The organism is Streptomyces sp. NPDC020801 (assembly GCF_044334385.1).
In the GTDB taxonomy this organism is placed as follows: domain Bacteria; phylum Actinomycetota; class Actinomycetes; order Streptomycetales; family Streptomycetaceae; genus Streptomyces.
This window is the reverse complement of sequence record NZ_JBIRST010000003.1, coordinates 1-461,373: the sequence shown is the minus strand read 5'-3', so window position 1 is coordinate 461,373 and position 461,373 is coordinate 1. Positions and strand designations below refer to the sequence as shown.

Annotated in this window: 382 protein-coding genes, 1 tRNA gene and 8 pseudogenes; 218 read left to right on the top strand and 173 right to left on the bottom strand. The window is 72.4% G+C overall.

What is annotated here, in order from left to right; translation table 11 throughout:
* Positions 1 to 46: 46 nt before the first annotated feature.
* Complete coding sequence (locus ACH4UM_RS09475; protein ID WP_398175779.1) at positions 47 to 592, bottom strand: beta-class carbonic anhydrase; 546 nt, start codon at positions 590 to 592, stop codon at positions 47 to 49.
* Between the two features lie 425 nt (positions 593 to 1,017).
* Here ACH4UM_RS09475 and rsmH point away from each other — a divergent pair, with 425 nt between their 5' ends.
* The 16 genes from rsmH (at position 1,018) to ACH4UM_RS09395 (ending at position 19,031) form a co-directional block, all read left to right on the top strand.
* Positions 1,018 to 1,974, top strand: a complete 957-nt coding sequence (rsmH, locus tag ACH4UM_RS09470) for a 16S rRNA (cytosine(1402)-N(4))-methyltransferase RsmH (protein WP_398175777.1) — start codon at positions 1,018 to 1,020, stop codon at positions 1,972 to 1,974.
* Between the two features lie 13 nt (positions 1,975 to 1,987).
* Entirely contained in the window at positions 1,988 to 2,623 is a 636-nt protein-coding gene (locus tag ACH4UM_RS09465) for a septum formation initiator family protein (protein WP_398175775.1), read from the top strand.
* Positions 2,624 to 2,628: 5 nt separating this feature from the next.
* Positions 2,629 to 4,602, top strand: coding sequence for a peptidoglycan D,D-transpeptidase FtsI family protein (locus tag ACH4UM_RS09460; protein WP_398175773.1), 1,974 nt, complete (start codon positions 2,629 to 2,631; stop codon positions 4,600 to 4,602).
* 189 nt (positions 4,603 to 4,791) lie between these two features.
* Positions 4,792 to 6,456, top strand: a complete 1,665-nt coding sequence (locus ACH4UM_RS09455) for a UDP-N-acetylmuramoyl-L-alanyl-D-glutamate--2,6-diaminopimelate ligase (protein WP_398175771.1) — start codon at positions 4,792 to 4,794, stop codon at positions 6,454 to 6,456.
* A gap of 4 nt (positions 6,457 to 6,460) precedes the next feature.
* Positions 6,461 to 7,867 carry a UDP-N-acetylmuramoyl-tripeptide--D-alanyl-D-alanine ligase gene (gene murF, locus ACH4UM_RS09450; protein WP_398175769.1) on the top strand — a complete coding sequence of 469 codons (1,407 nt, stop codon included), beginning with the start codon at positions 6,461 to 6,463 and terminating at the stop codon, positions 7,865 to 7,867.
* Complete coding sequence (gene mraY, locus ACH4UM_RS09445) at positions 7,867 to 8,937, top strand: phospho-N-acetylmuramoyl-pentapeptide-transferase (protein WP_398175935.1); 1,071 nt, start codon at positions 7,867 to 7,869, stop codon at positions 8,935 to 8,937. Before murF ends, mraY begins: the two co-directional genes overlap by 1 nt.
* The gene (gene murD, locus ACH4UM_RS09440; RefSeq protein WP_398175767.1) at positions 8,919 to 10,337 is read left to right on the top strand and encodes a UDP-N-acetylmuramoyl-L-alanine--D-glutamate ligase; all 1,419 of its coding nucleotides are present in this window, start codon (positions 8,919 to 8,921) and stop codon (positions 10,335 to 10,337) included. Before mraY ends, murD begins: the two co-directional genes overlap by 19 nt.
* A gap of 79 nt (positions 10,338 to 10,416) precedes the next feature.
* A complete protein-coding gene (gene ftsW / locus ACH4UM_RS09435) occupies positions 10,417 to 11,847 on the top strand; it encodes a putative lipid II flippase FtsW (protein ID WP_398175765.1) in 1,431 nt (476 codons plus the stop codon).
* Between the two features lie 6 nt (positions 11,848 to 11,853).
* On the top strand, positions 11,854 to 12,942 hold the full coding sequence (gene murG / locus ACH4UM_RS09430) for an undecaprenyldiphospho-muramoylpentapeptide beta-N-acetylglucosaminyltransferase (RefSeq protein WP_398175763.1): 1,089 nt from the start codon (positions 11,854 to 11,856) through the stop codon (positions 12,940 to 12,942).
* Between the two features lie 27 nt (positions 12,943 to 12,969).
* Positions 12,970 to 13,773 (top strand): cell division protein FtsQ/DivIB, encoded by an 804-nt coding sequence (locus ACH4UM_RS09425; protein WP_398175761.1) that lies wholly within the window; start codon positions 12,970 to 12,972, stop codon positions 13,771 to 13,773.
* Positions 13,774 to 14,051: 278 nt separating this feature from the next.
* Positions 14,052 to 15,257, top strand: a complete 1,206-nt coding sequence (gene ftsZ, locus ACH4UM_RS09420) for a cell division protein FtsZ (protein WP_398175759.1) — start codon at positions 14,052 to 14,054, stop codon at positions 15,255 to 15,257.
* Positions 15,254 to 15,985, top strand: a complete 732-nt coding sequence (gene pgeF / locus ACH4UM_RS09415; RefSeq protein WP_398175757.1) for a peptidoglycan editing factor PgeF — start codon at positions 15,254 to 15,256, stop codon at positions 15,983 to 15,985. The genes ftsZ and pgeF overlap by 4 nt, the downstream gene beginning before the upstream one ends.
* Before the next feature lie 6 nt (positions 15,986 to 15,991).
* The gene (locus ACH4UM_RS09410; RefSeq protein WP_398175755.1) at positions 15,992 to 16,711 is read left to right on the top strand and encodes a YggS family pyridoxal phosphate-dependent enzyme; all 720 of its coding nucleotides are present in this window, start codon (positions 15,992 to 15,994) and stop codon (positions 16,709 to 16,711) included.
* 127 nt (positions 16,712 to 16,838) lie between these two features.
* Entirely contained in the window at positions 16,839 to 17,480 is a 642-nt protein-coding gene (gene sepF / locus ACH4UM_RS09405; RefSeq protein ID WP_398175753.1) for a cell division protein SepF, read from the top strand.
* 50 nt (positions 17,481 to 17,530) lie between these two features.
* A complete protein-coding gene (locus ACH4UM_RS09400; protein WP_398175751.1) occupies positions 17,531 to 17,821 on the top strand; it encodes a YggT family protein in 291 nt (96 codons plus the stop codon).
* Between the two features lie 52 nt (positions 17,822 to 17,873).
* A complete protein-coding gene (locus tag ACH4UM_RS09395) occupies positions 17,874 to 19,031 on the top strand; it encodes a DivIVA domain-containing protein (protein ID WP_398175749.1) in 1,158 nt (385 codons plus the stop codon).
* Positions 19,032 to 19,339: 308 nt separating this feature from the next.
* On the opposite strand, the gene ileS is transcribed toward ACH4UM_RS09395, so the two are convergent.
* On the bottom strand, positions 19,340 to 22,504 hold the full coding sequence (gene ileS / locus ACH4UM_RS09390) for an isoleucine--tRNA ligase (protein WP_398175747.1): 3,165 nt from the start codon (positions 22,502 to 22,504) through the stop codon (positions 19,340 to 19,342).
* Between the two features lie 610 nt (positions 22,505 to 23,114).
* On the opposite strand from ileS, the gene ACH4UM_RS09385 reads away from it, so the two are divergent.
* The 7 genes from ACH4UM_RS09385 (at position 23,115) to ACH4UM_RS09355 (ending at position 30,924) form a co-directional block, all read left to right on the top strand.
* The gene (locus tag ACH4UM_RS09385) at positions 23,115 to 24,530 is read left to right on the top strand and encodes a TraR/DksA C4-type zinc finger protein (protein ID WP_398175745.1); all 1,416 of its coding nucleotides are present in this window, start codon (positions 23,115 to 23,117) and stop codon (positions 24,528 to 24,530) included.
* A 138-nt stretch (positions 24,531 to 24,668) separates the two neighbouring features.
* Positions 24,669 to 25,391: a signal peptidase II gene (gene lspA / locus ACH4UM_RS09380; RefSeq protein WP_398175743.1), complete on the top strand. Its 723-nt coding sequence runs from the start codon at positions 24,669 to 24,671 to the stop codon at positions 25,389 to 25,391.
* Positions 25,392 to 25,520: 129 nt separating this feature from the next.
* A complete protein-coding gene (locus ACH4UM_RS09375; protein WP_398175741.1) occupies positions 25,521 to 26,744 on the top strand; it encodes a PP2C family protein-serine/threonine phosphatase in 1,224 nt (407 codons plus the stop codon).
* 84 nt (positions 26,745 to 26,828) lie between these two features.
* Positions 26,829 to 27,773, top strand: coding sequence for an RluA family pseudouridine synthase (locus tag ACH4UM_RS09370; protein WP_398175739.1), 945 nt, complete (start codon positions 26,829 to 26,831; stop codon positions 27,771 to 27,773).
* Positions 27,770 to 28,246, top strand: coding sequence for a GNAT family N-acetyltransferase (locus ACH4UM_RS09365; protein ID WP_398175737.1), 477 nt, complete (start codon positions 27,770 to 27,772; stop codon positions 28,244 to 28,246). Before ACH4UM_RS09370 ends, ACH4UM_RS09365 begins: the two co-directional genes overlap by 4 nt.
* Positions 28,247 to 28,370: 124 nt before the next feature.
* On the top strand, positions 28,371 to 29,957 hold the full coding sequence (locus ACH4UM_RS09360; protein ID WP_398175933.1) for a Na+/H+ antiporter: 1,587 nt from the start codon (positions 28,371 to 28,373) through the stop codon (positions 29,955 to 29,957).
* Between the two features lie 226 nt (positions 29,958 to 30,183).
* Positions 30,184 to 30,924, top strand: a complete 741-nt coding sequence (locus ACH4UM_RS09355) for an SDR family NAD(P)-dependent oxidoreductase (RefSeq protein ID WP_398175735.1) — start codon at positions 30,184 to 30,186, stop codon at positions 30,922 to 30,924.
* 141 nt (positions 30,925 to 31,065) lie between these two features.
* Here ACH4UM_RS09355 and ACH4UM_RS09350 read toward each other — a convergent pair whose 3' ends face one another.
* Positions 31,066 to 32,205: a mechanosensitive ion channel family protein gene (locus ACH4UM_RS09350; protein WP_398175733.1), complete on the bottom strand. Its 1,140-nt coding sequence runs from the start codon at positions 32,203 to 32,205 to the stop codon at positions 31,066 to 31,068.
* 107 nt (positions 32,206 to 32,312) lie between these two features.
* Between ACH4UM_RS09350 and ACH4UM_RS09345 the strand changes: the two genes are divergently transcribed.
* Positions 32,313 to 32,891 carry a dienelactone hydrolase family protein gene (locus ACH4UM_RS09345; RefSeq protein WP_398175731.1) on the top strand — a complete coding sequence of 193 codons (579 nt, stop codon included), beginning with the start codon at positions 32,313 to 32,315 and terminating at the stop codon, positions 32,889 to 32,891.
* Positions 32,892 to 32,979: 88 nt separating this feature from the next.
* On the opposite strand, the gene ACH4UM_RS09340 is transcribed toward ACH4UM_RS09345, so the two are convergent.
* From ACH4UM_RS09340 to ACH4UM_RS09320, 5 genes are all read right to left on the bottom strand, one after another.
* Positions 32,980 to 33,342, bottom strand: coding sequence for a hypothetical protein (locus tag ACH4UM_RS09340; protein WP_398175729.1), 363 nt, complete (start codon positions 33,340 to 33,342; stop codon positions 32,980 to 32,982).
* A 126-nt stretch (positions 33,343 to 33,468) separates the two neighbouring features.
* Positions 33,469 to 35,139 carry an alkaline phosphatase D family protein gene (locus ACH4UM_RS09335; protein WP_398175727.1) on the bottom strand — a complete coding sequence of 557 codons (1,671 nt, stop codon included), beginning with the start codon at positions 35,137 to 35,139 and terminating at the stop codon, positions 33,469 to 33,471.
* A gap of 93 nt (positions 35,140 to 35,232) precedes the next feature.
* Positions 35,233 to 36,042, bottom strand: coding sequence for a thioredoxin domain-containing protein (locus tag ACH4UM_RS09330; RefSeq protein ID WP_398175725.1), 810 nt, complete (start codon positions 36,040 to 36,042; stop codon positions 35,233 to 35,235).
* A 91-nt stretch (positions 36,043 to 36,133) separates the two neighbouring features.
* Positions 36,134 to 36,838: a hypothetical protein gene (locus tag ACH4UM_RS09325; RefSeq protein WP_398175723.1), complete on the bottom strand. Its 705-nt coding sequence runs from the start codon at positions 36,836 to 36,838 to the stop codon at positions 36,134 to 36,136.
* 69 nt (positions 36,839 to 36,907) lie between these two features.
* Positions 36,908 to 38,233, bottom strand: coding sequence for a DUF2252 domain-containing protein (locus ACH4UM_RS09320; RefSeq protein ID WP_398175721.1), 1,326 nt, complete (start codon positions 38,231 to 38,233; stop codon positions 36,908 to 36,910).
* A 235-nt stretch (positions 38,234 to 38,468) separates the two neighbouring features.
* Between ACH4UM_RS09320 and dnaE the strand changes: the two genes are divergently transcribed.
* Positions 38,469 to 42,008, top strand: coding sequence for a DNA polymerase III subunit alpha (dnaE, locus tag ACH4UM_RS09315; protein WP_398175719.1), 3,540 nt, complete (start codon positions 38,469 to 38,471; stop codon positions 42,006 to 42,008).
* An 88-nt stretch (positions 42,009 to 42,096) separates the two neighbouring features.
* Here the strand turns inward: dnaE and ACH4UM_RS09310 are convergent, their stop codons facing one another.
* Positions 42,097 to 42,273 carry a hypothetical protein gene (locus tag ACH4UM_RS09310; RefSeq protein WP_398175717.1) on the bottom strand — a complete coding sequence of 59 codons (177 nt, stop codon included), beginning with the start codon at positions 42,271 to 42,273 and terminating at the stop codon, positions 42,097 to 42,099.
* Positions 42,274 to 42,497: 224 nt separating this feature from the next.
* Here ACH4UM_RS09310 and ACH4UM_RS09305 point away from each other — a divergent pair, with 224 nt between their 5' ends.
* From ACH4UM_RS09305 to ACH4UM_RS09290, 4 genes are all read left to right on the top strand, one after another.
* Positions 42,498 to 43,715 carry an NYN domain-containing protein gene (locus ACH4UM_RS09305; RefSeq protein WP_398175715.1) on the top strand — a complete coding sequence of 406 codons (1,218 nt, stop codon included), beginning with the start codon at positions 42,498 to 42,500 and terminating at the stop codon, positions 43,713 to 43,715.
* Between the two features lie 223 nt (positions 43,716 to 43,938).
* Positions 43,939 to 44,913: an ABC transporter ATP-binding protein gene (locus ACH4UM_RS09300; RefSeq protein WP_398175931.1), complete on the top strand. Its 975-nt coding sequence runs from the start codon at positions 43,939 to 43,941 to the stop codon at positions 44,911 to 44,913.
* Between the two features lie 184 nt (positions 44,914 to 45,097).
* A complete protein-coding gene (locus ACH4UM_RS09295; RefSeq protein WP_398175713.1) occupies positions 45,098 to 45,919 on the top strand; it encodes an ABC transporter permease in 822 nt (273 codons plus the stop codon).
* Between the two features lie 34 nt (positions 45,920 to 45,953).
* On the top strand, positions 45,954 to 46,676 hold the full coding sequence (locus ACH4UM_RS09290) for an AAA family ATPase (protein WP_398175711.1): 723 nt from the start codon (positions 45,954 to 45,956) through the stop codon (positions 46,674 to 46,676).
* Between the two features lie 255 nt (positions 46,677 to 46,931).
* Here ACH4UM_RS09290 and ybaK read toward each other — a convergent pair whose 3' ends face one another.
* The 4 genes from ybaK to ACH4UM_RS09270 all read right to left on the bottom strand — a co-directional run bounded on the left by ybaK (position 46,932) and on the right by ACH4UM_RS09270 (position 51,030).
* The gene (ybaK, locus tag ACH4UM_RS09285) at positions 46,932 to 47,483 is read right to left on the bottom strand and encodes a Cys-tRNA(Pro) deacylase (RefSeq protein ID WP_398175709.1); all 552 of its coding nucleotides are present in this window, start codon (positions 47,481 to 47,483) and stop codon (positions 46,932 to 46,934) included.
* A gap of 11 nt (positions 47,484 to 47,494) precedes the next feature.
* Entirely contained in the window at positions 47,495 to 48,235 is a 741-nt protein-coding gene (locus tag ACH4UM_RS09280; protein ID WP_398175707.1) for an LON peptidase substrate-binding domain-containing protein, read from the bottom strand.
* An 11-nt stretch (positions 48,236 to 48,246) separates the two neighbouring features.
* Entirely contained in the window at positions 48,247 to 49,278 is a 1,032-nt protein-coding gene (locus ACH4UM_RS09275; protein WP_398175705.1) for a hypothetical protein, read from the bottom strand.
* Between the two features lie 174 nt (positions 49,279 to 49,452).
* On the bottom strand, positions 49,453 to 51,030 hold the full coding sequence (locus tag ACH4UM_RS09270; RefSeq protein WP_398175703.1) for an oxidoreductase: 1,578 nt from the start codon (positions 51,028 to 51,030) through the stop codon (positions 49,453 to 49,455).
* Positions 51,031 to 51,221: 191 nt separating this feature from the next.
* Between ACH4UM_RS09270 and hisD the strand changes: the two genes are divergently transcribed.
* The 8 genes from hisD to hisF are packed head-to-tail and all read left to right on the top strand — an operon-like array spanning position 51,222 to position 56,972.
* A complete protein-coding gene (gene hisD / locus ACH4UM_RS09265) occupies positions 51,222 to 52,547 on the top strand; it encodes a histidinol dehydrogenase (protein WP_398175701.1) in 1,326 nt (441 codons plus the stop codon).
* Positions 52,544 to 53,683: a histidinol-phosphate transaminase gene (locus ACH4UM_RS09260; protein ID WP_398175699.1), complete on the top strand. Its 1,140-nt coding sequence runs from the start codon at positions 52,544 to 52,546 to the stop codon at positions 53,681 to 53,683. Before hisD ends, ACH4UM_RS09260 begins: the two co-directional genes overlap by 4 nt.
* Entirely contained in the window at positions 53,680 to 54,273 is a 594-nt protein-coding gene (gene hisB / locus ACH4UM_RS09255) for an imidazoleglycerol-phosphate dehydratase HisB (RefSeq protein ID WP_398175697.1), read from the top strand. Before ACH4UM_RS09260 ends, hisB begins: the two co-directional genes overlap by 4 nt.
* Before the next feature lie 3 nt (positions 54,274 to 54,276).
* Positions 54,277 to 54,441 carry a hypothetical protein gene (locus ACH4UM_RS09250; RefSeq protein ID WP_398175695.1) on the top strand — a complete coding sequence of 55 codons (165 nt, stop codon included), beginning with the start codon at positions 54,277 to 54,279 and terminating at the stop codon, positions 54,439 to 54,441.
* Positions 54,438 to 55,085: an imidazole glycerol phosphate synthase subunit HisH gene (gene hisH, locus ACH4UM_RS09245; RefSeq protein WP_398175693.1), complete on the top strand. Its 648-nt coding sequence runs from the start codon at positions 54,438 to 54,440 to the stop codon at positions 55,083 to 55,085. Before ACH4UM_RS09250 ends, hisH begins: the two co-directional genes overlap by 4 nt.
* Positions 55,085 to 55,813, top strand: a complete 729-nt coding sequence (priA, locus tag ACH4UM_RS09240) for a bifunctional 1-(5-phosphoribosyl)-5-((5-phosphoribosylamino)methylideneamino)imidazole-4-carboxamide isomerase/phosphoribosylanthranilate isomerase PriA (RefSeq protein WP_398175691.1) — start codon at positions 55,085 to 55,087, stop codon at positions 55,811 to 55,813. Before hisH ends, priA begins: the two co-directional genes overlap by 1 nt.
* Positions 55,810 to 56,205 carry a RidA family protein gene (locus ACH4UM_RS09235; protein ID WP_398175689.1) on the top strand — a complete coding sequence of 132 codons (396 nt, stop codon included), beginning with the start codon at positions 55,810 to 55,812 and terminating at the stop codon, positions 56,203 to 56,205. Before priA ends, ACH4UM_RS09235 begins: the two co-directional genes overlap by 4 nt.
* On the top strand, positions 56,202 to 56,972 hold the full coding sequence (gene hisF / locus ACH4UM_RS09230) for an imidazole glycerol phosphate synthase subunit HisF (protein ID WP_398175687.1): 771 nt from the start codon (positions 56,202 to 56,204) through the stop codon (positions 56,970 to 56,972). The genes ACH4UM_RS09235 and hisF overlap by 4 nt, the downstream gene beginning before the upstream one ends.
* Positions 56,973 to 57,109: 137 nt before the next feature.
* Here the strand turns inward: hisF and ACH4UM_RS09225 are convergent, their stop codons facing one another.
* Positions 57,110 to 57,745 carry a TIGR03085 family metal-binding protein gene (locus tag ACH4UM_RS09225; RefSeq protein ID WP_398175685.1) on the bottom strand — a complete coding sequence of 212 codons (636 nt, stop codon included), beginning with the start codon at positions 57,743 to 57,745 and terminating at the stop codon, positions 57,110 to 57,112.
* A 74-nt stretch (positions 57,746 to 57,819) separates the two neighbouring features.
* Here ACH4UM_RS09225 and hisI point away from each other — a divergent pair, with 74 nt between their 5' ends.
* Both hisI and ACH4UM_RS09215 read left to right on the top strand, forming a co-directional pair.
* On the top strand, positions 57,820 to 58,245 hold the full coding sequence (gene hisI / locus ACH4UM_RS09220; protein WP_398175683.1) for a phosphoribosyl-AMP cyclohydrolase: 426 nt from the start codon (positions 57,820 to 57,822) through the stop codon (positions 58,243 to 58,245).
* Between the two features lie 11 nt (positions 58,246 to 58,256).
* Positions 58,257 to 59,747, top strand: coding sequence for an anthranilate synthase component I (locus ACH4UM_RS09215; protein WP_398175681.1), 1,491 nt, complete (start codon positions 58,257 to 58,259; stop codon positions 59,745 to 59,747).
* A 6-nt stretch (positions 59,748 to 59,753) separates the two neighbouring features.
* Here the strand turns inward: ACH4UM_RS09215 and ACH4UM_RS09210 are convergent, their stop codons facing one another.
* The gene (locus tag ACH4UM_RS09210; RefSeq protein ID WP_398175679.1) at positions 59,754 to 60,971 is read right to left on the bottom strand and encodes a peptidase S8; all 1,218 of its coding nucleotides are present in this window, start codon (positions 60,969 to 60,971) and stop codon (positions 59,754 to 59,756) included.
* A gap of 259 nt (positions 60,972 to 61,230) precedes the next feature.
* On the opposite strand from ACH4UM_RS09210, the gene ACH4UM_RS09205 reads away from it, so the two are divergent.
* From ACH4UM_RS09205 to lgt, 9 genes are all read left to right on the top strand, one after another.
* The gene (locus ACH4UM_RS09205; protein ID WP_398175677.1) at positions 61,231 to 61,878 is read left to right on the top strand and encodes a TIGR02234 family membrane protein; all 648 of its coding nucleotides are present in this window, start codon (positions 61,231 to 61,233) and stop codon (positions 61,876 to 61,878) included.
* A gap of 141 nt (positions 61,879 to 62,019) precedes the next feature.
* The gene (locus ACH4UM_RS09200; protein ID WP_398175675.1) at positions 62,020 to 62,268 is read left to right on the top strand and encodes an HGxxPAAW family protein; all 249 of its coding nucleotides are present in this window, start codon (positions 62,020 to 62,022) and stop codon (positions 62,266 to 62,268) included.
* Positions 62,269 to 62,455: 187 nt separating this feature from the next.
* Positions 62,456 to 62,863, top strand: coding sequence for a DUF2752 domain-containing protein (locus ACH4UM_RS09195; RefSeq protein ID WP_398175929.1), 408 nt, complete (start codon positions 62,456 to 62,458; stop codon positions 62,861 to 62,863).
* Between the two features lie 228 nt (positions 62,864 to 63,091).
* On the top strand, positions 63,092 to 63,901 hold the full coding sequence (gene trpC / locus ACH4UM_RS09190; RefSeq protein WP_398175673.1) for an indole-3-glycerol phosphate synthase TrpC: 810 nt from the start codon (positions 63,092 to 63,094) through the stop codon (positions 63,899 to 63,901).
* A gap of 46 nt (positions 63,902 to 63,947) precedes the next feature.
* On the top strand, positions 63,948 to 64,190 hold the full coding sequence (trpM, locus tag ACH4UM_RS09185) for a tryptophan biosynthesis modulator TrpM (RefSeq protein ID WP_398175671.1): 243 nt from the start codon (positions 63,948 to 63,950) through the stop codon (positions 64,188 to 64,190).
* Positions 64,191 to 64,265: 75 nt separating this feature from the next.
* Positions 64,266 to 65,549, top strand: coding sequence for a tryptophan synthase subunit beta (gene trpB, locus ACH4UM_RS09180; RefSeq protein ID WP_398175669.1), 1,284 nt, complete (start codon positions 64,266 to 64,268; stop codon positions 65,547 to 65,549).
* Positions 65,550 to 65,563: 14 nt separating this feature from the next.
* Positions 65,564 to 66,382: a tryptophan synthase subunit alpha gene (trpA, locus tag ACH4UM_RS09175; protein WP_398175927.1), complete on the top strand. Its 819-nt coding sequence runs from the start codon at positions 65,564 to 65,566 to the stop codon at positions 66,380 to 66,382.
* 137 nt (positions 66,383 to 66,519) lie between these two features.
* Positions 66,520 to 67,296 (top strand): DsbA family protein, encoded by a 777-nt coding sequence (locus ACH4UM_RS09170; protein WP_398175667.1) that lies wholly within the window; start codon positions 66,520 to 66,522, stop codon positions 67,294 to 67,296.
* 145 nt (positions 67,297 to 67,441) lie between these two features.
* Positions 67,442 to 68,482 carry a prolipoprotein diacylglyceryl transferase gene (gene lgt, locus ACH4UM_RS09165; protein WP_398175665.1) on the top strand — a complete coding sequence of 347 codons (1,041 nt, stop codon included), beginning with the start codon at positions 67,442 to 67,444 and terminating at the stop codon, positions 68,480 to 68,482.
* A 61-nt stretch (positions 68,483 to 68,543) separates the two neighbouring features.
* On the opposite strand, the gene ACH4UM_RS09160 is transcribed toward lgt, so the two are convergent.
* Genes ACH4UM_RS09160 through ACH4UM_RS09135 form a run of 6 tightly spaced genes read right to left on the bottom strand, consistent with a single transcriptional unit; the run spans position 68,544 to position 75,471 of the window.
* On the bottom strand, positions 68,544 to 69,401 hold the full coding sequence (locus tag ACH4UM_RS09160; RefSeq protein WP_398175925.1) for an HpcH/HpaI aldolase/citrate lyase family protein: 858 nt from the start codon (positions 69,399 to 69,401) through the stop codon (positions 68,544 to 68,546).
* A 5-nt stretch (positions 69,402 to 69,406) separates the two neighbouring features.
* Complete coding sequence (locus ACH4UM_RS09155; RefSeq protein ID WP_398175663.1) at positions 69,407 to 70,621, bottom strand: CaiB/BaiF CoA transferase family protein; 1,215 nt, start codon at positions 70,619 to 70,621, stop codon at positions 69,407 to 69,409.
* Positions 70,618 to 71,985 carry an ADP-ribosylglycohydrolase family protein gene (locus ACH4UM_RS09150; RefSeq protein ID WP_398175661.1) on the bottom strand — a complete coding sequence of 456 codons (1,368 nt, stop codon included), beginning with the start codon at positions 71,983 to 71,985 and terminating at the stop codon, positions 70,618 to 70,620. Before ACH4UM_RS09150 ends, ACH4UM_RS09155 begins: the two co-directional genes overlap by 4 nt.
* Positions 71,973 to 73,160, bottom strand: coding sequence for an ADP-ribosylglycohydrolase family protein (locus ACH4UM_RS09145; protein WP_398175659.1), 1,188 nt, complete (start codon positions 73,158 to 73,160; stop codon positions 71,973 to 71,975). The genes ACH4UM_RS09150 and ACH4UM_RS09145 overlap by 13 nt, the downstream gene beginning before the upstream one ends.
* Before the next feature lie 8 nt (positions 73,161 to 73,168).
* On the bottom strand, positions 73,169 to 74,284 hold the full coding sequence (locus ACH4UM_RS09140; protein ID WP_398175657.1) for an ADP-ribosylglycohydrolase family protein: 1,116 nt from the start codon (positions 74,282 to 74,284) through the stop codon (positions 73,169 to 73,171).
* Positions 74,281 to 75,471: an ADP-ribosylglycohydrolase family protein gene (locus tag ACH4UM_RS09135; RefSeq protein WP_398175655.1), complete on the bottom strand. Its 1,191-nt coding sequence runs from the start codon at positions 75,469 to 75,471 to the stop codon at positions 74,281 to 74,283. The genes ACH4UM_RS09140 and ACH4UM_RS09135 overlap by 4 nt, the downstream gene beginning before the upstream one ends.
* A 276-nt stretch (positions 75,472 to 75,747) precedes the next feature.
* On the opposite strand from ACH4UM_RS09135, the gene ACH4UM_RS09130 reads away from it, so the two are divergent.
* The 3 genes from ACH4UM_RS09130 to ACH4UM_RS09120 all read left to right on the top strand — a co-directional run bounded on the left by ACH4UM_RS09130 (position 75,748) and on the right by ACH4UM_RS09120 (position 82,912).
* Positions 75,748 to 76,479: a VIT1/CCC1 transporter family protein gene (locus ACH4UM_RS09130; RefSeq protein ID WP_398175653.1), complete on the top strand. Its 732-nt coding sequence runs from the start codon at positions 75,748 to 75,750 to the stop codon at positions 76,477 to 76,479.
* Between the two features lie 465 nt (positions 76,480 to 76,944).
* Positions 76,945 to 81,456 (top strand): glutamate synthase large subunit, encoded by a 4,512-nt coding sequence (gene gltB / locus ACH4UM_RS09125; RefSeq protein WP_398175923.1) that lies wholly within the window; start codon positions 76,945 to 76,947, stop codon positions 81,454 to 81,456.
* A complete protein-coding gene (locus tag ACH4UM_RS09120) occupies positions 81,449 to 82,912 on the top strand; it encodes a glutamate synthase subunit beta (RefSeq protein WP_398175651.1) in 1,464 nt (487 codons plus the stop codon). Before gltB ends, ACH4UM_RS09120 begins: the two co-directional genes overlap by 8 nt.
* A 237-nt stretch (positions 82,913 to 83,149) precedes the next feature.
* Here the strand turns inward: ACH4UM_RS09120 and ACH4UM_RS09115 are convergent, their stop codons facing one another.
* The 3 genes from ACH4UM_RS09115 to ACH4UM_RS09105 all read right to left on the bottom strand — a co-directional run bounded on the left by ACH4UM_RS09115 (position 83,150) and on the right by ACH4UM_RS09105 (position 86,369).
* Positions 83,150 to 83,857: a calcium-binding protein gene (locus ACH4UM_RS09115; protein WP_398175649.1), complete on the bottom strand. Its 708-nt coding sequence runs from the start codon at positions 83,855 to 83,857 to the stop codon at positions 83,150 to 83,152.
* Positions 83,854 to 85,017 (bottom strand): non-hydrolyzing UDP-N-acetylglucosamine 2-epimerase, encoded by a 1,164-nt coding sequence (gene wecB / locus ACH4UM_RS09110; protein ID WP_398175647.1) that lies wholly within the window; start codon positions 85,015 to 85,017, stop codon positions 83,854 to 83,856. Before wecB ends, ACH4UM_RS09115 begins: the two co-directional genes overlap by 4 nt.
* 182 nt (positions 85,018 to 85,199) lie before the next feature.
* A complete protein-coding gene (locus ACH4UM_RS09105) occupies positions 85,200 to 86,369 on the bottom strand; it encodes a glycosyltransferase family 2 protein (RefSeq protein ID WP_398175921.1) in 1,170 nt (389 codons plus the stop codon).
* 571 nt (positions 86,370 to 86,940) lie between these two features.
* Here ACH4UM_RS09105 and ACH4UM_RS09100 point away from each other — a divergent pair.
* The 3 genes from ACH4UM_RS09100 to ACH4UM_RS09090 all read left to right on the top strand — a co-directional run bounded on the left by ACH4UM_RS09100 (position 86,941) and on the right by ACH4UM_RS09090 (position 90,689).
* Positions 86,941 to 88,809, top strand: a complete 1,869-nt coding sequence (locus ACH4UM_RS09100) for a DUF2334 domain-containing protein (RefSeq protein WP_398175645.1) — start codon at positions 86,941 to 86,943, stop codon at positions 88,807 to 88,809.
* A gap of 56 nt (positions 88,810 to 88,865) precedes the next feature.
* Entirely contained in the window at positions 88,866 to 89,888 is a 1,023-nt protein-coding gene (locus ACH4UM_RS09095; RefSeq protein ID WP_398175643.1) for a glycoside hydrolase family 113, read from the top strand.
* A gap of 75 nt (positions 89,889 to 89,963) precedes the next feature.
* Positions 89,964 to 90,689: a vWA domain-containing protein gene (locus tag ACH4UM_RS09090; RefSeq protein WP_398175641.1), complete on the top strand. Its 726-nt coding sequence runs from the start codon at positions 89,964 to 89,966 to the stop codon at positions 90,687 to 90,689.
* Positions 90,690 to 90,710: 21 nt separating this feature from the next.
* Here ACH4UM_RS09090 and ACH4UM_RS09085 read toward each other — a convergent pair whose 3' ends face one another.
* Positions 90,711 to 91,721 carry an acyl-CoA dehydrogenase family protein gene (locus tag ACH4UM_RS09085; RefSeq protein WP_398175639.1) on the bottom strand — a complete coding sequence of 337 codons (1,011 nt, stop codon included), beginning with the start codon at positions 91,719 to 91,721 and terminating at the stop codon, positions 90,711 to 90,713.
* Positions 91,721 to 92,860: an acyl-CoA dehydrogenase family protein gene (locus tag ACH4UM_RS09080; protein ID WP_398175637.1), complete on the bottom strand. Its 1,140-nt coding sequence runs from the start codon at positions 92,858 to 92,860 to the stop codon at positions 91,721 to 91,723. Before ACH4UM_RS09080 ends, ACH4UM_RS09085 begins: the two co-directional genes overlap by 1 nt.
* 62 nt (positions 92,861 to 92,922) lie before the next feature.
* Here ACH4UM_RS09080 and ACH4UM_RS09075 point away from each other — a divergent pair, with 62 nt between their 5' ends.
* Genes ACH4UM_RS09075 through ACH4UM_RS09065 form a run of 3 tightly spaced genes read left to right on the top strand, consistent with a single transcriptional unit; the run spans position 92,923 to position 95,588 of the window.
* A complete protein-coding gene (locus ACH4UM_RS09075; RefSeq protein ID WP_398175635.1) occupies positions 92,923 to 93,738 on the top strand; it encodes an SDR family oxidoreductase in 816 nt (271 codons plus the stop codon).
* A 39-nt stretch (positions 93,739 to 93,777) separates the two neighbouring features.
* Positions 93,778 to 94,413 carry a TetR/AcrR family transcriptional regulator gene (locus ACH4UM_RS09070; RefSeq protein ID WP_398175919.1) on the top strand — a complete coding sequence of 212 codons (636 nt, stop codon included), beginning with the start codon at positions 93,778 to 93,780 and terminating at the stop codon, positions 94,411 to 94,413.
* A 17-nt stretch (positions 94,414 to 94,430) separates the two neighbouring features.
* The gene (locus tag ACH4UM_RS09065; protein WP_398175633.1) at positions 94,431 to 95,588 is read left to right on the top strand and encodes an acetyl-CoA C-acetyltransferase; all 1,158 of its coding nucleotides are present in this window, start codon (positions 94,431 to 94,433) and stop codon (positions 95,586 to 95,588) included.
* Here the strand turns inward: ACH4UM_RS09065 and ACH4UM_RS09060 are convergent.
* Genes ACH4UM_RS09060 through ACH4UM_RS09045 form a run of 4 tightly spaced genes read right to left on the bottom strand, consistent with a single transcriptional unit; the run spans position 95,572 to position 98,997 of the window.
* Positions 95,572 to 96,630 carry an NAD(P)H-dependent flavin oxidoreductase gene (locus tag ACH4UM_RS09060; protein WP_398175631.1) on the bottom strand — a complete coding sequence of 353 codons (1,059 nt, stop codon included), beginning with the start codon at positions 96,628 to 96,630 and terminating at the stop codon, positions 95,572 to 95,574. The two genes, ACH4UM_RS09065 and ACH4UM_RS09060, sit on opposite strands and share 17 nt — an antisense overlap.
* Positions 96,630 to 97,400 (bottom strand): CoA-transferase subunit beta, encoded by a 771-nt coding sequence (locus ACH4UM_RS09055; protein WP_398175629.1) that lies wholly within the window; start codon positions 97,398 to 97,400, stop codon positions 96,630 to 96,632. Before ACH4UM_RS09055 ends, ACH4UM_RS09060 begins: the two co-directional genes overlap by 1 nt.
* A complete protein-coding gene (locus ACH4UM_RS09050; RefSeq protein WP_398175917.1) occupies positions 97,397 to 98,248 on the bottom strand; it encodes a CoA transferase subunit A in 852 nt (283 codons plus the stop codon). Before ACH4UM_RS09050 ends, ACH4UM_RS09055 begins: the two co-directional genes overlap by 4 nt.
* Positions 98,249 to 98,253: 5 nt before the next feature.
* Entirely contained in the window at positions 98,254 to 98,997 is a 744-nt protein-coding gene (locus tag ACH4UM_RS09045; RefSeq protein ID WP_398175627.1) for an enoyl-CoA hydratase family protein, read from the bottom strand.
* Between the two features lie 101 nt (positions 98,998 to 99,098).
* Here ACH4UM_RS09045 and ACH4UM_RS09040 point away from each other — a divergent pair, with 101 nt between their 5' ends.
* Together ACH4UM_RS09040 and ACH4UM_RS09035 are read left to right on the top strand one after the other, a co-directional pair.
* Positions 99,099 to 99,878, top strand: a complete 780-nt coding sequence (locus ACH4UM_RS09040; RefSeq protein ID WP_398175625.1) for an SDR family oxidoreductase — start codon at positions 99,099 to 99,101, stop codon at positions 99,876 to 99,878.
* A gap of 1 nt (position 99,879) precedes the next feature.
* Complete coding sequence (locus tag ACH4UM_RS09035) at positions 99,880 to 100,797, top strand: SDR family oxidoreductase (protein WP_398175623.1); 918 nt, start codon at positions 99,880 to 99,882, stop codon at positions 100,795 to 100,797.
* Between the two features lie 13 nt (positions 100,798 to 100,810).
* Here ACH4UM_RS09035 and ACH4UM_RS09030 read toward each other — a convergent pair whose 3' ends face one another.
* Entirely contained in the window at positions 100,811 to 101,704 is an 894-nt protein-coding gene (locus tag ACH4UM_RS09030) for a hypothetical protein (protein WP_398175621.1), read from the bottom strand.
* 141 nt (positions 101,705 to 101,845) lie between these two features.
* On the opposite strand from ACH4UM_RS09030, the gene ACH4UM_RS09025 reads away from it, so the two are divergent.
* From ACH4UM_RS09025 to ACH4UM_RS09010, 4 genes are all read left to right on the top strand, one after another.
* Positions 101,846 to 102,196: a chorismate mutase gene (locus tag ACH4UM_RS09025; RefSeq protein WP_398175619.1), complete on the top strand. Its 351-nt coding sequence runs from the start codon at positions 101,846 to 101,848 to the stop codon at positions 102,194 to 102,196.
* A 537-nt stretch (positions 102,197 to 102,733) separates the two neighbouring features.
* Positions 102,734 to 105,235 (top strand): aminopeptidase N, encoded by a 2,502-nt coding sequence (pepN, locus tag ACH4UM_RS09020; protein ID WP_398175617.1) that lies wholly within the window; start codon positions 102,734 to 102,736, stop codon positions 105,233 to 105,235.
* A 448-nt stretch (positions 105,236 to 105,683) separates the two neighbouring features.
* Positions 105,684 to 107,081 (top strand): pyridoxal phosphate-dependent decarboxylase family protein, encoded by a 1,398-nt coding sequence (locus ACH4UM_RS09015; RefSeq protein ID WP_398175615.1) that lies wholly within the window; start codon positions 105,684 to 105,686, stop codon positions 107,079 to 107,081.
* Positions 107,078 to 108,508 carry a lysine N(6)-hydroxylase/L-ornithine N(5)-oxygenase family protein gene (locus ACH4UM_RS09010; RefSeq protein ID WP_398175613.1) on the top strand — a complete coding sequence of 477 codons (1,431 nt, stop codon included), beginning with the start codon at positions 107,078 to 107,080 and terminating at the stop codon, positions 108,506 to 108,508. The genes ACH4UM_RS09015 and ACH4UM_RS09010 overlap by 4 nt, the downstream gene beginning before the upstream one ends.
* Positions 108,509 to 108,535: 27 nt before the next feature.
* On the opposite strand, the gene ACH4UM_RS09005 is transcribed toward ACH4UM_RS09010, so the two are convergent.
* Positions 108,536 to 110,350 carry a bifunctional metallophosphatase/5'-nucleotidase gene (locus tag ACH4UM_RS09005; RefSeq protein WP_398175611.1) on the bottom strand — a complete coding sequence of 605 codons (1,815 nt, stop codon included), beginning with the start codon at positions 110,348 to 110,350 and terminating at the stop codon, positions 108,536 to 108,538.
* A 138-nt stretch (positions 110,351 to 110,488) separates the two neighbouring features.
* Between ACH4UM_RS09005 and ACH4UM_RS09000 the strand changes: the two genes are divergently transcribed.
* A complete protein-coding gene (locus ACH4UM_RS09000; protein ID WP_398175609.1) occupies positions 110,489 to 111,202 on the top strand; it encodes an SIMPL domain-containing protein in 714 nt (237 codons plus the stop codon).
* 157 nt (positions 111,203 to 111,359) lie between these two features.
* Positions 111,360 to 112,796, top strand: coding sequence for a pyruvate kinase (gene pyk, locus ACH4UM_RS08995; protein ID WP_398175607.1), 1,437 nt, complete (start codon positions 111,360 to 111,362; stop codon positions 112,794 to 112,796).
* Between the two features lie 447 nt (positions 112,797 to 113,243).
* Here pyk and ACH4UM_RS08990 read toward each other — a convergent pair.
* Positions 113,244 to 113,316 (bottom strand) — tRNA-Leu (locus ACH4UM_RS08990).
* 108 nt (positions 113,317 to 113,424) lie between these two features.
* Between ACH4UM_RS08990 and ACH4UM_RS08985 the strand changes: the two genes are divergently transcribed.
* Complete coding sequence (locus ACH4UM_RS08985; RefSeq protein WP_398175605.1) at positions 113,425 to 114,099, top strand: ANTAR domain-containing response regulator; 675 nt, start codon at positions 113,425 to 113,427, stop codon at positions 114,097 to 114,099.
* A 148-nt stretch (positions 114,100 to 114,247) separates the two neighbouring features.
* Here ACH4UM_RS08985 and ACH4UM_RS08980 read toward each other — a convergent pair whose 3' ends face one another.
* From ACH4UM_RS08980 to ACH4UM_RS08940, 9 genes are all read right to left on the bottom strand, one after another.
* Positions 114,248 to 114,964 carry an ABC transporter ATP-binding protein gene (locus tag ACH4UM_RS08980; protein WP_398175603.1) on the bottom strand — a complete coding sequence of 239 codons (717 nt, stop codon included), beginning with the start codon at positions 114,962 to 114,964 and terminating at the stop codon, positions 114,248 to 114,250.
* On the bottom strand, positions 114,961 to 115,872 hold the full coding sequence (locus ACH4UM_RS08975) for an ABC transporter ATP-binding protein (RefSeq protein ID WP_398175601.1): 912 nt from the start codon (positions 115,870 to 115,872) through the stop codon (positions 114,961 to 114,963). The genes ACH4UM_RS08980 and ACH4UM_RS08975 overlap by 4 nt, the downstream gene beginning before the upstream one ends.
* Positions 115,873 to 115,877: 5 nt before the next feature.
* The gene (locus ACH4UM_RS08970; RefSeq protein ID WP_398175599.1) at positions 115,878 to 117,707 is read right to left on the bottom strand and encodes a branched-chain amino acid ABC transporter permease; all 1,830 of its coding nucleotides are present in this window, start codon (positions 117,705 to 117,707) and stop codon (positions 115,878 to 115,880) included.
* A 5-nt stretch (positions 117,708 to 117,712) separates the two neighbouring features.
* Positions 117,713 to 118,645, bottom strand: coding sequence for a branched-chain amino acid ABC transporter permease (locus ACH4UM_RS08965; protein WP_398175597.1), 933 nt, complete (start codon positions 118,643 to 118,645; stop codon positions 117,713 to 117,715).
* A 110-nt stretch (positions 118,646 to 118,755) separates the two neighbouring features.
* Positions 118,756 to 119,985, bottom strand: coding sequence for a branched-chain amino acid ABC transporter substrate-binding protein (locus ACH4UM_RS08960; RefSeq protein WP_398175595.1), 1,230 nt, complete (start codon positions 119,983 to 119,985; stop codon positions 118,756 to 118,758).
* A 287-nt stretch (positions 119,986 to 120,272) separates the two neighbouring features.
* Positions 120,273 to 120,890, bottom strand: coding sequence for a Tat pathway signal sequence domain protein (locus tag ACH4UM_RS08955; RefSeq protein WP_398175593.1), 618 nt, complete (start codon positions 120,888 to 120,890; stop codon positions 120,273 to 120,275).
* On the bottom strand, positions 120,887 to 121,294 hold the full coding sequence (locus tag ACH4UM_RS08950; RefSeq protein ID WP_398175591.1) for a hypothetical protein: 408 nt from the start codon (positions 121,292 to 121,294) through the stop codon (positions 120,887 to 120,889). Before ACH4UM_RS08950 ends, ACH4UM_RS08955 begins: the two co-directional genes overlap by 4 nt.
* A 62-nt stretch (positions 121,295 to 121,356) precedes the next feature.
* Positions 121,357 to 121,845 (bottom strand): PaaI family thioesterase, encoded by a 489-nt coding sequence (locus ACH4UM_RS08945; protein ID WP_398175589.1) that lies wholly within the window; start codon positions 121,843 to 121,845, stop codon positions 121,357 to 121,359.
* A 53-nt stretch (positions 121,846 to 121,898) separates the two neighbouring features.
* A complete protein-coding gene (locus ACH4UM_RS08940) occupies positions 121,899 to 124,178 on the bottom strand; it encodes an FdhF/YdeP family oxidoreductase (RefSeq protein WP_398175587.1) in 2,280 nt (759 codons plus the stop codon).
* A gap of 355 nt (positions 124,179 to 124,533) precedes the next feature.
* Here ACH4UM_RS08940 and polA point away from each other — a divergent pair, with 355 nt between their 5' ends.
* On the top strand, positions 124,534 to 127,260 hold the full coding sequence (gene polA, locus ACH4UM_RS08935; protein ID WP_398175585.1) for a DNA polymerase I: 2,727 nt from the start codon (positions 124,534 to 124,536) through the stop codon (positions 127,258 to 127,260).
* Between the two features lie 984 nt (positions 127,261 to 128,244).
* Here the strand turns inward: polA and ACH4UM_RS08930 are convergent.
* Positions 128,245 to 129,105, bottom strand: a pseudogene (locus ACH4UM_RS08930) (DUF4184 family protein); the annotation flags it as partial.
* A gap of 284 nt (positions 129,106 to 129,389) precedes the next feature.
* Between ACH4UM_RS08930 and ACH4UM_RS08925 the strand changes: the two are divergent.
* From ACH4UM_RS08925 to ACH4UM_RS08915, 3 genes are all read left to right on the top strand, one after another.
* Positions 129,390 to 131,159 (top strand): lytic transglycosylase domain-containing protein, encoded by a 1,770-nt coding sequence (locus tag ACH4UM_RS08925; RefSeq protein ID WP_398175583.1) that lies wholly within the window; start codon positions 129,390 to 129,392, stop codon positions 131,157 to 131,159.
* A 155-nt stretch (positions 131,160 to 131,314) separates the two neighbouring features.
* Positions 131,315 to 131,449: an SPW_0924 family protein gene (locus ACH4UM_RS08920; protein WP_398175581.1), complete on the top strand. Its 135-nt coding sequence runs from the start codon at positions 131,315 to 131,317 to the stop codon at positions 131,447 to 131,449.
* A gap of 28 nt (positions 131,450 to 131,477) precedes the next feature.
* On the top strand, positions 131,478 to 132,470 hold the full coding sequence (locus tag ACH4UM_RS08915) for a DUF3068 domain-containing protein (protein ID WP_398175579.1): 993 nt from the start codon (positions 131,478 to 131,480) through the stop codon (positions 132,468 to 132,470).
* Between the two features lie 23 nt (positions 132,471 to 132,493).
* On the opposite strand, the gene hrpB is transcribed toward ACH4UM_RS08915, so the two are convergent.
* Both hrpB and ACH4UM_RS08905 read right to left on the bottom strand, forming a co-directional pair.
* Complete coding sequence (gene hrpB, locus ACH4UM_RS08910; protein WP_398175577.1) at positions 132,494 to 135,052, bottom strand: ATP-dependent helicase HrpB; 2,559 nt, start codon at positions 135,050 to 135,052, stop codon at positions 132,494 to 132,496.
* Between the two features lie 4 nt (positions 135,053 to 135,056).
* Positions 135,057 to 135,905, bottom strand: coding sequence for a class I SAM-dependent methyltransferase (locus ACH4UM_RS08905; RefSeq protein ID WP_398175575.1), 849 nt, complete (start codon positions 135,903 to 135,905; stop codon positions 135,057 to 135,059).
* A gap of 339 nt (positions 135,906 to 136,244) precedes the next feature.
* Between ACH4UM_RS08905 and rpsA the strand changes: the two genes are divergently transcribed.
* Positions 136,245 to 137,735: a 30S ribosomal protein S1 gene (gene rpsA, locus ACH4UM_RS08900; RefSeq protein WP_398175573.1), complete on the top strand. Its 1,491-nt coding sequence runs from the start codon at positions 136,245 to 136,247 to the stop codon at positions 137,733 to 137,735.
* Between the two features lie 158 nt (positions 137,736 to 137,893).
* Here rpsA and ACH4UM_RS08895 read toward each other — a convergent pair whose 3' ends face one another.
* On the bottom strand, positions 137,894 to 138,877 hold the full coding sequence (locus tag ACH4UM_RS08895) for a right-handed parallel beta-helix repeat-containing protein (protein WP_398175571.1): 984 nt from the start codon (positions 138,875 to 138,877) through the stop codon (positions 137,894 to 137,896).
* Between the two features lie 206 nt (positions 138,878 to 139,083).
* Here ACH4UM_RS08895 and ACH4UM_RS08890 point away from each other — a divergent pair, with 206 nt between their 5' ends.
* From ACH4UM_RS08890 to ACH4UM_RS08880, 3 genes are all read left to right on the top strand, one after another.
* Positions 139,084 to 140,022 carry a PAC2 family protein gene (locus tag ACH4UM_RS08890; protein ID WP_398175569.1) on the top strand — a complete coding sequence of 313 codons (939 nt, stop codon included), beginning with the start codon at positions 139,084 to 139,086 and terminating at the stop codon, positions 140,020 to 140,022.
* A 177-nt stretch (positions 140,023 to 140,199) separates the two neighbouring features.
* A complete protein-coding gene (gene coaE / locus ACH4UM_RS08885; RefSeq protein ID WP_398175567.1) occupies positions 140,200 to 140,826 on the top strand; it encodes a dephospho-CoA kinase in 627 nt (208 codons plus the stop codon).
* A gap of 50 nt (positions 140,827 to 140,876) precedes the next feature.
* Positions 140,877 to 141,257, top strand: a complete 381-nt coding sequence (locus ACH4UM_RS08880; protein WP_398175565.1) for a tetratricopeptide repeat protein — start codon at positions 140,877 to 140,879, stop codon at positions 141,255 to 141,257.
* A gap of 61 nt (positions 141,258 to 141,318) precedes the next feature.
* Here the strand turns inward: ACH4UM_RS08880 and ACH4UM_RS08875 are convergent, their stop codons facing one another.
* The gene (locus ACH4UM_RS08875) at positions 141,319 to 141,585 is read right to left on the bottom strand and encodes a DUF6343 family protein (RefSeq protein WP_398175563.1); all 267 of its coding nucleotides are present in this window, start codon (positions 141,583 to 141,585) and stop codon (positions 141,319 to 141,321) included.
* A 112-nt stretch (positions 141,586 to 141,697) separates the two neighbouring features.
* Here ACH4UM_RS08875 and ACH4UM_RS08870 point away from each other — a divergent pair, with 112 nt between their 5' ends.
* Together ACH4UM_RS08870 and ACH4UM_RS08865 are read left to right on the top strand one after the other, a co-directional pair.
* Complete coding sequence (locus ACH4UM_RS08870; RefSeq protein ID WP_398175561.1) at positions 141,698 to 142,390, top strand: class I SAM-dependent methyltransferase; 693 nt, start codon at positions 141,698 to 141,700, stop codon at positions 142,388 to 142,390.
* 243 nt (positions 142,391 to 142,633) lie between these two features.
* The gene (locus tag ACH4UM_RS08865) at positions 142,634 to 143,089 is read left to right on the top strand and encodes a DoxX family protein (RefSeq protein WP_398175559.1); all 456 of its coding nucleotides are present in this window, start codon (positions 142,634 to 142,636) and stop codon (positions 143,087 to 143,089) included.
* A gap of 13 nt (positions 143,090 to 143,102) precedes the next feature.
* Here ACH4UM_RS08865 and ACH4UM_RS08860 read toward each other — a convergent pair whose 3' ends face one another.
* Positions 143,103 to 143,630, bottom strand: coding sequence for an RNA-binding S4 domain-containing protein (locus ACH4UM_RS08860; protein ID WP_398175915.1), 528 nt, complete (start codon positions 143,628 to 143,630; stop codon positions 143,103 to 143,105).
* 219 nt (positions 143,631 to 143,849) lie between these two features.
* On the opposite strand from ACH4UM_RS08860, the gene ACH4UM_RS08855 reads away from it, so the two are divergent.
* From ACH4UM_RS08855 to ACH4UM_RS08845, 3 genes are read left to right on the top strand one after another with little or no spacing between them, the layout of a single operon-like run.
* Positions 143,850 to 144,611: a uracil-DNA glycosylase gene (locus ACH4UM_RS08855; protein ID WP_398175557.1), complete on the top strand. Its 762-nt coding sequence runs from the start codon at positions 143,850 to 143,852 to the stop codon at positions 144,609 to 144,611.
* Positions 144,612 to 144,647: 36 nt separating this feature from the next.
* Positions 144,648 to 145,610, top strand: a complete 963-nt coding sequence (gene pip / locus ACH4UM_RS08850; protein ID WP_398175555.1) for a prolyl aminopeptidase — start codon at positions 144,648 to 144,650, stop codon at positions 145,608 to 145,610.
* A 59-nt stretch (positions 145,611 to 145,669) separates the two neighbouring features.
* Positions 145,670 to 146,452, top strand: a complete 783-nt coding sequence (locus tag ACH4UM_RS08845) for a nucleotidyltransferase family protein (RefSeq protein WP_398175553.1) — start codon at positions 145,670 to 145,672, stop codon at positions 146,450 to 146,452.
* A 34-nt stretch (positions 146,453 to 146,486) separates the two neighbouring features.
* Here the strand turns inward: ACH4UM_RS08845 and ACH4UM_RS08840 are convergent, their stop codons facing one another.
* The 6 genes from ACH4UM_RS08840 to ACH4UM_RS08815 form a co-directional block, all read right to left on the bottom strand.
* Positions 146,487 to 146,999, bottom strand: coding sequence for a CU044_2847 family protein (locus tag ACH4UM_RS08840; RefSeq protein ID WP_398175551.1), 513 nt, complete (start codon positions 146,997 to 146,999; stop codon positions 146,487 to 146,489).
* 101 nt (positions 147,000 to 147,100) lie between these two features.
* Complete coding sequence (locus tag ACH4UM_RS08835; protein ID WP_398175549.1) at positions 147,101 to 148,378, bottom strand: hypothetical protein; 1,278 nt, start codon at positions 148,376 to 148,378, stop codon at positions 147,101 to 147,103.
* Entirely contained in the window at positions 148,375 to 149,340 is a 966-nt protein-coding gene (locus tag ACH4UM_RS08830) for a hypothetical protein (protein WP_398175547.1), read from the bottom strand. The genes ACH4UM_RS08835 and ACH4UM_RS08830 overlap by 4 nt, the downstream gene beginning before the upstream one ends.
* Entirely contained in the window at positions 149,337 to 150,779 is a 1,443-nt protein-coding gene (locus ACH4UM_RS08825) for a VWA domain-containing protein (RefSeq protein ID WP_398175545.1), read from the bottom strand. The genes ACH4UM_RS08830 and ACH4UM_RS08825 overlap by 4 nt, the downstream gene beginning before the upstream one ends.
* 128 nt (positions 150,780 to 150,907) lie before the next feature.
* Positions 150,908 to 153,079 (bottom strand): tetratricopeptide repeat protein, encoded by a 2,172-nt coding sequence (locus tag ACH4UM_RS08820; protein ID WP_398175543.1) that lies wholly within the window; start codon positions 153,077 to 153,079, stop codon positions 150,908 to 150,910.
* A 4-nt stretch (positions 153,080 to 153,083) separates the two neighbouring features.
* Positions 153,084 to 154,787 carry a serine protease gene (locus tag ACH4UM_RS08815; protein WP_398175541.1) on the bottom strand — a complete coding sequence of 568 codons (1,704 nt, stop codon included), beginning with the start codon at positions 154,785 to 154,787 and terminating at the stop codon, positions 153,084 to 153,086.
* Between the two features lie 456 nt (positions 154,788 to 155,243).
* On the opposite strand from ACH4UM_RS08815, the pseudogene ACH4UM_RS08810 reads away from it, so the two are divergent.
* From ACH4UM_RS08810 to ACH4UM_RS08800, 3 genes and pseudogenes are all read left to right on the top strand, one after another.
* Positions 155,244 to 156,205: pseudogene (locus ACH4UM_RS08810) on the top strand (FUSC family protein); the annotation flags it as partial.
* Positions 156,206 to 156,216: 11 nt separating this feature from the next.
* Entirely contained in the window at positions 156,217 to 156,519 is a 303-nt protein-coding gene (locus ACH4UM_RS08805) for a hypothetical protein (RefSeq protein WP_398175947.1), read from the top strand.
* A 155-nt stretch (positions 156,520 to 156,674) separates the two neighbouring features.
* A complete protein-coding gene (locus tag ACH4UM_RS08800) occupies positions 156,675 to 156,860 on the top strand; it encodes a hypothetical protein (RefSeq protein WP_159024888.1) in 186 nt (61 codons plus the stop codon).
* Positions 156,861 to 156,988: 128 nt separating this feature from the next.
* Here the strand turns inward: ACH4UM_RS08800 and ACH4UM_RS08795 are convergent, their stop codons facing one another.
* The 3 genes from ACH4UM_RS08795 to ACH4UM_RS08785 form a co-directional block, all read right to left on the bottom strand.
* On the bottom strand, positions 156,989 to 158,965 hold the full coding sequence (locus ACH4UM_RS08795) for an ABC transporter ATP-binding protein (protein WP_398175539.1): 1,977 nt from the start codon (positions 158,963 to 158,965) through the stop codon (positions 156,989 to 156,991).
* A 144-nt stretch (positions 158,966 to 159,109) separates the two neighbouring features.
* Positions 159,110 to 159,577: a hypothetical protein gene (locus ACH4UM_RS08790; RefSeq protein ID WP_398175537.1), complete on the bottom strand. Its 468-nt coding sequence runs from the start codon at positions 159,575 to 159,577 to the stop codon at positions 159,110 to 159,112.
* A complete protein-coding gene (locus ACH4UM_RS08785) occupies positions 159,568 to 160,479 on the bottom strand; it encodes an ATP-binding protein (RefSeq protein WP_398175535.1) in 912 nt (303 codons plus the stop codon). Before ACH4UM_RS08785 ends, ACH4UM_RS08790 begins: the two co-directional genes overlap by 10 nt.
* Before the next feature lie 292 nt (positions 160,480 to 160,771).
* On the opposite strand from ACH4UM_RS08785, the gene ACH4UM_RS08780 reads away from it, so the two are divergent.
* The 3 genes from ACH4UM_RS08780 (at position 160,772) to ACH4UM_RS08770 (ending at position 162,859) form a co-directional block, all read left to right on the top strand.
* Positions 160,772 to 161,632: a helix-turn-helix domain-containing protein gene (locus ACH4UM_RS08780; protein WP_398175533.1), complete on the top strand. Its 861-nt coding sequence runs from the start codon at positions 160,772 to 160,774 to the stop codon at positions 161,630 to 161,632.
* A complete protein-coding gene (locus ACH4UM_RS08775) occupies positions 161,633 to 161,908 on the top strand; it encodes a DUF397 domain-containing protein (protein WP_398175531.1) in 276 nt (91 codons plus the stop codon).
* 84 nt (positions 161,909 to 161,992) lie between these two features.
* Positions 161,993 to 162,859: an SAM-dependent methyltransferase gene (locus ACH4UM_RS08770; RefSeq protein ID WP_398175529.1), complete on the top strand. Its 867-nt coding sequence runs from the start codon at positions 161,993 to 161,995 to the stop codon at positions 162,857 to 162,859.
* Positions 162,860 to 163,010: 151 nt separating this feature from the next.
* On the opposite strand, the gene ACH4UM_RS08765 is transcribed toward ACH4UM_RS08770, so the two are convergent.
* Together ACH4UM_RS08765 and ACH4UM_RS08760 are read right to left on the bottom strand one after the other, a co-directional pair.
* Positions 163,011 to 164,498, bottom strand: coding sequence for a glutamate synthase subunit beta (locus ACH4UM_RS08765; RefSeq protein WP_398175527.1), 1,488 nt, complete (start codon positions 164,496 to 164,498; stop codon positions 163,011 to 163,013).
* 139 nt (positions 164,499 to 164,637) lie between these two features.
* The gene (locus tag ACH4UM_RS08760; protein WP_398175525.1) at positions 164,638 to 165,360 is read right to left on the bottom strand and encodes a DUF2293 domain-containing protein; all 723 of its coding nucleotides are present in this window, start codon (positions 165,358 to 165,360) and stop codon (positions 164,638 to 164,640) included.
* 57 nt (positions 165,361 to 165,417) lie between these two features.
* Between ACH4UM_RS08760 and ACH4UM_RS08755 the strand changes: the two genes are divergently transcribed.
* Positions 165,418 to 166,059, top strand: coding sequence for a uridine kinase (locus ACH4UM_RS08755; RefSeq protein ID WP_398175523.1), 642 nt, complete (start codon positions 165,418 to 165,420; stop codon positions 166,057 to 166,059).
* Between the two features lie 19 nt (positions 166,060 to 166,078).
* Here ACH4UM_RS08755 and ACH4UM_RS08750 read toward each other — a convergent pair.
* Positions 166,079 to 166,195 (bottom strand): annotated as a pseudogene (locus ACH4UM_RS08750) (magnesium transporter CorA); the annotation flags it as partial.
* A gap of 328 nt (positions 166,196 to 166,523) precedes the next feature.
* Here ACH4UM_RS08750 and ACH4UM_RS08745 point away from each other — a divergent pair.
* Complete coding sequence (locus ACH4UM_RS08745) at positions 166,524 to 167,318, top strand: methyltransferase domain-containing protein (protein WP_398175521.1); 795 nt, start codon at positions 166,524 to 166,526, stop codon at positions 167,316 to 167,318.
* Between the two features lie 38 nt (positions 167,319 to 167,356).
* Here ACH4UM_RS08745 and ACH4UM_RS08740 read toward each other — a convergent pair whose 3' ends face one another.
* Together ACH4UM_RS08740 and ACH4UM_RS08735 are read right to left on the bottom strand one after the other, a co-directional pair.
* Positions 167,357 to 168,247, bottom strand: a complete 891-nt coding sequence (locus ACH4UM_RS08740; protein ID WP_398175913.1) for a carbohydrate kinase family protein — start codon at positions 168,245 to 168,247, stop codon at positions 167,357 to 167,359.
* A gap of 116 nt (positions 168,248 to 168,363) precedes the next feature.
* Positions 168,364 to 169,269: a pseudouridine-5'-phosphate glycosidase gene (locus tag ACH4UM_RS08735; RefSeq protein ID WP_398175519.1), complete on the bottom strand. Its 906-nt coding sequence runs from the start codon at positions 169,267 to 169,269 to the stop codon at positions 168,364 to 168,366.
* A gap of 100 nt (positions 169,270 to 169,369) precedes the next feature.
* Between ACH4UM_RS08735 and ACH4UM_RS08730 the strand changes: the two genes are divergently transcribed.
* Positions 169,370 to 169,798: a VOC family protein gene (locus ACH4UM_RS08730; protein ID WP_398175517.1), complete on the top strand. Its 429-nt coding sequence runs from the start codon at positions 169,370 to 169,372 to the stop codon at positions 169,796 to 169,798.
* A 33-nt stretch (positions 169,799 to 169,831) separates the two neighbouring features.
* On the opposite strand, the gene ACH4UM_RS08725 is transcribed toward ACH4UM_RS08730, so the two are convergent.
* Together ACH4UM_RS08725 and ACH4UM_RS08720 are read right to left on the bottom strand one after the other, a co-directional pair.
* A complete protein-coding gene (locus ACH4UM_RS08725; protein WP_398175515.1) occupies positions 169,832 to 170,422 on the bottom strand; it encodes a methylated-DNA--[protein]-cysteine S-methyltransferase in 591 nt (196 codons plus the stop codon).
* Between the two features lie 115 nt (positions 170,423 to 170,537).
* Complete coding sequence (locus ACH4UM_RS08720; protein ID WP_398175513.1) at positions 170,538 to 171,410, bottom strand: glycerophosphodiester phosphodiesterase; 873 nt, start codon at positions 171,408 to 171,410, stop codon at positions 170,538 to 170,540.
* Between the two features lie 278 nt (positions 171,411 to 171,688).
* On the opposite strand from ACH4UM_RS08720, the gene ACH4UM_RS08715 reads away from it, so the two are divergent.
* The 6 genes from ACH4UM_RS08715 to ACH4UM_RS08690 all read left to right on the top strand — a co-directional run bounded on the left by ACH4UM_RS08715 (position 171,689) and on the right by ACH4UM_RS08690 (position 180,140).
* The gene (locus ACH4UM_RS08715; RefSeq protein WP_398175511.1) at positions 171,689 to 172,558 is read left to right on the top strand and encodes an MHYT domain-containing protein; all 870 of its coding nucleotides are present in this window, start codon (positions 171,689 to 171,691) and stop codon (positions 172,556 to 172,558) included.
* A 40-nt stretch (positions 172,559 to 172,598) separates the two neighbouring features.
* Entirely contained in the window at positions 172,599 to 174,755 is a 2,157-nt protein-coding gene (gene uvrB, locus ACH4UM_RS08710; RefSeq protein WP_398175509.1) for an excinuclease ABC subunit UvrB, read from the top strand.
* Between the two features lie 193 nt (positions 174,756 to 174,948).
* The gene (locus ACH4UM_RS08705; RefSeq protein WP_398175507.1) at positions 174,949 to 175,527 is read left to right on the top strand and encodes a TerD family protein; all 579 of its coding nucleotides are present in this window, start codon (positions 174,949 to 174,951) and stop codon (positions 175,525 to 175,527) included.
* Positions 175,528 to 175,581: 54 nt separating this feature from the next.
* Positions 175,582 to 177,648 (top strand): TerD family protein, encoded by a 2,067-nt coding sequence (locus tag ACH4UM_RS08700; protein WP_398175505.1) that lies wholly within the window; start codon positions 175,582 to 175,584, stop codon positions 177,646 to 177,648.
* Between the two features lie 262 nt (positions 177,649 to 177,910).
* The gene (locus tag ACH4UM_RS08695; protein ID WP_398175503.1) at positions 177,911 to 178,912 is read left to right on the top strand and encodes a TerC family protein; all 1,002 of its coding nucleotides are present in this window, start codon (positions 177,911 to 177,913) and stop codon (positions 178,910 to 178,912) included.
* Between the two features lie 127 nt (positions 178,913 to 179,039).
* Positions 179,040 to 180,140: a calcium:proton antiporter gene (locus tag ACH4UM_RS08690; RefSeq protein ID WP_398175501.1), complete on the top strand. Its 1,101-nt coding sequence runs from the start codon at positions 179,040 to 179,042 to the stop codon at positions 180,138 to 180,140.
* Here ACH4UM_RS08690 and ACH4UM_RS08685 read toward each other — a convergent pair.
* Positions 180,130 to 181,455: an MFS transporter gene (locus ACH4UM_RS08685; RefSeq protein ID WP_398175499.1), complete on the bottom strand. Its 1,326-nt coding sequence runs from the start codon at positions 181,453 to 181,455 to the stop codon at positions 180,130 to 180,132. The two genes, ACH4UM_RS08690 and ACH4UM_RS08685, sit on opposite strands and share 11 nt — an antisense overlap.
* A 147-nt stretch (positions 181,456 to 181,602) precedes the next feature.
* Here ACH4UM_RS08685 and aroQ point away from each other — a divergent pair, with 147 nt between their 5' ends.
* A complete protein-coding gene (gene aroQ / locus ACH4UM_RS08680; RefSeq protein ID WP_398175497.1) occupies positions 181,603 to 182,076 on the top strand; it encodes a type II 3-dehydroquinate dehydratase in 474 nt (157 codons plus the stop codon).
* A 219-nt stretch (positions 182,077 to 182,295) separates the two neighbouring features.
* Here aroQ and ACH4UM_RS08675 read toward each other — a convergent pair whose 3' ends face one another.
* Positions 182,296 to 182,952: an MBL fold metallo-hydrolase gene (locus ACH4UM_RS08675; protein ID WP_398175495.1), complete on the bottom strand. Its 657-nt coding sequence runs from the start codon at positions 182,950 to 182,952 to the stop codon at positions 182,296 to 182,298.
* A 45-nt stretch (positions 182,953 to 182,997) separates the two neighbouring features.
* The gene (locus ACH4UM_RS08670; protein ID WP_398175493.1) at positions 182,998 to 183,684 is read right to left on the bottom strand and encodes a maleylpyruvate isomerase family mycothiol-dependent enzyme; all 687 of its coding nucleotides are present in this window, start codon (positions 183,682 to 183,684) and stop codon (positions 182,998 to 183,000) included.
* Positions 183,685 to 183,918: 234 nt separating this feature from the next.
* Here ACH4UM_RS08670 and uvrA point away from each other — a divergent pair, with 234 nt between their 5' ends.
* On the top strand, positions 183,919 to 186,945 hold the full coding sequence (uvrA, locus tag ACH4UM_RS08665; RefSeq protein ID WP_398175491.1) for an excinuclease ABC subunit UvrA: 3,027 nt from the start codon (positions 183,919 to 183,921) through the stop codon (positions 186,943 to 186,945).
* 81 nt (positions 186,946 to 187,026) lie between these two features.
* Here the strand turns inward: uvrA and ACH4UM_RS08660 are convergent, their stop codons facing one another.
* Both ACH4UM_RS08660 and ACH4UM_RS08655 read right to left on the bottom strand, forming a co-directional pair.
* Positions 187,027 to 187,938, bottom strand: a complete 912-nt coding sequence (locus ACH4UM_RS08660) for a carbohydrate kinase (RefSeq protein ID WP_398175489.1) — start codon at positions 187,936 to 187,938, stop codon at positions 187,027 to 187,029.
* Positions 187,935 to 189,011, bottom strand: a complete 1,077-nt coding sequence (locus ACH4UM_RS08655) for a LacI family DNA-binding transcriptional regulator (RefSeq protein WP_398175487.1) — start codon at positions 189,009 to 189,011, stop codon at positions 187,935 to 187,937. Before ACH4UM_RS08655 ends, ACH4UM_RS08660 begins: the two co-directional genes overlap by 4 nt.
* Before the next feature lie 163 nt (positions 189,012 to 189,174).
* Between ACH4UM_RS08655 and ACH4UM_RS08650 the strand changes: the two genes are divergently transcribed.
* Positions 189,175 to 189,603, top strand: a complete 429-nt coding sequence (locus tag ACH4UM_RS08650) for a Rieske 2Fe-2S domain-containing protein (protein WP_398175485.1) — start codon at positions 189,175 to 189,177, stop codon at positions 189,601 to 189,603.
* A 27-nt stretch (positions 189,604 to 189,630) separates the two neighbouring features.
* Here ACH4UM_RS08650 and ACH4UM_RS08645 read toward each other — a convergent pair whose 3' ends face one another.
* Positions 189,631 to 190,578, bottom strand: coding sequence for a hypothetical protein (locus ACH4UM_RS08645; protein ID WP_398175483.1), 948 nt, complete (start codon positions 190,576 to 190,578; stop codon positions 189,631 to 189,633).
* 365 nt (positions 190,579 to 190,943) lie between these two features.
* On the opposite strand from ACH4UM_RS08645, the gene uvrC reads away from it, so the two are divergent.
* From uvrC to pgi, 12 genes are all read left to right on the top strand, one after another.
* Entirely contained in the window at positions 190,944 to 193,052 is a 2,109-nt protein-coding gene (gene uvrC / locus ACH4UM_RS08640) for an excinuclease ABC subunit UvrC (protein WP_398175481.1), read from the top strand.
* Positions 193,049 to 194,050, top strand: a complete 1,002-nt coding sequence (gene rapZ / locus ACH4UM_RS08635; protein WP_398175479.1) for an RNase adapter RapZ — start codon at positions 193,049 to 193,051, stop codon at positions 194,048 to 194,050. The genes uvrC and rapZ overlap by 4 nt, the downstream gene beginning before the upstream one ends.
* A complete protein-coding gene (gene yvcK / locus ACH4UM_RS08630; protein ID WP_398175477.1) occupies positions 194,047 to 195,141 on the top strand; it encodes a uridine diphosphate-N-acetylglucosamine-binding protein YvcK in 1,095 nt (364 codons plus the stop codon). The genes rapZ and yvcK overlap by 4 nt, the downstream gene beginning before the upstream one ends.
* A complete protein-coding gene (whiA, locus tag ACH4UM_RS08625) occupies positions 195,132 to 196,121 on the top strand; it encodes a DNA-binding protein WhiA (protein WP_398175475.1) in 990 nt (329 codons plus the stop codon). The genes yvcK and whiA overlap by 10 nt, the downstream gene beginning before the upstream one ends.
* Before the next feature lie 535 nt (positions 196,122 to 196,656).
* On the top strand, positions 196,657 to 199,611 hold the full coding sequence (locus tag ACH4UM_RS08620; RefSeq protein ID WP_398175473.1) for a M14 family zinc carboxypeptidase: 2,955 nt from the start codon (positions 196,657 to 196,659) through the stop codon (positions 199,609 to 199,611).
* Between the two features lie 248 nt (positions 199,612 to 199,859).
* Positions 199,860 to 200,867: a type I glyceraldehyde-3-phosphate dehydrogenase gene (gene gap / locus ACH4UM_RS08615; RefSeq protein ID WP_398175471.1), complete on the top strand. Its 1,008-nt coding sequence runs from the start codon at positions 199,860 to 199,862 to the stop codon at positions 200,865 to 200,867.
* A gap of 152 nt (positions 200,868 to 201,019) precedes the next feature.
* The gene (locus ACH4UM_RS08610; RefSeq protein WP_398175469.1) at positions 201,020 to 202,231 is read left to right on the top strand and encodes a phosphoglycerate kinase; all 1,212 of its coding nucleotides are present in this window, start codon (positions 201,020 to 201,022) and stop codon (positions 202,229 to 202,231) included.
* Between the two features lie 6 nt (positions 202,232 to 202,237).
* Positions 202,238 to 203,014: a triose-phosphate isomerase gene (gene tpiA / locus ACH4UM_RS08605; protein WP_398175467.1), complete on the top strand. Its 777-nt coding sequence runs from the start codon at positions 202,238 to 202,240 to the stop codon at positions 203,012 to 203,014.
* A gap of 162 nt (positions 203,015 to 203,176) precedes the next feature.
* Positions 203,177 to 203,413, top strand: coding sequence for a preprotein translocase subunit SecG (gene secG, locus ACH4UM_RS08600; protein ID WP_398175465.1), 237 nt, complete (start codon positions 203,177 to 203,179; stop codon positions 203,411 to 203,413).
* Between the two features lie 222 nt (positions 203,414 to 203,635).
* Positions 203,636 to 203,971 carry an RNA polymerase-binding protein RbpA gene (locus tag ACH4UM_RS08595; protein WP_003957010.1) on the top strand — a complete coding sequence of 112 codons (336 nt, stop codon included), beginning with the start codon at positions 203,636 to 203,638 and terminating at the stop codon, positions 203,969 to 203,971.
* Positions 203,972 to 204,104: 133 nt separating this feature from the next.
* A complete protein-coding gene (locus ACH4UM_RS08590) occupies positions 204,105 to 205,376 on the top strand; it encodes an MFS transporter (protein WP_398175463.1) in 1,272 nt (423 codons plus the stop codon).
* 70 nt (positions 205,377 to 205,446) lie between these two features.
* Positions 205,447 to 207,099, top strand: a complete 1,653-nt coding sequence (gene pgi / locus ACH4UM_RS08585; protein WP_398175461.1) for a glucose-6-phosphate isomerase — start codon at positions 205,447 to 205,449, stop codon at positions 207,097 to 207,099.
* Between the two features lie 619 nt (positions 207,100 to 207,718).
* Here pgi and ACH4UM_RS08580 read toward each other — a convergent pair.
* The 3 genes from ACH4UM_RS08580 to ACH4UM_RS08570 all read right to left on the bottom strand — a co-directional run bounded on the left by ACH4UM_RS08580 (position 207,719) and on the right by ACH4UM_RS08570 (position 211,372).
* Complete coding sequence (locus ACH4UM_RS08580) at positions 207,719 to 210,001, bottom strand: ABC transporter permease (RefSeq protein WP_398175459.1); 2,283 nt, start codon at positions 209,999 to 210,001, stop codon at positions 207,719 to 207,721.
* Between the two features lie 61 nt (positions 210,002 to 210,062).
* Positions 210,063 to 210,860, bottom strand: coding sequence for an ABC transporter ATP-binding protein (locus ACH4UM_RS08575; protein ID WP_398175457.1), 798 nt, complete (start codon positions 210,858 to 210,860; stop codon positions 210,063 to 210,065).
* A complete protein-coding gene (locus ACH4UM_RS08570) occupies positions 210,857 to 211,372 on the bottom strand; it encodes a PadR family transcriptional regulator (RefSeq protein ID WP_398175455.1) in 516 nt (171 codons plus the stop codon). The genes ACH4UM_RS08575 and ACH4UM_RS08570 overlap by 4 nt, the downstream gene beginning before the upstream one ends.
* A 148-nt stretch (positions 211,373 to 211,520) precedes the next feature.
* On the opposite strand from ACH4UM_RS08570, the gene ACH4UM_RS08565 reads away from it, so the two are divergent.
* The 5 genes from ACH4UM_RS08565 to ACH4UM_RS08545 all read left to right on the top strand — a co-directional run bounded on the left by ACH4UM_RS08565 (position 211,521) and on the right by ACH4UM_RS08545 (position 218,231).
* Complete coding sequence (locus tag ACH4UM_RS08565) at positions 211,521 to 212,792, top strand: ABC transporter substrate-binding protein (RefSeq protein ID WP_398175453.1); 1,272 nt, start codon at positions 211,521 to 211,523, stop codon at positions 212,790 to 212,792.
* Positions 212,793 to 212,960: 168 nt separating this feature from the next.
* Positions 212,961 to 214,595 carry an alpha-amylase family glycosyl hydrolase gene (locus ACH4UM_RS08560; RefSeq protein WP_398175451.1) on the top strand — a complete coding sequence of 545 codons (1,635 nt, stop codon included), beginning with the start codon at positions 212,961 to 212,963 and terminating at the stop codon, positions 214,593 to 214,595.
* A gap of 94 nt (positions 214,596 to 214,689) precedes the next feature.
* A complete protein-coding gene (locus ACH4UM_RS08555) occupies positions 214,690 to 216,021 on the top strand; it encodes an ABC transporter substrate-binding protein (RefSeq protein WP_398175449.1) in 1,332 nt (443 codons plus the stop codon).
* Positions 216,022 to 216,027: 6 nt separating this feature from the next.
* On the top strand, positions 216,028 to 217,395 hold the full coding sequence (locus ACH4UM_RS08550; RefSeq protein ID WP_398175447.1) for an ABC transporter permease subunit: 1,368 nt from the start codon (positions 216,028 to 216,030) through the stop codon (positions 217,393 to 217,395).
* Positions 217,392 to 218,231: a carbohydrate ABC transporter permease gene (locus ACH4UM_RS08545; RefSeq protein ID WP_398175445.1), complete on the top strand. Its 840-nt coding sequence runs from the start codon at positions 217,392 to 217,394 to the stop codon at positions 218,229 to 218,231. Before ACH4UM_RS08550 ends, ACH4UM_RS08545 begins: the two co-directional genes overlap by 4 nt.
* 131 nt (positions 218,232 to 218,362) lie before the next feature.
* On the opposite strand, the gene pgl is transcribed toward ACH4UM_RS08545, so the two are convergent.
* The 5 genes from pgl to tkt are packed head-to-tail and all read right to left on the bottom strand — an operon-like array spanning position 218,363 to position 225,010.
* Positions 218,363 to 219,145 (bottom strand): 6-phosphogluconolactonase, encoded by a 783-nt coding sequence (gene pgl, locus ACH4UM_RS08540; protein ID WP_398175443.1) that lies wholly within the window; start codon positions 219,143 to 219,145, stop codon positions 218,363 to 218,365.
* A complete protein-coding gene (gene opcA / locus ACH4UM_RS08535; protein ID WP_398175441.1) occupies positions 219,142 to 220,194 on the bottom strand; it encodes a glucose-6-phosphate dehydrogenase assembly protein OpcA in 1,053 nt (350 codons plus the stop codon). The genes pgl and opcA overlap by 4 nt, the downstream gene beginning before the upstream one ends.
* Positions 220,191 to 221,729, bottom strand: coding sequence for a glucose-6-phosphate dehydrogenase (gene zwf, locus ACH4UM_RS08530; RefSeq protein ID WP_398175439.1), 1,539 nt, complete (start codon positions 221,727 to 221,729; stop codon positions 220,191 to 220,193). The genes opcA and zwf overlap by 4 nt, the downstream gene beginning before the upstream one ends.
* A 4-nt stretch (positions 221,730 to 221,733) precedes the next feature.
* Positions 221,734 to 222,852 (bottom strand): transaldolase, encoded by a 1,119-nt coding sequence (tal, locus tag ACH4UM_RS08525; protein ID WP_398175437.1) that lies wholly within the window; start codon positions 222,850 to 222,852, stop codon positions 221,734 to 221,736.
* Between the two features lie 34 nt (positions 222,853 to 222,886).
* Positions 222,887 to 225,010, bottom strand: coding sequence for a transketolase (tkt, locus tag ACH4UM_RS08520; protein WP_398175435.1), 2,124 nt, complete (start codon positions 225,008 to 225,010; stop codon positions 222,887 to 222,889).
* Positions 225,011 to 225,420: 410 nt separating this feature from the next.
* On the opposite strand from tkt, the gene ACH4UM_RS08515 reads away from it, so the two are divergent.
* The 3 genes from ACH4UM_RS08515 to ACH4UM_RS08505 all read left to right on the top strand — a co-directional run bounded on the left by ACH4UM_RS08515 (position 225,421) and on the right by ACH4UM_RS08505 (position 227,981).
* Complete coding sequence (locus ACH4UM_RS08515) at positions 225,421 to 226,374, top strand: heme o synthase (RefSeq protein ID WP_398175911.1); 954 nt, start codon at positions 225,421 to 225,423, stop codon at positions 226,372 to 226,374.
* Positions 226,375 to 226,452: 78 nt separating this feature from the next.
* Entirely contained in the window at positions 226,453 to 226,785 is a 333-nt protein-coding gene (locus ACH4UM_RS08510; RefSeq protein WP_398175433.1) for a hypothetical protein, read from the top strand.
* Positions 226,786 to 226,874: 89 nt separating this feature from the next.
* On the top strand, positions 226,875 to 227,981 hold the full coding sequence (locus ACH4UM_RS08505) for an amidohydrolase family protein (protein WP_398175431.1): 1,107 nt from the start codon (positions 226,875 to 226,877) through the stop codon (positions 227,979 to 227,981).
* A gap of 16 nt (positions 227,982 to 227,997) precedes the next feature.
* Here ACH4UM_RS08505 and ACH4UM_RS08500 read toward each other — a convergent pair whose 3' ends face one another.
* From ACH4UM_RS08500 to ACH4UM_RS08485, 4 genes and pseudogenes are all read right to left on the bottom strand, one after another.
* Positions 227,998 to 229,005, bottom strand: coding sequence for a heme A synthase (locus tag ACH4UM_RS08500; protein WP_398175429.1), 1,008 nt, complete (start codon positions 229,003 to 229,005; stop codon positions 227,998 to 228,000).
* A gap of 55 nt (positions 229,006 to 229,060) precedes the next feature.
* Positions 229,061 to 229,777 carry an ABC transporter permease gene (locus ACH4UM_RS08495; RefSeq protein WP_398175909.1) on the bottom strand — a complete coding sequence of 239 codons (717 nt, stop codon included), beginning with the start codon at positions 229,775 to 229,777 and terminating at the stop codon, positions 229,061 to 229,063.
* A 65-nt stretch (positions 229,778 to 229,842) separates the two neighbouring features.
* Complete coding sequence (locus tag ACH4UM_RS08490) at positions 229,843 to 230,766, bottom strand: ABC transporter ATP-binding protein (RefSeq protein ID WP_398175427.1); 924 nt, start codon at positions 230,764 to 230,766, stop codon at positions 229,843 to 229,845.
* A 31-nt stretch (positions 230,767 to 230,797) separates the two neighbouring features.
* Positions 230,798 to 231,344 (bottom strand): annotated as a pseudogene (locus ACH4UM_RS08485) (AAC(3) family N-acetyltransferase); the annotation flags it as partial.
* A gap of 186 nt (positions 231,345 to 231,530) precedes the next feature.
* On the opposite strand from ACH4UM_RS08485, the gene ACH4UM_RS08480 reads away from it, so the two are divergent.
* The 9 genes from ACH4UM_RS08480 to dapD all read left to right on the top strand — a co-directional run bounded on the left by ACH4UM_RS08480 (position 231,531) and on the right by dapD (position 239,281).
* Positions 231,531 to 232,274, top strand: a complete 744-nt coding sequence (locus tag ACH4UM_RS08480) for a helix-turn-helix transcriptional regulator (RefSeq protein ID WP_398175425.1) — start codon at positions 231,531 to 231,533, stop codon at positions 232,272 to 232,274.
* Complete coding sequence (gene sufB / locus ACH4UM_RS08475) at positions 232,271 to 233,692, top strand: Fe-S cluster assembly protein SufB (RefSeq protein ID WP_398175423.1); 1,422 nt, start codon at positions 232,271 to 232,273, stop codon at positions 233,690 to 233,692. Before ACH4UM_RS08480 ends, sufB begins: the two co-directional genes overlap by 4 nt.
* A 61-nt stretch (positions 233,693 to 233,753) precedes the next feature.
* The gene (gene sufD / locus ACH4UM_RS08470; protein WP_398175421.1) at positions 233,754 to 234,938 is read left to right on the top strand and encodes a Fe-S cluster assembly protein SufD; all 1,185 of its coding nucleotides are present in this window, start codon (positions 233,754 to 233,756) and stop codon (positions 234,936 to 234,938) included.
* Positions 234,935 to 235,255 carry a non-heme iron oxygenase ferredoxin subunit gene (locus ACH4UM_RS08465; protein WP_398175419.1) on the top strand — a complete coding sequence of 107 codons (321 nt, stop codon included), beginning with the start codon at positions 234,935 to 234,937 and terminating at the stop codon, positions 235,253 to 235,255. The genes sufD and ACH4UM_RS08465 overlap by 4 nt, the downstream gene beginning before the upstream one ends.
* Before the next feature lie 7 nt (positions 235,256 to 235,262).
* On the top strand, positions 235,263 to 236,027 hold the full coding sequence (gene sufC / locus ACH4UM_RS08460) for a Fe-S cluster assembly ATPase SufC (protein ID WP_398175417.1): 765 nt from the start codon (positions 235,263 to 235,265) through the stop codon (positions 236,025 to 236,027).
* Positions 236,024 to 237,280, top strand: coding sequence for a cysteine desulfurase (locus ACH4UM_RS08455; RefSeq protein WP_398175415.1), 1,257 nt, complete (start codon positions 236,024 to 236,026; stop codon positions 237,278 to 237,280). Before sufC ends, ACH4UM_RS08455 begins: the two co-directional genes overlap by 4 nt.
* 21 nt (positions 237,281 to 237,301) lie before the next feature.
* Positions 237,302 to 237,769: a Fe-S cluster assembly sulfur transfer protein SufU gene (sufU, locus tag ACH4UM_RS08450; RefSeq protein WP_398175413.1), complete on the top strand. Its 468-nt coding sequence runs from the start codon at positions 237,302 to 237,304 to the stop codon at positions 237,767 to 237,769.
* Positions 237,766 to 238,098 carry a metal-sulfur cluster assembly factor gene (locus ACH4UM_RS08445; RefSeq protein ID WP_102928049.1) on the top strand — a complete coding sequence of 111 codons (333 nt, stop codon included), beginning with the start codon at positions 237,766 to 237,768 and terminating at the stop codon, positions 238,096 to 238,098. The genes sufU and ACH4UM_RS08445 overlap by 4 nt, the downstream gene beginning before the upstream one ends.
* Positions 238,099 to 238,291: 193 nt before the next feature.
* The gene (dapD, locus tag ACH4UM_RS08440) at positions 238,292 to 239,281 is read left to right on the top strand and encodes a 2,3,4,5-tetrahydropyridine-2,6-dicarboxylate N-succinyltransferase (RefSeq protein ID WP_398175411.1); all 990 of its coding nucleotides are present in this window, start codon (positions 238,292 to 238,294) and stop codon (positions 239,279 to 239,281) included.
* Between the two features lie 416 nt (positions 239,282 to 239,697).
* Here the strand turns inward: dapD and ACH4UM_RS08435 are convergent, their stop codons facing one another.
* Both ACH4UM_RS08435 and dapA read right to left on the bottom strand, forming a co-directional pair.
* Complete coding sequence (locus ACH4UM_RS08435) at positions 239,698 to 240,198, bottom strand: hypothetical protein (RefSeq protein ID WP_398175409.1); 501 nt, start codon at positions 240,196 to 240,198, stop codon at positions 239,698 to 239,700.
* A 67-nt stretch (positions 240,199 to 240,265) separates the two neighbouring features.
* Complete coding sequence (dapA, locus tag ACH4UM_RS08430; RefSeq protein WP_398175407.1) at positions 240,266 to 241,273, bottom strand: 4-hydroxy-tetrahydrodipicolinate synthase; 1,008 nt, start codon at positions 241,271 to 241,273, stop codon at positions 240,266 to 240,268.
* A 93-nt stretch (positions 241,274 to 241,366) separates the two neighbouring features.
* On the opposite strand from dapA, the gene ACH4UM_RS08425 reads away from it, so the two are divergent.
* From ACH4UM_RS08425 to ACH4UM_RS08410, 4 genes are read left to right on the top strand one after another with little or no spacing between them, the layout of a single operon-like run.
* Complete coding sequence (locus ACH4UM_RS08425; RefSeq protein ID WP_398175405.1) at positions 241,367 to 241,585, top strand: hypothetical protein; 219 nt, start codon at positions 241,367 to 241,369, stop codon at positions 241,583 to 241,585.
* The gene (locus ACH4UM_RS08420; RefSeq protein ID WP_398175403.1) at positions 241,582 to 242,325 is read left to right on the top strand and encodes a hypothetical protein; all 744 of its coding nucleotides are present in this window, start codon (positions 241,582 to 241,584) and stop codon (positions 242,323 to 242,325) included. The genes ACH4UM_RS08425 and ACH4UM_RS08420 overlap by 4 nt, the downstream gene beginning before the upstream one ends.
* Positions 242,326 to 242,379: 54 nt before the next feature.
* Positions 242,380 to 242,847 carry a phage holin family protein gene (locus ACH4UM_RS08415; protein WP_398175401.1) on the top strand — a complete coding sequence of 156 codons (468 nt, stop codon included), beginning with the start codon at positions 242,380 to 242,382 and terminating at the stop codon, positions 242,845 to 242,847.
* Positions 242,844 to 243,389 carry a DUF3618 domain-containing protein gene (locus ACH4UM_RS08410; protein WP_398175399.1) on the top strand — a complete coding sequence of 182 codons (546 nt, stop codon included), beginning with the start codon at positions 242,844 to 242,846 and terminating at the stop codon, positions 243,387 to 243,389. Before ACH4UM_RS08415 ends, ACH4UM_RS08410 begins: the two co-directional genes overlap by 4 nt.
* A gap of 312 nt (positions 243,390 to 243,701) precedes the next feature.
* On the opposite strand, the gene ACH4UM_RS08405 is transcribed toward ACH4UM_RS08410, so the two are convergent.
* From ACH4UM_RS08405 to zapE, 8 genes are all read right to left on the bottom strand, one after another.
* Complete coding sequence (locus ACH4UM_RS08405) at positions 243,702 to 243,890, bottom strand: hypothetical protein (RefSeq protein WP_398175397.1); 189 nt, start codon at positions 243,888 to 243,890, stop codon at positions 243,702 to 243,704.
* Between the two features lie 26 nt (positions 243,891 to 243,916).
* Positions 243,917 to 244,789 carry a polysaccharide deacetylase family protein gene (locus ACH4UM_RS08400; RefSeq protein WP_398175395.1) on the bottom strand — a complete coding sequence of 291 codons (873 nt, stop codon included), beginning with the start codon at positions 244,787 to 244,789 and terminating at the stop codon, positions 243,917 to 243,919.
* Positions 244,790 to 244,947: 158 nt separating this feature from the next.
* On the bottom strand, positions 244,948 to 245,499 hold the full coding sequence (locus ACH4UM_RS08395) for a YbhB/YbcL family Raf kinase inhibitor-like protein (RefSeq protein WP_398175393.1): 552 nt from the start codon (positions 245,497 to 245,499) through the stop codon (positions 244,948 to 244,950).
* A gap of 203 nt (positions 245,500 to 245,702) precedes the next feature.
* Positions 245,703 to 246,656, bottom strand: a complete 954-nt coding sequence (locus ACH4UM_RS08390; RefSeq protein WP_398175391.1) for a slipin family protein — start codon at positions 246,654 to 246,656, stop codon at positions 245,703 to 245,705.
* A gap of 158 nt (positions 246,657 to 246,814) precedes the next feature.
* The gene (locus ACH4UM_RS08385) at positions 246,815 to 248,287 is read right to left on the bottom strand and encodes a SulP family inorganic anion transporter (protein ID WP_398175389.1); all 1,473 of its coding nucleotides are present in this window, start codon (positions 248,285 to 248,287) and stop codon (positions 246,815 to 246,817) included.
* Between the two features lie 8 nt (positions 248,288 to 248,295).
* Complete coding sequence (locus ACH4UM_RS08380) at positions 248,296 to 248,874, bottom strand: carbonic anhydrase (protein WP_398175387.1); 579 nt, start codon at positions 248,872 to 248,874, stop codon at positions 248,296 to 248,298.
* Positions 248,875 to 249,099: 225 nt separating this feature from the next.
* Entirely contained in the window at positions 249,100 to 249,498 is a 399-nt protein-coding gene (locus ACH4UM_RS08375; RefSeq protein WP_398175385.1) for a hypothetical protein, read from the bottom strand.
* 233 nt (positions 249,499 to 249,731) lie between these two features.
* Positions 249,732 to 250,847, bottom strand: coding sequence for a cell division protein ZapE (gene zapE / locus ACH4UM_RS08370; protein ID WP_398175383.1), 1,116 nt, complete (start codon positions 250,845 to 250,847; stop codon positions 249,732 to 249,734).
* A gap of 37 nt (positions 250,848 to 250,884) precedes the next feature.
* Here zapE and ACH4UM_RS08365 point away from each other — a divergent pair, with 37 nt between their 5' ends.
* From ACH4UM_RS08365 to msrB, 4 genes are all read left to right on the top strand, one after another.
* Positions 250,885 to 251,712 carry a pyrimidine reductase family protein gene (locus ACH4UM_RS08365; RefSeq protein WP_398175381.1) on the top strand — a complete coding sequence of 276 codons (828 nt, stop codon included), beginning with the start codon at positions 250,885 to 250,887 and terminating at the stop codon, positions 251,710 to 251,712.
* Positions 251,713 to 252,581: 869 nt separating this feature from the next.
* Complete coding sequence (locus ACH4UM_RS08360; RefSeq protein ID WP_398175379.1) at positions 252,582 to 253,055, top strand: indole-3-glycerol phosphate synthase; 474 nt, start codon at positions 252,582 to 252,584, stop codon at positions 253,053 to 253,055.
* A 73-nt stretch (positions 253,056 to 253,128) separates the two neighbouring features.
* A complete protein-coding gene (gene murC / locus ACH4UM_RS08355; protein WP_398175377.1) occupies positions 253,129 to 254,520 on the top strand; it encodes a UDP-N-acetylmuramate--L-alanine ligase in 1,392 nt (463 codons plus the stop codon).
* Positions 254,521 to 254,538: 18 nt separating this feature from the next.
* Complete coding sequence (gene msrB, locus ACH4UM_RS08350; protein ID WP_398175375.1) at positions 254,539 to 254,946, top strand: peptide-methionine (R)-S-oxide reductase MsrB; 408 nt, start codon at positions 254,539 to 254,541, stop codon at positions 254,944 to 254,946.
* A gap of 158 nt (positions 254,947 to 255,104) precedes the next feature.
* Here msrB and ACH4UM_RS08345 read toward each other — a convergent pair whose 3' ends face one another.
* The 4 genes from ACH4UM_RS08345 to ACH4UM_RS08330 form a co-directional block, all read right to left on the bottom strand.
* A complete protein-coding gene (locus ACH4UM_RS08345; protein ID WP_398175373.1) occupies positions 255,105 to 256,403 on the bottom strand; it encodes an MFS transporter in 1,299 nt (432 codons plus the stop codon).
* A gap of 213 nt (positions 256,404 to 256,616) precedes the next feature.
* A complete protein-coding gene (locus tag ACH4UM_RS08340) occupies positions 256,617 to 257,054 on the bottom strand; it encodes an acyl-CoA thioesterase (RefSeq protein WP_398175371.1) in 438 nt (145 codons plus the stop codon).
* A gap of 87 nt (positions 257,055 to 257,141) precedes the next feature.
* Positions 257,142 to 258,173 (bottom strand): methyltransferase, encoded by a 1,032-nt coding sequence (locus tag ACH4UM_RS08335; protein ID WP_398175369.1) that lies wholly within the window; start codon positions 258,171 to 258,173, stop codon positions 257,142 to 257,144.
* 47 nt (positions 258,174 to 258,220) lie between these two features.
* On the bottom strand, positions 258,221 to 259,243 hold the full coding sequence (locus ACH4UM_RS08330; protein WP_398175907.1) for a methyltransferase: 1,023 nt from the start codon (positions 259,241 to 259,243) through the stop codon (positions 258,221 to 258,223).
* 264 nt (positions 259,244 to 259,507) lie between these two features.
* Between ACH4UM_RS08330 and ACH4UM_RS08325 the strand changes: the two genes are divergently transcribed.
* Positions 259,508 to 260,461, top strand: coding sequence for a proline iminopeptidase-family hydrolase (locus ACH4UM_RS08325; RefSeq protein WP_398175367.1), 954 nt, complete (start codon positions 259,508 to 259,510; stop codon positions 260,459 to 260,461).
* 10 nt (positions 260,462 to 260,471) lie between these two features.
* Positions 260,472 to 261,359 (top strand): LLM class F420-dependent oxidoreductase, encoded by an 888-nt coding sequence (locus tag ACH4UM_RS08320; protein WP_398175365.1) that lies wholly within the window; start codon positions 260,472 to 260,474, stop codon positions 261,357 to 261,359.
* Between the two features lie 28 nt (positions 261,360 to 261,387).
* Here the strand turns inward: ACH4UM_RS08320 and ACH4UM_RS08315 are convergent, their stop codons facing one another.
* The 5 genes from ACH4UM_RS08315 to ACH4UM_RS08295 all read right to left on the bottom strand — a co-directional run bounded on the left by ACH4UM_RS08315 (position 261,388) and on the right by ACH4UM_RS08295 (position 266,386).
* Positions 261,388 to 262,974 (bottom strand): GMC family oxidoreductase, encoded by a 1,587-nt coding sequence (locus ACH4UM_RS08315; protein ID WP_398175363.1) that lies wholly within the window; start codon positions 262,972 to 262,974, stop codon positions 261,388 to 261,390.
* 52 nt (positions 262,975 to 263,026) lie between these two features.
* Positions 263,027 to 264,250: a beta-ketoacyl-[acyl-carrier-protein] synthase family protein gene (locus ACH4UM_RS08310; RefSeq protein ID WP_398175361.1), complete on the bottom strand. Its 1,224-nt coding sequence runs from the start codon at positions 264,248 to 264,250 to the stop codon at positions 263,027 to 263,029.
* Complete coding sequence (locus tag ACH4UM_RS08305; RefSeq protein WP_398175359.1) at positions 264,247 to 264,495, bottom strand: acyl carrier protein; 249 nt, start codon at positions 264,493 to 264,495, stop codon at positions 264,247 to 264,249. The genes ACH4UM_RS08310 and ACH4UM_RS08305 overlap by 4 nt, the downstream gene beginning before the upstream one ends.
* Before the next feature lie 72 nt (positions 264,496 to 264,567).
* Positions 264,568 to 265,569 carry a beta-ketoacyl-ACP synthase III gene (locus ACH4UM_RS08300; RefSeq protein WP_398175357.1) on the bottom strand — a complete coding sequence of 334 codons (1,002 nt, stop codon included), beginning with the start codon at positions 265,567 to 265,569 and terminating at the stop codon, positions 264,568 to 264,570.
* 49 nt (positions 265,570 to 265,618) lie between these two features.
* Entirely contained in the window at positions 265,619 to 266,386 is a 768-nt protein-coding gene (locus ACH4UM_RS08295; RefSeq protein ID WP_398175905.1) for a BTAD domain-containing putative transcriptional regulator, read from the bottom strand.
* Between the two features lie 370 nt (positions 266,387 to 266,756).
* Here ACH4UM_RS08295 and ACH4UM_RS08290 point away from each other — a divergent pair, with 370 nt between their 5' ends.
* The 9 genes from ACH4UM_RS08290 (at position 266,757) to ACH4UM_RS08250 (ending at position 285,475) form a co-directional block, all read left to right on the top strand.
* Positions 266,757 to 267,626: a DUF5829 family protein gene (locus ACH4UM_RS08290; RefSeq protein ID WP_398175355.1), complete on the top strand. Its 870-nt coding sequence runs from the start codon at positions 266,757 to 266,759 to the stop codon at positions 267,624 to 267,626.
* A gap of 76 nt (positions 267,627 to 267,702) precedes the next feature.
* Positions 267,703 to 272,814 carry an amino acid adenylation domain-containing protein gene (locus ACH4UM_RS08285; protein WP_398175353.1) on the top strand — a complete coding sequence of 1,704 codons (5,112 nt, stop codon included), beginning with the start codon at positions 267,703 to 267,705 and terminating at the stop codon, positions 272,812 to 272,814.
* A complete protein-coding gene (locus tag ACH4UM_RS08280) occupies positions 272,811 to 277,262 on the top strand; it encodes a MupA/Atu3671 family FMN-dependent luciferase-like monooxygenase (protein WP_398175351.1) in 4,452 nt (1,483 codons plus the stop codon). Before ACH4UM_RS08285 ends, ACH4UM_RS08280 begins: the two co-directional genes overlap by 4 nt.
* Complete coding sequence (locus ACH4UM_RS08275; protein WP_398175349.1) at positions 277,259 to 281,500, top strand: type I polyketide synthase; 4,242 nt, start codon at positions 277,259 to 277,261, stop codon at positions 281,498 to 281,500. Before ACH4UM_RS08280 ends, ACH4UM_RS08275 begins: the two co-directional genes overlap by 4 nt.
* A gap of 5 nt (positions 281,501 to 281,505) precedes the next feature.
* The gene (locus tag ACH4UM_RS08270; protein ID WP_398175347.1) at positions 281,506 to 282,741 is read left to right on the top strand and encodes an amidohydrolase family protein; all 1,236 of its coding nucleotides are present in this window, start codon (positions 281,506 to 281,508) and stop codon (positions 282,739 to 282,741) included.
* 17 nt (positions 282,742 to 282,758) lie between these two features.
* A complete protein-coding gene (locus tag ACH4UM_RS08265; RefSeq protein ID WP_398175345.1) occupies positions 282,759 to 282,965 on the top strand; it encodes an MbtH family protein in 207 nt (68 codons plus the stop codon).
* A gap of 41 nt (positions 282,966 to 283,006) precedes the next feature.
* Positions 283,007 to 283,615: an NADPH-dependent FMN reductase gene (locus ACH4UM_RS08260; protein WP_398175903.1), complete on the top strand. Its 609-nt coding sequence runs from the start codon at positions 283,007 to 283,009 to the stop codon at positions 283,613 to 283,615.
* A complete protein-coding gene (locus tag ACH4UM_RS08255) occupies positions 283,612 to 285,216 on the top strand; it encodes an acyl-CoA carboxylase subunit beta (RefSeq protein WP_398175343.1) in 1,605 nt (534 codons plus the stop codon). Before ACH4UM_RS08260 ends, ACH4UM_RS08255 begins: the two co-directional genes overlap by 4 nt.
* Before the next feature lie 31 nt (positions 285,217 to 285,247).
* The gene (locus tag ACH4UM_RS08250; RefSeq protein WP_398175341.1) at positions 285,248 to 285,475 is read left to right on the top strand and encodes a hypothetical protein; all 228 of its coding nucleotides are present in this window, start codon (positions 285,248 to 285,250) and stop codon (positions 285,473 to 285,475) included.
* Here the strand turns inward: ACH4UM_RS08250 and ACH4UM_RS08245 are convergent.
* Both ACH4UM_RS08245 and ACH4UM_RS08240 read right to left on the bottom strand, forming a co-directional pair.
* Positions 285,464 to 287,890 (bottom strand): LuxR C-terminal-related transcriptional regulator, encoded by a 2,427-nt coding sequence (locus ACH4UM_RS08245; protein WP_398175901.1) that lies wholly within the window; start codon positions 287,888 to 287,890, stop codon positions 285,464 to 285,466. The two genes, ACH4UM_RS08250 and ACH4UM_RS08245, sit on opposite strands and share 12 nt — an antisense overlap.
* A 24-nt stretch (positions 287,891 to 287,914) precedes the next feature.
* Positions 287,915 to 288,478: pseudogene (locus ACH4UM_RS08240) on the bottom strand (AAA family ATPase); the annotation flags it as partial.
* Between the two features lie 429 nt (positions 288,479 to 288,907).
* Between ACH4UM_RS08240 and ACH4UM_RS08235 the strand changes: the two are divergent.
* The 6 genes and pseudogenes from ACH4UM_RS08235 (at position 288,908) to ACH4UM_RS08210 (ending at position 295,426) form a co-directional block, all read left to right on the top strand.
* Complete coding sequence (locus ACH4UM_RS08235; RefSeq protein WP_398175339.1) at positions 288,908 to 289,987, top strand: diiron oxygenase; 1,080 nt, start codon at positions 288,908 to 288,910, stop codon at positions 289,985 to 289,987.
* Positions 289,988 to 290,058: 71 nt separating this feature from the next.
* Positions 290,059 to 291,519, top strand: a complete 1,461-nt coding sequence (locus ACH4UM_RS08230) for a DHA2 family efflux MFS transporter permease subunit (RefSeq protein WP_398175337.1) — start codon at positions 290,059 to 290,061, stop codon at positions 291,517 to 291,519.
* Positions 291,516 to 291,665 (top strand): hypothetical protein, encoded by a 150-nt coding sequence (locus tag ACH4UM_RS08225; RefSeq protein WP_398175335.1) that lies wholly within the window; start codon positions 291,516 to 291,518, stop codon positions 291,663 to 291,665. Before ACH4UM_RS08230 ends, ACH4UM_RS08225 begins: the two co-directional genes overlap by 4 nt.
* Positions 291,666 to 291,690: 25 nt before the next feature.
* Positions 291,691 to 291,901 (top strand): annotated as a pseudogene (locus ACH4UM_RS08220) (peptide-methionine (R)-S-oxide reductase); the annotation flags it as partial.
* A 107-nt stretch (positions 291,902 to 292,008) separates the two neighbouring features.
* A complete protein-coding gene (locus ACH4UM_RS08215; protein WP_398175333.1) occupies positions 292,009 to 293,184 on the top strand; it encodes a hypothetical protein in 1,176 nt (391 codons plus the stop codon).
* A gap of 376 nt (positions 293,185 to 293,560) precedes the next feature.
* On the top strand, positions 293,561 to 295,426 hold the full coding sequence (locus ACH4UM_RS08210) for an HEXXH motif domain-containing protein (RefSeq protein ID WP_398175331.1): 1,866 nt from the start codon (positions 293,561 to 293,563) through the stop codon (positions 295,424 to 295,426).
* A gap of 48 nt (positions 295,427 to 295,474) precedes the next feature.
* Here ACH4UM_RS08210 and fxsT read toward each other — a convergent pair whose 3' ends face one another.
* From fxsT to ACH4UM_RS08190, 4 genes are all read right to left on the bottom strand, one after another.
* Positions 295,475 to 300,025 (bottom strand): FxSxx-COOH system tetratricopeptide repeat protein, encoded by a 4,551-nt coding sequence (fxsT, locus tag ACH4UM_RS08205; protein WP_398175329.1) that lies wholly within the window; start codon positions 300,023 to 300,025, stop codon positions 295,475 to 295,477.
* Entirely contained in the window at positions 300,018 to 300,890 is an 873-nt protein-coding gene (locus ACH4UM_RS08200) for an AAA family ATPase (protein ID WP_398175327.1), read from the bottom strand. The genes fxsT and ACH4UM_RS08200 overlap by 8 nt, the downstream gene beginning before the upstream one ends.
* A gap of 212 nt (positions 300,891 to 301,102) precedes the next feature.
* Positions 301,103 to 302,767 (bottom strand): hypothetical protein, encoded by a 1,665-nt coding sequence (locus ACH4UM_RS08195; protein ID WP_398175325.1) that lies wholly within the window; start codon positions 302,765 to 302,767, stop codon positions 301,103 to 301,105.
* Between the two features lie 33 nt (positions 302,768 to 302,800).
* Positions 302,801 to 304,033: a hypothetical protein gene (locus ACH4UM_RS08190; protein WP_398175323.1), complete on the bottom strand. Its 1,233-nt coding sequence runs from the start codon at positions 304,031 to 304,033 to the stop codon at positions 302,801 to 302,803.
* 309 nt (positions 304,034 to 304,342) lie between these two features.
* Between ACH4UM_RS08190 and ACH4UM_RS08185 the strand changes: the two genes are divergently transcribed.
* The 4 genes from ACH4UM_RS08185 to ACH4UM_RS08170 all read left to right on the top strand — a co-directional run bounded on the left by ACH4UM_RS08185 (position 304,343) and on the right by ACH4UM_RS08170 (position 307,503).
* Entirely contained in the window at positions 304,343 to 304,708 is a 366-nt protein-coding gene (locus ACH4UM_RS08185; RefSeq protein ID WP_398175321.1) for a DUF6479 family protein, read from the top strand.
* Positions 304,709 to 304,958: 250 nt separating this feature from the next.
* Positions 304,959 to 306,125 carry an ABC transporter ATP-binding protein gene (locus tag ACH4UM_RS08180; protein WP_398175319.1) on the top strand — a complete coding sequence of 389 codons (1,167 nt, stop codon included), beginning with the start codon at positions 304,959 to 304,961 and terminating at the stop codon, positions 306,123 to 306,125.
* A complete protein-coding gene (locus tag ACH4UM_RS08175; RefSeq protein WP_398175317.1) occupies positions 306,122 to 306,838 on the top strand; it encodes an ABC transporter permease in 717 nt (238 codons plus the stop codon). Before ACH4UM_RS08180 ends, ACH4UM_RS08175 begins: the two co-directional genes overlap by 4 nt.
* On the top strand, positions 306,835 to 307,503 hold the full coding sequence (locus tag ACH4UM_RS08170) for an ABC transporter permease (RefSeq protein ID WP_398175315.1): 669 nt from the start codon (positions 306,835 to 306,837) through the stop codon (positions 307,501 to 307,503). Before ACH4UM_RS08175 ends, ACH4UM_RS08170 begins: the two co-directional genes overlap by 4 nt.
* Positions 307,504 to 307,510: 7 nt before the next feature.
* Here the strand turns inward: ACH4UM_RS08170 and ACH4UM_RS08165 are convergent, their stop codons facing one another.
* The 4 genes from ACH4UM_RS08165 to ACH4UM_RS08150 are packed head-to-tail and all read right to left on the bottom strand — an operon-like array spanning position 307,511 to position 311,802.
* Positions 307,511 to 308,110: a GTP-binding protein gene (locus tag ACH4UM_RS08165; RefSeq protein WP_398175313.1), complete on the bottom strand. Its 600-nt coding sequence runs from the start codon at positions 308,108 to 308,110 to the stop codon at positions 307,511 to 307,513.
* Positions 308,097 to 308,513 carry a DUF742 domain-containing protein gene (locus ACH4UM_RS08160; RefSeq protein WP_398175311.1) on the bottom strand — a complete coding sequence of 139 codons (417 nt, stop codon included), beginning with the start codon at positions 308,511 to 308,513 and terminating at the stop codon, positions 308,097 to 308,099. Before ACH4UM_RS08160 ends, ACH4UM_RS08165 begins: the two co-directional genes overlap by 14 nt.
* A 35-nt stretch (positions 308,514 to 308,548) precedes the next feature.
* Positions 308,549 to 309,025 carry a roadblock/LC7 domain-containing protein gene (locus ACH4UM_RS08155; RefSeq protein ID WP_398175309.1) on the bottom strand — a complete coding sequence of 159 codons (477 nt, stop codon included), beginning with the start codon at positions 309,023 to 309,025 and terminating at the stop codon, positions 308,549 to 308,551.
* The gene (locus ACH4UM_RS08150) at positions 309,022 to 311,802 is read right to left on the bottom strand and encodes an ATP-binding protein (RefSeq protein WP_398175307.1); all 2,781 of its coding nucleotides are present in this window, start codon (positions 311,800 to 311,802) and stop codon (positions 309,022 to 309,024) included. The genes ACH4UM_RS08155 and ACH4UM_RS08150 overlap by 4 nt, the downstream gene beginning before the upstream one ends.
* Before the next feature lie 352 nt (positions 311,803 to 312,154).
* Here ACH4UM_RS08150 and ACH4UM_RS08145 point away from each other — a divergent pair, with 352 nt between their 5' ends.
* Both ACH4UM_RS08145 and ACH4UM_RS08140 read left to right on the top strand, forming a co-directional pair.
* Positions 312,155 to 313,123: an ABC transporter substrate-binding protein gene (locus tag ACH4UM_RS08145; RefSeq protein WP_398175305.1), complete on the top strand. Its 969-nt coding sequence runs from the start codon at positions 312,155 to 312,157 to the stop codon at positions 313,121 to 313,123.
* Between the two features lie 16 nt (positions 313,124 to 313,139).
* Entirely contained in the window at positions 313,140 to 315,233 is a 2,094-nt protein-coding gene (locus ACH4UM_RS08140) for an aromatic amino acid ammonia-lyase (RefSeq protein ID WP_398175303.1), read from the top strand.
* A gap of 55 nt (positions 315,234 to 315,288) precedes the next feature.
* Here ACH4UM_RS08140 and ACH4UM_RS08135 read toward each other — a convergent pair whose 3' ends face one another.
* Positions 315,289 to 315,744: a tellurite resistance TerB family protein gene (locus tag ACH4UM_RS08135; RefSeq protein ID WP_398175301.1), complete on the bottom strand. Its 456-nt coding sequence runs from the start codon at positions 315,742 to 315,744 to the stop codon at positions 315,289 to 315,291.
* Between the two features lie 220 nt (positions 315,745 to 315,964).
* Here ACH4UM_RS08135 and ACH4UM_RS08130 point away from each other — a divergent pair, with 220 nt between their 5' ends.
* On the top strand, positions 315,965 to 316,321 hold the full coding sequence (locus ACH4UM_RS08130; RefSeq protein WP_398175299.1) for an ArsR/SmtB family transcription factor: 357 nt from the start codon (positions 315,965 to 315,967) through the stop codon (positions 316,319 to 316,321).
* Positions 316,311 to 318,986: an HAD-IC family P-type ATPase gene (locus tag ACH4UM_RS08125; protein ID WP_398175297.1), complete on the top strand. Its 2,676-nt coding sequence runs from the start codon at positions 316,311 to 316,313 to the stop codon at positions 318,984 to 318,986. The genes ACH4UM_RS08130 and ACH4UM_RS08125 overlap by 11 nt, the downstream gene beginning before the upstream one ends.
* 85 nt (positions 318,987 to 319,071) lie before the next feature.
* Here ACH4UM_RS08125 and ACH4UM_RS08120 read toward each other — a convergent pair whose 3' ends face one another.
* A complete protein-coding gene (locus ACH4UM_RS08120; protein ID WP_398175295.1) occupies positions 319,072 to 320,613 on the bottom strand; it encodes an LCP family protein in 1,542 nt (513 codons plus the stop codon).
* A gap of 113 nt (positions 320,614 to 320,726) precedes the next feature.
* Here ACH4UM_RS08120 and tatA point away from each other — a divergent pair, with 113 nt between their 5' ends.
* Positions 320,727 to 320,981 carry a Sec-independent protein translocase subunit TatA gene (gene tatA / locus ACH4UM_RS08115; RefSeq protein WP_398175293.1) on the top strand — a complete coding sequence of 85 codons (255 nt, stop codon included), beginning with the start codon at positions 320,727 to 320,729 and terminating at the stop codon, positions 320,979 to 320,981.
* A 75-nt stretch (positions 320,982 to 321,056) separates the two neighbouring features.
* Here tatA and ACH4UM_RS08110 read toward each other — a convergent pair whose 3' ends face one another.
* Both ACH4UM_RS08110 and ACH4UM_RS08105 read right to left on the bottom strand, forming a co-directional pair.
* Complete coding sequence (locus tag ACH4UM_RS08110; protein WP_398175291.1) at positions 321,057 to 321,647, bottom strand: DUF6114 domain-containing protein; 591 nt, start codon at positions 321,645 to 321,647, stop codon at positions 321,057 to 321,059.
* Positions 321,648 to 321,651: 4 nt separating this feature from the next.
* A complete protein-coding gene (locus ACH4UM_RS08105) occupies positions 321,652 to 322,356 on the bottom strand; it encodes a DUF6230 family protein (protein WP_398175289.1) in 705 nt (234 codons plus the stop codon).
* A gap of 641 nt (positions 322,357 to 322,997) precedes the next feature.
* Between ACH4UM_RS08105 and ACH4UM_RS08100 the strand changes: the two genes are divergently transcribed.
* Positions 322,998 to 323,651, top strand: coding sequence for a Tat pathway signal sequence domain protein (locus tag ACH4UM_RS08100; RefSeq protein WP_398175287.1), 654 nt, complete (start codon positions 322,998 to 323,000; stop codon positions 323,649 to 323,651).
* Positions 323,652 to 323,669: 18 nt separating this feature from the next.
* On the opposite strand, the gene ACH4UM_RS08095 is transcribed toward ACH4UM_RS08100, so the two are convergent.
* The 3 genes from ACH4UM_RS08095 to ACH4UM_RS08085 form a co-directional block, all read right to left on the bottom strand.
* Complete coding sequence (locus ACH4UM_RS08095; RefSeq protein ID WP_398175285.1) at positions 323,670 to 324,563, bottom strand: lytic polysaccharide monooxygenase; 894 nt, start codon at positions 324,561 to 324,563, stop codon at positions 323,670 to 323,672.
* 95 nt (positions 324,564 to 324,658) lie between these two features.
* Positions 324,659 to 325,516 carry an NAD(P)H-binding protein gene (locus tag ACH4UM_RS08090; RefSeq protein ID WP_398175283.1) on the bottom strand — a complete coding sequence of 286 codons (858 nt, stop codon included), beginning with the start codon at positions 325,514 to 325,516 and terminating at the stop codon, positions 324,659 to 324,661.
* Positions 325,513 to 326,166, bottom strand: coding sequence for a ScbR family autoregulator-binding transcription factor (locus tag ACH4UM_RS08085; RefSeq protein ID WP_398175281.1), 654 nt, complete (start codon positions 326,164 to 326,166; stop codon positions 325,513 to 325,515). Before ACH4UM_RS08085 ends, ACH4UM_RS08090 begins: the two co-directional genes overlap by 4 nt.
* A 176-nt stretch (positions 326,167 to 326,342) precedes the next feature.
* On the opposite strand from ACH4UM_RS08085, the gene ACH4UM_RS08080 reads away from it, so the two are divergent.
* The 7 genes from ACH4UM_RS08080 to ACH4UM_RS08050 all read left to right on the top strand — a co-directional run bounded on the left by ACH4UM_RS08080 (position 326,343) and on the right by ACH4UM_RS08050 (position 335,056).
* The gene (locus ACH4UM_RS08080; protein ID WP_398175279.1) at positions 326,343 to 327,251 is read left to right on the top strand and encodes a ScbA/BarX family gamma-butyrolactone biosynthesis protein; all 909 of its coding nucleotides are present in this window, start codon (positions 326,343 to 326,345) and stop codon (positions 327,249 to 327,251) included.
* 70 nt (positions 327,252 to 327,321) lie between these two features.
* Positions 327,322 to 327,990 carry a ScbR family autoregulator-binding transcription factor gene (locus ACH4UM_RS08075; RefSeq protein ID WP_398175277.1) on the top strand — a complete coding sequence of 223 codons (669 nt, stop codon included), beginning with the start codon at positions 327,322 to 327,324 and terminating at the stop codon, positions 327,988 to 327,990.
* A gap of 67 nt (positions 327,991 to 328,057) precedes the next feature.
* Positions 328,058 to 329,272: a damage-control phosphatase ARMT1 family protein gene (locus ACH4UM_RS08070; protein ID WP_398175275.1), complete on the top strand. Its 1,215-nt coding sequence runs from the start codon at positions 328,058 to 328,060 to the stop codon at positions 329,270 to 329,272.
* A 103-nt stretch (positions 329,273 to 329,375) separates the two neighbouring features.
* Positions 329,376 to 331,571, top strand: a complete 2,196-nt coding sequence (gene cyc2, locus ACH4UM_RS08065; RefSeq protein ID WP_398175273.1) for a germacradienol/geosmin synthase Cyc2 — start codon at positions 329,376 to 329,378, stop codon at positions 331,569 to 331,571.
* Positions 331,572 to 331,864: 293 nt separating this feature from the next.
* Positions 331,865 to 332,437, top strand: a complete 573-nt coding sequence (locus ACH4UM_RS08060; protein ID WP_398175271.1) for a PDZ domain-containing protein — start codon at positions 331,865 to 331,867, stop codon at positions 332,435 to 332,437.
* Between the two features lie 437 nt (positions 332,438 to 332,874).
* Positions 332,875 to 334,002, top strand: coding sequence for an aminopeptidase P family protein (locus ACH4UM_RS08055; RefSeq protein ID WP_398175269.1), 1,128 nt, complete (start codon positions 332,875 to 332,877; stop codon positions 334,000 to 334,002).
* 46 nt (positions 334,003 to 334,048) lie between these two features.
* Positions 334,049 to 335,056, top strand: coding sequence for an aminoglycoside phosphotransferase family protein (locus ACH4UM_RS08050; RefSeq protein ID WP_398175267.1), 1,008 nt, complete (start codon positions 334,049 to 334,051; stop codon positions 335,054 to 335,056).
* A gap of 181 nt (positions 335,057 to 335,237) precedes the next feature.
* Here ACH4UM_RS08050 and treZ read toward each other — a convergent pair whose 3' ends face one another.
* Positions 335,238 to 336,992, bottom strand: a complete 1,755-nt coding sequence (gene treZ / locus ACH4UM_RS08045; RefSeq protein WP_398175265.1) for a malto-oligosyltrehalose trehalohydrolase — start codon at positions 336,990 to 336,992, stop codon at positions 335,238 to 335,240.
* A 174-nt stretch (positions 336,993 to 337,166) separates the two neighbouring features.
* On the opposite strand from treZ, the gene ACH4UM_RS08040 reads away from it, so the two are divergent.
* From ACH4UM_RS08040 to ACH4UM_RS08030, 3 genes and pseudogenes are all read left to right on the top strand, one after another.
* Positions 337,167 to 337,718: an FHA domain-containing protein gene (locus tag ACH4UM_RS08040; protein WP_398175263.1), complete on the top strand. Its 552-nt coding sequence runs from the start codon at positions 337,167 to 337,169 to the stop codon at positions 337,716 to 337,718.
* Positions 337,719 to 337,980: 262 nt separating this feature from the next.
* A pseudogene (locus tag ACH4UM_RS08035) lies at positions 337,981 to 339,307 on the top strand (M14 family zinc carboxypeptidase).
* Positions 339,304 to 339,729 (top strand): SSI family serine proteinase inhibitor, encoded by a 426-nt coding sequence (locus ACH4UM_RS08030; RefSeq protein WP_398175261.1) that lies wholly within the window; start codon positions 339,304 to 339,306, stop codon positions 339,727 to 339,729. Before ACH4UM_RS08035 ends, ACH4UM_RS08030 begins: the two are co-directional and overlap by 4 nt.
* Before the next feature lie 557 nt (positions 339,730 to 340,286).
* Here the strand turns inward: ACH4UM_RS08030 and ACH4UM_RS08025 are convergent.
* The 3 genes from ACH4UM_RS08025 to glgX form a co-directional block, all read right to left on the bottom strand.
* A complete protein-coding gene (locus tag ACH4UM_RS08025; RefSeq protein WP_398175259.1) occupies positions 340,287 to 341,537 on the bottom strand; it encodes a M14 family zinc carboxypeptidase in 1,251 nt (416 codons plus the stop codon).
* Between the two features lie 111 nt (positions 341,538 to 341,648).
* A complete protein-coding gene (gene treY, locus ACH4UM_RS08020; protein ID WP_398175257.1) occupies positions 341,649 to 344,015 on the bottom strand; it encodes a malto-oligosyltrehalose synthase in 2,367 nt (788 codons plus the stop codon).
* Positions 344,016 to 344,219: 204 nt separating this feature from the next.
* Positions 344,220 to 346,337 carry a glycogen debranching protein GlgX gene (gene glgX / locus ACH4UM_RS08015; protein WP_398175255.1) on the bottom strand — a complete coding sequence of 706 codons (2,118 nt, stop codon included), beginning with the start codon at positions 346,335 to 346,337 and terminating at the stop codon, positions 344,220 to 344,222.
* 378 nt (positions 346,338 to 346,715) lie between these two features.
* Between glgX and ACH4UM_RS08010 the strand changes: the two genes are divergently transcribed.
* Both ACH4UM_RS08010 and ACH4UM_RS08005 read left to right on the top strand, forming a co-directional pair.
* Positions 346,716 to 347,963, top strand: coding sequence for an SAV2148 family HEPN domain-containing protein (locus ACH4UM_RS08010; RefSeq protein WP_398175253.1), 1,248 nt, complete (start codon positions 346,716 to 346,718; stop codon positions 347,961 to 347,963).
* Between the two features lie 138 nt (positions 347,964 to 348,101).
* Positions 348,102 to 348,824: a 3'-5' exonuclease gene (locus ACH4UM_RS08005; RefSeq protein ID WP_398175251.1), complete on the top strand. Its 723-nt coding sequence runs from the start codon at positions 348,102 to 348,104 to the stop codon at positions 348,822 to 348,824.
* A 121-nt stretch (positions 348,825 to 348,945) separates the two neighbouring features.
* Here the strand turns inward: ACH4UM_RS08005 and ACH4UM_RS08000 are convergent, their stop codons facing one another.
* Together ACH4UM_RS08000 and ACH4UM_RS07995 are read right to left on the bottom strand one after the other, a co-directional pair.
* Entirely contained in the window at positions 348,946 to 349,809 is an 864-nt protein-coding gene (locus ACH4UM_RS08000) for a phosphotransferase enzyme family protein (protein ID WP_398175249.1), read from the bottom strand.
* 265 nt (positions 349,810 to 350,074) lie between these two features.
* On the bottom strand, positions 350,075 to 352,321 hold the full coding sequence (locus tag ACH4UM_RS07995) for an MMPL family transporter (RefSeq protein WP_398175247.1): 2,247 nt from the start codon (positions 352,319 to 352,321) through the stop codon (positions 350,075 to 350,077).
* Between the two features lie 341 nt (positions 352,322 to 352,662).
* Here ACH4UM_RS07995 and ACH4UM_RS07990 point away from each other — a divergent pair, with 341 nt between their 5' ends.
* Together ACH4UM_RS07990 and ACH4UM_RS07985 are read left to right on the top strand one after the other, a co-directional pair.
* Positions 352,663 to 353,214 carry a DUF1697 domain-containing protein gene (locus ACH4UM_RS07990; protein WP_398175245.1) on the top strand — a complete coding sequence of 184 codons (552 nt, stop codon included), beginning with the start codon at positions 352,663 to 352,665 and terminating at the stop codon, positions 353,212 to 353,214.
* A gap of 315 nt (positions 353,215 to 353,529) precedes the next feature.
* Positions 353,530 to 354,147: a DsbA family protein gene (locus tag ACH4UM_RS07985; RefSeq protein WP_398175243.1), complete on the top strand. Its 618-nt coding sequence runs from the start codon at positions 353,530 to 353,532 to the stop codon at positions 354,145 to 354,147.
* A 154-nt stretch (positions 354,148 to 354,301) separates the two neighbouring features.
* Here the strand turns inward: ACH4UM_RS07985 and ACH4UM_RS07980 are convergent, their stop codons facing one another.
* The 15 genes from ACH4UM_RS07980 to ACH4UM_RS07910 all read right to left on the bottom strand — a co-directional run bounded on the left by ACH4UM_RS07980 (position 354,302) and on the right by ACH4UM_RS07910 (position 369,791).
* The gene (locus ACH4UM_RS07980) at positions 354,302 to 355,069 is read right to left on the bottom strand and encodes a sirohydrochlorin chelatase (RefSeq protein ID WP_398175241.1); all 768 of its coding nucleotides are present in this window, start codon (positions 355,067 to 355,069) and stop codon (positions 354,302 to 354,304) included.
* Between the two features lie 6 nt (positions 355,070 to 355,075).
* Positions 355,076 to 355,966 (bottom strand): ABC transporter permease, encoded by an 891-nt coding sequence (locus tag ACH4UM_RS07975; protein ID WP_398175239.1) that lies wholly within the window; start codon positions 355,964 to 355,966, stop codon positions 355,076 to 355,078.
* Entirely contained in the window at positions 355,953 to 356,732 is a 780-nt protein-coding gene (locus tag ACH4UM_RS07970) for an ABC transporter ATP-binding protein (RefSeq protein WP_398175237.1), read from the bottom strand. The genes ACH4UM_RS07975 and ACH4UM_RS07970 overlap by 14 nt, the downstream gene beginning before the upstream one ends.
* Positions 356,733 to 356,767: 35 nt before the next feature.
* Complete coding sequence (locus ACH4UM_RS07965) at positions 356,768 to 357,880, bottom strand: aliphatic sulfonate ABC transporter substrate-binding protein (protein WP_398175235.1); 1,113 nt, start codon at positions 357,878 to 357,880, stop codon at positions 356,768 to 356,770.
* Between the two features lie 229 nt (positions 357,881 to 358,109).
* A complete protein-coding gene (locus ACH4UM_RS07960; protein ID WP_398175233.1) occupies positions 358,110 to 359,444 on the bottom strand; it encodes a sulfate adenylyltransferase subunit 1 in 1,335 nt (444 codons plus the stop codon).
* Positions 359,445 to 359,446: 2 nt separating this feature from the next.
* Positions 359,447 to 360,391 (bottom strand): sulfate adenylyltransferase subunit CysD, encoded by a 945-nt coding sequence (gene cysD, locus ACH4UM_RS07955; RefSeq protein WP_398175232.1) that lies wholly within the window; start codon positions 360,389 to 360,391, stop codon positions 359,447 to 359,449.
* Complete coding sequence (gene cysC / locus ACH4UM_RS07950) at positions 360,388 to 360,924, bottom strand: adenylyl-sulfate kinase (RefSeq protein ID WP_398175230.1); 537 nt, start codon at positions 360,922 to 360,924, stop codon at positions 360,388 to 360,390. Before cysC ends, cysD begins: the two co-directional genes overlap by 4 nt.
* A gap of 27 nt (positions 360,925 to 360,951) precedes the next feature.
* Positions 360,952 to 361,662: a phosphoadenylyl-sulfate reductase gene (locus tag ACH4UM_RS07945; RefSeq protein ID WP_398175228.1), complete on the bottom strand. Its 711-nt coding sequence runs from the start codon at positions 361,660 to 361,662 to the stop codon at positions 360,952 to 360,954.
* The gene (locus ACH4UM_RS07940; RefSeq protein ID WP_398175945.1) at positions 361,659 to 361,973 is read right to left on the bottom strand and encodes a hypothetical protein; all 315 of its coding nucleotides are present in this window, start codon (positions 361,971 to 361,973) and stop codon (positions 361,659 to 361,661) included. Before ACH4UM_RS07940 ends, ACH4UM_RS07945 begins: the two co-directional genes overlap by 4 nt.
* Complete coding sequence (locus tag ACH4UM_RS07935) at positions 361,970 to 363,670, bottom strand: nitrite/sulfite reductase (protein WP_398175226.1); 1,701 nt, start codon at positions 363,668 to 363,670, stop codon at positions 361,970 to 361,972. Before ACH4UM_RS07935 ends, ACH4UM_RS07940 begins: the two co-directional genes overlap by 4 nt.
* 130 nt (positions 363,671 to 363,800) lie before the next feature.
* Positions 363,801 to 363,884 carry a putative leader peptide gene (locus ACH4UM_RS07930; protein ID WP_309486338.1) on the bottom strand — a complete coding sequence of 28 codons (84 nt, stop codon included), beginning with the start codon at positions 363,882 to 363,884 and terminating at the stop codon, positions 363,801 to 363,803.
* A 127-nt stretch (positions 363,885 to 364,011) separates the two neighbouring features.
* On the bottom strand, positions 364,012 to 364,584 hold the full coding sequence (locus ACH4UM_RS07925; protein ID WP_398175224.1) for a GNAT family N-acetyltransferase: 573 nt from the start codon (positions 364,582 to 364,584) through the stop codon (positions 364,012 to 364,014).
* Between the two features lie 267 nt (positions 364,585 to 364,851).
* Positions 364,852 to 366,228, bottom strand: a complete 1,377-nt coding sequence (locus ACH4UM_RS07920) for a hypothetical protein (RefSeq protein WP_398175223.1) — start codon at positions 366,226 to 366,228, stop codon at positions 364,852 to 364,854.
* 223 nt (positions 366,229 to 366,451) lie between these two features.
* Positions 366,452 to 367,732: a GAF domain-containing protein gene (locus ACH4UM_RS07915; RefSeq protein WP_398175221.1), complete on the bottom strand. Its 1,281-nt coding sequence runs from the start codon at positions 367,730 to 367,732 to the stop codon at positions 366,452 to 366,454.
* A 394-nt stretch (positions 367,733 to 368,126) separates the two neighbouring features.
* Positions 368,127 to 369,791, bottom strand: a complete 1,665-nt coding sequence (locus tag ACH4UM_RS07910) for an acyl-CoA dehydrogenase family protein (RefSeq protein ID WP_398175219.1) — start codon at positions 369,789 to 369,791, stop codon at positions 368,127 to 368,129.
* A gap of 144 nt (positions 369,792 to 369,935) precedes the next feature.
* Here ACH4UM_RS07910 and ACH4UM_RS07905 point away from each other — a divergent pair, with 144 nt between their 5' ends.
* A complete protein-coding gene (locus ACH4UM_RS07905; RefSeq protein WP_398175217.1) occupies positions 369,936 to 371,096 on the top strand; it encodes a YihY/virulence factor BrkB family protein in 1,161 nt (386 codons plus the stop codon).
* A gap of 36 nt (positions 371,097 to 371,132) precedes the next feature.
* Positions 371,133 to 371,816, top strand: a pseudogene (locus ACH4UM_RS07900) (helix-turn-helix domain-containing protein); the annotation flags it as partial.
* On the opposite strand, the gene ACH4UM_RS07895 reads toward ACH4UM_RS07900, so the two are convergent.
* A complete protein-coding gene (locus ACH4UM_RS07895) occupies positions 371,802 to 372,209 on the bottom strand; it encodes a VOC family protein (RefSeq protein ID WP_398175899.1) in 408 nt (135 codons plus the stop codon). The pseudogene ACH4UM_RS07900 and the gene ACH4UM_RS07895 sit on opposite strands and share 15 nt — an antisense overlap.
* A 73-nt stretch (positions 372,210 to 372,282) precedes the next feature.
* Entirely contained in the window at positions 372,283 to 372,912 is a 630-nt protein-coding gene (locus ACH4UM_RS07890; protein ID WP_398175215.1) for a VOC family protein, read from the bottom strand.
* A gap of 293 nt (positions 372,913 to 373,205) precedes the next feature.
* On the opposite strand from ACH4UM_RS07890, the gene ACH4UM_RS07885 reads away from it, so the two are divergent.
* Entirely contained in the window at positions 373,206 to 374,069 is an 864-nt protein-coding gene (locus tag ACH4UM_RS07885; RefSeq protein WP_398175213.1) for an oxaloacetate decarboxylase, read from the top strand.
* Positions 374,066 to 374,338: a hypothetical protein gene (locus ACH4UM_RS07880; protein WP_398175211.1), complete on the top strand. Its 273-nt coding sequence runs from the start codon at positions 374,066 to 374,068 to the stop codon at positions 374,336 to 374,338. The genes ACH4UM_RS07885 and ACH4UM_RS07880 overlap by 4 nt, the downstream gene beginning before the upstream one ends.
* Positions 374,339 to 374,533: 195 nt before the next feature.
* Here ACH4UM_RS07880 and ACH4UM_RS07875 read toward each other — a convergent pair whose 3' ends face one another.
* The gene (locus tag ACH4UM_RS07875) at positions 374,534 to 375,547 is read right to left on the bottom strand and encodes a hydroxyacid dehydrogenase (RefSeq protein WP_398175210.1); all 1,014 of its coding nucleotides are present in this window, start codon (positions 375,545 to 375,547) and stop codon (positions 374,534 to 374,536) included.
* A 286-nt stretch (positions 375,548 to 375,833) separates the two neighbouring features.
* On the opposite strand from ACH4UM_RS07875, the gene ACH4UM_RS07870 reads away from it, so the two are divergent.
* Complete coding sequence (locus ACH4UM_RS07870) at positions 375,834 to 377,420, top strand: carboxylesterase/lipase family protein (RefSeq protein WP_398175208.1); 1,587 nt, start codon at positions 375,834 to 375,836, stop codon at positions 377,418 to 377,420.
* 34 nt (positions 377,421 to 377,454) lie between these two features.
* Here the strand turns inward: ACH4UM_RS07870 and ACH4UM_RS07865 are convergent, their stop codons facing one another.
* Complete coding sequence (locus ACH4UM_RS07865; protein ID WP_398175206.1) at positions 377,455 to 378,192, bottom strand: neutral zinc metallopeptidase; 738 nt, start codon at positions 378,190 to 378,192, stop codon at positions 377,455 to 377,457.
* A gap of 275 nt (positions 378,193 to 378,467) precedes the next feature.
* On the opposite strand from ACH4UM_RS07865, the gene ACH4UM_RS07860 reads away from it, so the two are divergent.
* A complete protein-coding gene (locus ACH4UM_RS07860) occupies positions 378,468 to 379,769 on the top strand; it encodes a hypothetical protein (RefSeq protein WP_398175204.1) in 1,302 nt (433 codons plus the stop codon).
* Here ACH4UM_RS07860 and mmuM read toward each other — a convergent pair.
* On the bottom strand, positions 379,720 to 380,664 hold the full coding sequence (gene mmuM / locus ACH4UM_RS07855; protein ID WP_398175202.1) for a homocysteine S-methyltransferase: 945 nt from the start codon (positions 380,662 to 380,664) through the stop codon (positions 379,720 to 379,722). The genes ACH4UM_RS07860 and mmuM overlap by 50 nt on opposite strands.
* 558 nt (positions 380,665 to 381,222) lie before the next feature.
* On the opposite strand from mmuM, the gene ACH4UM_RS07850 reads away from it, so the two are divergent.
* Entirely contained in the window at positions 381,223 to 382,980 is a 1,758-nt protein-coding gene (locus ACH4UM_RS07850; protein ID WP_398175200.1) for a DUF2264 domain-containing protein, read from the top strand.
* A 61-nt stretch (positions 382,981 to 383,041) separates the two neighbouring features.
* Here ACH4UM_RS07850 and ACH4UM_RS07845 read toward each other — a convergent pair whose 3' ends face one another.
* Positions 383,042 to 383,626 (bottom strand): TetR/AcrR family transcriptional regulator, encoded by a 585-nt coding sequence (locus ACH4UM_RS07845; RefSeq protein ID WP_398175198.1) that lies wholly within the window; start codon positions 383,624 to 383,626, stop codon positions 383,042 to 383,044.
* Between the two features lie 129 nt (positions 383,627 to 383,755).
* A complete protein-coding gene (locus tag ACH4UM_RS07840) occupies positions 383,756 to 383,911 on the bottom strand; it encodes a hypothetical protein (RefSeq protein ID WP_398175943.1) in 156 nt (51 codons plus the stop codon).
* Between the two features lie 162 nt (positions 383,912 to 384,073).
* On the opposite strand from ACH4UM_RS07840, the gene ACH4UM_RS07835 reads away from it, so the two are divergent.
* The 10 genes from ACH4UM_RS07835 to ACH4UM_RS07790 all read left to right on the top strand — a co-directional run bounded on the left by ACH4UM_RS07835 (position 384,074) and on the right by ACH4UM_RS07790 (position 398,932).
* Positions 384,074 to 385,417, top strand: a complete 1,344-nt coding sequence (locus ACH4UM_RS07835) for a radical SAM protein (RefSeq protein ID WP_398175196.1) — start codon at positions 384,074 to 384,076, stop codon at positions 385,415 to 385,417.
* 202 nt (positions 385,418 to 385,619) lie between these two features.
* Complete coding sequence (locus tag ACH4UM_RS07830; protein WP_398175194.1) at positions 385,620 to 387,119, top strand: cellulose binding domain-containing protein; 1,500 nt, start codon at positions 385,620 to 385,622, stop codon at positions 387,117 to 387,119.
* Positions 387,120 to 387,393: 274 nt separating this feature from the next.
* Positions 387,394 to 388,815 carry an APC family permease gene (locus ACH4UM_RS07825; protein WP_398175897.1) on the top strand — a complete coding sequence of 474 codons (1,422 nt, stop codon included), beginning with the start codon at positions 387,394 to 387,396 and terminating at the stop codon, positions 388,813 to 388,815.
* A gap of 156 nt (positions 388,816 to 388,971) precedes the next feature.
* Positions 388,972 to 390,192, top strand: coding sequence for an arginine deiminase (locus ACH4UM_RS07820; RefSeq protein ID WP_398175192.1), 1,221 nt, complete (start codon positions 388,972 to 388,974; stop codon positions 390,190 to 390,192).
* A 20-nt stretch (positions 390,193 to 390,212) separates the two neighbouring features.
* Positions 390,213 to 391,223, top strand: a complete 1,011-nt coding sequence (gene argF, locus ACH4UM_RS07815) for an ornithine carbamoyltransferase (RefSeq protein WP_398175190.1) — start codon at positions 390,213 to 390,215, stop codon at positions 391,221 to 391,223.
* Between the two features lie 3 nt (positions 391,224 to 391,226).
* On the top strand, positions 391,227 to 392,150 hold the full coding sequence (locus ACH4UM_RS07810; protein WP_398175186.1) for a carbamate kinase: 924 nt from the start codon (positions 391,227 to 391,229) through the stop codon (positions 392,148 to 392,150).
* 258 nt (positions 392,151 to 392,408) lie between these two features.
* Positions 392,409 to 394,682: a formate C-acetyltransferase gene (gene pflB / locus ACH4UM_RS07805; protein ID WP_398175184.1), complete on the top strand. Its 2,274-nt coding sequence runs from the start codon at positions 392,409 to 392,411 to the stop codon at positions 394,680 to 394,682.
* On the top strand, positions 394,679 to 395,437 hold the full coding sequence (gene pflA / locus ACH4UM_RS07800; protein ID WP_398175182.1) for a pyruvate formate-lyase-activating protein: 759 nt from the start codon (positions 394,679 to 394,681) through the stop codon (positions 395,435 to 395,437). Before pflB ends, pflA begins: the two co-directional genes overlap by 4 nt.
* A 303-nt stretch (positions 395,438 to 395,740) precedes the next feature.
* Positions 395,741 to 398,125 carry a phosphoketolase gene (locus ACH4UM_RS07795; protein WP_398175180.1) on the top strand — a complete coding sequence of 795 codons (2,385 nt, stop codon included), beginning with the start codon at positions 395,741 to 395,743 and terminating at the stop codon, positions 398,123 to 398,125.
* Positions 398,126 to 398,305: 180 nt separating this feature from the next.
* Positions 398,306 to 398,932: a hypothetical protein gene (locus ACH4UM_RS07790; protein WP_398175178.1), complete on the top strand. Its 627-nt coding sequence runs from the start codon at positions 398,306 to 398,308 to the stop codon at positions 398,930 to 398,932.
* Positions 398,933 to 399,014: 82 nt separating this feature from the next.
* On the opposite strand, the gene ACH4UM_RS07785 is transcribed toward ACH4UM_RS07790, so the two are convergent.
* Positions 399,015 to 399,365 carry an ArsR/SmtB family transcription factor gene (locus ACH4UM_RS07785; RefSeq protein WP_398175895.1) on the bottom strand — a complete coding sequence of 117 codons (351 nt, stop codon included), beginning with the start codon at positions 399,363 to 399,365 and terminating at the stop codon, positions 399,015 to 399,017.
* Positions 399,366 to 399,434: 69 nt separating this feature from the next.
* Complete coding sequence (locus tag ACH4UM_RS07780) at positions 399,435 to 401,162, bottom strand: SulP family inorganic anion transporter (protein ID WP_398175176.1); 1,728 nt, start codon at positions 401,160 to 401,162, stop codon at positions 399,435 to 399,437.
* Between the two features lie 222 nt (positions 401,163 to 401,384).
* Between ACH4UM_RS07780 and ACH4UM_RS07775 the strand changes: the two genes are divergently transcribed.
* Together ACH4UM_RS07775 and ACH4UM_RS07770 are read left to right on the top strand one after the other, a co-directional pair.
* A complete protein-coding gene (locus tag ACH4UM_RS07775; RefSeq protein WP_398175174.1) occupies positions 401,385 to 402,077 on the top strand; it encodes a response regulator in 693 nt (230 codons plus the stop codon).
* A gap of 142 nt (positions 402,078 to 402,219) precedes the next feature.
* Positions 402,220 to 403,953, top strand: coding sequence for a GAF domain-containing protein (locus tag ACH4UM_RS07770; RefSeq protein ID WP_398175172.1), 1,734 nt, complete (start codon positions 402,220 to 402,222; stop codon positions 403,951 to 403,953).
* Positions 403,954 to 404,021: 68 nt separating this feature from the next.
* On the opposite strand, the gene ACH4UM_RS07765 is transcribed toward ACH4UM_RS07770, so the two are convergent.
* Positions 404,022 to 404,696, bottom strand: a complete 675-nt coding sequence (locus tag ACH4UM_RS07765) for a CBS domain-containing protein (protein ID WP_398175171.1) — start codon at positions 404,694 to 404,696, stop codon at positions 404,022 to 404,024.
* A gap of 276 nt (positions 404,697 to 404,972) precedes the next feature.
* Here ACH4UM_RS07765 and ACH4UM_RS07760 point away from each other — a divergent pair, with 276 nt between their 5' ends.
* The 6 genes from ACH4UM_RS07760 (at position 404,973) to ACH4UM_RS07735 (ending at position 412,604) form a co-directional block, all read left to right on the top strand.
* Positions 404,973 to 406,007, top strand: a complete 1,035-nt coding sequence (locus ACH4UM_RS07760) for a pyridoxamine 5'-phosphate oxidase family protein (protein WP_398175169.1) — start codon at positions 404,973 to 404,975, stop codon at positions 406,005 to 406,007.
* Positions 406,008 to 406,251: 244 nt separating this feature from the next.
* On the top strand, positions 406,252 to 407,712 hold the full coding sequence (locus ACH4UM_RS07755) for a CBS domain-containing protein (protein WP_398175167.1): 1,461 nt from the start codon (positions 406,252 to 406,254) through the stop codon (positions 407,710 to 407,712).
* Positions 407,709 to 408,374 (top strand): DUF4389 domain-containing protein, encoded by a 666-nt coding sequence (locus tag ACH4UM_RS07750; RefSeq protein WP_398175165.1) that lies wholly within the window; start codon positions 407,709 to 407,711, stop codon positions 408,372 to 408,374. Before ACH4UM_RS07755 ends, ACH4UM_RS07750 begins: the two co-directional genes overlap by 4 nt.
* Positions 408,375 to 408,376: 2 nt before the next feature.
* Positions 408,377 to 411,295 carry a cation-translocating P-type ATPase gene (locus ACH4UM_RS07745; protein WP_398175163.1) on the top strand — a complete coding sequence of 973 codons (2,919 nt, stop codon included), beginning with the start codon at positions 408,377 to 408,379 and terminating at the stop codon, positions 411,293 to 411,295.
* Positions 411,292 to 411,951, top strand: coding sequence for a potassium channel family protein (locus tag ACH4UM_RS07740; protein ID WP_398175161.1), 660 nt, complete (start codon positions 411,292 to 411,294; stop codon positions 411,949 to 411,951). Before ACH4UM_RS07745 ends, ACH4UM_RS07740 begins: the two co-directional genes overlap by 4 nt.
* A complete protein-coding gene (locus tag ACH4UM_RS07735) occupies positions 411,948 to 412,604 on the top strand; it encodes a potassium channel family protein (RefSeq protein WP_398175159.1) in 657 nt (218 codons plus the stop codon). Before ACH4UM_RS07740 ends, ACH4UM_RS07735 begins: the two co-directional genes overlap by 4 nt.
* A 134-nt stretch (positions 412,605 to 412,738) precedes the next feature.
* On the opposite strand, the gene ACH4UM_RS07730 is transcribed toward ACH4UM_RS07735, so the two are convergent.
* From ACH4UM_RS07730 to ACH4UM_RS07720, 3 genes are all read right to left on the bottom strand, one after another.
* On the bottom strand, positions 412,739 to 413,191 hold the full coding sequence (locus tag ACH4UM_RS07730) for a universal stress protein (protein WP_398175157.1): 453 nt from the start codon (positions 413,189 to 413,191) through the stop codon (positions 412,739 to 412,741).
* 97 nt (positions 413,192 to 413,288) lie between these two features.
* A complete protein-coding gene (locus tag ACH4UM_RS07725; RefSeq protein ID WP_398175155.1) occupies positions 413,289 to 415,241 on the bottom strand; it encodes a PAS domain S-box protein in 1,953 nt (650 codons plus the stop codon).
* A gap of 188 nt (positions 415,242 to 415,429) precedes the next feature.
* Entirely contained in the window at positions 415,430 to 416,422 is a 993-nt protein-coding gene (locus tag ACH4UM_RS07720; protein WP_398175153.1) for an Acg family FMN-binding oxidoreductase, read from the bottom strand.
* Here ACH4UM_RS07720 and ACH4UM_RS07715 point away from each other — a divergent pair.
* The 4 genes from ACH4UM_RS07715 (at position 416,406) to ACH4UM_RS07700 (ending at position 420,010) form a co-directional block, all read left to right on the top strand.
* Positions 416,406 to 416,543 carry a hypothetical protein gene (locus ACH4UM_RS07715; protein WP_398175151.1) on the top strand — a complete coding sequence of 46 codons (138 nt, stop codon included), beginning with the start codon at positions 416,406 to 416,408 and terminating at the stop codon, positions 416,541 to 416,543. The genes ACH4UM_RS07720 and ACH4UM_RS07715 overlap by 17 nt on opposite strands.
* A gap of 592 nt (positions 416,544 to 417,135) precedes the next feature.
* Complete coding sequence (locus tag ACH4UM_RS07710; RefSeq protein ID WP_398175149.1) at positions 417,136 to 418,041, top strand: universal stress protein; 906 nt, start codon at positions 417,136 to 417,138, stop codon at positions 418,039 to 418,041.
* 56 nt (positions 418,042 to 418,097) lie between these two features.
* Positions 418,098 to 419,120: a zinc-dependent alcohol dehydrogenase gene (locus ACH4UM_RS07705; protein ID WP_398175147.1), complete on the top strand. Its 1,023-nt coding sequence runs from the start codon at positions 418,098 to 418,100 to the stop codon at positions 419,118 to 419,120.
* Positions 419,121 to 419,125: 5 nt separating this feature from the next.
* The gene (locus ACH4UM_RS07700) at positions 419,126 to 420,010 is read left to right on the top strand and encodes a universal stress protein (RefSeq protein ID WP_398175145.1); all 885 of its coding nucleotides are present in this window, start codon (positions 419,126 to 419,128) and stop codon (positions 420,008 to 420,010) included.
* Between the two features lie 106 nt (positions 420,011 to 420,116).
* Here ACH4UM_RS07700 and ppk2 read toward each other — a convergent pair whose 3' ends face one another.
* On the bottom strand, positions 420,117 to 420,920 hold the full coding sequence (gene ppk2, locus ACH4UM_RS07695) for a polyphosphate kinase 2 (RefSeq protein ID WP_398175143.1): 804 nt from the start codon (positions 420,918 to 420,920) through the stop codon (positions 420,117 to 420,119).
* A gap of 336 nt (positions 420,921 to 421,256) precedes the next feature.
* Between ppk2 and ACH4UM_RS07690 the strand changes: the two genes are divergently transcribed.
* Positions 421,257 to 421,988, top strand: a complete 732-nt coding sequence (locus ACH4UM_RS07690) for a CBS domain-containing protein (protein WP_398175141.1) — start codon at positions 421,257 to 421,259, stop codon at positions 421,986 to 421,988.
* A 31-nt stretch (positions 421,989 to 422,019) separates the two neighbouring features.
* The gene (locus ACH4UM_RS07685) at positions 422,020 to 422,538 is read left to right on the top strand and encodes a flavodoxin domain-containing protein (RefSeq protein WP_398175139.1); all 519 of its coding nucleotides are present in this window, start codon (positions 422,020 to 422,022) and stop codon (positions 422,536 to 422,538) included.
* Between the two features lie 403 nt (positions 422,539 to 422,941).
* Here ACH4UM_RS07685 and ACH4UM_RS07680 read toward each other — a convergent pair whose 3' ends face one another.
* The 3 genes from ACH4UM_RS07680 to ACH4UM_RS07670 all read right to left on the bottom strand — a co-directional run bounded on the left by ACH4UM_RS07680 (position 422,942) and on the right by ACH4UM_RS07670 (position 425,755).
* Positions 422,942 to 424,288 (bottom strand): phosphoribosyltransferase family protein, encoded by a 1,347-nt coding sequence (locus tag ACH4UM_RS07680; protein WP_398175137.1) that lies wholly within the window; start codon positions 424,286 to 424,288, stop codon positions 422,942 to 422,944.
* A gap of 190 nt (positions 424,289 to 424,478) precedes the next feature.
* Entirely contained in the window at positions 424,479 to 425,087 is a 609-nt protein-coding gene (locus tag ACH4UM_RS07675; protein WP_398175135.1) for a hypothetical protein, read from the bottom strand.
* A gap of 311 nt (positions 425,088 to 425,398) precedes the next feature.
* Entirely contained in the window at positions 425,399 to 425,755 is a 357-nt protein-coding gene (locus ACH4UM_RS07670) for an STAS domain-containing protein (protein WP_398175133.1), read from the bottom strand.
* A 356-nt stretch (positions 425,756 to 426,111) separates the two neighbouring features.
* Between ACH4UM_RS07670 and ACH4UM_RS07665 the strand changes: the two genes are divergently transcribed.
* From ACH4UM_RS07665 to ACH4UM_RS07645, 5 genes are all read left to right on the top strand, one after another.
* Positions 426,112 to 427,182, top strand: coding sequence for a zinc-dependent alcohol dehydrogenase family protein (locus tag ACH4UM_RS07665; RefSeq protein ID WP_398175893.1), 1,071 nt, complete (start codon positions 426,112 to 426,114; stop codon positions 427,180 to 427,182).
* Positions 427,183 to 427,240: 58 nt separating this feature from the next.
* Positions 427,241 to 427,915: a helix-turn-helix domain-containing protein gene (locus tag ACH4UM_RS07660; protein WP_398175131.1), complete on the top strand. Its 675-nt coding sequence runs from the start codon at positions 427,241 to 427,243 to the stop codon at positions 427,913 to 427,915.
* Between the two features lie 152 nt (positions 427,916 to 428,067).
* On the top strand, positions 428,068 to 428,508 hold the full coding sequence (locus ACH4UM_RS07655; RefSeq protein WP_398175129.1) for a pyridoxamine 5'-phosphate oxidase family protein: 441 nt from the start codon (positions 428,068 to 428,070) through the stop codon (positions 428,506 to 428,508).
* Between the two features lie 185 nt (positions 428,509 to 428,693).
* Positions 428,694 to 429,437, top strand: coding sequence for a CBS domain-containing protein (locus ACH4UM_RS07650; protein WP_398175128.1), 744 nt, complete (start codon positions 428,694 to 428,696; stop codon positions 429,435 to 429,437).
* A 101-nt stretch (positions 429,438 to 429,538) separates the two neighbouring features.
* A complete protein-coding gene (locus ACH4UM_RS07645) occupies positions 429,539 to 429,958 on the top strand; it encodes an Hsp20/alpha crystallin family protein (protein ID WP_398175126.1) in 420 nt (139 codons plus the stop codon).
* A 571-nt stretch (positions 429,959 to 430,529) separates the two neighbouring features.
* Here ACH4UM_RS07645 and hypE read toward each other — a convergent pair.
* The 9 genes from hypE to adhE form a co-directional block, all read right to left on the bottom strand.
* Positions 430,530 to 431,564 carry a hydrogenase expression/formation protein HypE gene (gene hypE / locus ACH4UM_RS07640; RefSeq protein WP_398175124.1) on the bottom strand — a complete coding sequence of 345 codons (1,035 nt, stop codon included), beginning with the start codon at positions 431,562 to 431,564 and terminating at the stop codon, positions 430,530 to 430,532.
* Positions 431,561 to 432,700, bottom strand: a complete 1,140-nt coding sequence (gene hypD / locus ACH4UM_RS07635; protein ID WP_398175123.1) for a hydrogenase formation protein HypD — start codon at positions 432,698 to 432,700, stop codon at positions 431,561 to 431,563. The genes hypE and hypD overlap by 4 nt, the downstream gene beginning before the upstream one ends.
* A complete protein-coding gene (locus ACH4UM_RS07630; RefSeq protein WP_398175121.1) occupies positions 432,697 to 433,362 on the bottom strand; it encodes a CBS domain-containing protein in 666 nt (221 codons plus the stop codon). The genes hypD and ACH4UM_RS07630 overlap by 4 nt, the downstream gene beginning before the upstream one ends.
* 18 nt (positions 433,363 to 433,380) lie before the next feature.
* Positions 433,381 to 434,712 carry a Ni/Fe hydrogenase subunit alpha gene (locus tag ACH4UM_RS07625; protein WP_398175119.1) on the bottom strand — a complete coding sequence of 444 codons (1,332 nt, stop codon included), beginning with the start codon at positions 434,710 to 434,712 and terminating at the stop codon, positions 433,381 to 433,383.
* Positions 434,709 to 435,518, bottom strand: coding sequence for an oxidoreductase (locus ACH4UM_RS07620; protein ID WP_398175117.1), 810 nt, complete (start codon positions 435,516 to 435,518; stop codon positions 434,709 to 434,711). The genes ACH4UM_RS07625 and ACH4UM_RS07620 overlap by 4 nt, the downstream gene beginning before the upstream one ends.
* A gap of 1 nt (position 435,519) precedes the next feature.
* Complete coding sequence (locus ACH4UM_RS07615) at positions 435,520 to 436,338, bottom strand: FAD/NAD(P)-binding protein (protein ID WP_398175116.1); 819 nt, start codon at positions 436,336 to 436,338, stop codon at positions 435,520 to 435,522.
* Complete coding sequence (locus ACH4UM_RS07610; RefSeq protein WP_398175114.1) at positions 436,338 to 436,793, bottom strand: Crp/Fnr family transcriptional regulator; 456 nt, start codon at positions 436,791 to 436,793, stop codon at positions 436,338 to 436,340. Before ACH4UM_RS07610 ends, ACH4UM_RS07615 begins: the two co-directional genes overlap by 1 nt.
* Positions 436,790 to 437,953 (bottom strand): 4Fe-4S dicluster domain-containing protein, encoded by a 1,164-nt coding sequence (locus ACH4UM_RS07605; RefSeq protein ID WP_398175112.1) that lies wholly within the window; start codon positions 437,951 to 437,953, stop codon positions 436,790 to 436,792. The genes ACH4UM_RS07610 and ACH4UM_RS07605 overlap by 4 nt, the downstream gene beginning before the upstream one ends.
* Positions 437,954 to 438,323: 370 nt before the next feature.
* A complete protein-coding gene (gene adhE, locus ACH4UM_RS07600; protein WP_398175110.1) occupies positions 438,324 to 441,218 on the bottom strand; it encodes a bifunctional acetaldehyde-CoA/alcohol dehydrogenase in 2,895 nt (964 codons plus the stop codon).
* Between the two features lie 470 nt (positions 441,219 to 441,688).
* Here adhE and ACH4UM_RS07595 point away from each other — a divergent pair, with 470 nt between their 5' ends.
* Both ACH4UM_RS07595 and ACH4UM_RS07590 read left to right on the top strand, forming a co-directional pair.
* Positions 441,689 to 442,579 (top strand): universal stress protein, encoded by an 891-nt coding sequence (locus tag ACH4UM_RS07595; protein ID WP_398175108.1) that lies wholly within the window; start codon positions 441,689 to 441,691, stop codon positions 442,577 to 442,579.
* A 124-nt stretch (positions 442,580 to 442,703) separates the two neighbouring features.
* Positions 442,704 to 442,913, top strand: a complete 210-nt coding sequence (locus tag ACH4UM_RS07590; protein ID WP_398175106.1) for a hypothetical protein — start codon at positions 442,704 to 442,706, stop codon at positions 442,911 to 442,913.
* A gap of 246 nt (positions 442,914 to 443,159) precedes the next feature.
* Here the strand turns inward: ACH4UM_RS07590 and ACH4UM_RS07585 are convergent, their stop codons facing one another.
* The 5 genes from ACH4UM_RS07585 to ACH4UM_RS07565 form a co-directional block, all read right to left on the bottom strand.
* Positions 443,160 to 443,897, bottom strand: a complete 738-nt coding sequence (locus ACH4UM_RS07585) for a CBS domain-containing protein (protein WP_398175104.1) — start codon at positions 443,895 to 443,897, stop codon at positions 443,160 to 443,162.
* A 63-nt stretch (positions 443,898 to 443,960) separates the two neighbouring features.
* Positions 443,961 to 446,648, bottom strand: a complete 2,688-nt coding sequence (locus ACH4UM_RS07580) for a GNAT family N-acetyltransferase (RefSeq protein WP_398175102.1) — start codon at positions 446,646 to 446,648, stop codon at positions 443,961 to 443,963.
* A 96-nt stretch (positions 446,649 to 446,744) separates the two neighbouring features.
* Positions 446,745 to 447,020: a HypC/HybG/HupF family hydrogenase formation chaperone gene (locus ACH4UM_RS07575; protein ID WP_398175100.1), complete on the bottom strand. Its 276-nt coding sequence runs from the start codon at positions 447,018 to 447,020 to the stop codon at positions 446,745 to 446,747.
* A gap of 5 nt (positions 447,021 to 447,025) precedes the next feature.
* Positions 447,026 to 449,617: a Sua5/YciO/YrdC/YwlC family protein gene (locus ACH4UM_RS07570; protein ID WP_398175098.1), complete on the bottom strand. Its 2,592-nt coding sequence runs from the start codon at positions 449,615 to 449,617 to the stop codon at positions 447,026 to 447,028.
* On the bottom strand, positions 449,614 to 450,132 hold the full coding sequence (locus ACH4UM_RS07565) for a hydrogenase maturation protease (protein ID WP_398175096.1): 519 nt from the start codon (positions 450,130 to 450,132) through the stop codon (positions 449,614 to 449,616). The genes ACH4UM_RS07570 and ACH4UM_RS07565 overlap by 4 nt, the downstream gene beginning before the upstream one ends.
* Before the next feature lie 181 nt (positions 450,133 to 450,313).
* Between ACH4UM_RS07565 and ACH4UM_RS07560 the strand changes: the two genes are divergently transcribed.
* The 4 genes from ACH4UM_RS07560 (at position 450,314) to ACH4UM_RS07545 (ending at position 455,936) form a co-directional block, all read left to right on the top strand.
* Positions 450,314 to 451,192, top strand: coding sequence for a universal stress protein (locus tag ACH4UM_RS07560; protein ID WP_398175093.1), 879 nt, complete (start codon positions 450,314 to 450,316; stop codon positions 451,190 to 451,192).
* A gap of 16 nt (positions 451,193 to 451,208) precedes the next feature.
* Entirely contained in the window at positions 451,209 to 453,587 is a 2,379-nt protein-coding gene (locus tag ACH4UM_RS07555; protein WP_398175090.1) for a glycoside hydrolase family 65 protein, read from the top strand.
* A 510-nt stretch (positions 453,588 to 454,097) separates the two neighbouring features.
* Positions 454,098 to 455,000, top strand: coding sequence for a universal stress protein (locus ACH4UM_RS07550; protein WP_398175087.1), 903 nt, complete (start codon positions 454,098 to 454,100; stop codon positions 454,998 to 455,000).
* A 39-nt stretch (positions 455,001 to 455,039) separates the two neighbouring features.
* Positions 455,040 to 455,936, top strand: coding sequence for a universal stress protein (locus ACH4UM_RS07545; RefSeq protein ID WP_398175084.1), 897 nt, complete (start codon positions 455,040 to 455,042; stop codon positions 455,934 to 455,936).
* A gap of 83 nt (positions 455,937 to 456,019) precedes the next feature.
* Here ACH4UM_RS07545 and ACH4UM_RS07540 read toward each other — a convergent pair whose 3' ends face one another.
* The 3 genes from ACH4UM_RS07540 to ACH4UM_RS07530 form a co-directional block, all read right to left on the bottom strand.
* On the bottom strand, positions 456,020 to 456,709 hold the full coding sequence (locus ACH4UM_RS07540; protein WP_398175081.1) for a GerMN domain-containing protein: 690 nt from the start codon (positions 456,707 to 456,709) through the stop codon (positions 456,020 to 456,022).
* 403 nt (positions 456,710 to 457,112) lie between these two features.
* A complete protein-coding gene (locus ACH4UM_RS07535; RefSeq protein WP_398175078.1) occupies positions 457,113 to 459,449 on the bottom strand; it encodes a heavy metal translocating P-type ATPase in 2,337 nt (778 codons plus the stop codon).
* Between the two features lie 283 nt (positions 459,450 to 459,732).
* Positions 459,733 to 460,020, bottom strand: a complete 288-nt coding sequence (locus tag ACH4UM_RS07530; RefSeq protein ID WP_398175075.1) for a metal-sensitive transcriptional regulator — start codon at positions 460,018 to 460,020, stop codon at positions 459,733 to 459,735.
* A 249-nt stretch (positions 460,021 to 460,269) separates the two neighbouring features.
* Here ACH4UM_RS07530 and ACH4UM_RS07525 point away from each other — a divergent pair, with 249 nt between their 5' ends.
* The gene (locus ACH4UM_RS07525) at positions 460,270 to 461,205 is read left to right on the top strand and encodes a universal stress protein (protein WP_398175072.1); all 936 of its coding nucleotides are present in this window, start codon (positions 460,270 to 460,272) and stop codon (positions 461,203 to 461,205) included.
* The last annotated feature ends 168 nt before the right edge of the window (positions 461,206 to 461,373 follow it).

Here is a 461,373-nt window from a genome sequence, read left to right as displayed (position 1 = left end):
TGACGGTGGCGCGCCGGTTGCGGAATATCCAGGATGGGGCCGGCGATCAGGCCGGGTCGATCTCGCGCAGCAGGCCTGTCTTGACGTCGAAGACGAAGCCGCGCACGTCGTCGGTGTGCACCAGGAACGGCGAGGTGCGCACGCGCTGCATCGACTGCCGCACGTCCTGGTCGACGTCGCGGAAGGCCTCCACGGCCCAGGAGGGGCGCTGGCCCACCTCCATCTCCAGGTCGTGCCGGAAGTCCTCGGTGACGGTCTCCATGCCGCAGCCGGTGTGGTGGATCAGCACCACGCTTCGGGTGCCGAGCGCCCGCTGGCTGATGGTCAGCGAACGGATCACGTCGTCGGTGACCACTCCGCCGGCGTTGCGGATGGTGTGACAGTCGCCGAGCTGCAGGCCGAGCGCGGCGTGCAGGTCGATACGGGCGTCCATGCAGGCCACGACCGCGACGCGGAGCACGGGGCGGGCGTCCATGCCGGGGTCGCTGAAGGCGTCGGCGTAACGCCCGTTCGCCTCGACGAGGCGGTCGGTGACGGTGCCGCCCGTTATGGCGCCCTCGGGTCCGGTGGGAACTGCTGCAGAAGTCGTCATACTCATGACGTTACTGGTCATGCCTGTTCCGGTCCTGCTGTGAGACAGGACAAAGAAGGCCATCGTGGCTTGTTGTGAGCGACTCCACACGCAGGGCAAACCCGGATCCGTACGGGTGAATCTTTTCGAATCGCCGTGTCGCCGGTACTCCGCCGGGCGACGCGCAGGCCGGTTGATTGACCGGGAGACAGGGTGGACTAAAGTGACGCGAAGCGGGAGGCGCGGCCCTCCCTGCTGGACTGCAATTCCCCGGAGGCCCCGGCACACGCCCGGCCGGTCTCCCCACGTGCGCGGCGCGTACGTACGGCTCGGCCTTTTCCCGCTCCCGGCCGGCTGACGCTTCCGGCGCCGGCGGGGCCGCTTCGTACCTGAGCGGTCGGGGACCCGGCGGTGCGTGCGGCCCGCGCCGGACCTGAGAGGGCCCCTTGAGCGACAGCCGACACGTCCCCGTGATGCTCCAGCGGTGCCTGGATCTGCTGGCGCCCGCCCTGGAGCGGCCGGGAGCGGTGGCCGTCGACTGCACCCTCGGCCTGGGCGGCCACAGCGAGGCGCTGCTCACCCGCTTTCCCCAGGCGCGGCTCGTGGCCCTGGACCGGGACAAGGAGGCGCTGCGCCTGTCCGGCGAGCGGCTCGCCCCCTTCGGCGAGCGGGCCACCCTGGTGCACGCCGTCTACGACGAGCTGCCCGACGTACTCGACCGGCTCGGCATCCGGCGCGTGCAGGGCGTCCTGTTCGACCTCGGCGTCTCCTCCATGCAACTGGACGAGGCCGACCGCGGCTTCGCCTACGCCCAGGACGCACCCCTGGACATGCGCATGGACCAGAGCACCGGCATCGGCGCGGCCGAGGTCCTCAACACCTATCCGGCCGGCGAACTGGTCCGCATCCTGCGCGCCTACGGCGAGGAGAAGCAGGCCAAGCGGATCGTGGCCGCGATCGTGCGCGGGCGGGAGAAGGAGCCGTTCACCAACAGCGCCCGGCTGGTGGAGCTGATCCGCGACGCGCTGCCCCAGGCCGCCAAGCGCACCGGCGGCAACCCGGCCAAGCGCACCTTCCAGGCGCTGCGCATCGAGGTCAACGGCGAACTCGCGGTCCTGGAACGGGCGATCCCGGCTGCCGTGAAGGCGCTCGACGTGGGCGGACGGATCGCGGTGCTGTCGTACCACTCCCTCGAGGACCGTCTGGTCAAGCAGGTGTTCGCGGCCGGCGCCACGTCGACCGCGCCCCCCGGGCTCCCGGTCGTGCCCGAGCGCTACCAGCCCCGGCTCAAGCTGCTGACGCGCGGTGCCGAACTTCCCACCGAGGAGGAGATCGCCGAGAACCGGAGGGCGGCACCGGCCCGGCTGCGCGGGGCCGAGCGCGTCAGGGAGGACGTCGAGTGAGGCAGGGCCACAGGTGAGCAGGAAACCCGAACTGAAGGGCCGCGCCGCCCGGCTGGCGCGGCTCTTCCCGGCGAACCGGCAGCAGGCCGCCCGCACCCCCTTCGTCCTGCTCGTCGTGCTGCTCCTCGGCGGCGGCCTCATCGGCCTGCTGGTGCTGAACTCGGCTCTCAGCGAAGGTGCCTTCCAGCTCGACGACCTGCAGAAGGACACCAAGAACCTCACCGACGAGGAGCAGGCCCTCCAACGGGACATCGACTCCTACTCCGCCCCCGACGCCCTCCAGCGCCGCGCCCACGAGCTCGGCATGGTGCCCGGCGGCGACCCGGCCTTCCTGGGCCCCGACGGCACCGTGAAGGGCGTCCCCTCCGCGGCCGCCGCCGACCAGTCCGCCTTTCAGGACCTGCCGGTGTCGGTTCGGCCGCCCGAGGAGTTCGTGGAACCGCCGTCCCCCGCGGACGGCACGACCCCGACGGCCCCCGGCACCGTGCCGCCGGCGGCCCCGTCCGGTACCCCGCCCCCCGACCCGGCCTCGACGGCCCCCGATACCGTGCCGCCGGCGGCCCCGTCCGGCGCTCCACCCTCCGACCCGGCCGCGACGGACGTCCCGGTCGCGCCCCGGCCCGCCACGACCACGACCCCCGGCAGGTGACGGAAGTGTCCGACAGGGAAGCGCCGCGTCGCCGTGTGCCCGGACCGGCCGGGCCCGCCCGCCCCGGTGCCCGGCAGCGCCCGGACACCCGGCAGCGCCCCGGCTCCGGCGCCCGGCCGGTCCGCCGCCCGGGCCAGGGCTGGCGGCCACCGCCCGTGCGCGTCCTCCGGCTCGGCAGCCCCCGCCCCCGGCTGCGCATGGTCGCCCTCGCGCTGACCCTGGTGCTGCTCGTCTTCGTCGTAAGGCTGCTCCAGGTGCAGGCCGTCGACGCGAGCGCGTACGCCGCCAAGGCCGACGAGAACCGGTACGTGGTCCACACGATCGCCGCCGAGCGGGGCGGCATCACCGACCGCAACGGCGTCACCCTGGCCAGCAGCGTGGACGCCGACGACATCACGGCCGACCCCACGATGTTCACGCGCGGCCAGCTGAAGATCGGCGACGGACCGGAGCGGGCGGCCGCCCTCCTCGCCCCGATCCTCGGCCAGGACCAGGCCGCCGTCGCCAAGAAGCTCCACACCCGGAACACCCGGTACGTCCTGCTGGCCCGCCGCCGGACCCCGCAGGTCTGGAAGCAGATCAAGGACCTGAAGGCCGCGCTCACCAAGAAGTCCCGCTCGGACAAGTCCACCGTCAACGTCCTCGCCGGCGTCTTCGCCGACCCCAGCAGCACACGCGTGTACCCGGGCGGCGACCTCGCCGCCGGGATACTGGGCTGGGTCAATGCCGAGGGCAAGGGCGGCGGCGGCATCGAGCAGCAGCTGAACAAGCAGCTGTCCGGCAAGCCCGGCCAGATCCGCTACGCCCAGTCCGGCGGCCGCGAGGTGCCCACCGCGGGCTCCACCGAGACCCCCGCGGTCGCCGGCTCCGACGTGGAGCTCACCATCGACCGCGACATCCAGTGGGCCGCCCAGAACGCCATCACCGAGCAGGTGAAGAAGTCCGGGGCGGACCGGGGCTACGTGATCGTGCAGGACACCGGGACCGGCGAGATCCTCGCCATGGCGAACGCGCCCGGCTTCAACCCCAACGACCTCACCCACGCCGACCCGGCCGCACTGGGCAACGCCGCGGTCCAGGACGCCTACGAGCCGGGCTCCACCGCCAAGGTCATGTCGATGGCCGCCGTCCTGCAGCAGGGCGCGGCCACACCGCTCACGCACGTCGTCGTGCCCAACCGGCTGCACCGCGGCGACCGGCTCTTCCAGGACGACGTCGACCACGACACCTGGTACCTCACGCTCAACGGCGTGCTCGCCAAGTCCAGCAACATCGGCACCATCCTGGCCACCGGCCAGCTCGGCAGGACCCAGCCGGAGGCCAACAGGGTCCTCCACTCGTACCTGCGCAAGTTCGGCATCGGCGAGCGGACCGGGCTCGGCTTCCCCGGCGAGACCCGGGGCATCCTCGCCCCCGCCGACAAGTGGTCCACTTCGCAGCAGTACACGATTCCCTTCGGCCAGGGCTTCTCCATCAACGCCCTGCAGGCGGCCTCCGTGTACTCGACCATCGCCAACGGAGGCGTCCGCGTCCAGCCGACCCTGGTGCGCGGCACCAGGGGGGCCGACGGCCGCTTCACCCCCGCCCCGAAGCCCGCGAAGAACCGGGTCGTGAGCGCGAAGACGGCGAAGGAGCTCGCCCAGATGCTGGAGTCCGTGGTGGACGACGAACAGGGCACCGGCATCAAGGCGCGCATCCCCGGCTACCGTGTCGCGGGCAAGACCGGTACGGCCAACCGCGTGGATCCGGCCACCGGCAGATACCGCGGCTACACCTCCTCCTTCGCCGGGTTCGCCCCCGCCGACAACCCCCGCATCACCGTCTACTGCGCGATCCAGAACGCCACCAAGGGCAGCTACTTCGGCGGCCAGATCTGCGGCCCGATCTACAAGCAGGTCATGGAGTTCGCCCTGAAGACACTCCAGGTGCCGCCGACCGGGGCCGATGCCGCGAACCTGCCCGTCGACTTCAAGCCCTGACCGCCTCGGCGCCCGCACCACCAGCACCACAACCACCACCACAACCACCGCCACGGCCCCCCGCCAGCCCAAGGACCGCCCGCACCGCCCGCCCCCGCACCCACCAGGACGCCCGCACCGCCCGCCCCCACCCCCACCAGGACCGCCCGCGCCCGGCATCACCCGAACGGACCGATCAGGAACCAGCCCGTGACGACGATCACCCCCGACCCCGGCAACCGCACCCCGCCCGAGGCCTCACTTCGCCCCCGGACGGGTAGGCCCGGTACGCTCACCGCCGTGCCACACGCTGATCAGTCCCAAACCACCCAGAAGGGCGCTTCCGTGACATATCCGGGACCGCCGCGACCGGTTCAGGTCTCCGCCACACCCCTCGCGGAGCTCGCCGATCAGCTGGGTGCCGAGCAGCCGGACGGTCCGGGGCGCGCAGCCGAGATCACGGGCATCACCCATGACTCGCGCGCCGTGCGCCCCGGTGACCTGTACGCCGCCCTGCCCGGCGCCCGCGCGCACGGCGCCGACTTCGTCACCCAGGCGGCGAGCCTCGGCGCGGTCGCCGTGCTCACCGACCCGTCCGGCGCCGAGCGCGCCGCCGCCGCCGGCCTGCCGGTCCTGGTCGTCGACGGCCCGCGCGGGTCGATGGGCGAGCTGGCCGCCACCATCTACGGTCACCCCGGCCGCGACCTGCTCCAGATCGGCATCACCGGCACCTCCGGCAAGACCACCACGGCCTACCTCGTCGAGGGTGGCCTGAAAACGCTGAAGTCCACCGGGCTGATCGGCACGGTCGAGATGCGCATCGGCGAGGAGCGCATCAAGTCCGAGCGCACCACCCCCGAAGCCACCGACCTGCAGGCCCTGTTCGCCGTCATGCGCGAGCGCGGTGTCGAGGCGGTGGCCATGGAGGTCTCCAGCCACGCCCTGGTGCTCGGCCGTGTCGACGGTTGCGTCTTCGACATCGGCGTCTTCACCAACCTCAGCCCGGAGCACATGGAGTTCCACTCCGACATGGAGGACTACTTCCGGGCCAAGGCACGGCTGTTCACGCCGGAACGCAGCCGGCTCGGCGTGGTCAACCACGACGACGAGTACGGCCGCCGGCTCGCCGGTGAGGCCACGGTCCCCGTCGTCACCTTCTCCGCCGAGGGCCACCCGGACGCCGACTGGCGCGCCGAGGACGTCCAGGTCGGCCCGATGGACTCCACGTTCACCGTGATCGGCCCCGAAGGGCGGCGGATCACCGCCAGGTCGCCCCTGCCGGGCCCCTTCAACGTCGCCAACACCCTCGCCGCCATCGTCGCCCTGGCCGCCGCCGGCCTCGATCCGCAGACCGCCGCCGACGGCATCGCCGCCGTGCCGGGCGTACCGGGCCGGCTGGAGCGCGTGGACGCCGGCCAGCCCTACCTCGCCGTCGTCGACTACGCCCACAAGACGGACGCCGTGGAGTCGGTCCTCAAGGCCCTGCGCAAGGTCACCAAGGGCCGCGTGCACGTCGTGCTCGGCTGCGGCGGCGACCGGGACCGGACGAAGCGTGCGCCGATGGGCGCCGCCGTGGCCCGGCTCGCCGACACGGCCGTACTGACCTCCGACAACCCCCGCTCCGAGGACCCCCTCGCGATCCTCGCCACCATGCTCCAGGGCGCGGCCTCCGTGCCCGCGCACGAGCGCGGGGAGGTGCTCCTGTTCGAGGACCGGGCCGCCGCGATCGCCGCCGCCGTCGCCCGCGCGCAGGCCGGGGACACCGTGCTGGTCGCGGGCAAGGGCCACGAGCAGGGCCAGGACATCGCCGGAGTGGTCCGTCCCTTCGACGACCGCCAGGTGCTTCGCGAAGCTATCCAGCAGACCCAGGGATGAACTTGTGATCGCCCTCTCCCTCGCCGAGATCGCAGCAGTCGTCGGCGGGCAGACGCACGACATACCGGATCCGTCCGTCCAGGTCACCGGACCCGTCGTCCGGGACTCCCGGGAGGTGGTGCCCGGCAGCCTCTTCGTCGCCTTCGCGGGCGAGCGCGTGGACGGCCACGACTTCGCCGGGGCCGTCGTCGAGGCGGGCGCGGCCGCCGTGCTGGCGTCGCGCCCCGTCGGCGTGCCCGCGATCGTCGTGGAGGACGTCCAGACCGCCCTCGGCGCCCTGGCCCGGCACGTCGTACGGCGGCTCGGCGCCACCCTCGTCGCCCTCACCGGCTCGGCGGGCAAGACCAGCACCAAGGACCTGATCGCCCAGGTGCTGCGCCGCAAGGCACCGACCGTCTTCACACCCGGTTCCCTCAACAACGAGATCGGGCTGCCGCTCACCGCGCTGAGCGCCACCGAGGAGACGAAGTTCCTCGTGCTGGAGATGGGCGCCCGCGGCATCGGCCACATCCGCTACCTCACCGAGCTGACCCCGCCGAAGGTCGGCCTGGTGCTCAACGTCGGCACCGCCCACATCGGCGAGTTCGGCGGCCGCGAGCAGATCGCCCGGGCGAAGGGCGAACTCGTGGAGGCACTGCCCGAGGACGGCGCGGCGATCCTCAACGCCGACGACCCGTTGGTACGGGCCATGGCCTCCCGGACGAAGGCGAAGGTGATCCTTTTCGGGGAGTCCGACGAAGCGGACGTACGCGCCGAGAACGTGAGACTCACGGACAGCGGACAGCCCGCCTTCAGGCTTCACACACCCTCCGGTGCAAGCGATGTGACCATGCGCCTGTACGGTGAGCACCACGTGTCGAACGCGCTCGCCGCGGCCGCCGTCGCCCATGAGCTGGGCATGTCCGCGGAAGAGATCGCCACCGCGCTCTCCGAGGCGGGCTCCCTCTCCCGCTGGCGGATGGAGGTCACCGAGCGCCCGGACGGCGTGACCGTCGTCAACGACGCCTACAACGCCAACCCGGAGTCCATGCGGGCCGCCCTGCGCGCGCTCGTGGCCATGGGCAAGGGGCGGCGGACCTGGGCGGTGCTCGGCAAGATGGCCGAGCTCGGGGACGAGGCGCTCGCCGAGCACGACGCGGTCGGACGGCTTGCCGTCCGGCTCAACGTCAGCAAGCTCGTCGCGGTCGGGGGCAGGGAAGCGTCCTGGCTGCAACTGGGCGCATATAACGAGGGTTCGTGGGGTGAGGAGTCGGTGCACGTGTCCGACGCACAGGCGGCGGTCGACCTGTTGCGCAGCGAGTTGCGCCCGGGGGACGTCGTACTCGTGAAGGCGTCCCGTTCGGTCGGTCTGGAGAGCGTTGCCCAGGCGCTCCTGCAGACCGGGGCCGAGGGTGAGGTCGCCGCCCGATGATGAAGCAGATCCTGTTCGCGGGAGTCATCGGCCTGTTCCTGACGCTGGTCGGCACCCCGCTGCTGATCAAGCTGCTGGCCCGCAAGGGCTACGGCCAGTACATCCGCGACGACGGCCCGCGCGAGCACGCCAGCAAGCGCGGCACGCCGACCATGGGCGGCATCGCCTTCATCCTGGCCACGGTCGCCGCCTACTTCCTGTCCAAGGTCATCACCGGCTACGCGCCGACCTACTCGGGTCTGCTGGTGCTGGGCCTGATGGTCGGCATGGGCCTGGTCGGCTTCCTCGACGACTACATCAAGATCGTCAAGCGCCGTTCGCTGGGTCTGCGCGCCAAGGCGAAGATGACCGGCCAGCTGATCGTCGGCATCGCCTTCGCGGTGCTCGCGCTGCAGTTCTCCGACAACCGCGGCAACACCCCCGCGTCCACGAAGCTGTCTTTCATCACCGACTTCGGCTGGACGATCGGTCCGGTGCTGTTCGTGGTCTGGGCGCTGTTCATGATCCTCGCGATGTCGAACGGCGTGAACCTCACGGACGGTCTGGACGGTCTGGCCACCGGCGCCTCCGTGCTGGTCTTCGGCGCCTACACCTTCATCGGCGTCTGGCAGTTCCAGGAGTCCTGCGCCAACGCGATGACGCTGACCAACCCCAACGCCTGCTACGAGGTGCGCGATCCGCTCGACCTCGCGGTCGTGGCCTCCGCGCTGATGGGCGCCTGTCTGGGCTTCCTGTGGTGGAACACCTCGCCCGCCAAGATCTTCATGGGCGACACCGGTTCGCTCGCGCTCGGCGGTGTGCTCGCGGGCCTGGCGATCTGTTCCCGCACCGAACTGCTGCTCGCGCTGCTGGGCGGCCTGTTCGTGCTCATCACCATGTCGGTGGTCATCCAGGTCGGCTCCTTCCGGCTCACCGGCAAGCGCGTCTTCAGGATGGCGCCACTCCAGCACCACTTCGAACTCAAGGGCTGGTCCGAGGTCCTTGTGGTGGTCCGATTCTGGATCATCCAGGGAATCTGTGTGATTGTCGGACTGGGCCTCTTCTATGCGGGATGGGCAGCGGACAAGTGACCGACTGGCAGGGGATGAACGTCACCGTCGCCGGACTCGGGGTCTCCGGGGTCCCGGCGGCCAAGGTCCTGCACGGCCTGGGTGCGAGGGTCACCGTCGTCAACGACGGCGACGACGAGCGGGCCCGGGCGCAGGCGGCCGAGCTGGAGGCCCTCGGCGTCACCGTGCGCCTGGGCGACGGCGACACCCTGCCCGAGGGCACCGAGCTGATCGTCACCGCGCCCGGCTGGAAGCCGGACAAGCCGCTGTTCCGCGCCGCCGGGCGGGCCGGCGTCCCGGTCTGGGGCGACGTGGAGCTGGCCTGGCGGCTGCGCGGACCCGACGCGCCGCCGTGGCTGGCGGTCACCGGCACCAACGGCAAGACCACCACCGTGCAGATGCTCGCCTCCATCCTGAATGCGGCGGGTCTGCGCACGGCCGCCGTCGGCAACATCGGCGTCTCGCTGCTCGACGTCGTCCTCGGCGAGGAGCCGTACGACGTGCTGGCGGTCGAGCTCTCCAGCTACCAGCTGCACTGGGCGCCCTCCCTGCGCGCGCACTCCGCCGCCGTCCTCAACCTCGCCCCCGACCACCTCGACTGGCACGGCTCCATGGAGGCCTACGCCGCCGACAAGGGCCGTATCTACGAGGGCAATCGTGTCGCCTGCGTCTACAACGCCGCCGACAAGGCCACCGAGGACCTGGTGCGCGAGGCGGATGTCGAGGAGGGCTGCCGGGCCGTCGGCTTCACCCTGGGCACCCCGGGTCCCTCCCAACTCGGCGTCGTGGACGGCATCCTGGTCGACCGCGCCTTCGTCGAGAACCGGCAGAAGAACGCCCAGGAGCTCGCCGAGGTCTCCGACGTCGACCCGCCCGCCCCGCACAACATCGCCAACGCCCTCGCCGCCGCGGCGCTCGCGCGCGCCTTCGGCGTGCCGGCCACGGCCGTCCGGGACGGCCTCAGGGCCTTCACCCCGGACGCCCACCGCATCGCGCACGTGGCCGACGTGGACGGCGTCGCCTACGTCGACGACTCCAAGGCCACCAACACCCACGCCGCACAGGCCTCGTTGGCGGCATATGAGTCGATCGTATGGATCGCGGGAGGTCTGGCCAAGGGCGCGACCTTCGACGAACTGGTCGCGGGAGCGGCGGGGCGGCTGCGCGGCGTGGTCCTGATCGGCGCCGATCGCGCACTGATCCGCGAGGCCCTCGCGCGACACGCCCCCGAAGTACCCGTCGTCGACCTCGACCGGACCGACACTGGGGCGATGCTCCAGGCCGTCCAGGAGGCGCGGCGGCTCGCGCGGCCCGGCGACACGGTGCTGCTGGCCCCGGCCTGTGCCTCCATGGACATGTTCGCCAACTACAACAAGCGCGGTGACGCGTTCGCGGAGGCCGTTCGCGAACTCGGAGCCTGACCCCGGCCGCCTGCCGCGGCCGGGCGACCTCGGGAGGGACGCGTGGGACCTTCACGGCCGACGTACAGCGGAGGCGGAGATGCCCGGTAGCCCCGGCAGCCGCACCGGCCGGCCGCCCGTGCAGCGCGCCGTCAAGCGGCCCGCCGTCTCCCGATCTCCGCGCGGCGGCTCCGCGCGGAGCCTCGTGGTGCGGGCGCGCAAGGCCTGGGACCGGCCGCTCACCGCGTACTACCTGATCCTCGGCGGCAGTCTGCTGATCACCGTGCTGGGTCTGGTGATGGTCTACTCGGCCTCCCAGATCACCGCGCTGCAGATGGCGCTGCCGGGGTCTTACTTCTTCCGCAAGCAGCTGCTCGCGGCCGTGATCGGCGCCGGGCTGCTGCTGGCCGCCTCCCGTATGCCGGTGAAACTGCACCGGGCGCTCGCCTACCCGATCCTGGCGGGCGCGGTGTTCCTGATGGCCCTGGTGCAGGTGCCCGGGATAGGGATGTCGGTCAACGGCAACCAGAACTGGATCTCGCTCGGCGGCTCCTTCCAGATCCAGCCCAGCGAGATCGGCAAGCTGGCGCTGGTGCTGTGGGGCGCCGACCTGATCGCGCGCAAGCAGGAGCGGCGGCTGCTCATGCAGTGGAAGCACATGCTGGTGCCGCTCGTCCCGGTCGCCTTCCTGCTGCTCGGTCTGATCATGCTCGGCGGCGACATGGGCACCGCCATCATCCTCACCGCGATCCTCTTCGGCCTGCTGTGGCTGGCCGGCGCGCCCACCCGCCTGTTCGTGGGCGTGCTGTCGATGGCCGCCCTGATCAGTGTGATCCTGATCAAGACCAGCCCCAACCGCCTGGACCGGTTCGCCTGCGTCGGCTCCGCCGACGCGAGCAGGTGCTGGCAGGCGGTGCACGGCATCTACGCCCTCGCGTCCGGCGGAATCTTCGGCTCCGGGCTCGGCGCGAGTGTGGAGAAATGGGGCCAACTGCCCGAAGCCCACACCGACTTCATCTTCGCCGTCACCGGTGAGGAACTGGGCCTGGCGGGGACGCTGTCGGTGCTCGCCCTGTTCGCGGCTCTAGGCTATGCGGGCATCCGCGTGGCCGGACGCACGGAGGACCCCTTCGTGAGATACGCCGCGGGAGGCGTGACCACCTGGATCACCGCGCAGGCGGTGATCAACATCGGTGCGGTGCTCGGCCTGCTGCCGATCGCCGGCGTCCCGCTCCCGCTGTTCTCCTACGGAGGGTCCGCCCTGCTGCCGACCATGTTCGCCATCGGGCTGCTGATCGCCTTCGCGCGTGACGAGCCCGCTGCGCGGGCGGCCCTTGCCATGCGGCAACCTCGCTTTGGTAGAAAGCGGGCGGGAGGCTTGGCGGCCGGCCGGAAGTCCGGCCGGAAGCCCGGGCGCGCCTCCGGCCGGAAGCCCGACCGGGCCGCCGGCCGGGAGCCCGGCCGGGAGCCTCGGAGATGGAACACGATGCGACGGCGTGCCTCGGCGGCGCGCTCGTCCGGAGAGCGGTGAATTTCGGTGCATGTCGTACTCGCCGGCGGAGGTACCGCGGGCCACATCGAGCCCGCGCTCGCCCTCGCGGACGCCCTGCGCAGGCAGGACCCGACCGTGGGGATCACGGCCCTGGGCACTGAGCGCGGCCTGGAGACGCGGCTCGTTCCCGAGCGGGGCTACGAGCTCGCGCTGATCCCGGCGGTGCCGCTGCCACGCAAGCCCACCCCCGAGCTGATCACCGTGCCGGGCCGGCTGCGCGGCACGATCAAGGCGACCGAGCAGATCCTGGAGCGCACCAAGGCGGATGCCGTGGTCGGCTTCGGCGGCTATGTGGCCCTGCCCGGCTACCTGGCGGCCAAGCGGCTCGGCGTGCCGATCGTGATCCACGAGGCCAACGCCCGCCCGGGCCTGGCCAACAAGATCGGCTCGCGCTACGCCGCCCAGGTCGCCGTCTCCACCCCGGACAGCAAGCTCCGCAACGCCCGCTACATCGGCATCCCGCTGCGCCGTTCCATCGCCACCCTCGACCGGGCCGCGATGCGTCCCGAGGCGCGCGCGATGTTCGGGCTCGACCCGAACCTGCCCACGCTGCTGGTCTCCGGCGGCTCGCAGGGCGCCCGCCGGCTCAACGAGGTGGTCCAGCAGGTCGCGCCCTGGCTCCAGCAGGCGGGCATCCAGATCCTGCACGCGGTCGGCCCGAAGAACGAACTGCCGCAGGTGCACCAGATGCCTGGGATGCCCCCGTACATCCCGGTAAGTTATCTGGACCGGATGGACCTCGCGTACGCCGCGGCCGACATGATGCTCTGCCGTGCCGGCGCGATGACCGTGGCCGAACTCTCCGCCGTCGGGCTCCCGGCCGCCTACGTCCCGCTGCCCATCGGCAACGGCGAACAGCGGCTGAACGCCCAGCCGGTGGTCAAGGCCGGCGGCGGGCTGCTGGTCGACGACGCGGAACTCACCCCGGAGTGGGTGCAGCAGAACGTCCTGCCCGTGCTCGCCGACCCGCACCGGCTGTACGAGATGTCCCGCGCCGCGAGCGAGTTCGGCCGCCGGGACGCCGACGACCTGCTCGTCGGCATGGTGTACGAGGCGATCGCCTCGCGCCGTTAGGACCATATGCACGGAAGGGCAGGGAGTGTGGCCGGACCGACGACCGCCGAGCGCGGTGAACGCCAGCAGGAGTCGTCCGGTCCACCCCTGGTCCGCCGGCTGAGGCGGCTGCGCCGGCCCAGCGTTCGTACGATCGTCATCCTGGCGGCCGGTCTGGTGCTCCTCGCGGCCGGCGCCCTCTGGCTGCTCTACGGCTCGCAGTGGACGCGCGTGGAACGCGTATCCGTCTCCGGGACACGTGTCCTGACGACCGCGCAGGTGCGCGAAGCCGCCGAGGTTCCCCTCGGGGAGCCGCTGATTTCCGTCGACACCGATGCGATCGCGGCACGGCTGCGTCATGAATTGCCCCGAATTGACACGGTAGGGGTGGTTCGCTCGTGGCCTCGGGGAATCGAGCTGAAAGTGGTCGAGCGCACCCCGGTCATGGTGGAGGAAAAGGGCGGAAAGTTCGTCGAAGTGGACGATGAAGGTGTCCGATTCGCCACGGTTTCGCAGGCACCGAAAGGCGTACCCGCCCTGCAATTGTCCCTTTCCCGCTCCGGCTCGGCCGCCGCGAGCCTGCGGCGCTTCGGCGAAGGCCGGCTCGTGCGCGAGGCGGTCACGGTCGCCGGGCGGATTCCGGCCGCGGTCGCCCGCCGGACCCGCGTCCTCAAGGTTCGTACCTATGACGACATCTCCCTGGAGTTGAGCGGCGGGCGCACCGTCGCCTGGGGCAGCGGCGAGAACGGCGCCGAGAAGGCCCGTGCACTCACCGCTCTGATGAAAGCGGCGCCCGGCGCGCGGCACTTCGACGTCAGCGTTCCCACCGCCCCTGCGTCATCAGGGAGTTGACGCACATCAGCGCAGGCCAGCACCCTGGTTGGGCACCGCTATGGCTGATCACATAGGGTGAAAAGAAAAACGGGAGGTTCGGCGTGTTCGTTGAACGTGCGCCACTTGTCGACTTAGTGTCCTGTTCGGAAGAGTCCAGGGAACACACACACTGGTAACCCTAAACTTCAGGGTTAGGGTTCGGGTCGGCGTTCGGACCGTCCCATTCGGCATCTGCCGTCGGAGCGCGGGCATCCGCGTGGCGACGGCAACGTAATTCGAGGCGAGAGGCCTTCGACGTGGCAGCACCGCAGAACTACCTCGCAGTCATCAAGGTCATCGGTGTCGGCGGCGGTGGTGTCAATGCCATCAACCGGATGATCGAGGTCGGTCTCAAGGGCGTCGAGTTCATCGCCATCAACACCGACGCGCAGGCGCTGTTGATGAGCGACGCCGACGTCAAGCTCGACGTCGGCCGTGAACTCACCCGCGGACTCGGCGCCGGAGCCAATCCGGCCGTCGGCCGCAAGGCCGCCGAGGACCACCGCGAGGAGATCGAGGAGGTCCTCAAGGGGGCCGACATGGTCTTCGTGACGGCCGGTGAAGGCGGCGGCACCGGCACCGGCGGCGCGCCCGTCGTGGCCAACATCGCCCGCTCGCTGGGCGCACTCACCATCGGCGTGGTCACGCGCCCGTTCACCTTCGAGGGACGGCGCCGGGCGAACCAGGCCGAGGACGGCATCGCCGAGCTCCGCGAAGAGGTCGACACCCTCATCGTCATCCCCAACGACCGGCTGCTGTCCATCTCGGACCGCCAGGTCAGCGTGCTCGACGCGTTCAAGTCCGCGGATCAGGTGCTGCTGTCCGGTGTCCAGGGCATCACCGACCTGATCACCACGCCCGGCCTGATCAACCTCGACTTCGCCGACGTCAAGTCGGTCATGTCCGAGGCCGGCTCGGCCCTGATGGGCATCGGCTCGGCCCGCGGCGACGACCGCGCGGTGGCCGCCGCCGAGATGGCGATCTCCTCGCCGCTCCTCGAGGCATCCATCGACGGCGCCCGCGGCGTCCTGCTGTCCATCTCCGGCGGCTCCGACCTCGGCCTGTTCGAGATCAACGAGGCCGCCCAGCTGGTCAGCGAGGCCGCCCACCCCGAGGCCAACATCATCTTCGGCGCGGTCATCGACGACGCCCTCGGCGACGAGGTCCGGGTCACCGTGATCGCGGCCGGCTTCGACGGCGGCCAGCCGCCGGCCCGGCGGGACAACGTGCTCGGCTCGGCCTCCTCCTCGCCCCGCCGCGAGGAGCCCGCTCCGGCACGGCAGCCCGAGAGCCGCCCGACCTTCGGCTCGCTCGGCAGCGTGACGCCCAAGGAGGACCCGGAGCCCGCCGCCCCGGAGTCGACGGGCGACATGCCCGCCGCCACCCCGGCGGTGACGCCGGCGCCGCGGACCTACACGGACAGCGCGGCCGAGGAACTGGACGTACCGGACTTCCTCAAGTGATAAGCCAGCGCGACACCGTGAACGGCGCGCACTTCGCCTTCACCGACCGGTGGGGCGGGGTGAGCGCCGTTCCGTACGAGGAGCTCAACCTCGGCGGGGCGGTCGGCGACGACCCCGAGGCCGTACGGTCCAACCGCGAGCTGGCCGCCAAGTCGCTCGGGCTCGGCCCGGCCGCGGTGGTCTGGATGAACCAGGTGCACGGCGCGGACGTGGCGGTGGTCGAGGGGCCATGGGCGGCCGCGGCCGGCATTCCCGCCGTCGACGCGATCGTGACCAGGCGGCGGGGCCTGGCCCTCGCCGTGCTCACCGCGGACTGCACGCCGGTACTGCTCGCCGATCCGGTCGCCGGGATCGTCGCGGCCGCCCACGCGGGACGGCCCGGCATGGTGGCCGGGGTGGTCCCCGCCGTGATGCGCGCGATGACCGGGCTCGGCGCGGAGCCGGCCCGGATCGTCGCCCGCACCGGCCCCGCCGTCTGTGGACGGTGCTACGAGGTGCCGGAGGCGATGCGCGCCGAGGTGGCGGCCGTCGAGCCGGCGGCGTACGCCGAGACGAGTTGGGGCACACCGGCTCTCGATGTGAGCGCCGGAGTGCACGCGCAGCTCGAGCGCCTCGGGGTGCACGACCGGGAGCAGTCGCCGGTGTGCACGCTGGAGTCGGACGACCACTTCTCGTACCGCCGCGACCGCACCACCGGTCGGCTCGCGGGCTATGTCTGGCTGGACTGATGGGGCATGACGGACCGTAAGGACGAACTCGCCGGGAACCTGGCGAAGGTGGAGGAGCGCATCGCCGCCGCGTGCGCGGCCGCGGGCCGCCGGCGTGACGAGGTGACCCTGATCGTGGTCACCAAGACCTACGCGGCGGGCGATGTGCGGATCCTCTCGGAGCTCGGTGTGCGTCATGTCGCCGAGAACCGCGACCAGGAGGCGGCACCCAAAGCCGCCGCGTGTGCGGATTTGCCCCTTACTTGGCATTTTGTTGGTCAACTTCAGACCAACAAGGTCCGATCCGTGGTGGCTTACGCGGATGTCGTGCAGTCCGTCGACCGCTCCCGGCTGGTCACGGCGCTCTCGAAGGAGGCCGTGCGGGCCGGGCGCGAACTCGGCTGCCTCATCCAGGTCGCGCTGGACGCGGGTGAGGGTGGGCGCGGGGAACGCGGGGGCATCGCGCCCCGCGGAATCGAAGAGTTGGCCGAGCTCGTCGCCCGGTCCGAGGGACTGCGGCTCGACGGGCTGATGACCGTGGCCCCGCTGACCGGCGAATACGCGGGCCGTCAACGCGCCGCGTTCGAGCGGCTCATGGATTTGTCGACTGACCTGCGCAGGGCCCATCCGGCTGCCACCATGGTCTCGGCAGGGATGAGCGCGGACCTCGAACAGGCCGTGGCCGCCGGGGCGACACATGTACGCGTCGGCACCGCGGTACTCGGAGTCCGCCCCAGGCTCGGGTAACGTCGCCAGGAAGTCGGACCACAGCAGAAAATATGGTCAATACCGCCGAAGAAGGCGCAACGACCTCGTGGATCGCAGGCACTTGGCGGTCGTCAGCGGATCCACCACAGAGCGGAGGACTCAGAGCATGGCCGGCGCGATGCGCAAGATGGCGGTCTACCTCGGCCTCGTGGAGGACGATGGGTACGACGGCCGGGGTTTCGACCCCGATGACGACTTCGAACCCGAGCTGGACCCGGAGCCCGAGCGGGACCGCCGACGGCATGAGCCGCCGCACCAGCCGCATGTGACACACCAGCCCCAAAGGGATGAACCGGTGCGAGTGGTGCAGCCTCCGGCGCCGCGCGAGCCGGTGTCGCACGCCGCTTCGCTGGCGGCGGAATCCGGTCGCCCGGCGCGCATCGCGCCCGTGGCGTCCATCACACAAGAACGCGCGAGCCTGGAGAAGAACGCACCGGTGATCATGCCCAAGGTCGTGTCGGAACGTGAGCCGTACCGGATCACCACACTTCACCCCCGGACCTACAACGAGGCCCGTACCATCGGGGAACACTTCCGTGAGGGCACCCCGGTGATCATGAATCTGACTGAGATGGACGACACAGATGCGAAGCGACTTGTCGACTTTGCGGCCGGTTTGGTGTTTGGTCTTCACGGCAGCATCGAGCGGGTGACGCAGAAGGTGTTCCTGTTGTCGCCTGCTAACGTCGATGTCACGGCGGAGGACAAGGCCCGCATCGCAGAGGGCGGGTTCTTCAACCAGAGCTGAGACGCACCACCGGAAACAGGCACGGAACAGGGGAGAGGGAAGCACCGATCATGGGCGTGGCCATGGAGGTTCTCTACATCGCGCTGATGGTGTTCCTCATCGTGCTCATCTTCCGGCTGGTCATGGACTACGTGTTCCAGTTCGCCCGCTCGTGGCAACCCGGCAAGGCGATGGTGGTCGTTCTGGAGGCCACCTACACTGTCACCGATCCACCGCTGAAGCTTCTGCGGCGGTTCATCCCGCCGCTGCGTCTCGGGGGCGTGGCGCTCGACCTGTCCTTCTTCGTACTGATGATCATCGTCTACATCCTGATCTCCGTCGTGGGGAACCTCGCGAGGTGACTGTGGACGATACGGTCTTGCCGACTGCCGATGACTACGTTGAGGTGAAGAGATGCCGTTGACCCCCGAGGACGTGCGGAACAAGCAGTTCACGACCGTCCGCCTCCGAGAAGGCTATGACGAGGACGAGGTCGATGCCTTCCTCGACGAGGTCGAAGCCGAGCTGACCCGCCTGCTCCGCGAGAACGAGGACCTGCGTGCCAAGCTGGCCGCGGCCACGCGCGCTGCTGCCCAGAACCAGCAGAACATGCGCAAGCCTCCGGAGGACCAGCAGCAGCACCCTCAGCAGCAGGGCATGCGAGGTCCCGGCGCTCCGGTGCCCGCCGGCATATCGGGCCCGCCGCAGCAGCAGATGGGCGGCCCCATGGGTGGCCCGCCCCAGCTGCCGAGCGGTGCCCCGCAGCTGCCCGCCGGCCCGAGCGGGCAGGGCCCCCAGGGCCAGGGTCCGATGGGCCAGGGTCCGATGGGCCAGGGTCCCGGCCCGATGCAGGGCCAGATGGGTCCCGGCCCGATGCAGGGCCAGATGGGTCCCGGCCCGATGCAGGGCCAGATGGGTCCCGGCCCGATGGGCGGCCCCATGGGCGGCCCCGGTCCGATGGGTCAGGGTCCCGGTGGCGACAGCGCCGCGCGCGTGCTGTCGCTGGCTCAGCAGACCGCCGACCAGGCGATCGCCGAGGCGCGTTCCGAGGCCAACAAGATCGTCGGTGAGGCGCGTTCGCGTGCCGAGGGTCTGGAGCGGGACGCCCGTGCCAAGGCCGACGCCCTGGAGCGGGACGCGCAGGAGAAGCACCGCGTCGCGATGGGCTCCCTGGAGTCCGCCCGCGCCACGCTGGAGCGCAAGGTCGAGGACCTGCGCGGCTTCGAGCGCGAGTACCGTACGCGGCTGAAGTCGTACCTGGAGTCGCAGCTGCGTCAGCTGGAGACCCAGGCCGACGACTCGCTGGCCCCGCCGCGGACTCCGGCGACCGCGTCGCTGCCGCCGTCCCCGGCGCCCTCCATGGCCCCGGCCGGTGCGAGCGCCCCGTCGTACGGCGGTAACCAGACGATGGGCGGCGCGCCCGGCCCGTCCGGGCCGTCCTACGGTGGTCAGCAGCAGATGTCCCCGGCGATGACCCAGCCGATGGCACCGGTGCGTCCGCAGGGCCCGTCCCCGATGGGCCAGGCCCCCTCGCCGATGCGTGGCTTCCTGATCGACGAGGACGACAACTGACGGCCCCGGTGACGGGTCCATGTGACGAGATGGGCGTCGGCAGCCTGTGAGAACGGCCCCGGAGGGTTCCCCCCTCCGGGGCCGTTCTCGTGGACGCGTGCGGGACCTGGCGGCGCGGGACCGTAGCGGCGACGACCGGCAGGCGGCTCCGCCCGCCCGGGCGTGCTCAGCCACCCCCGCCCGTCCCCGATCGAACACCCTCACCACCGGCGGGGGCGGCCGGTGGCGCCCAGGCGGGCGGAGCCCCACCGAGGCGGGAGGGCAGGGGCGGCGGGGGCGAACACCGTTGGTGCCGCCCCCGCCGTGGGTCATGCCTTGCGCAGGCGGAACGTCAGGGACAGGCCCTCGTCGGTGAAGACGCCCCCGTACGTGCCGTCCGCCTCGCCCTGGGCGAAGTCCGTGGCCAGGACCTCCTCGGCGATCAGGCCGGCATGCTCGCTCAGGGCCGCGATCGTCGCCGGGTCCGTCGCGGTCCAGCGCAGCGCGATCCGGTCGGCCACGTCGAGGCCGCTGTTCTTGCGGGCCTCCTGGATCAGACGGATCGCGTCCCGGGCCAGGCCCGCCCGGCGCAGCTCCTGCGTGATCTCCAGGTCCAGCGCGACGGTGGCTCCCGCGTCGGAGGCCACCGACCAGCCCTCGCGCGGGGTCTCCGTGATGATCACCTCGTCGGGCGCGAGAGTGACCGTCTCACCGCCGACCTCGACCGACGCCGTGCCCTCGCGCAGCGCGAGCGACAGGGCGGCCGCGTCGGCGCCCGCGATGGCCTTGGCGACGTCCTGGACCTGCTTGCCGAAGCGCTTGCCCAGCGCCCGGAAGTTGGCCTTGGCGGTGGTGTCCACCAGGGACCCGCCGACCTCGCTCAGCGAGGCCAGGGAGGCCACGTTCAGCTCCTCCGTGATCTGGGCGTGCAACTCGGTGTCCAGGGACTCGAAACCCGCCGCGGCGATGAGCGCGCGGGACAGCGGCTGGCGGGTCTTGACGCCCGACTCGGCGCGCGTGGCGCGGCCCAGCTCCACGAGCCGGCGTACCAGCACCATCTGCCGCGACAGCTCCGGGTCGATCGCGGACAGGTCCGCCTCGGGCCAGGACGCCAGGTGCACCGACTCCGGCGCGCCCGGCGTCACCGGCGCCACCAGGTCCTGCCAGACCCGCTCGGTGATGAACGGGGTCAGCGGGGCCATCAGCCTGGTCACCGTCTCGACGACCTCGTGCAGCGTGCGCAGCGCCGCCTTGTCACCCTGCCAGAACCGGCGGCGCGAGCGGCGGACGTACCAGTTGGACAGGTCGTCGACGAACGCCGACAGCAGCTTGCCGGCGCGCTGGGTGTCGTACGCCTCCAGAGCCTGGGTGACCTGGTCGGTCAGCGCGTGCAGCTCGCTCAGCAGCCAGCGGTCCAGCAGCGGGCGGTCGGCCGGGGCCGGGTCGGCACCGCTCGGCGCCCAGGCGGACGTACGGGCGTACAGGGCCTGGAAGGCGACCGTGTTCCAGTAGGTGAGGAGCGTCTTGCGCACGACCTCCTGGATGGTGCCGTGGCCCACGCGGCGGGCCGCCCACGGGGAGCCGCCGGCCGCCATGAACCAGCGCACCGCGTCCGCGCCGTGCTGGTCCATGAGCGGGATCGGCTGGAGGATGTTGCCCAGGTGCTTGGACATCTTCCGGCCGTCCTCGGCCAGGATGTGGCCCAGGCACACGACGTTCTCGTACGAGGACTTGTCGAAGACCAGCGTGCCGACCGCCATCAGTGTGTAGAACCAGCCGCGGGTCTGGTCGATGGCCTCGCTGATGAACTGCGCCGGGTAGCGCGACTCGAACAGTTCCTTGTTCTTGTAGGGGTAGCCCCACTGGGCGAACGGCATCGAACCCGAGTCGTACCAGGCGTCGATGACCTCCGGCACGCGGGTCGCGGTCTTCCCGCAGCGGGGACAGGCGAAGGTGACGTCGTCGATGTAGGGGCGGTGCGGGTCCAGCTCCGACTGGTCGGTGCCGGTCAGCCCGGTCAGCTCCGCACGGGAGCCGACACAGGTGAGGTGGTCGTCCTCGCAGCGCCAGATCGGCAGCGGGGTGCCCCAGTAGCGGTTGCGCGACAGCGCCCAGTCGATGTTGTTGTTCAGCCAGTCGCCGTACCGGCCGTGCTTGACCGTGTCCGGGAACCAGTTGGTCTTCTCGTTCTCCTGCAGCAGGCGGTCCTTGATCGCCGTGGTGCGGATGTACCAGGACGGCTGCGCGTAGTACAGCAGCGCGGTGTGGCAGCGCCAGCAGTGCGGGTAGCTGTGCTCGTACGGCAGGTGCTTGAAGAGCAGGCCGCGGGTGGCGAGGTCTTCGGTGAGCTTCTCGTCCGCCTTCTTGAAGAAGACGCCGCCGACCAGCGGGACGTCCTCCCCGAAGGTGCCGTCGGGACGGACGGGGTTGACGACCGGCAGGCCGTAGGAGCGGCAGACCCTGAGGTCGTCCTCACCGAAGGCGGGGGACTGGTGGACCAGACCCGTGCCGTCCTCGGTGGTGACGTACTCGGCGTTGACCACGTAGTGCGCCGGCTCGGTGCTGTGCCCATTGGTTCCCTCGCTGACGCCCGGGAACTCCACGAGCTCGAAGGGACGCTGGTACCTCCAGCGCTCCATCTCGGCGCCGGTGAAGGTCCGGCCGGTGGTCTCCCAGCCCTCGCCGAGCGCCTTGCCGAGAAGCGGCTCGGCGACGACGAGCTGCTCCTCGCCGTTGGTCGCGACGACGTAGGTGACCTCGGGGTGCGCGGCGACCGCGGTGTTGGACACCAGCGTCCAGGGGGTCGTCGTCCACACCAGGAGCGCGGCCTGCCCGGCCAGCGGACCGGAGGTCAGCGGGAACCGGACGTAGACCGAGGGGTCGACGACCGTCTCGTAGCCCTGGGCCAGCTCGTGGTCCGACAGCCCGGTGCCGCAGCGCGGGCACCAGGGGGCGACGCGGTGGTCCTGGACCAGCAGGCCCTTGTTGAAGATCTCCTTCAGCGACCACCAGACCGACTCGATGTACTCGGGGTCCATCGTGACGTAGGCGTCGTCGAGGTCGACCCAGTAGCCCATGCGGGTGGTCAGGTCGGAGAAGGCGTCGGTGTGCCGGAGCACGGACTGGCGGCACCTGGCGTTGAATTCGGCGATGCCGTACGCCTCGATGTCCTTCTTGCCGCTGAAGCCGAGCTCCTTCTCGACCGCCAGCTCGACGGGCAGGCCGTGGCAGTCCCAGCCGGCCTTGCGCGCCACGTGGTAGCCGCGCATGGTGCGGAACCGGGGGAAGACGTCCTTGAAGACGCGTGCCTCGATGTGGTGGGCGCCCGGCATGCCGTTGGCGGTGGGCGGGCCTTCGTAGAACACCCACTCGGGGCGGCCCTCGGACTGCTCCAGGCTCTTGGCAAAGATCTTCTGCTCGCGCCAGAAGTCGAGCACGGCGTGCTCGAGCGCGGGCAGGTCGACCTGGGCGGGCACCTGGCGGTACTGCGTCATCGATCTTCCTCCGGCGGACGTACTGCCTTCCGTCGGAGGGACGAGAGCCTTTGAGCTGTCCACGCCGTGTGCGGCGCGCTCCCGCGGTACCACCCTCCTTGGCTCCCCGGTGCGCCCTGCGCTCCGACGAGCCCCCTCATTGGGGTCGCGATGCCGGTTCTACTGGCCCCCGCCGCTGCGCTGGGGCGTTCTTCCGGCGGCTCCGGGGTGATCTTCACGCCGCGCTCGCCCCCGGGCTCACACCGTCCCCGGGTCGCTCTGGGCTGCGTACGCCGCTACTCGTCCCCATCCACGCTTTTCGCTCCGCCCAGTGTACGGCGCCCCGGGGACAGCGGCCGACCGGTTTTCCGGGCGTGGGGGCGGGGCTGGGGCACCGGCCCGGCCGGGTGCGCGTTGACCCGAATGGAGAGGGGCGTTTGGTCGGATCGTAGGACGTGCAGCTGGTCGGATTACCCGGCGAAGAGCTGGGCACAACGCATGCATGCCGGCCGAGCGGTACGCGCGAGGCGGGCGAATCGGGCGGCGTGCCCCGTTGCCGCGGGACTCGAGTCGATTTATCGTCCCAGCACGATTCGCGAGCAAGATCACAATATGTGAAGGGGCCGCGGCCATGGTGGCGAAGAAGACCGCCGAGCAGTCGCCGTCCGGCAGGTCCCGGCATACCGGTGCCTCCGGCGGCGCGGCCAGGAATGTGAGCGGAAAGAAGAGCACCCAGGGCGGGGCCACGACCCGTGCCGCGAGGACGGCGAAGCCCGGGGCGCGCGAGAGGACGGCCGCTTCCGGGGGCGCGACCGCGAAGGAGCCGGTCATGAAGAAGGCGGCGACGACCGGAACACCGGCCACGACCCGGCCCGCGAAGGAGAAGACCGGGGGCAGGACGGCGGCGAGGACCGGCGTGGAGAAGACGGCCACCGCACCGGAGACCGGGCGCAGGAGCACCGCACCCGGCCAGGCGCCGGCAGCGGCGGCGCCTGCTGCTGCGGCGCCTCCTGCGGGCCACGCACAGGGACACGCACAGAAGCCGGCGACGAAGCGGGCTGCCTCCAAACGGACGGCGGCCGGGAAGGCGACGGCGGCCGGGAAGGCGACGGCCGGGAGCACGGCCGGGAAGGCGACGGCCGCGAAGACGGCGGCCGGGAGTACGGCGGCGGGGAAGGCGACGGCGGCGAAGGAGTACACGGTCACGGAGGCCCGGGCCGGGAGCACCACGGCCAAGAAGGCCCCCGGCAAGGAATCCGGCGGCCGCAGTGCCGTGGACGGCAGGGCGGTCGCCGAGGAATCCGCCTCCAGGGGGAAGGCGGCGCGCAGGACGGCAGCCGGGGAAACCGGGGCGCGGGGGACGGCGGCCAGGAGGGCCGGCGTCAGGAAGCCCGCGGCCGCCGGGAGTGCGGCCGGCAAGGACACCGCGGGCGGGACCGCGCCCACCCGGGCCGCCGCGAGGAGCAGTGCCCCCGCGCGGGGTGAGGGCGGGGCGGGTGTGGGCAGGAAGAGCACGGCCAAGAAGGTGGGCGCGGCGCAGGCCGCGAAGCAGACGGGAGCCACGACGGTGGTTGCGAAGAAGACTCCTGGCACGGCCGCGGCGGCCAAGACCGCCGTCCCCAAGGCACGTGTCGCCGCGGTGGTGGAGCCGGGCGACCTCGCGGTGCGCCCGGGCGAGGCCCCCTGGACCCCGGAGGAGGTGTCGGAGGCCCGCGCGGAGCTGCAGACCGAGATGGAGCGGCTGCGTGCCGAGATCAGCTCGTCCGAGGAGTCCCTGGCGGGCCTGATGCGGGACTCCGGCGACGGCGCCGGCGACGACCAGGCGGACACCGGCACCAAGAACATCACGCGCGAGCACGAGCTGGCGCTCGCCGCCAACGCGCGCGAGATGCTCACCCAGACCGAGCGCGCGCTGGACCGGCTGGACGCGGGCACCTACGGCCTGTGCGAGAACTGCGGCAACGCCATCGGCAAGGCCCGTATGCAGGCCTTCCCGCGGGCCACCCTGTGCGTGGAGTGCAAGCAGAAGCAGGAACGCCGGTACTGAGCGCGAAAATCGGGCGCACCGGGCGGGCGGCCGCGTGGTTCCGTGCCGCCCGGCGCCCGGACGCCTCCTGAGCACGTCGGACGGGGCAGGCGTGCCGTACTCTCGTCCTCAGTCAGGTAACTAGGCTGAGGGACTCACGTGGCAGAGGCGGAGCGCATCATCGGTACGCCGGACACCCCGGACGCGGCACGGGCGGGCCAGGAGCGGCCCGGCGGCGACGCCGCGCCGGGCGGGCGGTCCGGTGCCGAGGCGGCCGGGACCCGGGCCGGCGGGCCCGGCACCGAGGGTACGGCGGCGGACGGTGCGGCACAGACGTTCGACACGGCGTCCCATGCGGGTGCGCGGCAGACTCCCGCCACGGAGGAGCGGCCCCGGGGCAGGCGCCGGATCGCCGTGCTGTTCGCGGTCGCGGCGTTCGCGTACGCCCTCGACCTGATCAGCAAGCTGATCGTGGTCGCCAGGCTGGAGCACCACGCGTCGATCAGGATCGTCGGGGACTGGCTGCAGCTCGAGGCGATCCGCAACCCGGGCGCCGCCTTCGGCTTCGGCGAGGCCTTCACCGTGATCTTCACGGTGATCGCGGCCGCCGTGATCGTGGTGATCGCCCGGCTCGCGCGCAAGCTCTACAGCCTGCCCTGGGCGATCGCCCTCGGCCTGCTGCTCGGTGGCGCGCTGGGCAACCTGACCGACCGGATCTTCCGCTCGCCGGGCGTCTTCGAGGGCGCGGTCGTCGACTTCATCGCCCCCAAGCACTTCGCCGTGTTCAATCTCGCCGACTCGGCGATCGTCTGCGGCGGCATCCTGATCGTGCTGCTCTCCTTCCGCGGTCTGGACCCGGACGGCAGCGTCCACAAGGACTGAGCGCTCCGCACTCGGTGCCGGCGCCGGGGGTCCGGTTCCGGCCGCTCCGCAGCGGGCGCGCCGCGCGGACCGCGGCGCGACCATGTGGACAGGTGTGCGTTCGCGAGGCCGAAGGCGAGGTGGCTCCCCATGGCGGAATCGGGGATCGATTACCGCGCGGTCTTCGAGGCGCTCCCCGGCGCCGTGGCCCTGCTGACCCCCGAGCTGGTCTACGCCGACGTCAACGACGCGTATTGCGCAGTCTCGGGGCGCACCCGCGACCAGCTCGTGGGCCGGTACCTCTTCGGCGTCTTCCCGGACAACCCCGGCGACCCCGGCGCCACCGGATCGCGCAACCTGCGCGCCTCCCTGGCCCGCGTGCTGGCCACCGGCGAGCGCGACAGCATGGCGCTGCAACGCTACGACGTCGAGGACCTGGAACGCCCCGGTCACTGGGACGAGCGGTACTGGAGTCCGGTCAACAGCCCCGTCGCCGGCCCCGACGGCAAGGTGGTCCTGATCGTCCACCGGGTCGAGGAGGTCACCGAGCTTCTCCAGGCGCGCGGCACCGACCACGGCCGCAGGCGGCAGCTGGAGGCGGAGCTGTTCACCCGGGCACGGGAACTGCAGGAGCTCAACGAAGGGCTGCGCCGGGCCCACGCCAAGGAGCGCCGGGTGGCCCTGGCGCTCCAGGAGGCGATGCTGCCTCCGCTGCGGCCCCTGGCCGGTCACCGCGCCGCCGTCCGCTACCGGCCCGCGATCGGCTCGCTGAACGTGTGCGGTGACTGGTACGACCTGGTGGAGCTGTCCGAGGACCGGCTGACCGTGGCCGTCGGCGACGTGGTCGGCCACGGACTGGCCGCCGCCTGCGCCATGGGCCAGCTCCGCAGCGCCCTCAGCGCGGCCTCCTGCGTCGCCCGCGGTCCGGCCCAGGCCCTCGACGCGCTCGGCCTGTACGCCCGCAGCGTCGAGGGCGCCGAGGGCACCACCGTCGTCAGCATCTTCGTCGACTGCGCCGCCCGCACCCTCACCTACAGCAGCGCCGGGCATCTGCCGCCCGCCCTGCTCACCCCGGACGGCGCCGTCGACTTCCTCGACCGGGCGACCGACCCGCCGCTCGGCGTCCGCATCGAGCCCGTGCCCCGCCCCGAGGCCATCCGTTCCTTCACCGAAGGCAGCACGCTCGTCTGCTACACCGACGGCCTCGTCGAACGCCGCGACGAGGACATCGACCACGGCCTGGAACGTCTCGCCGAGCGCCTGCGGCGGCACCGGGCCGCGGACCCCGGCGAACTGGCCGACCGGCTGCTGACCGACCTGCTCGGCACCTCCGGCGCCCGTGACGACACCGCCCTCGTCGTCGTCCGCCTGTAGCGGCGGGCGCCTGGCGGCGGGCCGGCCCGCGGTGACGGAGGACGGGCGCGCGGTGCTGTCCGAGCCGTCCGGCATACTCGACGGGTGAGCACGATTCCCGAGATCCGTACCCTGCCCGTGCCCGACGGCCTGGAGGGCGAGCGCGTCGACGCCGCCATCTCCCGAATGTTCGGCTTCTCCCGTACCAAGGCGGCGGAGCTGGCCGCCGCCGGGAAGGTGCTGGTCGACGGCTCGGTGGTCGGCAAGTCCGAGCGGGTGAGCGGCGGGGCCTGGCTGGAGGTCGAGATGCCGCAGGCGCCCGCGCCGGTGCAGGTGGTCGCCGAGCCGGTCGAGGGCATGGAGATCGTGCACGACGACGACGACGTGGTCGTGATCGTCAAGCCGGTCGGCGTGGCCGCGCACCCGTCGCCGGGCTGGTCCGGCCCCACGGTGATCGGCGGGCTGGCGGCGGCCGGCTACCGGATCTCCACGTCCGGCGCCGCCGAGCGCCAGGGCATCGTCCACCGCCTCGACGTCGGCACCTCCGGCCTGATGGTGGTCGCCAAGTCCGAGTACGCGTACACATCGCTCAAGCGCCAGTTCAAGGAGCGCACGGTCGACAAGCGGTACCACACCCTGGTCCAGGGCCACCCGGACCCGACCAGCGGCACCATCGACGCGCCCATCGGCCGGCACCCGAACCACGACTACAAGTGGGCGGTCACCGCCGACGGCAAACCCTCGGTGACCCACTACGACCTGATCGAGGCCTTCCGCGCGGCCTCCCTGCTCGACGTGAAGCTGGAGACCGGGCGCACCCACCAGATCCGCGTCCACATGGCCGCCCACCGTCACCCGTGCGTCGGCGACCTGACCTACGGTGCCGATCCCACGCTCGCCAAGCGGCTCGGGCTGACCCGCCAGTGGCTGCACGCCGTACGGCTCGGCTTCGAGCATCCCGGCGAGGGGCAGTGGGTGGAGTTCACCAGCGACTACCCGCAGGACCTGCAGAAGGCGCTGGACCAGGTCCGCGAGGAGACGTACGGATGAGCCTGCCGGCCGTGTCGTACGACGTGCGTGTCGCCGAGGACCCCGCCGACCGCGAGGCGTGCTTCTCGGTGCGCAGGCGGGTCTTCATCGTCGAGCAGCGCGTCCCCGAGGAGATCGAGTACGACGCCTACGACACCGTGGCCGTGCACGTGCTCGCCGTCCGCGACGACGGGGTGCCGCTCGGCACCGGCCGGCTGCTGCACGGCGAGGCCGCCGCCGCGAAGACCGGCGGCGAGCTGTCGGTGGGGTCGCTGGGGCGGCTCGCCGTGGCCGAGGAGGCCCGCGGGCTGGGCGTCGGCGTGGCCCTGGTGCATGCCGTCGAGGACGCGGCACGCGCGCGTGGGCTGACGGCGGTGGACCTGCACGCGCAGACGCACGCGCTCGGTTTCTACGAGCGCCTCGGCTACCAGGCGTACGGCCCGGAGTTCCCGGACGCGGGTATCCCGCACCGGGCGATGCGGCGCTCGCTGTAGCGGACGGCCACCGCCGACACCACGGACGACACCACGGACGGTGTCGCACAAGCGCAGGTGGGAACAGTGACGTGGCAGGCTTGAGGCCTGCCCTGTGAACGTCTGGACCACCGGAGCGCTGACCTTGGATCAGTTGGCCCTGCTGTTCGTCCTCTTGCTCGGGGCCGTGGTGAGCGTGCCCGTCGGGGACCGCTTCGGGCTGCCGTCTCCGGTGCTGATGACCCTGCTCGGGATCGTGCTCGCGCTGCTCGACTTCGTGCCCAACGTGAACATCCCGCCCGACCTGATCCTGCCCGCCCTGCTGCCGCCGCTGCTCTACGCCGCCGTACGGCGCACCTCCTGGCGCCAGTTCGCGGCCAACAGGCGGCCGATCTTCCTGCTGGCCGTGGCGCTGGTGTTCGTGACCATGGTGTGCGTGGCCGCCGTCGCCCAGGCGATCGTGCCCGGGCTGCCGCTCGCCGCAGCCGTGGCGCTCGGCGCGCTGGTCGCCCCGCCCGACCCGGTCGCCGCGACCGCCGTCGCCGGACAGCTCGGGCTGCCGCGCCGGCTGGTGTCGATCCTGGAGGGCGAGGGCCTGTTCAACGACGTCACGGCCATCGTGCTCTACCACGTGGCGATCGCCGCCGCCGTCAGCGGTTCGTTCTCGCCCTGGCGCGCCGGGCTGGACCTGGTGCTGTCCGCGGTGGTCGCGGTCGCCGTCGGGACGGCGCTCGGCTGGGGCACGTACAGGCTGATGGATCTGCTGGAGGACGCGACCCTGCAGATCGGGCTGACCCTGCTCGTGCCGTACGCCTCCTACGTCCTGGCCGAGGAGTTCCACGGCTCCGGCGTCCTCGCCGTGCTCACCACCGCGATGTTCCTGGCCGAGTACGCCACCGACGCCGACGACGTGATGACGCGGCTGGCCGGCCACACCGTCTGGGACGTCGTCGACACCCTCGTCACCGGGGTCGCCTTCGGTCTGGTCGGGCTGGAACTCCACAACGCCGTCCGGACGGCGTCCGGACGGTGGGGCGAGCTGCTCGGCTGGTCGGCCGCGGTCGTGGCCGTGGTCGTCCTGGTCCGGCTGCTGTGGCTGCTGCCGGCGACGTGGCTCACCAAGAAGCTGCACGCGCTGCGGGACTACGACGAGGAGATCCCGCTGAGCTGGCGGGAGACCGTCGTGATGTGGTGGGCCGGGATGCGGGGGGTGGCGTCGGTGGCGCTGGCACTGGCCATCCCGCTGCGGACGGACAGCGGCGCGCCCTTCCCGGACCGGGACGAGATCGTCTTCATCGCCTTCGGGGTGATCATGACGACGCTGGTGCTGCAGGGGCTCACGCTGCCGTCGCTGGTGAAGCGGCTGGGGGTACGGGCCGACACCGAGCGGGAGAAGGAGTTCGAGAAGCAGCTGGCGGTGCGGGCGGCCAAGGCGGCCAAGCGCCGGCTGAAGGAGATCGAGCAGGTGGAGGACCTGCCGGAGGAACTTTCCGAGCAGATGCAGCGGCGGGCCTTCGACATCGGCGTGCGGATCAGCCCGGACATCGGGGACGAGGAGCGGCGCGAGGCGCACGAGCACCGCGCGCGGCGGCTGAAGCGGGTGCGGCGCATCCAGAACGAGATGCTGAGCGCGGCCCGCCACGAGGTGCTGGCGGCACGGAGCGAACCCGGGGCCGACCCGGAGATCGTGGACCGGGTGCTGCGCCATCTCGATGTGCGCAGTCTGCGGTGACGTCCCGCCGCTGCGCTCTCGAATTGCCCTGCCGTGCTCCCGTGCGGCCCCAGGCCGTGTCCGGCAATTCTCGCCGGGCGGGCGGCGCCCGGCACGGTACCTCGCCGTGTTGCCGGATCACCCGACTACATCCAGTGCGCGGGCAATCCTCCGCCCTGCGATGCACCGCACCGGACGCCGCCCACTGATCCGACGCGAATTGTCGGACACGACCTAGGCTCGGGTCATGACTCGCAACGTGGTGATCAGTGGTGGCGGCACGGGGATCGGGCTCGCCGCGGCGCAGGCCTTCGCGGCCGGCGGGGACCGGGTCCTGCTGCTCGGGCGGCGGGGCGAGGTGCTGGAGAAGGCGCAGGTGCCCGGCGCGCTCACCTGCGCCGCGGACGTCGCCGACGTCTCGGGCGCGCGGGTCGCCGCCCGGTTCGTGGCCGACGAGCTCGGCGCGGTGGACGTGCTGATCCACGGCGCCGGAGGGTCCGGGCGGCTGGAGCCGCAGGTGGAGCGGGACGATCCGCTCGACCTCGTCGCTGACAACTGGATGGTCAACTTCCGAATCAACACGCTGAGCGCCGTCCTGCTCACCGAGGCCCTCAAGGACCGGCTCGCCGAGCCGGGCGGCCGGGTGCTGTTCCTCAGCTCCATCGCCGCCTACCGGGGCTCCGGCAGCGGCGCCTACGCGGGATGCAAGGCCGCCCTGCACCCCTACGCCCACGACCTGGCACGGCAGTTGGGGCCGCACGGCATCACGGTGAACGTGGTCGCCCCGGGATACATCGAGGACACCGACTTCTTCGGCAACGCGATGGACGAGGAGCAGCGCGCGCGGCGCATCGCCGAGACCTCCGACGGGCGTGCCGGGACGCCCGGGGACGTCGCGGCCACCCTCCACTGGCTCGCCTCCCCGGCCGCCGCCCACATCACCTCGCAGATCATCCAGGTCAACGGCGGCGCGGAACGCGGCCACTGAGCGGACGGCCGCGGCCGGCGGTCACCGGGCCGGCGGTCACCGGGCCGGCGGTCACGGGCCGGCGGTCACGGGCCGGCGGTCACCGGGCGCCGCCTGGGCCGCCCAGGGCCGGCTGCGCGGCGCCCGGCAGGCGGTGACCCGTCAGCCGTGGGGTGTGCCCGTCCTGTCCGGCGAGGGGCGCCAGAGGGCTCCGTCACGGGACGTCGGGTGGCCGTCGGGCCGGCCGCCGGGGTGGCGGCCCGGGAGCGGGGCCGCGTCGGCCGTGTTGACGCGGGGCAGGGCGTAGGGGTGCTGCTCGCCCAGCCAGCGGATCATCTCCTCGCGCACCGCGACCCGTACCGTCCAGATGTCGTCGGCGTCCTTCGCCGTCACCAGCGCCCGTACCTGGATGGTGTTCGGTGTGGTGTCCGTGACCTGCAGGCCGCAGGCGCGGCCGTCCCAGGCCGGGCATTGGCGCAGGATGTCGCGCAGCCTCTCGCGCATCTCCTCGACCGGCGCGGAGTGGTCGAGGTGCCAGTAGACGATGCCGGTCATCTGCGGGGTGCCGCGCGACCAGTTCTCGAACGGCTTGGACGTGAAGTACGACACGGGCATGGTGATCCGGCGCTCGTCCCAGGTCCGTACCGTCAGGAAGGTCAGCGTGATCTCCTCGACCGTGCCCCACTCGCCGTCCACGACCACGGTGTCACCGATGCGCACCATGTCGCCGAAGGCGATCTGCAGCCCGGCGAACATGTTGCTCAGCGTGGACTGCGCGGCGACACCGGCGACGATGCCGAGGATGCCGGCCGAGGCCAGCAGCGAGGCACCGGCCGCGCGCATCGCCGGGAAGGTCAGCAGCATCGAGGCCGCCGCCACCACGATGACGATCGCCGAGACCACACGCATGATCAGCTCGACCTGGGTGCGCACCCGCCGCACCCGCGCCGGATCCCGGTTGGCGCGGGCACTGGCGTAGCGCGAGTACGTGGTCTCCACTATCGCCCCGGTGATCCGGATCACCAGCCATGCCGCCGACCCGATCAGCACCAGGGTCAGCGTCCGGCCGATGCCGGCCTTGTGCTGCTCCAGCAGCTTGGCCTGGTCGTAGGAGCCTCTGAGCAGGGCGGCGCACAGGACGAGCTGGTAGGGGACGCGGGCGCGCCGCAGCAGTCCCCACAGGGGTGTCTCGTGGTGCCTTTCGTCGGCCTTGCGCAGCAGAAGGTCGGTGGCCCAGCCGATGACCAGGGTGAGCACGACCGAGCCGCCGACCACGATCAGGGGTCGGAGTACGTTCTCCATGCCTCCGCGCCTAACCGCCGAGGCGGGGACATGAACATGTGACTTCCGTCCCCTCCTGGATACGGCCGCCGGCGGGCGTTGTCGCACCCTGCTGGCACCATGGCCTCATGAACATCATGCTCTTTCACTCGACCTACGGCCTCAGACCCGCCGTACGCCGGGCCGCGGACCGGCTGCGCGCCGCCGGGCACGAGGTGTGGACGCCGGATCTCTTCGAGGGCCGTACGTTCGACACCGTCGAGGAGGGCATGGCCTTCGAGGACGAGGTCGGCAAGGACGAGCTGCTCAAGCGTGCCGTGCTGGCCGCGGCGCTCTACTCGGACAGGGGGCTGGTGTACGCCGGGTTCTCGCTCGGCGCCTCCGTCGCACAGACCCTCGCCCTCGGCGACGACAAGGCCCGCGGTCTGCTGCTGCTGCACGGGACGTCCGACATCGCGCCGAACGCGACGGCGGACGAGCTGCCCGTCCAGCTGCACGTGGCCGAGCCCGACCCGTTCGAGACGGACGACTGGCTGAGCGCCTGGTACCTGCAGATGGGCCGCACCGGCGCCGACGTGGAGGTCTACCGGTACGCCGGGGCCGGGCACCTGTACACCGACCCCGACCTGCCGGACTACGACCAGGAGGCCGCCGAGGCCACCTGGCGGGTGGCGCTCGGCTTCCTCGACGGCCTGCAGGCGGCGTAGCCGGCGGAGCGACCGGCCCGGGCCACGTCCGAATGGTCCGGGCCGGCTGTCCCGCTGCGACCACCGATGTTGCGCAGGGCCGGGAACCTCAGCCCGGGAAGCACTCCTTGGGCGGGTGCGCCAGCGATTCGAAGTGCCCGGAGTACACCCAGGCCGTCGGCTGGGAGTCGTAGATCCTGAACCACAGGGCCCCCGAGGGGGTCTTGCGGGTCGAGCACTGAATCCGTTCGACCGTCTTGAACCTGTCCACACGGTACCTGTGCGACGAGTCGGTGGGCTGCGCGTATATGGGTGCGCCGTGGACGTCGAGCACGGTCAGGTTGACGAAGGCCGGTGCTGCCGAGGCCTCCTGCGCCTGAGCGATGGAGGCGAGCCCGGCGAGGGCCATGGCAGTCGCAACCGCCGCAGTCTTCTTCTTCGTCTTCGCCAAGGCACTTTGGGGGGTGGCCATGTGACTCCGATCTGGTGTCTTGCTGACGAGATGTCAACTACTTCATAATACGTAGTTATTCTCGCATCTTCGGGTCCAATGCGCCCTGGAATAAAGCCATCTGTGACCTCGACGGCCCGCAGACGCCTACACCGGGTCGTAGGTCCGCTCGACCTTCTGCGTGCCGTTGCGGGTGCGGTAGGAGCGCACCCAGCTGGACGTGGCGTTCGCGTTGGTGCGGTCGGACAGGACGTAGTAGTCCATCTGCGCGCGGTCGGCGGTGATGTCCAGGACGCCGTAGCCGTGCCGGTCGGTGTCCACCCAGTGGACGTGCCGGTTGGCGGCCCTGATGACCGGCGACGCGATCGCGGAGACCGTGCCCTCGGGGACCTTCACGATGTCGTCGAGGTTGTCGGAGGTCACCGACGTGACCACGAACTCGGTGGCGGCCGACGCCGACAGCGGGTACGTACCGGCGTCCACGGGCACGTCGTTGGCCCACGCCATGTGGATGTCACCGGTCAGGAAGACGGTGTTGCCGATGGCGTTGGAGCGCAGGTGGTCCAGCAGTTCGCGGCGGTCGTCGGTGTAGCCGTCCCACTGGTCGGTGTTGGCGGCGATGCCCTCCTGCGGCAGCCCGAGCAGCTTGGCGAGCGGCTTGAACAGGTCGGCGGAGAGGGAGCCGAAGGAGAACGGCGAGATCATCACGGAGTTGCCGACCAGCCGCCACTTGGTTTCGGAGGCCTTCAGGTTGGCCTTCAGCCAGTCGAGCTGGGCCCGTCCGGTGATCGTGCGGTCCGGGTCGTCCACCGAACCGCCGGCCGTGGACGCCTGCTGGGAGCGGAAGGAACGCAGGTCCAGCAGGGACAGGTCGGCGAGCCTGCCGAAGCGCAGTTGCCGGTAGGTCGTGCCCGCGATCGCCGGACGCACCGGCATCCACTCGAAGTAGGCCTGCCTGGCGGCCGCCTTGCGGGCGGTCCAGGTGCCCTCGGCGCCCTCGGTGTGGTTGACCGCGCCGCCCGACCAGGCGTTGTCGGCGAACTCGTGGTCGTCCCAGATCGCGATGACCGGCGCCTTCCGGTGCAGCGCCTGAAGGTCGGGATCCGTCTTGTACTTCGCGTGCCGGGTGCGGTAGTCGGCGAGGGTGATGATCTCGTTCGCCGGGGCGTGTGGCCGTACGACCGTGCCGCGGGCCGCGTACTCACCGGACTTGTACTCGTAGATGTAGTCCCCGAGGTGCAGCCACGCGTCCAGGTCGTTGCGGGCTGCCAGGTGGCGGTACGCGGCGAAGTAGCCGGCCTCCCAGTTGGCGCAGGAGACCACGCCGAAGCGCAGACCGGACACGGACGCGTCCGCCGCCGGCGCGGTGCGGGTGCGCGCCGCCGGGGAGTCGGTGCCTCCGGCCGAGAAGCGGAACCAGTAGTCGGTGGCCGGCTCCAGGCCGCGGATGTCGGCCTTCACGGTGTGGTCGGAGCCGGCCGTCGCGGTGGTGGAGCCCTTGGCGACGATCGTGTTGAACCCCTTGTCCTTGGCGACGACCCAGCTCACCTCGGTGTCCGGGCCGGCCCCGGAGCCGGGTGTCGCCTCCGGGGTTGGGGTCACCCGGGTCCACAGCAGGATGCCGTCGGGCAGCGGGTCGCCGGAGGCGACGCCGTGCAGGAAGGCGGGGGCCTGGTCGGCTGCGCGCGCCGGAAGGGTGGCGGCGAGCGGTCCGGCCAGGACAGCAGTCGCCGCCGCGGCCTTGATGACCGAACGGCGGCGGGGCGAGAGGGATTTGGCACCCTCGAAGGCCTCGGGTGCTCTGTATCGACTGGTCACGACCGATCAGGCTACTGATCGGTATGCGCGAGAAGCGGGCGAACTTCGAGAGTTCGCCCGCTCTTCATGTGGTAGCCGGCTTCTGAGCCGCCGTCAGCCCTTGAGGGCCGCGTCCACCACCTTGTTGAAATCGGCGACCGTCAGCAGCGGCCGGCCCCCGTTGAGCTGCTTGCCGTCCATGACGAAGCCCGGGGTGCCGGTCACGCCGTCCTTGTTGTCGTCGAAGGTCTTCGACATGGCCATCGCCCAGGCGTCGTAGGTGCCCTTCTTGACCGCGTCCTGGAACTTCGCGTTGTTCTTCAGCGCGGGGACCGTGTCGGCGACGTTGATCAGGTAGCTGTCGTCCTTGAACTTGTCGACGTCCTCGTTCGGGTGCCACTTCGTGGAGTACAGCGCGGACTTGTACTCGAGGAACGCCTCGGGGCTGACGTTGAGCGCGGCGCCCAGGGCGCTGAGCGCATTCTTGGAGCCCTGGCCGTTGTCCTTGAGGTCGATGAACGTGGCGCCGACGTACTGGATCTTGAACTTGCCGTCGTCGATGTCCTTCTTCACCGTCGGGCCGACGGTCTGCTCGAACACGGCGCACACGGGGCAGCGCGGGTCCTCGTAGAGCTTGAGGGTCTTCTTGGCCGTGCTCTTGCCGATGATCACCGTCGCGCCGTCCTTGCCCGCGGTGTTGGCCGGGGCGACGACCTTCTCGTCCTTCGCGGCCTCCCAGTGGCCCGGCTTGTTGGCCTGGACGACCGCGTAGCCGATGCCGCCGGCCGCCGCCAGGACGGCGACGACCGAGCAGGCGACGATGATCTGCCGCCTGGCCTTGGCGCGCTTGGCCTCGCGCTCGCGCTCCGCGCGCAGCCGCTCCCGGGCCGCCGTCTTCGCCGTCTGGCTGTTCCGCTTGCTCATGATGGTGTTCTCCAGTGGGACGCGCAGGTCTCCTGCGCGGATGTACGGGTGGTGGGGGATCGGCCGTGCTCGGCCTTCGGCCGCCTCTCGCTCAGGCGAGGGCGAGGCCGAGGGCGGGTGAGCACGGCGGTCCGCGTCGTCCCAGGGAGTGCGTGAGGAGGCGGGCGCGCAGGGCGGTGCGGTGCGGGGTGGGAGGCGCCGGCCGGCGGGCCGCGCGGGTGCGGGGGACCGCAACGGCGGCCACCGCGAGCAGCAGCGGCCGGAAGGTCGTCGCGGCCACCGCGCGCAGCAGCTGGGCCAGCGCCCGTTCGCCGCGGCGCAGCCAGGCGGCCGCGAGCAGGCCCACGCAGACGTGCGCGGCGAGCAGCAGCCAGGCGGTCGCCGGGTCGGCGTGCGCGAGCAGGGCCGCGAGCCGGTCGGTGTCGGCGCCGGTCATCCGGGCCAGGGGCGTGCCCATGCCGGTGCCGTTCCCGCACAGCACGTTCCAGCCGACCGAGCGCAGCGGGCCGGCGACCGGGCCGCCCGCACTGCCGTAGCAGACGTGCTGGCCGGTGGTGAAGACGGTGTCGGCGGCCAGCTCCAGCGGGACCAGGAGGGCGGCGATCCGCCCGAAGCCGCGCTCGCGGCCGGCCAGGGCGTAGGCGAGGACGAACACGGCGGCGGCGACGCCGGCCACCGTGTTCAGCGGCAGCGGGACCCGGGACAGCAGCACGTGCGACGCGGTGCTGAGCGTCACGACCACGGCCGTGAACAGCGCCGCGCGTACGGCTCTGAGCTGGGTTCCGGATATGTCCATAGCGAAAGGAGAGTGTGTCACGAGGACCGGTAAGGGGCTCTTAAAGAGTCCCTGGGTGCGGCCTTTCCGTCACAGACCCGGAATCCGCCCGTTGCGGAACAGGTCCACGAAGATCTGGTGGTCGGCACGCGCGCGTGCGCCGTAGCCGTGCGCGAAGTCCACGAGCAGCGAGGCGAAGCCCTCCTCGTCGGCCGCGATCGCCGCGTCGATGGCCCGCTCGGTGGAGAACGGCACCAGCGACTCGCCCGACTGGTCGTCCGCCGCCGCGTGCATGGCGGCCGTGGCCCGCCCGAGGTCGGCGACCACCTGGGCGATCTCCTCGGGGTCGTCGATGTCGCCCCAGTCCAGGTCGACCGCGTACGGCGAGACCTCGGCGACCAGCTGGCCCGCGCCGTCCAGCTCGGTCCAGCCCAGCCACGGGTCGGCGTGCGCCTGCAGGGCGCGCTGGGAGATCACCGTGCGGTGGCCCTCGTGCTGGAAGTAGTCGCGGATCGGCGCGTCCGTGATGTGCCGGGAGACGGCCGGGGTCTGGGCCTGCTTGATGTAGATCACGACGTCGTTCTCCAGGGCGTCGCTGTGGCCCTCCAGGAGGATGTTGTACGACGGCAGCCCGGCCGAGCCGATGCCGATGCCGCGGCGGCCGACGACGTCCTTGACACGGTAGGAGTCCGGGCGGGCCAGGGAGGTCTCCGGCAGCGTCTCCAGATAGCCGTCGAAGGCCGCCAGCACCTTGTAGCGGGTGGCCGCGTCCAGCTCGATGGAGCCGCCGCCGGGCGCGAAACGGCGCTCGAAGTCGCGGATCTCGGTCATCGAGTCCAGCAGCTCGAAGCGGGTCAGTGAGCGGGCGTCGCGCAGCGCGTCCAGGAGGGGGCCCTGGGCGGTGTCCAGGGTGAAGGGCGGCACCTCGTCGCTCTTGGCACCGGTGGCCAGGGCGTGGACCCGCTCGCGGTAGGCGGCCGCGTAGATGGTCACCAGCTCGGTGATCTGGTCGTCGCCGAGCGCCTTGGCGTACCCCACGAGGGCGACGGAGGCGGCGAAGCGCTTGAGGTCCCAGGTGAAGGGACCGACGTAGGCCTCGTCGAAGTCGTTGACGTTGAAGACCAGGCGGCCGTTGGAGTCCATGTACGTGCCGAAGTTCTCCGCGTGCAGGTCGCCGTGGATCCACACGCGCGAGGTGCGCTCGTCCAGGTAGGGACCGCCGCGCCGGTCACTGTCCAGGTCGTGGTAGAAGAGGCAGGCCGTGCCCCGGTAGAACGCGAAGGCCGAGGCCGCCATCTTCCGGAACTTCACGCGGAACGCGGCCGGGTCGGCGGCCAGGAGCTCGCCGAAGGCGGTGTCGAAGACGGCGAGGATCTCCTCGCCGCGCTGCTCGTCGCTGAGCTGGGGGACCGACATCGCTGGGTGCCTCCTGGTACGGGTGGTGCGAGACGTATGGGACGGATCTTCCGCGGATCCTCCCTCACCACAACGTCCGGCGGTGCGGCGGAGTGCCCGCGTTCTCCTCGCATGAAGGTACGCGGCGCCGGCCTCCGAGTGTCAGTGCCGGGGCATAGACTTCGACGCTGTCCCCCAGACTGTCCGCAGCCTGCCGGACCCCCGTACCCGTCTGTTTTCCCTGGAGGCCGCAGCCGTGTCGAAACCGCCGTTCACGCACCTGCACGTCCACACCCAGTACTCGCTGCTGGACGGTGCCGCGCGGCTGAAGGACATGTTCGACGCGTGCAACGAGATGGGCATGACGCACATCGCCATGTCCGACCACGGCAACCTCCACGGGGCGTACGACTTCTTCCACTCCGCGAAGAAGGCCGGAGTCACCCCGATCATCGGCATCGAGGCGTATGTCGCCCCCGAGTCCCGGCGCAACAAGCGCAAGATCCTGTGGGGCCAGCCGCACCAGAAACGTGACGACATCTCCGGTTCCGGCGGTTACACCCACAAGACGATGTGGGCGGTGAACAGCACGGGCCTGCACAACCTCTTCCGCCTCTCCTCGGACGCGTACGCCGAGGGCTGGCTGCAGAAGTGGCCCCGCATGGACAAGGAGACCATCGCGCAGTGGTCCGAGGGCATCGTCGCCTCCACCGGCTGCCCCTCCGGCGAGGTGCAGACCCGGCTGCGCCTCGGCCACTTCGACGAGGCCCTCAAGGCCGCCGCCGACTACCAGGACATCTTCGGCAAGGACCGCTACTTCCTGGAGCTGATGGACCACGGCATCGACATCGAGCGCCGGGTCCGCGACGGCCTGCTGGAGATCGGCAAGAAGCTCGGCATCCCCCCGCTGGTCACCAACGACTCGCACTACACCTACGCGCACGAGGCGGGCGCCCACGACGCCCTGCTGTGCATCCAGACCGGCAAGAACCTCTCCGACCCCGACCGCTTCAAGTTCGACGGCACCGGCTACTACCTGAAGTCCACGGACGAGATGTACGCCATCGACTCCTCGGACGCCTGGCAGGAGGGCTGCGCCAACACGCTGCTGGTCGCCGAGATGGTCGACACCACCGGGATGTTCGAGAAGCGCGACCTCATGCCGAAGTTCGACATCCCGGAGGGCTACACCGAGGTCACCTGGTTCCAGGAGGAGGTCCGCCGCGGCATGGAGCGCCGCTTCCCGGGCGGCATCCCCGAGGACCGCCAGAAGCAGGCCGAGTACGAGATGGACGTCATCATCCAGATGGGGTTCCCGGGCTACTTCCTCGTGGTCGCCGACTTCATCATGTGGGCCAAGAACAACGGCATCGCGGTCGGCCCCGGCCGAGGCTCCGCGGCCGGCTCGATCGTCGCCTACGCGATGGGCATCACCGACCTCGACCCGATCCCGCACGGCCTGATCTTCGAGCGGTTCCTCAACCCCGAGCGCATCTCCATGCCCGACGTCGACATCGACTTCGACGAGCGCAGGCGCGTCGAGGTGATCAGGTACGTGACGGAGAAGTACGGCGCCGACAAGGTCGCCATGATCGGCACCTACGGCACCATCAAGGCCAAGAACGCCATCAAGGACTCCGCGCGCGTGCTGGGCTACCCGTACGCGATGGGCGACCGCATCACCAAGGCCATGCCCGCCGACGTCCTCGGCAAGGGCATTCCGCTCTCCGGCATCACCGACCCGCAGCACCCCCGCTACTCGGAGGCGGGAGAGGTCCGGGGGATGTACGAGAACGAGCCGGACGTGAAGAAGGTCATCGACACCGCACGCGGCGTGGAGGGCCTGGTGCGGCAGATGGGTGTGCACGCGGCCGGCGTGATCATGTCCAGCGAGACCATCACCGAGCACGTACCGGTCTGGGTCAGGCACACCGACGGCGTGACCATCACACAGTGGGACTACCCGAGCTGTGAGTCGCTCGGCCTGCTCAAGATGGACTTCCTGGGCCTGCGCAACCTCACGATCATGGACGACGCCGTCAAGATGGTGAAGTCCAACAAGGGGATCGACATCGATCTCCTCAGTCTCCCGCTGGACGACCCCACGACCTTCGAGCTGCTCCAGCGTGGCGACACCCTCGGCGTCTTCCAGTTCGACGGCGGCCCCATGCGCTCCCTGCTGCGCCTGATGAAGCCCGACAACTTCGAGGACATCTCCGCCGTCTCGGCCCTGTACCGCCCGGGCCCGATGGGCATGAACTCCCACACCAACTACGCGCTGCGCAAGAACGGCCAGCAGGAGATCACGCCGATCCACCCGGAGCTGGAGGAGCCGCTCAAGGAGGTCCTGGACGTCACCTACGGCCTGATCGTCTACCAGGAGCAGGTGCAGAAGGCCGCCCAGATCATCGCCGGCTATTCACTCGGCGAGGCCGACATCCTCCGCCGCGTGATGGGCAAGAAGAAGCCCGAGGAGCTGGCGAAGAACTTCACCATCTTCCAGGCCGGCGCCCGCAAGAACGGCTACAGCGACGAGGCCGTCCAGGCCCTGTGGGACGTGCTGGTCCCCTTCGCCGGCTATGCGTTCAACAAGGCCCACTCGGCCGCGTACGGCCTGGTGTCGTACTGGACCGCCTATCTGAAGGCCAACCACCCCGCCGAGTACATGGCCGGCCTGCTGACCTCGGTGAAGGACGACAAGGACAAGTCGGCCGTCTACCTCAACGAGTGCCGCCGCATGGGCATCCGGGTGCTCCCGCCGAACGTCAACGAGTCGGAGGCCAACTTCGCCGCCCAGGGCGACGACGTGATCCTCTTCGGCCTCTCCGCCGTTCGCAACGTCGGTACGAACGTCGTCGAGTCGATCATCAAGTGCCGCAAGGCCAAGGGGAAGTACGCCTCCTTCCCCGACTACCTCGACAAGGTCGACGCGGTGGTCTGCAACAAGCGCACCACCGAGTCGCTGATCAAGGCCGGCGCCTTCGACACCATGGGGCACACCCGCAAGGGCCTCACCGCGCAGTACGAGCCGATGATCGACAACGTGGTCGCGGTCAAGCGCAAGGAGGCCGAGGGGCAGTTCGACCTCTTCGGCGGGATGGGCGAGGAGCAGAACAGCGAGCCCGGCTTCGGGCTGGACGTCACCTTCGGCGAGGACGAGTGGGACAAGACCTACCTGCTCGCCCAGGAGCGGGAGATGCTCGGTCTGTACGTCTCCGACCACCCGCTGTTCGGTCTGGAGCACGTGCTGTCCGACAAGGCCGACGCCGGCATCTCCCAGCTCACCGGAGGTGAGCACGCGGACGGCGCGGTGGTCACCATCGGCGGCATCATCTCGGGCCTGCAGCGCAAGATGACCAAGCAGGGCAACGCCTGGGCGATCGCCACGGTCGAGGACCTCGCCGGCTCCATCGAGTGCATGTTCTTCCCGGCGACGTACCAGCTGGTGTCGACGCAACTCGTCGAGGACGCGGTCGTGTTCGTCAAGGGCCGCCTGGACAAGCGGGAGGACGTGCCCCGCCTGGTCGCCATGGAGCTGATGGTCCCCGACCTGTCCAACGCGGGCACCAACGCGCCGGTGATCCTCACCATCCCGGCCCTGAAGGTCACCCCGCCCATGGTCAGCCGTCTCGGTGAGATCCTCAGCCACCACAAGGGCGACAGCGAGGTCCGGATCAAGCTCCAGGGCCCGCGCAAGACGACGGTGCTGCGGCTGGACCGGCACCGGGTGAAGCCGGACCCCGCCCTCTTCGGCGACCTGAAGGTGCTGCTCGGCCCGTCCTGCCTGGCCGGTTGACGCCGACCCGGACGAGGGGCGTGCCCGCGCGGCCGCGGGTACGCCCCTCGTCGGTGCCTGGGCTCGTTCAACGGCCCGCGCTTCCGCCTCAGTTGTGGCCGAAGCGCTTCTGACGGCCCTTGCGGGCCATGTCGGTCGGACTCAGCTGAGGGGCGTGGTGCTCGGGCTGCGGCTGCTCCGTCATGGAGTGCTCCGTCTCCTGCGGGCCGTTCGCGGCCACGGACGCCTTCTGCCGGTTGCGGTCCTGCTTCCGGTTCTTGGCCATGGTGATCAACCTCCTGTGGGGGATCTCGGGGCCAGGGCCGGGACCAGATTCACATAGGCCGACAATGAGCGCATGTCGGATAATTACCGTATGTAACAGGGGTGGTCGGGGTGCCGGCCCCCGAAACGCCACGCCGAAGATCGAGTTCGGGCCGTTAACCCCGGCGCCGTCGGGCAGACTCGAAGCAAGCCCGAAGCAAACCTCCCGGAAAGAGGGTGGATCGCGTGGACCGCTGCATCGTCCTGGTGGACGCCGGGTATCTGCTGGGGGCCGCCGCCAGTCTCCTCGCCGGGGAACCGTCGCGGTCCCGGATCACCGTCGACCACACCGCCCTCGTCCAGGGGCTGCGCGAACAGGCCGAGTCCGACACGGAGCGGCCGCTGCTGCGCATCTACTGGTTCGACGGCGCCCCCGACCGGGTGCCGCAGCCCGAGCACCGCAGGCTGCGGGTGATGCCCCGGGTCACCGTCCGGCTGGGCGCGCTGACCCGCAGCGACGGACGCTGGGCGCAGAAGGGCGTGGACGCCGCCATGCACGCCGAACTGACCGAGCTGGCCCGCAACCGCGCCTGCTCCGACGTCGTCCTCGTCACCGGCGACGGCGACCTGCTGCCCGGCATGATGGCCGCCAAGGAGCACGGTGTCGCCGTCCACCTGTGGGCCGTTCAGGCCGCCGACGGCGACTACAACCAGTCCGAGGACCTGGTCGCCGAGGCCGACGAGCGGCGTGTCCTGGACCGTACGTGGATCACCAAGGCCGTACGGGCCAAGGAGCTCGGCGGCGTCTGCGCGCCGCCGCCCGTGCCCCGTCCCGAGATCGCCGCGATCCTCTCCGCCCCGCTGCCCGAGTCCTCCCTCACCACCCCCGAGCCTCCCACCGAGGAGCGGCCGCACCCGGCCACGGCCGCCGGACGCAACGGCACGGAGGACCGGATGCCGGCCGCCAAGGGCGTGCCCACCCCCAAGGACCTCGCCGCCCTGCGCGCCCCCGGTGCCCAGCCGCCCGCCCAGCACCCCGCCACGGCGACCCTGCGCTGGTCCTCCGACCGCGGCTGGGTGGACCGCCCCGGGGTGGCCGCCGAGCCCGCCGAGGCCGCCTCCATGCCCACGCTCGCCCAGCTGACGACGGCCGAGCAGCGGTGGGCGGACCGTGAGGAGGACATCACGACCGTCGGCGGCGACCCTTACGAGGTCGGGCAGGTCTTCGCCCGGCGCTGGGTGGAGCGGCTCGGCGAGCAGCCGCACCTGCAGAAGCTGTCGTCGATGTACCCCCGCATCCCGCACCGCATCGACGGCGAGCTGCTGCGCTACGCCGCCCGGTTCGGCCTGCTCGCGCACAAGGACGACCAGATCGACGAGCACGACCGGTACGCCATCCGGGCCGGGTTCTGGCGTGAGATCGACGTCCGGACGGGTGCCGAGCACGCCCCGGCGGGCGACTGAGCCCGGGACCGAGGGCACGGAACCTCGGCCGGGCCCGGGACCAGGGGCGGACGGCCCCGGGACCTCGGCCGGGCCCGGGACCAATGGGCGGGCGGGCCCGGGACCAAGGGCCTGGAAGTACCGGGAGAGGTCGCCCCAAGGACGGGTGAAGCTCCCGGACCCCGTACTCTCGTCCTTTGTGAGTACGCGCGCGGCACAGGCACTTCGGCACGGAGGCGACGTCGTGTGCGCGGTGCGCGGACTGACCAAGACCTACCCCGCGGTGCGCGGCCGCCGCGGTGCCCCCGCGGCGCCCGAGGTGCGGGCCACCGACGACGTCGGGATCGACGTCCGGCGCGGTGAGATCTTCGGGCTGCTCGGGCCGAACGGCGCCGGCAAGTCCACGCTGGTACGGCAGCTCACCGGGCTGATGCGCCCCGACCGCGGCACCGTCGAGATCCTCGGCCACGACATCGTCGCCCACCCCGAGCGGGCCGCGCGGATCCTCGCCTACCTGGGGCAGGAGTCCAGCGCGCTGGACGAGCTGACCGTGGCACTGGCCGCCGAGACCACGGGGCGGCTGCGGGGCCTGGACGTCCGGCGGGCGCGCGCCGAGCGGGACGCCGTCCTCGACGAGCTGGGCCTCACCCCGATCGCCGGCCGCCCGCTGAAGAAGCTGTCCGGCGGCCAGCGGCGGCTCGCCTGCTTCGCCGCCGCACTGGTCGGCGAGCGGCCGCTGCTCGTGCTGGACGAGCCGACCACCGGAATGGACCCCGTGGCCCGGCGGGCGGTGTGGTCCGCCGTCGACCGCAGGCGCGCCGAGCGCGGTACGACCGTCCTGCTGGTCACCCACAACGTCATCGAGGCCGAGACCGTCCTCGACCGGGTCGCCGTCCTCGACCGGGGCCGGGTCATCGCCTGCGACACCCCGGCCGGGCTCAAGGAGCGGGTCTCCGGCGAGGTGCGGGTCGAGCTGGTGTGGCGGGACCGGGCGCCCCTGGAGGTGCCGGAGGTCGCCGCGCTGCACGAGCGGGCCGTGGAGGCGGGGCGCCGCTGGACGCTGCGGCTGGCGCCCGAGGAGGCCCGCGCCGCCGTCGCCACGGTCACCGGCGGGGCCGCCTTCGCCGCCCTGGACGACTTCACCCTGGCCACGCCCAGCCTGGAGGACGTGTATCTGGCGCTGGGCGGCGCGGCACGGCAGGGACTGGTGAAGGCATGAGCGCGGCCGGTGGCCACGGTGCCGGTGCCGGCCGGCGGGCCGGTGGTGAGAGGCTGAGTGTGCGGGCCCACGGATGCGTATGGGACTACGCGGGCGCCGGGGGGAACCCGTCCGGCGCCACAGACGCGACCGCGCCCGGCACGGCGGCCGCGTCCGCCGCCGCAGGGAAGAGGAGCAGTTCGACGTGAGTGTCGTACAAGCCGGCGCGCCGCCCGGCGCGACGGCCGCCCAGGACGGCGGCGCCGCTGAGGCGGCCGAGCTCGGGCCGAGGGCACGGTTGTGGCCGTCCCTGGCGGCCGTGTACCGGGCCCAGCTGTCCCGGGCGCGGGTGGCGCGGATCCCGCTGCTGTTCGTCGCGACCTTCCAGTCCGTCGGCATCATGATCATGATGCGGGGCGTGGTCAGCGGCGGCGGCGAGGCGCAGTACGTGGTGTCCGGGGCGTCGATCGTGGTCGTCGCCTATGTCGCCCTGAACCTGCTCTCCCAGTACTTCGGGCAGCTGCGCTCCAGCGGCGGGCTCGACCACTACGCGACGCTGCCGGTGCCGCCGGCGGCCGTGGTGCTGGGCGCGGCGGCCGCGTACGCGTCCTTCACGGTGCCGGGCACGGTGGTGACCGCGGTCTTCGGATGTGTGCTGTTCGGCCTGCCACTGGGGAACCTGTGGGTGCTGGTGACGGTGATCCCGCTCGCCGGGGCCGCACTCTCCGGACTCGGCGCCGCCTGTGGACTGCTCGCGCCGCGGCCGGAACTGGCCACGCTGCTGGGCCAGCTGGGCATGTCGGCGGCGCTGCTGCTGGGCGTGCTGCCGCCGGACCGGATGCCGGAGGCGGTACGGCTCGCGCGCGACCTGCTGCCGTCGACGTACGGCGTTGAGGCCTACGCCCGCACCTTCGCGAGCCGTCCCGACTGGGCGTTCGTGGCCGGTGACATGGCCGTCTGCGCCGGGGTCGGGGTGCTCTCGCTGGCCCTGGCCACCTGGGCCTATCGCCGGGCGGCCGTCCGGTGACGCGGCCGACGGACTCAACTGGCACGATGACAGGGTGACCGCTCCGTTGACTCCACCTCCGCCGCCGCACCAGCGGCCCTCGCAGTCCTCCCGGTCCTCCGAGGCCGCCGAGTCCCCGCAGGCCTGGCACGTGCCCCCCGCCGGGGCCGGGGCGGTGGGACCCGGGTACGACCAGGACGGCCCCGGGATGAAGACCGAGGTCCGGGAGGCCGCCCTGATCACGGTGGCCGTGGCGATAGGCGGGGTGCTGCTGGGGCTGCTGTGGTGGTGGCTGGCCCCGCGGGTGCCGCTCGTCGGGGACGTGTCGGGCAGCAGCTGGGTCGTCTACCTCAAGGACACCGAGGGCGAGCAGGCGATCGGCGTCGACGGAACGTTCACGCTGCTCGCCCTGGCGTTCGGACTGGTCAGCGCGGTCGCGGTCTTCCTCCTGCGGCGACGCGGAGGCGTGCCGCTGGTGATCGCGCTGTGCGTGGGCGGACTGCTCGGCTCACTGCTGGCCTGGCGGCTCGGCTTGTGGCTCGGGCCGGAGCGGGACGTGATCGCCCACGCGAAGGCCGTGGGCAAGGGAGTGACGTTCCCGGCACCGCTGAAGCTGGGCGCGAAGGGCGCGCTGCTCGCATGGCCGCTGGCCGCTCTGGTCGTGCACCTGGGGGTGACGGCGCTGTTCGGCCCCCGCGACCCCGAAGAGTACGGGGAGGGGCCGTACGGGGAAGAGCCGTACGGGGATGGCCCGTACGAGGAGACCCCGGCGCGCTAGTGCTGCGACCGGAAGGGTTCGCCGGCTCGCGACGCCCGGCCCGGCACGGCACCTCGCCGCGTTGTCGCATCACCCGAGTACATCCGGTACGCGGGTGATGCTCCGCCTTGCGATGCACCGCACCGGACGCCGCGGGCTTTCCGGTAAACCTTTCCGGCCACAGCACTGGGCCCGGTCCGGGGATTCCCGCCGGGCCCGGGACGCGAATCGCCGGACCGGTTGCCGGACAGGACGCGGTCCCACCCGGCCGGGAGGTCAGCCGCGCCCGATGGGCGCCAGTACCGCGCCCGTCAGCCTGGCCAGGTCCTGCGGGGACAGCTCGACCTCCAGGCCCCGGCGGCCCGCCGAGACGCAGATCGTGGGGTGGGCCGTCGCCGAGTCGTCGAGGACGGTCCGGAGCTTCCTGCGCTGGCCGAGGGGCGAGATGCCGCCGCGCACGTAGCCCGTGGTGCGCTCCGCCAGCACCGGGTCCGCCATCGCCGCACGCTTGCCGCCCACCGCGGCCGCCAGGGCCTTCAGGTCCAGGGAGCCCGCCACCGGGACCACGGCCACCGTCAGCGCGCCGTCGACGTCCGCGACCAGTGTCTTGAAGACCCGGTCCGCACCGACGCCCATGGCCTCGGCGGCCTCCTCGCCGTAGGAGGGATGGGCGGGGTCGTGGTCGTAGGAGTGGACCGTGAACTCCGCACCCGCCGCGGTGAGGGCCACCGTCGCCGGCGTTCCCGCCCGTCGCCCGCCGCCCTCCTTGTTCGGATGCGCCTGGCGCGTCCCGTTCTGCTGCTGCTGCTTCTTCGCCTTCTTCGCCATGTACGGAGCTTTCAGTTGAGGCTCGTCGGGCCGCGCGTCAGGTCCGACGACGGCAACGACGGCAGACTACGGATGATCGCCGTCTCCGAGCGAAGGAGTTTCAGCTCGTCACGCAGCCGGGAAGAGGTGTCCGGCGCCTGCAGCAGCCGCTGTTTCGTCGGGATGTCCAGCACCATCGCCGCCGCCACCAGGTACGACACCACGCTCGGCTCGTCCGGCAGCTCCGCGCCCGCCGACAGCGACCGTTCCCGGGCGCCCGCCAGCCGCTTCTGGTACTGCCGGAAGGACCGCAGCACGCCCTCCGCCAGGGCACCGGCCTCGTCGCCGGGCTCCTCGGCCAGCTCCTGCAGCTCGGCCACGAGGAACGGACCGGAGGCGTCCACCGACAGCAGCCGCACCCGGGTCGTGCCCGTGGCCAGCACCTCGAAGGTGCCGTCGGCCCGCTCCCGTATCGTCGCCGCGTCCGCCACACAGCCCACGCCGTGGAACGCCTTGGCCGGGTCGGGGCCGAACCCGGCCGCCGGACCGGGCTCGGGCCGGGCCGTCGGGTCGGGCATGCCCGGGGCGCTCGGGGCCACCTCGTGGCCGTCGCGGATCGCCACGACGGCGAACCGGCGCGGTTCGTCCTCGGGCGTTTTGAGCAGGGTGCGCATCATGGCGCGATAGCGCTCCTCGAAGACGTTCAGAGGAAGCACCAGCCCCGGGAACAGCACCGAGTTCAGGGGGAAGAGCGGGAGCCGGACGGTGGTCACGGCGCAAAAGCCTAATGGTCGCGGGAGCGGGCGCGTCCGCCGCGCTCACTTCGCGGCTGCCTGGGCGGCCGTGCCAGGCGCGCGGACCGTACCTCCTCGCGCACCTTCAGGAAGAGTCCCAGCGGATCGTCGGACACCCGGTCCCAGGGGAACGAGGTGGCGTACGGGCCGATCAGGCGCAGCTGATGGAGGGCGTCCTCGCGGCGGTCCAGCCGCACCAGGACGTAGGCCAGCAGGTTGCGGATCTCCGCAGGCCAGGGCGCGTCCGCCGGGAGGCGGGCGGAGAGCGCGATCGCCCGGTCGGCCGCCGCGTCCAGCCGGGCGCGCGGTACCTCGGGCCCGCAGCCGTCGGTCAGATAGGCGAAGGCGGCCCGCACCGGCAGGGCCTGGACGAGCGAGCCGGCCGGGGCGTCCTGCGCGGCCAGGTCGGCGAAGTCGAAGCACTCGCCGTGCGAGCCGTGCCAGGAGGAGGCCAGATAGCGCAGGGCCGCCACATGGCAGCCGTAGTGGTGCGGGGCGCGGCGGACCGCCGCCTCCCACAGCTCCCCGAAGTACTTGTGCCCGGCGTGGCTGCCGCGCGCGTGGTCCAGCGCCACCCGCCAGGGCACCGGGTCGCGGTCGTCGCCGCGTGCGGCGGCCGTGATCAGGGGGCTGACCTCGCGCAGCAGCTCGGCCCGGCCGGGTGAGGGCCAGGCGCGGTCCACCGCGAGCTGGGCCGCGACCAGCAGCGCGTCCGGGTCGTACGGGGTGGCGGCGCACCAGGCGTCCAGCCACTCGGCGCGGGAGCGCGCGAACGCGGCCAGCCGCAGCGCGTACCGGTCGCGCTCCTCCCACTCGGCCCTGTCCCGGGTGGCGGCGAGGAGTTCGGCGGCGGGGCCGTGGGCGCCGTGCGCGGCGGCGACCAGTGCCGGGCCGAGGCGTTCGTCGGGCGCGTCGAGCAGCACGTCGTCGTCGGCGGGGAGCGCGGCGACGGTGTGGGGGACGGTCGTTGTCATCCGGGTGGGGCGGATGAACGGGGGCAGCGGAGCCATGGTGTCGACCATTGAAAGACCGCAGGTCGCGGGCGCGCCAGTGGGTACGGGCAGGCCGGGGAAAGTTGTACGGCGACCGGTCAAGGTCGGGTAAAGGGTGACTGTTCAACAAGTGTCCGGCCGCTGTGCCGGCGGTCAACTTCGCCCCCTGGTTCCGCCGCCGCACCCTAGTTCCACCGTCGCCCCCTAGTTCCGCCGCAGCAGCCGCGTCGCCCCCGCCGCCACCGTCGTCGCCAGGGTCCAGCCCAGCAGGATCAGCGCCGCCGCGAGCCACTGCCAGCCGCCGCGCAGCTGCCACTGGTTCACCTGCCCCAGGTCGACGACCGGCAGCAGCAGGTCGAGGGCGTAGAGGGCCGGGTTCCACTGCGGGTGGCCGCCGGGGTTGACCGGGGGATGGCCCGCGTGCGCGAAGGCGAGCGAGCCGGCCGCCCACAGCACCGCCATCCACACCGCGGCCCGGCCCGGCCGGTACCCGTAGGCCACCGTCCAGTCCTGCACGTACCCCCAGAGCTTGGCCGCCAGCGGCAGGGTCTCGCGGCGGCGGCGCTGCTTGGCGAGCAGCACCTCGCGCGCGTCCTCGTCCTCGCCGGCCTCCCGCAGCACCGCCGCCAGCCGCTCGTACGGCTCGGGGTTGTACTCGGCGGTCGCCGCCGTCACCCAGTCCAGGCGCTCGGTCAGCGGGAACGGGCCCTGCGGCACGAGGTTCTCGTAGGCGAAGCCGCCCATGTGCAGACTGCCCGGGCCGGGCCAGCTGCCGGCCCGGTCCACCAGGGTGACGATCCGCGCGCCGGACAGCAGCACCTTTCCACGCTGCGGCCGCTCCCCGAGGAAGCGCAGCTCGGGCGTCTGCACCCGGCGCAGTGACAGCGCCTGGTCGTCGGTGAAGGTGAACCGGGCCCGCTCCAGGTCGACCGCGTCCCCGAACCGCCCGTCGTCCAGGCGCACTCCGCCCTGGCACTCGAAGGGCTGGACACGGGTCCCGCGGGCCGGGGTCACCCCGCTCAGCGCCGGAGAGCCGACACCGGCCGGGGTCAGGTAGAGGGTGCGCTCGACGGTCAGCTGGGGCGCGTTCAGCGCGAGCCGCGCCCGCGGGTTGGCGAGCTTCGCGCCGCGCAGGCTCAGCGAGACGCCGATCTTGGCGCTGCGCAGGCTGAACTCGCCGTGCGACTCCAGCAGCTCCGCCTGGAGGTCCTGGCCCACCGTCAGCCCGTCGGCGGCGATCGACCGGCCGGTGCGGTCCCGGTGCACGATCGCCTGGTTGAGCAGCAGGTCCGTGCCGATGTGCGCGTCGGTGAGCCGTACCCCGCCCGGGAACCGGCAGCGCGGCAGGTGCAGATCGCCCTCGGTGTGCACCCGCGCCGCCTCCAGCCGCGGCGCCGAGCAGTCCACCAGCCGTACGGTCGTGAAGCGCGCCTCCGGCAGCAGCACCTCCCGCTCGAAGCGGCAGCCCTTCATCTCCACGTACGGCACCACCGTGCCCCCGGCGAGGTCGAGGGAGCCCGCTATCCGCAGGCCGACGAGCTTCAGGGACGACACCCGCCCGGCGAGCGCGGGCGGCCCGTCCAGCAGCAGCCAGCACACGATGCGCGCCCGCACGGTCCGCTCGGGCCCCCACGGGTGCCCGCCGTGCGGATCGTCCACCGCCGTGTCTCCGCTGCGCAGGTCGTACACGCTGCCGTTGCGGAACGCCTGCCACATTCCCGCCTCGGTGGCGGTCAGGTCGTCGGGCAGGTCCCCGGCGCGGAGGCCGGCCCCCTCGGTCACGGATCTTCCCTTCCTCCCCGGCTACTCGCGGGTTCATCACGCTTCGTACAACCGTTCATGCCCGGTGGGTGACGCTCTGAACACGAAACGTGAAGAGGATCTTCCGTCCCTTCACTTCCGGTGACCACTTTCTGTATCAGCCATTGATACGGGCGGACGTGGCCCGACTGCGGTCTGAGAGAATTGGAACCGTGATCTCCCGAATCGATCTGCGCGGCGACGCCCTTCCCGAGGGCCCCGCCCTGCGCGACCTGCTGCCCCGAGCCGACTTCGACGTCTCGGCCGCCCTGGAGAAGGTGCGTCCGATCTGCGAGGCCGTGCATCATCGTGGCGACGCGGCGCTGATCGACTTCGCCGAGAAGTTCGACGGCGTGCGCCTTGGGTCGGTGCGGGTCCCGGCCCAGGCGCTCAAGGAAGCGCTGGAGCAGCTCGACCCGGCCGTGCGCGCCGCCCTGGAGGAGTCCGTCCGGCGGGCCCGCCTCGTCCACCGAGAGCAGCGCCGCACCACGCACACCACCCAGGTCGTGCCCGGCGGCTCGGTGACCGAGAAGTGGGTCCCGGTGGAGCGCGTCGGGCTGTACGCGCCGGGCGGCCGGTCGGTCTACCCCTCGTCCGTGGTCATGAACGTCGTGCCCGCCCAGGAGGCCGGCGTCGAGTCGATCGCGCTCGCCTCGCCGCCCCAGGCGGAGTTCGGCGGCCTGCCGCACCCGACGATCCTCGCCGCCTGCGCCCTCCTCGGAGTCGACGAGGTGTACGCGGCCGGTGGCGCCACCGCCGTCGCGATGTTCGCCCACGGCACCGAGTCCTGCCCGCCCGCCAACATGGTCACCGGCCCCGGCAACATCTGGGTCGCCGCCGCCAAGCGCTACTTCACCGGCAAGATCGGCATCGACACCGAGGCCGGCCCGACCGAGATCGCGATCCTCGCCGACTCCACGGCCGACCCGGTGCACGTCGCCTCCGACCTGATCAGCCAGGCCGAGCACGACCCACTGGCCGCCGCCGTCCTGGTCACCGACTCCGTGGAACTCGCGGACGCGGTTCAGGAGGAGCTCCGGCCGCAGGTCGCGGCCACCCGGCACGTCGAGGACCGGATCCGTCCGGCGCTGTCCGGCAGGCAGTCCGCGATCGTCCTCGTCGACGGCCTGGAGGAGGGGCTGAAGGTGGTCGACGCCTACGGCGCCGAGCACCTGGAGATCCAGACCGCCGACGCCGCCGCCGTCGCCGAACGGGTGCGCAACGCCGGCGCGATCTTCGTCGGCCCCTGGGCGCCGGTCTCGCTCGGCGACTACGCGGCCGGCTCCAACCACGTGCTCCCGACCGGCGGCTGCGCCTGCCACTCCTCAGGTCTGTCCGTCCAGTCCTTCCTGCGCGGCATCCACATCGTCGACTACACGCAGGACGCGCTCGCCGAGGTCGCCCATCACGTGGTGACGCTGGCGGAGGCGGAGGACCTGCCGGCACACGGCGCGGCCATCAAGGCAAGGTTCGGCTGGAAGGTACCGACGAGCAAGTGAGCTTCGGAATCGACGATCTTCCCGTACGGGACGAGCTGCGCGGCAAGTCCCCTTACGGAGCGCCCCAGCTGGACGTCCCCGTGCGGCTGAACACCAACGAGAACCCCTACCCGCTGCCCGAGCCGCTGGTCGAGCGGATCACCGAGCGGGTCCGCGAGGCCGCCCGGAACCTCAACCGCTACCCGGACCGGGACGCGGTCGAGCTGCGCACCCGGCTCGCCGAGTACCTGACGAAGACCGGTAAGCACCCCGTCGGGCCGGAGAACGTCTGGGCGGCCAACGGCTCCAACGAGGCCATCCAGCAGCTGCTGCAGACCTTCGGCGGACCGGGCCGCACCGCGATCGGCTTCGAGCCGTCGTACTCCATGCACGCCCTCATCGCGCGCGGCACGGGCACGGGGTGGATCCCCGGCCCCCGGGGCGAGGACTTCACGATCGACCTCGCCGCCGCCCGGAAGGCGATCGCCGAGCACCGCCCCGACGTCGTCTTCGTCACCACCCCCAACAACCCGACCGGCAACGCGGTTCCGCCCGAGACGGTCCTCGCGCTGTACGAGGCCGCGCAGGCGGCCCGGCCGTCGATGGTGATCGTCGACGAGGCCTACGTCGAGTTCAGCCACGGCGACTCGCTGCTGCCGCTGCTAGAGGGCCGGCCCAACCTGGTCGTCTCGCGCACGATGTCCAAGGCGTTCGGCGCCGCCGGGCTCCGCCTCGGCTACTTCGCCGCGCACCCGGCGGTCGTCGACGCCGTGCAGCTGGTCCGGCTGCCCTACCACCTGTCGGCGGTCACCCAGGCCACCGCGCTGGCCGCCCTGGAACACACCGGCACGCTGCTGAAGTACGTCGAGCAGCTGAAGTCCGAGCGGGACCGGCTGGTCGCCGAACTGCGCGCGATCGGCTACGAGGTCACCGAATCGGACGCCAACTTCATCCAGTTCGGGCGGTTCGCGGACGCCCACACCGCCTGGCAGCGCATCCTCGAACGGGGCGTCCTGGTCCGCGACAACGGCGTCCCCGGATGGCTGCGGGTGACCGCCGGAACCCCGGAAGAGAACGACGCGTTCCTCGACGCGGTACGTGAACCGCAGTTTCTCGTGGGGGACGCCCCCACGCCCCCGAAGGAGCAGAGCGCATGAACCGCGTTGGGCGCGTCGAGCGCACCACCAAGGAGACCTCGGTCGTCGTGGAGATCAACCTCGACGGCACCGGCCAGGTCGACGTGTCGACCGGCGTCGGCTTCTACGACCACATGCTCGACCAGCTCGGCCGGCACGGTCTGTTCGACCTGACCGTGAAGACCGAGGGCGACCTGCACATCGACTCGCACCACACCATCGAGGACACAGCCCTCGCGCTCGGCGCCGCCTTCAGGCAGGCGCTCGGCGACAAGGTGGGCATCTACCGCTTCGGCAACTGCACGGTCCCGCTGGACGAGTCCCTCGCCCAGGTCACCGTCGACCTCTCCGGCCGCCCCTACCTCGTGCACACCGAGCCCGAGAACATGGCGTCGATGATCGGCGAGTACGACACCACGATGACCCGGCACATCCTGGAGTCCTTCGTCGCCCAGGCCCAGATCGCGCTGCACGTGCACGTGCCCTACGGGCGCAACGCGCACCACATCGTGGAGTGTCAGTTCAAGGCGCTGGCCCGGGCGCTGCGCTACGCCAGCGAGCGCGACCCGCGCGCGGCCGGCATCCTCCCGTCCACGAAGGGCGCGCTGTAGAGCATGAACGGCCTGTCCACCATCCTGATCGTCGTCGGCCTCTTCCTCGTCGGCGGCATCGTCTCCTTCGTCAAGCAGCAGATGCCCAGGAGCCTGATCGTGCTGCTGTCCATCGGCGCGGCGATGTGCCTGCTCGCCGGCGTGATGCGGCTGGGGGTGTGGAATTGAGCAACGCAGCGGCCAGGAAGGTCGTCGTCTTCGACTACGGCTTCGGCAACGTCCGGTCCGCCGAGCGGGCGCTGGCCCGCACCGGCGCCGAGGTCGAGATCACCCGTGACTTCGACAGGGCGATGAACGCCGACGGACTGCTGGTGCCGGGCGTCGGCGCCTTCGCCGCCTGTATGCGCGGCCTGAAGGAGGCGCGCGGCGACTGGATCATCGACCGCCGGCTGTCCGGCGGCCGCCCGGTGATGGGCATCTGCGTAGGCATGCAGATCCTCTTCACGCGCGGCATCGAGCACGGTGTGCAGACCGAGGGCCTGGACGAGTGGCCCGGCACGGTCGCGCCGCTCGAGGCCGACGTCGTCCCCCACATGGGCTGGAACACGGTCGAGGCACCGGCCGACTCGGAGCTGTTCGCCGGGCTGGACGCCGGCGCCCGCTTCTACTTCGTGCACTCCTACGCCGTGCACGACTGGCAGGTGGAGACGCGCAACCCGGCGATGCACGGCCCCAAGGTCACCTGGGCCACGCACGGCCGGCCCTTCGTGGCCGCCGTGGAGAACGGCGCCCTGTGGGCCACCCAGTTCCACCCCGAGAAGTCCGGCGACGCCGGAGCGCAGCTGCTGAACAACTGGATCGGAACCCTGTGATGGCTTCGAAGCTCGAACTCCTCCCCGCCGTCGACGTCCGCGACGGCCAGGCCGTCCGCCTCGTGCACGGCGAGTCCGGGACCGAGACCTCCTACGGCTCTCCCCTTGAGGCCGCCCTGGCCTGGCAGCGCTCCGGCGCCGAGTGGCTGCACCTGGTCGACCTGGACGCCGCGTTCGGCACCGGCGACAACCGCGAGCTGATCGCCGAGGTCGCCAGGGCGATGGACATCAAGGTGGAACTGTCCGGAGGCATCCGCGACGACGACAGCCTGGCCGCCGCCCTGGCCACCGGCTGCACCCGGGTCAACCTCGGCACGGCCGCCCTGGAGTCGCCCGAGTGGGTCGCCAAGGTCATCGCCGAGCACGGCGACAAGATCGCGGTCGGCCTGGACGTACGGGGCACCACGCTCCGCGGCCGTGGCTGGACCCGTGACGGCGGCGACCTCTACGAGACGCTGGAGCGTCTCAACAAGGAGGGCTGCGCGCGCTACGTGGTCACCGACATCGCCAAGGACGGTACGCTGCAGGGCCCCAACCTGGAGCTGCTGAAGAACGTCTGCGCGGCGACGGACCGCCCGGTGGTGGCCTCGGGTGGCGTGTCCTCGCTCGCGGACCTGCGCGCGATCGCCGGGCTGGTGCCGCTCGGTGTCGAGGGCGCGATCGTCGGGAAGGCCCTGTACGCGAAGGCGTTCACCCTGGAAGAGGCCTTGGAGGCGGTAGCCCAGTGAGCGATGTACGACGCGTCACCACCGGTGTTCCCTGGGAGGAGGCGTTCGGCTACTCCCGTGCGGTCGAGCTGCCGAACGGCCTTGTGCTGGTCTCCGGCTGCACATCAATAGTGGACGGCCAGATCGCCGGAGGCGGTCCGTACGAGCAGGCGGTCAACGCCTTCAACGTCGCGCTCGCGGCGCTGGGGGAACTGGGTCTCGGCCGCGACGACGTCGTGCGTACGCGCATGTACATCACGCATGCCCGGGACGTGGACGACGTCGGACGCGCCCACAAGGAGCTGTTCGACTCCGTCCGGCCCGCCGCATCGATGATCATCGTCTCCGGTTTGGTGGACCCCAGCCTGGTCGTCGAGGTCGAGGTGGAGGCGTTCCGAGGAGTGTCCGTATGACCTTGGCCGTACGAGTGATCCCCTGCCTGGACGTGGACAACGGCCGGGTCGTCAAGGGCGTCAACTTCCAGAACCTGCGCGACGCGGGCGACCCGGTCGAGATGGCCAAGGTGTACGACACCGAGGGCGCCGACGAGCTGACGTTCCTGGACATCACCGCGTCCTCGGGCAACCGCGAGACGACGTACGACGTGGTGCGGCGCACCGCCGAGCAGGTGTTCATCCCGCTCACGGTCGGCGGCGGCGTCCGCACGGCCGAGGACGTGGACCGGCTGCTGCGGGCGGGCGCCGACAAGGTGGGCGTCAACACGGCCGCGATCGCCCGCCCGGACCTGATCCGGGAGATCGCCGAACGCTTCGGCCGCCAGGTGCTGGTCCTGTCGGTGGACGCGCGCCGGACCCCTTCCCGCAACGGCTCGTCCCGCTCCTTCGAGGTGACCACGCACGGCGGCCGCCGCGGCACCGGCATCGACGCGGTGGAGTGGGCGCACCGGGCGGCCGAGCTGGGCGCGGGCGAGATCCTGCTCAACTCGATGGACGCGGACGGCACCAAGGACGGCTACGACCTGGAGATGATCGCCGCCGTCCGCAAGCACGTGACCGTCCCGGTGATCGCCTCGGGCGGCGCCGGCAAGCTCGCCGACTTCCCGCCGGCCGTCGCCGCGGGCGCGGACGCGGTCCTGGCGGCCTCGGTGTTCCACTTCGGGGACCTGCGCATCGGCCAGGTGAAGCAGGCACTGCGGGAGGCAGGACATCCCGTCAGGTAGTCCGGGCCGCGTCCGCGTACCCCGGGCGGGTCACCGCAGTGGCCGCCCGGGATCCCCGCAGGACACCGGGCGGCGGCTCGCCACGGCGCCGCCGCGCACCACGGCGCTCAGCACCACGGCGCTCAGCACCACGGCGCTCAGAAGCCCAGCTGCTTCGCCTCGGACAGCTTCGCGATCGCGTCCTTCTCGCCGTCCAGCTCCACGTGGGCCGCGCTCTGCCGGCCGAACGCGAACAGCAGCAGCTCCGCCGGCTCGCCCGTGACCGTCACCACCGGTGTGCCGCGGTGCGCGACGGCCGTCTGGCCGTCGGGGCGGCGCAGCACCAGGCCCGTCGGCACGCCCCGGCCCAGCAGCCGGGCGGTGCGCTCCAGACGGGACCACAGGGTCTCCTGGAAGACCGGGTCGAGCTCGCGCGGCGACCAGTCGGGCTGGGCGCGCCGGACGTCCTCGGCGTGGACGTAGAACTCGACGGTGTTGGCCGCCTCGTCGATCTGCTTGAGCTGGAAGGGCGAAAAGCGCGGCGGGCCGGTGCGGATCAGCTGGATCAGCTCCTCGTACGGCTTCGCCGCGTACTCCTCCAGCACCTTCTCCAGGCGGGAGGCGAGTGGCTTGATCAGCGCGCCCCCGGCCGCGTCGGGGCGCCGCTCGCGCACCACCACGTGCGCGGCGAGATCACGGGTCCGCCAGCCCTCGCAGAGGGTGGGCGCATCCGGACCGGCGGTCTCCAAGAGGTCGGCGAGCAGGAGCCGTTCACGCTTGGCAAAGGTCGACATGGAGTCAGCCTACGGCCACGCTGCGAGTCCGCCCACCGGACCGCCGCCCCTGGTCGTCCCTTCCGCGCGGCACAATGGCACCCATGACCAGCATGCCCCCACCCAGCAGCCTCGCTCCCGAGATCGCCGCGCGCCTCAAGCGCAGCACGGACGGGCTCCTGCCCGCCATCGCCCAGCAGTACGACACCGGCGAGGTGCTGATGCTGGGCTGGATGGACGACGAGGCGCTGCACCGCACGCTGACCACCGGCCGCTGCACCTACTGGTCGCGCAGCCGCCGGGAGTACTGGGTCAAGGGCGACACCTCAGGGCACGTCCAGTGGGTGAAGTCGGTCGCCCTCGACTGCGACGCCGACACCGTGCTGGTCAAGGTCGACCAGGTGGGCGCCGCCTGCCACACCGGCGACCGCACCTGCTTCGACGCCGACGTACTGCTCGAGGACGGCCTCTGCGCCGACGACGGCGGCACCGGTTCCGGCGTCCTCGCCCCGGGTCAGTAGGGTCGGCCGCCATGGACCTCGAGACGTTCCGCAAGCTCGCCACCGACCGCCGCGTCATCCCGGTCACCCGAAGGCTCCTCGCCGACGGCGACACCCCGGTCGCGCTCTACCGCAAACTCGCCGCCGAGCGCCCCGGCACCTTCCTGCTGGAGTCCGCGGAGAACGGCCGGTCCTGGTCCCGCTACTCCTTCGTGGGCGTCCGGTCCGCCGGGACGCTGACCGAGCGCGACGGCCAGGCCCACTGGCTCGGCACCCCGCCGGTCGGCGTGCCCGCCGAGGGCGACCCGCTCGCCGCCCTGCGGGCCACGGTCGAGACCCTGCACACGCCCAGGGACCTCGCCCACGACCTCGGCCTGCCGCCCTTCACCGGCGGCATGGTCGGCTACCTCGGCTACGACGTCGTGCGCCGCCTGGAGAAGATCGGTGCCGGTGAGCGGGACGACCTGAGGCTGCCCGAGCTCACCATGCTGCTCACCTCCGACCTCGCCGTCCTCGACCACTGGGACGGCACGGTCCTGCTGATCGCCAACGCGATCAACCACAACGACCTCGACACCGGCGTCGACGAGGCCTACGCGGACGCCGTGGCCCGCCTCGACGCCATGGAGGCCGACCTGTCCCGCGCGGTCGCCCAGCCGCCGGCCGTCCTGCCGCCCTCCGAGGTGCCCGAGTACACCGCGCTGTGGGGCGGCCCGGACTTCCAGGAGGCCGTGGAGGACATCAAGGAGCGCATCCGCGCGGGCGAGGCCTTCCAGGTCGTCCCCTCCCAGCGTTTCGAGACGCCGTGCACGGCGAGCGCGCTGGACGTGTACCGGGTCCTGCGGGCCACCAACCCCTCGCCGTACATGTACCTCTTCCGCTTCGACGGGTTCGACGTGGTCGGCTCCTCGCCCGAGGCGCTGGTGAAGGTCGAGGACGGGCGGGCCATGGTGCACCCCATCGCCGGCACCCGGCCGCGGGGCGCCACCCCGCAGGAGGACCAGGCCCTCGCCGACGAGCTGCTCGCGGACCCCAAGGAGCGGGCCGAGCACCTGATGCTCGTCGACCTCGGGCGCAACGATCTCGGACGGGTCTGCGAGCCCGGCTCGGTGGAGGTCGTCGACTTCATGTCCATCGAGCGGTACTCGCACGTCATGCACATCGTCTCGACCGTGACCGGCCGGGTCGCGGCGGGCCGTACCGCCTTCGACGTGCTGACGGCCTGCTTCCCGGCCGGCACCTTGTCCGGCGCGCCGAAGCCACGGGCCATGCAGATCATCGACGAACTCGAGCCGTCCCGACGGGGGCTGTACGGCGGCTGTGTCGGCTATCTCGACTTCGCGGGCGACTCCGACACCGCCATCGCCATCCGCACGGCCCTGCTCCGGGACGGCACCGCCTACGTACAGGCCGGAGCCGGCATCGTCGCCGACTCCGACCCGGTCGCGGAGGACACCGAATGCCGCAACAAGGCGGCGGCCGTCCTCCGCGCGGTGCACAGTGCCAACCGGCTCGGCTCATAGAGCCGTTCAGCCGGTGAAGGCCGCGGTGCCGTTCGGGACGCCGAGGCCGGACGGCCCGTCGTACCCGGCGGTACCGGTGCACAGGTACGAACCACCGCAGCTGCCGTCTGAGCCGCTGGTCACGTCGTACAGGGCCGAGGTGTGGGCGTACGGGAAGGACGCCGGGTACGAGCCGGAGGACGGGGCACCCGCCAGCGCGTAGGTGGCCGCGATCAGTGGCGCCGAGGCGCTGGTGCCGCCGAAGACCATCCAGCCGGTGGCCTGCCGGTAGCTGTCGTAGACCGCGACGCCGGTGTTGGGGTCGGCGACCGCGGAGACGTCGGCGACGGTGCGCCTCGCGCAGCCGCCGTCGGTCTGCCAGGCCGGCTTGGCGTCGTAGCCGGAGCAGCCCGAGCCTGCCCCGCTCCACACGGTGTCGGTCCAGCCGCGGGAGGTGGAGGCGGTCGTCAGGGACGTACCGCCCACGGCCGTCACGTACCTGGAGGCGGCCGGATACTCCACGCCGTAGCCGTTGTCGCCGGAGGAGACGGTGATGGCGACGCCCGGGTGGTTGAAGTACGAGGAGTCGTAGGTGGCGTCGCTGGAGGACTCGGAACCGCCGTAGCTGTTGGAGACGAACCTCGCACCCAGTCGCACGGCGGTGTTCACCGCGGTGCCGAGGTTGGCCATGCTCGCCGAACCGGCCTCGACCAGCAGGATCTTGCAGTTCGGGCAGGCCGCGCTCACCATGTCGAGGTCGAGCGAGATCTCCTCCGCCCAGCCGGAGTCGCCGCGCGGGTACCTGGTTGTGCCGTTCTGGTCGACCTTCTTGAAGCAGCCGCCCGCGGTGGTGCAGGCGGGCAGCCCGTACTGCGAGCGGTAGACGCCGAGGTCCGCCTCGGCGTTCGGGTCGTTGTAGGCGTCGACGATCGCCACCGTCTGGCCCGAACCGCCGGTCGAGGAAGGCAGGTTGTAGGCCGCCTGGAGCGAGGCGGGACCGTAGCCGGAAGGCGCGGCCGCGGCCGTGGGGCCGTTCTGCGCGGGTGCGGACCTGGGGGTGCCCGCGACGACCTTGAGCGCATTGCACGCCATGACGTCCTTCTGCGTCGGGGCCGCACACGAGTGCGCGACGGTGACGCCGTGCGCCGTGGACGCCGTGGACGCCGCCCGGCCGACCGGTGCGGCCAGGGCGAGGGCGGCCGTGGCGAGGGTGGCCGCGGCGGCAGCAGAAACGGTTCTGCGCAAGGTGCATCCTCCACGGGATGGGTGGATGGGGAAGAGGCGTGGGGGGTGCGAGGTGCAGCCGGGGCGTGGGGTGCGCGCGACGGCCGCGCAGAACCTACGGATGGCCGGACACGCCAGCAAGAGAGAAGTTGAATCGAGGACGTTCTTTTGCCGTTTTCCGGGAGATCCGTGTGCGGCCCGTGGGAGAACCATGGGGTGAAACCGGCCCGCACACGGGTTGACGGACCCGGGTGACGGTTCGCCCGGGGTTCAGGCGATAGTGGTGTACGTGACTGCCGTACCTCACCCCCGTTCCGAAGCCGCCGCCCCCGCCCGGTCCGGCCGCCGGAGCCTCGCCGTCGCCCTGCTGTGCGGTGCGCTCGGCGCGGCCGTGGCGTTGCTGGCGACCCGGCAGCGCTGGGCGGAGGGCACCGCGACGGTGGCCGGCGGCGCCTTCCCCCTGACCGCCAAGGGCAGCGAGGTCACGGGCGTGCCCGCGGCGCTCGCGATAGTGGGCCTGGCCGCACTCGTCGCCGTGTTCGCCGTCCGCCGCTCCGGCCGTCTCCTGGTCGCCCTCCTGCTCGCGCTCTCCGGCGCCGGCACGGTCGCCGCGGCCCTCTTCGGCGTCTCCGACAGCTCCGCCCTCGACGAGAAGGCCGCGCGGGCCTCCGGCGACACCGCCGCGACCGCCTCCGCACTCAGCCACACCGGCTGGCCCTACGTCGCGGCGGTGGGCGGCGCGCTGATCCTCCTCGCCGGCCTGCTCGCCCTGCGCTACGGCCGGCTGTGGCCGGCCATGTCCGGCCGCTACGAGCGCTCCGGGGCACCCCGCTCACGCGCCCCCCGGCCGGTGGACCCCGACCGCCCGGAGGACCTGTGGAAGGCCCTGGACCGTGGCGAGGACCCCACCGGCACGGAACCCGCCTGACCGCCGCCCGGCGCAGGCGGCCTCGGCGCTGCGGTGAAACGCGCACGCGAGGAGCCACCCCCGGTCACGTCGCGTGCGCGCGTACGGGACAATGAACCCGAGCGTCCGGCTCAGACACGTACAAGCAACGAGGAGCAAGTCATGGCGGGCAGCAGCCACGGTCACACCCCGGCCGCCTGGACCGGTGTCATCATCGCCTTCATCGGTTTCTGCGCCGCGGGCGCCTTCATGGTGATGGCCCAGCCGGTCGGCTTCTGGGCCGGCATCGGTGTCGTGCTGCTCGGCGGTGTCGTCGGCGGCATCATGCGCATGATGGGCCTCGGCCAGAAGAACGAGCACCCGGTGCACCAGGTCGCGGACAAGGGCCAGCCGGCCGGCGCCGAGGGCTGACGCCCGAACAGCGCACCCGTACGCGACGCCGAGGGGGGAGGGGCGGCCCGGTGCCGCCCCTCACGCGCGCGCACGCGCCGCACCGGGCAGAATGCGAGACGTGAACGCCGACAGCCACCGGGCGATGCGCGGCCGGACGCCCATTCCCCGCCCGAGGCACACGCACGACACCACGGCGAGGGTGCCGATGCACACCGCAGCCGTGCTGGGGCGGCTCGCCGTCCCCGCGGCGGTCCTGGGCGCCGTGGCAGCCGCCTTCGCGTACGTCGGGGCCGTGGACCCCAACCAGCCCGGTCACTACCCCGTCTGTCCCCTCCTGCGCTACGCCGGCGTCTACTGCCCCGGCTGCGGCGGACTGCGCAGCGCCCACGCCTTCGTGCACGGGGACTTCCTCGCGGCCCTGCAGGACAACGCCCTGGCCGTCGCGGGCTATCTGGCCTTCGCCGTGCTGTGGACCGCGTGGGCGCTGCGCGCGGTGCGCGGGCGGCCGCTGCGGATCGAACCCGGGCCGGCGCACCTGTGGAGCCTGGGCGCGCTGCTGCTGGCCTTCACGGTTGTCCGGAACCTGCCCTCCGGCGGCTGGCTACACCCTTGATCGACCGGCGAATGTCCAGGTAGTGGGACCGCCGTCAACCGGATGCGAGGACTGTGCCCCGCTCCGGATACCATCGCAGTGACCACTGGTTTCGTCCGCTTGATTGCCTGGTTCGCCGGATCCGCCGGATCCGCTGGATTTCCCGGATCCGCCGGATCTCCGCCAGGCGGGCCGCCGGAGGCCGCTCGACCGCTGGAACAGTCAACCCTCTGGAAGGGGGCCGCTCGCGTGAGTGTGCTCGACGAGATCATCGACGGAGTCCGTGCCGACCTTTCGGAGCGGCAGGCGCGCGTCAGCCTCGACGAGCTCAAGGAGCGCGCGGCGAAGGCACCCGCCGCCAAGGACGGGGTGGCCGCGCTCAAGGGCGAAGGCGTCAAGGTCATCTGCGAGGTCAAGCGCTCCAGCCCGTCCAAGGGGGCGCTGGCCGCGATCGCCGACCCGGCCGGGCTCGCCGCGGACTACGAGGCGGGCGGTGCCTCCGTGATCTCGGTGCTGACCGAGGAGCGGCGCTTCGGCGGCTCGCTGGCCGATCTGGAGGCCGTTCGCGCCCGCGTGGACATCCCGGTCCTGCGCAAGGACTTCATCGTCACGTCGTACCAGCTGTGGGAGGCCCGGGCCTACGGCGCCGACCTCGCCCTGCTGATCGTCGCCGCCCTCGACCAGCCCGCGCTGGAGTCGCTGATCGAGCGCGCGGTGTCCATCGGACTCACCCCGCTCGTCGAGGTGCACGACGAGGACGAGGTCGAGCGGGCGGTGGACGCGGGCGCCAGGGTGATCGGCGTCAACGCGCGCAACCTGAAGACGCTCGAGGTCGACCGCAACACCTTCGAGCGGGTGGCGCCCGAGATCCCGGACGCCCTCGTCAAGGTCGCCGAGTCCGGCGTCCGCGGCCCGCACGACCTCATCGCCTACGCCAACGCCGGCGCCGACGCGGTCCTGGTCGGCGAGTCCCTCGTCACCGGCCGCGACCCGAAGGCCGCGGTCGCCGACCTGGTCGCGGCGGGGGCGCACCCCGCGCTGCGGCACGGGCGGGGCTGAGACGGGCCGGTCACACCAGTGGCCGTACGCCGGTAGAGTTGCCGTGATGACGCTTCCGATCACCGAGCCCTCCAGGGACCCGTACGCCCGCCTCGCGCGCGGCTGCCGGCCCCGGGGCTGCCGTGCGCCCGCGCGTCGCGTGCACGGCCGGCGGGTGCGGTACGTCATCGGCGACGAGCCCGGCCAGGTGAACGGCATGCGATGGCAGCGGCGCGCCGAAGGGGCGCGGGGCTGTGCCCGGCCACGCGGCTTCGCCGAGTGCGCGCGACGAGCCGCGGACGGCCGGTAGCCGTCCGGACAAGCCCTGCCCCCACGGCGACGACTGGTGTCCACCCACTCACCGCACTCACCGTGAGGTTTCCGCATGCCCAGCGAGTTCTTCATTCCCGATCCCGAGGGCCGGGTCCCCAGCGCCGAGGGCTACTTCGGCGCGTACGGCGGCAAATTCATCCCGGAGGCGCTCGTCGCCGCCGTGGACGAGGTCGCCGTCGAGTACGACAAGGCCAAGACCGACCCCGAGTTCGCGCGCGAGCTCGACGACCTGCTCGTCAACTACACCGGCCGGCCCAGCGCCCTCACCGAGGTGCCCCGGTTCGCCGTGCACGCGGGCGGCGCCCGTGTCTTCCTCAAGCGCGAGGACCTCAACCACACCGGCTCACACAAGATCAACAATGTGCTCGGCCAGGCGCTGCTCACCAAGCGCATGGGCAAGACCCGCGTGATCGCGGAGACCGGCGCCGGCCAGCACGGGGTCGCCACCGCCACCGCCTGCGCGCTCTTCGGCCTGGAGTGCACGATCTACATGGGCGAGATCGACACCAGGCGGCAGGCGCTCAACGTCGCCCGGATGCGCATGCTCGGCGCCGAGGTCGTCGCCGTGAAGTCCGGCAGCCGCACGCTGAAGGACGCCATCAACGAGGCCTTCCGCGACTGGGTCGCCAACGTCGACCGCACCCACTACCTGTTCGGCACCGTGGCCGGCCCCCACCCCTTCCCGGCCATGGTCCGCGACTTCCACCGCGTCATCGGCGTCGAGGCCCGGCGCCAGCTCCTGGAGCGCGCGGGCCGCCTGCCCGACGCCGCCGTCGCCTGCGTGGGCGGCGGCTCCAACGCCATCGGCCTCTTCCACGCCTTCATCCCCGACGAGGGCGTGCGCCTGATCGGCTGCGAGCCCGCCGGACACGGCGTGGAGACCGGTGAGCACGCGGCCACCCTGACCGCGGGCGAGCCGGGCATCCTGCACGGCTCCCGCTCCTACGTCCTGCAGGACGACGAGGGCCAGATCACCGAGCCGTACTCCATCTCGGCCGGCCTGGACTATCCGGGCATCGGCCCCGAGCACTCCTACCTCAAGGACTCGGGCCGCGGCGAGTACCGCGCGGTCACCGACGACGCGGCGATGCAGGCGTTGCGCCTGCTGTCGCGGACCGAGGGCATCATCCCGGCCATCGAGAGCGCCCACGCACTGGCCGGCGCGCTGGAGGTCGGCCGGGAGCTGGGCGAGGACGGGCTGATCGTGGTCAACCTCTCCGGCCGCGGCGACAAGGACATGGACACCGCGGCCCGCTACTTCGGCCTGTACGACACCGACGCCGAGGTGGCCGCCAACGAGGCCGACACCGCCGAGATCGAGGGAGACGCCAGGTGAACGGGGCTGCATCGATGGGCGGGAAGGGCCGGCTGCTGACCGACACCCTCGCCGCCGCGAAGGCGGAGGGGCGCTCCGCGCTCATCGCCTACCTCCCGGCCGGCTTTCCGACCGTGGACGGCGGCATCGAGGCGATCAAGGCCGTCTTCGACGGTGGCGCGGACGTCGTCGAGGTCGGGCTGCCGCACAGCGACCCGGTCCTGGACGGCCCGGTCATCCAGACCGCCGACGACATCGCCCTGCGCGGCGGCGTCAGGATCGCGGACGTCATGCGGACGGTGAAGGAGGCCCACGCGGCCACCGGCAAGCCCGTGCTCGTCATGACGTACTGGAACCCGATCGACCGCTACGGCGTCGAGCGGTTCACCGCCGAGCTCGCCGAGGCGGGCGGCGCCGGGTGCATCCTGCCCGACCTGCCGGTCCAGGAGTCCGCCCTGTGGCGGGAGCACGCCGAGAAGCACGGCCTCGCGACCGTCTTCGTCGTGGCGCCCAGCAGCAAGGACGCGCGGCTCGCCGAGATCACCGCGGCCGGCTCCGGCTTCGTCTACGCGGCCTCGCTGATGGGTGTCACCGGCACCCGTGAGTCCGTCGGCACCCAGGCACAGGACCTGGTGCGGCGCACCCGGGCCACCGGCACCGGCCTGCCCGTCTGCGTCGGCCTCGGCGTCTCCGACCGCGCCCAGGCCGCCGAGGTCGCCGGCTTCGCGGACGGCGTGATCGTCGGTTCGGCCTTCGTCAAGCGGATGCTGGACGCCCCGGACCACGCGAGGGGCATCGAGGACGTCCGCGCCCTCGCGGGCGAGCTGGCGGCCGGGGTGCGCGGACAGGCGTAGGCGGCCGGTCCGCGAAGTCCGAGGGAACCCGAGAGGGCCCGGGGGAACCCGAGAGGGCCCGACGGATGGCGGTCACCCGAACGGGTGGACCTGGGACCGGGGAGGCGCAATGCGCCTCCCCGGTTCGTTCTGGGGGTGTGAGCGAGAACAACCATCACGGAAAGCGCACGGCCCGGGACCGGCTGGCGGTCGAGCGTGAGAAGCAGCGGGCCGCGGAGCGGCGACGGCGCACGCTGATCGTGGCCGCGAGCGTCGTCTGCGTCCTGGGCCTGGCGGCGGTGATCGGCGTGGTCGCCGCGAACTCCGGCAAGAGCGGCAAGAGCAGTGCGGCCGGCCCGATCGTCGCGCCCTCGGGAGCCCAGGGCAAGGACAGTCTCGCGATCCCGGTCGGCAAGGACGGCGCCAAGTCGACGCTCACCGTGTGGGAGGACTTCCGCTGCCCGGCCTGCCAGGCGTTCGAGGCGGCCTACCGCCCGACGATCCACGAGCTGACCGACGCCGGCAAGCTCAGGGCCGAGTACCACCTGGTCAGGCTGATCGACGGCAACCTCGGCGGCACCGGCTCCCTGCGCGCCGCCAACGCCGCGGCCTGCGCCCAGGACGCCGGCAGGTTCCCGGCGTACCACGACGTGCTCTACGAGAACCAGCCCAAGGAGACCGACGACGCCTACGCCGGCAACGACAAGCTCATCCAGCTCGCGAGCAAGGTCGGCGGCCTGAACACCCCGGCCTTCGACAAGTGCGTCGGAAACGGCACGCACGACAGCTGGGTCGACAAGTCCCACCAGGCCTTCCGGGCCGGCGGCTTCTCGGGCACCCCGACCGTCCTGCTGAACGGGAAGAACATCGGCCAGGACCGGACGATGACCCCGGCGAAGCTGAAGCAGATGGTGGAGGCGGCCGACAAGGGATGAGGAGCCGACAAGGGATGAGTAAGGGATGAGTAAGGGGCAGCAGCGGTGGCGGGACGTGCGGCCGTGCGGCGGGCCGCCTGTTATGGACCCGTAGCCGGGCCGCTCGACGTGGGCCCGCTCCGGCTGCGGTAGCGTCGACCTTGCCATGGAACTTGCCTACATTCCCAGCCCATCGCGAGGGGTGCTGTACCTCGGCCCCATTCCGCTGCGCGGCTATGCCTTCTGCATCATCATCGGCGTCTTCGTCGCCGTCTGGCTCGGCAACAAGCGCTGGATCGCCCGCGGCGGGCGGGCCGGCACGGTGGCCGACATCGCTGTCTGGGCCGTGCCGTTCGGCCTGGTCGGCGGCCGGCTCTACCACGTGATCACGGACTACGAGCTGTACTTCAGCGAGGGCCGCAACTGGGTGGACGCCTTCAAGGTGTGGGAGGGCGGTCTCGGTATCTGGGGCGCGATCGCGCTCGGGGCGCTCGGAGCCTGGATCGGCGCCCGGCGCCGGGGCATCCCGATGCCCGCCTACGCCGACGCCGTCGCGCCCGGCATCGCCTTCGCGCAGGCGATCGGCCGCTGGGGCAACTGGTTCAACCAGGAGCTGTACGGGCGCGAGACGCACGTTCCGTGGGCGCTGCACATCACCTCCTCGGCGGACGGCCGGGTGCCGGGGTACTACCACCCGACGTTCCTGTACGAGTCCCTGTGGTGCGTCGGCGTCGGCTTCCTGGTCATCTGGGCGGACCGCCGCTTCAACATGGGTCACGGCCGGGCCTTCGCGCTCTACGTGGCCGCCTACTGCGTGGGCCGCGGCTGGATCGAGTACATGCGTGTCGACGACGCCCACCACATCCTCGGCCTGCGGCTGAACGACTGGACCGCGCTGCTGGTCTTCCTGCTCGCGGTGACCTACATCTGGGTGTCCTCGAAGAAGCGGCCGGGCCGGGAGGCCGAGGTCGAGCCGGGCGTGGAACCGGTCGCCGGGGACACGCCACAGGACCGGGCGCAGGACCGGGCGCAGGACCGGGCGCAGGACCGGGCGCAGGACCAGGCCCGGGACAAGACGCGGGACGACTCCACCGGGTCGGTGGCCGCCGGGGACGCCGGGGACGCGAAGCACCCGGAGGACGACACGGACGCCGCGGAGGACGCGCCGGACCTGAAGGACGAGGCCAAGCCCGCCAAACAGGGCTGACGGCCCGTTCCACGACGGCGAGGGCGCCCGCGGCCCGTGCGGGCGCCCTCGCCGCATGTGATCAGCATCTGCGGGCCAGTGTCAGGGTCCGCTGCGCCGCCGCCACCACCGCCGCGTCGATGAAGCGGCCGTCGGGGAGGGCCTGCGCGCCCCGGTCCGTGGTGGCCGCCTTGATGATTGTCTCGGCCTCCTCCAGCTCGCGGTCGGTCGGGAGGTAGGCGCGTTCGATGATCGGGAGCTGACGGGGGTGGATGGCCGCGCGGCCGAGGAAGCCCAGGGCGCGGCCATGGGCGCAGGACGCGGCCAGGCCCTCCAGATCCCGGATGTCGGGGTGGACGGACTGGGCCGGCGGGGCGAGACCGGCGGCGCGGGCGGCCACGACCACGCGGGCGCGGCACCAGTCCAGGCCGGAGTCCTGCCGCACCCCGAGGTCGGCCCGGAGGTCCGCCTCGCCGATCGAGATGCCGCGCAGGGAGGGGTGCGCGGAGGCGATGGCGTAGGCATGCTCGATGGCCACGGCGGTCTCCAGGAGGGCGTAGAGCGGGGGACCCGGACCGTCTGCCGCGGACGGCCCCGCACCGGCTTCCGCCGGCTCGGTCTGTTTCACGATCCCCACCACCTGCTCCGCCGACGTCACCTTCGGCAGCCGCAGCCCGGCCAGGCCCGGCCGGGGTGCCACGGCCGCCAGGTCCGCGGCGGACAGCGGTCCGCCGACCGCGTTGACGCGCACATGGACCGGGACCGGCGGCGGCTCGGTCAGCAGTTCGGCCGTGGCGGCGCGGGCGTACTCCTTGCGGTCCGGGGCGACCGCGTCCTCCAGGTCGACCACGACCACGTCGGCGCCGGAGGCGAGGGCCTTGGCGACCACGTGCGGGCGGTCGCCGGGGACATAGAGCCAGGTCAGCGGGAAGGGGGCGATGGCCGTCACAGGGCGCCCTCCGCGCGCAGCGCGGCCAGTTCCTCCGGGGTCAGGCCCAGTTCGGTCAGCACCGCGTCCGTGTCCGCGCCGTGCGGGCGGCCCGCCCAGCGGATCGCGCCGGGGGTGGCGGAGAGCCGGAAGAGGACGTTCTGCATGCGCAGCCGGCCGAGCTCCGGGTCGTACAGCGTGGTCAGGGTGCCCAGCGCCTGGTACTGTGGGTCGGCCATCACGTCCCGGACGTCCTGGACCGGCGCGATGGCCGCCTCGGCCTTCTCGAAGGCGGCCATGACCTCGGTGCGGGTGTGCCGGGCGATCCAGCCGCCGACCGCCTCGTCGAGCACGTCGGCGTGCGCGGCCCGGCCGGCGCCGGTCGCGAACCACGGCTCGTCGATCAGCTCCGGCCGGCCCACCAGGCGCATCACCCGTTCCGCCACCGACTGGGCCGAGGTGGAGACGGCGACCCAGGTGCCGTCCGAGGTGCGGTAGGTGTTGCGCGGGGCGTTGTTCCCGGTGCGGTTGCCGGTGCGGGGCTGGACGTATCCGAGCTGGTCGTACCAGAGGGGCTGCGGCCCGAGGACCGTCAGGATCGGCTCGATGATCGCCATGTCGACGATCTGCCCGGCGCCGGTGCGCTCCCGGGCCGCCAGCGCGGTCATCACCGCGTACGCCGTGGCCAGGCCCGCGATCGAGTCGGCGAGCCCGAACGGCGGCAGCGTCGGGGGCGCGTCCGGTTCGCCGGTGATCGCGGCGAAGCCGCTCATCGCCTCCGCGAGGGTGCCGAAGCCGGGGCGGGAGGCGTAGGGGCCGAACTGGCCGAACCCGGTGACCCGGGTCAGGACCAGGCGCGGGTTGGCCGCCGACAGCTCCGGCCAGCCGAGCTCCCACTTCTCCAGGGTGCCGGGACGGAAGTTCTCGACGATCACGTCGGCGGTCGCCGCCAGCCGCAGCAGGGTCGCCCGGCCGCCCGGCCTGGACAGGTCCAGGGTGATGGTGCGCTTGTTGCGGCCGAGCAGCTTCCACCACAGGCCGACGCCGTTCTTCGAGGGGCCGTGGCCACGGGAGGGGTCGGGCCTGATGGGGTGCTCGACCTTGATGACCTCGGCGCCGAAGTCACCGAGCATGGTGGCGGCGATCGGCCCGGCGAAGAGGGTGGCGAGGTCCAGGACACGAAGGCCCGCGAGGGGCGCGGGGGACTCCGCCCCGGGCGTGCGCGGCGTCATGGGCGGGACGCCTCCAGGTGGGTCAGCCGGGCCAGGGCGTCGAAGCCGGTGCCGTTGAAGTCGCCCACGGACGTGGCCAGCCGGTTCTTGAGCGGGGCCGTCCAGCGGTCGGGGAGGGCGGCGGGAGAGCCGGCGAGCAGGGCGGCGATGCCCCCGGCCGTGGCGCCGCCCGAGTCGGTGTCCCAGCCGCCGGAGACGACCCGGCAGATCGAGCCCGCGAAGTCGCCGTCGGCGTGGGTGAGGGCGGCGGCGATCAGCGCGGTGTTGGGGACGGCGTGGACCCAGTGGTAGGCGGAGTGGGTGGCGTGGAGTTCGTCCACGACCGACTCGAAGTCCTCGCGTCCGGCGGCCAGTTGGATGGCGTGCCGGATCGCCCGGGCGAGCCGGGAGCCGGGTGGCACCACCCTGAGGCCGGTGGCCAGGCAGGTGTGGACGTCGTGGGCACCGGTGGTCGCGGTAGCGATGACGGCGGCGGCGAACATCGCGGCGTAGACGCCGTTCGCGGTGTGGGTGAGGGTCGCGTCGCGGTGCGCCTGCTCGGCCGCGGCCGCCGGGTCGCCCGGGTTGGTCCAGCCGTGCATGTCGGCGCGGATCAGGGCGCCGATCCACTCGCGGAAGGGGTTGCGGTGACGGGCGGTGTGCGGCGGGCCGATGCCCAGCAGGAGGTTGCGGTAGGCGACGCGTTCGGCGGTGAAGGTGCGGCCGGCGGGGAGTTCGTCCAGCCAGAGCCGGGCGGCGTCGGTGGTGGTGAAGCCTCTGCCGTGGCGTTGCAGCAGGAGAAGGTTGAGCAGGGGGTAGTTGAGGTCGTCGTCCTCGGGCATGCCGTCGATGTTCTCGGCGAGCGAGGTGGTCGCCGAGCGGCGGTTCCAGGGATACTTCGCGGCCAGGTCCTCGGGCACACCGCGGGCGGTGAACCAGGTGGTCAGGGGCCAGTTGCCGGTGGACCGGGCGAGTTGGCGGATGCCGTCGAGGGGGAGCTTCTCGACGGGCTTGCCGAGCAGGCAGCCTGCGGCCCGGCCCAGCCAGGCGGCCTCCAGGCGCGCCCGGCCGGGTGCGGCCGGGCGCTGCGGGCCCGGTGGCGCCGGCCAGTTGGGGCACAGGGACCTGATCGCGGTCAGGTCCGTCGGCTCCACGTCCGCCAGCCGGCTGGGCAGCTCGGCCAGTTCGTCCAGCAGGTCCTCCGCCAGCAGGCGCAGATAGCGTGGGGCCCGCTGCGGGGAGGCGCCCGCCCGGGCCGGGGCCTCGGGGCCCTTGGCCGCCCGCCACCGGGCCGCGACCGCCGACGGTTCGCGGCCGTCCTGCACCGCCTGGCGCAACTCGTGGCCCAGCAGGTCCTCCGGCTGGACCCAGGTCAGTCGGAGCATCCCGGGTCTCCCATCTCGGCGAACGCCCGCTCGTGGGCCCGTCGCCGTCGTACGTCCTTCTCGAAGATCTCCCGGGCCACCCCGGTCAGCGTGCGCGCCGGTTCCCACAGGTCCAGACGGCTGGCCTCCGCCACCGTCTTCGCCCAGTCCTCCGGGACCGGCGAGCCCAGCGCTCCCGCCAGCGCCCCGGCCATCGTCGCGATGGAATCGCAGTCGCGGCCGTAGTTCACCGCGCCCAGGACGGCCTGGCGGCAGTCGCCGCGCGCCACCGTCAGCATGCCCAGCGCGACGGGCAGTTCCTCGATCGCGTGCAGCCGGGACGGGCGGCGGGCACCCAGCGAGGGGTTCCGGTAGTCGGCGCCGACCGTGTCGTACGGTGCCACCGCCTGCCGCAGCGGATCCAGCGCCGACTCGAAGTCCGAGTGCCGGCACGCCACTTCGCAGACCTGCTCGATCGCCGTCCGGGTGCCGTCCTTCGCCAGCGACAGGCATGCCGCCACGACCGAGTCCGGGGTGGCCCCCGGCGCGCACGCCGCCGCCACCCCGGCCGCGAGGACGCCCGCCGCCTCCCGGCCGTACGACGACTGGTGGGCGCCCGCCAGGTCGAGCGCCTCGGCGTAAGCGGCCGCCGGGTTCGCCGCGTTGACCAGTCCGACCGGGGCGGCGTACATCGCGGCACCGCAGTTGACGATGTTGCCGACGCCCGCCTCGCGCGGGTCGATGTGACCGTAGTGCAGCCGGGCCACCAGCCACTTCTCCGCCAGGAAGACCCGTTGCAGTGGCAGTGCCGCCGCCTCCAGCTCCGGAATCCAGCGCGGGTTGGTCATCAGGTCGGGGACCAGGTGGTCGGCGATGGCGTAGGCGTCCAGGTGGTCGCGGACCCGCGCGTACACCCGCACCAGGGCGTGCGTCATCAACGTGTCGTCCGTGACGTGGCCGTCGCCCTTGTGGTACGGGGCCAGGGGGCGCGCGGTGCGCCAGTCCTCGCCGTGCCAGGGACCGACGACGCCGTGCACGCGGCCGCCGTGGCGCTGGAGGATCTGGTCGGGGGAGTAGCCCTCGACGGGGCCGCCGAGCGCGTCGCCGACGGCGGCACCGACGAGCGCACCGGTGATTCGCTCCTCCAGGCCCGGGCCCCGCACCGCACCTCGGCTCTGTTCTCCTTTGGGCGTCATGCCCCGAATCATCCTCCTGGAGGGGCCGGTTGTGCGGCTTCCAGGAGTTCGGCGAGTTCCACCAGGTCGGTACCGGTCAGGCGCGGCAGCACACAACCGGACAGGGTGCGGCAGGCGTTCCGCCAGGACGCCGGGATCGCCTCGCCGCCGCCCAGCGCACCGGTCAGCGCGCCCGCGAGGGCCGGCGCGGAGTCGGCGACCCGGGACAGACAGGCCGCGGCCGGCAGCGCCTCCGCGATCCTTCCGCCCGCCGCCGTGGCCAGGGCCAGCGCGACCGGAACCGTCTCGGCGGCGGCGATGCCGTAGCTGTAGACATGGTCGACGATCTGGTGCTCCAGCAGCGGCACCAGCGCGAACGCGCCCTCGTCGCCCTGGGCCAGACGCAGCGCGTGCCGGGCGTTGCGGCCGATCTCCGTCTCCTCGGGCAGTTCGGCCAGCGCGGCCGTGACGCAGGCGCCGAGCCCGGCGCCGGCCAGCGCCGCAGCGAGCGCCGCCGCCATCGCCCGGGCGCCGTGCACGCCGTCGCCGTCCTGGGTGTAGCGGGCGTCGAACTCGGCCAGTTCGGCGGCGCGCCGGGGGTCGCCCGGATGGGCCACGGCCAGCACACAGGCCCGTACGCAGGCCGCGTCGTCGAAGTAGTGCGGGTTGTCGTGGCCGGTGGCGGGCGGGCGCAGACCGGCGGCGAGGTTGCCGAGGCCGGCCCGCACGGAGATACGGGCGCGCAGTGGCAGCACCGCCGACTCGACCTCGGGCGCGCGTTCGGCCGCCGCCGCGACCTCACTGGCCACGGTGTTCCAGGTGAGGTCGATCGCGGCCCGCATCCGGCGCTCCCGGCTGAGATCGCCGAGCGCAGCGTCGTCACCGGCCCGCAGCACCGCCTCCGCCGCGAACACCGCCCACTCGGCGTCGTCGGAGGGGCCCAGGCGCAGCGGCTCGGGAGGCTGGTTGAGCGCGATGGGGACGGGCAGCGTGGTCGTCGCGTTCTGCTCGGCGAAGGTGTCGAGTTCCCGGGTGAGCCGCCGGGTCCACTCGGGCATCCGCGCGGCCCGGTGCCGGGCGGCCGGCCACCCGGCCGCATCCCCCGCGGCCAGCCCCAGCAGCAACCCCTCCACCCGCCGCGTCACGCCCCCACCTCGCCGTCCTGGAGGGCGAGCGGGCCGACGACGGGGTCGGGGAAACGGCCGGGGAAGGGGTCGGGGAGATGGCCGGGGGAGGGGGCGGGGGCCTCCGGCCGTACGGGAGCGTCCCGCCGCGGGAGATGTCCGCGCCGCAGGACGACCTCGGGCCGGTCCGCCCGCTCCTGCCGATCGGCGGGCATGCCCCTCCCGGGCTCCCGTGCGCGGGCCAGCAGCAGGTCCGCCAGCTCCAGCACGTGCTGTCCGGCCATCGACGGCAGGCAGCTGCCCCGGGCCGGGCCGATGGCCGCCGCCCACTCCTCCGGGATGGCGGCGGCCCCCTGCGTCGCGCCGGCCAGGGCGCCCGCGACCGCCGCCGTGGTGTCGGCGTCGCGGCCCATGTTCACGGCGGCGAGCACCGCGGCGCGGAAGTCGCCGTCGGCGGCCGCGTACGCGCCGAACGCGAGGGCGACCGCCTCCGGGGCCAGGTCGGTCCAGGGGTAGCCGCCGATGACGACCGCGGAGCGGACCGCGCGTTCGCCGCGGTGGGCGACGGCCGTGGCCCGGCGCAGCGAGCGGGCCGTCCAGGAGTCGTCCGGGACCACGGCGAGGGCGGCCGCCACGACGGCGACCGGCGGGGCGCCCGCCATGGCCGCCGCGACCCCGGCCGCCACCGCCCGGCCGCCGTGGATGCCCTCGCCCTCGTGGCTGACCGAGCCGTCGATCGCCACCAGGCGGGCCGCCTCGCCGGGGCGGCCGGCGGCGAACACCCCGAAGGGGGCGGCCCGCATGGCGAGGCCGTCGCTCCAGGCGTGCCGGTGCTGGGCGGAGATGGGGGCGGCCAGTCCCCGGCGGAGGTTCTCCAGCGTGCCCCGCTCGCTGAACCCGGCGCCGCGGAAGGGAGCCTCGGCCCGGTCGGCGATCAGCTCGTGCCAGGCCGCCTCCACCAGGGACGGGGTGAGCGCCGAGCCGTGCCGGGCCAGCAGCAGGCCGGAGAAGAGGGCGTACTCGGTGTCGTCCGTGCCGGCCGGGCGCTCGGTGACGTAACCCGTGATCCGGCCCCAGCGGGCACGGATCTCCGACGGCTTCAGGTTCTCCGCCGGCGCCCCGAGGGCGTCTCCGACGGCGAGGCCGAGCAGCGCGCCGCGCGCCCGTTCGCGGAGGGCGGCCGGGGGGATGCCGGCGGTCGAAGCCATCGGGGGACTCTCCTCTCCAGGGCGCGGCGCCGGTGAGGGCACGGCCCTTTGCGGAACTGTCCCCGGTGCCGGGCCGGGCGCAGCCTCGCGCATCACAGCGTCACCCGTACGACATATGTGCAGTTATCCGCTCGGATGAGCGATGCGGTGCAAAACCGCAGGTTAGCCCAGCCTTCCCTTGCTGGCGGGCGTGAAATTATCGGCGTAGGTTCCCTGTCGTCGAAAAGTAGAACTCGTCCAAAAGCAAGCCTTGCCTAAGCTCCTGGGGGGACCCTCATGGCCATCCTCGACACCGAAGCGACGCTCCACGAGGCGCACCGCGACAACCACACGCACCGCGACGTGAACGGTGGGTGGCTGCGTCCCGCGGTCTTCGGCGCGATGGACGGCCTGGTCTCCAACCTCGCCCTGATGACCGGTGTCGCGGGCGGTGCGGTGAGCCAGCAGACCATCATCCTCACCGGACTCGCCGGCCTGGCCGCCGGTGCTTTCTCCATGGCCGCAGGCGAGTACACCTCCGTCGCCTCCCAGCGTGAGCTGGTCGAGGCAGAGCTGGCCGTCGAGCGGCGTGAGCTGCGCAAGCACCCGCAGGACGAGGAGGACGAGCTCGCCGCCCTCTATGTGGCGCGGGGCGTCGAGCCCGAACTTGCCCGCGAGGTCGCCCGGCAGCTGTCCAAGGACCCGGAGCAGGCCCTGGAGATACACGCCCGCGAGGAGCTGGGCATCGATCCGGGGGACCTGCCCTCGCCGCTGGTCGCCGCGGTCTCGTCCTTCGGCTCGTTCGCGCTCGGCGCGCTGCTGCCTGTGGCGCCCTATCTGCTGGGTGCCACCGCGCTGTGGCCGGCCCTGCTGCTCGCGCTCCTCGGGCTGTTCGCCTGCGGTGCGGTGGTGGCCAGGGTGACCGCGCGGACCTGGTGGTACAGCGGTTTGCGGCAGCTTGCCCTGGGTGGCGCCGCGGCCGGTGTGACGTACGTCCTGGGCACCTTGTTCGGAACGGCCGTAGGATGACGTGGCTGGGACTTATGCGTTGGGCCGCATAAGTACCCGTTACTCGCTGGTTTCGACTGCATGACCACCGGGCATGAGCCGTAAGCGCTGTGGGCAATGAGGCCTGCCGCGCACCCACGGGGCGGGCGGACACTGCTCTCCCCGCCCCTCGGGCCGACGCGCATGGATCTGACCGATCTTGTCCGTGTCGGTACCCCCATGACTTCCACCGCTGGGCGCGGTACCCCCGCCGCGGGCCCGCGGTGTCCGCATGTTGGAACGGAGTATCTGGTTCCGGGCAACCGCTCCATCATGTAATCTGCACGAAATTTCGCACTTACGCAGAGGGCCAACGTCGTCCCTCGGCACTGCACATGCCACATGACGACGACGGGAGAGCCGATGCGTACGCCGCGCCAGCCGTCCCAGCACTCCGCGAATGGCCAGAACTGGTCGTTCATGGATGCTCGCCCTGCTGCGCAGGGTATGTACGACCCCCGCAACGAGCACGACGCCTGCGGCGTCGGCTTCGTGGCCACCCTCACCGGCGAGGCGAGCCACGCGCTGGTCGAGCAGGCGCTCACGGTTCTGCGCAACCTGGAGCACCGCGGCGCCACCGGCTCCGAGCCCGACTCCGGCGACGGTGCGGGCCTGCTCTCCCAGGTGCCCGACGCGTTCCTGCGCGAGGTGGCCGGATTCGAGCTGCCCCAGGCCGGCGCCTACGCGGTCGGCATCGCCTTCCTGCCGGAGGACGGCACCGAGGACGCCGTCTCACACATCGAGACGATCGCGGCCGGCGAGGGCCTGACGGTCCTCGGCTGGCGCGAGGTCCCGGTCGCCCCCGAGCTGCTGGGCGCCACCGCCCGCTCCACGATGCCGGTCTTCCGCCAGCTGTTCGTCACCGACGGCGTGAGCGAGGGCATCGCGCTGGACCGCAGGGCGTTCGTGCTGCGCAAGCGCGCCGAGCGCGAGGCGGGCGTCTACTTCCCGTCGCTGTCGGCCCGCACCCTCGTCTACAAGGGCATGCTGACCACAGGCCAGCTGGAGCCGTTCTTCCCGGACCTGTCCGACCGCCGCTTCGCCTCGGCCATCGCGCTCGTCCACTCCCGCTTCTCGACGAACACCTTCCCGAGCTGGCCGCTCGCGCACCCGTACCGCTTCGTCGCGCACAACGGTGAGATCAACACCGTCAAGGGCAACCGCAACTGGATGGTCGCCCGCGAGTCCCAGCTGGCCTCGGAGCTGTTCGGAGGCAAGGACAACCTGGAGCGGATCTTCCCGATCTGCACCCCGGACGCCTCCGACTCCGCCTCCTTCGACGAGGTCCTGGAACTGCTCCACCTCGGCGGCCGCTCGCTGCCGCACTCCGTGCTGATGATGATCCCGGAGGCGTGGGAGAACCACGACTCCATGGACCCGGCGCGGCGTGCCTTCTACCAGTTCCACTCCACGACGATGGAGCCCTGGGACGGCCCCGCATGCGTCACCTTCACCGACGGCACCCAGGTCGGCGCCGTGCTCGACCGCAACGGTCTGCGCCCGGGCCGCTACTGGGTCACCGACGACGGCCTGGTCGTTCTCGGCTCCGAGGTCGGCGTCCTCGACATCGACCCCGCCAAGGTCGTCCGCAAGGGCCGCCTGCAGCCGGGCCGCATGTTCCTCGTCGACACCGCCGAGCACCGCATCATCGAGGACGACGAGATCAAGGCGACCCTCGCCGGCGAGCAGCCCTACGCCGAGTGGCTGGAGGCCGGCGAGATCGAGCTGGGCGACCTGCCCGAGCGCGAGCACATCGTCCACACCCACGCCTCGGTCACCCGCCGCCAGCAGACCTTCGGCTACACCGAGGAGGAACTGCGCGTCATCCTGGCGCCGATGGCCAAGGCCGGCGCCGAGCCGATCGGCTCCATGGGCACCGACTCGCCGATCGCCGCGCTCAGCGAGCGCCCGCGTCTGCTCTTCGACTACTTCACCCAGCTGTTCGCGCAGGTCACCAACCCGCCGCTGGACGCGATCCGCGAGGAGCTCGTCACCTCGCTGCGCTCCTCGCTCGGCCCGGAGGGCAACCTGCTCGAGCCGACGGCCGCGTCCTGCCGCAGCGTCCTGCTGCCCTTCCCGGTCATCGACAACGACGAGCTGGCCAAGCTCATCCACATCAACGCCGACGGCGACATGCCCGGCTTCAAGGCCGCGACCCTGTCCGGTCTGTACCGGGTCTCCGGCGGCGGTGACGCGCTCGCCGCGCGCATCGAGGAGATCTGCGCCGAGGCCGACGCGGCCATCGGGAACGGCGCCCGCCTGATCGTCCTGTCCGACCGCCACTCCGACGCCGAGCACGCGCCGATCCCGTCGCTGCTGCTCACCGCGGCCGTCCACCACCACCTCATCCGCACCAAGCAGCGCACCCAGGTGGGCCTGCTGGTCGAGGCCGGCGACGTCCGCGAGGTCCACCACGTCGCCCTGCTCATCGGCTACGGCGCCGCCGCCGTCAACCCGTACCTGGCGATGGAGTCCGTCGAGGACCTGGTCCGCGCCGGCACCTTCCTGCCGGACATCGAGCCCGAGAAGGCCATCCGCAACCTGATCTACGCCCTCGGCAAGGGCGTGCTGAAGGTCATGTCCAAGATGGGCATCTCGACCGTCGCCTCCTACCGCGGCGCCCAGGTCTTCGAGGCCGTCGGCCTCGACGAGGCCTTCGTCGAGAAGTACTTCAACGGCACGGCCACCAAGATCGGCGGCGTCGGCATCGACGTCATCGCCAAGGAGGTCGCCGCCCGCCACGCCAAGGCCTACCCGGCCTCCGGCATCGCCCCGGCGCACCGCGCGCTGGAGATCGGCGGCGAGTACCAGTGGCGCCGCGAGGGCGAGCCGCACCTGTTCGACCCGGAGACGGTCTTCCGCCTCCAGCACTCCACGCGCACCGGCCGCTACGACGTCTTCAAGAAGTACACCTCCCGGGTGAACGAGCAGTCCGAGCGCCTGATGACGCTGCGCGGCCTGTTCGGCTTCAAGTCGGACCGGCAGCCGATCTCCGTCGACGAGGTCGAGCCGGTCTCCGAGATCGTCAAGCGCTTCTCCACCGGCGCCATGTCGTACGGCTCCATCTCCAAGGAGGCGCACGAGACCCTCGCCATCGCCATGAACCAGCTGGGCGGCAAGTCCAACACCGGTGAGGGCGGCGAGGACCCGGAGCGCCTGTACGACCCGGCGCGCCGCTCGTCCATCAAGCAGGTCGCCTCCGGCCGCTTCGGTGTGACCTCCGAGTACCTGGTCAACGCCGACGACATCCAGATCAAGATGGCCCAGGGCGCCAAGCCCGGCGAGGGCGGCCAGCTGCCCGGCCACAAGGTGTACCCGTGGGTGGCCAAGACCCGGCACTCGACGCCGGGCGTGGGACTCATCTCCCCTCCGCCGCACCACGACATCTACTCCATCGAGGACCTGGCCCAGCTGATCCACGACCTGAAGAACGCCAACCCGCAGGCCCGCATCCACGTGAAGCTGGTCTCCGAGGTCGGCGTCGGCACGGTCGCGGCCGGCGTGTCCAAGGCGCACGCGGACGTGGTCCTGATCTCCGGCCACGACGGCGGCACGGGCGCCTCCCCGCTGACGTCGCTGAAGCACGCGGGCGGCCCCTGGGAGCTCGGCCTGGCCGAGACCCAGCAGACCTTGCTGCTCAACGGCCTGCGGGACCGCATCGTGGTGCAGACCGACGGCCAGCTGAAGACCGGCCGCGACGTCGTCATCGCCGCGCTGCTGGGCGCCGAGGAGTTCGGTTTCGCGACCGCTCCGCTCGTCGTCTCCGGCTGCGTGATGATGCGGGTCTGCCACCTGGACACCTGCCCGGTCGGCATCGCCACCCAGAACCCGACCCTGCGCGAGCGCTTCGCCGGCAAGGCCGAGTACGTCGTGAACTTCTTCCAGTTCATCGCCGAGGAGGTCCGCGAGCTCCTCGCCGAGCTGGGCTTCCGCTCCATCGAGGAGGCCGTCGGTCACGCCGAGGCTCTCGACGTGACCCGCGCGGTCGACCACTGGAAGGCGCAGGGTCTGGACCTTCAGCCGCTGTTCCACGTGCCCGAGCTGCCCGAGGGTGCGGTGCGCCACCAGGTGATCGCCCAGGACCACGGCCTGGAGAAGGCGCTCGACAACGAGCTGATCAAGCTCGCCGCCGACGCCCTGGCCGCGGCCGGCGCCGCCGACGCCCAGCCGGTGCGCGCCCAGGTCGCCATCCGCAACATCAACCGCACGGTCGGCACCATGCTCGGCCACGAGGTGACGAAGAAGTTCGGCGGCGCGGGCCTGCCCGACGGCACCATCGACATCACCTTCACCGGCTCCGCCGGCCAGTCCTTCGGCGCCTTCGTCCCGCGCGGCATCACGCTGCGCCTGGAGGGCGACGCCAACGACTACGTCGGCAAGGGCCTGTCCGGCGGCCGGATCGTCGTCCGCCCGGACCGCGCGGCCGACCACCTCGCCGAGTACAGCGTCATCGCGGGCAACACCCTCGCCTACGGCGCAACCGGAGGCGAGATGTTCCTGCGCGGCCGCAGCGGTGAGCGGTTCTGCGTCCGCAACTCCGGCGCGCTGGTCGTCTCCGAGGGCGTGGGCGACCACGGCTGCGAGTACATGACCGGTGGTCGTGCGGTGGTGCTCGGCCCGACGGGCCGCAACTTCGCGGCCGGCATGTCCGGCGGTGTCGCATACGTCATCGACCTCGACCGCGACAACGTCAACGTCGGCAACCTGGAGTCGATCGAGGCACTGGACGAGGCCGACAAGCAGTGGCTGCAGGACGCGGTCCGCCGCCACCAGCAGGAGACGGGCTCCACCGTCGCCGAGAAGCTGCTCGCCGAGTGGGACACCGCGGTGGAGCGCTTCAGCAAGATCATCCCCAGCACGTACAAGGCAGTGCTCGCCGCCAAGGACGCCGCCGAGCGAGCCGGTCTGTCCGAGACCGAGATCACCGAGAAGATGATGGAGGCGGCGATCAATGGCTGACCCGAAGGGCTTCTTGAACCACGGCCGCGAGGTCGCCAAGTCCCGCCCGGTCCAGGAGCGCGTCAAGGACTGGAACGAGGTCTACGTCCCCGGCTCGCTGCTGCCGATCATCAGCAAGCAGGCCAGCCGGTGCATGGACTGCGGCATCCCGTTCTGCCACAACGGCTGTCCGCTCGGGAACCTGATCCCGGAGTGGAACGACTACGCCTACCGCCAGGACTGGGCGGCCGCCTCCGAGCGCCTGCACGCCACGAACAACTTCCCGGAGTTCACCGGGCGGCTGTGCCCGGCGCCGTGCGAGTCGGCCTGTGTGCTCGGCATCAACCAGCCGCCGGTCACCATCAAGAACGTCGAGGTCTCGATCATCGACAAGGCGTGGGAGACCGGTGACGTCGCGCCGCAGATCCCCGAGCGCCTGTCCGGCAAGACGGTCGCCGTCATCGGCTCGGGCCCGGCGGGCCTGGCCGCCGCCCAGCAGCTGACCCGGGCCGGCCACACCGTCGCCGTCTACGAGCGCGCGGACCGCGTCGGAGGCCTCCTGCGTTACGGCATCCCCGAGTTCAAGATGGAGAAGCGGCACATCAACCGCCGTATCGAGCAGATGCGCGCGGAGGGCACCCGCTTCCGCACCGGCGTCGAGATCGGCCGCGACCTGAAGGCGACGGACCTGAAGAAGCGGTACGACGCCGTCGTGATCGCCGCCGGTGCCACCACCGCGCGCGACCTGCCGGTCCCGGGCCGCGAGCTCAAGGGCATCTACCAGGCCATGGAGTACCTGCCCCTGTCCAACAAGGTGCAGGAGGGTGACTACGTCACCGCGCCGATCTCGGCCGAGGGCAAGCACGTCGTCGTCATCGGCGGCGGTGACACCGGTGCGGACTGCGTGGGCACCGCCCACCGTCAGGGCGCGGCTTCCGTCACCCAGCTGGAGATCATGCCCCGCCCGAACGACGAGCGGAACCCGGTCAACCAGCCCTGGCCGACCTTCCCGATCCTCTACAAGGTCACCTCGGCCCACGAGGAGGGCGGCGAGCGCATCTACTCGGCGTCCACGACCCACTTCGAGGGCGACGAGGACGGCAATGTGCAGTGGCTGCACCTGGCCGAGGTCGAGTTCGTCGACGGCAAGCTGACCCAGAAGCCGGGAAGCGAGCGCAAGGTCCCGGCCCAGCTGGTCACCCTGGCCATGGGCTTCACCGGCACCGACCGGGAGAACGGCCTGGTCGAGCAGTTCGGCCTGGAGCTCGACGAGCGCGGCAACATCGCCCGCGACGCCGACTTCCAGACCAACGTGCCGGGCGTGTTCGTCGCCGGCGACGCCGGCCGCGGCCAGTCGCTCATCGTGTGGGCGATCGCCGAGGGCCGCTCGGCCGCCCGCGGTGCCGACCGGTACCTGACCGGCGCCAGCGACCTGCCGGCCCCGATCCGCCCGACGGACCGTGCGCTGATGGTCTGACGCGCGACCGCACAAAAGACGTCCCGTACAACGGCGTACGGGCGGGATATCTGGGGCGAATAGCCCCAGGTCCCCCCAGACGGCGCCTGCCCTCCAAGTCCCCGACCGGACCTGGGGCAGGCGCCGCCGCTTTTCCGGGCCGCGCCCCGCCCGGGACTCTTCGCCCGGCCTTGGACTCTTCGCCCGGCCCGAGACCTTCGCTCAATCAGAGACCTTCGCTCACGCCGAGGTTTGCGCTCAGCCCGAACTCGCGCTCAGCCCCTCGAACCTCACCGTGGCGTCCTCCGTGTAGGCGCCCACCCTGCCCCGCACGTAGGGCCGTTCGGCGTCGGTGAAGTTCACCAGCGGTCTGCCGCCCACCGCGACCGACAGCTCGGGCCCGTGCTGGCGCACCCGTACCTCGTACCACTGGCCGACCGGGTACGGCGTACGTCCCGTGGCCAGGAATCGCTGGCCGCCCGGATGGGCCGGGTCCCGCTTGCCGAGCTCCCAGCCGTTGGGCTTGAGAGTGATGTAGTAGAAGTGCTCCGGGTCGGTGTACGCCCACACCAGCCACGGCACCTCCCACGGGTTGGGCTTCGGCGCGCGCAGCTGCCTGACCGCCCGCATCCGCGCCGCGTAGCGCACATCGGTGTAGGAGGCGGTGCTCACCACCAGCCCCGCATGCGTGGTGCCGGGGTCCTCGGCCGCCCTGGGGGACAGCGAAAGGGAAACGTCGTCGCCCGTGTTGGTGCCGTGGCCGTCGAAGACCGACAGCCAGCGGCCGTGCGTGGAGCCGTCGCGCCAGGGCACGGCCGGTGGCGGGCCGTGGCCCCCGCACCGGCCCAGGGCGATCACGAGGACCGCGGTCAGGGCCAGCGACAGTGTCAGGGCGGTGAGGAGGCGACCCCTGCGCCCCGCCGGAAGGGGAACCCGCCGACGGGGCCGCAGGAGTGAGGAGGTCATGCTGCCGAGTATGGCCCGGAGGTGGTGACCCCGACCGGCACCTCGGCGGCGAAGTCCTCGGCCAGTTGGGCGAGGACGCGCCCGGCCGCCCGTCCGTCGCCGAACGGGTTTCCGGCCGTCGCCATCCGCCGGTACTCCGCCGGGTCGTCGAGCAGCCTCTCGGCGCAGCTCACCACGGCGTCCGGGTCGGTGCCGACCAGTCGGGCGGCCCCCGCCTCCACCGCCTCCGGCCGTTCGGTGGTCGTGCGCAGGACGAGGGCGGGCTTGCTCAGGCTCGGGGCCTCCTCCTGGATGCCGCCCGAATCGGTGAGGACGAGGTCGCACTCGGCCAGCGTGGCCGCGAAGTCCAGGTAGCCGAGCGGCTCGACCAGCGAGATGCCGTCCTGGCCCTCGAGTTCGGGCAGCAGCGCGTCCCGCACGGCCGGGCTCTTGTGCAGCGGCAGCACGATCTCGACGTCTCCGCGCCGGGCCAGCCGGGTGAGCGCCCGGCCCATGCCGCGCATCCGCTCGCCCTGGTTCTCCCGGCGGTGCAGCGTCACCAGGATCCGCCGGGCACCGGTGCGGAAGGCGGAGGCACCGGTGCCCTCGGCCAGCACCCACAGCAGGTTGTCGATCACCGTGTTGCCGGTGGTGAACACCTGGTCGGCGGGGACGCCCTCGTCCCTGAGATGGCGGGCCGCGCGCGCGGTCGGCGCGAAGTGCCAGCGGGCGATCCGCCCGATCAGGCAGCGGTTGAGCTCCTCCGGGAACGGGTTGTCCAGGACTCCGGTGCGCAGCCCGGCCTCCACATGCGCGACCGGGATCTTCTCGTAGAAGGCGGCCAGGGCGCCGGCCAGCGCGGTGGTGGTGTCGCCCTGCACGACGACCAGGTCCGGGCGCTGGTCCCGCAGCACCTCGCCGAGTTCGCCGACCAGCCGGGCGGTCAGCTCGGACAGCTGCTGACGGCTGCGCATCACGTCGAGCGCGATCCGTACGCCGACGCCGAGCAGGCCGAGCATCTGGTGGAGCATCTCGCGGTGCTGTCCGGTGGTGACGACGACCGGCTCGAACTGCGCGTCGGCCGCCATCGCCCGCGCCACCGGCGCCAGTTTGATCGCTTCCGGCCGGGTCCCGAGCACCAGCATGGCGCGTACGGGCACGGCTGACGGGTGTGTGGACATGAAGAGGCCCCCCAAGGGCGTGCGCGGTCGCGACCGCGCACAGTGATGAATGGTGAGATGAGAGAGAAGAGGTCGAAACGCGGCCGATGGGACGCGACTGAAGGGACACGGCTGATGGGTCACGGCTGATGGGTCACGGCCGATGGGTCACGGCCGATGGGCGTGGCCGAGGACCGCGGTGCTCAGGTCCGCGCGGTCTTCAGCCAGGTCTGCTTGCCGGTGAGCATCCGCCAGAACCCCCACCAGCCGGCGGCGAACCAGATGTAGCCGTAGAGGACGAAGACGTGGGCGAGCAGGACCGAGCGCACCAGTCCCAGGTCGCGCTCACGTTTGGCGTAGACGAAGCCGTACGCGTAGGCCGCCGTGAACGACAGCAGGTACGGGCCGAGCAGCCACATGGGCGACACCAGCGGGTGTCCCACCTGCACGGAGGCCACCGCGGTGGCGCCCACGGCGAGGAGGAAGGACAGCGGCAGCAGCGAGGTGAGCAGGATCAGTACCGGGCTGGACAGGTGGTAGAGCAGGTCCAGGGCGGGCCGGATCGGCACGTCCCGCAGGATGAGCGGGACGAGACCGGCCGACTGCAAGTGGCCCTGGAACCAGCGGGATCGCTGGCGGATCAGGCGCCGCAGGCTGAGCACGGCCTGCTGGGAGACCGCGGCGGTGGTGCAGTGCTGGTTGGTCCAGCCCTTGGCGATCAGCCGGACCCCGAGGTCGAGGTCCTCGGTGAGGCTGTCGCTCCACGGCCCGTCCCCGTCCAGCGTGTTGAGGGCCGACAGCCGCATGAACTGCCCGTTGCCGCCCATCCCGACGCTGCCGATGAAACGGCGCGCGCTCTGGAACACGTCGCCGTAGACGACGAACTCCATGTCCTGCATCCGTGCGAGCAGCCCCTGGCGCCGGTTGTACATGCGCACACAGATCTGGACGGCGCCGGTGGCCGGGTCGTCGAAGTAGGGGTCCACGGACTGGACGACGTGCGGATCGAGCCGCCCGTCCGCGTCGACCACGCACAGCACGACGTCGGCGGGGTCGCGGCCCGCGAGCAGACCGGACTCCTTCAGATGCCGTACCCCGTCATTGAGCGCGGCGCCCTTGCCGCGGCGCGCGTCCGGCAGAGTGCGGCGGTGCAGCCGGACCCGTTCCGGATCGGCGGCCAGGGCTATTTCGCCGGTACGGTCGTCCGACGCGTCGTCGATGACGAGTGCCAGGAAATTCCCGGCGGGCAGTGCGGTGATGCGCGCCAGGCTTTCGGACAGCACTTTTTCTTCGTTCAGGCAGGCCAGAAGAAATACGTAGAAGCGCTCTCTGTGGTCGGAACGGGAACGTCGAATTCTGCGCCGCGAGAGCATGAATAGGCTCGTGTTGTAACAGCCGGCCAGCACGATCAGAGTGATGCTGGACCACAGGAGCAACTCCACGATCATAGCCGCTCCCGGTATGCATCCGAGCCGCGCACTGCTCCTGGTTGCTCCTGTTGCGCCTGTCTGCGCAGGCGTATCCGGGCCAGCAATATCAAACACGCGGCCAGACAGTAGAACAGAAATCCGACTCCGGCGGTGGCCTGCAGGGCCTTGGCCAACGCCAGGCCGGGTATCGCTTCCGGCGCGGCCATCGCCCCGGCGAGGGGCAGCAATGCCCCCAGAGCGGGTCGTCCGTACATGGTCCCCCCATAATTCGGTGCGCGTTCCCCAGCGCGCGAAGGTGAACCTAGCAGAGGTCGCGCTCCGCTCAGAAGACTATCTGAAAAAAGGACATGTCCGATCTTCCGATGAGGTCTCATGGGCCCCCGGGAATTCACTCTGCGGCCCATTGACACCCGTCCGGGCCGTCAGAAGAATCTATGGCTTCCTGTGGGAAATGCCTTCGTCAGTGATCAGTAATGATCGGTAAAGTGAAAGTGGGGGGAAGATTGTGAGACCAGTGATCCCGCCCTGGAAGCGGGCAACTTCCAGGATTTCCGTCGTCCTGCTGCTCGTCGCGGCCCTGCTGAGCGGCACCTTCCTGGCCGCGGGTGCCCAGGCCGCCGGCCGGGGCGGGCACCACGGCGGGTTTGTCGGCCCCCGGTCCGGGCTGAGCCGCATCGACCTCACCGGCTGGGCGAAGGCCCAGCTGCAGGCGGACCGCGCGCGCCGCGCCCGGCCGCACGGCAAGGCCGGCACCACCACGGTGACCACCCTCGCCACCGCGGCCGTCGTGCCGCGGCAGGCCGCGACGGCCGTCACCCGCCAGGCCCGCGCGCTCGCACCGGCCGAGGCCGCCGCGGCCGACGCCGCCGGCCCGGCCACCCTCGTCCTCTATGACACGGCCGGCCCCTACGGGCAGCTGGGCGAGCTGTACGCGATGGCCACGGCCAACCTCGCCGGCCACTTCGGCGCCGTGACGGCCAAGCCGGTCCAGCAGTACACGGCGGGCATGATCGACCAGTACTCGGCCGTGATCTACATCGGCTCCACCTACTACGGCGGCTCGATCCCGGACGCGGTCCCGGCCGCCTTCTACCAGGACGCGGCCGTGAGCACCAAGCCCGTGATCTGGATGGGCGCCAACGTCTGGAACATGGCGAACGCGGTCGGCACGGCCCAGTTCGCCCAGAAGTACGGCTGGGATCCGACGACGTCGTACTACGAGGACGGCGGTTCCGTCGGCAACGTCACGCAGGTGACGTACCGGGGCCAGAACCTCACCCGGACCATCCCGGCCGGGCAGGACGGCGGCGTACTGCGCCCCAACGTGCTGACGGGCGGCGGCTATCCGGCGGTCACCCGGCTCGCGGAGGGCCTGGACAGCTCCGACGGACACACCTTCGGCTGGGCGATCCGCTCGTCCAACCTCACCTACATCGGTGAGATCCCCTTCGCCTACGTCTCCGAGAGCGACCGCGTCATCGCGCTGGAGGACCTCCTCTTCGACGCCCTCGCCCCGGCGACCGCCGAACGGCACCGCGCGATCGTGCGCCTGGAGGACATCAGCCCCGACTCGGACCCCACCCAGCTGCGGGCCATGGCCGACTACCTCCACTCGCAGAACATCCCCTACGGCATCAACGTGATCCCCGTCTACACGGACCCCAACGGCACCTACAACAACGGCGCCGCGCAGACGGTCACCCTCGCCGACCGGCCGCAGGTGGTCAGCGCACTGAAGTACATGCTGGACAGGGGCGCGGTGCTGATGGACCACGGCTACACCCACCAGTACGGTACCGTCGCCAACCCCTACGACGGCGTGACCGGCGACGACTTCGAGTTCTACCGGGCGCACGTGGACTCGGCGAACAACGTCGTCTACGACGGGCCGGTCGCCGAGGACTCCACCACCTGGGCGCAGGGCCGGGTCACCAGCGCGCTGTCCGCGTTCACCGCGGCGGGCCTGCCCAAGCCGGCCCTGTGGACGACCCCGCACTACGCGGGCTCGGCGGCCGACTACCAGGTCTTCAGCTCCAACTTCTCCGCCCGGCTGGAGCGTTCGCTCTACTTCGCCGGGACCCTCAGCGGGACACAGGCCGACCCGAACCGCTTCATCGGCCAGTTCTTCCCGTACGTCGTCAAGGACGTGTACGGCACCAAGGTGCTGCCCGAGAACATCGGCAACTACGAACCGGAGGCCTACAACAACCATCCGCCGCGGCTCCCGGCCGACCTCATCGCCTCGGCCAGGGCCAACCTGGCCGTGCGGGACGGCTTCGCGAGCTTCTTCTACCACCCGTACTACCCGCTGCAGCCGCTGAAGGACACGATCGACGGCATCAAGGCGCTCGGGTACACCTTCGTCAGCCCGGCGGCCCTGTGAGGGCCCCGGCCCCGAGGTGGAGGACCGCCGCCGCCCTGGCGGCGGTCCTTCTCGCCGTGAGCGGCTGCACCCAGGCGGGGTCCGGGGGCGGGCGGCAGGGCGGGCACGGCGCGAAGGGCGGCAGCGGCCCGCCGCCCGCCCCCGCCGTGCGCACGTCCACGATGCGCGGCTTCGCGCTGCCCTCCTGGTACCGCACCGACTACGACAGCCCGGCCGCCGGCCGGTATCTGCGCGACATCAGGGCCACCGGCGCGCGCTGGGTCGCCCTGACCCCGACCTGGTACCAGAACCACGCCGCCGACTCCGCCCCGCACGCCACCCAGGAGACGGCGAGCGACGCGAGCCTGCGGCACATCGTGCGCCGCGCCCACGCGGCCGGCCTGAAGGTGATGATCAAGCCGCACATCGACCTGCCCGGCGACGAGGACCGCGCCGCCATCCGCCCCCGCGACCGGGCCGCCTGGTTCGCCGCGTACCGGTCGTTCATCACCCACTACGCGGACCTGGCCGCCGGCACCGGTGCCGAGCAGTTCTCGGTGGGCACCGAACTCGCCGGTGTCTCCGGCGACACCGCCGCCTGGACGGAGGTCGTCGCGGCCGTCCGCGACCACTACAGCGGACCGCTGACCTACGCCGCCAACTACGACGAGTACGAGCGCATCCACTTCTGGAAGGAGCTCGACCTCATCGGCATCGACGCCTACTGGCCGCTGTCCGCCCGGCCCACCGACGACCCAGCCCGGCTGCGGGCCGCCTGGCAGCCGATCCGCGAACACCTCGCCGCCTACGCGCGGCGCCAGGGCCGGCGGATCCTGTTCACCGAGGCGGGCTACGTCAGTCAGCGCGGCGCCACGACCGCCCCGTACTCCTGGACCGTCAGCCGGCGCAGCGGCGACGCCGAACAGGCCGCCGCCTACCGGGCGCTGCTGGACTCCTTCGAGGACCGCCCCTGGTGGGCCGGGGTCTGCTGGTGGATGTGGGACGACTGGCCGGACAGCGGCGAGACCCCGCCCACGCTGGCGTACAGCCCGCACGGGAAACCGGCGGAGCGGGTGCTGCGCGAGAAGTGGGCCCCCTGACAGGTGCGGGGAGGGCCGAGGCAGGCGTGGCGTAACCTCGGCCTTCCAGTCCTGGACCGAAGGGGGAGCCCGGCCGTGGCCGCGATCAGTCTCAGCAAGGTGGAGGAGACCGCACCCGCGCTGGTCGGCCCGTACAGGAGCGCGGGGATCTGCCTCACCAAGCACGGCCTGGACGGGCTGCGGGCCGCCGTCTACCTGGTGATCGATTACTCCGGCTCCATGAAGCCCTACTACCGGGACGGCAGCGTGCAGGCGCTCGCCGACCGGGTACTGGGGCTCTCGGCGCACCTGGACGACGACGGACGGGTGCCGGTGGTGTTCTTCTCCACCGACATCGACGCCGTCACCGACATCGCCCTCGCCGACCACCGGGGCCGCATCGAGCGGATCGCGTCCGGCCTCGGGCACATGGGGAAGACCAGCTACCACCTGGCGATGGACGCCGTCATCGACCACTACCTCGACAGCGGCGCCACGGACCCCGCCCTGGTCGTCTTCCAGACCGACGGCGGACCGATCAACAAGCTCGCCGCGGAACGCTATCTGTGCAAGGCCGCGAAGCTTCCGCTCTTCTGGCAGTTCGTCGGCTTCGGCGACCCCGGCAGCCGCCAGTTCGACTTCCTGCGCAGACTGGACGAGCTGGCGGTGCCGGGCAGGCGGATCGTGGACAACGCAGGCTTCTTCCACGCCGGGGCGGATCCCAGGGCGGTGTCCGACGCGGAGCTGTACGACCATCTGGTGGGCGAGTTCCCCAGGTGGCTGGTGGCCGCGCGGGCGCGAGGGATCGTACGGCCGGCCTGACGCGCCCCCGGCGGTGGGCGCTCAGTGCTGGGTGGGCGCTCGGCGGTGGGGAGCGCCGGCGTCCAGGACGAGGGCACGGCACTCGTGCGGCGCACCCCAGGCGGTGCGCAGCGCGCGGGCCTTGGTGAGCCACAACGACAGGCCGTACTCCGCCGTGTAGCCGATCGCGCCGTGCGACTGCAGTGCCGTACGGGCGGTGGCGTAGGCCGCCTCGCAGGCGCCGGTCTTCGCGGCGGCGACATCGGCCGGACTCATCGTGAGCGCGGCGCCGAACAGCAGCGGGCGCGCGAACTCCAGGGCGGTCCTGGCATCCGCCAGGCGGTGCTTGACGGCCTGGAAGGAGCCGACGGGTACACCGAACTGCGTGCGCTGCCCGACGTAGGCGACCGTCCGGTCCAGGAGCGCCAGTCCGACACCGAGCGCCTGGGCCGCGACGGCCAGGCGCGCCCAGGTGAGGGCGTGGGCGGCGGCCGCGGCGACCTGGGGGCCGGCGGCGAGGAGCTCGCCGCCGGGCGGGGTGGGATGAAGGCGGCGGGCGGGGTCGAGGGAGGGGACGGGGGGACGGTCGGGTCCGGGCGCGAGCCGCAGTTCCGCCGGACCGTCCGCCTGCCGGACCGTCAGCCGTACGTCCGCCGCGTCCGCGTCCAGTGCGTACCGCCCGGTCGTCAGGGTCGCCGTGGTCTTCCCCGAGGCCAGCGCGGGCAGCAGGCGGGACGCCGGCCCCGAATCGCCGAGCGCTGTGAGCAGCGTGGCGGCCGCGACGGTCTCCGCCAGCGGGCCGGGTACCGCGTGCCGTCCCAACTCGACGAAGGCGACGGCCAGTTCGACGGGCCGCGGGCCGAGCCCCTCGTAGGCCTCCGGAACCGCCAGCGCGAACACCCCCGCCTCCGCCATCCGGGTCCACAGGGCACGGCCGCTCGCGTACTCGCCGCGGCTCCAGTCGCGCACGGCCGCCGGGGTGTCTGCCGCGCTCAGCATCCCGTTCAGGGCGTCGGCGAACGCGCGCTGTTCGGCGTCGAGCAGGAAACGCATCAGCGGCGTCCCTTCGGCAGGCCGAGCAGCCGCTCGGCGATGATGTCGCGCTGGACCTCGTTGGTGCCCGCGTAGATCGGCCCCGCGAGGGCGAAGACATACCCCTCGGACCACGCCGTGTCCGCGAACTCGCCCTCCTCGCCCAGCAGATCGAGTGCGGTCTCGTGCAGCGCGAGGTCGTACTCGGACCAGAAGACCTTGTTCAGGCTGGCCTGGGCGCCGATGGTGCCGCCCTGGAGGAAGCGGGAGGCCTGGGCATAGGCGAAGAGCTGGTAGGCGCGGGCGCCGATCAGGGCGTCGGCCACCCGGTCGCGTACGTGCTCCGGGCGGCCGCGGGCCCGCCAGAGTGCGTGCAGGCGGTGCGCGGCGGCGAGATAGCGGCCGGGGGAGCGGAGGGTGAGGCCGCGTTCGCTGCCCGCCGTGGACATCGCGACCCGCCAGCCGTCGCCGGGCTCGCCGATGACGTCCTCGTCGGGCACGAACACCTCGTCCAGGAACAGCTCGGCGAACGCGGGTTTGCCGTCGAGGCGGCCGATCGGGCGGACGGTGACGCCCGGGGCCCGCAGGTCGAACATCAGGTAGACGAGCCCCTGATGGGGCTTCGGCGCCTCCGGGCCGCTGCGGAAGAGCCCGAAGGCGCGGTCGGCGAAGGCCGCGCGCGAGGACCAGGTCTTCTGGCCGCTCAGGCGCCAGCCGCCTGCGGTCCGCACGGCCCTGGACCTGAGGGAGGCCAGGTCGGAGCCGGCCTCGGGCTCGGACCAGGCCTGCGCCCAGATCACCTCGCCGGTGGCCATCGCGGGCAGCACGCGGGCCCGCTGCTCCCCGGTGCCGTGCTCGAAGAGGGTCGGGGCGAGCAGGCTGATGCCGTTCTGGCCGACCCGGCCCGGGGCGCCGGCCGCCCAGTACTCCTCCTCGAAGACCAGCCACCGCAGCAGCCCGGAGTCCCGGCCGCCGTACTCCCTGGGCCAGGACACCACCGACCAGCGGTCCGCGGCCAGTTCGGCCTCCCAGGCGCGGTGGGCGGCGAAGCCCTCCTCGGTCTCCAGGGAGGGCAGCGGAGCCGGCGGCACATGCTCCGCGAGCCACCCGCGGGCCTCGGCGCGGAAGGCCTCGTCGGCGGGGGAGTGGGTGAGGTCCACGGTCGTCGTGCTCCTTCCCTCGGACCTTCCCTAACAAGTGTTTGGTAGGTTAGCGTGGCGGTATGACAGACGTCGAGGGTCCGGCGTACGTCCCCGGACACGGGCTGCTCAGCGGTCGCACGGCCGTCGTCACCGCGGCGGCGGGCGCGGGCATCGGCGGGGCGACCGCGCGCCGGTTCCTGGAGGAGGGCGCGCGCGTGCTGATCAGCGACGCGCACGTACGGCGGCTGAAGGAGTACGAGGCCGAGCTGGCCGGGGAGTTCGGAGCGGACTCGGTGGCCGCCGTGCCGTGCGACGTCACGGACGGGGCCCAGGTGCGCACGCTCTTCGAGACGGCGGTGCGCGAACACGGGCGGCTGGACGTGGTCGTCAACAACGCCGGTCTGGGCGGCACGGCGGCCCTCGCCGACATGAGTGACGAGCAGTGGTCGCGGGTGCTGGACGTGACGCTGAACGGCACCTTCCGCTGCACCCGGGCGGCGCTGCGGCACTTCCGTGAGCTGAGGGAGCACGCCCGCGACCGGCCGGTGAGGGGCGGGGTGATCGTCAACAACGCCTCCGTGGTGGGCTGGCGCGCCCAGGCCGGACAGGCCCACTACGCCGCCGCGAAGGCGGGGGTGATGGCCCTGACCCGGTGCGCCGCACTGGAGGCGGCCCGGTTCGGGGTGCGGGTCAACGCGGTCTCGCCCAGCCTCGCCATGCACCCGCACCTGGCGAAGGTGACCGGAGCGGAACTGCTGGAGGAGCTGACCGCGCGCGAGGCCTTCGGGCGGTACGCCGAGCCGTGGGAGGTCGCCAACGTGATCGTGTTCCTGGCGTCCGGCTACTCCTCCTACATGACGGGAGAGGTCGTCTCCGTCAGCAGCCGCCACCCCTAGGACCACAATGGACGCGTGCCGACCAAGAAGAAGTCCCAGGTGACCGCCTCGAAGAAGCCCGCGGCCGCCACCACGCGAAAGCCCGCGGCCGCCACCGCCGCAGCGCGCCGCGGCGAGCTCCTCAGCACCGCCGCCGAGGTCTTCGCCGAGCAGGGCTACAACGCCACCACCGTCCGCAGGATCGCCGACCATGCGGGCCTGCTCGCGGGCAGTCTCTACTACCACTTCGACTCCAAGGAGTCGATGCTCGAGGAGATCCTGCGCACCTTCCTCGACGAGCTGTGGGACGGCTACGAAGCCGTGCTCAGCGCCGGACTCGGCCCGCGCGAAACCCTCGAGGCCCTGGTCACCGAGTCGTTCCGGGAGATCGACCGGCACCGCGCCGCCGTTGCGATCTACCAGAAGGAGAGCAAGCAGCTGCTCGCGCAGGAACGGTTCGCGTTCCTCGCCGAGTCGCAGCGCAGGTTCGAGAAGGCGTGGCTGTCCACGCTGGAACGTGGAGTCGCGGCTCAGGTGTTCAGGGCCGACCTCGACGTCCGGCTCACCTACCGGTTCGTGCGGGACACGGTGTGGGTCGCCGCGTCCTGGTACCGGCCCGGCGGACAGCACAGCCCGGAGGAGATCGCCCGGCAGTACCTGTCGATGGTGCTGGACGGGATCGCCGTACGCACCTAACCCACTGGGGAGTTGCCATGGCCGAGGCCTACATCGTCGAAGCGGTCCGCACGCCGGTCGGGCGGCGCGGGGGAGGACTCAGCGCCGTCCACCCGGCCGACCTGGGTGCCCATGTGCTCAGGGAGCTGGTCGAACGGGCCGGGATCGACCCGGCCGCCGTCGAGGACGTCGTCTTCGGCTGTCTGGACGCGGTGGGGCCGCAGGCCGGGGACATCGCCCGGACCTGCTGGCTGGCGGCCGGGCTGCCCGAGGAGGTGCCGGGCGTGACCGTCGACCGGCAGTGCGGGTCCTCCCAGCAGGCCGTCCACTTCGCGGCCCAGGGCGTGCTGTCGGGCACCGAGGGCCTGGTGGTCGCCGGTGGCGTGCAGAACATGTCGCAGATCCCCATCGCCTACGCCACCCGGCAGGCCGCCGAGCCCCTGGGCTTCACCCAGGGACCCTTCGCCGGCAGCGAGGGCTGGCGGGCCCGCTACGGCGACCGCCCGGTGAACCAGTTCGCCGGCGCCGAGATGATCGCCGCCAAGTGGGGCATCGGCCGCGAGGACCAGCAGGAGTTCGCCCTGCGCTCCCACCGGCGCGCGCTGCGCGCCATCGACGAGGGCCGCTTCGAGCGGGAGATCGTCCCCTTCGGCAGCTTCGCCGTCGACGAGGGCCCGCGCCGGGACACCTCGCTGGAGAAGATGGCCGCGCTCAAACCGGTCATCGACGGCGGCACCGTCACCGCCGCCTGCTCCTCCCAGGTCTCCGACGGCGCCGCCGCTCTCCTGCTCGCCTCGGAGCACGCGGTCCGCGAGCACGGACTGCGGCCGAGAGCGCGCGTGCACCACCTGTCGGTGCGTGGCGAGGACCCCATCCGCATGCTGACCGCTCCGATCCCGGCCACCGCACACGCACTGAAGAAGACCGGTCTGAGCATCGACGACATCGACCTCGTCGAGATCAACGAAGCCTTCGCCCCCGTCGTCCTGGCCTGGCTGAAGGAGACCGGGGCAGACCCGGAGAAGGTCAACGTCAACGGCGGCGCGATCGCCCTCGGCCACCCCCTCGGCGCGACCGGCGCCAAGCTCATGACCACCCTCCTGCACGAACTGGAGCGCACCGGCGGCCGCTTCGGCCTCCAGACGATGTGCGAGGGCGGTGGCCAGGCCAATGTGACGATCATCGAGAGGCTCTGAGCGACTCGAGCGACCGCAGCACCTCCTCCGCCTCCGTCATGATCCGTTCCACCAGCCGGGCACACGACGGCAGGTCGTCGATCACCCCGGCGACCTGCCCAGAGGCCATCACCCCCAGGTCGGTGCGGCCGTCCACCATCGCGGACCTCAGGAGCATCGGGGTGTTGGCGGCGAGCAGGACCTGGCTCCAGGACAGGTTCCCGCCGTGTCTCATCGCGCGGCCGTCCTCGATCATCCGGCGCCAGGTCAGCCCGGAGAGCCTGCGGAAGCCGGCCGCCCGGCGGACCGCGTGCAGCAGCGCCCCCGCCCGTGAGGAGTTCTCCAGCGCGTCCACGAGCTCCGTGCGCAGCATGCGGTGCGGCAGGCCGTCCACCGCCCTGGTGACGGTGACGTCCTTGACCGTCGCCGCCAGGTACCGGGCCTTGACCGCCTCCGGGACCGTGGAGTCGGCCGTCAGCAGGAACCGCGTGCCCATCGCCACGCCCGCCGCCCCGTAGGCCAGCGCCGCGGCCAGGCCACGCCCGTCGAAGAAGCCGCCCGCCGCCACGACCGGTATGCCGACCGCGTCGACCACCTGCGGCAGCAGCACCGTCGTCGCCACCTGACCGGTGTGCCCGCCGCCCTCCGAACCCTGCACGATCACGGCGTCCGCGCCCCAGGCGGCGACCTTCTCGGCATGGCGCCGCGCCCCCACGGACGGGATGACGACCACGCCCGCCGCCTTGAGCCGGGCGATCAGCCCGGCGGACGGCGCCAGCGCGAAGGACGCCACCCGCACGCCCTCCTCGAGCATGATCTGCACCCGGTCGGGGGCGTCACCCGCGTCGGCGCGCACGTTGACCCCGAACGGGGCCCCGGTACGGGATCTGACCTCGCGTATCGCCGAGCGCAGCTGGTCGGGCGTCATCGTCGCCGAGGCCAGGATGCCCAGCGCCCCGGCGTTCGCCGCCGCGGAGACCAGCCGCGGGCCCGCCACCCACCCCATCCCCGTCTGCACGATCGGGTGCCGGACCCCCACCAGCCGGGTCAGCGCGGTCTCCATCAGTGCCTCGCCTCCTCCGGCACCTCACGGCCTCGTACGTTCCCGGGGTCGATCACCTCCCGGATCAGCCGCAGCTCCGCATTCGTGGGTTCCCGGGTACGCGGCACCTCCTCCGGGACGGACAGCGGGAAACCGGTCGCCTCCCGCACCTGTGCCACCGTCACCCCCGGATGCAGTGAGACCAGGCGCATCGAGTGGTCCGGAGTGCCGAAGTCGAAGACGCCCAGATCGGACACGACACGGGGGATGCGGTGGTGGCGGGCCGTGGCCGGATGGCGGGCCGCGTTGTCGTAGCCCACCCCGCACACCATGTCGACCTTCTCCACGAAGACCCGCCGGGAGTGTCCGGGGACCCAGTAACTCGTCGGGTTGTTCAGCGTGTTGACCGGTGCACCCCGCACGCCGAGCAGCTGCCTGCGAGGTCTGGCCCAGTCACCGATGCAGGAGATGTTCTGGTTGCCGTACCGGTCGAGCTGGCTCGCGCCCATCATCACGTGCCGCCGCCCGCTCGTGACCAGGGTCAGATGCTGCCGGTAGGGCAGCCAGCCCTCGGGGGTGCCGTCCGGGCCGACGAGCGTCGCCTCGCCGTCGGTCAGGAGCAGGTCCGGCGAGAAGGTGAGCCGGGCGAGCCGGGCACCGATGGACGGAACCGGGCCCATGGGGCTGGCCAGGATCTCCCCCGCGTCCCTCCATGCCTCGGCGCAGCCGATCACGCAGTACTCGGCGCGAGTGGGCGGGGCGAGACACACGCGGGCGGGGGCCGGGCTCATCGCTGCTCCTCCTCGCGCCAGTCCTGGAGGGCCGCCCGGTACCTCTGCTCGTCCCCGGACAGGAACCGCCCCGCGAACTCGGGCCACGGCGTGGTCGCGTACCGCTTCTGGAAGGGCTCGTCCCGGCCGTAGTCCGGGGCGCAGGAGGTGAAGTGAGCGCCACCGGGGGCCTCGATCACCCCGGTCACCGTGTGCCGCTTGACCAGCAGGGTCTGTACGGCGGCCTCCTTGGTCAGCTCGGCGGCGTCCACGATGCGCTCGCAGGAGACGTACGCCTCGTCCGCCGCCTCGCAGAACAGGTCGTCGAAGTACGGATCGGGGCCCAGATACTGGCCGTTGCCCCGCCGGTCGGCGCGGTTGAGGTGCACCAGGGCCGCGTCCAGCCGGAGGGCCGGCATGGCCACGAACACCTCTTCGTCCTCGTAGGGCGAAGCAATGGTGCGCAGACCGGGGTTGACCCGCATCACGTCCGAGCCGATCCCGGACCTGACGGGGAGGAACGGCAGCCGGTTCGCCGCCGCGCGCAGACCCCACAGAAACATCGCCTCGTCGACCTCCATCAGTTCCAGCGCCCCGCTCTCCCGGGCCGCCCGGTAGTGCGGTTCGAGCGGGATGGAGTCCAGGGTGACGAAGGGCGTGACCAGCTTGCGGACGCGCCCGGCCGCCACCAGCATGCCCACGTCCGGGCCACCGCAGGAGACGACGGTCAGGTCCGTGACGCCGGAGTGCAGCAGCGCTCTGACCAGAGCCATCGGCTTGCGGCGCGAGCCCCAGCCGCCGATGCCCAGTGTCATCCCGCTGTGCAGCCGGGAGACGGCCTCGTCGGCCGTCATCGTCTTGTCGCCCAATGACCTCACCGTCCCTTCTTCCCGAAGGTGTGCCGGACCCGGCCGGCCACGCCGCTCAGGCCCGCCTCGAAGGTGAAGCCCTGCTCGAAGCGGTAGCTGCGGCGCACGTCCACCGGGTCGATGCCGTTGAGCGCCGCCTTGGCCAGACGGATCAGCTCCCCGTCCTTGGCGGCTATTTCACGGGCCAGCGCCAGCGCCGCCTCGCGCAGTTCCTCCCGCGGCACCACCCGCCACACCGAGCCGTGCGCGTGCAGCTCGGCCGCCGTCACCGTGCGCGCCGTGTAGTACAGGGCGCGCATCAGATGCTGGGGGACCAGCCGGGCCAGGTGCGTGGCCGCGCCCAGCGCGCCCCGGTCCAGCTCGGGCAGACCGAAGGTCGCGTCGTCGCTCGCCACTATCGCGTCCGCGTTGCCCACCAGCCCGATGCCGCCGCCCAGGCAGAAGCCGTGTACCGCCGCCACCACCGGCACCTCGCACTCGTAGACCGCGCCGAAGGCCGCCGCGCAGCCCCGGTTCGCGCCGATCAGGGCCAAGTCGCCGGACGCCTGTATCTCCTTGATGTCCACGCCCGAGTTGAACCCCCGGCCCTCGGCGGCCAGCACGACGCAGCGCACCCGCGGATCACGGCCCGCCGCGCGGACCGCGTCGGCCAGCGCGAACCAGCCGCTCACCGGCAGCGCGTTGACCGGCGGGAAGTCGACCGTGACCACGGAAATCCCGTTTTCCGCGGACGAGAGGGAGACACCCATGGGCGCATCAGCTACCTTCACTCACAAGCCATTCCACCAAACATTTGTTAGGTGCGATGTGCTTCGAAGCTAGCAGCCCGACGATCCGAACGGGAGGCCCTGTGGACAACTCCCCCGACCCGCCGCTGACCGGCAGAACCGTGGTCGTCACCGGTGGCACCCGAGGCGTCGGCGCCGGTATCGCACGGGCCTTCGCCGAGGCCGGGGCGGACGTCGTGACATGCGCCCGCAGACCGCCCGAACGGCCGCTGCCGGGCGTCGGGTTCGCCCCGCTCGACCTGCGTGACCCACCCGCCGTGCGCGCCTTCTTCGACGCGCTGCCCCGGCTCGACGTCCTGGTCAACAACGCGGGCGGAGCGCCGTACCGGCCCCTGGCCGACGCGGACGCCGAACGCCACGCACGGGTGATCGAGCTGAACCTCCTCACCCCGCTGACCGCCTCCCTGGCCGCCCACGCGCACCTGAAGAAGGCCCGGGGATCCGTCGTGATGATCGGCAGCGTCAGCGGCAGCCGGCCTTCGCCCGGCACGGCGGCCTACGGCGCCGCCAAGGCCGGGCTGGAGCACCTGGCCCGCTCCATGGCCGTCGAGTGGGCCCCGGACATCCGCGTCAACACCCTCGTCGTCGGCATGGTGCGCACCGAGCTGTCCCACCTCCACTACGGCGGCGCGGACCGGATCGCGGCGGTCGCCTCCACCGTCCCGCTCGCCCGCCTCGCCGAACCCGCCGACGTCGGCGCCGCCGCCGTCTTCCTCGCCTCCGACGCCGCCGCGTACATCAGCGGGGCGAGCCTGCTCGTGCACGGGGGCGGGGAGCGGCCGGCGTTCCTCGACGCCGCACGTGCCGACAAGACGCCGCACGGGCCGACAAGGAGAGACTGACATGAGCGGAATCTGCGACGGCCGAGTCGTCGTCGTCACCGGCGCCGGCCGCGGGCTCGGCCGGGCCCATGCCCTCGCCTTCGCCGCCGAGGGCGCCCGGCTGGTCGTCAACGACCTCGGCGTCGGCCTCGACGGCCGCCCCGGCGGCCCGCCCGCCCCGGACAGCCCCGCCGCACAGGTGGCCGACGAGATCCGCGCCGCCGGTGGCGAGGCGGTGCCGCACTTCGGCGACATCGCCACACCCCGGGGAGCCGCCGCACTCATCCGTACCGCCCTGAAGACGTACGGCCGGCTCGACACCCTCGTCAACAACGCCGGTTTCCTGCGCGACCGCATGCTGGTCAACCTCGACGAGGACGACTGGGACGCCGTGGTCCGCGTCCACCTCAAGGGCCACTTCCTGCCGCTCAGGCACGCGGCCGCGCACTGGCGGGCCGAGGCCAGGGCCGGGCGCGGACCGGCGGCCCGGATCGTCAACACCAGCAGTGGGGCCGGGCTGCTGGGCTCGGTCGGGCAGGGCAACTACAGCGCCGCCAAGGCCGGGATCCTCGGTCTGACGCTGGTCGCGGCGGCCGAGCTCGCCCGGTACGGCGTCCAGGTCAACGCGATCGCCCCGGCGGCCCGCACCCGGATGACGGAACGCGCCTTCGCCGGCACCATGGCGGCACCCGCCACCGGCTTCGACGCCATGGCCCCGCAGAACGTCTCCCCGCTGGTCGTCTGGCTCGGCTCCCCGGCGAGCGCCGGTGTCACCGGCCGCGTCTTCGAGGCGGAGGCCGGCCGCATCACCGTCATGGAGGGCTGGCGCCCCGGCCCCACCGCCGACAAGCAGGCGCGGTGGACCCCGGCCGAGGCGGGGCAGACGGCCCTGAAACTGCTGGCGGAGGCGGCGACGCCCGGGCAGGTCTACGGGACGTGAGACGGCCGGCCGGTCATGTGTCGCACTCCAGCACCGTCCGGCACAACGCGCACCGCGCCCGCATCCGGCCCCGCACCGGCACCCTGATCCGCTGCCGGCAGGTCGGGCAGGGGAACGACACCCGCAACGGCTCCTGCCCGGCCGTGGTGAAGGAGTAGGGCACGCCCGGATGCGCGAACGGCCCGTGGGCCTGGGCGTGCCGCCGGTCGCGGGCGTAGCGGCGGCGGCCCGCCCAGCCCGCCGCCGTCAGCGGCGGCTGCTGCCCGTCCTGGTGGGCCTGGGCCATCCCCCTGACGTACGCCTCGTAGGCCTGCGGACTGGTGAACCAGGTCGAGGGGTCCTCACCGAAGAGCAGCGCCCGCTTGGCCAGGACATAGCCGAACTCCTCCGGCGTGAGATAGCCGAGCTTCTGCGAGGCCGCGCCGTGCTCCCGGAAAGCGTCCAGCAGCAGCCAGCCCGCACCCAGATACGCCGCCGTGGTGTCCGTGAGGATCTCGTTGTCACGGGTGCCGGGGAAGGACAGATCCAGGCGGTGCAGATACACGTGCGTCACCTCGTGCGCGAGAGCCGCGCCGATGTCCCGGCGGTGGGTGCGGAAGCGGTCGTTCAGCTCGACGAAGTACTCCGGGCCCGCCGCCAGTTCGACGTTCGCCGCATGCTTCATCTCACGGAAGCCGACGATCAGCCGGGCGTCCGGCAGCCGGTAGTGGCGCACCAGTTCCCGGGCCACGCGCTGGGCGCCCAGATACAGGTCGTCGGTGTCGCAGAAGGCCACGTCGGCGGGGGCCACGCTGGTCGCGAACGTCTGGACGGTGTCGTACGACAGCCGCTTGTACAGCGCTGTGATCGAGGCCCGCACCGTCTCCAGATGTGGGTAGCCGTGCTCGACCGGTCCGTCGTTCGCCACGTCCGTACCCCCAAAGACGCCCTGAACTCCTTCCCACTGTATGCGCAGGCCCGCCGATTCCCTCCGACCGCAGCGGCGGCACCCCGTATCCCGCACACCGACCATGATCGAACCTGCGCCCACCCCGTAGGGTTGGCGCCCATGACCACCAGCAGCACCGGTAACGGTGACGTCGACCCCGCCGTCCGCGAGGAGCTCGCGCGGCTGCGCGACAGCATCGACAACATCGACGCGGCCGTCGTCCACATGCTCGCCGAGCGGTTCAAGGCGACCCAGCAGGTCGGCCACCTCAAGGCCGCCCACCAGCTGCCGCCCGCCGATCCGGCCCGCGAGGCCCGCCAGATCGCCCGCCTGCGCGCCCTGGCCGAGGACGCCAAACTGGACCCCGGGTTCGCCGAGAAGTTCCTGAACTTCATCATCGCCGAGGTGATCCGCCACCACGAGCGCATCGCCGAGGACTCCGCCAACGGCAGCCCCACGGCGGCGAACTGACCCCGGCCGATCCGCACCGGGGCGGGACAGCGGGAACCTGAAGGGGTACGCCGTGCCGTGCACCGCACGCGGCCGCACGGGCCGCCACGCGCCGGACACACCGTGGGTCAGCAGAGAAACACGTTCCGTCGGCACCGTCCCGGACCCCGCCACCGGCGGGGTGCGCCGGGGCGGGCGCAGGGCACGGCAGCGGACGCACCGGGCGCGGGCGCAGCCGTCGTCCCGTGCCGAAGGCGGGCGAAGCGGACCCCGGCACCACCGGTCCCGCGCAGACCGGTCCGGACTGCCGCGCAGACCGGTCCGGGCTCCCGCGCACACCGGTCCGGGCTCCCGCCCACACCGATCCGGGCTGCCGCACACACCGGACCGGACCCCGGGCCGAACGGCGTGAGGCGGCGGGTGGGAGTGGCGCTCGCGCACGCGGGAGCCGCACCGGCGTGCGCCGGAGCGGACCGTGCCGCGCAGGAGTACACCCGGGCTCTCCTGTAGGTGAAACCCTCTCGTGCCCTGTCGGTGCCATCAGGCAGCATGGCGTCCATGTCCGTACTCACGCGCGACGAAGCGCAGACCCGTGCCCAGCTTCTCGACGTCCACCGCTGCACCGTCGACCTCGACCTGACCGGTGGGGACGACACCTTCGACTCCCTGACCGTCATCCGGTTCACCGTACGCACAGGCCAGGACGTCACGGGCACCTTCGTCGAGCTCAAGCCCGCCCAGCTGCGCTCCGCCACCCTCGACGGACAGCCCCTCGACCCCGACAGCCTCGACGAGAACCGGCTGCCGCTGAAGAACCTCGCCCCCGGCGAGCACGAGCTGCGCATCGACGCCGCCATGCGCTACTCCCGCACCGGCGAGGGCATGCACCGCTTCACGGACCCCTCCGACGGCGAGACCTACGTCTACACACAGCTGTTCATGGAGGACGTCCAGCGCGTCTTCGCCGCCTTCGACCAGCCCGACCTCAAGGCCGTCTTCGAGCTCACGGTGAAGGCCCCCGAGGACTGGACGGTGCTCGCCAACGGCGTCACCGAGCACACCGGCGACGGCGTATGGAAGGCCGCCCCCACCCCGCGGATCTCCACCTACCTGGTCGCCGTCGCCGCCGGCCCCTGGCACTCCGTACGCACCGAGCACCGCGGCCTGCCCTTCGGCATCCACTGCCGCCGCTCGCTCGCCCCCCACCTGGACGTGGACGCCGACGAGATCCTCGACATCACGCGCGCGTGCTTCGACCGCTACCACGAGAAGTTCGACGAGCCCTACCCCTTCGACTCCTACGACCAGGCGTTCGTCCCCGAGTTCAACGCGGGCGCCATGGAGAACCCGGGACTGGTCACCTTCCGCGACGAGTTCGTCTACCGCTCCGCAGTCACCGACACCGAGCGGCAGACCCGAGCCATGGTCATCGCCCACGAGATGGCCCACATGTGGTTCGGAGACCTCGTCACCCTCAAGTGGTGGGACGACATCTGGCTCAACGAGTCCTTCGCCGAGTACATGGGCTACCAGACCCTCACCGAGGCCACCCGCTTCACCGACACCTGGACCGACTTCGGCATCGCCCGCAAGACCTGGGGCTACGACGCCGACCAACGCCCCTCCACCCACCCCGTCGCCCCCGACGCCGTCGACGACACCGCCTCCGCCCTGCTCAACTTCGACGGCATCTCCTACGCCAAGGGCGCCTCCGCCCTGCGGCAGCTGGTGGCCTGGCTCGGCGACAAGGACTTCCTCGCCGGTATCAACACCCACTTCAAACGGCACAGGTTCGCCAACGCCACCCTCGCCGACTTCATCGACTCCCTCGCCTCCGCCACCGACCGCGACGTCCACGCCTGGGCCGATGCCTGGCTGCGCACCACCGGCGTCGACACCCTCACCCCGCGCATCGCACCCGCCGCCGACGGCACCTGCACCCTCACCGTCGACCACCACGGCAGCCGCCCGCACCGCATCACCGCCGGCCTGTACGACCAGGACCTCACCGACGAGGGACGCCTCACCCTGCGCGCCCGCCTCGAACTCGACATCCCGCAGCCCGAGGCCCACCCCATCGGCAGGCGCCCCGCGCTGCTCCTGCTCAACGACGGCGACCTCACCTACGCCAAGGTCCGCTTCGACACCGAGTCCTTCCGGACGGTCCGCGCCGGCCTGTCCGGCCTGCCCGATCCCCTGACCCGCGCGGTGGTGTGGAACGCGCTGCGGGACGCCGTCCGCGACGGTGAACTGCCCGCCACCGCCTACCTGGAGACGGCCCGCACCCACCTGCCCCACGAGACCGACCTCGCCCTCGTCGAGGCCGTCCTCACCTTCGCCCACGCCCAGGTCGCCGACCGCTACCTCACCCCCGAGGCCCGCCCCGCCGCCCTGGCCACCCTCACCAACCTGTGCCGCGACCTCATCCGCCGCACCGAGGACGGCGACAACCCCGGCCTGCGGCTGATCGCCGTACGCCAGTTCATCGACGTCGCCGCCCACCCCGACACCATCGCCGCCTGGCTCGCCGACGGCATCGTGCCCGGCGGGCCCGAACTCGACCCCGAACTGCGCTGGCGCGTGCTGTCCCGGCTCGCCGTGCTCGGCGCCACCGACGAGGCCGCCATCGCCGCCGAACTCGACCGCGATCCCTCCGCCACCGGCCAGGAGGGCGCCGCCCGCTGCCGCGCCGCCCTGCCCGACCCCGAGGCCAAGCGCCACGCCTGGGAGTCGATGTTCGCCACCGACGAGAGCACCGACCTGTCGAACTACCTCTTCACGGCCACCGCCCAGGGCTTCTGGCAGCCCGAACAGGCCGATCTCGTAAGGGACTACGTGCCGCGCTACTACGAGGACGCGGTCGCCCTCGCCGCCCGCCGCGGCCCCGCCATCGCCGAGGCCGCCGGCCGCTGGGCCTTCCCCGCCCACACCATCGACGCCGACCACCTGCACCTGGGCCGGGCCTGCCTGCAGGACGGCGACCCGATCCCGGCCCTGCGCCGCAAGCTCATCGACCAACTCGACGACCTGGCACGGGCGTTGCGCGTACGGCAGGAGTAGCAGCCACATGGCGTGAAACCAGGCACGGCCGGCGCCTGGCGGCCATGTCGCGGGCCCCGACCGCCATACGGCGGGCGTCGGCGGCCTTACGGCGGGCGTCGGCGGCCATGCGGCGGGCGTCGGCGGCCGTGCGGCGTGCGCCGGCCGAGGACCGCACCGGCGACATCCGGGCCCGGGCCCACCGCCGGACGAGGCCCGGCGCTCACCCGGCGCCGGGCCCCCACCCGTCCGCGCCCCGCCGCAACTCCGCCCGCCGCACCGCCCCTTCCCGCGGACCCGCCCGCCGGTTGCCCACCTCGGCACCCACCGGCCCCGCCCACCGGCCCCAACACCTTTTCCCCGCACGGCAGTACCCACTTTCGGGTTCCGATCGCCGACCTTCCGGGCGCGTCGGGCCTCCTTGCGTCCAAGCTGGAAATCCCTGCCCCCGCGCCACGGAGGACAGCCCATGAGCACCCCACCCCCGGACGACCCCGGCCGCCCCACCACCGCCCGCCTCGCCTCCGGCCCCGAAGGCCCCCGCGCCCTGCGCCCCCTGCTCGACACCGTCCTCGACGCACTCGACACCGGCCGGCGCGCCCGCGGCGGACCCCTGCCCACCGGGGGACCGGAAGCGGTCGCCGCCCGCATGCGCGACGCCGTCGCAGACGTCCTGCCCGACCACGGCGACCCCGACGCCCTGCGTGCCCTCGTCCACGCCCTCGCCGAGGGCGCCGCCGACCCCGCCGACCCGCTGTGCACCGCCCACCTGCACTGCCCGCCACTGGCCGTCGCCACCGCCGCCGACCTTGCCGTCAGCACCCTCAACCCCTCCCTCGACTCCTGGGACCAGGCGCCCGCCGCCGCCGAACTCGAAGCCCTCGTCACCCGCGAACTCGCCCACGCCACCGGCCTCGCCGACGCCGTGGTCACCACCGGCGGCACCGAATCCAACCAACTCGCCCTGCTGCTCGCCCGCGAGACCCACGGCGGCGTCCGCCTGGTCTGCGGCGCCAACGCCCACCACTCCCTGCCCCGCGCCGCCTGGCTGCTCGGCCTGCCCGAACCCGTGATCGTCCCCGCCCCCTCCGGCACGATCGACCTCGCCGCCCTCCACGGCGCCCTCACCGACATCTCCGGCCCCCGCGGCTCCCTCCTCGTCGCCGCCACCGCCGGCACCACCGACGCCGGACTCATCGACCCCCTCCCCGAGATCGCCGGACTGTGCGCCGCCCACGGCGCCCGCCTCCACGTCGACGCCGCCCACGGCGGCGGCCTCCTCTTCAGCGACCGCCACCGCGACAAACTCACCGGACTCGAAGCCGCCCACACCGTCACCCTCGACCTGCACAAACTCGGCTGGCAGCCGGTCGCCGCCGGACTCCTCGCCGTCCGCCACCCCCGCGACCTCTCCGTCCTGCACCAGCGCGTCGACTACCTCAACGCCGACGACGACACCGAAGCAGGCCTGCCCGACCTCCTCGGCCGCTCCCTGCGCACCAGCCGCCGCCCCGACATCCTCAAGATCGCCGTCACCCTGAAGACCCTCGGCCGCACCGGCCTCGGCGCCCTCGTCGACCAGGTCTGCGCCCGCGCCCGCGAATTCGCCGACCTCATCCGCGACCATCCCGGCTTCGAGCTCCACGACCGGCCCACCATCAGCACCGTCCTCTTCCGGCCCACCGACACCACCGACGACGCCGTCGCCGCCGTACGCCGCAAACTCCTCACCGAAGGCCGCGCCGTCCTCGGCCGTGCCCGCCTCCACGACCGGCTCTGGCTCAAAGCCACCCTCCTCAACCCCGACATCCGGCCCGACGACCTGGCCGCCCTCCTGAAACTGGTGGAAGGAAGCACCCCCCGATGAGCCCGACCCCCCACCCCCCACTCCAGGCCCCCGAAACACCCCGCGACCTGGTCGGCATCGGCATCGGGCCGTTCAACCTCTCCCTCGCCGCCCTCGCCCACCCGCTCACCGGGCTCGACGCCGTCTTCTACGAACAGCGCCCCGGCTTCACCTGGCATCCCGGCCTGCTCATCGACGGCGCCCGCATCCAGGTCCCCTTCCTCGCCGACCTGGTCACCCTCGCCGACCCCGCAAACCCCTGGTCCTTCCTCAACTACCTCAAGACACGCGAGCGGCTCTTCCCCTTCTACTTCGCCGAGCGCTTCCACATCCAGCGCGCCGAATACGACGCCTACTGCCGCTGGGTGTCCGACAACCTCCCCGCACTGCACTTCGGCCACCAGGTCGACGCCGTCCGCTGGAACCCCGAACGCGACGTCTTCGAAGTCGACTTCACCCAGCTCGACACCCAAGGCGAAGCCCAAGCCCTCGGCCGCACCCACACCAGGAACATCGTCCTCGGCATCGGCACCCAGCCCCACGTCCCCGAGCCCCTCAGACCCCTCGCCCACACCCCCGGCGTCCCCGTCTGGCACGCAGCCGACTACCTCGACCACCGCGACGCCCTCCTCGCCGCCGGCCACGTCACCGTCGTCGGCTCCGGGCAGTCGGGCGCCGAGATCTTCCTCGACCTGCTCCGCCACCGCCCCCCGGGCAAGGAACGACTCCACTGGATCGGCCGTACCGAGGCCTTCGCCCCCATGGAGTACTCCAAGCTCGGCCTGGAACACTTCACCCCCGACTACACGCGTTACTTCCACGCCCTGCCCGAACCCGTCCGCGACCGGCTCATCCCCGTCCAGTGGCAACTCCACAAGGGCATCGACACCGGCACCCTCGCCGCCATTTACGACGAGCTCTACCGCCGCACCCTGCACGGCGGCTGGCCCGACGCCGTCCTCACCCCGGGCGTCCGCGTCCGCACCGCCGGCCGCGTCGCCACCACCCAGGTCGAACTCCACCTCGAACACCAGCAGCAGAACACCCGCACCCGCCTCACCACCGACGCCGTCGTCCTCGCCACCGGCTACCGCGAACGCCCCCTGTCCCCCCTGCTCACCGCCCTCGAGCCCTATCTGCGTCGCGACAGCGCCGGCCGCCCCCGCATCGACGACCAGTTCCGCCTCGCCCTCGACCCCGCCATCACCACCACCGGCTGCCACGTCCACATCCAGAACGCCGGACTCCACACCCACGGCGTCGGCAGCCCCGACCTCGGCCTCGCCGCCTGGCGCAGCGCCACCATCCTCAACTCGGTGACCGCAACCGAGACCTACCCACTGCCCACCCGCACCGCCTTCACCATCTTCGGCCTCGAACGACAAAAGCCCCGGATCCCGCCCACCCGCCGGCTCAAAGCACTGACACCGCTGGCGGACGGGAGCTGAGGCCGCCCTGCTCGCCCTGCCGATCCGCTAGAACACCGGCGCGCCGTTCCGCGTCAGCCTCCAGTCCACCGACGCGAAGTCCTTCGGGTCCAGCACACCCTTCGCGGTCACCCACTCCGCGATCCGGGTACGGATCTCCGTCGACTCCGACCACAACTCCTGCGCCGAGGCGACATACGGGAAGGCACCGCCGCCGTTGGCCCGGTAGTTGTTCGCCGCCAGCACGAACCGCTGCGCGTCATCCAGCGCCGCACCGTTGAAGGTGAGGTTCCTGATCCGCGAACCGGCCGGCTGGGCGATGTCGATGTCGTACGCCAGGCCGGACACATAGTCGTAGTTGTAGTCCGGACGGTTGTTCGCGTTCGTCAGCTTCTCCACGTCCACGGCAGCGTCCGCCGCCGTCTGCACGAAGTACTCCGCCGAGTACTCCAGGTAGGCCCGCACCTGCGCACCCGTCATCAGCTTGGCGACCAGCGTGTTGTCGTACACGTACAGGCTCGACAGGTCCCGGATCGTCACATCGCCCGCCGGGATCTCCGAGGTCCGCGAGAAGGGGGACGCCTGCGCGATGACCGGCAGCGCGGCGTACTGCGAGCCCGCCAGCGCGGCCTTCACCACGTCCTCCTGCACCCTGGTGATCAGGTCGATGATCGGGGCGTCCTTGTAACGCGCCTCCACCGTCGTCAGGGTCTCGGTCGCCCGGCCGACAACCTGGTTGACGTAGGCGACGACCTTCTCGTGCTCGTTTGTCAGCAGCCTGGTGATCTCCGGGTCGTCCGCGACGGAGCCGGAGTTGCGCAGCGAGGCGGAAACCGACTCGACCTCCCACCGGCCCTTGGCGAACACCAGCTCGAAGTCGATCAGGGTCAGCCGCTCGGCGTAGCACAACGGCTCCGACAGCACGACCGTCCGGCCCGTCTGCTCATTGGTGACCCGCAGCTCCGGAATCTCCAGATGCGCGTGCCCCACCAGGATCGCGTCGATGCCCGGCACCTGCCTCGCGACGTTCGCCGCCGCGTCCTCCACCCAGGGCAGCTGATCGCCGTACGACGACTTGCCCGACGTACCCGAGTGCGCCGACACCACCACCACGTCCGCACCCATCGAACGCAGCTTCGGCACCCACTTCGCCGCCTGCTCCTCCAGACCCGGGAAGGTCAACTTCCCCTGCACATAGGCCTTGTCCCAGATCGCGACGCCCGGGTTGGTCAGCCCCAGCACCGCCACCTTCACCGGCGGAGCGCCGTGCACGTGGAACTTCTTGATGAAGTACGGCGGGAAGGCCGGCCTCTGCGTCTTCGCGTCCAGCGCGTTCGCGCCGAGCAGCGGGAAGCGGCACTGCTCCTCGAACCGGCGCAGGGTCTCGATGCCGTAGTTGAACTCGTGGTTTCCGAGCGCCGCCGCGTCGTACCCGATCGCGTTCATCGCCTGCGCCATCGGATGCACCGGGCCGCCCTTGGCGGTGATCGGGTCCACCTTCGCGTAGTAGTACGCCAAAGGGGTGCCCTGGATCGTGTCACCCGCGTCGAGGAGGAGGGTGTTGCACCGGCCCTTCTCCTGTCTGACCTGGTTCACCAGAGTCGAGATCCGCGACAGGCCCTGCGCGTTGCCCGCCTTGTCGGAGTACTCCGCGTCCTTGAAGTAGTCCCAGTTGAAGACGTGCCCGTGCAGGTCCGTCGTGCCCATCACGGTGAGCGAGTACCGCCTGGCCGGCCCGCCGGGCCGCGTGGGCGTCCCCGCCTCGGCGGCCCGCGCCGCCGGAGCCGCCGCCGCGCCGGCCAGCGCGACACCCGCCCCCGTCACGGCGGACTCCTTCAGGAACTTCCGGCGGTTCAACGGCATGTCTGCTTCTCCTCGGGAAAGAGTCAACAACGCGCGTAGATTCTGACCCGCTCATGACCAACCGCAACAGACCTCGCAGGTTGCGATTCCGTGACCAGCAGAAGCGGGAAACCGGCCGCCGGTGACAGAGTGGGACGTATGACCTCAGCCCAGGACCCGCAGCCGCCCGTCCCCTACGGCACCCCCGACGCCCCCCGCATCGCCGTCCGCGGCGAAGCCCACCTCGAAGTCGACCCCGAGATAGCCCGCATCGGCATCACCGTCACCGCCCGCGGCAAGGACCGCCGTTCCGCCCTCGACGACCTCACCCGCCGCAACAACGGCGTCATCGACCTCGTCAAAACCTACGGACCGGCCGTCGAACGCCTCGAAACCGGCGCCTTCTCCATCACCCCCGAACTCACCCGGCACGGCCGCGGCGAACGCATCCGCACCTACCAGGGCACCGTCCACCTCACCGCCGAACTCTCCGACTTCACCGCCCTTGGAGAACTCACCACCCGACTGGCCGACTTGGAACTCACCCGGGTGGACGGCCCCTGGTGGTCCCTGCGCCCCGACTCGCCCGCCCACCGGCAGGCCCGCCGGCAGGCCGTGCACGAGGCCGTCCAGCGCGCCAGGGAATACGCCGAAGCACTCGGCAGCACCCTCGCCGCCCTCGTCGAAATCGCCGACATCGGCGCGGAGAACACCCAGCCCTACCCGCCCGCCCCGGGGCGCATGCGATCCATGGCGGCCTACGGAGCGTCGGCACAGGAGGACGCCGCGGCACCCCTGGACCTCGAACCGCAACGGCAGCACGTCTACGCGCAACTCAACGCGCGATTCACCATGGCACCGCCCAAACTGTAATTACGTCAGGTCCGTCAAGATCCGGTGAATACGCCGAATGCTCATCGGAGCACCGCTTCGCACAATTCAACAGTTGTCAATAACCCTTCACCTAAAGGTTGTTGAGTAGTCATCCAGCACCAAGTCTCTACCGACCGGTAAGGCCTAGGCTCACATCATGCGCCGAGCAAAGATCGTTTGTACTCTGGGGCCCGCCACTGACACGTACGACCAGATCAAGGCCCTGGTCGACGCCGGAATGGACGTCGCCCGCTTCAACCTCAGCCACGGCACCCACGCCGAACACGAGGAGCGGTACCAGCGCGTCCGCAAGGCCGCCGACGAGACCGGCCGCAGCGTCGGAATCCTCGCCGACCTTCAAGGCCCGAAGATCCGGCTCGGCCGCTTCCGCGAAGGACCCGTACTCCTTGAACGCGGCGACACCTTCACCATCACCGTCGAAGAAGGCATCGAAGGCGACCGCCACATCTGCGGAACCACCTACGCCGGCCTCGCCGAGGACGTCACCCCAGGCGAACGCATCCTCGTCGACGACGGCAAGGTCGCCCTCGAAGTCACCGCCGTCGACGGCCCCCGCGTACGGACGAGGGTCCGCGAAGGAGGAATGATCTCCGACCACAAGGGCCTCAACCTCCCCGGCGTCGCCGTCTCCGTCCCCGCCCTGTCCAAGAAGGACGAGGACGACCTGCGCTGGGCGCTGCACACCGGCTTCGACATCACCGCACTGTCGTTCGTACGCACCGGCCGCGACGTCCTCGACGTCCACCGCATCATGGACGACGAGGGCCGCCGCCTCCCCGTCATCGCCAAGATCGAGAAACCGCAGGCGGTCGAGGCCATCGACGACATCGTCGCCGCCTTCGACGGCATCATGGTCGCCCGCGGCGACCTCGGCGTCGAGATGCCCCTGGAACACGTCCCCATCGTCCAGAAACGCGCCATCAAACTGGCCAGGCGCAACGCCAAACCGGTGATCGTCGCCACCCAGATGCTCGACTCCATGATCGACAACTCCCGCCCCACCAGGGCCGAGGCGAGCGACGTGGCCAACGCCGTCATCGACGGCACGGACGCGGTGATGCTCTCCGGAGAGACCAGCGTCGGCAAGTACCCGGTCGAAACGGTCCGGACCATGTCCCGCATCGTCGCCGCCGCCGAGGAGGACCTCCTCGCCAAGGGCCTCGCACCCCTCACCGACCGGAACAAGCCCCGCACCCAGGGCGGCGCGGTCGCCCGCGCGGCGGCGGAGATCGGCGACTTCCTCGGCGCCAAGTTCCTGGTCGCCTTCACCCAGTCGGGCGACACCGCCCGGCGCCTCTCCCGCTACCGCTCGCCCATCCCCCTGCTGGCCTTCACCCCGGAACCGGCCACCCGCTCCCAGCTCAGCGCGACCTGGGGCGTGGAGACCTTCCTGGGACCGCGCGTGAACTCGACCGACGCCATGGTCGCCCAGGTCGACGAACTGCTGCTGCGGTACGGCCGCTGCCAGAAGGGCGACGTGGTCGTGATCACTGCGGGCTCCCCGCCCAGCGTCCCGGGCTCGACCAACCTGGTCCGGGTGCACCACATCGGCGAGGACGACATTCCCAAGTAGCGCGACTTCACGTCTCCAGTGCTTGGGGCCGACATGGGCGTCCATCAGGGCCACGGAGGCTTTGCGGGCGATGGAGATGTTGAAGGGATCGCTGCCGCGAGCCAGAGTCGTCCACGTCAATGCAGCCTGCACGCTGCAGGCGGCTCACGCTGGGCCGGGGCAGGACTTTGCGCATGGCGTCTTCGGCGAGTTCGACCAGCCCGGGCCATGAAGCGGTACATGTGACCATGAGGTAGCGCTGCCTCGGCTTGAAGATGATGTAGCCGTCGCCCAGGTATAGACCCAGCAGGTAGGCGTAAGCGGCGAGATCTTCCGGCATATACGTGTGCCGAGGTCGTACATGTGCACACTCTCGGAGAGTGGCAGTGTCGACACGCAGCAAAAAGCGGATGTTCATGAGAACGTGAACATCCGCTTCCAGTGGTGACCTTCGAATTGAAGGAAAAGTGCCCCGGGTGGGATTCGAACCCACGCTGTCGGTGGTTTGAGCACCGTGTCTCTACCGCTGGACTACCGGGGCTTCCTCTAAAACAAAGGCTGGCGGTCACCCGCCGTGCCCCCACCTTACCGCAGCTAGGTACGCTCTTGGGAGCACTACCTGCCCCGCCCCGGAACAAGGAGCGCCCCCGTGACCGCCGAGTCGCCCCAGCCCGTAGACGTGCCCGACGACGACAAGTCGCACGTGCCTCCCCTGACGACCCGTGTCGTCATCGCGGAGGACGAGGCGCTGATCCGGCTGGATCTCAAAGAGATGCTGGAGGAGGAGGGGTACTCCGTCGTCGGTGAGGCCGGGGACGGTGAGCAGGCCGTGGAGCTGGCTCGGGAGCACAGGCCCGACCTGGTGATTCTCGATGTGAAGATGCCGAAGCTGGACGGTATCTCGGCGGCGGAGAAGATCGCCGAGGAGCGGATCGCCCCGGTTCTCATGCTCACCGCGTTCTCGCAGCGCGATCTGGTCGAGCGGGCCCGGGACGCCGGGGCGATGGCGTATCTCGTGAAGCCGTTCAGCAAGAGTGACGTCGTGCCCGCGATCGAAATGGCCGTTTCGCGGTTCACGGAGCTGAAGGAGCTGGAGAGGGAGGTCGCGGACCTCACACAGCGGCTGGAGACCCGGAAGCTGGTGGATCGTGCGAAGTCGATCCTGCAGACGGAGTACGGGCTGACGGAGCCGGCCGCGTTCCGCTGGATCCAGAAGACGTCGATGGACCGTCGTATGTCGATGCAGCAGGTCGCGGAGGCGGTCATTCAGGACAGCGACGAGAAGAAGGCCGCGAAGGGTGGCGCGAAGTCCGACAAGGACTGAGTGGCTGAATGGCTGCCTGAGTCTCCGAGTCCCGGAGTGTCAGGGTTTCCGGGTTTCCGGGTTTTTGAGCTTTCGAGACTTGTCTTCGGGCATGACTGGGCCCGCGTCCCCCGAGGGGCGCGGGCCCTGTCGTGTTCCGGGGAGGGGTCTAGTCCTCGCCGAGGTATGCCTTCCGTACGGACTCGTCGTGCAGCAGGTCCTGTCCGGTGCCGGAGAGGACGATGTTGCCGACCTCCATGACGTGTCCGTGGTCGGCGAGTGAGAGCGCCGCCTGGGCGTTCTGTTCGACGAGCAGGATCGTCGTGCCCTGGGACTTGAGTTCCGCGATGGTGGCCATGATCTTCTGCATCATGATCGGGGAGAGGCCCATCGAGGGCTCGTCGAGCATGAGGAGTTTGGGCCGGGACATGAGGGCGCGGCCCATGGCGAGCATCTGCTGTTCGCCGCCGGAGAGGGTGCCCGCCGCCTGCTTCCTGCGCTCCCCGAGGATGGGGAAGAGGTCGTAGGCGCGCTGGATGTCCTTTTCGATGCCTTCGCGGTCCTTGCGGAGGAAGGCGCCGAGGCGGAGGTTGTCCTCGATGGTCATGCGGGGGAAGATGTGCCGCCCCTCGGGGGAGTGGGCGAGGCCGAGGGAGACGATCTCGTGGGCGGGGACCTTCTTGAGGGATTTGCCGTTGAACTTCATCTGGCCGCCGACGGGCTTGAGGAGGCCGGAGAGGGTTCGCAGGGTGGTGGTCTTGCCGGCGCCGTTGGTGCCGATGAGGGTGACGACTTCGCCGGCGTCGACCTTGAAGGAGATGCCTTTGACGGCTTCGATCTTGCCGTAGGCGACGCGGAGGTCCTCGACTTCGAGCAGTGCGGTCATCGGTCGTTCTCCTTGCCGGGCGCGGCGTCCGTCGTGGTGTCGGCGTGGGCCTCGGCGTTTTCGACTTCGGCGGCTTCTTCGTCGCCGGGGGCGCCTTCGAAGGGTTCGCCGAGGTAGGCGGCGATGACGCGTTCGTCACCCTGGACGGTGGCGCTGTCGCCTTCGATGAGTTTCTCGCCTTGGACGAGGACGGCCACGCGGTCGCAGAGGTTGAAGATGAACCGCATGTCGTGCTCGATGACGAGGACGGCGATGCCCATGTCGCGGATGGCGAAGACGAGTTCCTCGGTGGCGCGGGTCTCCTGGGGGTTCATGCCGGCGGTGGGCTCGTCCAGGAGGAGCAGGCCGGGTTCGCTGGCGAGGGCGCGGGCGATTTCGAGCTTGCGCTGTTCGCCGTAGGGGAGGTTGCGGGAGAGGTGTTCGGCCTTGGCGGCGAGGCCGACGAACTCGAGGAGTTCCATGGCTCGTGCCCGGGAGGCTGATTCGGCCTTGTGGAAGCCGGGGCCGCGCAGGACGGCGGACCAGAAGCCTTCCTTGGTGCGGGTGTGGCGGCCGACGAGGACGTTTTCCAGGACCGTCATGTTGGAGAACAGGCGGATGTTCTGGAAGGTGCGGGCGATGCCGGCCGCGGTGACCTTGAAGGACTTGGGCGGCAGGACGTTGCCTTTGTAGCGGACCTCTCCTTCGGTGGGGATGTAGAGGCCGGTGAGGCAGTTGAAGAAGGTGGTCTTGCCGGCGCCGTTGGGGCCGATGAGTCCGACGATCTCGCCGCTGTTGACGGTGAGGTTGACGTCGCGTACGGCGGTGAGGCCGCCGAAGCGCATGGTGACGCCGCGTGCGTCGAGGACGGTCTGGCCGGGGGCGCCGGCGGCGGGTGCGGTGTCCTTGGTGGTGGTGTCGGTGGTCATGGTGGTCACGCCCCTGTCTCGCTGAGGACCGTGGGCGCTTCGGCCTCTTCGTGGAATTCGAGCTGACGGCGCCGGTTGGGGATGAGGCCCTCCGGGCGGAACCGCATCAGCAGGATGAGCGCGACACCGAAGGCGAAGAGCTGGTAGTCGCCGAGGAACTGGAGCTTGTTGGGGATGAGGAAGAGCAGTGCGGCGCCGATGAGGGGGCCTGCGATGGTGCCCATGCCGCCGAGGACGACTGCGGCGAGCAGGAAGGCGGAGTTGGGCGGGATGGGTCCGGCGAAGAGGTACTGCTCGGGGGTGACGGTGTAGGTCACGTGTGCCTGGACGGTGCCGGCGAGGCCGGCGAGGGAGGCGCCGACGGCGAAGGCGATGAGCTTGACCCGGAAGCCGTTGATGCCCATGGCGAGGGCGGCGGTCTCGTCCTCGCGGATGGCGACCCAGGCGCGGCCGATGCGTGAGTTGCCGCTGCGTCGGAAGACGAGGACGACGACGGCGGTGATGATCAGCATCAGGAAGAAGTAGTTGGCGAAGCGTCCGATGGAGAATCCGGCGATGTCGTGCTGGGCGCCGAAGTCGAACCCGAGGATGTCGAGGTTCGGGATGGAGGCGATGCCGTTGGAGCCGTTGGTGAGGTCGGGTCCGGAGGTGCCGTCGAGGTTGTTGGCGGTGATGCGGAAGATCTCTCCGAAGCCGAGGGTGACGATGGCGAGGTAGTCGCCGCGCAGTCGGAGGGTGGGGGCGCCGATGAGAACGCCGAAGACGAGCGAGGCGAGGGCGCCGATGAGGACGGCGGCCCAGAAGGGGAAGTGGACGTGGAACGGCGAGTTGGGGGAGCCGGAGACGAGTGAGGCGGCGTAGGCGCCGACGCCGAGGAAGGCGACGTAGCCGAGGTCGAGCAGTCCGGCGAGGCCGACGACGATGTTCAGGCCCAGGGCGACGGTGGCGAAGATGAGGATGTAGACGCCGAGGGTGGCGTACTGGTCGTCGGTCTGGGTGAAGGGGAAGAGTGCTGCCGCGATGAAGGCGCCGAAGACGGTGGTGCTCTGGTGCCGGGCGGTGATCTGGGAGGCGTGGGCGATGAGGCCGGCCTTGTTGAGGGCGGCGAAGCCGAGGCCGGCGAGGATGAGGAAGCCGACGAAGAGTTCGTCGTATTCGGTGCCGATGCCGTAGGTGAAGACGGTGAGGCCGAGCGCGAGGACGGCGACGATGATGAGGATTTCGGCGTACGAGGGGAGCTTGCCGACGGGTCGTGGGCTGGAGGAGGCGAAGGTGGCCTTGGTGGTGCTCCAGCCGTGGGCGAGGCGGTGCCGGAGGCGTTCGGCGCCGGTGGCCTCGGGGTCGATCGGGTCGGGCTCGGGCCGTTCGAAGGGCAGTGCGAGGGCGCCGATGAGGGTGGCGAGGCTGGTGAGGGCGACGATGTAGCCGCCGGGTTCGAGGTTGACCAGGCCGCCGAGTTCGACGCTGATGGCGAGGACGGTGTACCAGGTGGTGGCGAAGGTGGCGAGGGCGGCGAGTTTGATGGCCGCGTCGGCGCCGGCGGGGGTGAGCCAGTGCAGGCCCTTGACGCCGTAGGAGGCGAGGGCGAGGAGGGTGGTGAGGGTGGCGCCGATCAGGACGAGGACCTGCAGGCCGCCCGGGTAGCCGTAGACGGTGAGGTCGCCGGGGAATGCGGCGGTCCAGGTCCAGGCGAGGAAGGTGGCGACGATGGTGAGCACGCTGCCGCCGGTGGCGAGGGCGCGGCCGATGTGCGCGGGGATGCCGAACAGGCCGGAGGGCGCCGCGCCGGTGGTGGGGGCGCTCGGGGTTTCGGGTGCGGTGGTCTGTGTGGTCATCGGTGTCACGCCCTGTCCGCCACGCGCTCGCCGAGCAGGCCCTGTGGCCTGAACAGGAGCACGAGGATGAGGAGTACGAACGCCCAGACGTCTGCCCAGGACTGGCTGCCGAACTTCTCCATCCCGGGGAGGTCGGCGATGTAGGCGGTGGCCAGGGTTTCGGCGATGCCGAGGACGACGCCGCCGATCATGGCTCCGTAGATGTTGCCGATGCCGCCGAGGACGGCCGCGGTGAAGGCCTTGAGGCCGAGGATGAAGCCCATGCGGAAGTCGATCTGGCCGTACTTGAGGCCGTAGGCGACACCGCCGACGGCGGCGAAGGCTGCGCCGAGGGCGAAGGCGACCACGATGATGCGGTCGGTGTTGATGCCCATGAGCTTGGCGGTGTCGGGGTCCTGGGCGGTGGCCTGCATGCCGCGTCCGGTGCGGGTCTTCATGACGAAGTAGGCGAGGACGGCCATGCTGATGGGGGCGGCGATGAGGAGGAAGATGTCGCCGGTCTGGATGGTGACGTTGCCCAGGTGGAAGGGGCCGCCGGGGATCTGCGGGAAGGTGCGGGCGGACTTGGCTTCGGGGTACCAGGCCCAGACCGCCTGCTGCAGCGCGAGGGAGAGTCCGATGGCGGTGATGAGTGGCGCGAGGCGCGGGGCGGTGCGCAGTGGCCGGTAGGCGAACCGTTCCGCCCCCATGGCGACGAGGACGGCGACGATGATGGCGCCGATCAGCATGAGGGGGAGGGCAACCCACATGGAGGTGCCGTCGGGCAGGACGTACACGTAGATCGTGAGGGCGCCGAAGGCGCCGGTCATGAAGATCTCGCCGTGTGCGAAGTTGATGAGCTGGACGATGCCGTAGACCATTGTGTAGCCGATGGCGACCAGCCCGTACATGGATCCTAGTAGCAGGCCGTTGACCAGCTGCTGCGGCAGTTCGTTCACCGCATGTCCTCCGAGACTTTCGGATGTTCGACGGATGTGACCGGATGCGAGTCCGCGCGGGGCGCCTGTGGAACAGCGCCCCGCGCGGCTGTTGGTTGGTGCGGGAGGGGTCAGCCGGTGTAGGTACCGGACTTCTTGGCCGCCCAGGCACCGCTCTTCACGGCGTACACGGTGAGCTGCTTGTTGGTGGCGTCACCGAACTCGTCGAAGGAGACCTTGCCGGTCACACCGTCGAAGGAGACGTTCTGCATGGCCGCGGTGACCTTGGCGCGGGCGTCGGAGGGGAGCTTGCCGCCGTTGTCGTCGACGACCTTCTTGACGGCCTCGATGATCGCCCAGGTGGAGTCGTAGGAGTAACCGCCGTAGGCCGCGTACTCCTCCTTGTAGCCGGCCGCCTTGTAGTCGGCGACGAACTGCTTGGCGGAGGGCAGGGTCTCGACCGGGGCGCCGACGGAGGTGGCGAGGTCGCCGGTGGAGTCGCTGCCGGCGAGCTTGATGAAGGTCGGGTCGTAGATGCCGTCGCCGCCGACCAGCGGGATCTTGGCGCCGGCGGCCTTGATCTGCTTGCTGAGCGGGCCGGCCTGGGGGTACTCGCCGCCGTAGTAGACGACGTCGGCGCCGGAGTCCTTCACCTTGGTGGCGACCGCGGAGAAGTCCTTGGTGTCGGGGTTGATGTGCTCGGTGCCGACGATCTTGCCGCCGAGCTTCTTGAACTCGTCGGTGAAGGTGCCGGCGAGGCCCGCGCCGTAGGTCTTCTTGTCGTCGATGACGAAGACCTTCTTCTTCTTGGCGTCGTTGTAGAGGTACTGCGCGGCGAACGGGCCCTGGATGGCGTCCGTGGTCGCGGTGCGGAAGTACGACTTGAACTGGCGGACCTTCTTGGTCTGCCAGTCGGGTCCCTGGGTGAGGGCGGGGCCGGTGTTGGCGGGGGAGACCTCGACGAGTTTGGCGTCGTCGAAGACCTTCTGCATGGACTCGGCGACGGAGGAGTTGAGCGGGCCGACGACGCCGAGGACGTCCTTGTCGGCGACGAGGGCGGTGGCGTTCTGCTGGCCCGAGGAGGGCTGCGCCTGGTCGTCGCGGGCCTCGATCTTGAAGGTGATGCCCTTGACGTAGTTCTTCTTGTTGGCGTTCTTGGCGGCGAGGTCGGCCGAGTTCTTGATGCCCAGGCCGAGCGCGGACAGGTCGCCGGTCAGCGGGGCGTCGACGCCGATGGTCACTGTGGTGCCACCGTTGCCGGAGTCCGAGCCCTTGTCGCCGCCACGTGAACCGCAGGCGGTGAGGGTGAGTGCTCCCGCCGCCAGCGCGGCGGTGATGGCGATGAGCGAACGTTGACGCACGATCAGTCCTTTCCCTGGCACGGCCCTCCCCGCTGGAAGTGGCCGAGTCGAGCGCTGGGCCGAAGTGACTTTCCGACCGCGCGGTGACTGGCGGTGACTCTAGGCGTGTGCAGGGAACGTGGAGGAGGGTCTGACCAAGGCTGTGACTCTCTTGTTATGACACGACGTAATGCAGAGCGGTACTGGAAGGGTGGATCAGTGGAATTCAGGCCGATTCGCCCTGTCCGCATATTGAGAACCTGCAGGACGCGCGGAGCTGTGTTCAGGAGTCTCGGCTGTTTTGCTGATTACCGAAAGCTGTTGCCGCAGGCGACCTGCAGGGCGTCGGACAGGGCGTGTGCATAGCGTGTCCCGAGGATGAAACTGTGAACTTCGATCGCGCGCGCATTACGCAGAGTTACGTCCAGGAAAGGCAGTCCGGCGTTCTCCGGCACTTTTCCGCATTCCGTCACATGCATGGTGATGACGATCTTCCGGGCGGAGCCCGCGGCGGTCCGGAAAGGTGCCGGGGGCGCCGAGGTCAGCGTCAGGCCGGCGTAGGGCTGGCTGATCCGGGTGACCGTGACCGGCGGCCCGGTCTGCACGCTCACCAGCACCGCGAGGCTGAAGCTCCTGGGTGCGGCATGGCGGGGTGTGGTCGCCGGGTCCAGGTAGGTGACGTCCACCGCTTGGGAGGGGAACGGCGGTGCGGGGGGCGGCGGTTGGTGCTGCCGGGTGGCGTAGAGGTAACCGCCGCCCGCGAGCAGGAGGGTGGCGGCCGCGGTGATGAGGGCGGCGCGGCGGTGCCGGTCGTAGAGCCGGGCGAGCCGCCCGGGGCGGGGGCCGGGCAGGAGCGGTTCGGCGGGGTCCGGGGTGTCCCACGCGCGTGTGCCCTCGCCCGGCTCGACGGGTCCGACGCCGCTCAACTCCACGGCCCCTTGCCCGGTCCGCCGCCGCGGTACCAGGCGGCGCAGCCCTCCCGGGCCCGGCGGTCGATCAACTCGTCCGCCGCTCGGGCGCCTTGGCGCTTCTTCGCGGCCCGTGCGTCGTCCACGACCTTGCGCAGGATCTCGTACTGCCCGTTCGACAGCCCCATCGACTGGTAGTCCCCGTAGGTGTCGCCGTCGAGCACCTTGCGTGACCAGTGGGCGACGAGGCGGGCGCACAGTTCCGTCTCGGGCGTGGCCCGCGGCGGCACCGTGGGTGAGGCACTGGGCCCGGTGCCCGTCGCGTCGCCGCAGCCGGCCGTCAGCGCGCCCGCCAGGAGCACCGGTCCGAGCCAGGATTTCAGCGCCCGCGCCCCCGGCAGCGGGGCTCTCTGCGTTGCCATGCCATGACGCTAGGACGTGGGGTGCCCGGGCGGCAACGGCGCTGCGGGCGCCGGTAAGCGGCTCAGCCGGCCGCGGGCACCCGGTCGCCGTCGCCGGGCCTCACGTCGCGCAGCAGGCAGGTCAGCCGGGCGCTGCACACCCGCCTGCCCTCCTCGTCGCTGATCACGATCTCGTACGTCGCCGTCGAGCGTCCCCGGTGGAGGGGGGTGGCCACTCCGGTGACCAGGCCGGAGCGGGCCCCGCGGTGGTGCGTGCAGTTCAGGTCCACGCCGACGGCGATCTTCGAGCTGCCACCGTGCAGCATGGAGCCGACGGAGCCGAGGGTCTCGGCGAGCACGGCGGAGGCGCCGCCGTGCAGCAGCCCGTAGGGCTGGGTGTTGCCCTCCACCGGCATGGTGCCGACGACGCGCTCGGCGGACGCCTCGACGATCTGCACGCCCATCCGGGTGCCGAGGTGTCCGGCGGAGAACAGGGCGGGCAGGTCGACGCCGAGCGTGGCGTACTCGTCGATGACCTCCTGCGGAAACTTCACGTGCTGCTGCTCGCCCATGGGGTCCGGCTCCGTTCGTCCTCGATCGGCCTGGTGCTTTCCTGAGCAAACGCTCAGTCGGTCGCCGATTGTTCCAGACGCACCACCACGGACTTGCTGGCCGGGGTGTTGCTGGTGTCCGCGGTGGCGTCCAGCGGTACCAGAACGTTCGTCTCCGGGTAGTACGAGGCCGCGCACCCCCGGGCCGTCGGATAGTGCACGACCCGGAAGCCCGGCGCCCGCCGTTCCACCCCGTCCTTCCACTCGCCGACCAGATCGACGTACGACCCGTCGGCGATCTCGAGCCTGCGCGCGTCCTCGGGGTTGACCAGCACCACCCGCCGGCCGTTCCTGATTCCCCGGTAGCGGTCGTCGAGGCCGTAGATCGTGGTGTTGTACTGGTCGTGCGAGCGCAGCGTCTGCAGCAGCAGCCGGCCCTCGGGCAGCTCGGGGTACTCCACGGGCGCGGCGGTGAAGTTGGCCTTGCCGGTGGCGGTCGGGAAGCGGCGCTCGTCGCGCGGGGCGTGGGGCAGCGCGAAGCCGCCGGGGCGGGCCACGCGCGCGTTGAAGTCCTCGAAGCCGGGGACCACGCGCGCGATCCGGTCGCGGATCGTGGCGTAGTCCTTCTCGAACTCCTCCCACGGCACCACGCTGTCCTCGCCCAGCACCCGGCGTGCCAGCGCGCACACGATGGCCGGCTCGGACCTCAGGTGCGCCCCGGCGGGCTCCAGCCGGCCCCTGGAGGCGTGCACCATGCCCATGGAGTCCTCGACGGTGACGAACTGCTCGCCGCTGCCCTGAAGATCACGTTCGGTGCGGCCGAGGGTGGGCAGGATCAGGGCACGCGCGCCCGTGACGACGTGCGAGCGGTTGAGCTTGGTCGACACGTGCACGGTCAGCCTCGCCCGGCGCATGGCCGCCTCGGTCACCTCGGTGTCGGGGGAGGCCGAGACGAAGTTGCCGCCCATGGCGAAGAAGACCTTCGCCTCGCCGTCGCGCAGGGCGCGGATGGCCCGGACGACGTCGTAGCCGTGCGCGCGCGGCGGGGCGAAGCCGAACTCCTTCTCCAGGGCGTCCAGGAAGGCCGGGGCGGGCCGCTCGAAGATGCCCATGGTGCGGTCGCCCTGCACATTGGAGTGGCCGCGCACCGGGCACACGCCGGCGCCAGGTCGGCCGATGTTGCCGCGCAGCAGCAGGAAGTTGACCACCTCGCGGATGGTGGGCACGGAGTGCTTGTGCTGGGTCAGGCCCATCGCCCAGCACACGATGGTGCGCCGGGAGGCCAGGACCATCTCCAGTGCGCGGTCGATGTCCGTGCGCTCCAGGCCGGTCGCGGTGAGCGTCTCGTCCCAGTCGGCGGCCCGGGCGGCCGCCGCGAACTCCTCGTAGCCATGGGTGTGTTCGCGGACGAAGTCCTCGTCGACCGCCCCCTCGGTCTGCAGGATCAGCTTGTTGAGGAGGCGGAAGAGGGCCTGGTCGCCGCCGATGCGGATCTGCAGGAACAGGTCGGTGAGCGCGGCGCCGGACGTCAGGCCCTTGGGGGTCTGCGGGTTCTTGAAGCGCTCCAGGCCGGCCTCGGGCAGCGGATTGACGCTGATGATCTTCGCGCCGCCCGCCTTCGCCTGCTCCAGGGCGGCGAGCATACGGGGGTGGTTCGTGCCCGGGTTCTGACCGGCCACGATGATCAGGTCGGCCTGGTGGAGGTCCTCCAGCAGGACGCTGCCCTTGCCGATGCCGATGGTCTCCGACAGGGCCGAGCCGGAGGACTCGTGGCACATGTTGGAGCAGTCGGGCAGGTTGTTGGTGCCGAGCTCCCGCGCGAACAGCTGATAGAGGAAGGCCGCCTCGTTGCTGGTGCGGCCGGAGGTGTAGAAGACGGCCTCGTCGGGGGAGGAGAGCGCGGCGATCTCCTCGGCGACGATGCCGAAGGCGCGCTCCCAGGTGATGGGCTCGTAGTGATCGGCGCCCTCGGGCAGGTACATGGGGTGGGTGAGCCGCCCCTGCTGGCCCAGCCAGTAACCACTGCGGGTCGCGAGGTCGGCCACCGAGTGCGCGGCGAAGAACTCCGGGGTGACCCGGCGCAGGGTGGCCTCCTCGGCGACCGCCTTCGCGCCGTTCTCGCAGAACTCCGCCCTGTGCCGGTGCTCCGGCTCCGGCCAGGCGCAGCCCGGGCAGTCGAAGCCGTCCTTCTGGTTGACCCGCAGCAGGGTAAGGGCGGTGCGCTTGACCCCCATCTGCTGCTGGGCGATGCGCAGCGTGTGCCCGATGGCCGGCAACCCCGCCGCCGCGTGCTTCGGCTCGGCGACCTGCGGCGCGTCCTGAACCGGGTCGCCCTTGGGCGGCTTCGTGGCCATCGCACGGTCCCTTCGACTGCGTGTGTGCTGCGGGTGTGGTGTGTATGTGCTGAATGTGCTGTATGTGCGGTGTGTGCGCGGAGGCGTGTTGCCCGGGGTCGCGCGGACCCCCCGACGCCATCCGATCCTCGCACGGGACAGTGACAATGATCCCGGCCGGGGCCGGGGACGGGGACGGGGCCGGGGACGGGGACGGGGACGGGGACAGGGAAGGGGCGGGAGTGAAGGTTGCGCGCGGCCCCACTCGCGCATCGCACGTGCTCCGCCCGCGGCCCGCTTCCCGCCCATGGCGCCGCCACCGGTGCCGGACCGACCTCGCACCCGGCTGTCAGTGGCACGTGGCAGGATCGGGGGCGTGGCAGAGACAGCATCGAAGAAGACCGACACCGCCCCCGGCGGTACCCGTCCGCGGCTCATGCTCATGGACGGGCACTCGCTGGCCTACCGCGCGTTCTTCGCGCTGCCCGCGGAGAACTTCACCACCGCGACGGGCCAGCCGACCAACGCGATCTACGGCTTCGCGTCGATGCTGGCCAACACCCTGCGTGACGAGGCGCCCACGCACTTCGCGGTCGCCTTCGACGTCTCCCGCAAGACCTGGCGCTCGGCGGAGTTCACCGAGTACAAGGCGAACCGCTCCAAGACCCCTGACGAGTTCAAGGGCCAGGTCGAGCTGATCGGCGAGCTGCTGGACGCCATGCACGCCCAGCGCTTCGCGGTCGAGGGTTACGAGGCGGACGACGTCATCGCCACCCTCGCCACCGAGGCCGAGGCCGAGGGCTTCGAGGTGCTGATCGTCACCGGCGACCGCGACTCCTTCCAGCTCGTCTCCGAGCACACGACGGTGCTGTATCCCACGAAGGGCGTCTCCGAGCTGACCCGGTTCACCCCGGAGAAGGTCGTCGAGAAGTACGGGTTGACGCCGGCCCAGTACCCGGACTTCGCCGCGCTGCGCGGCGACCCGTCCGACAACCTGCCGGGCATCCCGGGCGTCGGCGAGAAGACGGCCGCGAAGTGGATCAACCAGTTCGGTTCCTTCGCGGAGCTCGCCGAGCGTGTCGAGGAGGTCAAGGGCAAGGCCGGGCAGAACCTGCGCGACCACCTCGAGGCCGTCAAGCTCAACCGCAGGCTCACCGAGCTGGAGCGCGGCGTGGAGCTGCCGAAGGCGGTCGCCGATCTCGCCCGGGCACCGTACGACCGCAAGGCCGTCGCGATGGTCCTTGACACCCTGGAGATCCGCAACCCGTCGCTGCGCGAGCGGCTGTTCGCCGTCGACCCGGGCGCCGAGGAGGCCGAGACGACGCCGATCGCCGCGGACGGCGTGGAGCTGGACGGCACCGTGCTCGGCACCGGCGAGCTGGCCGGCTGGCTCGACGCGCACGGCACGGAGGTCCTCGGTGTCGCCACGGTCGACGCCTGGGCGCTGGGCGCGGGCTCCGTCGCCGAGGTCGCGCTCGCCGCGTCCGGCGGCGCGGCCGCCTGGTTCGACCCGTCCCAGCTGGACGAGGCCGACGAGCGGGCGTTCGCCGGCTGGCTGGCCGACGCCGGCCGGCCCAAGGTCTTCCACAACGCCAAGGGCGCCATGCGGGTCTTCGCGGAGCACGGCTGGCGCGTCGAGGGTGTGCGCATGGACACCGCGCTCGCCGCCTACCTGGTCAAGCCCGGCCGCCGCTCCTTCGCCCTGGACGCGCTGTCCCTGGAGTACCTGCACCGGGAGCTGGCCCCCGCCGCTCAGGCCGACGGCCAGCTGGCCTTCGGCGCGGACGACGGCGCCGAGGCCGAGGCCCTGATGATCCAGGCCCGCGCGATCCTCGACCTCGGCGCGGCCTTCGAGGGCCGCCTTCAGGAGGTCGGCGCGGCGGACCTGCTGCGCGATGTGGAGCTGCCCACCTCCGCGCTGCTTGCCCGCATGGAGCGGCACGGCATCGCCGCGGACCGCGCCCACCTCGAAGCCATGGAACAGATGTTCGCGGGCGCGGTGCAGCAGGCCGTGAAGGAGGCGCACGCGGCGGCCGGGCACGAGTTCAACCTCGGCTCGCCCAAGCAGCTCCAGGAGGTCCTCTTCGGCGAGCTCGCCCTGCCCAGGACGAAGAAGACCAAGACGGGCTACACGACCGACGCCGACGCCCTGGCATGGCTGGCCACCCAGACGGACAACGAACTGCCGGTGATCATGCTCCGCCACCGCGAGCAGGCCAAGCTCCGTGTCACCGTCGAGGGCCTGATCAAGACGATCGCGGCGGACGGCCGCATCCACACCACTTTCAACCAGACGGTCGCCGCGACCGGCCGGCTTTCCTCCACCGACCCGAACCTGCAGAACATCCCCGTGCGCACCGACGAGGGCCGGGCTATCCGCCGCGGCTTCGTGGTCGGCGAGGGCTTCGAGTCGCTGATGACGGCCGACTACAGCCAGATCGAACTGCGCGTGATGGCCCACCTCTCCGAGGACGCGGGGCTGATCGAGGCGTTCACCTCCGGCGAGGACCTGCACACCACGGCCGCCTCCCAGGTCTTCGCGGTCGAGCGCTCGGCGGTCGACGCGGAGATGCGCCGCAAGATCAAGGCCATGTCCTACGGCCTGGCGTACGGGCTTTCGGCCTTCGGCCTCTCCCAGCAGCTGAACATCGAGGCGGCCGAGGCCCGCGCCCTGATGGACGCCTACTTCGAGCGCTTCGGCGGCGTGCGGGACTATCTGCGCCGGGTGGTCGACGAGGCGCGGGCGACCGGCTACACGGAGACCCTCCTCGGCCGCCGCCGCTACCTGCCGGACCTGAACAGCGACAACCGCCAGCGCCGCGAGATGGCAGAGCGGATGGCCCTCAACGCGCCGATCCAGGGCACGGCGGCCGACATCGTCAAGATCGCCATGCTGAATGTGGACCGGGCGCTGCGCGAGGCCGGCCTCACCTCCCGGATGCTCCTCCAGGTCCACGACGAAATCGTCCTGGAGATCGCCCCCGGCGAACGCGCGGCCGCGGAGGAGATCGTCCGCCGTGAGATGTCCGGCGCGGTGCGGCTCAGGGCCCCGCTGGACGTCTCCGTGGGCGTGGGCCCGGACTGGGAGTCGGCGGCGCACTAGAGTCCCTGGCCCGCGGTGGCGCCGTGGTGCCGCCGCGGGCCTGAGGTGTGGAGCCGCGGGCCTGAGGTGTGGAGCCGCGGGCCTGAGGTGTGGAGCCGCGGGCCTGAGGTGTGGAGCCGCGGGCCTGAGGCGGGGAGGTGGGGAGCTCCGGCCGGCATCGGTCGTCGCGAGAGCTCTCCACCGCGTGGCGGGCGCGCCGGGGACGGGGGCGGGCGCGGGGTCGTGGCGCCCGGGGTTCCCACCGCTGGGGTGTCCCCGCCACTCATGTCCGCCGTCACTCACGTGGCCCCCGCAGAAACGCACCCGACACCCCCGCCCGCCAAGATGCGGGCATGGGTATACGCATGCTGAACCACCGGCCGGCGGTCCACCGGACAGCTGTCGACGTGGCCCCCGCCGCGTCGTTGCCGCCGGTCCCGGCCTTCTCGGCCGGCGCAAGCACCGCCCGCATCCCCACCGGCCTAGCGACCCCCCTGCGCCGTGCCGCGACCGACCTTGGCCACCGGCTCGCCCCCGTCGCGGTGGGCGGTCCCGGGGACACACCCCCCTGGCGCCCGTGGACCGACGTGGCCCGCGGTTACCTCGCGCTTCTCCTCGCCCGGCTCCCACGGCCGGGCCCGGTGCGCACCGTCACCGTCTTCGTCGCCACCGCGACCACTGTCAGCGACCGGCCGGGCGGCCCGCCTCCACACCGGCCCCATCGGCGCCGTCAGGGCCCACCACCCCGGCAGGACGGCTAGCCGCCCCGGCAGCACGGCCCGTCACCCCGGCAGAACCGCCGTCCCCGCCGGAACCCGCCACCCCGCCGGAACCCGCCACCCCGCCGGAACCCGCCACCCCGCCGGAACCCGCCACCCCGGCGGAGCCGCCGGACCGGCCAGAAATGTCCGTTCGGCCGGACCCACCGTTGCGCCCAGGGCCTTCCGGCCGGCCAGAGCCGCCGGACCGCCCGGCATCACCAGCGTCGCCGGCCACCGCCGTCACCCCGGCGCCTCCGTCAGCAACCCGAGCCGCCCGCCACGCCCTGACCCCCGCGGCGTACATCGGCAGTCCCACCACCAGCCCGGAGCCCGCACCGAAGCACAGCGTCGGCACCAGATCCCAGAAGCCGGCCCGGGGCCCACGCACGGCGGCCCAGTCGTGAGCGGTCCGCTGCACGGCACCGGCCGCCGCGCAGCCGGCGATCACCGCCGCCGCCCACCACCGGTCCCGTACCGACAACGCGGCAACCCCCGCGGGAACTCCCGTGGGGCCGGCCGCCGGCGCGGTCGCAGCCCGCCGCAGCGCGTGGACCAGGAACCCGGCGATCACCACGGCCGCCACCGCCGAACTGCCGTACTGCAGGTACCAGTAGACCGGCACGCCCGCCAGTTGCCGCCCCAGCACCGGGAACAGCCGCATCCCCCACCGGCCCGGGTGGGTGAAGGCGTCCCACACCACATGCGTCAGCGCGCCCAGCGCCGCGGAGACGTACCACCACAGCACGAGGTGCCACCACGGCGGTGCGGACGGCCGCACCCGCGCGCGTGGGGCCCCGCACCGCGACAGCGCGGCCACAGGCCCCTGACGGGATCGCGGCAGCAGCGCCACGAGCGGCTCGCGGACCAGCAGCCACAGCCCCACCAGCGCCCAGGCGACGAGCACATCGAGGGTGAAGACCCCGGGAAAGGAGTGCGTGACCACGCCGAACTCCATCCCGCCGGGCACTGCGCCCGCCGCGTAATAGGTCATGTCGGGGGAGAACGAGCCCGCCACGAGCACCGCCGGCACCAGCCGGCCCCGCCCCGAGCCGTCCCCGCGCACCGCGGGCAGCACGGCCGCCGCATGACTGAGAGTGAACGGCAACGGGAGTCCTCCTGAGGGCTGTTGACCGGCACGCCGACCCTGGTGATCACCGGTGTCCAGTATGGGGGACACGTCCGTGCGGCATTCCGTACAACAGCACATGGACAAGCGGTGAAAATCGGGCACGAACAGGTCCCGGCACAAAGGAAGTTGTCGTAGTGTCACCTGGGTCGCACAACCGAACGGCTCCACGAGGGCAACCAGTACCACGGGTCAACCGTCACAACAGGGCGAACAGACAGACACAGACGGACGCTCGGGCGTCCACGGGAGGGGTTCACTCTATGGCGGCGCATTTCGGCAGGAGGCTGCGCAAGGGGGCGGCAACCACGGCCGTGGCCGCGGCGGCGGTCGCGGCCCTGTCCGCCTCCCAGGCTCCGGACGCAGCGGTCGACGACCACGGCAGACAGGCCGCCGCCGCCGGCGCGACGAGCGCTCCCGACGTGACCGCCGACGGCAGCGCGACCGGCAACTCGCCGTACTACACCGACCTGCCGCCGCTGCACAGCCCCAGCCCGGCGCCCACCATCGGTACGCCCGCATCCCGGGGCCCGTCCGAGGCGGGCATCCCCGCCACCGTGCTCGACGCCTACAAGAAGGCCGAGGCCGAGCTGCACGAGTCCAAGCCGGGCTGCAACCTGCCCTGGCAGCTGCTCGCCGCCATCGGCAAGGTCGAGTCCGGGCAGGCCCGCGGCGGCCGCGTCGACGCCGACGGCACCACGCTCTCGCCGATCCTCGGCCCGGTCCTCGACGGCAACGGCTTCGCCCACATCGGCGACACCGACCACGGCGCCTACGACGGCGACAGCAGATACGACCGCGCGGTCGGCCCCATGCAGTTCATACCCTCCACCTGGGCCTGGGCCGGCCGCGACGGCAACGCCGACGGCAAGAAGGACCCCAACAACGTCTACGACGCCGCCCTCGCCGCCGGCCACTACCTGTGCCGCAACGGCTGGGACCTGTCCGCCGACGCCGACGTCCGGCGGGCGATCCTCAGCTACAACGACTCGCAGGACTATCTGAACACCGTCCTGATGTGGCTGGAGTACTACCGCAACGGCACCCACTCGGTGCCGGACGGCACCGGCACGCTGCCCTCCGGCCGCAGCGACTCCACGACCGGCCGCGGCCCCGGGCCCTCGCCGTCGCAGCCGTCCACGCCGAGGACGGGCCCCGGGCCGGGCAGGAGCGGCAGGCCGGGCGGCAGCCACGACAGCCCGAGCCCGAGCCCGCACCCGTCGGCCCCGGGCAAGCCCGGCACGCCCAGCACCCCCGGCACGCCCAGCACCCCGGGCAAGCCCCCTTCCACACCTCCCACCCGCACCGACACCGTGGACCACCTCAAGGACGCGGACACCGGCAGGCTGACCGCCATGGCCGGCGACGCGTTCACCGAGAGGATCGGTACCCGCGCCGAGACCAAGGCCGGCAAGCCGGTCGCCAAGGTCAGGGTCCGGTTCATGGTCGTCGGCGACACCGACGCCACCTTCACCGGCGGCGAGAAGGTCGCCACGGTCGTCACCGACAGCTCGGGCACGGCCGTCGCGCCCGCGCTCCAGGCGGGCGAGAAGACGGGCGACTTCACCGTCCGCGCCCTGGTCGTGGGCCGTACGATCACCGCCCTCGACTACACCGCCACCGTCACCGAGCGCGCCGCCGACACCCTCACCCGCACCAGCGACACCCCGCTGACCTGCACCCCGGGCGGCGAGTTCGCCGACCAGGTCGAGGTCAGGGCCACCTACAAGGGCGCCGTCGCGGACAAGGTCGCGACCACCGCCACCCTCGTCAAGTCGGCCGACGACCCCAGCGAGAACGACAAGGGCCCCTACTTCAAGGACGCCGACGGCAAGCCCGTCCGCACCCTGAAGGACCTCCGGACGGACGCCAAGGGCCTGCTGAAGCTGCCGAAGCTGTACGCGGACGACGCCACCGGCACCTTCCTGCTGCGGATCACGTCCACCGGCGGCGCCACCCTGACCGTGGAGCTGAAGGTGGCGGCGGCCGACACCCCGGCCAGTCCGTCCCCCAGCCCCAGCGCCTCCTCGTAGTACCGGCACCACCAGGGCGCCCCTTCGCCGTCGCCGGCGCGGGGGCGCCCTCGTGCGTGCGTGCGACGTGTTCTCATCTGGCCCGCCCGTTGCTACCGTGCGGAAACTGACGAAGCATCAGTTCTCGCTGCCGTCACGTCCGCCGGGAGGCCCGTATGCGCGCCCTGATCGCCGCCGCGACCGGTCTCGCCGTCGCGCTCGCCCTGGTGCTGACGATCACCGCCGTGGGCGCGCCGGAGGGCAGCACGTCCCCCAAGCCGCTGCTGACGACGGTGCCCGCACACCCCTGAGCCGCGCCCGTCCGGGAGGGAGGCCGAGATGCGCCGCAAGGCCAGTCTGTTCCTGCTCGCCTTCGCCGTGTTCTTCGCGGCGCTGTCCCCGCTGCTGCGCTGGTACGCCTTCCCGCGCCTGGCCAAGGTGCCCGCGAACGAGTACCAGGACATGGTCCTGCAGGCGCGGAACGCCACCCTCCTCGACTACGGCACCATGAAGGCCCGCACCGTCCCCGAGGTCACCATCGTGCAGACCCTCAAGGGCGATGTGGAGGCCTCGAGGCGGATCGAGCGGACGGCGGGCCGGGACGTGGTCGTCTGGGACGGCCTGTCCTACGTCCAGGGCCCCGACGGCAAGATGGTCTCCAGGATCCCCGAGCGGTACATCTTCGACGCCCACACCCAGGAACCGGTGCACGCCACCGGCGAGATGGTCGACGGCGACCCGGTGCGCCGGCAGGGCATCGAGTTCAAGTGGCCCTTCCTGACGCAGAAGCGGGACTACGAGTACTTCGACGCCCAGGCGCGCGTCACCGCCCCCATCCACTACAGGGGCACCCGGAACTTCCGCGGGCTGAGCGTCTACTACTTCGAGCAGACCATCCCCTGGACCAGGGTGCCCTTCCCGAGGACCATGCCCGTCCAGGGCATCACCCCCGAGTCGGTCGCCCGGACGGGCACCACCCGCTGGTACACCACGGTGCGCAGGTTCTGGGTCGAGCCCGTCACCGGCGCCCCCGTCTACGGCGAGGAGATCCACCAGGAGGAGCTGCGCGGGGGCACCCTGCTCGGCGGCCGGGACAAGGTGACCGCGTTCGCCGGGCACGTGCAGATGCGCGAGGACTACATCCGGCACACGGTGAACCTGGTCAAGTCCCAGCGCCGGCTGGTGCTGCTGCTGACCTCGTACCTGCCGTGGGGCTTCCTGGCCCTGGGCCTGTCGCTGCTGGCGCTCTCCCTCTGCCTGGAGGCGCGCGCGAGGCGCCCGGCCGGCCCGGTGCCTGAGCCGACCACGGACATCGAACCGGTCGGTGCCTGAGCCGACCACGGACATCGAACCGGTCAGCGCCTGAGCCGGGTGCCGGTGTGCCGGGTCGGCTCCGCGGTCGCCGGGTCCTCGGGCCAGGGATGCCTGGGGTACCGCCCGCGCAGCTCCGCCCGCACGCCCCGGTAGCCGTCCCGCCAGAACGAGGCGAGGTCGGCCGTGACGGCGGCCGGCCGCCCGGCGGGCGAGAGCAGGTGCACCACGACCCGGACCCCGGCGACCAAGGGCGACTTCTCCAGCCCGAACATCTCCTGCAACTTCACCGCGAGCACAGGCCGCTCGGGGTCCGCGTAGTCGATCCGGATCCGGGAGCCGCTGGGCACCGTGATCCGCTCCGGGGCGAGCTCGTCCAGGTGCGCGGCGTCACCGGAGGCCCAGGGCAGCAGCCGGGCCAGTGCCTGTCCGGCGTCGATCCGCGCCAGGTCCCCGCGCCGCCGGGCGCGCCCGAGCTCCGGCTCCAGCCACTCCTCCACGCGCGCGTGCAGCGCGTCGTCGCACATGTCGGGCCAGGGCTCGCCGAGTTGCCGGCGCAGGAACGCGAGCCGCTGCCGCAGCACCCCGGCCTCCGGCGTCCACCGCAGCAGCCCGAACCCCTCCCGCCGCAGCCCGTCCAGGAGCGCCTCGCGTACGAGAGCGGGGTCGGCGTCGGTCAGCGGCCGCGCCGCGAGCTCGATCGCGCCGAGCCGCTCCACCCGCCGCGCAAGGACGTCCCCGTCCGCCCAGCGGACCTCGTCCCGCTCCTCGCGCAACGCGCCGGCCGCCTGCCGGGCGGCCTCTTCGTCGATCGCCGCGCCGAGCTGCACGCGCGCGTGCCGCCTGCCCACGGGCCGGTCGGCCGCGGCGACGGCGATCCAGGGCGAGCCGCGCAGCGAGGACCCCTCGGAAAGCTCGGCGCGGGTACCGGAGGCCATGAGGTACGACCCGCCGTCGAGTCCGGCGACCCGCTCGGGGAAGGCCAGAGCGGCAACGAGCCCGACGACGCCGTCCTCCCGCGCGCCCGTCCGGCGCTCGGTACGGGGTCCCACCCCGGCGTCCACCGGGGAACGGGAGTCACGCGCGGGCGGATGGGAAACGTCCGTGGCGGCGGCCCGCAGCCGCCGTACCTCCGCGCGCCACCGCGCCGCATAGGCGTCACCCCCACGCCGGGCACCCCGCAAGGCGGCGGCGAGATCATCGCCGTACTCCCGCGGCACCTCCTCACTGAGCAGCGCGACGACCTCCGCGACGCGCTCCACGCCCGCCGACGGCGCCGCGTCGAGCAGCGCACGCCCCAGCCGGGGATGCAGCCCCAGCCGCGCCAGCCGCAGTCCCCGCTGCGTGGCCCGCCCGAGGGCGTCCACGGCGCCCACGGCCGTCAGCACCTCCCGCGCCGCCGCCATCGCACCGCCCGGCGGAGGGTCCAGCAGCGCCAGCCCGGAGGCCTCCGGATCGCCCCAGCAGGCCGCCTGAAGGGCGAACGCCGTCAGGTCGGCCACCTTGATCTCCGGCGCCGGGAACCGTGGCAGACGCGCGTCCTCCGCCTCCGCCCAGCACCGGTACACCGCGCCCGGCGCCTCACGCCCGGCGCGCCCGGCCCGCTGCCGCCCGGCCGCCTGCGAGGCCCGTACCGTCGTCAGCGCGCTCAACCCGCGCGCGTGGTCCACGCGCGGCTCCCGCGCGAGCCCCGCATCGACCACCACCCGCACCCCGGGCACCGTCAGCGAGGACTCGGCCACGGCGGTCGCGAGGACCACCCGGCGCCGCCGCCCGGGCGTCAGCGCCGCGTCCTGCACGGCCGCCGGCGCCCGGCCGTGCACCTGAAGCACTTCTACGTCGCCGAGCTCACCCAGCTGTCCCGCGACACGCCCGATCTCGCCCACGCCCGGCAGGAAGCACAGCACGTCCCCCGGCCGCTCGGCGAGCGCCCGGCGCACCACGGACGCCACGTGCGTCAGCAGCGCGGGGTCCACCCGCATCCCGTGCGGCGGCCGTACGGGACGCGCGGGCGGTGCCCACACGACCTCCACCGGATGCGACACGCCCTCGGCCTCGACCACCGGGGCGCCGCCCAGCAGCCGGGCCCACCCCTTGGCGTCCGTGGTCGCCGACGCGGCCACCAGCCGCAGCTCCGGCCGCAGCGTCCCGCGCACGTCCCACAGGAACGCCGCCGCCGTGTCGGCGTCCAGATGCCGCTCGTGGCACTCGTCGAGCACCACCACGTCGACCCCCGCCAGCTCCTGGTCGCGCTGCAGCCGCTGCAGCAGCACACCGGTCGTGACGACCTCCACGCGCGCGTGGTGCCCGACGACCCGTTCCCCGCGCACGGTGTAGCCGACGCTCCGGCCGGCCGTCTCGCCCAGCAGCCACGCCATCCGCCGCGCGGCCGCCCGCGCCGCGATCCGCCGCGGCTCCGCCACGACGACCCGACGCGCCGGTCCCTCGCCCAGCAGCCCGGCCAGGGCCAGGGGCACCAGCGTCGTCTTGCCGGTGCCGGGCGGCGCCACCAGGACGGCGGTTCCGTGCCCCTCCAGGGCGTCCTCCAGGGCGGGCAGGGCGCCGTTCACCGGCAGTGCTTCCAGGGCGTCGTAACGGATCACGCACTCAGTCCCGTACGCAGACGAAGATCGCCGTCCCGGGGATCAGGCTGCCGCGCAGCGGTGACCAGCCGCCCCACTCGGAGGTGTTCCAGGCCGGCCACTCCGGCTCGACCAGGTCCACCAGGCGGAAGCCCGCCGCCACGACGTCCCGGACCCGGTCGCCGATGGTGCGATGGTGCTCCACGTACACCGCGCGGCCGTCCTCGTCCTGCTCCACGTACGGCGTCCGGTCGAAGTACGACCCGGAGACGCTCAGCCCCTCCGGCCCGGGCTCGTCGGGAAACGCCCAGCGGACCGGATGCGTCACCGAGAAGACGAACCGCCCGCCCGGCCGCAGTACCCGGTGCACCTCGCGCAGCACCAGCCGCGGATCGGCGACGAACGGCAGTGCCCCGTACGCCGAGCACGCCAGGTCGAAGGAGCCGTCCGCGAAGGGCAGCGCGCCGGCGTCGGCGCACACCAGCGGGAACGATCCGCCGATGCGCAGCGCGTGCTGGAGCTGGCGGTGGGAGAGATCCAGGGCGACCGGGCGCGCGCCCTGGGCGGCCAGCCAGCGCGAGCACTGCGCCGCGCCGGCGCCGATCTCCAGGACGTCCCTGCCCTTCAGCTCCTCCGGCGGGCCGAGCAGCTCCGCCTCCATCTCGTCCAGGCCCTCGGGGCACCAGACGAAGCGGTCGTCGCCGAGGAACGTGCCGTGCTCGATCTGGTACTCGTCCGCGTTGCGGTCCCACCAGCCCCGGTTGGCCCGGGCGCTCTCCGCGACACCGGCCGCGCGCCGGGTGGCTTCCGGTTCGAACGGTTCGGGCTCTTGGATGATCGGCTCCCTCGTCGTACTCTTCCGTCCAACCCGCATCGGTGGTGTCACCACCGACGCGTCCCGGGGTCGGCATGGCCTCGGGAGACAGGTTTTGTGCCGGGTATGGGGCGATCCGCCCCGGGTGGGCGGCTTCGCGCATTGACCCTGTCCGGCTGCCCCCGTATGCTACAAGTTGCGCTGCGGGCCTGCGCACCTCAGACGTAGCAGGCTGCGCTCGCATCTGTTGTATGTCCCCTCGGTTGTCGAGGCGCCACCGGGCACCTGTGTGCTCATCATGTGGCGCTTCCTTGGCTGTCCGGCTTCTGCAGAGCGAAACGGGCTCCCGGCGTAAGCAGTGCCTACGACTTCAATGTCCGTACCGGAGCCCTTTCCCACATGACGAGCAGCACCGAGACCACCGCCACCACCCCGCAGGTAGCGGTCAACGACATCGGTAACGAGGAAGCCTTCCTCGCCGCGATCGACGAGACGATCAAGTACTTCAACGACGGCGACATCGTCGACGGCGTCATCGTGAAGGTCGACCGGGACGAGGTCCTGCTCGACATCGGTTACAAGACCGAAGGTGTCATCCCGAGCCGAGAGCTCTCGATCAAGCACGACGTCGACCCCAACGAGGTCGTCGCCGTCGGTGACGAGATCGAGGCCCTTGTCCTCCAGAAGGAGGACAAGGAAGGCCGCCTGATCCTCTCGAAGAAGCGCGCCCAGTACGAGCGTGCCTGGGGCACCATCGAGAAGATCAAGGAAGAGGACGGCATCGTCACCGGTACCGTCATCGAGGTCGTCAAGGGTGGTCTCATCCTCGACATCGGCCTCCGCGGCTTCCTTCCGGCCTCCCTGGTCGAGATGCGCCGGGTCCGCGACCTCCAGCCGTACGTCGGCAAGGAGCTCGAGGCGAAGATCATCGAGCTGGACAAGAACCGCAACAACGTGGTCCTGTCCCGCCGTGCCTGGCTGGAGCAGACCCAGTCCGAGGTCCGCCAGACGTTCCTCACGACCCTGCAGAAGGGTCAGGTCCGTTCCGGTGTGGTCTCCTCGATCGTCAACTTCGGTGCCTTCGTGGACCTGGGTGGCGTCGACGGTCTGGTCCACGTCTCCGAGCTGTCCTGGAAGCACATCGACCACCCCTCCGAGGTCGTCGAGGTCGGCCAGGAGGTCACCGTCGAGGTCCTCGACGTCGACATGGACCGCGAGCGCGTCTCCCTGTCGCTGAAGGCGACCCAGGAAGACCCGTGGCAGCAGTTCGCCCGCACCCACCAGATCGGCCAGGTCGTGCCCGGCAAGGTCACGAAGCTGGTTCCGTTCGGTGCGTTCGTCCGCGTGGACGAGGGCATCGAGGGCCTGGTCCACATCTCCGAGCTGGCCGAGCGCCACGTGGAGATCCCGGAGCAGGTCGTCCAGGTCAACGACGAGATCTTCGTCAAGGTCATCGACATCGACCTCGAGCGCCGTCGCATCAGCCTCTCGCTGAAGCAGGCCAACGAGTCCTTCGGTGCCGACCCGGCCTCGGTCGAGTTCGACCCGACCCTGTACGGCATGGCCGCGTCCTACGACGACCAGGGCAACTACATCTACCCCGAGGGCTTCGACCCGGAGACCAACGACTGGCTCGAGGGCTACGAGACCCAGCGCGAGGCGTGGGAGCACCAGTACGCCGAGGCGCAGCAGCGCTTCGAGCAGCACCAGGCGCAGGTCATCAAGTCCCGCGAGGCGGACGCCGCTGCCGCTGCCGAGGGTGGCGAGGCCGCCGCTCCGGCCGCGTCCGGCGGTTCGTACTCCTCCGAGGGCGGCGACAACTCCGGCGCCCTGGCGTCGGACGAGGCGCTGGCCGCCCTGCGCGAGAAGCTGGCCGGCGGCCAGAGCTGAACGGCTCACCGCTAGGCATCGGCCGGTAACCGCGGGCCCGCACCTTTCGAGGTGCGGGCCCGCAGTCGTGTCCGGCGGTCGTGTCCGGCGGGTGGCCCGGCGGTCGGCCCGGCGGTCGGATCCGAGGGTCCGGGGCTCCCTCGCCGGAGGGGCATCCGTCAGGGCGTCACCGCGATGTTCGTCAGCCCGCTGCCGCCCGTGACCGTGTTGCTGCCGTAGACCGTCGTCCCGCAGCCCGGGCCGTAGTTGGTGACGTCGATCGCGAGCCGGGTCGGACCGGTCGCACCCGTCAATATCGACTTGTTGCCCCGGAACACCGTGCCGCAGCCCCAGCCCGACTGCTGGGTGTGGGTCTGGTAGCCGTCGTTGGTGGTGTTCTTGCCGGTGTTGTTCTCCACCAGGACGCCGTTGCCCTTCACGTCGACCCAGGAGTCGTCGTAGTTGGCGCCCGTGAGCCCGCTGCCGTCGAAGGTGTTGCCGGCGATCCGCGCGCCGGTCGTGCCCTCCTTGATGTCGACGTTCTCTCCGCCGACGCCCGGCCCTATGGTGTTGCCGAGGATCTGGATGTTGTCGCTCCGGTCGGAGAGCGTGTTCGCGGTCCCGACGTACACGCCCTCGCCCATGCCCTGGCCGTCGTTCCCGGTGTCGTAGATCCGCGAGTTCCTGATCACGCCGTCCGTGCTGGAGTTGCGGAAGTGGACGCCCTCCATGTCGAGGTCGTGCACGGTCACACCGTCCACCACGACGCCCTTCGCGGAGTCGATCATGATGCCCTTCTGGCCGCCGGTCACGGTCAGCCCACTGACCGTCCAGTACGACGCGCCGTTAAGGTGCAGGCCGTAGCCGCCGCTTGCGGTGAGTACCGCCCCGGCCGATCCGGTGAGCGTGATCCGGGAGCCGGCGGTGGCTGCCCTGGTCGCCTTGAAGTTGCCGGTGTACGTGCCGTCGGCGAGATGGATCGTGTCGCCGGGCGTGGCCGCCGCCAGGGCCGACTTGAGCTGGGATGACGTGGAGACCTCGATTACCGTGGCGCCGGTGGCACGGGGCGCTGCCGGGGCCGCGGTGGACGCGAGGACGAGCCCGGTGGCGGCCGTGGTCGCGGTGAGCAGGGAGGTGAGCAGCGTACGGCTGTGTCTGCGCATGGGGTGCCTTCCTGGGTCCCGTAGGTCGGCCGCCGCTTATTGTTCCTGTATGTGACCGATGGGTGTAAGTGTGAACGGCGGCTTGCTTCGAGAACCTAGGGGATGGTCATGGGCGCGTCAAGACTGCCCGCATTCCGGAGCCGGACGGGGAATGCCGTCGTCCCGTGCCTCGTTGTGACCTTTGAATACGAGGAGGGGCGGTCACAGTGCTTGATCCGCAGGGTTTGTACGCATGGGAACCGAAGGGACTGGCCGCCGTCGACCTGGCGCTCGCCCAGGAGTCGGCCGGTCTTGTCATGCTCTACCACTTCGACGGATACATCGACGCCGGTGAGACCGGCGACCAGCTCGTCGGCGGGCTCCTCGACTCACTGCCCCACCAGGTCGTGGCGCGCTTCGACCACGACCGGCTCGTCGACTACCGGGCCCGCCGCCCGCTGCTGACCTTCAAGCGCGACCGCTGGACCGAGTACGAGGAGCCCGCCATCGAGGTGCGTGTCGTGCAGGACGCCACGGGCGCGCCGTTCCTGCTGCTGTCCGGTCCCGAGCCGGACGTGGAGTGGGAGCGCTTCGCGGCGGCCGTACGGCAGATCGTGGAGCGGCTCGGCGTGCGACTGTCGGTGAACTTCCACGGCATTCCCATGGGCGTCCCGCACACCCGACCGGTGGGCCTGACCCCGCACGGCAACCGCAGCGACCTCGTGCCGGGCCACCGCAGCCCCTTCGAGGAGGCCCAGGTGCCGGGCAGCGCGGAAGCACTCCTGGAGTACCGCCTGATGGAGGCCGGGCACGACGTGCTGGGCGTGGCCGCGCACGTGCCGCACTACATCGCGCGCTCCCCGTACCCCGACGCCGCCCTCACCGTCCTGGAGGCCATCACCGCGGCCACCGGGCTGGTCCTCCCGGGCCTCGCGCACGCGCTGCGCAACGACGCCCACCGCACGCAGACGGAGATCGACCGGCAGATCCGCGAGGGCGACGAGGAACTCACCTCCCTCGTCCAGGGCCTGGAGCACCAGTACGACGCCGCGGCGGGCGCTCAGACCCGGGGCAACATGCTCGCCGAACCCGTCGAGATCCCCTCGGCGGACGAGATCGGCCGCGAGTTCGAACGCTTCCTGGCGGAGCGGGAGGGCGACAACTGACGCGGGCCGGGCGCGCCGCCGGTGGCAGGACCCCCGGGCGCCAGACGGTCGGGCGCCAGACGGTCGGGCGCCAGGCGGTCGTACACAAGGCCGTCGTGCACAAGGCCCTCGGGGACGGGGTTGCCGGGGACCGGGCCGTCGGACGCGCAGCCGACGGCAGGGCCTAAGCTTCCGCTCATGCTGAAGGTGGGCCTGACCGGCGGGATCGGAGCCGGCAAGAGCGAGGTGTCGCGGCTGCTCGTGGAGTGCGGGGCCGTGCTGATCGACGCCGACCGCATCGCGCGCGAGGTCGTCGCTCCGGGCACGCCCGGCCTCGCGGCGGTCGTCGAGGCCTTCGGCCGTGAGGTGCTCGCCGACGACGGCAGCCTGGACCGGCCCGGACTGGGCTCCATCGTCTTCGCCGACCCCGGCAAGCTCGCCGTCCTGAACTCGATCGTGCACCCGCTGGTGGGCGCACGATCGCGCGAGCTGGAGGAGGCCGCCGCCGAGGACGCCGTCGTGGTCCACGACGTCCCGCTGCTCACCGAGAACGGCCTGGCCCCGCTGTACGACCTCGTGATCGTCGTCGACGCGAGCCCGGAAACCCAGCTCGACCGGCTGGTACGGCTGCGCGGCATGACCGAGGAGGACGCCCGCGCGCGCATGGCCGCCCAGGCCACACGGGACAAGCGCCTGGAAATCGCGGACATCGTCATCGACAACGACGTACCCCTGGAGCGGCTTCAGCGGCGGGTCAGGGAGGTCTGGGCCGAACTCGTCCGCAGGGCCGAGGCCCGCGCCCCGCGCGCGGACTCCCAGGAATAGGGGTGTCCGGACGGGGCGTTGAACCCTTCTAGTAAGGGAAGGACTTTGCCGTGCCCGAAACCAGCGGTTCGACCGGACGTACTCCGGAGACGCATGTCATCGACTTCCGCGCCGCCGAGCAGCTGCTCGCCGCGCGGGATCCGCGGGGCGCGGTGAAGCTGCTCGACCGGGTCATCGCCGCGCACCCGGACAACACGGCCGCCCGACTGCTGCGCGCGCGTGCCTTCTTCGCGGCCGCGCAACTGCGGCCCGCCGAGCTGGAATTCACCATCGTCCTGGAGCGTGAGCCGGACAACGCGTTCGCGCACTTCGCGCTCGCCCGCACCTACGAGCGGCAGGGCCGTCCCGACCAGGCCAAGCGCCACTTCCGGCTGGCCGCCGCACTGGACCCCAACCCCCAATACCTGAAGCGGGCCGAGTTCGACAGCTGAGCGCCCGCCTTCCGCCTTCGGCAGGGTGTGTCGGCCGCCGCCCCGGCCGGCGATGCCGGCGCTACCGATGCCGGCTCTCGGGCGGCAGGTACGGAGGGACGTCGCGTCCCGGCTGATAATGCGGGCCTTGCCGCATGTGCCGGACGATCATCGTGAGGTCGACCGCGATCACCAGCCACAGCACCGCGCAGGCCGCCGCCCATCCGGGCCGTCCGACCAGCACGAACACGACCGTGCCGAAGACCGCCCAGATCAGCCCCCACACACTCAGCCAGAACCGCGCACGCAGAGCACTGCGCGCGGTCGTCGGTTCACTGCCGGTACGCATCGCCGATCACCGTTCCTCCCTGTCACATACCCGTTCGCACGCGCCGATCACACGTACGAGTGAACCGATCGGGGGCGGGAACGGCTTTGGGGAGGCGGACCGTTGGACGGGCATGGAGCGGAAAACGCGTGCGGGGTATCAGGGGACGGGACCGGGGGCGATCACGCCGGACGGCTGCGCGGTGGAGCTGTACTCGCGGTTGCCCGCAGGCACCGAGCCGGACATCATCGCGGCGGCCGTGCCCACGGGCGCGCGCATCCTGGAGCTCGGCTGCGGGGTGGGCCGCGTGACCCACCCGCTGCTGGAGCGGGGATTCACCGTGACGGCGGTGGACGAGTCTCCCGAGATGCTTCGGCGGGTGCGCGGTGCGCGGACCATATGCAGCCCGATCGAGCACCTCGACGCGGGGGAGACCTTCGACGTGGTGATGCTCGCGTCGTTCCTCGTGCACACCGGCGACACAGAGGTACGGCGAGGACTGCTGCGCACCTGCGCACGGCACGTTACGGAGGGCGGCTGCGTGCTGATCCAGCGAGAGGGCGCGGACTACCACACCGATCTGCCGCGCGAGAGAGTCGACCCGGCCGGCTTCACCGTGCGGATCAGGTCGTCCGAGCCGGTCGGGGACGGGGTGAACTCGGTGCGCGCGGAGTACGCGTTCCCGGACGCCACCTGGACACAGACGTTCCTGGCCCGGCCGCTCACGACGGAGCAGTTCGAGGAGGCGCTGGCGGAGGCGGGACTGCGGGTCGACACGTATCTGACCGAGGACGGGGTGTGGGTGAGGGCGGTGCCGATGGACTGAAGGGGACACAGCGAACAGAAGACGCAGGGAACAGAGGACGCAGGGAACGCAGGGAACAGAGGACGCAGGGAACGCAGGGAACAGAGGACGCAGGGAACGCAGGGAACAGAGGACGTAGGGAACAGAGGAATGGAGAACACGGGAAAGGGTCCTGTGAATCTCGCCGGACAGCGATGAGTCGCGCGGCACGGGCCGGTCTACCTCCGCGAAAGCACCACCCGCCGCTTCCCGCAGGAGACCGCCGTGTCCGAGACCACCGCTCCCGTCCCGTCGGTCGCCGCCGACTCCGTCACGTCGGCCGCGCCCTCCCGCGCCCGCCGCGCGGCCCGCGTCGCCCTGCGCGCCGTACAGGTGCTCCTCGCGCTGTTCTACGGGTTCGCGAGCGCTCTGCCCAAGCTCATCGCGCATCCGTCGGCCGTGGAGTCCTTCGACAGGATCGGCTGGGGCAGCGCGGGCATGTACACCATCGGCGCCCTGGAACTGGCCGGAGCCGTCGCGCTTCTGGTCCCGGTGCTGCAGTCGTTGGCGGCGATGGCGCTGAGCGCGCTGATGGTGGGTGCGTTCATCGTCCAGCTCACCGTCTTCGACGGGCAGTACGCGGCGACCCCGCTGATCCTGATCCTGCCGCTCGGCCTCGTCGCCTGGGCACGGCGGGACCACAACGCGGAGTTGCTGCGGCTGGTGCGGCGGCGGGGGTGAGACCGTCCGGCGGTCACCGTCCCCGCGGGGGGCCGCCCAGGCCGCCCGCGTCGCGCAGGCGCTCCAGGTCGCGCAGGCGTTCCAGCTCGCGGCGGTCGCGCTTGGTGGGGCGGCCCGTGCCGCGGTCGCGGATGCCGATGGGGGCGACGGCCTCGCGGGGCGGGGGCGGCGGGGAGTTGTCGACGTAGCACTGGACGGCCACGGGAGCGCCGACGCGCTTGCGGATCAGGCGCTTGACGACGACGACGCGTTCGCGGCCCTCGTGCCGCAGACGCACCTCGTCGCCGGCGCGGACGGAGTGGGCGGGCTTCACGCGCTCCCCGTTCACCCGGACATGCCCGCCCCGGCAGGCGGTGGCTCCGACGGACCGCGTCTTGACCAGGCGCACGGCCCAGATCCAGCTGTCGATCCGTACGTTCTCACCGCTCGCCGGAGCGGCCGCCTCGGCGGCGGCGATGGCGGCGGCGGTCTTGGGATCGACGACGGTTGCCGTCCCATCGGTCCCATCGGTCCTGTCGGCGGGGCCGGCCTCCGACTCCACGGCCGTGGCCCCGGGGCCGACGGCCGTGGCCTGTGGGCCGACCGCCGCGTCTGCCGCCTCGGCGGAGCCGCCGCGTCCGCGTCCGCGCTCGCCGCCGCGTTTGCTCCTGCCCTGGTCACGGTCCATGTCGTCCTCGGAAGCCATGCCATCGACCATAGCCGCCCCCGCCCACCGTTCCGCGCGAATTTCCTCCCTTCCCGGTGGTTCTACGGTGGGGACATGGACATCAGCAGCCTCGCCGCCCTCGACCGGCGGATCGCGGACTGCCGGGCCTGCCCGCGGCTGGTCGCCTGGCGGGAGGAGGTGGCCCGAACCAAGCGGGCCGCGTTCGCCGACTGGACGTACTGGGGCCGGCCGGTGCCGGGCGTCGGGCCGCCGGACGCCCGGCTGCTGATCGTCGGACTCGCCCCGGCCGCGCACGGCGGCAATCGCACCGGCCGCATGTTCACCGGGGACCGTTCCGGTGACGTGCTGTTCCAGGCGCTGCACGAGGTGGGGCTCGCCTCCCAGCCCGTGTCCGTCTCCGCGGACGACGGGCTGGAGCTGTACGGCGTGCGGATCACCTCGCCGGTGCACTGCGCCCCGCCCGTCAACAAGCCCACGCCCGGCGAGCGGGACACCTGCCGGCCCTGGCTGGTCCGGGAGCTGGGACTGCTGCGGCCCACTTTGCGGGCGGTCGTGGCGCTGGGCGCCTTCGGCTGGCAGGCCGCGCTGCCCGCGTTCGCCGAGGCGGGCTGGACGGTGCCCCGCCCCCGCCCCGTCTTCGCCCACGGAACCCGGGTGGCGCTCGACGGCATCGACCTCTTCGGCTGCTTCCACGTCAGCCAGCGCAACACCTTCACCGGCAGGCTCACCCCGGCGATGCTCCGGGAGGTGCTGCGAACGGCGGCGGAGGCGGCGGGGCTGCCGGTGCTGCCCGGACCGCCGGGGCGGCAGCGGTCGCCGCATGGCCACCACGGGGAACGCCACCACGGGAAATAGTGTGACGGGCCGTCGCCGGGCGGTTACGGTGCCCCGATGGGCCTTTATCCGGAGATCGAACCGTACGACCGGGGCATGCTCGATGTCGGTGACGGCAACCGCGTGCACTGGGAGGTCTGCGGCAACCCGGACGGCAAGCCGGCGGTGATGCTGCACGGCGGGCCGGGGTCCGGCTGCACACCCCGCCACCGGCGCTACTGCGACGCGGCCGCGTACCGGATCGTGCTGCTCGACCAGCGGGGCTGCGGGCGTTCGACGCCGCACGCAAGCGCCCACGACACCGACATGAGCGTCAACACGACGGCGCATGTGATGGCCGACCTGGAGCTGCTGCGACGGCACCTCGGGATCGAGCGGTGGCTGGTGTGGGGCGTGTCGTGGGGCTCGGTGCTGGCGCTGCGGTACGCCCAGGCGCACCCGGGCGCCGTCTCGGAGCTGGTGCTGACGGGCGTCGCGACCGGCTCGAACCCCGAGGTGACCCTGCTGACCCACGGCCTGGGGAAGATCTTCCCGGAGGCCTTCGAACGTTTCCTGGCCGAGCTGCCCGGGCACGACCGCCACGGCAACCTGGCGGCCGCGTACAACCGGCTGATCGAGTCGCCCGACCCGGCGGTACGGGGACGGGCCGCGCGTGCCTGGACCGACTGGGAGACGGCGATCACCCCCGCACCGCCGCGCTCCGTCGAACGCTACGAGGACCCGGTGTTCCGCATGGCCTTCGCCCGCACCGTCACCCACTACTTCGGCAACGACCACTTCCTCGGCGAGGGCAACGACGAGGGCGTGGTACTGCGCGACGCGCACCTGCTCAAGGGCATCCCCGGCACCCTCGTCCAGGGCTCTCTCGACCTCGGCAACCTCCTCGGCACCGTCTGGAGGCTCCACCACGCCTGGCCGGACAGCGAGTTGGTGGTCGTCGACCAGGCCGGACACGGTCCGTCCGTGCCCGAGGCGGTGGACGCGCTGGTGGCGGCGACGGACAAGTACTCCGCCAGCTGACTTGACCGACCCAGAACCGACCCCAAGCCGACCCCAAGCCGACCTTCGGGAGCCGACCCATGCCCGCCCTCGCCGGCTCCGGCGACGAGACCTTCCTCGACACCACCGCCGACCGGCTCGCAGCGCTCCCCGGAGTCCGCGCGGTGGCCCTGGGCGGCTCCCGAGCCCAGGGCACCCACACGTCCGGCAGCGACTGGGACCTGGCCGTCTACTACCGTGGCCGCTTCGATCCCGCCGATCTGCGCGCCGTCGGCTGGGAGGGCGAGGTGTCCGAGATCGGCGGATGGGGCGGCGGCGTGTTCAACGGGGGCGCCTGGCTGACCATCGAGGGACGGCGCGCCGACGTGCACTACCGCGATCTCGATGTCGTCGAGCACGAGCTGGCGGAGGCGGAGGCGGGGCGCTTCCGCGTGGAGCCGTTGCTGTTCCATCTCGCGGGAATCCCCAGCTACTTGGTGGTCGCGGAGCTGGCGGTGAACCGAGTGCTGCGCGGAGAGCTCCCACGGCCCGCTGCCTATCCGCCCGAGCTGCGCCGTACCGCTCGCGAACGCTGGTACGGCACTGCCCGCGCCACTGTCTGCTACGCGAAGGCCAACCACGCTCCTGCGGGCCGTGTCACCGAAGTCACCGGCGCCATCGCCACCGTCGCGGCGCAGACCGCGCACGCCGTTCTCGCCGCGCGCGGCGAGTGGGTCACGAACGAGAAGCGGCTCCTGGAGCGGGCGGCCCTGCGGGACGTCGACGACATCGTCACCGCACTGCCCCGCCGGGCGTCCCCGGCCGCGCTGGCCGAGGCCGTCCTCGCCGCCGAGACGCTCTTCGAGGCCCGGATGTCACCCTGACACCGAGGTCGCCCCAAGACGGGGCGCACCTGATTCAGCGGGACTCCGCGTCCCCGGGGTCCGCGTCTCCACCGTCCCGGCACCCGGTGTCCGTGTCCCCGCCGTCTCCGCCGCCCCCGTCCCCGGTGTCCGTGTCACCGCCGTCTCCGCCGTCTCCGCCGTCACCGCCGCCCCCGCCGTCCCCGCGTCCGGAGTCCGCGTGCCCGCCGTCCGCGTGTCCCGGGCCCGGCCGCTGCTGCGAACCGCTCCACCGCAGGCTGACGTCGAGGTGGGCGCCGGTCTTGGCGCCGGCGATGAGCGCGCCCAGTTTGGCGTCCAGGACCACGCCGAAGGTGACCTCCACCTCCTCGGGCCGGTGCGCCAGGGAGCGGAACTCGCCGATGACCTCGGCGGCGGCCGATGTGATCGGCCTGAGCGCCTGGCGCAGGGTCCGCTCCGCGGTCTCCAGGCGGGTGCCGAGGCCGACGGCTCCGGTGCCGGCCCGGGCGGGCGGGGCCACGAGGACGACGGTTCCGTCGGTGAGGGTGAACTGGACTGCGTCCGGCATGGGGCTCCTCGGGGCGGGGCGGGGCGGGGCGGGGCGGGCGGGGCGGGCGGCCTGGGGCGAGGTCTGGAGGCGGGGACGAGTAGGGCGGGGCCGGTGCGGGGTCAAGGGGCGGCGCAGAGCCGGTCCGTGGGGACCGGGGACTTTCCCGACGCCCCCAGCTTGCGCTGGAGCTGGTCGAGTTTGGTGAGGAGTGCCGACGGGTCCGTGCCGCCCTGGGCCGCGTAGGTGAGGACGGCGCGGTAGAAGGCGGCTGAGACGTCCGGCGTCATCGCGTCGGCGGCGCCGAAGCAGAGGGTGTAGCCGGAGCGTGGCCGCAGCATCTCGGCTATCCGCTGCTGGACGCCGCCGTTGCGGTACCGCGTCACCCGGGTGTTGGCGGAGAACGCGTAGCCTCCCGGCTGGTCCACCCAGGACTGCTGGGCTTCGCTGCCCGCGAGGTAGGCGGCGAGCGCGTCGGCGTCGGGGTTGTCCGTGGTGAACTTGCCGACGAAGTCCGCCGAGACCTCGAGCCGGTGCGTCGCGGACGACGGCACGAAGCCGTAACGCCCCTTCTGGACGTCGGCGGCGGGAAAGCCCATCGCGGACAGGGCGCCGTGGGCGAGGGAGCACTTGGGCGGCTTCGCGGTCATGCCGCGGGCGGCCTCGCTGAACATCTGCGTGGAGGCGTTCTTCACGCCGGTGCCGGCCTGGTTGCGCCAGCCGCTCCATGCCTCGCCCACCTGCTTCCAGGGCCGCCCGCCCGAAAGCCACTGCTCGTATGCTCCGGCGCCCTGCTGGGCGAGGACGAGGTCGGCGATCCAGTCGGCGCCCGGCCAGCCGGAGGTCGGGCCGGACTCCAGGCCGAGGCACCAGGCGCCCGGATGCGCCTTCGCGAAGGACTGCAGACCGGCCGGGTCCGGCGCCGGCCCGACCGGCGCCACCCTGAACCAGACCAGGCTCTTGACGTCCACCTTGACCGGAAGTGCGTAGGTCTTGTCTCCCATCCTCGTCAGGCCCTGGAAGGGCTGGAGGAAGCTGTCCGTGGTCCTGCCGAGCGGCTTGAGACCCTTGTCGTGGTCCGCGTAGGTGTAGATCGCTCCCACGCTCGGCAGGATCGCGAGGTCGGGCGGCGCGCCGGCCCCGACCGCGGCGTCGAGTTGCTGGGTCAGGGCTCGGGTGACCTGCACGTTCACATGAACGCCGGTGTCCCGTTCGAAGGTGCGGACCACCGCGTGGAAGGCCGCGAACTCGTCGCCGGACCAGGGAACCATGATCGTCACGCTGCCGCCGCGCCGGTCACCGCCGCACCCGGCCGCGGCCAGGAGCACGGCGAGGGCCAGGACGCAGCGCGCGAGGCGGGGGATCAGCGCTCTCAGGACCGCTCCCGTGGCCGCTGTCATGACCGCGGGAACCGGTACTCGGCGAGCCGGGGGCGGTAGCCCAGCCAGGCGAGGACACCGGCGGCCACGAGGAGGACCAGCGCGAGCGCCGTGGTCAAGGGGTCCGCGAACGGTGTGTGCCCGGTCAGCCGCCCCGCGGCGTACCGGCACAGGACGCTGGTGGTGACGCCGACCGCCGCGGTGATCAGCAGCGCGAGCAACAGACGCGGGCTGACGTAGCGCCGGAAGTGGCGCGCCACCACGGAGGCGGTGGCCAGCACGCAGCCGAGCATGAGGACCGTCGGCCCGACGAGGAGGGACCAGACGTGGGCGGGGTCCAGCCAGTTCGAGTTCTGCTGTCTGCCCAGTGCGTCGCGCTGCTGCCGTTCGAGATCGGCGAGCGAGGTCAGCAGACCGCCCGTGTAGGGGATGTCGTCCTTCGTCTCGCGGTCCCGCTGCCGCGGCGCGGTCAGCGCCTGGCGGGCGGCCTCCAGCCCGGCCGGGCCGCTGCGGTCGTAGTCGCGGACCGCGGTGTTGGCCAGCTGCACACAGGTGGTCAACTGGCCCTGGACGAACTGGATCTGGATCAGCCCCTGCCGCCCGTCCGCGTTGCCCTCGGTGGCCGAGGTGACCAGGGAGTTCACGCGGGCGGTGGCGTTGGCGAACTCCGTGCCCGTGCCGATCAGGGCGACCTCCCCGGTGCCCGCGGCGTTCTTGAGCGCGGTGTTCGCCTTCGCGGCCTCGGCGCGGGCGTCGTCCAGGTTCCGGATGGCCGTGTCGGTGCGCTTGGCGGCGGTTATCTGGCGGCCGGCCTGTGCCGACACCAGCAGGTAGAGCAGGGCGGTGGCGAGCACCATCGCCAGTACGCCCGCCCGGAGCCAGCGCAGCACCGTGGTCGGGTGGACCGCACGCAGCCGCTTCGGCCACCCCGCGGCCGTGTCCGACCAGGACCGCCGGGCCGTCGCGGCCGCGGACCCGGTCACGGGGCGTCCACCGGCGCGTCGTTCGCCGGCCCGTCGCCGAAGCGGTGGCCGCACTCCTCGCAGAACTTGGCGGTGCCCACCGAGGCCGGCGTACCGCAGCGCGAGCAGACTCGCCGCAACGTACCGTCGAGCGAGGGCAGTTCGACCGCGCCGGCAGGTGGTGCGGCGGTTCTGGTCGACTCCAGCCCGAGCCGCTGCATCTGCCCGCGCGAGGCGTCGCGGCGCACCTGCAGCCGCCCGTCGGGACCGGTCACCGACACCGAGCGCAGCAGCCGCAGCCTTGCGGTGTCCCGGAGTTCCTCGGCCAGACCCACCGCGATGCGCAGTTCCCGGTCCGCCCGTTCCCCGTCTCCCCGCTGCTGGGCGTCGGCGCAGGCCCGCATCGCCATGCCGAGCTCGCGCTCGTTCTCCACCCGGGTCAGGTTGGGGGAGCGCGGAATGCCGAACCCGGCCGCGGCCCGCCGCCGTACGACCATGGAACGGGTCTCGGAACACGGCCCGCGCGCTCCGTCCGCGCCCTCCGCGTGCAGGGTGAGGCGGGCGGCGCGCAGGTTCTCGTCGACGGTCAGCGACGCGGGTTCGAAGCGTAAGGACACCTGGTACTGGCGGGCTTCGTCCGGTGACCAGGAGCCGAGCGGCACGTGGGTCTCGCCGTCGTGGGGCTGCCGGGCCGTCAGTTCGGCCTCGACGGGCCGCGTCTGGCGGACGAAGTCCAGCCTGAACCGCTCGTTGAGGCGCAGCCCCAGGTACACCCGGGCCACGACGATGCTCTGCGCCTGCCGCATGAGCCGGGTGAAGTCCTCGGTGAGGTCGGAGATGGTGACGACGGCCTCGGCGCCGCCGTGCAGTGCCTCGGTGATGCGCAGCAGCTCCGCGTAGTTCCAGTCCTCGCCGAGACCGCGGGCGTCGCACACGAACCGGTCGGTGCACGCCGCCAGCACGGCGCCCAGTTGCTCGGGCGTCTCGTGCTCGTCCTTGCCGTCGGTGTAGAGCACCGCGTGGCGCACGCTCCCGGGGGCGGACACGGTGGCGAAGAGCCGGTCGGCGCAGGCCAGCCACTGTCCGATCGCCGTACCGCCCTCGGCCAGCTGGCTCACCACCCGTGCCTTGGCCGTCTCCCGGGCGGCGGCGTCGACGCGGGCGAGGCCGCCGTCGGGCGGGAAGATCACCTCGGCCCTGTGGTTGCCCGAGACGATCCCGAGGTGCGTGCCGTCCCGCAAGGTGTCGATGGCCGCGCACATCGCGCGTTTGGCCTCGTCCAGCTTGCCCCGGCCGGCCATGGACAGCGACCGGTCCATGATGAGGATCTCGGCGGTCGGCGCCTGCGGGGCCGCCTCCCCGGCCGGCCGCGCCCTGACGGTGACGAGCGCGTCCGCGCGTGACGCGTCGTGGGCGAGGTCCGCGGGCGCGTCCAACTCAACGGCAAAACCGAGTCCCAAGGGCGACCTGTCCCCCACCGGCACCACCCTGACCGCGTCGCTGCGTGTCCCTGTGTGTCTTCGTCTTCTCCGGATGCATCCCCTGCGCGCCCGCATCCCCTGCGCGCCCGCATCCCCTGCGTAACGCTTCAGAAGCTTAGCGTGTCCGGTGTTCGTCCGAAACGGGACTGACGGGCTCCGCCGCGCCGCCACGGCCATCGCCCCTGCAGCGGGGGGCGCAGCCGGTTCGCCAGGTCGACCAGTGCGACGTACTCGCGTTCGGTGGCGGCGTGCGCGCCCAGTCCGCGTACCGCCTCCGACAGCCGCAGCCGGTCACGGCTGTGCAGGAACCGCGCGTACTGGATCTCGGCCCGCAGCCCGTCGGCCGAGGCGTCGTCCACGTCGAGGGCGGCAGCCGCCTCGCGGGCCCGCCTCAGGTCCTCCTCGGCCGGCGGGGCGGGAACCGGCTGCGCGAACACCGTGACGAGCAGACGTACGGCGGCGACGCGCGCCTCGCGCTCGTAGCGGAACTCCTGGGCCAGCCGCTCCGCCGTGGCGACCGCCTCCGCGCGCCGGCCGGCCAGCAGGTGCACGCGGGCCAGGCCGAAACCCGCCGCGCCGAGCGCCGGCGTGGTGTCGAAGACCGTGCCGTAGTGGGAGCGGGCGACCTCCAGGTCGTCGCGTTCGCCGCGCAGTTCGGCGCACAGGCCGAGCGCGAGCTGCGGGACCAGTTCACCCGGAAGCGCTCTTCGTACGTCGGTGAAGTGGACGGTGGCTCTTGCGGCGTCCTCGCGTGCGAGCGCGACCAGCCCCGAATACCAGGAGCGCAGCCAGTGCCACTCGGGCAGATCCGCGCGCGTGAGCGCCTGCTCGGCCGCCGCGACGTCGCGTCTGCGCAGTGCGAGCCTGCTCTCGGCCAGCGCGTTCCCGGCCGCGTCGGGCACCGGATCGTCGGGGTCGGAGAGGGGGGCGGGCAGCGCGGCCGCGATGTCGAGGGGCCGCGGCGCGCAGAAGGGGGCGTCCATCGACAGCAGGGCCCCGTCGTCCGGCGTCGCCCGGACCCAGTGGCCGAGCGGGCGCGCGGCGCCGAGGCCGCCGTGCAGCGGGTCCGTCATCGAGCCGAACAACGCCGAGGGCCGGGTCACCTGACGGCCCGTCGGTGAGGCGGCCACGATCTGCCGGACCACCCCGCTGAGCTGCTCCCCGAACTGCCGAGCCGTAACGAATCGCCGCCCCGGCACCGTGGTGTCCGTGGCACGGTCCAGCAGCAGCATCAGCGAGTCCACACCGGGTGCCGCGCGGTCGCTCCGGTGCGCGCGGCACACCTCCCGCAGCGTCATCCCGAGTCCGTACAGGTCGAAGCCGCCGGTGGGCCGTATGTGCTCGGGATCGCCCTCCGGGGGCGCGTACGCCCTGGTGTACGCCACGACCGGACCGGTGTCCTTCTCCCGGGAGCGCACCGCGCCGAAGTCGATGAGCCGGACCCGGTCGAGCGGCCCGGCGGCCCCCTCCTCCCGGTACCGGATGATGTTCAGGGGTTTGACGTCGCAGTGCAGCAGCCCTCTGGCGTGCAGGTAGTCGAGCGCCTGGAGAACGCGGATGCCGTGCGCCAGCAGGGTCTCGAGCCGGTCGCCGTCCCGCGCCGAGAGCGGATCACCCGGCACGTACTCGAGTACCAGGTGCGGTCCCTGGGGCTCGTAGCCCAGGATGCGAACGATGCTGTCGTGCCGCAGGCCCACCAGCACGTCCCGCTCGTGTTCGGCGGTCGTGGCCACCGACCTGTTCAGCGCCTTGAGGACCACGCGCGTCTCCAGGTTGCGGTCGTGCGCGAGATACGCCGCCCCGTAGGCTCCCGAGCCGAGGACGCGCTCGACGGCGTAGCGCCCGGCTATGGTCAGGCCGTGCGGCTGGGCGAAGTCGTACCGGGTGCCGCAGTGGGCGCAGAAGCCCGCGGTCCGGCCCGGTTCGCCGTCCTGACCGCGTCCGACCGGCCGCCCGCAGCCGGGGTTGGGGCAGAAGCGGTGCTCCTCGGCGACGGGCCCCGCCGACTGCGGCGGCGCGTCCGGGAGGCCGGGCACGTGACCGTCACCGGCCAGTTCCAGGCCGTACCAGGGATCGGGGCGCACGGGCGCCACGCCCACGCTCGCACCACCGGCCGGGCCGGACCCGGTACCGGCGGACCCGGTACCGGCGGACCCGGTACCGGCGGTACCGGCACGGTCCGGCGGCAGCGGCTCCCGGTCGCACTCGGTGCAGAACCCGCTCTCGTCGATCTCGCCGCGGCCGCAGTCGGGGCGAGTGCACATCTCCACGGCGTCCACGGCGTCACCCTTCCTCGATCCGGCGGTTGACCTCGTCGGTGTAGCGACCGACCAGCGTGCGGGCGGCGGCGAGATCGATCGGTACGGTCTGCAGCGCACGGGACGCCGGAGCGTGCAGCTCGCCGAGCGTGCGGTCCTCGTCGCCGAAGAAGCGGGCGGCCCGTACGCGGTGCAGCTCCAGGCTCGTGGCGAGGTCCTGATGGGTTCTGACCATGCGCCGCAGGGCGTTGTCGTGGCGTTCGGTCCCGGCACGGGCCCGGACCGCGTCGTCGTGCAGGGCGGCGAGTTCGGGGTTGGGCTCCGTGGTGCGGGCGACGGCGAGCCGGACCCGCAGCCGCGGCGCGGCCGCGTGCGGCAACCGGGGCGCGCCGAAGAACTGCGCGCCCCAGTCCTCGTGCAGCCGGGCCGACGCCTCCTCCGCGGCGGCCAACTGCCCGACCACCGCCTGCGTCTCCGCGGAGGTCACCCGTCTCGGAGTGGCCCCGTGCAGCGGCTCCGGGTCGAGGGACACGTCGTAGGGCAGATCGCCCGGCGGCCGGTCCACGAAGCCCAGCACCAGGCGCATCCCGCGTGACCGGGCGCGCACGGCCAGCGGCCCCAGCAGTTCCCGCACGAGCGCGTCGGGGTCCTGCGCCCGGTCGACGCCGCCCACCACCAGACAGGCGGGCGGCCGGCGGCGCAGCAGCCGGCGCACCACCTCCCTGACCTGGGACCCGGTGCCGAGCCCGAACCGGCCGGCCAGGTAGTCACGCACCTCGGCCACGGAGCGGCCGCGGGCGTCGTAGGCCGCGTCGATGGAACCGAGCCCGAGGACCGTGTCCCCGGGGGCCCCGCTGAGCTCGTCGCCGGAGACGGCCGCCCGGGCCGCCGGATCGGCCGTGCGCACCAGCCGCACCAGCCACGAGGAGCCCACCCCGGTCGTACCGCCGGTTCCCACCACGACGGTGCCCGACCAGCCGCCGTGCAGCAGCCGCGTGAGTTCCTGGGTCAGGGCCAGCCGCAGCGGGTCGCCGAGCACATCGCGGGGCAACTCCCCGCCCGGCGGACCGAGTTCGTCGGTGCGGTCACCGTCGGTGAACTCCCTGATCCGCGGCAGATACGTCAGCACCGTCTCCGTCGGCAGCATCCAGGCCGCCCTGGCGTCACCGTTGACGTAGTCGGCCACCACCATCCCGATGACGCGGTCCCTGAACTCGCCGTCCCGCGCCACCACTCCGGCGCCCGAATAGCCCTTCTCGATCCACGGATCGCCCACGCGCAACTGCCGCAGCAGACCCCACTCGCCCTCACGGCCGCCGGCGCCCGCCAGTTCGGCGTCCGTCCAGATGCCGTACGGCTCGACCTGCGGGAAGCCGTACACGCCCACCCGGCCCCCGGAGATCGGCACCTTCCACAGGGTGGTCCGGGTGCCGCACGGCGCGGGCTCGTCCAGTTCGAGCAGGGCCACGTCGCCCCTCCGGGTGCCCTCCTCGTGCACCCACGACTCCGGCGGCACGCAGGCGGTGGCCGTCCACTCGGGGCGGCACGCCACGCTGGTGATCCGCACCCGGGCCGCCGTGCCCCCGGGGGCGGCCCCGGCGTAGCGGACGACGTGTGCGCAGGTCAGAACATGCCGGTCGTCGAGCAGCACCCCGGCACCGCAGGGCGTTCCCCGCTCGTCGTCCACCCTCACCCGCCACGGGTCTTCCCTGTGGTGATGCAGCCCCATGGCTCCACGGTATGGCAACGGCCGCCTCATGAGCCCGAGTTGTCGTCGGCGGACCCTTCCGGGAACAGCCGGGAAGGAGGTGGGGGAAGTCCGGGGAGTCTTCCCGGCGGATCGTCACCCGCCGGAAACACGGCCGTCCCCTTCCTTCCCTTTTCTTCCACTTCCCTCCACTTCCCTCCACTTCCTTCCACATGCGCGATCTACGGTGGGCAGCACACCACACCCCACAGCCCGGCCACCGTCGCCCGAAGGCCTCCCCGCCCTCGTCCGGACAGGAGCCCTGTGTCCCGCCGCACCACCTGTGACCCGGCCCGTACCGAGGTCCCTTTCCCCGCCCGCGCCTTGCCTCATACGTCGAACCCGTCCCGCATCTCGGCCCTCACCGCGACCCGTACCTCGGCCCGCGCTTCCGTGCGCGTCACCGTCGGCGCCGCGCCGCCGTGGCTCGCCCACGCGCTGCGCGCCCAGCGCGGGCCCGTTCCCCGGAGCGCGGTGGTGCGCGGCGCGCTGGCCGCCGGGCCCCTGCTGCTCGCCGCCGTGGCATCCGGCCGCACCTCTCCCGGCGTCCTCGCCGCCATCGCCGCCATGCTCGCCGGCATCAACGACCGGCCCGGCAGCCGGCGCGCCTCGATCCGGCGGATCGGGGTGCCGGCCCTGGCCGGGGCGCTCGGGCTGGCCGTCGGGACGTACGGCGGCCAGTGGCCGCCCGCCGTACCACTGACGCTGGCGCTCACCCTGCTCGGGCTGGTCGCCGGGAGCCTCAGCGCCGCCGGGCCCGTCGCCTCCGGAGCCGGTACGCAACTGCTCGTCACCGCCGCCGTGGGCGCGGGGATGCCGCTGCCCGAGTCCGGCTGGCAGCGGGCGCTCGCCTTCCTCGCCGGAGCCGGGTGGCTGCTCGGGCTGCGGCTGGCGCTGCCCACGCCGGGCGCGCCGGCCGGGGACTTCCGGTTCGACGGGGAGCGGCACGCGGTCGCGGGGGTGTGCGACGCGGTCGCCGACCTTCTCGATGCCGCCGGGACCCACCTGGCCACCGCGCGCCGCGCCGCACTCACCGCCGCCCTCGACCACGCCCAGGACTCCCTCGACGGGCCGCGGCTGCGGCGCCCGCGAGCTCCGCGGCCGAACGCCGGCTGCATGCGCAGTACGCCGCCGCGCTGCCGCTCGCCGAGGCGGCGACGGCGCTGGCCTGGGCCGGGGACGCGGTCGCCGGGCGCGCCTGGGCCGGGGACGCGGTCGCCGGGCGCGCCTGCGCCGCGCCCCGGCGCCTGGCCGCCGCCGTGCGTGGCGGCACGCCCACCGGTCCGCTGCCCGCGCCCGGCCGTTCCGAACCGGCGCTGCGCGCCCTCGACGACGCCCTGCTCCGGGCGGCGGAGGTCTTCGGCGGGGCCGGAACCGAGGACCACCCGCACGTGCGGCGCGCTCGGGTGCCGTGCGCGATGAGCCGCCCGCCGGCTTCCGTACCGGCCGGCAGGCGCTGCACACCCGTTCGTGGACCGCCGCGGAGTTGCTGCGGCACGCGGAGGGAACGGACCGGATCGCCGTCACCCTGGAGCGCCTCGTCGACACGACCACCGCCTGCGCCGTCCACCTCGACCACACAGGCCGGCTCACCCCGCGGCACACCGAGCTCCTCGCCGAGCTCCTCGGCGAGCTCCTCGGCGAGCTGGAGCGTGGGCGCGAACAGGCCGCGTCGCGACCACGGGAGAGTGAACACGAGGTGTGCGCGAGTTGACGCGCAAAGTGATCAACTGAGCCGAAAGTGTGAGGTGGAACCCACTTTTGGCGTGGAACACGTGTCAAGTACGTCTCAGTACCGTCACCGCCCGAGGCGTTCACCCCATGCTTGGCGTTTAACTCTACGAGTACAGCGCTACATGGAGGTGCAGGGTGAACGGGCGAACGGTGCTCGAGCGCTTTCCCGCCGGCGGACCGCGCGGGTCGTGGCCGGCGGAGGAGTTCGCGCATGCGCGGCGTCTGGAAGGCCTGCCCGCCGAGGTCGTGATGGATCTCGCCACGGACACCTTCCTGGTGATCGTCCGGGGCGGCGAGGCCGGCGGTGACGCGACCGCCTGACCCACGCGCGCGTGAAGTCGTGAAGCTGCCGTCCGACCCGTGCCGTCGGCCCGGCCTGCGCCCGACCTGTGCCGTCGCCCCGGCCCTGGGCGTCAGCCCGGCCCGGGGCGCCAGCCCGGCCTGTACCGTCAGCCCGCCTCCGGGGCGGGCACCTTCGCCGTGCACCGCTCGGCCGGCGCCTTCGCCGTGAACTGCTCCGCCTGCAGCGCGTACAGCTCCGCGTAGAGGCCGCCGGTGGCCAGCAGCTCGTCCGGTGGGCCGGACTCCACGAGCCGGCCCTGGTCGAGTACGTGCACCAGATCGGCGTGGCGCACGGACGCCAGCCGGTGGGTGATCAGAACGACCGTCTGGCCGCCGTCGGCCAGCCGCCGGATCCGCTCGAAGACCTCCAGCTCGGCGCGGGCGTCCAGCGCGGCCGTCGGCTCGTCGACGATCAGGATGCGGCCGCGCCGGTAGGCGGCCCGCGCGATGCCCAGCCGCTGCCACTGGCCGCCGGACATCTCGTGCCCGCCGCTGAAGTTGCGCGCCAGCAGGGTGTCCAGGCCCCGCGGCAGGTCCGCGACCACCTCCTCCGCGCCCGCGTCGGCGACCGCGGCGGCCAGCCGTTCCTCGGTGAGCGGCGCCGAGGAACGGCCCACCGCCACGTTGACCCGGGCCGTGAACGGCCAGCGCTTGAAGTCCTGCGCCACCATCGCGATGCGCTCCGCGAGCGCGTGCCGGTCGGCCGTCGCCGCGTCCACGCCGTCCCACAGAATGCGGCCCCGGTCCGGGGTGTACAGGCCGGCCAGCAGCTTGACCAGGGTCGTCTTTCCGGAGCCGTTCTCGCCGACCAGCGCCACGATCCGCCCGAGCGGGATGGTCAGGGTGACGTCGTCGAGGGCCGGGCGCGCCGCCTCGCCCGGGTAGCCGAACGTGACGTTCTCGAAGCGGATCTCGCGCGGGTTCTCCGGTAGCGGCTGCCCGCCGACCGGGATCGCCCGCTCGGCCGCCTCGGCGTACAGACGCTGCAGATCGCCCACGAAGAGGGCCTCCTCGTGCAGCTGGTTGACCTCCAGGACGAGGGTGTCCAGGCTCGCGGAACCGGTGCGGATCGCGATCACCGCCGTACCGGCCACGGACAGCGCCATCGCCCCGGCCAGCAGCAGAGCGCCGAGCGTCGCATACGTCGCCACGGTCGCCAGCCCCGTCCAGGTCGCCGCGAACAGACCCGTACGGGCCGCCAGCCGGGCCAGCCGGGCCTGCTCCGCCTCCGCGGTCTCCGACATCGCCCGGTAGTGGCGCAGCAGGAACGGGGCCACACCGTGCAAGCGGATCTCCGGCGCGGCCGCCGGCTCGGTGAGCAGCCCGCTGAGCAGGTGTCCCGCGCGGGCGTGCTGCACCCAGGTGTGGAAGGACTCGTAACGGCGCCGCGCGTTGGTCAGCGCGCTCCACGCGCTCGGCAGCGTCATGGTCGCCAGCAGCGGCAGCAGCACCGGATGCAGCACGGTCAGTACACCCGCCGCCGCGACCAGCGAGATCATCGCGTTCACCACACGCGTGCCGTACATGATCATCCGGCGGGCGGAGGCTGCGCCGTACTGCGCGGTGTCCAGCAGCTTGTGGAACGCGTGGTCCTCGATCGCGGCCAGTTCCACCGCCGCCGCCCGCTCCAGGTACAGCTCGGTGGCCACCCGCTCCACCTTGGGCTCCAGCCGCCCGGTCGCGTATGTCGACGCGGCTCGCAGCAGCGCGCCGGCCAGCATCACCGCCGCCATGGTGACCAGCGCGGGGACGGCGCCGCGCAGCCGGTCGTGCAGCGTGCCGCCGTTGATCAGACGGCCCAGCACGCTGTTCACCGCGAGCAGGCTCACCGCCTGTGCGACGCCCCGGACCGCCTCGGCGGCCAGCACGGTGCGGGTGGCCTGCCGGTCGGCCTGCCGGGCGAGCCGGAAACTGGAGGCGAGCAGGCCGGGCAGCCGGCGCAGCATGCCCCGGAAGTTCAGCTCCAGGAAGGCGTCGTGGTGCTGGCTCCAGCCGGTGTCGTAGCGCAGTGGGCCGCCGAAGAGCAGTCGCTCCGACTCCGACACCTCGGGCCCCGTCGCCTCGTTTCCGGACCCGTGTCTCATCCTCACCGACGGCCTCCCCCGATCGTCCGACGAACGGTCACTATCGCCGGGCGGGATCCCGCGGGGCAGGGCGCACGGCCGGCCGGGCGAAGCGCGCGGGCGCGCGGTGGGGGACGGGAGGGAAGGAGAACGTGGGCCGGTGACTCACGCGCTGATCGTGCGGGACCACGCCGGGGTCGTCCCGGTCACCCGGCACAGCGCCAGGTACAGGGGGATCGGCGGGGTGTACGGCACCGCTCCCTCCGGGCGGTGGACGAGGCCGGGGAGCGGGGCCCGCGGGGCGCCGGGGAGCACTGCGCCGGTGGCGTAGTGCGCGGGGGCGGGCCATCTGAGGGCGTAGTCGGAGTCGGCGGGGACGATCCACCACCAGTGCGCCTCGTCGGCGTAGACGCACCCCACACGGGGCAGCCGGGGCATCAGCAGGGGGCCGAAGTGCGCGGGCACCACCACCGCGTCGCAGCCCAGCGGGGCCGTCATTCCCTCGGGCAGGGACAGCCGCCGGGTGGTGCCGAACGCGCCGGGCCGGCCGGGCGTGCGCAGGCCGCGGCCCAGGCGTACGAGCGTGTCCAGACTGATCACCTGACCGGTGCCGGAGACACCGCTCACTGCCATACGGCCCCCGTTCCCTGGTGCGCCTGCGGATCGCCCTGGTCGGTGGGGTGCGGGTGCGGAGTGCCGGCGCTGCCGTGGTGCGGGTGCAAGTGCGGGTGCGGGTGCGGAGTGCCGGTGTTGCCGTGGAGGGCGTGCAGGATGCCCGCGTCGCCGTGGTGCGCCTGCTGGGTGCCTGTGTCGCTGCGGTGCGCCTGGTGCCCGACCGCGACCGCGGCCCGGTGGTGGGCCTGCGTGGCGTCCTCGTCGCTCGGCGCGCGGGGCGGTCCCGGCTTCGGGCGGGCGCCCCAGCCCAGGTCGCCCCTGGCCTCGTACGGGTCCTGCTGTCCGTCACGGGCCTTGTGCGAGCCCGGCCGGTCGTCGTATTCGTGGGTCCCGTACGGCTCCCGTCGGTCGTTCGCCACCCCGTGCGCGTTGCGAGGGGCGGCGGCCCCGCGGGCGAGCTCGGCCCACACCACCAGCCCCGGGCCGTCCTCCTGCGCGCCCCAGGCGCGGCAGAGGGCGTCGACGAGGAGCAGTCCCCTCCCGTGCTCCTCCTCGGGTCGCTGAGGGGACGGGTGCGGCTCACCCGGTGCGCATCCCTCGTCATGCACGGCTATGCGGACCAGCTCGCCGCCGTCGCGCAGCTCGCAGACGACACGGCTGCTCGCGGTGTGCACGATGGCGTTGGTGACCAGCTCGGAGACGACCAGGGCCGCGGTGTCGCAGGTGTCCTCGCACACCGCCCAGCCGGTCAGCCGGGCCCGGGCCAGGCGTCTGGCCTGTGCGGGAGAACCGGGGTGCGCGGCCAGTTCGAAGCGGAACTTGCGCTCGGCAACGGCCCCGCCGGGGCCCGCTCCCGTGGTGGCACCGGGGCCGACGAGGCCCGCGGCGGCGTCTGTTCCTAAGGGCGGGGACGGAATCACGCTTGCCACTATCGCCCCGGCGTGAACACTTGGCAAGTGTCACTGTGAAAAATGCAGAGTGCTGTGTGACGCGGTGAGAGGCCGTGGCACACTGCTCGCAACAGCACGTCGCGCGGCGCCAGTTGGGATCGCCGAGGATCCGCCGGGTCTTCGAATAGGTCTTCGAATGGCGCCGCAGGGCTGTGCAGGACCGTGTGTGACCGTGCAGGACCGTCAGGGTGCCTCGTGGGTGCGGTATCCGTGCCGGAGCAGGACTTCTTGTCGTAGCAGCACCCTTGTTGGAGGTGGGAGCGTGAGCGAGCCGCGGTCCGCGCCGACCGTCGGGCAGGTCGTGCTCGGCCGGCGCCTGCTCGACCTCCGGGAACGCGCGGGACTCAAGCGCGAGGAGGCCGCCCGCATCCTGCGTGTCGCCCCCGCCACGGTCCGCCGCATGGAGATGGCCGAGGTCGCCTTCAAAATCCCCTACCTCCAGCTGCTGCTGAAGGCGTACGGCGTCTGTGACGACGAGGCCGACGCCTTCGTGCAACTGGCCGAGGACGCCAACCGCCCGGGCTGGTGGCAGCGGTTCCACGACATCCTGCCGGGCTGGTTCTCGATGTACGTCAGCCTGGAGGGCGCCGCCGCCCTCATCCGGTCCTACGAGCCCCACTTCGTGCCCGGACTGCTGCAGACCGAGGACTACGCGCGCGGGGTGCTCCGGTCCGGTGCCATCGGTCAGACCAGCCCCGAGGACATCGAGCGGCATGTCGCGCTGCGCATGGAACGCCAGGAACTGCTCACCCGTCCCGACGCCCCCAGGTTCTGGGCGGTGCTGGACGAGACCGTACTCCGCCGCCCGGTCGGCGGCCCGGAGGTGATGCGTGCTCAGATCGGCAGACTGCTCGAGGCCACGAAGCTGCCCAACGTGACGCTGCAGGTCGCCCGGTTCTCCTCGGGGCCGCACCCCGGCACGTACGGGCCCTTCGTGCTGTTCCGATTCGCCATGCCCGAACTGCCGGACATGGTCTACAGCGAGTACCTGACCGGCGCCGTCTACCTGGACGCGCGCAGCGAGGTGGCGGCCCACCTCGAGGTCATGGACCGCATGGCGGCGAAGGCCGCTACGGCACATCGCACGAAGGAGATCCTCCGGGATCTCCGCAAGGAGCTGTGAATGGATCGCATCACGTCCCAGCCCAAGCCGCACCTCCGCGGCGAGCGGATCTACAACGGCATGCCCGCGCGGGAGCTGGGCAGCGAGGGCTGGCACAAACCGTGGAGCGGTGGCAACGGAGGCAACTGCCTGGAGGCGATGAAGCTGGCCGACGGCCGGATCGCGGTGCGCCAGTCCACCGACCCGGACGGACCGGCCCTCATCTACACGACCGACGAGATGACCGCCTTCATCGAGGGCGCGAAGGCGGGGGAGGCCGACTTCCTCCTGTCCTGAACGCGGTTCCTTTTCATTGGCTCAACCTCCTTATGCTGGTACCGACTTGATCATCGTTTCATTCAGACGCCCACGGAGTGCCTCATGACCGCGACGACCGGCACGACCGGCACGACTGCCGCGACTGCCGCGACCGGCACGACCGGGCCCGACCCCACCGGCGCCGCCGGGATCGACACCGGCAAGCCCCATCCCGCCCGGATGTACGACTGGTACCTCGGCGGCAAGGACAACTACCCCGTCGACGAGGCGATGGGGCGTCAGATGCTGGCTCTCGACCCGCGCGTGCCGGTGATGGCCCGGGTCAACCGCGCCTTCATGCACCGGGCCACCCGCTGGCTCGCCAGGGACGGCGTACGGCAGTTTCTGGACATCGGCACCGGCATCCCGACCGAGCCGAACCTGCACCAGGTCGCCCAGCGGGTCGCGCCCGACGCACGCGTCGTCTACTGCGACAACGACCCGATCGTCCTCGCGCACGCGGCCGCCCTGCTGCGCAGCACACCCGAGGGCGTGACGGAGTACCTGCAGGCGGACGTCCGCGACCCGGCGACCATCGTCGAAGGGGCCAGGAAGGTCCTGGACTTCCGCCGTCCGGTGGCCCTGTCGCTGGTCGCCCTGCTGCACTTCGTGCCGGACGAGGACGGCGCGCACGAGCTGGTGAGCCGGCTGCTCGCCGAACTCCCCTCCGGCAGCCACCTGATGATGACCCACGCCACCGCAGACTTCACCCCCGAGGAATCGGCTGCGGCCACCGAGAAGCTGAAGGCGGCCGGGGTCACCCTGGCACTGCGCTCCCGCGAGGAGTTCACCCGCTTCTTCGACGGGCTGGAACTCGTCGAGCCCGGCGTCGAGGTGGTACACAAGTGGCACCCCGAGCTGGGCGAGCCGGTGCCCGGCCAGGACGACGGGGTCATCCCGGGCTACGGCGCGGTGGCCCGCAAACCCTGACCGCGAGACCGGCCCCCAGCCGGCGGCCTGGCCCTGACTGCGAGGCCCGGCCCCTCGGCCGGTGCCCCGATCCTGACGGCGAGGGCCGTGCCCGGCCTTCCTGCCGGTGTCCTGACGGCGAGGCCCGGCCTCCCCGCCGGAGCCGTGACGGCTAGACAGTCATCGGCCTGTCGTACGGCCCGATCGGTGCCGGAAGCCTCGAACTGCCGGTCAGGTGGCGGTCGACGGCCGCCGCCACCGCCCGGCCCTCCGCGATCGCCCACACGATCAGCGACTGGCCGCGCGCGGCGTCCCCGGCCGCGAACACGCCGGGGACGTTCGTCGCGAAGCCGGCGTCCCGCGCGATCGTGCCGCGCGGTGTGAGCTCCAGTCCCAGCTGGTCCATGAGCCCGTCCGCCCGGTCCGGCCCCGAGAAGCCGAGCGCGAGCAGCACCAGGTCCGCCGGGAGTGTCCGGCCCGTGCCCGGCAGCGGACGCCGCTGCGCGTCCACCTCCACCAGGTGCAGTGAGCGCACATGCCCGTCCGCGTCACCGGTGAGGCGGAGCGTCGACGCCGCGAACAGCCGTGCGTCGGCGTCCGCGGCGGGCGCCGTCCGCAGGTCACCGGCCTCCTGGTGCGCGGCCGACAGGCGGTAGATCTTCGGATACGTGGGCCATGGCTCGACGTCCTCGTCGCGCTCCGCACCCGGCTGGGCGTAGATGTCCAGCTGGGTCACGGACGCCGCCCCCTCCCGCACCGCCGTGCCCAGGCAGTCGGCCCCCGTGTCGCCGCCGCCGACGATGACGACGTGCCTGCCCGCCGCGGACAGGGGCGACGCCTCGATGTCGCCCGCGCACACCCGGTTGGCCAGTGGCAGATACTCCATCGCCTGGTGTATGCCGGCCAACTCCCGTCCGGCCACGGGGAGTTCCCGCCACGCCGTGGCTCCGGTGGCGATCACCACGGCGTCGTAGCGCGCACGCAGCTCCGCGGCTCCCACGTCCCTCCCGACAGTGGTGGACGTACGGAACTTGGTCCCCTCCGCCCGCATCTGCTCCAGCCGCCGCTCCAGGTGGTGCTTCTCCATCTTGAAGGCGGGGATGCCGTACCGCATCAGGCCGCCGAGCCTGTCGTCCTTCTCGTACACGGCGACCGTGTGTCCCGCGCGGGTCAGCTGCTGGGCCGCGGCGAGCCCGGTCGGCCCCGAACCGATCACCGCCACGGTCCGCCCGGACAGCCGGTCCGGCGGACTCGGCGGGGTGAACCCCTCCTCCCAGGCCCGGTCGGCGATGGCGCACTCGACGTTCTTGATGGTGACGGCAGGCTGGTTGATCGCGAGCACGCATCCGGCCTCGCACGGCGCCGGACACAACCGGCCCGTGAACTCGGGAAAGTTGTTGGTGGCGTGCAGGCGGTCGCTCGCCGCCCGCCAGTCCTCCCGGGAGACCAGGTCGTTCCACTCGGGGATGAGATTTCCCAGCGGGCAGGCGTCGTGGCAGAACGGGACGCCGCAGTCCATGCACCGGTCGGCCTGCTTGCTGATGATCGGCAGCAGGGCTCCGGGAACATAGACCTCGTTCCAGTCCCGGACCCGCTCCTCGACGGGCCTGCGGGGCCACTCCCGGCGGGGTGTGGTCATGAAACCCTTGGGATCGGCCATGGCCGTCTCCCTCGCGTACGCGTGCGACGAGGCCGTGCGACATCGGGCGGCACTCTTTCGGCCACGATACGTCCCACCGGTCCCACGCGCAGAGTGTGCCGACAGCGCTTTCTCCAGGCGGGGCGCGCCGGCCCGCGTCTCAGCCGGTCCCCGCCTCCGGCTCCCGCCACGCCCGCAGCACCGACTGCACACCCGGCGCGATCCGGCGCCGCGCCTCGGGCCGCGCCACCCCGGCCATCAGAAGCTGGTCGTACGGCGTGTCCAGATGCCGTACGGACGCCGCGACGGCCGAGGTGACCGCCCCCTCGGACAGCGCCCGTCCCGCCGCGCTGCGCCCTACCCGCCCGCTGCCGCGCGCCGAGGCGTGCCCCGCGATGGCCCGGGCACGGTCGGCCGGGCAGCCGGGGTACAGCTGCCGGATCTTCGCCGCGAAGACGTCCGTGAACCGCACGTCCTGCGCCGCCCGCCGCCGGGCGTCCCGCGCCCGCCGCCGGCGCCGGGCCTCGGCGTCTGCCAGACACCGCTCCTCGGCCCGGGCGAGCGCCGCCTCCTCCACCAGGACCCCCTGCCGCTCGTAACGGCTTCTGCGCCGGTTGAACCGCAGCACCACCGCGGACAGCGTGCTCTCCTCCCGCGACCTGCGCGTCAGCGCGGCGTCGCCGCGCGGCAGGAACACCAGGTGCCCGAGGTCCGCGCAGTCCATGCAGCGGGGCACGCCCTCCTCCAGGACGAGCAGGGGCTGCGGCCCACGACGGCACTGGGCGCAGTGCTTGCGCCGCAGCGGCTGGACGACGACAAGTCCGTTGCGGGGCAGGGGAGTCGGCGACGGGGGAGCCGGGGCAGGATGCGTGCGGGGTGCCATGCGGGGTTCATTCCCCGGCGCTCACCCCGGCGCACCCGGGTCCGCTCCTGACGCATCATGGGCCGTGTGCGACTCGAAGCGATCACCTGGGAACGGCTCGCCGACCTCCTCGCGGGGCGTCTGCTCGACCTGAAGGCCGGCGACGGCAGCCCCTGGCCGCGCGTCGCCTTCGACGGCGCCCCCGCCGCCCGCCCGGGCGAGCTGGCCGAGCGTGTCTCGCAGGCGCTGCGGCTACGCGGCCGTCCCTCGCTGGTCGTGGCGGCCGAGGGCTTTCTGCGCCCGGCCTCCCTCCGGCTGGAACACGGCCACCGGGACCCGGAGTCGTACTACGGCGGCTGGCTCGACACCGGAGCCCTGTGGCGCGAGGTCTTCGGGCCGCTCGAACCCGGCGGCAACGGCCGTGTCCTGCCCGACCTGTGGGACCCGGCCACCGACCGCGCCACCCGCAGCCCCTACGTCCACCTCCCGTCCGGCGGCCTGCTGTTGCTGCACGGCCCCCTCCTCCTGCGGCACTGGTTCCCCTTCGACCTGAGCGTCCACGTCCTCCTCTCCCCGGGCGCCCTTCGCCGCCGTACCCCCGAGGCGGAGCACTGGACGCTGCCCGCCTTCGAGCGCTACGAGGCCGAGACCGACCCGGCCGCCACGGCCGACGTCCTGGTGCGCGCCGCCGACCCACGCCGTCCGGCCTGGCGGAGCTGAGCGGCGACCGCGTTCACAGCCGGCCGTGATGGCTCGGATCGGCCCGGTGGCGCCGCCGGGCCGGCCGCGCCACCTTTCGGAGGCCGCCGACCCTGTCGAGGCCCGTGACCTTCCGCAGATTCCCTGCCATGGACATCTGGATCTCCTTTGGATCTCCTTGCGTGTGGACCTCCTTGCGTGGATCTCCCCGCGCCGCACTCCTGCGCCCTGGCGCGCCAGTCTGCCAGGCCGCGGCGGGCGGCGGGTAAGCCTGTGGAAACGGGACATTCCGCTTTGTTCCCGCCTGTGGACGGACGGGTGTTGCGCCCGCCGGAAGGTCCGGCGTCGCGCCCGTCGACGCATCGGTGTCGCGCTGCTGGACGGCGCCGGTGCCATGCCTGCGGAGGGGCCGACGCCGCGCCTGCGGGTGCCCCCGCTCGGCTGCCGTCACCGATCCGGCACCGGGCGACTGGGATGATCCCGGCATGAGCCACAGCGACGGATATCTGCTCGACAACCGGCAGACCGAGGCGGGTGAGCGCTTCGACGCCTTCTCCTCCCTCTTCGACCCCACGACGTTCCGCCATCTCGACGCTCTCGGTGTCGGACCCGGATGGCGGTGCTGGGAGGTCGGCGTCGGCGGCACATCCGTCGTCTCCTGGCTCGCCGGGCGGGTCGGTCCCGGCGGCAGGGTCGTCGCGACCGACATCGACACCTCTGAGGTCGCCACGGCCGGCCGGCCGCCGGTCGAGGTGCTGGTCCACGACGTGGGCGCCGAAGAACCGCCGGGGAAGGACTTCGACCTGGTGCACGCCCGGCTCGTGCTGGTCCACGTCCGGGACCGGGAACGGGCTCTGCGGTCCATGATCGAGGCGCTGCGCCCCGGTGGGCGGCTCCTGCTGGAGGACGCCGACCCGGCGCTGCAGCCCCTGCTCTGCCCCGACGAACACGGCCCGGAGCAGGAACTGGCCAACCGGCTGCGGCACGGCTTCCGCCGGCTGCTCGCCGACCGCGGGGCCGACCTGTCGTACGGACGCAGGCTGCCACGCCTGCTGCGCGAGGCGGGGCTGCGTCAGGTGGAGGCCGATGCGTACTTCCCGGTCACCTCGCCCGCCTGCGCCGCCCTGGAGTCCGCCACGGTCCGCCAGATCCGCCACCGGCTCGTCGCCGCGGGCCTGGCGACCGACGAGGAGATCGACCGCCACCTGGCCAACGTGGCCTCCGGCACCATGGACCTGACGACGGCCCCGATGATCTCGGCGTGGGGCTGCAAGGCGTAGAGCACACCGCAGATCGCCTGGCCGGCCGGCTCCTTCGCTCAGCGGCGGCAGGGAGGCCTCCCGCCCACCCGTGCCACCGCCAGCGCACCGGCCCGGCAGCCCTCCGCCGCGGCGGCCTCGGGCCCGGCGCCCGTGAGCAGCGCGGCGAGGAACGCTCCCGTGAAGGCGTCGCCGGCGCCCGTGGTGTCCCGGAGCGCCGCGGGAACGGCGGGCACGCGGGCGCACACGGCGCCCGAGCGGGCCACCAGCGCTCCGTCGGCACCCTGCTTGGCCACCACCAGCGGGATGTGCCGGCTCAGCTTGGCCACCGCGTCCACCGGATCGGGCAACCCCGTCAGCAGGCACGCCTCGTCGCGGCTGGGCAACAGCACGTCCACCCCTTCGACGAGCGCCAGGAACCGGTCCACGCCCAGCGCGACGAGGAAACCCGCCGACGCCGGATCCAGGCTCACCGGTACACCACGCGCGCGAGCCGATGCGACGGCGACGGTCACCAGTGCCCGGCTCGGCTCGGAGAAGAGCAGATAGCCCGACAGGTGCAGCCGGGCCACCCCGTCGAGCAGCGACTCCGACCAGTCCCCGGGCTCCAGTCGCAAAGACGCCCCGCTGTCGGTGAGGAACGTACGCTCGGCGGCGGACGCCTTGTCGACCAGGCAGATCACCGTCCCGGTCGGCGCCTCCGGGTCGACCACGAGCCGGGGACGCACCCCCGCGGCGATCAGCTCCCGCTCGTGCCAGGCGGCTGCGTCCGCACCGACCCGCCCGAGCAGCCGCACCTCGGGGCACCCCCGGTGGGCCGCCCAGCAGGCCACGTTGGCTCCCGCGCCGCCCGGCACCGTCCGGATCGCGGCGGCGGTGTCGGTGCCGGGCGCGAGCGGCCCCTCATGCCGTGCGACGACATCCGTCACGACGTCGCCGACCACCAGCAGCGCGCTGCTCCTGGACGTGGCCGCCCCGCACCCGGCACCACCCGCCCGCGTCCCGCCCGCGCGTGTCCAGCCCGCTTCCGTCCCGTCCGCTTCCGGGGACCCCTCACCCCCCGCCGTCACACGCGCGTCCAGGCCGCCGCGATCCGTCCCGCCAGCCGTACGTTGCCGCGCACGGCAGCCAGATTGGCGCGCAGCGAGGCGCCGTCCGTGTGCCGCACCAGGTAGTCGAGCAGAAACGGCGTGACCGCCTGACCTGCGACGCCCTGCTGCGCGCACGCGTGCAGCGCGTCGGCGAGCACGCGCGCGTGCAGTCCGGGATCGAGCTGCTCCTCCTCGGGTACGGGGTTGGCGACGATCAGCGCCGACTCGGGGGCCCTCAGCGCGTTCTGTGCCCGCATGACCTCGGCCACCTCCTCGGGTGTCCGCAGCGTCCAGTCGACCGGATGACCGGAGTCGGAGAGATAGAAGCCGGGGAAGCGGTCCGTGCCGTAACCGGCCACGGCCACCCCCAGCGTCTCCAGCCGCTGCAGCGTCGCCGGCACGTCCAGGATCGACTTCACCCCGGCACACACGACCGTGATCCGGGTACGCGCCAGCAACCCCAGGTCGGCGGACTCGTCCTGGGTCACCGTCCACTCCCGGTGCACCCCGCCGAGCCCGCCCGTCGCGAACACCCGGACACCAGCCAGGGCCGCCAGCAGCGCGGTCGCCGACACCGTGGTCGCCCCGCTCGCGCCCGCCGCCATGGCGAGCGGCAGGTCGCGGTGGCCGAGCTTGCGAATCCCCTCCTCGTTCGCGACCCGCTCCAGCTGCTGCTTGTCCAGACCGATGTGCGGGTGCCCGTCCAGCACCGCGATCGTCGCGGGGACGGCCCCCTCCTGCCGCACCGCGTCCTCCAGTTCGAGCGCCACCTGGAGATTGCGCGGGCGCGGCAGCCCATGGGCGATGATCGTGGACTCCAGGGCCACCACCGGACGGCGCGCGGCGAGCGCCTCCCGTACCTCTTCGGACACCACCAGCACGCGCCTGCCTCCCGTCTGTCGCTCTCCCCCTCATCTCTGGCGGGCCGCGACCCCGGCCAAACCCTTGCGGGCAATGCGGCGCGGCACCAGCCTGGAACACATGACGGACCACACGAGGCGTCTCGACCACGTCGTCCTCTGGGTGCGCGACCCGGTCGCCGCGGCCGGCTTCTACGACAGGACGGTCGGCCTGGAGCCGGTCAGGGTGGCCGAGTTCGTCGCGGGAGAGGCGTCCTTCCCCTCCGTACGCCTCAACGAGGAGACGATCCTCGACCTCGCGCCGCTCGGCCTGGCGCAGTACATGAACATGCTCCCCGGCGCCGTCGACAGCGCGGGGCACCCGGTCAACCACGTCTGTCTGTCCCTGCCGGCCCACGAGTTCGACGCGCTGCGCGCGCGGCTGGAGGACCACGCCGTCCCCGTGTCCGGCTTCTCGTACGGCTCCTTCGGCGCCCGTGGAAAGGCCGTGCGCAGCTTCTACTTCCGCGACCCGGACGGGAACGTCTTCGAGGCCCGGCACTACGAGTAGCCCGCCCACACGGGCCGGAGCCGTCGCCCTGCCTCAGAACAGCGGCTCGGGCAGCACCCCCTCCAGGGCCAGCAGCCTGCGCTTGGTCTCCAGGCCGCCGCCGAAACCCCCGATGCCTCCGTCGCTCTCGACGACCCGATGGCACGGCACGACGACGGGCAGCGGGTTGGAACCCATCGCCACGCCCACCGCCTGGGCCGCGCCCGGCTGGCCGACCCGGCCGGCGAGATCTCCGTACCCGACAACCGTGCCGTACGGGACGCCGGACGCCAGGGCGCGCAGCACCTGCCGGTTGAAGCCCGAGATCAAGGACCAGTCCAGTGGCAGCTCGAAGTCCCGCCGCTCGCCCGCGAAGTACGCCTCCAGCTGGCGTATCGCCTCCGCCAGCAGCGGGGAGCCGGGCGCCTGGACCGGCTCGGTGCCCAGCCTGGACGCCAGTCGGGCCAGTGCCCGGTCGCGCACCTCGCCGGTGGCGTGGAACACGACGTTGACCAGGCCGCCGGGTGTCGCGGCCAGCAGCAGCGGACCGATGCCGGTGCCCACCACGGCCCACACGACCTGCTGCTCACCCTGCTCGTCGTGCACGCGGTGCTCGCCCTGAACGTCCTGCTCGTGGCTGTCCATGCGACCACCGTACGGGCCGCCACTGACAGCGCCCGGTGACCTGCGCCGCGGCCTCGGCCGGTCGGCCGGTCGGCGGATGGGAGCCGTAGGAGTGCGGGGGACCCGGAGCCGGGGTTCAGGAGGCGTCCAGCGCCGCGCGCACCAGGTCCGGCTTGTTGGTGATGATGCCGTCGACGCCGTAGCCGGCGACCGTCCGGGCGTGGGGGGCGTCGTTCACGGTCCAGGCGAAGACCTTCAGCGGGTCGCCGTGCGGCCCCGGATGCGCGTGGACGGTCGAGACGTAACCGGCGGAGAGCGTGCCGTAGGACGGATTGATCAGGTCCACGAAGCCCGCGTACCGGTGCAGGTCCGCCACCGCCGGCCGGCCGAGGAAGGCGGTTCGGACAGCGGGCTTGAGGTCGTGCACGATGCGCACGCTGTCGGCGCTGAAGCTCTGCACGATCAGGCGGTTCGCCAGATGGCGGTGGTCGAGCCAGCCCTCGTTGCCCAGCAGCTTCAGGGTCTGCCGCTCGATGCCCGGATAGAGCTCGGGGTTCTTGATCTCCAGAAGCAGCTTCTCGTGGTTGTGCTCCACCCGGCGCATGTACTGCATCAGTGTGGGCACCCGCGTGCCGGCGTACGCCGGGCCGAACCAGCTGCCCGCGTCCAGCCGCGCGATCTCCGCGGCGGTGAAGTCCTTCACCTTCCAGGGCGCCCGGCCCGGGAATACCTGCTCGACGTTCGTGGTCCGCTGGAGGCCGTCGTCGTGGATGACGACGAGCTCCCCGTCCTTGGTGCGCTGCACGTCGTTCTCCACCCAGGAGAAGCCGAGCGCGGCCGCCTTGTCGATCGCGGGAAGGGTGTTCTCGGGGGCGTAGGCGGAGGCGCCCCGGTGCGCGACGACCAGGGGCCGCGCGTAGGTGCCGGCCACCCGGACTCCGGAGGCGGGGGAGAGCAGGGTGATCCCCAGGAGCGCGGTGGTCGTGGCGGCGACTGCGCACGCGTGCATGCGTACTCCTCGCATTGATCGGTAACGGAAAGTACAAGACTGACAGCAGAGAGTCAACGACGGTGGGTGCAGGACGGCCACGGATCGAATGGAGTTGCCCAAGTCCGCTCACCGATGCCGCACATCTGCGGCAAGGACGTGTTTCTTTGCCGGAAAATCGTTCGACCATTCCGGTGGGGGTCATACTCTCTGCGTCACCCGGACCGTGTGCGCGGTTCTGGGGCGGGGGCACACTTCACGGCATTCCGGGACGCAAGAGGGCGGAAGGGCAACCGCGCATGCAAGGCACGGTCGACGGATTCAGCTACGGCCTCGTCACCCCGCTGGTGGCCTACCTCATGGCCTGCCTGGGCGGGGCCCTCGGCCTGCGCTGCACCACCCGTGCCCTGCTTGTCGCCCACTCCTGGCGCCCCGGCTGGCTGGCGCTCGGCGCGGCCGCGATCGGCTCCGGCATCTGGACCATGCACTTCGTCGCGATGATGGGCTTCACGGTCAAGGAGGCGCCCATCCACTACGACCGGCCGACCACGTACGCCAGCCTGGCGGTCGCCGTCGTCATGGTCGGCGTGGGGATCTTCATCGTCGGCTACAAGGGCGCTACCGGCTCCGCGCTGTTCACCGGGGGCACCATCACCGGCCTGGGCGTCGCCTCGATGCACTACCTGGGAATGGCCGGGATGCGGCTCGACGGCAGGTTCGAGTACAACACGCTCACCGTGGCCGCCTCCGTCGTCATAGCCGTCGTCGCCGCGACCGCGGCGCTGTGGGCGGCCGGCCGGGTCCGTGGGTTCCTGTGGAGCGTGGGCGCGAGCCTCGTGATGGGACTGGCCGTCAGCGGCATGCACTACGTGGGCATGGCCGCGCTCACCGTCCACCTGCACCGCACCGGAGCGACGCCCACCGGCGGCGACTCACCGGCCGCGCTGCTCGCACCCACGCTGGTCGGCCCGCTCGCCTTCCTGCTCCTCGCCGGCGTCGTCGTGATGTTCGACCCGCTGATGGTCATGGGCAAGCCGGACTGGACCCCCGTCGAGCACAAGCCGGGCGTACCGGCGCGCGAACTGGTCGCGCACTCCGCCCGCCGCCCCGCGGTCCGCTCCCGCCGGCCCGAGGGCCGGCAGGGCCCCCGAGCCCCGCAGAACCGGTGATCCGGGCCCGTTGTCAGTGGCGGGTCGTACGGTGGATGGCATGCGGCCCGTCTCTCACATCGAACGCACGGTGGCGCCCTTCGAGGTCGTCAGTCCCTACCAGCCCAGCGGCGACCAGCCGCAGGCCATCGCCGAGCTCGCCCGGCGCATCGAGGCAGGCGAGAAGGACGTCGTCCTGCTCGGTGCCACCGGCACCGGCAAGTCCGCCACCACGGCGTGGATGATCGAGAAGCTCCAGCGCCCGACGCTCGTGATGGCGCCGAACAAGACACTGGCCGCCCAGCTGGCGAACGAGTTCCGGGAGCTCCTGCCCAACAACGCCGTCGAGTACTTCGTCTCGTACTACGACTACTACCAGCCCGAGGCCTACGTCCCGCAGTCGGACACGTACATCGAGAAGGACTCCTCCATCAACGAGGAGGTCGAGCGGCTGCGCCACTCCGCGACCAACTCGCTGCTCACCCGCCGCGACGTCATCGTGGTCGCCTCGGTCTCGTGCATCTACGGCCTCGGGACACCGCAGGAGTACGTGGACCGCATGGTTCCCCTCCGGGTCGGCGACGAGATCGACCGGGACCAGCTGCTGCGCCGCTTCGTGGACATCCAGTACACGCGCAACGACATGGCCTTCACCCGCGGCACCTTCCGGGTGCGCGGGGACACCGTCGAGATCTTCCCGGTCTACGAGGAGCTGGCCGTCCGCATCGAGATGTTCGGCGACGAGATCGAGGCGCTGTCCACCCTGCATCCGCTCACCGGCGAGATCATCAGCGACGACCAGCAGCTCTACGTGTTCCCCGCCTCGCACTACATCGCGGGCCCGGAGCGCATGGAGCGGGCCGTCAACGGCATCGAGAAGGAGCTGGCCGAGCGCCTCACCGAGCTGGAGAAGCAGGGCAAGCTCCTGGAGGCCCAGCGGCTGCGGATGCGCACCACCTACGACATCGAGATGCTCCGCCAGATCGGCACCTGCTCCGGCGTGGAGAACTACTCCATGCACTTCGACGACCGCGCCCCCGGCACCCCGCCCAACACGCTGCTGGACTACTTCCCGGACGACTTCCTGCTCGTCATCGACGAGTCGCACGTCACCGTGCCCCAGATCGGCGCCATGTACGAGGGCGACGCCTCCCGCAAGCGCACCCTCGTGGAGCACGGCTTCCGCCTGCCCTCCGCCCTCGACAACCGCCCGCTGAAGTGGGAGGAGTTCCAAAAGCGCATCGGCCAGACGGTGTACCTGTCGGCGACCCCGGGGCAGTACGAGCTCTCGCGCTCGGACAGTCAGGTCGAGCAGATCATCCGCCCCACTGGCCTCGTCGACCCCCAGGTCGTCGTCAAGCCCACCGAGGGGCAGATCGACGACCTGGTGCACGAGATCCGGGAGCGGGTGGGGAAGGACGAGCGCGTCCTGGTCACCACGCTCACCAAGAAGATGGCCGAGGACCTCACGGACTACTTCCTCGAACTCGGCATCCAGGTGCGCTATCTGCACAGCGACGTCGACACCCTGCGCCGCGTCGAGCTGCTGCGCGAGCTGCGCTCCGGCGAGTTCGACGTCCTGGTCGGCATCAACCTGCTGCGTGAGGGCCTGGACCTGCCCGAGGTGTCCCTGGTGGCGATCCTCGACGCCGACAAGGAGGGCTTCCTGCGCTCCGGCACCTCGCTCATCCAGACCATCGGCCGCGCGGCGCGCAACGTCTCCGGCCAGGTCCACATGTACGCCGACAAGATCACCCCGGCGATGGAGAAGGCCATCGAGGAGACCAACCGGCGCCGGGAGAAGCAGATCGCCTACAACACGGCGAACGGCATCGACCCGCAGCCCCTGCGCAAGAAGATCAACGACATCGTCGCGCAGATCGCCCGCGAAGAGGTGGACACCGAGCAACTGCTCGGCTCCGGCTACCGCAGGACGAAGGACGGCAAGGGTGCCAAGGCCCCGGTGCCCTCCCTCGGCGACAAGGCGGCCAAGGGCGCCAGGGCGACGAAGGCCGCCAAGTCCGCCAAGGGCAAGGCGCAGGAGACGGTGCCGACCGACCGGCCCGCGGCCCAGCTCGCCGAACAGATCGAGGACATGACGGCCCGGATGCGTGCCGCCGCGGCCGACCTGCAGTTCGAGGTCGCGGCCCGGCTGCGCGACGAGGTCTCCGAGATGAAGAAGGAACTGCGCCAGATGCGCGAAGCGGGCCTGGCCTGAGCTCGCCCGAGATGCTCCGGCCCGTCCCGTCCCGAGTGGGCCGGAGCGGGCCGGGCGCCCTCCGCATGCGCTGTGTTGCAAGACCGACACAAAGTGCGGACCGGTGTGCGGCGATGTCAGTGCCTCTGCGTAGGGTTCTTGGCAACCGCGCAATAGGCGGCAACAGGGGAGCAGTTCGAGAGGGGAATCAGCCGTGACCGTCAACATGGCCAAGGGTCAGGCCATCAGTCTGCAGAAGAACGACGGGGGCAGCCTGACCGCGGTCCGCATGGGTCTCGGCTGGCAGGCGGCCCCCCGCCGAGGCCTGTTCGGCTCGCGTACGCGCGAGATCGACCTCGACGCCTCCGCCGTGCTGTTCGCCGACAAGCAGCCGGTCGACGTCGTCTTCTTCCGCCATCTGGTGAGCGACGACGGCTCCGTGCGTCACACCGGTGACAACCTCGTCGGCGGTGCGGGCCAGGGCGGCGACGACGAGGCGATCCTCGTGGACCTGCAGCGCGTCCCGGTCCACGTCGACCAGATCGTCTTCACCGTGAACTCCTTCACCGGCCAGACCTTCCAGGAGGTGCAGAACGCCTTCTGCCGCCTGGTCGACGAGACCAACGGCCAGGAGCTCGCGCGCTACACCCTCGCGGGCGGTGGCAACTACACCGCCCAGATCATGGCGAAGGTGCACCGCGCGGGCGCCGGCTGGACCATGACGGCCCTCGGTGTCCCGGCCAACGGCCGCACCTTCCAGGACCTGATGCCCACGGTCCTGCCGCACCTGTAGGACGGGCCGGCGAACGGCCCGCGACATACCACGCGACACAGGGGGACGAAGGCGATGACGGCCGAGCTGGTGCGGGGGCAGAACCACCCGCTCTCCGAGGTTCGTCTGGAGATCAGGATCTCGGCCGGCACACCGCTCATCGCCGCGGCCACGCTCGGCGACGAGCACGGCAGGGTCCGGGGCACCGAAGGGGTGGTCCACCCCGGCGCTCCCGTCCTGCCCGGGCTCGAGGTGTCCCGGCAGGCGGCCGCCGGCCACCGGCTCGCCGTCGACTTGGACGCGGTGCCGGCCGCCGTGCACCGCGTCGCCGTGCTGCTCGCCCTGCCCGCCACGGCCGCGGGCCCGGCCCGGTTCGGCGCGGTCGCCGCCCCCTTCGTCGCGGTGACCGGCGTCGACGGCGGCGAGCTCGCCAGCTACACCATCACCGGCCTGGATGCCGAGACCGCCGTGATCGCCCTGGAGCTCTACCGCCGACAGGACGCCTGGAAGGTCCGCGCCGTCGGCCAGGGATACGCGGGCGGCCTCGCCGAACTCCTCGCCGACCAGGCACTGCCCCAGGCGCAGCACCTGGCGCGTACCGTCGACGAGGCGGTGGCCCGGGGCCTGGCCCGCTCAGTGGCGTCCCCTCCGCCGCGTTCGGCGGACGGTGGCCGCTCCCGGCTTGCGGCCGCTCCGGCACACGGGCCGGACCAGGGCGATCCGGCGTCGTCCCAGGCCGCCCCGGGCACCATGCCGACCCAGCCCGCCGCCCCGTACGGCAGCCACGCCTCCAGTCCGTCCGGGCAGCCTGCATCGCTTTCGCCGCACCCTGAAGGCGGGGCGCCACAGCCGCCGTACCCCGGCGGGCCCGGAACGCCGGACCCCACGGCCGGCCCCCAGCCGCCGGCACCCGCCGGCAGCCCCATCGACTACAGCCACCCGCGGCGGCAGACCGCGGCCCCTCCGCCGCCCGCGCCGACCGCTCCCGCGGCCGCGCCCGGCCGGCCCGCGCAGCCCGTCGCGGGGGACGCCACCGGCTGGTCCATGGAGGAGCGGCTCTACAACCAGGTCTGGGGCATGTTCGAAGACCTGGCCCGTACCATGGCCGCCTATCGCAGCGCCGTCGACTTCGCCGACTCCCGCAGGGAGAAGGAACTCGACCAGGTCCTGTCCGATCCACGCAGCCGGCTCGGCGGACACGGCGATGCCGCACGGGAGGCGGCGCACGCCAGACACGCGCAGCTCGTCGACCAGGCCCGAGCGGTACTCGACCGCGACCTCGCCCAGCTCACCGCCGAGTCCGAGGTCGTCGAGCCCGCGCTGCCACCGGCGTACGCGGGCTGGGACAACCCGGTCTGGCACGGCTACCGGGTGCCGATGGAGATTCCCATGGCGGTACGCCTCGGCGACCTCAACCTGCCCGAGACCCCGTCCCTGCGCATCCCCATGCTGGTCCGGCTGCCGCTGGAGCGCGGTCTGTGGATCGACAGCGGACGCCCGGTGCAGTCCGACGACGCGTTCACCGACGAGGAGGAGCTGCGGCGGCTGGCGATGGAGACGGCCGTGGTGCACACGGCCCGGCTGCTGGCCGCCCATCCGGCGGGCGAGTTCGGCGTGCACATCGTCGACCCGGCCGGGTCCGCGGCACGGGCGCTCGACCCGCTGGTGCGGACCGGTGTGCTCGCGGGCCCGCCCGCGAGCGGCGCAGCGGGGGTCGCGGACGTCCTGGGCCGGCTCACCCAGCGGGTGGACCTGGTGCAGATGGCCGTGCGCGGCGGTGCCCCCGACGCACTGCCGCCGGGCTTCGACACCTCCGGGCAATTGCTGATCGTCAACGACTTCCCGCACGGCTTCGACGACCGGGCCGTGACCCAGCTGCGCTACCTCGCGGACGAGGGACCGGCCGCCGGTGTCCACCTGATGATGGTCGCCGACCGGGAGGACGCCGCCGCCTACGGCCCGTTGCTCGATCCGCTGTGGCGTTCGCTGCTGCGACTCACGCCGGTCCCCGACGACCACCTCGCCGACCCCTGGGTGGGGCACGCCTGGACCTACGAGCCGCCACGGGTGCCGCCGGGCAGCCAGGTGCTCCAGCATGTGCTCACCCAGGTAGCGACCGCCCGCCGCGACTGGAACGGATGACCGCGCGGACCAGCGCGCCAGGGATACGTAAAGTAACGTGACCAGCGCATTTGGCGTTTTCTTTGCCTATCCCTTTACCTTCCCTTGGTGATTCGGGTACTGTTTTCCGTACGGAGGGGAGTATTCCCCGACTGCTGCGGCGCACCCGTCAATACGGTTCAGGCCAGGCCAGATCCCGGGGCGCCGGCCCGCCCCGGGTGGAAGAGACCTCCGGCAGCGATGACGCTGACTCATTTGCCGTGACGCACCTGCCGGAGGCGCAGTGGAAGTTTCCATGACCCTGTGGGCCCTGACCGTCGTGGGCCTCGCCGCCCTGATCACGGTCGACTTCTTCATCGGACGCAAGCCCCATGATGTGTCGATCAAGGAAGCCGGGATCTGGACCGCGGTCTGGATCGTGCTGGCCTGTTTCTTCGGGCTCGGCCTGCTCGTCTTCGGTGGCGGTGAGCCGGCCGGTGAGTTCTTCGCGGGCTTCATCACCGAGAAGTCGCTGAGCGTCGACAACCTCTTCGTCTTCGTACTGATCATGGCGAAGTTCGCAGTGCCGTCCCAGTACCAGCAGCGGGTGCTGCTGGTCGGCGTCCTCATGGCCCTGGTGCTGCGGGCCGTCTTCATCGCCGCCGGTGCCGCGGTCCTCGCGAGCTTCTCGTGGGTGTTCTACCTCTTCGGTGCCTTCCTGATCTGGACGGCCTGGAAGCTCATCCAGGAGGCCCGGTCCGACGAGGAGGACGAGGCCTACGAGGAGAACAGACTGCTGAAGGCCGCCGAGCGCCGCTTCGGCGTGGCCGACCGCTACCACGGCACCAAGCTGTGGATCCGGCAGAACGGCAGGCGCGTCATGACGCCGATGCTGGTCGTGATGCTCGCGATCGGCACCACCGACGTCCTGTTCGCCCTCGACTCGATCCCCGCGATCTTCGGCCTGACCCAGGACCCGTACATCGTCTTCACCGCCAACGCCTTCGCGCTGATGGGCCTCAGGCAGCTGTACTTCCTGATAGGCGGCCTGCTGAAGAAGCTGGTCCACCTCTCCTACGGTCTGTCGGTCGTCCTCGGCTTCATCGGCGTCAAGCTGGTGCTGCACGCGCTGCACGAGTCCGGGGTCCATGTCCCGGAAGTCAGCATCCCGGTCTCCCTCGGCGTGATCTGTGCGGTCCTGGCCGTCACCACGGTCACCAGTCTGCTGACCACCAGGAAGCAGGCCGCGGTGGAGGAGGTGCGGGAACAGGGCGGCGGCGCTCCGAAGGACAGCGTCGATGCCTGACCGCGAGGCAGGAACGCGCCCCCGCACCATGGCCGGACATGAGTCGCCGCCCCGGAGCGGTGCAGGGGCCGTCCGGCCGCGGGCGAACCGGAATGCGAACCCGGTGGGCCTCTGCGACGATCGCAGCATGATCACGCGGCTCAGGGCGCTCGCGGCGGCTTGGACGACCCTCCTGCCGGTGCTCGCGGTGGTCCTGCTGCTCCTCACCTGGGGGCGTGAACTGCCCATCACCGTCGTCGTGCTGGTGACGGTGGTCCTCGCCGGCGCGGTCCTGGCCGCGGTCCACCATGCCGAGGTGGTCGCGCACCGCGTCGGTGAACCCTTCGGCTCGCTGGTGCTCGCCATCGCCGTCACCGTCATCGAGGTCGCTCTCATCGTGACACTGATGGTCGACGGCGGCGGCAAGAGCGCGACCCTGGCCAGGGACACCGTGTTCGCGGCCGTGATGATCACCTGCAACGGCATCGTCGGGCTGTGTCTCCTGGCCGCCTCACTCCGGCACGGCACGGCCGTCTTCAACGCCGAGGGCACCGGCGCCGCCCTCGCCACGGTGGCGACCCTGGCCACACTCAGCCTGGTGCTGCCGACGTTCACCACCAGCAAGCCGGGCCCGGAGTTCTCCGGCGTGCAGCTCACCTTCGCGGCGCTGTCCTCGCTGATCCTGTACGGCCTGTTCGTGGCCACCCAGACCGTCCGGCACCGCGACTACTTCCTGCCGATCACCCGGCAGGGCGAGGTCATGACCTCCGACGACCACGCGGAACGGCCCTCCGCCCGGACCGCCGGGACCAGCCTGGGCCTGCTCGCTCTCGCCCTGGTCGGCGTGGTCGGACTGGCCAAGGCAGTGTCCCCCACCATCGAGTCCGCGGTGGACGCCGCCGGACTGCACCACGCGGTCGTCGGTGTGATCATCGCGCTGCTGGTGCTGCTGCCGGAGACCATCGCCGCGCTGCGCTCCGCCCGTCGGGACCGGGTGCAGACCAGCCTCAACCTCGCGCTCGGATCGGCGATGGCCAGCATCGGCCTGACCATCCCGGCCGTCGCCCTGGCCTCCGTGTGGCTCTCCGGGCCGCTCGTCCTGGGCCTTGGCCCCACCGACATGCTGCTGCTCCTGCTCACCGTGGTGGTCAGCTCGCTGACCGTGGTGCCGGGACGGGCCACTCCCCTCCAGGGCGGTGTCCACCTGGTGATCTTCGCGGCCTACCTGGAGCTGGCGATCAACCCCTAGGGCGCGGCGGCACGGGGCGGGGGAGCGTGGGCACGGACACCGTGACCGGCCGCGTCTCGGGCAGCAGCGCGAAACACCCCAGGCTGAGCAGCGCGATGCCGGTCAGATACGCGCCGACGCCCCAGGGCACGCGGCCACCGTGCTCGGCGAGCGCCGTCGCCACGATCGGGGTGAGGGCGCCACCCAGCACCCCGCCGAGGTTGTAGCCCACCGCGGCGCCCGTGCAGCGAACCCGGGGCTCGTAGAGCTCCGGCAGATACGCGCCGATCACGGCGAACATCGTGACGAACGCGAGCAGCGCCCCGAGGATGCCCAGGAACATCGGCAAGGGCGACCCGGTCGCCAGCAGTGCCACCATCGGGAACATCCACAGGGCGGTCGCCGCGCAGCCCACCAGGCACAGCGGCCGGCGCCCGTAACGGTCGCCGAGCAGCGCCGCCAGCGGGGTGAAGGCACCCTTCACCACCACCGCGGCCATGACGCAGCCCAGCATGACCGTACGGCTCACCCCGAGCCGTTCCGTCGCATAGGCAAGGGACCAGGTCGTCACCGCGTAGAAGACGGCGTATCCGACCGCGAGGGCGCCCGCCGTCAGCAGTACCAGCCGCCAGTGGTGGCGCGCGATGTCGACGAGCGGCACGCGCGCATGGACGTCGATCTCCAGGAAGCGGGGACTCTCCGCGAGCGACGACCGCAGCCACAGCCCGGCCACGGCCAGTACGCCGGCCGCCCAGAACGGCACCCGCCATCCCCAGTGGGCGAACTGGGCGTCGGAGAGCACCGCCGACAGCGTCAGCATCACCCCGTTGGCGAGGACGAACCCCAGCGACGGGCCCACCTGCGGGAAGCTCGCCCACAGCCCACGCCGTTCGGCGGGCGCGTGCTCCGCCGTCAGCAGCACCGCCCCGCCCCACTCCCCGCCCAGCCCCAGCCCTTGCAGAAAGCGCAGGACGAGCAGCAGCACCGGAGCGGCCACCCCGATCGTGCCGTACGTCGGCACGCACCCGACCGCCACCGTCGACGCACCGGTCAGCAGCAGCGAGGCGACGAGCACCGGCCGCCGTCCGTGCCGGTCCCCGATGTGCCCGAACAGCACCGAGCCGAGCGGCCGGGCCACGAACCCCACTCCGAAGGTGCCGAACGCGGCCAGCGTTCCCGCCGCCGGTGAGAACGTCGGGAAGAACAGCGGCCCCAGGACCAGGGCCGCCGCGGTGCCGTAGACGAAGAAGTCGTAGAACTCGATCGCGGTCCCGGCGAGTGAGGCGGCGGCGAGCCGCAACATCGACGGTGCCCTCACGGTGCGTACAGGGTGCATGCCGCGTCAACCACCCGCGGTGATCAAGGGTTACGGGGCGCACGGAGGCGCGTCCGGCGCCGGAAGGCACGTCGGGTGCGCCGTGATAAACCGGTCCGAGCGGTGGTCGTCAGTGGACCGCCGCACCACGAACGGACCGGAGGAACCGTGCCCCGCACCCTGGCCAACGCCCCGATCATGATTCTCAACGGCCCCAACCTGAACCTCCTCGGGCAGCGGCAGCCGGAGATCTACGGCTCCGGCACGCTCGCGGACGTCGAGGCCCTGTGTGCCGAGGCGGCGGCCGCGCACGGCGGCACGGTGGACTTCCGGCAGTCCAACCACGAGGGCGAGCTCGTCGACTGGATCCACGAGGCACGGCTGAACCACTGCGGGATCGTGATCAATCCGGCCGCCTACTCGCACACCTCGGTCGCCATCCTGGATGCCCTCAACACCTGCGACGGGCTGCCGGTCGTGGAGGTCCACATCTCCAACATCCACCAGCGCGAACAGTTCCGGCACCACTCCTATGTGTCGCTGCGCGCCGACGGCGTGATCGCCGGGTGCGGTGTGCAGGGGTACGCCTTCGCGGTGGAACGGGTCGCCGCGCTGGCCGGCGCGGCGCAGGCGGACGCGTAGCGACTGACGGACGAGAGCCCGGTCGCGGGCGCGTCGTGCGCAGCCGGGGCCGCCGGCCGAGGGCGGGGATTGCAGGCCGGCGGCCCGTACCGCGCAGGAGCCGTCATCCTGTGCGGGGCTGCTACCAGTTGACTGCGCACCGAGGTGAGCGGGGAGCGCGCGTGTGCCACCGGCGCGTGCGAAGGGTTCACACGGGGCGCGCGGCGTCCGTGCGGCGGCTCACCACCCGCGCGCGTGCCACTCAGGCAGATGCGGGCGCTCCGCGCCCAGCGTGGTGTCGTTGCCGTGGCCGGGATACACCCAGGTCTCGTCCGGCAGCACGCCGAAGATCTTCGTCTCCACGTCGTGGATCAGGCTGGCGAACGCCTTCGGGTCCTTGTGGGTGTTGCCCACGCCGCCGGGGAAGAGGCAGTCGCCCGTGAACACGTGCGGATGCCCGTGCGGATCGTCGTAGACCAGCGCGATCGAGCCCGGCGTGTGGCCGACGAGGTGGCGCGCGGTGAGCTCCACCCGGCCCACCCGGATCATGTCGCCGTCGTCGACGAGGACGTCGGTCGGCACGGGGATGCCCTCGGCGTCGTCCCTCCCCGCGTACGTACGCGCGCGCGTGGCCGCCGCCACCTCCGCCAGCGCCTGCCAGTGGTCGCCGTGCCGGTGGGTGGTGACGACGGAGGCGATGCCGTCGTCACCGATCATGCCGAGCAGCGTGTGCGCGTCGTTGGCCGCGTCGATCAGCAACTGCTCGTCCGTGGCCCGGCAGCGCAGCAGATAGGTGTTGTTGTCCATCGGGCCGACCGCGATCTTGGTGATCATCAGGTCCTTCAGCTCGTGCACGTCCGCCGGGCCGCCGACCGTCACCTCTCCGCTGTACGTCATGGCCGTCAGCCTATAGCGGGGAGCGGCCCGGGGACCGCTCACGAACTACAGCGGGGGGAGTGCCGGAAGCGCGCCGCCCTGCGCCGTCAGGGCCGCGCCGTCGCGCCGCCCGGCGAGCCAGCCGAGCAGGTCCGCGCGGGCTCCCGTGACGGTGACCAACGGCTCGGCCGCCTCCCGGCCCGTGTGCCACGTGCACGTGCCGTCCGTCAGCCGGGTCGCGGGCACGTCGGGATGCCCCGAGAACCGCCGGGCGAGGAAGTCGATCTCCCGCTCCGTGAACTCGGCCGGCAGGTCCTCCAGCTCGTAGCCGATCCCGAGGTCCACGTGGTGCAGTTCGACCTCGACCCAGCGCCTGAACGGCACCCGTGACGCGGAGTCGGTGACCTGGTTGCGCAGTTCCACGGTCCGCGACCAGTCCGCGGGAGCGGCCCCCGTCTCCTGGAAGCGGGCCGCGCTCTCGCGCATGTCGGCGAGCTGGACGTCGAGGGGACGCTGGGCGTCCCGCTCGATGTCGGCGTCGCGGGCCTGGGCGGAGGCGTACATCGGACGCCCTTCCAGGACGTTCACCAGGGCGTCCGCGTTGCGGGCGAGGTGGGCGAGGACATGGCCGCGGGTCCAGCCGGGCAGCCGTGACTGGTCCGTCACAGCCGCGTTGTCCAGTTTGGCGGCTGCGGTGAGCAGTCGTTCGGTCGCGTCTTGTACAGACTGCAGGTCGCGCGCATGATCAATCATGGCGCCGACCCTAGCGGCGCCACCCCTTCGGGTGAAGGCGGCGAACCGGGCCCGCAAATCGAATGCGCGTGCTATATGGTCGGGTGCGGCGTCGGGCATGCTGGAGAGCCGGGGATTGTTGAGTAACCGGGCACATCCGGGAATCCCACCCGGCGTTGTCAGTGGCTCCCCCTAGTCTGAGAAAGCACGGGGGCCCCGCCCCTGTCACTTCTCTCAAGAAAGGTGCGGACCGGCGTGGCCGACCGTCTCATCGTCCGTGGCGCGCGCGAGCACAACCTGAAGAACGTCTCGCTCGACCTGCCTCGGGACTCGCTCATCGTCTTCACGGGCCTGTCCGGGTCGGGCAAGTCCTCCCTGGCCTTCGACACGATCTTCGCCGAGGGCCAGCGGCGCTACGTGGAGTCGCTCTCCTCCTACGCCCGGCAGTTCCTCGGCCAGATGGACAAGCCGGACGTGGACTTCATCGAAGGCCTCTCCCCGGCGGTCTCCATCGACCAGAAGTCGACCTCGCGCAACCCGCGTTCGACGGTCGGCACCATCACCGAGGTCTACGACTATCTGCGCCTGCTCTTCGCCCGTATCGGCAAGCCGCACTGCCCCGAGTGCGGCCGTCCGATCTCGCGCCAGTCGCCGCAGGCCATCGTCGACAGGGTCCTGGAGTTGCCGGAGGGGAGCCGCTTCCAGGTGCTCTCGCCGCTGGTGCGTGAGCGCAAGGGCGAGTTCGTCGACCTCTTCGCCGACCTTCAGACCAAGGGCTACAGCCGCGCGCGCGTGGACGGCGAGACCATCCAGCTGTCCAGCCCCCCGACGCTGAAGAAGCAGGAGAAGCACACCATCGAGGTGGTCGTCGACCGTCTCACCGTGAAGGAATCAGCCAAGCGCCGCCTGACCGACTCCGTCGAGACCGCCCTCGGACTGTCCGGCGGCATGGTCGTGCTCGACTTCGTCGACCTCCCCGAGGGCGACCCCGAGCGCGAGCGCATGTACTCCGAGCACCTGTACTGCCCCTACGACGACCTGTCCTTCGAGGAGCTGGAGCCGCGCTCCTTCTCCTTCAACTCGCCCTTCGGCGCCTGCCCCGAGTGCACCGGTATCGGCACGCGCATGGAGGTCGACCCGGAGCTGATCGTCCCGGACGAGGAGAAGTCCCTCGACGAGGGCGCCATCCACCCCTGGTCGCACGGGCACACCAAGGACTACTTCGGCCGCCTGATCGGCGCCCTCGCCGACGCGCTGGGCTTCAGGACCGACATCCCCTTCGCCGGCCTGCCGCAGCGCGCCAAGAAGGCGCTGCTGCACGGGCACAAGACCCAGATCGAGGTGCGCTACCGCAACCGGTACGGGCGCGAGCGCGTGTACACCACCCCCTTCGAGGGCGCCGTGCCCTTCGTCAAGCGCCGGCACAGCGAGGCCGAGAGCGACGCCAGCCGCGAGCGCTTCGAGGGCTATATGCGCGAGGTGCCCTGCCCCGGCTGTCAGGGCACCCGTCTCAAGCCGGTCGTTCTCGCGGTCACGGTCATGGGCAGGTCCATCGCCGAGGTCTCCGCGATGTCGATCAGCGACTGCGCGGACTTCCTCGGCGAGCTGAAGCTCACCGCCCGTGACAAGAAGATCGCCGAGCGCGTGCTGAAGGAGGTCAACGAGCGGCTGCGGTTCCTGGTCGACGTCGGCCTCGACTACCTCTCGCTGAACCGCGCGGCCGGCACGCTCTCCGGTGGCGAGGCCCAGCGCATCCGCCTGGCCACGCAGATCGGCTCCGGCCTCGTCGGGGTTCTCTACGTCCTCGACGAGCCGTCCATCGGCCTGCACCAGCGCGACAACCACCGGCTGATCGAAACCCTGGTGCGACTGCGCGACATGGGCAACACGCTCATCGTCGTCGAGCACGACGAGGACACCATCAAGGTCGCCGACTGGGTCGTCGACATCGGCCCCGGCGCGGGCGAGCACGGCGGCAAGGTCGTGCACAGCGGCTCCATGAAGGAACTGCTCACCAACGCCGAGTCGCAGACCGGTCAGTACTTGTCCGGCAGGAAGTCGATCCCGCTGCCCGACATCCGGCGCCCGCTCGACCCCGCCCGGCGGCTCACCGTGCACGGCGCGAGGGAGAACAACCTCCAGGACATCGACGTCTCCTTCCCGCTGGGCGTCTTCACGGCCGTCACCGGTGTGTCCGGCTCCGGCAAGTCGACGCTGGTCAACGACATCCTGTACACGCACCTGGCCCGCGAGCTGAACGGCGCGCGGAACGTACCGGGGCGGCACACGCGCGTGGACGGCGACGACCTGGTCGACAAGGTCGTGCACGTCGACCAGTCGCCCATCGGCCGCACCCCGCGGTCGAACCCGGCGACGTACACCGGCGTCTTCGACCACGTCCGCAAGCTGTTCGCCGAGACCACCGAGGCGAAGGTCCGCGGCTACCAGCCCGGCCGCTTCTCCTTCAACGTCAAGGGCGGCCGCTGCGAGAACTGCGCGGGCGACGGCACCATCAAGATCGAGATGAACTTCCTCCCGGACGTCTACGTCCCGTGCGAGGTCTGCCACGGTGCCCGGTACAACCGGGAGACCCTGGAGGTCCACTACAAGGGCAAGTCCATCGCCGACGTGCTGAACATGCCGATCGAGGAGGCGACCGACTTCTTCGAGGCGGTTCCGGCGATCTCCCGCCACCTCACGACCCTCAAGGACGTGGGCCTGGGCTACGTCCGGCTGGGGCAGTCCGCGACCACTCTGTCCGGCGGCGAGGCGCAGCGTGTGAAGCTCGCCAGCGAGCTGCAGCGCCGCTCCACCGGACGCACCGTCTACGTCCTGGACGAGCCGACCACCGGTCTGCACTTCGAGGACATCAGCAAGCTCCTGAAGGTCCTGTCCGGCCTGGTCGACAAGGGCAACACGGTCATCGTCATCGAGCACAACCTGGACGTGATCAAGACCGCCGACTGGGTCGTCGACATGGGCCCGGAGGGCGGCGCCGGCGGCGGTCTGGTCGTCGCCGAGGGCACGCCCGAGCAGGTCGCGGGCGTCCCGGCCAGCCACACCGGAAAGTTCCTGCGCGAGATCCTCGGCGCAGACCGGATCAGCGACGCCGAGCCGGTGAAGGCCCCGCGCAAGGCGGCTGCCAAGAAGGCGGTCGCGGCCACCTCGGCGGCACGGAAGACGGCCACGGCCAGGACGGTGAACAACACCGCCGGCAAGAAGGCCACGCCCGCGAAGAAGACCACGCCGGCGAAGAAGACCGCGCGGACCCGCAAGGCCTGACCGGACACGCGCAGCGCGCACGGCGGCCCGTGGGATCCCCACGGGCCGCCGAACGCGTTCGGGACAAGGGCCGAAGCGCTGCTACGGCTCACCCACCTCCGAGGCGTACGGCGGCTCCGCGCCCGCGCGCGAACAGGTGACCGCCGCCGCGCGGGCCGCGAACCGCAGCAGGCCCGTCCAGCCCGCGGCGCCGAGACCCGCGAGACCCTCGGGGGAGAGGACGCCGCGGACGGACAGACCGTGCAGCAGCGCGGCGTTCACGGTGTCGCCCGCGCCGATGGTGTCCACGACGTCGACCTTCTCGCCCGGAACGGAGTGCTCCGCGCCGTCCCGGGTGTGGGCGGTGAGCCCGTCGCCCCCATGGGTGATCACGACCGCCGAGGGACCGGCGGCCAGCCACTCGCGCGGGGTGCCGCCCAGCCATCGCGCGTCCTCCTCGGAGAGCTTCAGCAGCGACACCGAGGGCAGCCAGCTGCGAAAGCGCGCCCGATAGGCTTCCGCGTCGGCGATCAGCCCCGCCCGGATGTTCGGGTCGAGCGCGGTGAACACCCCCTGCGCGGCCGCGGTCCGCATCAACTCCTCGTAGGCGCTCGCGCCCGGCTCCAGCACCAGCGAACAGGTGCCGAAGGACACCGCGCGGGTCCCGGCCGGGAGCCCGGCGGGCGCCGTGAACAGGCGGTCGGCGGTGCCGTCGACGTAGAAGGAGTACGCGGCGGAGCCGTCGGCGCCGACCGTGGCGACCGCCAGCGTGGTCGGCTCGCCGCCGCGCTGCACGCCCGAGACGTCCACCCCGGCCTGCCGCAGTCCGTCGAGCAGGGCCTGCCCGAAGGCGTCGCGGGAGGTGCGGGAGCAGAAGGCCGTGGGGGAGCCGAGGCGGCCGAGCGCGACGGCCGTGTTGTAGGGACCGCCGCCGAGCGCGGGCTTGAGGTCCGCGAGGGCACCCCTGCCCTGCGGTACCAGATCGATCAGGGCCTCACCGGCGACGACGATCACGACTGGATTCCTTTCTCGGGCTGCTCTGGGCAACCGCAGGACGTGCGGTGGACGAAGGTGCAGGGCAGGCGCACGGTCCGGGCCGGCCGGTCCGGAGTGGCGAGGCGGTCCAGCAGGACCCGGACTGCCTGGGCGCCGAGCTCCTTGCTGGGCTGGGCGATCGCGGTCAGCCGCGGCGAGAACAGGTCGGCCCAGGCGAAGTCGTCGAAGCAGCACAGCGCGATGTCGTCAGGCACGGACAGACCGAGCTCGCGCAGGGCGCGCAGGGCGCCGATGGTCATCGCGTTGTTCGCGGTGACCAGTGCGGTGGGCGGTGCGGCGAGGGACAGCAGGGCCGTGGTGGCGCGTTCGGCGCCGTCGGAGCTGGAGTCGCCGTGCACCACGAGCCGTTCGTCGTGGGCGAGTCCCGCGGCGGCCAGGCCATGGCGGTGACCCGCGATCCGTTCCCGGGTCGTGCTGAGGCCGGGCAGGCCCGCGACCAGGCCGATGCGACGGTGGCCGAGGGCGGCGAGATGGGTGACGAGACGGGCCGTCGGCTCGGCGCTGTCGGCGCAGACCTGGTCGAAGACCGGCGTGCCCTCCGGCGTGGTGTGCACCTCGGTAGGCCCCGCGGTGAGTGCCGCGGTGTCGACGAGCCGGTCGAGGAACACGGTCGGCACGGCGTGCCGCGTGAGGTAGGCGACGAGCTCGTGCGGTTCGGCGGAGGGGGCGACGATCATGCCGTCCACGCGCCGCTCGTGCAGCAGCTGTACGACCTTGCGTTCGTGCGCCGGGTCGTCGTGCGGGTCGGCGATGAGCAGGCTGTAGCCGTGTTCCAGGGCGCTCGCCTCGACCCCCTGGAGGATCTCCGTGAAGTACGGGTTGCTGATGGCGGACACGGCGAGGCCGATGGACCGGGTGCGGGAGGTGACCAGGGAGCGGGCGAGGCCGTTGGGCGTGTAGCCGAGCGCCTCGACGGCGTCGAGCACCGCCTGCCGGGTGTGCGGCAGCACGGGCCGGGTTCCGTTCAGCACGTGCGAGACGGTTGCCACGGAGACTCCCGCGCTCCGTGCGACATCGGCCATGGTGGGCATCGCGCTCCCCTCCTCCGTTCCTCGTGGCCGGGAAGGTATCTCATTCGGCGCCTCCACGTAAACGCTTGCGCAAGCGTTTACGTCCCACCGCCCCGCCGGTAACCGGCCGGACCGGCGGCGGTATGGTCGCCTCGCAGAACCCTTCCGACCAGTGGAGATCCTCATGTCCGGCCGTCCCTCCGCGAGCCGTCGTACCGTCCTGCGGGGAGCAGCTCTCACACCCGTCGCCGGACTCGGGCTAGCCGCCTGCGGACCGGGCGGCGGCAGCGCCTCGGCCCCCGCGACCCCCACGGCGCCCGTCGACCTCGGCGCCGAGAACGAGATCCCCAAAGGCGGTGCCAGGCTGTACCGGGACCACAACGTGGTCGTCAGCCGGGACGCCAACGGCGCCCTGAAGGCGTTCAGCACGATCTGCACCCACGCGGGGTGCCCCATCAACAAGCTCCAGGGCACGACACTGATCTGCCCCTGCCACGGCAGCGAGTTCGACGCCACGACCGGCAAGGTGGTGCAGTCCCCCGCCACCCAGCCGCTGTCCGAACTGCCGGTACGCGCGCAGGGCGGCAAGGTCGTCGCGGGCCCCGGCGCCTGACGGCGGGGGCCGCTCCGGCCGAACGGCTCAGTCCCAGTCCCAGCCGATTCCCACGATCCCCGACCGCACGCGCGGCTCGACCAGGTGGACCGAGCGGTGCCGTTCGCTCACCGGCAGCTCCTGGCGGCCGCTGCGCGGGGCCGCCGCCGAGTGCTGGGTGAACCGGTGGCAGCGCACCGGCAGGACGCCCGCGTCGAACCGCACCTGCAGGGCGTACTGTCCGCCCGCCGAGCCGAAGGCGCGGGCGTACTCGCGTGACAACGCGGCCGTGCCGTCCTCGACGCCGTAGCGGAAGAGGAACGTGTCGCCGGCCCGCAGCCGGGTGTCGAAGAGCAGCTCGGCCACGAGCACCCCGGTGTCGTGGTGCCAACGCACGCGTCCGGTGCGGCAGTTCTCCAGGGCATGTACGGTCATCCGCTCCGGCACGCACCCGGGGTCGCCGTGGTGGACGGCCATGAAGCGGTCCACGCCGTGCCGGTGGGCGCGCACGATGTGCTGCGACTCGCGCCCCGCGAGCTCACGGCGGGCCCCGATCCGCACGCGCTCGTGGTGCCCGAGGGCGTGCAGCCCGCCGTCGAGCGGGGAGTCCAGCTCGGCCAGCAGCCGCTGCGAGACGTCCGACGCCTCCAGGAGCGAGCGGTAGGAGCGGGCCGCGGGGCGCCGGGCGGCGGAGCGCTCCCCGGTCTCGGCCAGCAGACGGATCAGCGACTCGTCCGGCAGCTGCAGGATCTCCTCCAGGGCCCGTACGGCGCGCAGCGACTCGGGGCGCTGCGGGCGCCGGGCACCCTGCTGCCAGTAGCTCAGACTGGTGACCCCGACCCTTACCCCGTAGCGCGTCAGATGGTGCTGCACACGCTGCAACGGCAGTCCGCGGGCGGCGATCGCGGCGCGCAACGCCACATGGAAGGGGCCACCCCGCAGAGCCGTGTCCAGTTCCGCGGTGGCGACGTCCGCCTGCTCTGGGGCGTACGGCATGCACGGGCCTTTCTGTGAAGGTGCGGACGGCTGGTCGGACCGTTCACGCGTGCCGTCGGGGCCGCCCCGGCGTGCCAGCAGGGCTTCTTCACATCCGTACGCCGTCGTTCGCGGCCCCGAGTTCCCCCGCATTGAAGCGTGTTGACCAAGTCCCGACAACACCTGAGACCCGACACAGCCGCCCTCCTGGCCGAGTCCGCACCCCCGGCCCCGGTGGCGCGGGGCGCCCGGACGGGGGCGCTGTACGGGGCGAAGAGACCTGGTCACACCGCGTGGCCGAACCCGGGTGCGCCAGGCGGTGCGGCGTGGCCCGTGTTGTCCACAGGCTCAGCGTCCTGTCAGCCCTCGCCAGTAGGGTGTGAGACATGGCCGACCCCTCCAGCTACCGCCCCAAGCCGGGAGACATCCCGGACTCTCCCGGGGTCTACAGGTTCCGTGACGAGCACCGCCGGGTGATCTACGTCGGAAAGGCCAAGAGCCTGCGCCAGCGCCTGGCGAACTACTTCCAGGACCTGGCGAACCTCCACCCGCGCACCCGCACCATGGTCACCACGGCGGCGTCCGTGGAGTGGACCGTGGTGTCCACGGAGGTCGAGGCCCTGCAGCTGGAGTACTCCTGGATCAAGGAGTTCGACCCCCGGTTCAACGTCAAGTACCGCGACGACAAGAGCTACCCGTACCTCGCGGTGACGATGAACGAGGAGTTCCCGCGCGTGCAGGTGATGCGAGGCCACAAGAAGAAGGGCGTGCGCTACTTCGGGCCGTACGCGCACGCGTGGGCCATCCGCGACACCGTCGACCTGCTGCTGCGTGTCTTCCCCGTGCGCACCTGCTCGGCCGGCGTCTTCAAGAACGCCGCCCGCACCGGCCGCCCCTGCCTGCTGGGCTACATCGGCAAGTGCTCGGCGCCCTGCGTCGGCCGCGTCACCGCCGAGGGCCACCGTGAACTGGCCGAGGAGTTCAGCGACTTCATGGCCGGACGCACGGGTGCGTACCTGCGCCGCCTGGAGAAGCAGATGATGGAGGCGGCCGAGGAGATGGAGTACGAGCGGGCCGCCCGCCTGCGCGACGACATCGAGGCCCTGAAGAAGGCCATGGAGAAGAACGCCGTCGTGCTCGCCGACGCGACCGACGCCGACCTCATCGCCGTCGCCGAGGACGAGCTGGAGGCGGCCGTACAGATCTTCCACGTCCGCGGCGGCCGTGTGCGCGGCCAGCGCGGCTGGGTGACCGACAAGGTCGAGGACGTGACCACCGGCGCCCTCGTCGAGCACGCCCTGCAGCAGCTCTACGGCGAGGAGAGCGGGGACGCCGTCCCCAAGGAGGTCCTCGTCCCGGCCCTGCCCGATCCGGTCGGGCCGGTCCAGCAGTGGCTCACCGACCGCCGCGGCTCCGGCGTGTCCCTGCGCATCCCGCAGCGCGGCGACAAAAAGGCGCTGATGGAGACCGTGGAGCGCAACGCCCAGCAGGCGCTCGTGCTGCACAAGACCAGGCGCGCCTCTGACCTGACCACCCGCTCGCGCGCGCTGGAGGAGATCGCCGAGGCCCTCGACCTGGACAGCGCGCCCCTGCGGATCGAGTGCTACGACATCTCCCACCTCCAGGGTGACGACGTGGTGGCCTCCATGGTCGTCTTCGAGGACGGTCTGCAGCGCAAGAGCGAGTACCGCCGCTTCCAGATCAAGGGCTTCGAGGGCCAGGACGACGTCCGCTCCATGCACGAGGTGATCACCCGCCGCTTCAGGCGCTACCTCGCCGAGAAGGAGAGGACCGGCGAGTGGGCCGACGGCGAGGAGATCGCGACCGACGAAGCGTCCGGCGCCGGCGCGTCGCCCGACGGTTTTCCCAGCGGTCCCGCCGCCCTCACCGAGGACGACGGCCGCCCCAAGCGCTTCGCCTACCCGCCGCAGCTCGTCGTCGTCGACGGCGGGCAGCCCCAGGTCGCGGCCGCCCGGCGGGCGCTGGACGACCTCGGCATCGACGACATCGCCGTGTGCGGTCTGGCCAAGCGACTGGAGGAGGTCTGGGTGCCGGGCGAGGACGACCCGGTGGTCCTGCCCCGTAGCAGCGAGGGCCTGTACCTGCTGCAGCGCATCCGCGACGAGGCACACCGGTTCGCGATCACGTATCAGCGCACCAGGCGGGCCAAGCGCTTCCGCGCCGGAGCCCTGGACGAGGTGCCGGGCCTCGGCGAGACGCGCAAACAGGCGCTCATCAAGCATTTCGGCTCGGTGAAGAAGCTGCGGTCCGCAACAATCGACCAGATCCGCGAGGTGCCCGGCATAGGCCGCAAGACGGCCGAGACGATCGCCGCGGCCCTCGCCCGGGCAGCCCCGGCCGCACCCGCCGTGAACACGGCGACTGGAGAGATCATGGAAGACGTGGAAGAGACGGCACCCGGGACGACGGCGGGTGACGCAGGGGAGCCCGTGTCCGCGGGCGCCCCGGACGAACGACGGGGGCAGGAGACATGACCGAGCACGAGAAGCAGCCCACAGCGAAGCGAGATCAGGCTCGCGAGGAAACACCCGAGGACCAGCGGCAGCACGCGGTCCAGAAAGACGGGGCACAGGTGAGTACGGGTATCGACGTGGCCGGCGTCCCCGACGCGGCCATTCCCGAGCTGGTGATCATCTCCGGCATGTCCGGGGCGGGGCGGTCCACGGCCGCCAAGTGTCTGGAGGACCTCGGCTGGTTCGTCGTCGACAACCTGCCGCCCGCGCTGATCCCCACCATGGTGGAGCTCGGTGCCCGCTCGCAGGGCAACGTCGCGCGCATCGCGGTCGTCGTCGACGTCCGCGGCCGCCGCTTCTTCGACAACCTGCGCGAGTCCCTTGCGGACCTGGAGGCCAAGAACGTCACCCGGCGGATCGTCTTCCTGGAGTCCTCCGACGAGGCTCTGGTGCGCCGGTTCGAGTCGGTGCGCCGGCCCCACCCCCTGCAGGGTGACGGCCGTATCGTCGACGGCATCGCCGCCGAGCGGGAGCTGCTGCGCGAGCTGCGCGGCGACGCCGACCTGGTGATCGACACCTCCAGCCTCAACGTGCACGAGCTGCGCGCCAAGATGGACGCCCAGTTCGCCGGTGACGAGGAGCCCGAGCTGCGGGCCACCGTGATGTCCTTCGGCTTCAAGTACGGCCTCCCGGTCGACGCCGACCTGGTCGCGGACATGCGGTTCCTGCCCAACCCGCATTGGGTCCCGGAGCTGCGCCCATACACCGGCCTCAACGACGAGGTCGCCGCGTACGTCTTCAACCAGCCCGGCGCCAAGGAGTTCCTCGACCGCTATGCGGAGCTGCTGCGGCTCGTCGCGGCCGGCTACCGCCGCGAGGGCAAGCGCTATGTGACCATCGCCATCGGCTGCACCGGCGGCAAGCATCGCTCGGTCGCCATGTCGGAGAAGCTCGCCGCGCGGCTCGCGGCCGAGGGTGTGGAGACCGTCGTCGTCCACCGGGACATGGGGCGCGAGTGACCGGACGTACTCCGCGGCTGAGCAGGCTGCGCCGGGTGGTGCCGGAGGGACGTGCGGGCCGCCAGGCGACCGAAGGGCGCGCGGGCCGTCCCGCCGAGGCCCGGGGCGCCCGGCCGCGCCGCCGGGGCGCCCAGCCCAAGGTGGTCGCACTCGGCGGCGGCATGGGCCTGTCCGCCTCGCTCGCCGCACTGCGCCGGATCACCGGCGACCTCACCGCCGTCGTCACCGTGGCCGACGACGGCGGCTCCAGCGGGCGCCTGCGCGACGAGCTGGGCGTGCTGCCGCCCGGCGACCTGCGCAAGGCGCTGGCCGCGCTGTGCGGCGACGACGACTGGGGCCAGACCTGGGCCCGAGTCATCCAGCACCGCTTCACCTCCCAGGGCGACCTGCACGACCACGCGGTCGGCAACCTGCTGATCGTCGCCCTGTGGGAGCAGCTCGGCGACCATGTCCAGGCCCTGGACCTGGTCGGCAAGCTGCTGGGCGCACACGGGCGCGTGCTGCCCATGTCCGCGGTGCCCCTGGAGCTCCAGGCCCTGGTCAAAGGGCACGACCCGGACCGGCCGGAGGACGTCGACACCGTCCGCGGCCAGGCGACCGTCGCACTCACCCCCGGCGAGGTGCAGTCCGTGCACCTGGTGCCGCACGACCCGCCCGCCGTCCCCGAGGCCGTCGCCGCGGTCCTGGACGCGGACTGGGTGGTGCTCGGCCCCGGCTCCTGGTTCTCCTCGGTCATCCCCCACCTGCTGGTTCCCGAACTGCTGGACGCGCTCACGGCCACCAAGGCCCGCCGGGTACTGTCTTTGAACCTCGCCCCGCAGCCGGGAGAAACCGACGGCTTCTCCCCGCAGCGTCATTTGGAGGTTTTGGGACGACACGCCCCTAAACTCGCCCTGGACGTGGTGCTGGCCGACGAGGCCGCCGTGCCCGACCGCGAAGTGCTCACCGAGGCCGCCAAGCGGTTCGGCGCCGCGGTCGAGCTGGCGCCGGTGGCCCGGAGAGACGGAACCCCTCGGCACGACCCGGAGCTGCTGGCCGCCGCGTACGACCGTATTTTTCGGATGCATGGAAGGATCGGCCCATGGCGATGACGGCAGCGGTGAAGGACGAGATCTCCCGGCTCCCCGTCACCCGGACCTGCTGCAGGAAGGCGGAGGTCTCCGCCATTCTGCGGTTCGCCGGCGGCCTCCACCTGGTCAGCGGGCGCATCGTGATCGAGGCGGAGCTGGACACCGCCATGGCGGCCCGGCGCCTGAAGCGGGACATCCTGGAGATCTTCGGCCACAGTTCCGAGCTGATCGTGATGGCCCCCGGCGGCCTGCGCCGCGGCTCGCGCTATGTCGTCCGCGTGGTCGCGGGCGGCGACCAGCTGGCCCGCCAGACGGGTCTCGTCGACGGGCGGGGCCGCCCGATCCGCGGGCTGCCTCCACAGGTGGTCTCGGGGGCCACCTGCGACGCCGAGGCCGCCTGGCGCGGTGCCTTCCTGGCGCACGGTTCGCTCACCGAGCCCGGCCGCTCCTCCTCGCTGGAGGTGACCTGCCCCGGCCCGGAGGCGGCACTCGCCCTGGTCGGCGCCGCCCGCCGGCTGTCCATCGGCGCCAAGGCCCGCGAGGTGCGCGGCGTGGACCGGGTCGTCGTCCGTGACGGTGACGCCATCGGTGCGCTGCTGACCCGCCTCGGCGCCCACGAGGCCGTGCTGGCCTGGGAGGAGCGGCGGATGCGCCGCGAGGTCCGTGCCACGGCCAACCGCCTCGCCAACTTCGACGACGCCAACCTGCGCCGCTCGGCCCGCGCGGCCGTCGCCGCCGGCGCCCGGGTCCAGCGCGCCCTGGAGATCCTCGGCGACGACGTGCCCGAGCACCTCGCTGCCGCGGGCCGGCTGCGCATGGAGCACAAGCAGGCCTCCCTGGAGGAGCTGGGCGCGCTCGCCGACCCGCCGCTGACCAAGGACGCCGTCGCCGGCCGTATCCGCCGGCTGCTGGCCATGGCCGACAAGCGCGCCTCCGACCTGGGCATCCCGGGCACGGAGGCCAACCTCACCGAGGAACTGGCCGACAACCTCGCCGGCTGACCGCGCACACCGGCGGCGGCCGGGCGCGATCGGCCTCGACCGCGCCCGGGCCGGAGTCCGGGCCCGGCCTCGCGCCGTCGGCCAAAACGCGCGGACCGTCGGGCCCGCGCCGCCGGTCGCGGGCGCGCCGCCCGGCGCCGCCCGCACCCACCCCCCCCACGCGTCACGTTCCGTACCCGGCCTCCTGCGCCCGGTCCGTGTCCGTGCCCGAGCCCCTGTCTGTCCGGGGCCCTGTTCCTGTCCCCGTCACTGTCCGTTTCGGTGGCCGGGCGCCGGCCATGAGCGCGGCGCCCGTGTTCACCTCCGTCCACCTCCGTCCAATCCATCCATCTCCATCCATCTCCATCCACCTCCGACCACTTCCGTCCATCCCGCCCATCCATGTCCCTGTAGGCCAACACGCCGGTGTGGAAGCCCCGTTGGGGGCCGAAGGCATCGTCGTTTCCCTGTCTTTGAGGCACCCTTGACTCGATCAAGAAGTGACATGAACCTGGCAGCTGTTCGCCGCTGCGGCGGACCACCGCCAGGGGGTTTCATGAGACAAAGAGCGAGATCGATCCTCGCTGTCGGCGCGCTCCTGCTCGGCGGAGCGGGCTTAGCACCCGTCGCCCAGGCGCAGAACGGCACTTCACCCCGGCCGGATCCGGACGAGGTGAGGGTCTTCCGCGCCGACGTCAGTCGGCAGCAGGTACCCCTGCTGCTGAAGGCCGGTCAGGACGGCCACGAGCTCGGCGAACAGGTGACCGGCAAGGGCCGGACCACCGTGGAGCTGTACCTCACCGGCAAACAGGCGAGGGCGCTCCAGAAGCAGGGCGTCCACCTCACCGAGCGCACGCTGTCGGTCAAGGCGGAGAACCGGGTGGTGGGCGCCGCCCAGGGCGTGTTCCGCCCCTACAGCGGCAAGGGCGGCCTGGAGGAGGAGATCGTCCGGACCGGGCAGGCCCACCCCGGCCTCACCAAGGTCGTGTCCATCGGGAAGACCGTCAACGGACAGGACATCCTCGCCCTCAAGCTCACCCGGAACGCCAGGAAGTCCCGCGACGGCTCCAAGCCCTCCGTGCTCTACATGTCCAACCAGCACGCCCGCGAGTGGATCACGCCGGAGATGACCCGCCGGCTGATGCACTACTACCTGGACCACTACGGGACGGACAAGCGGATCAGGAAGATCGTCGACTCCACCGAGCTGTGGTTCCTCATCTCCGCCAACCCCGACGGCTACGACTACACGTTCAAGGACTCCAGCACCCGTCTGTGGCGCAAGAACCTGCGGGACGTCAACGGCGACGGAGTCATCTCCACCGGCGACGGCGTCGACCTCAACCGCAACTTCCCCTACAAGTGGGGATATGACGACGAGGGTTCGTCCCCCAACCCCACCAGTGAGACCTACCGCGGCGCGGCCCCCGGCTCGGAGCCCGAGACCCAGGCCCTCGACCGGTTCGAAAAGCGCATCCACTTCACCTACGGCATCAACTACCACTCGGCCGCCCAGCTCCTCCTCTACGGCGTCGGCTGGCAGGTGGCCACACCGACCCCGGACGACGTGCTCTACAAGGCGCTCGCCGGGACCCCGGACAACCCGGCGATCCCCGGATACCGTTCGCAGGTCTCCTCGGAGCTGTACACCACCAACGGCGAGGCGGACGGCCACGCGGGCAACGTCAACGGCATGGCGATGTTCACCCCCGAGATGTCGACCTGCCAGACCGCGTCCAACGCCGACCCGAACGACGCCTGGAACGCGGCCGACTGCCGCTCGGTCTTCAACTTCCCCGACGACGAGAAGCTCATCGAGCAGGAGTTCGTCAAGAACATCCCGTTCGCGCTCTCCGTCGCCGAGACGGCCCCCCATCCCGACCGGCCGAGTTCGCCGGTGGGCCTGAGCGCCGCGGACTTCACCCCGGCAGCCTTCCCGACGTCGTACGCCCGCGGCGCCGACCAGGAGGTCTCGGTCGTCGTACGCAGGTCCGTGCGCGACAAGGAGCTGCGGTACCGGGTCGACGGCGGCCGTACGTACGTCAAGGCACTGCGGCCCTGGAAGGGCGGCGAGACCTACGGCGGCGCGGACCACCTCTACTTCGACGAGTACCGGGCCAAGGTCCACGGTGCCGGCCCGGGCGACAGGGTCGACGTGTGGTTCACCGGCCGGACGAGAAGCGGGAAGAAGACGGCGAGCCGGCACTTCACCTACACCGTGGCCCGGCGGCCCCGGGCCGACACCCTGGTGGTCGCCGAGGAGGGCTCGGCCGCCACACAGGCGCAGAAGTACGTGGACGCGCTGAAGGCGAACGGCCGCAGGGCGATCGTCTGGGACGTCGCCACCCAGGGCGTGCCCGACGCGCTCGGCGTGCTCAAGCACTTCCGTACGGTCGTGCACTACTCGGGACCCAAGGGGCCGGGCAACGCCACCCAGCTCCAGTTGCGCGCCCACCTCAACGCGGGCGGCAGGCTGATCGAGGCGGGGGAGCAGGCCGGCGGCAGTGTGGACCTCGGCGGCGGCACCCTCTCGGACGACTTCAGCCAGTACTACCTGGGCGCCTACTCGCGCACCTCGACGTCCGGCGCCTCCGGATTCACCGGCTCCGGCAAGCTCGCCGGCTTCAGCGGCGCGCTCGGTGACGCGCCGGGCGACCCACTGGACAAGGCCGGCACCTACGGGGTGACCTCCGAGGAACTGCCGGTGGCCACCCACCCGCAGTTCGCCAGCGCCGGCGCCGGCAGCTTCGCCGGAACCGTCAACCCGTACGGGCCGTACACGGGTTCGTACATGGCGGCCGCTGTGCACACCGACGACGCCTACAAGCGACTGACCCGCACCATCGACCTCACGGGTGTCGGCGCCGCCGACAAGCCGACGCTGCGCACGCGGCTGCTCTGGGACACCGAGCCCGGCTACGACCACGCCCTCCTGGAGATCCACACCACCGGCGCCGACGACTGGACGACGCTTCCCGAGACGGGCGGCGGGACCAGCGCGGCCGTGCCCGCCGAGTGCGGGGCCGGGTTCCTCGTCAACGAGCACCCCTGGCTCAGGCACTACCTGACCCTGGGTTCCGGCGGTTGCGCCGGGCACGGCACCAGCGGCTCGTGGAACAGCTTCACCGGGTCCTCCAGCGGCTGGCAGCAGGTGAGCTTCGACCTGAGCGCGTACGCCGGCAAGTCCGTCGAGGTCTCCCTCACCTACGTCACCGACCCCGGCACCGGCGGCCACGGCGTCCTCGCCGACGACACCTCGCTCGTCATCGGTGGCACGGCGAAGGAGACCGAGGGGTTCGAGACGTCCCTGGGTCCCTGGAGCGTGCCCGGACCACCTCCGGGCAGCCCGGCCGTCCTCAAGGACTGGGTGCGCACCGGGACCCTCTTCAAGACGTACGGAGCGGTCACGACGAACCGGTCCGTGCTGTTCGGCTTCGGCCTGGAACACCTCCCGTCGGCCGCCGACCGGGCGGCCCTGATGAAGCGCTCGATCGCGGCACTCGACAAGTGAGCCGGGGCCTGCACGAAAGAGTGATGAATGTGGTCAACATGCACTGACATTCCATACTGAAATGGAGTGAACAGGACCCCGTGTCCAGGCGGTCCGTACGCCTACTGACGGGTACGGACCGCCGTGCCTTTTCCGGGGCGGCCGAATGTCACTTCGGAGGCCTCAGAGAGGTAGGGTCGGGGGTGGTCGGGGACATCCCATACAGCTCGCCGGCGTCGAAACCGGCGTACCAACGAGGAGATCGGTTCGTGACGATCCGCGTAGGCATCAACGGCTTTGGCCGCATCGGTCGTAACTACTTCCGCGCGCTGCTGGAGCAGGGTGCAGACATCGAGATCGTGGCTGTCAACGACCTGGGTGACACCGCGACCACCGCCCACCTGCTGAAGTACGACACCATCCTCGGCCGCCTCAAGCAGGAGGTCTCGCACACCGAGGACACCATCACCGTGGACGGCAGGACCATCAAGGTCCTCTCCGAGCGCAACCCCGCCGACATCCCGTGGGGCGAACTGGGCGTGGACATCGTCATCGAGTCCACCGGCATCTTCACCAAGAAGGAAGACGCCGAGAAGCACATCGCGGGCGGCGCCAAGAAGGTCATCATCTCCGCCCCGGCGAAGAACGAAGACGTCACCATCGTGATGGGCGTCAACCACGACAAGTACGACGCGGCCAACCACCACGTCATCTCCAACGCCTCCTGCACCACCAACTGTGTGGCGCCGATGGCGAAGGTCCTCGACGAGAACTTCGGCATCGTCAAGGGTCTGATGACCACGGTGCACGCGTACACCAACGACCAGCGCATCCTGGACTTCCCGCACAAGGACCTGCGCCGCGCCCGCGCCGCCGCCGAGAACATCATCCCGACCACCACCGGTGCCGCCAAGGCCACCGCCCTGGTGCTGCCGCAGCTCAAGGGCAAGCTGGACGGCATGGCCATGCGCGTCCCGGTCCCCACCGGCTCGGTCACCGACCTCGTCATCGAGCTCTCCCGCGAGGTCACCAAGGAAGAGGTCAACGCCGCCTTCCAGAAGGCCGCCGAGGGCGAGCTGAAGGGCATCCTCGAGTACACCGAGGACCCGATCGTCTCCTCCGACATCGTCAACGCCCCGGCGTCCTGCACCTTCGACTCCTCCCTGACCATGGTCCAGGAGGGCAAGAACGTGAAGGTCATCGGCTGGTACGACAACGAGTGGGGCTACTCCAACCGTCTCGTCGACCTGACGGTCTTCGTGGGCAACCAGCTCTGATCGACAGAGCAGGCACCTCGATGTGAGATCAGGGCTCGGGCAGCGCGTGGTCGCGCCGCCCGAGCCCTGACGCACGTACAGCGGGCCCCGGCTCGCGTACGGATCGATCAGCCCTCGTACGATCAAGAGCCCTCTCTCCAGGAGTCCCATCCATGAAGACGATCGACGAACTTCTCGCCGAAGGCGTGGACGGCAAGCGGGTCTTCGTCCGCGCCGACCTCAACGTGCCGCTGGCCGACGGCGTCATCACCGACGACGGCCGCATCCGTGCCGTCCTGCCCACCGTCAAGGCCCTGGCCGAGGCCGGCGCCAAGGTGGTCGTCGCCTCCCACCTGGGCCGCCCCAAGGGCGCCCCGGACCCGGCCTTCTCGCTGCTGCCCGCCGCCGAGCGCCTGGGTGAACTGCTCGGCGCCCCGGTGGCGTTCGCCCAGGACACCGTCGGCCCCGCCGCCCACGACGCCGTGGACGGCCTCCAGCCCGGCCAGGTCGCGGTCATCGAGAACCTGCGCTTCAACGCCGGCGAGACCTCCAAGGACGACACCGAGCGCGGCGGGTTCGCCGACGCCCTCGCAGCCCTCGCGGACGTCTACGTCGGCGACGGCTTCGGCGCGGTGCACCGCAAGCACGCCTCGGTCTACGACCTGCCGGCCCGCCTGCCGCACTACGCCGGTTACCTCATCGCCACCGAGGTCGGCGTCCTGAAGAAGCTCACCGAGGACGTCCGGCGGCCCTACGTCGTCGCGCTCGGCGGCGCCAAGGTCTCCGACAAGCTCGCCGTCATCGACCAGCTGCTCGGCAAGGCCGACCGGCTGCTCATCGGCGGCGGCATGGCGTACACCTTCCTCAAGGCCAAGGGCTACGAGGTCGGCAAGTCCCTCCTGCAGGAGGACCAGGTCCCGGCCGTCCAGGAGTACCTCGAGCGGGCCGAGAAGATCGGTGTCGAGCTGGTGCTGCCGGTGGACACCCTGGTCTCGCCCGAATTCCCGGACCTGAAGACCAAGGCCCCGGCCAACCCCACCGCCGTCGCCGCGGACGCCATCCCGGCCGACCAGGAGGGCCTGGACATCGGTCCTGAGACCCGCAAGCTGTACGCCTCGAAGCTCGCCGACGCGGCCACCGTCTTCTGGAACGGCCCGATGGGCGTCTTCGAGCACCCCGACTTCGCCGAGGGCACCAAGGCGGTCGCCCAGGCTCTGGTCGACTCGGACGGCTTCACCGTGGTCGGCGGCGGCGACTCCGCCGCCGCCGTCCGTACGCTGGGCTTCGACGAGTCGGCATTCGGCCACATCTCGACCGGTGGCGGCGCCTCCCTCGAATACCTCGAGGGCAAGACGCTCCCCGGCCTCGCCGCACTGGAGGACTGAAACCGCATGAGCACGCGCACGCCGCTGATGGCGGGCAACTGGAAGATGAACCTCAACCACCTCGAGGCCATCGCACACGTCCAGAAGCTCGCCTTCGCCCTGGCCGACAAGGACTACGAGGCCGTCGAGGTCGCCGTCCTGCCGCCCTTCACCGACCTGCGCTCCGTGCAGACCCTGGTCGACGGCGACAAGCTGAGGATCAAGTACGGCGCCCAGGACATCTCGCAGCACGACTCCGGCGCCTACACCGGTGAGATCTCCGGCCCGATGCTGGCCAAGCTCAAGTGCACCTTCGTGGCGATCGGCCACTCCGAGCGGCGCCAGTACCACAACGAGACCGACGAGCTGGTGAACGCCAAGGTCAAGGCCGCCTACAAGCACGGTCTGACCCCGATCCTGTGCGTCGGCGAGGAGCTGGAGGTCCGCGAGGCGGGCAACCACGTCGCCCACACCCTCGCCCAGGTCGAGGGCGGTCTGAAGGACCTCCCGGCCGAGCAGGCCGAGACGGTCGTGATCGCCTACGAGCCCGTGTGGGCCATCGGCACCGGCAAGGTCTGCGGCGCCGAGGACGCGCAGGAGGTCTGCGCCGCCATCCGCGGCAAGATCGCCGAGCTGTACTCGCAGGAGCTGGCCGACCAGGTCCGCATCCAGTACGGCGGCTCCGTGAAGTCGGGCAACGTCGCCGAGATCATGGCGCAGGCCGACATCGACGGCGCCCTGGTCGGCGGGGCCTCGCTGGACGCGGACGAGTTCGTCAAGATCGTGCGCTTCCGCGAGCAGTGAGCCGGGCGCACGCCGGGCGGCGAGCCGAGCTGTGAGTATGCGGTAGCGGCGATCCGTCGTACCCTTGCGGGGGCATGGTGACTGTGTCGATGTGCGGCTCTCGCCGCATGGCACCTGCCGTGCCCCCGTCGTCCATCCGAATCCGAGGAAGTTGGTCCAGCCGTGGTTTTGGGGTTCTCGATCGCCCTGATCGTCTTCAGCCTGCTGCTGATGCTGCTGGTGCTGATGCACAAGGGGAAGGGCGGCGGCCTCTCCGACATGTTCGGTGGCGGCATGCAGTCGTCCGTCGGCGGCTCCTCGGTCGCCGAGCGCAACCTCGACCGCATCACCCTGGTGATCGGCCTGCTCTGGCTCGCGTGCATCATCGTGCTCGGCATCCTGATGAAGACGACCAGCTGACGAACGAACGGACGCCGGGCGGTATGGACCGCACATTCCGTACGTAAAGCCCCATGGTCGGTACGCGCTCCTGTGCGCGGCCTATCATGGGGCTTGCGTCTGTGGATGGGGTCGGTAACTCCCATCACTGGACGCGCGTTGGGCCTTACGTAGACTGAGGCGCTCGCAGCGAAGCGAAACGCCGACTCGCTTCGCGGCACCATCACGCAGGGAGTTACGACCGTGGCAAGTGGCAACGCGATCCGAGGAAGCCGGGTCGGGGCGGGGCCGATGGGCGAGGCCGAGCGCGGCGAGTCCGCGCCGCGTCTGCGCATCTCCTTCTGGTGCTCCAACGGGCACGAGACGCAGCCCAGCTTCGCCAGTGACGCGCAGGTTCCCGACACCTGGGACTGCCCGCGCTGCGGCTTCCCGGCCGGTCAGGACCGGGACAACCCGCCGGACCCGCCGCGAACCGAGCCGTACAAGACGCATCTCGCGTACGTACGGGAGCGGCGCAGCGACGCGGACGGCGAGGCGATCCTCGCCGAGGCGCTCGCCAAACTGCGCGGCGAGATCTAGGAGTTTACGTCCGGCCGGGTGCCCGCGGGCACGGGGCCGGACCTGTTTCGTTCCCCGGCCGGCCACCAGCCGCGGACCGATTGTCAGTGGTGCCCTCTACGGTTTGTGTATCGGCGAATCGTGAGGGGGGACGATGACGACGGTCGAGGCGGCCCAGGTCGTGAGGCGGCCTGCGTGGCGCGGGGGATTCGGGCGGCTGTGGAGTGCGGCCGTGGTCTCCCGGTTCGGAGACGGCCTGCGCGCGGCCGCGCTGCCCCTGATCGCCGTGGGACTCACCGACGAACCGCTCGCCGTCGCCTCCGTCACCGCCTGCGGCTATGTGCCGTGGCTCCTGTTCGGACTGCTCGGCGGGGCCGTGGCGGACCGGGTGGACCAGCGCCGGGCGATGTGGGCGCTCGACACCGTGCGCGGACTGCTCGTCGCCTGCTTCGCGCTCGCGGTGGGGCTCGGACACGCCTCCGTCCCGCTGCTGCTGGCGCTCGCCTTCTCGCTCACCACCCTGCAGACGCTCTTCGACAACGCCGCCACGGCCCTGCTGCCCTCCTTGGTGGCCCGCGAGGCCCTGGGCGGTGCCAATGCCCGGCTGATGACCGGCCAGCAGCTCGCGGGCGGACTGCTGGCCGGCCCGTTCGTGCCGCTGCTCCTGGCGGCCGGTGCGTTCGCCCCGTTCGCTGCCGACGCCTGCACCTACCTCCTGGCCGCGGCCCTCGTGGCCCGTCTGCGGATACGGCCGCCGGAGCGCGAGCCGCGCCCGGCCGGCAGCACGCTGCGGGCCGAGATCGGCGAAGGCCTGCGCGCGCTGTGGCGCGACCGGGCACTGCGGGCGATCTGCCTGGCCACACTGCTGTGCAACATCGGCATGGGTGCCCTGATCGCCACGCTGGTCCTGCACGTCACGCGGTGGCTGCACGCCGGCAACGCCGGATACGTGGCCGCGATGACGGTGTACTCGGCCGGGAGCCTGGCCGGCGGCTTCGTCGCCCAGCGGATCGCGCGCCGCACGGGACGCCTGCGCGCGCTGCTCGTGGCCGGCAGTGTGCAGACGGTCTCCCTGCTGATCATCGGTTGTGTCCGTCACCTCGGTGCCCTGCTGCTGGGGATGCTGCTGCTCGGCTCCATGAACATGGTGTGGAACGTCAACCAGGTCACGCTGATGCAGCACCGCAGCCCCGAGTCCATGGTGGGCCGCATGGCCTCGGCCTTCCGCACGGCCTCGACAGCCGGCGCTCCGCTCGGCGCCCTGCTCGGCGGAGCCGTGGCGCGGTCCGGCGGTCTGAACGCGCCCGCGTTGCTGGCGGCCGTGCTCTTCGCCCTCGCGGTCACCGCGTTGACACCCGCGCGCAAGGACGACGTACCTGTTGTTGCGCCGGACGACGGCGTGACGACAGCTCACGTTCCGCGCTGATCAACTAGGTTGGACCGGCAGCGGGGCAGGGACACGGCAGGACAGCAAGGAAAGAAGGCTGAAGTCCGAAATGAACACATATGTCCGTGGCGGGCTCAACCAGACGCCCGAGTGGACCGCTCTCGCCAAGCACCGTGAGGAGCTCGCCGGCACCGGTCTGAGGGATCTGTTCGCGGCCGACCCGGGGCGCGGCGACGGCTACACGCTCCAGGTCGGCGATCTGTACATCGACTACTCCAAGCACCTCGTCACCGACGAGACGCTGCGGCTGCTGCGCGATCTTGCCACCGCGACGGACGTGTTCGGCCTGCGCGACGCCATGTTCCGGGGCGAGAGGATCAATGTCACCGAGAACCGTGCGGTCCTGCACACCGCGCTGCGCGCCCCGCGGGACGCGGTGATCGAGGTCGACGGCGAGAACGTCGTGCCGGGCGTGCACGCGGTGCTCGACAAGATGGCCGGCTTCGCCGAGCGGGTGCGGTCGGGGGAGTGGACGGGCCACACCGGCCGGCGGATCCGCAACGTGGTCAACGTCGGCATCGGTGGCTCGGACCTCGGCCCGGCGATGGCGTACGAGGTGCTGCGCGCCTACACCGACCGTGATCTGGTGGTCCGGTTCGTGTCCAATGTCGACGGTGCGGATCTGCACGAGGCGACCCGGGACCTGGACGCGGCGGAGACGCTGTTCGTCATCGCGTCCAAGACGTTCACCACGATCGAGACGATCACCAACGCGACCTCGGCGCGCGAGTGGCTGCTGACGGAGCTGGGCGCGGGCCCGGAGGCGGTGGCGAAGCACTTCGTGGCGCTGTCGACGAACGCGGAGAAGGTCACCGGGTTCGGCATCGACGTGGACAACATGTTCGAGTTCTGGGACTGGGTCGGTGGGCGGTACTCGTACGACTCCGCGATCGGCCTGTCGCTGATGATCGCGATCGGTGCGGACCGGTTCCGGGAGATGCTGGACGGGTTCCGGATCGTCGACGAGCACTTTCGCACCGCGCCCGCCGAGTCCAACGTGCCACTGCTGCTCGGACTGCTCGGCATCTGGTACGGCAACTTCCACGACGCGCAGTCGCACGCGGTGCTGCCGTACTCGCACTACCTGTCGAAGTTCACCGCCTATCTGCAGCAGCTGGACATGGAGTCCAACGGCAAGTCGGTGCAGCGCGACGGCGAGCCCGTCGAATGGCAGACCGGACCGGTGGTCTGGGGCACGCCCGGCACCAACGGCCAGCACGCCTACTACCAGCTCATCCACCAGGGTACGAAGCTGATCCCGGCCGACTTCATCGGCTTCGCCGAGCCGGTCGGCGAGCTGAGCGGTGAACTCAGGGCGCAGCACGACCTGCTGATGGCCAACTTCTTCGCGCAGACGCAGGCGCTGGCCTTCGGCAAGACGCCGGAGGAGGTGCGGGCCGAGGGGGTGCCGGAGGAGCTGGTGGCGCACAAGACGTTCCGGGGCGACCATCCGACGACCACGATCCTCGCGCGCGAGCTGACTCCGTCGGTCCTGGGGCAGCTGATCGCGCTCTACGAACACAAGGTGTTCGTGCAGGGCGCGGTGTGGAACATCGACTCCTTCGACCAGTGGGGCGTCGAGCTCGGCAAGGTGCTGGCCAAGCGGATCGAGCGCGCGCTGACGGAAGGAGCGGAGGTGGAGGGCCTGGATCCGTCGACGAAGGCGCTGGTCACCAAGTACCGGGCGCTGCGGGGGCGTTGACGGCACTCGCCCACCCACCCGTCTAGGCGGGGTGAGGGGGCCCTGCTGTTCGGGGCTGCGCCTTCGGGCCTCGGTGGGCGTTGTCCGCCCGTCTGCCGGTCGTCCGCGGGCCTCCGCCCCGAGCCTCGGCGGACGTTGCCCACCCGCCTGCCCGCCTGCCCGTCTCGGTGCGGTGAGGTGCCCGCCCGGCCCCGGGCGCCTCCCCGGGCCGGGCGGGCGGGGGCTCCGCCCCCTGCACCCCCGTATTGCCGTGCCGCCTTCCGCGGTTGTCGCGCCTGCGGCCCGGGGGTGTCGCCCTTCCCGTGTGCGTCGCCTCTCCCGGGGGCGGGGGTCCCGTGTCCCGGGGCGCGTCGCCCCTCCCCGAGGTCGTCGTCCTCGCCCTCGGGACGTCCCCCCTCGGGTCGTCCCCGCCCTCGGGTGGCCTGTGCCCGGGTCGTCCCCGCCCTCGGGCCGCCCGCTCTCCTGATGGTTTCCGCCCTTGGGCTGCCCGTGCCCGGGCCGTGCTCGCCGTCGGGCTGCCCGCGCCCGAGTCCGTCCCGCCCCTGCCCCCGGGCCGTTTCGCCCCGGTCTTGCCTGTCCCGCCCTCAAGCCGTCCCGCGCAGGCCCCCGGTCTCGTCGTCTATGCCGCCGCGCTCAGTGTGTCCGCGAGGCGGCGTCGGGCTGCGCGGGAGGCGGGGAGGGCGGCGAGGGCCGTGGCGCCGGCCACCGCGGCGGTGCCGAACAGGAGCAGGAGCAGGGGGGAGGGGCCCTCGGCTATGCCGGCGCCTATGCCACTGGAGCGGCCCTGGGTGTTGATCAGCCAGTGGGCGAGGGGGAGACCGACGGCCGTGGCGACCACGACCGCCGCCAGGGCCGTGCAGCAGGTCGCCGTCACCGTGATCGCGGTGATCTGGCGTGGGGAGAGCCCGATCGCCTTCAGTGCCAGCAGGTCCCGCTCGCCCTCGCGGACGGTGCCGCCGATCATGGTCAGCAGCTCGATCAGCCCGATCAGCGCAAGCACGCAGATCAGGCCGGCGACCACCGCGCGCAGCGGGGAGAGGCCGTCGGCGGGGTTGGTCACCGTGTGCACGTCCAGGTGACCGCGGCCCGCCGTGGCCAGGGCGGTGGCGACCTGGCGCGGGTCGGCGCCGGGGCGCAGGCGGAGCTGGTAGAGGGTGGGGGCCAGGTGCGGGTCGTTCTCGCGCAGGGTGTCCAGGGACGTGGAGATGACCCGGCCCGCGTTCTCCGGCTCGATGCTGCGGCCCACGATGTGCAGGATCTGCGGCTGGTCGCCGACGGTCATGCGGACCCAGTCGCCCACGTGCACGTCCAGCAGATCGAGCAGTCCCTGCCCGGCCACCGCCTCGTCGGGGCCGTGCGCGGGGCGGCCCTCGGCGAGGGTGTACGGGTAGGGGTCCTGGTGGGTGCCCAGGCCCCGGAGGGCGATCGTGGCGGTCTGGCCGGGGACCAGGGCGGCCACCTCCACGCCCGGGTAGACGGCGGCGACCTGGGGTTCCCGGGCCAGCAGGGCCCGTGTCCCGCCGTCACCCAGACCGCTGTCCGCGCGGACGGTGAGTGCGGTCGGCAGGCCCAGCTCCTCGGGCCTGCTGTGGAAGCGGTCGATCGTGGTCCAGGCGCTCATCGCCACCACGATCAGCAGCAGCGGCAGCGCCAGCCGCCCCACCGTGGCCAGGGTGCGCGGGCGGCGGGTGAAGGCCTTGTGCCAGCCCAGGACCAGCGCGGGCGACAGGCGCAGGCCGAGGGCCCGGCGCGCCACGCCGGTCAGCCGCCCGCCGGGCGCCACCGCGCGGCGCGGCACCGGCACCGGGGGCACCCGCCCCGCCCGCCAGGCCGCGAGCCCGGTGACCGCCCCGATGAACAGCACCGCGCCCACCGGCACCGCGAACAGCGCGATCGTGTGTCCCGGCAGGCCCTGCCACACCCCGATCGCGTCGCCCAGCCGACCGGGGGTCCGCGCGCCCAGCCCCTGGGTCAGCGCGGCCGCGACCGCGGCGCCGAGCAGGGCGTACGCCACATGCTGGAGCAGGAAGATCCGGACCACCTGGCCGGGTGTGAAGCCGATCGCCTTCAGGACGGAGATGTCCCGCAGATGGCCGCGGATGCGGGTGCCGATCGCGCCGTGCACCGCGAGACCCGCGGCCACCAGCGCGCCCAGCCCGAAGAGACCCAGCACCTGGCCCAGCAGCCGGTTGTCGCCCTGCGCCTCGGCCCGCGCCTGCTGCCAGGTGGACACCTCGCCCACCGCGCCGGCGCCCAGTACGGTGACGGCCCGCTGGACGGCGTAGTCGGTGTCGCCCGGATCGGTCAGGCGCAGTCCGATCACCCGGCCGCCGGGGTCGCGCACGGCGGACGGCGGCGCCCACACCAGCCCCGGTTGTTCCCCCGGGCGGTAGCGGGGTTCGGCGCTGTCGGCGACGCCCACGACCGTCAGCGTGCGGGTGGTGCCGGGCAGGGTGAGTGTGTCCCCGGGCTCGGCCAGCAGGGCGCGGGCGAGCCGGCTCTCCAGGACCACGCCGTCCGGGTCCCGGGCGTCGAGCCAGTGGCCGGCGGTGAGCAGCGGGCGGCCCACGGAGGGCCGGGACGCAGTGCCGCGCAGTTCGACGGTCGCGCGCGTGCCGCGCGAGGAGACGGTGGCGGACTCGGTGACGTACGGACCGGCGACGGACTCGACCCCGTCCAGCCCGGCGATCCGGCCGGTGTCGGCGGACTTCACGGTGTGGATCCACACATGTGCGCCGCGGGACTGGGTGAAGATCCGCTGCCAGGGGTTGGTGGCGTACCCGAACAGCGCGGTGGCCAGCAGCAGCGAGGCGACGATGCCGGCCGTGGCCAGCACGATGAACAGCGCCTCCCCCCGGTGGGCGCGCAGATCGGAGTGCGCCCAGCGCAACGTGGCTCGCACGGGCCTCAGCCTCTCGGCCCGGGCAGCGGTTCCGGGCGGGTCAGACGGTCGTCCACCGCACTCAGTCCCTCAGCTCCAGCACACCCGAGATCCCCGCGCCCCGCCGCGGCGTCCCGCCCAGTTCCGCGTCGTCGGCGATCCGGCCGTCGAAGAAGCTGATCACCCGGTCCGCGGCGCTCGCCAGCCGTGCGTCATGGGTGACCAGCACGATCGTCTGGCCGCGCTGGTGGAAGCGGGACAGCAGCCGCATCACCTCGCGGGTGCCCTTGCTGTCCAGGCTGCCGGCGGGCTCGTCGGCGAGCAGCAGCGGCGGATGGTTGACCAGGGCGCGGGCGAGCGCGACCCGCTGCTGCTCGCCGCCGGACAGCTCGCCCGGCATGCTGCGCTCCTTGCCTTCAAGGCCCAGCTCGGCCAGCAGTTCCTCCCGCTTCGCCCGTGCCTGTTTGGGCGAGCGGCCGGCGAGCAGCGCGGGCAGCTCGACGTTGTCGGCGACCGACAGGTTCGAGACCAGGTTGAAGAACTGGAAGACGATCCCGATCCCTCTGCGGCGCTCCTCGGCCCAGCGGGCCTCGCTGTAGGCGTCCGTGCACCGGCCGTCCAGCCAGATGCTGCCCTCGTCGGGCCGCTGCAGCCCGCCCAGCAGGTGCAGCAGTGTCGACTTGCCGGCCCCGGAGGGACCGGTGACCGCGACGAACTCGCCGCGCGTCACGGAAAGATCCACGCCGCGCACGGCACGCGCGGGCGCGCCCTCGCCGTAGTGGGTCTTGACGAGGCCCTCGGCGCGCAGCACGGGAGGGCTCTCGGCCCGCGGCGGGGCAGCGCCCTCGGCCTGCGGCTCAGGAGGGTGGGCGTCACTCACTCCAGCTCCTCCAGTTCCTCCTGGCACCGCTCCAGCCAGTCGAGGTCGGCCTGGAGATGCAGCATGGCGCCCTCGATCAGCAGATGGGCTATGCGGTTGTCCCGGTTCTCGGCGGTGGCCAGTTTCGACAGATTGCGCATGGTGTTGAGGTACTGGCGCCGCTGCTGGTTGATGAGGGCGATCTGGTCGGCGAGACCGGTCTGCGGGGCGAGTGCGAGTTTCATGAAGAACTCGTCCCGTACCCGCGGCTCGTCCTCGGGCTCCTCGAACCAGGCGCGCAGCGCCTCCCGCCCGGCGTCGGTGAGGTGGTAGATCTTCTTGTTGGGCCGGCTGGACTGTTCGACCTCCTCGCCCTCGATCAGTCCCGACTTCTCGAGGCGGCCGAGGGTCACGTAGATCTGGCCGACGTTCGGCTGAGGGTACGCGGACCCCAGCAGTTGCTCAAGGTCCTGCTTCAGCTCGTACCCGTGGGCGGGACCGCGCGCGAGGAGTGCCAGGAGGGGCAGGCGCACTCGTGCTGTCCTCCTAGCGTCCTCGTCATGGGCGTAATGTGCGGGTGCGTAATGTGCTCCAAGCCCTAGTATCGCCCATACCTAACAGGTATACATGGCCTCTGACTCCGGGCGAGGAAGCCCGGCGCCGGTGTGCAAGGAGGAACCTATGCGGTGGATGCGCGCCGCCGGTAGGGGCCTTCTCGTCCTGGTCGTGGTCATGACCGGCTACGTCGCCTCGGGCGCCCACGCCGGCGAGGGGGCGGACGGCGGGCGCGGGCCGCTCACCCTGGCCACCGCCGGGGACCTCACCGGCTATCTGAGCCCGCTTCTGCAGGGCTGGAACCGCACCCACCCCGGCGAGAAGGTCACCCTGGTCGAGCTGCCGGACTCCGCCGACGAGACCCACGCGCAGATGATCACCGATCTGCGCGGCGGCGACCGCAGCCGGTTCGACGTGCTCAACATCGACGTCAACTGGACGTCCGAGTTCGCAGCGGCCGGCTGGATCCGCCCGCTGCCGCGCGACCGTTTCCCGCTGAGGACCTTCCTGCCGCCGGTCGTCGACACGGCGACCTACGACGGACAGCTGTACGCCGTGCCGTATGTGACGAATGCCGGGTTGCTCCTGTATCGCAAGGACGTCCTCGCCAAGGAGGGCGTCCCGCCGCCGCACACCTGGGCCGAGCTGGAGCACGATGCGAAGACCATCGCGCCCAAGTACGGACTCGACGGCTACGCGGGTCAGTTCCTGCCCTACGAGGGCCTCACCGTCAACGCGGCCGAGGCGGTGTACTCGGCCGGCGGCACGATCCTCGGCGACGAGGGTGAGCGGGTCACCGTCAACTCCGCCGCGGCCCGCGAGGGCATCGGCTTCCTGGCGCGCGGCTTTCGCGAGGGCTGGATACCCAGGGCGGCGCTGACGTACAAGGAGGAGGAGTCCAAGCAGGCCTTCCAGGACGGCCGTCTCCTCTTCCTGCGCAACTGGCCCTACGCCTATGCCGTCGCCTCCGCCAGGGGCTCGAAGGTCGCCGGGAAGATCGGCGCCGTCCCCCTGCCGGGGCCGCACGGTCCCGGGACGAGCGTCCTCGGCGGCTCCAACCTGGCCGTCAACACCCACGCGCGGCATCCCGACTCGGCCGCGCGCCTCCTCGCGTACCTCACCAGCGCGCCCGTCCAGCGCCAGGTGCTCACCAGGGGCGCGCTGCCGCCCGTGCGCGCCGCGCTCTACGAAGACCCCGCCCTCATGCGGCAGTTCCCTTATCTGCCGACCCTGCGCGCCGCCGTGCTCGCGGCCGCGCCGCGCCCCAAGAGCCCGCACTACGACCAGGTCAGCCTGGTGGTGCAGGCGGTCGTGCACGACGCGCTGACCGGGCGCGAGACGCCGGAGCAGGCCGTGCGCCGGCTGGCGCGAGAGCTCGACGCCATCGCCCGTCGATAGTTACTTGTTAGGTAACGCGGACATCACGACTCTGCTCTGCTTGTCCCTTTAAGTCCGCATTCGCGAAGTCAACTGTGCAGTAGCTTGCGTTCATTTCATTGACACCGCTCTGAAGCCGCTACCTAACATGCATGCATAACAGCCGCTTACCAGAGACAGGGCAATGGGTTGAACAGGCATCGTTGGTGGCGCGACGCGGTGATCTACCAGGTGTACGTCCGCAGCTTCCTGGACAGCACCGGCGACGGCATCGGCGATCTGGCCGGGGTCCGGGCCGGGCTGCCGTACCTGAAGAAGCTCGGTGTCGACGGGATCTGGCTCAGCCCCTTCTACCCCTCGCCGCAGCACGACCACGGCTACGACGTGGCCGACTACTGCGACGTCGATGCGCTCTTCGGCGACCTCGCCGAGTTCGACCTGCTGATGGCGGCCGCCCGCCGGCTCGGTGTCAAGGTGCTCCTCGACATCGTCCCCAACCACTGCTCCAGCGAGCACCCCTGGTTCCGCGAGGCGCTCGCCGCGGAGCCCGGCAGCCCGGCCCGCGCCCGCTTCCACTTCGCCGACGGCCGCGGCCCCGACGGCGCCGAGCCGCCCAACAACTGGCACGCCATGTTCGGCGGCCCCGCCTGGAGCCGCGTCACCGACGCGGACGGCCGCCCCGGCCAGTGGTACCTGCACATGTTCACGCCCGAACAGCCCGACTGGAACTGGCGCACCCCCGAGGTCGCCGCCGAGTTCGACCGCGTCCTGCGCTTCTGGCTGGACCGGGGCGTCGACGGCTTCCGCATCGACGTCGCCGCCGGCCTGTACAAGCACCCCGAGCTGCCCGACTCCGACGACCCCGAGGCCGACGCCCGCACCCGCGACTCGGTCAACCCCCTCGCCTGGAACCAGCCAGAGGTGCACGACGTGTGGCGGCACTGGCGGGCGGTGTGCGAGGAGTACACCGCACGCGACGGCCGCGAGCGCCTGCTCGTCGGCGAGGTCTCCGTGCCCAGCGCCCGCGAGCACGCCCAGTACGTCCGCCCGGACGAGCTGCACCAGGCCTTCTTCTTCGATCTGCTGAGCGCCTCCTGGGACGCCGACGCCTTCCGCAAGGTCGTCTCCGAGGCCATGCAGGACATCGCCGGCACCGGCTCCACGGTCACCTGGGTCCTCAACAACCACGACCAGGTCCGCACCGTCACCCGCTACGGCGAGCCCGCCACCGGGGGCAGCGGCCTCGGCGCCGCCCGCGCCCGCGCGGCCGCGCTGCTGATGCTGGCGCTGCCCGGAGCCGCTTACATCTACCAGGGCGAGGAGCTCGGCCTGCCCGAGGTCGTCGACCTGCCCGACGACGTGCTCACCGACCCGATCTTCCGCCGGACCGGAAGCCGGGCCCGCATACGCGACGGCTGCCGGGTGCCGCTGCCGTGGTCCGGCCAGGCGTCCCCGTTCGGCTTCACCTCCGGCGCGGAGGGCGCCAAGCCGTGGCTGCCGCAGCCCGAGTGGTTCGCCGAGCACGCCACCGACCGGGCCCTCGCGGACACCCGCTCCTTCTGGCACCTCTACCGCGACGGCCTGCAACTGCGCGCCGCACTGCCCCAGTTGGGCGAGGGCACACTGCGCTGGCTGGACACCCCGCCCGGCGTCCTCGGCTTCGTCCGCGGCGACGGCCTGGTCTGCGCCGTCAACTTCGGTACGGCCCCCACGCCCGCGCCGGTTCCCGGCTCCCCCCTGCTGACCAGCGGCCCCTGCCCGCCCGGAGTGCTCTCCGGGTCCACGGCCGCCTGGTGGATCACCGACGAGACCCACGACCTCTGAGACCCACGACCTCCGAACCTCCGACAGCAATCGCCCGAACCTCCAACGGCAACCTGATCGGCCGTCAGTTCTCATCCCCGAAGGGACATCAACGATGATGCGACGACGCACCACCCTGCTCACCGGCTGCACCGCCCTCGTCCTCGCGCTCGGCGCGACCGCATGCGGCGGCGACCCCGTCTCCGCCGGCGGCGGTGACAAGCCGCTCACCGGCCAGACGGTCACCGTGGCCGGTGTCTGGTCCGGCAGCGAGCAGAAGAACTTCCAGAAGGTGCTGGACGCGTTCACCGCGAAGACCGGCGCCAAGACGCAGTTCGTGTCCACCGGCGACAACGTCTCCACCGTCGTCGGCAGCAAGATCGAGGGCGGCAACGCCCCCGACGTCGTGATGGTCCCGCAGGTCGGCGTGCTCCAGCAGTTCGCGAAGAAGGGCTGGCTCAAGCCGCTGTCGGCCACCACCCAGCAGGCGGTGGACTCCGGCTACGCGCCGGTGTGGAAGAAGTACGGCACCGTCGGCGACACCCTCTACGGCCTCTACTTCAAGGCGGCCCACAAGTCGACCGTCTGGTACAGCCCCGACGCGCTCACCCAGGCCGGGGTCAAGCCGCCCACGACGTACGACCAGATGCTCAAGGCCGGGCACACCGTCTCCGACTCCGGGCTCGCCGCCTTCGCGGTCGCCGGGCAGGACGGCTGGACCCTCACCGACTGGTTCGAGAACATCTACCTCTCCCAGGCCGGCCCCGAGAAGTACGACGCCCTCGCCGCGCACAAGCTGAAGTGGACCGACGCCAGTGTGGTCAAGGCCCTCGGCACGCTCGGCAAGCTGTTCAAGGACAAGCAGCTGATCGCGGGCGGTCAGAAGGAGGCCCTCAACACCGACTTCCCGGGCTCCGTGGAGAAGGTGTTCGGGCCCAAGCCGCAGGCCGGCATGGTCTTCGAGGGCGACTTCGTCGCCGGCGTCGCCCACGACCAGTTCGGCAAGAGCATCGGCAAGGACGCGAACTTCTTCCCGTTCCCGGCGGTCGACGGTGGCAAGGCGCCGGTGGTCAGCGGCGGTGACGCGGCCGTCGTGCTCAAGGACGGCAAGAACGCCAAGGCCGGCATGAAGCTCCTGGAGTACCTGGCCACCCCCGAGGCCGCGGCCGTGTGGGCGAAGGCGGGCGGCTTCCTGTCCCCGAACAAGAAGCTCGACCTCGCCTCCTACAGCGACGACGTCACCCGCGCCACCGCCAAGTCCCTCGTCGACGCGGGCGACTCGGTCCGCTTCGACATGTCCGACCAGGCCCCGGCGGCCTTCGGCGGCACCAAGGGGGCGGGCGAGTGGAAGCTGCTGCAGGACTTCCTGCGCGACCCCTCCAACCCCAAGGACACCGCGGCAAAGCTGGAGGCCGCGGCGGCCAAGGCGTACCAGGACCAGGGCTGACCCGTCATGACCGCCACCACCCTCACGAAGGAGAAGGGGGCGAGCCCCCCGCCGACCGCATCGCTCGCCGACCGGGCGAGGCGACTGCGGCGGCGGGGGCGCATCGTCGCCCTGCTGTTCGTCCTCCCCGCGCTGCTCCTGCTCGGTGCGCTCGTCGTCTACCCGGTGCTGTTCTCCGTCGGCCGGAGCTTCTTCGACGCCTCCGGCACCCGCTTCGTCGGCGGTGAGAACTACACCGAGATGTTCCGCGACCCGGCGACGCTCAAGGCCATCCGCAACACCACCATCTGGGTGGTGGTGGCCCCGGCGCTGCTGACCGGGCTCGGGCTGATCCTGGCCGTCCTGGTGGAGAAGGTCCGCTGGGCGACCGCGTTCAAGCTGCTGCTCTTCATGCCGATGGCGGTGTCCTTCCTGGCCGCCGGGATCATCTTCCGCCTCGCCTACGACGAGGACCCGAACAAGGGCGTGCTGAACGCCGCCGCGGTCTCGGTCCACGACGTCTTCAACGGCACCTCGTCGTATCCGACGGCGCGTGCCCGCCAGGGCCTGCTGACCCAGGGCCGCGACGGCTCGTACCTGACGGCCCGGAGCGCCTCCCCGGGCGACACGGTGACGCTCCCGATGGTCGGCGTGCTGCCCAAGGACCTGCCCAAGAGTGCCGCGCCGGCCTACCCGGCGGCGGGGCGTAAGGCCGCCTCGGACGAGGTGCGCGGTGTCGTCTACCTGGACTTCACCCCCGGCGGGGGCGGCACCCGGGGCAAGGTCGACCGGCGGGAGAGCGGGCTGCCCGGGATGACGGTCGAGGCGGTGCGCGACGGGCGCACGGTCTCCAGCACCACGACGGCCTCCGACGGCTCCTTCCGCTTCCCGGGTCTGCACGCGGGCTCGTACACGCTGAAGCTGCCGGAATCCAACTTCGCACCGCCGTACCAGGGCATCTCCTGGCTCGGCCCGACGCTCGTCACGCCGGCGATCATCGGGGCGTACCTGTGGATCTGGACCGGCTTCGCGATGGTCCTGATCGGCGCCGGTCTGTCGACGCTGCCGCGGGACGCCCTGGAAGCGGCGCGGATGGACGGGGCCAACGAGTGGCAGATCTTCCGCCGCATCACGGTGCCGCTGCTGGCGCCGGTCCTCACGGTCGTCTTCGTCACCCTCGTCATCAACGTCATGAAGGTCTTCGACCTCGTCTACATCATCGCGCCCGGCCCGGTGCAGGAGGACGCGACGGTGCTGGCGACCCAGATGTGGCTGGTGTCCTTCGGCGGTGGCAACAACCAGGGCCTCGGCAGCGCGCTCGGCGTGCTGCTCCTGCTGCTGGTGGTCCCCGCGATGGTCTTCAACGTCCGCCGTTTCCGAAGGAGTCAGCGATGAACGCGGTCAGGAGGGGTCTGGGCAACGGGCTGGTGCAGGCCTTCCTCGTGGTGATCGGCCTGGTCTGGCTGACCCCGCTGGCGGGGCTGTTCGTCTCCTCGCTGCGGTCGGCCCAGGACACCGCGAAGGGCGGCTGGTGGACGACGCTGACCAGTCCCGGGCAGCTGTCCTTCGGCAACTACTCGGCCCTGCTGAAGAACGCGGGCATCACCCAGGCCTTCTGGAACACGGTGCTGATCTCGGTGCCGGCGACCGTCCTCGTCGTCGTCATCGCGGCGCTCGCCGGATACGCCTTCGCCTGGCTGGACTTCCCGCTCCGCGAGCCGCTCTTCCTGCTGGTGGTGGCCCTGCTGGTGGTGCCGGTGCAGATCGGTCTGCTGCCGGTGGCCAAACTCTTCGGCGCGCTGGGCCTGTTCGGCACGATTCCGGGGGTCGTTCTCTTCCACGTGGCCTACGGACTGCCGTTCGCGGTGTTCCTGTTGCGGAACTACTTCGCGGAGATGCCGAAGGAGATGCTGGAGGCGGCGCGGATGGACGGGGGCAGCGAGTGGCGCATCTTCGTCCAGCTCGTCCTGCCGGTCGGCCGGCCCGCGATCGCCAGCCTCGCCATCTTCCAGTTCCTGTGGGTGTGGAACGACATGCTGGTAGCGCTGCTGTTCGCGGACAGCTCCTCGCAGCCGCTCACTGTGGAACTGCAGTCCCAGATCCGTCAGTTCGGGAGCAACATCGACGTGCTGGCACCCGGAGCCTTCCTGTCGCTGATCGTGCCGGTGGTCGTCTTCTTCGCCTTCCAGCGGCACTTCGTGCAGGGGGTGATGGCGGGGTCGGTGAAGTGAGGGTGCGGTGGGGCGCGGCCGCAACGGCCTCGTCCCCGGTCTCCCGCAGGCTCTGTGAGCAGGGGGACCCCCCGGACGGGCGGCCGGGACACGGGGGCCGCGGCGGTGGGAGGACCGCCGCCGCACCCCCGTTACGCCGAAGCCGGCGGATACAGCGACCTCGGCAGCTGCGAGGCCGCCGCCGTGTCCAGGAGCCACAGGGTGCGGGCGCGGCCCTGGGCGCCCGCTGCCGGGGCCTGGATCTCGCCCGCGCCCGAGAGGGCGATCGCCACCGCGTTCGCCTTGTCCTCGCCGGCCGCCAGGAGCCAGACCTCGCGGGCCGAGCGGATGGCGGGCAGGGTGAGGGAGACGCGGGTGGGCGGGGGCTTGGGGGAGCCGTGGACGCCGACGACCGTGCGCTCGGTCTCCCGCACTCCCGGGTGCTCCGGGAAGAGGGAGGCGACGTGGGTGTCCGGGCCGACGCCCAGCATCAGGACGTCGAAGGTCGGGACCGCGCCGTGGTTCTCGGGACCGGCCGCGCGGGCCAGTTCCCCGGCGTACGCCTCCGCCGCCGCCTCGACGTCCGCGCCGCAGGGGCCGTCCGAGGCGGGCATGGGGTGCACGCGCTTGGGGTCCAGAGGCACGGAGTCCAGCAGCGCCTCGCGGGCCTGAGTGACGTTGCGCTCGGGGTCGCCCTCGGGGAGGAACCGCTCGTCGCCCCACCACAGGTCGAGCCGGCCCCAGTCGATCGCGTCGCGCGCCGGCGCCGCCGCCAGCGCGGCCAGCACGCCGTTGCCGTTGCGGCCGCCCGTCAGGACCACGCTCGCCGAGCCCGTGGAGGCCTGCGCGTCCACGATCTTCGTGATCAGGCGGGCCGCGGCGGCCTGCGCCATCAGTTCCTTGTCGCGGTGGACGACCAGCTGTGGAGTGCTCACTTCGCCGCCGCCTTCCGCTCCGGGACCTTGCGGGCCGTCTTGGCGGCGGCCCGCCCCGCCGGGGCCTTCACCGCCTCCTCCTCGGGCGTGGGCACCGCGACCGGCTCACCGGCCGGGGCCCGCGAGCCGGCCAGCCGGTCCACGCCGAAGCGCAGCGCCGACGCGTAGGTGTCGTCGGGGTCCAGCCGCCGCAGCTCCTCCGCGATCAGCTCGGCCGTGTCGCGGCGCTTCAGCGCCACCGCACGCTCCGGCTGACCCTCGATGGACAGCGTCGCCAGCCTGCCGTCGGCCCGGTCCAGCTTGATCGGGCCGCAGCTGGTGTCCATGCGGACCGCGGTCAGACCCGGCCCGGTGGACAGCGAGCGCCGTACCGGCACCTCCAGCCGGTCCGCGAGCCACATCGCCAGCAGCTCGCAGCTGGGGTTGTACTCCTCGCCCTCCACCTCGACGGCCCTGACCTCGCAGGTGACCTGGTCGAGGGCCGCCGCCAGCATCGAACGCCACGGCGTGATGCGGGTCCACGACAGGTCCGTGTCGCCCGGGCTGTACGCCTCGGCCCGTGCCGCCAGTTCCCGCACCGGCTCCGCGGAGGCGTAGGTGTCGGTGACGCGGCGCTGGGCCAGGGCGCCCAGCGGGTCGTTCGCCGGGTCCAGCGGGGCGTTCACCGCCCACCAGACGACGACGGGGGCGTCCGGCAGCAGCAGCGGCAGGACCACCGACTGGGCGTGCTCGACGACCTCGCCGTACAGCCGCAGCACCACCGTCTCGCCGGTGCCCGCGTCCGCGCCCACCCGCACCTCGGCGTCCAGGCGCGAGGACGTGCGGTCGCGCGGGGTGCGCGACACGCGCCTGATGACCACCAGCGTGCGCGAGGGGTGCTCGTGCGAGGCGTCGTTCGCCGCCTTCAGGGCGTCGTAGGCGTTCTCCTCGTCGGTGACGACGACCAGGGTGAGCACCATGCCGACGGCCGGGGTACCGATGGCGCGGCGGCCCTTCACCAGCGCCTTGTTGATCTTGCCGGCCGTGGTGTCGGTCAGATCTATCTTCATGGCCGGCGCCAGCTCCGTCCGTCTCGTGCGAGCATCTCGTCCGCCTCGGCGGGCCCCCACGTCCCCGACGGGTACTGCGCGGGCTTGCCGTGCTTGTCCCAGTACGCCTCGATCGGGTCGAGGATCTTCCAGGACAGCTCGACCTCCTCGGTGCGCGGGAAGAGGTTGGAGTCGCCCAGCAGCACGTCCAGGATGAGCCGCTCGTACGCCTCCGGGCTGGACTCGGTGAAGGACTCGCCGTAGGCGAAGTCCATCGACACGTCCCGGATCTCCATCGACGTGCCCGGCACCTTGGAGCCGAAGCGGACGGTGACGCCCTCGTCGGGCTGGACGCGGATGACGATCGCGTTCTGGCCCAGCTCCTCGGTGGCCATCGTGTCGAAGGGGGAGTGCGGGGCCCGCTGGAAGACGACCGCGACCTCGGTGACCCGGCGGCCCAGCCGCTTGCCGGTGCGCAGATAGAACGGCACACCCGCCCAGCGGCGGTTGTCGATCTCCAGCTTGACCGCCGCGTAGGTGTCGGTCTTCGACTTCTTGTCGATGCCCTCTTCCTCGAGGTAGCCGATGACCCTCTCGCCGCCCTGCCAGCCGCCCGCGTACTGCCCGCGCACGGTGGACTTGCCGAGGTCCTTCGGCAGCCGGACCGCGCCGAGCACCTTCTCCTTCTCCGCGGCCAGCGCGGCCGCGCCGAAGGAGGCGGGCTCCTCCATGGCGGTCAGCGCCATCAGCTGCAGCAGGTGGTTCTGGATGACGTCGCGGGCGGCACCGATGCCGTCGTAGTAGCCGGCCCGGCCGCCGATGCCGATGTCCTCGGCCATGGTGATCTGCACATGGTCCACGTACGACCGGTTCCAGATCGGCTCGTACATCTGGTTGGCGAAGCGCAGCGCCAGGATGTTCTGGACGGTCTCCTTGCCCAGGTAGTGGTCGATGCGGAAAACCTGTTCCGAGGCGAACACCTCGTGCACGACCTTGTTGAGCTCCTCGGCCGACTTCAGGTCGTGGCCGAACGGCTTCTCGATGACCGCACGCCGCCAGGAGCCGCCGGACTGGTCGGCCAGCCCGTGCTTCTTCAGCTGCTGGATGACCAGCGGGAACGACTTCGGCGGCACGGAGAGGTAGAAGGCGAAGTTGCCGCCCGTGCCCTGCGCCTTGTCCAGTTCCTCGATCGTCCCGCGCAGCCGCTCGAAGGCGTCGTCGTCGTCGAACGTGCCCTGCACGAAGCGCATGCCCTGGATGAGCTGCTGCCAGACCTCCTCGCGGAAGGACGTGCGCGAGTGCTCCTTGACGGCGTCATGCACGACCTGGGCGAAGTCCTCGTGCTCCCAGTCGCGGCGGGCGAAGCCGACCAGGGAGAAGCCCGGCGGCAGCAGACCCCGGTTGGCGAGGTCGTACACGGCGGGCATGAGCTTCTTGCGGGACAGGTCGCCCGTGACGCCGAAGATGACCAGGCCCGACGGCCCCGCGACACGCGGGAGCCGTCGGTCGGCAGGGTCACGGAGCGGGTTCGCTCCGGTGCCGGAGAGGGGGGCCAAGGTCTCAGCCCTCCGAGGGGGCGAGGCGCTCCAGCTCCGCCTCGGTCGACTTCAGCAGGTCGTTCCAGGAGGCCTCGAACTTCTCGACGCCCTCGTCCTCCAGGACCTGGACCACCTCGTCGTAGGAGATCCCGATCTTCTCCAGCGCGTCGAGGTCCGCGCGTGCCTGCTCGTAGGTGCCGGTGACCGCGTCGCCGCGGATCTCGCCGTGCTCCTCGGTGGCCTCCAGGGTTGCCTCCGGCATGGTGTTCACCGTGTTCGGCGCGACCAGCTCCTCGACGTACATGGTGTCCTTGTACGCCTTGTCCTTCACCCCGGTGGAGGCCCACAGCGGACGCTGCCGGTTGGCGCCCGCCTTCTCCAGTGCGCTCCAGCGGTCCGAGGCGAATACCTCCTCGTACGCCTGGTAGGCCAGGCGCGCGTTGGCCACGCCCGCCTTGCCGCGCAGCGCCTTGGCCTCGTCGGTGCCCATTTCGTCGATCCGCCGGTCGATCTCGGTGTCCACCCGGGAGACGAAGAAGGACGCCACCGAGTGGATCTTCGACAGGTCCAGGCCGCGCTCCCTGGCCCTCTCCAGGCCCGTCAGGTAGGCGTCCATGACCTTGCGGTAGCGCTCCAGCGAGAAGATCAGCGTGACGTTGACGCTGATGCCGTTGCCGATGGTCTCGGCGATCGCCGGCAGGCCCGCCTCGGTGGCAGGGATCTTGATGAGGGTGTTCGGGCGGTCCACCAGCCAGGCCAGCTGCCGCGCCTCGGCGACCGTCGCCCTGGCGTTGTGCGCCAGGCGCGGGTCGACCTCGATGGAGACCCGGCCGTCCTGGCCGTCGGTGGCGTCGAAGACCGGGCGCATGATGTCGGCGGCGTCCCGGACGTCCGCCGTGGTGATCATGCGGATGGCCTCTTCGACGGTGACCCGGCGGGCAGCCAGGTCCGCGACCTGCTGGTCGTAGCCGTCGCCCTGCGAGATCGCCTTCTGGAAGATCGTCGGGTTGGTGGTGACGCCCACGACGTGCTGCTGGTCGATCAGCTCGGCGAGGTTGCCGGACGTGATCCGCTTGCGCGACAGGTCGTCCAGCCAGATCGCGACGCCTTCATCGGAGAGGCGCTTCAGTGCGTCTGTCATGGAAATTGCATCTCCTACGTGTCGTGTGTGAGCGTCAGCGCTGGGCGGCGGCGAGGGATTCCCGGGCCTTGGCGATCGATTCCCTCGCCTCGGCGGCGACGTGCTCGGCAGTGAAGCCGAACTCCCGGAAGAGCACCTTGCCGTCGGCCGAAGCACCGAAGTGCTCCAGGGAAACGATGCGCCCGGCGTCTCCCACGTACTTGTGCCAGGTGAGACCGACGCCCGCCTCGACCGCGACGCGCGCCCGCACGGCCGTGGGCAGCACGCTCTCCCGGTACCCCTGGTCCTGCTCCTCGAACCACTCCACGGACGGCATGGACACGACCCGCGTGGGCACACCGTCGGCCTGGAGCTGCTCGCGCGCCTCGACGGCGATGTGCACCTCGGAACCGGTGGCGATCAGGATCACCTGCGGCTCGGTGTTCCGCCCCTCGGGCCCTTCGGCCTCGAACAGGACGTAACCGCCCTTGGCTGCGTCGTCGTTGGGCTCGTACGTCGGAACGCCCTGGCGGGTGAGCGCGAGGCCGTGCGGCGCGCCCTTGCCGTACTCCTTGGTCCAGCGGGTGAGGATCTCGCGCCAGGCGATCGCGGTCTCGTTGGCGTCGGCCGGGCGGACGATGTTCAGACCCGGGATGGCGCGCAGCGACGCGAGGTGCTCGACGGGCTGGTGGGTGGGGCCGTCCTCGCCCAGGCCGATGGAGTCGTGCGTCCACACGTACGTCACCGGCAGGTGCATCAGGGCCGACAGGCGCACGGCGTTGCGCATGTAGTCGGAGAACACCAGGAAGGTGCCGCCGTAGACGCGGGTGTTGCCGTGCAGCGTGATGCCGTTCAGCTCCGCGCCCATCGAGTGCTCGCGGATGCCGAAGTGGATGGTGCGGCCGTACGGGTCGGCCTCCGGCAGCGGGTTGCCCTCGGGCAGGAACGACGACGTCTTGTCGATCGTGGTGTTGTTCGAGCCGGCCAGGTCGGCGGAGCCGCCCCACAGCTCGGGGATCACCTCGCCGAGCGCCTGGAGCACCTTGCCGGAGGCGGCGCGCGTGGCGACGCCCTTGCCCGTCTCGAAGACCGGGATCTTCTCGTCCCAGCCGGTGGGCAGCTCGGCCTTGGCGATGCGGTCGAACTCGGCGGCCCGCTCGGCGTTGCCGTTCCGCCACACCTGGAAGGACTTCTCCCACTCGGAGCGGGCCTGGCGGCCCCGCTCGAGAGCGCCGCGGGTGTGGTTCAGGACCTCGTCGGAGACCTCGAAGTGCCGCTCGGGGTCGAAGCCGAGGACGCGCTTGGTGGCCGCGACCTCCTCCTCGCCCAGCGCCGAGCCGTGTGCGGCCTCGGTGTTCTGTGCGTGCGGGGCCGGCCAGGCGATGATGGAGCGCATCGCGATGAAGGACGGCCGGTCGGTGACCGCCTTGGCCGCCTGGATCGCCGCGAAGATCGCCTGCGGGTCCAGGTCGCCGTCCGCCTTGGGCTCGACGCGCTGCACGTGCCAGCCGTAGGCCTCGTAGCGCTTCACCGTGTCCTCGGAGACGGCCGTCTCGGTGTCACCCTCGATCGAGATGTGGTTGTCGTCCCACAGCAGGATCAGGTTGCCGAGCTTCTGGTGGCCGGCCAGCGAGGAGGCCTCGGCGGAGATGCCCTCCTGCAGACAGCCGTCACCGGCGATGCAGTAGATGAAGTGGTCGAACGGGGACTCGCCCTGCGGGGCCTCGGGGTCGAACAGGCCGCGCTCGTAGCGGGCGGCCATCGCCATGCCCACGGCGTTGGCCACGCCCTGGCCCAGCGGGCCGGTCGTGGTCTCCACGCCGGCGGTGTGCCCGTACTCCGGGTGGCCCGGGGTCTTGGAGCCCCAGGTGCGGAACGACTTCAGGTCGTCCAGCTCCAGGCCGAAGCCGGCCAGGTACAGCTGGGTGTAGAGGGTCAGCGAGGAGTGGCCGGCGGACAGCACGAAGCGGTCGCGCCCCACCCACTGCGGATCGGCCGGGTCGTGCCGCATCACCTTCTGGAAGAGGGTGTAGGCGGCGGGAGCCAGGCTCATCGCCGTGCCGGGATGGCCGTTGCCGACCTTCTGTACGGCATCGGCGGCCAGGACGCGCGCGGTGTCCACCGCGCGCTGGTCCAACTCGGTCCACTCGAGGTCTGTGGTGGTCGGCTTGGTGCTCACCCTGGGTCAGGGCTCCTCTCCACATGTCGGATGCCGGTGTACGTGCCCGCGCACCGGCTGCCGGCGTTCTCGGCGTCGGCCGGCCGCTGCCGAGCCTATCCCGTAAGAACGTGCGTTTTTCCGCGTCATTCCAGAGTGAGGGGACTCCATGAGATCCGCCTCCCCACTGGCTGGTATCCCTGTTCGGCACATGAATACGGGGCCGCTCATCCGATCGCTCAATCGAGCCCCCGCACGCACGTCGGACGGTCGCCCGAACGGCCTCCGGCAGGCACCTCCAAGCACGTCCGCCAACACGACCCCACCCCCGCGAATGTCCGGGTCTGGGCAACGTCTACAGTGGCGTGGTACGCGCGAGCCCTTACCGTGAGTTCACATGGTGGGGGCTCGCTGGGATGTCTCTGTCAGGGGTGTGCGTGACGGCCGTCGAATCCCGTCCAGCGGGGCTGCTCGATGCGAGCCACCAGTCGAGCCACCGGCCGTTCGGGGCCCGTGTCAAGGCGTTCGTGGCGCTGACCAAGCCGCGGATCATCGAGCTGCTGCTGATCACCACCGTCCCGGTGATGTTCCTGGCGCAGCAGGGGGTGCCCGACCTGGGCCTGGTCCTGCTCACCTGCGTCGGCGGCTACCTGTCGGCGGGCGGCGCGAACGCGCTGAACATGTACATCGACCGGGACATCGACGCGCTCATGGACCGCACCTCGCAACGGCCGCTGGTGACCGGCATGGTCAGCCCGCGCGAGTGCCTCGCCTTCGGCATCACGCTTGCGGTCGTCTCGACGCTGCTGTTCGGACTCACCGTCAACTGGCTGTCGGCGTGGCTGTCGCTCGGAGCGCTCCTCTTCTACGTCGTCGTCTACACGATGATCCTCAAAAGGCGTACCTCGCAGAACATCGTCTGGGGCGGCATCGCCGGCTGCATGCCGGTGCTGATCGGCTGGTCCTCGGTCACGAACTCGATGTCCTGGGCGCCGGTCGTCCTCTTCCTCGTCATGTTCTTCTGGACGCCGCCGCACTACTGGCCGCTGTCCATGAAGGTGAAGGACGACTACGCGCGCGTGGGCGTGCCGATGCTGCCGGTCATCGCCTCCAACAAGGTCGTCGCCCGGCAGATCGTGATCTACAGCTGGGTGATGGTGGGGGTCTCGCTGCTGCTGACGCCCCTCGGCTACACCGGCTGGTTCTACACGGCGGTGGCGCTCGCGGCGGGCGGCTGGTGGCTGTGGGAGGCGCACGCGCTGCAGAACCGGGCCAGGGCCGAGGCGACCGGCGGAAAGCTCAAGGAGATGCGCCTGTTCCACTGGTCCATCACCTATGTGTCGCTGCTGTTCGTGGCGGTGGCGGTGGACCCCTTCCTGCGATGACCCCGCTCGGGGGTGCGTGGTCAAAACCACGCACCCATCCCGTCGCCGTTTGATCTACCCGTCGGTAGCATCCTGACCATGGCAGACACGCAGCAGGTTGACCCCAAGGCCGAGCGCAAGGCGACCCGACTCGCCCAGCGGATCGGCTCCTTCTCCAAGGCCCACGGCGGGGCCGAGGGGCAGGTCGCGTACATCGGGGAGCGCGGCGCCCGCATCGTCCTCGTCGGCGAGGACGGCACCTGGGGCGACATCGTGGCGCCCACCTACGCCATCGCCGAGAAGGCGGTGGAGAAGTCCGGAATCACCGTCCACGCGGAGTTCGACGGCGAGTTCGCGGCCAAGGTCAGGACGGGCCCGTACGAGTGGAGCCGCATGGCGGGGATCCAGGTCGGCGGCCCGAGCAACTCCTGAGCAACACCTGACACCGGGTTCACCCGTTAGGACCGTAGGGGCCACCGAGGAAACGGCCCGGGGACACGGTCCAGTCAGGGGGATTCCGGATGATCGAGACGCCGTCCCTCGTGGACCAGTACTGCCACGGCGTACTGAGGACGGAGCTGGGCCTCGGCACCTTCGAGGCCCAGCTGGCCCGGACCGAGGGCCCGCCCGCGCCGGGCACCACCCTCTTCGACACCCAGACCGGTTTCGCCGTGCGCCGCTGGTGCCCCCCGCTGCTCGGTCTGGAGCCGCACTGCCCGCCCGCGCGCTATCTCGCCCGGCGCCGTGAGCTCGGTGTCCTGGAGGCCGGCCGCAGGCTGCTGCGTGGCAGCGGCATCACGACCTACCTCGTCGACACGGGACTGCCCGGAGACCTCACCGGGCCCGGCGAGATGGCGTCCACGGCAGACGCCACCGCCCACGAGATCGTGCGCCTGGAACTCCTGGCGGAGCAGGTGGCGGACACCTCCGGCACCGTCGAGTCCTTCCTCGCCAACCTCGCCGAGTCGGTGCACGGTGCCGCCGCGCACGTTGTCGCCTTCACCTCGGTGGCCGGGGTACGGCACGGTCTGGCGCTCGCGCCCGAGCCGCCGGGACCGGGGGAGGTGCGGGGCGCGGCGGGCCGCTGGCTGGCCGGGCGGCGGGTCGGCGGGGAGCTGAGCGATCCGGTGCTGCTGCGGCACCTGCTGTGGATCGCGGTCGCCTCGGGGCGTCCGCTCCAGCTGCACGCCGGCCTCGGGGAGCCCGGCCTGCGCATCGACCGCACCGATCCGGTCCTGCTCACGGACTTCGTACGGGCGACGGCGGGCCTGGGCACGGACCTCGTGCTGCTGCACGGCTATCCCTTCCACCGCCACGCCGCCCATCTCGCCGGCGTCTTCCCGCATGTGTACGCCGACTCGGGCGCCGCCCTGGTGCGCACCGGTGCCCGGGCCGCCACGATCCTCGCCGAGATCCTGGAGCTGGCCCCCTTCGGCAAGATCCTCTTCTCCAGCGGCGCGCACGGGCTGCCCGAACTGCACGTGGTGGGGGCCCGGCTGTTCACCCAGGCGCTGGGCCGGGTGCTCGGCGGCTGGGTCGCCGAGGGGGCCTGGTCGCGGGGGGACGCGCAGCGGGTGGCCGCCATGGTCGCGGCGGGCAACGCGCGGCGCGTGTACGGGCTGGGGTGAGCCCGCGGGCCCGTGCCTAGGCCTTCGTCAGGGTCGCCTCGGCGGAGGGACCGGGCAGGTCGGCCACCGATTCCGGCCGCTGACGCAGCGACAGCAGCACGAGCAGCACCCCGACCCACACCAGGCACGAGCCCAGCATGTGCAGCGCGACCAGCACTTCGGGCAGGTGCGTGAAGTACTGGACGTAGCCGATGACGCCCTGACCGAGCAGGATCAGGAACAGGTCCCGGGTGCGGTGCAGTGGGCCCTTGGGGGCGTCGACGGCCTTGAGGACGAACCACAGGGCGAACGTCAGCGTCACCACGATCCAGGCGAGCACCGCGTGCAGCTTGGCGACTGTCTCCCAGTCGATCGGGATCCGGTCGACCTCCTTGGAGTCGCCCGCGTGCGGACCCGCGCCGGTGACCACCGTGCCCACCGCGATCAGCAGCACGCTCGCGGCGACCAGGAACCACACCAGCTGCCGCACGGCCGTGCCGACCAGCGGACGCGGCGCCGCGTCACCCTCGCGGGTGCGCTGCCACATCACCGTGGCGACCGCGATCAGCGCCGTGGACAGCAGGAAGTGCGCCGCGACCGTGTAGGGGTTCAGGCCGACGAGCACCACGACGCCGCCGAGCACCGCGTTGCCCATGACGACCCAGAACTGCGCCCAGCCCAGCCGGGTCAGACTGCGCCGCCACGGCTTCTGGGAGCGCGCGGCGATGATCGCCCAGCCGACGGCCGCGCACAGCACGTACGTCAGCATCCGGTTGCCGAACTCGATGACGCCGTGCAGACCCATCGCCCGGGTGGTGGTGAGCGAGTCGTCGGTGCAGGTGGGCCAGGTCGGGCAGCCGAGGCCCGAGCCGGTCAGCCGGACGGCGCCACCGGTGACGACGATGATCACGCCCATGGCGAGCGCGGCGAGAGCCGCCCGCTGGACGGTCCTCGGGTGCGGGGTCCAGCGTGCGGCGATGAAGGCGAGCGGGTTGCGCGCGGCGGCCACGGCGTCGGCGCGGGTCAGATTTGGCACGCGTCCCATCGTAGGCGGCTGCTTGTGCACGCTTTCACGAGGGTCCACCGGATGCCCTGCCTCCCTACTCCCAGCGGAAGAACCTCCCGGCGGCCGCCAGCCCCACGACCGCCCACGCGGCGAGGATGCCGAGGTCGCCCCAGGGCATGCCGCCCCCGTGCTGGAGCACGTCCCGCAGCCCGCCGGAGAGCGCGGAGATGGGCAGGAACTGCAGCACGTGCTGGACTCCGGAGGGGAACTTGGCCAGCGGCACGACCACCCCTCCGCCGACGAGCAGCAGCAGGAAGACCAGGTTGCCGGCGGCCAGCGTGGCCTCGGCCTTGAGCGTCCCCGCCATCAGCAGGCCCAGCCCGGAGAAGGCGGCCGTGCCGAGGACGAGCAGCAGGAGCACGGCGAGCGGGTTGCCGTGCGGCGACCAGCCGAGCGCGAAGGCGATCACGGTCAGCAGAACGACCTGCAGGACCTCCGTGACCAGCACGGACGCCGTCTTGGCGGCCATCAGGCCCCAGCGGGGCAGCGGCGTGGAGGCCAGCCGCTTCAGCACGCCGTAGCGCCGCTCGAAGCCGGTCGCGATGGCCTGGCCGGTGAAGGCCGTCGACATCACGGCGAGGGCGAGGACGCCGGGCGCGAGGAAGTCCACGGACCTGCCCGCGCCGGTGTCCACGATGTCCACGGAGCTGAACAGCACCAGCAGCAGCGTGGGGATGACCACGGTGAGCAGCAGCTGCTCGCCGTTGCGCAGCAGCATCCTGGTCTCCAGCACCGCCTGCGCCGCGATCATGCGGGGCAGCGGGGCCGCGCCGGGCTTCGGGGTGTACGTGCCCGTGGCGGGGCCGGTGGCAGTGGTCACGAGCGCAGCTCCTTGCCGGTCAGCTCCAGGAAGACGTCCTCCAGAGTGTGCCGCTCCACGGAGATCCTCTCCGGCATCACCCCGTGCTGGGCGCACCACGACGTCACCGTCGCGAGCAGTTGCGGGTCGACCCTGCCGGTGACCCGGTACGCGCCCGGTGTCAGCTCGGCGGCGGAGCAGTCGGCGGGCAGTGCCTTGAGCAGGGACCCGACGTCGAGACCGGGCCGGCCGGTGAAGCGCAGGGTGTTCTCCGCCCCGCCGCGGCACAGTTCCTCCGGGGAGCCCTGGGCGATGACCCGGCCCGCGTCGATGATCGCGACGTCGTCGGCGAGCTGCTCGGCCTCCTCCATGTAGTGCGTGGTGAGGATCACGGACACGCCGTCCGTGCGCAGGTCGCGCACCAGGTCCCAGGTGGCCCGGCGGGCCTGCGGGTCGAGTCCCGCGGTCGGCTCGTCGAGGAACACCAGCTCCGGCCGGCCCACGACGGCCATGGCGAGCGCGAGCCGCTGCTGCTGTCCACCGGACAGCCTGCGGTAGCTGGTCCGGCCGCCGCTGCCGAGCCCGAGCCGCTCGATGAGTGCGTCCACGTCCAGGGGCTGTGCGTGCAGCCTGGCGACATGGCGCAGCATCTCGTCGGCCCGCGCGCCCGAGTAGACGCCCCCGGACTGCAGCATCACACCGATCCGGGGTCTCAGCTCGGCGGACTGTCCGACCGGGTCGAGGCCCAGGACGCGCACCGTGCCGGCATCCGGCCTCCGGTACCCCTCGCAGGTCTCGACCGTCGTCGTCTTGCCCGCACCGTTGGGACCGAGCACGGCGGTCACACCCGCCTGGGCCGTCAGGTCGAGGCCGTCCACGGCGGTCTTCGTGCCGTACCGCTTCACCAGGGCCTGAACCTGGACCACGGGCTCACTTCGCATGGGTCCAGAGTCTAGGTACGCGCCGTGCGCCTCAGACGGGCGGGTGGCAGAACTCCTCCTCACGGGGCCGGTGCACCGGCGGCCACCGCTCGGCGTCGGCCACCGCGCCGGCCAGGCCGAACGGCCGCGGCGGCGCCCACCTTTCCCCGGACGACCGCACGGTCCCGTTCGAAGTCGTGTCCGGGCCCGCCGAACCGCACGGAGGCGATCGACACCCCGGTCACGGTCTCCCACCCGCCCGGACCGGGCCGTCCCACGTCGGCCAGCGGTGCCGGTGTCCGGTACCCGGCCAGATGGAAGCAGGTGCAGGAGCGTACCCGGCAACCCAGCAGGAGCACCCGGGCGCCGAGGGCCTCCAGGCCGGCCGGCGGGCTGTTCCCCACCGCCTCGACGGCGCGGGCGGTACCCCCGGCCCAGAGGGCCCCAGGACGACCGAGACGGCTCCGCCGCAGACCCGGCCGGGGGAACTCGGCGAGGAGTGCACCGGAAGGATCCCGCCCGGGCGCACACCCGGCTCGCGCAGCTGGGCCGCGACGGTGTCCCGGGTCACAAGAGGGCCCGGTCGGAGGGGGTGTCGGCGGGGTCGTGGAGCGTCGCCGAAGCCCCTCGCCGGCGCCACCGAAGTGATCGGGCCGTCCCCGGCGACCGCCGGGCCGCCGACCGTTTCCGCAGGTCGGATTAGGTTCACCTAAGTGACACAGGGCACCGTCCACCCGGACCAGCGCCGCTTGTCACGGCTCGAGGAATTACGCAACAATGGCGTTGTGAAAAACGTCGGCGAGGCTCGGGAGATCCCCACGGGGGCCCCTCAGGAGGAGCTCGCGGCTGGGTTGCGCTCGGACCGTTCGACACGCAACCGGGTCGCGCGGTCCATCCTGGACCACGGCCCGTCGACCGTCGCCGAACTGGCCGGCCGGCTGGGGCTCACCCAGGCCGCCGTGCGGCGCCATCTGGACGCCCTGGTCGCCGACGACGTCGTCGAGGCCCGGGAACAGCGGGTGTACGGGGCGCGTACCCGCGGCCGTCCCGCCAAGGTCTTCGCGCTCACCGACTGCGGCCGGGACGCCTTCGACCAGTCGTACGACACGCTCGCCGCGGACGCGCTGCGCTGGATCGCCCGGCAGGAGGGCGGCCAGGAGGCGGTCGCCGCCTTCGCCCGGGCCCGGATCGCCGCGCAGGCGAGCGCGTACCGCAAGGCCATCGAGGGTGCCACCCCCGACAAGCGCGCCGAAGCGCTGGCCAAGGCCCTGAGTGCAGACGGGTACGCTGCTACGGCGCGGAGCGCACCGGTCGGCGAGCAGCTCTGTCAGCACCACTGCCCGGTCGCCCATGTCGCGGAGCAGTTCCCCCAGCTGTGCGAGGCGGAGACGGAGATCTTCGCCGAACTGCTGGGTACTCACGTCCAGCGACTGGCGACCATCGCCCACGGCGACGGCGTCTGCACCACGTTCATCCCCAAGATTTCCAACGACGCATCTGCTAGCACGGCCGGGAGGAACCCCGCATGACTCTCCCCACGGAGACTGCCCACCCCGAACTCGAGGGCCTGGGCAAGTACGAATACGGCTGGGCCGACTCCGACGAGGCCGGAGCCTCTGCCAAGCGCGGTCTGAGTGAGCACGTCGTCCGGGACATCTCCGCGAAGAAGAACGAGCCGGAGTGGATGACCAAGCTCCGTCTCAAGGGCCTGAGGCTCTTCGAGAAGAAGCCCATGCCGAACTGGGGCTCGGACCTGTCGGGGATCGACTTCGACAACATCAAGTACTTCGTGCGCTCCACGGAGAAGCAGGCGGAGTCCTGGGAGGACCTGCCCGAGGACATCAAGAACACCTACGACAAGCTGGGCATCCCCGAGGCGGAGAAGCAGCGCCTCGTCGCCGGTGTCGCCGCCCAGTACGAGTCGGAGGTCGTCTACCACCAGATCCGCGAGGACCTGGAGGAGCAGGGCGTCATCTTCCTGGACACCGACACCGCGCTGAAGGAGCACCCGGAGCTCTTCAAGGAGTACTTCGGCACGGTCATCCCGGCCGGTGACAACAAGTTCGCGTCGCTGAACACCGCCGTGTGGTCGGGCGGCTCCTTCATCTACGTCCCGCCGGGCGTGCACGTGGAGATCCCGCTCCAGGCCTACTTCCGCATCAACACGGAGAACATGGGCCAGTTCGAGCGCACGCTGATCATCGTCGACGAGGGTGCCTACGTGCACTACGTCGAGGGCTGTACGGCCCCGATCTACAAGTCGGACTCGCTGCACTCCGCGGTCGTCGAGATCATCGTCAAGAAGAACGCCCGCTGCCGCTACACGACCATCCAGAACTGGTCGAACAACGTCTACAACCTGGTCACCAAGCGCGCCGTGGCCTACGAGGGCGCGACCATGGAGTGGATCGACGGCAACATCGGCTCCAAGGTGACGATGAAGTACCCGGCCGTCTACCTGATGGGCGAGCACGCCAAGGGCGAGACCCTCTCCATCGCCTTCGCGGGCGAGGGCCAGCACCAGGACGCCGGTTCCAAGATGGTCCACATGGCGCCGAACACCTCCTCCAACATCGTCTCCAAGTCGGTGGCGCGTGGCGGCGGCCGCACCTCCTACCGCGGACTGGTCGAGATCGGCGAGGGCGCCGCCGGGTCGAAGTCGAACGTGCTGTGCGACGCGCTGCTCGTCGACACGATCTCCCGCTCCGACACGTACCCGTACGTCGACGTCCGTGAGGACGACGTGTCCATGGGCCACGAGGCGACCGTCTCCAAGGTCTCCGAGGACCAGCTCTTCTACCTGATGAGCCGCGGTCTGAGCGAGTTCGAGGCGATGGCGATGATCGTGCGCGGCTTCGTCGAGCCCATCGCCAAGGAGCTGCCCATGGAGTACGCCCTCGAGCTCAACCGGCTGATCGAGCTGCAGATGGAAGGCGCGGTCGGCTGACCCCCGTCCTCCGCAGGCAGCAGCAGATTTCTTGACGTAGGAAGAGAGCACAACGACAGCCATGGCTGAGGCTCAGAACATTCCGGTGGGCTCCACCACCGCCGGCCAGATCGCGGTCGCCGCCGAGTCGACCGTCGCCACGCGCATGAGCGCGCCGCCCTCCTTCGACGTGGCGGACTTCCCGGTCCCGCACGGCCGTGAGGAGGAGTGGCGGTTCACTCCGCTGGAGCGCCTGCGCGGGCTGCACGACGGCACCGCGGTCGCGACCGGCGAGGGCGTGAAGGTCGTCGTCGAGGCTCCCGAGGGCGTGCGGGTCGAGACCGTCGGCCGCGACGACGCCCGGCTCGGCAGGGCGGGCACCCCGGTGGACCGCGTCGCCGCCCAGGCGTACTCCGCCTTCGAGAAGGCCTCGGTCGTGACCGTGCCGAAGGAGACCGTCCTCACCGAGCCGATCCGCATCGGCGTGCACGGCGAGGGCGGCACCGCCTACGGCCACCAGGTGATCGAGCTGGGCGCCTTCGCCGAGGCGGTCGTGGTCATCGACCACACCGGTGACGCGGTGCTCGCCGCCAACGTCGACTACGTGCTGGGCGACGGCGCCAAGCTGACCGTCGTGTCGGTCCAGGACTGGGACGAGAAGGCCGTCCACGTCGGCCAGCACAACGCGCTGGTCGGCCGCGACGCCTCCTTCAAGTCGGTCGTGGTCACCTTCGGCGGCGACCTCGTACGACTGCACCCGCGAGTGTCGTACGCGGGCACCGGAGGCGAGGCCGAGCTGTTCGGGCTCTACTTCACCGACGCGGGCCAGCACCAGGAGCACCGCCTCCTGGTCGACCACAACACCCCGCACTGCAAGTCGAACGTCGCCTACAAGGGCGCGCTCCAGGGCGACAACGCGCACGCCGTGTGGATCGGCGACGTGCTGATCGAGGCCAAGGCCGAGGGCACCGACACCTACGAGATGAACCGCAACCTGGTTCTGACCGACGGCGCCCGGGTCGACTCCGTGCCGAACCTGGAGATCGAGACCGGCGAGATCGTCGGCGCCGGCCACGCCTCCGCCACCGGCCGCTTCGACGACGAGCAGCTCTTCTACCTGATGGCCCGCGGCATCCCGGAGCACGACGCCCGCCGCCTGGTGGTCCGCGGCTTCTTCGCCGAGCTGGTCCAGCAGATCGGTGTCGCCGACATCGAGGAGCGCCTCATCGCCAAGATCGAGCAGGAGCTGGAGGCGTCGGTCGCATGACCACCTTCGTACGCGCCTGTGGGCTGAGCGAGCTGGAGGAGAACACCCCGAAGCGGGTGGAACTCGACGGCACGCCGGTCTCGGTCGTGAAGACCGAGGGGGAGGTGTTCGCCATCTTCGACATCTGCTCGCACGCGAACGTCTCGCTCGCCGAGGGCGAGGTGGAGGACTGCCAGATCGAGTGCTGGCTGCACGGCTCCAGCTTCGACCTGCGCACCGGCAAGCCGTCCGGCCTTCCCGCGACGCGCCCCGTCCCCGTATACCCCGTAAAGATCGAAGGGGACGACGTGCTCGTCTCCCTCACCCAGGAGTCCTGAGGCACCCATGGCAACGCTTGAAATCCGAGACCTGCACGTCACCGTCGAGGCCGACAACGCCACGAAGGAGATCCTCAAGGGCGTCGACCTCACCGTGAAGCAGGGGGAGACGCACGCCATCATGGGCCCCAACGGCTCGGGCAAGTCGACCCTCGCCTACTCGCTCGCGGGTCACCCCAAGTACACGGTCACCGGCGGCACCGTGCTGCTCGACGGCGAGGACGTCCTGGAGATGTCCGTCGACGAGCGCGCCCGCGCGGGCCTGTTCCTGGCGATGCAGTACCCGGTGGAGGTCCCCGGCGTCTCGGTCTCCAACTTCCTGCGCACGTCCGCGACCGCGATCCGCGGCGAGGCCCCCAAGCTGCGCACCTGGGTCAAGGAGGTCAAGGAGACCATGGAGCGTCTCCACATGGACCCCTCCTTCGCCGAGCGCAACGTCAACGAGGGCTTCTCCGGCGGTGAGAAGAAGCGCCACGAGATCCTCCAGCTGGAGCTGCTCAAGCCGAAGATCGCGATTCTCGACGAGACGGACTCCGGCCTGGACGTCGACGCCCTGCGGATCGTCTCCGAGGGCGTGAACCGCGTCCGCGGGACCGGCGAGGTCGGCACCCTGCTGATCACGCACTACACGCGCATCCTGCGCTACATCAAGCCCGACTACGTCCACGTCTTCTCCGGCGGCCGGATCGTCGAGTCCGGCGGTGCCGAGCTCGCCGACAAGCTGGAGGACGAGGGCTACGAGGCGTACACGAAGGGTGGCGCATCCGCGTGACACAGCTGCCGGGCCTCCTCGACACCGAGGCGATCCGCAAGGACTTCCCCGTCCTGGACCGGGTCGTCCACGACGGCAAGAAGCTCGTCTACCTGGACAACGCGGCGACCTCCCAGACCCCGCGCCAGGTGCTCGACGTGCTGGCCGAGTACTACGAACAGCACAACGCCAACGTCCACCGCGGCGTGCACGTGCTCGCCGAGGAGGCCACGGCGCTGTACGAGGGCGCACGCGACAAGGTCGCGGCGTTCATCAACGCGCCGAGCCGCGACGAGGTGATCTTCACCAAGAACGCCTCCGAGTCGCTCAACCTCGTGGCGAACATGCTCGGCTGGGCCGACGAGCCCTACCGCGTGGACCACGAGACCGAGATCGTCATCACGGAGATGGAGCACCACTCCAACATCGTCCCCTGGCAGCTGCTCGCGCAGCGCACGGGCGCGAAGCTGAAGTGGTTCGGCCTGACCGACGACGGCCGCCTCGACCTGTCGAACATCGACGAGATCATCACGGAGAAGACGAAGATCGTCTCCTTCGTGCTGGTGTCCAACATCCTCGGCACCGTGAACCCGGTCGAGGCGATAGTCCGCCGGGCTCAGGAAGTCGGCGCCCTGGTCTGCATCGACGCCTCCCAGGCCGCCCCCCACATGCCGCTGGACGTGCAGGCCCTGCAGGCCGACTTCGTGGCCTTCACCGGCCACAAGATGTGCGGCCCGACCGGCATCGGCGTGCTCTGGGGCCGCCAGGAACTGCTGGAGGACCTGCCTCCGTTCCTCGGCGGCGGCGAGATGATCGAGACGGTGTCGATGCACTCGTCGACATACGCCCCCGCCCCGCACAAGTTCGAGGCGGGCACCCCGCCGATCTCGCAGGCGATCGGTCTGGGCGCGGCGATCGACTACCTGAACGCGATCGGGATGGACAAGATCCTCGCCCATGAGCACGCCCTCACCGAGTACGCGGTGAAGCGGCTGGCGGAGGTGCCCGACCTCAGGATCATCGGCCCCACCACGGCCGAGGACCGGGGCGCGGCGATCTCCTTCACACTGGGCGACATCCACCCGCACGACGTGGGCCAGGTTCTCGACGAGCAGGGCATCGCGGTGCGCGTGGGCCACCACTGCGCGCGGCCGGTCTGCCTCAGGTACGGAATTCCTGCGACCACGCGAGCGTCGTTCTATCTGTACTCCACGCCGGCCGAGATCGATGCTCTGGTCGACGGCCTGGAGCACGTACGGAACTTCTTCGGCTGACGGGACGGGACGAGCGATCGCATGAAGCTGGACTCGATGTACCAGGAAGTCATCCTGGACCACTACAAGAACCCGCACGGGCGTGGTCTTCGGGATGGCGACGCCGAGGTGCACCACGTGAACCCGACGTGCGGCGACGAGATCACCCTCCGAGTGAAGTACGACGGCACGACGGTCAAGGACGTCTCCTACGAGGGCCAGGGCTGCTCCATCAGCCAGGCCTCGGCGTCCGTGCTGAACGAACTCCTGGTCGGCAAGGAGCTGGCCGAGGCACAGAAGATCCAGGAGACCTTCCTGGAGCTGATGCAGTCCAAGGGCAGGATCGAGCCCGACGAGGCGATGGAGGAGGTCCTGGAGGACGCGGTCGCGTTCGCCGGGGTGTCCAAGTACCCGGCCCGGGTCAAGTGCGCCCTGCTCAGCTGGATGGCCTGGAAGGACGCGACGGCCCAGGCGCTGGACGGCGCCGACGCCGAAAGGAAGACCGCATGAGCGAGACCGTGGAGATGAAGCCGGCCTCGGAGGAGGAGCTCCGCGAGGCCCTGATGGACGTCGTCGACCCCGAGCTGGGCATCGACGTCGTCAACCTGGGCCTGATCTACGGCATCCACGTCGACGAGGCGAACATCGCGACCGTCGACATGACCCTGACGTCGGCGGCCTGCCCGCTGACGGACGTCATCGAGGACCAGGCCAAGTCCGCCACCGACGGCCTCGTCAACGAGCTGCGCATCAACTGGGTCTGGATGCCGCCGTGGGGCCCCGACAAGATCACCGACGACGGCCGCGAACAGCTGCGGGCGCTCGGCTTCAACGTCTGAGAGCCACCGGCTGCCGCCGAGCACACGGGAAACGGCGAGGTCCACCCGGACTTCGCCGTTTCCCGTGTGCGGGGCCGTCCGTCCCCGGCCCGTCCGTCCCCGGCCGGAACGCCGTGGGCGGGGCCGACCGGCACGTGAGACGGGTCCGGCACCGGTTGGCCGGTGCGCTCGCCCTCACGTTAGGTTTCCTTCTATGACCGACACGACTGCTCCCCGCACCACCGGCGCCGTGGCCGCCGGACTTGCCACGATCGCCTCCGACGGCACCGTTCTCGACACCTGGTTCCCCGCGCCCGAGCTGACGGACGAGCCCGGTCCGGCCGGTACCGAGCGGCTGTCGGCCGAGCGGGCCGCGGAACTGCTCGGCGGCGGCGCGACCGCGGCGATCGGGCCGGACGCCCGCCGGGGCGTCGAAGTGGTCGCGGTCCGCACGGTCGTCGCCTCGCTCGACGAGAAGCCGATCGACGCGCACGACGTCTACCTGCGCCTGCACCTGCTCTCGCACCGCCTGGTCAAGCCGCACGGCCAGAGCCTGGACGGCATGTTCGGCTTCCTGGCCAACGTCGCCTGGACCTCGCTCGGCCCGGTCGCCGTCGACGACGTCGAAAAGGTGCGCCTCAACGCCCGTGCCGAGGGCCTGCACCTGCAGGTGACCTCCATCGACAAGTTCCCGCGCATGACGGACTACGTCGCCCCCAGGGGCGTCCGCATCGCCGACGCCGACCGGGTCCGCCTCGGCGCGCACCTCGCCGAGGGCACCACCGTGATGCACGAGGGCTTCGTGAACTTCAACGCGGGCACCCTCGGCACCTCCATGGTCGAGGGCCGCATCTCCGCGGGCGTCGTGGTCGGCGACGGCTCGGACATCGGCGGCGGCGCCTCCACGATGGGCACGCTCTCCGGCGGCGGCAACGTGATCATCTCCATCGGCGAGCGCTGCCTGGTCGGCGCCGAGGCGGGCGTGGGCATCGCCCTCGGCGACGAGTGTGTCGTCGAGGCCGGCCTCTACGTCACCGCCGGCACCCGGGTGACCATGCCCGACGGCCAGATCGTCAAGGCCCGCGAGCTCTCCGGTGCCTCCAACATCCTCTTCCGCCGCAACTCGGTCACCGGCGCGGTCGAGGCCCGCCCGAACAACGCGGTCTGGGGCGGCCTGAACGAGATCCTGCACAGCCACAACTGACCACCGGCGGCCGTGACCTGCGGCCGCCTCATCGATCGACGTCCTGACCTGCTGCCGAGCTGTCGGCAGTCGTCGGCGTCGGTCGTCGCTGAGCGCCCTTCCACGGCCCGAGGACGGCCCGGGAGGGCGCCTTGCGTGTCCGGCGCCGTACGGTCGTTGCACGGCCACGTGGGGGAACAGCTCCACCTGCCCCACCCGCTCGGGACGTCCCACGCCCGGGGAGCCCACGACACACGGCAGGTCGGGCTGGGTGTCACACAGCTCGGCCAGGACCCGGCGTGTTCCAGCATCGCGGAGACCGCCGGCGGAAGGCCGAACACCGTCGCGTGCGGAGTGGCGAACACCCGATGTCCGCGCCGCGGCAGCTGGGACCTCAGCTCACCCGAAGCGGCGATGCGCCGTCGTGCCGGTGCCCGTTACGGCTTCAGGGAGTTGGCGAACTCCGCAAGCGTCGCGAAGTCCGGCTGCCGCAGTCCGGCCTCCGCGTCGACGAGGTGCAGCAGCGCCGGCCCGGGATGCTCGGCGGCCACGTAGGCCGTGTCCGCGGGGCTCTGCTCGTCGTCCACCCAGGCGAAGGGGCGCCCGGCGGCGTACGCCACGATCGCCTCGGTCTTCCAGTGCACCGCGTCGGGCCGGACGGCGAACAGGCCCGTGCCGAAGTCGACGTACGGCAGCTCGGGCAGGCCGACGACCGGGCCGATCCAGCGGTTCGCCGAGTCCATCCACGTGGTGGCCCAGCACAGCTCGTAGCCGAGCGCCAGCAGCGCCGGGCCGTGCGAGGGGTTCAGCCGGACCCGCAGCGCCCGGCCCGGGTGCAGGGCCACCGTGATGGTCGTATAGCCCTCGGGCTGCTCCGGCTGGGCCGCCCACGGGTTGAGGGGGCCGTCGACGTCGAGGAACAGCAGTGGGCGGCTCACGGGGCCACCGTACGACACCGGGGCAGGAGGCCGGCGGACCATCCGCGGTCCGCGGTCCGGCGGCCTCCTACTCCGCCACCGGCCGTTCGGCCGCCGGCACCGGCACCGGTTCGGCCGCCGTCACCACCGGTTCGGCCGCCGTCACCGGGCGCTCGTCCGCGGTGACCGGCCCTTGGGCCGTCGTCAGCCGTTCGTACGCCGTCACCAGCCTGTCGACCGTCTCCGGGCCGGCGGCCCGCAGCGGCGCGCGCACCGGGCCCGCGGGCAGCCCGAGCGCGCCGAGCAGGCCCTTGACGGTGACCGTGCCGGGCAGGCCGGCAGACATGATCAACTCGATGAGTTCGGTGGCCTGTTGCTGCAGCCGGGCCGCCCGTGTGGTGTCACCCGCGTCGAACGCGTCCAGAACGGCGCGGAGTTGGCGTGGCGTGGCGTTGGCGACCGTGCTGACGTATCCGGCGCCGCCGACGGCGTACAGGGCGAGGTTGTGCTCGTCGCAGCCCGCGTAGAACGCCAACTCCGTGCGGGCCAGCAGCTTCTGGACGCCGAGGAAGTCGTAGGAACAGTCCTTGACCGCGACGACGCGCGGGTGTTCGGCCAGCCGGAGCATGGTGTCCGGCTCGATGCGGGTGCCGGTGCGGCCGGGGATGTCGTACAGCACGACCGGCACCGCGGAGGCGTCCGCGACCTCGTGGAAGTGCGCCTCGACGGCGTCCTGCGGCGGCCTGCTGTAGTACGGCGTCACCACCAGTACCGCGTCGGCGCCCGCCTTCCCGGCCGCCAGCGCCAGCTCGACGGTGTGCCGGGTGTCCGCGGTACCCACGCCCGCGACGATCGAGGCGCGGTCCCCGACCGCCTCGCGCACCGCCCGGACGAGGGCCGCCTTCTCGCCGTCCGTCGTGGTCGGGGACTCGCCCGTCGTTCCGCTGAGCACAAGACCGTCGCACCCCTCGGCCACCAGCCGGGCGGCGAGCCGCTGGGCGCCGTCCAGGTCGAGCGTGCCCGACGTGGTGAAGGGCGTGATCATGGCGCACAGGGCGCGGCCGAAGGGAGGATCTGGGGTCGCTGCGATCGTCATGGGGGTAGTGTCGGCAGCCCGATCGTGAAGCACCACTTAATTCTTCTACGCGATATTGATAAGCATCGCTGGATAGATGGTCCCCTGTCCAAAATGGCCCGTCATGGGTCACCATGGCAGGAGGTCACCGACGGGCAGGTCATGGGAGGCGTCATGAAGCTCGGCAAGGCACTGGCCACCGGAGTCGCTCAGGAGCGGCCGCGGGCCGCCGGCGAGGAGCTGGAACTTCCAGAGGACATCCAGCAGATCCAGCAGATCCGGCAGCCGGAGCCGCAGGCTGCCGCGCCCGAAGAGGTCCCGGCCGCCCGATGAGGCTGCGGCTGCCCGCGGAACGCCCGACGGAGCCGCCGACCGGATACAAGATCGCCCACCCGGTGCTGTCCAGGGACGGCACCCGGGCCCACTTCACCGGTGTGTCGCTCGGCGGCGCGCTGCCGTACGGCGTCGTCGCCGACGCGGCCTGCGTCTACGGCCGCCGGCACCGGCCGCCCGTGCGCCTGTGCGACTGCGGCTTCCACTGCGTGCACGAACGCGCGGCCGCCGAGGCGCTGCTGTGCACGGCCGAGCACCGGGCGGCCGTACTGCTGGAGGTCTCCGTCCTCGGCGCCTACATCCGTTTCGAGCGCGGCTTCCGCTACGCCCGCCAGCGGGTGCGCGAGGCAATCGTGGGGCCGTGCGCCTGTGGCGCGCCCGCCGGCGCGCTGGCCGACGCCGGCTGGGGCAGACCGGGCTGGTACGCCCTGGCCGCCGCGTGCGCGGGCTGTGCGCGGGGCCGTACTTCGCTGACCCTCGCCGGTTTCGCCCGGCTGGCCGGGGACGGGCTGCGCGTCGTGGCCGGCGGCGGCCTCCCGGGTCCGGCCGGGAGTCCGGCTGCCGGATCGGCTGCCGGATCGGCGGTGCCCGGCGGGTTTGCGGGGCCGGGCGGGCCCGAAGGGCTCGGGGTTCCGGAACTCGTCGCCGAGGCCGCACTGTTGCAGGCGCGGCTCGACTGGTTCCAGACGCAGCTGGGCCGGCTCGGCGAGCGGGGGCCTGGCGGCGCGGGCCAGGGGTAGCGGAGGCACCAGGGGGGTACCCGGGGGTTCCGGACCGAGAGGAGGCGGGACACCGTGACCGGGACCATCGATGCCAGGCCTGTGCGCGACGAGCACCACCCGGTGGTCGGCCACTCGGCGGGCGTCCGTTCGGTGGGCGACCGTTCGGTGGGCGAACTCGTCCAGCAGGCGACCGAACAGCTCTCCCAGCTCGCACGGCAGGAAATGAGCCTCGCCCGGGTCGAGCTGGCCCAGAAGGGGCGGCGCATGAGCCGCGGCGGCGAGCTGCTCGGCGCCGCCGGCGCCATCGGCTATGTCGGGCTGATCGCGCTGGCGGGCACGGCCGTCGCCGCGATCGCGCTGGCGCTGCCCGTGTGGGCCTCGGCGCTCATCGTGACGGCCGTGCTGTTCGCGGTCGCGGGTGTGCTGGCGCTGGCCGGCCGCGCCCAGCTGCGGCGCGCCGCACCGCCCACACCGGAGGAGACGCTCGGCAGCGTCAAGGCGGATGTCGAGGAAATCAGGGAAAGGGCGCACCACCGATGACGGACATGACGCACGGGGCGGACGGGGGGCCGGAGCGGGCCACCGGCGCGAAGGGCCCCGACGAGCTCAGGCAGCAGATAGCACAGACCAGGAGTCAACTGGGCGACACTGTGGAGGAGTTGGCCGCGAAGGCCGATGTGAAGGGCCGGGCCAGGGCCCGCGCGGCCGACCTGCGGGACAAGGCCGGCGCGATGACGGTCCAGTTGCGCAGCACCGCCGCGCAGGCCGGGCACCGGGTCCAGGAAACGGCGACCCAGGCCGGGCACCGGGCCCAGGAGAAGGCGGTGCACGCCGGGCACCTGGCCCAGGAGCGGGCGAGCCATGCCGGCCACACGGTCCAGGAAAGGGCGGTACAGGCGGGCCACACGGTCCAGGAGCGGGCGGTACAGGCGGGCCACACGGTCGAGCACTCCGTCCCGCGGAGCATGGAGTCCGCGGTGCAGGCGTGCCGCCGCAACCCGCGGCCGCTGATGATCGCGGGCGCGGCGGGCGCGACTCTCGTGACGGCGGTGCTGCTGCTGCGCCACTACCGGCACCACTGACGGCCGCCTGCCCATCCGGCCGCCCCACACGTATCGGCCGAGGCCGCCCCCGCCCCACCGGCGGGGGCGGCCTCGTGCCGCCGCCGGGCAGCGCCGCCCCCGGCCCGCCGGCGACCTGCCGGCTCACCACGTCCACACCGGCACCCCGTCCTGAACTGCGCCGAATGGGAGAGCGCCCAGGCGCACCAGGCGCACCAGGTCCGTGCCGCACCCGGTGCGGCACCGGTCCCGGCACCCGCCCAGGTGCCCGGTCCGGTGTCCCTCCCGGCGTCCCTCCCGCGTCCGTCCCGCGTCCCTCCCGCGTCCGTCCCGTCATCCCGAGCAGGCCGTACGCTGCGCCTCCTGCCACTCGCAGACGGGGCACAGGGTGATCCCCTTGTACGACTCCGGGTACTCCGTCGGCTCCCGGCACAGCACGCACTCCGCGTACGGCGGCCCGCCGGCCCTGGGCGGCCCGGCCGCGTCGATCAGGCAGTAGTCGATGGAGCCGTCGTCACTCATGACTTCAGGGTAGGACGGCCGGACGGTCAGGAGCGGCCGGTCGCGGCGCCGATCAGGTCGGACACCTTCACGAAGCGGTAGCCCTTCTTGCGCAGCTCCGGCACGACCGCCCGCACCACCCGCTCGGTCGTCGGGGCGGCGCTGCGGGTGCAGTGCATGACCACGACCGAGCCCGGCTTCACCCCGTCCAGCACCTGCCGCGCCACCGCGTCCGCGTCCGACGCGAAGGCGTCGCCGCTCACCACGTCCCACTGGACGGCGGTGACGCCGAGACCGCTGAGCGCCCGCAGCGCCTGCTTGTCGTAGCAGCCGCCGGGGAAGCGGAAGTACGGCATGGCGTGCGCCACGCCCGCCTTGCGGAACGCCGTGTACGCGCGCTCCACGTCCGAGCGCATCCGGTCGGCGGAGACCGTCGGCAGTCCGTAGCAGTCCCCGGTGAAGGCGTAATGGCTGTAGGAGTGGTTGGCGAGCTCGAAGAGGGGGTCGTGGCCGATGGACCGGGCCTCGTCCGGGTACTCCTCGGCCCAGCGGCCCGTCATGAACACCGTGGCCGGCACCTTCAGCGCGCGCAGCGCGGCGATGAGCGCCGGGTTGTCGAAGTGCTCGCCCGCCGCCGCGCGCGGTCCCTGGTCGGCGGTCATGTCGGCGTCGAAGGTGAAGGCGACCGTCTTCCCCTTGGTTCGCGGGCCGTTGGTGAAGACGGGGGTCAGGCCGCCGGGGCCGGACGTGAGGGTCGGCGGCCGGGAGGGCGCCGCGGTGCTCGCGGTGGCGGCGGGGGACTTCGAGGGGGCCGGTCGTCCGGCCTGGGGGGCCTGGGCGGTGCCGCAGGCTGCGAGGGCGGTGGCGAGGGCGGCGCTCAGGGCGCAGGTGGCCGTAATTCGTCGTACAAGTCGGATCACCGGACGAAAGTAGGACGCCTGCCGGTCATATGAACGGCAGCGCGGCCGTGCGATCACCCGCGCGGTGGTCCCCGGTCGCCGGGATCACCCGCCCGAGGGCACCGGTCCTGCAGTCCTGCTGCCGGGTGCTCAGCGGTTCAGCGGGCGAGGACGGGTGCTCAGAGGCCGAAACGGCCGGTGAGGGTACCGACGGCCAGTGCGTGGCCGGTCAGGGCGTGGCGCACGTCGCCGGCCGTGGACCGGGGGCCGAGGCCGAGGTGCCGGTCGGCGGCGTAGACCGTGAAGACGTAGTGGTGCGGTGTGCCGTGGGGCGGGCAGGGGCCGCTGTAGCCCTTCTTCGTGAAGCTGTTGCGCCCCTCGGCGGCCCCTGGGGGTGCCGTGCCCGCGTCCAGGTGCGTGGTGTGCGGGTCTATGTCCCACACCAGCCAGTGCGTGTACGTGCCGTGCGGTGCGTCGGGGTCCTCGACCAGCAGGGCGAGGCCGGCGGTGTGCGCCGGGATCCGGGAGAACGTCAGCGGCGGCGAGACGTTCTCGCCCGCGCACGTGTAGCGGCGGGGGATGGTGCGGCCGTCGGCGAAGGCCGGGCTCGAGACGGTCATCCGCCGTGCGGCGGTGGGCGTGGGGCCGGCCGGATCGCCTCCGCCGCCCCCGCAGGCCGAGACCAGCGCCAGCGTCAGCGCCGCGCCGCCCAACACACCCCTGCTCCGCATGCCCGGCACGCTATCCGCGCCCCGCACCGACCGCTACCGCACGGCGACGACCGACCGGCTCCCGGCGCCCCCGGCGCGGGGCACGGGCGTGTGGGCGGGCTGCTCTGCTGGTGCGGGTCGGGGTCGGGTCGTAGCGGGGCGGGTCGTAGCGGGGGCAGAGGGGGGCAAGGGCAGAGGCAGTGGCGGGGGCGGAGGCCGAGGAGTCACTCCTCGGTGGACTGGGTGACGGGGTCGGAGGCGACCGCGTCGGCCGTGGATCTGACGGGGGTGGTGGCGGCATCGCCGGGGGTGAACCCGTTCGCCTCGGGGCCGGTGGCGGCGCGGTCGGTGGCCTGCTCGACCTCCCGGGGCGCATCGGTGTCGCGGGCGGCCGGCCGCCGTGGCTCCGGTTCCGGCTGCTGCGGGGCCCGCTCCAGGAAGCGCAGGAGCTCTACGGGGAAGGGCAGGACGAGCGTGGAGTTCTTCTCGGCGGCGACCGCGACCACGGTCTGGAGCAGCCGCAGTTGCAGGGCCGCCGGTGTGGCCGCCATCTGCTGGGCGGCCTCGGCCAGCTTCTTCGATGCCTGGAACTCCGCGTCCGCGTTGATGATGCGGGCGCGCCGCTCCCGGTCGGCCTCGGCCTGCCGGGCCATGGACCGCTTCATCGACTCGGGCAGGGAGACGTCCTTGATCTCGACGCGGTCGATCTGCACGCCCCATCCCACGGCCGGGCTGTCGATCATCAGCTCCAGGCCCTGGTTGAGCTTCTCGCGGTTGGACAGCAGGTCGTCGAGGTCGCTCTTGCCGATGATCGAGCGCAGCGACGTCTGGGCCATCTGCGAGACGGCGAACTTGTAGTCCTCGACGCGGATGAGCGCGTTCGCCGCGTCGACCACCTTGAAATAGACGACGGCGTCCACGCGCACCGTCACGTTGTCCCGGGTGATGCCCTCCTGGGCGGGGATCGGCAGCGTGACGATCTGCATGTTGATCTTGTACATCCGGTCCACGAACGGCACGATCAACGCCAGACCGGGCGCGCGCGCCTCGCCGGCCAGCCGGCCGAGCCGGAACACGATTCCGCGCTCGTACTGCTTGACGACCCGCACCGCGGCGGCGAGGTACACGAGCCCCACACAGCCCGCGGCGATCACTGTGGTCACTACTTCCTGCACCATGACGACGACTCCTATACCAGCCGTCCGTGCCCCATATGGGTTTGATGCAACGATATGCCCGGTACGGGATCGCGGTCGAGCGACCGGGACCGAGTCACCGTGGCCGGGCGACCGGGGGCGGGCCCTGGACCGGCAGCGCTGTCGGTCACGCCGTGGGGTCACGCCATCGGCTTGGTGACCCTCACCGGTTCGGTGCCGGCGGCGCTGTGGCGCTCCGCCCAGTTCTCCAGCGCCGTACGGCAGGCGTGGTCGAGATGGTGCAGCCCGGCCAGGTCCAGCTCCACGGGCCGGTCCTGGGGCAGCGCCTCCAGGCTGTCCAGGATCCGTGGCAGCCGCAGGAAGGTCGCGTTGCCCGACAGATTCGCCCGTACCGGGCCCGCTCCCTTGTCGACCACCTCCAGCTTCACGTGCGAGGCCTCCCAGGCGGTCTTGGCCACCGACAGGGCCAGGCCGATCAGCACGCCCTCGAACATGTTCACCGCGACGATGGACACGGCCGTGACCACCAGGATCAGCGCCTCGCCCCGGTATGTGCGCCACAGCGACGCCACCTGGCGGAAGGGGATCAGCTTCCAGCCGGCGTGCACGAGGATGCCGGCGAGGGCCGGCAGGGGTATGAGCGCCAGCGCGGACGGCAGCAGCGCGGCGAACAGCAGCAGCCACACGCCGTGCAGCACTCGCGAGGCCTTGGTGCGGGCGCCGGCGTGGACATTGGCGGAGCTGCGCACGATCACCGCGGTCATCGGCAGCGCGCCGACCAGACCGCACACCGCGTTGCCCGCGCCCTGGGCCATCAGCTCCTTGTCGTACCGCGTGCGCGGGCCGTCGTGCAGCCGGTCCACGGCCGCCGCGCTGAACAGGCTCTCCGCCGAGGCGATGAGCGTGAAGGCGAGGATCGTGCCGTAGACCGCCGGGTTCGCCAGCTTGCCGAGGGCGTCCGTGCCGGGCGGCTGGATCGCGCCGAGCAGGCCCTGTACCTCCACCGTGGCGACCGGCAGACCGAGGGCGAGGGAGGCCAGGGTCGCCAGCAGTACCGCGGTGAGCGCCCCCGGTACGGCCCGTACCCGCTTCGGCAGCCGCTTCCACAGCACGAGCACGGCTATGGTGCCCGCGCCGACCCCCAGCGAGACCAGGGCCTCGGTGCTGCCGAGGACGTCGGCGAGCGCCGCCGGCATCCCCGCGATCTTGCCGAGCCCGGACACCGGGGCCCTCAGGCCGGCCGCCGCGTACAGCTGGCCCGCGATGATCACGAGCCCGATGCCGGCCAGCATGCCCTCGACCACCGACACCGAGATCGCCCGGAACCAGCGGCCCAGCCGCAGCGCGCCCATGGCGAGCTGGAGCAGCCCGGTGGCCAGCACCAGCACGCCGAGCGCCGGCAGCCCGAACTGCCGGACGGCCTCGAGGACCAGCACCGTCAGTCCGGCGGCCGGGCCGGACACCTGCAGGCGGCTGCCGGGCAGCAGCCCCGTGACGATGCCGCCGACGATGCCGGTGACCAGGCCGAGTTCGGCCGGGACGCCGGAGGCGACGGCCACGCCGACGCACAGCGGCAGCGCGACCAGGAAGACGACGAGGGAGGCGGCGAAGTCCTGCCTCAGGAACGGGAACCTGGCTGTCGCGGTCGTCATGGCGGCGCTCACAGGGCCGTGAAGGTGTCGGTCTGCGGGCGGTGCGCGAGGACGGCACCGGTGTGCACCTCGTAGTACCAGGCGTGCAGGTTCAGCCGGCCCTCCGCCAGCTTCCCCGCGATGCACGGGTACGAGCGCAGCCGCAGCAGCTGCGCCAGGACGTGCCCCTGGACGCCCTCGGCGACCGCGGGGTCCTCCACGGCGCCCTTGGGCCGGGGGGTGGCACCGGCCAGCCAGTCGCGGACGGCGGGTACGGCGTCGAGGTCGTCGCCACGGACGAGGGCACCGACGGCGCCGCAGTGCGAGTGGCCGCAGACGACGACGTCACGGACGCCGAGCACCTCCACCGCGTACTCGATGGTGGCCGCCTCGCTGGTGGGGTGCTCGGAGGCGTACGGGGGCACGATGTTGCCCGCGGTTCGCAGCTCGAAGAGCTCGCCGGGGCGGGCGCCCGTGATCAGGGCCGGGACGACCCGGGAGTCGGAGCAGGTGATGAACAGGACCTCGGGGGACTGGCCTTCGGCGAGTTCGGCGAACTCCTCAGGGCGCTGTCCGAACGTACGGGCGTTGTCGATGAGGGGCTGCATGTGGTGACCTCCTGGCGCGTCGTGGGGGCGCGTCGGGCTTGCACGACAGTGGTGGGGGGAAGCGCTGTGCCGCGGGGCAGCGCCGCTCGGGCGCTTGGGTGATCGGTCGCTCGGGTGCTGGATGGTTCAGCCGGTCAGCCGTTCAGCCGCCTGTCCGCAGGCGGGGATCGGCGTGGCCGGGCGGCCACGGGAGTGTGGTGCCGCTCGGCAGGGTGTCCCTGTGGCTCAGCAGCGGAAGACCTGGAGCGCGGCCGGGGTGCGGCCGGCCGAGGGTCTCGGAGTGCGCGCGTGCGCGGCACCGGGTGCGGCCGGTTCGCGGGCGGCCTCGGAATCCTGACCCGGCGCGGGGCGCTCGGGCGCCTCGGGGCCGGAGTCGACGCTGCGGTGGCGGTCGCGGTTGTGCAGTGGACCGGTCGGGTTCCCGGTCGGTCCGCAGTCGCGGACCGTGGCGCGCTCATCGCGCGGCATCCCGCCGGAGCGCATGGTTCCGGTCGCGGTCTTGGCCTCGGCCTGACCGAACGTGTGCGCGGATGCGAAGGAAGTGGCCGGTGCGAAGAAGGGGAGGGCCAGCAGGGCGGCGGCGAGGAGTGCGAGTACGGTCCGGGCCGCTGTACCTCGGAACATGCGCCTCCCTCCGTCGACTTCGCGTCTCCAGTGCCGACCAATGGCTGGTCAAGGGCTCGTCAAGAGATACGGTAACCCTGCGAGGTTGTTTGCTGGGTCAACTCCACGTTTCACGGCAAAGAGAGCGTGAAAAATGCGGGTGGGTTGGCGTGAACCGGCCCTTGACCGGGGCGGCGTGCTCAGGTATGTGAGGGGCAGTCAGGGGAGGTGAGGGGAGTGGCGGGGTGGGGAGGTCAGCGGGCCTCGACGAGTCCCTTGGCGTCCCGGGCGAGTGCGGTGAGCCGGGATATCGCGCGGAAGTACTTCTTGCGGTAGCCGCCGTTCAGCATCTCCTGGCTGAACAGCTGGTCGAAGGGCAACCCCGAGGCCAGCACCGGCACTTCACGGTCGTAGAGCCGGTCCGCGAGGACGACGAGCCGCAGTGCCGTCGACTGGTCGGGCACCGGGCGCACGTCGGTCAGGCACACCGCCTTCAGACCGTCGGTCAGGGCGCCGTAGCGGCTGGGGTGGACGCGCGCGAGGTGGTCGAGAAGGTGCGGGAAGTCGTCGAGCGAGGCGCCCTCGGTGGCGTACGCCGTCTTCGTCACCTGCTCGTCGGAGTACGGCGCCGGCGCCTCGGGCAGCCCGCGGTGACGGTAGTCCTCGCCGTCGATGCGCAGCGCGCGGAAGTGCGCGGACAGGCCCTGGATCTCGCGCAGGAAGTCGGCGGCCGCGAACCGGCCCTCGCCGAGCTTGCCCGGCAGCGTGTTGGAGGTGGCGGCGAGCGCCACACCCGCCTCGACGAGCCTGCCGAGCAGGGTGGAAACGAGCACGGTGTCGCCGGGGTCGTCCAGCTCGAACTCGTCGATGCACAGCAGGCGGTGGCCGGAGAGCGTCTCGACCGTCTTCTGGAAGCCCAGGGCGCCGACCAGGTTGGTCAGCTCCACGAACGTGCCGAACGCCTTGCGCTCGGGCTCGGCCGGCGTGGCGTGCCAGAGGGAGGCGAGCAGGTGGGTCTTGCCTACGCCGTAGCCGCCGTCGAGGTAGACCCCGCGGGGGCCGGCCGGGGCCTTGGCGGCCTTGCCCCTGCCCTTGCCGAATCCGAAGAGGCCGCGCCTGCCGGAACCGCCGGCCTGCGCCCCGCCGCCGAGCCCGGCCGCGAAGTCCTCCAGCGACCCCACGGCCCCGGTCTGGCTGGGCTGCTTGGGGTCCGGGAGGTACGTCGCGAAGCGCACCGCGTCGAAGCGCGGCGGCGGCACCATCTCGGCGACCAGCCGGTCCGCGGGGACGTGCGGCTCGCGGGCGCACAGGGACGGCGGGGCCGCGTCGGTCAGGGGGCTGAGCCCGGAGGCGGCTGTGGAGGACGACACGGTTCCCCATGGTAAGCGGCGTGGAACACTGCACCGCATGCGACGCCTGTTCCCTGTGACCGACGAAACAGCAGCCCGGGCCCCGGGCGGGACGCGCGGGGCCGGTGGTGCGAGCGTGCCCGGTGCCCCCGCGCACCGTGAGTGGACCCTCGCCGAGCTGGCCGCCGCCTACGCCTACCCCGAGCGCGGTCCCGGGGGGCGGGAGCCGTGGCTGCGGGCCAACATGGTCGCCACGCTCGACGGGGCCGCCCAGCACGAGGGCCGTTCGCAGCCCATCTCCAGCGCCACCGACATGCGGATCTTCGGCACGCTGCGGGCGCTGTCGGACGTGGTGGTGGTGGGCGCGGAAACGGTACGCCAGGAGGGGTACCGGCCGGCCCGTGCGCGGGAGGAGTTCGCGGCGCTGCGGGCGGCCGCGGGGCAGGGGCCGGCCCCTGCGATCGCGATCGTCACCGCGAGCCTGGACCTGGACTTCTCGCTGCCCCTGTTCACCTCGCCCCTGGTGCCCACCCTGATCCTCACGGGCGCGGCGGCGGCCCCGGACCGGATCGCCACCGCTGAGAAGGCGGGCGCCCGGGTGGTGATCGCCGGCGACGGCATCGGCATCGACCCGGCCCGCGCCGTCCAGGCCCTGGCCGGACTCGGCCACACCCGCCTGCTGACCGAGGGCGGCCCGCGCCTGCTCGGCCAGCTGGTCTCCGCCGGCGTCCTCGACGAGCTGTGCCTGACCATCTCCCCGATGCTCACCGCCGGCGACGCCCAGCGCATCGCCGGCGGCCCCACGATCAAGGTCCCCCAGCACTTCGCCCTGGCCTCCCTCCTGGAGGAGGAAGGCTTCCTCTTCAGCCGTTACCACCGAGCGTGACCGGCACCGCTCTCCCCACCGGCCCCGCGAACCCGGTCCCGCCTTCCGGCTTGGCCCCGTCTGCGAAATCCCCGGCCAGGCGTCCCGTGGGCGACGGCTGCCGTCCTCCTGAAGCCGGGTCTCACCCGTCCCCGGGGCCGGTGGGTCCCCGGCCGGGGATTCGGGGCTCCCTCGTCCCGGGGTCCGGCGGGCGGGTGGACGTACCGGGGTTCGCGGCACCTGCCCGCGAACCGCGGCAACGCGTTCCCCGGGCGACGGCCGACGTCCTGCTGGAGCCGCGGTTCACCCGTCCGTGGCCGGCGTGCCGGTCGACGTCCCTGGGTTCGCGGCGTACCTGCCCGTATTTCCCCGGCCACGCGTCATCTCCCCGGCCACGCGTCATCTCCCCGGCCACGCGTCCCGTGATCCACCGCCGTCGCCCTCCTGGAGCCGCGGCTCACCCATCGGGCCGGTGGGTCCCCGGCCGGAGAACCGCCGGTCCGCGCTTCACCCGTCCCCGGATCGGCGGGCACCCGGCCCGCGATGCGCGGCCCGCCTCCCCGCGACTCACGGCCTGCCTCCCGCGATGCGCGGCCCGCCTCCCCGGGATCCCCGGGGCCACCGCGAATCGTGGCCCGTCCTGCCCGCACGCGGCGGCCACTCGGCCCCGATTCGCGGCCGCTGGGCCCGGGATTCGTGGCTGCCGGGCCCCAGGTTCGTGGCCGGTGGTCCCTGCGTTGCCGGAATTGGTCATTCCGGTTGAGGTGGGGTGGGCACACTAAATCCGGCGATAGCCGTGAGATCACGGGGCAGGATGGTTTCCGCAGGGGCTGGTACGGCCCGCGGAGGTAGTGAGAGGGCCGCGGCCCTCGGAGGAGAAAGGGCGCCTGGTGTTCACAAGCGTATTGATGATCGAGAAGGCCCTGACGTCCGCCGACGTGGAGTTCGTCACCACCTTGCACGGCGAGGAGCCGGTCTTCTTCCATGTGCTGCTCCAGCCGCGCGGCGACCAGGCGGACCGCCTGCTGCGGGCCATCGACGACATCGCGCTCGGCGAACTCGACGAGGCGGCGCGCGAGGGCGAGACCCCCGAGGGCGAGGCCGCGAAGGGCGAGGGCGAGCAGGCCCTGGACGTCTCCCTCAGAGCCCTGCGCGCGGCGGGCAGCGAGGCCGAGGGGCGGCTGGTCGAGGACCACCCGCTGGACGCCCTGAAGGCCCTGGTCGCCGAGACCGATGCCGACGAGGTGATCGTCCTGACCGACCCGCACTACGTGGAGGAGTTCTTCCACCGCGACTGGGCCTCGCGGGCCCGTCACAAGGTCGGCGTACCGGTCCTGAAGCTGTTCTCCCACAGCAAGGCATAGGCTTGGGCGGCGCCCCCGCGCCAGCGGTGCGCGCACCGTCGTACCGCAGCCGTACCACCTGGGAGAAAAGCGCATGGCACCCGGCCTTCCTACCGCCATGGACCGACCGCACTTCATCGGCATCGGCGGCGCCGGGATGTCGGGCATCGCGAAGATCCTCGCGCAGCGCGGCGCCCAGGTGGCGGGCAGCGACGCCAAGGAGTCGGCCACCGCCGGGGCGCTGCGCGCGCTGGGCGCCACGGTGCACATCGGGCACGCGGCCGGGCACCTCGCCGACGACGCCACCTGCGTCGTCGTCTCCTCGGCGATCCGCGCGGACAACCCCGAGCTGGTGCGCGCGGCCGAGCTGGGCATCCCGGTCGTACACCGCTCGGACGCCCTGGCCGCCCTGATGGAGGGCCTGCGCCCGATCGCGGTCGCCGGCACCCACGGCAAGACCACGACCACCTCGATGCTGGCCGTCTCCCTCACCGAGCTGGGCCTGAAGCCCTCGTACGCCATCGGCGGCGACCTGGACGCCCCCGGCTCCAACGCGCTGCACGGCGAGGGCGACATCTTCGTCGCCGAGGCGGACGAATCGGACCGCAGCTTCCACAAGTACGCACCCGAGGTCGCCATCGTCCTCAACGTCGAGCTCGACCACCATGCCAACTACGCCTCGATGGACGAGATCTACGAGTCCTTCCAGGCCTTCGCCGGAAAGATCGTCCCCGGCGGCACGCTGGTGATCTCGGCGGACCACGAGGGCGCGCGGGAGCTGACCCGGCGGCTGGCCGGATCGGTGCGGACCGTGACGTACGGCGACGCGCCCGACGCCGACGTGCGGGTCCTGTCCGTCGTGCCGCAGGGCCTGAAGAGCCAGGTCACCGTCCTGCTGGACGGCACGGAGCTCACCTTCGAGGTCTCCGTCCCCGGCCGCCACTACGCGCACAACGCCGTCGCCGCGCTGGCCGCCGGCGTGGCCCTGGGCGTCCCGGCCGCCGAGCTCGCCCGCGCCCTGGCCGCCTACACCGGTGTCAAGCGGCGCCTGCAGCTCAAGGGCGAGGCGGCCGGTGTCCAGGTGATCGACTCCTACGCCCACCACCCCACCGAGATGACCGCCGATCTGGAGGCGATGCGCGCGGCCGCCGGTGACGCCCGGATCCTGGTCGTCTTCCAGCCGCATCTGTTCTCCCGCACCCAGGAGCTGGCCAAGGAGATGGGCCAGGCACTGGCCCTCGCCGACGCCTCCGTCGTCCTGGACATCTACCCGGCCCGCGAGGACCCGATCCCCGGCGTCACCAGCGAGCTGATCATCGAGGCCGCCCGGGCCGCCGGCGCCGACGTCACCGCGGTCCACGACAAGGCGGAGGTGCCGGACGTGGCCGCGGGAATGGCGAAGGCCGGTGATCTCGTTCTCACCATGGGCGCGGGCGACGTCACCGACCTCGGACCGCGCATCCTGGACCGTTTGCGGAACAACTGAGCGAGGGGCTGAGGGCTCATGTCGTACGACGTCGAGAAGCCGGACGAGCAGTGGCGCGCGGAGCTGAACCCGGCCGAGTACGCCGTGCTGCGTCAGGCCGCCACGGAGCCCGCGTTCACCGGTGAGTACACCGGCACCAGGACCAGGGGCGTCTACTCCTGCCGGGCCTGCGGCGCCGAGCTGTTCACCTCCGACACCAAGTTCGAGTCGCACTGTGGCTGGCCGTCCTTCTACGACCCCAAGGACACCGACGCCGTGGAGTTGCTGCAGGACCGCTCCCACGGGATGGTGCGCACCGAGGTGCGGTGTGCTCGCTGCGGGTCGCACCTCGGGCACGTCTTCGAGGGCGAGGGATATGCCACCCCGACCGACCAGCGGTACTGCATCAACTCGATCTCTTTGCGGCTGACGCCCGACAAGGAGTGACACGGCAGTCAGTTGCGCCGTTCGGGTGACGCCGAGGGCTTGGCCTGGATTCGGGCCTTCGGCGGGAGCCACGAGCGAAGGCTGCTCGCACTGCACCCGGCGTACAGCCCGACTCGTCTGCCGCCACCTGCGGCTCCGCCTTGGAAAGGGCCCGCTCGTCAGGGCACGCTGCGGATGCGTTGCACCAGGATGCCCCCGGCCAGGGTGAGGAGGGAGGTGAAGACGAAAAGTGACCGGTAGCCGCCGAGGTGGGTCACCAGTACGGCGGCGACGGCCGGTGCCAGCACATGCGGGATGGAGTTCGCGATGTTGATGACGCCGAGGTCCCGTCCGCGATCGCTCGCGGTGGGCAGCACTTGGGTGATCAGCGCCTGATCCACCGAGACGTAGACGCCGTAACCGAGGCCCATCAGGCCTGCGGCCATCAGCGCGGCCGGCCATGTCGGCCAGATCGCCAGCAGGGCCGAGCCGAGCGCGATCACCACACCGGACGCCGTGACCAGCGACCTGCGCCGGCCGAGCCGGTCGGACACCACACCGCCGATGAACGCGGTGAGCACGATGCCGATGGTGTAGACGACGACGAGAGTCAGCAGCCCCTGTTCCGCTTTCCGCCCGGGAAACCGTTGTTCGTAGCGCACCTCGTCGCGGAGGAAGTAGAGCAGGTACAGCGTCCCGGTGGCGTTGCCGAGCTGCACGAGCAGCCGCGTCAGCCACGCCAGGGCGAAGTCCCGGTGACGACGAGGGCTGATCCAGAACCCGGCCAGGAAGCGCGACCAGCTCACGGCGGGCACCGCGGAGCGCGGCAGCCGGGCGTCCTCGACCGACCACACGAACGGCAGGGCGAACAGGACTACGACGGCGGCGACCAACGGGTAACCGCCACGTGGTCCGCTCACGGTGACGGTCACCAGGACCGTACCGAGCACAACGGCCAGGGGCTGAGTGGCTCCCACCCACGCGCTCACGACGGCGCGCTGCCCGACGGGGACATGGTCGGGCACCTCGGCGACCAGGCCCGCGAGCATCGCGCTGAGCGACAGCTGCACCAGACACCAGCCGAGGGCGACGCCTGCCACCGTGGTCTGCGGAACGAGGACCACCAGGCCCAGCGCCGCGCCCAGCGCGCCACCGGCCAGCCAGGGCTTGCGGCGGCCGAAACGCGAGGTGGTGCGGTCCGACAGGGCGCCCGCGAGCGGGGTGGCGACCAGTGCGACCACCCCGCCGAGCCCGGTGACCAGACCGAGTGCCGACGTCTTGTCGTCCGGGGCGATCGTCTCCAACTGCTGGGCGAGTAACACCTGTACCGGGGTGTACAACGCCGTCCACATGCCCAGACCGACGAGCGCGATGCCGCCCACGAACCGGCGTCCGACCCGCGCGACCGGTTCGGCCGGCGTGTCCGTCGCGTCCGTGGAAGGGGCCGTGGCGGGGGTGGACCGTGCTTCTGAGGTCATCGTGGCCCTTCGGTCCGGGGAGCCTGCGCGGACAGTGTGATCCGGGCGGCTGACCGGACGATGACACGGCGTTGACACCGGCCCGCTGACGCATCGCGGACATGCCCACGGCCCCGGGCCGATGAGCCCGGGGCCGTGATGTGACAGGTCCGCCGATGTTCGCCCCTCGCCCCGAGGCACCCGGCGACCCGCCTCAGAGCAGTGTCCTCCGACTCAGAGCAGGGTCTTCGCGACGTCGTGGAACTCGGAGCTCCAGGACGTCGGGCGCAGCGTCTTGGGGTCGAGCCGGATGTGCACCCGCCGCCCTTCGGCATGCACGACGCTCCCGTCCGCCGACAGCACACGGAAGCCGTACACCGCGCTGGAGTCGGAGAGCGTGTCTATCCAGAGATGGACACCGATCTCACCCGTACCGCGAATGGGCGCCCGGTAGCTGATCGAGAACTCGGCCACGGCCAGGAACACGTCGGGGTGGGTGAACTTCCCGTCGGTGTACGCGAATCCCTTCCGGGCCCAGAAGGTGGTCAGCGCCCGCTCCACGAGAACCATGTAGCGGGAGTTGTGCACGAAACCCATCGAATCGAGCTCGTCGAAGTGCGTGTAACCGGGTTCGACGATGCCGCGCTCCACCGTGGTCTCACCTTGGGTCATACCTGCCTCCGAGAGGTGCTGGGACGAACCGACACTGGACGGTAACAGCGGAGATCATCCCCGGCGGGGGAATCGGCCACTCCCACGTCAGACCGGTGCGACTTCCACGATGGACAGTGCTCCCGGCGTGGGGATGACCCTGAGCGACTTGAGGTCGGCGGCGGCGAGCAGCTCCTCGAGTTCCTGCTCGGTGCGTTCGCGTCCTTCGAACACGGTCAGCATCACCATGTCGGAGAGGGTGACGGACGGCGGGACGTCCGCGGGCGGCCGCACCGGGTCGACGACCAGGAGGCGTGACCGCTCGGTCATGGCGGCGCGCACGGTGCGCAGAATGCGCAGACCGTCGGCGTCGCTCTTGTCATGGATGATGCGCTTGAGGACGTAGAAGTCCGCACCGGGCGGCACGTGCTCGAAGAAGTCCCCCGCGGCGGTCTCCCAGCGCCCCTCGACCACGGGCTCGTCCAACTTGTGCCGCTGGAGGACGGATTCACGTTCGAAGAGGATGCCGTGCAGGCCGGGGTTGCCGGCGAGCACCGTGCGGAGGAAGCCGCCCAGACCGCCGGCGAGATCGACGACGGTTCCCGTCTCCGGGAAGCCGTAACTGGCGACGATGCCGTTCTGCTCCGTCGCAGACATGGTGTCCATGGCGTCGCTGAACAGCTGCTCGCGCTCCTCGTCACCCGGGAGGTGGTCGAAGAAGGGGGCGCCGAAGATGTCGTTGAAGGCGGTGGTGCCGTTGCGGACGGTGTCTTCGAGGCGTCCGGCTGACTGCCAGTACATCTCGTCCGTGAACAGCAGGGCTGTGGAGCGGACGGAGTAGGGGACGTCGGTGCGCAGGACGTGTGCGGCGGGGGTGAGGTGGAAGGTGGCGTTGTCGTCTTCTTCGAAGATGCCGCGGGTGGCGAGGAAGCGGAGGATGCGGTGGAGGGAGGGGGCGTGGGTGCCGGTGAGTTCGGCGAGTTGTTGGCTGGTTTTGGGTCCGTCGGTGAGGTGGTCGGCGATGTCGTGGCGCAGGGCCACGCGCAGTGCGGCGGGGTAGAGGTAGCCGAGCGAGTCGCCGAGGACCTGCCTGACTGCCGCCGCGATCTCCGTTGCCTGGGGCGGTTGCGCATCGCTCAAGGTTCGGCTCCCGGTGTCTTGTTCACGAGCAGGTGGCTCACGGTCGCTCAGGCCGTCACGGCTTCGATGATGGACACCGTGCCCGGAGTCGGGATGATCCGGACCAGTCGGAGGCCGGCGGCGGTGAGGAGTCCCCTGAACTCCGGCTCGGTGCGCTCCTTGCCGTCGAAGATGGTCATCATCGCCACGTCGTACAGCTTGGCCGCGTGCGGCTCGTTGCCGGGCGGCACCACGGCGTCGATGACCAGGAGCCGGGCCTGGTCGGACATGGCCTTGCGGACGGCCTGGAGGATCCGGAGGCTGTCGTCGTCGCTCCAGTCGTGCAGAACGCGTTTGAGGACGTAGATGTCGCCACCGGCGGGCGCGACGTCGAAGAAGTCCCCCTCGACCGTCTCCCAGCGCCCCTCGATCGCCTCGTCGTCGAGTTGATGCTGCTGGAGCACCGCGTCCTGCTCGTACAACACACCGTGCAGACCCGGGTTGCCGGCGAGCACCGTGCGCAGGAAGCCGCCGGGGCCGCCGCCGACGTCGACGATCTTGCCGGTCTCGGGGAAGTCGTAGCTCTGCGCGATGCCGCCCTGCTCGATGGTCGACAGATCGGCGATGCCGGTGTGGAAGGTTCGGGCGCTCTCCTCGTTCTGGTCGAGGTAGTCGAAGAGGGGCGCGCCGAAGATGTCGTTGAAGGCGGTGGTGCCGTTGCGGACGGTGTCTTCGAGGCGTCCGGTCGACTGCCAGTACATCTCGTCCGTCAGCAGCAGGGCTGTGGAGCGGACGGAGTAGGGGACGTCGGTGCGCAGGACGTGTGCGGCGGGGGTGAGGTGGAAGGTGGCGTTGTCGTCTTCTTCGAAGATGCCGCGGGTGGCGAGGAAGCGGAGGATGCGGTGGAGGGAGGGGGCGTGGGTGCCGGTGAGTTCGGCGAGTTGTTGGCTGGTTTTGGGTCCGTCGGTGAGGTGGTCGGCGATGTCGTGGCGCAGGGCCACGCGCAGTGCGGCGGGGTAGAGGTAGCCGAGCGAGTCGCCGAGGACCTGCCTGACTGCCGCCGCGATCTCCGTTGCCTGGGGCGGTTGCACATCGCTCAAGGGTCTGCCTCCTACGGCATCGCACTGTGTCGCGTGACCTGGCGCGCGAGGGCTGCCTGTCACCGGTCGGGGATCAGCCTGGCGGGGTGCGCTGACCGGTGACTGACGGGACGCTGACCCGCGGCCGGAATCCGCCCCGTTCCGGGGAGCGGTCAGTGAGGTGTCAGCGGGCCGTCAGCCGGCACGGCGACCATGCGCCACGTGTGCCCACTCACCGATGGTGCGGGGCGGTGATCCGAGGACCTGGAGGCGGCTTTGACGGCACTGGACGGCGTGACCGCGACCGAGGGTGTGATGGAGTGGCAGGGGCACAGGACGTGGTACCGCGTCGTCGGCCCGCCCGGCCACGGCTCCGGCCGGCCTCCGCTGGTGATCTGCCACGGCGGTCCGGGCCTCACCCACGACTACCTCACCTCGGTCGCCGACCTCGCGCGTGCGGGGTGGACCTGCGTGCTGTACGACCAACTCGGCAACGGGCGCTCGGAGCACCACGCAGGAGTGCCCGCCGAATTCTGGACGCCCGAGCTGTTCCTCGACGAACTCCGGCTGCTCGTCGCCCACTTGGGCATTGCCGACGACTACCACGTACTGGGGCATTCATGGGGCGGGACGCTGGCGCTCGAACTGGCCGTCCTGCGGCAACCGGGGCTGCGATCGATCGTCGTCGCCGACGGATTCGCGTCCTCGTCGACCTACCGTGAGGAGGTCTCCCGGCTGCTGCGCGAACTGCCCCCGGACGTACGGGAGCCGATCGAGCGCCATGAGGCGGCCGGGACCACCGGTTCACCGGAGTACCAGACGGCGGTACGGGCCTTCTACGGACGCCATGTGTGCCGCGCCCGTCCCGTGCCGGACGAGCTCCTCCGCACCCTGCAGTACTTGGGAACCAACCCCGCGGTGTACGAGGCCATGATGGGGCCGAGCGAGTTCACCATGACCGGAACCCTGCGGAGCTGGGACATCCGTGACCGGCTCGACCGGGTGCGGGTCCCCGTGCTGCTCGTGTCCGGGCGGTACGACGAGGTGACGCCCCGCGCGGTGGAGGAGATCCAACGCGGTGTGCCCGGGGCCGAGTGGGTCCTCTTCGAGGAGTCGAGCCATATGCCGCACATCGAGGAACCCACCCGTTTCCGCACCGTGGTCGAGAGGTTCCTCGCCCGGCAGAGCGGCGCGACGGCCGAAAGGGCGGGGGTCGCCGGGCATGGCTAACATGACCGGCATGGCAGCACTCACTCCGACCGTCGGCCTGTTCGGGATGAACATGAACGCCGCGGCGGATCCGGCGGTCTCGGCCCGCATCGCCCGGCGGGCCGAAGAACTCGGCTACGAATCGCTGTGGGTGGCCGACCATGTCGTCCTGCCCCGCCCTCGTACCGAGGACTCCCCGCTGGAGCCCGACACCCCGCTCCTCGATCCCGTCGTGGCCCTGACGCACCTGGCCTCCCACACGGAGCGGATCAGGCTCGGCACCGGCTGCGTCGTCCTTCCCCAGCGGAACCCGGTCGTTCTGGCCAAGCAACTGGCCAGCCTGGACGTGATCAGCGGGGGCCGCCTGCTCTTCGGGGCCGGCGTCGGCTATCTGGAGCCCGAGATGAGCGCGGTGGGCGTCCCCATGGCCGGGCGGGGCGCACGGGCGGACGAATACCTCCGGGCCATCAGCGCGCTGTGGTACTCGGACAAGCCCGTCTTCCACGGCTCCCACGCCGACTTCGAGGACATCGACGCCCGCCCGCGGCCCCTGCAGCGCCGGGTGCCGCTGGTGATCGGCGGACACAGCGCCCCGGCGCATCGGCGCGCGGTCGCTCACGGCGACGAATGGTTCGGCTATCTCGTCGGCCTGCGCTCCACCGCGGAACAGGTGCGCACGCTCACGGAGCTCTCCGACCGCGCCGGACGGCAGGACAGACCGCTCAAGATCTCCGTGGCCCCGGCCCGGCCGCTGGATGTGGCCACGGTCAGGGCCTACGCCGAACTCGGCGTGGACCGGCTCGTCGTCGTACCGCCCATGGAGCTGACGGCGGCAGAGCTCGAAGAGTTCGTGGAGCGGCACGCGCCCCGCGAACTCGGGGCGGCCCCGGCCCGGGAGACCTCTGAAAGCCCCGGGTGAGAGCCGTCCCGGCTCCGGGACCGGCGCGTCAAGCGGCGGGTCCAGCGTCCCGGTTGGCCCAGGCCGTGCCGTGGTCGGCCGCGATGAACCGGGAGATCTGCTCCCCGACCAGCAGCGCCGGCGCATGGGTGTTGCCCGTGGTGATCGCCGGGAAGACGGAGGCGTCGGCGACCCGAAGCCCCTCGATGCCGTACACCCGCAGCCGCGGATCGACGACGGCGTCGGCGGTCACCCCCATCTTGCAGGTGCCCGACGGGTGGTGATACGTCGTCACCGTGGCCCGCAGATAGTCGCGCAGCTCCGTGTCGTCGGCCGCTTCGCCCACGTCGGGGCCCGGGTACAGCTCGAGGGCGCCCCACTCCTCACGCAGGACCGAGGAGCGTCCGATGTTCCGGCACAACACCGCGGCGGCCGCCAGACTGTCCAGGTCCGCCCCCGTACGCAGGGTGCCGGGGTCGATGAGCAGCTCGTCCTCCGGTCGCGCACCGGTGAGCCGGATCGACCCGCGCGCGGTGGGCCGGACGATCCCGGCCTGCAGGGTGAAGCCGTTGCGCGGCCCCGTCATCCCCGGCTGGTACATCGGAACCGGGAAGTGCAGGGGCTGGAGGTCCGGCACCGGCAGTCCGGGCCGACTGTGCCAGAACAGATGTGTCTGAGCGGGGCCGAGGCCCGGCGAGGGCCGGCCCACGGGGCGCTCCGTGCCGAAGATGACGGGTGCCAGGACGTGGTCGTGCAGGTTCTGGCCGACGCCCGGGAGATGGGCGACCGGGTCGATTCCCAGGGAGCGCAACTCGGCGGTCGGGCCGATGCCGGACAGCATCAGCAGCCGGGGCGACTCGATCGCGCCCGCGCTGATCACCACCTCCGCCCCGGCGGTGGCTTGCTCCGCGTGCCCCTCCCGCAGCCACTCCACGCCCACGCACCGGCTGCCCCTGAGGAGTACGCGGCGCACCCGGGCCCCGGTGACCACGGTGAGGCCGGGCAGATGGGCGACCGGGTCGAGATAGGCCGCGGCGGCGCTGCACCGGCGGCCGTCGGCAATGGTGAACTGGATCTTCGAAATGCCCTCGGGGCTACCCGAGTTGTAGTCCGCCTGACAGGGGATGCCGGTCTCCTGGGCCGCCTGGATCAGCGCCTCGTGGATTGGGTCGGCCTCGTACTTGGTGAGCACCGGCAGGGGGCCGCCCGAGCCGTGCAGGTCGTCCGCCCCCGTGTCGTAGTCCTCGATGCTCCGGAAGACCGGCAGCACGTCCCGCCAGGACCAGCCGTCATTGCCGAGGTAGGCCCAGTGGTCGTAGTCCAGCGCCGCGCCCCGGGCGTAGATCAACGCGTTGAGCGCGCTGGACCCGCCCAGCACCCGGCCGCGTGGCCAGTGCAGTCTGCGGCCGGCCGCGTGCTGCTGCGGTGTGGTGAGGTACGCCCAGTCCTGCTCGCCGAACCAGAGTTCGCCGAAGCGCAGCGGGTCGTCGATGGCCGGGTTGGTGGCCGGGCCGCCGGCTTCCAGGAGCAGGACGTTCGCGCCTTGGTCCACCAGGCGTCGCGCTACCACGCAACCGGCGGAGCCGGCGCCCACGACGATGATGTCGAAGGGACCGTTGCTGAGTGATTCGGCCACGGGCCGACCTCCGTTGACGGGGCGTTGGACAGAGGTGAGAGGGGGGCTGTTGCTACACCGAGGCGAGGACGAGTACCGCGTTCTGACCGCCGAAGCCGAACGAGTTGCTCACCGCCACCTCGATACGCTGGGCACGAGGAGCCTTCGCGACGACGTCCAGCTCGATCGCCGGGTCCAGGTTCTCCAGATTGGCCGTCGGCGGCACGGTCTGGTTCTCCAGGGTGAGCACGGTCAGCGCCGCCTCGATCGCGCCCGCCGCACCGAGGGAGTGCCCGACCACGCCCTTCGCGGACGTCACCGTCGCACGGGCGCCCAGCAGTTCGCGCACAACCTTGGACTCGGCCGCGTCGTTCAGCGGTGTCGAGGTGCCGTGCGCGTTGACGTGGTCGACGTCGCCCGGCGATACGCCGGCCGAAGCCAGCGCCGTCTCCAGGGCCCGGCGGGCGCTGACACCCGATGGATCCGGGGCCGTCATGTGATGGGCGTCGGCCGAGGCCCCGTACCCCGCGATCCGGGCGCGGGCCCGCGCCCCGCGGGCCCGCGCGTCCGCCTCCCGTTCCAGGACCAGTACGCCGCTTCCCTCCCCGATGACGAAGCCGTCGCGGTCCACGTCGAACGGGCGGGACGCGGTGGCCGGTTCGTCCAGCCGCCGGGACAGCGCCCCCATCCGCGCGAATCCGGTGACGATCAGCGGACTCACCCCGGCCTCGCTGCCGCCGGTGATCACCACGTCGCACTGGTCGTCGTGGAGCAGTTGGGTCGCGACCCCGATCGCGGTTGCGCCGGAGGCGCAGGCCGTCGCGGTCACGAAGTTGGGTCCGCGGGCACCGAACTCCATCGCGAGATGACCCGCGACCATGTTCGGCACCAGCAGGGGGATCAGCAGCGCGGAGACCGAGTCCGGCCCCTCGGAGAGCAGGGTCCGGTGCTGCCGCTCCCAGGTCGAGACGCCACCGAGCCCGCAGCCCACGACGACGCCGACGCGCGCCCCGTCCCACGTCTTCGGGTCGAGCCCGGAGTCGGCGACGGCCTCCCGCGCGGCGACGATGGCCAGCTGGACGAACCTGTCGTGCACGAGGGTGCTGCGGCGCCCGACATGCTTGGCCGCGCTGAACTCCGGGACGGTGGAGGAGATGTCGACCGGAAGGCCCTGGAGGGAGGGATCGCGTCTGGCTGTCGGCCGGGCCTCGCACACGCCTCGCCAGCTCGCCTCGGCGCCGATGCCCGCCGCGGTGACCAGGCCGAGCCCCGTGACGGCGACGGGAGGAGAACTCATGACGTCGTCGCCGCGGCCGCCTGCTCCTCGATCACCTCGGCCGCCCGCCCGATGGTGTCGCGGGGCGACGCGGCGTCGTCGCTGACCTTCACGCCCAGGTCCTTCTCCACCACCAGCAGCAGCTCCACGAGGAAGAGCGAGTCCATCTCCAGGTCCTCGAAGGTCGCATCCGGTTTGATCTCCGAGCGTTCGACCTCGAAACGGTTGACCAGAATGTCGACGAGCTTGTCGTACATGGCTGTCATGACGATTCCCTTTCGAACGGTGGTGTCCTGCGATGGTGGGCACGGGCCGGCGGCCCGGCGCCGCACCCCGTGTCATGCATGGCCGTCGCCCGGCCAGGTCAGTACGGACGAGCCCCAGGTGAGGCCCCCGCCGAAGGCGGTGAGCAGGACCTGGTCACCTGGGCGCAGCATGCCGCTGGTGTGCGCGTGGTGGAGGGCCAGCGGGATGGACGCGGCCGCCGTGTTGCCGACCTCGGCGATGTTGCTGACGGCGCGCTCGCCGGGGATGTCGAGTTCGTCGGCGAGCCGGATGAGGATCCTCGCGTTGGCCTGGTGGGCGACCAGCCAGTCGATGTCGGAGGTGCGCCAGCCCGCCCGGTCGAGCACCGTGGTCGAGGACTTGGCCATGCGTTGCACCGCGTGCCGGAAGACCTCCTTGCCGGCCATCGCGAAGTAGCGGTCCGCGGCCTCGGCGGGCAGCCCGGACAGGCGCTGCTGCGAACCGTCGGCGCGCACGGTGATGAGATCGCGGCCGGCACCGTCGCTGCCGAGGTCGAACGGGCCGATGACACCCTGTTCGTCGGGCTCCCCGGCGCGCAGGACGACCGCGCCCGCGCCGTCACCGAAGATCGCCGAAGTCGTCCGGTCCGTCGGGTCGAGAATGCTGGAGAACGTGTCCGCCCCGATGACCAGGGCGCGGGTGGACGCGCCGGACGCGATCAGTCCGGCGGCGGTGGCGAGACCGTAGACGAAACCCGTGCACACGGCGGCGACGTCGAACGCCGCCGCGCCCGACAGCCCGAGCCGGGTCGCCACCGTGGGAGCGGTCGCCGGACAGAGCCGGTCGGGCGTGGTCGTCGCCACGACGACGGTGTCCACATGAGGGTTGCCCGAGTGTGCGAGCGCCCGCTCACCGGCCCCGACCGCCAGGTCGGAGGTGGCCGTTCCGGGCGCGGCGAAGTACCGCCGGCGGATGCCGGTCCGGGATCGTATCCACTCGTCGGAGCCACCGGACACCGCGGCGATCTCGTCGTTGGACACCGCGCGGGGCGGCAGGCAGCCGCCGATGCCGGCGAGTATCGCCGCCGGGGTCACCGGAGGCCGCCCGCCGGCACGTCGGGGATGCCCGGCGGGCTCACCCTGGTCATGCGATCCGGCCGATGGACGAGGGCTCGGTGATCCCGGTCAGCGTGAGCGCGGGGTCCTGGGCGAGGATCTCGGCGTAGCGCTGCTGCAGGAACAGGCCCGGCTGTACACCCAGGTCCTCGTCCAGCCGACGACGGGTGCGGTGGTAGAGGGTCAGTGCCTCGCCCTGGCGTCCCGAGCGGTACAGAGCGGTCATCAGCTGGGCGCAGAGGTGTTCGTTCAGGGGGTGCTGGGCGACGAGCGGGCGCAGTTCGGCGGCTGCCTGGCGGACATCGCCGACGGCCAGTCTGGCGCTGACAAGGTCTTCCCACAGGGTGAGCCGGCGCTCGTCGAACAGCGCGGCGGCCGCCTTGCACCGCAGGCCGTCCCCGGCGTCCAGCAGAGCCGGTCCACGCCACAACCGCAGGCCCGACTCCAGGAGTTCGATCGCCTGGCAGGGGTCGTGGCGCAAGGCGGCCGAGCCCCGTGCCGCGAGGTCGAGGAATCGGTTGCCGTCCACGGACTCGTGAGGGATGTCCAGTACGTAGCCGTTGTGCACCGCACGCAGCACGGTTCCGGCCGCGCGGCCCCGGGAGGGCCCCTCGAGGATCTTCCGCAGGCGTGCGGCGTGCGCCTGGAGTGCGTTGTGCACGTTGCCGAGCGGCTGGCCGGACCACAGCTCGTCGGCGAGTTCGAGATGGGAGATCGCCCGACCGGGTTCCAGCGCCAGAGTGGCGAACATGGCACGTACCTTGTTCGAGCGGATTTCACGTTCCTGACCGCCCACCGTGACGCAGACGGTGCCAAGAATTTCGATGTGCACGACACTCCTAAGTCAGTTCGACTCGTCGGGCGTCCTGCCGACGGCATCGCAATGGACTCCGATTGCCGGCAACCGCGATCTCGCATTGATGACATTGCTCGAATGCCAATGGTTGTCGTGGGACCGACGGAGTGTCAAGGGAGATATGGGCGGTACAGGGTGTACCCCAGGGACTCCCTCAGGGTGCCCAGGGAATCCCCTGGTGCCTTACCCGGGGCGGCGGGTGCAAGACTCCTGGCGCAGGAGTCCGCCGAGGACAACCGCGTTAATGCGATGCGCGTCGACGTTCCTCTGTTCGTCGGACAACCAATTCGGACGGGATCGGAGCATACGCGTGACCAGTGGATCCGCAGCGAGTGGAAGGCCGGTTCCTCGCCTCGACCACGTCATGGTGCTGCTCGACGGCGCCGCGCACCGCGACGTGTCGTCCAGTGGATTCCTGGCGGAGCGCTTCGGGAGGATCAAGCGCAAGGAGGCCGAGAGCTCCGTCGCCGGGCAGTACTCCACCCTCGGAGTGGCCGGCGAGAACACCTTGATCGAGTTGTTCGGCAGCGACATGCCCAGTGCCTCACCGCTCACCGGCGGCCTGGTGTTCTCCTTCGAGGAGCCGGGCTCGGCCGAGCGTGCCCGCGCCCTGCTGGACGCGGCGGGCGAGGTCAGGTACCACCACGACCTGGTGCGTCGCACGGTGGAGGGCACCAACGAGCAGCAGCCCTGGTACCACCTGATCAGCGTCGACCTGGGTGAGGCCAGCCCGCTGCTGCTCTTCCTCAACGAGGTGACGCCCGAGTACTTCCAGTCCCTCGGCGCACGCCCCGAACCGGACGGGAGGCTGTCCCGCAAGAGCTACCTGGACGCGGCGCTCGGGGCCGCGGCGGGCGGAAAGGGGCTGATGAGGGACGTCACCGGGGTGACGCTCTCGGTCGGCGCGGAGCGCGGCCGACGCCTCGCCGACGTGCTCGCGGTCTTCGGCTATGTCGGCGCCGAAACCGCTCCCGGAGTGCTACGGGAACTGCGCGGCCCGGGTCTCACGGTGCGGTTGGAGACCGGCGACGGTATGGAACGCGTAAAGGAAATCGAGATCGGTCTGAACCCTGAGGCGTACGACCCCTCGATCCCCGGGGAATTCCGGTTCGGCGAGTCCTCGCGACTGGTCATCGAATCAGCGGAGACCGTGCGGTGGAGTTTCACTCCGACGCGCTGAGCGATCTTGCGCGGGATATGCCAGGAAGGTCAATTCGGTCACGGCAGGTCGAGTGCTATCGGGGAGCCCAGTAGAAATGCCTGAGACGACTCCGCTGTTCAGTGAGATATTCGACCGGAATGTTGCGGCGACACCGGAGGCCATCGCAGTCGAGTTCGGTGACCAGTGCATGTCGTACCGTGAATTGGACGACAGATCGGCCCGGCTGGCCGCGGAGCTCATCGGCAGGGGTGTCGGCCGGGACACCGTGGTCGGGGTCGCGGCGAGACCCTCGCTCCACCTGCCGACGGCGGTGCTCGGCATCCTGCGCGCCGGTGCGGCCTGGCTCCCGCTCGACCCCGCCTATCCGGCCGATCGGCTCCGCTACATGATCGCCGACTCCGGGCTCCGGTTGCTCGTCGCCGACGCCGACACCGCGAGCGTCCCGGCGTACGACGGTTTGGAGATCGTCGGACCCGACCTGGGCCCGGCCGCGCCCAGGACGCCCGGCGCCGGGCGTCCGTGGCCGCGGCCCACACCGGACCAACTCGCCTACGTGATCTACACCTCGGGGTCCACCGGCCGTCCCAAGGGCGTCGCCCTCACCCATCGCGGACTGGCCCATCTGGCCCGCGCGCAGGTCGACACCTTCGGCGTCGAACCGGACGGCCGGGTGCTGCAGTTCGCGCCGACCAGCTTCGACGCCTCGGTCTTCGAGATGACGATGGCCCTGTACGCGTCCGCCACCCTGGTGCTGGCGCCGCGCGACGACATCGCGCCCGGCCCCGGCCTCGCGGACTTCCTGCGCGACCGCCGCATCACCCATCTCACGCTGCCGCCCTCCGTGCTGGCCACACTGCCCGAGACCACGCTGGACGACCTGGCGGTCCTGGTGTGCGCCGGGGAGGCGCTGCCGGAACACCTGGTGGAGCAGTGGCTGCCCGGACGCCGTATGTTCAACGCGTACGGGCCCACCGAGACGACCGTTTGGGCCACGGTCGCCGAGCTGACTCCCGGCGGTGGCAAGCCCTCCATCGGCACGGCCATCCACGGCGCCCGCACCCTGGTCGTCGACGAGTCGCTGCGACCGGTGCCCCCGGGCACGGCCGGCGAGTTGCTCATCGGCGGCGCGGGCGTGGCGCGGGGCTACCTCGGCCGGCCGCGCCTGACCGCGGAGCGGTTCGTCCCCGACCCCGGCTCGGCCGAGCCCGGGGCCCGGTTCTACCGCACAGGTGACCGCGTGCTCGAGCGGGCGGACGGCTCACTGGAGTTCCTGGGCCGCCTGGACCACCAGGTCAAGATCCGTGGCTTCCGCATCGAACCGGACGAGATCGCCCGGCGGCTGGCCGAGCACGCCCGGGTCACCGACGCCGTGGTGGTCCCGCGCGACGACGGCGCCGGGCCACGGCTCGTCGCCTACGCCACGGGCACCGGCCTGGACCCCGCGGAGCTGCGGACCCATCTCGCCGAGCGCCTCCCGGAACACATGGTCCCGGCCGTCGTCGTGCCCCTGGAGCGGATGCCGCTGACACCGAGCGGCAAGATCGACCGGGAGCGGCTGCCCGCGCCTCCCAGCGGATCCCGCGCGCCCTCCGACCGCGCGGAGCCCCGCACCCCCACCGAGCGGGCCCTCGCCGCCATGCTGGCCGACCTGCTGTCCCTCGACTCCGTCGGCGCCGACGACGACTTCTTCGCCCTCGGCGGCCACTCCCTGCTCGCGGGACGACTGGCCGCCCGGGTGCGCTCGGAGCTCGGCCGTGAGCTTCCCCTGCGCCGTCTGTTCGAGGCACGCACCGTGGCGGAGATGGCCCGCCTGATCGACTCGGCCGCCGCCGGACCGGCCGTGCCACCGATCCGGTCCGGGGCACGCGCGGACCGGGACACACCCGTGCCGCTGTCCTTCCCTCAGGAACGCATCTGGTTCCTGGAGAAACTCGCGCCCGGCAACCTCGCGTACAACGCCCAGGCCACCATACGGCTGCACGGCCCGCTCGACGTCGACGCGCTGCACGCCACCCTCACCGAGATCGTGCGCCGCCACGAGGTGTTCCGTACCGCCTTCCGCGAGGTCGACGGCCAACCCATGCAGTTCCCGCAGCCGACGGCACCGGTCCTGCTGCCGCTGCACGACCTGACCGGCCTGGACGACGCCGAGAAACGCGCCGCCGACATCATCCGCGAGACCGTGCGGGCCCCCTTCGACCTCGCCACGCCGCCGCTGGTCCGCTGGGCGCTGATCCGGCACGGCGAGGACGACCACACGCTCGTGCACGTCGAACACCATCTGGTCCACGACGGCTGGTCGTACGCGCTCTTCCTGCGTGAACTGCAGGACCTCTACCCGAGTCTGGCGCGGAGCGAGCCGTCGCCGCTGCCCGAGCCGGCCATCGGCTACTCCGACTTCGCGCTGTGGCAGCGGGAGTGGCTGCGCGGCGACGCCCTGGAGGCGTACCTGGCGCACTGGACCAGGGAACTGCATGGCATACCGGCCGCGTTGGAACTGCCCACGGACCGTCCGCGCCCGGTCGTCCAGGGCTTCGAGGGCTTCTCGGTGCGCGTTGACCTGCCCGGGGAACTGTGCCGCAAGCTGCGCGCCTACAGCCGCTCCCGCGGCACCACCCTCTACTCCACGATGCTCGCCGGGTTCTCGGCGGTGATGTCGCGCTACAGCCGTCAGCACGACGTGGTCGTCGGCACCGGGGTCGCCAACCGGCGGCTCACCGAGATCGAACAGATGATGGGCATGGTCGTCAACACCGTGCCGCTGCGCATCGATCTGTCCGGGCGGCCGGACTTCGACGCGCTGGTCCGGCGCGTCCACGACACCGTGGGACGGGCCCACGAATGGCAGGACGTGCCGCTGGACCGGCTCGTCGACGCGCTGGCCCTGCCCCGCGACCCCGCCCGCAACCCGCTGTTCCAGGTCATGTTCAGCTTCCACGACTCGCAGATCCCGGACCTGGACTTCCTGGGCATCCGCGGCTCCGTGCTGGAGCTGCACAACGACTCCGCCAAGACCGACATCAACGTGGTGGTCATCCCGCGCGCCGAACAGCGCGCCGGGCACGGAGTCGATGACGACGACGCGGCCATCACCCTGATCTGGGAGTACGCCACCGGCCTCTTCGACCCCGAGACCATGCGCCGGATGGTCCGGCACTACACGACCCTCCTCGACGCGGCCGTCGACGCCCCCGCGCTCCCCTGCGAGCGGCTCCCGCTGCTCACCGACGACGAACTCGCCGACGTTCTCCGGATGTCGCGGGGAGCGGCGACGCCGTTCCCGCACGACCGCACCGTCCCCGAGCTCTTCGCCGAGCGGGCGGCCGCCCGGCCGGACGCGACGGCGCTCGTCAGCGGAGCGACGTCCCACACCTACGCGGAGGTGGAGGAGCGGGCCAACCGCCTGGCCCAGCTGCTGCGGGCGCGCGGCGTCGGCAGGGACGTGCCCGTCGGCGTACTGCTCGAACGCGGCGACGAGATGGTGATCGCGCTGCTGGCGGTCCTGAAGGCCGGCGGGGGATACGTACCGCTGGACCCCGGCTATCCGGCGGAGCGTCTCACCGCGATGCTCGACGACGTCGCCGCGCCGCTCGTGGTGACGCGCTCGGACCTGCGGGGGCGGCTGGCCCAGAGGGCGGCCCGGACGCTGGTCCTGGACGAGGTGGCCGAGGAACTGGCCGCCGCCCCCGCCCACGCGCCGGACCCGCAGGCCGCACCCGACAGCCTCGCGTACATCCTGTTCACCTCCGGCTCCACCGGCAGGCCCAAGGGCGTGATGGTCGAACACCGCTCGGTCCTCAGGCTGGTGTGCGGCACCGACTACGTCTCCTTCGGGCCCGACGAACGATTCGCCCAGGTCGCCGACGCCTCCTTCGACGCCCTCACCTTCGAACTGTGGGGAGCGCTGTTGCACGGCGGCGCGCTGTTCGTGGTCGACACCGATCAGCTCCTCACTCCCGGCGGGCTTGCGCGGGCGCTGAGCGAGCACCGCATCACCAGCATGTTCCTCACCTCGGCGCTGTTCACCGAGGTCATGACCCAGAACCCAGCCACCTTCGCGGGGTTGACACATCTGCTGGTCGGCGGCGATGTGCTGAACGTGAGCCGGATACGGCAACTGCTGGACGCCCCCGCCACCGACCGCCCGCTCCGGCTGCTCAACGGCTACGGGCCCACCGAGACCACGACGTTCGCGGTGTGCCATCCGATCGAGGAACTCCCGGACGACGCGACCACGGTGCCCATCGGCCGGCCCATCGCCAACACCACGGCCTACGTGCTCGACCCCTACCTGCGGCCCTTGCCGGTCGGCGTGCCCGGCGAGCTGTACATCGGCGGACCGGGAGTGGCCCGCGGTTACGCCAACCGCCCTCGGCTCACCGCCGAGCGGTTCCTGCCCGACCCCTACGCCGGTGGCGGAGCGCGGATGTACCGCACGGGCGACGTGGTGCGCCACCGCCCCGACGGAACGGTGGAGTTCCTCGGCCGGGCGGACAACCAGGTCAAGATCCGCGGCTTCCGGATCGAGCCGGGGGAAGTGGAGACGGCGCTCAGCGCCCACCCCGGCGTCGGCCAGGCCGCCGTCGTCGTCGAAGACGCCCCGTCCGGCCGGCGGCTGGTCGCCCACGTCGCGCCCGCGCCGGGCGGCACCGCACCCTCCCCGGAAGAGCTCCGGCACTTCCTGGCCCGGACGCTGCCCCCGTATCTGCTGCCCGCGGCCTATGCCGAGGTGGCGGCGATGCCCCTGACCCCCAGCGGCAAGGTCGATCGAGCCGCGCTGCCGGCGCTCGAGGACAGCCGGCCTGCGCCCGACGGCCACGTGGCCCCGCGCACCGCGACCGAACGGACGCTGGCCGACCTCCTCGCGGAGATGCTCGCTGTCCCCGGGGTCGGGGTGACGGACGACTTCTTCAGGTGCGGCGGGAACTCGCTGCTGGCGATGCGCCTGATGAGCAGGGTCAACGAACAGTTCGTCGTCGACGTGCCGTTGCGCGACTTCCTCGGCGCACCGACCGTCGAGCGCCTCGCCCGCGCGGTGGACGCCGCGCGAGCGTCCGCCGACGGCGACCGCACGCCGCCCGCGGCCGACCGCACCGTCCGAAGGGCCGAAACCGACGAGGAACTGCTCGACCGGATCGACGAACTCTCCGACGACGAGGTGAACGCACTCTTGCGTGACATGGCTGAGAACGAGGTCGAACGATGACGGACGGCACTCTCTCCGGCGGCACTGCCGACGACCGGCGGGCCCAGCTCGCCGAGCGGCTCAAGCGGCGTATCGCGGAGCGCCACCACCCCCTCTCCTATCCCCAGCAGCGCCTGTGGTTCCTCGACCAGCTCGACCCGTCCGGCGCCGTCTACGTCGTCCCCCTCATCTACCGGATCAGTGGCCCGCTGGACGCCGCCGCCCTGGAGTACGCGCTCGGCCGGACGATCCGCCGGCACCACGTGCTGCGTACGGTCTACCGGTCGGTGGACGGCGCACCGCGCCAGTTCGTCCGGGCGGCGGAGCCGGTGACCATCCCGGTCCGTGATCTGTCCGACCTGCCCGACCCGGCGGCCGAGGCGGAGCGGGAGAGCCGGACCGAGGCCGCCCGGCCGTTCGACCTGGCCTCGGACCTGCCCGTACGGCCCCTGCTGCTGCGGCTCGCGCCCGATGAGCACTGGTTCTGCCTGAGCCTGCACCACATCGCCTGTGACGGTTGGTCGCTCGGTGTCCTCGGCCGCGAACTGTCCGAGCTGTACGGGGCGTTCACGGCCGGCCGGGAGCCGGAACTCGCACCCCTGGAGGTCCAGTACACGGCCTTCGCCGAGGACCAGACGGCCCGGCTCGTGGGGGAGCCGCTGGAGGAGATGCTGGGGTACTGGCGGGAGCGGCTCGCCGGGGCCCCGGCCCTCGCGACGCTGCCCGCGGACCGTCCGAGGCCGCCCACGCAGAGCCACCGCGGTGCCCATCTGGATTTCTCCATCGGCCCCGAGGTCACCCGCGAGGTGGGCGAGCTGGCCCGCTCCGCCGGCGCCACGCCGTTCGCGGTGCTGCTGGCCGCGTTCGCCGCCGTGGTGCACTCCCGGACCGGCGGTGACGAGGTGATAGTCGGATCGCCCGTGGCGGGACGGACCAAGGCCGCCCTGCAGCCGCTCATCGGTTTCTTCACCAACACCGTGGTGCAGCGCGTCGACGTCACCGGGGAGCCGACCTTCAGACAGCTCGTGGATCGCGCCCGGGACGAGAGCCGGGCCGCGGTCGCGCAGCAGGAACTGCCCTTCGAGAAGCTGGTCGAGGAGCTCCAGCCCAGCCGCGCCCCGGCCCACAACCCGCTCTTCCAGCTCATGTTCAGCTACCACGAGGGTGACGCGGACGGACTGGTCCTGCCGGGGTGCGAGGTACGGCTGGTGCCGGGCGACACCGAGACCGCGAAGTTCGACGTGACGCTGAGCCTGACCCGTACCGGCGACCGGCTGTCGGCCCGCTTGGAGTACAGCACCGACCTCTTCGAGGGGGACACGGCGCGATCGATCGGCGACCAGTTCGGCGCCGTCCTCGCCGCGGCCGTCGCCGCCCCGGACACCCCGCTGCGGCATCTGCCCGTGCTGTCCCCCGACGAGACCCGCCACGTCCTGACGGACTGGAACCCGCCCGCCGAGCCCGTGCCGGACGTGCTGGTGCACGAACTGATCGCCCGGCAGGCCGCCCGGACACCGGCCGCCCCGGCACTGCTGGGCGCGGACCAGCAGCCGCACGAAGCGATCACCTACCGGGAACTGGACCGGCGCGCCGAGGCCCTGGCCGCCCGGCTGCGCGCGTACGGCCTCGCCCCGGACGTTCCCGTCGGCGTCTACCTGGACCGCTCGCCCGACATGGTCGTCACCCTGCTCGCCGTCCTGAAGGCCGGCGGCGCCTACCTTCCGCTCGACCCCGACTATCCGGCGGACCGCGTCGCGTTCATGGTCGAGGACTCGCGCACGCCGGTGATCGTGACGCGCACGGCCCTGGCCCGCCGTATCGCCGAACTGCCGGCGGCGCCGCTGCTGCTCGACGCGCCGGAGCGGGACGCGGCCCCGTCCGGGCCCGCCCCGTCCGGGCCCGCCCCGTCCGGGGCCGTCCTGCCGCGGCATCTCGCGTACGTCATCTACACCTCGGGCTCGACCGGCAGGCCCAAGGGCGTGATGATCTCGCACCGCAACGTCCAGACGTTCTTCGGCGGCATGGACAAGGTGCTCGGCACAGACCCGCCCGGCACCTGGCTCGCCGTCACCAGCATGTCCTTCGACATCTCGGTGCTGGAGCTGCTGTGGACGCTGGCACACGGCTACCGCGTGGTCGTCCGCGGCGACGAACCCCGTGCGCCGGGCACCGGCCCGGCCGTCACCGCCGCCGCGCAGGCACGTCCGGTCGACCTGAGCCTGTTCTACTTCGGCGGCGACCGGGGAGGCGAACCGGGCGACGCCTACCGGCTGCTGATCGAGGGCGCCCGCTTCGCCGACCGCAACGGGTTCTCGGCGGTGTGGACACCGGAGCGGCACTTCCACGAGTTCGGCGGTCTGTACCCGAACCCGTCGGTCACCGCGTCCGCGATCGCGGCGATCACCGAGCGCGTGGCCGTACGGGCGGGCAGCGTCGTGCTGCCGCTGCACGATCCGCTCCGGGTGGCCGAGGAGTGGTCCGTGGTGGACAACATCTCCCACGGGCGCGTCGGCGTCTCGATCGCCTCCGGCTGGCAGCCGGACGACTTCGTGCTCGCCCCCGACGCCTACGCCGACCGCAAGAAGGCCATGATGAGCGGCCTCGACGAGGTGCGCCGGCTGTGGCGGGGCGAGACCGTACACCGCCGCAACGGTGCCGACACCGAGACGGACGTACGTGTCTTCCCGGCGCCGGTGCAGGACGAACTGCCCGTGTGGGTCACCAGCGCGCGCAGCCCGGAGACCTTTCAGCTCGCCGGAGAGAGCGGCGCGGGCCTGCTGACCCACCTCCTCGGGCACAGCGTCGAGCAGCTCGCGGAGAAGATCCAGCTGTACCGGGAGGCCTGGCGCCGGGCCGGGCACCCCGGCGACGGCCAGGTGACGGTCATGCTCCACACCTTCGTCGGCACCGACACCGACGAGGTGCGGGAGACGGTGCGCGAGCCCCTGTGCACGTACATCAAGTCCTCCTTCGACCTGCTGACCGGTCTCGGCCAGGCCATGGGGCGGGACATCGATCTGCGCACCCTGCCCGAGGAGGAGCTCGACCTCCTCGTCGCGCAGGCCTTCGACCGGTTCTTCGAGACGTCGGGTCTGCTCGGCACACCGGAGCACTGCGCCGACGTGATCGACCGGCTCAAGTCGATCGAGGTCGACGAGGTCGCCTGCCTCATCGACTTCGGCGTCGAGCACGAGCGGGTGCTCGCCTCCCTGGAACACCTTGCGACGGCACGCGAGCTGAGCGAGGCCCGGCGGCGCGCCGCCGAGGCCGACGAGCCCGTCGCGGCACAGCTCGTACGGCACGGGGTCACCCATCTGCAGTGCACGCCCTCGGTGGCGGGGCTGCTCGCCGAGGACGAGGAGGCCGCGGCCGCCCTGACCGGGCTGGACCGGCTGCTGGTCGGCGGCGAGGCGCTGCCCGCCCCGCTTGCCGAGCGGCTGGCGGCACTGCTTCCCGGCAGGGCGCACAACATGTACGGCCCCACCGAGGCGACGGTCTGGGCGACCACGGCGCCGGTGGGTGCCCCCGGGCCGGCGAAGCCGGTGACGATCGGGCGGCCGCTGGCCAACGTACGGGCCTACGTCGTCGACGCCCATCAGCGGCCGACCGCCGCCAACGTCCCCGGGGAACTGCTCCTGGGTGGCCCCGGTGTAGCGCGCGGCTATCTCGGCCGGCCGGCGCTCACCGCCGAACGCTTCATCCCGGACCCGTTCTCCGCGGAGCCAGGGGCCCGGCTCTACCGCACCGGTGACCTGGTGCGGCGGCGCGGCGACGGTGAGCTGGAGTTCCTCGGCCGCCTGGACCACCAGGTCAAGGTCCTCGGCCACCGCATCGAACTCGGCGAGATCGAGAACACCCTGGGCGCGCATCCGGGGGTGCGCGGCGTCGTCGTCACGGTGCGCGGTGACGGCGGATACAGCCGCCTCGTCGCCTACTGCGTGCCCGTCCCGCACGGACCGGACGCCCTGACCGCCGCGGCCCTGCGGGCGTTCGGCGCCAAGTCGCTGCCGGACTACATGGTTCCGGCGGACGTCGTGTTCCTCGACGCCCTGCCGATGACGGCCAACGGCAAGGTGGACCGCAAGAGGCTGCCCGCACTGGAGAACCGGCCGGCCGCCGTCTACCGGCCGCCGGGCAACGACCGGGAACGCCGGGTGGCCGAGGCGCTTGCCGGGGTGCTGCTCGTGGAGCGGATCGGCATGGACGACAACTTCTTCGAGGCGGGCGGCAACTCGCTGCTCGCGGTGCAGGCCAGGGCGCGGTTGCAACCCGTGCTCGGCGAACGGCTGTCCCTCGTGGACATCTTCCGGTACCCCACGGCGCGGGCTCTGGTCGCCGCGTTCGACACGGCGGGCGCCGCGGACGCGGCGGCCCGCGACGGACTGGACCGGGCGCGCAGGGCGGCGGGCAGGCGGGCCGACGCGCTCGCCCGGCAGGCGAAGCGACGAGCGGAACGGAACGGGGCATGACGGGCGGCGAGGAACTGGACGGCGTCGAGCCGGTGGCCATCGTCGGAATGGCCTGCCGGGTACCCGGGGCCAGGACGGTCGAGGACTTCTGGCGCAACATGCGCGACGCAGTGGAGTCGATCAGCTGGTTCGGCCGGGAGGAACTGGCGGCCGCGGGCATCGACGAGGAGACGCTGGCCGATCCCGACTACGTTCCCGCCTCCGGTCACCTGGAGGGCGCCGACCACTTCGACGCCTCCTTCTTCGGCTTCACCGCGGCCGAGGCCGAGACGATGGACCCCCAGCAGCGCGTCTTCTGCGAGACCGCCTGGGCGGCCATGGAGGACTTCGGCCACGACCCGGCACGCTTCGACGGCACCGTCGGCGTGTTCGGGGGCGCGTTCATGAACAAGTACATGGCCCAGAACCTGAACACCAACCGGCGTTTCCTGCGCTCGCCGATGGCCCCGGCGGCGCGGATGTTCAACGACAAGGACTTCCTCGCCACCCGGGTCGCCCATCTGCTCGACCTGACCGGCCCGGCCTGCACGGTGCAGACGGCCTGCTCGACCTCGCTGGTCGCCACCCACCTGGCCTGTCAGTCGCTGCTCGGCTACGAGTGCGATGTCGCGCTGGCCGGCGGCGTGGCGGTCAACGTGCCGCTGAAGGCCGGCTACCCGGTCGCGGACAGCGGGCTCTTCAGCCACGACGGCCGCTGCCGCCCGTTCGATGCGCGGGCCTCGGGTACGGTGCCGGGCAATGGCGCCGTGGTGCTCGTGCTGCGCAGGCTGTCCGAGGCGCTGGCCGACCGTGACCACGTCTACGCCGTGATCCGGGGTTCCGCGGTCAACAACGATGGTTCGATGAAGGCGGGGTTCGCCGCCCCCAGCGTCGACGGCCAGGCCCGGGTGATCGCTTCGGCACTGGCCGTCGCCGACGTCGCCCCCTCCACGATCGGCTATCTGGAGGCGCACGGCACCGCCACCCAGGTGGGTGACCCGATAGAGGTCACCGCGCTGACACAGGCCTTCCAGCTGTCCGACGACGCCGTGGCCCGGTGCGCGCTGGGCTCGGTCAAGGCCAACATCGGGCACCTGGACGCGGCGGCCGGCGCCGCCGGACTCATGCGGGCCGCCCTCGCCGTGCATCACGCGCAGATCCCGCCCACCGCGAACTTCACCCGGCTCAACCCCGAACTCCGGCTGGAACGCACACCGTTCTACGTGCCGGACGCCGCCCGCGACTGGCGGCCGGCGAACGGACCGCGGCGGGCCGGGGTGAGCTCGTTCGGAGTGGGCGGCACCAACGCCCACGTCGTCATCGAACAGGCACCGGTCCCGGTCGGCGAACGCCCACCGGCACAGCCGCGGGAGTGGCAGTTGCTGCCCGTCTCCGGACGCGACCGGACCACGGTGGACGCCATGACCGAACGGCTGGCCGCCCACCTCGAGCGCGCCGTTCCGTCCCGGACCGTCGCCGACGTGGCGTTCACACTGCAGGACGGCCGACGGGACTTCGGGGTACGCAGGTTCACGGTCTGCACGGACACCGCCGACGCGGTGCGCGCGCTGCGCGGCGAGGAACCGGACCGGCTCGTCACCAAGGCAGCGCCGGACGGAAGGCACGAGGCGGTCTTCGCCTTCCCCGGCGGCGGCATGCAGCACCCGAACATGGGCCTCGACATCTACCGCTCGGAGAAGGTGTTCCGCACCGAGGTGGACCAGTGCGCCGAACTGTTGGCGCCGAGGCTCGGCTTCGACCTGCGCAGGCTGCTCCTCCCGGCCGCCTTCACCCCGCTGAGCGGCAAGGAAATCGCCGGAGGCGCCGCCACCATGGGACGCGGCCAGGGGGCCGGCGTGGTGTCCGCGCTGTTCACCATCGAGTACGCCCTGGCACGTCAGCTGATGGCCTGGGGCATACGCCCGGTGGCGATGATCGGCCACAGCCTCGGCGAGTACGTCGCCGCCTGCCTCGCCGGGGTGTTCACCCTCCCGGGCGCGCTCGACATCACCCTCGCCCGGGGCGAGCTGTTCGCGAAGATGCCACCGGGCCGGATGCTCGTCGTACAGCTGCCCGAAGAGGAACTGCTGCCCCTGCTGTCCGACCGGGTGTCGGTCTCGGCGGTCAACGCACCCGATCTGACGGTGGTCGCGGGGCCGGACGAGGACATTGCGGCGCTGCTCACCAACCTGCGCGCGCGGGACATCGACTGCCGCAAGGTGAGCGTGCCGGTGGCCAGCCACTCGTGGATGGTCGACCCCTACCTGGAGGGCTTCACCCGCGAGGTCGAGCAACTCACGCTGTCCAAGCCGGAGATCCCCTTCGTCTCCGGCGTCACCGGCACCTGGATCACCCCGGTGGAGGCCACGTCCGCCACATACTGGGCGCAGCATCTGCGTCGGCCGGTGCGGTTCGCCGACGGGGTCCGCAGTGTTCTCGACCGGTCCGGCCGCGTGCTGCTGGAGGTCGGCCCGGGCAAGGCGCTGACGTCGCTGGCCACCGTCCAGCGGATGGCGCCGGCCCCGGTCGTGGTCTCGACGATGGGGCTGCCGCGCGACCCGACGCCTGACCTGGCCCACCTGGTCACCGCCGTCGGCCGGTTGTGGCAGCAGGGTGTCTCCGTCGACTGGAACGCCTTCCACGGCGAGGCCGCCCCGCGCCGGGTGAGCCTGCCCACCTATCCGTTCAAGGGCGAGCGGCACTGGGTCGAGGCGGGGCGGACCCGACCGTGCACCGAGCCTGAGCCGGACATGGAGGACGCGGCACCGGAGGCGGCCGAGCACGACGCCGACGGGCAGGCGGCTCCACGCACCGAGACGGAACGGCAGGTCGCCGACATCTGGTGCAGCCTGCTCGGTGTCGACCGGATCGGAGTGGACGACGATGTCTTCGATCTGGGCGCGCACTCGCTGATGGTGACGCAGGCGACCCGCCAGCTGCGGCGCATGGGCGTCACCGGTCTCGCCGCCCGGGACGTGCTGAGCGCGCCGACGGTGGCGGCGCTGGCCGCCTTGGTCGACCGGGCGCTGGGCCGAACGGACGCCCTTGCCGTCCCCACCGGCCCGGTCCTGGAGGACGAGGTACGGCTGGACGACGACATCCGGGCGGGCGATCTGCCCGCTCCGCACGACCGCCCGGCGAGGACCGTGCTGCTCACGGGTGCCACCGGGTTCGTCGGCGCCTTCCTCTGCGCCGAGCTGCTGGAACGTACCGATGCCACGGTCCTGTGCCTGGTACGGGCCGTTGACGAGGCGGAGGGACTCGAACGGGTCCGCTCCACGCTGGACTCGTACGGGCTGGCGGCGCCCGCGAACCGGCTGCGCGTGGTGACCGGCGACCTGGCCAGGCCGCTGCTCGGCCTGACACCGGACGGCTTCGACGAGCTGGCCGCACAGGTGGGCGCCATCTACCACTGCGGTGCGTGGGTCAACTTCGTCCGCCCCTACCGTGCCCTGAAGCCGGCCAACGTGCTCGGCACCCAGGAGATCCTGCGGCTGGCCGCCCGGACGCGCCTCAAGCCCGTGCATCACATCTCCACGCTGGCGGTTCTCGCCGGTGCGATGAACGGCGAGCGGGACGTCCTGCGAGAGGACGACCCGCTGCCCGCCCCGGTCGGCCACGACACCGGGTACAGCCAGAGCAAATGGGTGGCGGAAGGTCTGGTCGGCATCGCCCGGGAGCGTGGGATCCCGGTGTCCGTCTACCGCGCGGGCGGGGTGCTGTGCGACAGCCGCAACGGCGCCGCCAACAGCGAGGACTACATCACCAAAGTCATTCAGGGATGTGTCCAGCTGGGGCTCGCACCGCTGCGCGCGTACGCGCTGCCCGTCGGCACGGTCGACCACCTGGCCCGGCAGGTCGTCGGACTCTCCCAGCGGCCGGAATCCCGGAACCGGACGTTCCACACCATCGACCCGCAGCCGCTCCAGTGGAACCACATCTTCGAGCGGATCAGGGAGTTCGGGTATCCCCTGCGCAGCGTGCCCTTCGACGAGTGGCGTGCGGCGCTCGTCGAGCAGGTGGACCGGGAGGGCGACGACAACGCCCTGGCGCCGCTGATGGCCATGCTCGGGGAGGTGGCCGACCGGCGGACTCCCCGTGCCGACTGCGGCAACGTCCTGCGGACGATGGCGCCCGACCCGGCACCCCCACCGGCCCTGGACGCCCTCTTCTTCCAGCGGATGCTCGGGTTCTTCGTACGCCGGCAACTGCTGCCCGCGCCCGAGCGCGGCGCGGCCACGACCAGGACGGAGAAGTGACGGCAATGCCTCAACTGCTGACCGGCGCCACGGTCGTCGACGGACTGGGCGGTGACCCGGTGCACGGGGGTTCGGTACTGATCGACGGCGAACGGATCGCCGCCACGGACGTACGGGTACCGGCGCGCGACGCCGACCTCGTCGACCTCAGCGGACTGACCCTGCTGCCCGGCCTCATCGACGCCCATGTCCACCTCGGGCACTCCAGCGAGATGCGGGCCGTCCTCAACATGGAACTGTCCGTCGCCGAGCGGGCCGCGGACATCTTCCGCACCCTGCGCCAGACCCTCGAAGCGGGGTTCACCACGGTCCGCGACTGCGGCGGGATCGACCACGGAGTGCTGCGCACCGTGGGCCGCGGGCTGGTGCCCGGGCCCAGGATCTGGGCGTCCGCGTCCCCGCTGGTGCAGTGCGGTGGGCATGGGCACCTCGGTTCGCCGTTCCTGCCGCCGGACGAGACCTTTCACTTCCGGGTGCGCGGGCTGACCGCCGTGGGCCGTATCTCCGACGGCTGCGACGAGGTGCGCAAGGCCGCCCGGGAGTGCTTCAGGCAGGGCGCGAGCTTCCTGAAGATGGCGGTCACCGGCGGAGTGGTGTCCATCGCCGACTCGCTGGACGACACCCAGTTCACGATCGAGGAGATCGCCACCGCCGTCAGCGAGGCACGGGCCCGGCACACCTATGTCACCGTCCATGCGCACAACGTCGCGGGCATCCGCAACGCGGTCGCAGCAGGCGTGGAGTGTGTCGAGCACGGGACCGGGATCGACGAGGAGACCGCCGCGATGATGGCGGCCGGCAACGTCGGCCTCGTGCCGACCCTGTCCATCGCGCAGGTCCTCACCGAGAACTTCGAACAGCACGGACTGCCGCCGCAGATCCGCGAACGCGTCGGCGACACGATGCAGGGCATGACCGACGGGCTGCTGGCCGCCCGGGAGGCCGGCGTCCCCATCGGCTCCGGCTCCGACCTCATCGGCCCGAACCAGAACCGGCGGGGCCTGGAGATCGCCCTCAAGGCCAGGATCATCGGCGCCCGGGAGGCGATCATGTCGGCCACCTCCGTGAACGCCTCCATCATGCGTGTCGCGGACAGGATCGGCTCGATCGAGGCGGGGAAGTACGCCGATCTCGTCGCGGTGGACTTCGACCCGCTCGCCGAGCCGGATCTCTTCGACAATCCCGACCGTGTCGTCCTCGTGATGAAGGGCGGCAGCATCGTCAAGGACACCCGCAAGTAGCGGGGGAGAGGCAACCAATGGCGGATCGGATCAGCACGCCGGCAGCGGCCGGCGGCTACGCGGTGGTGCTCAACGGGGAGGAGCAGTACTCGATCTGGGACATGTCGCTGCCGATCCCGGACGGCTGGCGCGCCGAGGGGTTCTCCGGCGGCAGGGAGGACTGCCTCGCCCACATCGAAGAGATGTGGACGGATCTGCGTCCGCGCAGTGTGCGCGCCGGCTGAACCGCCGGCCACGGCCGGGAAGGGAGAGGATTGACTTGGCCATGTGGTCGAGTGAGTTGAAGCCGTTGGTCGTCGGTATCGGCGGCACGGGACGACCTGGATCGACGACGGACAAGGCGCTGGCGACGGCCCTGCGGGGTGCCGCGCAGGCCGGTGCCCGAACTCGTCTCTTCGATGCCGCCTCCCTCGGCGTGCTGCCGCTCTTCCAGCCGCAGCAGACGGAGCGCAGCGAGCCCACCCTCGAACTGCTCGACGCCCTCGCCCGCGCGGACGGAGTGCTGCTGGCCAGCCCCAGCTACCACGGCGGCGTCTCGGGGCTGATCAAGAACGCGCTGGACTACCTGGAGGACCTCAGCGACGCCCCCCGGCCCTATCTCGACGGGCGAGCGGTCGGCTGCGTGGTCACCGCCGCCGGGTGGCAGTCCGCCGGGACCACCCTGTGCGCGCTGCGGTCCATCGTGCACGCGCTGCGCGGCTGGCCGACCCCCTTGGGCGTCGCGCTGAACACGACCGAGCATCCTCTGACCTCGACCGACCCGGAGACCGACCGCCGGTTCGAGACGCAGCTGCTGACGGTCGGCCGGCAGGTGACCGAATTCGCCATGGCGTACGGCGGATCGAGCGAGACCATGGCGGGGGTGGCCGGATGACGACACAGCCCGATCCCGCACCTCACGTGGAACCCGCTGTGCGGCACACCACCGCGGAGCGCATAGAGAGGTTCAGGCAATGGCAGCGGCTGGCCCGCGAGCCGGGATCGCCGCGGGCGGCGCGCCGACAGCACGTACTGGGCAAGCTCACCGCGCGCGAGCGCATCGAACTGCTCCTGGACGACGGCTCCTTCATGGAGACCGACCCGATGGCCCGTCATCGCTCGACCAACTTCGGCATCGACAGCCGACGCCCGATGGGCGACGGTGTGATCACCGGCCTGGGAACCGTCGACGGCCGCCAGGTGTGCGTGTACGCCCAGGACGCGACCTCCTTCAACGGCAGCGTCGGCGAGGTGTTCGGGGAGAAGGTGGGCAAACTCCTCGACATCGCCATGCAGATCGGCTGCCCGGTGATCGGCATGAACGACTCCAGCGGCGCCCGGCTCCAGGAGGGCGTGCTGGCGCTCTCCGCGTACGGCCAGGTGGCCAGGAGGGTGGTCACCGCGTCGGGAATGATCCCGCAGATCTCGGTCATCATGGGGGTGTGCGCCGGCGGCGCGGTCTACACGCCGGCCGCGACGGACTTCATCGTCATGGTCAAGCGGACCTCGCACATGTTCGTGACCGGCCCCGACGTCATCCGTTCGGTGACCGGTGAGACGGTTGGCCTGGAAGAGCTCGGCGGGGCGAGCGTCCACGCCCGGCGCACCGGCAACGCGCACTACATGGCGGCCGACGAGGAGGACGCCCTCGCCTACGTCAAGGACCTGTTGTCGTATCTTCCGAGCAACAACCTGGACGAGCCGCCGAGTTACCCCACACGCGTAGATCCTGCGGGCACGGCCGGGGACCTCGAACTGGACTCGGTGATCCCGGACGCCTCCGAGCAGCCGTACGACATGCACCAGGTGATCGAACGGCTCGTGGACGACGGCGACCTGCTCGAAGTGCATCCGGAGTTCGCGCCGAACATTCTGTGCGGGTTCGCCAGGGTGGAGGGACACAGCATCGGTGTGGTGGCCAACCAGCCCATGCACCTGGCCGGTTCACTCGACATCGACGCCGCGGAGAAGGCCGCCAGGTTCGTCCGGTTCTGCGACGCCTTCGGCATTCCGATCCTGACCCTGGTCGATGTTCCCGGCTTCCTGCCGGGCACGGTTCAGGAGTACGGGGGGATCATCCGCCGCGGCGCCAAACTCGGGTTCGCCTACATCGAGTCCACCGTGCCCAAGATCACCGTCATCACCCGCAGGGCGTACGGCGGAGGGTACGCGGTGATGGGCTCGAAGGAGCTGGGCGCCGACATCTGTTTCGCCTGGCCCACCGCGGAGATCGGAGTGATGGGTGCCCGCGGCGGTGTCGACCTGTTGTTCCACCGCGATCTCGCCGAGGCCGAGGACCCCGCGGCGCTGGAGCGGTCCCTCAGCGAACAGTACGAGGAGACGCTGACCAGCCCCTATGTCGCGGCCGAACGCGGCTGCGTCGACGACATCATCGCGCCGTCCGAGACACGCATCTTAGTGATCCACGCGCTGCGGGCCCTGCGGAACAAACGCGTCGCGCCGTTGCCGAAGAAGCACAGCAACATTCCCCTGTGACAGGACCGACACGACAGGAGTCGCTGATCACATGGAGCACATGCCTGAGGGACTGAACGCACGACTGCGGGTGTTCATCGGGGTCACCGCCGGGATTCCGCTGGGCCCGGGCATGGGTGTGCCCGACGGGCAGGGCGGCCCGGCTGACCACGCGGCCGGTCCGTCCTGCCCGCTGTGCGGCCTGTCGGCCGAACACCCCGCGCAGGACGGACCGGCCGTCGGGTCCGAGCCGCTGGACCCCGTCACCTCACCGCGCTGAGGCGGAGTCGGACCCGGAGTCGGACCCGGAGTCCGGCTCCTCGCGGGCCACGGCTGCGGCGACCGCCGCCCTGTTCGACACCCCGAGCTTGGCGAACACGTTGGACAGGTGCATCTCCACGGTCTTCTCCGCGATGTGCAGCTGCTTGGCGATCAGCCGGTTCGTCAGCCCGCCGCTCACGAGCGCGGCGATCTGCTGCTCCCGGCCGGTCAGCGCGATCACGCTGCTCTCCGGATCGGTGCTCCTGGCATGGGGAGCACGGGCGGCCAGCCTGCGGCGCTCGACGCGCGCCTGGCGCGCCACAGCGGAAGCGCCCAGCTGCTCGCAGGCCAGCTGGGTCGCCTTCAACTCCTTCGCCGCGTCGTCGAACCGGCCCTCCTGGCACAGGGCGAGGCCCACGACCACACGGGCGCGCAACGCGTCGATCACCCGGCCCGCCTCCTCCAGGCCCGCCGCGGCGTGCTGAGCGGGAGCCAGTGCGGCCCCCGGTCTCTGCCGCAGCAGCACCTGTGCCTCGGCCAGAGTCGCCAGAGCCATACGGCCGGGCTGGTCGAGGACTTTCGCCGCGTGCACGGCCCGCTGCGCCCACTCCGCCGCCCGCCCCGGGCGGCCCGCGGCGAGGTCCGCCCGGACCAGCAACTCGTACCAGGCGACCCGGGAACCGGCGTCGGCGGTCGGCAGGTCCGGGCCGCCCGCGTCGGTGACCAGGGCCAGGCACCGCTCGTGGTCACCGTTGAGCAACGTGGCCTCACCCAGGATCCGCAGGGCGAGCGCTTCCTTCCAACCGGTCGCCGAGTGCCGGGGCTGCAGTGTGGCGGCGAAGGAGTTCTGCAGCGCGCTGTCGAGATGACCGAGGGCGATGTCCACGTATCCGCGCACCGCGTAGGCGTTGACGAGCTCCTCCGGGCTGTCCGTGCGCTCGGCGAGGTAGACCGCGTGCTCGATGGCGACCTGCGCCTCGGTGAGTTTGCCCCGGTCGCGCAGGACGAACGCCTTGCCGGCCAGCAGATGTGGCAGGAACAACCGGTATCCGCTGCGGACGGCGAAGCCGACCCCCTTCTCGAAGTGCCGCAGTGCTTCGTCCCAGCGTTCGAGCAGCACCTCGCTCCAGCCGATCCACATCACCGCGTCCAGGCTCTGCGCGAGCTCGCTGTCGAGCATCCCGTCCAGGATCGCGGTCGCCCGGCCGAGCAGTTCGTAGGCGAGCTCCGTACGCCCGTTGGCGGTGTTCGCCATCGCCATCAGGCCGAGGCACGATGCCTGCAGGGGACGGTGCCCGTGCCGCTCCACCACGGCCAGCGCCTCCTGCGCCCACTGGTAGCAGCCCAGCGGATCACCGCTGTGCAGCTGCCCTGCGGCTATCTCGAACTTCAGTGACGCACGGACCAGGGCGTCCTCGTTGCCGAGCGCACCGAGCTCCAGGCGCAGCATGGCATCGGTCTCCTCGCGGCCCCCGAGCAGCCGTTGCACCATCGCGACGAAGGCCACAGCTTCGGCGTGCTGGGGGGCGGGCTTCCTGGGCAGGATGGTCAGCGCCTCATGCATCAGATCGCGGCACTCCCGCAGCTGGCCCGTCGCCCCCCGGGCCTCCGCGAGCAGGACCATCATCCTGGCCCGTCGGGCCTCGAAGCGGGGCTGCTGCGGGAGGGCGCGCAGCGCGGTGGTGAGCCAGGCCGAGGCCCTGCCGGGATCGGTGTAGGCCACGGAGCGGGCCGCTTCGTCGAGCAGGTCGACGGCGGCGAGGTCGCCGTGCCGGATCCAGTGCTCCACATGCGGAGCGCGCTCGACGGCCGAGGCGCCACGTGTACACAAGGCCTCGTCGACGCGGAGGTGCATGCCCACGCGCCAGCTCAATTCGCTGTGATTGTAGATGGCCCGGTGGACCACCGGGTGCCGGAAGGCGAAGTACTGGCCGAGGACGACCGGGTGGACCAGGTCCCGCCGGATCAACTCGCCTATGGTGCCCAGCACTTCGGTCTCGTTCCGACCCAGCATCTGCGTGAGCAGCCCGGCTTCGAACTCATGGCCGATGATCGCGGCGGCGTCTGCGACCTCCCTCATCTCGGGCCGCAGCGAGGCCAGCTCCTCGGTGTACCGGGCATAGTTGCCGAAGCGCGGCGTCTGGGTAAGCCGGGACAGATCGTCGCGTGCGGTGAAGACCGGTTGTTCGGAAATGAGCGCCTTCAGATATCCCGGGTTCCCGCGGCTCTCCCGGTACAGGTGCCGCCGGTTGAATGCGGTGGCCTCACCGGTCAGTATTTCCTCTGCTTCCTCTTCCAGAAGCGGTTCCAGGTGTATATGCTCGACGACCATCTGCACGGACCGGCCGCGGAGGGCCGCCTGCAGCCGTGACGTCGCCTGCCGATTCCGATAGGCGAGAACGAACAGCACCGGAGCCTGCGGTGGTCTGCGCAACAGACTCGCCAGGAGTTCAATGGACGCCGCATCAGCGACATGGCAATCGTCAAGGACGAGAACCAGCCTGGGCACGGCCAGTTGTTCCAGGAATTCACATACGGAGCGGAAGCCGGTCTGTGCCATGGACTTCACGGCGTCCGCCATGCGTTCCCGGTCGAATCCCAGGGTCGGCCGGAGGACCGTGTTCAACCCCTCGCGCTGCCGGGGCGGAAGTCTCTCCACGGCAGCGTGCACAAGATCATGCTGGTCGTCGAACGCGTCCGAAATCAGACCGAACGCTGCGTCTTCGTCGGGTCGGTCGACTCTGCCGGTGAATACATGGGAGTTTCCGGAACGAGCGATACTGGCGAACCTTCCCAGTACCGCTGTCTTGCCAATTCCCGGGTCTCCCGTTATTTTGACAAGCCGGGCAACCGGCTGCCGCGGCCCTACCTGGCGGAGCGTACAGGTCAGCACGTTCAACGCGTCCTGCCGGCCGAAGAGTTTCTCTGTCTGTAAGGAAGTGGGGGCAGATTGTGCGGTGTCCCATACTTCTGAGTCGGGTGAAACAGTGGACTGGCGCGTATTGCGGTCGGTGCGTGCCATCATCCCCCCGTCGTGCCGATGGGTGCACATCCATGTCGGCGTGGACCGCACCCCCGTGACTCGTAAAATCTGGCTGCTTCCTGCCGCCCTCGGCAACCCTTTCTGGAGCGTCGGACGCAGATGTTGACCGGAACTTGTCGAGTGAGTGACTGATTCGTGAAGACTGTGCTGTAGATCAACTGTGAGTGCCTCGTTTGCGTCGAGCCGCGCCGGCGGTGCAGCGCCGCCGGTCAGAGGGTCAACAGCGTCCGAATGTGGATGATTTGGGCTGAATTGGGCCCCCACCGAGGCTGCTCGACCCTGCCCCCTGCCCAGGGTTATCCCCAGTGCCTGAGGAGCCGCGAAGAGGCCAGACTTGGCGCGTACTTCCTCTGCCCCGTGCACCATTGTGTGTCCGCGTGCGTGGGCTGTCGCTGTTTGGAGGAACGCGTGAGCACACGAATCTATGCACTCCCGATCGACCAGACGCGGTGGCAGGTTCCCGGCGGTGGGGCGACGGTATTCGATTGGGAATACGACGAAGGTCGCGACCGGCTGCTCAATCTGTACGACAAGGGAAAGCAGAAACAGTGGGACGCGGCCGAGCGACTCGACTGGTCGATCGACATCGACCTCGACAACCCCATGGGTGTACCGGAACAGACGATCGCCATCTACGGGTCCCGGGTATGGAGCAAGCTCAGCAAGAAGGAAAAGGGCGTCATTCGACATCACCTCGCCTCGTGGCAGTTCTCGCAATTCCTGCACGGTGAGCAGGGCGCGCTGATCTGCTCCTCGAAGATCGTGCACACGGTGCCCGATCTCGACTCCAAGTTCTACGCGGCAACCCAGGTGATGGACGAGGCCCGTCACGTCGAGGTCTACTCGCGCTACCTGAGAGAGAAGTTGGAGCTGGCCTACCCGATCAATCCCAGCCTCAAGTCCATACTCAACGATGTTATTTCCGACGCACGCTGGGACATGACATACCTGGGTATGCAGGTTCTCATCGAGGGTTTGGCGCTCGCGGCGTTCGGACTGATCCGGGACAATGCCACGGAGCCGTTGGCCCAGGCGCTCAACACCTATGTGATGCAGGATGAGGCCCGGCATGTCGCATTCGGCCGGCTTGCGCTGCGCGAGTACTACCCGGAACTCACCCAGGCGGAGCGGGACGAGCGTGAGGAGTTCTGCATCGAGGCATGCTACCTGATGCAGGAGCGGTTCGTCGGAGAAGAAGTCTGGCGCAATCTCGACATCGATTCGGATGAATGCATCGAGTACATGCGCAACTCCGCGCACTTCCGTGCCTTCCGCAGCCACCTCTTCTCCCGGATCGTGCCGACTCTCAAGGACATCGGCATATTCGGCGGGAAGATGCGGCATGCGTTCGCCGAGATGGGAGTCATCGGCTACGAGCATCACGACGTCGAATCCCTCATGGAACAGGACGAGAAGATCGCAAACGACCTCGACCGCAGTCGGATCGAGCAGGTCGAGAAGGTGATCAAGCTCGGCGACGAGGCCTGACTCCGCGCGGCCCTCATGCCCACAGGCCGGATCCGGCCTACCCCATCCAGCGTTCTCAGGAGTACTGCGTAGTGACGACATCCGAACCGGCGCGCAAGCGGAAGGGCTACCTCGCGGTGACGCTGACGGCGTCCGGGGGCACCTTTCTCGCGATGCTCGACTCCACGGTCACCAACCTGGCCGTGCCGGATCTCGCCAAGGACTTCTCCTCCGCCTCGTTGTCCGGCCTCTCCTGGGTCATCAGCGCCTACGCGGTGCTGCTCGCGGCCCTCCTGGTGCCGGCCGGGCGGCTGTCGGACGTCCTGGGCCGGAAACGACTGTTCCTTCTCGGCATCGGGATCTTCACCGCGGCCTCGCTGCTGTGCGGCATCGCGCCCAATCTCCCGGTCCTCATCGCGACCCGTGCAGTACAGGGGGCCGGTGCCGCGGCGATGATCCCGGCGTCACTGGCGATCCTGCTCCTCGACGGGCCGGCGGACCAACGGGTGAAGTCGATCGGCCTGTGGAGCGCGGCCTCGGCGTTCGCCGCGGCGGTCGGACCCAGTGTCGGCGGCATCCTGGTCGACCTGTTCGGCTGGCGCTCGGTGTTCTACGTCAACCTCCCCTTCGGTCTGTTGCTGATCTTCGTGGCCGTCCGGCTGCTGCCCCGCGCCGCCGGTTCGGAGGAGAGGCGGATCCCGGACCCGCTGGGCACCCTTCTGGTCGCCCTCGCGGTCGGCGCGATGACCCTGGGAGTCACCGAAGGCGGCACCTGGGGCTGGTGGGACGGCAGGACCCTGGCCTGCGTGGTGGGCGGGGCCGCCCTCGCGGTCGTCGCCGTGCTGCGCTCCAGGAAGCATCCGGTACCCGCCCTCGAAATCACTCTGCTGGGCAACCGCACCTTCGCCGTCACGAACGTGGTCTCGCTTCTCTACGGCATGGCGCAGTACCCGTGGCTGCTGGTCAGCGTGCTCTACCTGACCGGCTCCTGGCACTACTCCGAACTGAAGGCGGGCTTCGCCATGACACCGGGCGCGGTCGCGGCATCCGTCGCCGCGCTGGCGCTGAGCCGGCTCGCCCCACGACTGGGAGGACCCCGCGTCGCCACGCTGGCCGGGCTGCTGGCCTTCGTGGCGTGCGGTCTCTGGCTGGTCCTCGGACTCACCGGCACCCCCTCGTTCCTGACCTTCTGGCTGCCCGCGGGATGCCTGGCCGGCATCGCCATGGGCGCGGCCACGATGGGCACGTCGGCCGCGGCCGCGCTCAGCGCTCCGCCCACCCGGTTCGCCGCGGCCAGTGGAATGAACACCACCGCACGGCAGTTCGGCGGCGCGCTCGGCATCGCCGCTCTGGCGGAGATCATGCAGCAGCGCCTCCAGGACGGCGGCACGAACCTCGACGCGTACACGGGCGTCTTCGCCTTCTCCACCGTCGTCGCCGGCGCGGCCCTGGTCATCAGCCTGTTCTGGCTGCGCATCACCCCGCCGCCGGCGCCGGCCGCCGCCAAGCCGGCTACGGCGTCCCCGGCCACCGAGGAACGGAGCCGTGGATGACGGAGCCCGAGCAGCTCGCACCACGGCGTACGGCACTGGTGACCGGGGCCGACAAGGGGCTCGGCAAGCAGCGCCAACCGGGGGGATTCAGCCTCATCGCTGTCGATGCAACTGTTCCGGATCGGTCCGTCGCGCTGATCGGGTGAGAAGCGTGCATGCGCGAAGCGCGATGGCCGGCCGTCCTTCTGCGACCCGAAGGACACCGACGCCGTGGGAGCTGCCGCAGGACCGCTCCCACGGGATGGTGCGCACCGAGGTGCGGTGTGCTTGCTGCGGGTCGCACCTCGGGCACGTCTTCGAGGGCGAGGGATGTGCCACCCCGGCCGGCCGGCGGTACTGCAGCAGCAGCACCCCCCTCACGCTGACGCCGGGCGAGGACTGAGGGACCGGCGCCCGGCCCGGGTGCCCGCCGTGGAAGCGGGCGCCCGCCGGCCGTGATGGCGGCCGAACGACGGATTCGGTACGGCGATCGGCGGGGAAGTACCTGCCATGCTGGATCTCGCGCAGTCGGCACACGCCGTGATCGTCGGTGTGGAGCAGTACGCCGGCGGATCGGCGTGGAACCTGGACGGACCGGTGCACGACGCCGTCGGCTACGCCCGGCGGCTCCTCGACGGCGGACTGCCGCCCGAGCGGATCACGCTGCTGCTGTCCCCGCTGCCCCGCAACACCGCGGCGGCGGACGGGCTCGGGACCGGGTACCGCCGCGCGACGCGGGACACCGTGCACGAGGTTCTCTTCCGCGAACTCCCCAATTGCCAGGGTGAGTTGTTCTTCCTCGCCTGGTCCGGGCACGGACTGGTCGATGCCCGCGGCGGACGCCGGCTGCTGTACGCCGACGCCGTCGCGGAGGACCTGCGCAGCCTGGATCTCGACGCGGCGCTCACCGCATGGCGCTCCGACCTGATCCCGTCCTTCCCCCACCAGCTCTGGCTCGTGGACGCCTGCCAGGTGTTCGCCGACTCCGCCGCGGTCGACGGCGCGCTGCGGCCCGACCCCGTTCCCCTGGGCCGCCTGCGCGAACGGCCGGGACAGCACGCCTTCTTCGCCTGCGCACCCGGGCAGAGCGCGCGCAACACCGCCACCGGGGGCTTCGGCGTCTTCACCTCCCGCGCGCTCAGCCTGCTGGACGCCGGGCCGCACCCGGACGGGCGGACGGCCGGCCCGGGCGCGTTCGCCGCCGCGCTGCGGGACGGTGTCCGTGCCACGGCGGCCGGGGACGGCCGGGACCAGACACCCACCTACTTCTGGCACGCGGGCCCGGACGGACAGGGCGAGCGCTGGTCCCACCCGCGCCCCACCGTCCCGCACCCCCGCGGCCAGGGCTCGCCGGCCGGCCGGCCGGGCCCGCCCGCCGGCGCCCCCGCACTGGCACGTCCCACCCGTGAGCAGCGCCGGCGGCTGCTCGACATCCTGGAGCGGATGCCGGCGATGGCCGCGCCCGCCGGCCGCTCCCGCCTGATCCGGCAACTGCCGGCGGTCATCGCGGTGAGCGTCCCGCAGTCCGGCATCACCCGGTCCGCGCTGCTGGACCTCATCGACACCTGTGTGGAGTTCCCCGGCGGGCTCGCCGAACTCGAGGCGGCACTGGACATGGTGGACAGCGGCACGGCCGCCCTCGCCGAGTTCCGGGACGCGCTGCGCGAGCTGGCGGAAGCACGATGAGTATCCGCGGGGGCCGTCCTTGTGCCTGCTCACGGGCCCCTCCGCGGCGCCCGTGGCTCGAAAGGATGTCTGAGACACGGACTTCCCGCCCCTGGGCGGCGGAGCCATTATGGAGAGTCGTGGGTCGGCGGCGGCGGCATCGGCCCGGATGCTGGGAGGGCAACGGCACCATGGAACACGCCGACAGCATTGTCGAGTCGGACCTTCTTGACCTCGGGGGAGTGACCCTTGAACAGCTACGCGCGATTAGCGGACGCGAGCGAGCCGAGAACAAGCAGCGGCTGCTGCGCGGACTCGACCAGCCGGACGTCAACTTCGGCGGGGACGAGAGCTGATCCGGGCGTGGCGGACTCCGGTCGGCGTTCAGGTCCGGGCAATGCCCGTTGACCCCCTGCCCGGGGCGCTCGCCCCGGTGGGCCGGTACGGGCTGACCACCGAGGAGTTCGACGCACTGGCCGGCGGCGGCGGCACCGCGGCCTCGCTCGCCCGGATCTGGGACGGCGAGCGGAGCCACCGCCTGCTCCTGCTGGATCTCTTCCTGGACCTGATGCAGGAACTGCCGCGGGCGTGCGGTCCGCTGCCCGCCGCGAGGACCGCGTGGGACCTGCTGCTCCGTGCGAACGACCGGGACCGCGCCGTCGTCGAGGGGATGCTGCTGGCACCGGAGACCGGACTGTGGGTCACCGCGGTGCTGCGCAGGCTCGGCGGCGGGCCCGGCGGCGAGGTGCCGCTGTGGGTGGAGGCCGGACACTTCCACGCGCTGGCGGCCGCCTCGGCGGTACGGGCCGGGCTGGACTTCGAGCTGGCGGTGCCGGTGCGCCACGGTGCCCTCTGGCTGCCCGGTCTGGGCCGGGCCGTGGCGGCCGCGCCGAAACCGTGGTCGACAGCGCTGGTGAGCTGCGTGGAGGGCGAGTTGACCCTCCGCATCGGCCGGCGCAGCCGCCGCGTGGCCGCGCCGTGGGACGAACCGGCCCCGGGCTGGGAACCGGCCCGCACCGTCTCCCTGCCGCTGGACGGCGCCCGGACCCCGGTTCTCCTCGACGACCTCGGCTGTCACCGCATCGGCGCGTCCCAGGCCGCCGCGCCGCCCGAGCCGCTCGACGACGCCGAGGCCGGTGCATGGGCGGCCCTGCTGCACGAGGCGGCCGCACTGCTCGCCGAGACGGACCCCCAGGCGGCCACCGACATCGCCGTTCTCCTGCGCAGCGTCGAGCCGTTGCCGGCCCCCGGCACGGAGCGGCCGGTCAGCGCCACCTCGGGGGACGGTGTCGGCCGGCTCGCCTCCTCCCGACCGCCCGACGCCGTCCAGCTCGCCGCCGTGCTGGCCCACGAGATCCAGCACAGCAAGCTGGGCGCGCTCATGCACCTGTACCCGCTGTACGAGGCGGGCGACACCAGCCTGTGCTACGCCCCCTGGCGCGACGATCCGCGGCCCCTGCGCGGCCTGCTCCAGGGCGTCTACGCCTTCACGGGCGTGGCGCGCTTCTGGCGGGGCCGGGCGCTGAGCTCCCGCGCCACGGGCGAGGACAGCCGGGCGGCCCACTTCGAGTACGCCCTGTGGCGGCGGCAGCTCCTGCGGGTGCTCCCGGAGATGGGCCGCCACCCCGGACTCACGCACCTGGGCAGGCGTACGGTCGACCGGCTGAGCGAGACGGTCGCAGGGTGGGGGCAGCCGCAGCGTGGGGGACCGGTGGACGTGATGGCCGGGGAAGCCGCCGACCACCATGCGATGAGCTGGCGCCTGCACCATCTGGCGCCGGACGCGACCTCGGTGAAGAGCCTGGTGGGCGTATGGCCGCGCCCGCCGGCCCGAGTGCCCCCCACCCCGCCCGAACTCCGCCCGGACCCCGAGGTGCCCCGGCTGGACACGCTGACCACGCTGTACCGGACGCGGCTCAGCGACCCGCGCGGCATTGAGGAGTTCGCCGGAGCGTTCGCCGGGACGTCCGCTCTCACCGCGCGGACCGGGGGCGTACGCGCGCTGCACGTCCGCGGGGACACCGCGGGAGCGGTGGCGCTGGCCGCGACGGCTCTGCGGGCCGGGGAGGCGGCGGAGCCGTCCCTGTGGGCGGACCTGCTGACCGCGCTGGGGGCCCGGGGCGACGGCCCGGCGGGCCGGGTGGCGCGGGGCCGGCCGGAGCTGGCACGGGTCGTCTACGAGGAGATCAGAAAGGCCGACGGGGCCGCCCCCGACCCCGTCTCCTTCGTGGCCTGGCTCGACGACTGCGAGCAGGGCGGCTGACGGTGGCCGCCGGCTTCCCCCGAGGCCGGCGGGCGCCACCGACCATGGTCAGATCGGCATCGGGTCGATGTCGCAGTTCGCCCGCCGCCACGCCAGCGCGTCGGCGCGGGCGGGGTGCGCCTCGCCCAGCACCTCCGCGATCCCGTCCACCGCCCTGCGGTGCAGTTCCTCGGCCTCCTGGGCGCGTCCCAGCGCCTTCAGGTCCTGGGCCGTGTTGCTGGTCAGCACCAGAACGGTGGGATGCCGGTCGCCCAGCACCCGCGCGGCCGTCGCCAGGGTCTCCTCGTCCAGGGCCAGCGCGGCGCCCACCTCGCCCTGCGCGAACATGTCGCTGGCCAGGTTGATACGGCAGACGAGCGTGTCGGGGTGGTCCGGGCCCAGTACCGCCAGGCAGCGGGACAGCGCGTCCTCGTTGAGTTCGCGGGCCGCGGCGACCTTGTTCATCAGCCGGTAGGTGATGGCCAGGTCCATGCCGGCCTCGGTGGTGTGCGGATGCCCGATGCCCAGCACCCGCACATACAGGTCCCGGGTCCGCTCGCCCAGCTGCACCGACTCCTTGAGGTCGTTCAACTGGCGCAGGTCCACGGAGAGGTTGAGGGAGGCGACGAGGGAGTCGGGGTGCTCCGGGCCGTACCGGCTGAGGAGTTCCTTGCGGGCCAGCCGGGTCAGCTCGGCGGCCTCCTCGTGCCTCCCCGCCTTGCGCAGGGAGACCCCGAGCCGGGCCAGGTTGCGCAGGGTGTTCGGGTGGTTGTCGCCGACCTGCTGGCGGTAGCGCTCCGTGATGTTCTCGAACAGCTGCACCGCCGCGAGGTACTCGCCCCGCTCACGACGGTCCAGTGCCACGCTGCTCTCGGTCAGCATGCTGCTGAGGGCTTCCTCGCCGTACATCTGCGTCTTGCGCTGCCAGGTCTGCTGATCCAGCTCCAGGGCGTGCTGGAACCGGCCGTTGACGCGCAGGCTGACCGCCAGGTTGTGGGCGTGCACCAGGGTCTCCGGCTCGTCGTCGCCGTAGCGCAGCGCCCGCTGGTAGACCTCCTCGTTGATGCGCAGCGACTCCTTGAAGTCGCCCTGGGCGCGCCGGTCCGCCGCCACCAGCCCCAGAACGCGCAGGAGTTCCTCGTCCGCGTCCGCCTCCGGCCGCTCCAGGACCGAGCGCATGCGCTGGCTGAGCGCCGCCGCGTCCTCGTAACGGCCCATGGTCCACAGGACGTAACGCAGATGGCGCCCGAGCACCAGCGTCTGGCGGTCGTCCTCGCCGTGCAGTTCGCACCACTGGTCGTACGCACTCTGGGCGAACTCCCGGGCGCCTTCGTGCTCGCCCCAGTAGAAGAGGTACTCGGCGACGCTCTGCACCATCTGCCGCACGTGCCGGGAGGGTGACTTGACCGCCTCCGACACCAGGACGTGCGGGTACAGTTCGCCGAACTGCGGCCAGTGCGCCGGGTCCTGGGGGTTGCGGGGGGTGTCACCGGCCAGCAGCAGATGCGCTCCGTGCTGCATACGGGCGCGCTGTTCGTGTGGCATACGGGCGATCAGTACCGCCTGCACGAGCCGGTGCATCTGGATGGAGTTCGTACGGTGGTCGATCTTCGCCAGCGAGTAGCGGTTGATCTCCCGGATGGCCCGGCCCAGGCGCAGCGGGTCGGTCAGGGCCCGGTCCAGATCGGGCGCGATCGGCTCGACCGGGGCCCGGGAGAAGAGCGTCCGGGAGATCGGTTCGGGGGCGAAGTAGGCGCAGACCTGGAGGAGCTGGAGGGCGGCCGCGTTCTTGCGCTCCAGGTGGTCGAGGGAGACGTTCCACGCGGTCGCCACCGTCTCCTCGTAGTGGGTGGGCTGGGAGACGGTCATCAGCTCCGCCTTCTTCTCCGCGAAGAGGCGCAGGTACTCGCTGGCCGGCATGCCGGTCTCGGCCCGCCACGCGGAAGCCTGCTCCACCGCCAGCGGCAGGTCGCCGAGCACGGCCGCCAGCTGGTCCGCCTCGCTCTCGGGCAGGTCGGGGTTGCGCCGCTGCAGCAGGTGGATGCTCTCCTCGCGCTTGAAGACGTCGACCTCCAGCGGATGCGCGAGGGTGTTCCACTGCGGATTGCGGGAGGTGACGAGGATGGAGCCGACGGGGCCGCTGCCGGGAGCGGTGGGGAAGTAGCCCCGTACGGACTCCGGGCTCTCGGCGTTGTCGAACACGAGCAGCCAGTTCCGGTACGGCTGTCCGGTGCGCAGGGCCTCCAGCACCGCGGGCACGGCGGTGTTGGCCTCGGCGGTGACCGGCAGCCCGAGGCGCTGGGCGAGTTCCACCAGTGCCTGGGCGATCTGGGCCGGCCGCTCGGCCGGAATCCACCACACCACGTCGTACCGGGAGGCGTTGCGGTACACGTACTCCAGGGCCAGCTGGGACTTGCCCACGCCGCCCATGCCGTGCAGGGCGTGCGGCAGCACGGCGGTGGGGCCCTGGCTGAGATCCTGCTCCAGGCTGCGCAGCAGGTCGTCGCGCCCGGTGAAGAGGGCGTTGCGCGGGGGCATGTTGCCGAGCACGGTCGGCCGGAGCCTGTTGGCGACGTGCTGAGGCTGACCCGGCGTCAGGCTCCCTTCGTCGGGGGCCGGGGTGGCGGTCCCTCGGGCAACCGTGGTCACTTTCGTGCCTCCTTGGCGTGGGCCGGCCTGGACCTGCCCGGGAATGTCATATGTGGCGGGCAGAGACGCGGGCGTGCTCCGGCTCTCGGGTGGGTCGGGGAGATCCATAGTGCCGGAACCTTTTCGTGAATGATCGGTCATGACTTCGTTGTGCGCACGAGCTCCGGACATTTCATCCGACTGGATGTGCGTGGAAAGGAGCCCCCGGAGCCTCCGGGCGCGCTGCAGATGAGGACCGGCAAGGGAACTCAGCACGGTGTATTCGGCCGTTCGGAAGCGGAGATCCCCGGGCGGCACATTCGTGGCGAGCGCGCTTTCCCGGCCGTCGAAATAGGCGAGGAGTTCCCGCGCCGCGCCGCTTTTCGGCGCGAGAATTTCCGCCGCGGTCCGGGCTGCCCGGAAAGTGGTGCGTTTGGTGCCCGCGGCGAGCAGTTCCGCGCGGATTCCGTCCAGAAACGTGAAGGAGGTGCTGCTGCCCGGTGCGGGTTCGACCAGTCCGCTCATCAGGATCTCGGCCAGGTGCACCGGCTCGGAGCCGGGCAGCAGATCCCGTTGCACCGTGGTCATCACCGGCAGCTCCAGCGGCACCGCGGCCAGCCGCACGGCCAGCTCGAAGGCCTCCGGGGACGCCCAGACCCGGAACCGCGCCACCTTCTGCACCGGACTCTCCTCCGGCGGGGACTGGGCCGAGTCGGGAAAGGGGACCGGCTTCGCGCCGGGGGTGACGACGGTGGCGGCGACCTCGGCCCACCGGGGCTCGGCGGCGGCCACGAACCGCGCCCAGGGGGCCAGCCAGCCGCCCTCGACCTCCAGGATGGGCACCGGGAAGGACCGGTTGCGGTGCGGGGAGTGCGACCACTCGTGGTTGGTGTACGGGTGGATCAGCTCCCAGGACACCTGGCCGTTGGCCGTCCGGTGTCCCTGGGCGCGCATACGGATGCGCTCGGGCAGCAACGCGGTCCGGTCCCAGAGCCGTTGGGGCAGGGGGGTGAGGATCGCCACCGGCTGGTGGCGTCCCCAGACCGCGAGCGCCGCGCGCGCGGTCCCCGACCGCCAGGCGGCCCCCATGCCGTCGGTGAAGACGAGGACGATACGGCGGCCCGAGAGGTCGACGAGGCTGCGGACCGGCTGGGGCCGCCCCGGCGGCTCCGGGCTGCGCAGTGCGACGGTGCCGTCGGCGTCCGGGCCGGTGCCCAGATGCCGCAGCTCCACGCTGCGGAAGCCGCCGTAGCGGCGCAGGGCCCCGAGCAGGCCCGAGGCGGCGCGCCGCCAGGCCGCCATGTGGGGCGCGGTGTCCACCACGAGGACGACGTCCCAGCGGGGTTCGGGGGCCGGGCGCAGTACGGGCGGCAGCCAGGGCGCCTCGGCCAGCTGCTCGCCGGTCCGCTCCTCGTCCAGCTCCTGGTCCGCCGACGCCAGGCTCTGCTGCCGCAGCGGCCTGAGAGCCCGGCCCAGGGCGCCGCCCCCGGGGTGGCGGCCGCGGCCGCGTGCCGTGCGCCGGCGTAAGCGTCTGCGCGGACCGGACGTCGCGGCCGCCCGGTCGACCGGGGACGGCCGGTCCTCGTCTCCGGCGGGCTCGGACGCACCGTCCGGCCCGGTGCGCGGCGCCGGCCGCCCCGCGTCGTGCGCGTCCGGCGGGCCGTCCGGGGCCTGCGCGTCCTCCCGGCCGTCCGGGTCCCGGAGGTCCTGAGGTCCCTCGGGGTCCGGCGGGCCCTCCGGGTGCTCCGGGTGCGGCAGCGCGGGCTGCTCCGGCGCCGCCTGCGCCTCCCGCGCCGCCGGGTCCTCCTCGACGAGCAAGGGGTGCTCTGCGCCGTCGCCGGGCGACAGCAGCTCGGGATGCTCCTGGGCGAGCCAGAGGGCATCGGCGACTTCCCGCCAGTGCAGGTCGCCCACGCGCAGGCGCGGGTGATCCGGGGCCGGGCGCGGGTCACGCGGCGTCCGGCCCCGGGATGCGGGGTGGTGTTCAGTCACTCAGCCCAGTCCCATCGGCGTTCAGCGGGTGCCAGATGGCGCGCAGCACGGCCTGCCATTCGGAGTCGTCGCCCTCTGCGTAGGTGTAGGCGCCCGACGTGACCAGGTGCGCCGCATTGAGCAGCATGTCGGCGGCGAGTCCGTCGGATTCCTCGCTGTGGGACCTGAACGCGCGGATCAACTTTCCCTGCATGTCACCGAGCTGGTCGGAGAAGTGGGCGGAGAGCAACTCCGCCAACCCTTCCGCATCGACATCGGCCATGTCCAAACGCAGACATCGCCGCATGAAGGCTTCCGGGAATGCGCGCTCCCCATTGGAGGTCATGATCACGATCGGAAATGCCCGAGCCTGGACAATACCTTCCTGGATGGGAGCGAAGCCGCCCGGGTCGGCGGTGTGCACCCCCACCACCGGATTCTGTTTCTTCACCCGAACGAGTGGTGGCAGAGCATACCAACCATCTTCGAACAGTGTGAGCAGATCGTTGGGGAGATCCGCGTCGCCCTTGTCGATCTCGTCGATGAGCAGGACCCGCGGCAGCCGGTACGGCAGCAGGGCGGTGCCGAGGGGGCCCAACTGGACGAAGTCACCGATGTCCGTCAGGCCTTCGGCCGCGGCCGCGTCCTCGTCCAGGTCGCCCCCGGCCGCCTGACGTGCCATCAGCCACGCCTGGGCGGACTGGGCCCTGCCGATGGCGTCGTACTCGAACAGGCCCGACGTCAGGGTCGTACGACTCGTGATCGGCCACTGCAGAACGCGTCCCAGGCCGAGCTCGCGGGCGATCCGGAAGGCCAGCGCCGACTTGCCCACCCCGGGGCGGCCGGTGACCAGCAGGGGACGGCGCAGAAGGATGGCCGCGTTCACCAGCCGGACCTCGTCCGCGGGCGGGCACCGCGGGGCGTCGGCGGGACCGAGCCGGCGGTCGGCCTCGTCGTCCTCGGGTGGCTGGGGCAGGGGCGGACCGCCGTTGAAGCTCCGCCATCGCGGCCCCGGGGGCCAGCTCCGCTCCTCGTAGGGAACCTCGGGCACCGACCGCCCCGTGCCCCGGTAGGGCAACGCGCTCGTCTCCAACGCTGTCAATCCGTCCCCCCTATGAACGCGGCGGGAGCACATGCGTCACCGTCGAGAAGCTGATGCGGGTCGTCCCAGATCACGCCCAGGTGCCTGATCAGGTCCCTGTCGCGTGGGTGGGCCGTACCCGCAGCGGCATCGCTTCTCCACTGTCGTGCAGTACCGGGAAGGTTGGCCAGGCCTTCATCGGCCAAGAGCAGCTCCTTGACCAAGGCCCGGAACGCCTCCGGCGCACCGGACTCCCGATGGAAGACCATGACGGGCACGCCGTGGTCCAGTCCCAGCCGTAACTCGCGCAGGCCCGTGCTGTTCCTGGCCCGCGGCGTGTCACTGAGCACCATGCAGACCACCCCCTCCTCCTTGCCGATCCGGGCATCCAGCAGCTCAAGGTGTTCGGCGGCGGCGTGCCCCCGGGGATCGCACCAGTGAGCCCGTCCGGCCTCCGGGTCGCTCCGCCACCGTGTCCATCGCTTGCGCCACACATGATGCAGATCGCGTCGCTGCATGCGCTCCAGGCTGTGAAGGAAAATCCAAGAATATTTACTCAACAGCGGGTTGGGGTGGCCCAGTTGAGGATTCCTGTTCCACCATTCCACCGGCTCGGCGAGCAGTTCCGCCGGGAGGAAGATCTCCAGTACGACGTTCTCGTCCCGAGACTGCCACAGTTCGGCGGTCGCGGACAGCAGCTCGGCGACGGCGCCCGGAACCTTGCTGCGCGGCACCGGAGCCTGCGGGTCGCGGCCCTCGTGGTGCAGTCGCGTGGACTCCTGGTAGCGGACCCGGGACGAGATCCGGTACCGGCTCTCCCGCCGCCCTCTTCGCGGGCCGTCGGCGTCGGACGGGCGCAGGTCCGGCGCGATCTTGATGAACATGCGGATCACCGGAGCCTGTGACACGTCCTCGGGGTCGGGTTCCGCAACCGGCCGGGACCGCTGGGCGGACGCGGCCGTTCGGGGCGCATCGGCGTGGGCATCGGTGCCGGTGCCGGTGCCGGTGTCCTCGTCCGGGTCGGGGTGCGGCCGGTGCCAGGCCGCCAGGTCGGCGCGCAGCGCCCGCAGTCCGGCGGGCCCCTCCGCCCTGCCCCACAGCGCGGCGAAGTGGTCGTTCCACGCGCGTATCTCGCCGACGAGCCCTGCCGCCTCCGTGCGCAGCAGCAGGTGTTCCAGCAGCACCATGCTGGGCTCGAGTCCGCCGACCGGGGCGTTGTGGCCGGCCAGATGGACGAAGGCGTGCCAGACCGAGGTGCAGTACGCGGGCAGCCGGACGCGGTCGCCGCTGACCTCGGCGATCAGCGCGGGCAGTTCGGGCAGGCCGAAGTCCAGTCCCCGGCGCAGGGCCGACCAGTCACGCCCCTCGTAGAGTTCGGCCGCGTACCACTCCTCCAGCAGCGGGCGCAGCCTGGCCGACAGGGCGGGCGCCAGGAACTCCGTGATGTCCACCAGCCGTTCGAGACCGTCCTCGTCGTGGCTGCAGTGCTGGACCGCCTCGAAGAACTCCTGCCGGGGCGTGGGAAACCCGGCGAGCTCCAGGCCCGGGAACTCCGCGGACAGCTCGCGGGCCCACTGCATACGGCCGCGCGTCTCCGCGAGAGCCGGTGAGGTGCCAAGGGCCTCGACCATGGCCCCCAGCACCTGCCGTCTCGCCGAGAGTTTCCAAGAGCGCTGCTGCACGTGCGTTCCCCCTCGCACCGCGTGGCCCACACATCATCCCGGAAGCGCCTCCGCCAGCACCTCGTACAGGCGGGGATTCGCCCAGTACGCACTGTGGGCGGCCGACACAGGCTGTCCATTGTCCACTTCCACATCGCGCACGTGGGAGCCGAAGATCTCCTCGCCGACGAAGGACAGCAGATCCCGGGGATCGTAGACGTTGAGCCAGTCGGGGAAGCCGGCGGGCAGTCCGGTGCCGTACGGGCGGGACGGCAGCGCGTCCAGCTCGTACAGCAGGGGCACCTGGGAGCCCACCGTGATCAGCTGGTGCACGGCCGCCTCCGGTGCGGCCGTGGCGGCCGGCCGCCGGCCGCCCCCGGCCCGGCCGGCCAGCAGGTCGAAGGCGATGATGCCGCCGAGGCTGTGGCCCAGCAGCACCACGGGCGGGGAGAGCCGGCGAGCGAGATCGGCGACGTAGGCCCGCACCGCCTCGCCCCGCACCAGATAGCTCAGGATGTCGGCGGAGAACCCCAGCGAGCGCTCGCTGATCGGGCTGCGCCGGCTGACGACGAGACGTGATCCGCCCGTGCGCTCCACGAGCCGCGCGGAGGCGCCGAGGGCCCGCCCGAGCCGGTCACCCACCCCTCGGGTGTCGCCGCCCAGCGCGTCGGTCACCGCGTCCACCGCCGCGTCCCGGTCCGGCACCGGCAGGGTGCCGGGGCCGCCGGGCAGCCGTACCAGGGCCCGGGCCACGAGCGAGCGCCCGGTCAGCCGCGCCAGGCTCCCGTCGGCCTCCGGGCCGTCCAGGGCGTTGCAGGCGAGCCGGAACTCCGCCGAGGACGTCAGAGCGGCCACACAGTCCGCCAGGTGCCGCTCCAGCCCCGCCGACGCCCATGCCTGCCGTACGTCAGGCAGGCCGTCGAGGGCGCCCGCCCGGCGCCACAGCCGCTGACCGGCCGGGACCGTGCCCGGCGCGAAGGCGGCCCGGGCAGGCCGGGCGCTCAGCGCGAACAGGGTCAACTCGGCGTCCGGCTCCACGTACAGCAGGGACCAGCGGGCCCGTTCCTCGTCCTCGGGGTCCCGCCGGGCGTCCGTGGCGCGGGGGCGGTACCCCGGGATGGAGGCGCCGTCCGCGCGCAGATACGAACCGAGCGCCGAGCCCCAGTCGCACTCGGCGACCGTCACGTCGTCGCGTACTTTGCCCAGTCCCGCCCGCACGGCCTCCAGTGCCGTGGTGTAGGCGGGCGCCCGCACTCCCGTACCGTGGATGAACAGCACGCTGGTCACCTGCACGCCTCCCCGCGGATTCGCATAAGTACCAAGGCAGGTACGAAAGTTCATAGTAAGCGCGGGTGTCCCGTCGGCAGCAGGCCTGTGACGTGGGACGGTCCCCGGAAACGGGCCGGGGCCGGCCGGCGTGCCGGCCGCGGTTCCGATCTTCCGGCCGGCCGCAGGTCAGGGCCTTGTGAACGGATTCCCGCGTGCAGGGTGCAACGCTTTGCAGCGGCCTGTGACGGTGGGACAATATGGGACACAGGTGGCGCCACCGGCGTCACTGGCACTCTTCGCTTTCCTCAGCGAGGCGGGTGGAAAACTATGGACACAGCCTCCTACGTCGTACTGGCGGTGGCGCCGCACCTGTGGGGCACCTTCGGAGCCTTCATCGGCGGCCTCGTCGTCGTGATCGCCCTGGTGTGGGCCGTCGGGATGGGCATCGGCGTGATGCGCCGGGAGCCGGACCGGCCCAAGCCGTCCGAGCAGCCGCACCTGCCGGTCACCGGGGCCGTCCACGAGATCAGTGAGATGCGGGAGCCGGACGAGCTGCACCCGGACGAGGGCGAGCGGCTCATGCCCTACGAGCTGCACGCGGCCGGAACCCGGCGCAGCCAGGACCAGCACCGGCACCGCTGGCACCCAGGTGGCAGCGGCTCCTTCGGCAGCGGAGGCCCCGGCCGGACCTGAACCGGCGGCCGCACCCGTCGAGGGGCGGGCCCTGATCGGCCCGCCCCCTTCGCCTGCCCGCCCCCTTCGCCTGCCCGCCCCCTTCGCCTGCCCGCCCCCTTCGCCTGCCCGCCCCCTTCGCCTCCCCGCGCCGGCGCGTTCGCCCGCCGAATCCCCGCAACCAACGGCGTCTAGACTCTCCCCGCAACGGCCCGGGCGACCGTGGCCGAGAGCCGGCAGCTTCTGCCAGACCCGAAGGGTATTCGGCGTTTTGATACGGATAGATTCAGTCACCAAGCGGTATCCGGACGGCACGGTGGCGGTCGACCGGCTCTCGCTGGAGATACCGGACCGCTCGATAACCGTCCTCGTCGGACCGTCGGGCTGCGGCAAGACCACGACCCTGCGCATGATCAACCGGATGGTCGAGCCGAGCGGGGGCGCCATCCTGCTCGACGGCGCCGACATCCGGGATCAGCCGGTCAACACCCTGCGCCGGTCGATGGGTTACGTCATCCAGAACGCCGGGCTCTTCCAGCACCGCACCATCGTCGACAACATCGCGACCGTGCCCCGGCTGCTCGGCTGGGGCCGGCAGAAGGCACGGGCGCGGGCGGCCGAACTCATGGAGCGGGTGGGCCTGGACACCTCCCTCGCCAAGCGCTACCCGTATCAGCTCTCCGGCGGCCAGCAGCAGCGCGTCGGCGTGGCGCGGGCGCTCGCCGCGGACCCGCCGGTGCTGCTGATGGACGAGCCGTTCTCGGCCGTCGACCCGGTGGTGCGCAAGGGCTTGCAGGAAGAACTGCTGCGCATCCAGGATGAGTTGGGCAAGACCATCGTCTTCGTCACCCACGACATCGACGAGGCCATCAAGCTCGGCACGACGGTCGCGGTACTGCGCACCGGCGGCCGGCTCGCCCAGTACGCCCCGCCCGCCGAACTGCTGTCCGCGCCCGCGGACGACTTCGTCGAGGACTTCCTCGGCACCGACCGGGGCATCCGCCGGCTGTCCTTCTTCGCCTCGGCGGGGCTGGAGTTGAAGACGGCCCCGATCGTCGCCCTGGACTCCACCGCCGAGCAGATCGCCGCCCGCACCACCGCCGACGCGCCCTACCTCCTCGTCACCGACCTGGACGGCAGGCCGCTCGGCTGGAGCGAACCGGGCGGGTTGACCGCTGGAGAGATCGATCCCGCCCGGCTGCTGTCCCACGGACGGCCGTTCGCGTACGGGAGCGAGTCGCTGCGCGCAGCCCTCGACTGCGCCGTTCTCTCACCCACCGGCTGGGCGGTCGCCGTGGACGGCACCGGCCGGGTGGTCGGCGTAGTCTCGCAGCAGACCATCGGCGAGGCCATCCGCAGCGCCCACGCCGCAGGCCGCGGCGGCGCCGCGACCGACGCACGGACGGGCGTGGAGACCGGCGCCAAGGTAGCCGGATGAACCGCTTCTTCGACATCCCGAGCGACCTCCAGCACAGCTGGTTCGGCCTGATCGGCCTGCATCTGCGCGAGGCACTGCTGCCGGTCCTGGCGGGCCTCGTCGCCGCCCTGCCGCTCGCGCAGCTGTGCGTGCGGTTCCGCTGGCTGTACCCGCCCGTGCTGGGCGTGACGACCGTGCTGTACGCCATCCCGTCGCTGGCCTTCTTCGTCGTCCTCATCGACTACACCGGCCAGACCGAGCTCACCGTGATGATCCCGCTCGCCGTCTACAGCCTGGTCGTGCTGGTCCCGGCGATCGTCGACGGCGTCCGCTCGGTGCCGCAGGAGACGCTCGCCGCGGCCACCGCCATGGGCCTGGGGCCCGTACGGCGCTATTTCCAGGTCCAGTTGCCCATCGCCGTGCCCGCCATCATCGCGGGACTGCGCGTGGCCACCGTGTCGAGCATCTCCCTCGTCAGCGTCGGCATGCTGATCGGCAACCAGGGCGCGCTCGGCAACCTGCTCAACGACGCCAACATCTACCACCGGCCCGAACTCGCGGTGAACTCCGTGGTCACCACGGCCGTCCTGGCGATCCTCGCCGACGCCGTGCTGGTCCTCGTACGCCTGCTGCTGACCCCCTGGATGCCGCACGGCACCCGCCGCGCCAGAACCAGGGCCACCGAGGCCGGGCCCGACGCGGCCGTGCCCGCACTGGAGGACGCCGTCCGGTGAACGTACTGCACTTCGTCAACGCCTTCTTCAGCGACGGCGCCCACTGGCACGGCTACGACGGCATTCCCACCCGCCTTGCCGAGCACCTCCGCTACTCGCTGACGGCGCTCGGCCTGGCCGCCGTCATGGCGCTGCCCATCGGCCTGTTCACCGGGCACTACGGGCGCGGTGGCAACGCCCTCGCCCTGATCGCCACCGCCGGGCGGGCGCTGCCCAGCTTCGGCCTGCTGGTACTGATGTTCATCCTGCTCGGCTTCGGCATGGTGCCGGTCATGATCCCGCTGGTCGTCCTCGCCGTTCCGCCGATCCTGGTGACGACGTACGAGGCGATGCGCTCCGTGGACCCCTCCCCGGTGGACGCGGCGCGGGGCATGGGCATGGGGGAGTCCCGCGTCCTCTTCCACGTCGAACTGCCCGTCGCGCTCCCGCTGATCCTGAGCGGACTGCGCTCGGCGGCCATCCAGATCGTCTCGACGGCCACCATCGCCGCCTACGTCAGCCTCGGCGGCCTCGGCCGGTACATCGTCGACGGCCTCTACCAGCGCGACTACGAGAAGGTCGTGGGCGGTGCCACGCTGGTCGCCGTGCTGGCGCTGGCGACCCTCGGGGTGTTCTGGGCCGCCGCGCGGTTCGCGGTGTCGCCCGGGGTGCGCCGCGGCGGCTGACGCCCGGTCAGCCCTCGGTGCGGGCCAGCGCCAGCTCCAGCACGACGAGCAGCGCGTCCCTCACCGAGCCGCGCTCGCGCGCGTCGAAGACGACCACCGGGACGTGCTCGCCGACGTCGAGCGCCCAGCGGACCTCCTCCAGCGAGTGTTCCACCCGGCCGTCGAAGGCGTTCAGCGCCACCGCGAACGGGATGCGCCGGTGCTCGAAGTAGTCGACGGCCGCGTAGCAGTCGTCCAGGCGCCGGGTGTCGACGATGACGAGGCCGCCGATCGCGCCCTCCACGATGTCGTCCCACATGAAGCCGAACCGCTCCTGCCCGGGCGTGCCGAACAGGTACAGCTTCAGCGTCGGGTCGATGGTGATGCAGCCGAAGTCCATCGCGACCGTGGTCGTCGTCTTGCTCGGGGTGTGGGTGAGGTCGTCCACGCCCGCCGCGACCTCGGTGATGGCCGCCTCGGTGGTCAGCGGCTCGATCTCGGAGATGGCGCCGACCGCGGTGGTCTTGCCCACGCCGAAGCCGCCCGCGACCACCATCTTGACCGGCAGCGGCGGCCGTACGGAGGGCTGCGCGGCCGCGTCGCACGGCAGAGGTTCAGTCGGTGTCACGGAGTACTCCCCGGGAGTCAGGGATGGCCCGCAGGCCATCGATAACCCTTCGCAGGACGGATGCGTCGTGGGTGGCGCCGGAGTCGGGCACGTGCACCGTCAGCTGCCCGGCGGCGCGCAGGTCCTCGGCGAGCACCCGCACCACGTTCAGGTGCAGCCGCAGCCGGGCCGCGAGTTCCGCGATGGACTGCGGCCGGCGGCAGGCGGCGACGATGTCGTACTGCTCGAACGAGAGCCGCTCCAGTGCCTCGAGCCCGGCGGCGGTGGCCACCACCTGGGTCTCCACCGGCACCGGCCGGCCGGACGCGGTGGGCGCCACCCGGCCGGCGGTGACCAGGAACGGCCGAACGGCGGGGGCGGGGCCGACCGGGTCGCCACCCGGGGGCGTGGAGCCGTCCGCCATGGGTGTTTCTTCCTTCCTCGACCGGCGGCGACCGGTCAGCGCGTCGGCGTGGCGCCGACGCTGTTCTTCAGTTCGAGCACGAGCTGGGGACTGAGCGCGGCGCCGGCGCGGTTGGCGAACAGCGTCATCTCGTAGGCGATGTTGCCGAGCTTGGCCTCCTTGTCGGCGACCACGCCGAGTACGGCGCCGTTGCCGATCGCGGAGACCAGGACGTGGCCGCCCTCCAGGTCGATGATGACCTTGTTGAGACCGCCGAGGCCGTAGTTGCCGGAGGCGCCGGCGGCCAGGCTGGTGATGCCCGAGACGATGGCGGCCAGCCGCTCGGAGTCGGCGTGCTCGCGCAGCTGCGAGACCGCGATGAGCAACCCGTCCGAGGAGACGGCGATGGCGTCGACGACGCCCGCGGTCTCGGTCGCGAAACGGCTGAGCAGCCAGGTGAAGTCGGCTGCGGCGGCCTGCAGGTCGGTCGGCGTGGCGCCTCCCGTCGGAGTGTCACCTGTCGACGTGCTCACTGCTCGGCTCCTTCCGGGAGGTCGTTCCGGTCGTTCCGGTGGTTGCGGTCGTTCTCGTCGTTCCGGTCGTTCCGGTCGTTCGGGTCGTTCGGGTCGTAGTGGTGGTGCGTGCCTGGGGTGGGAATCCGCGCGGTGGGGGAGGCGGGTCGCGCGTGGGTGCCGGTGTCGCTGTCGCTGTCGCGGTGGGCGCGTTCCACCGCGGCCTCGAACTCCTCGAGCGCGGACCGCACGGCCTCGGCGTCGGCGGGTCGTACGGCGGCCTGGCGCACGGCCTGCTGAGCGGCGGCCTCCGCGCTCGTACAGAGGGTGGCGCCGCGGACCCGGCGGCGCAGGGTACGGGGGGAGGCGGGGTCGTCGGAGGGTGGTGCGGTGGGGGAGGAGGGTGCCTCGGCGGAGGGCAGCGACTTCGTGCGGGCCCGGGGGACGAAGGACTGCTCCGCCGCACGGGAGGGCTGGTCCGGCTCCGCCGGGGCCGTCACGGGTGAGGTCTCGGGCGCGGCCGCATCGCGGCGCGGGACCCGGCGGGGCAGTGCGGGCGCGTCGTCCTCCGACGGGCGCCGCGACGGCGCCGCGGCGGACGGCCGCGGTCCGGAGCCGGCTGCCGATCCTGCTTCCGTGCCCGTGCCCGTGCCCGTGCCCGTGCCTGTGTCCGTGTCCGTGCGTGTGTCCGTGTCCGTGCGTGTGCCCGTGTCCGTGTCCGGTGTCGAGTCCTCATCCCTGCCCGAGGCTGGGGTCGGGCCCTCATCCGTGCCCGGGGCAGCTGCCGCTGCCGCCGTGCCGGCAACCGAACCGCCGGCAGTCACCGTGCTCATGGTCAGCAGCAGTGTGGATGGGAGCAGCACCTCGGCCGTCACGCCACCGCCCGGGGTACGGGAGAGGGTGACGCCGACCTCCCGGCGGCGGGCCAGCGTGCCGACCACGAACAGGCCCAGCACCTTCGTCGGCACCACGTCGAGACGTTCGCGGCGGATCAGACGGGCGTTCTCCTCGGCCAGGCGTTCGGCGCTCATGCCGAGGCCGTGGTCGCAGACCGCGATCGACGCGCCCTCGTCGCCGGAGCGCACGGTCACCTCGACGGGGCTGCCCGCCGGGGAGAACGACACGGCGTTCTCGAGGAGTTCGGCCACCATCAGCGTGAGGTCGCCGATGATGTCCGGCTCGACCATGGCCTCGGTCTCGGCGTACAGCCGTACCCGCTGATAGCCCTCGATCTGCCCCAGCGCGGCGCGCACCACGTTGGTGAGCGCCGTGGGACCGGAGTCCAGGACGGGCTCGCGGATCCCGGCCAGCAGCATCAGGCTGTCGGCGTTGCGGCGCAGTCGTACGGCGATGTGGTCGATGGAGTAGAGGCGTTCGAGCAGGGCCGGGTCGGTCTCCCCGCGCTCCACCGCGTCGATCAGTGCGAGTTGACGAGTGGTCAGATTACTGACCCGGCGGCCGACGTTGCCGAACATCTCGGCGACGTTGCGGCGGCCGAGCACCTGCCGCTCCAGCAGCGCGGCGGCCGTCGTCTGCACATGGTTGAAGGCCTCGGCGAGGTCCCCGATCTCGTCCCGCGCGGTGACCGGCACGTCCCTCAGCCGCGGCGGGCCCGAGTCGTCGGCGTCGTCGTCGGCCACCCGGGACAGTTCCCGGCTGGTGGCGGCGGAGATCTCCTGGGCGGCCCCGGTGAGCGCCTGCACGGGACGGACCACCGACCGGCGCACCGCCACCGAGAAGGCCAGCCAGAGGAGGAAGGCGAGCAGGGCGGCGGACAGCAGCAGGGCCGCCCGCCACCAGGCGCCGGTCGAGGAGTCGTCGGCGCCGTCGGCGATCTGGTCGATGAGCGAGGAGGCGATCCGCAGCCGGCTGGCCGCCTGCTCGGGGTAGGCCGGGTAGTCGCCCAGCGCGTCCTGGAACTCCCGCCGGATCTCGGCCGGGGTGCTCGCCTGCAGTCCGCTCGGGTCGATCTGCAACTCGGCGTACGCCTCGGCGATCCCGCGCTGCGCGGGACTGTGCTCCATCTCGGCGAGCCGGTCCGCCTGCGCCTCGGTGCCGAACCGCGCGAAGCGGTCGGCCTGGTAGCCGTACAGCTGGTAGGAACCGACCGCGGCGGTGAACTCGATCAGTGCGTTGCTGTCGCCGGTCGTGGCCGAGAAGACGCTGGTCTCGAAGGAGCTGTGGGCGGCGTCGGCGCGCAGCAGGGAGTCGAGCAGGTTGCCGGTGAAGGTGGCCGCGAGGGCGGCGTTGCGGTCGAGGCCCAGGCCGTCGATCAGGCCTTTGGCGGCGCCCGTGTAGGCCGGGTCGATGTTGTCGGCGGGCAGATGGCTCTGCTCGACGGTCTCCCGCAGACTGGTCAGGCCCTCGATCTCCTTCAGCGCCTGCGCCTCGGTGTCCGGCAGCCGGTCGCCGAACGTCCGGCGCACCGTGGCGACCTGGGCGTCCACCGCGGCCTGCGCCTTGCGGTACGGGGCGAGCGAGGGCCTGGTGCCGGGGCCGGCGGCCTCGTAACGCACGGAGAGCAGGATGGCCTGCTGGTGCTCGGCCTCCACCCCGTCGACCAGCGCGGCCACCTGGGCGCTGTCGCGCACCAGCCGGGCCGCGGCGGCCGCGGCCCGGGCCTGGCCGACCTGGTCGGCGATGAGGTAGGCGAGCAGCACGGCGACCACAGCGAGGGGCACGCCGACCAGGACGTTGAGCTTGCGCCGGAAGGGCCACCGGTCGGCGAACCCCGAGATGCCCCCGTTCGAAGGCGCAGGGGACGGACGGGCGGGCGCGTCCACCTCGTTCGTGGACACCGGGCCTCCTTCGAAGGGTGTCTCCGCCCGGGAGTCTCCACCCGGGGACGGTCGTGACGACGGTGCTGCAACAGCACCGAAGCGGCCCCCGTATTCCGCCGTGGCTGACGCCAACTGTCGTGAAACCTACCGCTTCTTCGCGGCGGCGTTCGCCTCGTCCCATGTCAAGAATGTGTTACGAAGCCACCGCATGTCCTGCACAACTGACCACGCATCGAAGCCAATCGGTGACCCAGGGGCCCTTGACTGACCGAGAACCGGCTGGATTGGATCAGGAAAGTGCGGTGCCCGCACCCCGCGCGCCCCTGCCACTGCCAGTGCTCCACCAACTTCTGAGCCCGGAACGGGAATTGTGACTTCTTACGCGAAGAACACCAGGTCCAGCACGAGAAACCCCGGCGCGGCCGCCGTCGCACTCGCCGCCACCGCGGCACTCGTCGCCGGGTGTGCTGGTTGTTCGTCGTCCTCCGGCGACAAGTCCGACCCCCTCTCGGGCGACAAGGCGAGCGGCGGCACCGTCGTCGTCGGCTCCAACAACTTCGCCGAGAGCATCCTGATCGCCGACATCTATGGCGAGGCCCTGAAGGCCAAGGGCGTCAAGGTCACCTACAAGCCCAACATCGGCAGCCGCGAGACCACCTACGGCCTGCTCAGGAACGGCTCGATCACCGTTCTGCCCGAGTACAACGGCGCGCTGCTCGCCTACCTCGACAAGAGCGCCGCCCCGACGACAGTCGCCGCCACGACGGCCGCCATCAACGCCAAACTCGACTCCAAGCTCACCCTGCTGGAGCCGGCGCCCGCGCAGGACAAGGACTCCGTCACCGTCAACCAGGAGACGGCGAAGAAGTACAGCCTCACCGACAAGTCCTCGATCGCCGACCTCAAGGACGCCGCGGGGGACCTGGTCATCGGCGGCTCGCCGGAGTTCCAGACCCGCCAGCAGGGCCTGCTGGGCCTGAAGTCGGTGTACGGGCTTCAGTTCAAGTCCTTCAAGGCGCTGGACGCGGGCGGCCCGCTGACCCAGGCGGCGCTGAAGAAGAACACCGTGCAGGCCGCGGACGTCTTCACCACGGATCCGACCATCTCCAAGGAGAAGTTCGTCGTCCTGCAGGACCCGAAGAACCTCTTCGGGTTCGAGAACGTCCAGCCGCTCGTCCACAAGAGCGGGCTCTCCCAGAAGGGCGTGGACGCGCTCAACGCCGTCTCCGCCAAGCTGGACACGCCCGCCCTGCTGGACCTGGACACCCAGGTGCAGTCGCAGAACAAGGACCCGCTGGACGTAGCCAAGGCCTGGCTGAAGTCCGCCGGCCTCGACTGACCCCGCAGCACCGCACTTGGACGGCACCACCGACGACCCGACGCGGGTGCCCCCGGACGCCGGGGAGACCCGCGTCGTGCTGGACGGCCGCGCGCTCGACCTGAACGGCGTGGTCCGCCTCGCCGACGCCGCCGCCGCACCGGCCGTGCCGGCCCGGGCGTTCGAGCGGGCCCGGCGCTCCTGGCGGGCGGCCGGGCGGCTCGCCGCGGACGGCCGGCTGTACGGCCGGGGCACCGGAGTCGGCGCCCACCGTTCGGTGCCGGTCGACGCCCACGACGAGGGCGAGCACGGCCTGCGGATCCTGCGCAGCCACGCGGGCGGCGCAGGCGCGCTGCTGCCGGCCCGTCAGGTCCGCGCGATGCTCGCGATCCGCGCCAACCAGCTCCTCGCCGGCGGCTCCGGCATCCAGCCCGCTTTCGTCACCGCCCTCACCGACGCCCTCCGCCTGGGCGTGCACCCGGCCGTCAACGAGTACGGCGGCCTCGGCACCGGCGACCTGACGGCCCTGGCCCAGACGGGCCTGACCCTGATCGGCGAACGCCCCTGGCTGAGCGACCCCCCGGAGCCCGGGCAAGGCCGCCGGCCGGAACCCGGCGGCGGCCGCCCCGAGGCTCAAGGCGGCGGTCCCGAGGCTTACTGCGGCCGCCGCGAGGCTCACAGTGGCCGTCCCCGAACGGGCGGCGCCCCGGAGGGCGACGCCGAACCGCGCCCGACGGCCCCCACCCCGTACGTCATACCGGGCCCGCGCGCGGGCGACGGTGAACGGCCGGGGCCCGGCGCCCTCCAGGGCGGCCTGCCCGCACAGTGGCGCGGCGAGGGCGGTGGCGAGGGCGGTGACGGTGGCGAGGGCGGTGAACGGGGCGCGAGCTTCGACCCGGATACCGGGGCAGGCGGCCTGCCCGCGCAGTGGCGCGGCGCGGACGGCGGGGATGCGCGTCCGGGCGTGCTGACCGCCGGAAGGCCCGCCTCGCCGACGGCCGGCGGTGGCACGGGACCAGGTGCTCCGGGTGCCGGTCCGCCTGCAGGGTCGCGGGACGGCACTGGTGCGGGCCCCGGCGTGGACGCCCCGGACGCCCCCGATGCGACGGCCGCCGCGGCCGCCCGGCTGCCCGCGCAGTGGCGCGGTGGCCACCGGAACCACCCGCCCCCGGTCGACGGCGCCGGCCGGTTGCCCGCGCCCGTCGTGCCGCAGCCCGGTGACGCCCTCGCGCTGCTCAGCAGCAACGCGCTGACGCTCGGGCAGGCCGCGCTCGCCTGTCACGACCTCGGCGTACTGCTGCGGGGCACGCACGCCGTGGCCGCCCTGTCGCTGGCCGCCGTCTCCGGATCCCTGGAGGCCTACGCCGCCGAGCTGCACGCGCTGCGCCCCTACCCAGGGGCCGCCCGCGCGGCCGCCGAGGTGCGGCGGCTGCTCGGCGTGCCCGACCGGCCGCGCGGCACCGGCCGGCGGATCCAGGACCCGTTCGGCTTCCGGGCCTTCCCGCAGGCGCACGGCCCCGCCCTGGACGCCGCCGACGCGCTGCGCCGCGTCGTCGAGGCCGAGGTCAACTGCCCCTCGGAGAACCCGCTGATCACCCCGGACGGCACGGCGGCATACCACCACGGCGGCTTCTACGCGGCACCCCTCGGCCTTGCCCTGGACGCCCTGAACCTGGCCGTGCTGCAGACCGCCCGGCTGTCCGCCGCCCGCCTCACCGCACTGGGCCGCCCCGACCTCACCGGCCTGCTGGCGTTCCTCGCCGTGGGCCCGGCGAGCAGTTCGGCGACGATGATCCTGGAGTACACCGCCAACTCGGCGCTGGCCGAGCTGCGACTGTGCGCCACGCCCGCCTCGGCCGGCCACGCGGTGCTCTCCCACGGCCTGGAGGAGGCCGCCAGCTTCGCCTCCCAGGCCGCCCGGCAGTCCCTGCGCGCGGTGGACGCCTACGCGACCGTCCTCGCCTGCGAACTGGTCTGCTCCGTAAGGGCCCTGCGGCTGCGGCCCGCCCCGCCCGCCACTGCGGCGTTCACCGTGGCGGACACCGCGCTTGCCTCCGGCACCGAGGACCGCCCGCTGACGGCGGACGTGACGGCCGCGACCGAAGTGCTTTGGGCACTGGCCGAGTTGTGAGCGCCGCGACGGGTGCCGGTGGTCCGGGCCCGGCACCCGCCCGGACGCCGCCGTCTCAGAGATCGAACTCGTGCGGCGGCAGGTCCAGCGTGTAGCAGGCCTCGCGGACCACGGCCTGCTCGGTCTTGTCGAAATCGCCGTCCGCCCCGCCGATGACGATGCCGATCTGGACGACGGCACGGGCCTCGGCCGGCTTCTTCTTCGCCTTGGCGATCTCCTGCAGCACGCTCACCTTGCCGAAGTCGAAGTCGGTGGTCAGCCTGTTGAGGTTCTCCTCGAAACGGCGGCGCAGGTCGTCCGCGGGGAAGTTCTGCAGGACCTCGTTGGTGGCGATCAACTGGGCGACGCGCTGCCGCTCGGAGGGGTCGATGGTGCCGTCGGCGGCGGCCACGAGCGCGCACATCGCCATGCTCGCGTCGCGGAAGGCCCCGCTCTTCAGGTCGTTCTTCTTCGCCACGAGCTGGGTCTGCATCTGCGTCGCGGAGTCCTTGATGCGGTCCCACAGGGCCATGTGCACTCCATAAGTCGTGTCGGTGTCGTACGAGATCGGTATGAGATCTACAGCAACGTGGAAACTCACGGGCCCGCGGATAAGTTCCGGCCGACAGGAAGGCGACTTCCGGCCGCCCGGGCGGCCTAAACTGGTGCGGTTCGTACCACCGCGCGTGGCGCACGGCCGGGTACGGCCGGCTGACGGCCGCGTACGGCGCAGACAGGAGGACGAAACGACCGTGGCGGCAGCCGGCAGTGGCTTCGAGGACCCGCCCGCCGACGTGCTCGCGGAGGCGGCCGCGGCCTTCGGGCTGCTCGCCTCGCCCGCCCGGCTCCACATCGTATGGGCGCTGGCCCAGGGCGAGAGCGACGTCACCGGGCTCGCCGAGCGGGTCGGCGGCGCACTGCCCGCAGTCAGCCAGCACCTGACCAAGCTGAAGCTCGCCGGTCTCGTCCGCTCCCGCCGCGAGGGCCGCCGCCAGGTGTACTTCGTCGACGACCCCGACGTGGTCGACGTCGTCCGCCTCACGGTCGCCCGGCTCACCGCCCGTACCACCCCGGCCGGCACCCCGGCGCGCCGTCTCCGTGGCCTCTGAGCTCGCCGCGACCCGCCGCCCGGCCACGCCCGACGGCACACCCCTGCAGGTACTGCGGCAACTGGACAGCGGACCGCAGGGGCTGACCGACACCGAGGCGGAGGCCCGGCTGGCGGCGGTCGGCGAGAACACGGTCCCCGAGGTCCGTACCCCCTCCTGGGCGCGGCTGTGCGCCGGCGCCCTGCGGGACCCGTTCACGGCCGTGCTGCTCTGCCTTGGCCTGGTCTCCGCGCTCGTCGCCTCCTGGGGGACCGCCACGGTGATCCTCAGCCTGGTCGGGGTCAGCTGCGTGCTGCGCGCCGTCGGCGAGCACCGGGCCGACCGGTCCACGGCCGCGCTGCGCGAGCTGGTCTCCGGCACCGCCACCGTGCTGCGCCGCGCGGCGGGCGAGGAGCGCCCGCGGGCCCGGGAGATCCCGGTGGCCGAGCTGGTCCCGGGCGACGTGGTCCGGCTCGGGCCCGGCGACCTCGTACCGGCGGACGTACGACTGCTGCGCGCCCGCGGGCTGACCGTGCACCAGGCGGCGCTCACCGGAGAGTCGGCCCCCGCCGCCAAGACGGCCGTCGAGGTGCCGGGGCCGCGGACGGAGCAGGGCCCGTTCGGGCAGCCCCACCTGTGCTTCCAGGGCAGCGGCGTCGCCTCCGGCACGGCCACCGCGGTGGTGGTGGCGACCGGGGCGCGCACGCGCTTCGCCGCCGCCCACGGCACGCCTGGGCGCAGGCGCGGTGACCGGGCGGCCCCCAGCGCCTTCGACCGATCGGTGCACGGCATCTCCTGGGTGCTGATCCGCTTCATGCTGCTGACGCCGCCGCTGGTGCTGATGGCCAACGCCGCGCTGCGCGGCCGTGGTCTGGAGACCCTGCCCTTCGCCGTCGCGGTGGCCGTCGGACTCACGCCCGAGATGCTCCCCGTGATCGTCACCACCTGTCTGGCCCGCGGCGCCCGGCTCCTCGCCCGCAGGCACGGTGTGATCGTCAAGCGGCTGCCCGCGCTGCACGACCTGGGCGCGGTCGACGTGCTGTGCGTGGACAAGACCGGCACGCTCACCCAGGACCGGCCCGTCGTCGAACGGGCCCTCGGCCCCGACGGGCGGGACGACGCGGAGGTGCTGCGCTGGGCCGCCGTCGGGGCCTGGTGGACCCTCCAACTCGCCGAACTGCCCACCCCGGACGCGCTCGACGAGGCGCTACTGGAGGCCGCCGGGGCGGTCGGCGAGGATTACGACGGCGTCGCGGCCGTCCCGTTCGATCCGGTACGGCGCCTCGCCACCGCCGTGGTGCACGGCCGGCTCGGCACGCATGTCCTCGTCGTCCGCGGCGCGATGGAGGACGTACTGGAACGCTGTACGCTCCGGCCCGCCGAACGCGAGCGGCTGCGCGCGCTCGCCGCCCACGAGGCGGACTCCGGGCTGCGGCTGCTGGCCCTCGCCACGGCCGAACGCCCCGCCCGCACCGGCGACTACACGCCCGCCGACGAACGCGGCCTGACCTTCCGGGGCCTGGTCGCCTTCCGCGACGCCCTCGTCCCCACCGCGGCCGAGGCCCTGCGCAGGCTCGCAGACGCCGGCGTCGCCGTGTCGGTCCTCACCGGCGACCACCCCGGCACGGCGGCCCGTGCCTGCCGCGACCTGGGGCTGGAGCCGGCGGAGATACGGGCCCTGGGACCGGAGCCGGACGCGCCGGACGCGCCGGACGCGCCCGTTGGGCCGGACGCCGGAGCCCGACCACTTGCGGGCGAGACGCGTGCGGACGACGACGGCGGGCCCGCGACCGGCGTCGCCCGTGTCACCGTCCATGCCCGCTGCACGCCCGACGACAAGGCGCGCATCGTCGCCGCGCTGCGGGCCGCCGGACACACCGTCGGCTTCCTCGGTGACGGTCTCAACGACGTCCCCGCCCTGCGCGCCGCCGACGTCGGCATCGCGCCGCGGGCCGCCTGCGACGCCGCCCGGGAGAGCGCCGACGTCGTGCTCGCCGAGAAGGACCTCACGGCCATCGGCCACGCCGTCACGGCCGGCCGGTGCGCGAGCGGCAACATCGCCTCGTACCTGAGGGTCACGCTCTCCTCCAATCTCGGCAACGTCATCGCGATGCTCGCCGCGGGCCTGCTGGTGCCCTTCCTGCCCATGCTCCCGGCGCAGGTGCTGGTGCAGAACCTCTGCTTCGACGCGGCCCAGTCGGCCTTCGCCCACGACCGCCCCGGCACGCCGGTGCTGCGCCGCCCGACGGTGCTGCGGCCGCGCGCCTTCCTGCGGTTCATCACCGGCTTCGGCGCGCTGAACGCGATCGCCGACCTCGCCACCTTCGGCGTCCTCGCCATCGCCCTGTGGGGGCCCGACGCGCTCAACGACGAGGCCGTCTTCCACTCGGCCTGGTTCACCGAGAACCTGCTGACCCAGGCCCTGGTGATGGTGCTGCTGCGCACCGGCCGGGCCGGCCGCACCGGCCGCAGCGGTGCCGCCCGAAGGCGGGCGCCCGGCCCGGTCGGCTGGGCGGCGGCCGTCCTCGCCGTCGTCGGCCTGCTGCTGCCGGTCGGCCCGCTCGGCCCGCCGCTCGGCATGACAGCGCTTCCCGTTCCGTACTACCTGCTGCTCGCCGCCGTCCTGGCGCTGTACGCGCTCGCCCTCACGGTGGCGGTGGCCCGCCACGAGCGACGCCGCCGGTGAGACGGCGCGCCCGTCCGGCCCTCGACCCCGCGCGACGCGGCCCGTGCGGCGCACGGCGCCGGCGGGGTGCCGGCGTCCGTGCGGCTCAGCCGTAGGTCAGGTTCGAGCAGGGGTCGTCGTCCGCGGAGCGCGCACCGGCCGCGACCTGGGCTGGAATCGAGGTCGGGGCCGGGCTCGCGGACGTGGTGGGCGGGGCCGTGGCCGCGTCGTCGGCGTACGAGCGGCCGAGGACGACGGCGATCCCGGCGCCGGTCACCGGGCGCAACTCGGCGCCGGGGAAGGCCGCGGCGACGGTCCTGGCCCGAGCGTGGAGACCGGGTCCGTACTCGACGATCGTGGTGGCGTGGTCCTGACGGCCCGCCGTGGCCGTACCGGTGACCGTGAAGCCGTGCGCGGTGAGCGTGCCGGCGGCCCGGGCGGCCAGACCGCCGATGGTGGTGCCGTTGTAGACGGCTACCCGGATGCCCTCGCCGGAGACGGTGGCGGGGGAGGGGGACGGCGGGGGAGAGGCCGACGCGGAGGACGAACCGGAGGCGGCGTCCTCGCCGGTGCGCCCGCCGCCGGCGTCCTTGCCGTCGAGCGTGCGGTCGGCCCGCAGCGCCGCCCACAGGGCGTCGGCGTCCGGCTGCACTATGGCGACGCGCTCGCCTTCGTACCGCCAGGGGACGGTCAGGAACTTGGTGTTGTGCAGGTCGATGTCCTTCAGCGACATCGCGAAGGACATCAGTTTGTCGGCGGAGCCCAGCCCGGGGTCGACGGTGAGCGAGGCGGTGGCGGCGTCGGCGAGCGGCAGCAGCTTCCCCGGGGTGAGGCCTTTGCTCTTGACCTCCTTCAGCAGGCTCGCGACGAAGGCCTGCTGGCGTTTGATGCGGCCGATGTCGGAGCCGTCACCGATGCCGTGGCGGATACGGACGTAGTCCAGGGCCTGCTGCCCGGAGACGGTCTGGACGCCCTTGCCGAACAGCAGCCTTCCGGGGGCGGTGAGATGCGGGTTGAGATCCTTCTCGTGCACGTCCTGCGGCAGACACACCCGCACGCCGCCCACCACCTGGGTCAGCCGCGCGAAGCCCTTGAAGTCCACGACGACGGTGTGGTCGACGCGAAGTCCGGTGAGCTTCTCGACAGTGTTCTGCGTGCAGGCGGGGTTGCCCTTGGCGGTGTTGCCGACCGAGTAGGCCTCGTTGAAAATCGCGCCGGACTGAGATCTGGTCCAGGTGCCGTCGGGGAGCTTGCACGGCGGGATGGTGACCAGGGTGTCACGGGGTATGGAGACGGCCAGGGCGTGCCGGTGGTCGGCGTATATGTGCAGCAGGAAGGTGGTGTCGGAGCGGCCGATGTCGTCCTTGTTGCCGCCGCCGAGCGCGTCGTTGCCGCCGGTGCGCGCGTCGGAGCCGATGACCAGGACGTTCTCGCCCTTCGAGGTGGCCTGCGGACGGTTGTCCGAGAGCCCGCCCGCGTCGAAGGTCCTGATGTTGCCGTCCAGTTTCAGATAGAGCCAGCCGGCTCCGGCGACCCCCAGCACCAGCACGGAGGCGGCGCCCGCGAGGGTGATGCGCAGCCGGCGACCGCCCCGGCCCCGGCGAGGGGCGGGCGGGCTTGCGGTGCTGCGGCTGCTGGTGACGGTCATCGGCGCCCCCTGTTTCTCCATCCGGGTTGTACAGTTGCGCAATGTAGCAACTGTCGCCGGGTGGGCCGGCAAGGCGTACACCAGAAGAACGTGAGGAAAGGGAGGGCGCTGTCATGCTGCGCAACGGACTGGAACCCTGGCACCTGCTGATCGTGGCGATCGTGGTCATCGTGCTCTTCGGTTCCAAGAAACTGCCGGACACCGCCCGGGCGCTGGGCAAGTCCATGCGCATCCTGAAGAGCGAGGCCAAGGCCATGAAGGACGAGCCCGGCACGGCGTCGTCCGCCCCGCTGGAGCCGACCGCCGTGCGCACCGCCGCCGAGCCGGCGCACACCGCGCCGACGCAGCCGCCGGCCACGGCGAACTGAGCGTCGGGCCGGCCGGCTCCGGATGTGCCGCCCGGCCGGACCCGCGCCGTCGGTCCACGCCGTCAGTCCACGCCGTCAGTCCACGCCGGCCGTCGCGGCCGCGGCTCCGGTCCCAGTCGCGGCCCCGGCTCCGGCCTCGGCCTGTGGCTGGGCCGGTGCTGGCGCCTGCGGTTGGGCCGGTGCTTGAGCCTGTGGCTGTGGCTGTGCCGTCCTGCGCCGCCACCTTCGCCCGCGCCGTGGCCCCTGGTCGGGTAGCCAGCCGAAGGCGAGGCAGCTGCCGGTCGCCCCGAGGAGCAGGCCCACGAAGAAGCCGCCCAGGTTCGAGGTGAGCCAGGTGCCCAGCGAGAGCAGGATTCCGGTGAGCGAGTAGAAGAGGCGCTGGGCCGGGTTGAAGAGGGTCAGCAGCCCGAGCAGCACCATCAGAGCGGGCAGCAGATAGCCGGCCAGGCCCTGCATCCCGATGTGCAGTACGACCTTCAGCGACGCCTTCTCGGTGAGCAGGATCTCCGCCCCGCCCAGTGTGAGCAGCAGTCCGCCCCAGAACGGACGGCGGTACCGCCAGTCGCGGAAGCCGGCCCGCAGCCGCGGACGCGCGGTGCCCGCCCCCGCCTGCCCGGCCCGCGCCAGTGCCGCCCCCTGCCGTCCCGTCGTCACGTCGCCCGCCATCGGTTCAGCAACCCGAATCGCTGAAGCGGAGCTTGAGGCCCGGCAGCTTGAACACGCCTGCAGTCGTGGCGTAGTTGGTCTGCCGCAGGTTGGCGATGCGGACCGTGTCCGCCTGCTGGCTGAACACGCCCTTCGGGCCCTGCACACCCGCCTTGGTGAGCGTGCTGGCGTCGTTGCCGATCTCGATGTTGTTGAACGCGGCGTCGCCCGACAACTCGGTCGAGTCGGTCGTCAGATGGGTCGCCTGCACCTTGTTCGCGCCGCTGCCCGCGGTGATCAGCAGGTTCGTGCCGCCGAGGTCGACGCTCTGGCAGAGTCTGGTCAGCGTCGCGTTCTTGATCGCCGAGGTCACCACCAGCACCTGTCCGCCGGTGTCGCCCGCGTTGGGGCTGCCGTCGGCCATGTTGTCCAGGGCGCCGAACTGTTCGAAGCCGGTGCCGTTCAACTCGGTCGCGGTGACCGTGAAGGGCATCCCGGAGATCGCGAACTGCACGCCCAGGGCGCCCTGGGCGGTGAGGACCGCCAGAGCCGCGGCGACCAGGGTCGCGGGCACCGCCATGACCGCCGCCCGGCGCAGCCGGACCCGGCCGCGACTGTCCGTGCCTTCGGTGACCCCGGAGGCTTCGGGGGCCGGTGAGGACGGTGAACCGCTTTCCGGGGGGCCGGGGGTGTGCTCGGCGGACGGTGTGAGGTCCGAGGACGAGGCCATTGTCTGCTCCCATGCGCATAGTCAGTGCCGTACGGAGTTCAGCGGCCCGTTGCCCTGGCGCGGACAGCGGCTGCGGCGTACGCCCGAGACGTCTCCCGGCGGGTGCAAGGGCTTTCTCGTTACGCAGCAGTAGCCGTTCCGGAAGTTACCGGTGGTTACATTTACGGGTCAAGGTGCTTGTGAAAGAAAGGTGTCCATTGTGTGTCACCAGTGGTGCGGCGCCTTCCGCGATGGAGGCGGCCGCCGCGCCCGGACGCGCCGCGAAGTGGTCCGGAAACCCTCGTGTCGCGCATCAACTTCCTTGCCACACCTTGACGTTGATGGAGCAACAGGTCTACAACTCTGCCTGGCTTCCCCCGGATCCGTGGCGCCGGATCCGCCGCGCGGCGACGCCGCGTTCCCTCCCGGGTTCTTCCTCACCTTCCTTGCACGGCGCGACACCGTCCCCCGGCCGGTCCGCGCCGCTCACCCCTCCGCCCCGGCCCGGCCGGAGGCCCACCCCCCAGGCCTTCGGCCGGTCACCGGCCGGCTGCCGTCGCCGGTCCGTCACGTACGGAGAAGGCGTGACGGACCGGTGACGGCGGGCGCCTCCGGGCGTCCTCACCTCACCAGCCCCCCACTTCCAGAAACGAGGTACCCGCATGCGTACGCGTCCTCTCCTCACCCTGGCCGCCGCGGCCGCCGCCCTCTCCCTGCCTGCGGTCTCCCCCGCCTTCGCGGCCGGCGGCGCGGTGCTCACCACGGGCGGCACCGGCGGCACACCCGTCGCCGTCGGCGATGTCCTCTCCGCGCCGCTGGCGAGCGGCACCACGGCCACGCTCTACTCCAGCGCGACCGGCACCAGCGGTGTCTCCTGCGCCTCGTCGACGTTCACCGCCACGGTCACCGACAACCCCGCGGCACCCGGCACGGCGACCGAGTCGGTGACCGGGCAGACCTTCGACGCCGCCGGCTGCACCAGCAACGTCACCGGTGTGCTCGGCGTCAGCGCCATCACGGTCGACCACCTGCCGTACACCACCACGGTGGCCTCCGACGGCACCCTCACCGTGACCCCCGCCGGCGGCTCGACCATCCAGACCACGGTCAAGCTGCGCACCTTGCTGGGCAGCATCACCTGCGTCTACCAGGCCCCCAGTCTGACCGGAAAGGCCGACAACACCGGCAACAGCATCAGCTTCACCAACCAGCAGTTCACCAAGACGTCCGGCTCGTCGCTGTGCTTCGGCAGCGGCTACTTCACCGCCAGGTACGCCCCGGTCACCGACGCGGGCGCCACCGTCTACGTCAACTGACCGACCCGGCAGGGAGGTTCAGCGTCGGCGCAGACGCAGGGCCAGGGCGGCGCCACCGGCGAGCACCAGTACCGCCGTGGCGCCGCCCGCCAGCAGCGGCGCGGACGGCCCCGAACCGGAGCCGGTCGCGGACGCCACCGGACTGCTGTCGGCGGCGGCGCCTCGCGCGGGCCGGGGAGCGGACGCCTTGGCGGACGGTGGCGTGGAGCCGGCCGCGCGGCCCTCCTGGGAGGGACTCGCGCCCTTGCGGCCCCCGGCGACCGCGCCCTGGGCCTTCGTGAACACCACGTCGGAGCACGAGTAGTAGGTGTCCGGCGTGCTGCTGTTCTGCCAGATGGTGAACAGCACGTGATGACCCGTCCGGTCGGCCGGCAGCGTCGCCGCGATGTGGTACGCGCCGCCCGTCAGCGCCGGGTCCGTCACCTGGGCGAAGGGGCGCGCCGGAAGGTCGGACCAGGTCAGCGGCTTCGCCGGGTCGTAGCCGGGCTTGGTCAGATAGAGCTTGAACGTGCCCTCGTGCGCGATCGTCGAGGCGTAGGTCATCGTGAGTCTCGCGCCCGGCCTCAGCCGGGTCGACGGCCAGTCGGCGCGGGCCAGGTCGAGGCCCTTGTAGGCGGGCAGCCCCCCGCTGCACAGCTTGCCGTCCGGGATCACCTGGCGGTCCCTGCCGTTCACGTCCGGCACCCGCAGGTTGTCCCACGCAGTGAAGGTGGCGCCGTTCGCGGCGACGGCGGCCCGGCAGGCCGCCGAACCGGACCGGCTGCCCCCGTCCGGCGAGCAGGCGAACACCCGGCTGACCGGGTCGGTCGGGGCGCCGTGTGCCCGGGCGGGCCCCGCCGCCCACAGTGTGAGCAGGGCCGAGGCCGCCACGGCGGCTCCCATGACCCTGAGGGGTGCGGTCATCCGAGTCATCGCGGACGTCTCCTCGGCCGGCGGGGGAACGGTCTGTCCCGTGCAGTACGGGAGCCGGCCGTGGCGCGTTCAACCGGCGGGGCCGGAAGGTGTCTTCAGCAGGCCCGGCCCGCGAATGCCGCCAAGTGGTCCGCCGCCCACTCCCGGTAGCTCCGCGCGGGCCGGCCGAGCAGCCGCTGCACGGTCGGATGCACCCGGGTCTTCGCCCCCGACCGCCCGCGCGCCGCGCTCTCCATCAGGGCGTCGGCGATCGGCTGCGGGTAGCGGGCGCGCAGCCTCTCCCGCGCCTGCTCCGTCGTCAACTCCACGAACACCAGGGGACGTCGCAGCAGCTCCGCCAGGATCTCCGTCTGCCCAGCCGCGCTGACCGCCTCGGGGCCGGTGAGCGGATGGGCCCGGCCCGCGTGGCCGTCCGGGTCCAGCAGCGCGGCCGCCGCCACCGCGGCGATGTCCCGTGGGTCGACCGTCGCGTTCGCGGTGCTCCCGCAGGCCGCGCGCACCACGTCCTCCTCGCGGACCGAGCGGGCCCAGCCGAGCGTGTTGGACATGAAGGCCCGCGGACGCAGCATCGTCCACGACAGGCCCGACTCCCGCAGCAGTCGCTCGTTGCCGCGCTGCCAGGTGGTGATCAGGTCGCGGGCTCCGGGGTCGGTCACCGCAAGGGCCGACAGTTTCACCACATGGCGGACCCCGGCGCGCCGGGCCGCCGCCAGGAAGTGCTCGTCGTGGACGTGGGTCAGCGGATCGGCGGTGACCAGCAGCGCCGACCGCACACCGGTCAGCGCCCGCTCCAGGCTCCGTGGCTCATCGAAGTCGCCGCCCACGACCTCCACTTGGGGGCCGGCGGCCAGGCGCCCCGGGTCACGGGTCAGCAGCCGTACCGGCGCGACGCCGGACAACCGGCCCGCCACCAGCCGTCCGACGGTGCCCGTCGCCCCGGTCAGCAGGATCACGGCCGGACCCCGGCGGAGTCGAGGGCCGCCAGGACGCGGGCGCCCCGGTCCGGCTCGGTGTCCAGGCCAAGGAGCAGCCCGGGGACGGCGATGCTCGGCAGGATGTGGCCCCACAGCACGGATATCCGGTGCCCGAGGTCGGCGCGGCCGGTCAGCGCCCGGGACATCAACTGGATGCCGGCGAAGCCGCCGACCAGCAGTTCCACGGTGTCGCGCGGCTCGACCGTGGGCAGCAACTCGCCCTGCTCGCGGGCCTGTCCCATCAGCACCATGAGGTGCTCGGCCCAGCGCAGGAACGGCCCGGTGTGGTCGACGCCGGGCGGCGCGCACTGGTCCACGGTCAGCCGGACGCTGCCCCTGAGCAGGGCGTTGCCGAGCAGCCGCTGACCGACCACGAAGGTGATGTCGATGATCTCCTGGAGCTTGCAGGGCTGTTGGGGCACCGCCCCGAACGGCACCTGCTCGTCCAGCACCGCCTGGGCGAGGGACTCCTTGGAGGGGAAGTGGAAGTACAGCGCGCCCTTCGTGACGTCGGCCCGTTCCAGCACCATGGAGATGGTGGTGGACGTGTAGCCGTGCTCGTCGAACACCGCGCCCGCGGCTTCCAGGATCGCCCTGCGCGTCCTGATGGCGCGCTCCTGCTTCGCCATGAGAACCCCTCCACTGCACCGAGTTGGCCGGTTTCCGACCGATGCGCCGTCCCGGTCGCGCATGGGTCCGGACCTCTCGATCTCATTGAAAACAAACCGGTCGGCTCGTACTCTAGCGCTCAGCGGCGCAGGCGCCTCATGGTCTGCGGAGGCCTTCGGGGGGACCAGGGAGGGACATGCCCCAACTGCGGCGGCTCGCCGGGTTCCCGACGGCGGCCACGGATCTGACCGCCACCGTTCCGCGCCAGCTCGTGCACCGCGCGGCGCTCGCCGAGACCTTCCTCACCGGCTGGAGAAGGACCGGCGAGGACCGGTTCACCGTCTGCGCGCAGTGGCCGCGCGCCCACCAGTTGCACCTCTCGCCGGACCGGTCGGCGTACGAGACGCTGCTCGTCGCCGAGACCGTCCGCCAGTGCGGTGCCCTGCTCGCCCACACCGCCTACGGCGTGCCGCTGGGCCACCGGTTCGTGCTCCAGGAGCTGCGCGTCACCACGGATCCAGCCCACCTGGCCGTCGGTCTGCTGCCCGCCGAAACCGACCTGGGCGTCCGCTTCCTGCGGGACGGCCGACGACGCTCAGCGGCCCTGCGCTACGAGGTGGACGTGCGCCGGGACGGTGATCGCGTCGCGACCGCGTACGTCGCCTGCGCGAGTCTGGGCGAACCGGCCTACCGCCGGCTGCGCGGCGGACGCACCCCCGCCACCGTGTCCCCGCTCGCGGTGCCGCCCGGCCTGCCGGCCGCCGCCGTGTACCGCACCCTGCCCGAGGACGTCGTTCTGGCCCCGACCCGGCGCCCGGACTGCTGGCAGCTGCGCGCGGATACCGCGCATCCCGTTTTCTTCGACCACCCGCTCGACCACGTCCCCGGCATGCTGCTGCTGGAGGCGGCCCGCCAGGTGGCCTGCCTCCGCGGCTTCGCGCCACGGCCGCCGGCCGCCTTCCGGGCCGCCTTCCACCGCTATGCCGAACTGGACCGCCCCAGTTGGATAAGTGTGGAGACCGACGAAGGGGGGCGGACACGCGTCGTGGCGACGCAGGGGGAGTCGGCCGTCTTCGAATGCCTGGTGGACGCCGGGGGCTGGTGAGCTATCGTGTACGGGGAGTCAGAAACAAACGGCATGCCCCGTTCTTTACGGTCCCGGGAGTGTTTCGTCGATGCCGAGGCAGTTACGCGCCGAGCAGACCCGCGCGACGATCATCACGGCCGCCGCCGACCTGTTCGACCGGCGCGGCTACGAACGAACCAGCCTCAGCGACATCGTCGAGCACGCCCAAGTGACCAAGGGCGCCCTGTACTTCCACTTCGCGGCCAAGGAGGACCTGGCCCAGGCCATCATGGAGTTGCAGTCCCGGGCCTCGCGCCAGGTGACGCGTGACGTCGACGGGCACGGCTACTCCTCGCTGGAAGCGCTCATCCGCATCACCTTCGCCCTCACCCGGCAGGCGGTCGAGGGCCCGGTCGTCCGCGCCGGCCTGCGCCTGGCCACCGGGGGAGTCGAGGTGCGCCCGCCCCTGCGGCACCCCTTCACCGAGTGGCTGGAGATCGCCACCCGCAAACTCCTCGGCGCGGTGAGGGAGTCCGACGTCCACCCGGACGTCGACGTGCACGCCGTCGCACACTCCCTCGTCTGCTTCTTCGTCGGCACCCGTGTCGCGAGTCGGCCCCTGGAACCGTTCGAGCGGCTGCCGCGCCGGACGACCGAGATGTGGCACCTGCTGATCCGCGGCCTGGTGCCGGTGCACCGGCGTCCGCGCTATCTGGCACTCGCCACGCACCTGGAACGGGAGATCGGCGCCCGGTACGCCGCCCCGCCGCGGGAGTGACGCCCGGCGCCTCCCCGGGAAGCGCGGGAGAAGGAACCGGTACGGGGCGGCCGGTACGGTGGGCCGTATGCCCGAGACCCCGTCAGCGCCCGTGCTCCTCGGCGACCGGCCCGGCTCCTTCCCGCACAGTGTGCTGGCCGAGCGCCACCCGGCCGTCATCCGGCAGGTACGGGACTCCTTCCCCTACGGTCCCGAGCAGCACGGGGCCCTCGACGCGCTGCTGAAGAGCTGCACCGAGGGCGTGATCGAGCCGCTCCCCGCCGACGCCCACGACCGCGACCGCTGGCAGGCCTGGGGCCTGGCCACGTACGCCGGCCGGTCCTGGTTCGATGTGCCGTGGCTGTGGTCCGAGAGTTACTTCTACCGCCGGCTCCTCGACGCCGTCGGCTACTTCGCACCCGGGCCCTGGCAGGGCATCGACCCCTTCCGCCCCTCCAAGCTCGCCGAACTCGACGCGCCCGGGACGGACGAGGAACTGGCCGCGCTCGACGCCCTGGAGGGCGTACCGGCCGACGAGCGCGCCGCCGCCCTGCTGCACGGGTCACTCTGGGGCAACCGTGCCGACCTCGGCTTCCGTCTCTCGAAAGCCGATGCCGGAGCCGATGCCGGAGCCAGGGCCGATGCCGACGCCGGAGCCGTGCGGGCCGTCCCCGCCCTGGTCGCCGACGACAGCCGGACCCTCTGGTCGCTGCTGCCGCCCTCCGGCTCCGGCACCCTCTGCCTGGTCGCGGACAACGCGGGCCGGGAACTCGTCCCCGATCTCCTCCTCGTGGCCCACCTCCTCGCGCACGGCCACGTCGAGCGGGCCGTCCTGCATGTCAAGCCGTACCCGTACTACGTCTCCGACGCCACCACCGCCGACGTCGTGGACGCCGTGCGCCGGCTGACCGCGGCGCCGGGCGCGGCCGCGAGGTACGGGCACCACCTGTGGGCGGCGATGGGCGACGGCCGGCTGACGGTCCGGGCGCATCCGTTCTCCTGCGCCCCGCTGCCGTACGCGGGGATGCCCGGCGACCTCGGTGCGCAGTTCGCCGCGGCCACGCTGACCGTGCTCAAGGGAGACCTCAACTACCGGCGCCTGGTGGGCGACCGGTTGTGGCCCCCGACCACGCCGTTCACCGACGTCACCGCCTTCTTCCCCGGCCCGGTCGCCGCCCTGCGCACCCTGAAGTCCGATGTGATCACCGGCCTGGACGCGCGTACCGAGGCCGCGCTGGACGCCGCCGGGGACGGTTGCTGGCGCACCAGCGGCACCCACGCGCTGATCCAGGTCAGGAGCTGAAGTCCACCGGTGAACCCCGGTCGTTCCGGCACCGGTTCACGCGATGGTGTGATCACGTCCGGGCGGCCGGATGGTGCCGGAGTGTCACGGGTAGGGCCGGGCCATGACGCAGCAGCCCTTCGAACTCCCGCACTTCTACATGCCGTATCCCGCGCGGCTCAACCCGCACCTTCAGGAGGCCCGCGCCCACTCGACGCGGTGGGCGCGCGAGATGGGCATGCTGGAGGGCTCCGGGATCTGGGAGCAGTCCGACCTCGACGCCCACGACTACGGCCTGCTCTGCGCCTACACCCACCCCGACTGCGACGGACCCGCCCTCTCCCTCATCACCGACTGGTACGTGTGGGTCTTCTTCTTCGACGACCACTTCCTGGAGACCTTCAAGCGCAGTCAGGACCGCCCCGGCGGCAAGGCCCACCTGGACCGGCTGTCCCTGTTCATGCCGCTGGACCCCGCGGCCGACGTGCCCGAGCCGCAAAACCCGGTGGAGGCCGGCCTCGCCGACCTGTGGGCGCGCACCGTGCCGTCCATGTCGGCCGGCTGGCGGCGGCGGTTCGCGGTGGCGACCGAGCATCTGCTGAACGAGTCCCTGTGGGAGCTGTCCAACATCAACGAGGGGCGGATCGCCAACCCCGTCGAGTACATCGAGATGCGCCGCAAGGTCGGCGGCGCCCCCTGGTCGGCGGGGCTCGTGGAGTACGCGACCGCCGAGGTGCCCGCGCCGGTCGCCGGGTCCAGGCCACTCAGGGTACTGATGGAGGCCTTCTCCGACGGGGTGCACCTGCGCAACGACCTGTTCTCCTACCAGCGGGAGGTCGAGGACGAGGGGGAGCTGAGCAACGGTGTCCTGGTCCTGGAGACCTTCTTCGGCTGCACCACCCAGGAGGCCGCCGACTGTGTCAACGACGTGCTCACCTCCCGTCTGCACCAGTTCGAGCACACCGCGCTCACCGAAGTGCCCGCGCTGGCCCTGGAGAAGGGCCTCGCACCGGACGAGGTCGCGGCGGTGGCGGCGTACACCAAGGGCCTGCAGGACTGGCAGTCCGGCGGTCACGAATGGCACATGCGCTCGAGCCGGTACATGAACGACCGGGCCCGCCCCACCAGCCCCTGGCAGCGCCCGGCCGGCCCCGGCACCTCGGCGGCCGACGTGGGCGCGCTGCTCGCGGCGGCGGGGACCGTCGGGGCACCCCTCTCGCCCTTCACGCAGCGGGGGAGGCTGCGCGCCTACACGCACGTCCCCTTCCAGCGGGTCGGCCCCTCCCGCATCCCCGACCTGCACATGCCGTACCCGCTGGAGCTCAGCCCCCACCTGGACGCGGCCCGCCGCGCCCTCGCCCAGTGGTGCCACCGCATGGGCATCCTCGCGGAGGGAGTGTGGGACGAGGACAAGCTCGCCGCCTACGACCTCGCGCTGTGCTCCGCCGGCCTGGACCCGGACGCCACGCCCGAGGCGCTCGACCTGAGCGCCCAGTGGCTCGCCTTCGGCACCTACGGCGACGACTACTACCCACTGGTCTACGGCCACCGCCGCGACCTGGCCGCCGCGAGGCTCACCACCGCCCGGCTGTCGGCGTGCATGCCGGTCGAGGGTGAGGCGGCCGCCGTCCCAGTCAACGCCATGGAGCGCTCCCTGTGCGACCTCTGGGCGCGCACCACCGCCGAGATGACCCCCGGCCAGCGGCGCACCCTGAAGCACGCGATCGACTCGATGACCGAGAGCTGGGTGTGGGAGCTGTCCAACCAGCTGCAGAACCGCGTCCCCGACCCGGTCGACTACCTGGAGATGCGGCGCGCCACGTTCGGCTCCGACCTCACCCTGAGCCTGTGCCGGATGGGGCACGGCCCGGCCATCCCGCCCGAGGTCTACCGCAGCGGCCCGGTCCGCTCCCTGGAGAACGCGGCGGTCGACTACGCCTGCCTGCTCAACGACGTCTTCTCGTACCAGAAGGAGATCGAGTACGAGGGCGAGATCCACAACGCCGTCCTCGTCGTCCAGCACTTCTTCGGCATCGACTACCCGGCCGCGCTCGCCGTTGTCCATGACCTGATGACCCAGCGAATGCGGCAGTTCGAGCACGTGGTCGCCCACGAACTGCCCGTCGTGTACGACGACTTCGAGCTGCCGGACGAGGCGCGCGCGACCATGCAGGGCTATGTGACCGACCTGCAGAACTGGATGGCGGGCATCCTCAACTGGCACCGGGAGGTCGACCGCTACAAGGCGGAGTGGCTGGCCGGCCGCGCGCACCGCTTCCTGCCGGACCGGCCGCCCGCGCCCGTGCTGCCGGTCGGCTGACCGTCCGCCTCGCGCACAGGGCGCGCCCGCCCGGCGGCGTGCTCCACAGCGGCGTGCTCCACGGCGGCTCACGTCGGTGCCCGGGCCGTCGGATGCGGGCGCGAGCCGGCACCGCCGTCAACCGGACGGCTCCGCCGGGGCGGTCCGCTGCCGCCGCCCCGCGCGTCGGCCACCGGGTGCTCCCGGGTGTGCCGCACCCCCAGGGCTTCCTGCGGCCGGCCGCGGGCCGGTCTCACTCGTTCGTGGCTCGTGGTGCGCCGGGACACCGGGTAGGCACCAGCCGGAGGCGATCAATGGAACAGACTGCGCTGCGACCCAAGCCGATGCCCGGTCAGGTGCCCGGCGGCGGCACCGCTCCCGGCCGCGTCCGGCGCCCGCACGCCACCCGGCGGCGCGGCCGTCGCCTGGTGCTCGGCCTCCTCGCCGGCCTGGTCCTGGTCCTGTCCGGGATCGGCCTCGGCACGGTGGGTGCCACGGTGACCGGCGTCGGCGGGCCGGCCGGGCTCCAGCTTCAGGCGGGCGGACCGCGGTCATGGGCGCCCCGGTCCGGACCGGCGCGCACGCTCCCCGCCGCGAGCCCCGCGTCCACCCCCGAGCCGGTGCGCCCGGCCCTCGGTATCGAGGTCGTCGACGACGACGGGCAAGGGGCCCGGGTCGTCGGCGTGCACGTGCCCGGCCCCGGCTACTCGGCGGGCCTGGTCCGAGGCGATGTACTCCTCGTGTTCGGCCGGACCCGGATCGGCTCGGCGGCGGACCTGGCACGCGCCGTCGGCCGGGCACTTCCGGGGCGGGGGACGGCGCTGACCGTACGCCACCGCAACGGCGGCCGGCAGCAGCTGACCGTCACTCCGGGTGTCGTCACGTGACGCCTGGTGTCGTCACGTGATGCCTGGAGTCGTCACGTGATGCCCGGAGTCGTCACGTGATGCCTGATCGCTCCCGTCACTCCCGCCATCGCTCCCTCCCGACACTCCCGCTCCCTCCCGTCACTCCCAGTCCCGTCGCTCCGGTCCCTTGCGTCACTTCCGGCGCACCCCGGCGCGCGCCATGCCCGGGGCCGCACCTCGGTACCTGACGCGATGGCCGGAGGAAACCCGCCCGTGCCCGGTGGCCGCGGGGAAAGCACTGGGCACACCGTCGCGCAACCGGACAGGATGGGACCATGGCCGTGCGACCGCGTCACCGGCGGCCCGGCGGCGACACCCGCCGGCCGGACGTCGACCGGCTCGCGCGGCCGCGCACGGCCGGGCAGGATGCTGCCCGTAGATCCTCACCGCTTCTTCAGCCGCCTACGGAGGCCCGGATGACAGGCACCGCGCCCGCGCCCTTCACCGCCGACGACTACCGGGCCCGGATGGCACGCGCCGCCGCAGCGGCCGCCGACGCCGGACTGGCCGGGCTGCTGGTCGCGCCGGGGCCGGACATGGTGTGGCTCACCGGCTACGCGCCCACGGCCGTCACCGAACGGCTCACGCTGCTCGTCCTCGCCGCCGACCGGGACCCCGTCCTCGTCGTGCCCACCCTGGAGGCCCCGGACGCGGCCAAGGCCGTGGGCGCGTCCGCCCTGAGCCTGCACGACTGGACCGACGGAAAGGACCCCTACGCCGTCACCGCCGCCCTGCTCGGCACCGGCGGCCGGTTCGGCATCAGCGACAACGCCTGGGCCATGCACCTGCTCGGCCTGCAGCACACCCTGCCCGGCACCTCCTACGCCTCCCTCACCGAGGCCCTGCCGATGCTGCGGGCCGTGAAGGACGCGGCCGAACTGGAACTCCTGGCGGCCGCGGGCGCCGCCGCCGACGCCACGTTCGAGGAGATCCGCAAGGTTCCCTTCGCCGGCCGCCGCGAGTCCGAGGTGGGCGCCGACCTCGCCGCCCTGCTGCGGCGCTTCGGGCACTCCCAGGTGGACTTCACCATCGTCGGATCCGGCCCCAACGGCGCCAACCCGCACCACGAGATGGGCGACCGCGTCATCGAGCGCGGCGACATGGTCGTCCTCGACTTCGGCGGCCTCAAGGACGGCTACGGCTCCGACACCACCCGCACCGTGCATGTCGGCGAGCCGACCGACGAGGAGCGCCGGGTGCACGACATCGTGCGCGAGGCCCAGGAGGCCGGCTTCCGGGCCGTGCGCCCCGGAGTCTCCTGCCAGGAGGTCGACAGGGCCGCCCGCGCGGTGATCGCCGAGGCCGGGTACGGGGAGTACTTCATCCACCGCACCGGCCACGGCATCGGCGTGACCACGCACGAGCCGCCGTACATGATCGAGGGCGAGGAACAGCCCCTGGTCCCCGGCATGTGCTTCTCCGTGGAACCGGGGATCTACCTGCCCGGCCACTTCGGGGTGCGCATCGAGGACATCGTGACGGTGACCGGGGACGGGGGCCGCCGCCTCAACGACACGACCCGCGAGATGGTCCTGGTGGACTGACCGGCCGGCAGCATCCACCCAGGCAACGGGACGACACGGCGCGATGATGACCCAGGCACCGACACCCACCGCGGACACGGTCCGCAGACTGGTCCGCACCCTGCTCAAGGACGGTGCGGACACCGCCGCCGGACCCGACGTCCGGCCCGTCGCGGCGGGCGCCGGGCACTCCACCTGGTGGGTCGGCACCCGCCATGTGCTGCGGCTGGCCCCCGACCGTGAGGCCTCCCTGCGCCGGAGGCGCGAACTGCGGCTGCGTGACCTTGTCCGCCCGCACCTGCCGGTCGCCGTCCCGGCCAGTGTCGCGCACGGCGAGTGGGCGCCCGGACTGGCGTACACGCTGGACACCAGGATCCCCGGTGGCACGGCCGGTGACCACGACGTCTCCGCCATCGGCGAGGACGACCTGGCGGGACTGCTCACCGGGCTGCGCGAGGTGCCCGTGCGCCAGGCCGGGACGCTGGGCGTTCCGCGCGTCGCGCCGCGCTCCCTGGAGGCGTTGCGCCGGATGGCCGTGCACGCCGCCGAACGCCTCGGGAAGGCAGACGAGTTCGACCCCGCGCGGATGACCCAGCTCGCCTCGCCCGCCGCCGCCCAGCTGGCCGCCCAGCCCGGCACCGCGGTGCTCGTCCACCACGCCCTGAGGGGCGAACACCTGGTGGTCAGCGCCGACGGCCGGGTGCGCGGCGTCCTGGACTGGACCGCAGCCGTGGTCGGCGACCCCGCCGAGGACATCGCCGGCCTCGCCCTCGCCGTCGGCTCTCCCGCGGCCGTGCGCGCCGCCACCCTCGCCGGCTACAGCGCCCGGCCCTGTCTGCGCGGCCTGTGGCTGGCCCGCTGCGACGCGGTGATCCGCCTCGCCGACCGCCTGGAGGGCCGCGACGACAGCCCTGTTGCGCCGCTCAGGGCCCAGCTGCGCCACGCCTGGGAGGCGATCCTGCTGGAGCGGGTGACGGAGTTCCGGGATGACGGCAGGGACGGCAAGGACGGCAAGGACGGCGACAAGGACGACGGGTACGACGCGGACGGCCCGGAGGGCACGCACGGCCAGTAAGGCACGAAGGAAACGTGCGGCCGGGAAGGCACGGAAGACGCGGACGGCCAGTGAGGCACGGAAGACGCGCACGGCAGGGAGGGCGCGCACGGCACGGACCAGGGCGGCGAGGAGCCGTCGTCCCGCGCCCCGGCCACGTCGCGGTCGAAGCCGTGTGTCCCCGCCGCGTGAGGTGCCGCGCTCAGCCCTGCACCAGGACCACGCACGACTCCCCAGGCACATGCAGCACCCCGTCCGCGCCGGGGGCCTCCACCGGATCCCAGGCGGCCAGCACCCGGGCCGGGCGGCTGCCCAGGGTGATGGCGGCCGTCTCCTTGCCGAGGTTGACCGCCACCCGGACATCCCCGCGGCGGAACACGAGCCAGCGGGCCTCCTCGTCGTACGCCACCTTGGTGTCGGCGAGATCGGGGTCGGTGAGGTCGGGCTGCTCGTGCCGCAGCGCGGTCAGCCGGCGGTACCAGGCCAGCACGCGCGCGTGCGGTTCGCGCTCCGGCTCGGACCAGTCGAGGCAGGAGCGGTCCCGGGTCGCCGGATCCTGCGGGTCGGGTACGTCCTCCTCTGCCCAGCCGTGCTCGGCGAACTCCCGCCGCCGGCCCCGGCGCACCGCCTCCGCGAGCTCCGGGTCGGTGTGGTCGGTGAAGAACTGCCACGGCGTGGCGGCCGCCCACTCCTCACCCATGAACAACATCGGCGTGAACGGCGCGGTCAGCGTGAGCGTGGCCGCGCAGGCCAGCAGCCCGGGGGAGCGGGCGAGCAGCAGGGAAAGCCGGTCCCCCTGGGCGCGGTTGCCCACCTGGTCGTGGGTCTGGCTGTAGCCGAGCAGCCGGTGACCGGCCACCCGGGTGCGGTCCAGCGGACGGCCGTGACGGCGGCCGCGGAAGCTCGAGTACGTCCCGTCGTGGAAGTAGCCGCCGGTCAGCGTCTTGGCGACCGCGCCGAGCGGGGCCCGCCCGAAGTCGGCGTAGTAGCCCTGGGCCTCGCCGGTCAGCGCCGTGTGCAGGGCGTGGTGGAAGTCGTCGTTCCACTGGGCGTGCAGTCCGAGGCCGCCCTCCGCGCGCGGGGTGATCAGCCGCGGGTCGTTCAGGTCCGACTCGGCGATCAGGAAGAGCGGGCGGCCGAGGTCGGCGGAGAGCCTGTCCACGGCCGTGGACAGCTCCTCCAGGAAGTGGCACGCACGGGTGTCCACCAGCGCGTGCACGGCGTCCAGCCGCAGCCCGTCGATCCGGTAGTCGCGCAGCCACGCCAGCGCGCTGCCGACCAGGAAGTCCCGCACCTCGTCCGAGCCCGGCGCGTCCAGGTTGACGGCGGCGCCCCAGGGGGTGTGATGGGTGTCGGTGAAGTACGGGCCGAACCGGGGCAGGTAGTTGCCCGACGGGCCCAGGTGGTTGTGCACCACGTCCAGGACCACGCCCAGACCGAGCTCGTGCGCCCGGTCGACGAAGCGCTTCAGCCCCTCGGGGCCGCCGTACGGCTCGTGCACGGCCCACGGCGACACACCCTCGTAGCCCCAGCCGTGCCGGCCGGGAAAAGGACACACCGGCATCAACTCGACGTGGGTGACGCCCAGTTCGACGAGGTGCTCCAGCCGTCCGGCGGCCGCGTCGAAGGTGCCCTCGCGGGTGTAGGTGCCCACGTGCAGCTCGTAGAGCACCGCGCCCGGCAGCGGACGCCCCGCCCAGGTGCCCGAGCGCCATTCGTACCGCGCGTGGTCGACGACCGCGCTCAGCCCGTCCGGGCCGTCCGGCTGCCGGGGCGAGCGCGGATCGGGCAGCGCGTCACCGCCGTCCAGCGAGAACCCGTAGCGCGAGCCGTCACTCGCCCCGGCCTCACCGGTCCACCATCCCGCGCGCTCCGGATCGCGCTCCAACGCGCGCGTGGCGCCGTCGCACTGGAGCGTCACACGGCCGGCCTGCGGTGCCCACACCTCGAACTGCACGGACGGTTCCCCTTCGTCTGCTCACCGTGATGTAGTTCTGCCCATCGTCCTCCATGAGAGATCAATCCGCTTTTGAATCTTTCGTTTTGCGGCGGGTGTCGTCGAATGCGCCCGCCCGGTGGCCGTTTCCGCGTTTTCTGGACACCCACGGTTCACTGACCGACAATCACCACCGTGACGTCGTCCTTCGAGTTCCACACCTACCCCGCGCGGCTGTCCGACGCGGAGCGCGACAAGGCGCTCAGGGTGCTCCGTGACGGTGTCGCCGTGGGCCGGCTGTCGCACGACACGTTCGTGCGGCGCATGGAGCTGGCCCTGGCCGCCCGCCGCGCGGACGAGCTCGCCGCGCTCACCTCCGACCTGCCCACCGAGGGCCGGCTGTCCCGGCTGGTGTTCGGCACCGTCGAGGCGGTCTCTGGCTTCACCGTACGGCTGCGCAGGGCCTGGCAGGCCGAGCGGCTACCCAAGCTGCTGCTGCCGCACCCCGGCAGCGGCCACCCCTTGCGCATAGGGCGCGATCCGGCCAGCGGCCTGAGACTGACCCACGAGACGGTCTCGCGGATGCACGCCGAGCTGCGTCGGCAGGGCGGGATGTGGGTGCTGCGGGACCTCGGCTCGACCAACGGCACGACCGTCAACGGGCGGCGGGTGATCGGCGCGGCCGTCGTCCGCGAGGGCGACCAGGTCGGCTTCGGTCAGATGGCGTTCCGGCTCTCGGCGGACTGAGGGCTCCGCGGGCCGTGTGGTTCGTTGGAACGTGTGGTTCCTCGGGCCGTGTGGTTCCGCGGCCGGGGCGCCGGTGGACTGAGCCCAGTCTCACCTCTGGCCTGCACATCACCCAACGGGGTTGGTCAAGTCCCTTTTCGGACGGCGGTGTTGACGAACCCGCCAACTCGTGACTGACTGTGCGTACACCGTGTACATTCGGTGAACCGACGGCACCGCTTTGTGGAGGTGTGCCCTGTCGCCACTCCACCGCTATCCGTCCGTGGACGAGCTGGGCGCCCGCGCCGCCGCACTCGTCGCCCGCCACCCCAGGGACGCCCGGCTGCGCCGTGCCGGCACCTCCCGCGCGGGTACGCCCCTGTGGCTGCTCTCCGTCGGGCACGGCGACCGCCAGGCCCTCGTCGTCGCCGGACCGCACGCGAACGAGCCGGTGGGCGGCGCCACCGTACTCCGGCTGGCCGAACGGGTGCTGGCCGTCCCCGGCGCCGGACAGGACGCCGACATCACCTGGAACCTGCTGCTCTGCCTCGACCCCGACGGCTCGCGCCGAAACGAGGACTGGCTTGCCGGCCCCTACGCCCTCGGCCACTACTTCCGCAACTTCTTCCGGCCCGGTTTCCTGGAGCAGCCCGAGTGGCTGCCCGACGGCGCCGCGGCTGCCGGGCTGCCCGAGACCCGTGCCCTGCTCGACCTCCAGGACGAACTGCGGCCCTTCGTCCAGTGCTCGCTGCACGGCTGTCGACGTCGGCGGCGGGTTCGTCGAGCTCACCCACGAGCTGCCGGGCCTGGCCCAGCGCGTCGCGCACGCCGCGGCCCGCCTGGGCATCCCGCGCGAGCTGGGCGCCTACGACTCCCTGTACTGGCCCCGGCTCGGGCCCGCCGTCTACCGGATCCCGCCGCCGCGCCGGGGCGACCTGGCCGCCGCCATCACCGAGGCGGCCGTGGACTCGACATGGTTCCACCCGTACCGGTACGGCACCGTGACCGCCGTCGTCGAGGCACCCATGTGGGGCGTGGCCGCCGTGGCGGACGGCTCGGCGCCCGCGGACCGGGACGCCGTGCTGCGCCGCGTCAGCCGCGGCCTGCGCGCCGACACCGGGCGCTTGGAGCGGCTCCTGGCCCGGGTCCGGCCCCATCTGGCCGAGGTGCCGGACGCGGCCCGTCTGCTGGCTCCCGTGGACGACTATTTACTGGTCTGCCCCGGACTCGCCGACGCCTGGGACCCCGACACCGACGACGGCACGGCCCGCCCGCTCCCGCCGCTGACCAGCGCCCACCTGGCCGCCCTGCGCATAGCCGGGCGGCGGCTGGCCCTGCGCACCGCCGGGCTGCTGCACCGGCTCGTGCGCACCGCCGGGCAGGACGCGGCCGGGGCGCTGCCGGAGCTGGAGTGGCTCATCGAGCAGTGGTGCGCCGACTACCGCGACGGCCTCGGGGCGCGCTGGATACCGGTCGCCAGACAGGCCGAGTACCAGACGCGGGTGGTGCTCGCCGCCTGCGACCTGGCCGCGCGGCACACGCGCGCGTGCTCCCGTTCGGGTGAGCCGGGCTGGGGTCCCCAGGCCGCCGTGCCGATACACGGGGAATGACCCACTCCAAAAAGGCGACGACCGCCCGGCTGCTGCGCGGCCTGACGGCGGCGGCCGCCCTCCTCCTCGCCGTCCCGGCCCCGGCCCTGGCGGCCCACCGGCACATCGGACCGGGCGACTGGCTGTACGTCACCGTCACCCACCGCAACGCCCGCACCAGCGACATCCACGGCACCCTGCTGCTGTGCGACCCGCCCCGGGGCCACTCCCACGCGGCCGAGGCCTGCGCCCAGCTCCGCAGGGCGGGCGGCGACATCCGCGGCATCCCCCGCAAGAACGTCTTCTGCTCGATGATCTACGCACCCGTGACGGTCGACGCGCGCGGCCAGTGGCATGGCCGCGCGGTCCGCTACACGGAGACCTTCGCCAACGCCTGCGCGATGCGGGCCCGAACGGGGGACGTGTTCGCACTGGACGGGTGAGGGCCGAGCCGGGTCGTGCGGTGGTGGGGCACGCGCGGAGGCATGGCGTGCACGGCTCGGCGTGGCACGGCTCGGCGTGCCGCCGCATGTCGGCGGCGGCACGCGCACGCGTGCGCGCCCACTGCCCGGCCTTGCGCGCCCTGCGCGGGGAGACGGTCCGCCCGGCCGGCGGCGGCCTCCCCGCGCCCCGCCGGCCCGGCCTTGGAGAGAGCCGCCGCCCGCCGCGTCCCGGCTTCCGGGGACGGCGGTCGCCCGCCGCGTCCCGGGTGGCGCCGAGGCGTGTCCTCGCGGACCGGTGACCGCGACGCGCGCGGAGCCCGCACGCGCGCGTGCGCGACGGCGGTCCGACCTCCACCGCATACGACCACGCTTCACACCCGCGTGCCCGAGTGCCGCCTCACACCCGCGTGCCCCCCCCGCACGCGTGCCCGGCAACAGCCCCCGCGCCCGTGCCCGTCGACAGCCTCGCCCGCCCGTGCCCGTCGACAGCCTCGCCCGCCCGTGCCCGTAAACGGCCTCGCGCACACGGCCGCCCCCACCGCACGGGCCGTCGCGCGTCAGGCCGCCTGTTCGCGGGCGTGGCGGGCCGTTGCGAGGACGGTGCGGCTCTGGTGCTCGATCTGGTGCTCCAGGGGTACCCAGCGGCCGCGGAAGCGGTGCGCGAAGGAGTCGCTCCAGGCGGCCACGAGCCGCTCGAGGCCCGGTGCGGCGCGGTCGTCGGTCTCCCGCAGCACCCGCAGCAGCATCGCCGCCGTCCGCAGGGGCAGCCGGCGGCCGAAGGCGTCCACACTGCCGACGTAGGCCATCGTGGTGTCGGCCGGCGGGGTGTGGATCCAGTCCGCGGCAAGGCCCGGCACCAGGCTCAGCCCCCACTTCGCGGCCCGCAGCAGCGGCCCCTCCACCCCGTGCAGGCGGGGCAGCGCGTCCGCGAGCACCAGCTCGACCTCCCGCGCGTCCCGCAGCAGCCGCTGCGCCAGCCGCCGTATCGCCGCCGCCGGGGCGGGATGCGGCGCGGGGTCGTCCACCAGGTCGCTCGCCCACATCGGCACCTCCACGACCGCGGTCAGCCCGCCGTACCGGTGCGCGTGGTACCAGGTGCTGTGCCGTGCGTCGTCCGGCATGCTCGGGTACGCCGTCCCGGCGTCGGCCGCCGGCATCACCCGCACCCCGGGCCCGGACACGGTCCAGCCTGCGGCGTCCGAGGCGCCCGTCTCCACCGGAATGTGCAGCTCCGCCGCCGACTTGGCGAAGGGCTCGGCGAGCCCCGGGACGTCCCTGGTCAGCTGCACCCAGCTGCCGCCCAGATCGGTGCCGTGCAGGGTCACCTGGAGGTAGGGCCGCAGGGCGTCGATGACCCGAATGAGCGCGCGCGTCTCGGGCGGCAGCCGGTCGGGCGGCAGCGCGGACGGCGACCACTCCGGCTGCTCGGGTCCCGCGGGCCGGAAGAAGCCGAGGTGGTAGTCGAGCAGACTGCGCGGAGCCGGGGTCACGTGCAGGCTGGCCCCGTCCGGGTCCGCGCACAGCAGGAAGTGCCAGGAGGTGCCGGTCCGCAACTGCCGTTCACCGAGGACGCGACGGGCGAGGGACAGGAGCGTGGAACCGCCGGCGGGCTCGTTGGCGTGGGCGCCCGCGACCACCAGCACCGCGCGCCGGGCATGGCCGATGGACAGCAGGTGCAGGGGTCTGCCCGCGCGGGAGAGGCCGACCTGTTCCAGGGCACACAGAGCCGGCCGCTTCGCGGCCAACGCCCGGGCGAAGGAGATCAGTTCGGGAACACTGGGGTAGCGCAGCTCCGGCAGAGGACTCACCCCCGACTTGTCCGCCCGGCTTCGCACTCCGCAGTACCCCACGGGCTGTGTGACCTGTCAAGTACACGCCCGGGGAGGCGATCGAAGCCGTCCGGGGGCGCCCGGATGCACTCACCGTCGCCCGCTACGATCCGCGATCCGCTCCAGCAGCGCCACCGGCAGCCGCTCGAAGAGCTCCGCCACCCGCGCGTGCCCCTCGAACTCCCGCCCCGGGGTCAGCACATCGGTCCACCGGCCCGGTGGCAGCGCGAGCCGGGTGTCGCGCCACCCGCCCGCCTCCGCCAGCCGCAGCGACAGCCGGGTCACGGCCGTGACCACCTCCCCGGACCGCGCGAACGCCGCGCAGTGGGCCGCGGCCGGGCCCTCGGCCGCCAGCGGGGCGTACGTCGCCGTGTCGCCGAACACCTCCGGCCGGTGTGCGCGCAGCCGCAGCGCCGCCGCCGTCACCGCGCCCTTGTCGCCCGGGTCGGCGGGAGGGAACCGCACGGGCCGCCGGTTGTCCGGGTCCACCAGGGCCCGGTACTCGGCCTCCGTGCCCTGGTAGAGGTCGGGGACGCCCGGCATCGTCAGATGCACCAGGGCCGTGCCCAGGACGTTGGCCCGGATGTGCGGCTCCAGCGCGCCGCGCAGGGCCGCCACCCGCTCGCCCGGGTCCCCGCACGGCCCCTGGGCGACGAACCGCGCCACCGCCTCCTCGTAGGGAGGTTCCTGCTCCGTCCAGCTCGTGCAGAGGCCCGCCTCGCGCACGTGCTTCAGCAGCGCCTCCCGCACCCGCTCCCCGTCCGCCGGCCCGAGCCCGAACACCGTCTGCCAGGCCGCCCACGCCAGTTGCGCGTCCGGCGCGCCCTCTCCGGTGCGGGTCACCTCGTCCAGCACCTCCGCCCAGCGCTCCGGGCACTGGGTCAGCACGGCCAGCGCCGCCCGGACGTCGGCGCTGCGCTTGGTGTCGTGCGTGGACACAACGGTCCCGGCGAGGGGCCAGTCGCGCTGCATGCGCGTGCAGTACGCGTGGAAGTCCTCCGGGGACACGGCCGGGCGCCCGGGGTCCCCGCCGACCTCGTTGGCCGACAGCAGCGGCACGTACCGGTAGTACGCGGTGTCCTCCACGGACTTCGCCCGCAGCGCGGAGGCGGCCTGCGCGAACCGGGTCCGCAGCTCCACGGCCCCGGGTCCCTCGCCGGCCCGCCCGAGCACCAGGTCGCGTACCACGTCGACGGCCTCGCCCTCCTCCGGTACCACGAAGGCGAGCCGCGCCTCCTCGGCGGCCTCCTCGGTGACCACATGGGCGGGGTCCACGGAGGTGTACGGCCGGTACACCTCCATGCGGACCAGCAGCTCCTGCAGCGCGGTGCGCAGCGTCCAGGGGGCGCGGTCGCGCAGCGCCGGGTCCGGTGAGGCGGTGCACACGCGGCTCGCCACCCGGGTCAGCCGCTCCGTCTCGGTTGCCAGCTCGTGCGTGATCACCTTGTATGCCGCCCGCCGCGCCGTCGCCGCCCAGTCCCCGCCGCGGTCGGTCTGCGGGGCGGCGAAGCGCCGGTAGTGCCCGAGCAGTTCGCCCGCCCCGGCCGGGTCGGTGAACAGGCCGTCGACGTGGCGCAGGGCGTCGTAGCCGGTGGTGCCGGCGACCGGCCAGGAGGCCGGCAGGTGCTCGCCGTCCGAAAGGATCTTCTCCACGACCGTCCAGCGCCCGCCGGACGCCCCGTGCAGCCGGTCCAGGTAGGCGTCGGGGTCGGCGAGCCCGTCGGGGTGGTCGACGCGCAGGCCGTCGATCACTCCCTCGCGCAGCAGCTGGAGGATCTTGGCGTGGGTCGCCTCGAACACCTCCGGGTCCTCCACCCGTACCCCGATCAGCTCCGAGATGCTGAAGAAGCGCCGGTAGTTGAGCTCGGTCCGGGCCAGCCGCCACCACACCGGGCGGTACCACTGCGCGTCCAGCAACTCCGGCAGCGGCAGCCCGGCGGTGCCCTCGCGCAGCGGGAAGACGTGGTCGTAGTAGCGCAGGACGTCGCCGTCCGCCTTCAGCCGCTCCGACTCCCTGCCGACCGGGTGGCCGAGCACCGGCAGCAGCACCTTGCCGCCCTGGGCCTCCCAGTCGATGTCGAACCAGCGCGCGTACGGCGACGCGGGTCCCTCCCGCAGCACCTCCCACAGGGCGCGGTTGTGCCGCGGTGCCATGGCCATGTGGTTCGGCACGATGTCCACGACCAGGCCGAGACCGTGCTCCCGTGCGGTGTGCGCCAGCGCGCGCAGTCCCTCCTCGCCGCCGAGCTCGTCGCGTACGCGCGCGTGGTCCACGACGTCGTAGCCGTGCAGGGAGCCGGGTACGGACTCGAGGACGGGCGACAGATGCAGGTGGGAGACCCCGAGCGAGGACAGGTACGGCACGGCCGCCGCGGCGGCGGCGAAGGGGAACTCGGGCTGGAGCTGGAGCCGGTAGGTGGCCGTGGGCACGGCGGGTGCGGGGCGCTCGGATGTCATGAAAAGCTACGTACCCCTCCCGCCGCCTTTCGTGTCATCGGCCCGCCACATGCGGACCCGCCCACCCGCGCGGGCCGACGCGCCCACCCGAGTGGGTGTCCTGCCCCACGCGGGTGGGTGTCCTGCCGCACGCGGGTGGGTGTCCTGCCGCACGCGGGTGGGTGTCCTGCCGCACGCGGGTGGGCGTCCGCGCGGACCCCTCGCCTAGGCCGGCCGCTGCAGCACGATCAGGCTGCGGTCCGTCAGTGTCAGCCGGTCACCGGCCTGGACCTTGGTTGCGGTGCCCGGCGGGACGCCGTCCTCGCGGGCGGTGTCGACCACCACCTCCCACTGTCTCCCGTGATCGACCGGCACGACGAAGTCCAGCGACTTGGGCGTGGCGTTGAACATCAGCAGGAAGGAGTCGTCGGCGATCCGCTCCCCGCGCTGGCCCGGCTCCGAGATGGCGTTGCCGTTGAGGAACACGGTCAGCGCGGAGGCCCGCGCCGAGTCCCAGTCCTGCTGGGTCATCTCGCTGCCCTCCGGGGTGAACCAGGCGATGTCGGACAGCTCGTCGTGCGTGCCCTCCACCGGCCGTCCGTGGAAGAAGCGGCGCCGGCGGAAGACCGGGTGGTCCCTGCGCAGCCGTGCCATCGCCCGGACGAACTCCAGCAGCTCGCCGCCCTGCTCCCCGGACTCCGGCCAGCGCACCCAGGACAGCTCGTTGTCCTGGCAGTAGGCGTTGTTGTTGCCGCCCTGCGTGCGCGCGAACTCGTCGCCGTGGCTGATCATGGGCACGCCCTGGGACAGCATCAGCGTCGCGGCGAAGTTGCGCATCTGCCGGGCCCGCAGCTGAAGCACCGAGGGATCGTCGGTCTCGCCCTCGACGCCGCAGTTCCAGGACCGGTTGTGGCTCTCGCCGTCCCGGTTGTCCTCGCCGTTGGCCTCGTTGTGCTTGGCGTTGTAGGCCACCAGGTCGTGCAGGGTGAAGCCGTCGTGGCAGGTCACGAAGTTGATCGAGGCCAGTGGGCGGCGGCCGTCGTCCTGGTAGAGGTCCGAGGAGCCGGTCAGCCGGGAGGCGAACTCCGCCACCGCCCGCGGCTCGCCCCGCCACAGGTCCCGCACCGTGTCGCGGTACTTGCCGTTCCACTCGGTCCACAGCGGCGGGAAGTTCCCCACCTGGTAGCCGCCCTCGCCGACGTCCCAGGGCTCGGCGATCAGCTTCACCTGGGAGACCACCGGGTCCTGCTGCACCAGGTCGAAGAACGACGACAGCCGGTCCACCTCGTGGAACTGCCGGGCGAGCGTCGCCGCCAGGTCGAAGCGGAAGCCGTCGACGTGCATCTCGGTGACCCAGTAGCGAAGCGAGTCCATGATCAGCTGGAGCACGTGCGGGGACCGCATGAGCAGGGAGTTCCCGGTGCCCGTGGTGTCCATGTAGTAGCGCGGGTCGTCGGTGAGCCGGTAGTAGCGCTGGTTGTCGATGCCCTTGAAGGACAGGGTCGGCCCCAGGTGGTTGCCCTCGGCGGTGTGGTTGTAGACCACGTCGAGGATGACCTCGATCCCGGCCTCGTGCAGCGCCCGGACCGCCGACTTGAACTCCAGGACCTGCTGGCCGCGGTCGCCCCAGGAGGCGTAGGCGTTGTGCGGGGCGAAGAAACCGATGGTGTTGTAGCCCCAGTAGTTGTTCAGGCCCATGTCCACCAGGCGGTGATCGTTCACGAACTGGTGTACGGGCATCAGCTCCAGCGCCGTGACCCCCAGCCCGGTCAGGTGCTCGAGGATCGCCGGGTGGGCGAGTGCCGCGTAGGTGCCGCGCAGTTCCTCGGGCAGCCCCGGGTGCCGCATGGTGAGGCCCTTGACGTGGGCCTCGTAGATCACCGTCTCGTGGTAGCCGCGGCGTGGCGGCCGGTCGTCGCCCCAGTCGAAGTACGGATTGACCACGACGGACGTCATCGTGTGCGGCGCCGAGTCGAGGTCGTTGCGCCGGGCGGGGTCGTCGAAGTGGTGGCCGTACACCTCCTCTCCCCACCGGACCGTGCCGCTGATCGCACGTGCGTAAGGGTCGAGGAGCAGCTTCGCGGAGTTGCAGAGGAGCCCGCGCTCCGGGGCGTACGGACCGTGCACCCGGAATCCGTAGCGCTGCCCCGGCATGATGCCGGGCACGTACGCGTGCCGGACGAACGCGTCGCTCTCCCGTAGTTCCACCGCCGTCTCCGAGCCGTCGTCGTGCAGCAGACACAGCTCTGCTCGGTCCGCGGCCTCCGTGAAGACCGCGAAGTTGGTGCCGGCGCCGTCGTACGTGGCGCCGAGTGGATACGCCTCTCCAGGCCAGACCTGCATGGATACGACTCTTTCAGGTGTGCGGCGCCGCTGGTGGCGCCTTGGCCCCGAGTCTCCCCGAAAGTCGGGGAAGCACTCATGACCTACGCTCCCCCTGCGTTGCATATGGAACAAGTGTGGCAATTGGGGACTTCGGGGTCAACGCGCGGCCCCTCGTCCGTCCGGCCGGTCCGCCGTCGGGCCGCTCTTGCCGCCGCGGGGGAGGCCGCCCCTATGAATCCGCTCACTCGGTCCGCCCGGGCCGAGCGGAACGGGCAAGCACGAGGGGGAAGTTGAGAAACGAGCTGTCCATCCGGCTGCACCGCGCGCCGCTCCCGGAGTACCCTTCCTTGATCGTTGAGACGGGGAGTGACCGGGGGAGCGGAAGGCGGTGCGCGGGTGGGCTCGGGAGGCCTGGAGCTACCCCCTGGTGACGAGGGTCACGAGGGGAACTCCACTGACGTCCCGCCCGGCGCGGTGTCCCTGGCCCGGCCGATGGGCGCGGGTGCCATCGGACCGGAGCTGGACTGGGACGCCGGCGCCTGGCGCGAGGTGCGCACGCGCGCCCAGCGGGCCGGCCGGGCCTACATCTGGCTGAACCTCGTCGAACAGCGGCTGCGCGCCGTCGTGGCCGCCGTGCTGCGGCCCGTCTATGAACCCGTCCACGGCGACGACTGGGTGGTCGCCGCGGCCGGACCGGCCGGCCAGGAGTGGGTGCAGCGCGCGGTCGCGGTCCGCGAAGTCAGCCGCCGCAAGGGCTACTTGCTCGACCCGGCCGACGACAACGTGATCAGCTTCCTCACCCTGCCCCAGCTGCGCGAGCTGATGGTGCAGCACTGGCCCTGCTTCGAGCCCTACATCGACGAGCGCCGCGACGTCGAACTCGCCCTGGACGAACTGGAGGTGACCCGGAACGTCGTCTCGCGCAACCGGGCCCTGTCCGAGGCGGTGCTGGGACAGGCCGAGCGCGCCTCGGCGCGGCTGCTGGAGATCCTCGGCACGGGCGGCGACGTGCCCTCCGCGCGGCGGCTGCCGGTCGACGCGGTCGAGGACCTCGTCGGCGACCGCTACGCCGACGTGGTCGCCGTGCACCCGGACCGGGTGCGGCTCATGCGCCAGTTCCCGGCCGAGGACATCTTCGGCGGCGCCCGCCGGCTGGACGCCATCGGCATCGCACTCAACCTGCTCGTGCAGAACTTCTCCGGCCGCCGCCTGGTGCGCCTGGCCGAGTCCGGCTGCCGGGTGCGGCTGCTGTTCCTCAACCCCGCCTCCAGTGCCGTCAAGCGGCGCGAACGCGAACTCGGGCTCAAGCGCGGCGAGCTGAGCCGCTCGGTGGAGATGAACATCCTGCACATGCGGCGGGTGCGCTCCCGGCTGCGCGACCCGGGCGCCTTCGAGATCCAGGTCTACGACGAGACGCCGCGCGTCGCCGCCTACCTGGTGGACGGCGACGGCTCCGACGGCATCGCGGTCGTGCAGTCCTATCTCCGGCGCAGCCGGGGCATGGAGGCACCCGTGCTCGTTCTGCGCAACGGGAACAGCGGGAACAAGGTGGTCAAGTCGGGCGAGATCGACGAGGGCGGGCTCTTCTCCACCTATCGCGAGGAGTTCGAGCTGATGTGGGCGGATTCGCGCCCCGTGTCCTGAGAAGCCCCCAACCGGCGGACGGGCGGCGGCCGGTGGCAGGCGAACGGCGGCGAAGCGGAACGTGGTCCTCTGATTGTCAGTGGCGCATGCGATCGTTAGGACCACTGGGGGAAAGCACCACCGAGGAGGGGGGCCGCCATGGGCTGGCACCGGGAGCTGCTGATCGGCTTCGACCTGGAGACGACCGGGACGGATCCGCGCGAGGCGCGCATCGTCACGGGGGCCGTGATAGAGGTCAGGGGAGGCGAGCCGGGCGGGCGGCGGGAGTGGCTCGCGGACCCCGGGGTGGAGATCCCGGCGGACGCGGTGGCGGTGCACGGGATCAGCAACGAGCGCGCGGCCGCCGAGGGCAGACCGGCCGACCGGGTCGCGGACGCCATCGCGGACGTCCTGACCGGCTACTGGAAGACGGGCGTGCCGGTCGTGGCGTACAACGCGGCCTTCGATCTGACCCTCCTCTCCGCCGAACTGCGGCGGTACGGGCTGCCTTCGCTGAGTGACCGCCTGGGCGGCGCGGAGCCGGCCCCGGTCGTCGACCCGTACACGATCGACCGCTGGGCCGAGCGTTACCGCCCCGGCAAGCGGACCCTGGAGGCGGTCTGCACGGAGTACGGGGTCGTGCTCGACGCCGCCCACGACGCCTCGGCCGACGCCCTCGCGGCGGCCCGCCTGGCCTGCGCGATAGCCGCCCGCCACCCCAAGGTCGCCGCTCTCGGCCCGGCGGAGCTGCACCGCCGCCAGATCGAGTGGTACGCCACCTGGGCGGCGGACTTCCAGAGCTTCCTGCGCCGCAAGGGCGACACGGCCGCGGTGGTCGACGGCGCGTGGCCGCTGCGTGAGTTGGCGGACGAGACCGTCTGAGCGCGCCGGGGGTTCGTGCGGGGACGGACGCTCGACGCTCGGAAGGACCGCCTCGGAAGGACCGCCTCGGAAGGACCGCCTCGGAGGGAATGCCTCGGAGGGAATGCCTCGAAGGGGTGCGTCAGAAGGGATACCAGCGCACCGTCTCGTCCCCCTCCCGCAGGGACGCCACCCGGCGCCCGAACTCGGCCAGCGCCTTGGGACTGCCCGGGGTGTGCTGGGCGACCCAGGCGCAGCTGGCGGTCTCGCGGGCACCGCGCAGCACCGGGCAGCCCTCCCACTCCCGTACGTCCCAGCCGTATGCCGAAGTGAAGGAGTCGTAGCCCTCCGCGGGCAGGCCGTAGCGGTCCCGGGACAGGGCCATGACCACCAGGTCGTGCTCGCGCAGGTCGGCGGAGAAGGTCTCCAGATCGACCAGGACCGGCCCGTCCGGGCCGATGTGCACATTGCGCGGCAGCGCGTCGCCGTGGATCGGGCCCGGTGGCAGGTGCGGGGTGAGCGCGGCCGCGGCCGCGGCGAAGCCGTCGCGCCGCGCGCGCAGGTAGGCCGCGTCCGCCGGGTCGATCGCCTCGCCGGCGAGTCGCAGCCAGCGTTCCACGCCGCCCAGCAGCTCACGGGGCGGCAGTTCGAAGCCGGGGGAGGGCAGTGCGTGCACGATGCGCAGCAGCTCGGCCAGGTCGCGCGGCCCGGCGGGCCGTACCGCATCGGGCAGCCGCTGCCACACGGTCACCGGGTGCCCGTCGACCAGCCGCGCCTCGGGGTCGGCGGCCCGCACCGCGGGCACACCGGCCCCGGCCAGCCACACCGCGATCCGCAGCTCGCGCCGCGCCCGGTCCAGCAGTTCGGCGTCGCGGCCCACCTTGACCACGAGGTCACCGGCGGCGAAGACCGCGTTCTCGCCCAGGGCGAGGAGCCGGGCGTCCCGCGCCGGACCGGGCAGCACCCCCGCCGCGGCCAGTACCTCCCGCGCCCGTGCCTCGTCCATTCCGTCCGCCTCCGTGCTCGAGGTCCCCACCGCAGTCGCCGGCCAGTGTCGCATTCACCGAGGCCGGAGCAGGTCCGCGGGGCCACCAGTGCGCGGTCCGCGGGGCGCCAGTGCGCGGTGCGCGGTGCACCGGTGGCGTGCGGCCGCGGGCCGCGGGCCGGAAAGTGCGGGCCGGGGCAGCCCGCCCGGAAGCGGGCGGGGGCCCGCCGGCTCCTCGGAAGCCGACGGGCCCCGTTGTCCCGGGAGGGTTCGGACGTCCAGACCCTCAGACCCTCAGACCGTCGTCCTCGCTCTGCAGGGGCCGCGGGGCCACCGGCTCCGGTGCCTCGTCGTGGGTCAGGTCCGGCAGCCGGTGCAGCCACTTGGGCAGGTACCAGTTGCGCTCGCCCAGCAGCGCCATCACGGCGGGCAGCAGCACGCCGCGGATGACCGTCGCGTCGATGAGGACCGCTGCGGCCAGGCCCACGCCCATCTGCTTCATCGACTGCATGGACAGCGTGCCGAAGATCGCGAACACGGCGACCATGATGACCGCGGCGCTGGTGACGACACCCGCCGTGGTGACCACGCCGTGCTGGATGGCGTCCTTGGTGCTGCGCCCGCGCAGCCGCGCCTCGCGGATCCGGGAGACCACGAAGACGTGGTAGTCCATCGACAGCCCGAACAGGATCACGAAGAGGAACAGCGGCAGCCAGGTGACGATCGCGCCGACGCCCTCCGCGCCCACCAGGGAGGCGCCCCAGCCGTGCTGGAAGACGGCGACGAGGATGCCGTAGGCCGCGCCCACCGACAGCAGGTTCAGCACGATCGAGGTGATCGCCACGGTCAGCGAGCGGAACGACAGCAGCATCAGCAGGAAGGCGAAGACGACGACGAAGGCGAAGACCGGGACGACCGAGCCGACGAGCTGGTCGCTGAAGTCGTGCGAGCCTGCGACCTGGCCGGTGATCGGCGCCTGGAGGCCGTCGACCTTGCCGAGGGTGGCGGGCCGCACCTCGTCGCGCAGCTTCTCCAGGCTCTTGCCGGCCTGGTCGAAGTCGGAGCCGCCGACCAGCGGGACGGAGACGAAGGCGACGTTCTGCGCCTCGTGGAGCTTGACGTCCACCGGGCCGCGCGAGGCGCCCGAGCTGATGGCCTGCTCCTTGAACCTCGCCAGCGCGGACCGCACCTCGGGCGCCGTGATGTCCCTGGCCTTCACGACCACCTGGGCCGGCTCGGAGCCGCCCGGGAAGGCGTCGTTGACCCGGTTGTAGGTCTGCACGATCGGCAGCGAGTTTCCGAACTCCTGGTCCAGGGTGAGCTGCGAGGTCTTCATGCCGAGCGCCGGAGCCGCGACGGCGAGCAGCGCGCCGGCCGCCACCACTACGGAGACCACCGGCCTGGCCAGCACCCCCCGCAGCACGGCCGTCCAGAACCGGCTCTGCCCGTTGCCCCTGGCCCCGCGCCGCTTCAGGAAGGGGATACGGCCCTTCTCCACCCGCTCGCCCAGCAGCGACAGCAGCGCGGGCAGCACGGTCACGGAGCCGACCATCGCGACCGCCACCACGATCAGGGAGGCAAGGCCCATCGCCTCGAACTCGGCGAGACCGGTGAACAGCATGCCCGCCATCGCCACACACACCGTGACGCCGGAGACGATGATCGCGCGTCCGCTGGTCGCGGCGGCGATGCGCAGGGCGCTCGCCGCGTCGCGCCCGGCGACCCGCTCCTCGCGCTCGCGGCGCAGGTAGAACAGGCAGTAGTCGACGCCGACGGCCATGCCGACCAGCAGCATCACGGAATTGGCGGTGTCGCTCATCGGCTGCAGATGGCTGACGATGCCCATCAGGCCCATCGTCGCCATGATCGCGGTGATCGCCAGCGCCACCGGCAGCAGCGCGGCCACCAGCGCGCCGAAGGCGATCAGCAGAATGCCGAGGGCCACCGGCACGGCGGAGTACTCGGCCTGCTTGAAGTCGTCCCCGAAGGCGTCGGAGTACTGCTTCTGCATGCTGGCGCCGCCGATCTCCTCGATCCGCAGCGAGCCGTGGTCCCTCTGGACGTCAGCGACGGCCTTCAGCACCGGTTCGACGCGGTCCTTGGCGGTCTCCGCCTCGCCGCGCATCTCGAACTGCACCAGCGCGCTGCGGCCGTCCTTCGAGATGGTCCCGGTGTCGTACGGCGACGTCACCTCGGTGACCCTGCCGGTCGCCCCGACGGCCTTGACCACGTCACCGACGGCGGTCCGGAAGCCGGCGTCGGTTGCCCTGGTGGAGCCGTCCTTCGCCTGGACCAGGACCGTCTCGCTCGCCGGTTTCTTGATCCCCGAGTCCTCGATGATCTTTGCGGCGGTGTGCGTCTCGCCCTTGAGCTGGTCGCTCTCCTTGACGTCCTGCCGGCCCGCCGCCGAACCGAGCCCCATCGCCAGGACCACGAACAGCACCCAGATGCCGACGGCCGCCCATCGGTGCCGGGCGCTCCAGCCGCCGGCCCGCGCGGCAAGGCCACGCACCCGTGATTCTCCGTTCCCCATGACGGGCTTGCCCCCTCCAGGCCCTGCCGTGAGGACCTTGTGCACGGCGGCGGCCCCCTGCCGCCACCTTCCGATTCGAAGGTAGGCGCGCGCCAGGCGTCGCTCGTCCTGCTGCCCGGTGAAGCGGCGGCGGCGGGCCTCCTCCCCGCGGACCCCGGCTCCTCCGTACTGGGGAGGACAGCGGCCCCTTACAACCATCAGGCGGCCTCGGGGGTGGTGATCAGGGTGTCCGTCGCGTGGACCGTCGTGTACGACCCCGGCCGGGCACCGCTCGCGTGCCGGCCCCCACGCACCCACCCTGCGGGCCCCACGGAGCAGGAGGGCCGCTCTATGGTGGGTGGATGAAGACGTATGCGGCGCTGCTGCGGGGAATCAACGTGGGCGGCAACAAGAGGGTCCCGATGGCCGAGCTGCGCACCCTCATGGAGGAGCTCGACCACGGGGACGTCCGCACCTATCTGCAGAGCGGCCAGGCCGTCTTCACCTCCGGCCACGGCGACGAGGAGTCGCTGGCCGCCGACCTCGCGGCCGCGATCGAGAAGCGGTTCGGCTGCGCCGTGGAGGTGATCGTGCGCGACCACGCCTATCTGCGGGCGGTCGCCGGGGCCTGCCCGTTCCCGGCCGCCGAGCTGGCGGCCAAGCAGCTGCACGTCACGTACTTCTCCGCGCCCGTGGAAGCGGCACGTTTCGCGGAGCTCGACCAAGCCGCCTACCTGCCCGAGGAGTTCCGGCTCGGCGACCGCGCCCTGTACCTGTACGCGCCGGACGGTCTCGGCCGCTCCCGGCTCGCCGAGCACCTCTCCAGGCCCCGCCTGAACAAGGGCCTGGTCGCGACCACCCGGAACTGGAACACGGTGCTCAAGCTGGTGGAGCTGACCGCCGCTCAGGCCTGACCGGGCCGGGCCGTCACACGAGCCCGGCCGGCCGCGCTCGTGTGACGGCCCGGGAGAGCCGGCCGTACGGCCACGGTGTCCAGGCTCTGTTCCGGAACGGGGTGGAGGCGCAGCGGCTCGCCCTGCCCCGCTTCCGGCAGGTGCACGGCGTCTGCGTCCGGCTGCCCGCGACCCGTGCCGAACCCGGTGTCGTCTCCGCGGCCGGCACCCCGCTGCCGGTGGCGGAACCGGTGCGGCCGGCGGACGAAGTGGACCACGAAATGTCCGGGCGATTGGACCGTGAAACTGTGCCAATCGGGTATTAGCGTCGCGGGCATGACGAACGACCCGACGACCCGCGTCGACTTCCACTTCGACCCCGCCTGCCCCTTCGCCTGGATCACCTCCCGCTGGCTGCTGGAGGTCGAGCGGGAGCGCCCCCTCGACCTGCGCTTCCGTGTCATGAGCCTGTACCTGCACAACATCGGCAACGAACTCCCCGACTGGTACCGCGAGTTGGTCGACAAATCGATCGGACCGGTGCGCGTCGCGGTGGCTGCCGCCGAGCGGCACGGCGAGAAGGTGCTGCGCGACCTGTACACCGCCTTCGGCACCCGCATCCACGAGCGCCGGGCGACGGACTTCGACGCGGTCGTCGCCGAGTCGCTCGCCGAACTCGGGCTGGCCGCCGAGCTGGCCGAGGCCGCGCACGATCCGGCGTACGACGAGGCGGTGCGCCGCAGCCACGAGGCCGGCGCCGAGCCCGGGACGGGCGGCTACGTGGGCACCCCGACCCTCCGTGTGGACGGCACGGTGTGGTTCGGCCCGGTGCTGCGGGCCGTGCCTCGCGGCGCCGAGGCGGCCCGGCTCTTCGACGGTTTCCGGATCCTGGCCGCCCACCCCGACCTCTTCGAACTCAAGCGCACCCGCACGGGATCGCTCCGCTTCGACTGACTGCCCCTGGAGCAAGGCGCGGTGACGCAGTGACACTTGCGCACCGCGTGGCGCTGACATAAGAGCCGACCCCCGCACGCCGCTCTCCGGCGGACGGGGCAGGGCCGTCCGCGGACCGGCACCACAGGGGAGTGCCGGACCGCGGGCGCCGCCGTCAGGCGCCGAGCGCCGTGAGCATCGGCAGCCGGGCGGTGTCGTAGCGCTCCAGCAGCGCCCGCGCCACCTCGGGAGCCGGGCCGAGCACATCGGCGAGTACGTCCGCCCCGGCCTCGGCCGCGCCCCGCGCGATACGGTCCGGCAGGAAGCCCGGGGCCAGGACGTATGGCGCGACCGCGACCCTCGCGCAACCCAGCTCCCGCAGCTCGCGCACCGCGTCCTCGGTGCGCGAGAACCCCGCGGGAGATGCGGCGGAGGCGAACGCAGGCCGCACGGCGCACCAACCGGTGTGCCGCCACTCCCGCGCGATTGCTGCGATCACTGCGATCGCCTCCGGGTCGGAGGACCCCGCCGAGGCCAGCACGACCCCGGTCGAGGACTTGTCGGCGGGGGACAGTCCCGCCTCGTGCAGACGTCGTTCCAGGGCCCGGGTGAGCAGCGGCGAGGGGCCGAGCACGTCCGCCTGCCGGATCCGCAGCCGTGACGGCGCCTCCCGCAGCACCGACGGGATGTCCGCCTTCGCGTGGAAGGCGCGGTTCAGCAGCAGCGGCAGCGCCACGACGTCGCGCACCCCCTCGGCCGCCAGGGACTCCAGCACGCCGTGCACGGAGGGCACGTTGAAGTCCAGGAAACCGGTCTCCACCCGCAGCCCGGGCCGCATCGCCCGGACCCGCCGCACCAGGGCGTGCACGGTCGCCGCATGGCGCGGATCGCGGCTGCCGTGGGCGATCACTACAAGGACGGGGTGAACCGGCTGCTGGTACACGGGCGTTCAGCTCTTCACAAGGAGACCGCGGCTGCGCAGCACCCACCGCTCCAGCGGGCTGAAGATCAGCAGATCGATGGCGATGCCGACGAACAGGATCAGGACGATGGCCTGGAACACCATGGACATGGAGCTCGCGTTTCGGCCGTTCTCCAGCAGCGCGCCCAGGCCGATGCCCAGGTCGGGCGAGGAGGCGATGATCTCGGCCGCCATCAGCGAGCGCCAGGAGAACGCCCAGCCCTGCTTCAGGCCCGCCAGATAGCCCGGCAGCGCGGCCGGCAGCACGATGTGCCAGGCGCCCTTCACACCCGTCGCGCCCATCGTGCGGCCCGCCCGCAGGAACAGCGGCGGCACCTGGTCGATGCCGGAGACCAGGCCGTTGGCGATGGAGGGGACCGCGCCGAGCAGGATCACCGCGTACATCATCGAGTTGTTCAGGCCCAGCCAGATCACCGCCGGCGGCACCCACGCCACCGACGGCAGCGACTGCAGCCCGGACAGCACCGGGCCGATGGCGGCGCGCAGGAACTTCATCCGGGCCACCAGCAGCCCCAGGGGGGTGCCGATGGCCAGCGCGAACAGGAAGCCCAGCAGACCGCGCGAGACGCTGGTCCAGATGTAGCCGAGCAGGGTGCCCTGCAGCCAGGCGTCCTTGAACTCGCCGCCCACGTCGGCCGGCGAGGGCAGCTTGGCCGGGTCGTCGACCACCTTGAAGGAGATCAGCGCCTGCCAGACCACCAGGACCACCGCGACCGCCACGATCGGCGGCAGGATCTTGTTGACGAAGGTCTGCCCAAACGGCGTACGGCCGGTCTCGGTGACCTCCAGCGCGTCCAGGCCGGCCTCCACACCGGCCAGTTCGGCGCCCCGCGCCGTCTTCGTCTCAGTGCTGGCCATGGCGGCGGATCTCCCCACGCAGGACTTCGGTGATCTCGAGGGACAGTTCCGCGACCGGCGCGTCCTCGATACGGCGCGGCTGCGGGATGTCCACCGTCCACTCGCGGGCCACGCGTCCCGGGCGGGAGGACAGCAGCACCACGCGCTGGGCGAGCCGTACCGCCTCGCGCACGTTGTGCGTGACGAACAGGACCGAGACGCCCGTCTCCTGCCAGATCCGGGTCAGCTCGTCGTGCAGGACGTCCCGGGTGATGGCGTCCAGGGCCGCGAACGGCTCGTCCATCAGCAGAAGGCTGCTCTCCTGCGCGAGCGCGCGGGCCATCGCCACGCGCTGGCGCATACCGCCGGACAGTTCGTGCACCCGCTTGCCGTACGCGCCCTTCAGCCGGACCAGTTCGAGCAGTTCCTCGGCCCTGCCGCGCCGGTCGGACTTCGCCACCCCCCTCAGCCTCAGGGCGAGTTCGATGTTCCTGCCCGCGGTCAGCCACGGGAAGAGGGCGTGCTCCTGGAACATCAGGGCCGGGCGGCCGTCCGTCGTGATGGACCCGGTGGTGGGCCGGTCAAGGCCCGCCATCAGGTTCAGCAGGGTGGACTTGCCGCAGCCCGAGGCCCCCAGGAGGGTGACGAACTCGCCCGGGGCGACGTCGAGGCTGATGTCGTCCAGGACGAGCTGCTGCCCGCCCGGTGCCGCGAAGGACTTCGAGACGTTCTCAAGGCGCGCCGCGTGCGCAACGGACTCGGCGGCCTTGGCGAGGGTCGTGGCCATGGTCGTCACCTCCTGGGAACTCTTCGGCTACGGGCTTACTTGACGCCGAGACCGGCGTCGCTGACGGTGGGCTCGCCCTCGGCCTTGAGGACCTTGTTCAGGAGGGTGAGGTCGTAGATCCCGTCCAGCTTCGGGTTCTGCAGGAGACCGGCCTTGACCGCGTGCTGCGCCTCGGTGCCGAGGGTGGCCGCCAGCGGGTCGTCGGTGAACTGGATGGACTTCCAGGCCGGGTCCAGGACGTCGGCCGGCAGCGCCTTGCCGGAGTCGGCCTGGAGCTGCTGGTTCGCCGCCGTCCTCGCCGCGTCCGGGTTGGCCTTGATCCACTTGTTGGTCTCGGCCGAGGCCTTCAGCACGGCCTCGACGGCCGCGGGGTGCGCCTTGAGGAACCTCTGCGACACGACGATGTTCGTGATCACGAACTTCTTGCCGGGCCACAGCGACGACTCGTCCAGCAGCACCCTGGCGCCCTCGGCGACCAGCTTGGACGCGGTCGGCTCCGGCACCCAGGCGCCGTCGACGGAGCCGGACCTGTAGGCGTCCGGGGTGACCTTGTTGTCGGTGCGGACCACCGACACATCGCCCTTGCCGCTCTGTGCGTCGACCTTCCAGCCCTGCTCGGCGATCCAGTTCAGGAACGCCACGTCCTGCGTGTTGCCCAGCTGCGGAGTCGCGATCTTCTTGCCCTTGACGTCCTGCAGGGACTTGATCTTCTTCGGGTCGACCACGAGCTTGACCCCGCCGGAGGCCGAACCGCCGATGATGCGAAGGTTCTTGCCGTCGGACCTGGTGTAGCCGTTGATCGCCGGGGACGGGCCGAGCCAGCCGATGTCGATGGAGCCGGAGTTGAGGGCCTCGATCTCCGACGGGCCGGCGTTGAAGACCTGGTACCTGGCCCGGGTCGCCCCGAGCGACTTCTGGAAGAAGCCCTTCTGCACGCCCACCAGCGCCGTCGCATGGGTGAGGTTGCCGAAGTAACCGATCTTGACGGAGTCCAGCCCGTCGATCTTCTTGGCCCCGGCGGCGACCTTCTGGCCGGGGCTGTCGTCCTTCGCCTGGGAGCCGTAGCCGCAGGCGGCGAGCGCGAGGAGCGGAAGAGCGGCGGCCATGGCGAGGCCGCGGCGGAGTATGGCTGAGCTGTTGGCAGGCACGGGAGGGGTTCCTCTCGGAGGCCCGGCGGTCACGGTCTGTCAGGTCTCGTGGCCGGGAGGTCGGCAGGGTCTTCGTCCACTCGGGGGGTGGGAGGCGAGGGCGCGCATGCGGTGCGCGTACGTCAGCGCACACATCGGGCCACTCCGCCCTGTCCGCTGCCGAGGGCGCCGCTGCCGACACGGCCGCCCTCCTTCGCGAACGTCGAGTAGATGTCCGGGGATCCCATGGTCAGAAGTCCCAGCCGTCGTCCTCGGCGGCGTCCTTGACCGGCTCCGGGGAGGCGAAGGACTCGCCGACCATGCCGGCGGTGAGCGTGGTGCCGTCGCTCGGGTCGATCAGGATGAACGACCCCGTGCGGCGCGAGTCGGCGTAGGAGTCGACCGGCAGCGGCTCCGCGGTGCGGATCTTCACCCGGCCGATGTCGTTGGCGGCGAGCCGCCCCGGGTGCGGGTGCAGGGACAGGTCGTCGAGGGTGAGCCGGGAGGGGATGTCCTTGACGATCGCCTTGACCGTGCGGGTGCCGTGCTTGAGCAGCACCCGATGGCCGACGGTCAGCGGCTGGTCGGCCACGTGGCAGACGGTCGCCTCCACGTCCTGGGTGGTGGGGGGCGCGTCCTTGGTCGGCACGATCAGGTCGCCGCGCGAGACGTCTATGTCGTCCTCCAGCAGCAGGGTCACCGACTGCGTCGTCCACGCCACCTCGACCGGCTCGCCGAGCAGGTCGATGCCGGAGATCCGGGTGGTACGGCCCGACGGCAGCACCGTGACCTCCTCGCCGACGCGGAAGGTGCCGGCCGCGATCTGGCCCGCGTAGCCCCGGTAGTCGGGGTGCTCGGCGCTCTGCGGCCGGATCACGTACTGCACCGGCAGCCGGGCGTGGCAGTGCGCCAGGTCGTGGCTGACCGGGACCGTCTCCAGGTGCTCCAGGACGGTCGGGCCGCCGTACCAGTCCATGGTCGCGGACGCCTCCACCACGTTGTCACCGGCCAGCGCCGAGATCGGGATCGCGGTGACGTCCGGGACGCCCAGATCGGTTGCGTAGGCCGTGAACTCCTCGGCGATCGAGGCGAACACGGACTCCTGGTAGCCGGCCAGGTCCATCTTGTTGACCGCGAGGACCACGTGCGGCACGCGCAGCAGCGCGGCGATCGCCGCGTGCCGGCGGGTCTGCTCGACGACGCCGTTGCGGGCGTCGACCAGGATGACCGTCAGTTCGGCGGTGGAGGCGCCGGTGACCATGTTCCGCGTGTACTGCACATGGCCGGGGGTGTCGGCCAGGATGAACCGGCGGCGCGGGGTGGCGAAGTAGCGGTAGGCCACGTCGATGGTGATGCCCTGCTCGCGCTCGGCGCGCAGGCCGTCGGTGAGCAGCGCCAGGTCCGGGCCGTCCTGGCCGCGGCTCGCCGAGGCCCGCTCCACGGCCTCGAGCTGGTCGGTGAGGACCGACTTGGAGTCGTGCAGCAGCCGTCCCACCAGGGTGGACTTGCCGTCGTCGACGGAACCGGCGGTGGCGAACCGCAGCAGGGTGGTGGCCGTGAGCTGCTCGGTGGTGATCGTGCTCATCTCTAGAAGTACCCCTCGCGCTTGCGGTCCTCCATCGCGGCCTCCGACAGCTTGTCGTCGGCCCGGGTGGCGCCGCGCTCCGTCAGACGCGACGCGGCGATCTCGGTGATCACCTTCTCGATGGTGTCGGCGTCGGAGTCGACGGCGCCGGTGCAGGACATGTCACCGACCGTGCGGTAGCGCACCAGCCGCTTCTCGACGCTCTCGCCGTCCTTGGGGCCACCCCACTCACCGGCGGTCAGCCACATGCCGTTGCGGGAGAACACCTCGCGCTCGTGGGCGTAGTAGATCTCCGGCAGTTCGATGCCCTCGCGGGCGATGTACTGCCAGACGTCGAGCTCGGTCCAGTTGGACAGCGGGAACACGCGCACGTGCTCACCGGGCGCGTGCCGCCCGTTGTACAGGTTCCACAGCTCGGGCCGCTGCCGGCGCGGGTCCCACTGGGAGAACTCGTCCCGCAGCGAGAACACCCGCTCCTTGGCGCGCGCCTTCTCCTCGTCGCGGCGCCCGCCGCCGAAGACCGCGTCGAACCGCTCGCTCTGGATCTTCTCGGTCAGCGGCAGGGTCTGCAGCGGGTTGCGGGTGCCGTCCGGGCGCTCCTTGAGGAGACCGCGGTCGATGTAGTCCTGCACCGAGGCCACGTGCAGTCTCAGGCCGTGCCGGGCCACCGTACGGTCCCGGTAGTCGAGGACCTCGGGGAAGTTGTGCCCGGTGTCGACGTGCAGCAGCGAGAAGGGAATCGCGGCGGGCGCGAAGGCCTTCAGCGCCAGGTGCAGCATGAGGATGGAGTCCTTGCCCCCGGAGAAAAGGATCACCGGGTTCTCGAACTCGCCCGCCACCTCGCGGAAGATGTGCACCGCCTCGGACTCCAGCGCGTCCAGGTGGGAAAGGGCGTACGGGCTGTCCGTGCCCTCGCCGCCCTCCGTGACCTTGGCGACGGTCGTCATGCCAGTCCCCTTTCGCTGAGCAGGGCGTACAGGGACGCCGCGGACTCCTGCACGGTCTGGTGCTGCGACTCGATCCGCAGGTCCGGCGACTCGGGCTCCTCGTAGGGGTCGTCGACACCCGTGAGACCGGTCAGCTCACCCGCTGCCTGTTTGGCGTACAGGCCCTTCACGTCCCGCACGGAGCACACCTCGACCGGGGCGGCCACGTGCACCTCCACGTACGCCGTGCCGTTCTCCGTGTGCCGCCCCCGGACCACGTCCCGGCTGTCGGCGTACGGCGCGATCACCGGGACCAGCGCCTTGACGCCGTTGCGGGCGAGCAGTTCGGCGACGAAGCCGATGCGCTGCACGTTGGTGTGCCGGTCCTCGCGGCTGAAGCCGAGGCCCGCCGAGATGAACTCGCGGATCTCGTCGCCGTCGAGCACCTCGACGCGGTGGCCCTCCTCGCGGAGCCGGCCCGCCAGCTCGTACGCGATGGTGGTCTTGCCGGCGCTCGGCAGACCCGTGAGCCAGACGGTGGCTCCGGTCGTCACGTGTGTCTCCTGAATGTGTGTCATGGGTCAGCCGTGCAGCCCGCACTCGGTCTTCGCACGGCCCGCCCAGCGGCCGGCCCGCGCGTCCTCGCCCTCCAGCAGCCGCCGGGTGCAGGGGGCGCAGCCCACGGAGCCGTAGCCGTCCATCAGCAACGGGTTGGTGAGGACGCCGTGTTCGGCGACATAGGCGTCGACGTCGTCCTGGGTCCAGCGGGCGATCGGGGAGATCTTCACCTTCTGCCGCTTCTCGTCCCAGCCGACGACCGGGGTGTTCGCCCGGGTCGGGGACTCGTCGCGGCGCAGCCCGGTCGCCCAGGCCCGGTAGCCCTTCAGGCCCTCCTCCAGCGGCTGCACCTTGCGCAGCTTGCAGCACAGGTCCGGGTTCCGGTCGTGCAGCTTCGGCCCGTACTGCGCGTCCTGCTCGGCGACCGTCTGCCTCGGGGTGAGCGTGATGACGTTGACGTCCATCACGGCCTCGACCGCGTCGCGGGTGCCGATGGTTTCCGGGAAGTGGTAGCCGGTGTCGAGGAAGACCACGTCCACGCCCGGCATGGCGCGGGAGGCGAGGTGGGCGACCACCGCGTCCTCCATGGACGAGGTCACGCAGAACCGCCTGCCGAAGGTGTCGGCCGCCCACCGGAGGATCTCCAGCGCGGAGGCGTCCTCCAGGTCCCGGCCGGCCTGCTCGGCCAGCGCCTTCAACTCATCGGCCGTACGCTCTTCCTGAGCCGTCGTCATGTCTGCTCGTCCCCTCCGTTGTCGGCCCGTTGCAGGCTGCCCCTGTCAAAGGCGTTCGCCTTCGGAGCGCTGAAGTCGGCGCCGACCGACCGACCGTGCTCAGCCCCTCCTTCGTCGGGGCCTCCGTGCGCTCGGCCGCTCGTCACCGACGCGCTCCTGCGGCTCACACCCCTGGCGAGCAGCCCGAGGAACTTCAACTGGAAGGCCCGGTTGCACGCCGCGCATTCCCAGGCACCGTGGCTCTGCTCACCGGGGCGCAAGTCCTCCTCGCCGCAGTAGGGGCAGTAGAAGGGCGCCGCACGTTCGCTCACGACAGCGCCTCCTCCGGGGCACGCGCGGCCCACGTGGCGAACCGCTCGCCGTCCTCGCGCTCCGCCTGGAAGCGCTTCAGCACCCGCTCGACGTAGTCCGGCAGTTCCTCCGCCGTCACCTTCAGGCCGCGCACCTTGCGGCCGAATCCGGCCTCCAGGCCGAGCGCGCCGCCCAGGTGGACCTGGTAGCCCTCGACCTGCCGGCCGTGCTCGTTCAGGACCAGCTGGCCCTTGAGACCGATGTCCGCGACCTGGATACGGGCGCAGGCGTTCGGGCAGCCGTTGAGGTTGATGGTGATCGGCTCGTCGAAGTCCGGCAGGCGGCGCTCCAGTTCGTCGATGAGCACCGAGCCGCGGGCCTTGGTCTCCACGATGGCGAGCTTGCAGAACTCGATGCCGGTGCAGGCCATGGTGCCGCGCCGGAAGGAGGAGGGCCGGGCGGTGAGGTCCAGTGCCTCAAGGCCGTCGACCAGCGAGTCGACCTGGCCCTGCTCGACATCGAGGATGATCATCTTCTGTTCGACGGTGGTACGGACCCGGCCGGAGCCGTGCGCCTCCGCCAGCTCGGCGATCTTCGTCAGCGTGGCGCCGTCGACCCGGCCCACCCGCGGGGCGAAGCCCACGTAGTAGCGCCCGTCCTTCTGCCGGTGCACACCGACGTGGTCGCGCCACTGCTGCACGGGCTGCTCGGGGGCGGGCCCGTCGGCCAGCTCGCGCTTGAGGTACTCGTCCTGAAGCACCTGGCGGAACTTCTCCGCGCCCCAGTCGGCGACCAGGAACTTCAGCCGGGCCCGGTTGCGCAGCCGTCGGTAGCCGTAGTCGCGGAAGATCGACAGAACGCCCTCGTAGACGTCCGGGACGTCCTCGATCGGCACCCAGGTGCCCAGCCGCACGCCCAGCCTGGGGTTGGTGGACAGGCCGCCGCCGACCCACAGGTCGAAGCCCGGCCCGTGCTCGGGGTGGCGCACCCCGACGAAGGCGACGTCGTTGATCTCGTGCACCACGTCCAGGAGCGGCGAGCCGGAGATGGCCGTCTTGAACTTCCGCGGCAGGTTCGAGTACGCCTTGTTGCCCAGGACGCGACGCTGAATCTCCTCCAGCGCGGGGGTGCCGTCGATGATCTCGTCCTCGGCGATGCCGGCGACCGGGGAGCCGATCATCACGCGCGGGGTGTCGCCGCAGGCGGTGACCGTGGACAGGCCGACGGCCTCCAGCCGGTTCCAGATCTCGGGCACGTCCTCGATGCGGATCCAGTGGTACTGGACGTTCTGCCGGTCGGTGATGTCGGCGGTGCCGCGCGCGAACTCCTGCGAGATCTCACCGATGACGCGCAGCTGCTCGGTGGTCAGCCGGCCGCCGTCGATGCGCACGCGCATCATGAAGTAGCGGTCGTCCAGCTCCTCCGGCTCCAGGATCGCGGTCTTGCCGCCGTCGATCCCGGGCTTGCGCTGGGTGTACAGGCCCCACCAGCGCATCCGGCCGCGCAGGTCGCTGGGGTCGATCGAGTCGAAACCCCGCTTGGAGTAGATCGTCTCAATGCGTGTCCGCACATTGAGACCGTCGTCGTCCTTCTTGACCTGTTCGTTGCCGTTGAGCGGGGTGAAGTGACCCACGGCCCACTGACCCTCGCCGCGGTGACGGCTCACCTTGCGGCGGGAAGTCGCGGCGGCAGGATTCGGCGGGGTGGCGGCGGCCATGGTTGACACGTCCTTCGGGACAGGCGGAAAGCGGCTCTGACCTGCGTGCCCAGGCGCACGGGGCGGGCTTGCGCGTCATTGCGCGGCAGGCGAGGAAAAGCGGGGGGAGATCTACGGCGTCGCTGGCGGATCAGCTCGCCGGACAGATGGCGCTGGACATGCGGCCGAGGTCGACGTGCCGTCGACTCACCAAGGCGATTCCAGTTCCAGACATGACGGAAGCGTGGCACGGCGATCTGGACACAGTCCAGCTTCGTCCATCATGCGGACATCCTTGTCCCGGAATGTGAAACAAGGGTGTCGTTGATCACATGCCCCGGAAGCGGTTGCGTCTACCCAGGTCAGGCGGGGTACGCCCCCGGCCAGGGGCCCGGAGTCGCGACCTGGGGTTCCTGGTCGACCTTGGTGTCGAAGAGTTTGAACCCACGCCGCTGGTAGTTGTCCATCGCGTGCTCGCCGTCCTTGCTGCACGTGTGCAGCCAGACCCGCTTCGTCGCCTCCAGCCCGGCCCAGCGGTCGGCCAGATCCCAGGCGCGGGCGGTGCCGCAGGAGAGCAGGTGCCCGCCGATCCGCCGGCCGCGGAAGGCCGGGATCAGCCCGAAGTAGACGATCTCCACCACTGAGTCTTCCTGCGGCTCCAGCTCGACGTAACCCGCCGGTGTGCCCCGGTCGTAGGCCACCCATGTCTCGACACCCGGACGATCCAGGTGCTCCTGCCAGCGCGCGTACGTCCAGCCGAGCCGGTCCGTCCAGCGGATGTCGCCGCCGACCGAGGCGTACAGGAACCGGCTGAACTCGGGCGAGGGCATCTCGGAGCGGACGATCCGGACATCCCCCTCGGGCGCGGCGGCCGGGAGGAGGTCGCTCGGAGCGGTCTGCTCCAGGGACCAGGTGGTCACGGCGATGTTCGTCATGCCGGCCAGGGAATCATCCGGGCCGGGTTCGTGTCGACGCAGGTCCTGGTCCAGGTCCTGGGAACGGGCCGGCTCGGGCGTGGCGGACGGCCCGGGCGCAGCACTTGGTGACCGGGCGCCTGGCACCGGCACGGCGCCCGCTGCCCCGCGTCCGCCGGGGCGCCCGGTGTGCGCTGCCCGCCTCCGGCGTCGTGCCCGGCCGCCTGCGCTTCGTCCGCGCCGCCGGGTACCTGTCTTCCGTACCGCGGCGCCGCGCACCCGCCTCCCCTACCGCAGTGCCCGGTCGACCGAGGACAGCGGGAGCGCGAAGAGTGCCCGTCCCGACAGCGACCAGACCTCGCCGGTCCCGGCCGAGTAGGACAGCGAGCCGCTGCCGTCGCCCCAGCAGCGGTGCGTGTCCCCCGACCCGCACCGGGCCGCGTGCGCACCGCTGAGGTTCTGCCGCCACAGCGTGCCGTGGACGCTCTGCTTGCCGGCCGCGCGGGCCAGGTACCAGTCAGTGGCCCCGGCCGGACCCCGCCGGCGCGACAGCACACCCTGCACGCCGTCCACCTTCGTCTCGTAGGCCTCGCCCGCGAGCACGGTCCCGGCGGAGTCGGCGGCCAGCAGCCCGGAGCGGGCCGGGTCCGCACTGAAGTAGTAGCGCCACAGACGCGTGTGCCGGCCGCTGCCCCTGGGCGCCGGCTCGCTCGCGACCAGGCTGTCCGGCGCGGTACCGCGGTCCAGGGAGAGGCCGGTGGGACAGGGCGGACCGGAGCCGGCCGGACCTGAAGGGGCCGTACCTGCCGCACCGGCCGGGCCGTCCACCCGGTCGCAGCCGCCGCCGGCCGGGCGGTAGGAGGCGACCGCGGGCAGCACCCACCGGTATCCGTGCGCCGACCAGCCGCCGGGCACCCTGCCGATCGCGTCCCCGCCGGCGGTGGCGCGCTGGATGCGGTTCAGGTCGTAGACGTACAGCGCGTCGCGCTCGCCGCCGGAGGCGGTGACCATCAGCTTGTCCCGGTACCAGACCATCCCCGAAACGTGCGAGACGAGCCCGCGGTAGTCGCGGCCGCCGTCGACCGGGACGACGAGCAGTGCCCAGGTGTAGGTGGGGCGGGCCGGGTTGTCGGCGTTGATGAACGCCACCCGGGCGAGCCCGTGCTCGGCGCCGCTGCCGGCGTCGGTCCAGCCGGAGAGGATCACGCGGTGCGCGCCCCAGCGGCCGTCGGCGGCGGAGTCCCCGGAAGTGGTCACCGACTCCGGCTGCCACCGGCGGGTGGCGGCGTCGGCGGTGTCCCAGCAGTACGCGCGGGTGGCCGCCGGTTCGACGGGCAGTGCCTCCTTCTCCTCGCCGGTGCAGCCGCCCTCGTCGCGCATGGTGCGGTCGGTGCCGCTCAGCACCGCGTCGACCCCGACCGGGCGGCCCATCGCCGCCGCGAGCCGGTCCAGGGACTTTCGGGGCACGGACTGTTCCGTCAGCTCCAGCCGGGCCAGTTCGGCGGGGGAGGCCAGGGCCCTGAGGGCGCCGGGGTTGTCGGCCACGGTGGCCTGCGAGGCGCTGATCAGGGTGGCGGTGGCGGTCAGCGCGAGGGCGGTCCCGGACAGGACGGCCCGCACCACCCTGCCCCGTCTGCGCCGCCGGTGTCGGCCGCGATGCTTCATACAGCCCCCCTTTTCAGGGCTCGGTTCGCCTCCGGGCGCCCCGGTGGCCTGTCGGCCCGCCGGGGCGGTCCAACTGCGCCGGATGGTCCTTGCGTTGACCGAGGAGCAGGTGGGGTGACCCTTAGGCGATGCTACGGCAGTCCGGCGCGCCGCAGGACGAAGACCCTGCAAATATGCGGAAGATGCCACGCCCGGACCACTCGGGCCATCTCACGCCGGTCACTCACGGCACACCGGCCGACATCCGTCCCCGCCGCACCGCCGGTGCCGTCGAGTGCGGCAGCAGGTCCCGCGGGTCCTCGGGGAGCACCAGACGGACCTCGGCGTCCTCGCGGAAGCGGTACGGCCGGTGCTCCAGGAACGCCCCCAGATAGCGCCTCACCCGGGACATCTCGGCCCGGACCGTCACCCGGCGGGCCGGGTCGCCGAAGACGTCCGCGGCCAGGCCCGCCGCGCTGCGCCCGGCCCGGTGCACGGCGAGCAGATAGAGCAACTCGGCGTGGCGGGGGCTCAGTTCGTGGGTCCAGGAGCCCACGGAGCCCGAGACGGTGACCTGCCAGCGGCGCGCCCGGCCCAGGTCGAGCACGATCCGGGTCGCCTCGTGCGGGGCGGGCTCCTCACCGGCCCGCACCAACCAGCCACCCGCCAGTGGCTCCAGGGAGCACAGGCCGACGGCCGGTAGCCAGCGGCGTCCCGCCGACGGCGACTTGGGCAGCGCAATCCGCGCGACGTACGGCATTCCGGACACGGCCGCGGTCCAGCCGTCCCGGTCCACCACCGCCGCCCGGCCGCCCAGCCGGGCCAGTACCGGCGCACCCACCGCGCGCAGCCGCTCCAGCGAGATCAGATGCAGCTCCCGCAGTTTCGCCTCGGCCAGCTTGGCCACCGAGTCCACCCAGGCCAGCGTGGCCGGATGCATGGTCTCCAGCGGGCCGCTGACGTCCACCACGCCGAGCAGCCGGCCGTCCCGCGGGTCGGTGATGGGGGCGCCGGTGCAGGTCCACTTGGCGTGCGAGCGGACGAAGTGCTCGGAGGCGAAGACCTGGACGGGCCGGCGCACCACGGCCGAGGTGCCCACCCCGTTGGTGCCGACGACGTCCTCCCGCCAGTCCGCGCCGAGTTCGAGGCCCAGCCCGTCGGCCCTGCGCAACACCGACGAACTGCCCTCGCGCCACAGCACCCGGCCCTCCGCGTCGGCGACCACCATGATGTGGTGGGCGACGTCCGCGACCGACAGAAGTCCCTCGCGCAGCACCGGCAGCGCCTGCCGCAGCCCGGACGCCTCCCGGCGCCGCTCCACCTCCTCGCGGGACAGCAGCCCGGAGCGGAAGTCGTGGTCGGGATCCACGCCGCTGCGCAGCATCCGCTCCCAGGACTGCCCGATCACCGGGCGTGGAGCCACCTGCGCGCGCTGTCCGGCGAGCGTCGCCGAACGCACCTCGCTGAGCACCCGCGCCGCGTCGACGGCGGCGAGCTGCGTCACGTCCACCGGCGCTTTCGCCACTGCGTCCTCCCGCCAGAAGGGGCCACGGACAACCGGTTTCCCCGGGGCGTTCCCCTCACGCCCCGGCGTCCGTTCCGGCTGTCCGGTTCATAGTGCCGCCCGGCGCGGGCGGACGGGTCCAGTCCGGTCACTGCGGCCCGTGAAGTTGCAACCCCTTGCAACCCTGGTGAACAGGCGTGAGGTGCTTGAAACTTGTCCAACGTCGCTGCGTGCGGCGTATGCGGCCGCGTAGGGCCGGCCAGCGGGGGTGGTGCCGTGTCGGCGCAGCACCACCCCCGCGCCGTGTCCGGAAAGCGTCTGCGGACCCGGTCGCCGGTGCCGCCCCGTGGCGGACCTGGCGACCGGTTTCCGTCAGGCGACCGCTTTCCATCGGGCGACCGCTCTCCGTTCTCCGTCAGGCCACCGCCCGCGCCCGTTCCACCACCGACTTGAGGTTCAGGGAGTGCGGCAGGGTGCCGAACGCCCCGCCCCAGTCGCCGCCCAGGCGCGAGGCGCAGAACGCGTCGGCGACCTCCGGCGGCGCGTGGCGCACCAGCAGCGCGCCCTGCAGCACCAGCGCGAGCCGCTCGACCAGGCGCCGGGCGCGGGCCTCGATCCCGTCCAGGTCGGCCAGTTCGGTGAGCAGGTTCTTGATCGCCCCGTCCAGCCGGTGGTCGGCGCCGCGCGCCAGGCCCACCTCCCGCAGATACGCGTCGAGCGCCTGCGGTTCGCGCCGCAGCGCCCGCAGCACGTCCAGCGCCTGGACGTTGCCGGCGCCCTCCCAGATCGAGTTGAGCGGCGACTCCCGTACCAGCCGTGGCATCTGGGACTCCTCGACGTACCCGTTGCCGCCCAGGCACTCGGAGGCCTCCACGGCCAGGGGCGCGCACCGCTTGGTCACCCAGTACTTGGCCGCCGGCACCGCGATCCGCAGCAGCGCCCGCTCCTGCTCGCTGTCGTCGTCGTAGGCGGCCGCGAGCCTGAGCGCGAGCGTCGTCGCCGCCTCCGACTCCAGCGCCAGGTCGGCCAGCACGTTGCGCATCAGCGGCTTGTCGACGAGCCGGCCGCCGAACGCGGCCCGGTGGGAACAGTGGTGCACCGCCTGCGCCACCGCCTGCCGCATCAGCCCCGCCGAGCCCAGCGCGCAGTCCAGACGCGTCGCCGCCACCATCTCGATGATGGTGCGCACCCCGCGCCCCTCCTCACCGACCCGGCGCGCCCAGGTCCCGTCGAACTCGACCTCGCCCGAGGCGTTCGACCGGTTGCCCAGCTTGTCCTTCAGCCGCTGGATCAGGAACACGTTCCGCGTGCCGTCCGCCAGCACCCGCGGCACCAGGAAACAGGTCAGCCCTCCGCCGTCGCCTCCGGCACGGGAGGTACCTCCAGGGACCTGCGCCAGCACCAGGAACCCGTCCGACATCGGCGCCGAGCAGAACCACTTGTGCCCGGTCAGCTCGTAGGCGCCGTCCTCGGCGAGCGGCCGCGCGGCGGTGGTGTTGGCCCGTACGTCGCTGCCGCCCTGCTTCTCGGTCATGCCCATCCCGAACAGCGCTCCGGCCTTCAGGTGCGCCGGCCGCAACTCCCGGTCGTAGATCATGGACGTCAGCCGCGGCTCCCACTCGGCCGCCGTCTCCGGGTCGGTACGCAGCGCGGGAACCGCGGCGTGGGTCATCGACAGCGGGCAGGCGGTGCCCGCCTCGACCTGCGTCCACACCAGGAACGCGGCCGCCCGCCGCACATGCCCCGCCGGACGCGTCCAGGCCGCGGTCAGGCCCGCCGAGACGCCCTTGCCGAGCAGCCGGTGCCAGGCCGGGTGGAACTCGACCTCGTCGATGCGGTTGCCGTAGCGGTCGTGCGTGCGCAGCCTCGGCGGGTTCTCGTTGGCCTGCGCGCCCCACTCCTGCAGCTGCGCCGAGCCGGCGGACCGGCCGAGCGCCGCCAGCTCGCCGCGCACCTCCGCGAGCAGACCGGCCTCGACGTGCCGCTCCACCGCCCCGACCAGGGCCCGGTCGGCGGTGAAGACGTCGTAGCCGGCCAGCGGCGGCGGCTGATTGGTCACGGGGTGAGTGCTGGCAGCCATGAACGGAACCTACCCCGTGGTACGCCCCCGGTCACCACACGGCCGGGCGGGCCGGATCGGCGGGGTTCCCGCGGACGGTGTCCTGCCTGGTCGACGCCCCTGGCGGAGGAGAGGGACCGGGCACGACGGAGATACCTTTAGGGCGTGCAGTCAGCCAGCGAAACCCCCGACAGGCCGTCCGGCCGCCTCCACCGGGCGCGAGCCCTGTACCGGAACGTCTCCAAGCGCAGGACAGCCTGGCTGCTGCTCAAGGACACCGTCAACTCGTGCATGGAGTACCGGATCCTGGGCCTCGCGGCCGAGGCCGCCTTCTTCTCCCTGCTGTCGGTGCCACCGCTGCTGCTCAGCCTCATCGGACTGCTCTTCTACGTCGACGCCTGGACCGGTGCGCACACCATCGCCGGCCTGGAGCGCAACATCCTCGAGGCCTCCCGCACGGTCCTGTCCGACCAGGGCGTCAAGGAGATCACCCAGCCGATACTGCGGGACGTGATGAAGGGCGGCCGCCCCGATGTGATCTCCATCGGGTTCGTGTTCGCCCTGTGGTCGGGCTCTCGCGCGGTGAACGTCTTCATCGACACCATCACCGTCATGTACGGCCTGGACGGTGTCCGTGGCATCGTCAGGACCCGGATGCTGTCCTTCGGGCTGTTCGTCGTCGCCCTGCTGATCGGCTCGATCGCGCTGCCGCTGATGGTGGCGGGCCCGGACGCGGTGGTGCGGATCGTGCCGTGGTCGACGACCGTCGTCCAGGTGCTGTACTGGCCCGTCGTGATCGTCCTGTCCGTCGCCTTCCTGACCACGCTGTACCACGTGTCCGTCCCCGTGCGCTCGCCCTGGATCGAGGACGTCCCCGGCGCCCTGGTGGCCCTGGCCATGTGGGTGGTGTGCAGCTTCCTGCTGCGCATCTACCTCACCAGCACCGTCGAGGGCCCCACCATCTACGGCTCGCTCGCCGCGCCGGTCGCCGTGCTGCTGTGGATCGGTGTGTCCGCGTTCGCCGTGCTGGTGGGGGCGGCGGTCAACGCCGCCATCGACCGGGTCTGGCCGGCCGCCGCGACGGCCGCCGCCCGTGCCGCCAACGAGCGGGTGCGCGAGGCGCAGATCGCCGAGTACGTGGCCCGCGCCGCCGCGGCCCGCGAGAGCGACCCGGACGACCCCGACATGCCCTCCGAGTTCCCCGAACGCTGGTCGCGCTTCCTGCCCCCGGAGGACGTCACGGCCCGGCTGCGCACCCATGTGAAGAGCACGCACGTGCGCGGCCCGCACAAGGACGAGCAGGACGGTTCGTCCCCGGAGAAGTGAATCTCCGCGCTCTGCTCCTCGGCATAGCCTGGCGGCGTGTACGAGGAACGGCCCTCCCGGCTGCCCGGCGCCGTGGTCTGGCGCAACACCCCGGCTCCCACCGGGGCCCGGCCCGTGCTGCCCGACGGGTGCATGGACCTGCTGTGGAGCCACGGCCGGCTGCTGGTCGCCGGACCGGACACCCATGCCTACGACCCCGGGGGCGCGCCCGCGTCCTGGGCCGGCGTGCGGTTCTTCCCCGGCACGGCGCCCGCCTGCCTGGGCGTGCCCGCCCACGAGCTGCGCGACCGGCGTGTCGATCTCGCCGAGTTGTGGCCCGCGACGGTGGTCCGCCGGCTGCGCGGACGCCTCGACGCCGCGGCCGACCCGGCCGCCGCGCTGGAGGAGGTGGCCCTGGAACGGGCGGCCGAGGCGGGGCCGCCCGATCCGCTGGCCGCCCGGATCGTCGCCGCCCTGGACGCCGGGCGCCCGGTAGCCGTGACCGCCGACGAACTCGGTCTCGGCGCCCGCCAGTTGCACCGCCGCTGCCTGACCGCCTTCGGCTACGGACCCAAGACGCTGGCCCGCGTGCTGCGGCTGCAACGGGCCCTCACGCTGGCCCGCGCCGGTGTGCCGTACGCACAGACCGCGGCCCGGGCCGGATACGCGGACCAGGCCCATCTGGCGCGCGACGTGCGCGACCTGGCGGGGATGCCTTTGGGCCGGCTACTGGGTGGCGGCCCCGGGCAGCGGCGCGAACAGGTCGACACCATTGCCGTCCGGGTCGTGCACGACCGCATACCGCATCCCCCAGAAGGCGTCCCACGGCTTGAGCTCGCCGTGGTATCCGGCGCCGACCAGGTCGTCGTACACGGCGTTCACATCGGCGGGCGCCGCGCAGCGGAAGGCGAGCGAGACGCGGCCTCCCCCGGCCGCCGGCCGCCACCCGGGGTAGAAGGAGCGGACGGTCTCCTCGGTGTCCAGCGCGAGCGTCAGCCCGCCGGGCAGCTCGGCCTCGACGTGCGGCTGAGCCTCGGCCCCCTCGGGGAAGACCAGCCCGAGACGGCGGTAGAAGGCGAGGGAGGCGGCGAGGTCGGAGGCGACCACGCCGATCACGGCGAATCGTGGAGTCATGCCGCCACCGTAGGCACGGCGCCGGCCGCCGGTCTTGAAGGAACCGGACATGAACGCGCCGGATGCGAAGCCGTCAGCCGAAGGTCACCGGCCCGCGCGGGGTGTCCACCGTGAAGGAGAGGGCGACCGGTCCCTCGGTGAGTACCAGGTCGGCGTCGACCGCGGACAGCAGCGGACGCAGTTCGTCCGGGTCGGGGGCGCTCGCGGACAGGGCCAGCAGGGGTGTGACCGGGAGTCCCGAGGCGGCCGGGTGCGCGGAGGCGCCCCAGTCGATGAGGAAGGGCACCAGACCGGAGGGGTGCCCGGCACCGTCGGTGAGCCGCCACCGCAGCAGGCTGCCGTCGGGCCGGCGGCGGCTCATCTCCCGTACCTCACCGGGGTCGTAGCCGCGGGCCCGCGCGGTCGCGACCGCCGTGTCCAGGTCGGGCCGGCCGATCGCCCAGGTGATCGTCCGGGCCGCGGGCAGCTCGTCCACCCCGAAGGGGCGCGTGCCCGCCGGCGCGGGCTGCTCCGGGTCCGGGCCGATGATCTCCAGATAGCGGCAGCCGCCCAGGGCGACCAGATGGTTGCGGGTTCCGAGCCCGACATGGGCGCCGCCCGCGGCCGGCGTCACACCGGTGCGCCGGGTGAAGCCGGCGACCGTGGCCGCCAGATCGGGGGTCGCGAGGACGAGGTGGTCCAGCCGCGCGGGGATGGCGTTCATCCCGCCTCAGGCTACGCGGCCCGGGGCGCCCCGGGCCGGCACTGCGACGCCGCACTGCACCGCACGGCACGCGTGCTCGCCCACGCCGGCGAGCCGACGTACCGGAGCAGCGGCACTGGCGCCGACCAGTGACGTTTCTCCGGTGAAGCCGCTACGCCATTGGAGTGAGTAAAGGGTTTCTCATGGCCGCCCCCTGCATAGATATAGAGATGCTCTTGTTCCGGCAAAGGGCCGCCGTGTCGCGACGGTCCTGCTGCCGCTGTGCGTCCAACCCCCCACGGAGGAGTCACCCAGTGACTTACGGCAAGAACCTGCGCGAGCGGATCGCCGGGCAGGGCACCACCCCGCTGATCGGTGTGTACGACATGTACTCGGCGTCGATCGCGGCCGAGCACTACGACGGGATGTTCGTCTCCGGCTTCGGCTTCGCGGCGTCCCACTACGGACTGCCGGACATCGGCTTCATCGCCTGGCCGGACATGGTGGCGTTCGTCCAGCGGCTGCGGGGCGCGTTCCCCGCACACCACCTGCTGGTCGACATCGACGACGGCTACGTCGACCCCGGAGCCGCCTGTCACGTGGTGGAGGGACTGGAACGCATCGGGGCCTCCGGCGTGATCCTGGAGGACCAGAAGCGGCCCCGCCGGTGCGGGCACGCCGACGGCAAGCAGGTGCTGCCACTGGGGGAGTACCTGGAGAAGCTCGAGAAGGTGCTGGCCACCCGGCAGGACCTGGTCGTGGTGGCCCGTACCGACGCCACCGACGAGCACGACATCCTGCACCGCGCCAGGACCCTCGCCGCCACCGACGCCGACGTGATCCTCGTGGACGGCATCCGCAGCGTGGAGTGGATCCGCCGGGTGCGGGACGTGGTGGGCGACAAGCCGCTGCTGTTCAACCAGATCGCCGGCGGCAGGTCCCCACGCCTGTCGCTGGGGGAGTTGTCCGCGCTCGGCGTGGACGTCGCGATCTACAGCACGCCGTGTCTCTTCGCCGCGCACGAGGCGATGGACACCGCGCTCGCCGAGCTCAGGCGCACCGACGGCAGGCTGCCCGAGGTGGACGCCGTGAGCGGGGTCGGCGTGCAGGCCGCCACCCGCTTGCTGGAGCGCAACATGGCGGGCCGGCGGCCCGACCGCGAGGGCGTGGGCCGGTGAGCGGGACCGTACCCCGGCTCGGCACGGCCGCCGCGGCGCTGGCGGTCACGGCGCTGCTGGGCGCTGTCGCGGCCGCGCCCGCCGCCGCGACCGACGGCCTGATCACCGTCCTCGACAACTCCCATGCCGACTCCGTCCTCGAGGTCGACCGCACGGCGAACGTCCAGACCGGCAGCGGCACCGCCGGCAGCGACCACGACGGCAGCGCCGTCGCCCTGATGCAGGCGCTCGTCGGCGCGGGACACGGCGGGGAGGAGGACGGCGGCTGACGAGACGGCCGCGTGCGGTCGCCGCGGGCTGCCACGGCCGTCGCCGTCACGCTGTGGTGATCACCACGGTCAGCCCGGCAGTCGCCCCGAACGGCCGTGTGCCGCCCGGCCGTTCGGGGCGCGGCCCGCACCGGTGGACGCGGGGCAGCGCTGCTGCTCCGCGTCGCCCCCCGTGCCGTCGGCGGACGGCGGGGGTCAGGCGACCCGGGACAGGTCGGCCCGGTGCACCCGGTGTGCCGGTGGCAGCCCGGCGGCCAGGCGCTCCAGTTCCTCCACGACGGTGCGGCCCAACCGCTCCAGCTCGTTGCCGAGGGAGCCCGCGATGTGCGGCGTGAGAAAGACGTTGGGCAGGGTGAACAGCGGGGAGTGGGCGGGCAGCGGCTCGGGGTCCGTGACGTCGAGAACGGCGTTCAGCCGGCCGGAGACCAGCTCGTCGGTGAGGGCCTCGTGGTCGACCAGGGCGCCGCGGGAGGTGTTGATCAGTACCCCGCCGTCCCGGATCAGGGCGAGCCGCGCGCGGTCGAGCATGTGGCGGGTCTCGGGAATGCCGGGGGCGTGCAGGCTGACGATGTCGCTGCGGCGCAGGAGCTCGTCCAGGTCCAGCGGTTCGGCACCGAGCGCGGCGGCCCCGGAGGCGTCCACGTACGGATCGTGGAGCAGCACTTCGAAGTCGTACGGCCGCAGCAGCTCCAGCAGCCGGCGGCCCACCCGCGAGGCGCCGACGACCCCGACGCGGCGGCCCATGTTGCCGATGGCCGCGGTGTCGGCGGCGGAGGGCGGGACGCGGGTGGTGCGGTAGCGCTCGCGGTGGGCGAAGGCGTCCTTCCCGGCCAGCAGGATCACGGCCAGCGTGTACTCCGCGACCGGGAGGGCGTTCGCCGCCACCGCGCTCGAGACCGCGATCCCGCGCTCCCACACGGCCTCATCGACCAGCGGACGGACCGACCCCGCCGCATGCAGCACGGTGTGCACCCGTGGAGCCGCGCTCAGGGCGGCGGCGTCGAGGCGGGGGCAGCCCCAGCCGGTGACCAGCACGTCGGCGGCCGCCAGTGGCCCGGCCACGGCGGGGTCGGCGAAATCCCGCACGACGAGGTCCGGGTCGATGCCGGCCGTTCGGCGCAGCCGCCTCATCAGGGGTGGCGGAAAGAGCCGGGACAGGTGCACCGGGTCCATGGCGAACACGGCCATGGGCGGCTGGGCGCTGGGCATGACTCTCCCGAGGGTGCGAAGGACGCTGTCCGAAAGCGCCTTCTACCGTAGATTCCGGCCGCGAGCCAGGGGGCCGTCGACGAGGCGGACGACGAGGCGGACACGGGGGCGGGACCACCACGGCGTCCGAAGGGCGCACGTCGAACACACCCGTGCCGTCATACGGACGGGGGTGTTTGCACCCCGGTGTTCGTGGCGCCGGCGCCCGGAATAGCGAGCGACGAGGGCGTGCTCCAGTGTTACTGGTGTTACCGGTGCACGAGCGCTGCGAAGGGCTGGTGGGCACATGACGGCAGACCCGGCGGACCCCGTGGCCGGGACGCCCTACGGGGCGGTACGCGGCAGGTACGAGCACGCGGTGGCGGTGTTCAGGGGCATCCCGTACGCCGCGCCACCCTTCGGCCCGCGCCGGTTCCGGCCGCCGGAGCCGCCCGAGCCCTGGGACGGGGTGCGCGACGCGGCCTCCTTCGGCCCGACCGCGCCCAAGCCGCCGTACTCGGAGGCCTTCGCCCAGTATCTGTCCGACCCGGCCGTTCCCGGCGACGACTGCCTCAACCTCAATGTGTGGACGCCGGAGCCGGACCCGGGCGCCCGGCTCCCGGTCATGGTGTGGCTGCACGGCGGAGCACTCACCCGCGGCTCCTCGGCCGTGCCCGTGTACGACGGGCGCACCTTCGCCCGCGACGGAGTCGTCTTCGTCTCGGTCAACTACCGACTCGGCGTCGAGGGCTACGGACTGTTCCCCGACGCCCCCGCCAACCCCGGCCTGCGCGACCAGCTCGCCGCCCTGCACTGGGTGCACGAGTCGATCACGGCCTTCGGCGGCGACCCCGGCCGGATCACCCTGTGCGGCCAGTCGGCCGGGGCGATCAGCGTCGGCGCCCTGATCGCCGCCCCGCAGGCGCAGGGCCTCTTCCGGCGCGCCGTCCTGCAGAGCGGGCCGCCGGAGGCCTCCGACCGCGACAAGGTGCGGCGGATGGTGCGCCGCATGGCGACCCGGCTGAGGATCCCCGCCACCGCCGCGGCCTTCGCCGCCGTCGACCGGGACCTGCTGCTGCGCACCCAGGCCGAGATCGGCCGGCTGAGCAGCCCGGTCCTCGGCGGCCCCGCCTTCGGCATCGTCGTCGACGGCGACCTCGTACCCCGCGACCCCCTGGCCGCACTGGTGGAGGGGGAGGCGGCCGGATGTGCCGACCTGCTCATCGGCTGGACCCGCGACGAGTACCGGCTGTGGCTGGTGCCGGGTGGGCTGCTGGAGCGCGTCGACCGGCTCGGCCCGGTCGCCCTGGCCGGTGCCATGGCCCGCTGCCACTGCGGCCACGAGGTGGTCCGCGGCTACCGCGCCCTGCACCCGCGCGCCGGCGTCGCCGACACCGTCGGCCAGCTGGTCACCGACCACCTGCTGCGCCGCCCGCTGCACCGACTGGCCGACGCCCGCCCCGGGTCCTCGTACGTCTACGAGTTCGCCTGGCCCTCGCTGCTCCCCGGGCTCGGCGCCTGCCACGCCCTGGAGCTCGGCTTCGTCTTCGACACCGGCGACGTGCCCGACTCCCGCCGGCTCGCCGGCGAGGGCGCCCCGCGGGAGCTGGCCGACGTGATGCACGCGGCCTGGGTGCGCTTCGCCGCCGAGGGCGACCCCGGCTGGCAGGCGTGGGACGCGACGCACCCGGTGCGGATGTTCGGCGACGGCGCGCCGTACACCGCGCACGGACCGCGCGATGCGGAACTCGCCCTGTGGACGGCCGACGCCGCCGCCCGCGAGGCCGTTGCGGCACCGACTTCGGCCAGTGATGCGACCACGCGCGATCGCGATACGGAAATGCGCTCGGTCCTGCGGCGCCTGCGCCGCCCCGGCGGCGTCCGCGGGCAGTGAGGGGCGAGGCCGCCAAAGCGGGTGCTCCCACGCCTCAGCTCACGGCTCTCCAGTACTTCGCCACACACGCCGCGGGGGTGCGGGACGCGTATCGGCCGGGGACGCCGTTGAACCCGACGAGTACGGCGTCCCCGCGCTCGGCAGGAGTGCCGTGGTGCGTGGGCGAGGAGTAGTCGTAGTCGCCGATCTTCTCCAGCGTGGTCACGGCCTCGCGCACGTCCGACCGCCTCAGACGGGTGTGAGCCGCCCAGACGCCGGCCATGCAGTCGGCCAGCAGCTCATCCCACTTCCCCGTCGGCGCCGCGTACTCGACCCCGCGTTGCTCGAACTGCCACCTGAGTTCCGCTGTCACGTAGTGGGCGAACTCGTGCGCCGCGATGATGGCAGCCGAGTGGTCTCCTGCCGTCCGGGACGGACGGCCGAGGATGTCACCCTCCCAGATTCTCTGCAGGGTGGTCACGGGCAGGAAGAGGGTGCCGGCACTGCCGGAGGACCGCTGGTCGGCCTGGCAGTAGAACGCGTTCGGGTAGTCGGCCCGGACGATGATCAAATGCTTTGCGTCGATGCACCGTGAGCGGGCCGACTGCTGCTGCGGCGTGACGAGGACGTAACTCACCTGCCGGTGTGGCAGCCCGAGCCGCCCGAAGAATCCGGCCCACGTCGCGTCCAGATCGCTGAGGACGTTACGCAGATACGCGCTGACCTCTGCGGTGGTCGGCTGTCTGAGGCTCTGGGGTGCGGACGTGCCGTCCGATTCCAGGGGCAACCGCAAGTGGCCCAGTGCGGCGGTCGGTTTGGCCGGGGAATACGCGACCGGTGTGCCGGCTCCTCCTGCGGAACCGGATGCGACGGGCGCGCATCCAAGGCCGCCTGCCAGCAGGCACAGGCTCGCGGCGAGGCGTATGAGGGAAGAGGATTTCATGCCTCCGGTCTAAGCCGTATGGGCAGGTGCCGCATGCACACGCGGTCAATCGGGTGAACGCGGTCGCAACCCCTCGACGTTTTCGTTATCGTCCGCAGCGCCCCGTCCGAGTCGAAAGGTCATCCATGCCCAGGCTGTGGCGCCCGGACACCTTTGGCGAACGCGAGGCCCGGGCAGGATGGACCTGGGTCGTCCCGGCGCTGTTCGCGTTGAACCTTGTCGTCACCGCTTGCTTCCTCGGGCGTTTCGGAGTCGAGGACGTCACTGAGGCGCTGGCCTTCACCGGCAATTTCGCAGGCCTGATGATGCTGGTGGCGGCAGCCGTCGCGCTGGTGGGTGCGGTCGCCGTGCCGGCACTCTATCTCCGGAGCGGCTCCTCCTACATCAAGCTGTTCGCCCTGGTGGGCACGGCCACGGCTTTCGTGGCGAACCTCATGCTGATGGTCAGTACGGTGAGAGACGGCGAGTCCGTTCCGTACACCGTTCTGTGGTGTGTTCTGGCTCCGGTATCCGCCTGGTCGGTGGTTGCGGTCTACCGGACTCCGGTGGACATCCCGGCGCCCAAGAGCGTCGGAGTCGCCGCTGCGGTGGCTGCGCTGGTGGCTGCCGCGAACTTCGGGTACAACCAGCTCTACCAGCCCTACAAGGAGATGCCTTCGCCCGAGGTCACCGTGGTACTGGGCGATCCCGTCCTGAGCCCCGAGAAGAAGGCCTTTGTCCTGCCTGTGCATTTCACCTTCGAAAACCGAAGCGATGTGGGCATGTATATGCTCGGCAGTCAGTTCTGGGTTGCCGGGCGGGACGAGAAGACGGTCTCCTCGGCTCGCTCGGGGCCGGTGTGGCGCACGGACTTCGAAAGGGGCTGGGCCTCGAATCGCTGGGCGCTGACCCCGTCCACGCGTATTATCACCTTCGGGGTCTGGATGCCGGATTTCGGCAGTTGGCTCGCTCCGCACGAGACGTTCACGACCACCAGAATGGTTCAGTTGCCGATCGGGATTCCCTGCGATGAGATTCGCGTGTTCGCCGACATGGCCTGTGCGCGTACGGACAGGATGTGGGTCGAGTCGAACTGGACGCGGGAAAGTTCCTGGGGCCCTGGAGTAAAGCACCCCGGCTGGGTCAAGAAAGGATTTGACTTCCTCCACTACCGGACTCGTATCCGTGAGAACAACTCGATCGCGGAACACACCAGAGAGCCGCGTTACCTCGACTACTGGTGGCTTTTCGGAGACAATCCGGGGTACGCCTTCCCGGACATCACGAAGAAAAGTGAAGCGGGTCGGAATCTGACGGACGAGGAAGGTCATCGGCTGTACAGCCGGTACGGGCTGGCGCGCATCAATTCGGGATATGTCTCCAGGTCCCTGTGGGATCTCAAGAGACAGGCCGGCAGTCGGCCCGCACCGTCCGCGCCACCTCCCTGATGGCCTCCGGCCCCACCCGGCAGCACCCGCCGATCAGCCGGGCCCCGGCGGCGCACCAGCCCGCCACCTGTTCGGTGGTGAAGGTGGAGCGGCCCCTCCAGGCGCGCGCCTCCGCGTCCCAGGTCTCACCGCTGTTGGGGTAGACGACGACCGGCTTGCCGGTGACGCGGGCGGCCGTCTCCACCGCGGCGGCCGCGTCCTGGGGAGCGCAGCAGTTCACGCCGACCGCGACCACCTCGTCCGCGTCGGCGGCCAGGGCGAACGCCTCCTCGAGCGGCTGCCCGGCACGGGTGCGCCCGCCCGCGACGGTGTACGACAGCCAGGCCGGTACCCCGAGCCCGTGCACCGCCCGCAGCAGCGCCCTCGCCTCGTCGGTGTCCGGTACCGTCTCCAGGGCCAGCACGTCCGGCCGGGCGGCGGCCAGCACCTCCAGGCGGGGCCGGTGGAAGCGCTCCAGCTCCCCGCCCGTCAGGCCGTAACGGCCCCGGTACTCGGAGCCGTCCGCGAGCATCGCCCCGTACGGCCCGGCCGACGCGGCCACCCACAGCGGCCCGGTCACGCCCCTCGCCGCCGCCTGCCGGGCCGCCTCGTAAGCCAGCTCCACGCTGCGGCACATGAGTTCGGCGGACCGCTCCCGCCCGATCCCGTGCTTGCCGAACCCCTCGAAGGTGGCCTGGTAGCTTGCGGTGATCGCCACCCTCGCACCCGCCTCGAAGTAGGCCAGGTGCGCCTCGGTGATCGCCTCGGGCCGATCGGCCAGCAGCCGCGCCGACCACAGCTCGCCGCTCAGATCGTGCCCCGCCGCCCTCAGCTGGTTGGACATCCCGCCGTCGAGCACGACCGTCCCGGCGGCAAGGGCTTCGGCGAGGCCGGGGGAGGTGCCTTCGCTGGTCATGTCACGACGTTAGTGCTGCGACCGGAAAGGTTCACCGGCTCGCGACGCCCGGCACGGCGCCTCGCCACGTTGTCGCATCACCCGAGTAGATCCTGTACGCGGGCGATGCTCCGCCTTGCGATGCACCGCACCGGGGGCCGCGAGCTTTCCGGCAGACCTTTCCGGCCACAGCACCAGCGGATACGGCCGGGTGGACGCCGGGCTCGGCCGGAAGGCGGACGGTACCCCGGACCTCGGCGTACCCGCCCCGACCACGCAGGCGCGTGCATGACATGAGACGCCTCCATGCGCTCCTGACGGCCGCGGTTCCTGCGCGAGGCCGCCGCCGTCCCCAACTACGCGGACTCCGGGGAGAGTACGGTCACCTGTCCGGGGAACCCCTGACTGTGAAGTGGCAGACGCCAAGCCGGTCCATCGCCACGTCCATCGCCACGACGAGCGCGAACTCCTCGCCCGGCCCCTGGTGCCGAGAAGCGGGACACGGGCGGGACGAGCCCCTGGGGCACCTCGACCGGAACCGGGGTGCCCCAGGACCCGCCGGAAGGAAGGGCACCGCCGATGCACCTGCCACCGTCCGACCGCGCCCGCAGCCCGCGCACCGGCTTCACCCGCGCCCACTGGGAGGCGGCCGCCGACGCGCTGCTCGCCGCGGTCGAGCCGTACGCGACCGAGGACCGGGCGCTCTACCACCTGCCCGGCGACCGCACGAGCTGGTCCGGCCGGCTCTCCGACGGCCTGGAGGGCTACGCCCGTACGCTGCTGCTGGCGGCCTTCCGCAGGAGCGAGGCCGCGCTCCAGCGGTACGCGGACGGACTGGCGGCCGGGCCGCTCGGCGTCTGGCCCCGCATCGAGGACCGCGGCCAGCCGCTGGTCGAGGCCGCCTCCGTCGCGCTCGCGCTGCGGCTGACGAGGCCGCTGCTGTGGGACCGCCTGGACGAGGCCGTCCGGCAGCGGACCGCCGCCTGGCTCGGCGACGCGCTCACCGCCGAAACCTGGCCGTGCAACTGGGAGTTGTTCCCGGTCACGGTCGGCGGCTTCCTCCTGGAGGCCGGCCACCAGCCGGAGGTGTGCCGCAAGGCGATCGACCACGGCCTGGAACGCATCGAGCAGTGGTACGTCGGCGGCGGCTGGTACTCGGACGGCCCCGGACGCGCCTTCGACTACTACAACGGCTGGGCCATGCACTTCTACCCGGTCCTGCACGCCCATCTCGCCGGCGACGCGGAGCTGCTGGACCTGTACGGTGGCCGCCTCGAAGCCCATCTCGCCGGCTACGCCCGCCTGTTCGGGGGCGACGGCGCCCCGATGCACCAGGGCCGCTCCCTGACCTACCGTTTCGCCACGACCGCCCCGCTGTGGCTGGGCGCCCTGACCGGCCGTACGCCGCTGGCGCCGGGGGAGACCAGAAGGCTCGCCTCGGGCGCCCTGAAGCACTTCCTGGACGCAGGCGCGGTCGATGAGCGGGGCCTGCTGAGCCCGGGCTGGCTCGGCCCCGACGAGGAGGTTCTCCAGGGCTACTCGGGCCCCGCCTCCCCGTACTGGGCGGGCAAGGGCTTCCTCGGCCTGCTCCTGCCCGCCGGCCACGAGGTGTGGACGGCTCCCGAGGAACCCGGCCCGGCCGAGCGCGCGGACGCGGTCACACCGCTCCCCGCCCCCAACTGGCTGCTCCAGTCCACCCGTTCGGACGGAGTGGTCCGCCTCCACAACCACGGCAGCGAGGACGTCCGCTACGACCCGTACTACACGCGGCTCGCCTACTCCACCGTCACCCGGCCCTCGCACACGTCGTACGACAACAGCGTGATCGTCGGCGGCGACGCGAGCCGGACGGACATCGTGCCGCTGGGAGCGGGGCAGGGCTGGGCGGCCTCCCGCCACACGGTCGGCGAGGGCATCACGGTCACCAGCCTGGTGGTCGCCCGGGGCGCGGTCGAGGTCCGCGCCCACCTGGTGGCGGGCGCGGCCCCCGGCACACCGGTGCGGGTGACGGGATGGGCGCCCGCCACGGGCGTACGGGCCGAACTCCTGCCGGTGCACGGGCTGTCGGCGTCGGGCGCGGACACCGGTGCGGAGGGACGTGCGGGCGAGGGGACGACCCTGTTCGTCGCGCTCGTCCGCCTCACCGGGCAACCGGAACCGCAGCCGCTGGCGGAGCTGGTGTCCGTCGCGGTGGACGAACGACCGGAGCGGCATCAAGGTGACCGGCTCGTGAGCGAGTTGTGCGTTCGCTGGACGTCCGGGCCACTCGCCCGCTTCCGGTTCACGGCTCCCCCGGAGCAGGAACTGCAGGCGCTGCCCGGCCCGGGGAGGCCGTGATCGCGGTTCTCTGGTCTATGGAAGGCCCACGGGCCCGCCGCCGCGGACGTCGCAGTACAGGTCAGTCATGCCGGTCGCCCTCCCTGGGCCAGTGGGTCAGCGCCGTGTGCAGGGCCTCGACGGCCTTGTCCCACGACCTCTGCACGTCCCGGGGCGCGTTGAAGCCGCCGCCGGCCTCCAGGGCGCAGTAGCCGTGGAAGGTGCTGCGCAGCAGGCGTACGGCGTCGGTGAGGTCGGGTTCGTCGAGGCCGTAGCCGCGCAGCATGCCGTAGGTGATCTCGGCGGTGCGCCGCATGACGGGGGAGCCGGCCGCGAGGGCCTGGTCGACCCGGATCTGGGTGGCCGCGTACCGCCCCGGATGCCGGTGGGCGTACTCACGGTAGGCGCCGGCGAACGCGGCCAGCGCGTCCCTTCCGGCCCGCCCCGCCACGGCGGCGGCGATCAGGTCGATCATCTCCCCGCCGGCGAGCAGGGCGAGCCGGGTGCGCAGCTCCTGGATGTTCCTCACATGTGAGTAGAGACTGGCGTCCTTGACCCCGAAGCGCCGCGCCAGCGCGGAGAGGGTCACACCCTCGAACCCGGCCTCGTCGGCGAGTTCGGCCGCGGCCACGACAAGACGGTCGACGCTGAGACCGGCACGAACCATGGGAGCCTCCTGCAGCGACCGGACCAGCAAGCCCGAACCTAGGAGCTCTAGGTTACAGCCTAGTGCCGGAAGCACACACGGCGCCGTCCGGCCACGGAGGCCCCGGGATCGTGTCCGTCGACGAGCCTGTCAACGGGCCGGGGAGAAGACGAAGGAGAACTCCGCGGGCTCGGCCCGCAGGCGGTACCGCGGCAGCGGGCCCGGACCGCAGGACTGCGAGCCGACGCCGTGCTGCCCGTGGTCGCCGCCGTCCCTCCCCGTGGTGCCGAGGCAGCCCCTGCTCACCGGGCGAACCCATCCGAAGGCCCCCGCACGGCCGTGTTCCCGGTCACCGGGGAGGGCCGCACCGCCGGGGCGCGGTGGCGGAGCGGGGGACCCGGCACGACCGGCGCGCGAGCGGGGGCATACCGTGATGAGTCGTACGCACGAGCCGGGAGGAGAGACGGGATGGGCAGCCGTACCGCGCTGGTCGAGGATCTGATGGAGCGCTTCCCGCATGTGCCGCGGGAAGCGGTCTTCAAGGAGGACCTGCTCCGGGGCGGGGTGGCCTTCGACGCTTCCGCGCTGAGCGACAACGAGAGCGGCGAGGTCAAGCCGAAGTCGTACTTCATCTTCTCCTTCGACCACGGCACCCTGCCCGAGCTGGGCGAGGCCGCGCTGCGCCGCCCGCCGGAGGAGATCATCCTCACCGGCGGTCCGTACGGCCTGCGGCGCACCGTCGTCTCCGTACGGGTGAATCCCGCCTCTCCCTACCGGGTGGCCGCCGACGGGGAGGGGCTGCTCGGTCTCTACCTCGACGGGAAGCGGATCGCCGACGTCGGCGTGCCGCCCATGCCGGAGTACTACCGGCACACGCTGTCCAACGGGAAGTCCGTGATGGAGGTGGCCCCCACCATCCAGTGGGGCTACCTGATCTACCTCACCGTTTTCCGCGTCTGCCAGTACTTCGGCGCCAAGGAGGAGTGCCAGTACTGCGACATCAACCACAACTGGCGCCAGCACAAGGCCGCCGGACGCCCCTACACCGGGGTCAAGGACGTGGAAGAGGTCCTGGAGGCGCTGGAGATCATCGACCGGTACGACACCCAGCAGGCGTCCACCGCCTACACCCTCACCGGCGGCGCGATCACCAAGACGGTCGCCGGCCGGGACGAGGCCGACTTCTACGGCCACTACGCCAAGGCCATCGAGGAGCGCTTCCCGGGCCGCTGGATCGGCAAGGTCGTCGCGCAGGCGCTGCCGAAGGCGGACGTACAGCGGTTCAAGGACTACGGCGTGCAGATCTACCACCCCAACTACGAGGTGTGGGACCGCCGTCTGTTCGAGCTGTACTGCCCGGGCAAGGAGCGCTACGTCGGCCGCGACGAGTGGCACCGCCGCATCCTGGACTCGGCCGACGTCTTCGGCGCGCGCAACGTGATCCCCAACTTCGTGGCGGGCGTGGAGATGGCCGAGCCGTTCGGCTTCACCACCGTCGACGAGGCCATCGCGTCCACCACCGAGGGCCTGCGCTTCTTCATGTCGCACGGCATCACGCCCCGCTTCACCACCTGGTGCCCGGAGCCGACGACCCCGCTGGGCAGGGCCAACCCGCATGGCGCGCCGCTGGAGTACCACATCCGGCTGCTCGAGGCCTACCGCGCCACCATGGACGACTTCGGCCTCTCCTCGCCCCCCGGTTACGGGCCGCCCGGCCCGGGCCGCGCGGTCTTCTCGGTCAGCTCCTTCATGGACAGCCTTCCCGCCGGCGAGGGCGCCGGGGAGGGCGCCGGGGAGGCGACGGCGGGGTAGGTTTCCGGAGGCCGTGAGTCGCCGGGGGGTTCCGATCCGTACTACGGAGCGGAGCCGGGGGCCAGGGCATCCTTCACAACATTTGAATACGCGGCTTGTCAGTTGTGTCCAAGGCGTGAAAAGCTCGTGCTCTGCTGCGAGGTTCCCCCCAACTCCGCTTCGAACATGGTGAGTTGACCTCGCCCGTGGATGCAGGAGTCCCATGCCCGACCTGCCGAGCCCCAAGGACGCCACCGAGGCAGCGCTGTTCTCGGAATGCTGGGACGCGGTGCTCTCCTACGCCGACCTGTGCACGGCCGGCTCCCCCGTGGCCCGCCAACTGGCCACGGAGGCGTTCGCGCTGGGTCTGCGGGAGGTGCGCGCGGCCGAGGCCGGGGCGTCCCGAGGGCGCCGCACGCCCCGGCTGCCCGCGATCCCGCTGATGCTGACCGCCGTACGCACCACCGCCGCGTCCTGGGAGACCGGCGGCCTCGGCGACCGGCTCGCCCCCGGCCTGCGGCTGTGGCTCAACTCCGAACAGGCCGCCCGCTATCCGGGCCCGCCGCTGCACCGCCCGATCGCCCTGCGCGGTCTGCGCGACCTTCAGGAGGCGGACGCCGCGCTGCTGTGGCTCGCCGAGGTCGAGGCGCTGCCCCTGGCCGTCGTGGCCCGCCGGCTCGGCCTCGACCCGGCGATCGTGTCCGGGGAACTCGACCAGGTGCGGGCCGTGTTCCGGGACCGCTGCCACCGCAACCACCTCGACACGCCGATGGACGCGGAGTGCCGCAGCTACGCCCGGCTGCTGGACGCCGTCACCCGCTCCGCGCCCGCCGCCGAGACGCCCGAGGACCTCTCCCGGCACCTCGCCACCTGCGTGGAGTGCGCGGAGGCCGCCGCCTGTCTCCGGCTGCACGGCGGCGGACTGCCCGCCGCGCTCGCCGGCGGTGTGATCGGCTGGGGCGGCCTGGCCTACCTGGAGCGCCGCCGCCGGGCCGCCGAGGTGCGCCTGGGCGGGCGGAGGCACGGCCTGGCGGACGCCGCGGGCGGCGAGCCCAAGGAGGGCGCGGGCCGGGCACGGGCCGTGCGCGGCGGCCTGCTGGGCGCGGCGGTCGCGCTGTCCGCGCTGGCGCTGGCGGTGTCGATGATGCCGTTCGGCGGCCCGGCCGCCGACACCGCGCGCGGGGACGCCGACCGCCAGCCGGTCGCCGACCCCGGCATCTCCCTGCCCTCCGCCGATCCCACGGCGCCGGCCCCGGCCTCGCGCCCCGGCTCGGGCCCGCCGTCCGCGACGCCGTCCCGGAGCGCTCCGGCGACCAGGGGCGACCGCAAGAACCCCGACCCGGAACCCCAGGGCACCTCCTCGTACACCGCGGGCGGCGGCACGCCCGGCCCGGCCACGAGCGGGCCGGCCACCTGCCGCGTCCACTACGACGTCGTCGACCAGTGGTCCGACGGCTTCCAGACCGCCGTCACCGTCACCACCACACGGTCCCTGGACACCTGGCGGGTGGCCTGGTCCTTCCGGGACGGCCAGCGGGTCGGCCAGATGTGGGACGCGACCGTCGCCCAGGACGGCTCCCGCGTCACCGCCACCGCCGCCGACTACAACAAGTCCGTCCCCGCGAACGGCACCCTCTCCTTCGGCTTCCTCGCCACCTGGCACGGGAGGAACTCCGCGCCGTACGGCTTCACGCTCAACGGCCACGGCTGCGCGAACGCCTGACCGCGCGAAGGCCGCACGGGGCGAGGGCCTGACAGTGCGAAGGCCCGGCCGCGTGGAGGGTCCCGACTCCGCCGGGACCTATGGGCCCGTCAGGGGACCTGTGGCCGCTCCCGCCGACCGTCGCCGCTCAGAAGGATCGATCCCGGATCGTTTCTTCAACCAGCCGGCCGACAGGAGCACGACCATGTTCCGCACCACCAGAAGACCAGACACAGAAGGCGGGGCGGGCCCCGCGCCCAAGGCGGCCCTCGGCCTGCCCGCCGCGTCCGCGCTCGTGATCGGCAGCATCATCGGCACCGGCGTCTTCGCCCTGCCCTCGGCCCTCGCGCCGTACGGCCCGGTCTCGATCGTCGCGTTCGTCGTCGTCACCCTCGGCGCGCTCGCGCTCGCCCTGACCTTCGGGGCGCTGTCGAAGCGGGTTCCGGCGAGCGGCGGCCCCTACGTCTACGCCCGTGAGGCGTTCGGCGAGTTCGCCGGCTTCCTCAACGCCTGGTCGTACTGGATCACGGCATGGGCGGGCAACGCGGCGATCGCCGTGGCCTGGGTCGGCTACGTCGAGGTGTTCGTCAACACCGGGCACAAAAAGGCCCTGTCGGTGGTGATCGCGCTGGTCGGGCTGTGGCTGCCCGCGGCGATCAACCTCACCGGGGTGCGCAACATCGGCGCCTTCCAGGTGATCACCACCGTGCTGAAGTTCGTTCCGCTGGTCTTCATGGCCACCTTCGGACTGCTGTTCATCGACTCCGGCAACTTCGGCGCCTTCAACGCCAGCGGCCAGTCCACGATGGGCGCCATCTCGGCCGCCGCGGCCATCGCCCTGTTCAGCTACCTGGGACTGGAGGCCGCCTCGGTCGCCGCCGGCCGGGTCCGCGACCCCGAGCGCAACGTGCCGCGCGCCACCGTGTACGGCACGCTCGTCTGCGCCGTGATCTACATCCTCGGCACCCTCGCGGTCTTCGGCACCGTCTCCCACGCGAAACTCGGTTCCTCCACCGCGCCGTTCACCGACGCCGCGAACAACATCCTCGGCGGCACCTGGGGCGGTGACGCGGTCGCCGTCGCCGCCATCGTCTCCGGCATCGGTGCGCTCAACGGCTGGACCATGCTCTGCGCCGAGATGCCGTACGCCGCCGCCCGCGACGGTCTCTTCCCCCGCTCCTTCGCCAGGCTGCGCGGCGAGAGTGGCGTCCCGGCCTTCGGCATCGTCGCCTCGACGGTCCTGGCCTCGCTGATCACCGTGTTCAGCTACACCAGCTTCGAGGACGTCTTCACCAAGATCGTGCTGCTGAGCGTGCTCACCGCGGTGATCCCGTACCTGTTCTCCGCCGCCGCCCAGTTGTACTGGCTGCTGGTGGGCGACCGCGGGCGCCAGAGCCGGCGCGTGCTGGTCCGGGACATGACCGTCGCCGCGCTCGCCATGGCCTTCTCGTACTGGTCGATCCAGGGCAGCGGCTACCAGACCGTCTACTACGGGCTGTTCGTCCTGCTGCTCGGACTGCCGGTCTACATCTGGCTCAAGCGGGACGACGGCACGCAGGAGGAGTGCGCCCCGGAGCAGCCCGGCAACCAGGCCGAGGAATCCGGTCCGCGGGCGCCGGAGACCACCACACCACCGGCCAAGCGGGCCCCCCGTGGGCCGCGGACCGGCCGCGGCGGCGGGGTTCGCGGCACCGACACCCTGCGCCACCACGACTGACCCACCGGCTCCGGCACCGCCCCCCCCGACGGCAGCGCACGGGGACCAGCACCGCCCGCCTCCGGCACCCACGCCGCAACGGCACCCACACCACCACTGTCACCCCCCGCGGTCACCGCACCGCACGCACACGACCGAAGCAAGGAAGCCCGAAACATGAGCACCTTCCACGTCGACTCCGAAGTCGGCCGCCTCCGCCAGGTGATCCTGCACCGCCCCGGACTCGAACTCTCCCGCCTCACCCCGCGCAACGTCGACGCCCTGCTCTTCGACGACATCCTGTGGGCCAAGCGCGCCCGCGAGGAGCACGACGCCTTCGCCCAGGTGCTGCGCGACCACGGTGCCCGCGTGCACTACTTCGCCGATCTGCTGGCCCAGACCCTGGACGTCCCCGAGGCCCACGACTGGCTGCTGGAGCGGGTCGTCACCCCCGCCACCGTGGGCCCCGCCCTCGTCGACCCGGTCCGCGCGTTCTGCGCCGAACTGGACGGCGAGACCCTGGCCGGCTACCTGATCGGCGGCCTCCTCAAGAGCGACCTGCCGCTCGCCAACCCGCCGCACAGCCTGGTCTGGAACGCGCTCGACGCCGACGACTTCGCGCTGGCGCCGCTGCCCAACCACCTCTTCCCGCGCGACAACTCCTGCTGGATGTACGACCGGGTGTCGGTCAACCCGATGGCCAAGCCCGCCCGGCGGCGCGAGAGCCTGCACGCCGAGGCGATCTACCGGTTCCACCCGATGTTCGCCGGTGCCGCGCCCGAGCCGATCCTCGACGGACCGGCCGGCACCCTCGAAGGCGGCGACGTCCACGTCCTCGGCAACGGCGCCGTCATGGTCGGCATGGGGGAGCGGACCACCGCCCAGGCCGTGGAGAACCTGGCCGCGCGGCTCTTCGCGGGCGGCACCGCGAACCGGCTGATCGCGGTCCAACTGCCCTCCACCCGCGCGTACATGCACCTGGACACCGTGCTGACCATGGTCGACCGCGACGCGTTCACCATCTACCCGGGCCTGGCCGACTCCCTGCGCTCCTGGACCCTGCGGCCCAGCGACGCCCACACCTCCGGCTTCGACGTCACCGCGAACTCGGACCTGGCGACCGCCCTGGCCGAGGCGCTCGACCTGGACAAGGTCCGGATGCTGTCGGCCCCGCAGGACATCCGCAACGCCGAACGCGAGCAGTGGGACGACGGCAGCAACTTCCTCGCCGTCGCACCCGGAGTGGTGGTGGGCTACGAGCGCAACGTCACCACCAACACCTACCTGCGCAAGCAGGGCATCGAGGTCGTCACCATCGCGGGCGCCGAACTCGGCCGCGGCCGGGGCGGACCGCGCTGCATGAGCTGCCCCGTCGAACGCGACGCCGTCACCGACTGAAACCGGCCAGGGAACCCATCATGAGCACAGACCTGCGAGACCTGCGAGGCCGCTCCTACCTGAGCGAACTCGACTTCACCGCCGACGAGATCCACCACCTCCTCGATCTCGCCGCCGACCTCAAGGCGGCCCGGCGGGCCGGCACCGAACAGCCCCGGCTGACCGGCCGGCACCTCGCGCTGATCTTCGAGAAGACCTCCACCCGCACCCGCTGCGCCTTCGAGGTCGCCGCCGCCGACCAGGGCGCCGCCACCACCTACCTCGGCCCGGGCGACACGCACGTCGGCACCAAGGAGTCCATCGCCGACACCGCCCGCGTACTCGGCCGCATGTTCGACGGCATCGAGTACCGCGGCTCCGCCCAGTCGATCGTCACCGAACTGGCCACCCACTCCGGCGTCCCCGTCTACAACGGGCTCACCGACACGTCCCACCCCACCCAGAGCCTGTGCGACGTGTTCACCATGCGCGAGCACAGCCCCAGGCCGCTGCGGGACATCGCCTACTGCTACCTCGGCGACGCCCGCAACAACATGGGCAACTCCCTGCTCTCCATGGGAGCCCTGCTCGGCATGGACGTACGGATCGCCGCGCCCGCCCGGCTGTGGCCCGACCCGGGGCTCGTGACCCTCTGCCGCGAACTCGCCGAGCGCAGCGGGGCGCGGATCACCCTCACCGAGGACGTCGAGACGGCCGTGCGCGGCACCGACTTCCTCTACACCGACGTCTGGGTCTCCATGGGCGAGCCCGCCGAGACCTGGCACGAGCGGATCGACCTGCTGCTGCCCTACCAGGTCAACGGCAAGACCCTCGCCGCCACCGGCAACCCGGACGTGAAGTTCATGCATTGCCTGCCGGCGTTCCACGACCACCGCACCCGCCTCGGCCGCGACCTCCTCGCCACCCACGGCCTGGACGGCCTCGAGGTCACCGACGAGGTCTTCGCCTCGCCCGCCTCGATCGTCTTCGACCAGGCGGAGAACCGGCTGCACACCATCAAGGCCGTCCTCGTCGCCACCCTGGAGGACTGAACCATGCGCATTGTCGTCGCCCTCGGCGGCAACGCCCTGCTGCACCGCGGCGAACGCCCCGACGCCGACGTCCAGCAGGCCAACATCGAGCGCGTCGCCACCTCGATCGCCACCCTCGCCCACGAACACGAGATCGTCCTCACCCACGGCAACGGACCCCAGATCGGCCTGCTCGCCATGGAGAGCGCAGCAGACCCCGCGCTGAGCGCCCCCTACCCGCTGGACCTGCTCGGTGCCCAGACCGAGGGCATGATCGGCTCCCTGCTGGCCAGGACGCTCCACAACGCCCTGCCGGGCCGCCGTGTCGCCGCGCTGGTCACCCACACCCTCGTCCGCGCGGACGACCCCGCGTTCGGCCGGCCCACCAAGTTCGTCGGCCAGGTCTACCCCCGGGATGTCGCCCGGGCCCTGGCGCGCAAGCGAGGGTGGCACATCGCCAAGGACTCCACCGGCTGGCGCCGGGTCGTCCCCTCCCCGGCACCGGAGCGGATCGTGGAGACCGACACGGTCCAGGAACTGCTCGGCGGCGGGGCCCTGGTCATCTGCGCGGGCGGCGGAGGCGTGCCCGTCACGGCCGACCACGACACCGGCGCCCTGACCGGAGTCGAGGCGGTCGTGGACAAGGACCTCACGGCCGCCCTGCTCGCCGAGGACCTCAAGGCCGACTTCCTGCTCATCCTCACCGACGTCCCCTGCGTCTACACCGGGTACGGCACCCCCGACCAGCACCCCGTCGTCGACGCCACGCCGCAGGACCTGCGCCGCGCCGCCTTCGCGGCGGGCTCGATGGGGCCCAAGGCGGAGGCATGCGCCCGGTTCGTCGAACGCACCGGAGGCCTGGCCGCCATCGGCGCCCTCGACGCCGCCCACGAGATCGTGCACGGCAGGGCCGGCACGCTCGTGCGCCCCGACCTGGCCGTCGGCTGACAACCGCCCCGGCCTGGTCGTCGGCCGGCAACCGCCCCGGCCTGGCCGTCGGCCGGCAACCGCCCCGGCCTGGTCGTCGGCCGGCAACCGCCCCGGCCTGGTCGTCGGCCGGCATCCGCCGCCCGGGCGGGGGCGGGCCGAAGGTCCCGCCCGTTCGGGGCCGTACGGAACCGGCGCCTGCACTGTCCGGCACTGCCCGCGACCGCCCCGGACGACCAGCATCGACCGTGAGACAAACGCACAGGGAGAGGACCCGTGATGACCGCGACGGTGACAGCCGGCAGCAGCAGGAACGGCAGCGAACCCGCCGAGGCCTGGCGGCACTTCGCCGGGACCACATGGCGGGAGCAGATCGACGTCCGCGACTTCGTGCAGGCCAACTACACGCCGTACGAGGGCGACGCGGGCTTCCTGACCGGCCCCACGGACCGCACCACGGCCGTGTGGCACAAGGTCAGCGCGCTGTTTCCCGAGGAGCGCCGCAAGGGCATCCACGACGTCGACGCGGCCACCCCCTCGACGATCACCTCGCACGCCCCGGGCTACATCGACCGCGACCTGGAGCTGATCGTCGGCCTGCAGACCGACGCACCGCTCAAGCGCGCGATCATGCCCGGCGGCGGCCTGCGCATGGTGGAGAACGGCCTGAAGGCGTACGGCTACACGCCCGACCCGTTCGTCACCAAGGTCTTCGGCACCTACCGCAAGACCCACAACGACGGCGTGTTCGACGCCTACACACCCGAGATGCGGGCCGCCCGCAAGGCCGGCATCATCACCGGTCTGCCGGACGCCTACGGCCGCGGCCGGATCATCGGCGACTACCGGCGCGTGGCCCTCTACGGCACCGACCGGCTGATCGAGGCAAAGCTCGCCGACAAGGCCTCGCTGGACGCCCGGCCCTCCACCGCGCACGTCATCCGCGACCGCGAGGAACTCGCCGAGCAGATCCGCGCGCTGGGCGAACTCGCCCGGATGGCGGCCTCCTACGGCTGCGACGTCACCCGCCCCGCCGCCACCGCCCACGAGGCCGTGCAGTGGCTCTACCTCGGCTACCTCGCCGCAGTGAAGGAGCAGAACGGCGCCGCGATGTCGCTGGGCCGCACCTCCACCTTCCTGGACGTCTACCTCCAGCGGGACCTGACGGAGGGCACCATCGACGAGACGCGGGCCCAGGAGCTGGTCGACGACTTCGTGATCAAGCTGCGGATCGTCCGCTTCCTGCGCACGCCCGAGTACGACGCGCTGTTCTCCGGCGACCCGACCTGGGTGACGGAGTCCATCGGCGGCATCGGCCGCGACGGTCGCACGCTGGTCACCCGCACCTCCTTCCGCTTCCTGCAGACGCTGTACAACCTGGGCCCGGCGCCCGAGCCGAACCTGACCGTGCTGTGGTCGCCCCGGCTGCCCGCCGGATTCAAGGAGTTCTGCGCACAGGTCTCCATAGACACCAGCGCCGTGCAGTACGAGTCCGACGACCTGATGCGCCCGCGCACCGGCGACGACACCGCGATCGCCTGCTGCGTCTCCGCCATGGCGGTCGGCAGGCAGATGCAGTTCTTCGGCGCCCGCGTGAACCTCGCCAAGGCCCTGCTGTACGCGGTCAACGGCGGCCGCGACGAGCTGAGCGGCGAACAGGTCGCCCCGCCCGCGCCCCCGCTGACCGGGGAGTACCTGGACTACAACGAGCTGTCGGCGGCCTACGACCGGATGCTCGACTGGCTCGCCCGGACATACGTCGACGCGCTCAACGTCATCCACTACATGCACGACAAGTACGCCTACGAGCGCCTGGAGATGGCGCTCCACGACTACCCCGTGCACCGCTTCATGGCCTGCGGCATCGCCGGCCTGTCGGTCGCCGCCGACAGCCTGTCCGCCGTGAAGCACGCGCGGGTGAAGGTGATCCGGGACGACACCGGGCTCGCCGTGGACTACGTCGTCGAGGGCGACTACCCGGCGTACGGCAACAACGACGACCGCGCCGACGAACTGGCCGTGGACCTCGTCGAGTCGTTCATGGCGAAGGTACGCAGGCACCCCACCTACCGGGACGCCGAGCACACCCAGTCGGTGCTGACCATCACCTCCAACGTGGTCTACGGAAAGCACACCGGCAACACCCCCGACGGCCGCCGGGCCGGCGCGCCCTTCGCGCCCGGCGCCAACCCGATGAACGGGCGTGACCGGCACGGGGTGGCCGCCTCGGCGCTGTCGGTGGCGAAGCTGCCGTACGAGCAGGCCCGTGACGGCATCTCGCTGACCACGACCATCACCCCCGAGGGGCTGGGCCACGTCCCCGGGGAGCGGGCGGGCAACCTGGTCGGCATCCTCGACGCCTACACGGCGGCCGGCGGCTTCCACATGAACGTCAACGTGCTGAACCGGTCGGTGCTCGAGGACGCGATGGAACACCCGGAGAAGTACCCGGAGCTGACCATCCGGGTCTCCGGATACGCCGTCAACTTCGTCCGTCTCACCCGCGAGCAGCAGCTCGACGTGATCAGCCGCACCTTCCACGGATCGCTGTGAGTGCCGTGACCGCCGCCGCCGGTGCCGCGACCACCGGCCGGATCCACTCCTGGGACCTGTCCACCGGCGTGGACGGTCCCGGGACCCGGTTCGTCCTGTTCGTCAGCGGCTGCCCGCTGCGCTGCCTGTACTGCGCCAACCCCGACACCTGGCACATGCGGGACGGGCGGGAGGCGACCGTCGACGAGGTGATGGCCGAAATCGGCAAGTACCGCGGGTTCATCACCACCGCCGGCGGCGGGGTCACCCTCACCGGCGGCGAACCCCTGCTGCAGCCGGCCTTCACCGGCGCGGTCCTGCGCCGCTGCAAGGAGGCCGGCCTGCACACCGCCCTGGACACCTCCGGATTCCTCGGCGTCCGCGCCACCGACGCGCTGCTCGCCGACACCGACCTGGTGCTGCTGGACGTCAAGTCCTTCGACGTCGCCACCTACCGCAAGCTGACCGGCGGCGAGCTGACCCCCACGCTGAACTTCGCCACCCGGCTGGACCGGCTCGGCGTGCGGACGTGGATCCGCTACGTCCTGGTGCCCGGCTGGACCGACGACGAGCGGGCGGTGGACGGGCTCGCCCGCTTCGTGGCCGGCCTGGACAGCGTCGAACGGGTCGACATCCTGCCGTTCCACAAGCTCGGCGCCGCCAAGTACGACGCCCTGGGCATCCCCTTCCCGCTGCGCGACAACCCGGTTCCGGACGCAGGGCTCGTCGACCGGGTCCGCGGCCAGTTCCGCGCGCACGGGGTGACGGCGCACTGACGGACCGGGGCACCCGCGCGACGCCCCGGCCCCGCAGCGTGCCCCCGGACGCCCCCGGCCCCGGAGCGTGACGACGCTCGCCCCGGCCCCGGCCCCGGACCTGACCGCGCTCACCCGGCCCCGGACCTGACCACGCTCGCCCCGGTTCCGGAGCGTGACCCGAACGGCCCTGTCGGGTACCCGGTCGGTCACTGGAGGGTGGGGTGGGGCGCCGCCGGCGCGCCGACGCGTACGCCCACGCACCCAGCACACGCACGCGCACCCAGCACGCCCACCGCTGTCCCGACCCGGAAAGGAATCTCGATGTCCGCCGAGACGCAGCAGGCGCCCGCCGGGCTCACGGACGAGGAGCTCGCCATCCTGGACGCCCACTGGCGCGCCGCGAACTACCTCGCCGTCGGCCAGATCTACCTCATGGCCAACCCCCTGCTGACCGAGCCGCTGCGGCCCGAGCACGTCAAGCCGCGCCTGCTCGGCCACTGGGGCACCTCGCCCGGCCTCAACCTGGTCCACACCCACCTCAACCGCGTCATCGGCGCCCGGGACCTGAACGCCCTGTGCATCTGGGGCCCCGGTCACGGCGGGCCCGCCGTGCTGGCCAACTCCTGGCTGGAGGGCTCGTACACCGAGACCTACCCCGACGTCACCCGGGACGCGGCCGGCATGGCGCGGCTGTTCAGGCAGTTCTCCTTCCCCGGCGGGGTGCCCAGCCACGTCGCCCCCGAGACACCGGGCTCGATCCACGAGGGCGGCGAGCTCGGCTACGCCCTCTCGCACGCCTACGGCGCCGCACTCGACAATCCCGATCTGGTCGTGGCCTGCGTGATCGGCGACGGCGAGGCGGAGACCGGCCCGCTGGCCGCGTCCTGGCACTCCAACAAGTTCCTCGACCCGGTCGACGACGGAGCCGTCCTGCCGATCCTGCACCTCAACGGCTACAAGATCGCCAACCCGACCGTGCTGGCCCGGCTCCCCGAGGCCGAACTCGACGAGCTCCTCAGGGGCTACGGCCACGACCCGATCCACGTCACCGGCGACGAACCGGCCGCCGTCCACCGCGCCATGGCCGCCGCCATGGACACCGCGCTCGACCGCATCGCCGCGATCCAGCACGCCGCCCGCGAGGACGGCGTCACCGAGCGGCCCGGCTGGCCGGTCATCGTGCTGCGCACCCCCAAGGGCTGGACCGGCCCGGCCGAGGTCGACGGCCTGCCCGTGGAGGGCACCTGGCGCGCCCACCAGGTGCCGCTCGCCGCCGTCCGGGACAACCCCGAGCACCTGCGGCAGCTGGAGGAGTGGCTGCGCTCGTACCGCCCCGAGGAGCTGTTCGACGAGCACGGCTCGCCACGCCCCGAGGTAGTGGCCTGCATCCCGGCGGGCACCCGCAGGCTCGGCGCCACCCCGCACGCCAACGGCGGCCTGCTGCTGCGCGAACTGCCCCTGCCGCCGCTGGAGAAGTACGCCGTCGAGGTCGGCAAGCCCGGTGCGAGCATGCACGAACCCACCCGCGTCCTCGGCGACCTGCTCGAGGACGTCATGCGGGCCACCACCGACCGGCGCGACTTCCGCCTCGTCGGCCCCGACGAGACCGCCTCCAACCGCCTCCAGGCCGTCTACGCGGCCAGCGGCAAGGCATGGCAGGCGAAGACGCTGCCGGTGGACGAAAACCTCGACCCGCACGGCCGGGTGATGGAGATCCTGTCCGAACACACCTGCCAGGGCTGGCTGGAGGGCTACCTCCTCACCGGCCGGCACGGGTTGTTCTCCTGCTACGAGGCGTTCGTGCACATCGTCGACTCGATGGTCAACCAGCACATCAAGTGGCTGCGCACCACCCGCCGGCTGCCCTGGCGCGCCCCCATCGCCTCCCTGAACTACCTGCTGACCTCGCACGTGTGGCGCCAGGACCACAACGGCTTCTCGCACCAGGACCCCGGCTTCGTCGACCACATCCTCAACAAGAGCCCCGAGGCGGTCCGGGTCTACTTCCCGCCGGACGCCAACACCCTGCTGTCCGTGGCCGACCACGCGCTGCGCAGCCGGGACTACGTCAACGTCGTCGTCGCCGGCAAGCAGCCCTGCTTCGACTGGCTCTCCATGGAGCAGGCCAAGGCGCACTGTGCGCGCGGCGCCGGCATCTGGGACTGGGCCGGCACCGAGGACGGCACCCGCGAACCCGACGTGGTGCTGGCCTGCGCGGGCGACGTGCCCACCCAGGAGGTGCTGGCCGCCGCGCAGTTGCTGCGCCGCCACCTGCCCGAGCTGGCCGTACGCGTGGTCAACGTGGTGGACATCGCCCGGCTGCTGCCCAGTGAGGAACACCCGCACGGGATGAACGACTTCGAGTACGACGGGCTCTTCACCGCGGACAAGCCGGTGCTCTTCGCCTACCACGGCTACCCCTGGCTGATCCACCGCCTGGCCTACCGGCGCCACGGGCACCCGCACCTGCACGTGCGCGGCTACAAGGAGATCGGCACCACCACCACGCCGTTCGACATGGTGGTGAGCAACGACCTCGACCGCTACCGCCTGGTCATGGACGTCATCGACCGCGTCCCGGGCCTCGCGGTGCGCGCCGCGGCCGTGCGCCAGCGCATGGAGGACGCCCGGCTGCGCCATCACGCCTGGATCCGCGAGCACGGCGTGGACCTGCCCGAGGTCGCCGACTGGTCCTGGGACGGCTGACCGGCCCGGCTGCTGGACGGACCTCGTGAGCAAGGACGTTCGGCCCCGGCGGCCGGGCCACGCAGCCCCTGCGAACCCGGCCGCCACAGCGGGACATTGGTAGCGCACCTAGAGCCACCGACAACCCCGTGAACGTCCCGCGGCCCACCCGCGGGACTCCCTTGGAAAGGGATGAGCATCATGGCCGTGCACGACCACTCCCACCGGCACGTCGGCTTCCACCTGTCGTTCCTGCGCCGGGCCGGATCGGTTTCCGGCTCCGCCACCGCGACGTCCGAGGCCACCGTGACGACCGCGGCCGCCCACGCCCTGGCCGGGCTGCGGGTTCTGCTCGGGTTCGTCTTCCTGTGGGCGTTCCTGGACAAGACGTTCGGCTTCGGCTACGCGACCCCGTCCGGCAAGGGCTGGATCGACGGCGGCTCGCCGACCAAGGGCTTCCTCAGCTCGGTCTCCGCCGGGCCGATGGAGTCCACCTTCCACTCCTGGGCCGGCGACACCTGGGCCGACTGGCTGTTCATGCTCGGCCTGCTCGGCATCGGCGTCGCGCTGATCGCGGGGATCGGGCTGCGGCTCGCCGCGGTGGCCGGCACCGCGATGATGGCGCTGATGTGGATGGCCGAATGGCCACCGGCCAAGCACCTGTCCGACGGCACGGCGAGCATGTCGACGAACCCCTTCGCCGACTACCACCTCATCTACGCCCTCGCCCTGATCGCCCTCGCGGCCGCCGGTGCCGGCGCCACCTGGGGACTGGGCCGGCTGTGGGCGCGCCTGCCCTTCGTCAGCCGGAACCGCTGGCTGCTCTGACGGCACCGAAGCACGGCCCCGGGGCGCCACCGCCGATCGCGGTGGCGCCCCGGCCGTGTGTTCAACCGGGCCGATTCGCCGCTCAGGCGGACGGGCGGCTACCGCCCTGCGCCGCGCGCAGGTCGGCCAGCAGCTCCGCCTGCCCCGCCAGCACCCCGGACAGGATCGTCCGCGCCACCCGCAGCAGCTCGGCCACGTGCGGGCTGGTCAGGGAGTAGCGGACGGTCGATCCCTCCTTGCGGGAGACGACCAGGCCGGCCCGGCGCAGCACGGCCAACTGCTGGGAGAGCGCGGCAGGTTCGATGCCCACCTCGGGCAGCATCTCGGCGACCGCGTGCTCGCGCTCGCTCAGCAGCTCCAGGACGCGGATGCGCGCGGGATGACCGAGCGTCTTGAAGAACTCGGCCTTGAGCTGGTACAGCGGCGTGGTCACCATTGCCTCGTTCCCGACATCCGACCCGTCCTCGCCCTTCTCGTGTGCGTCGCGCAGGCAGTTACGACATCAAGAATTGCGCAGATGTGCAATTCCGTGCGCGGGCCGGGGAGCACCGCCCGGTCGCAGCACTCCGGCCGTCTCCAGGTGGTGGCGGGCGGCCCGGATCGCCTCCGGGGTGGTGGCGTACTCGCCGCCCTCGCGGCGCAGCAGGTCGAGCGCGCCCACGGAGTTCAGGGCCTGACGCTGGCCGGGACGTATCCCGGAGGCCAGGACGACGATGCCGCGCCGCTGGAGCTTGTCCACGGCGTCCTTGAGGACGAGGGCCCCGGTGGCGTCCAGGGTCGTGACCCGGGACATCCGCAGGATCACCACGCGCACGTCGGCCACCTCGCTCAGCTCCAGCAGGAAGCGGTGGGCGGCGGCGAAGAACAGCGGCCCGTCGATGCGGTACGCGACGATGTGCTCGGAGAGCAGCGCGTGTTCCTCCTGTCCGTGGTCCCCCGGGTCGAGCGGCACCTGGTCCAGGCGCGCCTCCCGGGCCACGGCGCGCAGGGCGAGGGCGCCGGCGACGGCGAGGCCGATGACGACCGCGTACACGAGGTCGAGGGCCAGCGTGGCGAGGGCGGTCAGCGCGAGGATCGCCGCGTCCGAGCGGGTCGCCCGCACCATGGCCCGCAGCGAGCCCACCTCGACCATGCGGACCGCCGTGGCCAGCAGCACCCCCGCCAGCGCGGCCAGCGGAATCCTGGACACCAGCGGCGCGGCGGCGAAGACGATCGCGGCCAGGACGGCCGCGTGGGTGAGGGCGGCCAGGCGCGAAGCGGCTCCGGTGCGGACATTGACGGCGGTCCGGGCGATGGCGCCGGTCGCGGGGACCCCGCCGAACAGCGGGGCGGCCATGTTGGCCAGCCCCTGCCCGAACAGTTCGCGGTCCGGGTCATGGTGCCGGCCCACCGTCATGCCGTCGGCGACCGAGGCGGACAGCAGGGACTCCAGCGCGGCCAGCGCGGCGACGGCCACCGCCGGGGCGAGCAGCGAGCCCAGCGCGCCGGGGTGGAGGAAGCCGAGCGAGGGCGCGGGCAGCCCGGAGGGCAGATCGCCGATCGGCCGCACACCGTCCAGGCCCGCCGCCTGGACCACCACGGTCGCCGCGATCACGGCCAGGATGGAGAACGGCACGGTCGGCCGCCACCGTGCCCCGGCCAGCATCACCGCGGCGACCGCGGCGGCGCAGGCCACCGCCGTCCAGTTCGGGTGCCCGACGAAGGTCTCCAGCGCCCGCCAGGCGACGACGAGCACCCGGTCGCCGTCCGGCTTGGGCACACCGAGCGCGTTCGGGACCTGCTGCAGGCCGATGACGCAGGCGATGCCCAGGGTGAAGCCCTCCACCACGGGCGCGGGCACGTACCGCATGTACTTCCCGGCCCGCAGCAGGGCCAGGGCGACCAGCATCAGGCCCGCCATCAGGCCGACGGTGAGCACGCCCCCGGGGCCGTAGCGGCCGACGATCGGCACCAGCACCACCGTCATGGCACCCGTGGGTCCGGACACCTGGAGGTCGGAGCCGCCGAACAGCGCGGCGAGCGCGCCCGCGACCACCGCGGTCGCCAGGCCCGCCTCGGCGCCCAGCCCGGAGGAGACGCCGAAGCCGAGGGCGAGCGGCAGCGCGACGATCGCCACGGTCAGTCCGGCGAGCAGGTCCCGGCGCGGGCTGCGGCCCAGCTGGGCCAGATCGGCCCGGGAGGGCAGCAGGGAGGCGATCCGGGAGATGCCCCGGCGGATTGTGGACGTCATCGCACGGGAACCTCGGTCTCCTGTTGCAGGCATGGCTGACATAGAATGTATCGAATTGCAGAATTTTGCAATTGCGCAAGCGGGGGGGGTGTGGGCAGAGCGGGGTACGGGCGGGCAGGGAGGACAATGGGGAACGCCGGAAGAGGGCCGACAGGCCCTGGCCTTTCGCCCCCGCTTGGGGGAAGGTTCCCTCTGGAAACCGAACACAACAAGGAGTGACCGATGGCGGACCGTGAGCAGGCCGGGCCCGACACCCCGATCCGGGTCTTCCTCCTCGACGACCACGAGGTGGTACGGCGTGGGGTGCACGACCTGCTGAACGACGAACCGGACATCACGGTGGTCGGAGAGGCCGCCACGGCCGAGCAGGCCCTGGTGCGTGTTCCCGCCCTGCGCCCGGACGTGGCGGTGCTCGACGTCCGGCTGCCGGACGGCGACGGTGTGACCGTCTGCCGTGAGCTGCGCTCCCGCCTGCCGGAACTGGCCTGCCTGATGCTGACCTCGTTCGACGACGAGGAGGCGCTGCTGGACTCGATCATGGCGGGCGCGTCCGGCTATGTCCTCAAGCAGATCCAGGGCTCCGACCTCGTTTCGGCCGTGCGCACGGTGGCCCGCGGCCAGTCGTTGCTCGACCCCAGCGCCACCACGAAGCTGATGGCCCGGCTGCGGGGCGGCCAGCAGAAGGAGGAGGAGCCGGACACGCTGCCCGGCCTGACCGACCGGGAGCGGGAGATCCTGGCCCTGATCGGCGAGGGCCTGACCAACCGCCAGATCGGCCAGCGTCTCTACCTCGCCGAGAAGACGGTCAAGAACCACATCTCCCGTCTGCTGGCCAAGCTCGGCGTGGAACGCCGCATCCAGGCCGCCGTCATCGCCACCCAGGCCCAGGACCGCCTGCGCGGCGAAACCCGCTGACCCCACGCCCTCGGAGAACGCCGCCGGGGCCCTGACCGCACAGGGCCCCGGGCGATCCCATGCCGTTACCGAGCCGCAGCCGCTAATGTGACACATGAGCGAAACGGCTTTCGGCACTTCATGGGGGCTTGGAGGATCACCGGTGGGAAGCTCCGAGGAGTCGGGGGACGGTCGAGTGCGGCTGCCGCAGCTGCGGCTGGACGAACTGCTGGAACAGCTGCAGGCGCGCCTGGACGCGGCGCGTGGCACCCGGGACCGGGTGCACAGTCTGCTGGAGGCGGTGCTCTCGGTCGGCCGGGAGCTGGAACTGGAACAGGCGCTGCACAGCATCGTGGACGCGGCGGCGACCCTGGTGGACGCGGAGTACGCGGCGCTGGGCGTGATCGGTCCCGACGGCCGGAGGCTGTCGGCGTTCCACACCGTCGGGGTGGGCGAGGAGGACATCGCCCGGATAGGGCCCTACCCCGAGGGGCACGGGATCCTGGGTGAGCTGATCCGGCATCCGGAGCCGCTGCGGCTGGCGAAGCTGTCCGAGCACGCGGCGTCGTACGGTTTCCCGCCCAACCATCCGCCGATGAACACCTTCCTGGGCGTGCCGATCCGGGTGCGGGACCAGGTGTTCGGCAATCTGTACCTGACCGAGAAGCGGGGCGGTCTGGAGTTCGACGAGGAGGACGAGTCGGTCCTGTCCACCCTGGCCGTGGCGGCGGGTGTGGCGATCGACAACGCCCGGCTCTACGAGGAGTCCCGGCTGCGCGAGCGCTGGCTGCAGGCGAACGCGGAGATCACCCACAGCCTCATGTCGGGCGCCGACCAGGCGGAGGTCCTCGGACTGATCGCCGAACGCGCGCGGGAGATCACCGGGTCCGCGCTCGCCGCGATGTCCACACCGGTGGACAAGACCGGCACCCTCACCGTCGAACTGGCCATCGGCCTGGAAGCGGAGGCCCACCGCGGACTGGTCCTGCCCGTGGAAGGCACGCTCACCGGGGAGGCGTTCGCCGGCGGGGCGCCCGTGAGCAGCACGGACGTCGCACACGACGAACGGGTGTCGGCCGGACCGCCCCGGTTCGCCGGCCTCGGGCCGGCCGTGGCCGTGCCCATCGGCGCCCGCGACCACATCCGCGGAGTGGTCCTGCTCGCCCGGGAGTCGGGCGCGAACGACTTCTCCGACAAGGAACTGGAGCCGCTGCGGGGTTTCGCCGCGCAGGCCGCCGTCGCCATGGAGCTCGCCGAGCGCCGTCAGGACGCCGAGCAGATCGCCCTGCTTGAGGATCGCGACCGGATCGCCCGGGACCTGCACGACCTGGCCATCCAGCGGCTGTTCGCCACCGGCATGACCCTGCAGAGCGCCGGCCGCTTCATCGACCACGCGGGCGCCAAGGAGCGCGTCCTGCGGGCCGTGGACGACCTTGACGAGACCATCAAGATCATCCGGTCGACGATCTTCGGCCTGCGCACGCACGGCGACGAGGCCGCCCCCGGCCTGCGGGCACGAGCCGTGCGGGTGGCCGGCGAGGCCACGCCGGTGCTGGGCTTCGCGCCCAGCATGCGGATGGAGGGGCTGCTCGACACGCACGTGCCGAGCAAGACGGCCGACGACATCGTGGCCGTCCTGTCCGAGTCCCTGACCAACATCGCCCGGCACGCGCACGCCGACCGCGCCGAGGTGGTGCTGGAGACGGACGGCAGGACGGTCCGCCTCACCGTCACCGACAACGGCGTCGGCATCCCGGCCGAGGGCCGCCGCAGCGGCCTGCGCAACATGGCCGAGCGGGGCCGCAAGCTGGGCGGCGACCTGGAGTGGAACACCCCCGACGGCGGGGGGACCAGGCTGGTGTGGCACGCCCCTGTCGGCGACACGAAGGCAACGTAGGGCCCGCTCCGCGCAGTGACCGCGGCGGTCTTCGAACGACCGGAGCCCGGGCGCTCGCGAGAGGCGTCTCATGTGCGGTCGGCGTGCCCTGTGGTGTCGTCGGACCGGTAGATGATGTCCGTGGTCACCGAGACCACGCCGTCGACACCGCTGCACAGGCGCTCGATCACCGGGATGAGGCTCTTGGCGCGCACGGTGCCCTTGAGCGCGACCCGGCCGTCGGACACGGCGGCCGTGACGTCCGCCTCGGTCAGCCCCAGCGTCCGGGCGAGCACGTCCCGGGTGATCTCCTGGTGGATGGCGTCGTCGCGGCGCAGGAAGATGCGCAGCAGGTCGGCGCGGCTGACGATGCCCACCAGGGTGCCGCTCTCGTTCACCACCGGCAGCCGCTTGACCCGGTGGGCGTCCATCAGGCGCGCGGCCTCGACGACGGTCCACTCCGGACGCGCGCACACGGCGGGCGCCGTCATCAGGTCCTCGGCGGTGGCCCTGTCGGCCGCGGCGTGTTCCCGGCCCGGCGGCGGGGAATCGGGCAGCAGACCGGCGGGGTCGGGTCGCCCGGCCACCAGGTGCAGCAGGTCGGCCTCCGAGACCACGCCGACGGGACGGCCCAGGTCGTCGACCACGGGGACGGCCGTCACCTCGTTGTCGGCCAGCAGCTTGGCGATCTGCTTGAACGGGGTGTCCCGGCCCACCCGGACGACCCCGTGGGTCATGAGGTCCTCGACCGTGCGGTGTTGCATGGCGCTTCTCCCTTCGGTCCCCTCGACCGGCTCCGCCGACCGGTCCCGCCGGCTGTTCCGCCGACCGGTTCCGCCGACCGGCTGGGTCGCGCGGCCCCGGTGGTTCGGCCGCGGCCCGCACCCTCCAGCGTGGCAGCCGCGCACCCCCGCGGGCTTGGGACCATCGCGCAGGAGAAGCCGCCGTACGTCCCGGCCGGGCGGGACCTTGGTCCCGTTGGTGCACGGGGCGGCGAAGGGCGATCCTGGAGAGCGGACCCTTCGAGAGAGGGCACGGCCATGCACGCTCACCTAGGCGATCGACTGGTCGTCGAAAGCCCGGCCACCGGAATCACCCGGCGCGACGGCGAGATCGTCGGCGTACACCACGCCGACGGCACACCCCCCTACGACGTGCGCTGGTCGGACACGGGCGAGGTCACCCTCGTGTTCCCCGGACCGGACGCACACGTCGACCACCTGGAGCCCGGCGAGGCCCCGCCCGGCAGGCGGTCCCGTGCGGAGACCGGGTCCCGTGCGGAGACCGGGTCCCGTGCGGACACCGGGCCCCGTGCGGACACCGGGTCCCGCGCGGGCACCGGGTCCCGTGCGCAGACCGGCCGGCAGCCCGCTGCGGACACCGGCCGGCAGCCCGCCACGGAGCCCGGGACGCCCACCGGCGCCACCGCGGCCCGGCCGGGAGACTTCGGACGGCGTCTGGCGGCCGCCCGCCGGCGGCGCGGGCTCAGCCTGGAGGAGACGGCCGGCCGGGCCCGGATGTCACCGCAGTACCTGGCCTACCTCGAGCAGCGCCCGTCGGAGCCGAGCATGGCGACCGTCCTGAGGCTGGCCGACGCGCTCGGCACCACGCTGGTCGCACTGCGCGGCGGCGACCAGGACCTGCCACCGGGACAGGGACACGCGCTGCTGCACCCCCGGCTGACCGACCTGAGCCAGGAGGAGTGCCGGGCACTGCTGTCCACGCACGGTGTGGGGCGGATCGCGCTGAACACCGAGGACGGGCCCGTCGTCCTCCCGGTCAACTACGACGTCGTGGACGACGCCATCGTCCTGCGCACCGCGCCCGGCACCTCACCCGCCGATGCCGTCGGCGCGGAGGTCGCCTTCGAGGTCGACCACGTGGACGAGACGATGAGCCAGGGCTGGAGCGTCCTCGCGGTCGGGCACGCCGAGGCCGTCACGGACCCGGACGCCGTCCACCGGCTCCTGGAGCGGGTCCGTTCCGAGCCGTGGGCGGGCGGACCGCGCACGCTCTGGGTGCGGATCCGTCCCGACCGCCTGACGGGGCGTCGTATCACGCCGGCCGACCGGTGAGCGTGGGCGCCGACCGGTGAGCGTGGGCGCCGACCGGTGAGCGCGGGCACGGACCCGGACCCGAACGGCGCCGGCTCAGCCGCCCGGCCGGACGGCTGAGCCGGCGACCCGCTCGCAGGACGGGCCGAGGGACCTTCGGGGCCCCGCGTGGACTGTTCGGCCCGAGACGGCGACGCGGGCGCGGCGGTCGACTGGGAGGTGCACGGGGCGGCCCCTCGTCCCCCGGATCCACCGAGGACTGGTCATGCGGTACTCCACCGTCGGCGACGTCATGACGCGCGAGGTGGTCACCGTGCCCTACGGCTGCCCCTTCAAGGAGATCGCCCGGACCCTGGCACGGCACCGCGTCGCGGCAGTGCCCGTCGTCGACGACCGGAAACGCCCCGTCGGTGTGGTCGCCGAGACCGACCTCCTCGGGCACGAGGCGGGCCGTGGACTGGCCGCTTCCGGCCGCGACCCGGTCCGCGAGGGCACCGCCGGGACCCTGATGACCTCGCCCGCGGTGACGGCCCGCCCCGAGTGGAGCCTCGCCGAGGCCGCCCGGACGATGCTGCGCCGCGGAGTCGGGCGGCTGGTCGTCGTGGGGGCCGACGAGCGGGTCACCGGCATCGTCAGCGGCCATGACCTGCTGCGGCCGTATCTGCGCGGGGACGCCGCCCTCGCGGACGAGATCCGCCACGACGTCCTGGAGCGGATCCTGGGCCTCACCCCCGGCCGTGTCCGGGTCCATGTCGAGGACGGGGTCGTCACCCTGACCGGCCGGACCGACGCCGCCACCGATCCTCCCGTCATCGTGCGCCTGTGCCGCTCGGTCCCGGGCGTGGTGGCGGTCCACTCACACCTCACCTGCGCCTACGGCGGCGCCGACCTCGATGTGGAACCGCCGCGGCCGGGTGCGCCCCGCGCCGCCGCCGGCCGGGGCACCGGACGGCACCAGCCGCGGGCGCCCGCCGGCCCCGGCCGCCAGGGCGCCGGGACGAACACCGGGAGGGAGCCGGGACCAACACCGGGAGGGAGCCGAGATGAACACCGGGAGGGATCCGAGATGAACATCGAAACCCGCTGCGGCCGCAGCATCAACGTCACCCGCTTCGCACCGCACGGACTGCCGGCCTCCATGGGACGCGTCGTCCTGGAGGCCTCCTGCACACCCCAGGACAAGGGGGAGATGTGGGCGTCGATGACGCCCGAGGAGGCCAGGAGCCTGGCGGCCCTGCTGCTCTTCCAGGCGGCCGCGGTGGAGCCCGTGCCCACCGGCCCGCCCGGACGCGTCGAGGTGGTCCCGGTGGCGGGCGACGCCTACGAGATCCGGGTCCGCGGCCACGTCCTCACCGCCGACCAGCCGGCCTCCGACGGCGGCAAGGACACCGCGCCCACCCCCGTGGAGCTGTTCGTGGCGTCCGTCGCCGCCTGCGCGGCGCACTACGCGGGGCGCTTCCTGGACCGGCACGGCGTCAGCCGCGACGGACTGCGTGTCGACGCGCGGTTCCGGATGGCCGACGACCGCCCGGCCCGCGTGGCCGCGCTCTCGCTGACCGTCGAGGCCCCGGCCCTGCCGCGGGACCGGCTGCCCGCCTTGCGTGCGGTGGTCTCCCACTGCACGGTGAGCAACACGCTCGCGCAGCCGCCCGAGACACAGCTGGAGGTCGTGTGCGGCGCGGAGCAGGAGCCGGCGGTACCGGCTCCCGAGGGGAGCACGGCATGAGCGCGTACCCGCCCACCCCGGCCGCCTTCGGGCCGGTGCGCGTGCAGGCGACGCTGGACGCCCCGCTGTCGCGGTGGCTGTGGCTGGTGAAGTGGGTCCTCGTCATTCCGCACCTGGTGGTGCTGGCGTTCCTGTGGACCGCGTTCGTGCTCGTCGGTCTCGCCGCGGGTTTCGCCATCCTGTTCACCGGGCGGATCCCCCGGCCGCTGTTCGACTTCCAGGCCGGAGTGCTGCGCTGGACGTGGCGGGTCGCCTACTACACCTACGGCGCCCTGGGCACCGACCGCTACCCGCCGTTCAGCCTCGGCGAGGAGCCCGCCTACCCGGCCCGGCTCACCATCGCCTACCCCGAACGGCTGTCGCGCGGCCTGGTGCTGGTCAAGTGGTGGCTGCTGGCCCTGCCCCACTACCTGGTCATCGGGATCCTGCTGGGCGGCCTGCACCTCGGCTGGTGGGGCGGCGCCGGCCTGATCGCACTGCTCACCGTCTTCGCGGGCGTCGCCCTGCTGTTCACCGGCGTCTATCCGCCCGGCCTGTTCGACCTCGTCGTGGGCCTGAACCGGTGGGTGCTGCGGGTCGCGGCGTACGTCGGCCTGATGACGGACGAGTACCCGCCCTTCCGGCTCGACCTGGGCGGCGCCGAGCCCGGCGAGACGTTGTGAGGGTGCTGCGTCCCCAGGACCACCGGCCGCCCGACGCGGCCCGGTCGTCCGGACGGGACACCGGCCTCCGGCCGCCCGGCGGCCCGGCACCGCCGTCCGCGGGCCCCCCGGGGCCCGGCGGCCGGCCGGGGCAGCCGGGCCCGCCGGACCGGTCGTGGCAGCCGGAGCAGCCCGGGGAGCAGGTACACGCCCGCGACGCCGCCGAGGTCTTCCGGACGCTGGACAGCTCGCCGCGCGGACTGACCTCGGCCACGGCACGGGCGCGTCTTCTGGAACGGGGGCCGAACGAACTGCCCGCGGCCCGCGGCCCGGCCCTCTGGCGGCAGCTCGCGGGCCAGTTCACCGACCTGTTCGCGGTCGTGCTGATGGTGGCCTCGGCCATCACCTTCCTCGCCTACGCCCTGCAGGACCCCCGTGAGCCGGGCACCCTGCAGCTGGCCGTGGCCATCCTGTGCGTCGTCGTGCTCAACGCCGTCATCGGCTTCACCCAGGAGTACTCGGCGGAGCGGACCGCGCAGACCCTGCAGGCGATGGTTCCGCACCGCTGCCGGGTGCTGCGCGACGCCGCCCCGACGGAGGTGCCGGTGCGCGAACTCGTGCCGGGCGACGTGGTGGCACTCGAGGCGGGCGACACCGTGTCGGCGGACTGCCGTGTCGTGGAGGCGCACGAGCTGACGGTCAGCACCGCGGCCATCACCGGAGAGAGCGAGCCGGTGCCCCGTACCGCCGAACCCGACACCGCCGAGGTGGGACTGCGGGCCCGCAACTGCCTCTTCATGGGCACCGACGTGATCACCGGGGCCGCCAGGGCGGTCGTCTTCGCCACCGGGCAGGCGACCGAGTTCGGCCGGATCTTCAGCCTGACGGCCGCGGCGCCCCGGCAGAAGACCCCGCTGCAGCGGCAGGTCGCGTCCATGGCACGCCGGGTCGCGGGCATCGCGCTCGGGGTGGGCGCGGCCCTCTTCGCCGTCCGGCTGCCCACCGGGCAGGGCCTGGTGCCCTCGTTCGTGTTCGCGCTCGGTGTCATGGTCGCGCTGGTGCCGGAGGGACTGCCCGCGACCCTCTCGGTCTCCCTCGCCCTCGGCGTCCGCCGTATGGCCCGGCACCACGCCCTGGTCAAGAAGCTGCTCGCGGTGGAGGCGCTGGGCTCGACCACGGTCGTGTGCACCGACAAGACCGGCACGCTCACCCAGGCCGAGATGACCGTCATACGCGTCTGGGCGTGGGACCGCTTGCACACCGTCACCGGGGTGGGCTACGAGCCCAGCGGCGAGGTGAGCGACCCGGCCGAGGTGCGTGAGGTGCTCCGGTCGGCCGCGATGTGCTGCGACGCGCGCCTCGTCCCGCCCGAGGACGGCGGCCGGTGGCGCATCCTGGGCGACACCACCGAGGGCGCGCTGCTGGTGGTCGCCGCCAAGGCCGGCCTGGACCCGGCGGTCGAGGAGGCCGCGGCGCCGCGGATCGCCGAGCACCCCTTCGACTCCGTACGCAAACTGATGAGCACCGTGCACGACGGGGGCGGCACCCGGCGGGTGGTGCGGGTCAAGGGCGCGCCCTCGGAGGTGCTGGACCGGTGCACCCGCCTGGACCGCGGCGGTACCCCCACCGCCCTGACCGGTGCCGAGCGCACCCGGATCGCCGCCGAGGCCGACGAACTCGCCGCGCAGGGCCTGCGCGTGCTCGCGGTCGCCGCACGGGACACGACGGGGCCCGCCGGGGACCGTGACGCCGACGAGTCGGACCTCACCCTGCTCGGCCTCATCGGCATGCAGGACCCGCCCCGGCCGGAGGTCCACGAGGCCGTCGAGGCCTGCCACCGGGCGGGCATCAGGATCGTCATGGTCACCGGTGACCACCCCCTGACGGCGGAGGCGGTGGCCCGCCGGGTCGGCATCGTCCGGTCGGCCGCGCCCACCGTCGTGACCGGAGCCCAGCTGGACGCCCTCGACGACGCGGCGCTGGACCGGCTGCTGGCGGGCGGCGGCGAGCTGCTGCTGTGCCGGGTCAGCCCCGAGCACAAGATGCGCGTGGTCACCGGCTTCCAGCGGCGCGGCGAGGTCGTCGCCGTCACCGGGGACGGCGCCAACGACGCCCCGGCACTCAAGCACGCCGACATCGGCGTGGCGATGGGCGCCTCCGGCACCGACGTGGCCCGCGAGGCCGCCGAGATGGTGCTCCTCGACGACTCCTTCGGCTCCATCGCCGTGGCGGTGCGGCTGGGCCGCTCCGTCTACCAGAACATCCGCAAGTTCCTCGTCTACCTGTTCAGCCACAACATCGGCGAGCTGGCGCCGATCCTCGCCGCCACCTTCGCCGGGTTCCCGCTGGTGCCGATCACCGCGGTGCAGGTCCTCGCCATCGACCTGGGCTCCGACGTGCTGCCCGCGCTCGCCCTGGGGGCCGAGCCCCCGGAGACCGACGTCATGGACCAGCCGCCGCGCCCGCGCGCCGAGCGCCTGTTCTCCCGGAGTGTCGTACGCCGGATCCTCTTCCTCGGCGGTATCCAGGCGATCGGTGTCTGCGCGGTGTTCTTCTGGCACATCAACGCCTCCGGCATCCCCTACGCCGACTTCACCGCCGGCAACCCCGTCTACCGCGAGGCGATCACCATGGTCCAGGCGGGCATCGTCGTCAGCCAGTTCTTCAACGCGCTGGCCGTGCGCACCGAACGCGAGAGCGTGTTCCGGGCGGGCGTGTTCGGCAACCCCTGGCTGATCGCCGCCGGCTGCTTCGGCCTCGCGCTGATGGCGGCCATCAGCTATCTGCCCCCACTGCAGAGCGTGTTCCACACCGCCCCGCTGACGGCGGGCGACTGGGCCCTGCTGACCGTCGTCGGCGTGCTGCCGCTGGCCGCCGACGAGGTGCGCAAGGCGTGGCTGCGCCACTGCGCGGCCACGCGACCGGAAGGAGGCCGACGATGAGAGTCGTCATCGCCGGATGCGGACGGGTGGGTTCCGTGCTGGCGGCCCAGCTGGCCAGGGAGAGCCACGACGTCCGGGTGATCGACCGCGACCGGGGCGGCCGGCGCCGGCTGCCCCCCGGCTTCCCGGGCCAGTTCCACCTCGGCAACGGCTTCAGCAGAAGCGTGCTGGAACGGGCCGGTATCGCCCACAGCGACGCCCTGGTGGCCGCCACCTGCGGCGACAACAGCAACCTGGTCATCGCCCGGACCGCCAAGGAGATCTTCCGCGTCCCCACCGTGCTCGCCCGCGTGCACGATCCGCGGCGCGCTGGCCTGTACGAGGGCCTCGGCATCCCGACGATCTCCGACGTGACCTGGGCGGTGAACCGCATCCACCAGATGCTGCTCCACCGCCACCTCGTGCCCGACGTCGCCTTCGGCAACGGCGAGACGCTGCTCGTCCGCTCCGCCGTACCCGGGTACCTGGCGGGGCGGAAGCTGTCCGAGTTCGAGGTCGAGGGTGAGATCCGGGTGGTGGAGGTGACCCGCGACGGGCACTCCCTGATCCCCCGGCAGACCGCCACCGCCGCCCCCGGGGACGTGGTCACCTTCGCCGTGGCCGCGCGGTCCCTGCACAGACTCCGCGGATTCCTCGACAAGGAGCTGGGGACATGAACGTACTCATCGCCGGCGCCGGCAGGCTGGGCACGCGCGTCGCCCAGGTGCTGATGGCCGCGGGCAACGACGTCACCCTCGTCGACGCCGACGAGGACCGCGTCGACGCGCTGCGCGGCCAGAGCGACGCCCGCCTGGTGCTGGGCGACGCCGGGGAGAGGACCGTCCAGGAACGGGCCGGCGCGGCACACGCCGACCTGGTCGTCGCCGCCACCGGGCGCGACGAGGACAACCTCGTCATCAGTTACCTCGCCAAGCGGCACTTCGCCGCGCCCCGCGTGGTCGCGCGCGTCAACGACGACGAGAACGCCTGGCTGTTCGACCACCGCTGGGGCGTGGACATCGCCGTCCCGGCGGCCACGCCCCTGGTCTCCCTGATCGAGGAGGCGACCGGAGCCGCCGACACCGTCGCGCTGCTGCGGCTGAGCACCGCGGGCGTCGGCATCATCGAGACCGCGATCACCTCCCGCTCCAAGGCGGCCGGCCGCTCCCTGGGCGACATCCGGCTGCCCGAGGGCACCCTGGTGGCCACCGTCGTCCGCGCCGGCAACCCCACCGCACCCACCCCGGCCACGATCCTCCAACCGGGCGACGAAGTGCTCCTCGTCTCGCACAGCGCGGACGAACGCGAGATCCACACGGCCTTCCAGTGAGCGGCGGGCCGGGCCGTACGGGCGTGGGCCCTGCGGGCGTGGCCTCCAGCCCCGCGGGCGTGGCCTCCAGCCCCGCGGGCGTGGCCTCCAGCCCCGCGGGCCGGGGGGCGGGGCGGGCCGCTCGCCCCCGCGGGTCAGTGGGAGTGGGTGTGGTCCTCGCGGACCACGACCACGGGGCAGGCCGAGTGCTGGGCGCAGCGCTGGCTCACCGAGCCCAGCATCGCCCGGGCGAAGCCGCCGCGGCCGCGGCTGCCCACCACCAGGACCTCCGCGCCCTGGGAGGCGCGGATCAGCACCTCGGACGGGTCGCCCTCGACGAGGTGCTCCTCCAGGCGCGCCGGGTGCTCGTCGGGGAAGACGCTGTGCAACTCCTCCGCGAAGCGCTCGCGGGCCTGCTGCAGGTCGTAGTCGGGGTCGATCGCCGGTCCGGCCCAGCCGACGGCCGACGGCGTGTCCCAGACGTGGATCGCCTCCACGACACCGCCGATGAGCTGGGCGTATCCGGCCGCCCAGCGCAGCGCGGCGTACGACGACGGCGAACCGTCCACACCCACGACCACCCGGCGTTGCGGTTCAGAGGGTTGCATGGCCACCTCACTTGAGCAGTCGCTGTCCCTAGGTCCACGCTGCCCGGACCGGCGCGACTGTGCCAGCCGGAGGACACCACCGGCGCCGCCCCGCCGTTCACAGCTTCAGTGTGAACCAGGTCGTCTTGCCCTCGTCGGTCGGCCGCACGCCCCAGCTGTCGGCGAGGGTGCGCACCAGGAGCAGACCGCGGCCGGACTCCTCGTCCTCGGCCGCCAGACGCGGCTGGGGGAGGTGCGGGCTGTGGTCGCCGACCTCGACGGTGAGATCGGTGGCGGTACGGCACAGGCGCAGGGCGATCGGCCCCTCCGCGTGCTGGACGGCGTTGGTGAGGACCTCGGAGAGCAGCAGCAGGGCGTCGTCCGCCGACGCCGCGCACTCCCACGAGGCAAGGGCCCGGCCGAGGAAGGCCCGCCCCTCGTGCACGGACGAGGGCGCCGCGGCCAGGTCCGTGGTCAGCGCGGCCAGTGGTGCGGCCGGGAGCTGGGCGAGCAGCAGGGTGACGTCGTCGTTGTGGCTCTCGGCGTCGGGCAGCAGGGTGCACAGCACATGGTCGGCTGCCGCCTCCAGACCGGTGAACCCGGTGAAGCAGGCGTCGAGCACGGAGGTGAGTTCGTCGAGCCGGGCCTCGATGTCGCTGCCGGGCGTCTCGATCAGACCGTCGGTGTAGAGGACCAGCGTGGCGCCGGGCGCGATGTCCGTGCACGACTGCTCGTAGAGGATGTCGCCGACACCGAGCGGGGCGTTGACCGGTGTGGGCAGCGGACGGACCCCGTCCAGCGGGCCGACGACTAGGGTCGGCAGATGGCCGGCCGAGCAGACGGTGACCGTCCCGGCGTCCGGGGCGACCACCAGGTAGCAGCAGGTGACCAGCTGGTCGGGGACGTCCAGGTCGGCGACCACCGTGTCCAGGGCCTGCATCAGCTGGCGCGGTTGCATACCGGTCTTGGCCAGCGCGTGCGCGGCCGAGCGGAGCTGGCCCATGACCGCGGCGGCCTCCAGACCGCGCCCCATCACGTCCCCGATGAGGACCCCGACCCGGCCGGCGCCGAGTGGGATGAGGTCGAACCAGTCGCCGCCGACGCCGGCGCCCTGGGTGGCGGGCCGGTAGCGGCTGGCGGTCGCCAGCCCGGGCAGCGCCGGCGGGGTCCCCATGAGGCTGCGCTGCAGGGTGAGGGCGATGTGCCGCTGCTGCTCCAGCAGGGCGGTGAGCTCGGCCTCCGCGCGCTTGCGGTCGCTGATGTCGCGGACGATGGCGCACGCGCCGACGACCCGGCCGCGGGTGTCACGGGTCGGCCACAGCGTGACGTCGACGTCCAGGAACGAGCCGTCCCTCCTCACCCGCAGCGTCTCGAAGTGCTCGACCCTCTCCCCGTGCCGCAGCCGCAGGAGCAGCGCGCTGACCTCGTCCCCCAGTTCCACGGGCGCGAGCAGGGACACGTGCCGGCCGATGGCCTCCTCGGCGGTGTAGCCGTACAGGCGGGCCGCGGCGGCGTTCCAGTAGGTGATGTAGCCGTCGAGCGTCTTGGCCAGGATCGCGTCCTGGGAGGACTCAACGAGCGCGGCGAGTTCGTTGATGCGGGCTTCGGCGGCCTTGCGGTCGCTGACGTCGCGGACGGCCGCGGAGACCAGCAGCCCGTCCGTGGTCTCCAGCGGGCTGAGGCTGATCTCCACGGGGAACTCGGTGCCGTTCTTTCGCCGCCCGTGCAGTTCCAGCCCGGCACCCATGGGACGGACCTGCCGGTTGGCGGCGTATTGGTCGCGGTGCCGGGTGTGGTGGCCGCGGAAGCGGTGCGGCACCAGCAACTCGACTGGACGGCCGAGGAGTTCCTCGCGACGGTAGCCGAACAGGGCCTCGGTCTGCGCGTTGACCAGCCGGATGGTGCCGGTGTCGTCGACGATCACCATGGCGTCCGGGGCCGCCTCCAGCAGCCCGCGGAAACGTTCCTCGGCGGAGGACGGTCCGCCCTCGCGGACCTGTCCGCCGCACCGGCAGCCCCCGGAGGCCGGTGGGTCCGACGACCGTGTCGGTTCGTCAACAAATGCGCTCATGTCCGTTCCGCCCGTCCCGCCCGCCTCGTCAGGTGATGGGCCATCACAGCGCACGCGGGGGACGCTCGCAGGACATGTTCCGTACTGGCCGTCGGGTGGCCGAAGCGTTCCGCATTGGGAGCGCAGACCGACCGGCCGCGGACACCTGCGTTTGCGGTCGCCCGGAAGTGCCGGACGGGCGGGGCGGCTCACCAGCCGTCCGTGAGGACCTCCCTGGCGGTGCGGCGCGGTGAGGCGGGTCCCTCGGGGCCGTACCCCAACCGGATCACCATCTGCGCGTGGCCGCGCCGGCCGCTCGCCGGGGGGCCGATCCGCGCGCGCAGGTCCGGCCACTCCATGGCCTGGTGCAGCAGCGAGGCGCGTACGCCGTGCGCGGTGGCCACGAGCAGGACGCGCTCCAGCGCCTGGCCCGCGCGCAGCCAGTCGGCCCGGCGGTCGTGGGCGGTGGACAGGACGGCGATCAGCGGGCGCGTCTCGTAGGCGCGGGCGGCCAGGACGGCCGGGTGCCGGTGGGCGCCGAAGTCCCGCATCGGGATCCGGTCGCGGAAGTCCTGCGGGCCGAGTGCCCGCGGCGGCATGCCGAGCGCGGCGGGCTCGGGGCCCTGCACCCACCGGCGGCTCTCGGCCGCGCGGTCGGTGTCGGCGGTGTTGCGCTGCTCGGCCTCCCGGGTGACCCGCAGCACGCGCTCGGCCACCTCCGGCGCGGCCACGGCCAGGGCGGCGCCCTCGGCGTGGGCGGCCTCGGTGAGCTCGGTGAGCACCTCGGCGGGCAGCGGGCGCCCGGAGAACGGGGCCCGGCTGCTGTGGCGGCGCCACAGGGCGTCGTAGAGCCCTGAGGCGGCCGCGATGTGGGCCGGGCCGGCGAGCCGTACGGTGGCGAGGAGCGTGGGCCGGTCGGGGCGGGGAAGCAGCCGGGTGACCGGTTCCCAGCCGAAGTGGGCCACCGCCACCCGCAGATTGAAGACCGCGCAGCCCACGGAGAGATGCAGGGCGCGGCCGGCCGGGTCGATGTGGCGCAGCCCGCGGTCCGCGGCGGCGCGGATCTCCAGCGTGCCGGTGTCCGGCTCGAGCCGGAAGCGCCAGGGCTGGGTGTTGTGGATGGACGGCGCGGCCCCGGCGGCGGCGACGAGCCGCTCCAGTGTCGGGACGTCGAGGCTGCTGCTCGTGGTGCTGCTGCTCATGGTGGTGGTGCTGGTTTTGGTGCTCGTGGTGGTGCTGGGGGTGCTTGTGGTGGTGCTGGCGCTGGCGCTCATAACGATTCCTCCCCGCCGCGGACCCGCGGCCGGCGAGGCCGGCCGGTGACCTGCTCCAGTCTGCTCCGGTCGCAGCCCCCGCCAGAGGGGCCGAGCGGCCCCACCCGGTCCCGTACGTCCCTGCCGCACGCCACCGACCGGGACGCCCCGCCCCACGACCGCCCGCAGCAGGCTCCGGCCCCTGGCGGTCGACGCCGCGTGCCCGACGGCCGTGCCCGTTCGTCCGTGCCCGTTCGTCCGGGTCATTCGTCCGTGCCCGTTCGTCCGGGCCGTGCGGGCCCGTGCCCGCCCGCCCCGGTCCCTCTTATCAGGCCGTGGCCTGCGACGGCCCCGCTCGGGCGTCTGCGGCTGGACTTGCCCGCCGTCCCGCCGTCCCGCCGCCGGCCGTGTGCGGCCCGTCCGGTGCGCAGTGGTACCAGGCGCCGTCCGGACCCTGCGGGCCGCGCCCCCTCTGGCCCGGTCGGCCGGCGCCCTCCGTCCGGCCCCGCGGCCAGGTCCCCGTGTGCCCGGTGCCGACGGGGCCGCCGTTCCGGGTGGGGCATGGGTCGGTCGGGCCCCAACGGGGACCCTGCGGCCCCTGCCCGGCAGGCGCCAGGGCCGCGATCCTCTAATCGGATCACTCGTTGCAGGAGGTGGAGACCATGCCCCGCACCGTCACCGTCGGTCTCGACGGTTCACCCGAGAGCCGGGCCGCCGCCGAATGGGCGGCGCGGGAGGCGAAGCTGCTCGGGATGTCGGTGAAGCTCGTCCACGTGTGGGAACCGGTGCCGGAGCCCATGGCACAGGCGCCGATGCTGGGCGCGGAGACGCACCAGCACTGGACCGAGCGGGTGCCCCGCGAGGCAGCCGAGGGCCTGCGGCTGCGCCACCCGGGCGTCGAGGTGATCACCGAACAACTGCCCGGCGCGGCCGCCGAGGTGCTCGGCAAGGTGGCGAAGGACGCCGAACTGCTGGTCCTGGGCTCGCGCGCGCTCGGCGGGGTCGGCGGCTTCATGGTCGGCTCGGCCGGCCTGTCCGTCGTGGCGCACGCCGTGCGGCCCGTCGTCCTGGTCCGTGCCGGGGAACAGGCCACCGACGAGCACGAGATGGACCCCGCGGGCGTCCCGTCCACCGCGGCCCCCTTCCGGCCCGTCGTCCTGGGCCTGGACACCGGCCACCCGGACGACGACCTGATCGAGTTCGCCTTCGAGGCGGCCCGGCGCCGCGGCACCTCGCTGCGCGTCGTGCACGGCTGGTACCCGCCGCCGTACTACGGCTACGCCATGCCCGCCGACGCCGAACTGCACGCCTCGCTCGCGGTGAGCCAGGCCACCGCCCTGACCGACGTTGTGCGCCCGTGGCGGCAGAAGTACCCGGACGTCGAGGTCGTCGAGCGGTCCCACTGCGGCAGCCCCGCCGAGCTGCTGGTCGACGCCGCCCGGGAGGCCTCCCTCGTCGTCGTGGGCCGGCGCGCGCGCCGCAACCCCTTCGGCACCCACATCGGTCACGTCACCCACGCCGTCCTGCACCACGCCACCGCCCCCGTCGCCGTCGTCGCCCACGCCTGAGATCCGGCCGAGAGCGGGCCGAGAACGGCCAAGACCCCACCCGAGGAGCGAGAATCATGAAGGCAGCGGTCGTACGGAGCTTCGGCGAGCCCCTGGTCATCGAGGAGCGCCCGGACCCCGAGCCCGGCCCCGGCCAGGTCCGCATCCGCGTCGAGGCCTCCGGGCTGTGCCACACCGACATCCACGCCGCCCACGGCGACTGGCCGGTCAAGCCGAACCCGCCGTTCGTGCCCGGCCACGAGGGCGTGGGGCTCGTCGAGGAGCTCGGCGAGGGCGTCACCCACCTGGCCGTGGGGCAGCGCGTGGCCGTGCCCTGGCTCGGCCGGGCCTGCGGGCGGTGCGAGCACTGCCTGTCCGGCTGGGAGACGCTGTGCGAGCAGCAGATCAACACCGGATACGGCTGCGACGGCGGCTACGCCGAGAAGATGCTGGCCTGGGCGGACTTCGCCCAGCCGGTGCCCGACGGCGTCACCGCCCTCGACGCCGCCCCGCTCACCTGCGCGGGCGTCACCACGTACAAGGCCCTGAAGGTCGCCGGCGTACGGCCGGCCCAGCTCGTCGCGGTCTCCGGAGTGGGCGGACTCGGTCACCTCGCCGTGCAGTACGCGAAGATCGCCGGCGCCCGGGTCGCCGCCATCGACGTCACCGACGACAAGCTCGAACTCGCCGCCGAACTCGGCGCGGACATCGTGATCGACGCCCGCACCCAGGACGTCGGACAGGAGCTCAAGCGGCACGGCGGCGCGCACGCGGCGATCGCCCTCGCGGTGAACGAGGCCGCCTTCGAGGCGGTCAACTCCGGGCTGCGGCGCGGCGGCAGGCTCGTCATGGTCGCCCTGCCCGCGCACGGCACCGTCCGGGTGCCGATCTTCGACACAGTGCTCAACGGCACCTCGGTGATCGGCTCCATCGTCGGCACCCGTCAGGACCTCGCCGAGGTCTTCCAGCTGCACGCGGCCGGGCGCACCCTGGTCATCCAGGAGACCCGCCCGCTCAGCGCCGTCAACGAGTCCATCGACGAGGTGCTGCGCGGTCAGGTCAAGGCCCGGATCGTGTTCGACCTCGGCACGGGAGGATGAGGACGATGAACCTGCCGCTGATCGTCGGCGTCGACGGCTCCGAACCCAGCCTGCGGGCCGTCGACTGGGCGGCCGACGAGGCCGTCCTGCGCCGGGTGCCCCTGCGGGTGGTGTACGCCTCGCTCTGGGAGCGCTACGAGGGCGCCGCGCTCGCGCGGGACCTCGGCAAACCGGACGAGCAGGTACGGGCCGAGGACATCGTCGAGGCCGCCGCCCGGCGCGCCCGCGGCCGACACGCGGGCCTGCCCATCAGTGTCGCCGCGCTGCCCGAGGAACCCGAGTACGCCCTGGTGCGGGAGGGCAGGAACGCCTCCGCCCTGGTCGTGGGCACCCGCGGCCGCAGCGGCGTCGCCGACCTGCTGCTCGGCTCGGTCAGCCTGTTCGTGGCCGCGCACGCCGACTGCCCGGTGATCGTGGTGCGCGGCAACAACGACAACCAGGCCCGCACCGCGGTGCACGGCCGCGTCGTCGTCGGCGTCGGCGACGAGCCGGCCGGGGCGGTGCGCTTCGCCGCCGAGGAGGCCGCGCGGCGCGGCGTCGTGCTGGAGGCCGTACGGGCCTGGCAGTGCCCCGCGCACGAGACCGTCGACCATCCGCTCATCGCCGGGGAGCCCGAGCGGGTGTACGAGGAGCGGGCCGCGCAGGCCCTGGAGGCGGCGCTGGCGGACGTACCGCCGGAGGTGAAGGTACAGCGCCGCACGGTGGAGGGACCGGCCCGCAGGGTGCTCCTGGCCGCCGCGCGCGAGGCCGACCTGATGGTCGTCGGCGCCCGGCGCCGCCCGGGCCACTTCGGGCTTCAGCTCGGCCGGGTCGCCCACACCGTTCTGCACCACTCGGCCTGCCCGGTCGCCGTGGTGCCCGAACGGGTCGCAGGGACCGGAGGGGCCTGAGGGGGGACCGAGGGCCCCGAGGCCCCGGAGGGGACCTCGGGGGCCTCGAGTCCTGAGGGGACCGGAGGGGCCTTGAGGGGACCGGAGCGGCTTTGAGGGCCTGAGGTCACAGGTCCGCCGAGTGGTCGGGGACGTAGGTCTGCAGATCGCGCGGCGGACGCTCGTAACCGGTCGCGCGGGGCCGCTGCGGCAGCTCCAGCACCACCGGCGAGACCTCGTGGTAGGGCACGGTGCTCAGCAGGTGGGCGATCATGTTCAGCCGGGCCCGGCGTTTGTCGTCGCTCTCCACGACGTACCACGGCGCCTCGGAGATGTCGGTGTGCACCAGCATCTCGTCCTTGGCCCGCGAGTACGCCTCCCAGCGGGTGATCGACTCCAGGTCCATCGGTGACAGCTTCCAGCGCCGCAGCGGGTCCTCGAGACGGCGCCGGAAGCGCTCCTGCTGCACCTCGTCGCTCACCGAGAACCAGTACTTGCGCAGCAGGATCCCGTCCTCGACCAGCATCCGCTCGAAGATGGGGCACTGGCGCAGGAACCGCTGGTGCTCCTCCTTGGTGCAGAAGCCCATCACGTGCTCGACCCCGGCCCGGTTGTACCAGGACCGGTCGAACAGCACGATCTCCCCGCCGGCCGGCAACTGCTCGACGTAGCGCTGGAAGTACCACTGGGTGCGCTCGCGCTCGGTCGGCTTGGGCAGCGCCACGATCCGGGCGATACGCGGGTTGAGGTTCTCGGTCACCCGCTTGATCGTGCCGCCCTTGCCGGCCGCGTCCCGTCCCTCGAACACCACCACCAGCCGGGCGCCCGTCGCCCGCACCCACTCCTGCAGTTTCACCAACTCGGTCTGCAGGCGCAGCAGTTCGCTCTCGTAGACCCTGCGCGGCAAGATTGCCGCCTTCTTTTCGGCCATGCCGCCTCCACCCCGTGCCGCCCGTCGCCGACGCCGGTCGCCCATGCCCGGGGTCGCCCACAGGAGGTCACCGTACTTTCCGCCGGGCGCCCGCGCACCCGCATCACGGCGACCGACCCGGCCCGGGGGCCGGGCTTGGGGCCGACCGGCCCCCGGTTCGCCCCCAACAGCCCATGGGCCGCAGGCGCCCGTCGCCGGATGCTCTAAGCGTCGAGGCACGACACGAACGACCCGACACGTGGCAGGCAGGACGGCCCGCAGGCACGACGCGTCGCAGGCACGAGGGACACCGGGGGGTCCGTCATCCGCGCCGACACCGCCGAGGAGGGAACGGACATGAAGCACAACAAGATCGGCTCCGTGATGACCGCCGAGGTCGTCCGGGCCGAGTACGGCACTCCGTTCAAGGAGGTCGCCCGTATGCTCGCCGACCACCGGATCAGCGGACTGCCGGTGGTCGACGAGGACGACCATGTCGTCGGAGTCATCTCGGAGACGGACCTGATGATGCGCCAGGCGGAGACGCCCGGTCCCTACGAGCCGGGCCGGCGCTTGCGGCTCACCGCGTTCACGGCGACCGCCCGTCGCCGAGCGGCGAAGGCGAAGGCGCGCACGGCCGGTCAGCTGATGACCGAGCCGCCCGTCACCGTGCACGCCGACGACACCATCGTGGAGGCCGCCCGGACCATGGCCCGGCGGCACGTGGAGCGGCTGCCGGTGCTGGACGAGGAGGACCGGCTGGTGGGCATCGTCACCCGGCGGGACCTGTTGCGGGTCTTCCTGCGGCCGGACGCGGACATCCGCGAGGAGGTCGTCCGCGAGGTGCTGGTGCGCGCTCTGTGGCTGGCGCCGCGCGGCGTCGCCGTCTCGGTGACCGAGGGCGTCGTCACGCTCGAGGGCCACATGGAGCGCAGGAGCGACACCGAGATCGCCGTGTCGATGACCCGGCAGATCGACGGTGTGGTCGACGTTGTCGACAAGCTCACCTACCGCCTGGACGACTCGCGGATCCAGCCCGAGGACCAGGCACTGCACGGCGTGGCCGACGAATGGCTGCGCGGCCGGTGAGAGCGACGGAAGCGAGAGGAGGCGAACCGCCATGCCAGGCAAGGTGCTGGTCGCCTACGGATCCACCAACGGCTCGACGGCGCAGATAGCCCAGGCGGTGGCCGAGGTCCTGCGCAGGGACGGTCTGACGGCCGAGGCGCTGCCCGCGGACTCGGTGCCCGCCGTGGCGTCGTACGACGCCGTGGTGGTCGGCGGGGGACTGTACGGCGGGCGCTGGCACCGGGACGCCCGCCGCTTCGTGCGCAGGCACCGCCGCTCGCTGGCCGGCCGCCCGCTGTGGTTCTTCAGCAGCGGACCGCTGGACGCCTCGGCGTCCGAGCGGGACATCCCGCCCGTGGCCGGGGTGCGGCGTGCGATGACGCGGCTGGACGTCACCGAGCACGTGACGTTCGGAGGCCGCCTGGAGGAGGGTGCGAAGGGACGCATGGCCCGCATGATCGTGCGCTCCGGCAAGGGCGGTGACTTCCGCGACTTCCCGGCGATCGAGGCATGGGCGGACCACATCGCCCACGAGCTGACCGACCAGCCGGCCGGGGAGGGCGGCGGATAACAGGACCGGGGGGGGTGAAAGTGCCCCGGTGCCGGGGGATCCGGCACCGGGGCACGCCACGGTCCGGCCGACGGCGTCCGTGACGCCGTCGGCCGGACCGGACGGCGCTACGGCGCTACGGCGCTACGGCGCTACGGCGACGTGGCGGACGACTGCGGGACGGGTACGACTGCGGGACGGGTACGACTGCGGGACGGGTGCGACGGTGGCGGGACGGGTGCGACCGCCACCGCCGCACTGTGTCACGGCCGCGGCGCGTCGGCCGGCAAGGCAGCCGCACCCCCTGGTCCGCCCGGCGGACGCGGTCCCCCGGCGGTACACCGGAGGGACCGGGCGGCGTGGGCGAAGGCCACCAGGCGTCCACGGCGCGCAGCCGCACGCCCCATACCCGGGCAGCCACCGGTCATGCCGACGTCAGCGGCCTCGACACCCCGTCCGGCCGGGCGAGATGGGCGGTGAACCAGTCCCGGGCCAGGTCCGCCACGGACTCCAGGGTGCCCGGCTCGGCGAACAACTGGTCGGAGCCGGGCACCACGGCGACATGGTGCTCGCAGTGCATCCAGTCCGCGGCGAGCCGGTTGAGGCCGAGCAGCCGCGTGTCCAGGGCGCCGACGACGAACAGGGTCGGGGCACGCACCCGCGCCAGCGCCGCGGGGCTGGCCAGGTCGGGGCGGCCGGCGAGCGTGACCACGGCCCGGATGTCGTCGTCCACCGCTGCCTCCAGGGCGGCGCCCGCGCCCGTGCCCACCCCGCAGTGACTCACGGGCAGGCCCGTCTCCCGGCGCAGCCAGCCGGCCGCGGCATGCAGCCGCCTGGCCAGCAGCACGATGTCGAAGACGTTGTGCCGGTCGCGTTCCTCGTCCTCGGTGAGCAGGTCGAGCAGCAGGGTCCCCAGGCCCGACCGGTGGAGTGCGGCGGCCACGTACTGGTGGGGCGGGCCGTGCCGGCTGCCGCCGCTGCCGTGGGCGTAGGCCACCACCGCACGGGCCGTGGTGGGCAGGGTGAGCCGGGCGGCCAGGCGCACCGGACCGGCCGGGACCTCCACCTCCCGGTCCGGCGACGGGTACTCCGGCAGCCGGTGGCCGGGGGCGGCGGGGGACCCGGTGGCCGGGGTGAAGCGTTCGGCCTCGCTGAGCAGTCCGGCGACCTCCGCGTCGGTGGTCCGGGCGAAGTCCTCGTACCAGGCGCCGGCGGAGCCGAGGTGGCGCAGCGGCTGCAGGCAGACGACCTGGTCCGCCACCGCGCGCAGACGCGGCAGCGTGGCCTCGGGACCGACCGGGACCGCGAGGACCACGTGCTCCGCGCCGCGGGCCCGGGCCACCCGGCAGGCGGCCTCGGCGGCCGCGCCGGTCGCCATGCCGTCGTCCAGAACCACGGCGGTCCGCCCGGCCAGGGGCACCGGTGCGCGGCCTGCGCGGCAGCGGCGTACCCGCCGTTCCAGCTCGGCACGTTCGGCCCGCTCGACGGTCTCCCGCTCGGCGGGGCTCAGCCCGCTCTCCCGGAGCACGTCCGGGTCCATGACACGCACGCCGTACTCGCCGAGGGCGCCGAAACCCAGTTCCGGTTGCCAGGGCACGCGCAGTCTGCGCACCACGGCCAGATCCAACGGCGCGCCCAGATGCCGGGCGACTTCGAAGGCCACCGGGACTCCGCCCCGGGGCACTCCCAGCACCACCACGTCCCTGTCGCGCAGAAACTCCAGGCACCGGGCCAGGCGCCGCCCGGCGTCCGCGCGGTTCTCGTAACGCATGCGCCACCTCCTTGTGCGTGGTGTCCGGCAGCGCAGCGGCGGCAGGCCGCCTCAACTCCATTGGAGCGCGTTCCGGGCGGCGCGGGCAGAGACGAGTGACCCCGGGAAAGGGGCCGTTCGGCCTTCCCGGGGTCACCGGAAGCGGGGGGTGCCGCAAACGTTCTGCCGGGCCAGGTGGCTCCGGAGCCTGTCAGCCGGTCTTCTGGTCCCAGCGCGGGCCGATGAGCTCCCACTCCCTGCCCCACTGGTCGCAGCGGCGCCGGTCCAGGCGCCACCGGGCGAGGGCCGTGGTCCCGAAGGCCAGGCCGCCGAGGGCGAGCGCGGCCGACGTGCCGAAGAGCGCCGCCTCGACGGTCCCCTCGGTCGAACCGGGCGGCTCGGTGGTGAGGACGCCCCGGCCGTCCTGCCAGACGGTGATCGTCGTCCCGGACCGCAGACCGGTGCTCACCAGGGTCCGTCCGGTCCGCGTGGCGCCGTCGGGGGCGGTCCAGCGGACCTTGGCCAGGGCCCGGTAGCCGTCGCTCCCGGTCGACGTGCTCCGCGGGAGGTCGGTGAGCAGGACGGCCGGGACCGCGTGCCGGTCGGAACGCTGCCGGGCGAACTCCTGGTCGGCGGCGAGTGCCGCCACCGCCCCGACGACCGCCCCGCCGATCAGGATCACCACCCACATCACCAGCACGATCCAGGCCTCGACGATGTCGTCGTGACGGCGCAGCGGATTGCTCCGCCACCGCCACAGCCGCTTCTTCGTGCGGATCCGGCCGGCCGTCTTCGCCGTCTTGCCCCTCTTGCCGCTCATCGGTCGCCACCTCCTCGTTCCGGTGCTTCCGAAGGTGACAGCGGGGGGCGTGGTGCGACATGGGCCGACCGGGCGGCGTCCGGGGACCGACCGGACCGGCCTTTCCCGGGAGGACGGGCCGGTCAGCCCTGTCCCGCGGGGACCACCGGACGCCGCCCGGAGACCGGCCCCGGGGCGGGCCCGCAGAGCGCGCCCCTCGCGGGCTCACATCCCCCGCCTGCGGCCGGTCCGGGGACCGCTCACGCGGCCGGTCCGGGGACCGCTCACGCGGCCGGTCCGGGGACCGCTCACGCGGCCGGTCCGGGGACCGCTCACGCGGCCGGGATGTCCGCCGGCTCCGGGACCAGATGGAAGGCGTCGGCCAGACCGGAGTGGTGCAGGAGCCGGCGGAAGGACGCACTGCCGGTGACCAGCCGCAGCCGGCCTCCACGGGCCGCGACCCGGTTGCGCGCACGGCACAGCAGCCCCAGCCCGGCGCAGTCGACGAAGGGCACCTGCCGCAGGTCGAGTACGAGGTTCGGCCGGGGTCCGGCGGTGAGCACGTCCAGACGTGGACCGAGGGACAGCGCCGTGACGAGGTCGACGTCTCCGCTCAGGGTCACGACGGTCGTACCGCCGGCCGTGCGTTCCGTGGGGCGCGTGGTGGGCCTGGTGTCGGTGTCGGACATGGTGCGAGCAAAGCCAGTCCGGCGCTGCGCGCAGAAGGGCCGGTCGGTCCCTTCCCGGAAGGCCCGAAGAGCCTCCGGCCGGCGGGCGCGGCCGTCCCCCGGGAACGCGCCCCGGTCGGCGGCCCGATGGGGCCGACCGGCCCAAGCGGAACCCCGGGCCTCCGGACAAGCTGGACCTGCGGGGCAATCCCGGCATCGCGTCGGAGTGCGGCCCGCACCCGTCGGCCGCGGACCCCCCGGACCGGACATCCGCCCGAGCGACCGGCAGCCCGCCCGCGACCCGACTACCAGAGGTTCCGAGAACAAGAGGTTCCGAGAGCAAGAGGGTTCCGAGAACAAGAGGGATGAGGATCGGCATGAAGGGCTATGTCTTCCACGGTCCCGGGCAGTCCGCCTGGGAGGAGGTCCCGGACCCGGACGTCAAGGAGGCCACCGACGCCATCGTCCGCGTCGACACCGTCACCATCTGCGGCACGGACCTGCACATCCTCAAGGGCGACGTGCCCGAGGTCCGCCCCGGCACCGTGCTGGGGCACGAGGCCGTCGGCGAGGTCGTCGAGGTCGGCGCCGACGTACGCACCGTGCGGCCCGGGGACCGGGTCCTGGTCTCCTGCATCACCGCCTGCGGGCGGTGCCGCTACTGCCGCGAGGCGATGTACGGCCAGTGCCTCGGCGGTGGAGGCTGGATCCTCGGCCACCTCATCGACGGCACCCAGGCGGAGTTCGTCCGCGTGCCATTCGCCGACCTCTCCGTGCACCCGCTGCCCGCCGCGGTGACCAACGAGGACGCGGTGCTGCTGGCGGACATCTTCCCGACCGCCTACGAGGTCGGCGTGCTCAACGGCCGGGTACGGCCCGGAGACACCGTCGCCGTGGTCGGGGCCGGGCCCATCGGACTCGCGGCGATCGCCACCGCCCGGCTGTTCGCGCCCGAGCGCATCGTCGCCGTCGACGTCGCCCCCGCCCGTCTGGAGGCCGCCCGGAAGCTCGGCGCGGAGGCCGTGGCCGACGCCCGCGAAGCCCCCGAGCAGCTGATCGCCGACCTCACCGGAGGGCTCGGCGCGGACGTGGTCGTCGAGGCGGTGGGTGTGCCGGAGACCTTCGAGATGTGCACGCGCATGGTGCGCCCCGGCGGCCACGTGGCCAACGTCGGCGTGCACGGCAGGCCCGCGACCCTGCACCTCGAGGAACTGTGGATCAAGAACGTGACCATCACCACGGGTCTGGTCGACACCCACTCCACGCCCACGCTGCTGCGGATGGCCGCGGCCGGCCGGCTGCCCACCTCGCAGCTGGTCACCCACACGTTCCCGCTGGAGCGCATGGAGGAGGCGTACGACGTCTTCGCCCACGCCGCCGATACCGGGGCGCTCAAGGTCGTGCTCGGCGGGCCCCAGCGCGAGGTCGTGCCCGTCTCCGCGGCCTGACCTGCCACCGGGAAATACGGGCACACGGGCGTACCGGCCTACCGAAGGAGGGACGGGTATGACCGAACAGGCAGTGCCGAACGCGGCGGAGGGCATGCCCCTGGGCCGCCTGGGGCGTCATCTCGCCCAGCGGCGGGCCGAACTGGGTCTGACCCGGAGGGAGACCGCAGCCCGGGCGGGCATGGCGCCCAGCTACCTCGCCTACCTGGAGGAGCAGCCACTGGCCGCCCCCGGTCCGGGCGTCCTCGCCCGGCTGGCCGCCGTCCTGCGGACCACGGTGCCCGAACTCACCGGAGGCGCCGCCGACCTGCCGCCCGGCACCGGCGGGGCCGCCCGGACGCCCCGCTTCACCGAGCTCACCCCGAAGGAGTGCTGGGCCCTGCTCTCGACGCACGGGGTGGGGCGCGTGGCCGTGCCGACCGGGTCGGGACCGGTCATCGTGCCGGTCAACTACGGCGTCGTCGACGGCACGGTCGTCTTCCGCACCGCGCCCGGCGCGACGCCGTTCCAGGCGTCGGGCTGTCAGGCGGCCTTCGAGGCCGACCGGATCGACGACGCCTTCAGCGAGGGCTGGAGCGTGCTGGTCCGCGGCCCCGCGCGGGCCGTGACCGACCCCGACGAGGTGCGCCGGCTCGTGGAACACGCGCACGGCGTGCCGTGGGCGGGCGGCCTGCGGGACGCATGGGTGCGCCTGGAGCCGCTCCGCGTCACCGGCCGCCGGATCACGGTCTGAACAGCGCCGTTGTCCGGGCCGTTGCCCGGGCCGTTCTCCGGACCGGCCGGGACCGACGGCCCTCGTCCCCGGCTCAGAACCGTCCGACGATGAAGAAAGGCAGAGCAGAGCAGCAGCAACCGGCTGTACCTGGTGGAAAGACGGACCCACTGATGTATCGCAACGACGGATTCCGCGAGCTCGAACGGCAGGAGTGCCTGCGGCTGCTGGCCAAGGCACCGGTAGGCCGTATCGTGCACACGCGGCAGGCGCTGCCCGCGGTGCTCCCGGTGAACTTCACCCTCGACGGCGACGGCGCTGTACTGCTGCGCACCTCGGCCTCCTCCGAACTGGTCCGCGCGATCGACGGCGCGGTCGTCGCCTTCGAGGCCGACGAGGTGGACGCGGTGGCCCACTCCGGGTGGAGCGTGGTCGTCACCGGGCCCGCCTCGGTGGTGACCGACCCCGGCGAACAGCGGCGACTGGCCCGGAGCGGCCCGAGCTCCTGGGCGCCCTCGCCCCGGGAGGTCTTCGTCCGCATCGAACCGGAGCTGGTCACCGGCCGCGAACTCGTCGGCGGCCGCACCTTGTACGGCCTCGACTGCTTCTTCTGAACCTCGATTTCCGCCCCTCGATTCTTCTTACCGACCACCGACCACCGACCACCGACCACCGACCACCGACCACCGACCACCGACCACCGACTTCCGATTCCCGATTCCCGATTCCCGATTCCCGATTCCCGACTTCCGAGTTCCGACTTCCGAGTCCCGACCGACCGAGCCCGCCGGAGGACGCCATGCAGGGTTCCCAGTACACCGTCGGCGACGTGATGACCCACACCGTCGTCGCCCTGGCCGGCGGAGCGATGTTCAAGGAGATCGTGCGGACGATGGAGGAGTGGGGCGTCAGCGCGATGCCCGTGCTGGACGGGCGTGGCCGGGTGGTCGGCGTCGTCTCCGAGGCCGACCTGCTGTGCAAGGAGGAGCTGCGCGACAGCGACGCGGACCTGACCGGCCGGCCGGGCGCATCTGCCCATCCCGCCGAGTCGGCGAAGGCGCGGGCGGTGACCGCCGAGGAGCTGATGAACTCGCCGGCCGTCACCGTCTCTCCGGACGCCACGCTGGGCCGGGCCGCCCGCCTCATGGCCGGGCACCGGGTCAAGCGACTGCCCGTCGTGGACGACGACGGTGTGCTCACCGGCATCGTCAGCCGTTCCGACCTGCTCAAGGTGTTCCTCCGTGGCGACGACGACATCACCGAGGAGATCCGCCGCGAGGTCGTCGGGGGCCGCTTCCCGGTCCCGCTGGAGGCGGTGCGTGTGGAGGTGCACGAGGGGGTGGTCACACTGACCGGCCATGTCCCGGACACCTCCCTGGTGCCGCTCGCGATCCGCCTGGTGCGCTCCGTCGAGGGCGTGGTGGACGTGCGTTGCGCCCTGACGGGACCGCGCCGCCGCCCCCTCCTGGAGCCCGATCTGGTCGACGACACGGAGCCGTTGCGGCCGATGGGGACCCGCCCGGGGACCGCACCGGGGCGCTGAAGGGGAGCGGGCCCACCGGGTCGCACATCGGCCCGTTCGGCCCACGCGCGGCGGCTCCGCGCGCGGGATGCTGGAAGTGCGGGGAACGAGAGGAGGGTGACATGAGCGGCGTGATCGAGCGGCTGCCGGGCTGGCCGACGCTGCCGGACCTGTTCGGCTGGGTCGAGGCCGGATTCCCGGGCTCGCATGTTGCGGGACTGCACGGCATCCGGATCGAAGAGCACATGAACGACGGTACGTACGTGCTGCGGGCCGAACTCCCCGGCATCGACCCCGCGAAGGACGTCGAGATCACCGTCAGCGAGGGGATCCTGACCCTGCGGGCCGAGCGCAGCGAGGAGGCGACGGAGAAGCACCGCACCGAGTTCCACTACGGCACGTTCGCCCGCTCCGTCCGGCTGCCGGCCGGGGCGAAGGGTGAGGAGGCGACCGCGGAGTACAAGGACGGTGTGCTGACCATCACGGTCCCGGTCCCGGAGGAGAAGACGGGCGCCAGGACCATCCCGGTGCGGCACGGCTGAGGGCGCAGGCGCCGCACCCGCAGTGCGCGGCCGGCGGTCTCCCGGCCGCGCACTCGCGCGCCCGGTCCCACCAGGGCCCGGGCGCGCGCTGCGTTCCCGGCCGGGTCCGGGCGCCGGCGCCGCCCCACCGGTACGGCCCCGAGAGGGGCCGACCCCGGACAGCCGCCGACCGCCCCGTACGTTCCCCCGTTCCCCGCATCCGGAACGCGGCCGCAGTCACCCCCCGGCTCCTGGCCCGGTCCCGGTGAACAGGCTGCGCCCAAGCCCCCGCTGGGGCCCGACAGACGGCCCATCCCCGGCCCGGTCCCGGTGAACGGGCTGCGCCCCGGTCCCTGGTGCGGTCCCGGCAGACGGGCTGCGCCCCGGTCCCTGGTGCGGTCCCGGCAGACGGGCTGCGCCCCGGCCATCGGCCCGGTCCCGCGCAGACGGCCCGGCCCCCGTCACGGTCCCGCAGACGGCCCTGGTCCTGCGCAGACGGGCCGGCCCCGCTACGGTCCCGGCAGACCGGTCGGCCCTCGGTACGGTCCGCGCAGACGGTTCCCCGGCCCCCGTCCGGCCCAGCTGCCGGGCGTCAGCAGATGCGGGGGAGTTGCTCGCCCAGTGGCATGTCGACCACTCGCCGGGCGCCGACCAGCGTGCGCAGTGTCACCCGGCCGGGCGGGCCGCCCGTGAGGACTTCGCCGATGCGGACCGCGTCCCGGCCTTCGGGCAGCGCGTGGAGGGTGGTCAGCGCTTCCTCCGCCGCCGCGGGCGCGACGAAGGCGACCAGGCAGCCCTCGTTGGCGACGACGAGCGGGTCCAGGCCGAGCAGGTCGCAGGCGGAGGCGACCGCCTCCGGCACCGGGATCGCGGCTTCCTCGATCTCGACGGCGACCCGGGAGTCCCGCGCGATCTCGTTGAGGGCGGCGGCGAGCCCGCCCCGTGTCGGGTCGCGCAGCGCGTGGATCTGAGCGCCGAGCGGTGCCAGGGCGAGGACGAGCCGGTGCAGGGGGCGGCTGTCCGAGGCGATGTCGCTCTCGAAGCCCAGCCCCTCGCGGGTGGAGAGCACCGTGGTGCCGTGCAGTCCGATCGGCGCGGACAGCAGTACGGCGTCGCCGGGCCGGGCGAGCGCCGCGGACGGACGCAGCGCCGGGTGCCGCTGCCCCACCCCCGTGGTGTTGACGAACACCTTGTCCACCGCGCCCCGGCCCACGACCTTGGTGTCCCCGGTGACCACGGGCACCCCCGCGTCCCGGGCCGCCCGGCCCAACGATTCGACCACCGCGCGCAGTTCGGCCAGCGGCAGCCCCTCCTCGACGATCAGGGCCATGGACAGGGCGAGCGGCCACGCGCCGCGCATCGCCAGGTCGTTGACCGTGCCGTGCACCGCGAGGGAGCCGATGTCCCCGCCGGGGAAGAACAGCGGGCTGACCACGAAACTGTCCGTGCTCACCACGAAGTCGGGATGGCCGGGCAGCAGCGCCGCGTCCTCCAGCGGGCCGCTCTGCCCGTCGAGGGCGGGCAGCACCAGCGCGTCCAGGAGCTCGGCGGTCAGCCGGCCCCCGGCGCCGTGGCCGAGCAGGACGACCTCGTCCTCGTGCCGGGGAGTGGGGCATACGGCGGTCATGGCAGGGGCGCTTCCTTCGTGTCCTCGGCGGGCTCGGTGTCCTCGGTGGCCTTCGTGCGGCCGGCGGCGTGGAAGGCGGCGCAGGTCCCCTCGGCGGAGACCATCGGGGCGCCGAGCGGATGACGTGGGGTGCACCGGGTGCCGTAGGCGGAGCAGTCGGTGGGCAGCCGGGCGCCGGTGAGCACCGCCCCGGCGATGCACTCGGGGTCCTCGGCGGGGCGCAGCCCATCGACCGCGAAACGGCGGGCGGCGTCGAAGCGGGCGTACTCCGGGGTCAGTTCGAGACCGCTGGCCGGCAGCGCGCCGATGCCGCGCCAGGCGCGGTCGGTGACGCGGAACACCGTGCGCACGGCGTCCTGGGCCCGGGTGTTGCCCGCGCGGCGCACGGCCCGCACGTACTGGTTCTCCACCTCGGCGCGGCCGTCCTCCAGCTGGCGCACCACCATCAGGATGCCCTCCAGCAGATCGAGCGGCTCGAAGCCGGTGACGACGATCGGCACCCGGTGCCGGGCGGCGATCGGCTCGTACTCGCGCCAGCCCATCACCGCGCACACGTGCCCGGCCGCGAGGAAGGCCTGCACCTCGCAGTCGGGGTCGTCGAGCAGCGCGGTCATCGCGGGCGGCACCAGAACATGGCTGACCAGCACGGAGAAGTTCGTCAGCCCCAGCCGGGCGGCCTGCAGCACGGCCATGGCGTTCGCCGGGGCGGTCGTCTCGAACCCGACCGCGAGGAAGACCACCTCCCGGTCGGGACGCTCCCGGGCGAGACGGACCGCGTCCATCGGCGTGTAGACGACCCGGACGTCCGCGCCCCGGGCCCGCAGCGACAGCAGGTCGGTGTCCGTGCCGGGCACCCGCAGCATGTCGCCGAAGCTGGTGAGGATCACCTCGGGCCGGGCGGCGACGGCCATCGCCCGGTCCAGCGTCTCCAGCGGGGTGACGCACACCGGGCAGCCGGGGCCGTGGATCATGCGGATGCCCGCGGGCAGCAGTTCGTCGATGCCCTGGCGGACCAGGGTGTGGGTCTGACCGCCGCAGACCTCCATGATCCGCCAGGGCCTGGTCGCGACGCGGCCCAGTTCGTCCAGCAGCCGCCGGGCCAGGGCCGGATCGCGGTACTCGTCCAGGTACTTCACAGGGGTTCGCTCAGCGCCGAGCCGCTCGCCAGACGGCAGTCGACGTCGACCACGCCCTCGATGGCGCGCACCAGGCGGGCGGCGACGGGGACCAGCGAGGTGTCCCGGATGCGGCCGGTGAGGGTGACCACGCCGTCGGAGACCCTGACGTGGATGGGCTCGAGCGGGGCGGGGAAGAGGTAGGAGACGACCTCCCGGCGGACCTCCTCGGCGATGTCGTCGTCGCTGCGCAGGAACACCTTCAGCAGGTCCCCGCGGCTGACCACGCCCTCCAGCATTCCCTCGTCGTTGACGACCGGTAGCCGCTTGACCCGGCGCTGGGCCATGATGCGTGCCGCCTCGGCGAGGGTGGCGTCGCTGTGGACGGTGACGGCCGGGGTGCTCATCAGCTCCCCGGCGGTCAGCCCGCCCGCCTTGGCCAGGTCGGACAGCCGGCGCAGCTGGGTGAACCGGTCCGGATCGCTGTCGCGGAACTCCTCCTTGGGCAGCAGATCGGCCTCGGAGACGACGCCGATCACCCGGCCCTCGCCCTCCAGCACGGGAAGGGCGCTCACCTTCCACTGACCCATCAGGTTGACGATGTCCTTGAACGGGGCGTCGCGCCCCACGGCCACGACGGTGTGCGTCATGACGTCGCTCACGATGTGCGGGCTGCCGTGCACGGTCTCCTCCTCGATGGGTCAGGTGCGGTCGACGGTGAGGTCCAGGAAGTGGGTGGAGCAGGAGATGCACGGGTCGTGGTTGCGGATGGCCCGCTCGCACAGCCGTGTCAGCTCCGCGTCGTCCACGTCCTGCCGGGCGAGGGCCGCCTCGGCGGTACGGACCAGGTCGTCCTCGATGGCGCCCTGGTTCTGCGCGGTGGGCGGCACCAGACAGGCGTCGGTCACCGTGCCCTCGCCGTCCAGCCGGTAGCGGTGGTAGAGCAGGCCACGCGGCGCCTCCGTGGCGCCGTGGCCGGTGCCCGCCACCGGGGGTACGTCGAGGTGGGGGCGGGACGGCGGCTCGTAGCCGTCGACGAGCCGCAGTGCCTCGTCGACGGCGTACACCACCTCCACCGCCCGCACGAGGACCGAGCGGTACGGGTTGCGGCACACGGCGCCCGCCCCGGGGTCGCCCAGCCCGGCGGCACGGGCCGCCTCGAGCGCGGTGGGCGACAGGTGGCGGCCGCCGACCGCGAACCGGGCCAGTGGTCCGGTGAGATGGCGCCGCCCGTCGAGCCGTGCGTGCAGCGCCGTGGAGTGCGGCACCTGCTCCTCGCGGACGTGGCCGGGAAAGTCCCGTACCGGGAAGGAGGCCACCGTGCCGTCGGTGCGCAGCACGGTCGGGGTGCCGTCCTCGATCGCGTACGTGTCCGGCGCGGCCAGGGCCAGCAGGTCGGCGTCGACCGTGGCCTCGGGGAAGTCGAAGCCCGCCACCCAGTGCACGGTCTCCCAGGCGTCGTCCGCGGCCCGCCGCAACCGCTCGGCGAGCGGCCGCAGTTCGGCCGGTGCCGGGGCCCGGTGGAAGCCGCCGAGGCGGACGTTGACGGGGTGGATGGCGCGGCCCCCGAGGAGTTCGAGGATCGCGTTGCCGGCCTGCTTCAGACGCAACCCGCGTTCGACGGCGGCGCGTTCGGTGCGGGCGAGGTCGACGGCGCTGTCGCAGCCGAGGAAGTCGGGCGCGTGCAGCAGGTAGACGTGCAGCGCGTGGCTCTCGATCCACTCGCCGCAGTACAGCAGCCGGCGCAGGGCGCGGATCGGCTCGTCGACCGTGATCCCGCAGGCGTCCTCGATCGCCCGGCAGGCACTCATCTGGTACGCCACCGGGCAGATCCCGCAGACCCGGGCGGTGATGTCGGGCGGCTCGGTGTAGGCGCGGCCGCGCAGGAACGCCTCGAAGAAGCGGGGCGGCTCGTAGATCCGCAGCCGCGCCTCCTCGACCCGAGTGCCGGCCACCCTCAGGTGCAGGGATCCCTCGCCCTCGACCCGGGCGAGCGAGCCGACGCGCAGCACACGGGAGCCTTGATGGGTCACGTCTCCTCCTCGGGCCGATGCGGCGAACCGTCCGCTCCCGCCAGCTCCCGTTCGAACGCGGTGGCGTTGAAGGTGTGCAGGAACCGCTCCACTGCGCGGTCGTCCATGCCGTCGCTGCGCAGCAGCGGGATCATCGCGGGCAGGTTCACCGACCCCGACGGTCCGAAGCAGCCGTAGCAGCCGCGGCCGTACGCCGGGCAGATCGCCCCGCATCCGGCGTGCGTGACCGGGCCGAGGCAGGGCGTGCCGTGGGCCACGGTGACGCATACCGTGCCGCGGCGCTTGCACTCGAAACACACGCTGTGGTCCGGGACGTCGGGCCTGCGGCCGGCCAGGAAGGCGGTGATCACCTCGAGGAGCTGACGCCGGTCGATGGGGCAGCCGCGCAGTTCGAAGTCGACGTCCACATGGGCCGACACGGGGGTCGAGGTGGCGAGGGTCGAAATGTAGTCGGGGCGGGCGTAGACGGTCCGCGTGAACTCCTCCACGTCGGCGAAGTTCCGCAGCGCCTGGATGCCCCCGGCGGTGGCGCACGCCCCGATGGTGACCAGGGAGCGGGACTGGGCGCGGATCTCCCGCACCCGCGCGGCGTCCTCGGGCGTGGTGACCGACCCCTCGACCAGGGTCAGGTCGTACGGCCCCGGTGTCACCGCGCCGGACGCCTCCAGGAAGTGGGCGATGCGTACCTTCCCCGCCAGCGCGAGGAGTTCGTCCTCGCAGTCCAGCAGGGTGAGCTGGCAGCCGTCGCAGGAGGCCAGCTTGAACACCGCGAGCGTGGGCGCCGATGCCGGCGCGGGCGCGGTCATCTCACAACTCCCTCACGGCGAGCAGGGATTCGGCCCGGTCCCAGGCGATCACCGGTCCGTCGCGGCACAGCAGCACGCCGCCCAGCTGGCAGTGGCCGCACGCCCCGGTGGCGCAGCGCATGTTCCGCTCCAGCGAGACGCCGACCCGGTGCGCCGGCAGCCCACGGTGCAGCAGGTCGCGGGCGGTGGCGCGGATCATCACCTCCGGGCCGCAGACGAAGGCCGCGGTGTTGCGGGGCTCGAACCGTACGCCGTTCAGCAGCGTGGTGACCACTCCCACGCGGCCCCGCCAGCCCGGCCCGGGACGGTCCACGGTGACCTGGCAGTGCGGCGGTCCGGGGGAGGCCGTCCAGGCGCGGAGCCGGTGGGCGTAGAGGAGGTCGCCGGGGGTCCGCGCGCCCACCAGGAGGTTCAGCCGGCCGTAGGCGTGCGGTGCGGCCAGTGCGGCCAGGACCACCGGCCGCAGTGGGGCGAGACCGATCCCGCCCGCGATGACCAGCAGGTCGCGGCCCGCCGCCCGGTCGAGGTCCCAGCCGGTACCGAAAGGGCCGCGCAGCCCCACCTGGGCGCCGGGGCCCAGCGCGCACAGCGCCGCCGACACCGCTCCGACCGAGCGGATCGTGTGGGTCACCTCCGGGCCGTCCACGCGGGACACCGAGACGGGGATCTCCCCGACCCCGAAGGCGTACACCATGGCGAACTGACCGGGAGCGAAGGGCGCGAGAGCTCCCGGGCCCGCCGGAGCGAGCGTGAGACTGACCGAGTCGGCCGTCTCACGGCGGGTCCGGAGGACCCGGTAGGGCACCGGGAGCTCGCTCATCACCTGCCTCCGCTGCCGTAGGGGGCGTACAGGTCCAGCAGGCGGATCCGGGCCGAGTGCAGCCGGTGCGCGACCACCCGTCCGACCCAGACGGCGATCGCGCGGCCGAATTCCGGATCCCGCTCGCACAGCTCCCGCACCGCCCCGGCGTCGAACTCGTGGGCCCGCACCGGACTCATGGCCTCGGCGCCCAGCTGCCAGACGTACGGCGGGAAGTGCCAGGACCAGCCGACCAGTTCGCCGTGGCCCAGCGACTCGATGACCGCGGCGCGCCGGCCGGGGACGTGCAGGTCGAGGGCGACGGTCCCGGTCTTGATGATCCAGAACCGGTCGGCGTGCCGGCCCTCCTCGAACAGACGGGTGCCCACGTCGAAGGAGACCTCGTGGGCGAGGGACATCAGCCGGTCCCGGTGTTCGGCCGGCAGGGCCGCGGTCAGAGTGGTGGTGGAGGTCATCGCACCTGCTCCTTTCGTTCCTGCCGCCGCAACCGGTCGGCGAGTTCGTCGTGCAGTGCCGCGGCTTCCTCGGTGATGTCGATTCCGACCGGGCACCACGTGATGCAGCGTCCGCAGCCCACACAGCCGGAGCTGCCGAACTGCTCGTACCAGGTGGAGAGCTTGTGGGTGAGCCACTGGCGGTAGCGGCTGCGGGGCGAGGCCCGGACCGGGCCGCCGGGCAGATGGGAGAAGTCCAGGTCGAAGCAGGAGTCCCAGCGCTGCCACCGCTCGGCGTGGTCGCCGGTGAGGTCGGTGACCTCCTCCGTGGTGGTGCAGAAGCAGGTGGGGCACACCATGGTGCAGTTGCCGCAGGTCAGACAGCGGGCGGCCACGTCGTCCCAGCGGTCGGCCGTCAGGGACTCACCCATCAGGGTGCGCAGGTCCACCGGCGGCATGGCCCGGCCCATACGGTCCCGGGCGGCGTCCACCGCCTCCCGGGCCGCGCCCTCCGTCCCGGGGTCGGCCGGGCGGTGCGGGATCCGGGAGAGGAGCTCGTCCCCGGCCGCGCTGCCGGCCCGGACCAGGAAGCGGTGCCCGGACGCGTCCACGAGCTCCGTCAGCGCCAGGTCGAAGCCGGCGTCGGCGGCCGGACCGCCGCCCATGGAGACGCAGAAGCAGGTGGCGCCGGGCTCGGTGCACTCGGCGGCGATCAGGAAGGCCCCCGTACGCCGTTCGCGGTAGCCGTCGTCCTGGTAGCGGCCGCCGGTCAGCACCCGGTCCTGGACCGCGATGGCCCGCAGGTCGCAGGGCCGTACCCCCAGGAAGGCGTAGGACGGCGGCGCGGGTCGCTCCCCGGTCACCGACAGCTCCCCGTCCGCCGTGCGGTCGACGCTCCACAGCTTCTCCCGCTGCGGGTGCAGGAACGTCTTCCAGGACTGCGGGCCGGCGCTGTGCGCGAAGGCGGCGCCGTCCGCCCGGCGCACCAGGCGGTAGCGGCCCGCCTCCACCTCGGTGCCCCAGCCGAAGGGCAGCTCGTCGGCCGACGTCAGCTCGGCGAGGACGACGGCGCCGTCCCGCACGGTCGGTCCGACGACCGTGCGTCCCTGCGCGCCCAGCGCCTTGATCAGGGCGTCCAGACCGGTCCGGTCCAGCACGGCGGTCGTGCGGCTGTCTGTCATCGTTCCCCTCCGCAAGGCATGGGGGCTGCTGCCTTCAGCCTCTGCCAGGGCGGGCCGCGCCGCCACGGGCCGCCCGGTCCCCGGCCGGGGGTCCTTCGGCCCCAGTGCGGGCGGCGGGCACCGGGAACCGGCTCCGGCGTGCGGGGGCGGGCGGCGAGGGCCGGGTTCCGCTCCCGTCCGGGGCCATGCGTGGACGGGAAGGACCACCCGCTTCTCGCGGATCCGGATTGCGCGGTGCGCGGCCGGTGGTGCCGCTTCCCCGCGTCCTTCAGGGGTCCTTCCCGTCACATCCAGCACACCACACCGGCTGCCGCGGTACCAGGGCCGTTCGGCCCCAAAGCGGCCCTGGTACGGCTCGCCGGGGCGGCCCCTAGCCGAAGTAGGCCGCGCGCATCAGCCGTTCCATGTCGGCCAGCATGGGCATCCGGGGATTGGCCGGCGCGCACTGGTCCTCGTAGGCGTTGAGCGCCTGCTGGGGGAGCGCCCGGAGGAAGGCCTGCTCGTCGATGCCGAGGGCCTGGAACGCCGGCTCGATACCGACGGCGTCCCGCAGCTCCTCCACGGCGCGGGCGAGGGACTCCACGCCCTCCTGCGGGGTGGCGGCGGGCAGGCCGAGCGCGTGGGCGATCTCCTGGAAGCGTTCGGGTGCGCGGTAGTTCTCGTACTTGGGCCAACCGGTGAGCTTCGTGGGCACGGTGCCGTTGTAGCGGATCACGTGCGGCAGCAGGATCGCGTTGGTGCGGCCGTGCGCGACGTGGAACGTGGCGCCGAGGGTGTGCGACATGGCGTGGACGATGCCGAGGAAGGCGTTGCCGAAGGCCATGCCCGCGATGGTGCCGGCGTTGTGCATCTTCTCCCGGGCCTCCGGCCGCCCGGCACGGTCGTTCACCGCGGCCTCGATGTTGCCGAAGATCAGCCGGATGGCGTGCAGGGCGAGGCCGTCGGTGAAGTCGTTGGCGTAGACGGACACGTACGACTCGATGGCGTGGGTCAGGGCGTCGAAACCGCTGTCGGCGGCCAGGGCCGGGGGCAGGGCGGTGGTCAGCAGCGGGTCGACGATGGCCACGCTCGGGGTGAGCGCGTAGTCGGCCAGTGGGTACTTCTTGCCGGTCGCCGGGTCGGAGATGACGGCGAACGGGGTGACCTCCGCACCGGTGCCGGACGTGGTGGGGACGCACACCAGGCGGGCCACCTTGCCCAGGGTCGGGAAGCGGAACGCACGCTTGCGGATGTCGGAGAACTTCTGCCGCATGTCGGCGAAGTCGACGTCCTCACCCGCGGCCTGGCGCTCGTACAGCAACCACATCACCTTGGCGGCGTCCATGGGCGAGCCGCCGCCGAGGGCGATGATCGTGTCCGGGCGGAAGTCGCCCATCAGGCGCGCCCCGCGCCGCACCGAGTCGATGCTCGGCTCCGGCTCCACATTGTCGATCACCTGCACGGTCACCGGCTCGCGCCGGCGCTGCAGGACGCGGGTGACCCGGTCCACGAAGCCGAGCCGGGTCATGGTGGCGTCGGTGACGATCGTGACGCGGTGGACGTCCGGCATGGAAGCCAGGTAGCGGATGGACTGCGGCTCGAAGTAGATCTTGGGCGGCACCTTGAACCACTGCAGGTTGTTGCGGCGCACGCCCACCCGCTTGACGTTCAGCAGCTGGGCGGCGGAGACGTTGTTGGACACCGAGGTGCTGCCCCAGGAGCCGCAGCCCAGGGTCAGCGACGGCAGCAGGCTGTTGTAGATGCCGCCGATCGCGCCCTGCGAGGAGGGGGCGTTGACGATGATCCGGACCGTCTTCATGCGCCTGCCGTATGCCTCCGCGAGCGCGGGATCCTCGGTGTGGATGACGGCACTGTGGCCCTGGCCGTGGAAGGCGACCATGTCGGCGGCCAGGTCGAAGCCCCGCCGCTCGTCCTCGGCGCGCAGCACGGCCAGGACGGGGCAGAGCTTCTCCCGGGTCAGCGGCTCGTCCGGACCGACCCGTTCGGCCTCCACCAGGATGATCGAGGTGTCCTCCGGCACGGCGAACCCGGCCTGCCCGGCGATCCAGGCCGGAGAGCGCCCGACGGCGGCGGAGTTGACGCGGGGCTCGCAGGCGCCGTCCGCGCCGCCGGCGGCGGGGAAGAGGAAGGCCTCCAGCTTGGCCTTCTCCTCGGGCGTGGCCACGTGGGCGTGCAGCGCGCGGAACTCGGCCAGCGCCTCGTCGTAGATCCCGGTGTCGAGGATGACGGCCTGCTCGGAGGCACAGATCATGCCGTTGTCGAACGACTTGGACAGCACCAGGTCGTTGACGGCCCGGCGCAGCCTGGCGCTGTGGTGGACGTAGGCCGGGACGTTCCCGGCGCCCACGCCGAGAGCCGGCTTGCCCGCCGAGTAGGCGGCCCTGACCATGGCGTTGCCGCCGGTGGCCAGGATCAGTGAGACGCCCGGATGGTGCATCAGCGTGCGGGTGGCCTCGACGGACGGGGACTCGATCCACTGGACGCAGTGCTCCGGCGCCCCCGCGGCCACGGCGGCGTCGCGCACGATGCGGGCCGCCTCGGCGCTGCAGCGCTGGGCGGAGGGGTGGAAGGCGAAGACGACGGGGTTGCGGGTCTTCAGCGCCATCAGGGCCTTGAAGATGGTGGTGGAGGTCGGGTTGGTCACCGGTGTCACCGCGCACACCACACCCACCGGCTCGGCGATCTCGACCATGTCCTCGATGTCGTCGCGGGCGATGACGCCGACGGTCTTCATCGGACCCATGCTGTGCGTGACGTGCTCGCAGGCGAACATGTTCTTGGCGGCCTTGTCCTCGAAGACCCCCCGCCCGGTCTCCTCGACCGCCAGGCGCGCCAGCGCGGTGTGCCGGTCCAGGGCGGCGACCGAGGCCTTCTTGACGATGTGGTCCACCTGCTCCTGGGTCAGCCCCTCGTAGTCCGCGAGCGCCTTGAGACCGTCCGCCACCAGCCGGTCCACGGCGATCACGATGTCGGTGGGCGCCTCGACGGCGGCCCCGGTGCCGGGGCGTGTCGTGGCGCCGGCCTCGGTCTCCGGGGGTGTCGCGGGGTCGGCCTCGGTCTCCGGGGGTGTCGTGGCGGTGGTCCCGGCCTCGGGCGGTGTCGCGGTGGCGGCCCCGGTCCCGGGGCGGGTCGCGGCGGTGTCCTCGGTCTCCGCGGGTGTCGTGGCGGTGTCCTCGGTCTCCGGGGGTGTCGTGGCGGTGACCCTGCTCCTGGCCGGTGCCTTGGCGGCGGCCTTGGTCTCGGTACCGGCGTTCTGTCGGGTCATGGCGATGAGCCTCCACTGTCGGGTGCCGCCGCACATGCGGGGCGGCGCAAGGACGGGAGCGACACCGCGGGGGATCGGTGCCACTCCCTGATCCCACTGTCGTCCCGGCCGGGGCGCCGATCCAGGCGCCGATGGTCCCCTCCGGGGCCCGTGCGGCCCGGGCCGGATGGCCGGACGGCCGAGGTCCTCAGGGGCCGCATCCGCCGACCGCCGGTACCTCTGCCCGCCCCGGCCCGGCCCGGGCCGGATGGCCGGACGGCCGAGGTCCTCAGGGGCCGCATCCGCCGACCGCCGGTACCTCTGCCCGCCCCCGCCCGGCCCGCATCCGCCGGTCCGCCGTCCGCCGCCCGACGGGCTCCAGGGCCCAAGGGGCCCCCGAGTGGGCCGCGCGGCCCTTGGGCCCATGGGGTGGCGGTGGGCAGGCTGGATGGGCAGGAGGGTCCATCGGGTCGGATTGCGGAAGGCACGTCATGCTTCGGAATGTCGCGGCAGGGGTCGACGGAACGCCGGAAAGCCTCGCGGCCGCCCACTGGGCGGCGCAGGAGGCCCTGCGCCGTGGGGTCGCGCTGAGTCTCGTGCACGCCTGGCGCAGTCACCCGCGTCCGGCGCCGTACGTCCCGCTGGGCAGTACCGAGCACCAGTGGGCCGAGCAGCTGCTGAAGGAGGCGGTGGACAGTGTTCGCGCCGCCCATCCCGTGCTGGGCATCTCAGCCCGCACGGTGTGCGAGGCGCCGGTCCCCGCGCTGCTCACGGCGGCGGAGGAGGCGGAGCTGCTGGTGCTGGGCTCGCTCGGCCTCGGCGGCCTGGCCGGCTTCGTGACCGGCTCTGTGTCCCAGCGGGTGGTGGGCCGGTGCACACGCCCGGTGGTGCTGGTGCGGGCGGGGCAGAGCACCGCCGACGAGCACCTGCCCGCGGTGGACGGTGTCGCCCCGGAGGAGATTCCCGAGATCCCCTTCCGCGCGGTCGTCCTCGGTCTCGACCTCAGTCAGCCCTGCGACGAACTCCTCGAGTTCGCCTTCGACGCCGCCCGGCGGCGCGCGGCCGACCTGCGTGTCGTCCACGTCTTCAAGGCCCCGTCGGGCCCGGTCCCCGGTCCGGGTGGGCCCGCGGCAGAGGAAGAGGCCCTCGTAGCGGCCCTGCGTCCCTGGCGCGGGAAGCACCCGGACGTCTCCGTGACCGAGACGGTCGTCGAAGGACGCGCGGGCGCGGAACTGGTCCGGGCCGCCACCGGCGCCGGTCTCGTCGTCGTGGGGCGCCGGACCGGCACCGGTCGCGCCGGACCCGGTCCCCACATCGGCCCCGTCACGCACGCCGTCCTGCACCACGTCCACTGTCCCGTCGCCGTCGTCCCGCACCCCTGATCGGGCACTCGGCCGTCAGGCAAGGGCCGTTCACGGCCTCGAGCCGGACCGTTCGGCTCAAGCGCCGCCCCGCGCCGCGCAGTTCGCTGGAAGTGAGCCGAACGACGGCGAACCGAGGGGAGCGATGACAGTGGGTACGAGTCTCACACCGGAGTTCTGGGAGCGGTTCGCGCTCCTGCTGTTCGCGGCCATGGGCGTGACGTTCGCCCTCACCGCCGCCCTGGACGCGCTCGCCGTCCGGCTGCTCGGCCGTCGCGCGCACCGGCCGCCGGGCCGGTCCGCGCACCGGCCGGAGCGGGCCGGGCACCACAGCCGCACCTCCGTCGGCTGCTGAGGGCATCCGCACACGGGTGCACAGTCAGCCGTGCGACCGTACGGAGATACGGCGGTGCACGGATGCGCCGGTGCACGGATGCGCCGGTGCACGGATGCGCCGGTGCACGGATGCGCCGGTACGGCGAACCGCGAGGCGGTTCCCCTCGGTCCCGACCCGATCCGAGGGGAGCCGCCTCGCGGCTGAGTGCTGCTTCTCGTTGGTCCGGATTGGTCCGGACTGATCCGGACTGATCCGGACGTCCGTTCACAGCCCGCGCAGCCAGTCGTCGGCCACGCCGTGCAGGGCCTGTTCGGCCGGCTTCAGGCGCGAGTCGTCGAGCCGGTACGTCAGGTGGTCGACGACGTCCACGACACCGTCCAGCCTGCTCGTCATGCCGAGCGCGACGGGGATGTCACTGCGCCGCTCCAGCTCCCCGGTGAGCGTGACCACGCCGTCCTCGACCGTGGTGTCGACGATCCGCGGGGTCAGCCACAGCGTGTTCACGAGCACCTCCCGCTGCACCTCCCGCCGGATCTCGTCGTCCGTGCGCAGGAAGACCCGCAGCAGGTCGCGGCGAGTGACGATGCCCAGCAGCCGGTTCTCCTCGTCCACCACGGGCAGTCGCTCGATCCGGTGCCCGGCCATCAGCCGGGCGGCCTGGGAGACGGTGGCGCCGGCGCGCACGGTGACCGCGGGCGCCGACATCACCTGGCCGGCCGTGCCCGCCCGGCCGCCGCCCGGACCCCGGCGCACCCGGTGGCCCAGCCCGTGCAGCCGGCCGCTCCAGCCGTCCCGGGCCCGGTCCGGCCGGGGCGGGCGGGCCTGGCGGAGCATGAGGTCCGTCTCGGAGACCACACCGAGGACCCGGCGGTCCTGGTCGATCACCGGCATCCCGCTGACGTGGTGGTCCTCGAGCCTGCGTACCACTTCCTTGAACGGCGTGTCGCGGTCGGCGGTGACGACGTCGCACGTCATCACGGCGCCGATCCTCGTGGCCTTCATTGCTGGTCCTCCTCGCTCGGTTCGCTCGGTTTCCATCGGTTCCCCGGCCCGTCGTGGTCCGGGTCAGCGCAGCCGGCGCAGATACGGGTCGTGGGGGTGCCGCGGCACCAGCCGCACCCGGACGTCGAGCGCGGTGACCCCGTGCGGTCCGGCCAGCACCGGGTTCAGGTCGGCCTCGGCGAGCTGTGGCAGGTCGCAGGCCATCCGGGACAGGCGGTGCAGCAGCTGCTCCAGGCCCTCCAGGTCGACGGCCGGGGTGCCGGCGTAGCCGAAGAGCAGCGGGGAGCAGCGCGGTGAGGTGATCAGTTCGCGCACATCGCGGTCGGTGAGCGGGGCGAGCCGGCCCGCGTGGTCGGCGAGCAGCTCGGTCGCCGTGCCGCCGAGCCCGAAGACCACCAGCGGTCCGAACACCTCGTCCTGCACCACACCGGCGAACAGCTCCGTGCCGCGCTCGGCGAGGGGCTGGACCACCACGCCGGTGAGCCGGTCGCCGAACCGGGTGACCAGGTCCCGGTGGGCGGCCCTGACCTGGGAGGCGTTCTGCAGATCGAGATGGAGGGCGTGCTGCTCGCTCTTGTGCAGCAGGCCGGGCCAGTGCGCCTTCAGCACGACACGTCCGTCGGGGCCGGCCAGCCGCCCGGCGGCCGCGACCGCCTCGTCCTCGTCGCGGGCCCAGGCCCACTCGATCTGCGGGATGCCGTAGCAGCCGAGGAGTTCGGCGGTGGCCCGCGGGTCGAGCCAGCCGCCCTCGGGTTCGGCGGCCAGGAAGGTCGCGACGAGCGCCCTCGCCCGATCGCTGTCCACGTCCGTCAGTTCCGCCACGGAACCGGGCAGTTGGGCCAGCCAGTGGGCACGGGCTGCGGCGTGTGCCAGGGCGCGGGCGGCGTCCTCCGCATCGCAGTAGGCGGGCACCCTGCCTCCGCCGTGCGCGTCGAGCAGCTCGACCCGGGCCGCCTGCGCGGGCAGGACCGCGGCGACCGGCCGGGGCCGCGGGCCGGGTTCGCCGGTCAGCGCCCGGACCAGGTCCTCGCCGGTCGCCGAGGCGATCGCCGTCGGCACGAGCACCACCAGGACGGCGTCGACCGCACCGTGCCGGGCCAGCCGCCGCACACAGGCGCGCAGCTGCTCCTCGCCGACTGCCGCGGTGGCGTCCACCGGGTTGGTGGCGGTGGCTCCCTCGGGCAGCAGGGCGAGGAGCTCGTCCACCAGGCCGGCGGCCAGCGGCGGCACCACGAGCCCCGCGTCCGCGCACGCGTCGGCGGCGAGCACGCCCGCCCCGCCCGCGTTGGTGACCACGGCGACCTTCGTGCCCGTCGGCAGCGGCTGGGAGTGCAACAGGGCCGCCGCGTCGATGAGTTCGCCGATCGTCCGGGTGGCCGTGACCCCGGCCTGGGTGAACAGCGCCTGCCGGGTCATCGTGCGGGTGGCGGCCGCCGCCGTGTGCGAGGCCGCGGCCCGGCGCCCGGCCTCGGAGCGGCCCGCGTCCACGGTCAGCACAGGCATCGTTCGGGCCACCCGGCGGGCGGTACGGGAGAAGGCACGCGGGTTGCCGAAGGACTCCAGGTGGAGCAGCGCCAGGTCGGTGTGCTGGTCGCCCTCCCACCACTGCAGCATGTCGTTGCCGCTGACGTCGTACTTGTCGCCCAGCGAGACGAAGCTCGACACGCCGATGCCCAGCCGGGCCAGCCCGTCGAGCAGGGCGATGCCCACCCCGCCGGACTGCACGGCGACACCGGCCGTGCCGGGCCCCGGATGCCGGGCGGCGAAGGTGGCGTCCAGGCGGACCGCGTCCTCGGTGTTGGCCAGCCCCAGGCAGTTGGGGCCCACCAGCCGCATCCCGTAGCGGCGGCACGCGCCGGTCAGGACGCCCGCCTGGTGGGCGTCGAGACCGGCCGTGACGACCAGCAGGGCGCCCACGCCGGCCTTCCCGCACTCCTCGGCCACCTCGGGCACGGCGGCGGCGGGGACGGCGACGACGGCGAGTTCGGGCACCTGCGGCAACTCGGCGACGGACGGGAACGCCCGCACCCCGGCGACCGAGACCGCCTCGGGGTGCACGGCGAACAGCCGCCCGGTGAAGGACCCGGTGCGGATGTTCCGCAGGACTGCGCGCCCGACCGACCCCGGCCTGCGGCCCGCGCCGATCACCGCGACGGACCGGGGCCGCAGCAGCGGCCGCAGGCTGACCACGTCGGCGAGCCGGCCACGGGTGTCCACGGCCCGCAAATAGTCCTCGTCCTCGGTGAGTTCGACCACGCAGTGCACCTCGGGGCCGTCGTAGCGGCGGGTGACGCGCAACCCGAGGTCGTGGAAGACCTTGAGCACGTCGTGGTTCTCCGCCAGCGCGTCGGCGGTGAACGTGGTGACGCCCGCCGTGCGGGCGGCGTCCGCGAGGTGTTCGAGCAGCAGCGTGGCCACCCCGCGGTGGTGCCAGTCGTCGGCGACGGCCAGCGCGACCTCGGCCGCGGTGCCGTGCGGCTCGGCCTCGTACTCGGCCAGTCCCACCAGCCGGCCGGCGTGCTCGGCGGCCAGGGCGCGGTAGCCGGGGCGCGGCGGGCCGGCCACCCGGTCGGCGGCCTGCCCGGCGGAGGCACGGCTGACGGAGAAGAACCGCAGCCTGAGATTGTCGTCGGACATCTCCTCGTACAGGCGCAGCACCTCGTCGTGGTCGCCGGGGCCCGCCCGCCGTATGCGGACCGTGGTGCCGTCGGTCAACAGGGCATGCACCGGCGATTGCTGATTGTCGGTCATCTCACGCTCTCCCTCCGGGCGATGGGGTTCAGCGTGCTGGCGACGGTTCCTGGACCACAGGGGCCGAGCGGTCCCGGAGCCGGGCCCGAGCGGCCCTCACCGCCCCTCCGCGCGGTCCGGCAGCGGCTCGCCCAGCTCGCCCCGCACCGCGTCCGCCATGGCCCGCAGCACGTCGAGGGTGCGCTCCGCCTCCGCCTCGTCGACCTCGGTGATGGCGAAGCCGACGTGCACGACGACGTACGTGCCGACGTCCGCACCAGGGGTGTAGGCGAGGCACACCTCGCGGCGTACACCGCCGAAGTCGACCGTGCCCATCCGTACGCCCGCCTCCTCGCGGACCTCGCTGATCCGGCCGGGGATGCCCAGGCACATCGCGTTCACTCCTCCCGGGACAGCAGGGCGGAGGCCACCGCCGCCTGCCCGTAGCTGATGCCGCCGTCGTTGACCGGGACCGCGTGTCCGGTCAGGACCCGCAGCCCCCGGGCGCGCAGCAGCCGGCTCACGTCGGCCAGCAGGCGCCGGTTCTGGAAGCAGCCGCCGCCCAGACACACCGTGCGCGGACCGCCGGCGGCGACGACCCGCCCCACCAGCGCGTCGGTGACCTCGGCGACGGTGGCGTGGAAGGCGGCGGCCGACCGCGCCACCGGGGTGCCGGCGGCGAGCCCTTCGAGCAGGGCGGCGAGCGTGGGCGAGGGGTCGTACACCCACAGGCTCCCCGCCCGGGTCAGCCGCCAGGGCAGCGCGGGCACCCGCAGGTCACCGGCCGCGCTCTCAAGGGCGAGGGCCGCCTGACCCTCGTAGGACACCGTGTCCCCGAGGCCGAGCAGGCTCGCCACGGCGTCGAACAACCGGCCCGCGCTGGAGGCCTGCGGGCAGTTGACGGACCGCTCCACCATGGCCCGGACCGCGCGCACCTCGCGTGCCGGCAGACGGCCGGTGAAGGGCAGGGCCGGCCCGGGGCCGGGCCGCGGCCCGCCCAGCGGCTCCGCTCCGAACAGGTAGCCGAGCGCCATCCGGGCCGGGTGCCGGACCGCGGCCTCCCCGCCGGGCAGCGGGGCCCGCGCGAAGCGGCCCACCCGGCGGTAGCCGGTCAGGTCGGCCACCAGGATCTCGCCGCCCCACAGGGTGCCGTCGTCGCCCAGCCCCAGGCCGTCGTAGGCCACGCCGACGAAGGGCCCGGTCAGCCGGTGCTCGGCGGCGACCGCGGCGACGTGCGCGTGATGGTGCTGCACGGCGATCCGGCGCGTGACGGGCAGCCCGCGCGCCCACTGCGTGGACAGGTACCCCGGGTGCAGGTCGTGCGCGACGGCCGCGGGCTCGATCCCGGTCAGCCGCGCCAGATCCGCGTACGCCGCCTCGAACGCCTCGTACGTCGTCGCGTCGGCCAGGTCCCCGGTGTGCGGCCCGAGATGAGCCCGGCCGCGCTCGGCGAGAGTGACCGTGTGTTTGAGCTGAGCCCCGGCCCCCACCAGGGGGAGAGCGGCGGGAGCCGGGAGCGCGAGGGGTGCGGGCGCGTAGCCCCGGGCGCGGCGCAGCATCAGCGGGGTGCGCCGTACCACCTGGACGACCGAGTCGTCGTAGCGGGCGCGGATCGGCCGGTCATGGCTCAGGAACCCGTCGACGACCCCCGAGAGCCTGCTGTGCGCCTCGGCGTCGTCGGTGGCGATGGGCTCACCGGACAGGTTCCCGCTGGTGACCACCAACGGCCGCCCCAGCTCGCGCAGCAGCAGGTGATGCAGCCCGGTGGTCGGCAGGAAGAGCCCGACGCGGTCGGTGCCCGGGTGGACCGACGGCGCGAGGGCGGGGTCGGTGACCGGGTCGTCCGGGGGGACGGCGGCGGTACGGGCGGGGTTGGTGCGGGGTTGGTCCGGAGGGATGGCGGCGCGGGCGGGGTCGGCGCCCGGTTGGTCCGGGGGGACCGGTCCGCGGTCGGTGCGCGGGTGGTCCGGTGAGCTTCGGGCGGTGTCGCGCGGCGTCGGCAGCGGACCCAGGGGGGCCGGCGCAGACGGGACGGCGGCGCCGGCCGCCCGGCGCGCCGGCCGGGGAGACGTCCGGCGCGGCGTACGGGCGGCGAGCAGCACCACGGGCCGCTGCGGCGAGACGAGCACCGCCTCCTCGGTGCGGCTGACGCGCGCGAGCCGCCGTGCGTCGGCGAGATCGCGCACCATGACCGCGAACGGCTTGGCCGGCCGGCGCTTGCGGCGGCGCAACTCGGCCACCGCCGCGGGGTCGGTGGCGTCGCACACCACCTGGTAGCCCCCGAGCCCCTTCACCGCGACGATCCCACCCGACGCGACGACCGCCACGGCCGCCCGCAGCGCCTCCTCGCCCACGACCTCCCGCTCCGCCGGGCCGTCACCCCGGGTCCGCGCCCGCGCCTCGTGCCAGGCGAGCCGGGGCCCGCAGGCCGGGCAGGCGAGGGGTTCGGCGTGGTAGCGCCGGTCCGTGGGGTCGGTGTACTCGGCCCGGCACGCGGGGCACAGGGCGAAGTGGCGCATCGTGGTGCGCTCGCGGTCGTAGGGGAGGGCCTCGACAACGGTGGCGCGGGGCCCGCAGTCGGTGCAGTTGATGAAGGGATGGCGGTGGCGGCGGTCCGCCGGGTCGAACAGTTCGCGCAGGCAGGCCGCGCAGATGGCCGCGTCCGGCGGGATCTCGCGGGGCGCGGCGGAGGGTTCCGTACCGCTGGGCCGTACGAGGAAGCCGTCGTGCGGACCGGCGGCGTCACCGGGAGCCCGGGTGACCTCGACGCGGCGGACCGCCGACAGCGGCGGCGGGTGCTTGCGCAGGCTCGTGACCAGGTCGCGCAACGCGGCCGGGCGGCCGGAGGCGACCAGTTCGACATGGCCGTCGACGTTGCGCACCCAGCCGTCCAGACCGAGCGCGGTCGCTCTCCGGTGGACGTAGGGCCTGAAGCCCACGCCCTGCACCCGTCCGAAGACCTGCACCCGCCGGGTGATCCGCTCGCTCATGGCACGTCCTCACGCCCGGCGGTGGCCGTGTGTGCCCGGTACCGCGCGATCTCCGCCGCCACACGGTCCGCCAGCGGCTCAACCTGCGCCGCGACCGGGGCCGACAGGCCGGTGCCCTGCGTGTGGTCGGCGCCCTCCACGGCGTACACCACCAGGCGCCGGGGCAGCCGGTCCAGTACGCGGGAGAGCTCGACGGCCTCGCCCAGGCCCAGGCCGTGCGAGCTGGTCGTCCCGGCGTGTGGCAGCCGGGTGTCGTCCAGGGCCAGCCGGTGCACACGCCCGGGATGGCAGGGCTCGGCGTGCGCGGCGTCGACGACGACCGCGAGGCCCGCGTTCTCCCACAGCCCGAGCAGCCGCGCCGGCTCGCCGTCGCTCGTCTCCAGGACGGTGCCGGGCGGCAGCGGACGGTCCGGCGGGCGCTGCCGGAGGCTGGCCAGCACGGCCCAGCCCACACCGTCGTCGCGGCGGAAGGCGTTCCCGACGCCGACGACCACGATCCGCGGGGACACAGCCATCTTTCCGCTCCCTCACTCGGGCCGTGCGATCAGCCTGGCCCCTGAGCGCACCCGCCGGGATGGGCCGAACGTCCCCGGAAGGGGCCGAATCGCCCTCGCGCTCGCCAGCGCCGGGTGCGACCGTGGCAGCGGGACCCAATTGCCGCACGACGCGGCAACCCTGCGAAAGGCGGTGAGGACGATGGAACTGCCCCTGGTCGTGGGCGTCGACGGATCGGATTCGAGCCTGACGGCGGTCGACTGGGCCGTGGACGAGGCCGCCCGGCACGGGATGCCGCTGCGACTGGTGTACGCCTCCCTCTGGGAGCGCTACGAGGGCGCCGTCCCCTCGGGCAGCGTGGGCCGTCCCTCCGAGCAGGTGATGGCCGAGCATGTGGTCGCCTCCGCGGCGGAGCGGGCCCAGCGGCGCAACCCGGACGTTAAGGTGTCCACCGACATCATCCCCGAGGACGCCGTGACCGCCCTGCTCAACGAGGGCAACAACGCTTCGCTCCTGGTCACCGGCTCACGCGGCCGCGGAGAGCTGAAGGGGCTGCTCCTCGGCTCGGTCGGCCTGGCCGTGACGGCCCGGGCGCACTGCCCGGCGGTCGTGGTCCGCGGCGACCCGGCGGGCCTGGCCGGCACCCACGAGCGGATCCTGCTCGGCGCCGGCGAGTCCGACACCGGCGATGAGGCCGTCCGGTTCGCCTTCCGCGAGGCCGAGGCCCGCGGCTGCGTCCTGGACGTCGTACGGGCCTGGCGCACCCCCGCGTACGGGACGCCCGGCGGCGGCCCGCCGGCGGCCGGCGAAGCGGCCTCCGACTCCGAGGAGCGGGCCTCCGCCCTGCTTCAGGAACTGCTGCAGGACGCGATGGCCGGGCATCCGGACGTGCGGGTGCGCCCCGTCACGGTGGAAGGGCCGGCGCACAAGGTGCTCGTGGACCGTTCGGCCGCCGCCGACCTCGTGATCATCGGCGCCCGGCGCCGGGTGGGGCACTTCGGCCTCCAGCTCGGCCGGTCGAGCCACACGCTCCTGCACCACGCACAGTGCCCGGTGGCCGTCGTGCCGCAGCGGGTCTGACCGAGCGGTGGGGGCGGTGACGGCGGGGAGCTGGGCATACGACGGCTACGACCCCGCGCAGGAGCGACTGCGGGAGGCGCTGTGCACACTGGGCAACGGCTGCTTCGCCACCCGCGGGGCCCTGCCGGAGTGCGACGCGGACGACGTGCACTACCCGGGCACCTATGTGGCCGGCTGCTACAACCGGCTCGTCTCCCGCGTCGCCGGCCGGCGGGTCGAGAACGAGGACATGGTCAACCTGCCCAACTGGCTGCCGCTGCGCTTCCGCCTCGCGGACGGCCCCTGGCTGACCCCGGACACGGCGACCGTCCTGGCCCACCACCAGGTCCTCCACCTGGACTCGGGCCTGCTGGAGCGGCGTACCCGCTACGGGCTCGGCGACGGGCGGTCCCTGACCGTGCGCCAGCAGCGGATCGTACACATGGCCGACGCGCATCTGGCCGCCCTGCGCACCGAGTTCACCGCCGAGGGGTTCGCGGCGGACTTCGAGGTGGAGGCGGCCATCGACGGCGGCGTCACCAACGCGGGGGTACGGCGCTACCGGGACCTGGAGGGCCGGCACCTCACCCATGTGCACTCGGGCACCGCGGCCCCCGGCACGGTGTGGCTGCGCTGCCGGACCCGAACCTCCGACATCCGGGTCGGCATGGCCACCCGCCTGAGCGGAGACAAGGCGGCCGGAGCGGTCACCACCCGGCAGGAACACCCACGTGCCGTCCAGGAGATGCGCCTTCGCCTGGAGCCCGGCCGTACCGTCACCATCGACAAGACCGCCGCCCTGCACACCTCCCGCGACCCCGCCATCAGCGACCCGCTGCGCGCCGCGATCGACCGGGTGGGCGCGGCGCCCGGCTTCGAGGAGCTGCTGGAGAGCCATCTGACGGCCTGGGACCAGCTGTGGCGCCGGGCCGACATCGACGTCCCCGGCGAGCCCGGCCGCATCCTGCGGCTGCACCTGTTCCACGTGCTGCAGACCCTCTCCCCGCACACCGCCGACCTGGACGTCGGGGTGCCCGCCCGTGGCCTGCACGGCGAGGCCTACCGCGGGCATGTCTTCTGGGACGAGCTGTTCGTGCTGCCCTATCTGAACCTGCACTTCCCCGAGGTCTCCCGCGCCCTGCTCCGCTACCGCCACCGGCGCCTCGAGCAGTCCTGCTCGGCGGCCCGCGCGATCGGCCGGCGCGGCGCGATGTACCCGTGGCAGAGCGGCAGCGACGGCCGGGAGGAGACCCAGCGGCTGCATCTCAACCCCCGTTCGGGGCGCTGGCTGCCCGACCACTCGCACCTCCAGCGGCACGTCGGCTCGGCGGTCGCCTACAACGTGTGGCAGTACTGCGAGGCGAGCGGCGACGCCGAGTTCCTGCACACCAAGGGCGCCGAGATGCTGCTGCAGATCGCCCGCTTCTGGGCTGACTCGGCCAGCTGGGACGAACACCTGGGCCGGCACCGCATCCTGGGCGTGATGGGGCCCGACGAGTACCACGACGCCTACCCGGACGCCGACCGGCCCGGCCTGGACGACAACGCCTACACCAACGTCACGGCCGCCTGGGTCCTCACCCGCGCCCTGGAGGCCCTGGACATCCTGCCCGAGCCGCGGCGGCGCGAACTCGTCGAGCGCACCGGCCTGGACGGCGGCGAGCTCGAACAGTGGGAGGACGTCTCCCGCACGCTGTACGTGCCCTTCCACGACGGCGTCATCAGCCAGTTCGAGGGATACGGCGACCTGGCCGAACTCGACTGGGCCGGCTACCGCGAGCGGTACGGCGACGTCCGCCGCCTGGACCGGATCCTGGAGGCCGAGGGCGACACCGTCAACCGCTACAAGGCGTCCAAGCAGGGCGACGTGCTCATGCTCGGCTACCTCTTCTCGCCGGCCGAACTCCAGTGGCTGTTCGGCCGGCTGGGCCATCACCTGGACGAGGAGATCTGGTCGCGCACCGTCGACCACTACATCGCCCGCACCAGCCACGGCTCCACCCTCAGCGGCCTGGTGCACGGCTGGGTGCTGGCCCGCGCGCGCCGCGCCGAGGCGTGGACCTTCGTCCAGGAGGCGCTGCGGGGCGACATCGCCGACCTGCAGGGCGGCACCACCGGCGAGGGCGTCCACCTCGGCGCCATGGCCGGCACCCTCGACCTGGTCCAGCGCGGACTGACCGGCATGGAGACCCGCGAGGGCGCGCTGTGGCTCGACCCCGTTCCGGTGCCCGAGCTGTCCTCCTACGGCTTCGCCATCCGCTACCGGGGTCACTGGGGCGTACGGCTGCGGATGGAGCACAGCCGGGTCGAGATCGCCGTGCCCCGCTCCGACCGCTCCCCGATCGACGTGCGCCTGGCCGACCGCGACGTCTGCGTCCAGCCGGGCGAAACCTGCCACCTGGTGCTGCCCGACTGAGCCCCGCCATCCTGACGCCCGGCCGCCACTGGGTGCCGGCCCCGCCACTGGGTGTCGGCCCCGCCACTGGGTGTCGGCCCCGCCACTGGGTGTCGGCCCCGCCACTGGGTGTCGGCCCCGCCACTGGGTGCCGGGCGTGCGGCGGGGTGCCGGGCGTGCGGCTTGTCGGCCCCGCTACCGGGTGCCGGCTGTGTGGCTGGGTGTCGGCCGTGCTGCCGCGATCGGTCCGGTGGCGGGATCGGCCCCGCCACCAGGGGGCGGTCGGGTTGGTGGATGCCGGCCGTGCTGCCGTGCTGCCGGGCACTTGCCGGGCGGGCACTTGCCGTGCCGGTGGGCGTCGGCCGGGTCGCCGGGGTCGGTCCAGTCGCCGGGGTCGGGCCCGGTGGTGGGCAGGGCCGGTCGGCCCCCGGCAGGGACCTGGCAGCCCCTGCCCCGGCGCGCCGGGTGGCGCGACCCTGAAGGCGGGGAGCAGGCCGGGGGAACAGGTCCTCTTTTCGGGAGGTGGGCGTCATGCTTCCGCCCGTTGCCGCCGGTGTGGACGGCTCCGCCGAGAGCCTGGCCGCCGCCGAGTGGGCGGCCCGTGAGGCCGTACGCCGCGAGCGGGCGCTGCGGCTGGTGCACGCCCGGGACTGGCACCCCCGCCAGGAGGACGGCGTCATGGCCAACGCGGCCCAGCGGCACCTGGCCGGACGCGTTCTGCGCCAGGCCGCACAGCGGGTCCGCGTCGCCTGCCCCGACCTGAATCCGTACGAGGACCAGGTCGAGGGCCCGGCGACCGGGGCTCTGCTGAAGGCGGCCGCGGAGGCCGAGCTGCTGGTGCTCGGCTCGCGCGGCCTGAGCCGCCCCACCGGCTTCCTGGTGGGATCGGTCGCCCTCGGCGTGGTGGCCAGGGCCGTACGGCCCGTCGTACTGGTGCGGGCCGGCCTGCGGGCGGCGGACGAACACTTCCCCGCGGGCGACGCCGGCGCCGATGTGCGCCCCGGACACCGGGACGTGCTGCTCGGCGTCGACGCCGGCCACCCCTGCGAGGAGGTCCTCCGGTTCGCGTTCGAGGCGGCCCGCCTGCGCGGCGCCCGGCTGCGGGTCCTGTACGCCTGGCACTCGCCGACCCCGCTCGCCCTCGGCCCCAGTGCCGCCGCCGCGCTGGACGACCCCTGGCGGGCCGAGGAGGAGCTCGGCGCGGTGGACGCCGTACTGCGGCCGTGGCACGAGGAGTACCCCGGTGTGCGGGTTCTGGTGACCGCGGTGGGCGACCTGCCCTCGGCGGCCCTCGTGCGGGCGGCCACCGGAGCCGGGCTCGTGGTCGTCGGGCACCGCCTCGTCGAGCGGGCCGGACCGCCGTGCACCGGACCCGTCACACACGCCGTGATCCATCACGTCGGCTGCCCCGTGGCCGTCGTGCCCCATTTCTGACCCGGACAGGCCCCACACGCGGGCCAGGAGGTGACGGTCATGCGCAAACCGGTGGTGGCCGGAGTGGACGGTTCGCGCGAGAGCCTCGCCGCCGCCCACTGGGCGGCCAGGGAAGCCCTGCGACGGGGACTCCCGCTCCATCTCGTGCACGCCTGGGAAGGCCTGCCCGAGGAGGACACCCCGGCGCCACTGCCCGAGATGCGGGTGCCGCAGGCGCACGCGCGCCGGGTGCTGCGGTCGGCGGCCGACCGGCTCGACGAGCTCTACCCGCAGCTCACCATCACCACCGAACAGGTGTGCGAGGCCCCCGGACCCGCGCTGCTTCGGGCGGCGCGGGACGCCGAGCTGCTGGTCGTCGGCAGCCGGGGACAGGGCCAGGTCGGCGGGTTCGTCTCCGGCTCGGTCGCCCTGGCCACCGCCGCGCACGCCGAGCGCCCGCTGGTGCTGGTACGCGCCGGTGAGACCGCCGAGGCCGAACACCTGCCGGACGGCACCGGACGGCCCTCGGTGCGCACCGCCCACCGGGACGTGGCGGTCGCCGTCGATGTCGGCCGGCCGTGCGACGACGTCCTGGAGTTCGCCTTCCACGCCGCCGAACTGCGCCGCGCGCCCCTGCGCGTGCTGCACGCCTGGCACGTCCCGCTCACCCGGGGCGTCCCCGACGCCGACCAGCGCGCCCGCGTGAAGCGCGCGGCGGAACGCGAGGTCGCGGCACTCCTGGAGCCGTGGCGCGCGAAGTTCCCCACCGTGGTCGTCCAGGACACCCTCCACGAGGGCCGCGCGGCCCATGTGCTCGTGCGGGCCGCGAGCGGCGCGGGCCTGCTGGTGGTGGGCCGCCGCAGGAGGCGTACCGCGGTCGGCTCGCACACCGGTCCGGTCGCCCACGCCCTGATCCACCAGGTCGGCCGCCCGGTCGCGCTGGTGCCGCACGACTGACGCCGTACGTCCCCGGGGGCGCCCCACTCCCGAGCGGCCGCCCGCCGACCGAGCCACAGTCACCGAGTCACCGAGTCACCGAGTCACCGAGTCAGGGTGAGCGGCACGGTGTCGACGGTCACCGGGTGGCCGTCCTTGGGCGAGAGGTGGTACGCCTTCAGCAGGCCCGGACCGCCGCGCGCGCTCTTGTAGGGGAACGTCACGTCGAAGGTCCCGCGCGTGCCCGTCCCCGACGTGGCCCGGACACGGACGTCGGCGTCGGTGCGGCCGGCGGCGTCGGTGATCCGCAACCGGAAGACGGCCTCGAACATGCTGGCGCTGCCCCACACCCTGAGGGGGCTGCGGACGGTGTCCCCGCACATGGGCGACTCCACCAGGACCGCCGGGGCCAGATCCTCGAAGTCGGCCCGGACGACCGGCCCGTTGAGCGCGATCCCCTCGCCGCCGAACTGCCGTACCGGCTTGCCGTCGAGGGCGAAGCGGACCTTCTCCACCGAGGGGAACCGGGTCACGGTGAAGACGACCTGCGCGAGCCGTGCCCGCATGGACGGGCTGCCGTCGTCGTAGCGGCCCGACAGGTCGACGGTGGCGACGCGGTCGCGGACGACGACGGAGCGCAGCGCGGTACCCGACGGGATGGCCGTGGTGCGGCCGTGCGTGCGTTCGTACCGGGCGGGACCGGCCAGCAGGGCGCGCAGGACCCCGGCGGCGGTGGACGGACCGGTGACGGTGCGCGGCGCCGGCGAGACGTGCTCCCCGTGCAGGAAGTACACGCCCCTGCGGACACCGCGTGTTCCGCCGCTCCCGCCATTGCCGTTTAAGGGAAGGGGACTTGACGAGGTGTCCGGGGACGCCCCTGGCGAAGTGCCCGTCGTATGGCCCGAGGCGCCTCCCGGCGTGCTCCGCGGTGTGCCGGTCCCGGTCGTGGAACCCCGGGGGTGCCGGTGCCGGCCCCGGTGCCCGGGCCGGTGCCCGTCCCGCACGCGCCGACGAGCAGGAGCGGCAGCGCCAGTGCCGCGGTGCGCATCCACCGACGGCGCCCGCGCCGGCCGGGAGCCGGAGTCACAACGCTCGACCCGCTGTTCATGGCGGCCTCCTTCGCCCCACCGGCCAAGCGCCCCACCGGGCCGCCTGCCAGGGACCCGTTCGGTACTGCCGCAAGGGCCGTCCGGCGGGTCACGGCGCGAGCGAGAAGTAGTTCTCCTCCTCCTGCGTGAAGTGCAGCCGCAGCACGGTGTGCAGGCCGTACAGGCAGGCGCGCAGGTCCTCCAGCTGCTCGGGCGCCAGGGCGCCGCCGTCCGCGTCGGCGAGCGCCAGGTGGGTGGCGATGCGGCGGGCGAGCCGGTCGATCTCGGCGTGGGCGCGGCTCATGGTGGCGGTCGCCTCGGGGCCGCCGAGCGTGGGCCCGAGCGCCGGATAGAGCTGGTGCTCCTCGGCGTACTCGTGCGGCAGCAGCCGCTCGGTGAGCAGCCGGTGCACCTCGCGCACCGACGCCAGCGCCCGCGCCGGGCTGCCCTCGGTCAGCTGGGCGGCGGCGTCGCGTACGGCCTGCACCACGTCCTGGAGGTCGTCGTGCTCGGCGGCGAAGCGGTGGATGAGGGCCTCCGTGGCGGGTTCGAGGGGCGGCCGGGCGGCCTGGTCGACGCGCAGTGCGCGCAGGGCGTTGAGGATGACCGCGACGTCGATGCCCTCCTGCAGCAGTGCGCCCAGGGCCGGGGGCAGCAGTCCCATGGCGGCCGCGCCCATGGCCACGAGCGAGAGCAGCATCCCCCCGAGGGCGCTCTGCACCGCGATCCTGCGCGCGCGCACGGCGATCGCGGTGGCGTCCGCCAGCCGGTCCACGCGGTCGGTGGTGAGGACGACGTCGGCGGCCTCGGAGGAGGCGGTGGAACCGCGCGCCCCCATCGCCACGCCGACGTCGGCGGCGGCGAGCGCGGGGGCGTCGTTCACGCCGTCGCCGACCATCACGGTGACCGCGCGCTCGCGTTCCGCGCGGACGGCGGCCACCTTGTCGGCCGGGGTCAGTTCGGCCCGTACGTCGTCCAGGCCGAGGACGGCGGCGATCTCGCGGGCCGGCTCGGGCCGGTCGCCGGTGAGCATCACGATCCGCTCGATGCCCGCAGCGCGCAGCCGGCGCAGCGTCCGGGGCGCGTCGGGCCGCAGCGGATCGCGCAGCAGGACCGCGCCGACGGGCCGGCCGTCGACGGCGACCCAGGCGACGGCCGAGCCGTCCAGCAGCGCACGGTTCTCGGCCGCCCGGGCCCAGGACGGAACCGGGGTACCGGCCTGAAGGCGGCCGACGGTGGTCCTGCGGCCCTCGACCACGGCGCAGGCTCCCCGGCCGGCCTCCTCCGAGACCTCCGTGGCCGCCGACGGCTCCAGTCCGCGCTCGCGGGCCGCCTCGACGATGGCGTGCGCCAGGACATGCGGTGAGTACTGGTCGACGGTGGCCGCCAGCCGCAGTATCTCGGCGGGCTGCCGGCCGGGGGCCGCCGTCACGTCCTGCACGCGCGGGCGGCCACCGGTGAGGGTGCCGGTCTTGTCCAGCAGCAGGGTCCGGGCCCGGCCGAGATTCTCCAGGCCGCCGCCGTCCCGGACCACCACACCGAGCCGGGACGCCCGCGACAGTCCGGAGACGATCGCCACCGGCGCGGCGAGCAGCAGGGGGCACGGCGTGGCGACCACCAGGACCGCCACCGCCCGCACCGCGGAACCGCTGATCAGCCAGGCCAGCCCGGCGACCACGAGCGACAGTGGCAGGAACCAGGCCGCGTAGCGGTCGGCCAGCCGGACCACGGGGGCCGACTCCGCACCCGCCTGCTGGGCCAGCCGGACGATCTCGGCGTAGGTGCTGTCCTGTTCGGTCGCGGTGGCCCGCAGTTCGAAGGCGCCGCCCGCGTTGACCACACCGCTGCGCACCGTGTCGCCGGGGGCCCGCTCCACGGGCGCCGACTCGCCGGTGAGCACCGACTCGTCGAGCACGGCGGTGGCGTCCACCACCTGGCCGTCGACGGGGACGACCTCGCCGGCGCCGACGACGAGCAGGTCGCCGACGCCGACCTCGGCGAGCGGCACCGTGCGCACCTCGGTGCCGGTGCGCCGGCGGGCCGTGCGGGGCGCGTGCTCCAGCAGGGCGCGCAGATCGTGGGAGGCCCGCCGCTGGGCCGCAGCCTCCAGGGTGCGGCCGGTGGCCAGCATCAGGGCGATCAGGGCGCCGGCGAGGTACTCGCCGACCGCCAGGGTGCCGCCGAGCGCGAGGACCGCGATCAGGTCGACACCGGCACGACCCTGCCGCAGCGCGGCGAGCACCCAGCCCACCGCGGGTCCGACGGCGGCGATGGTGCCGATGGCCCAGCACAGGTCGGCCGCCGCGCTGTCGCCGAGCAGCCAGAGGACGCCCCCGGCCGTCAGGGCGCCGGCCGTGACGGCCAGCAGGGCCGGTTCGAGCCTGGAGAGCGCGGTCGGCGCGGCGGCCGGCCGGGGTACGCGCTGTTCGGGTGTGACGCGGTGCATGGCAGTCCTCACGTCCTCGCACGAGCGCCGCACGCACCTGTGCCGCGCGGCCACGGCGGCGGGGCGCCGCCGTCACGTTCACGGGGAGCGGTCGCACACGCGCTCCCCCTGCCTCTGCCCTCCAGCGTCCGGCGTCCGGCCTCCGGGGGCCAGGGCCCAACGGCACCTTCGGGTCCCCGTCCGGCCCCGGAACGAAGTCCCGCCGCCCGGCGGGCCGCGGCCGCCCCCGGACCAGTGACAGGCCCCTCGTGCGGGGGAAGGCCCCTCACGCGAGGGAGAAACCTCAGGCCAGTGACAGGAACAGCTTCTCCATGCGGGCGCGCATCTGGACGGCGTCCTCGCCGTTGGTCCGCCCCGACTCGATGTCGGCCACACATTTCTGCAGGCCGGTGGCGATGATGGCGAAACCGGCGCGGTCCAGGGCTCGGGAAGCGGCGGCCACCTGGGTCACGACCTCCTCGCAGTCCCGCCCCTCCTCGATCATCCGGATCACCCCGGAGATCTGGCCCTGCGCGCGGCGCAGCCGGTTCAGCACGGCCTTGAGGTCCGCACCCTCGAGCTCCAGTTCCACGATCACTCCTCGCAAAATACCCCGCAGGGTACTGTACGTGCCGGTTCCGGACGGCGTCGACCACCCCACCGACCGGAACATCCTCGCGTCTGCGCCTTCGGTGCCGATGCGGGAAGGCCTGCGCGCCTCCGGCGCCGCCACCGGCATCCGCGGCACGGCCGGTCGGCTCCCGATCAAGGACCGATCGGCCCTCCTGCCTCGGGGCGCGGATCACGAGAGTGGAGCCATCCACCGAAGGAGGCCACTCCCATGTCGTCCACCCCTGCCCGTCCTGTCGTCGCCGGCCTGGACGGCCGCCGTGCGAGCGTCGCGGCGGCCGACTGGGCCGCCCGTGAAGCGCTGCTGCGCGGTGTGCCGCTGCGGCTCGTGCACGCCTGGGAACAACTGATCGTGCCGTACGCGTCCCTCGCGCAGGTGGCCGTGCCGCCGGACCCGGAGAGGTCCGCGCAGCTCCTGGCCCGGGCCCGGGACCACCTCACCCACCGTCACCCCGGCCTGGAGGTGACCACCGACCGTCTCTCCGGGGACCCGGCGACGGCCCTGGTGGCCGCCGCGGCGGACGCGGAGCTGCTGGTGCTCGGCTCGCGGGGCCTGGGCCGGACCGCCGGGTTCCTGCTCGGTTCCGTGGCCCGGACCGTGGTGGCGCGGGCCGGACGACCCGTCGTACTGGTCCGTTCCGCCGACCCCGGGAAGCCGGAGGACGACCCCCTCACCGGCTCCCACGAGCCGGAAGCGCCCGTTTCCGGTGCCGTTTCCGGTGCCGGTGACGGTGACGGTGACGGTGACGTGGTCGTCGGGGTGGACCTCGACGGCCCGGACGAGGCCGTGCTGGCGTTCGCCTTCGACTCCGCCGTGCGGCGTGGCACCGGTCTGCGGGTCGTGTACGGGCGCGGCCCCGCGGACGAGCCCGCCGACGCGGCCGGCCTCACGGAGACGGACGCCCTCGCCGAGCCGCTCGCCGACGCGTTGCGCCCCTGGCAGGAGAAGTTCCCCGGCGTGCCGGTGACCGCCCAGGCCGCGATCGGCCGGCCCGGCTCCCATCTGGTCGACGCCTCGGCCGACGCCGCCCTGCTGGTCGTCGGCCGGGCGGCCCGCCACGCCACCATCGGCACCCACATCGGACCGGTCACCGACGCGGCCCTGCGCCACGCGGCCTCGCCGGTGGCGGTCGTCCCCCACGACTGACGACGAGACCGACGACGAGACCGACGACGAGACTGACGTCAAGGAGCACGGAGCAGACTGCCGACCAGGAGCGGGGGGCACAGGAGCAGGGGGCACAGGAGCAGGGGGCACAGGAGCAGGGGGCACAGGAGCAGGGGGCACAGGAGCAGGGGGCACAGGAGCAGGGGG

Coding starts and splice junctions, on each gene's coding strand:
- ACH4UM_RS07650 (WP_398175128.1), top strand. CDS start 428,694: ATGCAGGGTTCCCAGTACACCGTCGGCGACGTGATGACCCACACCGTC.
- ACH4UM_RS08620 (WP_398175473.1), top strand. CDS start 196,657: ATGAGACAAAGAGCGAGATCGATCCTCGCTGTCGGCGCGCTCCTGCTC.
- ACH4UM_RS07545 (WP_398175084.1), top strand. CDS start 455,040: ATGCGCAAACCGGTGGTGGCCGGAGTGGACGGTTCGCGCGAGAGCCTC.
- ACH4UM_RS07795 (WP_398175180.1), top strand. CDS start 395,741: ATGTCCGCCGAGACGCAGCAGGCGCCCGCCGGGCTCACGGACGAGGAG.
- ACH4UM_RS07960 (WP_398175233.1), bottom strand. CDS start 359,444: ATGAGCACGATCACCACCGAGCAGCTCACGGCCACCACCCTGCTGCGG.
- ACH4UM_RS08950 (WP_398175591.1), bottom strand. CDS start 121,294: ATGGCAACGCAGAGAGCCCCGCTGCCGGGGGCGCGGGCGCTGAAATCC.
- ACH4UM_RS07760 (WP_398175169.1), top strand. CDS start 404,973: ATGCACGCTCACCTAGGCGATCGACTGGTCGTCGAAAGCCCGGCCACC.
- ACH4UM_RS07970 (WP_398175237.1), bottom strand. CDS start 356,732: ATGGCCACGACCCTCGCCAAGGCCGCCGAGTCCGTTGCGCACGCGGCG.
- ACH4UM_RS08845 (WP_398175553.1), top strand. CDS start 145,670: ATGCCCGCCCTCGCCGGCTCCGGCGACGAGACCTTCCTCGACACCACC.
- ACH4UM_RS08345 (WP_398175373.1), bottom strand. CDS start 256,403: ATGACCTCAGAAGCACGGTCCACCCCCGCCACGGCCCCTTCCACGGAC.
- ACH4UM_RS08320 (WP_398175365.1), top strand. CDS start 260,472: ATGGCAGCACTCACTCCGACCGTCGGCCTGTTCGGGATGAACATGAAC.
- ACH4UM_RS09400 (WP_398175751.1), top strand. CDS start 17,531: ATGGGCGTGGCCATGGAGGTTCTCTACATCGCGCTGATGGTGTTCCTC.
- ACH4UM_RS08565 (WP_398175453.1), top strand. CDS start 211,521: ATGCGGTGGATGCGCGCCGCCGGTAGGGGCCTTCTCGTCCTGGTCGTG.
- ACH4UM_RS07920 (WP_398175223.1), bottom strand. CDS start 366,228: ATGAAGCATCGCGGCCGACACCGGCGGCGCAGACGGGGCAGGGTGGTG.
- ACH4UM_RS08745 (WP_398175521.1), top strand. CDS start 166,524: ATGAGCCACAGCGACGGATATCTGCTCGACAACCGGCAGACCGAGGCG.
- ACH4UM_RS08505 (WP_398175431.1), top strand. CDS start 226,875: ATGATCGAGACGCCGTCCCTCGTGGACCAGTACTGCCACGGCGTACTG.
- ACH4UM_RS08255 (WP_398175343.1), top strand. CDS start 283,612: ATGACGACACAGCCCGATCCCGCACCTCACGTGGAACCCGCTGTGCGG.
- ACH4UM_RS08895 (WP_398175571.1), bottom strand. CDS start 138,877: ATGCGCAGACACAGCCGTACGCTGCTCACCTCCCTGCTCACCGCGACC.
- ACH4UM_RS07975 (WP_398175239.1), bottom strand. CDS start 355,966: ATGGCCAGCACTGAGACGAAGACGGCGCGGGGCGCCGAACTGGCCGGT.
- sufU (WP_398175413.1), top strand. CDS start 237,302: ATGAAGCTGGACTCGATGTACCAGGAAGTCATCCTGGACCACTACAAG.
- ACH4UM_RS09000 (WP_398175609.1), top strand. CDS start 110,489: ATGACCTCAGCCCAGGACCCGCAGCCGCCCGTCCCCTACGGCACCCCC.
- lgt (WP_398175665.1), top strand. CDS start 67,442: ATGGAACTTGCCTACATTCCCAGCCCATCGCGAGGGGTGCTGTACCTC.
- ACH4UM_RS09275 (WP_398175705.1), bottom strand. CDS start 49,278: ATGGTCGACACCATGGCTCCGCTGCCCCCGTTCATCCGCCCCACCCGG.
- ACH4UM_RS08775 (WP_398175531.1), top strand. CDS start 161,633: ATGGATCGCATCACGTCCCAGCCCAAGCCGCACCTCCGCGGCGAGCGG.
- ACH4UM_RS07660 (WP_398175131.1), top strand. CDS start 427,241: ATGACCGAACAGGCAGTGCCGAACGCGGCGGAGGGCATGCCCCTGGGC.
- ACH4UM_RS08160 (WP_398175311.1), bottom strand. CDS start 308,513: ATGGCGGACGGCTCCACGCCCCCGGGTGGCGACCCGGTCGGCCCCGCC.
- adhE (WP_398175110.1), bottom strand. CDS start 441,218: ATGACCCGACAGAACGCCGGTACCGAGACCAAGGCCGCCGCCAAGGCA.
- ACH4UM_RS07765 (WP_398175171.1), bottom strand. CDS start 404,696: ATGCAACACCGCACGGTCGAGGACCTCATGACCCACGGGGTCGTCCGG.
- ACH4UM_RS07755 (WP_398175167.1), top strand. CDS start 406,252: ATGCGGTACTCCACCGTCGGCGACGTCATGACGCGCGAGGTGGTCACC.
- ACH4UM_RS08815 (WP_398175541.1), bottom strand. CDS start 154,787: ATGGGGCTGCATCACCACAGGGAAGACCCGTGGCGGGTGAGGGTGGAC.
- ACH4UM_RS08095 (WP_398175285.1), bottom strand. CDS start 324,563: ATGACTCGGATGACCGCACCCCTCAGGGTCATGGGAGCCGCCGTGGCG.
- ACH4UM_RS08080 (WP_398175279.1), top strand. CDS start 326,343: ATGCCCCAACTGCGGCGGCTCGCCGGGTTCCCGACGGCGGCCACGGAT.
- ACH4UM_RS07830 (WP_398175194.1), top strand. CDS start 385,620: ATGCCCGACCTGCCGAGCCCCAAGGACGCCACCGAGGCAGCGCTGTTC.
- ACH4UM_RS08050 (WP_398175267.1), top strand. CDS start 334,049: ATGACCCAGGCACCGACACCCACCGCGGACACGGTCCGCAGACTGGTC.
- ACH4UM_RS09375 (WP_398175741.1), top strand. CDS start 25,521: ATGGCGGAATCGGGGATCGATTACCGCGCGGTCTTCGAGGCGCTCCCC.
- ftsW (WP_398175765.1), top strand. CDS start 10,417: ATGCCCGGTAGCCCCGGCAGCCGCACCGGCCGGCCGCCCGTGCAGCGC.
- ACH4UM_RS08925 (WP_398175583.1), top strand. CDS start 129,390: ATGGCGGCGCATTTCGGCAGGAGGCTGCGCAAGGGGGCGGCAACCACG.
- ACH4UM_RS09355 (WP_398175735.1), top strand. CDS start 30,184: ATGACTCGCAACGTGGTGATCAGTGGTGGCGGCACGGGGATCGGGCTC.
- ACH4UM_RS09350 (WP_398175733.1), bottom strand. CDS start 32,205: ATGGAGAACGTACTCCGACCCCTGATCGTGGTCGGCGGCTCGGTCGTG.
- ACH4UM_RS08770 (WP_398175529.1), top strand. CDS start 161,993: ATGACCGCGACGACCGGCACGACCGGCACGACTGCCGCGACTGCCGCG.
- ACH4UM_RS09010 (WP_398175613.1), top strand. CDS start 107,078: ATGAGCCCGACCCCCCACCCCCCACTCCAGGCCCCCGAAACACCCCGC.
- ACH4UM_RS08725 (WP_398175515.1), bottom strand. CDS start 170,422: ATGGACAGCCACGAGCAGGACGTTCAGGGCGAGCACCGCGTGCACGAC.
- ACH4UM_RS07710 (WP_398175149.1), top strand. CDS start 417,136: ATGCCCCGCACCGTCACCGTCGGTCTCGACGGTTCACCCGAGAGCCGG.
- ACH4UM_RS09055 (WP_398175629.1), bottom strand. CDS start 97,400: ATGAGCCCGGCCCCCGCCCGCGTGTGTCTCGCCCCGCCCACTCGCGCC.
- ACH4UM_RS08405 (WP_398175397.1), bottom strand. CDS start 243,890: ATGAGTGACGACGGCTCCATCGACTACTGCCTGATCGACGCGGCCGGG.
- ACH4UM_RS07655 (WP_398175129.1), top strand. CDS start 428,068: ATGTATCGCAACGACGGATTCCGCGAGCTCGAACGGCAGGAGTGCCTG.
- ACH4UM_RS07665 (WP_398175893.1), top strand. CDS start 426,112: ATGAAGGGCTATGTCTTCCACGGTCCCGGGCAGTCCGCCTGGGAGGAG.
- rpsA (WP_398175573.1), top strand. CDS start 136,245: ATGACGAGCAGCACCGAGACCACCGCCACCACCCCGCAGGTAGCGGTC.
- whiA (WP_398175475.1), top strand. CDS start 195,132: ATGGCGATGACGGCAGCGGTGAAGGACGAGATCTCCCGGCTCCCCGTC.
- priA (WP_398175691.1), top strand. CDS start 55,085: ATGGCTTCGAAGCTCGAACTCCTCCCCGCCGTCGACGTCCGCGACGGC.
- ACH4UM_RS09035 (WP_398175623.1), top strand. CDS start 99,880: ATGAGCGGAATCTGCGACGGCCGAGTCGTCGTCGTCACCGGCGCCGGC.
- ACH4UM_RS07750 (WP_398175165.1), top strand. CDS start 407,709: ATGAGCGCGTACCCGCCCACCCCGGCCGCCTTCGGGCCGGTGCGCGTG.
- pflB (WP_398175184.1), top strand. CDS start 392,409: ATGACCGCGACGGTGACAGCCGGCAGCAGCAGGAACGGCAGCGAACCC.
- ACH4UM_RS08610 (WP_398175469.1), top strand. CDS start 201,020: ATGAAGACGATCGACGAACTTCTCGCCGAAGGCGTGGACGGCAAGCGG.
- ACH4UM_RS07590 (WP_398175106.1), top strand. CDS start 442,704: ATGACAGTGGGTACGAGTCTCACACCGGAGTTCTGGGAGCGGTTCGCG.
- ACH4UM_RS07620 (WP_398175117.1), bottom strand. CDS start 435,518: ATGACCGCGCCCGCGCCGGCATCGGCGCCCACGCTCGCGGTGTTCAAG.
- ACH4UM_RS08730 (WP_398175517.1), top strand. CDS start 169,370: ATGACGGACCACACGAGGCGTCTCGACCACGTCGTCCTCTGGGTGCGC.
- ACH4UM_RS08105 (WP_398175289.1), bottom strand. CDS start 322,356: ATGGCCTCGTCCTCGGACCTCACACCGTCCGCCGAGCACACCCCCGGC.
- ACH4UM_RS08915 (WP_398175579.1), top strand. CDS start 131,478: ATGCGCCGCAAGGCCAGTCTGTTCCTGCTCGCCTTCGCCGTGTTCTTC.
- ACH4UM_RS08120 (WP_398175295.1), bottom strand. CDS start 320,613: ATGACCGTCACCAGCAGCCGCAGCACCGCAAGCCCGCCCGCCCCTCGC.
- ACH4UM_RS08545 (WP_398175445.1), top strand. CDS start 217,392: ATGAACGCGGTCAGGAGGGGTCTGGGCAACGGGCTGGTGCAGGCCTTC.
- opcA (WP_398175441.1), bottom strand. CDS start 220,194: ATGAAGATAGATCTGACCGACACCACGGCCGGCAAGATCAACAAGGCG.
- ACH4UM_RS08790 (WP_398175537.1), bottom strand. CDS start 159,577: ATGGCAGTGAGCGGTGTCTCCGGCACCGGTCAGGTGATCAGTCTGGAC.
- gltB (WP_398175923.1), top strand. CDS start 76,945: ATGTACGACCCCCGCAACGAGCACGACGCCTGCGGCGTCGGCTTCGTG.
- ACH4UM_RS08945 (WP_398175589.1), bottom strand. CDS start 121,845: ATGGGCGAGCAGCAGCACGTGAAGTTTCCGCAGGAGGTCATCGACGAG.
- ACH4UM_RS08085 (WP_398175281.1), bottom strand. CDS start 326,166: ATGGCGAAGCAGGAGCGCGCCATCAGGACGCGCAGGGCGATCCTGGAA.
- mmuM (WP_398175202.1), bottom strand. CDS start 380,664: ATGACCAGCGAAGGCACCTCCCCCGGCCTCGCCGAAGCCCTTGCCGCC.
- ACH4UM_RS08490 (WP_398175427.1), bottom strand. CDS start 230,766: ATGCGAAGTGAGCCCGTGGTCCAGGTTCAGGCCCTGGTGAAGCGGTAC.
- argF (WP_398175190.1), top strand. CDS start 390,213: ATGAGCACAGACCTGCGAGACCTGCGAGGCCGCTCCTACCTGAGCGAA.
- sepF (WP_398175753.1), top strand. CDS start 16,839: ATGGCCGGCGCGATGCGCAAGATGGCGGTCTACCTCGGCCTCGTGGAG.
- ileS (WP_398175747.1), bottom strand. CDS start 22,504: ATGACGCAGTACCGCCAGGTGCCCGCCCAGGTCGACCTGCCCGCGCTC.
- ACH4UM_RS07685 (WP_398175139.1), top strand. CDS start 422,020: ATGCCAGGCAAGGTGCTGGTCGCCTACGGATCCACCAACGGCTCGACG.
- pepN (WP_398175617.1), top strand. CDS start 102,734: ATGTCCGTACTCACGCGCGACGAAGCGCAGACCCGTGCCCAGCTTCTC.
- ACH4UM_RS07720 (WP_398175153.1), bottom strand. CDS start 416,422: ATGAGCAGCAGCACCACGAGCAGCAGCCTCGACGTCCCGACACTGGAG.
- ACH4UM_RS09145 (WP_398175659.1), bottom strand. CDS start 73,160: ATGACGCCCAAAGGAGAACAGAGCCGAGGTGCGGTGCGGGGCCCGGGC.
- dapA (WP_398175407.1), bottom strand. CDS start 241,273: ATGACGATCGCAGCGACCCCAGATCCTCCCTTCGGCCGCGCCCTGTGC.
- ACH4UM_RS08755 (WP_398175523.1), top strand. CDS start 165,418: ATGGGCCGTGTGCGACTCGAAGCGATCACCTGGGAACGGCTCGCCGAC.
- sufD (WP_398175421.1), top strand. CDS start 233,754: ATGGCTGAGGCTCAGAACATTCCGGTGGGCTCCACCACCGCCGGCCAG.
- ACH4UM_RS08110 (WP_398175291.1), bottom strand. CDS start 321,647: ATGGCGGGCGACGTGACGACGGGACGGCAGGGGGCGGCACTGGCGCGG.
- ACH4UM_RS09215 (WP_398175681.1), top strand. CDS start 58,257: ATGGACCTCGAGACGTTCCGCAAGCTCGCCACCGACCGCCGCGTCATC.
- ACH4UM_RS07700 (WP_398175145.1), top strand. CDS start 419,126: ATGAACCTGCCGCTGATCGTCGGCGTCGACGGCTCCGAACCCAGCCTG.
- ACH4UM_RS08465 (WP_398175419.1), top strand. CDS start 234,935: ATGACCACCTTCGTACGCGCCTGTGGGCTGAGCGAGCTGGAGGAGAAC.
- coaE (WP_398175567.1), top strand. CDS start 140,200: ATGCTGAAGGTGGGCCTGACCGGCGGGATCGGAGCCGGCAAGAGCGAG.
- ACH4UM_RS07775 (WP_398175174.1), top strand. CDS start 401,385: ATGGCGGACCGTGAGCAGGCCGGGCCCGACACCCCGATCCGGGTCTTC.
- ACH4UM_RS08365 (WP_398175381.1), top strand. CDS start 250,885: ATGCGACGCCTGTTCCCTGTGACCGACGAAACAGCAGCCCGGGCCCCG.
- ACH4UM_RS07820 (WP_398175192.1), top strand. CDS start 388,972: ATGAGCACCTTCCACGTCGACTCCGAAGTCGGCCGCCTCCGCCAGGTG.
- uvrB (WP_398175509.1), top strand. CDS start 172,599: ATGCGGCCCGTCTCTCACATCGAACGCACGGTGGCGCCCTTCGAGGTC.
- trpM (WP_398175671.1), top strand. CDS start 63,948: ATGACGCTTCCGATCACCGAGCCCTCCAGGGACCCGTACGCCCGCCTC.
- ACH4UM_RS09340 (WP_398175729.1), bottom strand. CDS start 33,342: ATGGCCACCCCCCAAAGTGCCTTGGCGAAGACGAAGAAGAAGACTGCG.
- ACH4UM_RS07675 (WP_398175135.1), bottom strand. CDS start 425,087: ATGAGCGGCAAGAGGGGCAAGACGGCGAAGACGGCCGGCCGGATCCGC.
- cyc2 (WP_398175273.1), top strand. CDS start 329,376: ATGACGCAGCAGCCCTTCGAACTCCCGCACTTCTACATGCCGTATCCC.
- ACH4UM_RS08840 (WP_398175551.1), bottom strand. CDS start 146,999: ATGCCGGACGCAGTCCAGTTCACCCTCACCGACGGAACCGTCGTCCTC.
- ACH4UM_RS09325 (WP_398175723.1), bottom strand. CDS start 36,838: ATGGACATATCCGGAACCCAGCTCAGAGCCGTACGCGCGGCGCTGTTC.
- ACH4UM_RS09025 (WP_398175619.1), top strand. CDS start 101,846: ATGACCACCAGCAGCACCGGTAACGGTGACGTCGACCCCGCCGTCCGC.
- ACH4UM_RS07910 (WP_398175219.1), bottom strand. CDS start 369,791: ATGGCTGCCAGCACTCACCCCGTGACCAATCAGCCGCCGCCGCTGGCC.
- ACH4UM_RS08135 (WP_398175301.1), bottom strand. CDS start 315,744: ATGGCCCTGTGGGACCGCATCAAGGACTCCGCGACGCAGATGCAGACC.
- ACH4UM_RS08425 (WP_398175405.1), top strand. CDS start 241,367: ATGGCCCGTCATGGGTCACCATGGCAGGAGGTCACCGACGGGCAGGTC.
- ACH4UM_RS09060 (WP_398175631.1), bottom strand. CDS start 96,630: ATGGAGACCGCGCTGACCCGGCTGGTGGGGGTCCGGCACCCGATCGTG.
- ACH4UM_RS08225 (WP_398175335.1), top strand. CDS start 291,516: ATGACGGAGCCCGAGCAGCTCGCACCACGGCGTACGGCACTGGTGACC.
- cysD (WP_398175232.1), bottom strand. CDS start 360,391: ATGACGACCGTCGCCAAGGTCACGGAGGGCGGCGAGGGCACGGACAGC.
- ACH4UM_RS09065 (WP_398175633.1), top strand. CDS start 94,431: ATGGCCGAGGCCTACATCGTCGAAGCGGTCCGCACGCCGGTCGGGCGG.
- ACH4UM_RS08070 (WP_398175275.1), top strand. CDS start 328,058: ATGCCCGAGACCCCGTCAGCGCCCGTGCTCCTCGGCGACCGGCCCGGC.
- rapZ (WP_398175479.1), top strand. CDS start 193,049: ATGACCGAGCACGAGAAGCAGCCCACAGCGAAGCGAGATCAGGCTCGC.
- ACH4UM_RS09225 (WP_398175685.1), bottom strand. CDS start 57,745: ATGTCGACCTTTGCCAAGCGTGAACGGCTCCTGCTCGCCGACCTCTTG.
- ACH4UM_RS07610 (WP_398175114.1), bottom strand. CDS start 436,793: ATGACCTCCACCACCACTCTGACCGCGGCCCTGCCGGCCGAACACCGG.
- ACH4UM_RS07990 (WP_398175245.1), top strand. CDS start 352,663: ATGAAGACGTATGCGGCGCTGCTGCGGGGAATCAACGTGGGCGGCAAC.
- ACH4UM_RS07615 (WP_398175116.1), bottom strand. CDS start 436,338: ATGAGCGAGCTCCCGGTGCCCTACCGGGTCCTCCGGACCCGCCGTGAG.
- ACH4UM_RS08310 (WP_398175361.1), bottom strand. CDS start 264,250: ATGAGTTCTCCTCCCGTCGCCGTCACGGGGCTCGGCCTGGTCACCGCG.
- ACH4UM_RS09075 (WP_398175635.1), top strand. CDS start 92,923: ATGACAGACGTCGAGGGTCCGGCGTACGTCCCCGGACACGGGCTGCTC.
- ACH4UM_RS07845 (WP_398175198.1), bottom strand. CDS start 383,626: ATGGTTCGTGCCGGTCTCAGCGTCGACCGTCTTGTCGTGGCCGCGGCC.
- ACH4UM_RS07860 (WP_398175204.1), top strand. CDS start 378,468: ATGCCCAGGCTGTGGCGCCCGGACACCTTTGGCGAACGCGAGGCCCGG.
- ACH4UM_RS07565 (WP_398175096.1), bottom strand. CDS start 450,132: ATGGCTGTGTCCCCGCGGATCGTGGTCGTCGGCGTCGGGAACGCCTTC.
- ACH4UM_RS07575 (WP_398175100.1), bottom strand. CDS start 447,020: ATGTGCCTGGGCATCCCCGGCCGGATCAGCGAGGTCCGCGAGGAGGCG.
- ACH4UM_RS08185 (WP_398175321.1), top strand. CDS start 304,343: ATGGACACAGCCTCCTACGTCGTACTGGCGGTGGCGCCGCACCTGTGG.
- ACH4UM_RS08720 (WP_398175513.1), bottom strand. CDS start 171,410: ATGCACGCGTGCGCAGTCGCCGCCACGACCACCGCGCTCCTGGGGATC.
- ACH4UM_RS08670 (WP_398175493.1), bottom strand. CDS start 183,684: ATGATTGATCATGCGCGCGACCTGCAGTCTGTACAAGACGCGACCGAA.
- ACH4UM_RS07875 (WP_398175210.1), bottom strand. CDS start 375,547: ATGCCCAGCGCCCAGCCGCCCATGGCCGTGTTCGCCATGGACCCGGTG.
- ACH4UM_RS08280 (WP_398175351.1), top strand. CDS start 272,811: ATGACGGACGGCACTCTCTCCGGCGGCACTGCCGACGACCGGCGGGCC.
- ACH4UM_RS07790 (WP_398175178.1), top strand. CDS start 398,306: ATGGCCGTGCACGACCACTCCCACCGGCACGTCGGCTTCCACCTGTCG.
- ACH4UM_RS09395 (WP_398175749.1), top strand. CDS start 17,874: ATGCCGTTGACCCCCGAGGACGTGCGGAACAAGCAGTTCACGACCGTC.
- ACH4UM_RS09330 (WP_398175725.1), bottom strand. CDS start 36,042: ATGAGCAAGCGGAACAGCCAGACGGCGAAGACGGCGGCCCGGGAGCGG.
- ACH4UM_RS08495 (WP_398175909.1), bottom strand. CDS start 229,777: ATGATCGCGGCGCAGGCGGTGCTGGAGACCAGGATGCTGCTGCGCAAC.
- ACH4UM_RS08690 (WP_398175501.1), top strand. CDS start 179,040: ATGATCACGCGGCTCAGGGCGCTCGCGGCGGCTTGGACGACCCTCCTG.
- pgi (WP_398175461.1), top strand. CDS start 205,447: ATGAACACATATGTCCGTGGCGGGCTCAACCAGACGCCCGAGTGGACC.
- ACH4UM_RS08655 (WP_398175487.1), bottom strand. CDS start 189,011: ATGCCCACCATGGCCGATGTCGCACGGAGCGCGGGAGTCTCCGTGGCA.
- ACH4UM_RS08340 (WP_398175371.1), bottom strand. CDS start 257,054: ATGACCCAAGGTGAGACCACGGTGGAGCGCGGCATCGTCGAACCCGGT.
- trpB (WP_398175669.1), top strand. CDS start 64,266: ATGCCCAGCGAGTTCTTCATTCCCGATCCCGAGGGCCGGGTCCCCAGC.
- ACH4UM_RS08905 (WP_398175575.1), bottom strand. CDS start 135,905: ATGCGGGTTGGACGGAAGAGTACGACGAGGGAGCCGATCATCCAAGAG.
- ACH4UM_RS09155 (WP_398175663.1), bottom strand. CDS start 70,621: ATGACGCCGCGCACGCCCGGGGCGGAGTCCCCCGCGCCCCTCGCGGGC.
- tpiA (WP_398175467.1), top strand. CDS start 202,238: ATGAGCACGCGCACGCCGCTGATGGCGGGCAACTGGAAGATGAACCTC.
- ACH4UM_RS07890 (WP_398175215.1), bottom strand. CDS start 372,912: ATGAACGCCATCCCCGCGCGGCTGGACCACCTCGTCCTCGCGACCCCC.
- sufC (WP_398175417.1), top strand. CDS start 235,263: ATGGCAACGCTTGAAATCCGAGACCTGCACGTCACCGTCGAGGCCGAC.
- ACH4UM_RS09385 (WP_398175745.1), top strand. CDS start 23,115: ATGGTGGCGAAGAAGACCGCCGAGCAGTCGCCGTCCGGCAGGTCCCGG.
- ACH4UM_RS07535 (WP_398175078.1), bottom strand. CDS start 459,449: ATGCACCGCGTCACACCCGAACAGCGCGTACCCCGGCCGGCCGCCGCG.
- hisF (WP_398175687.1), top strand. CDS start 56,202: ATGACCTTGGCCGTACGAGTGATCCCCTGCCTGGACGTGGACAACGGC.
- ACH4UM_RS08060 (WP_398175271.1), top strand. CDS start 331,865: ATGGAACAGACTGCGCTGCGACCCAAGCCGATGCCCGGTCAGGTGCCC.
- dapD (WP_398175411.1), top strand. CDS start 238,292: ATGACCGACACGACTGCTCCCCGCACCACCGGCGCCGTGGCCGCCGGA.
- murD (WP_398175767.1), top strand. CDS start 8,919: ATGGGCAGCGGACAAGTGACCGACTGGCAGGGGATGAACGTCACCGTC.
- ACH4UM_RS08385 (WP_398175389.1), bottom strand. CDS start 248,287: ATGACGACCGCGACAGCCAGGTTCCCGTTCCTGAGGCAGGACTTCGCC.
- ACH4UM_RS09345 (WP_398175731.1), top strand. CDS start 32,313: ATGAACATCATGCTCTTTCACTCGACCTACGGCCTCAGACCCGCCGTA.
- ACH4UM_RS08700 (WP_398175505.1), top strand. CDS start 175,582: ATGACGGCCGAGCTGGTGCGGGGGCAGAACCACCCGCTCTCCGAGGTT.
- msrB (WP_398175375.1), top strand. CDS start 254,539: ATGTCGTACGACGTCGAGAAGCCGGACGAGCAGTGGCGCGCGGAGCTG.
- tatA (WP_398175293.1), top strand. CDS start 320,727: ATGCTGCGCAACGGACTGGAACCCTGGCACCTGCTGATCGTGGCGATC.
- hisB (WP_398175697.1), top strand. CDS start 53,680: ATGAACCGCGTTGGGCGCGTCGAGCGCACCACCAAGGAGACCTCGGTC.
- ACH4UM_RS09310 (WP_398175717.1), bottom strand. CDS start 42,273: ATGGCCAAGAACCGGAAGCAGGACCGCAACCGGCAGAAGGCGTCCGTG.
- ACH4UM_RS08765 (WP_398175527.1), bottom strand. CDS start 164,498: ATGGCCGATCCCAAGGGTTTCATGACCACACCCCGCCGGGAGTGGCCC.
- ACH4UM_RS09085 (WP_398175639.1), bottom strand. CDS start 91,721: ATGCGTTTCCTGCTCGACGCCGAACAGCGCGCGTTCGCCGACGCCCTG.
- mraY (WP_398175935.1), top strand. CDS start 7,867: ATGAAGCAGATCCTGTTCGCGGGAGTCATCGGCCTGTTCCTGACGCTG.
- ACH4UM_RS09150 (WP_398175661.1), bottom strand. CDS start 71,985: ATGCTCCGACTGACCTGGGTCCAGCCGGAGGACCTGCTGGGCCACGAG.
- ACH4UM_RS08980 (WP_398175603.1), bottom strand. CDS start 114,964: ATGACCGCACTGCTCGAAGTCGAGGACCTCCGCGTCGCCTACGGCAAG.
- ACH4UM_RS08685 (WP_398175499.1), bottom strand. CDS start 181,455: ATGCACCCTGTACGCACCGTGAGGGCACCGTCGATGTTGCGGCTCGCC.
- ACH4UM_RS07730 (WP_398175157.1), bottom strand. CDS start 413,191: ATGCAACCCTCTGAACCGCAACGCCGGGTGGTCGTGGGTGTGGACGGT.
- ACH4UM_RS09475 (WP_398175779.1), bottom strand. CDS start 592: ATGACGACTTCTGCAGCAGTTCCCACCGGACCCGAGGGCGCCATAACG.
- pip (WP_398175555.1), top strand. CDS start 144,648: ATGGGCCTTTATCCGGAGATCGAACCGTACGACCGGGGCATGCTCGAT.
- ACH4UM_RS08675 (WP_398175495.1), bottom strand. CDS start 182,952: ATGACGTACAGCGGAGAGGTGACGGTCGGCGGCCCGGCGGACGTGCAC.
- ACH4UM_RS09005 (WP_398175611.1), bottom strand. CDS start 110,350: ATGCCGTTGAACCGCCGGAAGTTCCTGAAGGAGTCCGCCGTGACGGGG.
- ACH4UM_RS08260 (WP_398175903.1), top strand. CDS start 283,007: ATGTGGTCGAGTGAGTTGAAGCCGTTGGTCGTCGGTATCGGCGGCACG.
- ACH4UM_RS08380 (WP_398175387.1), bottom strand. CDS start 248,874: ATGCAGCCCCTCATCGACAACGCCCGTACGTTCGGACAGCGCCCTGAG.
- ACH4UM_RS08555 (WP_398175449.1), top strand. CDS start 214,690: ATGATGCGACGACGCACCACCCTGCTCACCGGCTGCACCGCCCTCGTC.
- ACH4UM_RS09115 (WP_398175649.1), bottom strand. CDS start 83,857: ATGACCTCCTCACTCCTGCGGCCCCGTCGGCGGGTTCCCCTTCCGGCG.
- ACH4UM_RS07605 (WP_398175112.1), bottom strand. CDS start 437,953: ATGACAGACAGCCGCACGACCGCCGTGCTGGACCGGACCGGTCTGGAC.
- ACH4UM_RS07945 (WP_398175228.1), bottom strand. CDS start 361,662: ATGACGACGGCTCAGGAAGAGCGTACGGCCGATGAGTTGAAGGCGCTG.
- ACH4UM_RS09045 (WP_398175627.1), bottom strand. CDS start 98,997: ATGGGTGTCTCCCTCTCGTCCGCGGAAAACGGGATTTCCGTGGTCACG.
- ACH4UM_RS08285 (WP_398175353.1), top strand. CDS start 267,703: ATGCCTGAGACGACTCCGCTGTTCAGTGAGATATTCGACCGGAATGTT.
- ACH4UM_RS08075 (WP_398175277.1), top strand. CDS start 327,322: ATGCCGAGGCAGTTACGCGCCGAGCAGACCCGCGCGACGATCATCACG.
- ACH4UM_RS08795 (WP_398175539.1), bottom strand. CDS start 158,965: ATGAGACACGGGTCCGGAAACGAGGCGACGGGGCCCGAGGTGTCGGAG.
- ACH4UM_RS08650 (WP_398175485.1), top strand. CDS start 189,175: ATGTCCGGCCGTCCCTCCGCGAGCCGTCGTACCGTCCTGCGGGGAGCA.
- ACH4UM_RS09105 (WP_398175921.1), bottom strand. CDS start 86,369: ATGCTCTCGCGGCGCAGAATTCGACGTTCCCGTTCCGACCACAGAGAG.
- ACH4UM_RS07580 (WP_398175102.1), bottom strand. CDS start 446,648: ATGACCGACAATCAGCAATCGCCGGTGCATGCCCTGTTGACCGACGGC.
- ACH4UM_RS07645 (WP_398175126.1), top strand. CDS start 429,539: ATGAGCGGCGTGATCGAGCGGCTGCCGGGCTGGCCGACGCTGCCGGAC.
- ybaK (WP_398175709.1), bottom strand. CDS start 47,483: ATGGCGAAGAAGGCGAAGAAGCAGCAGCAGCAGAACGGGACGCGCCAG.
- ACH4UM_RS07585 (WP_398175104.1), bottom strand. CDS start 443,897: ATGAAGGCCACGAGGATCGGCGCCGTGATGACGTGCGACGTCGTCACC.
- ACH4UM_RS08250 (WP_398175341.1), top strand. CDS start 285,248: ATGGAGCACATGCCTGAGGGACTGAACGCACGACTGCGGGTGTTCATC.
- ACH4UM_RS08500 (WP_398175429.1), bottom strand. CDS start 229,005: ATGGGACGCGTGCCAAATCTGACCCGCGCCGACGCCGTGGCCGCCGCG.
- ACH4UM_RS09365 (WP_398175737.1), top strand. CDS start 27,770: ATGAGCCTGCCGGCCGTGTCGTACGACGTGCGTGTCGCCGAGGACCCC.
- ACH4UM_RS09195 (WP_398175929.1), top strand. CDS start 62,456: ATGCACACCGCAGCCGTGCTGGGGCGGCTCGCCGTCCCCGCGGCGGTC.
- uvrC (WP_398175481.1), top strand. CDS start 190,944: ATGGCCGACCCCTCCAGCTACCGCCCCAAGCCGGGAGACATCCCGGAC.
- trpA (WP_398175927.1), top strand. CDS start 65,564: ATGGGCGGGAAGGGCCGGCTGCTGACCGACACCCTCGCCGCCGCGAAG.
- ACH4UM_RS08875 (WP_398175563.1), bottom strand. CDS start 141,585: ATGCGTACCGGCAGTGAACCGACGACCGCGCGCAGTGCTCTGCGTGCG.
- ACH4UM_RS09410 (WP_398175755.1), top strand. CDS start 15,992: ATGACGGACCGTAAGGACGAACTCGCCGGGAACCTGGCGAAGGTGGAG.
- ACH4UM_RS09135 (WP_398175655.1), bottom strand. CDS start 75,471: ATGGCTTCGACCGCCGGCATCCCCCCGGCCGCCCTCCGCGAACGGGCG.
- ACH4UM_RS07735 (WP_398175159.1), top strand. CDS start 411,948: ATGAACGTACTCATCGCCGGCGCCGGCAGGCTGGGCACGCGCGTCGCC.
- hisI (WP_398175683.1), top strand. CDS start 57,820: ATGGCACCCATGACCAGCATGCCCCCACCCAGCAGCCTCGCTCCCGAG.
- ACH4UM_RS08000 (WP_398175249.1), bottom strand. CDS start 349,809: ATGGACGAGGCACGGGCGCGGGAGGTACTGGCCGCGGCGGGGGTGCTG.
- ACH4UM_RS08590 (WP_398175463.1), top strand. CDS start 204,105: ATGACGACGGTCGAGGCGGCCCAGGTCGTGAGGCGGCCTGCGTGGCGC.
- ACH4UM_RS08920 (WP_398175581.1), top strand. CDS start 131,315: ATGCGCGCCCTGATCGCCGCCGCGACCGGTCTCGCCGTCGCGCTCGCC.
- ACH4UM_RS09200 (WP_398175675.1), top strand. CDS start 62,020: ATGGCGGGCAGCAGCCACGGTCACACCCCGGCCGCCTGGACCGGTGTC.
- ACH4UM_RS08395 (WP_398175393.1), bottom strand. CDS start 245,499: ATGCGGAGCAGGGGTGTGTTGGGCGGCGCGGCGCTGACGCTGGCGCTG.
- ACH4UM_RS08550 (WP_398175447.1), top strand. CDS start 216,028: ATGACCGCCACCACCCTCACGAAGGAGAAGGGGGCGAGCCCCCCGCCG.
- ACH4UM_RS08420 (WP_398175403.1), top strand. CDS start 241,582: ATGAGGCTGCGGCTGCCCGCGGAACGCCCGACGGAGCCGCCGACCGGA.
- ACH4UM_RS09130 (WP_398175653.1), top strand. CDS start 75,748: ATGGCCATCCTCGACACCGAAGCGACGCTCCACGAGGCGCACCGCGAC.
- ACH4UM_RS08270 (WP_398175347.1), top strand. CDS start 281,506: ATGCCTCAACTGCTGACCGGCGCCACGGTCGTCGACGGACTGGGCGGT.
- wecB (WP_398175647.1), bottom strand. CDS start 85,017: ATGTCCACACACCCGTCAGCCGTGCCCGTACGCGCCATGCTGGTGCTC.
- ACH4UM_RS08390 (WP_398175391.1), bottom strand. CDS start 246,656: ATGGTGCAGGAAGTAGTGACCACAGTGATCGCCGCGGGCTGTGTGGGG.
- ACH4UM_RS08275 (WP_398175349.1), top strand. CDS start 277,259: ATGACGGGCGGCGAGGAACTGGACGGCGTCGAGCCGGTGGCCATCGTC.
- ACH4UM_RS07810 (WP_398175186.1), top strand. CDS start 391,227: ATGCGCATTGTCGTCGCCCTCGGCGGCAACGCCCTGCTGCACCGCGGC.
- ACH4UM_RS07725 (WP_398175155.1), bottom strand. CDS start 415,241: ATGAGCGCATTTGTTGACGAACCGACACGGTCGTCGGACCCACCGGCC.
- ACH4UM_RS08005 (WP_398175251.1), top strand. CDS start 348,102: ATGGGCTGGCACCGGGAGCTGCTGATCGGCTTCGACCTGGAGACGACC.
- pyk (WP_398175607.1), top strand. CDS start 111,360: ATGCGCCGAGCAAAGATCGTTTGTACTCTGGGGCCCGCCACTGACACG.
- ACH4UM_RS07595 (WP_398175108.1), top strand. CDS start 441,689: ATGCTTCGGAATGTCGCGGCAGGGGTCGACGGAACGCCGGAAAGCCTC.
- ACH4UM_RS07705 (WP_398175147.1), top strand. CDS start 418,098: ATGAAGGCAGCGGTCGTACGGAGCTTCGGCGAGCCCCTGGTCATCGAG.
- ACH4UM_RS07925 (WP_398175224.1), bottom strand. CDS start 364,584: ATGACGAACATCGCCGTGACCACCTGGTCCCTGGAGCAGACCGCTCCG.
- hypE (WP_398175124.1), bottom strand. CDS start 431,564: ATGACCGCCGTATGCCCCACTCCCCGGCACGAGGACGAGGTCGTCCTG.
- ACH4UM_RS08055 (WP_398175269.1), top strand. CDS start 332,875: ATGACAGGCACCGCGCCCGCGCCCTTCACCGCCGACGACTACCGGGCC.
- ACH4UM_RS07870 (WP_398175208.1), top strand. CDS start 375,834: ATGACGGCAGACCCGGCGGACCCCGTGGCCGGGACGCCCTACGGGGCG.
- ACH4UM_RS07740 (WP_398175161.1), top strand. CDS start 411,292: ATGAGAGTCGTCATCGCCGGATGCGGACGGGTGGGTTCCGTGCTGGCG.
- sufB (WP_398175423.1), top strand. CDS start 232,271: ATGACTCTCCCCACGGAGACTGCCCACCCCGAACTCGAGGGCCTGGGC.
- ACH4UM_RS07550 (WP_398175087.1), top strand. CDS start 454,098: ATGCTTCCGCCCGTTGCCGCCGGTGTGGACGGCTCCGCCGAGAGCCTG.
- ACH4UM_RS08410 (WP_398175399.1), top strand. CDS start 242,844: ATGACGGACATGACGCACGGGGCGGACGGGGGGCCGGAGCGGGCCACC.
- ACH4UM_RS08100 (WP_398175287.1), top strand. CDS start 322,998: ATGCGTACGCGTCCTCTCCTCACCCTGGCCGCCGCGGCCGCCGCCCTC.
- ACH4UM_RS07690 (WP_398175141.1), top strand. CDS start 421,257: ATGAAGCACAACAAGATCGGCTCCGTGATGACCGCCGAGGTCGTCCGG.
- ACH4UM_RS07985 (WP_398175243.1), top strand. CDS start 353,530: ATGACGAACGACCCGACGACCCGCGTCGACTTCCACTTCGACCCCGCC.
- ACH4UM_RS07560 (WP_398175093.1), top strand. CDS start 450,314: ATGGAACTGCCCCTGGTCGTGGGCGTCGACGGATCGGATTCGAGCCTG.
- treY (WP_398175257.1), bottom strand. CDS start 344,015: ATGACATCCGAGCGCCCCGCACCCGCCGTGCCCACGGCCACCTACCGG.
- ACH4UM_RS08210 (WP_398175331.1), top strand. CDS start 293,561: ATGCCCGTTGACCCCCTGCCCGGGGCGCTCGCCCCGGTGGGCCGGTAC.
- ACH4UM_RS09320 (WP_398175721.1), bottom strand. CDS start 38,233: ATGTCGGTCCCCCAGCTCAGCGACGAGCAGCGCGGCGAGGAGATCCTC.
- ACH4UM_RS07995 (WP_398175247.1), bottom strand. CDS start 352,321: ATGGGGAACGGAGAATCACGGGTGCGTGGCCTTGCCGCGCGGGCCGGC.
- ACH4UM_RS08645 (WP_398175483.1), bottom strand. CDS start 190,578: ATGCCGTACGCCCCAGAGCAGGCGGACGTCGCCACCGCGGAACTGGAC.
- ACH4UM_RS07670 (WP_398175133.1), bottom strand. CDS start 425,755: ATGTCCGACACCGACACCAGGCCCACCACGCGCCCCACGGAACGCACG.
- tal (WP_398175437.1), bottom strand. CDS start 222,852: ATGACAGACGCACTGAAGCGCCTCTCCGATGAAGGCGTCGCGATCTGG.
- ACH4UM_RS08940 (WP_398175587.1), bottom strand. CDS start 124,178: ATGGCCACGAAGCCGCCCAAGGGCGACCCGGTTCAGGACGCGCCGCAG.
- ACH4UM_RS07780 (WP_398175176.1), bottom strand. CDS start 401,162: ATGACGTCCACAATCCGCCGGGGCATCTCCCGGATCGCCTCCCTGCTG.
- ACH4UM_RS07525 (WP_398175072.1), top strand. CDS start 460,270: ATGTCGTCCACCCCTGCCCGTCCTGTCGTCGCCGGCCTGGACGGCCGC.
- ACH4UM_RS08030 (WP_398175261.1), top strand. CDS start 339,304: ATGACCCACTCCAAAAAGGCGACGACCGCCCGGCTGCTGCGCGGCCTG.
- ACH4UM_RS09015 (WP_398175615.1), top strand. CDS start 105,684: ATGAGCACCCCACCCCCGGACGACCCCGGCCGCCCCACCACCGCCCGC.
- ACH4UM_RS07570 (WP_398175098.1), bottom strand. CDS start 449,617: ATGAGCGAGCGGATCACCCGGCGGGTGCAGGTCTTCGGACGGGTGCAG.
- ACH4UM_RS07835 (WP_398175196.1), top strand. CDS start 384,074: ATGGGCAGCCGTACCGCGCTGGTCGAGGATCTGATGGAGCGCTTCCCG.
- murC (WP_398175377.1), top strand. CDS start 253,129: ATGGCACCCGGCCTTCCTACCGCCATGGACCGACCGCACTTCATCGGC.
- ACH4UM_RS08975 (WP_398175601.1), bottom strand. CDS start 115,872: ATGACCACCGACACCACCACCAAGGACACCGCACCCGCCGCCGGCGCC.
- ACH4UM_RS09250 (WP_398175695.1), top strand. CDS start 54,277: ATGAACGGCCTGTCCACCATCCTGATCGTCGTCGGCCTCTTCCTCGTC.
- ACH4UM_RS08510 (WP_398175433.1), top strand. CDS start 226,453: ATGGCAGACACGCAGCAGGTTGACCCCAAGGCCGAGCGCAAGGCGACC.
- ACH4UM_RS07895 (WP_398175899.1), bottom strand. CDS start 372,209: ATGACTCCACGATTCGCCGTGATCGGCGTGGTCGCCTCCGACCTCGCC.
- ACH4UM_RS08855 (WP_398175557.1), top strand. CDS start 143,850: ATGGACATCAGCAGCCTCGCCGCCCTCGACCGGCGGATCGCGGACTGC.
- ACH4UM_RS09120 (WP_398175651.1), top strand. CDS start 81,449: ATGGCTGACCCGAAGGGCTTCTTGAACCACGGCCGCGAGGTCGCCAAG.
- ACH4UM_RS07935 (WP_398175226.1), bottom strand. CDS start 363,670: ATGGCCGCCGCCACCCCGCCGAATCCTGCCGCCGCGACTTCCCGCCGC.
- ACH4UM_RS08175 (WP_398175317.1), top strand. CDS start 306,122: ATGAACCGCTTCTTCGACATCCCGAGCGACCTCCAGCACAGCTGGTTC.
- ACH4UM_RS08305 (WP_398175359.1), bottom strand. CDS start 264,495: ATGACAGCCATGTACGACAAGCTCGTCGACATTCTGGTCAACCGTTTC.
- ACH4UM_RS08375 (WP_398175385.1), bottom strand. CDS start 249,498: ATGTTCCGAGGTACAGCGGCCCGGACCGTACTCGCACTCCTCGCCGCC.
- ACH4UM_RS08970 (WP_398175599.1), bottom strand. CDS start 117,707: ATGACCACACAGACCACCGCACCCGAAACCCCGAGCGCCCCCACCACC.
- ACH4UM_RS08445 (WP_102928049.1), top strand. CDS start 237,766: ATGAGCGAGACCGTGGAGATGAAGCCGGCCTCGGAGGAGGAGCTCCGC.
- ppk2 (WP_398175143.1), bottom strand. CDS start 420,920: ATGGCCGAAAAGAAGGCGGCAATCTTGCCGCGCAGGGTCTACGAGAGC.
- ACH4UM_RS08760 (WP_398175525.1), bottom strand. CDS start 165,360: ATGGCACCCCGCACGCATCCTGCCCCGGCTCCCCCGTCGCCGACTCCC.
- ACH4UM_RS07680 (WP_398175137.1), bottom strand. CDS start 424,288: ATGCGTTACGAGAACCGCGCGGACGCCGGGCGGCGCCTGGCCCGGTGC.
- ACH4UM_RS07850 (WP_398175200.1), top strand. CDS start 381,223: ATGCACCTGCCACCGTCCGACCGCGCCCGCAGCCCGCGCACCGGCTTC.
- ACH4UM_RS08870 (WP_398175561.1), top strand. CDS start 141,698: ATGGAGCGGAAAACGCGTGCGGGGTATCAGGGGACGGGACCGGGGGCG.
- ACH4UM_RS08835 (WP_398175549.1), bottom strand. CDS start 148,378: ATGACAGCGGCCACGGGAGCGGTCCTGAGAGCGCTGATCCCCCGCCTC.
- ACH4UM_RS08215 (WP_398175333.1), top strand. CDS start 292,009: ATGCTGGATCTCGCGCAGTCGGCACACGCCGTGATCGTCGGTGTGGAG.
- ACH4UM_RS08715 (WP_398175511.1), top strand. CDS start 171,689: ATGCAAGGCACGGTCGACGGATTCAGCTACGGCCTCGTCACCCCGCTG.
- glgX (WP_398175255.1), bottom strand. CDS start 346,337: ATGCAGGTCTGGCCTGGAGAGGCGTATCCACTCGGCGCCACGTACGAC.
- ACH4UM_RS08265 (WP_398175345.1), top strand. CDS start 282,759: ATGGCGGATCGGATCAGCACGCCGGCAGCGGCCGGCGGCTACGCGGTG.
- ACH4UM_RS07930 (WP_309486338.1), bottom strand. CDS start 363,884: ATGTCTGGAACTGGAATCGCCTTGGTGAGTCGACGGCACGTCGACCTC.